Origin of the sequence: Alteromonas naphthalenivorans (genome assembly GCF_000213655.1) — a bacterium.
GTDB classification, from domain to species: Bacteria; Pseudomonadota; Gammaproteobacteria; order Enterobacterales; family Alteromonadaceae; genus Alteromonas; species Alteromonas naphthalenivorans.
In genome coordinates this window covers 3402622-3863994 of record NC_015554.1, presented here as the reverse complement: position 1 = coordinate 3863994, position 461373 = coordinate 3402622, and the positions used below count along the sequence as shown (strand labels likewise).

Here is a 461373-nt window from a genome sequence, read left to right as displayed (position 1 = left end):
TCTCAAGAGAAAGTGCTACGACTGGAGAGGTGGTGCTATCGTCATCCGAACTGCCAAAGGGGTCGTCGCCGTTTGCCCCCGAGGTACCGTTACATCCTGATAATACCCAAACGAAAGCAAATGCCGCTAAAAGCCGCCCCATAAACCTCTCCTTATGTTGCTACTCTTTTTGAGTAACGTCTTTTAAATATTGGAATAACTCCCTGTAAGCCTTAGGGGGAGCATTCTTTTCTTGTTCTTTTTTCACTTGGCGGTGGAACTGCCTTAATTTTTGTCTATCTAGTTCAGGATATTCTTCAATAAGCCCCTGAATAGCGTCGTCACCACGGGTGATCACATCTTCGCGAGCACGTTCCAATTCATGAAACGCAGCGTTATTTGCTTGATGTTGATGGGTTATTTTAGCCAAGGCGACTTCAATAGGGGAATTATCCCTTTGTCTAAGCAGCTTACCAATGAACTGAAGTTGCCTTCTGTAGCCGTCTTTTTTCTTATTGATGACACGGGCAATATCTAACGCATCTTTCAATTCTTCATCAAGCGGAATGGTGGCGTAGTGAGCAGGGGTAAGGTTTACTACGGTTTGCCCCAGCTTTTGTAAGTCTTTAGATTGGCGCTTTAGTTCGCTTTTACTAATGAGCTCTTCTTCTGGCTCGGCGCTTTCTAACTTAGATTGTTGTCGTGATTTAGATTTCTGATCGCTCATTTCAAACTCATAAGTGTTACACTTTAGCTAAATTGTAACTATCACAGTCGGATTTAGACAGCGAAACTTACTATGCAAATTGAGCAACAGTTATCAGAAATTCAGAATGTCGTTGATGATGTACTGAAATTAGCCCTAAAAAATGGGGCAACCCAAGCAGAAGCAAGCATGTCAAAAGTGGAAGGTATTGCGGTATCTTCACGTATGCAAGAAGTTGAAAACGTAGAGTTTACCAACGATGGCGGCTTGGGAATTAGTGTTTACGTAGGTAAGCGAAAAGGCAGCGCATCAACGGCTGACTTAAACAAAGAAGCCCTTACCCGGGCCGTGGAAAAAGCCGTAGATATTGCGAAGTACACCAGTGAAGATCCTTGTACTGGTCTTGCCGATGCTGAACTTATGGCCACAGAATTCCCCGATTTAGATTTATATCACCCGCAAGAGCTTGATACCGAGAAAGCCATTGCCACCACGATTGAAGCGGAATCTGCGGCATTAGGTTACGACCCTCGCATTACAAATTCAGACGGTGCATCGTATAACGCTAACCTTGGTATGCGTGTTTACGGTAATACCCACGGTATTAATGCTGGGTATCCAAGTAGCCGTTACAGCTTAAGCTGCATGGTGATTGGTTCGCAAGATGGTGATATGCAGCGCGATTACGCGTACACAGTAGACCGCCAGGCGCCTTTGTTGCAATCGGCAGTATCTATTGGGCAAGAAGCGGCAAAAGCCACTGTAGAGCGTTTGGGGGCTCGTAAGATTAATACGGCTCAGGTGCCTATTCTTTTGCACAAAGACATAGCGTCTAGTTTATTTGGGCATTATGTGGGTGCTATTAGCGGTGGTAGTTTGTATCGTCGTTCATCGTTTTTGTTAGATAGCTTAGGTAAACAAATTTTTCCTGAGTGGCTAAACATTGAAGAACGCCCATTTATAAAGTCGGGCTTAGCGAGTTCTAGCTTCGACAATGAAGGCGTTGCTTGTAAAGACATGACAATAGTTGATGGTGGAAAGCTTTCTACTTATCTTTACACAACCTATTCGGCTCGTAAGCTAAACACTCAAACCAATGGTCACGCAGGTGGCATACACAACTGGTTAGTGGGCGACACAGGTCATAGCGACAGCGACCTGCTAAAAGAAATGGGCACTGGCTTATACGTTACCGAGCTTATGGGGCAGGGCGTGAACACAGTGACCGGCGATTATTCTCGCGGTGCAGCTGGGTTCTGGGTAGAAAATGGTGTTATTCAATACCCAGTGCATGAAGTCACCATTGCTGGCTGCTTACAAGATATGTTCGCAGGCATTGTGGCAATTGGGAAAGACAAAGATTTGCGCGGTAGTGTGCATACCGGTTCTATTCTTATTAATCAGATGAAAATAGCAGGAAGCTAGTTTCTCTGTTTCGATTTAAGTCGTTCAAACCCACTCGGTTTACCTAGCGCGTTTGAACGAACTTGCTTAATGTAAAGACTGCCGCTGGCGAAATTCGCTGGGCGGCATGCCTTCTGATTTTTTAAACCGCTTCGAAAACGTAAACACATTGCTGTAGCCCACGTAATTGGCAATATAAGCAATGGGCCATTGCGTGCTTATCAGTAAATTTTTAGCCCTTACCATGCGCAGATAGATAACATGCTGCATGGGACTTCGACCAAACTGCGCAAGGCATAGCCTATGTAGGTGAGGGGCCGAGTAGTGTACTTTGTCTACCAAGGCGTCTATATCCCAATTGAACTGCAATTGCTTTTCTACCGCAGCAAACAGGGCCGATAATCGTACTTGGTGCGTGCTTTTCACCGGGGTGGCAATATGCTGCAAATATTGCTGAATAATTGGAATCACCGCTTGCCTATGTTGGCTATTGGTTTCTAAATACAATAATTCCATCGCATGATGTAGCCCTGACAACTCAATGTTGTGCTGAACGGGGTGTGCTACATCAAAAAAATGCTGCCATCGAGGGCAATCAGATAAATTAAGCCAAATAATGTCCCACTGCTTTTGATCCGCACGCGGCGCTTGATTGGCTCGCGGCGCTTGAACCGCAGCCGGCGCTCGCTCTGAGCTTTGCTCTTTCTTATCTCGCGGGACTTTCTCAGCGTTAACTCTATCTTGTACTTCACTGGCTTCGCTTTTCGTTACTTCAGTTGCATCCGGCGTTGCGCTGGTTTCATCAAAATATTCAATTTGTACTTCAAAACTTTGGTGCGCTGGCAAAATAATCACACTTGAAGCTGGTAGTGCGTACTCGCCAGACGGGGTGAGTATTTTGCCGCTGCCTTTTAAAGAATAAAAAATAGTGTGGTTAGGAGGCGTAACTCGGCCTACTTGATAAGTACCCGATAAATTCGAGCAACCCGCCAACTCAATGTCTAGCGCTTTAATTTCTGGCGCATTTGTACTGTCTATAAAGCGTTCAAGGCAGTGTGGCCCAATATTCACGATATCGCGAAAGGTTCTCTGCGCATGCACATTTTGGGAGCCAGAAGAAGCTAAGTTAATAGGTTGCATAATTGTAAAATGAGAGTTTTGGATAAATTAAAGAGAGAAACAAGCATAAAGGATTGCGCGTGTTTCCGCTATATTTCACCTGTTATTAAAAAACCTTATCGTAAAAGGAGCCAGTAATGGCAAATGTTGCTCAAGTTGTTGCGCAAAAAGATTGGCAAAACCCTGTCGTATTTCAAAGAAATCGCGTGAATGGACATAGTCCATTAAACGGTTTTTTAACTCAAGAAGATGCTAAACATAACGCTAATGCGCAAAAACAAAGTTTGAATGGCGAGTGGGATTTTAGATTATATCCCCAACCTGAGGCCGTTACAGAAGACTTACTGAGCGAGGTATTGTCTGACGCACTGCCTGAAGCTGCAAACTGGCAGTCTATTACCGTGCCTTCAAACTGGCAAATGCAGGGGTTTGATAAGCCTATTTACTGCAATGTTAAATATCCTTTTCCGGTAAACCCGCCAGAAGTACCTAGCGATAACCCCACAGGCTGCTACCGCAAAACGTTTACGGTAAGCGAAGAAGCAGTACAGCTGCGTAATCATATTGTGTTTGAAGGGGTTAATAGTGCCTTTCATCTTTGGTGCAATGGCGAATATGTGGGGTATTCGCAAGATAGCCGTTTACCGGCCGAATTCAATTTAACGCCTTTTTTAAAGGTTGGTGAAAATCGCTTAGCGGTAATGGTTATTCGCTGGTCTGACGGAAGTTATTTAGAAGATCAAGACATGTGGTGGTTAAGCGGTATATTCCGCGATGTGGTATTGGTAACGAAACCTCAGCATCATATTCAAGATGTGTTTGCTACGCCAAAGCTTGATGCTTGTTATCGGGATGGCAGCTTAGAAGTGCGTACCGCGATTAATGCACCAGCAAGCTATACCGTGGGAATTCAGTTATTTGATGGTGAAACCGCCGTTACCGAACAAGCAGTGTCAGGCACCAACAACCGCCGTATAGATGAGAAAGGCGGGTGGGATGATGTGATTTTTCAATCGCTAGCGGTTACAGAACCAAATAAATGGACGGCCGAGACTCCTTATTTGTATCGCCTAGTTGTCACTTTGTTTAACGACGCAGGTGATGTGGTTGTTGCCGAAGGCTACAACATAGGTTTTCGTCAGGTAGATATGCTTGATGGCCAGTTGTGCGTGAACGGAAAGCCTATTCTTATTCGTGGTGTAAATAGACACGAGCATCATGAAAGCAAAGGTCATGCGGTAAATGAAGCCGACATGATTGAAGATATAAAGCTTTTAAAGCAAAACAACTTCAATGCGGTACGCACCGCCCACTATCCCAATCATCCACGTTGGTACGAACTGTGTGATGAATATGGGTTGTACTTAGTAGATGAAGCCAATATTGAAACCCACGGTATGTTTCCGATGGGGCGACTCTCTAGAGATGCATTGTGGGCAGGGGCTTATTTAGCCCGCTACACCCAAATGGTAGAGCGGGACAAAAACCACGCTTCTATTATTATTTGGTCATTAGGTAATGAATGTGGTCATGGGCCAAACCAAGATGCTATGTACGGTTGGTCTAAAGCCTTTGACCCTTCACGACCTGTGCAATACGAAGGTGGTGGGGCGAATACTACCGCTACCGATATTATCGCGCCTATGTATGCCCGAGTAGATACTGATGTACTTGATGATGCCGTACCTAAATGGGCCATTAAAAAATGGTTATCGCTACCGGGTGAAACCCGCCCTGTTATTTTGTGTGAGTACGCTCATGCGATGGGGAACAGTTTAGGAAGCTTTGCGGACTACTGGCAGGCATTTAAAGACTATCCACGTTTGCAAGGTGGCTTCATTTGGGATTGGGTCGATCAAGGCTTAGTGAAGCATACAGACAGCGGTGAGGCCTATTGGGCCTACGGAGGCGACTTTGGTGATGCCGATAACGACCGTCAGTTCTGTATTAATGGTTTGCTGTTTCCTGATCGCACGCCGCACCCTGCTTTATTTGAAGCTAAATACTGCCAACAGCATTTAGCATTCACGCTTAAATCTTTACAGAACGAACAAGCTGGCAGTTACCAGTTAACCATCGCAAGCGACTATGTATTTCGCTCAACCGATAACGAAGCACTGCAATGGCAATTGCTCGAAAACGGAGAGTGCGTTGCTAACGGCTCTGAAACATTAAGTATTGGCCCCCAGTCGTCACAAACACTTGTGATAACCCCAAGCATTGAGTTTGTGCCCGATGCGACGTACCACCTTAATATTGATGTGGTGCTTAGAAATGATTGTGACTGGGCGAATGCTGGGCATGTATTAGATACAGAGCAGTTCGAGATTGCCAATACTGCAGGTTTTTCTGGACTGACAGCCGCAGATTTTTCTCCTTTAGCATCAGCCAGTACGCATACTGGTGACGCTAGTAATAGCGAGAATAAAGACAAAGCTAAACAAAAAGTAACGGTAGAGCGCACCGAAACTCAGGTGAATATTCACGCGGCAAGTAATCACTTCGTGCTTGATGCTAACACTGGGTTACTTACTTCTTGGTTAGCCAATGGCGAAGAGCAGCTTAGTGCACCACTTGAAGATAACTTCTTCAGGGCACCGTTAGATAATGATATTGGCGTAAGTGAAGTGGATAACCCCGATCCAAATGCATGGGAGTCGCGCTGGCGCCGCGCTGGAATAGGCCAGTGGCAACGCAGCTGTGTTGATGTCGATATTGTAGAATGTGCACACGATGTACGTGTTACGGCACTGTTTAACTACCACTACAACAATGCGCTAGTCGCTGCTACAAGTTGGTGTTACCGCGTAGATGCAACAGGTACATTAGCATTAGATGTTCAGGTTAAGTTAGCCGATACATTGCCACCTATGCCGCGTATCGGTTTGCAGTGGGCAGTGCCTCACTCAAGTCAGACTGAAGCTAACATTCAGTGGAAGGGGTTAGGGCCATTTGAAAATTATCCAGACCGATTAGCAGCAGCAAGGTTTGGTAGTTACAGTGAAAGTATTGCAAGTATGCATACGCCTTACATCTTTCCTACCGACAATGGGCTTCGTAGTGATTGTCGAGAGCTTAGTATTAACGCTGTAAAAGTAGCGGGTGATTTTCACTTTGCTGTAAGCCCGTACGGGCAAAAGCAGCTTGATGAAGCTAAGCACACCTGCGACTTAACTACTGCAGACAGTACTCACGTGTACGTCGACCATGCCCACATGGGGGTAGGCGGCGATGACTCGTGGAGCCCAAGTACGCACAAGGCCTTTTTGTTAGAGAAAAAAGCCTATCGGTATTTTTTATCTTTTACTGCATGCTCATAAGAGCATCGCACGCTAGCTAAGCTTAAGTGCGTTCAACACTTACATGATAAATTTTGGACGTAAAAAAGCCGCTCTATTGAGCGGCTTTTTGGTATTTAATCAGGCTATTACTTACAACGATAACTACCGTTGGTGTCTCTACTTGGGCTAATTAGCCGTCGACAGAGCCACAGAAGCGGTAACCTTCACCGTGAATGGTTACAATCAATTCTTCATCAGAAGGATCTGATTCGAAGTGCTTACGAATACGGCGGATAGTTACATCTACTGTACGGTCGTTAGGGCGAAGTTCACGGCCTGTCATTTCCATAATTAGCTGTTCACGGGTAAGAATTTTACCTGGGTTGCTAAGGAATAAGTGTAGTGCACGGAATTCACTGCGTGGTAAACGGAATTCTTTACCTGTTGGTGAAATAAGTGAACGGCTGTCGCCATCCAAAATCCAGCCATTGAAGTTTACACGGCTTGGTAAATCATCGTCTTCTGCAGAGTTTGTGGTGCGAGATAATAAGTTACGCGCACGAATAGTCAGTTCACGAGGATTGAAAGGCTTGGTTAGATAGTCATCTGCGCCAATTTCCAGACCTAAGATACGATCAACATCGTTATCACGGCCAGTAAGGAAAATAAGACCTACATTTTTACGGTCACGTACTTCACGCGCCAAAATTAGGCCATTTTTACCTGGCAGATTAATATCCATAATAACCAAATTAATTGCGTGATTTTCAAAGAAGTCATGCATTTGATCACCATTTTCAGCTTCAAATACATTGTACCCTTCTGCTTCGAATAAACTCTTTAGCGTGGTACGTGTGACCACTTCATCTTCAACAATTAACACATTTGGCGTCTGCATGGTGTTTTACACTCTTTATAAAATCGGTTTAAGCAATTACTGATTAAATTCTAATATTCGTTTACTTATATGCAAGTTACTATCGAATATCATTAAATTCAAGGTATTGGGGTTAGCCAACAAATTTCAAGCAAAGTTCAATAGTTATACAGGTATTATGACGTTTTCGCACTGGAAACAGGAAAAACAATAACAAATTCTACACCACTACCTACTTCGCTGGTAATTGAGATAGAGCCATTGAGCGCTTGAGTGACTAAATTGTACACTAAGTGCATGCCTAATCCAGACCCCCCTTGTCCACGTTTTGTGGTTACGAAAGGGTCGAAAATACGTTTACGAATATCTGATGGGATCCCGATGCCGTTATCCCGATACACTATTTTTAGCTTGTTCGTTGTAATTAATTCAGCACAGATATCAATCTGGCCTTTTTCTATGTTCTCAAAACCATGAATAACCGAATTCATAATAAGGTTAATAATGATCTGATTAATAGGACCAGCCTTCGTTTCAACGCATAAGGTAGGGTCGCAATCTACGTTGATGTTGTGTTGTAATTTTTTTAAGCGAGGCTGTAACGACAGTAGTATCTCATTAACTAGCTGTGCAAAGCAAAAAGTTCGGCTACTTTCGCTCGATTGATCCACTGCAACCTGTTTAAAACTGGAAATTAGCTCGGCTGCGCGGTTCAAATTGCGATAAATGATGTTTAAATTTTCATGACTTTCATCCATGAAGCGTTTCATGGCACTGGCTTTTAAGGTTTTGTTCTCAAAATCCCTTTCAATAACCGCAAGTCGGTCGAGCATCATCGTAGAGGCTGTAACCCCTAAACCGATGGGGGTGTTAACTTCGTGGGCAACCCCGGCAACCATGTCACCCAACGACGCCATTTTTTCATTTTGTACAATTTGACGTTGAAACTCATGCAGCTTTTCAAGCGTTTGAATTAATGCTTGGTTCGCGTCTTTCAATGCATTAGTGCGTTGGCTTACCATTTCTTCTAAGCTGGCATTCAGCTTTCGATGCTGCTCTTCAGCCTGACGCTGTTTGTGCATGTATTCTTGTATGCGAGATAGCATAATATTTACATCATCAGACAGCACGTCTATTTCTTTAATATTCGACGGTTCTGCGCGTGCTGAATAGTCCCGCTGCCTAGAAGTGCGTTGTAAGAAAAAAGAAAGCTTTTCAATAGGTGCAGTGGCACGGCGCTGAAAACGCAATGCTAGCAAAAAGCTGAATACGAGTAAGAAAAGCATAATCCCAAGGTTAACCAGAACCGTTTTAATAACGTGCTGGCTAAACCCGTCTGCAGACATGCGAAGATAAACCCATCCCAAAACTTCATTGGTCTCTTGGTCAAAAATTTCCCGACTACTTTCTAGATAATCATTATCTTCAGTAAGTAAGGGAGTTTGATCTAGATTGACTAGCTGTTTTTGCTTTCCAGGAATAAGTAACTGGCCGCCTTTGTTGTATGAAGCAAAACGTTCAACGGCGCTTAAGGTGTTAGAGCCATCCGGTAAGGTTTTATAGATATGAACGTTTAACACTTTGTCAGCAGCATCTAAGAATTGCAAAGACTCTTCCACCAATGCTTGGCTAGAATTTCTTAGCGGGCTGGCAACCGCATTGGCGGTCATCTTAGATAGTAGATTTGCGCGGTTATCCAATTCGTATCGATAAGCATTTATTTGGGTGTAGATGGACAAACCGGAGGTACTTACCAGCGAAATTGCGGCGATGGTCATTACCACCCACAAAAATAAACTTCGTATAGAAAGTTTTATAGCCCGATCTGTCATGCTGATTATCAGATTTTCTAATTCAATGAACGCTCAATAATAGTGGCGCATTCTTTAACAAAAAGAAAGAAACGCCATACAAGCCACTAAAGGGTAAATACTTAAACGAACATAGATTCGTAAAGTTTTATATATTCACCCGCTGCACGTTCCCACGTAAAGCGGGTGTTCATGCCTCTTTGCTGCATTTCTCTGAACTTCACTGGATGCTCGTAATAAAACAGTAAAGCGCGACGAATACAGGCAAGCAGGGCTTCAGGGCGTGGTTGTTCAAAAACAAAGCCGGTAGCGTCTTCGCTATGGCGGTTGTCCACCACAGTGTCTTTTAAGCCACCTACCGCTCGCACGATAGGAATGGTGCCGTAGGCCAAACTGTACATTTGATTCAGCCCACAAGGTTCAAACTGCGATGGCATTAAGAAAAAGTCAGCGCCGGCCTCAACTAGGTGAGCGTGCTCTGAGCTAAACCCATTAATAAAAGCGAACTGAGAAGGGTGATTTTGTGCAAATTCACCTAAATCCATACACATTTTAGGATCGCCAGTACCTACTATAACGATTTGCACATTATGCTGAACCAGTTCATCAAGAATAGGCAGAATATAGCCAAACCCTTTCTGCTCGGTAAGACGACACACCATACCAATAAGTGGAATGCTTACATTCATCGGCAAGCCGGACTTTTCTTGTAGGGCGTGCTTACAGGTTTGTTTAGGCAGTAAGTTGTCTACGTCATAATGTTCTGGCAAAAACGAATCTGTAGCGGGGTTCCACTGCGTATAGTCGCACCCGTTTAATATGCCAGAAAGGTCGGTTTTGCGTCTAACCAAACGCTCGTGTAAGCCATGGCTGCCTAGGTCGGTTAACAGCTCTTGCGCGTAATGGGGGCTTACCGTAGTTACTTTTGTCGCAAACTCGATCCCCGATTGCAGCATATTGATATAACCGCCATGAACCTGTGCCAGTATGCCGGGGTGGTGGCGTAGAAACGGTACTTTTTCTAGTAGGTTTACCCCTTGAAACGCGGCATTGTGAATAGTGAACACGGTACGGGTTTTATCAAAAAAGCCTGTGTTATCGTAAGCAGTCAGGTAAGGCAGCATGGCCGTATGCCAATCGTGGCAATGGATAACGTCTGGCGAATAATTGATAGCTTGAAGGGTAGCCAATACTGCGCCACTAAAGAAACAAAAGCGCTCGCCATTATCTTCATAGGCTTCGTATGCGTTGGAATACAAACCTTCACGCATAAAGTATTCAGGGTAATCGACGAAATATACGGGTATGCCATGCCAGTCCATAACACGCACTTCGAAATTATATACTTTGTACTCGGTGAACAGCGTTTGTGTTTCACATGCCGAGGGTAAGTTTAACGAGTCTGCCAATACCTTGTAGTAAGGCATAACAATAACTACGTCTTCTCCTGCGTCTTTTAATGCAAGTGGAAGTGCTTTGCCTACATCTGCTAAGCCACCTGTTTTTACCAGTTCTTCTACTTCAGAGATAGCGAATACAATTTTCACACGAACGCCTCGTATTATATGAACGCGCCTATGGCCTCTGAGTGGGCTCTATAGCTGTTGCGCGAATTAGGGCTGACATATCTTCAGCCCCATATATCGAATATAGGGGGAATCTATTTACGTTAGCACAGGCTTTAGCAAAAGTGTTATTACTATGCAGCCTGATATAACGAAAATTGTGTGGTTTGTGCAGTAGTTAACACGCGTGGAAAGTGTTCAGACAATAGCCCCGGGTAGGGCAGAAAACGATTAGCAACCATTTGCAAAGTGCCGTTTTGACTTAGCATTTTACGAGCATCTTCAATAAATCGCTTAGTAATGGTGTAGTCGGTTTTAAGCCCAGTATGAAATGGTGGGTTGGTGACAATATGCTGTACATTACCCTCGATACCATACAAACCATTCGCAGCATGTAAGGTGGCTGACTGACCATTGGCCGCTAATGTCATCGCGCTGGCATAAATGGCAAGCGCGCTAATATCAGACAGCTGCATTTTTAGGTGAGGGTAGGTCAGCATTAAGTAACTAGCAATTACCCCGGCACCACAAGCAAAGTCTAATACGTTGCCGCTCATACCCGAGGTATGTTTTTCTAGTAGTAGTTTAGTGCCCTTGTCGAGTTCGCCATGACTAAATACGCCAGGTAAAGAGCACACAGGCCAGCTAGTATTGCCAATCTCATAAGTGTCGGTTTCAAGCCAAGCTTCTGGTTCAAATGCTAAGTGAGGCTGTTCAACAATGGTAGTAATTAAACTGCAGTGACGGGCAGAGTCCACTTTATGCGTAACCCCGTAAGGTTGCATGAGTTTAGCCGCGCTTTTTATACCGCCTTTGTTTTCGCCCACTACATGGATACGGCCATTTTGACCCACCATACCTGCTGCCATACGCAATAACATTTGGAAATGCGATTTCGCTTTAGGCAGAAAAATGAGCACGTCAGTGTGGGTATGTTCATTACACATAAATGGCGTAAAGTGATGAGTGTGCGCCCCCACTTTTTGCACTACCTCAAAGCCCTCTTTAGTAATATCTCGGCTATCAAAGCTGGATGAAGATATCACACGAACACATTCAGAAAATATGTCGAAGTATTGGTGCATTACCGTTACATTTTTATGCTTAAGGGCATCAAGGAAGTAGGCATCTGAAGGATTGATAAACAACCATTCGCCTTGCTCAAAAATGTTGATATTGCGTTCTAATAGTTGGCTTTGGGGCGTTAAAATCATTACTGCGCTCGCTCGTAAATAAGATCCCAAACACCATGACCTAGCTTTTGGCCACGGGTTTCAAATTTAGTGATAGGTCGATATTCAGGGCGAGGCACATAGGTACCTTCTTGTGCAGTATTTGCATAGCCTGAAGTTGAATTCATTACTTCGGCCATGTGTTCTGCGTAAGGTTCCCAGTCGGTAGCCATATGGAAACAGCCACCTTTTTGTAATTTGGTTAGCACAAGGGCAGCAAATTCGGGTTGAACAATACGGCGCTTATGGTGACGCTTTTTATGCCAAGGGTCGGGGAAGAACAATTGCAATCGAGACAAAGCGCCATCTGGGATCATATTTTTAAGCACTTCAACCGCATCGTGATCCATCACACGCAAATTAGTTAAACCTTGTTCGCCAGCTTCAGCTAAACAAGCACCAACGCCTGGGCGATGCACTTCAATGCCAATGAAATTTTTCTCAGGGGCAGCTGCGGCCATTTCAACCAATGATTTACCCATACCAAAGCCAATTTCAATGACAACAGGCGCGGTTCTGCCAAATAGCACTGATAAATCCAGTTCGGCATTTTGGTAGTCGATACCCATGGTTGGCCAAAATTCTTCAATGGCACGGGTTTGCGCTTTTGTTAAGCGGCCTTCGCGCTTTACAAAGCTTTTAACTTTACTTACGTGAACACCAGCGGCTTCAGCCTCGGCCTGGCTTTTGAATTGCCTCATTTGCAATACCTTTCTTGCCCCAATTTACTGGTGGCGCATTATCCAGTTAGCGGCATGTTATGCAACGCTATATTTAATAAAGTGCGCATAAAATGCGGTTTTTTTATACATCTATACAATTGCTAAGCAGTGTAGCAAGCTTTTCGGGTTGTTCCAGCAGCATCATATGACCTGCATTTTCAACCTTGTACATGTTCGCTGTGGCAATGTTATCTGCCACAGTTTGTAGCGAAGCAAGCGATACAACTTCATCGTCAGCAGCTGCAATAATATTGACGGGCACTTTCGATTTCGCCAGTGCTTTTACAAAGTCTTCCCTTGGCGATGTGGCCTGTGTATGAGCCAGCAAAGTATTTTTACCTAAATCTTCTGCCATAGATTGTACAACGCCCATTACATCAGGGCTTTCCTGATGAGTTGGATGTACAAAACGCGTGAAATAAGCTGGGTTTTCTGGCTTAAAGTCGCCACTGTTTAGCATAGTGACCAGCTGCTTGCGCCTTGCTATTTCTTCTTTCGATAAGCCTTTAGCATCGTATCCAATAAGCGTAATAGACGCCACGTGCTCCATATTCTGCGATGCCCATAGCGCGGCAACGTAGCCACCCATGGAAAAGCCAACCAGATGGACTTTTTCATCTTGAATAACGCGATCGGAAGTAAGCGCTAGCATGTCGTCTTTAGTCGCCGCCCACTGTAAGGGGACATAGCGACGTTGGGAAATTTTCATGCGTTGCCAAACGGGCAACCAAACACGTTCATCGCATAAGGTTCCGGGTAAAAATAGAACAGGGGCGCTGGTGGTCACAAAGACTCCTAAAATACATTTATACCTTCACATGCTAACATAGCAGGCCATTTATCAATAAAACCTAATGGCTATTAAATGTAGCTAACGGTCATTCACTGCGCAGTTTTTATGACAAATACGGTTACCCCAAATACTTTTGCTGAGCGAGTACTTGCTTGGTACGACATTCATGGCCGCAAGCATCTGCCATGGCAACAAGATATTACCCCGTACAAAGTGTGGGTATCTGAGATTATGCTACAGCAAACGCAAGTCACCACCGTCATTCCGTATTTTGAGCGGTTTATGCAATCTTTCCCCAGCGTGGTAGAGCTTGCCAATGCAGCGCAAGATGACGTACTGCATCATTGGACGGGTTTAGGTTACTACGCCCGCGCTAGAAACTTACATAAAGCGGCGAAGCAAATAGTAGAAGATCATGGCGGTACGTTTCCTGACAATATAGACGATGTTATTGCCTTACCGGGAATAGGGCGCTCTACTGCTGGCGCGGTATTGTCTATTTCACGAAATCAGCGCCACCCTATATTAGATGGCAACGTAAAACGCGTGCTTGCTCGCTACTATGCTATTGGCGGCTGGCCTGGCCAAAAAGCGGTAGAAAATGCGTTGTGGGAAGTGGCAGAAAAGAATACGCCTGAAAAACGCAGTGCCAACTACACTCAGGTGATGATGGATTTGGGGGCTATGGTATGTACCCGCAGTAAGCCAAAGTGTGATGAATGCCCGTTACAACATGATTGCTTAGCCTATGCCCAAGGGGCACAAACAGAATTTCCCGGTAAAAAGCCCAAAAAAGCGATTCCAGAGCGAAGTACGCTACTTATAGTGCCGTTGTTCCAACAGCAGGTTTATTTAGAGCAGCGGCCTTCTAGCGGCTTGTGGGGCGGTTTATATGGTTTCATTGAAGCCCAAGACATAGAAAGTGCAGAAGCAGAACTTGCCAAACGAGGTATTGAAGCCAGTTCATTTGAAACCCAAACGGCGTTTAGGCATACCTTTAGCCATTTTCATTTGGATATAACACCGGTGTTTGCCGTGGTAAACTCTGTACCCAGAAAGCAGGTGGCAGAACAAAAAGCCCAGTGGTTTATGTTTAACGAACCTATTGAGGTAGGTTTAGCTGCTCCGACTAAGAAAATCATTCAACAATTAGTGCATGTGCTTTAGCGCATCGAATAGGTTAAGGACATACAATGAGTAGAGTGGTATTTTGCCAGCGTTTACAAAAAGAAGCCGACGGTTTAGATTTTCAGCTTTACCCCGGTGAGCTAGGAAAACGTATTTACGACAACATTTCGAAAGAAGCATGGGCCGACTGGCAAAAGAAACAAACCATGCTAATTAACGAAAATAAGTTAAATATGATGGAACCGACCGCCAGACAGTTTTTAGAGCAAAGTATGTCGGCTTACTTGTTCGATGGCGTAGAGCCTACGATTGAAGGCTATGTTCCGCCTGAAAAGTAACCAAAAAAGCGTATTTTGCATAAACAATGTGCAAACGGTAACAAAACCGAAAAAAAACCGACAAAAACGGTTGACTTGTTAGCCGGAAATCCGTTTAATACGCACCCACAGCGAGACAGGCAGCAAACGCCCAAACGCTAAAAGATTTTGCCTCGATAGCTCAGTTGGTAGAGCAGCGGATTGAAAATCCGCGTGTCCCTGGTTCGATCCCGGGTCGAGGCACCATTATTACATCAAGCCCTGCAAGACATTGCGGGGCTTTTTGTATCTGCCAGCCAATCCCGAGTTTCCAAATAAATCCGGTTTTTCCAAAAACTATTTAGAAGGCTTTACCTTAATGGGTAACAATCTATAGTTTCGGATAGTTGTTTTAACACTTTCATGGCCCAAGAGCAATTGTGCATGCTCAAGCTCTACATCACTCGCCGTTTTCTTGCGAATATCACGTTCTTGAAACCTTTCTGACAAAAGTTCTTTCTCTAACGCTTTCACCATCCAGTTATGCCAAATGCTGCGAAATCCATCGCCAGTGTATGGTTGCCCTTTTCTGTTACTGAACAAGTAAAGGCTTTTAACCTTTCCAGGTAGTTGCTGAATTCTACCAAGTGTTGCTCTGAGTTGATCTGACCACTCGAATAAGTACTTTTTACCAGTACGTTTTTCAGTCTTACTCATACCTGTAAGTAATCCATCTTCAGTAAATGAGTCAAACCGAAGAGACAACATATCTGTCTGTCTCAATCCCGTTAGGCTTTTCAAGTCGATATAGAGTGACAGCCACTCAGGTACAATACTCTTAAAGGCTATCAGTTCATCATCTGTGACATATCTATTTCTCGGACGTTCTGGGTTTCTTTCTATGTCTCTGCAAGGATTACTCTCTACGAGCCCCCAGCGCATCGCTTTCTTAAACATATGAGACAGTAGTGCTACCTCTCTATTAACCCGTACAGGTGCTGTCTGGCTGCGAAAATCCATATATTCGTATATCACTACAGGTGTAACATCTTGAGGATACATTTCCCCAAACGCAGCTCGAAGCAATTTAGCTTCTTGTATTTCACCCTTATATGTTGATTCTGCCTTGGTAGGTGAAATTTCAACCATATAGCGGTCAATAAGCTCTCCCATTGTTTTTATTGAACTCTGCGAAGGTACTAACCTATGATATTCAGCGATGGCTGATGTCAGAGATTTGCCAAGGTTTAGCCACTTACTGTCTTTATTAACAAGGTAATAGGTTCCTTTATGAAGATACATTCGTTCTGGTAGATGAGTACTACCTTTTCTTTTTCTACCCATTAATTGCCTCCTTTTGCTTTTCGAAGTGATTCTAAGTTTATAGATTTACTCCTTTTCTTTGGCAATTTAGTTCCAGATAGAGTGTCTTCGATAGCAGAGCGCAAGACGACAGGCGAACCAAGTCTGTTTACCTCAAAGGGTATTCCAAAGTTTGATAATTGCTTTATTTGTAGTGATTTCTTCTTGAAACCTGTGAGTTCCTGAAGCTCATCGCGAGATACAAAAAGGCTCATTGGACTCTCCATTTATTGTTAATAGAGAGATTGTGAAGAATTGAAGCGAAAAATTCTCAGAAAAACCCCCCTTAATTAATCGGGGTTTTTTAAAAATATAAATCTTTGAAAAGTAATCATTTATATTTTCATTGCTTTGTTGTAAGAAGGTTTCTTTGGAATTTGAGTTGGACGAAAGGTGAAAGTCAGTACTTAGTCAATGGTCCGAAAGGGGGGAAATGTCGCTAAAAAAACTCTTTTGACCAAAAAGCGTCTAAGCTATTAAGTGAAAAAGATGAATAAACGCCAATAATAGCTTTGTTTGGTAACTTTGGTAAAAGGCATCCCTTTGCAATGTGCATAGTTAAAAAGTATATGGAGACATAGGCGTATTAAGCCTTGTCTTAAATGGCATTTCGAATTTTCGTCCAGCGACTGCTGCAGGCGCAGTTGAACCAGTATTATTTAAACTCGTTTCTCTTTGTGTGCCTAGGTAAATCCTGTTTAATACGCTAGTATGCTACTCTCTTGATAATTAAGAGCGTTTTATATGAAGACTGTTGAAGAACTTAGAAAATTATTGGCTACTGGTCAAACTGCCTACGAACCACTCAACAACATCAGCTCGGGAAATATTACTTCTAATGATGGACGGACACATACTTACGAGATCGTTCAAGGATGGGACATTGGACTCGCTATGCAATGTGATCAAGAGTGGGGCAATTTCAATATGGAAATTCTCGAGTTTATTCGACAGTCTGATTCTTCCGTACAACACAAACTTCTTAATAGCTCTCAACTCGAGGATGCTCACTGGAATTGGCTTACAAAGCATAAGCATTATCATAGCGAACAATACAATTGGTTCTTTATTATAGCGGATGGTAAGCCTCAAGGTGCCTGTCTTGTTTACCATCCTAAATTATCGGTCGATACATCTGATACAATTTTCTATATTGAGTTTCTAGCTGTTGCCCCTTGGAATCGCCCGAATCATATAGACGATCAAATCTTTAGAGGTATTGGTTCAATACTTCTGAAGACCGTAATTTCGTTTGCGGAAAAGGAACTAGGAATAACAAAAGGCTTTTCGTTACATTCTTTGCCAAAGGCAGAAGGTTACTATCAAAAAATTGGTATGAAACGTTTTAAAATACACGATAAATCAGGTTTAGGTTACTTTGAGATGCCCGAACTACAAAAAGCTAATTTTGTAGGAGCAAGTGTATGAGTGACTGCAAATTTGATTCCTTAATCATAAATGGAAAAGCGGATTCAAATACTGATAGTAAGTCTATATTTGAATCATACTTAGAAAGCCAAGCACAATTAGAGCGGTTACCGAAAAAGCTTAAGCAAGATAATAACTTAGTACAGCTTAATCTTTTTAAAGAAGTTCACTTTCAAAAAAGTAGTAACTTACTATTCAGGAAATCAGACTCTTCAAACGATGCTTTGGTTAACTTTTGGTTAAGTAAAGTCAAGAACCTAGCTTATCTTTATAATGATTTTAATGAACTTCCTGACTTCACAGGGCTGTCAAAGTCTGACCTAAAAAGCATTGCCAAAGGTAACTCAGAGCCAGGCTATATTAGAAATTTAGAAAAATGTTTATCAGCAAGAGGAATCATTTTTATTGTTGAGCCATCAGTTGTTGGTTTAAAGCTAGATGGGGCAGTATTTAAGTTAGATAGTGGCCATCCGGTTATCGCAATGAGCTTGCGTTATAAGCGCTTAGATAATTTCTGGTTCACACTAATGCACGAACTCTCTCATGTAGCTTTACATTATGACCAACTAGATAGCTACATCATTGATGATTTAGATTTAAAAAGTGAGGAATTAACAGAATTAGAAGCAGACAAACTTGCTCTTAACTCACTTATTCCAAGAAACATTTGGAGAACATGTCCTGCTCGACGAGATCTTCAGGCAGATTCTGTTATCAAATTTGCTGAACAAAATAATGTACATCCAGCGATTGTGGCTGGACGCATTCAACATGAAATTAATGACTATAGAAAATTAAGCTCGTTAACCAGTGGTATCGATACGAGGGAGATATTGTTCAGTGAATAAATATACGCCGTTCTTGAAATTTAAAGTTGCTGAAATTGGTGCATTGAAAGCGCTTGAAGATTCAGAGCTCAGCTCTATAACACCTTTCTTTGATTTGGCTACGAAAAATGATATCACTGCAAATGACCTCGAAAATACGATAACCAAAGGTGTGCGAAAGTACGAGCTTAACTTTAAAAGAGCTAATGGCTTCTATATAGATGACTACGATATTGACGATTCAATCCGGATACAAGGAGCTATCGTTTATGAATTTCTAATAGATACCTTCCAGAAGATCGATTTCATCCCAGTTGTCGGGCTTGACCGCACAGATTCTAGGAATAACTCTGTACTCAGCTCATTAGTTATTAGTGACACAGTGGCGATCCGCTTAAATCAAGATGACTTCGTGAGTTACAATCTTATTGAAGATGAAATTTCAGACTTAATAGCCGACATGGGAGAAAAGTTCGATAAGTTTCATTTAATTCTAGATTGTAGGCTCTGTATAGGAGCGGATTCCGTCGAACTATCTAACAGGTTGATTATGTTCATTAAGTTGATAGTACAGGAACACAGATTTGATAAGATAATAATAACTGGTTCTTCAATTTCCCCATCAATCGCAGATATACTTTCTGTTTGTACAGAAGAGACCTTGGCTAGAGTTGAATGCGAAGTGTTTGATCTGGTAAATCAAGAGCTTTCTTTGGAATTGGAATTTGGTGATTACACTGTTATTTCACCAAATTATTCCGACGTGAACATACCTCAAAATGCTTTACGGAAAGTGATGACTCCTAAAGTTATATACTCTTATAAAAATAAACATCATTTTCTACGTGGTGGAGCTATAGAAACTCACCCAAGAGGGGCAAAGCAATATGATGACATGTGTAAAAAGCTTGTCTCTTATGCATTCTTCCGAAAGAGAAATTACTCGTTTGGTGATAAGTATTTAGAGGATAAATCTCGAAGTGTTGGAGCTGACGCATTACCTCATTCAATAGGAAAGTATCTGATAAATGCGCATATGACATATATGATTAACGACTACCCTGTATAATGCCTAACTGAATTAGATGAGAAGAATTTAGTTTAAATCTAATTTGATACTGGCACTTGTATAACAGGGTAACTGTTAGATTAGGTCTGAGCTAGTACAGTCTGACAAAGGGGAAATTTTTGCCCGTTTGGCAGGTAATGAGTATATGCCTAGACTCTTTAAGCTAACCTAGATAAAAGTGATTCTGCAATCCATCGATTTGTTTGGATCTTATTCATCCGCTCTGAAAGCTCTAAAGCAAAATCTCGCTTGTTTATTTTTTCAGGTATATCTAGACTTAATTCCTCATTTACATTTGTTAACTCGCTCTTCCACAGGGTTGCTAGAGCAAGTTCTTTGTTAAAAAAAGGATTCGTACTAGTTTTTCGAACATATTTGAACTTGACTATACCTCTAATCTCGTACGCCACGACAATTCCCCAGAATTTCGGGGTCTTTTCTAGAGCTTCTTGAAGTTTACGTTGTGTCGTGACGAGAGTAATTTTACTAAATACTTTATTATAGAAATCACCCTGCCTAGTCAAACGAGCAATCTTATCTTTATCACCTTTGATTTCGTAACAATGGGCTTCCGAATGAATAGTGACAACATCCGCGATCGCGTTTCCACGATGCACATGTAACTCTTGTAAAATACACCTTGGCTTTTTTGATTTAGAACTTAAGAAATCAATCAAACTTGGTCTAATATCGGCGTCATTTAAATACATAGCAAAACCAACTAAAACCAAAATCGCAATATTATATAGCTTAGTACCTTCAATTCAAAACCTCCTATGGCGTAAAAGAGATATACAGATAAATCATGAAGTTTGGGAAACGCACTTCCCTCCCAGTTTGGTCCTTCAATGCAAGTGATATAGAGGACGCTTATTTTTCTAATGCCTTGTTAAGAGTTGGTCTACTCACTTTAAAGTGCTGAGCGACCTCGGCTTTTGATACTTCGCCCGACGAAAGCATAGCTCGTGCTTTCTTTACATCTGAATGTGTTAATTTAGGCTTTCTGCCTCCTTTTCGCCCTCTCACCTTTGCCGCCTCAAGTCCAACCTTAGTTCGTTCTGAAATAAGTCGTCTTTCAAACTGTGCGATAGCTCCAATCATATGAAAAATCAACTCTCCAGTCGCGCTACTTGTATCTATATTTTCATTCAGACTAATAAATTCTACGTTTTTCTGTTTAAAAGCACTTAGCAGGTTAATCAAATCGGATAAAGAGCGGCCCAACCGATCAAGCCTCTGTACTATTACTGTGTCACCAGTACGAATAGAATCAAGCAAACGTATTAATTCAGGACGCTTTGTTCCTTTTCCAGATATCTTCTCGTGATAAATTCTTTCACATCCACAGTTAGCTAGCGCGTCGAGTTGAGCGTTTTCACTTTGTAGTTCAGAGCTAACACGTGCATATCCAATTCTCATAAACAAACGTCCTATTTCTTTACATTAAATACTTTACGAGTTGTTTTACGCGATCTCAATAAAAGCGCACCCTTAAACTTGAAGATACTTGATTGAAAGAAAATGTTCGTTTTTTTAACGCTTCATCGTACAAAACTATCATAGGCAAGATTGTCTATGCTCTAAGGATATTTTCAAAATTAGGCATGCCTAATTTCAATGTAGTATCGCTACAGTATCGCGGAATACATATGCTCTATAGCTGACGAAAAAATTATGCTTGCTTATATATCTTCAATCAACTCAAGAACGAGCCGACCTATCTCGATATCGAGGATTTAGGAAAAGCGGATAAGGCTAAAGACTCCTTTTTGGCTATAAGGGCTAACGTTTCCGCGCGCAATAGCACCAAAGCTAAAATTGTCTATATTCGATGTGTGGTTTTAAAATTAGGCATGCCTAATTTTAATGTGACATTGTCACAGGTGGCGCTATACTCTGTGACACTGTCACAAACTAGGATGCTCATGCGCTTTTCTATAACGACCGAAAACAAAAAAGACGCTGGGGCTTATATATTCAATAAGCTTCAGAACGATTCAGCCTACCTCATCTTCGATGATTTAAAAAAAGAAGATGAGGTAAAGGCCTTGTTCCGCTCTATAAACTTTAACGATGAATCAGCAGCAAAAGAATTGGATACCTGGTGCAAAAATTACCTTCAAGATAAACAAGTCAATTCCCTAAGAGCAGCCCTCCGAAAAAAGAGGTCAAGGCGTAATAAAGATGTTCTTTCCATTGAGCTTGATAGGGACGTCTATAGTGACCTGAAAGATCTGGCAGCAGCTGAAGATATGACTTTAAAAGATTATCTGGCAATGCTCATACAGGACCGCTACCACGAGGTAAAACCTCCTGTTGCAAATCGAGCAAAGCAACGTAAAAAATGCTAAGTGTGACTACGTCACACCTTCCCCTCTTTTCGCTTATCCCAGCCTAAATTTAACACCGTGCCATCGGGCAACCCACCCCCTTTGGGAAAAGGGCATCAGGAGCAATTGCCCTTTTCATAGCGCCTTCACCGCTTCGCGCTAAAGGCCGTCCGCTCGCGGAGGCTGTGTAAGACTCGTAAACTCGTCCCTACACAGCCTCCGCAGCGGCCTGTAGCATTTGCGCGCATATTTTTGCATATTCTCATGCATCGCGATCACCTAATACCATCTAAGCCGATCACCTAATACTATCCATCGCGATCACTCAATACCATCGATGCAGATCACTTTTTGGTCAAAATGGTATTGAGTGATCGGCTTGAATGGTATCGTTCAATTTATACTCATTTTTGTCTATCCAGTAGGTGTTTTTAACCGTTATCCTTTTCATTTTTGATGATGAGAATAACCATGCCAACGGCACCTATTTCAATGCGTAAACTTAAAGAGATTTTAAGACTAAAATACGACTGTAAACTCAGTCATCGAAAGATAGCAAACAGCTTATCTATTTCACCTTCAATTGTTTCTAAATATGCCTGTAAATCAGCAGAGTTAGGTATCACTTGCTGGCCACTTGATGAAAAATGGGATGATCATTCTCTGCAACGAGCATTCTTCAAAACAAAGCCCCGACTAAAAGGCTTTAGTATCCTGACTGGTTGTTAGTTCAGCAGGAGCTGCGACCCAAAACCATGACGCTATTGCTGCTTTGGCAAGAATACAAAGAGCGACACGAGGAAGGATTTTACAGTTACACCCACTTCTGCCGACAGTACAAGGCATGGCTTAAATGTCAAAAAACCGTCCATGCGACAAAACCATAAAGCAGGTGAAAAACTGTTTGTTGATTACTGCGGCCCAACTATGAATATTGTTGATGCTAGTACAGGTGAATACCGTACAGCTCAAGTGTTTGTCGCAGTTATGGGCGCATCTAATTATACGTATGCGGAGGCAACGTATAGCCAAAAGCTAGAAGATTGGGTGATGAGTCATGCTCGTTGTTTTGAGTTTCTTGGTGGTGTGCCAGAGCTGGTAATCCCTGACAACTTAAAAAGTGCGGTAACTAAACCTTGTCGATATGAGCCTGATTTAAATCCAACCTACCAACAATTGGCGACACACTACAATACGGTCATTGTGCCTGCTAGACCTTATAAGCCCAAGGATAAAGCCAAAGCAGAAGTGGGTGTGCAAATTGTCGAACGCTGGATAATGGCACGGCTTCGCAATGAAAGCTTCTTTAGCTTGCGCCAATTAAACCTAAAGATACAAAAACTGCTTGTCGACTTAAACCAGCGGAAAATGAAGAAGCACCCTGGTTCAAGGCTCAGTCAGTTTGAATCCATTGATAAACCTGCTCTCAAACCACTACCCACACAGGCTTACAGTTACACCTTAGTCAAACAAGTAAGCGTGCATATTGATTATCATGTCGAAGTTGAAAAACACTACTACTCAGTACCTCATACCTTGATCAAACAAAAGCTTGAAGCCCATGCCACAGGTCAACTGGTGACACTTTACCATCAGGGTGTTCAAGTAGCCGTTCATCCAAGATCACACCGAGAAGGTGCACACACTACGCTTGATCTACATATGCCAATAGCTCATCAAAAGCAGCAGCAATGGACACCACAACGGTTCGAGCGTTGGGCAGCTAAGTTCGGTGGTTCAACGGAGCAGTTTGTTATGCAATTGATGCAAGCTAAAAAGCATCCAGAACAAAGCTACCGTGCTTGTATGGGGTTATTAAGCCTAGGTAAGAAGTTTACTGACCAACGTCTTGAAGCAGCCTGTCATCGCGCATTAGCCACAGGTGTTACTCGCGTAAAACAAGTAAAAAACATTTTAGAAAAGGGCTTGGATAAGCAACCCTTGCCACAAGCTCAAGGTGATTTACTACAAGATATTGATCATAAAAATATCCGCGGCAACAACTATTACCATTAATCAAAACTAACAAACCAAAGGAAATCTTATGCAAAATATCAATCAACAAGTCAATAACCAGTTAAGTAACTTAAAGCTAAGCGGTATACGTGATGCACTATTGCAGCAATATGAGCAACCCAATCTATACGTAGAACAAAGTTTCGAAGAGCGGCTAAGTTTATTGCTTGAGCATGAAATAACACAGCGTGACCAGCGTAAAATTGATCGCTTAACTCGTCAAGCAAAGTTCAGAGTTGGCGGCACACTGGCTCAACTAAACTATGGCGCAGCACGACAACTCGATAAAACTCAGATCCGTTCATTAGCACAAGGTGAATGGCTTCGCCTTCATCAAAACATCTTGATCACGGGCGCAACGGGGTGTGGCAAAACTTACCTCGCTTGCGCGCTTGGTCAAAACCACTGCCAACAAGGGAGTAGCGTTTATTATTTTAGGCTTAAAGAGCTATTAGAAAAGATGTTCTTAGCGCAAGCCGATGGTAGTTATCGAAAACTGATCAACAAGCTTAGCTCTGCCAATTTACTGATCCTAGATGATTGGGGATTAGAGCCATTAACAGCTCAACAACGCAGTGATTTACTGGAATTAATTGATGCGAGATATGACACAAAATCGACCTTAATTGCCAGCCAATTACCGATAGAAAATTGGTATGAAATGATCGGAGAATCGACACATGCTGATGCGATCCTAGATCGGCTTGTTCACGGAGCAATAAAGTTGGAATTAAAAGGCGAATCGATGCGAAAAAAACTAAATTCCTTGACTGATGGCGATCACTCAAGTTAGATTTTACTAAGGTCTACTGGCAGACAAAAAAGTGATCGGCTTGAATAGTATTGACCGATCGGCTTCATGGTATTACGCAATTTTTACACGCACAAAATCCGGCCTTGCCAAAGGGGGTGGGTTGCCCTATTATTACTCATGAAACAACCGAGAGCTTTCTGCTCCGGATTCAAAAAAATAGGCGCTTTCCAGCTGCCTTCAATACGTCACGAAGACCCACAAGAAAGATTCAATATTCTATAAATCATGCCGCGCCGCATTTTCTGGCGATCTTAAAAATCGGCGCTTTCGAGCTGCCGTTTACACGTAATGAGAATTTTGGCGAGATCAGTCCGAGCCTGACGCTATGCGTCGAACTGGGGCGAAACGGCCCAGGTGGTTTTTATCATCTGGGACCGCATTCACTCAACGAGTGAATGATTTTCTAACAACTCATTATAGGTAAAATATGATTGAAGAATTTGATGTTCAAAAAGAGACAGAGAAGTTAAAGCAGTTAACTAAGGTAATTAGAAAACCGAGATTTTATCGCTCTCGTTTGGACGAACATTCAGATGCCCTCATCGCACTTCATCGAGCAGGGAGTACGACCGCTCAAATTCATCGCTTTCTAGTCAAAGAAAAGAAAGTCAATGTGGCTTGGTCTACGGTATATCGCTGGGTGAAAAAGAATGGCTAGGTTTAGGAAAAGCCCGCTCAGCCCTCAAAAATCGGAAAGTGTTGCACAGAAACAAGCTGTAAAAGTTATGGCTCGTATGCAAGGCCGAGATAATCCGATCAAATCTATAGGCACAGCCCGAGGGTATACTAACTGCCTTAAGAAAGTTGCTCGTTACGTTAATCAACAATTTAACATTAGCTTAAGAGAGCTTACTCCCGAGCAAGCCAAGCAATACCTTGATGTTCGTTCTGAGGAAGTAGGGCAAAAAACACTGGATCAGGAGCGTCAAGCTATCCAGGCAATGATGCTCAATGTAACCAAAGCACTGGATATTTCCGATAAAAAGGATCGTCTATCTTTCATCAAGTCTGCTAAAGATGAAATCGAAAAAAGCAGAGCATATACCAACCAGCAAGTGTCTATGATAGCTTCTGCACAATCTGAAAAACACGCTTTGGCGACTCAAATATCTTATGCAGCAGGATTGCGAGCTCATGAACTTTATACGCTCAAGCCCCTTGAACATAGAGAGGTTGAATATCGGCAGGAAAGAGAAGAAACAAAAAACACTCTATTTAATGCTCGTAACGGTATGCGCTACACCGTAGTTGGAAAAGGTGGATTGGAAAGAGAAGTATTGATACCCGTTCACCTGGTCGAAAAGCTCGAATCGCGCCGATTCGCTGAACCACAGAAAGTTAAAGACAGGGGAATATTTTACCGTTCCCACTACAACATAGGCGGAGGTAATAATTGGTCCAGCAGCTTCTCTGCTGCATCAAAAAGAACATTGTTCCGTTCTAGTGGAGCGCATGGTGTAAGACACAGTTACGCGCAAGAAAGAATGAGAGAGCTTCAACGAGTAGGGTTATCGAGGAGCCTAGCGTATAAAACGGTATCTCATGAGCTAGGCCATTTGAGAGAGGCGATCACAGCAGTATATTTACGTTAAACTGGGCTATTATTCAATTTGGCATGCCAAATTGAAGCGAAAAGAGGGGAAGGTTATGGGACCAGTAATTGTCAGCAATTTAATGATATTAGCAGTAATAGCCTTTTGGGCGATATTTTTTAAAAAAACACTTAGTAATGATCAAAGACACTAAATGTGATTGCTCATTATTATTCAGGTTCAGCCGGAGTTTCGGCTACAGGAGTCAAGGAATTGGCCACTGCACTTATAATTATATCTGCGGCTTTTTCTCCTAATTCAGTCTTACCCCACATAATCGTAGCATTATTTTCTTCATTTGAGATTGGTTTTGAAAGGACCCATACACCTGTATCGCTATTACCGCTTCCTGGATGTTCATTTTTAATTTGATTAATTAGCGCATTAGCAGCGTCTAATCCCTCTCTAACATCCCTTTCTAGGCCACTGGTTTCTAAAGTTACTAAGCCTTGCATTCTTAATTCTTCAATATTCTTGAGGATTTTTTGAGAAGGGAAATATAATGAGGTGATTTCGTTTTCTTCATTTCGCGATGTAGAAATCAATCCGTACTTAGAATTTTTTTCAATGCTGAGAAGTAATTCAATAGCGCCAGGAGAGAGAGTTGGTAATGTCTTCGACAAATCAGTCATTCCTGAACGCTGCGCCTCCTTTTTGATAGTAGATTTCAGTGATAGCCCTGCAATTCCAATTTCGTTTGCGCTCAAGAGCTTTTTAGGGAGAACTTCTAGAATTTTACCGATAGGGTCTTGAAACAGTAGTAGGAAAATTATTCCAAGCGCTGGCCAACCTAATAAGACAGATTTAATAAGTTCCACTATAGAAAGCATTATCGGGTTGATAGATTCTGATAGCTTAGTTTCGATAGATGTTAGTTTTTGGTGTATCAAAAAATTAGAAAGTGACTCGGAAGATTGAGCATTTATACCTTCGTTAGTCTTATCTTCACTTTCTAGTTCATTATTCTTCATAGAAACTGTGCCCTTAACGGTTTTCGTTCCACCAATTAGGAGTTGTTGTTGGCCGTACAGCTAAACACTCAGAGAGTAGATGAACAATATCGTAGGACTTTTTACCATCTATATGAAGTTGTAAGTCTTGGTCTACATCTCCATGCATCGGATCTAGAACTACATCTACACCATGCGTTCTGGCCAATTTTGCAGCTGGAACAAAATCAGCGTCACTGGCTATAAGAACAATCGTATCTGCAAACTTTCTTAGTGTAACTGTAGTAATATCGATACCTATCCTAGTATCCACACCTTTTTGTTTCACATCTAAGTAAAAGTCTTCTGGAACAAGCTCGTTTATATCTTTTTCGCCAGTCAAAATAGACTTTTGAGCACGTTCATCCATTATCCAGCGCTTAGCTTTGCTTAGCTTTCCCATACGTAACGCTAGCTTTCTTGATTTCTTAAGTGAGGAATGTAGCTCTTGCTGGAATATAGTACTAGGGTCAGTTTTGAAATTTTTTGTCGACGGAGTGCCGTTTGAAGCACGGTGTTCAAGTTTGGGCACGGCCTCTCGATATTGACCATCGAAAGGTGGGGCATCATAGTAGTATATTCTGTATAAGTCCTGACGCTCTAAACTATCCCTATGTCTTTTTATAAAAGTATAGAGAACCTTTACAACTATCTGAGGAGTGAGATCTACACCGCAACCATTGAAGTATTTTCTATAGTAGAACTTCATACGCTTGATGAAATATCCACCATCTATAAAAAAAGCTATCTTCTTATTCATCTTATCCCTGAAAGCAAAAAGCTCAGGACTGCGGATGTTTACTAAAAATTCAAACATGCGCTGTGCTGAGCTCATTAATGATTATAGAGAGTAAGATTTAAGTGTAAACTACAAGTTATCTGGTCGGTCCAGTTGATTGAGGGAGATCACCACCTAATTTAGCTATGCGGAAGTATACACTGATAAAGGTACACGAGCCTATCTTTTCGCTGCGCTCCAAGATAGGCTCGACCTCCTGCAACCAAAAGGTTTTAGGATAGTCCGCCTTGCTCTCCACTATTGGTAGAACCTGCTAGGTTCTTGCCCCCCTTACGCGTTGGAGAGACACACCTATGACGAACTGCGCTTACTTTAATCCCCGTCTGTTGACTAGATTGCCTCGCCGTTTTTTATGTGGTGGCCGTGGTTGGTTCCCCGTTGCCCACTAGTGTAAGCGCCTCTGAATTGCGAATTCAGAGTGTCGCAGTGCGCGTCGCACGCTGAGTCGTATGTAAGGATTCCCCGTTCGACTCAACACCAGGAACACTTCACCAACAACAACTTTCCAACATGAAGTGATACGTAAAATACGCAATGCCTGGTGCGTTTTTGCTGGGGCAAAAACGGGTCGACTTCGGCGGGCCTTTTCACTAGACAAAGGGATACCCCTCAGCTAGTATGAAGCTGAAATTTGATTGGTCGTCTTGCGAAAATCGACTGATATCTAAAACCCGAGTTGCAGCTCGGGTTTTTGCTTTTTAGCCCCAGTGAAAATTCATGCGATTAATTCCCCTTAAAATTTTTTCCAAAAACGCATAACAGGCAGATGAAGTTATGCGGCCTTCAGAGCATTTAATTAGGGATTTATTTGGAAGGTTTATGATTTAAAGTTTATATAAATCAATGTTTTGCTTTGATTTCCAATTTTGGATTGAAAATCCGCGTGTCCCTGGTTCGATCCCGGGTCGAGGCACCATTATTAGAACCTGATAGTTTTCTGAAAACTATCAGGTTTTTCCATTTCTGGGCCTTGTCTTTTTCTATCATTACCCCGTTTACTTCCACAAAGTGTGACGATTTTTTGTCACAACCTGACTTTGTGACAAAGGCATCATTTTTTTCTTTTACAATATTGTTTGCTTGCTGTGACAAATAACTCAGCGATGGATGTGTGTATCGCTGAACCATTTCTAATGTTTTCCAGCCCCCTAATTCTTTAATAGCTAATAGGTCGGTGCCACTCTCAGCATGGCGTGATGCCCAATTATGACGTAAGTCGTGAAAACGCAGTCCATCTAGACCAGCAGCTTTTGTCGTCCTAGCCCATATTCTCCTATTTAAGTCTTTAATACGCGAATTATCATAATTGAGAAAAACAAATACGGAGTTTTTCGAATTATGCAAAGAACTCAGTAGTTCGAAAACTATATTGTTCATCGGTATAAGGACTGAAGAGCCACTTTTGTGAGAATCCGCATCTACCTTCAGTGTTTGATGCTCCAAATCGACATGAGTCCATTTCAGCCCAATAATATTAGAAGCACGAAATCCGGTTGCTAAGGCAAATATGATGATGGGTTGTAGAAAGGCTGGAGCACAATCAATAAGGCGAGCAGAATCTGTCTCAGTAAGCTTGTAGAAGCTTTTTTCTCGCTCTTTGTGGGTTCTCAAATGAGGGACACGGTCAATCCACTCAAGCTCCTTGTGGATGAAGTTTAAAAAGCCCTTAATCTCTGCGAGATATCTATTCTTCGTTGCTAGCGTGACGTCAGTTTTCTTTACTAACGTCGTCAAAATAAGCTTAGAATTAATTTCGGTTAATGGGATATCTGCTAGATACTGAGACCACCAAGTGAGTTTCTTCACCTTCTCATCAATGGTCTTGTTTGTTTGTCTGGATTCTAGATAAAGTGTTAAAGCTTCATTCCATGAGCCAACCTCTTGAGAATTACGCATCAGCATAGCTAGCGTTTCATCGCGAAGGCGGTGTTCAAAGTGCTCTGCACGGCTTTTAACAGTTTCCTTTGTACTGCAATGAACACGCTTAACCTTGTCAGCAAATGAGACCTGAAACTTCGTAAACCAGTATTTTGAATTACTCTTTTTATAAACCATCGATATTGCTCCTCTAAAAGTAACAACATTAATGATTTAAAAGCTAAATAATAGAACTAGTTCGCTGCCGCCTTTTCATTCACGTTCAGGGCACCTTGTGTTATGTCTAGGTGACCATAAACTGTAGCGACCATTTTATCGCTCGCTAAGCCGAAAATCTGCTTAATATCTCCAAATGTTCCGCCCTCAAGTAAAATCTGATACGCTCGATTGTGACGGAAATGATGAAATCTAAAGGTCTTATCAATCCCTGCCTTTTCCAAAGCGGCCTCCCATCTCGTCATATCAAACTCAATTGTTGCTCCTGTATTATCCAGCGCAAACAAATTGTCATGCGTAATATTGTTTTTCCTACGATACTCTAACTGGCGCTCTATAACCTCCCTAAGGGCTTTCGTTACATGAATCGTGATGAGCCTGCTTCCTTTGGCGTGTCGAGCAGGAATTTTTATGAAGCTGCTGTTCCTTATTGTTGAGTCTTCAATATCGCTGAGCTTCATACTCGAAGTACAAATATGGTTGAGTGTATTGCCTTTCCTTGTACCAGCATAGAACGCAAAAGTGAGTAGGTTTTCTTCAGTAGCGCATCGAGCATATTCGTCGCGGAAGTTAGTAAATTGCTCAGTAGACAATTCAATTAACTCACGTTTACCTGATTGGAAAGAACACACTTTGATATTTTCATTTATAAGACGCTTCGCAAATAGTTCGTCATATACAGCTCTTAATTCGATTAAATACTTGTTTCTGGTACTGTCTTGCTTACCGTTCAAAACAATTGCATCGTTAATCTCTTCGACTAATTCTTGGGAAAAATTTCGGAGATCGGTGGTAGCGAACATGTAGTTAAAAAAAGCGAGTTTTCTTGATCTTTGCTCAACTTGTTTAGTAGACGACTTCTTATCACGAACTGCTCTTTTGGCCTTTCGATAAACCTCATTCCACAAATCAAAATTCTGCTCTTGAAAGTGTTCGAGATAAGAGAAGTCGATATCTAGCAGAGATAACTTCTCTTTCAAACTTGCTGCTGCGAGTTTGACCGCTTCTTTGTGGTCGCTGCTGTTCAGCCTTTCTCGCAAGTTGAACTTATTTTCCCTAAACAAGTTAGCAAGCTCATCCGCACTCCTCAAATCCATTCTCTTCTTTTGAGGATCTTTATTATTTACGTTGACTACGTTCACTTTAAAATATTCGATGAAACTTCTCGCCAAGCAAAATTCTTTATCTAACAAAGACCATTCATCTAAAAGAGATGAAAGCTCCTCTTTATTACGTGTAAGCAAATGATTCAAGCGTGAAAAAGCTCGCTTATTGTTTGTATCAGTAAACTGAAATTGCTTTATACGTCCTGGTAGAGGAGTAGGTAGTTGGGACGCTTCTTTTGGTTCAAACGCTACTTCTGAGAACTCCGCTGCCTTATTTGAGTCGTCTATTTTGTTGTGTGAGCTATTATCGGCGCTGGAAATACAATCAACTGTTGAGGTCTCAGCTACGTGATTATCACTTTTACTTTCCTGAAGATGCTCGCAATTGTCGAGCGATTCGCAAAACGAAGATAAGCCACGCAAGTTGAAGAAATATTTGTTGAGACTCTTTGAGTATCGATGAGCTATGAAACCATCGTTAGCTAACGCAATGACCTCATGCTCTGAAAGTAAAAGAAACTGGGCAGCTTCTTTTACACCCATAGGGCGAATCGAGCTTGCTGCAATTGTTGTATTAGGTATTTCTTGTCGAACAGCTACAGCAGCAACACTCGGGATATACCCAAGTGTTTCCGAGTTGTGAGGCTGTTGCGGTTGAAACAATGTTGCTACCTAATTCATGATTTGGTAGCAGTGTAATCGATGTGGAATTTCTAAAAAAAAGTAAATTATGCTTGTTTATTTATTTTCTTACTTGTGGTACAACGCGAAAAAGAGCCAACTTTTCAGTTGGCTCAGTATTGCTACAGCTGTTCAATAAAACGTGAAACTGTGCAGTTAAAAAGATAGTGAAAGTGCGCTAGCAAGCCTTTTGTCATCACGTGGTGCGTTACTTCGTCTTGAAAATACTTCAACACGCCAAAATGCATTGTTACGTACACACCAGTTAAAGTTCTGGCCTGCTCTGGGAGTGTATCCATAAGGGCATGGCTTATGATGATAAACTCAGTTTGTGATACGTAATTTCGAACATAGTAGATATATGAGTCATTATGTTCGTATAGTGCAATACAGTCTTCGTCATCTGAGAAAAAGTGTGTAGACCTTTCAACCACTTTCAAGTTTGTCATGTCTTATCTCCATCATTTAAGTCTTATAGTGAAATAAGCCACACGGACGGAAATTTTTCGTTTACGCGAACTACTTAGTCATGAAACCCATTAAATTAAGGAATTTTATGACAACCAATAACACTTACCTGTGCTCCGCTGTTATCTCTGACATTTTTAGCTCACTAGCTAATGCATTTCTGTTGTATAGAGATGAAATAGACGGTGCGCAGTATAGAAATAGCCAACACATCGAAGATTCGATAATGAACGTAGTATTGCAAAATCAGGTGATTACTGACCCTTCGTATCTGCCTCTTATTCGAGAGCTTGTTGGTGTAGTAGTGAGTGAACCTTTGTTATATGCAGAGTGGACAGAGGACGACTTCGAATTCTTTTCAGAACAAATGACGTTTGACTTCGACGATATTAGCGAAGATTTTCCTGACTAGGAGCTTAGTTACTTCTGAGTACAAATAGGAGTAACAATATGCAAGACACAACACAATCCATCATTAGGAAATATCAACGACAATCTCGCTCGCCATTCGAAGGAGATGATTCGACTATTTTGCTATTAGCCAATGCGACGGTTAAAGCAAATGAAGTTGAACTGGATTACCAGCGGTACATATATCTACATCGCGACGAAGTCGGCCGATGGCTAGGCATATCTATAAGCAAATCCATTGAGGATTCATTGGATGACGGAGGTGGTAAGTACCGTCAGGGAGCTGAGGCGTTGTTGCTATTGCTTTCTTATAACCAAGAAATAAGCAATTTTCTTCGATTATTTTCCGATGAAGTAGAGAGTATTTTTGGCATTGACGCTGAAACGTGGATGATTGCATGTAAAGCGCGATGGCGAAAGATACTTAAGTAACTTAATGCAGCTCAATTCGAGCTGCATTTTTTATTTGAAAAAATATGTTCGGTGCCGATTTTTCTTCGTAAGTCATCATAAGCTCGTGATAGAAGCATAAAGTTATAAAATTGTATGCAATTTAAGGAGTGATGAATAAGTTAGATGAGTAGAGCTTGATGAGGTAGTATTATCAACTGGATAGGCTATAGCTCAACAATATGGTAAAGGCTCGTTGTTGGCTTCTGTGCTTGGTTACAAGGAGTAGTAGACATGAATATAATCGATAATATTAACAACCTACTTGGCGATGATTTAAAAGAGACGATTCAACCAGGTAGTAAGTTAAAAATAGCGGCTTCCTGCTTTTCTATTTATGCATTTGAAGCACTGAAGAAAGAACTAACAAACATAGCTGAGTTAGAATTTATATTCACTTCTCCCACATTTGTTCCAAGTAATGCAACAGATAAGATTCGAAAAGAGCGACGAGAGTTTTTCATTCCCCAAGAAAAAAGTAGTAATGGAGAGACGAGCCTATATGGCACCGAATTTGAGATTCAACTCAGAAACAAATTAAACCAAAAAGCGATAGCTAAAGAGTGTGCAAGCTGGATACGTAAGAAGGCGAGTTTTAAATCAAATACTACGAGCGCTCCTATGCAACAGTTTGCCGTGATTGGCAGCGAGGATAAGCAGTCTGCATACATGCCGTTGAACGGCTTCTCTGCGGTTGATTTAGGTTATCAAAAAGGAAACGCGGTCTCGAATTTTGTGCATAAAGTCGATGATAGTGTTATGTCACAGCAATACATGCAGCTCTTCGAACAAATATGGGAAGATGAAAGCAAAGTCAAAGAAGTTACCTCTTCCATAATTGAACATATTGAAACGATTTATCAGGAAAACTCGCCCGAAAAAGTTTACTTCTTGATGCTCTACAACATCTTTTTCGAGTTCCTGGACGATCTGAATGAAGATGTTCTACCGAATGATCGAACGGGTTACCAAGATACCCTCATCTGGAACAAGCTATTTAATTATCAGAAAGACGCAGCTACAGGTCTCATAAACAAATTAGAGCAATATAATGGCTGTATCTTGGCTGACTCGGTTGGTCTTGGTAAAACCTTCACCGCATTGGCAGTCATAAAATACTATGAGTTACGCAATCGCTCGGTGCTATTACTGTGCCCTAAGAAACTTGCAGACAATTGGCTGAATTACAATCGCAACCTAAAAACCAATATATTTGCGAAAGACCGCTTTAATTATGACGTACTATGCCATACAGATTTAGACCGCACAAGTGGTGAGTCATTCGGAACATCTCTGAACCGCGTCAACTGGGGGAATTACGATTTAGTCGTCATCGATGAATCCCATAACTTTAGAAACGATAATCCCGTAAAAGACCGTGAAACGCGTTATCAGAAGTTAATGAACAAGGTAATTCGAGCAGGGGTAAAAACCAAAGTATTAATGCTGTCAGCGACTCCTGTGAACAATCGATTTACAGATCTTAAAAACCAATTGGCACTGGCATACGAAGGTGAACAGGAAAAGCTATCAGAAAAACTGCGTACTACTAAATCTATAGATACAATTTTTAAGAATGCACAACGCGCGTTTAACGACTGGTCTAGGCTTGAGCCTGAAGAAAGAACTCCCACTGCTATCTTAAATGCACTGGAGTTTGATTTTTTTGAATTGCTTGATGCTGTCACCATTGCAAGATCAAGAAAGCATATTCAAAACTTTTACGACACAAGCGATATTGGCAGGTTTCCAACTCGTTTGAAGCCAATTTCACACCAGTGCCCATTAACCTATAAGTCAGATGTAATATCACTGAACGACATTTTCGCTCAGCTGAGGCTATTGAAGCTTTCTGTTTACGCTCCTGTAAGTTATATCTTGCCTAGTCGATTAAAAAAGTATGAGGAACTCTACGATACCGAAGTTGAAGGCGGTAAGGGAAAACTTCGCCAAATCGATAGAGAAAAAAGTTTAGTTGCGCTAATGACCACCAACTTGCTAAAACGTCTGGAAAGTTCTGTTCATGCCTTCAGGCTGACATTAAAAAGCCTCTACGACAACCACGCAAATACGCTTAAGTTGATAGAAGCGTTTTATGATAATAATGGCGTTACTGAAATTGATGATTTCGCAGGAGCATTAGCCGCTGTTGATTCAGAAGATGATGATTTACCCGTATTTCAGGAAATGGAGATTGGTGGGAAAATTAAGATCCAACTCATGGACATGGACTTGCCTTCCTGGCAGCAGGATTTAAGTGCAGATCTAGAGATTATCAGTGCACTTTTAGACGAGATGAAGGTGATCACGCCAGAGCACGATGCGAAGTTGCAACATCTAAAAAAACATGTAAATGAAAAAATTAACAACCCAATAAACCCGAACAATAAAAAGGTCATTATATTTACAGCATTTGCAGATACGGCCGACTACTTATATGCCAATTTGGCGGCAGAGCTACAGAGCAGCAAGGGGATTCACTCAGCTAGGGTAACAGGTCAAGGTAACCCTAGAACTACCATTAAAACGGTTAAAAAAGGATATGATCTGCAAGAGTGTTTAACGCTTTTCTCTCCCAAGTCGAAAGAAAAGGAACTTGTACTGCCCCATGAACCCGCTGAAATCGACTTGCTCATTGCTACAGACTGTATTTCTGAAGGTCAAAACCTACAGGATTGTGACTACCTAATTAACTATGACATTCACTGGAACCCTGTTCGCATTATTCAGCGATTTGGGCGAGTAGACCGGATTGGCTCACCTAATGAATCCATTCAACTGGTAAACTATTGGCCTGACATATCGCTGGACGAATACATTAACTTAAAAGAGCGTGTCGAAAGCCGAATGACCATAGTTGATGTTACTGCGACGGGTGACGACAATGTGTTAAGTGCAAAAGCAAACGATGTTAGTTACCGTAAAGATCAGCTCATGCGACTCCAAGAAGAAGTTATCGAACTCGAGGATGTAAAAACTGGCATCTCGATTACCGACCTTGGCCTAAACGAATTCCGCATGGATTTGATTAACTTTGTAAAAGAACAAGGGGAACCCAGAGGAATACCCAATGGTATGCACGCCGTGGTGCCCGCTGATCCTGAACGAGGTTTAGTACCAGGGGTAATATTTACACTGAGAAATATAAACGAGAGTGTGAATATTGATCAAAAGAACCGCTTGCATCCTTATTACTTGGTTTACATTAGCGAACAAGGTGAGGTCATTGCGAATCACTCAGAAGTAAAGCGGCTATTAGATCTCACTAGGACTTCCTGCAAAGGGGTAATTGAACCCGTTAGTAGTGTTTGCAAGTTGTTTAATGAGCATACTAATGATGGCAAAGAGATGGACATGTATTCCAATTTGTTATCTCAAGCCATTCACTCGATGATAGCCGTAAAAGAAGAACAGGATATTGATAGTCTGTTTAGTGGTGGTGAAACATCTGCTTTAATAAATAATATTCAAGGGCTAGAAGATTTTGAGTTGATTAACTTCCTTGTGGTCAAATAAGCAATCGATGAAAAATGATATTGAGTTAATCCAATTGGTAGCGCACGGAAAGCAATATGACTGACAAAAACGGAAAGATTCATAACGTTATAAAGGAAGGCTTTTTCCGATATCCAAACAGTACAGTGGTCAATCGAAACCTGCCCAAAAATAAGATTTATGAGCAAGCGAAAGCAGACACCAAACTCAAAGAGTTGTTTGTGAATGAAGTAGACCAAATTCTGTGGGCACACAAGCTGTCTTCAACAACACTCAATATAGAAGGTGATAAGAACATCGCTGAAATTCAGGTGTTTCGAATCCAGCTCAAAGGCGAGACATTGAATAATGCCGTATTACAAGCCATTGATAAGGCGATACCTCACCCCATAATTTTCGAAATTAAAACAAGCACCAATAAATTAACTATATCAGCGGCCTATAAAGAAATAGGGCAGAATGGCGGCATCACGTTATCGGAGTATTATCAATCAGATACATTGCTCGATGGAAGTAATGATGAAGTTAGGGCAAATTTACCAACGGTATTAAATGTAAAAGCACTTTACGAGCAGTTGCTAGTTTCGCTCTTGCCTTACGAACTCAGAAATAACGAGACATTTACTCAATTAATTGCACGAATTGATGAAATAAGCAGTTTAAAAAACAAACACAGTCAAATTAGCAAAAAGCTCAGCACAGAAAAGCAGTTTAAGAAAAAAGTATCAATAAACGCTGAGCTTAAAAACATTAAACAACAGTTAAAGAATTTAACTACCGAACCAGATTAAAAATTCAAAGAGTAGGACATCTAATGGACAAGTTAAAAATGCACTCGCCAGATTTATCCCAAGCGAACATTGAAAAAATACAATCATTGTTTCCTTACTGCGTTACCGAGGTTTATGGGGAAGATGGTGAGATAAAGCTGGCTGTAGATTTTGATCTGTTGAAGCAAGAACTATCCGACTCTATCGTTGAGGGGCCGCAAGAGCGCTACCACCTAAATTGGCCTGGAAAGCGGGAAGCGTTGTTAACAGCCAATGCGCCAATTACTAAAACGTTGAGACCTTGTCGAGATGAGAGCATTAATTTTGATTCAACGGAAAACTTGTTTATCGAAGGGGATAATTTAGATGCTTTGAAATTGTTGCAAGAATCTTATCTAGGAAAGATCGATTTAATCTTTATAGATCCTCCATACAACACTGGGAGTGATTTTATATATAAAGATAATTTTTCAGTCGAAAAATCAAAGTTTCTAGAGTCCGATGGTCAAGTAGACGACTTAAATAATAGATTAATGTCCAATACAAATGCTGATGGAAGATTTCACTCATCATGGTTATCAATGATGTTTTCACGTCTGAAACTTGCAAAAAATTTATTGTCTGAAAATGGGGCGATATTTGTAGCTATTGATGATGGAGAGGTTGCCAATGTAAGAAAGTTGCTTGATGAAATTTTTGGCAGAGATAATTTAATTGCGAATTTTGTTTGGCAAAGTAAGGATACTCCTGGCAATGATTCAACTGGTGTTGCTCAAACTCATAATCATGTAATTGCTTTCTCTAAATCTAATAGTTTTAAACCGAATCTATTAGAAAGAAGTGACAAGCAAATAGCTAATTACAAAAATCCTGATGATGATCCTAGAGGTGTTTGGTTAGCAACTCCTCTTACAAGAAGCGAGTTTAGGGAGCGAGATTTTTATCCCTTAGTCAGTCCTGATGGAAGAGAGGTTTACCCCCCTGATGGCACTTGTTGGCGCAGGCCAAAAGATGTTATTGAAAAGTTAATCAATGAAAATCGGTTATGGTGGGGAGTTAAAGGGAATGCGAATTTTCCAATGGAAAAAAAGTTCTTATCAGAAACAAAGGATGGTGTTGTTAACCAATCTTGGTGGCCTTATGAATTTGCCGGAAGTACGCGAAATGCAAATGCCGAAATAAAAAAATTATTTGATGGAAAAAAGCCATTTGACACGCCTAAACCTACCCAGTTGATAAAGCGAGTAATAGACATGTGCACTTCTAAAGATTCAGTCGTGTTAGATTTTTTTGCTGGTTCGAGCACGACGGCTCAGTCTGTAATGGAGTGCAATATAAGAGATGAAGGAAAACGAACATTTATAATGGTGCAAATTCCTGAATATTGTAATGAAAAATCGCAAGCATTCAGAGATGGATTTGAAAATATTGCACAGTTAAGCAGATCTAGAATCGAGCGATTTTTTAATTCCATCAACTTTAATGACAAGCTTACTCTGTCTAATCGGTTAGGTTTTAGAACTCTTAAGGTTGGTGAAACAAATATGACCGATGTTTATTATCGTCCAGATAAAGCTAATCAGGCTGACATGTTCGCTCAAGTCCAAAACATCAGAGAAGATAGAAGTGATGAAGATTTACTGTTCCAGGTGCTATTAGATTGGGGCGTTGGTTTAACGTTGACTATATCAAAGCAGCAAATCTCTTCAAAGGATGTTTTTTTTGTAAATGCTAATGATACGGGGGAGGGCGCTGATTTAATTGCTTGCTTTGCATCTGATATCTCTAACGAATTAATTAAAACCATTGCTGAAAAGCAGCCTTTAAGGGTTGTTTTCAGAGATGATGGGTTCGCGACAGACGCTGTGAAAATTAATGTTGAGCAAATATTTAAGCAGATTTCACCGATTACTGACGTTAAGTCAATCTAAGAGGTGATAAATGAAGCTTAATTTTAAACCTTTAGAGTACCAACAAAAATCAGTCCAGTCGGTGATCGAGTGTTTTCGAGGTCAGCCAAACACAGCGGGTATCCAATATCGCATTGATCCAGGCTGGGCGAAGAAAGGGCAAACGCAATCAGCCCAGTTTGACGAAGATGGCTTTAAAAACGCTGAGATTCAGTTATCAGAAGATCAGTTGTTGGAAAATATCCACGATGTCCAAAAATCGCAGAATCTTCCGCTGTCTAATGGCCTAAAGAGCTACACCGATGAAAGCGGCAAAGCCAAACGAAGCTATAGCCCTGGTGCGGATATAAACCTAGATATCGAAATGGAAACGGGTACAGGTAAAACGTATTGCTATATCAAATCGATATTTGAGTTAAATAAGCAGTATGGCTGGTCTAAATTCATCATTATGGTGCCGACCATAGCCATTAGGGAAGGCGTTCATAAATCATTGGAAGTAACTGCTGAGCACTTCAATCAAATATATGGCAAGAAAATACGCTCCTTCGTCTACAACTCAAAAGACCTTCATAATATTGAGAGCTTTTCGTCTGATGCAGGCATTAACGTTATGGTTATCAATATCCAAGCGTTTAACGCAACTGGTGCAGACAACCGTAGGATATATGAAGAGCTGGATGATTTTCAAAGCCGACGCCCAATTGATGTAATTAGTGCCAACAGACCAATATTAATCCTTGATGAACCACAAAAAATGGAAGGGCGTGCCACGCAGGAAGCATTACCAAGGTTTAAGCCACTTTTCATATTGCGCTATTCAGCTACTCACAAAACGGTGCATAACAAAATACACCGACTTGATGCCCTGGATGCATACAACCAGAAACTTGTGAAGCGTATTTCAGTTAGGGGAATTAAAACCAATGGTTTGGCTGGAACAAATGCCTATCTTTATCTAGAACAAATCGAAATATCGAAAAAAGCTCCCGTTGCTCGCTTAGAAATAGAACAAAAGCTAAAGTCTGGAGATATAAAGCGAAAAGTAGTAAAGGTGAGCAAGGGGGATCGGCTCTATGACTTATCTGGCGAACTACCTCAATATGACGGGTTTGTCGTATCAGAGATTAATGCGGTAACTGATACATTAGAGTTCTTAAATGGTAACAGCATTCAGGTAGGTGTGGCTTCGAACGACATTACAGAAGAAGTTATGCGCCGGATTCAAATCCGCGACACTATTAAAACTCATTTGGACAAAGAGAAAAGACTTTTTAGTAAAGGTATCAAGGTACTCTCACTGTTCTTTATAGATGAGGTCGTTAAGTATCGTGATTACAGTGAAGCCGATGAGAAAGGTGAGTACGCAAGGGTATTTGAAGAAGAATACCAAACTCTAAAAGAAGAGTTGTTAGATGAGCTGCCAGAAAATGACCCTTTCAGGAAGTATCTAGAGAAAATAGATGCTAACAATACGCATGAAGGCTACTTTGCTATAGATAAAAAGAAAAAACTCGTTGACCCAAAAGTAAAAACTCGTGGAGAAGAGCGGGGACTGGCGAATGATGAAAGTGCAACTGCTGCATACGATCTAATCCTGAAAAACAAAGAACAGCTTTTAAGCTTAGAAGAAGATAAACGCTTTATATTTTCGCATTCAGCGTTACGAGAAGGCTGGGATAACCCCAACGTATTCGTAATCTGTATGTTGAAACATGCCGACTACAATAACGTTGTTTCACGTCGCCAAGAGGTCGGGCGCGGCCTGCGTATTTCCGTAAACCAGCAAGGTGAACGACAAGATCACCCCGCTACCGTGCACGATGTTAATGTACTTACAGTAGTAGCAAATGAAAGCTTCGGTGACTTTGTGAAAGGACTTCAAACAGATATCAGTGAGTCACTTTCAGCAAGACCGAAGAAGGCTGATAAAGCCTACTTCTTGAATAAAGTGATTAAGACAGAGCAGGGCGATGTCGTTGTTGATGATGAGATAGCAAGAGCTATTGAGCGTTACCTTATTAAGAATGACTACGTGGATGATAACGATGAAATTACCGATCTTTATCACGCTGAGCTAAAAAATGATGGGCTGGGTAAGTTACCCGAGTTATTGGCTCCTTATCGAGAACAGGTTGTTGAGCTAATTAATGGTGTATTCAGTCAGGCGCAATTGCCTGAAATTATTGATGATCGTAAACCGAAGACCAATGTTTTAAACGCCAACTTCGAAAAGAGAGAGTTCCAAAAACTTTGGAAGAAAATTAACCGAAAGGCGGTTTACCAGGTTAATTTTAGTTCTGAGGAACTGATTAATAACTCTATTTCTGCTATTAACGAACATCTTTATGTCACGCCGCTTCAGTATACTATTGAAGTGGGGGATCAAAGTGAAAAGCTTACAGAAGAACAGTTAAACCAAGGCCGAGGCTTTGAAGTCAGAGAGACTGATAGGCAGGCTCATAATGCTCCAATACAGTCTTCAGTACCTTACGACCTCATCGGCGAAATAGCTGAAGATACTAAGCTTACTAGAAAATCAGTTTGCGCAATCCTGCAAGGTATCTCAGCTGATAAATTTGCTCTATTTAAAGTAAACCCAGAGCAATTTATCAGTGATGTAGCTCGTATCATCAATGAAGAAAAAGCAACGGCAACTATTCAACAGCTCTCTTATGACCTAATCGATGAGACTTATGAAAGCGATATATTTACTCAAAATCAGGTGATTAATGATTTTAGTAAGGTCGTTGAGAACCTTAAAAAACATGTTTATGACTTTGCGTCTACTGATTCCAAAGTTGAAAGGGCATTCATCAAAGAGCTGGATACCAGCAATGATATTGAGGTTTATGCCAAGCTGCCTAGAGGGTTCACTATACCAACACCACTAGGTTCCGAAGGTTACAATCCCGACTGGGCTATTGCTTTCAAAGATGGCACGGTGAAGCATGTACTGTTTGTGGCAGAGACGAAAGGCTCAATGTCTACTATGCAATTGAAGAAGATTGAAGAAGCGAAAATTGAGTGCGCCAAGAAATTCTTCGAGCGACTCGAACAGGAAGTGGAATCTGACGATGACGCTGAAAAGGTCAAGTTCAACATGGTAGCAAGCTACAGCGATTTGCTAAAAGTCGTAGGGTAATTAGCTTTGACTTCAGTTCACTCTTACAGCTGAATGAACTGAAGTCACTGATATTATCAAGCTCTGATTTTGGCTTTTGATAGCTGTTTATCCAAACAAGAAAGAAGTGAATTGAGCATTCCAAAAACAGGGAAGGTTGATGTCTGTAGTTACAATAAGTAATGCCATTGAGCGGTTGCAAAAAGAGATTGCTGATATCAGCAAAAAGATTAATCGAGTTTACAGGTTCATTTAATTCTGAGGCTTTTGAAAAACTTTAGAATGAAATAACAGACCCCTAGATCGAACGCTTGTAATTTGGGGGGGAGTGATTTGATAGCGAACGCTCGATAGCCTTTTCTATTTTATCATTTTTAAATGAATGGATAGGATGATCTATGAAAAAGCTACTTTGTCTTCTACGAGATTTCATTTTAGGGCAAGGTGCTTTGGCCTTGATGGCATTTTTTTTTGCTATACCTCTTATCATTTACGTCACCGTACTTGGAAAACTCGTCCCTGATTGGGCTGGAGGGATTTCATTGATTCTTCTCATTATTGGGTTCACAGTAGTCTCTGAAAAGATAATGAATTTTGAGTGGGGTACTAAAACAAAGCATGAATCTCTTTCAGAAACGTCTAATAATTTTGAAGTCGAACGTCATAAGAATCTGCTTGGAAAAAAGCTTTATTTAGCCCCCGATGTTGCTAAATCTCTTAGCCAAGAAAATATAGCTTATTTGAAGAAATATGGTGTTTGGTTGAAGGCATTAGAGACAGGCGAAATTAATCCTATTTCAGAAAAACAAAAGCGGTTTTTAGACGTTTGCCATGGTACTCGCCAACCGTCTAACTCCATAGAGATAGCTTGGTACAATTACAAAAAGGTTAATTCGCGACTAGCTGGCGGTAACTTTGGGTATCACAAAAATAACTACAAAAATGAAACGATTAATACCCAAGAATCATGCAACGCTTGCGGGAGAAAGATCGATTATTGTATCTGTAGTAAGTAAAAAAAGGTCTTTTTAATAAATTCCCTAGGCTAGGCGCTATTGAATTATGAAGCCTAAATCATACTGATGAGGAATGCTCACGACCACTTCGCTAAATGCTATCACCAGCCGTCCTAGCTGGCTGGATCAATGATTGGAAGCCCACATTAGGAAATCCAGCAGTTGCTGTAAATCACTTAACGTGAGATTAACTGTGTAGAAGAGCCAGCGCTAGGCACTCTGGTTTGGTTATAGTCACGAATGCGCTGCCTATAATCATGGTTGATACTAGCAGAGCTAAAAAATAGAAAGCAGGCGTTTAATGCCTGCTTTTTCTTTTGTGCAAAAATTTCCCTCTAGCAAGCCTAGATATCTTTAGGACTAACTAAGGATATCAACATGAAGATCACAAAAGAGATAGCGTTTAACACACTTATTAAATTTTCAAAAAATAGCATGACACTAGGGTATATATTCCTCGCGTTTGCACTGTTTCCATTTTGGCATGAGATAGTCGCTGTATTGCTAGATTGGAAGCCTGCTGCTGAAGCAGATTTTGAGTTGAATAAGTATTTTTATTACAACTGTGTGTGTATAGCTGCGTCGCTATTTTTCGCACTGTCAGCAGGTATTGTTCTGCGATTTATGACAGACGAATAAAGCGACTTTACTGACGGGCATTCTATGCCCCTTTTTTTTTCTTCGAAAATTCTCATCTACCGCTCCTAGTTATTTATGCGAGTCATAAACAATTACGGAGGACAAATGGCTAAGCAACAACTCGTCATCATGGCATTAGACATGATTACTAAATTATTAATGAGTATTGGAGATGTACTATTTATGGTGTGGATAGTTCAGATGGTTACTCGATTTGAGCCGCATAGCTCATATCCATTTGTTGGAATTAGGGGGGCGATGTATATATTTCTAATATATCTGGTAGCCCTTGCTATCTACCTACAAGAGAAACGGCTTCGTAAAAAACTTCATTAGTAAATATTCAGAGCACCGCAAGGTGCTCTTTTTCTTCCGACAATAGTTCATCGATAAAATGTCTGTTCTATTGGGTCAATAAATTTTGTTCTATAGATGATTTTTTCTTGGAGTTTGTTGGCTTCAGTTTCACTTAGCAGAGGCTGTTTCGTTTTACGATCATAACGATGAGGCATCTCCTCAAACAGTTGTTTGTGAAAGCGTTGTGTGTCGCTATTAATCTTATTAGAGCAGGGAATAATGAAGACTTTATCGTAAAGTCTATTTTCACCTAGCATTGCGTCACGCAATTTCAGTAACGTTTTTTCGTGTTGCTGCTTCCGCTTAAATGAAGCTTCTAGTTCAACAGCTGCCACCTCGCCGTTGGCTAGCTGTACCAACGCATCGACATTTTTTATGTTTGACGAAGTATGAATGCGCTTAAACTCAAGTTCAGTTAAATAGCCATTCCAAAGAGGTTTTGGGATGCCATCCTTTGTTTGATTTTGCAATCCCAGGCTTAGTACAAAACTCATAATTGAGTCGTGCATGATTGCATTTTGATTAACCTGAGTGATGGGTTCTTGTGCAGAGCGGAAAGGGATGTCTATTCGCATAAGATCTGAGGCAAACTTAGCACCGGAATGAGTTAGTACATATATGCGCCCATCTGCTGCCCTGTCTGTTTCTGCAATTGATAAAAGTCCTTCTTTCACTATTCTATTTAGAGACTCCAAAACTTTGTGCCGCTTAATCTGCCATATTGCTTCACATGTAATGGCAGATATAAAACCAAATCTAGCGGCGAGCAGTAACGCTAAATATTTTTTTTCTCGGCCTCTGTGAACGGCATTGGTACTTTTGTTAAATCTCATATCGAGGTTGAAGTATTTTTGGTGTTCGGTGTTAAGAGAAGGTGTATTAGTGTTCATCATTGTGTTCCTTGTTTATTAATTGAGAAACTAAGAAGGAACAGCTGACGCAAAATTTGATTGTTTAAGGATCTTTTTCGGGGGTTTGACTGGGAGTTTCTTGAACTCTAAAATGCCCACTGCTTTTCCCTGTTTGTAACCCGCCTGAAAAAGAGAAGCTCACAACGTTCGTTGCGAGCGTAAACGCTTATAGTGCCCGTCGCTGCTGATGTTGACGTTCGTCAACGCAGCGACTCTACGCCGCATTCGCGTCTAGCACCAACGCTTGAGGCGCATGTTCCCGTGCTGCGCACTACCCCCCATTTTGCACACTCTTATCTTTGTATTTCATACACAGCTATTCGTTGCGCTAGCGTCGCTCGCGGTATGGTGTTTGATTCATAGCGCTCTCGCCCTATTCACCAAATTTTGCCTGAAGGCAAAACAAAATAGGGGGTAGTTCGCAACCGCGAACATGCGCCTGCTTCTAAAGAAAATATGCTTCGCAATTGTCTTTCTGCGCGAGCTATTGAGTTGTTTCACAACTGCTTTTTTGCACGCAAACTCTTAGTTTGGTGTTCTCTTCTTGCTTTGCAACTAGTAACTCATGCTTTCCAAGCATAATCAGATTTTATTTAAAAAATTTCTTTGAGGGAGAATATTCATGTCGGGTCTGGCTTCTTAAGTAGAAGCCGCAAACTTTAATTAGTAAAACAATGAATAGGTAAAAGATATGAATTAAAAATGTACCAGGGTTTCAGCAACTGAGAGCTGACTAGTTTTGCGGAGCGGCTAACGCTTTTTAGTAAAGACTCGACATCTTTAGTTTAACAATTAATTGCGATACCACAGTTCTCTGGTGGCCGTTAAAAGGAAAGAGTTTGCATTAGGTGTAATTTTCATTAACGTAATTTTGTGCTGATTAACAAACAAGAGGGCAGCACAATGTCATTACTAAGTTACCAATTATTCGGACACTGCTCAGAAAGCAGTGAAGAAGCTAATACTTCAGCTCTTGATGAGAACGGGTATGATGCACCTGGCCTTAATGAAGCAACGGGATTACCGCTTTTACCTAGTGGGGTAAAAGGCTGTCCTGGGGTTATAGATATCGAAGGAAATCCACGAGGGATGAATATGTCAGACCACCTAGAAGTGGATACCACGCTCGATATTAGTTCTATAGATACTAATTTGGCTTGTGGATGTGATATCCATACTGATAACGACTGGATGACTGACACAACGTCTATAGAAAGTGGATTTGATGATTTTGGAATTAGCAACCTGTCAGGGTGTGACGGAGACTGGTAGATGACTGTATTTCAATTAGCCTTACTGGTGTTATTGCTGCTAGTGGCTTTGGCTACCTGGCTAATACCTTTTTTTGAATGGTTAATGAAAAAATGTATTAAGGGTGGCGATTAGTTTTCCTATCTTATGACTTCAAAAGCTTACCCAAATTATGCAATTTTATGTATTCGATAAAGAAGGGCTAATTCTAAGAGGGGGCATAAGTGTCCGCTCCCCTTTAAATAATACTGAAGTACGCAATTATGAACAGTGCTTCTATTTTTAAAGCTATTTTCTCAAAATTTAAAATTTGCGTTTTATGTCTGATAAAGTCACTATGTTAACTATTGAAATTAACTTCGAAGAGTAACTCCATGGCAAAGGCAAGGGTCGAAAACGCACCTAAGTTCAATTGGTCAGATGATTTTAAAGATATATCCCCGTTCCTCAGTGAATGTGATGCTACTGACAAAAAGGGGCGTTATCTGCACTGGTCGCAGTTTAAGTGGAGAGTTGAAAAAGAAAACGCTGAAAACTTATGGAAGGCCGTAAAATTTAAAAGGATGACTCAATATAAACAGATTGGGTTAAAAGACGAAAACGGTAACCCTTTCGTCTATTGTACTCCTCACTCAATGGAAGCTACTCTTTATCAATTAGTGAAAATTACTGGAGGCAACGTTGGTGTAGTCGCAGGCTCTACAGCAAGTGATAGTTTACAAAATAAGTTCTTAGTTTCGTCTCTTATAATGGAAGAAGCTATCACTAGTGCTCAGCTGGAAGGCGCATCAACTACAAGAGAAGTAGCAAAGAAAATGTTGGAGGAAGAAAGAGAACCAGTCGATGAAGATGAAAGAATGATTCTTAATAATTACCTCCTGCTTAAATATGCGGAACAAAAGAGTAAAGACGAGCTAACTTTGGATATGATTCTAGAGTTCCACAGAATCGCTACACAAGGAACAACGGAGAACAACGTTGTTCCTGGAGAATTTAGAGTTGAAAATGATATATTCATAGAGGACGGAGATGGAAATGTGGCACACCAACCCCCTGATTTCACGCTGATTGAAGAGCGGTTGAAGTTGTTGTGCGAATTCGCTAATCAAGATCACTCAGGTCAGGGAGGATGTGATTTTGTTCACCCTCTTATTAAGGCAATTGTGCTCCACTTTATGATTGGATACGAGCACCCATTTAGAGATGGCAATGGTAGAACAGCTAGAGCATTGTTTTATTGGTTTATGTTGAAGAGCGAATATAGATTGTTCAAATATATATCCATTAGTAAGCTCTTAAAGGAAAAGCCCAAGGAGTACGGGTTGTCATACATGTATACAGAAAAAGATGACAATGACTTAACATATTTCATTTACTATCAGCTAGATACTATCTATAAAGCATTCGGAGAGCTTGAAAATTACTTGGATAATAAAGTCTATGAATACAAAAAGATTTCTGAGTCATTAGAAAAAACAGCTTGGGGTAATGTACTCAATTTTATTCAGAAAGATTTGATAAAGAAAGCAGTTAAAGAGCCAGGAAGAATATTTACAATCAAAGAAGTTTCTAAGTCTTATTCAATCTCGGACAATACGTCTAGAAGTCACTTGAACAAACTTACCGAGCTTAGGCTTTTCCTGTCCACTAAAGACGGTAAAAAGACTATTTTTATAGCACCTTCAGATCTTTTGCAAAAGCTAAATTCAACAGCACCCTGATTATTTCAAATATAGGTGTTGGTTCAGATGAGACAAAATACACCAATAGTAGGGTCTTTGAGAACAATAAAAGTGTGACGATTTTTTGCCTTGTCACAGCATTTTGTCACAAGTTAGCGGCTCTACAGGCCGCAAAAATCAATAGATGCCATCATTGCTACATGGCCTGTAGGGATTGAAAATCCGCGTGTCCCTGGTTCGATCCCGGGTCGAGGCACCATTTATCAAGAAGCCCTGATCAGAAATGGTCGGGGCTTTTTTTGCAAAAACTTTTAAGAAGCCAAAAATTTAAGAGCTGTCATGCTGTTTTAAAATGTCGTGAAGTTTTAATTTTGATTTCTCAAGAATTTTAAGTGTCCTTTCTTTAACTGATCCTGCTAAAGATCTATTACTACCATCCTTGAACCGTATATTTAATACTTTAATTGATAATTCGGAGCTATTGTCCTGCTTCGAGATAAATTCTGGAAATTCATATGATATTTGACAGGAGCCGCTGCAATCATCGTAATCAAAGCTATAAGAGGCTTCTACTTGATATACCTTTATATATTCATGATATTTTTTTTGCCTAATGAAAACTGTCGAGTGAAGGTTTTTTCCCTGAAGACGTAAGTTGGTAATTTTCTCTTGCATCCACGATATATCGTCAGGGAGTGTTTGTGTTTCATCTGGACAGAACCCTAGGTCTCTAGTGTCCTTAAAGTAAAGCGCGTTTGAGGTTTGTTCTTTACTCAGCTTATTTAAAAATGTGACTCTGTTTATATTTGTGAAATCGTTAAATCTAATTTTCCTTATTGATTCATCATTATTAACAAAGCCAGCTGATTTGAGTCTATTAACCATCTCTTTAGATATGACCGAAGCAACTTCTTTTGTTTCAGGAGATGTATGGGATAAACTTATATTAATATCAAGCTCATCATCTATTTTACTAAATCGTACTTTACCTGAAAATTGCTTTGTATTTTTATCCCAACTTTTAGTAAGGTCGGTTCTCTCTATAATGAAGTCTAACTCAACTTCTCCTATATTGCTTACAAAGTTTGGTATACCAATGAGTTCATAGTTTGAAAATGGCTTTTTGATTAGCTCATGAATTTCTTCACTTGATGGTAATATAGATAGTAAATCTACTTCCGGTACATTACATCTTATAGTCTGCGTCAGAGCTTTAGGTTCTTCTTCAGTTTCACTTATAGTTTGATAGAGCTCCAACAATTCATTAGGCGTAATTCCCCTTGTTACTAAGTGTGGAATAGTCGTGGTTTTATCATCTTCACGAGTAAAAATGCCACGATTTCTTAAAATCCCTCTTAGCTCAGATTTGCTGATATTTCCGTCAGCTAAAAAATCTCGGAGAGCATCACCATATGGTAAAATATTTTTAGCTTTATCCATTTCATCGTCCTCTGAAGTCAGAGTTGTAAGAATTTACTTCAATGCTTAAATCTTTCTCTTCAGCTTGAACAATACCTCTGACTGTCTCTACAATATCTTCATGTTCGAGGGCATTGTAGTCAGGAAATAATAACTTAAAATTTTTAGTGAATTCTTGAGAAACATCACTGACAAAGTTCATTAACCGTTCTAAGTTTTCTTTCGAGAAATTATCTCTAATTACTACGCAAAAAATGACGCTTTTATCTTTTTCGCTGATTAATCGAAAAGGTAAAATGTCAGATGTTAAATACTCAACCGGTAACACTTTCCCATATTTTTTTAAATTTGTATCAGTGTAATTGGCTGCGGTAAAGGAATAGTGGAAGTTAAGTTCATGTTCTTTAAAACTATTCTTTAAGAAATTTATTGAATCATATATGAACGCAGCCCTTGAATTGTCAACTAGATATATTGCAGAAAACATCAGATTTTTATCAATCACCACATTAGCAACTTTACTAACGACATCCTGATATGAATCTCTATCATTAGTGAGCCAAAATAGTACCCCTACATCATTAGCTTTTTTAACTCCTCTGCCATTGTAATCAATGATTGTAGAATGTCTGACTTCGGATTTTGAATAGCACTCAACACAATGAGCAAGATCTTTGAAGTGCTCTTTGAATTTCGTATTGGGATGATTAGGATATGCTTTTGATGTGAATTTCACAGAACAACATACATTGTCTAAGGTGAAATCTTGTAGTTGAGAACGCGCAGAATAAAGTAGGTCCACACCGTGTGTAGTTCGAGCACTGCCTGTGCTCCTTTCGTGCTTTTGAGGAAGTTTACATTTTATTTCAACGCCGGGACGCAACCCAGTCCATCCGATTAAAGCTAGGAACTCCTTTACAAGAGCTTCTCCATGTTCGCCTACCTTCTTTGAAAATTCACCCATCGCACATCCTTTACTTTCGAGTCAGAATCTAACCCTAGAATAGAGCTAAGTTTATGCTAATTCAATGAAATGGTTAGCTATTTATAAATTTTCGGAATGCTGGCCTGTGAAAGAGCAAAATTAAACACTCGCTTGGCGGTTCACTTATTCAAAAACAGTAACCTTATACGGAGAAAGAGCAAACCAAAAATGCAGAAAGTTACCTTCCCATATCTGATAAATACCCAGCGCGATTTCTATCGGAAACAGGCCATGCAGGTTTTGAAATACACCTGCTTGAAAATCAAAGTCGAGGTCTTTTGCCAGTTCTGCAAACGGACCGATACCTACGTACGAAAAATAAATGATTTGCCTTAGGTGGTTGTTGTCTAACAAGATGATATTGAGAACAGCAACTAAACTATTTAAGTATTGCTTATATCACTCTGCAATTTAGTGGCGGGAGCTCATATTTCAATGGGTTGTTCATGATATGAGAGGTGTATAAAATCGTTGCAGGTTGCGTAAATGCCCTTCTTCATAATAGTGTTCTGAACGACGTAAAGCCATTGATTCGCATATGTAGGTGAGTAAAAATTGTAGACGTTGCTTGAATCGAACAGCCATACCGGATACTGACGATACAGGTGTTTCTGTATCGCCTTTTAGCTACCTTTACTCAATGCTGCTCAATCATTGTTCCAAGGTGGCAAATCGCAGGCAGTTTCAACTGAAATTCGTTTACGACTTTTGAGTTTCGATTTTTGCACCGAGCGGTCAATAGGTTCAATGTTTCTCTGCTCTCGCAGCCATTTCTTATAGGCAGCCTTTGCCTTAGCGTGCGTTGAATAACCTTTATGCTTACAATTAGAAAAAGCATGTACTTGCTTTTTAGCCTCTTCCCAAGATTTGTAGATACCTGGCTCTCGTCCTTTAAAAACAACATACGCTGCAAAATGAGCCACTCGTTTAGGTGGTACTATACTGTCTAAGTCTCTCGCCATTTCTTTCTCTCCGGTAGTGATAATAGTGACTTTTCTCTTACTGTTTACAGTTTTGGTTTTATAGCTATTTGTCTTTTGTGGTCTTAATTGTGAACACACCGAGTTCTTGCCAATAGTGCAAGAAGTTGCCTTCCCATATCTGATAAATGTCCCATGCAGTCTCAATAGGAAAAACGCCGAAAAGGTTCTGGAACACGCCAGCTTGGAAGTCAAAGTCCAGGTCTTTAGCAAGTTCGGCGTAGGGACCAATGCCAACATAGGTAAAATCTGTGATGTAACAGAAATGCCACGTGCCATTTTGTTTCTCTAGTCTTATCTCTACTGGATGAAACCCACCTTCTTCCGCCGAATAGTTCGGATCACGAAAATTAATTGTGACGCTACTACCGCTTACCTGATTTTGGAGTAAGAGTTCGGCGAGTGCAGCGGCAAATTGCTCAGAGACAGGCAAAGCCAATTGTTCGTATTGAATACGCATATTTAAGTCTTCTCAGTTAGGTAAAATTGAGTCTTGCAGACATGCTGTGTAGGCCAGCGGATACTAATTTAATGACATACAACCCATAGGAGTTTTTGCGTATGTCGTTTCAATTTTGTTTTTCAAATGTCCCTGTAACGCTCGATAGCCAGTTCAAAGGCGTGTTGGTAAAAGCTGCTCAAAAAGTGCCGGATGACACAGAACACTTTCGCCTCCTGATGCGATTGGCGGATGGAGAAAACGCCCTAAGTGACATGTTCTTGCTTAACGTAAGACAGGCAAAGCCGTTAACATTCATGATTGAATATGTGTTTTGTCTATCGGAAGCTGACAACGGCTTATCGGTGTGGGCATATCTGTCGAGCGCTGGCGGCATGGGATCACCGTTAGCCCTAAGTTACTGTAACCGTCCGCTAAGCCTTGAGGAGCTCATCCTATATTGGCAACAACAGGTGCTAGCTGATATCGCTGTAAATGATGTGGATATTGCAATGCATCCAGAAGCAGTAGATAAAGCCCTTCTGAGTGCTCAGCAACAAACGCAGCGTGTTGTGTTTTCAGAATGACGGATAGGACTGCGGCTATGGATGAATAGGTGCCGCAGTCTCCGATGTTATGCTTTGGTTTTGGTTGTTTTACTTGCGGCTGGTTTTTTGGGTACTACTGGTGCTAAAAGATGAGTGTCCAATTCTCCTTTTTCCGTTGCTTTGATGATGGTGTCGAGAACTTCTGGTAGCTTGTCTTTTTCACCGACATCAATAGCGGGTTTACCTAGTTGTAGCTCTATCGGTTTGTTGTTCACTTTGACCTCGAGATAGTAGTGACCATCGCTGTCGTAGTACCAAGGCCGTACATTAACTTGGCGGCGCTCTTTTTTGCGTTCACCGGTTTGCGGATCTTTCACAAGCTTTTCGCGATACGCCTCGAATGGCCGTTTTTCTATCATGCAACGTGCCATATCTTGCTGCTGCTCCAGCTTCTCAATAAGATTCATGCGTTTACCTACGACAGGAGCCTTGGGCTCGATTTTAGGACGAGCAGTAACCTTGAGCGAACTCAATACAGATGTAGTCATAATATTTACCTTTGATTAATGAGGGCGGATAAAGCCCATTAGGGTGTTGGGTTGTTTACGTTGATTTTCTTCTGCTAGCAGAGAAATGGCGGAAGCTAGGTGGTTTTTGTTATTTCTGAATTGTTTACGTCTGGCGAGAATAGCGAAATCACCAGGTGTCAACTGGGTTAGATGCGCGAGCTGCTGTTCTTCTTGTACCTTTAGCCTCTTAATTCCCGATATCTGTTTATATAGTCGGATAACTTGTTCCGGCTTCAAGTAACCACAATCCAGCTTAAAGTCAAAACGGCGCAGTACAGCCTTATCTAAGCGGCTATCAAAGTTGGTGGCAGCGAACAGCGGCTGCGTGAAGCATTCTATTTGAGTAAGAAGTTCGTTTACCAGTTGCAGTTCATAGTGTGCGGAAAGTGATTCTCGGCTGACAAGAAGACTGTCTACCTCATCAAGAAGAATGACTTTTCCCTCGTTGTGAGCACGATGGAACAGCTCCGCCACATTCTTCTCGCTTTCACCGACCCATTTGCTTAAGACGTCAGAACATTTAACGCGTATCAGGTTGCGCTGGTTAATCTCAGCCAGATAATGGGCAAAGGCGGTTTTACCGGTTCCTGGTGGACCAGACAGAAGTATCCGAGCCGGTTTGTTATGCTTCAGCGCATAACTGACCTCTTCTAGATAACTATTTGGTTGCTTTAAGTTAAGCAACGACACATCGAAATTTAACTCTGCCTGATAACGTAGCGTGTTATCCCAAAGCCCAGCGGCTTGTAATGTCGATTTCACTGTTTCACTAACAACGTTCTCTGCTTCTGTACGCGCTGTACCCATTGTTTTCGCCACATGTGCAGCATTAGCAATAATGGCCGGTGAAACGTTGTGTATTCGCGTTATATTGCGCGTAAACTGCGATGATAATGACAAGCCTCTAAAATACTGCTTGCACATTCGCTCTATGTCGCTTGGCCTTGGTGGTGGCACTTCTGTCGCTAACTTAAATCGGCGTATGAAGCTTGGTTCTAGGCAGTCGACGTGATTCGTGATCCAGATGCTCGGCACAGAATTGTCTTCCAGCAAACGTTGTAAGTGTTCTTTGCTGTACTGGTAACAAGCCTGTTCAAAAACGCTTTCACATTCATCCACTAACAGCACTGCTTTGGAGTTATTGGACAGCAAGCCGTTAATCATGGAGTGGTAACGTAGTCGCTCCTTGTCAGGATATTTAGAATCAAAATCGTCATTACCTTTGGTGTCAACTAGTGCCGTAGAACGAACTTCATAAAGCGTATATCCAGCGCTTTTGGCTAATGCGCGTGCTAGCTCTGTTTTACCGGTGCCTGAATCACCGTAGAACAACAAATTGATGCCGCGTTGCTGCTTAGTTAAAGCAGAAGTAAAATAGTTAGCTAACAATTGTGTGTCGACCTGCGGAAATGCATCCAAAGTAAATTGTGCAACCTTGCTCTCGTGCAGAAGTGGCGCGATAAGCTGTTGCTTGGTTTCAATCTTCTCTGTAAGCAGCTTCTGCAATAGGTAGTCAGGTAATTCGTTCCCCAACACGATAGATAAACTGGGTTTACTTAATATCCCTGCTCTAGCAAGCTGCTTCAACGTTTGCTCATATTCCACTGGCGTCAAATTCGTTGCATACTGCAATAATGTTTTTGTCGACACATCCTGCAACTGCGCTAACAGGTTGTCGCAGAAGTCAGTAAAATGTCGGTTCGCCTGGGTTAGAACAATATACTCCACCACACTCGCTGCGTTATGTGGCAGCACCAGTTCCTGTTGAACAGCGCGACAATTATATTGAAGAACTTTAGTTACCACAGGGTTTTTGTCAGTAATCGTAAGCAGCTTTTTTACAGCGCTTAACGAGTTACATTTTAGTGGCTTGCTCGCTAAGCGCCGTTCTCCACGTAGCGCCTGTACCGTGTTTTCGTCCAGTAGGTCTGCGTCAATTCGTTCAGCGTATTTAAGCAGTCGCTTAACCCATTCGCAGGCGAGGTAGTTTAGTTGGAAACGGTTACGCAATGCGCTAGCCATGCTCATTACTCCTGTCATCGTACTGAAGATTTACCGCTGCTTTCTTCATGACTTTCTCATGACGTTTGTCGTAGATAATCGTCGTTGCAATATCGGCATGACCTGCCATCTGGCGAACGGTATTCAAATCTACGTTCTGCTCCAGCAAGCGCGTGATGAAAGTGCGTCTTAAGTCATGGGGAGAAACACCTTCAATACCGTGTGAAGCCAATGTGCTGCGAATAAGTGAATAAATGAAGCTGGTTGAGAGAGGGCTATCCGGTTGAATATGTCCGCCTCTCGCAATACGTAAAAACAATGGTCCGCAGATTGACCCTCTTATTTGAACCCAATCCATGAGCAAATCGTTTGACCAGTGAGGTAAATATACGGTTCGGCTTTTATTGCCTTTTCCTTGCCTGATAAAAAGCGTCTGAAAATCCGGCGAATAATCTGCATACATAAGCGTTACCAATTCGCTTCTCCGAAGACCTGTACCGAGCAGTAACGCGAAAATAGCGTGGTCACGGATACCGATAAGCGAGTGGTTTTTACTGAGCGTAACAAACAGCTTCTCGACCTGCTTACTGGATAATGGTGTGCCTCTGTGGTTTCCATGCTTCACTTTGGTAATAGTTTGAAGCTGCAAAGCCTGCATTTCATCTGTGATACCTGATAACACAGCAACTTTCACAATATTGCGTATGGCCGTCATTGCTCTATTAATCGATCTTGCTGACCAGCCATTGCTTAGTAACATGGCCTTGATGCGACTAGCCTGTTGGTAATCAATTTTACAAAACATGGCTTCTCGGCCTTGCCTCGGCCAATCAAGTTGGTCGGCAATACTGTTAAGCTGAGACGCAATGGAACGCTGACTACTGGGCGCAAGACGGCCCAAGTACAGCGTGTAAGGACATGCTGTATCCATTAATTGCTCCGGATATGAATGAAATGAACTAAAAGTGGGGTATTTGCTTGAACAAGCTATTAATAAGCTAGCAGAGAATCTGTGGCAGGAATACGGCTGTTTTGTACCGAAATAGTGAAGGGAAAAGATTTAATAAATTTTTGCTTATAAGTGTTTTGCCTGATGCTACTAATACCAAGCGTCTTTCATTTTAATTATCACAGAGACCGTAATAATGAATTTAAGTAATAATTCGGCCAGCTCAATTGCCAAAAAATAACGGAGAACTTTGTATATCAACATAAAATTTTAGTATTTGCGAGAGCTATGTGTAAAACGTCATTATTCTACAAGAAAAGAAACTTTTCCGTCAGAAATAGGGCGCAATTCTTCTTTTACTCTTTTAATACTACCATCTTCAATCGGATTAATCACAGCAAAAACATATTCTTTTTCTGGATCAATGTCTGCACCTCTTACGTGAAGCGCTAGACGAGGAAGGCTTATTACGTGTTTATTATCAGCTGCACTTTCCATATAAGAAATGAATTCACGCAGGCTGATATTTTTATCACGAGGTAGCAGTTTATCTTTAAGAGAAAATAAGCTTTTCAATAAAGAGGCATCAACTATTTGATACTTTTCACCTAATAAGTTAACTAAGACACTTGTGTTTATCTCGTCAAATTCATCCGCTTTTATACTAAGATACTCTTGAGCCTTTTCTTGGATCGTTATTCTTGTCCTATCCTGCGAATATCTTTTACTCCTAATTCTTGATTTAAATCTTTCCCACGATTTCTTATTAAGGGAATCAATCCAATGTTTAACCGCATCGATATCAAATTTAGCCTCGTCTTTATCCGAATCTAAATAAGATAATTGTTCAGCAATATTTTCAACCGCAAGCTTATGATCTTTGTCATCAATGGTGATACTTGAACACTCGATAAGATCTTTACCATATGCGAGCCACTCATCCTTAGAAAGGTTATGTCGTCCCATCAGGTTATCAGCCTTGTCACGTACTTTGGTGAACAGACTACCGAGAATCAAAACCGTTTACCACTGCCGAGCGAAATTTTTTGCCAACCTCACGCCCCAATTTCCGTTAACCTCACGGTCAACTTTTCGTGAGAATCACACGTCGGGTTACTAGTGTAAATTAGCATTTTATGTGAGGCGCACGAAAAATACCTGAGAATGTAAGTGACCACTTACACGAGAGGCGAGATAAAATATAACAAAGTAGGTATCTTTGGGAAATATTGGTAAAAACTGCTAATTGAGCATATTTAAGGCTAAGAAACGCATAAAGATACCTTTTTTTTGGTATTTTTATTTTTATGCTAAATCCCATCAGAATACTAATTTACTTTATACGCGCATACACGCACGTCTATCAGTATTCATTAACATTATTAACTATATAACTTATATGACTAACAACAATAGAAGTAACACCCCGTCGTCAACAAAGATAACAGCCAGTCGTAAACAGTGTAAGCTAGAGGAAGAGGTCAGCAGTCAGCTCAGGATTCTTAAATCGGATAAGGAGCTAATGACCAATTTTTATGCGGCAGTAGATATAACCACTAAGAAAAAAGCGCTGGAAGATATTTTAGCTGATGAGGGATTTATCTGTCGACAAGCTGATCTAATATTTCGCTATATTGACGGGGTTTGGTTGAAATTAGATTTTGATAAAATTGTTTTAGGCTTTGACATCAGCAAGAGCAAGGCTAAAGAAATCACCTTCATGTTTGGAGAAAATTTCAGATTGGATAAAATTTGGAATATAAGTATTTTAAAGGGTAACAAAAAGGGGACTGTACATAAATATTACAAAAACTCTTTTATTGCTAAAGCTGAGAATAAAGATAAAATCCATATTTCAGTTGGCGCTAAAAATATATCAAGTAAATACAGGAATATTAGAATAGAATTCACTCCGTCCTATTTTAGTAACAAGATGATTAAAAAGTTCTTTAAATCCTTATTTAGGGTATTTGGTGATGAAAGAGAAAAAGCTATTAAAAACTCTATTATCACTAGGATGGATATTGGAATCCAACTTCACAATATTTTTTCTTCTTTAGTAACTATTGTACCGCAAGGAAAAAGCACTTTTTTTAGCTGGGAATATGGCGGTCAGAAAATGTCGCTTGCACAAGGGTTGTACGATGAAATGAAAGGCAATGGTTTCAAAATTTTGAACGTAATCTATTGTCCAGTTTCGAACTATTTACATAAGCTATATAAGAAGAACCGCTATTCTATAGATGAAGCGAAATCATGCCTATCATCGATTGTTCCTGCAACGAGGATTGAGTCTAGGTATCATTATGAAAAATCTACAACGGCTATTAGCTATTCTGTAAATAAAATGAGGGATGTTCCGTTCGGTTTACCTGATATAAATATCATCACACCAGAGACGTTCCGACAGCTTTCTCTCAAGGAGCGTTTAATTTTGGCAACAACTAAAGATTTTAACTCACAGGGGTTGCCTAACATAGAGCCGATAACATTGCCAAAAGAAAAACTTGTCGCTGAATATAATAGATTAGTAAATGGTTTTATGACCATTCTTGAACTGTAGCCGTCCATAAACGCCCTCTGTAATTTTTACAAACGTAGAGGCCGCTAACTATCAGGAAATGCCTGCTGTGCCGACGACTAATAGTTATGTCCCTATACACCGAGCGAAACTGCTTAGTTGCTTCACAATCAATCGCAAAGAGGTAGAACTATATTAGTCAAAACGTAGGGTAATTGCTCGTCTATTAATGTCGGTCGCTTTCACGAAGCTACTGTCATCTAATTCAATTCCTGGTATTGGCTTTACTGAAAAACCGTAGATCTCAATGTTGTTATAAGCGAGATAAGCATCATCTGGTAAACGGTTACCGGCAGCACGTAATTTTAGAAAGTTTTTGAAGTTCATATGGGTTCAGTTTTTTCTAAGTGGTAAAGCCTATGATATTGAAGTTAGCTTCTTCTGAAAGCTGTCTATGGGGACAGCTTTCACAGTTGATGGTATTGCTTACTTCCTCGGTGTGGCCGCGTCATGATAAAGGATTAACACTTAATCCGTGGGATATCCCGCCAGTTCGTCGTAGACGATTTCGATAGAAATTCTCTTCGCATGGCAAATTTCTGCTCTATTCCTTGCGCTGCAAAATGGAGGGTCGAGCGTCCGTAACGTGAATTGATTTTATCGAGACAGGCCATGAGTGCTGGGCTGTCTGTAGAGGGAGTAAATAAATCCCCCTGATTGAAAACAGCGCTTTTAATATCCACCAATCCCACTCCGCATTTATAGTATCTGACGCCAGCGCAATATATCTTTTCCAGTACAGCAGAGGTGGCAGCAATGATATTGCGTGTGTCTGACGTAGGTACAGCGAAACTGTGCAGAAGAGACTTGCGATAGTATGGCGCGGCATCATGTGGCGAGGACGACGCAAAAATTGTCATTGCGCCTGCTACACAGCGTTGTTTCCTTAACTTTACCGCCGCAATTTCAGCATGTTTCGCCAGCGCAAATTTTAGCTGGTTTTTATCAGTAATCCGCTGGCCGAAACTGCGTGTGCTATAAATTTCCTTCTTGTCCGCACGCGACTCATCCCACGTCAGTCTGACTTCGCCATTCAGTTCTCTTACCGTATTTTCCACCGTAATACTAAAATGCTTTCGCATCTGCTGAGGCGGCTGCTTTGAAAGCTGCATTGCCGTGTTAATGTTCATGAGGTTGAGTCGGTTCCCCAGACGCTTTCCGATACCCCAGACATCCGTCACCTCCATTTTCGGTAGTACATTTTGTCGTGACTGGAGGCAATTTAACACAGCCACACCTTCGAAGCCGGACAACTTTTTTGCTGCGTGGTTTGCCGCTTTTGCCAGCGTCGGTGTTGTACCAAAACCGACGCCTACCGGCAGGCATACTTCTTTCCATACAGTGCGCCTGATTTTTTCTCCCAGCTCCCACCAGTACGCGTCATCTGCATCAAAATCATAATGCAGAAAACACTCGTCGATGGAGTAGACGTGCATATTGGGAGCAAATCGCGAGCACGTATCCATCAGGCGCTGGCTAAGGTCGGCGTACAGACTATAGTTGCTGCTCCTTACTACCACTCCAGCTTTTCGTGCACTGTCTGCTATCTGGAAGAAAGGGACAAACTTTTTAAACCCCATTCTTTTGGCTGTAGGGCATACAGCGACTACGCAGCCATCATTGTTAGATAGTACGATGACAGGTTTACGGCGGATTTCAGGATAAAATACCTTTTCGCATGAGGCATACATACTGACAGCATCGACAAGCGCAAACATTACAGTAATCTCGTAATTTTCTTATGCAGACGAATGGAGCGAATTACCACACCTTCTACGCGAAAATCGTCATCTTCTCCTAATACATGAGGTGTCGCATTTTCAGCAGATGACAATAATTGCCTTTGATGCTTATCTAAACGTTTACAGATAAACTCTCCGTTTAAAGAGGCGACAATAACTGTCATATGGGACACTTCTTCAGCACGTGACACTATTAATAAATCACCGTCAAAAATGCCGTCACCCATCATTGACTCACCCTGGGCGAAACCGATAAATGTCGCACTTTTATGATCGATTAACAGCTCATCCAAACTTAATTCCAGCTCAACATATTCAACGGCTGGCGATTCAAAGCCCACTATTCCGGCTTGTGCTTTTAGCGGTATAAACTTCATAAAAATACCTGCAAATACTGTCTATATGTACAGTATGTTATGCAAGCTTTTGTCGGTTGTACAGCGAGATTTATTCGTCAATAATGCAGTTAAGAGTTGCAAAAACGCTGGAGGAAAAAATGTGTGGTTTTATTCAACGAGTTACCGATTCGCCAGCTGTTATTGCGCTGTTAGAACAAATTGGACTAGGTGATGTTGTTCCTTCGTTTCAGCAGGAAAAAGAGGGAATACTGAATTTTTATCCTGCCTTTGGAAAAAATCCTGACCGACAGATTAAGAATGTCATCATCAGCCCGAACAAAACAGTTAATGCTACCTGGTGGTATGACTGCCAGGAAAGCGGTGACAGTCTCAACGTGGGAAGAAGAACCACTTTCAATGCGAGAGACCTGGATAGTCCTTACTGGAAAAGCGCGGTGAAACATTGTCGGGCATTGGTGATTGCGACAGCACTGGGTGAATCGAAACAAGTTCAAAAGAAAAAAGAGCACTATTTAATGGAGGCGGATTCAGCAGTGTTAATCGGAGCCGTATACAGAGAGTTCAGCAACGGCCTTTATTCGACTGCTGTCATTACCCGTCCGCCTCATCCAGCATTTAAAAAATACCATGAGCAATCTATCCCCTGTTTTCTTCCTCACGACAAACAATTTATTTCAGCATGGTTATCCGGTGCAGATGACGCTGCTGTAAAGGCAGAACTCAATAATCCGAAGATTCACACTGGCTTCACAGTGACAAAAGTGAAAACCTTTAAGGGAGGCGTGGCGTTAAGCGAGTCGGAGAGGCTTTCAGCTAATAGGCAGCAATGAGCGATAAACGGACATGTAGCGACTTATCTGATAGGGTTAATCCACTAGCAAAAATTCAAGACCATCTACACATAAAGACTAATGAGAAAGAGCTGACACTTGAGCTGCGCGAGATTAACCAAAGCGGGCGAGTGAAGCTATTAAAAATAGTGCTACTTAACATAGTTTTGTGGACGGCTACGTTCGTTGGTTATGGCTATTTACCTGAGCTTTTTTCTCTTGGTTCGAAAGCATCCTCAAAAATTATCGCTTTTATTGGTATGATGCCTGTTTTTGCTTTGGTGTACTCGATCTTCATTGGTATTAAAGAGCAACGAATCTTTTACGCTGATAGTGATGGAATCAGGTTTGGAGGTCAAATTTCAGGCTTTGCATACAAATCATGGAAGGAAGTTACTAAGTTCCAATTAGGTAAAAGACAACAGTTGATTGCGATAGGTGACGTAGGTAGTAAAAATGCGATCGAAATCTCTCTACATCGGTTTGGAATGGGAAACGCTGACCGCAATTTATTGATGATGATAGCTGAAAAACATTTATCAAAAAATTTCCCCGAAGTTTTTCAATCCCGATAAGCATTGTCTTTATTCTTAATCTATTCGACATCTTAAGTTTAAAATTATTGACTCAGTGGAGCGAGTGTCGTCATCAGGTAGTCTGTCTTGGATGGTCCGCTAGAGACAAGTTGCGGACGCAACAGATTATTGACCAGCTACTTCTGCTTTGCGCCAATCGCTGGCAATCCCTGCATAACACCATTTACCTGGTTGTTTTACTGGCCCTGTTACACTTTAGCTGGTCTCGCAAAACCGGCCTGCAGGAACCGTTAATTTACTGGGCAATAGCCTTGCTGATTTTGCTTCCCAGACTGCAATACCTCAAACAGCGTCTGCAACGGGCACGCTTATCCCGCAATAGCATGTAAATTTTATATAGGATTAAGTGAATATTTCTTCATTTACTGGGAAGCCTTGTGGGTAGAAAATGTAATTACTTGTTTTATATGAACTTTTTATTCGGCATGACATTTGAAAGCTTAGGGTGAAGTGAATACATTCACGTTGTGCGCGGCACAACCCCAAAGTGGAGCTAACCTATGTTTGTAGAATCTGTTAAAACACCGGGCATTGCGCACCTTTCCTACCTGATTGGCAGCGATGGTGAAGCCTGTGTGATTGATCCTCAGTTAGATACGCAGCATTATCTCACCCTTGCCGGAAAGCATGAATGCCGGATCACCACCATCATCGAAACCCACCGCAATGAAGACTTTATCTCTGGCGCGGTAGCGCTGGCCAACCAGACCGGTGCTGATATTTACCATGGTAAATACGCTGACGAGCCTATCGAATATGCCCGCAAGGCCGGTAATGGCGATAAATTTGAGATTGGCAAATGGACACTCGAAGTTATTGCAACGCCCGGCCATACTAAAGACAGTATTTGTGTGTTGGCTATCGACAACGAACAGGACGGTCAGCCTATCGGCGTATTTACCGGCGATACCTTATTTGTCAGTGAAGTCGGTCGCACAGACTTCTACCCCGAGGAAATGGAAAAAATGGCTGGCCAGCTTTATGACAGCCTACAAACGCTGGCCAACCTGGGTGATGACATTATTGTGTACCCGGCTCATGGCGCAGGGTCGGTGTGTGGCTCAGGCATGGCAGAACGTGAGTTTACCACCATAGGCATTGAGAAACGGCAAAACCCGGGCTATCAATGTACCTCTAAAAAAGCCTTTATAGAGCGTAAGTTAAAAGAGAATCATTATATTGCTCCCTACTTTAGCAAAATGGAGCAGTCTAACGTTACCGGGATGGATACGCCTTTACCGCCAGTGGCGTGCCAGAAGCTGGCACAGGATGCTCAGTCAGCCTGGCAGAAAAGCGCAGAACGTCCCGGCGTGCTCATTGATGTAAGAAGTCATGCCCAGTTTCGAGACTGTCACTATCCCGGCAGTCTTAATTTGCCGGGCGGCTTACTCAGCGCTTATGGTGGTTGGTTTCTGGACTACTCCACACCTATCGCACTGGTGGCAGATTCCCATCAACAGGCAACCGAAAGCTCCGAACAGCTGTGGCGGATGGGCTACCAGCAGATTAGTGGTTATCTGACCATGGTACCAAAGCCAGATACCATTGAGGCTTACCATCGTCAGCATGTGAACGCCGTTACTGCAGATAAGGTTGATGAGCGCATTAGAGCACCACGTGCTAACTGGCAACTGCTGGATGTTCGCAAACAGGAAGAGGTTGAAAACAACGAATTTGACCAGGCAAAGCATATCTACTTAGGCTATCTGCCGGAAATGTGCCACCAACTGGATAAATCCCGCCATTATACACTGGCCTGTGGCAGCGGTAAGCGCGCCACCGTAGCAGCCAGTTATCTGCTGGCACAGGGTTTTGAAAACGTGGATGTTTTTATTGGTTCAATGCAAGCCTGGCAGAGCTACCAACAAGGCGCCTAACAGATTTACATCTGCATCGCAGAGCGCATCCTCACGGCAAGGAAGCCGGATGTGTTAGCCTGAATGGTCAGGACAGCTTGTGTGTATAAGAAATATTAACGCTATGTACTACCCACCGTGTCAGATGTATTTAAGGCTAGTTGAACGTGTGTCAAACGGGTACTTTTCAGAAATCAGTGGAGTAGTTGTCATCAAGACAGGCAAGTTAACTGGTCTTTGGTACTGAAATCTGCAATAAGATATGTGAAAGCCCTCACCCCAACAATTTGCGTGTTTAAGTAATGGTAGGTTTTTGTGGTTCATGCACCAAAGTCGAAGTCACGTTGAATGGTATAGTCGCAGAATGCGTCAATGCCCGGTGGCGCACGAAGTGGCGGCGTACGGGGATTATTGCTCGCTTCCGGTAAATTGTGCTTGTCCAAATATGACAAGATTTTATTGATAATGATCGCGTCAGTTATGCAAGCAATGACCTTTACGTTAAATTTTTCGCAAACCTCGCATTGGGTAATGTCGATGTTGAATACGCGTTTCAGTCTTTGCGCCGGTGACCGGATTACCAAGACATATTGCGGGAATGATACGGCTTTTCTGAATCTTTCAGGTGTTCTGCTAAACGAGGACTATTCTTACCACGTTGTGAAGCAGTCACCTCGGCACGAACTATAGCATTGGGAGCAAATACCCCATAAAACCTCGTGAGGTTAAGTCGAGGTGGTGGTATCAAAGCAACGAGTTTGCCGAGAAAATCCCGTGGAGAGAAGAACACGAGGGTCGTTCCGTCATTGTAAGGGGTCTTTAGTTTATACCTCACCTTACCTGAATCTGTAAGATTCAATCGTTGTTCACTTATGGCTGGTCTTGAGATGTATCTGCACAGGCGTTCCAATTTATCGGTTTGGTGACCGTCTGCGAATACGCCAGCATGTAAACTGAAACCGCCTATCTGGGCTAATTGTCCGTAGTGTTGTTTGTCTTTGGCGGGCAAGGTTTGTAAGGTAAATACTTTTTTGCCCATATCTGGCCCCAAGCAATACGATAACTAACCGAGGCCGCTTGCAAGGGCAATAAGCTATTTTCATCATCCATGGGAAAATCGAGAAAAGCATTGTCCATATCACGCTGAATGAGCCCGGCCTTCTCTAAATAGGCCGCAATGCGGTGGCTGATGTTGTCAACTATCTGTTCCATATCGCTATGGCTCGGCGCTTTGACGAGCTTGAATTTGGTTTGCCCTCGCTCTTCTGTAATAACGCCCTCGAGGAAGAGCATATGGAAGTGTATAATCAAGTTTAGCGCACTTCCAAAACGCTGAATGTACGTTACTGCACCCGTCTTGGCTTGCTTTTTCAAGTAACCTGTTCGATGGATGATGTCAGTTGAAATCGTGCGATGGATGATTTGCATGACTTTGCTGAGCTCTTTGGGATATCTGGCAAGTAGCAGCCTCAATGGGATAGGTAGACTCAACACCCACTGACGTATGGGATAGCCGTTAAGAACGTCGTCAACCAGTAACTTCGCACTCTCTGCCATCCGTCTTGCCCCGCAAATAGGGCAGAAGCCCCTACGTTTGCAACTGAACGCGACCAGCTTCTCATGTTTGCAGTCGTCACACACGACTCTGAGAAATCCATGCTCAAACCGACCACACTTTAGAAATTCTGCAAACTCTTTATCTACATGAAGTGGTAATGTCTTTCCTTGATGGGAAAGGTACTCCAGAAAATCTGGATAATATTGCTCAACCAATTGGTATAGCAATGTTTGCTCTGGCCGATGTCGTTTATAGGTATGCATGTTAATGGCTAACAATGGCGTCCTTGCCAGGGATTGGTAGCCCAGATTGCAGATAGTTTTGTTGTTAGTCTACTGGTCTTTGAGATGGAAAGTTCATTGCTCCAAGGTCCGCTTTACGTACAAAGCTGCCGGATGCCCTAAGCCCCCGAATGGTAGTTCTAGACAAGGAGACGTTTACGCTTTAAGCAGGGCCGCAGGTTTGCTGCCTACCTTCACTTGAGTTATTGCAAGCTTTCCAAGTCATCCACGATAATATTAGTTTGTATGAGAAACTTTATCAAAGAATACCTTATTATCCGCTCCATCCCGATGAATGTAGGTGACAGTTTGATTGACTTCTGCATGTCTTTATCTTCGATTACAGGGTTACCGCGTATGACTTCATCATTATCATGCAAATAATTCACTGCCATCCAAGACGAGGGTAATTTCCCTGCATGAACATACTTGCTGCGCAAATTATAAGCGGCTTTTAATCTCTGCTTAATATCCGACTCTGAAAGCTTTTTGTATTCATGTTTTGCTTCGGTTCTAGTGAAAAAATCACGGTCTAGGCAATCAATAATAAACTTACAGAACGCCTCTGAAATTCCCATTAATTTAGAACTAACTTTTCTGTATAATTTTTCTCCATCTGTACCAAGGCTCTTAAGATCTTCTAATAACTGCCTTGTACTATCGTCAAGTAGCTCTTCTATTGGATACTTGAAATGAGAAGCCAATATTTCACCAGCAGTTATGAGACTAAGAAAAGCTATCTCTGGGCTTTCTTCTGCTATTCGAACTGCCTGTATATAAAACCTACCTGCATACCAAAATGTTGATTGTGCATCAGCCTTGTCGCCATCATGCTCAAACAGAACATCTTCAATATATTTGATGTTTTCTAAGTTTAGTTCTATCTGGTAATCGGCTCTTTTATTAACACTATTGAAGGACAGGTTCTTGTTATATATTTTGTGATTAGATTCAACTGATGGAATGTAAGGCCTCCCGTGCTGTTGTATTAACCCATGAGAATCGAATCGTTTTCCAAATAATACAGAAAGCGCGATACAAAAATTTTCACCCATTTGGCTATAGTCAGGTAAAAAAATGATGTCATTTTTGTACTCAGGTGTTGCGACGGTAATTTCTATGTATTCCCGATAAATTCTTTCATCAGCTTTTGGTGTGTATGCGTTTACTCGTGCATTCTCGTTTGCATTGATGATTCGAAACACATCATTTTCATATTGGCCCACAAAATGAGCTGGTGTTGATATAAGCAGTTTTGTGATGTCTGTTATTGGCTTAGGTAATGCCATAGTTTTCCCTTTTGCTATAACAGCTTATTAATGAGACTTCATATTAACACCCGTTTCCACAGAAAAAACATGCTTTGTGTTTTCATGATAAGTTTTCAATGTCCGCAATACGTACGAAGCTGCCGTTTGTCTAATGAAGTATCAGCGACAGCTTTTTGGCACGTTTCAGCCCCACAGCGTCAGAGGCAACTTGAGACAAGGAGCTGACGGTCAGGATTAAGATCCTAGATTTCTGCCATTGGTCAATAGTGGACATCAGCTCCAAGGTTGTCTGATCACATATGATCCCAGAGTATTACTAACAGCGCTAGAATTAATCCCAACCGCAATCCCTTGCAAATCAGGAGGCAGTTGAATAAATTGAAACTGTAGTTTATTGTTTAAAAAATGAACTGCATATTGGTTTGAGTTACCTATGAAATAGTAAGTATGAGTAGCATTGTTATTTGCTTAATAAGGAAATCCCATGAAAGAATATAAATGGTTGGTCTTCCCGCTTCTTGCAGTTTTAGGAGTTCTTATACTTACATTAGCAGCGAGTAGAGTGGGCATAGAGCAATCAGCAATAGCGACTTCATGCAGTGCAGCTGCATTAGCTACCTCGGCTTGTGTAGGCTTTATGGTTTATAAACTTAATCATCGTGGATTCCAAGAGCCGTGGCTAGTTACCTATCGTGAGGAGCATAAGGATTTTTGGAAAAATAACGATATGTCCAAAGTCCGCTGTTGGATTGCTTGTGACGGTTCGTATAAAAAAGAACTGCTACCAGTGTTAAGAGCAAGACTTGACGGTGAAATTGAGGCAGAACAGTATGCGAAACTTGATACAGTTGATCGATTTTGTGCAGTGTTATTGCGTTTAGTAAATGTTGGCTCCACCGATATGGATAAACTTCAACGCGAGACATGGGAAAGTCTTGGATATCATTATTGGTTGTATAAGGTAAAACAGCGGAGTGAACTATCTCGCTATATTGAGAATCATTGGGAGCATTTATATCCTGCGGTTCGAGACGCCAAGATGCATCCATCACTAGCTAACTGAAATCGTAAGTGATCTTGTACGAATCCTAATAAAGTGAAATTGCGTCAGGCACAGTATTCTTGAGCGTAATGTATGCTAAAGAAAAATGCTCGTTATTCACTCATTCTTGTTATTTGGTATGACATATCTGAATGGCTGATTTACGTACGGAGCTGCCGGACGACCAAAGAACTCGAACGGCAGCCACTCGCACAAAGCAGCCGGTCCATCTTTTATGAGGTTCGAAATGCCGCTAGAGCTAGGTCGTGTAAGAGTCAGTACAGTTTTCTGTATGGTGGAGGAAAAATATGAAAAATTATCCGTTGAAGATTCTTCTGGTTGGAAAGTTAAAATAGGTCACGTTAATTACTGTTAACATGACCTATTTCTATTTTAAACTGTTAGCGAACGACTTTCACTACTTAGCCATAGTATCGAGCTCTGCGTGGGTTGCATACAAGCCTTTATGAGAGCCATCTAAAATGTCATTTAAGGAGTTTCGCAAAGCTAAATATTTTGTATCGGTCTCAAAGGTAGGAGAGGTAAGGTGGGTAAACAAATTATACGGTTTATCCTTTTCCGGAGCTTCACCGAGATAGAAACCTTCGAAGTCAGGATTGTGAACAACTGTCTGCACGCGACCATTGGCTTCATCTGCCAACGTTCGAATTTTGAGGTTAATTGACCACATAGCGTTTGCATTGCCATTTTTATTTAGTTTTGTGTCAAGATCGTGTACAGCAATCGCATTCGCACTAAACTGGTCAAATATTTTAATGAAAGTAGGGATGTTAGCCTTACCTCTACAATTAATCACGCAGTATTGACCTTCAAGACCACTTTTTTCAATTATATACTGATATGCGAGATACTCAGTGTCACCTTCTACTAATATAGAGTTAGGATAGAAGAAGAACTCGTTCACTGTAGGACAGCAACGGTTTAACATTTTCAAATTTTCTTTTTCGTCATCACTAAAGCATGCTCTATCAGTTTGGAAGTAGAACACATTCTTTTGATTGTTTGATACTTTTATTAGTGTGGTGTGGTCTTGAGTTAAATCAATGAATATAGGCGAGTGAGTAGTACATATGATTTGCCAACCTTCCATATCAGCTAGTGCATATATAGCTTTTCGAGCAGCCTTGATTATAGAAGGGTGAAGGTTAATTTCAGGCTCGTCAATCAATAATATTTTTGAGTTTTCATCTTGAATTTTCTTTGTGCCTTTTTTATACAAACCTTCGCTACATAGAGCATTAACCGCCGACCATAGGAACGCTCTTTTGATACCAGTGCCTTGGTGCTCTAATGACGATTGGTAGTTGCTGGTCTTAATAAAGAATTTACTACCATCTTTAATTGCATCTTCGACCTTAAATTTTCCTACACCTGTCTCAAAGCTTACTGATGAACCTGCAAATAGTTTATTGATTTCAGTTTCTATTTTTGAGCTGAGTTGACCGATACTACCGGATAATTCCTTGTCTACCTCTTTAGCGAGCTTTTCAATTTCAGCAACTATACCAGCAACTTTCGTTTTATCGTCTTTGACCTTTTTAGCTGCGTTTTTAGAGGCTAAATCTTTCACTACTTTCTCGAGTGCTTCATATCCATCATTGGGGTTTAGTCTGATCGGTGTCGGCAATCTACTTTGTAATAATGTATTCCACCCACCAGCTCCGCCTTTTTTCCAATCATTTATTTTGTTACTAAAACTGTATTTAACTCCGGTTGCGTCAGGACTTTCCCATCTAATTTGAAACTTTGCGCATTCGCCAAAATCAGGATCATGTTGCAAATGCCACTCTTGTCCAAAAGTATCGATATCTTCTTGCGTTAAATCTTTGAACACACCAGTGATGATTATTGGCTTTTTAGTATCTCTGCAATGAAAATGGTCGATACTGAGTGGTGTGCCTAAGGAAACGTAAGACTCGTATGCGTCAAGTATTGTCGACTTGCAGCTATTGTTTGGTCCTACTAGGACGACAATATTATCGATAAGTATTGTTATTTCGTCACTAATACCTTTGAAATTTGAGATTAGAATTGCTGAAAGCTTCATGATACGTCCTTGTGTTTTTTAGTGTGGAACTAGCACATTGCTTGTTAATGCTTAAGTGTTTTTCATGTTCTTGTCTAAAATGATCTCCAGTGAATCATCAATAAATGGAGTAACTATGCTAAAATTATACATGTTACTTAAGTTTCTTTTTTTGATTATTTTTTTGCATTTAAATTTTGTTAAAATAGAATCACTGCCAGCTACAGTAAGAATGTCCTGCTCTAAGCTCTCAAGTAATTTGTCAGTTAAGTCACTTTCTAACTTTTTTGAAATGCTCTCGAAATATAATAAATTTTTTTCTTCAGTAGGCTCTGCCCAGCTTAGTGTTTTTGCTAAATGATTGTCAATTATGCCGCTTATTTTTTCAATTTTTATGTTGTTCTGTAATCTATAAGCAAGTATCGGATTGTGTTTAGATAGCTCTATTATTGCGTTTTCGAATTGAGTGGTAAAATCCTCTTTCAAATCTTCTCTCATATCAGCAATTAGCGATTTAAATGCTTCTCTCAATATTATTCTTAACTCTTGTTCGAAGGCTGAGTCGACAGTAATGGAGATTTTTCGTTCTCTGAGCCTTTCCAGATAGAGTTTAAGATAACTTTCAACAGCTTGGTCTGTTTTGATTACTGAATTGATAAAAATGTAGCGTAACTCTAGAAGTAGATAAAGTATTGTTCGATTACTTTCTGTTTTTTCTCTTTGAATTTTCCACAGATAAGTAGCTACTGCTACTAATACACTGGTACCAGCGGTTATAAACGAGCCCCAAATTTTAAGTTCCATAGTCAGCTCTCTTTTTATATACAGCCATTGAGTCGATAGTTCTTCTCCCACTTCTCAAACCGCTTCTCCAGCATACCGCTAACACGAAGAGCAAATTTTGAAGTATTTTTCTCTTTGGGCGTTTCTTTATCAAATGCGACGCCAGAAAGCGCATCAGCAAACATCTCTGGTTTGACATGACTGTAGTGCTGTTCAATCATGCTGATGCTAGTGCCACATTGTTTTGCAATTACTTCCATTGACTGACCATCCAGTAGCTGCCATGTGATGTAGGTATGTCTCAGTGAATATAGTGTTCTCGGCCCCATCGGAGATTCTTTCAAACCGGTGTCCTGCAGTACCTTTTCAAAAGCTTTACCTAGCTGGCGCGTTTCACTTCCATCTATAAGCCTGAATAGCTTGTCACTTGGCTTTCTATCAGGAAATCTATCTCTTAGGTTCTTCAGAGCGCCGACAACATCCTTTTTACAGACAACCTTACGCGCACCAGTATGCTTGGTGGTTTTACCTTTTCGAACATGGATGAAAAACTGCACTTTTTCTTTTTGGCGACGTAACTCTATATCACCCCAGGTGATATTCTCCATTTCTGTTCCTGGCCTGATGCCAGTGTTTACCGCTATTTCGCAATAGTCGTGTAGCAGTTCCCTGATTTCTCGCGTTTTCGCTGTGTGTGCTGTTTTCTCTGATTCGATAATACCATCAAGTACAACATCATATTCCTCTTGTGAAAAAGCAGCTCTTCGCTTTCCGTGTTCACCTTTGGATGACAGCACCGGCACTTGAGCAGCAAACATCCACTTATGCTCTATTGCTTCTTTAAACACTAACTGAAGTGCAGAATTGTGCGTAAGAAGTGTCGATGAAGCCGGAACACGTTTAAGTTGCTCTATACGCCAAGCATCAAAATTGCGAATAGAATCTTGATTTATACTCGTAACATAAGTGCGATCAAAGTAGGGGATGTGATAATTCTGGAGTGCGCGGATATAGTCTTTGTAGGTCGGTTTACCGCCACCATGAGCCAGCTCGTTTTCCAGCTTTTTAATAACTGTTTCGGCGACATCTCGGAACCGTTTACTTTGGACTAGTGTGTTGGTCTCAATCCGTATCTCGTGGTCAAGAAATATGCGATGCGCCATTGCTATCGCTTCGTCTTTATCTTTCTTCTTAGTGGTTTTGCAATACCACCTGTTATACAACACGAAACGAGCATACCAGCGTTCGCTGTTATCTTGCTTAAAAATATATAGCGTATCGTTTATGTTGTGTCTTTCTAACTGTTTAGCCATGAATTTATTGGAACACAATAAGCGTGCATTTGCAAAGAATTTGCAAAGTCTATGTTTTGCGTTTTAAGTTGCTGAAATAAAAAGTAAATGGAGAAAGCGTTCTTTTGAAAATCCGCGTGTCCCTGGTTCGATCCCGGGTCGAGGCACCATTATTCAAGAAGCCCTGTACGAAAGTTCGGGGCTTTTTTGATCTAGGTTGTTGTATCAAGTTAGCTGAACACGCTGGCGTGTCCCTGCGGTTGCACCGCGCGTTACAATCCCGGGTCGAGGCACCATTATTCGAAGAGCCCTGAACAGAAATGTTCGGGGCTTTTTTGATCTAGGTTGTTGTATCAAGTTAGCTGAACACGCTGGCGTGTCCCTGCGGTTGCACCGCGCGTTACAATCCCGGGTCGAGGCACCATTATTCGAAGAGCCCTGCATGAAAATGCGGGGCTTTTTTGATCTAGGTTGTTGTATCAAGTTAGCGGAACACGCTGCGTGCCCCTGCGGTTGCACCGCGCGTTACAATCCCGGGTCGAGGCACCATTGTTCAGGAAGCCCTGTACGAAAATACGGGGCTTTTTTGATCTAGGTTGTTGTATTAAGTTAGCGGAACACGCTGGCGTGTCCCTGCGGCTGCACCGCGCGTTACAATCCCGGGTCGAGGCACCATTATTCGAAGAGCCCTTGCAGAAATGCGAGGGCTTTTTTGATCTAGGTTGTTGTATCAACTTAGCGGAACACGCTGGCGTATCCCTCACCGCATCTACATTCCACTCAATATTTGAATTCGATAAATACGCATATGGTAGCTTTACCCTTGAACACTGTATAATAAGTAGAATGAGTGAGGCTGTTGAGGCAATTGGGAATGAACCGTCGAAAAAAAATCATCAAGAAACTTCAGAAGAAAGATAAAAAAGCGAACGCTAAAATTCATAAGAGCAATAAGCCGGCTTATATTTCTAAAGCAGAACGGGAAAAGTTAGCTGAACAAGCTAATAGCGATGAGCAAAGTAAACAGCCTGAAAACAAACAAGAATAACCCTCTAAAAATTCCTATCAGTTCAAAATGTAACAATTGTAAAAACACTACCTTTTTTTCATCAAGTAAATGAGAATGTTTCTTATTAAGAATAACTAAACATTTAATTGGAGCTTTCTTTGAAAAAACGAGTGTTCATTGGTGCGGTTTGCACTCTATCTAGCGCGTTTTCCTATGCCCAAGTACAAGCAGTTGATGAAACTAAGCCTGTCGAAACGGCCGCTGTTGAAAAAATATCGGTAGTAGGCGCTGCAACAAACCTAAGTATTACTGCTGAAGAAATCGAGCAATACCAAGCTAATGATCTCGCTGATATATTTCGCTACTCGCCTTCAATTAGTGTTGGTGGTTCAGTTGGCGTGGCACAAAAAATATATATTCGCGGCCTAGAAGATGCTTATTTAAATGTCACCGTAGATGGTGCACAGCAAACCTCCACACTTTTCCATCACATTGGCCGTGTCACTATCGATCCAGATTTACTCCAGCAAATTGATGTGCAGGCCGGCGCTGGTGAAGCAACCAGTGGCCCAGGCGCAATTGGTGGTTCAATTCGCTTTAAAACAAAAGATGCGGATGACCTTTTAGCTGAAGGCGAGCAATTTGGTGGCCGTGTTAAAGCAAGCTACTTTTCGAACGACGGCACACGCTATAGTGGCAGCCTTTACGGCAAGCTAAGTGATACATGGGGTGTGCTAGGTTATTACAGCACTGTCGATCGCGACAATATGGAAGATGGCGACGGTAACGAAATTTACGGTACAGCAGCCGATCAAGACATGTTGTTCCTTAAAGCCAGTGGTGATATTGCTGAAAATCACTATTTGTCGCTAAGTGTTGAGCAACGTGACGAAGAAGGTGAGTTTTCAGCACGCCCGAACTGGGTAGTATTAGAAGGTGCAGCGCTTTACCCAAGTGAAGCCGAGCGTGATACCTATGTAGCAAACTATCGTTTCGCACATAGCGATATGGTTTACCTGGAAGCCACCGCTTATCAAACCGATTCTTCATTTCAAGGTGGCCGTTTTAATTGGTTAGCCGAAATAGACACCTACGGTTTCGATATTCGCAATACCAGCGAAACAGCAAACCACAAGTTTGTATACGGGGTAGATTACCGTAGCGATGAAGTGGAAAGTGGACCAGCCGCAGGAGCGGTAGAGAACGCTGAAGAAAGTAGCGTAACGGGTATTTATGCACAGGGTTACAGCGATATTACCCCTGAGCTATTACTTAGCTACGGTGTGCGCTACGACGACTATGATTTTCAGCAACGCATATTGCTTGAAGAGTATTACGGTACACCGGTTACCGACAGCGAAGCTTCACTAGACGACTCTGAACTAAGCTTTAATATTGGTGTTGCATATCAGCTTACTGAAGCATGGACCCTAGGTTTGGGTTATGCCGAAGCGGCTAGAGGAAAAGAAATTGGCGATGGTTTTACTATCGACGGTTACCTTTATGATGGCTCAGATATTCCAGTGGTTGCTGATGATCTTGTACCCGAAACAGTACAAAACATTGAAGCGTCTATTGAATACAGTGCGAATAACTTAAATGCGAAATTAAGCGTTTATAACTCAACCCTAGATGATGTGATTTTTGAAGGTTTTGAAGGAAACTCTGTTTTCAATAATATCGGTAGCGTAGAAAGCAGCGGTATTGAATTCGACCTTGCTTATCGCGTCGATTCATTCGACTTCTTCTTTGGCTTCTCGACCGCCGATACTGAATTAGACCCAAGAGACGGCCTATACAGCGTTGACTATTCATCTATTGATTTAAACGGTTATGAATTTGTGGGCTTAGGTAATAGCCGCGGCGATACCATAGTGGTTGGCGTAGATTACGCCGTTAACGCCGATATAAGTGTTGGGACTAGCATCAGACAGGTTAGGTCTATTGATATTGATACCTTGCACCAAGCAGTTGATTTGGGCTGGACAGACAGCTTGTATAGTTTAAACAAACCAAGCTACACCCTTGTTGACCTGTATGGTGAGTGGCAGGCCACAAGCAATATTCTTGTTAACCTAGCGGTATCTAACTTGTTCGATGAGCAATACATCGACCATTCAAGCGTGGGTGACTATAGCGAAGTATTTGGCACTGTTATTGGCCCCCATGAAGCAGGTAGAGATATTAGGCTATCAGTAACCTACGACTTTTAGTGCTAGGCCGTTAACCTGATGGTGTCTAAAACGATAAAGAAGTGGGTCTTTTGGACCCACCTTGTTGCCGGCTTAATAGCCGGCATACTTGTTTTGTGTATGTCCTTTACGGGTGTATTACTGACTTATGAACGGCAAATTGTAGAGTTCAGTGAAAGGCTGCATGATGTAGAGCCTGCTAAGTTGTCTACACATGCGGGTGAAAAGGCTGTGCGACACGAAGACGAGCACATAGGCGAGTACATAGGCGGGTACACTGATACACAAGCGCATAGCGCCGTTAGCGCGCGCATTAGCACCGCTAGGGCACGCATTAGCACCGATGAAGTGGTTACAATTCTACAGGCATTGAAGCCTAACGAACCACATATTTATGTTCGTTGGGTAAACCGCGAAGGCGCAGCTATCCCTGCTTGGGCGGGGCGATACAGCTTTTTACTACACCCTTATACTGGCGAAATTCTGCGAGAAGGCGAGGGCATGGTGGGGGAGTTTTTCCATGTAGTCACCGACTTCCATCGATATTTTTCTCTTGCGGGCGACTATCGCGTGGTAGGCAAAAACATCACGGCGTACGCCAACTTGGTATTCCTCTTTCTAATCGTAAGTGGCCTGTATTTATGGTTGCCTAAGCGTTTAAATTTAAGAGCCCTAAAACAGCAGTTTCTATTACCCAAAACCTACCAGAATTCCCATCATCGGAATCGTCAGTGGCATGTCGTCTTTGGTATCTGGTGTCTAATTCCGCTATTCATTATTGCCTTAACCGCCACTATTTTTCATTTCGATTGGGCCAATAAAGCCATATATGGCGCCTTTGGTGAAAGCGTGCCGACGCGGGAGCAGCATGAGGAAATTACCAGTTTAGCGGCTGACGAAGTGCCTTATGAAACCTTGTTTAAGTCAGCCCAGCAACATGCTAATGCCAATGGCTACGCAGATTGGTATTCAATGTGGATGGAAATAGGTGAAGATATCCAGGAAGCACGTTTTTTCATTGATAAAAGCATAGGGCATAGACAAGAGCTTGCGTATTCGCTGTTTTTCGATACCCAAACCGGCAAAGTAACTAAGGTACTAAGAAAGCAAGATTGGTCTCGTGGTGGTCAAGCGTGGGGCACGGCGCGCTTTCTACATACCGGTGAATACTTTGGGGTTGTCGGCCAAACCGTGGCAGGGCTGGTGTCCTTGCTTGCTTGTGTACTGGTGTATACCGGCATTGTGTTGGCGTGGCGCAGATTAGTCAGCGAGCCTAAACGGTTACGTGAGAACGCAGGGGCAAACTCTTAAATCAATATCACTCTTAACGCTAAAATACGCACGTATGAGTGAATATTAGCGAGCTGTGGCGGATGAGCTAGGTAATTCAATTTGAATTTTTAGCCCACTGCGCTGGCCGGCGACATCAGTATAATTTTGAGCTTTGATAGTACCGCCCACGGCCTCAATTTGTCGGTGGGCTAACGCCAACCCTAAACCAAAGCCAGTGCTTTGCGATGTATCTATTCGTTCGCCTTTGGATACTCTGGCTTTATCTACTCGAAAGAAGGGCTTAAAGATGTCTCCAAGCATATGTTCAGGCACACCGGGGCCATTGTCTTTTACACATAGCCGGTAACCCTTCTCGGTGCTGCTGAGCAGTACCTCTACTTCCGATTTTTCAGGCGTATGGCGCAATGCGTTACGAATAATATTCTCTATTGCTTGGCCCAATGCTATTTGGCTGCTTTGGGTTAGCGTCGCTTTTTCTGGCAGTGTGCTAACAAGGTTTTTATCGGGGTATTCGAATCGGGCGTCTTCGCAAATAACCTGTATTAATTCCACCAAGTCGAATTCTTCTGTATCCAGTTGCGGCGATTCGGTGTTTAACCAAGCGAGAGTAAGCGTGTCTTCCACTAGGTTGCGCATAGTAGATGCTTCGTAGCGAAGTCGCGCTAATGCTTGTTGCGGGTTAATTTGCTGCTCTACAAAATCAACCGCCATATCTATACGTGTTAAAGGCGTGCGCAATTCATGAGACAAATCTGCTAGCAACTGACGTTGATTATAAATAAGTTTGCTGGTTCTATCGGCCATCTTATCGAAAGTAACGGCTAAGCGGGTAAGCTCGTCATTCCGCTCAAGCAGCGATGCATTGGTTCTTACATCATAATGCCCAGCGCTGAAAGATTTGGTGACGTTTTCCAGCTTTCTCAAAGGCGACATAACGTGGCGGTATAACACTAGACTTAATATGCACAGTAATATGAGCGGCAGTGCAATTTGCAGCATGGCATTGGCATACAGCAACATGGCACCTGGGCGCATACGCTGGGGTAATTCAATTAAAAGGTGGGTATTGGCGTCGGCGAAAGGTATTTCCATAACCGGATTATCTTGAAAGTATAAGTGTATTTTCCACTCCACACTTCTGCCGTATTGGAAGCGGTCGAAAAAGGGTTTGTAGATAGTGGAATCGGCTATAGGATTTAGGTTCGAAGTAACCGCACCTACCCAAGTTTGCTCTTTCTCTTGTAGCGCTTTAACCCAAACCGACAAGGCTTCTTCGCCTTCATTTGCCCAAATTTCATCGGCTTCTTTTCCGTAATCTAGCAATTGCTGTTGATGTTCTTGTGCAATAAAGCTCATGCTAGATTCGGTATGATTTGTTAACCAGTCAATGGCCCAAAACAGCAGTACAGTACCCACGCCAATAACAGTACACATTCGCCAAAACAGGGTATATTTCATGAAAACCGATAGCCTTTTCCGTGTAGCGTAGAAAGCCTTTCTGGCGGCATACCTGCTTCTACTAGCTTTTTGCGTACACGGCTGATGTGCATATCTAAACTTCTATCGTAACGGCTGAATGGCCTGTTAAGCACGCTTTGATATAAGAAGGCTTTGGTCATCACTTCATGGTGGTTTTCTAGCAACACCCATAGCAACTTAAATTGAATGGGGGTGAGTTCAACATCGTGCCCTGAAAAGCGAACATCTTGCTTTATTCGGTTAAGTTGAAGCTCATCAATGATTAACTGTGACGCTTGTTTGGGGGGGATAGCATCTCGCTGGCTACGGCGTAGTAACGCCTCTATTCTAAGCATCATTTCTGTGAAGTTAAACGGCTTAGGCAAGTAATCATCAGCGCCTTTTCTATAGCCTTCAATACGCTCTTGTTCAGCGCCACTGGCGGTAATCATCATTACCGGAGTATGCTTAACTTTTCGAATTTGATTCAAAACAGCCAAACCATTCAGCGAAGGTAACAAAATATCGAGTAAAATAAGATCGAAGCTTTCCTGCAGCGCCGCTAACAAGCCTTTCTGGCCATCTAGGCACTGCGTAGTGGTAAACCCTTTTTCTTTTAGCAGCCTAGCTACCTGATCGCTAAGGGTTATATCGTCTTCTATTATTAAAATGCGAGCGGCAGACATAGTAAGTACTCAAGTTGTGAGCTTACATGCTATTGATAATTGTTCTTATTTGCAAGTTGGTTGAGGTATCGCTTCCAAATATTGAGCATATTTGCTACTTTCAGGCTTCATTACGCAATATTGTACATAAGTACTTTTATCTTTTTCTTCATCTTAAAACGGCAAGGATTAGTCATGCCTTCTTATTTTCATAATTCACTTTTAATTGTATTAAGTCTGCTTTTTATCATCACTGGTTGTAGTAATAACGCCAGTCAAATGTCCTCAGACGCAGACTCAGTGAGCGAAGATGAATCTGCAACTACCCTAACCGGTACTTGGCAGGTGGAGAGCATCGACATGGGTGGCATTATCGATAGCAGTATGATGACCGTAGAGTTGGTGACAAAAAATAGAATTTCCGGCTTTACTGGCTGTAATCAATTCTCAGGCATACTTAATTTACAAGCGAACGAATTAGCAGAAGGTGAATTTGCAACGTCTAAACTGGTAACGACTCGCCGCGCGTGTGTAAGTGCCATGTCAGCGCAAGAACAGCGATTTGTGAAAGCGCTAGAAGCAGCAAGCCGTTACGAAATTAAAGAGGGCACCTGGTTGGTTATTTATGATAACGACGGTAAGCAAAGACTGAAGTTAATAAGAATGTCGGTACAAGACACGGCGAAGAATGAAAAAATGGATGCTGCTACCACAGGAACGCATCAGTTTAATTGTGCGACAGCAGGAAAGATTGTGGTGCGCTTTTTAGGCCCAGATACCATTAAGTTATCTGAAAATGGTAATATTCATATATTACAGCATGCGCGTTCGGCCTCGGGAGCGCGTTATATTGGCATGAATACAGAATTTTGGAATAAGGGGAATTCAGCCGTTCTTAGCCTTCAAAATCAATCTTATTCATGCAGCAAATAACAAACTAATGACTTTTGAGTCTAAAACCACACTTCCCCGCCTTTTATAGGTTTTTTTGCACATATAGCAGTTTTTCGCATCTCGTTACTTGCCAACTTTCCAAATTGGGTACTACGCTTAGTCCATATTGTAATCAACACTGACTAACGCGTTGCCTACTTACTCCCCTTCAACGTTCAGAGTAAGTACCTTTATGACATTGAACACACGTCATGCATATTTCGCTCGGTTTAATCGGGCGTGATGAAGGAGTAGTGGCAGGGTATAAGGAGATCCTTTTGCATTCAAACGTGGAAAGTTCATCTACACACTCTAAAAGTAGCGCTAACCTTTATCTGGTGGGCGTAGTGGTAGGGTTATTAGGGGCTTGGGCTCTGTTCTTTTTAGGCTCAGCGCTGTTCGGCTTTATTTTGCTTACGGTGGTATTAATCGGCTTTGTCGCTTATACGTCAAGTAAGAACACCTCGTCTGATGCTAATTCCTCTAATGAAGAAACACATTCCAGCACCAGTCATTTAGAAGATAATATTGCATTAGCAGGGGGGGAGATTGCTCACTCGCTAACAATATGTGAGGGAAACCTATCCTCTATCAAAACAACCCAAGACGATGCTGTTGTTACCCTTAGCCAAGCCTTTACCAGTTTAAAAGACCTAGTGGCAGAACAGGTTAATTGCATTGATGCCTTGTTAAGCGTTGATGCATCAAACAGCACCGCTTACTCAGATAAAATGCGCAATTTTGCTCAAGATACCGACAGCACCCTTGTGAGCTTTATCGATTCCACAGAAAAAATGTCGTCTTCAACGCAGCATTTAATGAGCCAAGTACAAATCATTCAACAAGCAATGCCTACGGTTATCGATGCACTCAGCGGGATAGACGATATTTCAGCCCAAACCAATTTGTTAGCGTTAAATGCAGCCATTGAAGCGGCGCGAGCCGGTGAAGCGGGAAGAGGCTTCGCCGTGGTGGCCGATGAAGTTCGGGCGTTATCTACCCGCTCAACCCAGTTCAGTGATGTTATTAAGAAGCAGGTAGAAAATATTAAAGGGCTGGTAGATAAGCTCACCGAAACTGCCGAGTTCGTTGCTTCTCAAGATATTTCCCATGTGGTTGAAGCTAAAGACCATATCAGTAAAGAACTAAAAGACATTATTCGCAAAGCAGAATCAGACCAAGTTACCACCAAGCAACTAGAGGGTATTGGGCAACAACTAGACGATGCAATAAATAACGCGATAAGAGGTATGCAGTTTGGCGATATAAATGGCCAGCACATTGATTATACAAAAGATATTGTGAAATTTATTATCGAGCGACTCCAACAACTAGAGTCTGAAAATTTGGAAGCATTTGCTTCTGAATTAAAGGCTTACCAACAAGCGCTTGCCCAACGAGGAAAGACCGACCATAACCCTGTTTCTGCAACATCCATGCAGTCGGGAGAGGTAGAGTTATTCTAGGGTACAAAGGATTTTGACATCAAACGTTATTACTTTTAAGCAGTGAGGGAATAGAAAGGATGAGCAAGCATATTTTAGTAGTCGACGATTCTATATCAATTCGTCAAATGGTAGAGATGACCTTAAAAGGTGCTGGCTACACGGTTACTACCGCACAAGATGGTCAAGAAGCATTAGACAAATGTAAGTCTCAGCAATTTGGGTTTGTATTGACTGACCAAAATATGCCTCGCATGGACGGTTTAACACTCATCAAAAATTTACGTAGTTTAAGCGGTTTCAATCGTACGCCTATTGTAATGCTTACCACAGAAGCAGGCCCAGAGATGAAAGCCAAAGGGAAAGCGGCGGGTGCTACAGGTTGGATGGTGAAGCCTTTCGATCCTAATAAGCTGCTAGATGTGACAAAGCGCGTTTTGGGCTAATCCTCTTCACATCATACCGGCCTGGAAGGATTCAGAATGAGCATCGATATTGAGCAATTTCATGGCGTGTTTTTTGACGAGAGCGATGAGCATCTCGACGACATGGAACAACTGCTAATTAGCCTTGATGTAGACTCGCCTGACCCGGAAGAACTCAACAGTATTTTCCGCGCGGCCCATTCTATAAAAGGGGGCAGTGGCATTTTTGGTTTCAATGCCCTAATGAACCTTACCCATGTAATGGAAAACCTGCTAGATAAAGCCCGTAATCAAGAGATATCTGTTACCACCAATATCGTTAACCTGTTACTAGAAACCCTTGATGTATTAAAAGCGACGTTATCTGCCTATCGCGATCAGGTCGATGTGCCAGAACAAGCCATTGCCGTCAGTATTACCAAGCTGGAAAGGGCGCTATCTGAAACCCAAGGTGCAGCCGCGGCTGATACTTCTAACGATGTCGATAACGCTAACGGCTTTGACAATAGCAACGGCAGTTCAGATGCTGACAGCAGCGATAGTTCAAATGACAACAGCGACGCCTTTGGCTTTTTTGATGATGAGCCCGACCTCACCACAAACATTAGCCAACAGACCGAGATTAACGACGTTGAGTTGTCCACACAAAGTGATGATGGTTTTGGGTTCTTTGATGATACGCCAAGCGAAGCAGTCGCTAGCGCAGAAGACGACGGCTTCGGCTTTTTTGATGAACCAGAAATGCAGGTCTCTACACCAGTAGCCAGCGATAACAGCTATGGCTTTTTCGATACAACAGAGCTGCCTGAAAACAAGGCAACGCCTGACAACTCTGAAGCCGTAATTTCACCTAAACTATTTGTGCTAGACCCTATTGCGGCAAAGGGTACAGGTGAAACATCTGCATTAAAGAAAAAGTCACCGCCAAAGGCGAGTGATTCTGCGCCGCCTATCAAGACGAATAAAAAAAGTGTGGGTCGCGATAGCGCTTCCATTCGAGTGGATACCAAAAAAATCGACTCTATGGTTAATTTAGTCGGCGAGCTCGTTATCACTCAATCTATGCTGTCGATGATTGGACAGGAAGTAGATGGGCAAGTAGGTGAGCGTTTGCAAGTGGCGATAGACGAGCTGCAGCGCAATACTCGTGAAATTCAAGAATCGGTAATGTCAGTCAGAATGTTACCGCTAACCGCTACATTTAATCGCTTCCCTAGGCTAGTTCGTGATTTGGCTGGCAAGCTAGATAAAAAAGTTGATTTAGTTTTACAAGGCGCTCATACAGAAATTGACAAAAGCCTGATTGAAAAGCTTGTCGACCCATTAACGCATTTAGTTAGAAACAGTATCGATCATGGTATTGAGTTGCCCGAAAAGCGACGTGCCGCCGGTAAGCCCGAAATGGGAACCGTCATTCTAGGCGCTGAGCAAAAAGGCGGCAGTATTATTATTAAAATCATTGATGATGGCGGCGGGCTGAATAGGGCGCGTATTTTGGAAAAAGCACGTTCCAATGGTTTAACTGTTGACGATGACATGCCAGACAGCGAAGTGTGGCAGCTTATCTTTCAAGCTGGTTTTTCAACTGCCGAAGCGGTAACCGATGTGTCAGGCCGTGGTGTGGGTATGGATGTAGTAAGGCGGAATATTGAAGCCATTGGTGGGCGGATTGAAATAGAGTCTTCATTAGGAGAGGGCTCAGGCTTTTTCATACATTTACCGCTTACCCTCGCTATTGTTGATGGCATGTGCGCGTCAGTTGGCAATCAGATTTTTGTCATACCTTTGCTTAACATTGTGGAGTCTTTTCAGCCCACTGCCAGCCAACTTAAAACCCTAGGCAACGATACGGTGCTTTATGTACGTGACCAATATTGGCCGCTTGTTCCACTTCACGATTATATGGACGTAGAAAACGCCAACCGTAAACCCACAGAAGCCATTGTTGTATTACTTGAAAGTAGTAAGAAACGCTTCGGAGTGCTGGTAGACGCCTTAGTTGGCCAGCAACAAGTGGTAATAAAGAGCCTGGAAGCTCACTATCGAAAAGTGGCTGGACTTGCCGGCGCTACTATTATGGGCGACGGAAAAGTTGCGCTTATTATCGATGCCGACTCTATCGCAACTACTTATACGTCAAGTCAATTAGAGGACATGCTCGCATGAGTGATACCGCATTACATCAGGCTGTTATCGGGGGCGATGACAAGGAATATCTAAGTTTCGTACTTGCCGATGAGCACTACGCTTTAGATATCAAAACGGTAAAAGAAATTCGTGGTTACGAGCAAGTCACTAAAATTGCTAATGCGCCAGCGTTTATAAAAGGGGTAATCAATTTGCGAGGGGACATTGTGCCTATTGTAGATTTACGCCTTAAATTCAACGTTGGCGAAGCCACATATACCGAATTTACTATTGTGATTATGCTCAATATACAAGATCGCATTGTGGGCATTGTGGTAGATGGCGTATCGGATGTTATTCGGTTAATGGAAGATCAAATTCTAGCACCGCCTGAATTTGGTGTGGCTTTTGATAGCCGGTACTTGCACGGGTTAACAGATGTAGATGGTCAGATGGTTATTCTGGTGAATATTGAAAGCCTTATCACCAGTGAAGAAATGGGCTTAGTTGCTCCCCAAAGCGTTAATGAGGACGCGTAACAGCTAAGACGGCAACGGTAAAAAATTTCGCAAATTTAGGATGAACTGGTTATGGGCGTGTTTAACTTTCTCAACAATGATGAGCTTAAAGCTGCACAGCACGAGGCGCAGCTTAAAACGCAAATTCTCGATGCAAGCACCGCAAGCATTATGGTAATTGATGGCGCGGGTAATATTGTATATCACAACCCTGCTTTTTTAGCGCTGGCGAAGCAATGCCCTGATGATTTTACGGTTTCCACTCATGGCGGCCATGCTGCTTTAAAAGGGCAAAATTTATCGGCAGTCATAAAAGGCAATACCCAACTGCTGAATCAAATATTGCAGTGCCGAGAAGAAAGTCTTTATGCGCAATTGGCTAAGAGCGTGTTTACCCTCAATATTACCCCCCTTAGTGCGTCAAGCTCAGAGCCCGCTCAGTATGTTGTGCAATGGAGTGATAACGAACAGGAAGATCAACACGCGGGTATGGTTAGTGCCATTAACCAAAGCCAAGCGGTTATTCTTTTTTCTCCCGATGGCAATATTGTTAAAGCGAATGAAAATTTTCTGTCAGCCATGGGCTACTCAGAAAGCGAAATAGAAGGCAAACATCACAGCCTTTTTGTTACTCGAGAATACGCCAGTAGCCAAGAATACAAAGATTTTTGGTCGGTATTGCAAAGCGGTGAAGCACACAGCGGTGAGTTTTGCCGATTAAATAACAAGGGTGAAGATGTTTGGATCCAAGCTTCTTATAATCCTATTTTTGATCACAATGGCAAGGTTACCGCTATTGTAAAATTTGCTATCGATATCACCGCTGAGAAAAAGCAAAACGCCGATTATAAAGGGCAAATTGACGCCATTAGTAAGTCGCAAGCCGTTATCGAATTCGACTTACAAGGCAATATTCTTACCGCGAATGATAACTTTCTTAGTGTAATGGGGTATTCCCTAGAGGAAGTAAAGGGTAAGCATCACAGTACGTTCGTGGAAAGGGAGGTAAAACTTAGCCCTGAATACGCTGCTTTCTGGAAAGATTTGCAAGCGGGGAATTATCGAACAGGTGAATTTAAAAGGTTAGGTAAGGGGGGGAGTGAAATTTGGATCCAAGCTTCTTATAACCCTATTTTAGACAGCAACGGGCAACCTTTTAAGGTGGTAAAATTCGCCACTGATATTACCGCCGAAAAAGCTAAGAACGCTTACTTTGAAGGGCAGTTAACCGCAATAAGCAAATCTCAAGCGGTAATCGAGTTTGATTTAGATGGCGTGATTTTAGATGCCAACAGTAATTTCTTATCGGCACTTGGTTACACCCTAGATGAAGTGAAAGGAAAGCATCACAGCATATTTGTAGAGCCTGCTTTCAAAAACAGCCCAGAATACGCCGCCTTTTGGGAGCAATTGCGCAAAGGGGTATATGCTAGTGGCGAGTACAAGCGTATTAGTAAACTAGGCAATGCTGTCTATATTCAGGCTTCGTATAATCCCATACTCGATCAAAACGGCAAACCCTTTAGGGTAGTGAAGTACGCTACCGACATTACGGGGCGCACGGTAGCAGTAGACAGTATCAAAACTGTGATGTCTAAGCTTACTGAAGGTGACTTACTGCATAACATTGAAGAACCACTAGATGGCGACTTTAAAGTGCTTGGTGAGTCTATTAACCAGTTTGTAGATGAACTACGCGACACCATTATCAAAATTCACGATGCGGTAGAAACCATCGATACCGCTTCTAATGAAATTGCGACAGGAAATGCCGACTTATCCAGTCGTACCGAGCAGCAAGCATCTAGCTTGGAAGAAACTGCATCGGCCATGGAAGAGCTCACAGGTACGGTAAAATTAAATGCGGAAAATGCCGACCAAGCAAAAGGTTTGGCTAGTCAGGCCTCAGATGTAGCATCAGAAGGCGGAAAGGTGATTGAACAAGTAGTTCATACCATGGGGGAAATTAACGATTCGGCCCAACGCATTTCTGACATTATTGGTGTTATTGACGGCATTGCATTTCAAACCAACATATTAGCCCTAAACGCCGCGGTAGAAGCGGCGCGAGCTGGCGAGCAAGGCCGCGGGTTTGCGGTAGTAGCATCGGAAGTACGAACGTTAGCCCAGCGCTCAGCAGAAGCGGCTAAAGACATAAAAGGCCTTATTTCAACCTCGGTAGAGAAAATTACCAACGGTAATGTATTGGTGAACAAATCTGGTGAAACCATGGCGGATATTGTAACGGCAATTAAGCGGGTGAACGACATTATGTCAGAAATTGCCGCAGCAAGTTCCGAGCAAGCCACCGGTATTCAAGAGGTTAACAACGCTGTTGTGCAAATGGATGAAATGACACAACAAAATGCAGCACTTGTAGAAGAAGCGGCAGCCGCCGCAGACAGTATGAGGCAGCAGTCTGGGCAATTAGCACAGCGGGTAGCTGTATTTAAAGTGGGGCAACAGAGCTTTAGTTCAGCCTCTACGTCATCGAATAGCATGGCATCGTTTCCTACATCCGCTCCAAGAGCGATATCGGGGCCTGGGCCTTCTAAGCCGAGAGTATCGTTAAACCCAATGTCGCCGGATGAAGCAGAGTGGGAGGCCTTTTAGTGTATGACCGAGTTACACGAAGTAGTGGCGCAAAGGGAATTTGCCTACAGTCGGCGAGACTTCGATAGAGTTAGGCGGCTACTGTTTGAGCGTGCCGGTATTCGCCTAGCTGACTCTAAAGATGCCATGGTGTATAGCCGTTTAGCACGGCGCCTGCGCATATTAAAATTAACCCGTTTCAAAGACTACTTGGCAATGGTGGCCCACAACCACCAAGAACAAGAACATTTTGTTAATGCGCTAACGACAAATTTAACCTCTTTTTTCAGAGAACCTCATCATTTTGAAGCGCTCTCAACGTACTTAAAGCAGCACCCCAATACCAAACGCATTTGGTGTTCGGCCAGTAGTACAGGGGAAGAGCCTTATTCCATCGCGATGACAGTAGCGTCGGTATTTGGCACCTTTACTCCCCCTGTCTCTATTGTTGCCACTGATATCGACAGCCGAGTGCTACAAAAAGCCGCTGCAGGGATTTACAGTGCAAGCGGCATTGAACAATTACCTCCTCATTATCGCGAACAGTTTTTCTACAAAGGCAAAGGCGCACAGTTAGGGAAAGTGCGTGTGGCCGATGAGCTTAGGCGCATGGTGCAGTTTGAAACCCTAAACTTGATGTCGCCCACATGGGACATTGAAAGCCCAATAGATATTATTTTTTGTCGAAACGTCATGATCTACTTTGATCGAGACACCCAGCGCAAAATTCTATTCCGAATGGTTAAGTTAATGACACCTGAGGGAATGTATGTAGCCGGTCATTCTGAAAACTTCACTATGTACCCTGAGTTGGTACGGCCTATGGGTAAAACTATTTACCGGCCAGTAAATTAAAAGGGGTTAGCAGTATGAGCCAAGATGAACAACCTATCAGTTACTTCGACAACCGATTTCGAAAAGAAGCCGTTAAATTATTACCAGGGCAGTACGTTGCCACCGCTTCTAATAAGGTGTTAGTCACTATTTTAGGGTCTTGTGTTGCCGCATGCATTTACGACCCAGAAAAGAAGATTGGCGGTATGAACCATTTTATGTTGCCTGAATTGAATTTAGCCAGCGAGCTAGACAGCAACCTTGCATCTAAATACGGTGTGCATGCTATGGATATGCTTATTGAAAAACTCATCACACTAGGGGCAAGAAAGGAAAAGCTAGTGGCCAAGGCTTTTGGCGGCGGCAAAGTGCTTGCTGGGTTTGTGCAACAAGATATTGGCAGAATTAACGCTGAGTTTGTTGTTAACTATTTAACTAGGGAAAACATCCCACTATTAAATAGTGACTTAATGTCCGACTACGCCCGCAAAATATACTTTCTGCCGGATGAAGGTAATGTATACATGAAGCGAATTAGAAATTTTAATAATACCAGTTTGTATGAGCGTGAATCTAGCCACCGCGTGCTGCTATCTCAGCAAGCCACCCCCGATGATTTCTCGCTAACGGAGCCTGACAATGCCCATCAAAGTTCTCGTGGTAGATGACTCTGCACTTATCAGGCAGTTGTTATCTGAAATTATTAATAATGAAGCTGACATGCTTTTGGTTGGGGCGGCACCCGATGCGTTTGTAGCAAAGAAAATGGTACAAGAGTTTAAGCCTAATGTGATCACTCTAGATATTGAAATGCCTAAAGTGGATGGCTTACGTTTTTTAGAGGTCATGATGAAAGCATGCCCTACACCGGTTGTTATGGTGTCTACGTTAACGGAAAAAGGGGCTGATGCTACACTTCGTTCGTTAGAACTAGGCGCGGTAGATTTTGTCCCAAAACCCAAGCTGGGTGTGGCTCAAGGTATGGAAGAGTATCGTTCGGTAATAACGGAAAAAATTAGAATGGCGGCGCACTCCACGCTAAGTGTACCTACACAATCGCGCGCATCCCAACATGCTGCTATGCGCTACACGGGTAGCGAAAAAGTGATAGGAATGGGCGCGTCTACTGGCGGTACAGAAGCGATTAAAGATGTACTCATGCATTTCCCTAAAAACGCGCCAGCCACTGTTATTACCCAGCATATGCCGCCGGGCTTTACGACAACCTACGCCCGTAGGCTAAACATCCTGTGTGAAATAGAGGTAAGTGAAGCGAAAGGCGGTGAGCGTCTGTTACCGGGGCATGCTTATTTAGCGCCGGGTGATAAGCACTTGGTTGTTGAACGCAGTGGCGCAGATTATCGTATTGCCTTATCTGATGCCCCAAGAGAATCGGGCCACAAACCTTCGGTAGACGTGCTTTTTAATTCACTAGCGGCTAATGCTGGGGCAAATGCTGTAGGGGTGTTGCTAACCGGTATGGGACGTGACGGCGCTAACGGTTTATTGCAAATGAAACAACAAGGCGCCACTACGTTCTGCCAGGATGAAAAAAGCTGTGTTGTGTTTGGTATGCCCAAGGTGGCAATAGAATTAAATGCGGCCAGCTACGTTACACCGCTAGCTTCGCTAGCAGATGCTATACTCGATACGTTAGAGTCGATTGGCGTGGGTACACGGCTTTAATTAGATTTTGGTTAATCTATGTTGTCGCTAAGTTTTCCACTTGGCTTGTTAGCTGATTTAATTGATGTTTTAATAAAGCGGATTTGTTGTCACGATAACATTGCTGTTACAGAAAGCTGTTACTGTAAGCTCAACTAAGGAAGGGTTCTCGTGAAAGTTTACAACAGGTCGATAACAAGATAAGAAACATTAGCAATACCTCTAAAATCATGAGCAATACGAATACATGATGAGGTAAATAAAAGGCATGGGACGTTACGGTATACCTCAACTTATTATCATTAGGTATAATTCCTAACACCTAAAAATAAGATCATAGTTGCTATAGTTTCAACACAATCAGGGTATCGGATAGCCTTATCTCTATCTAAATAAATGAGCTTGAACTATATCAGGCCGTTGGGGAATCGTATGAAACAGCAAGCTATAATCGCATCAGTCGCATTATTAATTTCTTCTGCAGCCTTAGCAAATGGCGGGTTTCAGCCAACTGCTAAAGCGTGCGTGAATGTGGGTAAAGAAATTTCACGAGTTAGTGGTGAAATGGATGCAGCGAAATCGGGTATTCAAAAGTCTTGGTTAAAGCGTCAGTTGGGTGCGCTAGAAACTAAGCATTCAAACTGTTCGACTAACGGGTTTAAAGGCAGACAATTAGTTGCTAAAACTGATAACTAAAGCCTGCTACACTTTATATACCAAGGGTGCTTTATGCGCCCTTTTTCATTTCTTGCTCAAGCCCAGTTAAACTCTCTACGTTTAAGTCGGGTGCAAGCCCCAACGGATACATCATTTTTCCAGGTCTGTTTACAAATGTGGTTTGCATACCTATGGCCTTTGCACCACTCACATCCCACCCATGTGCCGCTACCATCATGGCATCTTCTGGCTCAACGCCAACTTCTTTGCACGCCCAGCGATACACATCGGGGTAAGGCTTATATGTTTTAATTTTTTCTGTGCTAAGTACATGGGTAAAGCACTCAACGATGTCTGCAAATTCCAGTTGCGCTTTTAGCCCTTCAATAGAGGAGTTGGATAGCGCCACCAACGGCACGTTTAATGACTGAAGCTTTGAAAGTGTCGGCTTCACATCATCATGCGCTGGAAGCTTGGTAATGTGGCTCTTTATGGCGTTAAGGGCTTCATCTTCAGATACGCTAAAACCTTTACTATGCGCCACCATCACCAAGGCAGCTGCCCCAATGTTGATAAAATCATGAAATTGGTTAGAAGCTATATCGACAAGCGAGTGATGCAAAAGGTTGGCGAACCACAAATCGACTAAGTCTTCATTGCCACCGAGTAATGGCGCTAAACCATGCTTCATTTCTGCCATATCAAGCAAGGTTTCGTTAATATCGAAAAAAATCGCTTTAGGTGGTGTCATAGTAGTAACTCCCTTTATTATTGCGCTTTCGCACGACGTCTAAGCACATCTATACGCTTATCTAGGGGCGGGTGGCTCATAAATAATTCTGAAAATGCCGACTTACCCGAAATGCCAAAGGCCATCATGGTGCCATCTAACTGACTTTCACTGTTCGATTTTAAGCGCGTTAACGCCGCTATCATTTTTTGTCTGCCGACTAATTTGGCTGAGCCTGCATCGGCCCGGTATTCACGTTGACGGGAAAACCACATCACAATAATGCTAGCCAAAATACCAAACAGCATTTCAAGTACAAACACAATGCCGTAATAAGCAAAACCGCCTAATGCACTGCTTCCGTTATTACTGCCACGAGCAGCATTAGAGATAGCACCGGCAATTACGCGCGCTAAAAAGATAACGAAGGTATTCACAACTCCTTGAATTAACGTAAGGGTAACCATGTCGCCATTGGCAATGTGTGATACTTCGTGGGCAAGCACCGCTTCCGCTTCATCTTCGCTCATGCCATTTAATAAGCCACTGCTTACGGCAACTAAGGCATTGTTCTTATTCATGCCGGTCGCAAAGGCGTTTATTTCAGGTGAGTCGTAAATAGCCACCTCTGGCATGCCAATACCCGCCTTTTTAGCTTGGGCAGATACCATATTAATTAGCCAGCGTTCAGTGGGTGTCGTGGGGTTATCAATCACCTGGGCACCCGTACTTCGTTTGGCAATCCATTTCGACATGGCTAATGAAATAAGCGCACCGCCAAAACCAAAAACCGCAGAGAAAACCAATAGCCCAGTAATACTGCGGTTATCAATACCAAAAGCAGCAAACACAATATTCAGCACAATACCTAGCACTAACACTACGGCTAAGTTGGTAACAAGGAATAAGAAAACCCGTTTCATATAATGTCTCTATCTTGAGGTAAAAGGTTAAGGTAAAAGGTTAAGGTAAAGGGTAAAAGTTATGGCAAAACGTTATGGTAAAGAGCCCAGCAAAAGAACCAGTACAATAACTATATTATGGTGGCGAAATATGGCGCTTCAAAGAGGGGGCAATAAAAAAGCCGATGATAAATATCATCGGCTTTGGTTTAGTAGCTTATAGCCTGTTAATCAAAAGAACAGATAAGATACGCTAAGCTTCATGCTTCTTGGCATGATATAGCGGCCGTTAGGTGAATCAGGGTTTCTAGGATCGCCCTCGGTAATACCTTGCTCATCAGTTAAGTTATCGATAGATAGTTGAACACGAAGCGCATCTGTAGGCTCAAGAGTCATGCCTACATCAACTTTTTCATACCCTTCTAAAATTACCGTATTTTCGTTGTCGCCAAAGCGGTCATCAACTGCTGAAAAGGTACCATATACAGTGGCGTACATATCGCCCACATCGAAACCATAGCTTGGTGTCATACGCACTTGCCAGCCTGGCTGACGTTGGGCTTCGTTGCCTTCGTTGGTAGCGCTAGCGGTAATTTCGGTTTCTTGTAGCGTTGCATTTACGCTAAGTGAGAAACCTGAGTCATGGTTGTACTTTCCGTCAAACTCGATACCGTAAGCTTCGTTTGTTAAAATTTCAGCCGGTGCACCTGGCAGACGAACAAAGGTATCGCCCTTTACTTCGTTAGCAAACGCCGTAGCGAAAAACTGAATGTTGTCATTCATGTATTTATAGCCAAGTTCGCCTTGGGTAACTTCTTTAATCAAGTCGTTGCCGCCAGTATAGGCGCCCCAGTTATCACGAAAGTCATCGAAATAAGGCATTTTGTAGCCACGGTTCATACGTACGAACACGCCGCTAAAGTCATTAAGCGCGTAGTTAGCCCCTAACGTCCACGAGGTTTTGTTTTCGTCATACTCTAATGCTTTATTTATTACGCCATCTAAGCCTTCATCAACCGAGTAGCTTACTTCATGGTTCTCACGGCGTAGCCCTAAGTCGATGCTTAAGTCTTCAGCGGCGTACCAGGTGCTGGTGGCATAAAGTGCAAATGTACTGGCATCACCAACGGAGTTTATATCGTAGCTCCAGCCACAGCCTTCCGCACTGCTATTACATGCAATTCCGTCTAGCATTTCGCCGCCAGGTACTAGTGCATAATACGCTTGGTTACCAATACTCCACCAATCTTCTGCTTTAGTAGTTGCGCTATAAATACCAAAAGAGGTATCGAAGTTGTCCCACGATTTAGATACGGCTAAGTCGTTAGTGAAAGACTCAACGTCTTTCAGTACTACCCAACGGCCAATTTGTTGAATAGGTGTGTCGCCGTCGTAGGTGTTTCCAGTAACCGCACCCGTAGCGCTTTCTCCGTTATCAGCAACTTCAGCCACGGTTATAGCTGAACCATCTGGCACTAAACCAAAGGTGTTTGCATCACCTTTAGTCAGGTTAAAACGGTCTACTAAATGCCAACCGCCGCCTAATTCAAGCTTTAAGCTACCACCACTAACATGACCATCCCAGCCTCGCCCATCACCAAAGTCAAAAGACTCAGAGGTAGCATTGTCAGGTCCGTAGTTGATGGTAGCTTGACGATTCAAAGGGCCTATTTGGGTATAATTAGCATCAATGCCATCTACGTTTAACGGCGTAGGCAAATACCAAGTGCCATGATCGTCAGTTTGGCGTGTATAAAGGTTTAGCTCACCTTTATCAAAAATTTTGGTTAGATTAACAGTGAATTGGTTGCCCTCTTCAGAGCTAAACCCAGCATCGCGAATACCATCAGAGCTTTTTACGTAACCGCCTACCATGTAGTAAAGGTCGTCGGCTAGTGCACCGCTAAGTACAAGATCAACGCGATTCAAACCATAATCTGATACTGTGTATTTCACACTGGCTTCAGTATCTTCACCGCCGCGTTTTAAGCGAAAGTTGGTGGTTAAACCGGGTTGGCCGTTACTCACTACCGGGTTAGGACCACCCCGTAAGCCTTCAATCATTTCAATGGTGTCATCAATTCTAAACATCTGAGAGTTTTCTAAGAACGATAAGGTTGAAGCGGGATAGATAGGTGATCCTTCTAATGCAATGGTAAGGAAAGGTGCATCACCGCCACCTGGGAACCCTCGAACAAATACATTCGCGCCTGACTCACCGCCAGAGCTTTCTACCCAAACACCTGGTATAGCTTTGAATAAATCTGCAGTAGATTTTGGTGCTAGTTTTTCAATATCGCTGGCATCAATATTCGTAACAGCGAAGCTTGCATCAATTTTTCTTATCCCTGCGCCGCCTGGCGTTCCACTTACTACAATAACTTCAGTATTTTCTGCAGTAGCTTGTTTTGTTTCTTCTTGTGCAAAGGCCGTTTGGGTTAACGCTAAAGAAATTGCAGTGGCTAGCATTCCTTTTGTGAACAACGTTTTCATGGTGTGTGCTCCTGAAAATAATTTTTGGGCGTTGTTAACCGAATGCGTGAAACAGGTTAAAAAATTGTCACTCGCTTCGGGAATGAGCAACAAAATAGATCCGTTTGCAAACGATTGCAAGGGTAAAATACAATCGATTGCAAAATAATTGTATAAGCATGTTAACATTTGTTTGCAAAGTGGTTTGGTGCTGAGTTGGGATGAGTAGAAGTAAATAACCTGAGATTCAGAGACTTATACCATCGCACGCAGAGCATAGGCTTTTTGTGCATTTCTAGGTATAGTTTGAAAAAAAGAGAGAGCTAAATAACTTGAGTTCAGAAACAAAATTAACGTTGGCTAAGCTGGCAAAGCTTGCAGGGGTTTCAACCTCTACAGCATCTAGAGCGCTTAAAGATAACCCGCTGATAAAGCAGGAAACGCGAAACAAAGTGCAGGCATTGGCAAAAGAATACAATTACAGTGTAAATGCCGCTGCAAGTAGGCTACGTACGCAGAAAACTCATGTTATTGCGGTAATTCTCAACCTTATCGATCATACCGAGCAAAGCACCACAGACCCCTTTTTACTGAAACTGGTTGGTGAACTGAACCAAGCGTTGAATGCCAAGGGCTACGAGTTATTGCTATCAAATTCCTTTATGGCGTCTGACGACTGGGCCAACTACTTCATTCATAGTCAGCGCGCTGATGGAATGATTGTAATCGGGCAAGGGAAGTCGACTAAGAAAATTGACCGCGCCGCTGAAGCTGGTGTACCCCTTGTGGTGTGGGGCGATCCAAAAAGCGAGGCTCGCTATCCCATAGTCGGTGGTGATAATTATCAAGGTGGTTTTGAAGCCGCCACCCACTTGCTGCAAAAAGGCGCTAAACGCGTGTTGTTTTTAGGTGATGCAGAGCATGCCGAGATGCAAGAGCGTTATAGAGGCTACTTGCAAGCGCATCAAGACGCTAATATTCCAGTGAGTGAAGACTGCACTTGCACTATCGATATAACCTCAAAAGCGGCATACGAGTATATAAATCAAAGAGTAAAAGCGAACGGCTTAGATTTCGACGGTATCGTGTGTTCAAGCGACATGGTAGCGCTTGGTGCACTTAAAGCGTTGAAAGAGCGCTACGTGGGTATTCCTAGCGATGTAGGCATTGTGGGCTACGATGATATTTCGCTAGCTGAACTTATGCATCCGGCGTTAACAACCGTACGTCAAAACACTCAACAAGCCGCGTCAGCCATGGTAGAGCAACTACTTCTCCAATTTGAAGGCAAAGAAACCGCTAGTTATGTGGTAGATACCCAATTGGTGGTTCGTCGTTCAAGTAAACACGATTAACGCGGTCATTAATAAGCACCACTTAACAAATAACAGGCCAATGCAAACGTTTGCATTTTTGTTTTTATCCGTCTACACTCCGGCTTAATTTAGTTAACAGAGTGTTTACACATGTCCAGATTGTTGATTATCACTGCGATAGCCGTAAGCTATTATGTGTTTGCCATACTGCTAAACAGTGTGGGCACCGTTATTTTGCAATCGATAAACAGTTTCGATGTGTCGAAACCAGAAGCCAGCACCCTAGAAGGGTTTAAAGACTTATCCATTGCGCTGGTATCCTTTCTTGTGGCTAGCTTTATTCCTCGTATTGGCTACAAGGTTTCAATGCTATTCGGCCTTATTCTGGTGGCTACGCTTTGCGCTATTACGCCTAGTATTGGCAACTTTTGGGTTATAAAACTCTTATTCGCAGGCATAGGCACAGCCTTTGCGTTAGTAAAAGTGTCGGTGTACGCCATTATTGGCCAACTCTCTTCCAACACCAAAACGCATAGCTCGTTGATGAATACCATTGAAGGTATTTTTATGTTGGGTGTGCTTTCAGGATATTGGGTATTTGCAGCCTTCATCGACCCGACTAATGAAGCGTCTCTTTCATGGCTGAACGTGTATTACCTTATTGCCGCTCTAGTTGCCGTAACGATTTTATTGGTGCTAGCCGCGCCGATTCAAAAACCAGAGGTGAACAAAGAAGTTGGGGTAGGTACGGCGTTTATCGATATGCTTAAACTTGCCTATAAACCCTTAGTGCTCATCTTTATTATTTCCGTGTTTCTGTATGTATTGATTGAACAGGGCATAGGCTCTTGGTTACCTACATTTAACCGAGAAGTGTTAGGTTTGCCTACCCAAGTGAGTATTCAAATTACCAGTATTTTCGCCGTAGCGCTTGCCCTTGGCCGTTTATTGGCTGGTGTAGTGCTAGCAAGAGTAAGTTGGTATCCCTTCATGAACGCCTGTTTAGTAGGCATGGCTGCGGTGATGCTATTGAGCTTACCTTTAGCTGAAAAGGTAGACGAGAACCTTATTGCTAGCTGGGTAGATGCACCAATAGCGGCGTACCTTATTCCGCTCATTGGGTTAATGATGGCGCCTATTTACCCTGTTATTAATTCTGTAATGTTAAGTGCATTGCCCAAAGTGCAACACGCCCCTATGACAGGCCTGATCGTGGTGTTCTCTGCCCTTGGCGGTACCACTGGCTCTATTATTACCGGATATGTATTTGAAGCAATGGGCGGGCAACAAGCCTTTTACTTATCGCTTATTCCCATAGGTGCACTACTTGTCACTCTGTTCTTTTTTAAACGAGCAACCTCTTCAATAGTGTTAAAGGATACCGCTTAACATGGCATTAACTACAAGTGGCTGGCGCACCTGCTTACCATTTTTTCAAAGCAATTTGTTTAAAGATGTGCAAAACGCGGCCTTGTTTGAAGACAGTAAGACCTTTGCCGATGCCATTGTATTAAGCGATTGGCAGACCGTAATAAATGAATACGAGCTGCAAAAATGTAACGAAGACTTTAGTTTATCCTCTTTCGTTGGCACTCATTTCCAAATGCCAGACATGGTGGCAAGCAGTACAAATTTTACATTCAGTGCTGTACCAGATTATGTGCAACATATGTGGGATGTACTGACCCGTACACCAGATGCAGAAAATATAGATAGCCTAATTAGCCTATCGCGCCCTTACATAGTACCAGGCGGCAGATTCAGAGAAATATATTACTGGGATAGCTACTTTACCGCATTAGGCTTAATCGATTCTGGTAAGGCCGACATGGCAGTCAACATGTTGGAAAATTTCTTAGATATACTGGATGAAGTAGGCTGTATTCCAAATGGAAATCGAGCCTACTATTACACCCGAAGCCAGCCACCCGTGCTGGCATTAATGTTCTCGTTAGTAGAGGAAAAGTTAAGTGAAACACAGCGTCAAAGGGCTATAGCAGGCATCGAAAAAGAATATGCTTTTTGGATGAATGGTGCGCAAAGCATAAGCGACATGCAAGACGCTAAGCAAGCAAGTGAACACCTAGTACGCATGCCTAGTGGTGCTTTACTTAACCGGTACTACGATAGCGAAGCCTCGCCACGACCAGAATCGTACAGAGAAGATATTGAAACGGCAGAACTCGTAGGCGCAAAGTCAGTAGAATTTTACCGCCATATAAGGGCGGCTTGTGAATCAGGGTGGGATTTCAGTTCCCGTTGGCTTGCCGATGAAAACACCCTGTCTAGTATCCGTACTACTGAAATAGTACCTGTTGACTTGAACGCACTGCTGTATTTTGTTGAAAGTACATTGGCGCGGGTTGGCAGTGAAGCCAATGCAAAAAAATACCGTGAAGCCGCTACTAATCGAAAGCAGGTAATAAACACCTATTTGTGGAATGAAGACAAAGCCTGTTTTTACGATTACCATTACCCCAGTAATACGCAAACTACTGTGCTTTCAGCGGCGGCAACCGTTCCTTTATTTGTAGAGCTTGCCACCAATGCGCAGGCTGAAGCGGTAAATGTTGCCCTTCAAACGCACTTGTTAGCACCCGGCGGAATAGTGACCACAGCAAATACCACTACTCAACAATGGGATTCACCCAATGGGTGGGCACCTCTGCAATGGTTTGCGGTGAAAGGGCTATTAAATTATGGTTTTAGTGATGAAGCTAGCGACATTATTAATCGCTTTACGCAAACTATTGAAGATCATTTTGCGCGAACAGGCGTAATGCTAGAAAAGTATAACGTGTGCGAGCCTGACAAAACGGCAAGTGGCGGGGAGTACGAAGTTCAGCTAGGGTTTGGTTGGACTAACGGTGTTTATACTCGCTTTAAAACCATGTAAGGCTAAACGAAAAGCCGCTAGTTCCGTTATCCTTGATTTCTAAATTTAAGATATAAAACAGGGGTAGCGGCACTAGTCGCAGTTTACATCTAGCGCCGACTGTAAAGGCGCTGGCTCCAAAAAGCATTAGCTATACACTGAATGCGAAAACGCCTTCTTGTACTACAAGGGCGAACCGAAGCTTACCAAAATACCCACACCCACCAACGCAATTACCGACCATATCAGCGTGGCCTTCGTGGCTTTTTCGCCCATAACCCAAGCAACGCCTAGCGACATTAATGCGCTGGTAGCGATTAAGGTTTGCACCACGGCAGCTTTCGCATAGGCAAAAGCAAACATTTGAAGGTAAATAGCGGCGGTAGTGCCTAATAAGGTGGCAAGCATAAACGCAGGCCAAACCCGTTGATTGGTTGCTAATACCGGCAACCATTTACTGCGAGTAATCACAATTAAGGGCACGACAAAAATCATACCGCCAACTAAGCGCAAGAAGGCTGCGCTGGCGGCATCTATATCACCACTGCCTAGAATGTCGCGGCTAACCACAGCGCCTACGGCCTGGCATAATGCCGCCCCCACGCCATACATATAGCCAGAGGTAGCAAATACATGAGTAGTATTGCGCCTGCGCGATTTTATTACCATATCGACCGACAATAGCACCACGGCAATACCCACCCACTGCTGCCAGGTTATCCATTCACCAATAAAGGCCATAGCAAAAAGGGCAGTAAACAAAGGCGCTAGGGTTTCGGCTACTAATACCGCTTGGCTATCACCAATCGATTTTAAGGCTTTAAAAAAGCAGGTGTCGCCAATACCAATGCCAATAAAGCCGCTTAATAACAGCCAAAGTACAGCGTTGGTTCCATAAGCATTTGGCTGCACTACCGCAATAACGACTGCCAAAATAGCAATAGAGATAAGGCCCTTCCAAAAATTCATGGTAAGAGGAGAAAACGCGTTGCCCGTGCCCCTAAACAAACGGGCGGCAATTGCCCAACAAAGTGCCGTTCCTAGTGCTGCGAATACACCCATTAGTAACCTATAAAATATGAAGCTTAGAAAAAAGAGCCGCTATGCTAAATGAAAGTGAATGCGTATGTTAGTAGATATTAAAGATTCCGAGTTCAGAAAATAAGTTAACTAACTAAAAGTTAACGGAAACACAGCCAAGCTTGTGGCAATGTTATAGCACAAGGGCAAATAGCCTTGCCTACCTTAAACGTAATTAAAGAGTATGAAGAATGGATTTGAGCGGTATTAAAGGTGTTATTTTTGATTTAGATGGCACCTTGGTTGAGTCTAGCCTTAACTTTTCGCAAATGAGAGAAGATATAGGCTGCCCGCAAGATGAAGACATTCTTACGTTTATAGACAATATGGTGTGTGAACAAGAAAAAGCGAAAGCCAACCACGCCATATTGCAACACGAACTAACCGACGCACAAAACGCGAAATGGCTACCCCTTGGTAAGCAAATGGTAGATAAGGTTTTAGAGAATAACTTGCCCATAGCTATTGTTACACGCAACTGCCGAGAAGCCAGTGCCATTAAAATAGCCAACAACCGCATACCCATTGAGTTTGTGCTTACCCGAGAAGATGCACCCACCAAGCCCGACCCCACAGCATTATTACACATAGCCCAACACTGGCAGCTACAACCCGAAGACTGCCTGTATGTGGGTGACTTTATTTACGATCAATTAGCCGCCGAAAATGCCGGTATGCAGTGGTTGTTGGTGTAGTGAGTCTAGACCTATGCCTGGTGGGGTTGGATTTTCTGGTTCAATTTTATAACCCAACTCTGGAAAAGCCGCAAAAGAACTAATTCCACCATAGACATTAGTATAATCTTTCTCATTCAACTCTTGAATGTTTGTTTTTTGTTCGATATTCATAGTGTTTTACTCTTATAGTATTAATTTTTATCGGTATTGCTAGTTCAGCAATTACAGAATAATAAATAACTATGAGCATTGAATATGAATATAGGGACATATAAATGAAATGGGTCAATCGCTCGTTTTTTGGCTCAATTGTTATTGTTTTGTTACTGGATTTCGATGTTTTTGCATCAGTCGGAAGTGAAAGCTTCCACGGGCGTAGCGTATTTGCGGGGACTCCCGCAGGGGTAATATGGGATATAGAGGTTGTTGATGAAGCTATATACCTTGCCGCAGAAAATGGCGTTTTTCAGATTGTTGGACAAGAGACCCAAAAAGTAAATTATAACCAGTCTAATTTAGAAACAGGCATAATTTCAGATGTGGCTTATGAGCAAGGCTATCTTTGGGTTAGTGAGTTCGGCGTTGGTGTTTTTAAATACAATCTAAAGACAGGAGTATCAGAACAGTTTATTTCTGATTCCTCAGACTTAAAGAGTGTTTGGAATTTAGTTGTAACGCCTGACTATTTAGTAATCTCATTAATTAACGGTATATACGTTGTTAATAGAACAACGAGAGAAATACAACATTGGGCAGATGAAATTTCATCTAGATCTTTGGCTGGAGCCTATTCATTAGTGTCTGCAAATCAAACTAGAGTACACGCGATTTCAGAAAGGTACCATATAGAGATAGATCTGACTGGTCAGAGTGTGAAGCTCAACCCTTTGGCACAAGATTATCCCAAATTATCAAAGTTGACTGCTATTTCCTATTTTGGTTTCAAGCAATATGTAGGCGGACCTGAAGGTATCTACATAATAGATGAGCAAAAAAATACGAAAAGTTTCTATTCTTTTGATACAGCTTTAACAATAAGAAAGCCATTGAGCAAAATATTTATCGCTGACGAGGAAAATATCTGGATTGCTGCGGGCGGGCTATACAAAGTTATTGGGGATACTATTACAGCGATTGATTGGATGAATCCAATTATCACATCAGATGCGATACACTCGATAGTAGCAATTAATAAGTTAAGAAACGGAGGGTTGATTCTCGCATCAACACAGTTGGGATTGATTGCGTTGTCAGATTCTCAAAAGGCAGTTAACTATCTGAGTTTAAATGAAGTCCTCTACCAAAAAAATATTAGATCAGCAGGTACAACAAGGGAGGGAGTTGGATTTATAAAAGATGCTAGTAATAGCTATTTGTTGCAAACTAAAAATGGCTCGTTAACTCCTCACACTTTCAAAGCCACGAAATGCCTAGATAGTTACGAGATTAAATTTGAAGAAATTTATTTAAAAGAGAGAGGGGAAATAAATTTCTGCTCAAACCCCTACAATCACATTATCAAGTTAAGTGATAATAAATACTATGCATATGCCCACACGGAAGATGGATGGAAATATTATCTAGCTGATGTAGCTTCAATTTTAGATGAATTTGATGCGCCCCCATTTCTCAAAAACTCCATTGTCTTGTCTTCTGGCGAGCTAATGGGATACGACGTGAACAGTTCCATACATATTCAGTTGTCTAAGTTTAATTGGAAGGTGTTGCCTCCCTCAGAGACAGGTTGGAGCAGAATCACTTGTATCATAGAATTCAACGATACTTATTTGGTGTGCTCCTCTGGCAGTGGACTCAGTGAAATAGATAGCACTACTGGTGACATTTCAAAAAGTAAATTACTAGATAATCCCGATATTAGATTTGTTCGAGCGGGGCTTTTAAGTAGCAATGGAAATTTCTGGTTTACTACAAATATTGGACTCTTTCTTTATGATACAAGTGACGACAACTTGTATCAACTAGATAGCGAGAATGGTATTTGGGATGTCGACTTTGATTTCGGAGGAATTCACGAACTAAATGATACTATCGTTATCGAAGGAGATAGATTTGCTTATAGCATCAATGAGAAAGTAATAATCAAAAGTTTGAGTGAGGCAAACGTTGCACCAAAAATTTCTTTCCTCAAAGCCGAATGGCTCAATGAGAAGGGTGAGCTAGACTCCTCATACCCTATTTTTTCTAACTCTGCGTTTACTATCGGTAGCGGCTATCAGACACTTAATTTCAGCGTTGCATCCAATAGCTACGTTGAAAGCTACAAACATAAACTAGAGTTTAGAATACTCGGGTATATTGAAGATTGGCAAACTCATAACGCATCAAGTATGAATTTGGCTATTTCTGATATTGGCTATGGTAATTTTGAATTGCAAGCTAGGGTACAGTCACCCCATAGTAATGTTGAAAACCCTATTAATTCCCTACATTTCAAAATAAATCCGCCATTCTATTTAAGTCGCTATGCCTACGTTCTGTATGCCATTCTTACGTTTCTCTGTTTATATTTGTACAGAAAAGGCTATCTAAAATTATTGGCTTTAGCGGTTATAAATACCTCGCTAGTACAGAAGGTATTAGGTAAGTACGGTGCTGAGCATAAGAATAAAATAGAAGCATTAGCGCAAAACAAAATTCGGCTTTTCAGCGATGTCTCGCACGAACTTCGCACGCCACTGCAACTCATTATGAGCGAGTTAGGTAATTCGAAGAAAAGTGAATTAGAGGAAGAAACGCTTAATATCTCGGCGTTAGTCCACAATGTTCAAAGAATGGAAAACTTATTAGATCAAGTGAACACGGTAGACAAACTGGGTACTTCAACGCTCGAAAACTTTAGGTTGTACTCTGTAGATGACATTAAAATTATAGCATCAAGTTTAGACTCATTAGTGAAAACAAAGCGCCAAGTACTCGATGTGAATACGCGAGGGAGTGGCACTATTTCACTCTTAAAAGGTAGCTTAGAGTCGATTATTGGTAACCTCATTACTAACGCGGTTAAATTTACCGAAAACAATGGAGTAATTAAATTCTCTGCCGTTTTTGATGAAGATAATCTAACACTGAGTGTGAAAGATAATGGGAAAGGTATTGACGAATCTAACCATCAAGAAATTTTTAAACGTTACAAAAGAATAGATCCATCTCCCGAAGCAGCAGGCGAGGGAATTGGTTTGTCTTTAGTTAAAGAGTTGGTGGCTATGAACCAGGGCGAAATAGCTGTCGACAGTTCGCTGGGCAAAGGTACCAGGTTTATTGTGACTTTCCCCATAGATGATATACAGCTTTTAAATAGTCAAAACGTAGATGAAAGTATTGATAGTAACTGGGAAGACAAGCCAGCTATCTTGTTAGTGGATGATAGCCGCCAACTTCGTAATCATCTTTTTAAATTATTCTCTTCAACCTATAAATGCCTTGTGGCTAGAGACGGCAAGCAGGCTCTAGATATTCTACAGATTCACCAAGTTAACCTAGTTATAACCGATCTTATGATGCCGGTTATGGGGGGGCTGAACTTTGTGGAAAAATTGCGTGATACTGATGCCTTACAATATTTACCTATTATCGTTTTAACGGCAAAAGTAGATGATGAATCGAAAGAAAGGGCATTGCAGGCGAATGTCGACTGTTTGCTTACTAAGCCTATCGCAGATGAAGAATTAATACTTAGAGTCAGGCATCTTGTAGCATTGAAGCGTACCCCATCAAACAATCTCTCGTCGTCAGACATGAATAAAAGCGAAGATAGCTGTATTTTATTGCCAGAACTTTCGTCAGAAAAAGATATGGCTTTTTACCTCAACTTTATCTCTGTTTTAGAAAAAAATTATCAAGATGAATATTTCACTAGAGATAAAGCTGCTGATTTATTACTAATAAGCCCCAGAAGTTTAAATCGAAAACTTTCAGAGCTATTCGACTACAACTTCAGCGAGTTTCTCTCGCGATTCAGAATCGACAAATCCAAAGCGCTACTAGCAGATGGTGCCTCAGTTATTTCGGTTGCTATAAGCGTAGGCTTTGCTGGGCCATCCTATTTCTCAACCACATTCAAACGTATTATGGGTATACCACCTAAACAGTATTCCAGCACATTAGTACAACCTCACAGTGCCGAAAAGCAGATCTAACCACCAGCAATTCCTCCTAGGAAAAGTGAGGTTGAAGCGCATACATTAATTTATTTAACTAATTTTGCATTAATTGGTAATGCATTTGGCTGTTTTATATCTTAATTTCTTAGATGGTTTTTGTTGGCAAGTCATGGTCGTGCGAAATAGACTCATTGAATAGTTCTTTTGAGGAAGGTATACCATTGAGTGAAAACGACCCCCCAATTTATAACGCCCCATTTTCTCTAATTTATATAAGTTTAAGGCCCATCATGAATCGAAAAAACGCATATAGACATTACCCTAAAGCTTTAGGGGCTATGGTACTATGGGTATTGGTAGTTTCCATCGTAAAACTTATACCAATAGACTGGCTTAGAACAACATTGATTGTATTAGCAACGGTTGTGACCTTTATCTATGCTTCTTTTTATATATCCAAAAAGGACTAAACATAGATTTCAATCAACAAGTAATAATGGCTAGGGGGAATGTATGCTAATAAAAGAATCGATTTTAAGTTTGAAAAAGTCGGTGTTATTTTCACTAATGGTCTTGTGGAGCGCGTTCTTCGGAATATCGGTTCTACTCAGTCAAGCTGATGCCACTATTTTTTGGATGAAATTGAACCAATTTATAGTTATCGTACTTTCGTTCATTTATTCAATTTTCTTCATTCTCATTGCAACATCTTCAAGCATACAAAATTTAGTTATTCAAAATACAAAACGAAATCAATTTGATGAAAAAGTATTTTATTTTACTTCCTTTGTCTCTTTTGCCTTTTCAGCAACGACATTTTTTTTGAGTTTACAAGCAAAGTAGGGCGTTCCAAATTTGTTTGGGCTTAGCCGATGGTGCTTCAGTCATTTCGGCCGCTATAAGCGTCGCCTTTGCTGGGCCATCCTATTTCTCAACCACATTCAAACGTATTATGGGTATACCACCTAAACAGTATTCCAGCACTTTAGTTGAACCGCGCAGTTCCGAACAGCAGGTTTAACTACCAGTAATCCCTCCCATAAAAAGTCAGCTTAAACCGCATACATTAATTTCATTAACCAATATTGCACTTATTGGTAATGTATTTGGTTGTTGTTGTTCTGCCTTTTTATCTATTATTCAAGCTATGATCTTTGCAAAGGCAGCTTATCTGTTAACAATTTCAGAAATAATTCTCATTTTTGTTTTTCGATTTTGAAATTCTAACAACTTGCCATGCTATTGAAATATATCAATTTTATTTTTATCTTTTTACTTGAAGCTTATTGTAAACTTGTTGGGTTACCTATTGGTAAGTTTTGTTGTTAATGACTTGTGTTGATCTTATTGCTTTTTTGGTTAATCATTTTACACATGGTTTGGATCTTTGGTATTACCAATTTGGTAATCTTTATTTCTAGGCTATATCGAAAATTGAATTTCGTTTTTAGTCGCAGCAAATCTCGCTGGGCTTATTTTAATTGGTTTACTAAAACCGTTAATTACAGGACAAATTGCATGAACATCAGCACACGTAAAACATCGCTCTCTTTTGTAGTGGGCACCGCGCTTACCTTAGCAAGCACCTCGTTTGTATATGGGGAATCAGTCGCCATCGATAACCCAGGGTTTGAAAGTGGGTTCGATGGCTGGGCCGATACCGATCCTTCCGCTGTCTCCGGGAATGCCTACGCAGGAAGCAGTTCAGCCAAAATTTCTGGTACTAACGGTAAAGTTGAACAATACGTTGATGTTACGCCCAACACCGATTACACCCTAAGCGCCTACGTGAAAGGTGTGGGTAAAATTGGTGCCGACGTAAACGGTACACGGTTTAATAGAACCGGCGGCGGCAGTGATTTTGAACCAGTATCGGTAAGCTTTAACTCAGGCTCTGCAACCTCTGTAAAAATCTATGCAAATTATTATGGCGGGGAAGGGCGGTTTGATAATTTCACTCTGGAAAGTTCGGGTTCAACAACGCCTACTGATAACGGAACATGTTCAGGAAATAACAACTTAAGTATTAGTACCGCGACCGACAATGGCACTAACGATGGGCATGGGCCGTTAAACACCATCGATAATGACTTAACTGATGAGTCTCGTTGGTCTTCTAATGGCACTGGCAAAACTATTACTTACGATTTAGGTGAAGTGGCTACGGTAAAAGAACTACAGGTAAAGTGGTTTAAAGGGAATACACGTAGCTCGTTTTTCAATGTGCATACTTCAACTAACAACAGCAACTGGAACGCGGTGTTACTTTCAGGTGCGTCAAACGGTTCAAGTTCCGGTTATGAAACGCATGACGTGACGGATTCCGATGCGCGTTATGTTCGTATTACCGGTTTAGAGAATTCAGCGAATACCTGGAATAGCATTGTCGAAACCAACATTTATGGCTGCGGCGGTGATATTGATGACACCACTGATCCAACAACTACTCCAACCGACTTCGACATGAGTGATTGGGATATGGAAGGTGCCGACCCACGTGTTGGCGACACGATGGAATTTGATGCCCTTCGTGAACAGCATGTTACGCCCAATGGTAATGGCTGGCGTCACGAGCTTAAAATCAAAGAAGAAAAACGTGTGGCAATGACTGCAGTTTATGAGGACTTTCAAGCCAATATAAAAGTAGAAATGTCGGATGGTTCAAAAGCCATTGTTGCCCAGCACCATGCTAGCGATACCGGCACTATCATGAAGTTGTACGTTTCTGATACCAGTGAGAGCGGCTTCACTCCAACATCGGCCGGTGTCGAAAGTGACAGTGTTGCTAGTAACGGTATTTTCGATGTATTCGTCAGGCTAGCACGAGAAGATGGTTCGGGCGAAGACAAGCAATTGCTGGGCACCATGATAAGTGGCCAAGATTTCGATTTTAGGGTGGTTAACGATCATGGTTACGTTACAGTATGGGCGTTTGGTGAGTCTTTCTCGCGTACAATTGAAGATAGCACTGAGTCTTATTTGAAATTTGGGAACTACTTGCAAGCACAAGATCCGGAAACCGGAGAAGATGTTGAAGATTCTAGCGATTGGGCTGCATTCTACGCAAGTGAAGGTATCACTGAAAGCTTGCTAACGTTCTCTAATATTGGCTATATAAGAAACGAAGACTAATAGCTGGCCGTAAAAATGTAAACATTATCAGGCGAAGCTTTCGGCTTCGCCTTTTTGTTAAATATACTTTCTGCGTTCTGCTAGGAAGCCAATAAACATAAACGCAAGTACAAAACCTGCGCCTTGGTACTGCCAAGGTAAGTAGGCAATAATGTGGTGCAGAAAAGGCGCGCCATAAAGGGTTAATGCGCCATAACCAAAGGCACATAGCACTACAAAAAGACTAACCCGTAGTATGAAATGATAAGGGGCTAAAATACGCTTTATATGGCTATTAATTATATCACCATACACCACTAAAATGGTGGCCATCAGCATGATACTCATTTCAGCGTAATAAGGGCTTAACGTGCGGGATAGGGCACTGAACAGTTCGTTCATACTACTTTACTCACGATAACGACACCTACATCATAAAGGTGACGTTATCATAACGATATATGTGGTTTTGCTAAAGCTTTTTGCTACAAAATGCTTTGGTACAGAGCCCTTTGACACAGCGCTTTGTTACAAGCACTTTGCTACAAAGTACTGTTTAGCATACTCACCGCTTTATAGCCTTGCTCGATGGTGGCAATGCGGTCGCCGGTTTGATCCCGTTCCACAAATTTATGCTCAATTCCAGCCAGTTTTCCATTCGCAAAAATCGTTTCAAAGTCGATAACGCCTGTGCCCACATCGGCAAAACTACCGTCTGTTGCCATGTCTTTTACGTGCCATAATTTAAAGCGCCCAGGGTACTGTTTAAAATAATCTACTGGGTCTTTTCCGGCCTTTACTGCCCAATATAAATCTAGCTCCATAGACACTAAATTCGGGTCGGTTTCAGTAATAAGTACATCCAGTGGTATTTCATCGTCACGTACTTCAAACTCGAAGTCATGATTGTGGTACGCAAGAGTAATATTGGCTTTGCTACACGCTTCGCCAATGGTATTAAGCTTCTCAGCAAGCGCTTTGTAGGGCGCAATACCTTCGCCGCGCTGCGCTTCGCTAAGCCATGGCACCACTAGGTATTTATGACCTACGGTTTGAGCATCTTCTAGCACTTGCTCTAAGTTATTATCGAAGTCATCTAGCTGAATGTGAGCAGACGGCGCCGTTAATCCTTCGCCTTCTAAAATAGTGCTAATTTCTTTGGCGCTATGACCAAAGTAACCCGCAAACTCAACCTCGTTGTAGCCTACCGCGCCCACTAATTTTAATGTGGCAGGCACGCTAACTTTCATAATGTCGCGCAGGGTATAAAGCTGCAGTCCAATACTGTTGCTCGCCATACCATTTAAAGACTTAGCCGTGTGTGAATGTGCAAGTACGCTGGGTATGGCGGCGCAACCTGCACCTATTGCTGCGGCTCGAATAAACTGCCTGCGGGTGAAGGTGGAAGTGGTAATCATAGCATTCTCCTTAACGCGCCATTATGCGCTGTTACACAATTCGGGCTGGGCCAGTACTGCCCCTAGCAATGAGTTCAAACGGCATAATAACTTTTGGTGCTTTACGAATTTTGCCGTTAATTACATCTATCAATAAGCTAACTGCCGTTTGGCCGAACTCTTCGGCTGGCTGGGCAATTGTGGTTAATGGTGGGTCGCAAAATGCCGAAAAGGCAATGTCATCAAATCCCGCGACTGAAATATCTTCAGGTATACGCAGGCCAGCTTGTTTTAATGCTTGCATAGCACCTATTGCCGTTTCATCGTTTTCACAAAAAACGGCAGTGGGCCTGTCTGCTTGCTGAGCAATGGTTACGCCGGCGTTATAGCCTGCTTGAAGCGTGAAGTCGCCAGGAAATAGCAGGCTGTCGTCGAAGGCAATATTGGCGTCGTTTAGCGCATCTTTATAGCCTAATAATCGGTCTTGTGTGAGCGGGCTAGAGTGAGGGCCTTTTATCATAGCAATACGAGTATGACCCAAGCCTAACAGGTGTTCGGTCATGGCTTTTGCCGCGGCACGGTTATCAAGCGACACAGTAGGGTAATTACCCTCATCAATCACTTCGCAGGCATTTACCATGGGTAACAGGCCGTTGTCGTTAATCATGCTGTTGTCGAATGGGTTTAACGCGCGTAACTGAATAAGTCCATCGGCCTGCGAGGTGCTAACCATTTTTGCGTAATGGCTTTCAATGTCAGGGTTACCTAATGTATTTGCCAGTAAAATGGAGTAGCCCAATTCGGCGGCCGTTTCTTGCATGCCGCTAATCACGCGCGCAAAAAAGACATTCGCGACAGTAGGAACCAACACAACCAAGTTGTGGGTTTTTCCCGAACGAAACTTTACCGCCATTAAGTTGGGCTTGTAGCCCACAAGGTCTACTGCCGTCATTACTTTGGTACGGGTTTTCGGAGAAACGCGTTCGGGTTGTTGAAGTGCCCGAGACACTGTTGCTACCGAAACGCCAGCGCTATCAGCAACATCTCTAATATTTGCCATTTACTCGTGTCTTATTTTTATTCGCGCATTTGCGAACAGGTTAGATTGATGTAACCGATATCATTTTCAATTTAGAATACGGATCTTTCTTAGAAAATCCAGTGCTACGTGTATATTTTTTGTAAATACTTTTGGCATCTTAACCCGTTCATTCGATGTTCTAAAGCAAAATACGTTCGTTTAAGGGCTATTTAGCTTATCTTCTTAAACTTAAGTTTAACAAAAAACGCTCAAATACATTGACAGATAAAAATGTAATCCGTTACATTTTAAATATAGTTACAATAATGCAACAAGTTTGCAATGAGCAAGCTTGATACTGATAACGTTTACTGGTTAAGCACTGCACCACAACAGGAGCTACGCAGCATGGCGAAAATGCAAAAAATAAGATTAGGAATGATTGGTGGTGGTGAAGGCGCATTTATTGGTGCGGTTCATCGCAACGCATTCGGGTTAGATGGCCAGTACGATTTGGTATGTGGAGCCTTTAGTCGCGACCCCAGCAACAATGAAAGCACGGCAGATAGTTTAGGTGTTGAACATAGCCGTACCTATGCCTCGTGGGAAGACATGCTAGAAAAAGAGGCTGCGCTTCCAGAGCAGCAACGCATGCAAGTGGTGTCTATTGTTACACCGAATCATTTACACGTGCCTATTTCAGTGGCCGCAATAAAAGCGGGTTTTCACGTGTTCTGCGAAAAGCCTGCTGGTGTTGGCTTAGGCGAAGTAAAAGATTTACAAGATTTACTCCATAGTACCGACAGATTATACGGTTTAGCCCACACCTACTTAGGTTATCCCATGGTGTGGCAAGCGCGCCACATGGTTCAAAGCGGCATGCTAGGTAACATTCGTAAAGTGTTTGTTGAGTACCCACAAGGGTGGCTGTCGGCAAATGAAGAAACCCACAACAAACAGGCCAAATGGCGTACCGACCCAAGTTTAGCTGGCGGTAGCGGCTGTATGGGCGATATTGGCACACACGCTTTTGGGCTTGCTGAGTTTGTTTTAGATGATGCTATAACGGCCTTGTGTGGTCAGCTATACACGCACATCGAGGACAGACAGTTAGATGACGATGGCGCAGCGCTGATTAAAACCAAGAAGGGTGCTACTGGTGTGTTGATTGCCAGCCAAGTGTGCGCAGGTGAAGAAAACGCCTTAAAGATAAAAGTATATGGCGATAAAGGCGGATTAGAGTGGCATCAAATGGAACCGAACTCTGTGGTGTATCGCCCCATAGGCCAGCCATATCAAGTATTCCGTGCAGGGCTAGGACAACCCGGTTTATGCGACGAAGCTGTCAATCGTTGCCGCATTCCAGGTGGGCACCCCGAAGGTTACCTAGAAGCCATGGCAAATTTATATAACGACTTTGCCAACGCGGTTCGTAGCGAATCAGATCAAACAAGCAGTAAAGCAAGTGGTGTACCTGGCATTAATTCCGGTCTTCGAGGAATGGCGTTTATAGATGCCATGTTGGCTAGTAGTGAAAGTGATACTAAGTGGGAAACCGTCAGCCCAGTTGGTACAGAATAAGTGGAGCATGTGGCAATGGAACAACAAGCAAACGAAGCAAAACCAATTAAAGGCCCTGCCGTCTTTTTAGCCCAATTTATGGGTAAAGAAGCCCCCTTCGATACACTTGAAAACATGGCCAAGTGGGCCGCCTCATTGGGGTATAAAGGCATTCAAGTGCCTACCGATCCGGCACTTTTCGATTTAGAAAAAGCAGCAGAAAGCCAAGAATACTGTGACCAAATTGCTGCTACCTGTAGAGCAGCAGACGTAGAAATTACCGAGTTATCAACGCACTTGCAGGGGCAGTTGGTAGCGGTACATCCTGCGTACGATGAGCTATTTGATAACTTCGCGCCAGCACATCTACACGGTAACCCCAAAGCACGTACTGAATGGGCGGTGAACCAGCTTAAGTGTGCAGCTATTGCCAGTAAACGCTTAGGTCTAAACGCCCACGCTACCTTCTCGGGTGCCTTGATGTGGCATTTGGTGTACCCATGGCCGCAGCGTCCTGCTGGGTTAGTTGAGCAAGGGTTTGCCGAGCTAGCCAAGCGTTGGTTACCTATTCTAGATGCCTTCGATGAGGCTGGGGTAGATGTATGTTATGAAATTCACCCCGGTGAAGATTTGCATGATGGCGCTACCTTCGAGATGTTTTTGGCCGCAGTAGATAACCATCCTCGTGCCAATATTTTGTTCGACCCCAGTCACTTTGTGCTACAGCAGCTTGATTATCTCGACTTTATCGACAGATACCACAGCCGTATAAAAATGTTTCATGTGAAAGATGCCGAGTTCAACCCAAATGGCAGAAGTGGTGTTTACGGTGGTTACCAAGATTGGAAAGACCGCCCAGGGCGTTTTCGTTCTCTTGGCGATGGACAAGTCGATTTCAAAGGCATTTTCAGCAAACTGACTCAATACGGATTTAGCGGATGGGCTGTGCTCGAATGGGAATGCTGTTTAAAAGATTCAGCGCAAGGTGCCGCTGAAGGTGCGCCTTTTATTGCTGAGCATATTATTCAGCCAACCCGCTACGCGTTCGATGATTTCGCCGGTGGCGAGGTAAGTGAAACGAAAAACAACCGCATTTTGGGCATAAGCGAATAACGCTGCCCCGCTGACACAGGATAATAAGAATCATGATAACCCTACGTCTTAGCACCATGATGTTTTTACAGTTCTTTATTTGGGGCGGCTGGTTTGTCACCTTGGGAACGTACTTAGCCAGCACCTTATCGGCCAGTGGTAGCCAAATGGGAATGGCATTCTCTACCCAAAGTTGGGGCGCGATTATTGCGCCTTTTATCGTGGGGCTAATTGCCGACCGCTTCTTTAACGCTGAACGTATTTTGGGTGTGCTGCATTTGTGTGGCGCGGTGCTGATGTACATGATGTATCAGGCGGGTGATTTCACCACCTTTTACCCGTACGTACTAGGCTACATGATTGCGTATATGCCAACCCTTGCATTGGTGAATTCAGTGGCTTTTGGCCAAATGACAAACCCTTCAAAAGAGTTCGGTAAAATTCGTGTGTGGGGCACCGTGGGCTGGATTGTTGCGGGCTTACTTATTAGTTACGTGTTTTCTTGGGATTCCACATCAGCAATTGCTGATGGCATGCTTAGAAACACCTTTATGTTATGTGCAATAGCGTCGTTAGCATTAGGTATATTCAGCTTTACCTTACCCGCAACACCGCCAAAAGCGGCAGGCCAAAAGACTGGCTTGCGCGATGTGTTGGGGTTAGATGCGCTAGCGTTACTTAAAGATAAGAACTTCTTTATCTTCTTTTTATCCTCTGTACTTATTTGTATTCCTCTTGCGTTTTACTACCAAAATGCCAATCCGTTCTTAACGGAAATTGGTGTTGAAAATGCCACAGGAAAAATGACGCTAGGTCAGGTTTCTGAAGTGTTATTCATGCTGGCTCTACCTGTTTTTCTTAACAAGTTTGGCATTAAAGCTACCTTACTAATTGGCATGGCGGCATGGGTAATACGGTATGCCTTATTCGCCTTTGGTAATGCAGACGAAGGGCTGTTTATGCTGATAGTGGGTATCGCCTTACACGGTATTTGCTACGACTTTTTCTTTGTGTCAGGGCAAATTTATACCGATGCCAAAGCGGGTGACCGCATCAAAAGCGCAGCTCAAGGGCTGATAACCTTGGCCACTTACGGGGTAGGTATGCTGATTGGTTTTGCCGTAGCTGGAAAAATAACTGATGAGTACACCACGGCAACATCTCACAGTTGGCAAGATATCTGGCTATTCCCAGCAGGCTTTGCGGCTGTTGTATTAATTATTTTCTTGATGTTGTTTAAGTCAGAAAAGGTTAGCACCAATGCATAACGAAAGCAGACGTAGCTTAATGAAAGCAATGGCGCTAACGGGCGCTGGTGTATTGGCACCTTCTGCGTTTAACAGCGCTCATGCAGCCAATGCAGCAGGGAATACAGCAACCAATGCTACAGCCAATCCATCAGAGCACGGCATGAAACAATCATCGCTAAAAGGCAATATTAATCATTCTGTTAGTCGCTGGACTTACGGCGACCTCTCCATTGAAGCGTTATGTAAAACCGTGAAGCAACTTAACTTCGCGGCTATTGATTTGGTGGGGCCGGAAGATTGGCCTGTACTGAAACAGTACGGTATTGATTCTTCTATGTGCAATGGCGCTGAAATTAGCCTTGAAGATGGCTTCATTCACAGTGAACTGCACGACGAATTAGAAGCGCGATACTTAAAGCATATCGACCTAGTGGCAGATGCTGGTTACACCAACCTAATTTGTTTTAGTGGCAATGCACGCGGAATGAGCAAAGAGGAAGGGCTAGATAATGCGGTGGCGGGTTTAAAACGCATTTTACCTCATGCACAGAAGCGTGGCGTGGTGATCTTTATGGAGCTATTTAATAGCAAAATAGATCACCCAGATTATATGGCCGATAGTTCAAAATGGGGTGTTCAGCTGTGCAAACGCCTTAATAGTAAGCACTTTTCATTGCTGTACGACATCTATCATATGCAAATTAACGAAGGCGATATTATTCGCACCATTCGCGATTTTCATCCTTATTTTGGTCACTATCACACCGCCGGTGTGCCAGGCCGTAATGAAATTGATAGTACTCAAGAGCTGTATTATCCAGCCATTGCTAAGGCCATTTTAGAAACAGGTTTCGATGGGTATTTAGCGCAAGAGTTTATTCCAACACCAGATACAAAAGCAGGCAGAATTGAGTCGCTTAAAGAAGCGATCAGTATCTGCGACGTATGACTTTACAAGAAAACACCATACATGAAGTACGTGTTTAAGGGGACATAACATGGCGACGAACGAGTACGACGCAATCGTAGTAGGTTCAGGTATTAGCGGAGGCTGGGCAGCCAAAGAGCTCACCGAGAAAGGCCTAAAAGTGCTAATGCTTGAGCGCGGTAAAAACATCGAGCACATTAAAGACTACAAAAACGCACACAAAGAAGCGTGGGACTACCCACATCGCGACTTGCCTACGCAGGCGATGAAAGTTGATTACCCTGTACTTAAGCGAGATTACCCGCTGAATGAGTCTACTAAAGGCATGTGGGCTAACGAGGTAGAAAACCCCTACACAGAAGATAAGCGTTTTGATTGGTTTCGAGGCTATCACGTCGGTGGTCGCTCGCTTACTTGGGGCCGTCAGAGTTACCGATTAAACAAAGCCGACTTTGAAGCGAATGGTAAAGAAGGCGTAGCGGTAGATTGGCCTATTCGTTACGAAGATTTAGCCCCTTGGTATGACTACGTAGAAAAGTTTGCTGGTATTAGCGGAAACCGTGATGGTTTAGACGTGTTACCCGACGGCATCTACCAGCCTGCTATGGCACTAAACTGCGTTGAAAAAGACGTGGCTGCACGAGTACAAAAAGCCTATAGCGGTGCTCGCCATATTATTCCCGGTCGCACCTCAAACATGACAGAGCCGAAGCCAGAACACGGACGTGCAAATTGTCAGTACCGTAATAAGTGCTGGTTGGGCTGTCCATTTGGTGGCTATTTCAGTACTCAGTCTTCAACGCTTCCTGCAGCAATGAAAACCGGTAACTTAACGCTTCGCCCTTTCTCTATTGTGAAAGAAATCTTGTTTGATAAAGACAAGAAGCGCGCCACTGGCGTTGAAATTATTGATGCTGAAACCAACGAAACATACGTTTTCAAAAGCAAAATCGTGTTTGTGAATGCCTCTGCATTTAATTCATCGTGGTTGCTTATGAACTCTGCCACCGATGTATGGGATGGCGGTTTAGGTAGCAGCAGCGGTGAATTAGGTCATAACGTGATGGATCACCATTTCCGGGTAGGCGCCTCAGCACAAGTTGAAGGCTACGACGACAAATATACATACGGTCGCCGCCCAAGTGGCTTCTATGTTCCGCGCTTTAGAAATTGGGGCGATGACAAACGAGATTACTTGCGTGGGTTTGGTTATCAAGGTGGCGCTAGCCGCTCAGGTTGGCGACAAGATGTGGCCGAGTTAGGCGTTGGTGCAGGCTTAAAAGAGGCTATGTCAGAACCCGGTGGTTGGACAATAGGCATGACTGCCTTTGGTGAAATGTTGCCTGACCATTCAAATCGCATTTATCTGAACAAAGAAGTAAAAGACAAATGGGGTTTGCCCGTACTCGCGATGGATGTTGAGATAAAAGAAAACGAACTGAAAATGCGTAAAGACATGCAGCAAGACGCCATAGATATGTTTGAGGCTGCTGGGCTTAAAAGCGTGAATGGCTGGGATGCAGACTACGCACCAGGCATGGGTATACATGAAATGGGTACTGCACGTATGGGCCGAGATGCTAAAACCTCAGTGCTAAACGGTCACAACCAAGTATGGGACGCGCCCAATGTTTTTGTTACCGACGGTGCATGTATGACATCGGCAAGTTGTGTAAACCCATCACTTACCTATATGGCACTTACCGCTCGCGCGGCTAGCTTTGCCGTAGAAGAGTTAAAGCGGAGGAACTTGTAATGGAACGTAGAGACCTATTAAAACTCATTGCTACCGCCACAGGTACTGCCCTTGTGGGTGGTAAAGCGCTTGCTTACGACATTGTTGCCCCTGTGCCTTTGTCTGAAACCGGGTTTTCAAAGGAAGATGTGGCTCTCATTAACGAAATGGCGGAAGTCATTATTCCGCAAACTGATACACCTGGAGCAAAAGCCGCCAATGTCGGCTTGGTTATTCCGGTGATTGTTGCCGATTGTTATACCCCGAAGTTACAAAAAGCATTTAAAGAGGGCATTAAGGCAATTAATGTTCGTAGCAATGAAGCATTTAAAAAAGACTTCCTGCTATTAAGTAGTACGCAGCGCGAAACCTTGTTTACAAAGTTAGATACAGAAGCGAAAGCCGCTAATTTGACAGAAGGTATTAGCAACGGTATTCCAACAGCAAAACCGAGCCAATGGGAGCCCGGCAGTGAAGGCCCGATCCCGCACTATTTCACGTTACTAAAACAACTTACTTTGTATACCTTTTTCACTTCGCAGGTAGGCGCCACCAAGGTGCTACGCTATGTGGCCATTCCCGGTTACTACAATGGTGAGCTGCCTTACGAAAAAGGCGACAAGGCGTGGGCGACTTAAGGCTTTCACGAATCACACCGTTTGCTACTGATGGTGATAAGCAAAATTAACCCTTATAGGGCGCGAACGGAAAATCACTGGGCAGCCGGTCAAGTTTAGCGGCTATATATCAGTTGGATAATAGATAAATTGTGCAGGGAAAATACATGACATTATACAAAAACGCGGCTCCTGAATTGGGGCCTAAAGTGGCGGCGTCTAACTCCCGCTTTTCTTTAAAAGCGGGCGCTCAAATTGCATTAGCTGCTCTACTCGTGGCATCAATGGCACCTTTAGCTTTCGCTGATGATGCAGAGCGACTTGAGCGCAGCAAGCAAGCGGCCAAAACAGAAGTGTGGGAGCCAGTACCCGCCGTGGTCAGTGCTAAAAAGAACGAAGTTCCTTCTGACGCTATCCCTTTATTAGCAAGCGATATGTCGGCGTGGACGTCGGTAAAAGGCGGTGAGGCCAAGTGGGATTTCGCAAACGGTGAACTAACCGTAAAGCCAGGCACCGGCGATATTAAAACCAAACAAGGCTTTTGTGATGTGCAGCTTCACGTAGAGTGGAAAGTACCGCAGCCGGAGCCTGGTATGGAAGGGCAGCAGCGAAATAATAGCGGGATTTTCTTTCAGCAACGCTATGAAATCCAGGTGCTAGATTCTTACAATAATGCCACTTACCCAAATGGGCAGGCGGGCAGTGTGTATAAGCAAACTATTCCACTGGTAAACGCTATGCGCGCGCCTGGTGAATGGCAAGAATACGATATTATATATAAAGCGCCGGTATTCGATGGTGACTTGCTTGAATCACCAGGGTACGTAACCGTTATTCACAACGGCGTGGTGGTGCAAAACCATGTAGAGATTCAGGGCACTACCGAGTGGATAGGTGCACCTAAATATAAAGCCCATGGTTGTGAGCCTATTCAGCTTCAAGATCATGGTAACTTAGTCAGCTTTAGAAACATGTGGGTGCGAGAGCTGTAAGTAATAAGCGCAAGTTTTTTGCTGATAAACAGCGAAGCGCTATATAACAATCAGTACATACTGCCAGCAGGTTTTCATGATAAACCTGCTGGCAGTTTTTTATTAGCATCTTTATAAATTTTTAAAGCGCCTTGTCTTCCCAATCAGTGAAGTATTGCACCAAATAATCAATGGCCATTCGAACCCTAAGCGGCATGAAGCGTTTGTTCTGATATACAATCCAACTGCTTGCCCCGTCGCCCCAGTAAGGCTGTAATATAGGCTGTAGTCTTCCCGCCTCAACCGACGCACTAAACGTGCTTTTAGGCATATAGCCAATACCCAAACCCTGCTCACACGCGGCAAGTACCGCATTTGCGTTATTACTGCGCCAGCGGCCTTTCACCTTTATATTCTCAAGCTTTCCATTTTCTGAAAACTTCCATACATCGTTGTTAGAAATCACGCAGCTATGTTTTTTCAATTCACTGGGGTGGGAGGGTTCGCCAAATTGCGATAAATAATCCCGGGTGGCAACGGCCATCATGGGTCTTTCAATCAGTTTACGTGCTATTAAACTTGAGTCGGCCAGTTCTCCATAGCGAATAACAAAGTCTACATCGTCTTCCACAAAATTAACCATGCGACTATTAAAGTCCATATCCACAGTAAGCTCTGGATGCGCTAACGCAAACTGCATTAATGCGGGTGCCACGGCGTGCTCGGCAAACCCGCCAGCGGAGCTTACTCGTAGAACGCCATCAAGTGTTACCTGTTGAAGGCTCACCTGCTCATTGGCTTGTTGAAGGCCAATAAGCAAGTCTTTAGCGTGCTGGTAATAAAGTGCGCCGTTTTCGGTTAAATTCACTTGGCGGGTAGAGCGAGCCAATAAAACACAGCCAACTCGCTCTTCAAGACGCGCAACTTGCCTGCTGATGTGGCTGGTACTGCAACCTAGTTGCTTGGCCGCAGCTGAAAAGCCTTTGCGCTCGGCTACCGCTACAAATTCTATAATGCCTTCAAAGCTTTCCATCTTAACTTTCCATTTATTCAACTTCGCGGTGTTGTAGATTCATTTTACGTTTTAGAGATTATCATTGTTGCTATATGGCAATAGTGATTTAACTATTTAGCATATTATCAAGTTATCAGGGATATTCTATAGTGTATGCACATGATTACTACGGCGCAGCTAATGTGCCTTACGCATAGGAAGAACCCATGAAAAAGATACTTATCCCAGTAACAAACCACGCAACACTAGGAACTACTGACCAAGCGAACGGTACTTATTCGCCGGAGATCACCCATGCAATCGATGTTTTTAATAAACACGGCATAGATTACGATATCGCGTCTATCAATGGTGGTGCTATCCCTATTTACGGTACCGATATCGAAGGTGACGATGTTAATGCCGCCGTGTTAAATAACGAAGACTTTAAACAGCGCACCAGCAACAGCGTGAGCGTGTCAAACGTGAACATTGATGATTATGATGCGGTGTTCTATCCAGGTGGCTTTGGTTTATTGTCAGACTTAGCAAGCAACGAAGACTTTGCCAAGTTGTCTGCTGCCCATTATGAAAACGGCGGTATTATTGGCGCCGTATGTCACGGCCCAGCGGCTCTATTGCCTATTAAGCTTAGTAATGGCGAAGACTTAATTGCGAGCAAAACAGTTACCGGTTTCACCCGCGAAGAAGAAGTGGATTACGGCACTATTAACGATATTCCGTTTTTACTTGAAGAAGCATTAGCTCGTAAAGCTGCTAAATTCAGCAAAGTTCAGCCGTGGAATGTACATGTTATAGAAGATGAGCGCGTTATCACGGGTCAAAATCCAGCAAGTGCTCATGCTGTTGCAGAGGCTATAGTTAACCAACTAAATAGCTAAGATTATTGAAAACTTAGCGGTTATTACTGAAATAACATGTGGGTAATACAAGGGCAATCATTGCCCTTGTATTCGTTCTAGGGCACGCCAGACAAAGATGTGAGCAATCTGTTAGGGACGCATTAATTCATAGACTTGTGGGTTGCCACCAACCAACTTATACCCAAAATCCACTATACCCTTAAGCTCCCCATTATTGCTTTGCCAATACACTGTTGCCCTGTGGCTTCTAATTTCATGCATCAGTAAATCGTAATTTAACGTAATTGGTAGCATGCTAGTCGGATCGTTTAGGTTGGTAACAATATTCACTTTAACTTGAGAAAACTTACCAATATGCTCATTGCTCGCTTCGGCTATAGACGCATTTGTTACCCTTAGTGAAAGCGGCTTCGAGGTTTGTGATAATGCAATGTGAGGCTTAATATAGCGGCGAAGCGTAGCTAATTCTTGTTCTGGCAGCGAAGCATCAATGGCAACATTAGCTAAGCGTTCAAACTCTGGTTCCACGATAACTAAGTCATCCAAAGAGAAAGTAACGATAAGAGATAGTTGGTTATCGTTCTCTGAAAAAATAAGTACGCTGCCAGTTACTCATTAAAACCCGCGCCAATGCACGCAATATCACTGATCTTGGCCTCCGTAATCTAGTGTGATATCGCGCCACACCGAATGAGGGTGATTGCCAACAGTATTGGTCGACTTATTCGATTGAAGTGAAAACTCTATCCATAGTGAAGGGCCATGCACCCGCACATAATCATCTTCACTATTAAGGTCAGCAGTGCCAGAAAAGCCCAATACGGTTTGGTCTAACTCAGCGGTATATTTTGCCATGAATCGTTGAGCGTCTGCGTCGTTAATATCCCCCACATAGGTGCGAATAGCGTCTAGCAACAATGCTTGTTGTCTATCATCTAGTTCTGATACTGCCAAGCCTTCTTGGGTACTTGGAATGGCATCGTCAGCCTGGGGGCCCGCAAGAATATCTCTGTAAGTGCCTTCAAGCCGGGCTTTCGATTGTTGAGAAGAGGTTAATGCATTCAAAAGTGTTGCAAAGGTATCTCTTTCTTGAAGAAGAGGTTTGTTGGTTCTGCCATTCATTTCAAATGCAGGAAAGGGTTCAATACCACGAAAAGACGGGGTAGCGCCTACAAGTTGCCCTTCGTTGTAGGTGTTAGAAAAGGCAAAATGATGCCCGCCGTAATAAAGCTGCCATAAATCGGTAGTGGAGGGCGTACCAATAAAAGCAATTTTACCATTGAATGATGAGTAACCCGCTTTGTAATCGTCACTCACTGTGCCAATGTAGTCATCCGCATTTAGCGTTTGGACAATTTCATCGAAACCCTCGTTTTCAGTTAAACTCGCGGCTTCCATTAAAATTGCTTTTACAACGCCGCGCTGCTCTACGTCGAATTCACCTAAAAATACCCCCGGTCTAGAAGGGAATGCGCCAGCGGGGAGATTACTCCACTTTTTAGCATCCTCTACCGAGTATTCATTTTTGAAGTAGCTCAAGTATCTCTTCTGATGCACTGCCTTTTAAATTATCGGCAAGGCAAACCAAGCGGGTTACGCCAGTATCGCTATTGCAGTTTTCCACTGACACAGGAATAGGGACGGAGCCCATAAGGGTGCTAGTGTCACCTAACCTTGCTTGAATAGCTTCACTTTCAGGTGTCGACTTCATGGGGGGCGGGCCATCAGGGCGAGGGCCATGCTGATTATCTTGGGCTACGCTAGCCCCAGAAAAAGAGCATAACAAAACAAATGCTCCTGCTATATACAGCAATTTACTATTCTTTTGACTCATTAGGTTCAACCTTGCTTTTGAAAAGGGAAGCGTTAGCTAGAGCTAAGCCCATTAAGCTCACATTGAACTTATACACATCGTTTTATAAATCGTTCAATATTGCATTTAACAGTAGAGTTAACAAAGCAGACCAGGATGCTAACGGTTGAAGTATTAGCATTAGGTTGGGGGTTAAAAGGCTTCTGTATATATCTGCACGATATCTTGTTTGCTTAGTACTCTTGGGTTGTTGCGTAGTAAACGGGTGACTTTGCTCGCTTCTTCTGCCAACAAGGGAATAGCATCTTCGCTAATATCAAAATCACGTAGTGTAGCGGGGATCTCTACTTTTCTGCACAGCGCTTCAATGGCATCCACTACCTGATTAGCAATCTCTAACTGACTTTTATTGGCAACGGGTAAATGTAAAAAGCCCGCCACATCAATAAAGCGCTGTTGGCATGCCCCTATATTCCAGCGCATAACATGGGGCAACATAACTGCATTGCTCATACCGTGGGACAAATGAAAGCGACCGCCAAGCGGATAAGCAAGCGCATGCACCGCTCCCACGCCTGCGTTACCAAACGCTAACCCTGCCATTAAACTTCCGGTTGCCATGTCTTCCCGTGCTTTAACATCGTGGCCGTTTGCATAGGCGACAGGAAGTGAATGAAAGATAAGTGTCATCGCCTTGCTGGCCAACGCGTCAGTAATAGGGCTGGCATTAACGGACAAGTAGGCCTCCAGAGCATGCACAAATGCATCTACCCCACTGGCGGCAGTAATGTGTTTGGGGCAGCTTAATGTCATTTCAGGCGTTACTATGGCCACATCGGGTAATAGGTGGTCGCTCACAATGCCTTTTTTAACGTGCGCGATAGGGTCGGCTAGTATGGCAATATTGGTCACTTCTGAACCCGTGCCCGCCGTGGTAGGAATGGCAATAAGGGGTAATGCGCGGCCTGCAACCAAGTTCTCGCCAAACAAGTCTGCAATATTTCCCGTGTAATCAAACGTAGCCGCAAGTACTTTAGCGCTGTCTATTGCGCTACCACCGCCAACGGCAATAATTCCGTCTACCTTATGTTGTTTTAGTCGAGCAAGCCTTTGCTCAATAACACTTATTTCAGGTTCAGGAGGAATATCGTCTATCACAATAGGGCATTCGCAATTCAGCACATTGGTAACATGGCTAAGTGCACCAGATTGGCTTACGCCCTTATCGGTAATAATGGCAGGTGCTTTTATATTCAATCTTGAAAGCTCATGAGCAAGGCTCGCTAACGCCCCTTCACCTGTAATAAGTTTATTGGCTGATTTGAAGACCGACACCTGCATTGTACACCTGCTGAAAAAACTGAGCCTGATGGCAATGTAATGGGAATAGCATGTGTTTACAAATTAGTAACAATGATAATGGTAGAAAAAAGAAATGATTTGAGAAGTGTATTTAAGAGACTAATAGATATAAAAAAACCGCAAACAACGTTTGCGGCTCTTTAGTCGTGGCTCTAATAGTCAGCGTTAGCTTTCTAATAATTACCTATCGACTACTTAGCTTTGCCTTGCTTAGCAACGGCATCCATCATCGCTTTAATCGCTTCTGGATCGCCCAAGTACTCTTTAGAGATAGGCTTCAAGTTTTCGTCTAGCTCGTAGACCAAAGGTACGCCAGTTGGAATATTTAGGCTTAGTACGTCTTCATCAGACATGCCATCTAAGTATTTAACCAATGCACGAAGGCTGTTGCCGTGAGCCGCGATAATAACGCGCTTGCCAGCTTGAATGTCTGGGCGAATAACATCGTGCCAGTAAGGTAGTACACGCTCGATGGTCATCTTCAAGCTTTCACCGCGAGGAAGAATCTCGGCATCAACGTTGCTGTAACGACGATCGACTCCTGGGAAGTGTTCGCTGTCAGTATCTACGGCTGGTGGTGGAATATCGAAACTACGACGCCAAACTTTAACTTGCTCTTCACCATGCTTAGCAGCCGTTTCAGCTTTGTCTAACCCTGTAAGCGCACCGTAGTGACGCTCGTTCAAACGCCAGTGACGTTCAACAGGTAGGTAATGTTGACCCATTTCTTCCAAAGAGATATTCAATGTTTTGATAGCACGAAGCAATACAGACGTGTAAGCCTGATCGAATTCAAAACCTGCGTCCTTCATTAACTGACCAGCGGTTTTAGCTTGTGCGACACCTGTGTCAGTTAAATCAACGTCGTGCCAACCAGTGAAACGATTTTCAAGGTTCCACTGACTTTCTCCATGACGAATAAGTACCAGTTTATACATAGTAAGGTTACCTGCGGCGTTAAAGTGAAAATGCCCAACGAATGCCAATGAAATGGTGCGTCAGACGGATACGAAAAAAGATGATCGCTATCATCGTTGATCGGCAACGAAAAATCCAGTTTCGAAAAGCCAAGTTTAACAGGTAAGACTAGCCAAATAGTAATGCAGACCCTTTTAGTATCAACATAAACTGCTTGGCTAACGGTGTGAAATCAACATGAACTTTTTTTCACATTGTTACCGTATACAGCTATAAGTGAGAGTAGTTAGGAGCGCTAATTCCTTCTAAGGCGAAATAGAAGTGCGAAATGGCACTGCAATTCATCTAGTAAAAGCGCTTCCTGACTTGCTCCTAGAACTATATTTATGACAGGCAAATAAGGATGGTGAGCGCGTGAAATATCAATCTTTTTCTAATATCGATGTCGATGGCAATTCCTTCAAGGCAATTAGCTTTGACAAAGTAAATGAGAACTTTGCGCTCGACCGATTACCGTATTGTATTAAAATTCTTCTTGAAAACTTACTTCGTCATGAAACTGAAGAGTTTGTTACCAGTGATGACATTGAACAAGTTGCCACGTGGAATACAGAGAATCACGTTGAGCATGAAGTATCTTTCGTTCCTGCCCGCGTGATCTTGCAAGATTTCACTGGTGTGCCAGCTATTGTTGATTTGGCCGCTATGCGAGATGCAGTGAATAAGTTAGGCGGCGATGCTCAAACTATTAATCCGCTAAATCCCGTAGAGTTAGTTATTGACCATTCAGTAATGGTTGATTTCTTTGCAGAAGAAAACGCGTTAGAGAAAAACACTGACGTTGAAATAGAGCGTAATAAAGAGCGCTACCAATTTTTAAAGTGGGGGCAATCTAGCTTCGACAACTTCAAAGTTGTGCCTCCAGGTCGAGGAATAGTCCACCAAGTTAACCTTGAATACCTTGCACGTGTTGCCTTCACGAAACAAGAGGATGATGACACCTTGGTGTATCCTGACACGTTAGTAGGTACCGATTCTCACACCACCATGATCAACGGCCTTGGCGTTCTAGGTTGGGGCGTAGGCGGTATTGAAGCTGAAGCGGCGATGTTAGGCCAACCCGTTACCATGCTTCTACCAAAAGTTGTTGGGTTTCGTTTAGACGGTGAATTGCCGACCGGCGTGACAGCAACGGATATGGTGCTGACAATTACCCAGCAACTACGAGCACATGGGGTTGTGGGTAAGTTCGTAGAATTCTATGGTCCAGGCTTGAAGCACTTAACTACAGCCGATCGTGCCACTATTGCCAATATGGCACCGGAATACGGCGCAACCTGCGGTATTTTCCCTATTGATGAAGTTGCGCTCGATTACCTGCGCTTGACTGGGCGTGACGAGTCGCAAATTAAACTTGTTGAAGCGTATGCGAAAGAAAGTTCGCTATGGCACGATGACTTTACTAAAGATGCCGAATATCACGAAACGTTAGAGTTAGACTTAAACGATGTTGTCCCCTCGATTGCAGGGCCAAAACGCCCTCAAGATAGAATTGCACTAGATAACGCTGCAAAAGCATTTAATGAATGGCATCGCTCGCAGATTGATGTGAAAGTGCTAGACGAAGAAACTGAATTTGTCGCCGAAGGCGGTGCAGTACCTGAAGTCAATGAAGAGCATGATTCGTATGTAGAATTCCGTGGTAATAAATTTAACTTAGAAGATGGTGCCATTGTTATTGCGGCCATTACGAGTTGTACCAACACATCAAACCCTTCGGTGCTTATTGGAGCAGGGTTACTAGCGAAAAAAGCGGCGGAAAAAGGCTTAACCCGTAAGCCTTGGGTAAAAACGTCTTTAGCCCCAGGCTCGCAGGTGGTAACTCAGTACCTTGAAGATGCAAACTTGATGGACCCACTAGAAGCTCTCGGTTTCAACCTTGTGGGTTACGGTTGCACTACCTGTATTGGTAACTCAGGACCCTTGCCAGATGCTATTAGCGATGCAATTAAAAAGGCCAAGCTTACTGTTACCTCTGTATTGTCAGGTAACCGGAACTTCGAGGGGCGTATTCATTCAGATGTTGCGGCCAACTATTTAGCGTCGCCACCATTAGTTGTCGCTTATGCCTTAGCGGGTAATATGAATATTGATATTACTAAAGAGCCACTAGGGTTGGGCAACAATGGCGAGCCAGTGTATTTGAAAGATATTTGGCCTAGTGAAGATGAAATTCAAAGCCATATAGCTGAACATGTCACCAGTGACATCTTTAAAGCAAAATACGCCGACGTATTTAAAGGCAGTGGTGTGTGGAATGACCTAACGGTAAGTTCAACATCGGTATACGATTGGCCTAACTCTACCTATATTAAACATCCGCCATTTTTCCAAACAATGGGCGAAGAACCCGAAGCACTTAGTGCTATCGAGAACGCGAGATGTTTGGTGAAAGTGGGCGATTCAATTACCACCGACCACATCTCTCCGGCAGGCGCGATAGCGCCAGACAGCCCTGCAGGCGAGTATTTGCAAGCAGAAGGCGTAAATACCAAAGATTTCAATTCATACGGTTCACGTCGCGGTAACCACGAAGTCATGATGCGAGGTACCTTTGCGAATGTGCGCCTAAAAAACCAGTTAGCACCCGGCACTACCGGCAGTGCTACCACGCATTATCCTAGTGGTGATGCCATGTCGATATACCATGCGGCCATGCGTTATCAAGATGAGGGTGTTGCTGCGGTTGTTGTAGGTGGGAAAGAATACGGTACAGGCTCTAGTCGAGATTGGGCTGCGAAAGGTCCATCACTAATGGGTGTAAAAGCAGTCATGGTAGAAAGCTATGAACGTATTCACCGTTCAAATCTCATTGGTATGGGTATCTTACCGTTGCAGTTTAAGCCAGGCGACAGTGCGAGTAGCTTAGGAATTAAAGGTAATGAAACTTTCTCAATTGGTGCAGTAAGCCGTGACCAAAAAGACGTGGATGTCACCGTAACGTCTGATGCAGGCGAATCACAAACATTCTCGATGGATATTCGAATCGATACATCGAACGAATTCACGTATTTCGAAAATGGCGGTATTTTGCACTATGTAATTCGTCAATACTTGAAGAAATAGGGATTGGATAAACAGCGGCGTTTAGCGTTTTAGTATACTGGCGAGTCAAAGTAAAAAGCCCGATGAAACATCGGGCTTTTTTGTAGCGTAACGGATAAATTAATAGAATCGCTTAGAGCAGATTATCTCTTTAATGTTAGAGCCAATTGCCGCACGTTTTTCGCAGCGCAAGTCTTGCGCTTTAGCACCGTACAGTGCAATGTGTTCATCTACGAAAGGCTCCATCGCAGTTCTAAAATCTTCAGGCAAAGCATCGCGAATAGAGCGAAAAGAACGATTCCACTCCGCGGTTTTTTGTTCCATAGCGACTTTTAACCACAGCCAACCCTCTTCATAATTAGGCTCGATACCCCACCCCTGAAAATACATTTGAGCTAAGTAATACTGAGATGATTTATTACCTAATTTCGCGCCTTCTAATAATTTAGTATAGGCTTCTTCATAATTTTCAGCTTTTAATGCGAACAACCCACTTTCAACAATCGAAAGATATTCAGTTTTCCACATGTGATCTTTGGTTCGTGATTGGGCGTCAGCCGCCGTTGATATTAGTGTGCCTGTGAATAACAACGCAAAAACTATTGCCTTCATATTGGTTTCCATTCCTTAAGTAATAGATGTATTAGCATTATTTAATACTGTTACAGCTAAATCTTCAAATTTAGATTGTTAGTAAATATTTCGTGGTTAGTCGCCACCCACAATTTGTACTTGTGGAATGTCGGTATCGCCCTTAATGACTTTGAAAATAGCATCTTGTACTAAGGTTCGCATACCGTCTTGGGTGGCTTGTTTTTTCATTTCTGCAACACTGGCTTCTTTGTAAACCAAAGAGCGTAGTTCAGGCGTCATTCCAAGTAGTTCATGAACCCCTGTTCTGCCTTTGTAGCCTGTGTTGCCACATTCTTCACAGCCTTTTGCCCTGTAGAGTTTGAGCGGAGTAGGCAACGCTAATTCATCTAGCATCTGCGCGCCGTACTGCCTTTCAATGAAGGCCATATCAGTATCACTTGCCACATACTCTTCCTTACACTTACCACAAAGGGTACGAATAAGACGCTGGGCTAATATACCTACACAGGCATCAGAGAAGTTCACAGGATCTAGCCCCAAATCTAACAAACGGGTAATGGTCTCTGGGGCAGAGTTGGTATGCAGGGTAGATAACACTAAGTGGCCAGTAAGCGAGGCTTCAATGCCAGCATGAGCTGTTTCTTTATCACGCATCTCACCTATAAGAATAATATCGGGGTCGGCACGCAAAAATGCCCGTAGGGCGTTAGCAAATGTGAAGCCTATTTTGGGGCTTACCTGAACCTGCTGTAAACCGGGTTGAGTAATCTCTACCGGGTCTTCTGCTGTCCATATTTTCTTTTCTGGGGTGTTGAGGTAACCCAAAATAGCATGCAAGGTCGTGGTTTTACCGGAACCTGTTGGCCCTACTACTAACAAGATGCCATGTGGTTTTTTAATCATGTCTTCTAAGCGCTTCAAATTGGTAGGCGCTAGATTCATTTTCTCAATGGGCATAGCGCCACCTGACGCTAGCAAACGCATCACCACCCCTTCACCGGCTACCGTAGGGATGGTGGCAACACGTACTTCTACCAGTTGCCCATTCATCTTAAACGCCAACTTACCGTCTTGAGGTACACGCTTTTCAGCAATGTTTAGGTTAGACATAATTTTAATACGGGCAATAACCGCATTATGGTGTGAGTTAGGCACTTTGTTCATATCTCGGCACACACCATCAACCCGCATTCTTACGCGAGTAGGGGCATTCTTCTCAGGGTCGATATGAATATCAGATGCGCCAAGGCGTTTTGCATCGTGTAATACACGACTAACCAAACGTACTACCGCAGGGGCATCGTCGGAAAGTTCATCGACAAGCTCGTCGTTTTCCTCACTTGATAAACCAATCTCATCAAGAATTTCATTCATGTCGCCTGGGGCAGCACCGCCGCCACCTTCACCCAAATACTGTAGTATGTGGTGAGGTAGGCCAACCGCAATTTCATAGCTCTCTATACCCAACGCGCTTTCCGTTTCCATCAACAGCGCCGCGTTATTAGGCTCTGCCATTAACACAATGGGATTACCTTCCACATCAGAAATAACCGCAACATGGTTACGTTTAAGATAAGACAGGTTTAGTTTACTTTCACCTTCATAACGATGGTACTTATCGGGTAAATAACCAATAAAGGGAACCTGGTAATGAATAGAAAGGGAATGCCCAATTTCATGCTCGGGAACGCGATGCTCTGACATCAAACCTTGCACGATAGTGCGAGTGTCTTTAGAAGTAGATAGCAGTGCTTTTAATGCAGGTTCGTTTATTAAACCTTTATGTAATAAAGAATCAAATGGATTGTTTGTACCACCAAGTTCATAACGGAATTTAGCCCCTAACACTAATGCTAAGTCGTTTGCCCGCGCTAAATCATTATCATCAAAACTGCCGTTTTGTTTATTGATAATTTGCATAACGCCCATCAATACGCCGGCATTAAGAATAGGCACACACAAAATATTAGTGGTTTTGAAGTCGTTGTCTTTATCGAATTTATCAGCAAACCGTAAACGAGGATGAATAGCTTTCAGCTCAGCGGCGTTATAAGGGTCGGCTATGAGTAAAGGCAGTTGTGAGATAGCAACATAGCCTGCAATAGACATAGGGCTTATAGGGACTTTAATCTCTAAGGTTTCTTTACCCGTTTTAAACCGAGCGACCAAGTCTTGGTGTTGTCGGCGACGCTGAAAGATGCTCATACGGGTAGCACCAAACATGTTAAGGATGATGGGCTCAAGCAAACTGTAAGCGTCTAATAAAGACGAGTGATTATTCAGAATGCGTTTAACATGGGTGAAAATATGCTGACTGTCTTCTACTTCCATAGTGCTCTTAGCACAGCGTAACGCTGCTATATCCAAATTTGATTAAACATTGTGGCATACGTTTTACCACCTTATAGGTATAGCGCATTAACGGCAATACAACTTACATTAAGGTAGTGCAACAATAACGTAACTTTACATCACCTATAAAAAAGAAGCAGCTGTACTAAAGTCATATATTTGCAATTAATGTGTACAAAAAGCGATCTAGCAGTTGCAATGTATCCTGCCTTCTGTATAATTCGCGCCCACTGCCCAAATAGGGCAATGTTTCTAGCCGCGACCTCACTGCTTTTAGGGTGGTTGCCAGCGTAGCAAGCGAAATCGATAAGATAAGACTGCTACAGGCGTGTTAGGAAAAAGAACAGGGTTCCAATTGGGAACCATCGGTTTACGCACATCTTTTCTTTCCAGAATAAAATGGAAGAGAAAAGGTGAATTTTTTTGTTCTTTCGATTGGAGCTTAATCGATGCCAAATCAAAGAATTCGTATTCGTTTGAAAGCGTTTGATCACAAGTTGATCGATCAGTCTACGGCTGAAATCGTTGAAACGGCGAAACGTACTGGTGCTCAGGTCAGCGGTCCTATTCCTCTGCCTACTCGCAAAGAACGCTATACAGTATTGACATCTCCTCACGTAAATAAAGATGCACGTGATCAATATGAGATTCGTACTCACAAGCGTTTAGTAGACATCATTGAGCCAACTGATAAAACAGTTGACGCGTTGATGCGTTTGGACTTGGCTGCCGGTGTTGATGTTCAAATCAGCCTGGGCTAACAAGAGAGGGTAATAACAATGGCGATTGGTCTAGTCGGTCGTAAAGTGGGTATGACTCGCATCTTCACTGAAGATGGTACGTCTATCCCTGTGACTGTTATTGAAGCGACCCCAAACCGTGTGACTCAGTTACGTACTGAAGAACTTGACGGTTATCGCGCTCTTCAGGTTACTACTGGAAGCAAGAAAACGAACCGCGTTAACAAAGCTGAAGCAGGTCATTTTGCCAAAGCTGGTGTTGAAGCAGGTCGTGCTCTAGTAGAATTCCGCCTGGAAGATAACGAAGGTGGCGATATTGAAGTAGGCAGTGAAATCACTGTTGAAATCTTTAACGACACTAAAAAGATTGATGTCACTGGTACATCAAAAGGTAAAGGTTTTGCTGGCGCGATCAAACGTTGGAACTTTAGTTCACAACGTATGACTCACGGTAACTCTTTGTCTCACCGTGCACCTGGTTCGATTGGCCAAAACCAATCACCTGGTAAAGTTTTCAAAGGTAAGAAAATGGCTGGTCAGCTTGGTAACAAGCAAGTGACTACCCAATCTTTGGAAGTAGTACGTGTAGACGTAGAAAATAGCTTAATCCTTGTTAAAGGTGCCGTACCTGGCGCAACTGGCGGCGATGTAATCGTTAAGCCAGCTGTTAAAGCGTAACGTCTGGGGAGTGAACTGATGGAATTAACATTGAAAGATGCGCAAAGCGCTCTTGAAGTATCCGAAGCGACCTTTGGACGTGAATTCAACGAAGCCTTGGTACACCAAGTCGTTGTAGCTTACGGTGCAGGTGCTCGTCAGGGTACAAAGGCGCAGAAGACTCGCGCTGAAGTACGTGGTGGTGGTAAGAAGCCATGGCGTCAAAAAGGCACAGGCCGTGCTCGTGCTGGTACTATCCGAAGCCCAATTTGGGTTGGTGGTGGTCGTGCATTCGCAGCCAAGCCTCGTGACTTTGATCAAAAAGTTAACAAGAAAATGTATCGTGGTGCTATCAAAAGCATCTTGTCTGAACTAATCCGTCAAGACCGTTTGGTTGTGGTAGAGAAGTTTGGTGTGGAAGCACCTAAGACAAAAGAACTTATTGCTAAGCTTAACGACTATGAACTAAATGATGTTCTTATCGTTACTGCTGATGTTGATGAGAACTTGTTCCTAGCGGCACGCAACTTGTACAAAGTTGACGTACGTGATGTTGCAGGCATCGACCCAGTAAGTTTGATTGCATTTGAAAAAGTGCTAATTACAGCTGATGCGGTTAAACAACTTGAGGAGGCGTTAGCATGAAAGAAGAACGTCTACTGAAGGTGCTTTTAGCACCGCATGTTTCAGAAAAGTCTACTATGGCTGCTGAAGCAAGCAACACGGTTGTATTTAAAGTAGCGAAAGATTCGAACAAAGCTGAAATCAAAGCTGCAGTTGAAAAACTGTTTGAAGTTGAGGTTGAAGGTGTTCGTACTGTAAACGTTAAGGGTAAAACCAAGCGTCACGGTCAGTCTTTCGGTAAACGCAGTGACTGGAAAAAGGCCTACGTGGTTCTTAAAGAAGGTCAGGACATCGACTTTGTCGGTGGCGCTGAGTAAGAAGGGGATTAGAAATGCCATTATTGAAAGCTAAGCCAACTTCTGCCGGTCGTCGTCACGTTGTTCAGGTTACTAACCCTGACCTTCACAAAGGCGCGCCTTACGCACCTTTGCTTGAAAAGAACAGCAAATCTGGCGGTCGTAACAACCATGGTCGTATTACAACTCGTCATATTGGTGGTGGTCATAAACAACACTACCGTTTGATTGACTTTAAACGCAACAAAGACGGCATTCCAGCCGCTGTTGAGCGTTTAGAATACGATCCTAACCGTTCTGCTAACATTGCACTAGTATTGTATGCAGATGGTGAGCGTCGTTACATTCTGGCTCCAAAGGGTATGAAAGCGGGTGATGCAATCCAGTCTGGTTCGGATGCTCCGATCAAGTCTGGTAACACATTGCCAATGCGTAATATCCCAGTAGGTTCTGTTGTACACGCAATTGAAATGAAGCCTGGTAAAGGTGCACAAATTGCACGTTCTGCCGGTGCTTATGCTCAGATCCTAGCACGTGACGGAAACTACGTTACCTTGCGTCTACGTTCTGGCGAAATGCGTAAAGTACTATCTGATTGCCGCGCCACCATTGGTGAAGTAGGCAATGCAGAGCACATGCTGCGTTCACTGGGTAAAGCCGGTGCAACCCGCTGGCGTGGTGTTCGTCCTACAGTTCGTGGTGTTGCCATGAACCCAGTAGACCACCCACACGGTGGTGGTGAAGGACGCACGTCGGGTGGTCGTCATCCAGTATCTCCTTGGGGTGTTCCTACTAAAGGTAAGAAAACCCGAAGTAACAAGCGTACCGATAAACTTATCGTACGTCGTCGTAATAAGTAACAGCGAGGATTCACCATGCCACGTTCTCTCAAGAAGGGTCCATTTATTGACCTTCACTTGCTGAAGAAGGTAGAGGCTGCAGTGGAAAAGAACGAACGTAAACCAATTAAGACTTGGTCTCGTCGTTCTATGATCATCCCAGATATGATTGGGTTGACCATTGCGGTCCATAACGGTCGCCAGCACGTTCCAGTCATCATCAGCGATGAAATGGTCGGCCACAAGTTGGGCGAATTTGCGCCAACGCGTACTTACCGCGGCCATGTCGCGGATAAGAAAAGCAAACGATAAGGGGTAGGATAAATGGAAGCATTAGCTAAACACCGTTTTGCCCGCTCGTCTGCTCAAAAAGCACGCTTGGTAGCGGATCAAATTCGCGGTATGCACGTTGAGAAAGCTCTTGAGCTACTTACGTACAGCCCGAAGAAAAGCGCAGCGCTGGTTAAGAAAGTTTTGGAATCTGCGATTGCAAATGCAGAACACAATGAAGGCGCTGACATCGACGAATTAGTCGTTGCCAAAGTTTTCGTTGACGAAGGTCCAACTATGAAACGTATCAAGCCACGTGCCAAAGGCCGTGCAGATCGTATCTTTAAGCGTAGCAGTCACATCACTGTGGTTGTAGCGGATAACTAGGAGTAGATAATGGGACAGAAGGTACATCCTACAGGTATACGCCTGGGTATCAGTAAACCATGGACTTCTACCTGGTACGCTAATACTGGTGACTATGCGGATAACCTGTATAACGATCATCAGGTACGTAAGTATCTGACTAAACAGCTTAAAAGCGCTTCACTTTCTAAAATCGTGATCGAGCGTCCTGCTAAGAGCATCCGTGTGACTATTCACACTGCTCGTCCAGGCGTTGTAATCGGTAAAAAAGGTGAAGATGTAGAGAAGCTTCGCGCCTATGTTTCTAAGCTAGCCGGTGTGCCAGCTCAGATTAACATTGCAGAAGTTCGCAAGCCTGAGCTTGACGGACAACTGGTTGCCGACAGTATCTCTAGCCAGCTAGAACGTCGTGTAATGTTCCGTCGTGCTATGAAGCGCGCGGTACAAAACGCAATGCGTCTTGGTGCTAAGGGTATTAAAGTTGAAGTAAGCGGCCGTTTGGGCGGAGCAGAAATTGCTCGTTCTGAATGGTACCGTGAAGGTCGCGTACCTCTGCACACTTTCCGTGCAGATATCGATTACGCAACTTCAGAAGCTGCAACTACCTACGGTATTATTGGTGTGAAGGTATGGATCTTCAAAGGTGAAGTTCTGGGCGGTTTGCCTACAACTCAAGAGCAAGCTCCGCCTGCTCAACCTAAGAAGAAAGGCCGCAACTCTAAGCGTGAGGGCTAAATCATGTTACAACCAAAGCGTACGAAATTTCGTAAAATGCATAAAGGTCGTAACCGTGGTCTTGCCATTGCGGGGAGCAAGGTAAGCTTCGGTACTTATGGCCTGAAAGCAGTTGGCCGTGGTCGTATGACCGCTCGCCAAATCGAAGCAGCGCGTCGTGCTATGACTCGTCACGTTAAGCGTCAAGGTAAAATTTGGATTCGAGTTTTCCCTGACAAGCCAATTACTGAGAAGCCTCTTGAAGTGCGTCAAGGTAAAGGTAAAGGTAACGTTGAGTACTGGGTATGCCAAATTCAACCTGGACGTGTTCTTTATGAGATGGAAGGTGTTCCTGAATCTCTAGCACGCGAAGCGTTTGAATTGGCAGCGGCTAAACTGCCATTTAAGACAACCTTTGTAACTCGGACGGTGATGTAATGAAAGCGACTGAACTGAAAGAAAAAAGCGTAGAAGAGCTGAACGCAGAGTTGATTAACCTGCTACGCGAACAGTTCAACTTGCGCATGCAGCACTCAACTGGTCAACTTGAAAAGACTGATCAATTGAGAACTGTACGTCGTAACATCGCGCGTGTTAAAACCATTCTGACTCAAAAGGCTGATGCGTAATGACTGAACAAAAAGTTCGTACAGTGCAAGGTCGTGTGGTTAGCAACAAGATGGATAAAACCATTACTGTTGTTGTTGAGCGTTTTGTAAAACACCCTATCTACGGGAAGTTCATCAAACGTTCTACTAAACTTCACGCCCACGATGAAGAAAACGTATGTAACCAAGGCGACGTAGTCACTATTAGTGAATGTCGTCCATTGTCTAAAAGCAAAAATTGGACATTGGTTAGCGTTGTAGAAAAAGCTGGCGTTTAATCGCTAACTTTTCTTACGATTGAAAAAGCCGCTCTTGAGCGGCTTTTTTATTGTCTAAAATTTAACAATGCAATACTTATGATGGCTGTGTCACGGTCAAGTATAGCTCGCTATAACTGGTAGCCATTTCGTCAGTACTGAAATGCCCTTTTACATGTTGATACAACTGATTGCCCAAGGTCTCGCGGGTTTGCTTATCATTCACCAGCGTAATCAACGCATCGGCTATTTCATCGATATTCCCTGGCGTTACCATTAGTCCTGTTTCATTATGCTCAATAATTTCGGGAATACCGCCTACCGGTGTAGATACCACCGCACGCTTACAGGCTCCCGCTTGAAGAAGAATAACGCCTAAACCCTCTGCATAAGCGGGGTGAACCACAATATCAACACTGGGAAGAATTTTACTGACTTCATCGGTAAAGCCACATAGGTGAACGTGTTCGGTAAGTAAATGCCGGTCGATAAGTGCTTCGTAGCTTTCTTTAAGATTTCCTTTGCCAAAGAGTAAACAACTCACTTTAGGGTTATTTTGAACCACTTTTTCCATGGCTAAAATAATATCAGCTTGGCCTTTACGAGATATAAGCTGAGCAAAGTTAGCAATAACGGTATGATCTGAAGGAATGGAGAAGGTTTCACTTAGCCACGCTTTGTCACCAGGCTTCGAAAACTCTTTAAAATCTACGGACGAGTGAATAACCGGTTGGTGTTTCACTGCTTCACAGTGATGACTTACCACATTAAACACACCCTCAGAAATGCTCGCTACAGCCGCAAACTGACTGTATTTATAAGTGGCAAACAGTGATTCTGGGTTATCTACTCGTCGTGTGCATATAGCGGGAATACCCGTGATCTTCGCTACCATGGCGCCGAAAACATCTGCCCCACGACGACTATGTACATGAATGACATCGGCATTAATTTTACGGGCGATGTTAACCATGCGTTTCACGGCAAATAAGTCTGTTTCTCCGCGATAAGCAATAGTATGCGTTTGGCAGCCTGAAAGGGACAGCGACGCAATTTTACTATCTTCTGGGCATATTAGGTGGTTTTCGTAATCAAACTGGCGGTTCAGTGAATCTAACAAGTAAACAACTTGTTTAGCGCCGCCATACAAGTTTCTACCCAACTCTATATGCAAAATCTTTAAGCTCACAGGTATTCCTTCACAGTGGTAAAAACTTCTTCTGGGCGAATTAACGCCATACAGTCAAATGTACCATTGCACGTTGGTTTACGCTTACATGGCGCACAGACTAGCTTTTTATATAATACATGAGTGTTAGCATTATCAGTATATGTATACGGACAGGTAGACCCAAAAAGCGCAACTGTAGGGCGAAGAAAAGTAACCGCCATGTGTGTTAGGCCAGTATCAACGCCAATAAAAGCTTTAGACTGCTTCACCGCCACGGCTGATTCAGCTACCGATACATGCCCCGCTAATGAATAAACATCACCTTCATTGAAGGTCAGTGCCTCTGCATCACAGCTATCTGATGGGCCGCCTAGAATAACGATGGAGATATCACTGTGCTGACGGATAAGCGTGATAAGTTGCCTCCAATGATTAATTGGCCAGTGCTTTTGCGGGCGAGTAGTAAAAGGGGCAAGTACGATATAATCGCCATTTACCGACAGGGCACCTAGCGTGCCCTGAAGCTTTTGTGTTGCAGCTTCCCCCATTTCAATATGTAGTTCGTAAGAATGCGCTCCCATATGCTTTGCTAAATATCGATACTCGCTACTGATTTGGTTTGATATTGGTTTATCTATTGTGTCGGTTAAGAAACGTTGGCTTTGCTCTTTACTATTAAAACCAATTCGGACACCTGCACCACTGAGATAGGCTAAAAAGGCACTTTTAAGTAAGCCTTGGGCATCAATGGCGTGGGTAAAACCTTTATCGTGGAGTTGTCGCCTAAATGCCAACACCGATTTGAGCAAAGACCAATAGGCGCGCTTCTTACCAAACGCTTTCCATTCGCTTTTCGGCCACACGATAATGTCGTCAACGAAAGGGTGGTGTTGTACTAGTCCTGCATACGGTTTTTCAACTAACCAGGTAACTCGAGCATTAGGAAGAGCCTCTTTAATGCTGGACGGAAGCCCTGAGGCCATTACAATGTCACCAATAGCGCTAAGCCTGATTAAAAGTACGTTCGGCTGGGTTGCAGTAGAGCACATAAAACTTACATGTAGACGAGTTATAATGGGTGAGTAAAACACATAATAACGTCAGTTTGATGACGACCTAGCATAGCGCTACGCATTTCATTTATTGTGTAGTGAGCCAGTCAGGCTACCAAAGAATAACAATAGGAATTACTAATGATAAGAGGCGGTAAAGAAGCCGAATACAGACCTACATTACTAGAAGATGTGTGTCGCTGGCTTTACTCCTGTGTATTGTTTTGCATTATCCCTTTTGCATTTATCCAACTAATGCGCCGAGGTGCGACAAGAAATAAAGAATACAACCAACGCCGGTTTGAGCGATTCGGTTTTGTTGCGAGACCTCATAAAACGGGTGGTTACCTGTTTCACTGTGTTTCGGTTGGTGAAGTGGTGGCGGCATCTTGCTTAATAAAGCGCATCATTCAGGCTGAGCCAGATACCCAGATTACGGTGACTACCACTACACCCACAGGCTCGGCAAGGGTGCGGGATATTTTTGGTAATACGGTACACCATTTTTACTTGCCCTATGATTTGCATACGGCGATGGCCGCAATGATAAAGCGCATTAAACCTAAAGCGGTGCTTATTACCGAAGTCGAGTTATGGCCTAACTTTATCCATGCTTGCTGGAAGCGCCACATACCGATAATGGTGATTAATGCGCGTATGACAGATAGGTCAGCTAAGCGTTACATGAAAATAGGTAAACTGTTTAAACCCATGCTAAACAAACTTTCTCATATATGTACTCAAGGTCAGCGTGATTACAATAATTATCTTGCGCTAGGTATGCCTGAAGCACGTATGACTCAAACTAATAATATTAAGTTTGACCAAGCTGCGTCTACATCGCATCAAAGTATTGGGTTCATGGGCCTTTCACTAACAGACGGCCCAATATTAGTTGCTGGCAGTACCCACGATCTTGAAGAGCAAGCCATGATTGATGCCGTGAAGATACTTGGCTCGTCAACCGCAGTTAATCTTCGCTTGCTGTTAGTACCTCGTCACCCAGAGCGGTTTGATACCGTTGCTAAGCTGTTAGAGCAAAACGAACTTGAATACGTTCGAACAAGTAACATTGATGCTATATCGCCAGAGACGAAAGTTATCTTGCTCGATGAAATGGGCAAATTGAATAGTGCTTATAGCGTGGCTAGTTTTGCATTTGTAGGGGGCTCGATTGCAAATCGCGGTGGGCATAACGCGTTAGAGCCAGCCGCCTTTTCTATTCCCATCATGATGGGGCCACATACTTATAACAATCCAGTAATTTGTGAGTATTTGGAAGCGCGTGGAGCCCTTACAAAAATAGCGAATGCACAAGAAATTGCTCAGCAATGTGAAGCTTGGATTAATGCCCCGATGAAACGTGAGGAAGCTGGAAAAGCCGGCCGGAAAGTTTTAGAGGAAAACAGTGGTGCATTAGATAAAACGCTAGCGGTTATAAAACGTAATGTAGCTTAACCTTACTTATAAATATCAATTGGTTAATTTTAGCTCACCAAAGTTGTGCGCGCATTGCACCAAGGTTTTTCTTTGCACCCCTGTGGAAGCCTGCTATTTTATTAAAAAATACGTAAACTATTGAAAATGTTTCGAAAATGCAAAGTGGTCTACTCTTTGCTTTTATAACGCCGACAGCGTAGTTACGGTAAAATATAAACAATTATGCTTCTCATGAAGAAGCACTGGATTACGCGTTCTCCAGGGAGATGCACCCTGCTTAGGCAGGGTGCCATCTTAACCCACAAGCATCTTCTTACACTGCTTCACCTTCAGGTAAAATCAAACTTATTACTCGCCATCCTGCCTTAGGATGAATGCTGTCCCCATTCACGAACGTGAAGCTTTTTCCTTCAACATCTATGGCTATTAATGGTGTGGCTCTATCACCATATTTTTCATTATATTGCGCGAATGTAAACTCATCAGACAGCCGTGTTGTTTTAATACTGGCGTTACGAGCAATCGCTGATGCCAAATACCCATAAGTCACCCCTTCATCAAATAAGGTAAGACGTTTGGCGTATTGTTCACTGACTTGGTGACTTGGACGGGTAGATTGTTCGTTACTTGTCAGTGCCCATACTTTGTCTTTGCCCATCGTATTTTCAAAATGATACGCGATGGGAGGATTAAGCTGTTTGTAAGGTGACATAATCAACACCGTACCAAAACTGGCAATATCAAGATGTCGAGCTGCGTGATCTGACATAGGGTTACCAAAATACACAGGAATATCCATCATTCGGGCTTCACGAATGGCATCCCAGTTAGTATCAGCAACGGTAACGCTCAACTCTTGCTTAATCATTTCATCAGCAAGCATACGGTTAAACTTACTGCCACCGAACACAAGGTAAGCAGTAGGGGCAGGAGCTCTAACTTTTAGTAATTGTGCGACACTTCGAGAAGTAAGGCTTTGTACAACGACGGTAGCAATAATCACAAGAAAGACCATAGGCACGATAATGCCAGCACCCTCGTAGCCAATTTCTTCAAGCTTTAAAGAAAACAATGCAGATACGGCTGCGGCCACAATACCGCGAGGTGCAATCCAGCTCAGCAAGGCTAGCTCATTAAGTTTAAGACCAGTGCCAATAGACGACGCTGCTACCGATAACGGGCGAGCAATGAACATGATTGCCCCAAGGACAATAAGCGCTCCCCAGCCCACATCCGCAATAGATTGAAGGCTAAGACGGGTAGCAAGTAATATGAACAAGCCTGAGATAAGCAGCACACTCAAGGTTTCTTTGAACTCTAAAATGTCTTCTACTTCCACGTTCTTCATGTTGGCTAATACCATGCCGGTGATGGTAACGGCCAATAGTCCAGATTCATGTGCAACATAATTTGACGCTGCAAAAACACCTAGAATAATCGTTAAAACGGCGGTGTTTAATAAGTAATGCGGGATCCAATCTTTGCGGATAGAAAGCCCTAGCAAATAACCCGAACTAAAACCAAGCAGGAAACCAATTCCGATGGTTTTGCCAAAGGTGATAAACGTGTGGGAAATAGCATTGCCTTGAGAGGCAACGATAAACTCAAAGACGAGTACAGCCAGTAGGGCGCCGATGGGGTCGATAACTATGCCTTCCCATCGTAGGATGCTTGCCAAGTTAGATTTAGGCCGCACAGTACGCAGCATGGGCACTATTACGGTGGGGCCAGTTACCGTCACGATAGCGCCGAATAAAAAAGAGAGTTGCCACGACAAGTCTAGGCTGTAATGGGCCGCCACTGCAGCAATAACCCAGGTAACCAATACACCCACACTACATAGGTTACGCACCATATTGCCATGACCAGCAATATCACCAAACTTAAGGGTAAGGGAACCTTCAAACAGAATAATAGCAACGGAAAGCGATACAACTGGGAACAAAAGGTCGCCAAAAAGCGCGTCTGCGTCAAGCACGCCAAATACAGGGCCAACCACAATACCTACAATTAAAAGCGGTAAGATGGCAGGTAAACGAACTTTGTATGCGAGATATTGGCAGCTAATCGACAATAAGCCAACGGCAACCAAAGACATGAGTGGATCTGACAATGCGTGTTCCCTTATTTATATAATTGTAAGTATGTAGCCATACTCATATTGTTATGCGGTTCCATCATATAGCAACTTATCTACAAGCCGACAGAGACTTTCGTATAAGCGCCATGTAATTAAAACAGAGTTTAGCCTATAAGGGATCAATTCGCTTATATTCAACGTTGTCGTGGAAGGGGAAGCATAGTATTTTAAGACTTCATTAATTACGCGCCAAAGAGCGCCTTATCAACGGACTATCTACGTTGCTTAATCATTCACTTTTACCTGTAGCAGTTGCTACGTTTTTTTCGCTCTCGTCACTTACTGGTTGTGCTGCTTCATACCCTGAAGCTCAGACAAAAATATCTGTAGGTAAGTTAACGGTGCTTCCTGATGTATTGGAAGAAACGTCGGGGCTGTTTTGTAATGCCTCAACGCTCGTTAGTTTGAACGACTCTGGAAACAAACCGGAATTGTTTCATCTATCTTATGAAGGCAAGGTGATTAAAACCGATAGAATGGCGTTAGACAATATCGATTGGGAAGCGGTTACAGCAAGTTCAACGCATTGGTATGTTGCGGATGTTGGCAACAACAAGGGCCGTCGTGAGAGTCTTACTATATATAAGGTCAATAAAAATGACCTTAACGATATAGTCACAATGACAGTAGCCTATGAAGGCAACAATCCAAGTAGCAACATGCCTTATGCCCATGACTTTGATTCAGAGGCCATGACGTATGCCAACGGAAAGTTAATACTGTTCTCGAAAAGCTGGCGTACCGGTGTGGCTAAAGTGTATGAAGTTAATGAATCTACAGAGCCCCAGACACTAACCGCGTTTGCGCATATCGAAGGTTTACCGGGTGTTATTACTGGCGCAGATTACGATGCCGCTCGTAATCTATACGTCATTGTGGGCTATAAATCTGACCCCTTTGGGAACTTTGATACTTTCATGGCCCAGGTTGATAATCAGTTTGTTCCTATTAATATCTGGCCGTTACCTGCTTATAAACAAGTAGAGGGTGTATGTGTTGATGACAACGGCAATTACTGGTTTTCAGAAGAAGCTGCTGGGCATCGCAAGGCATCGCTTACCGAAGTTAAAATCATTCAAAAATAAATTAGTCTATATTTTAATCACTTGACGGGAGTTAGCATAATGGCTAATTCCCACGTTTTACACTTCGTGGTTATATAAGGTTCTACTCTGCTTTTGCATATTAGGTAACCGGTTTAATGCGTAGATTCTCTCAGCTTATAGTGATGCTTACAGCGCTTCAAAGTGCATGGGTATCGATATCTGTCTCTGCCTCAGCGATAGAAGATGCTGAACAGTGGTTGAGTGAATATGTAAGTTTGGATGATACTTTTTCCATCGCGTTATCTAAAAACAAAATTAGATTTAAAGGCTGTAAGCAGAAGCAATATCAGTTAGTGGTCAATCAGCAATTCACTAAACGCTTCAATGTGGAAGCCATTGTTCACTATAACAAAGGCTTACTCGATTATGGGGTACTCGCTCAGCGGGTTAAAAGCCATGAATTTGAGGTGGTGAGTTGGTGGGATAAAGGAAGTTACCGGGTTGGGTTAAGCCACAAAATTCGTCCTGAACATGAAATTTCCATTCCCGTTGCCGAAGTGATTCAACTCCCTACTAGTACGACGGCTAGTGTGTATTTTGAAGTTCCTCTAATGGAAGAAAGACACACGCTCACGGTTGCGGCTTCTAGAGAGTCATGGAAGTCGGACAGCGCAACAATCCAGTTGCCGTGGAGCAAAGCCCACGACAACCAAGTTAAACTGCAATACGCTATTGCGTTCTAGCCAAGCAGTATTGAAATAAAACTAATCTCATAACTTAAACTGACTAACCTCTTGAGCCAGTTCGTTTGCTAGTTCGTCTAGCTTCTCGCTAACGCCTACTAACACATGTGTGGCATTAAGGGTTTCATCACTCGATGAACTTATCTCATTAATACTCCGGCTAATATCTTCAACGACGGTCGCTTGTTGCTCTGTAGCGGTGGCCACTTGGGTATTCACATCATTAATCAGCACGATTTCCTCGGCAATTTTCTGCAAAAGTTTATCGATATCATCGGTAGCGCCAACCACGTCTTTGGTTTGAGCTTTGCTATCTTGCATTTGAGAAACTGCCGTTTTGGAGTCGAGTTGGAACTTATCAATCTTGATCTGTATCTCATCGGTGGCGGCAGCTGCACGCTGAGCCAGTGTGCGAACTTCATCGGCCACAACCGAGAAGCCTCTGCCATGATCGCCAGCCCGAGCGGCTTCTATCGCTGCATTCAACGCAAGTAAATTAGTTTGCTCTGAAATGCTGCGAATTGTATCAAGTATGCCGCCGATAGCCGCAGTGTGCTCATCAAGAGACTGGATAACCTCAGACACACTTTCTACTTGGGTAGAAAGGTTCGATATTGCGTGCACCGCTTTTTGAGTAAATAGGCGACCTTCTTGCGAGCTTTCAGTCGCACGATTCGCATTTTGCGCAGCATAAGTAGCAGACTGTGCGACTTCAGTGACCGTGCTGCCCATTTCAGTTAACGCTGTTGCGGCCTGCATGGTTTGGTCTCGCTGACTACGAGTAGAACGTTCATTTTGCTGAGATTGGCTGGCCACTTCTTGAGCTGAGGCTTTAAGGGCTTGGCTAGTTTTAGCTACCGATGCAATAGTACTGTGAAGATGATCGATAAAACTATTGAAGCCTTCAACCAGTCGAGCGGTTTCTTTTTGTTCTGGTACGTCAATTCTTGAACGTAAATCGCCTTGTCCTTTATCAAGTTGCTGGAAAATATCAGCTAGAGATTCGATAGGTTTGGTGAGAGACGATGCCAGCCAAATTCCAAGCAGCGCAAACAGGCCCGCGATGGCAATAGACCATAAAATGATCTGACGACTGCCTGCATTTAATGAGGCATAAAGCTCTTGCTCGGGTACTTGCGCCACCACGTACCAACCGGATTTTTCTACATACGTACTAGCAAAAAGGACGTCATCGGCGTTTACTTCACTGGTTGCCATCGCAAAATCACGTTGTTGCAGTAAAGTCCGTGAAGCATTTGTGCCACTAATGGCGCTTAGTTTGGATTTTCCTAAAAGGCTAGTATCAGGGTGGGCAATAATAGTGCCCTCGCCATCAACTAAATACACGAAGCCGGTTTGAGCAATTTTTACCGCGTTAATAATATCTAATAGCTCGTCAACAGACTTCGCAACACCAGACATGCCTCGGCCTGCGGTTTGTTGGAAGTTAGCGAACAATCTATAACCTTGGCCAGGTTCGTTATACAAGCTAAGTGAAATTGGCGTACCACTATCACGGTAAGCAAAGAACCATCCATCGAATTCATCGTTTTTCAGCACGCGTAAAAAACCGTCTTGATTCCAATACTTAGTGGTTTTTCTATCGACGAAAGAGGCTACGGTTAAGTCGTTGAAATTCACGATATCGTTCAGATAAGCGATAAGTCGCTTTTCACCTGAACTATCAGCGCCAGCGGCTGACCAAGCTAAAATGTCAGGATTGGATGCAATACCATGGGCAACAGAAAGCATCACACTGGCTTCTCTATCGACCTGATTGCCAATTTGCTTCAACAGTGAAGGAAGTTGAAGCTGTTCCATGTTTTCTTTTACTAAATCTCGGGCTATCCATTGGCTAATTGAGCCTACCAAGATTGAGGCTGCCAACACGGCGACCATTAGTGAAATAATTAATTTTTGTTTAATACTCAAAGTCATAACTTTCGACCATATTTTGACTGCTGAAAAACGACGCTGCACTGCAGGCACAGTCACGTCTTGGGCGTTGGGTTATTACTGTTGGCGTCTACTTTACTGCTTAGTTGCAGGTTATTAATCACGTGATGAAACACGAGGAGAGGTAGTTCGCACTAGCTTTATTTTTATTATGTTTTTGTATCGGCAGAAAAACGCGAAGTATTATACTATCGACGTATAAAACCGATAAATTGATTTTGAAGTTAAATTGACCGAAAGGTCAAGAAAAAGCCGCGAAATGAGGTGAATTTCTCAACTTCGCGGCTTGTTTAGGTAGGTTTAACGATTAATTTTCGCTTTTGTCTTTGCTTTTATCTTCGGGGATTGGAAAACCTCTGTCGCGCATTAATGCGTCAACTTTGGCATCGCGGCCACGGAATTTACGATAAGCTTCAGCTGGATCCATCGCATTACGAACCGAAAAGAGGTACTTCACTAAGCGATTGCCCACTTCTTCGTCGTAAAATCCACCCGGTGCTTCCATAAAGGCTTCTGATGCATCAGCGGTCAGCACTTCTGCCCACATATAACCATAATACGCGGCGGCATAACCTTCACCCGAGAACACGTGACCAAAGTGAGGTGTGCGGTGACGCATAACAATCTCTTCGGGCATACCGAGTTTTGTCAGCTCTTCACGTTCAAAGGTATCGGGCTCAATAGTCGCTGGATCAGTGGTATGGTACTTCAAATCCATGATAGCAGAAGCCATATATTCAGTGGTTTTGAAGCCTTCATTAAAGGTTGATGCCTTCTTAATCTTAGCAACAAGTTCAGCAGGAATAGGTTCACCCGTTTGATAGTGTACTAAGAATTGATTAATAACTTCGTCGGTGGTTAACCAGCGCTCTAATAGTTGCGACTGGAACTCAGTGTAATCACGTACGCCTGAGTGTGAAGAAGGGTATTTCACATCAGCAGATAAGAAATGCAGTGCATGACCAAATTCGTGGAAATAGGTTTCTGCATCATCAAATGAAATGAGAGTGGGTTCGCCTTCAGCCCCTTTTACGAAGTTAGAGTTGTTAGAAGACAACACCGTCTTTTTGCCGTCGAAGGTTGTTGAAGAGCGATAGGTTGTTGCCCATGCACCAGAGCGTTTACCTTTGCGAGAAAACGGATCTAAGTACCATAAACCAATGTGTTCACCGGAATCTTTATCGGTCACTTCCCATACTTTAACGTCTTCGTGGAATACAGGCACTTTACCTTCTTCCACTGGGGTAAAGTTGAAATTAAACAAACGACCAGCAACGTAGAACATAGCATCGCGCAGTTTATCTAGCTGCAGGTATTGCTTCACTTCGTTTGAGTCTAGGTCGTACTTGGCTTGGCGAACTTTCTCGGCATAAAAACGATAGTCCCACGGGGCAATAGTGATATCAGCGCCTTCAGCGTCAGCAATGGCTTGCATATCGGCCACTTCTTGTTCAACACGTGCAATGGCAGCGGGCCAAACCTTCATCATAAGATCCATGGCGTTTTCAGGGTTCTTTGCCATACGGTCTTCTAAGCGCCACTGGGCATAGTTTTCATACCCGAGTAATTCAACGCGCTCATCACGTAAGGTTAAAATGCGCTTAATGGTTTCGTTATTGTCGAACTCATCAGCGTTATCGCCACGGCTGTAATAGGTGTTCCATACTTTTTCGCGTAATTCACGGTTAGTAGAGTAGGTTAGGAACGGATCCATTGAAGAACGGGTGTTTGTTATTGCATATTTATCCGGCTCACCACGGCTCTGGGCGGCAGATTTAGCGCCTTTTACGAAAGATTCAGGCAAGCCACCTAATTGGTCTTCAGTAATATAGGTTACGTAGTTCTCTTCATCCGCCAGTACGTTATTTGAGAACGACGTATAGAGGGTTGCTAACTCTTCGTTAATGGCGGCATAACGCTTTTTCGCTTCGCTGTCCAACGTCGCGCCATTGCGGGCGAAGTCGTTATAAGTCATCCAAGTAATGCGCTGTTCTTCTTCGGTTAATGTCGATAGTTCTTCTGACTCATAAACCGCTTTAACACGTTCGAATAACTTTTCGTTTTGTGTGATTTTGGTAGAAAATGCTGACAACTTGGGTGACATTTCTACTTGGATTGCACGAAATTCAGGACTTGATTTATTCGCACTCCAAATGCCGTAGTAACGAAATACGCGGCTAAGCTCGCTACCTGAACGTTCCATAGCCACAATTACGTTTTCAAACGTAGGTGGCTCGGGGTTATTCGCAATTTCATCAATCTCTTTAAGTTTGAGTTCCATTGCTTTTTCAAGGGCAGGTTTCAAATCTTCCAGTTTCATTTTATCGAAAGCCGGAACGCCACCATAGGGGCCTTTGAATTCTTGAAGGAGTACATTGTCGAACTGTTGGTTTTCCTGCATTGCGGGGGTTTCAGCAGTATCTACAGACGTTGTCTGAGGCGCTTTTTGCTCAGAACAAGCACCGAGTGCAAGCACTACCGCCATCGCGGTAAGCGACGTTTTAAATTTTCCCATTATTATTTCCTGTCTTATTATGATTTCTTTTATTTTTCTTGTCGTTAGGTCAACCCGCCCTAGTAGAGCAGATCAATACCAACGATTGAAGCGTTAATTAAAATCTCACACATTCAATACTATGCCATTGTAAAACTAACTTAAATGTCTCTTAACGTAATAACCCGCTAGACCAACGAGAATGCGAGTCGTAGCACCTAAATGACATTCATCGAAAAGCCCAAAAAAACCATTGAAAGTTTTTAGCTAATCACTACACTTCGCGCCATTAAAGAACGGTTATTTTTTGACTCATTTGTTATCTATAAAGGAGCATTGGCGTGTTTGAATTATTGCTTCATACAATCCCTGTATTGTTTGCTATTGGATCGTTTTGGTCCAATACAGAGCGCAAGCTTTTATTTTTGAATTTAGGGTTGTGTGTGGCGCTAGCCAGTTTACTTGCTTTCGAGCAAGCGTGGGGTGGGGTAGTAGTGATTATGGTGGCGGGGATGAGTACCACCTATCGGGTAGTCACTCAAAAGCTTTTACCCGCGTATGCAACTTACATTATTTTGGCTTTAATGACCGTACTGGTGGCAAGTATAAATACCCTTACGGGTAAGACAGGGCTACTAGAACTTATGCCAGTACTGACTTTCATGGTATATCGCTTTGGTGAGTTACACTGCAAAGAAGCAGGGCTGCGTACTTGTATGATAATTGGCTCGGTTAACTTTACGGTATACGGCGTGGCTACTCAAACATGGGGCCTGGCGATTACCGAAGCCTTATTCGCTATTTCCAATGCGTGGTATTACGTTAAGTTACGTAGGCAACTTGCTGCGCTGTCGTTGTAAAGCCAGATAAGCGGGCAAATTTAGGCTACAAAAGAGGGTGAGCGCGAAAGGCTGAAATTGAGCCCTGTACGTAGGTTACAGTGTCATAAAGTAAACGTGTTCATGCTTGTCAGAATCAAAAAAGCCAGACGAGTCACTCTCGTCTGGCTTTTTTATCTTGCTGCGGAATTTATAAAACAGTGTCTTATGCAAATACCACGGTTTTATTGCGATGAATAATCACGCGGTCTTCCAAATGATAACGCACGCCATGGGCAAGGGCGGTTACTTCACAGTCCTTCCCTTTTCTCACCATATCAACCGCGCTATCACTGTGGCTAATACGCTTAACGCTTTGCTCAATAATAGGGCCTTCGTCTAGGTCTTTGGTGACGTAATGGCAGGTTGCCCCAATTAACTTAACACCGCGATCGTAAGCTTGTTGGTAGGGTTTAGCCCCTGCAAAGCTCGGTAAGAAACTATGGTGAATGTTAATTGCTTTACCTTGAAGTTGTTGGCATAGCGTATCTGGCAAAATCTGCATGAAGCGGGCAAGCACTGTTAGGTCAATTTTATACTCTTCCAATAAGGTTGAGATTTGCGCAAAAGCCGCTTCTTTGCCCAACGCTTTAAAGTCTACCCAATGAAACGGCACTTTATACCAATCGGCAAATTGCTTCATTTGTGGATGGTTGCCAATAATGCACGGAATATCGCAATCAAGCTCACCGGTGTGCCAGCGATGCAGTAAATCAACCATACAGTGAGATTCCACGCTACCCAGTAAGGCAACGCGCTGCTTCTTACTCGAATCAGAGAGTTTCCAATTCATTTGAAATTCGTTCGCCAAAGGCGCAAATTCTGCTAAAAAGCTGTCGTAATCTAACCCAATAGAATCGGCACCAATTTCGTGGCGCATAAAGAATCTACCGGTTTGTAAATCGGTGTGATGGTTAGCTTCAACGATGGTGGCACCATGGCTAGCTAAAAACTGAGAAACACTGGCAACTAAGCCAATTTGGTCAGGGCAATCTATTACTAATCGAAACGTTTGTTGCATGGAATTGAGGTCTCACTAAATAAGACCCCCTTTTTACCCAGCTACGCCAGTGATGTAAAGGTTTTTGGGCTTAAAAAGCCTAACTGAAATAGGCTATTTTGCTATAAATAATATCACCCGATGAATGATCGTTAACCAACTACTCATCATTAATTCCTCGGCGTAGCTTCTCACGCACTGACATATTGTGCTTTAAATTCCAACTTTGCCTAACGGGGTATGTAACCCCTTGCGGTGTAGAGACAGATTCAAAAAGGTGGAACGCCGAGGCATGCATCTCTACATGAGGTGTATACAAAGGCACAGGAAGCGCCGCCGTGGCTTTTCGAATAACGGTAACATGGGGCGAAAACCCTTTACCATCAACCTCTATAGCTGCTGCTCTGGCGGCCTTGCGGGTAGATTTTGCTAAGGCCATGAGCTCTGCTGGCGGTGATTGTGGTGCGGCAAAGAGAATCTTAGGGCCGTTCCAAATACCAGTAGTGTCTAAGGTTAGTGAAAATGGTGCATGTATTAGCGTATCTAGTTCGGCGACTAACGCCTCATGCTGTCGGTGAGTAATGTGGCCGAGAAAACTTAAGGTCATATGGTAATTGGCTGCGTTAACCGCATAAGGTTGGGATGCGCCTGAGTCACGTCTTTTACCTTTGCTCTCTTTACCCTTGCCCCGCCTGCCTTCGTTCCCTCTACCTTCATTGTGGGCTCGGCCCTCAGAAAGGTTGAACATGTTGCGGGCTGTCACCTCTGGGAGGGCTTGTTGCCGCCAACTATCAAGGGCTAATTTTTCTGTTGAATGTAAATCTAAACCAATGAAACAACGCATACCCACTCCTCTATCTACGTGTAATGAAGTCAACACGCCCTAGTTAATAGAAAAATTGTTTAAACCCAAATGGACATATCGTCAGGTGTCTCTATTTAGCTGTGCTTAGTCTAGCCGTGCTTGTTTTAACGTAATGCAAAACTTCTGCTACAGGTAAATTCAAGTACAATAGTGTGAGAAGTTTATCTAGGTATTGCAAACCTTTATGTTACAGCTGTTATTACATTTACCCGCAGCCCAGCTTATTGAACCGGTTAACAAGGCGATTAGCGAAAACAACCTTATCATAGGTGCACCGCCGGGTGCAGGTAAGTCTACGGTGCTACCACTTTCTCTATTAAGCGCGATACCACAGGGTAAAGTGTTGTTGATGCAGCCTCGCCGCGTAGTCGTACGGAATTTGGCGAATTATCTGGCAGGCATACTTAATGAAAAAGTGGGCGACACAGTAGGTTACCGTATTAAAGGTGAAAGTAAGGTAGGAAAGAACACCCGTCTTGAACTCATTACCGAAGGTATACTCGCCAGAATGATTCAGTCTGACCCTGAACTTGCTGGGGTATCGGCCATTATATTTGATGAATTTCATGAGCGCAGCATTCATAGCGACTTCGGTTTAGCGCTAGCCCTCGACGTACAAGCTGGCTTGCGAGAAGATCTCCGCCTAGTCGTTATGTCGGCCACCCTTGATGTAGAGCCGCTTACTGCATTAATGGATAATCACGGGGCTGTGCCTGCCATTAACCTCGATGCAAAAGGGCGAACTTTCCCCGTTACTATGCATTACAGCAAAGATGTGCTCGCCCATGAGGTGGTTAGCGCCACCGCAGAAATGACTACCCGAGCATTTTCTCAACACCAAGGTGATGTACTGGTCTTCTTGCCAGGAAGCGGAGCCATTCGAGGGGTGGCACAACGACTTTCTACGCTGGAAGATAAATATGATGTGGCATTGCACACACTTTTTGGGGCGATGAGCAAAGAAGCCCAACAAGCCGCTATCAACCCTGATCCACAAGGGCGACGTAAAATTATTCTCGCCACCAATATTGCCGAAACCAGCTTAACCATTGAAGGGGTTAAGGTGGTGGTAGACAGTATGTGGGAGAATCAAGCGCAATATAACCCTTCCAGTGGTTTTACCCAGTTAATGCAACAGCGTATATCCCGCGCATCGGCTATTCAACGGGCTGGGCGAGCGGGACGGGTTAGCGCGGGCGATTGCTACCGGTTATGCAGCCAAAGTAGTTTTGAGCGTATGGCGCAGCATAATGCCCCGCAAGTATTGCGAGAAGATGTGTCGTCCTTATTGCTCGATGCCTTGCAATGGGGCGCTACGCCCTCATCGTTGGCGATGTTAACCCAGCCAACTAATGCACAGCTGAAGGTGGCTGGTAATAACTTAACCGCCATTGATGCCCTAAAAGAACTTGATGACAACCAAATAATAACCCCTTATGGGCGTAAACTGTCCGACATACCCTGCCATCCAAATTTGGCGAATTTATTAATACGCTGCGAGCAAGGTGTTGAAGGGGTAGAGCCTGCAATGCAAAGGAAACTTAAATGTGCTGCGCCTTTTGTGGTGGCATTGGCCGAAAACTTAGGCGGACAGTTTACACAAATTTATGTTATTGATGCGCTGTTGAACCTTGATGGGCAAACGCGCAAACAGCTTCATCAGCAAGCATCTAAATATGCAAAATATGTTGGTCTTACGGCGAACGATTTGGACATTAACGGCATAGACGAAGAAGCATTGGCGCTTTGTATTGCTATTGCCTTTCCTCAGCGGGTGGCGTTTTATCGGGGGCAAGCATCTGATAAGGCCAACGGAAAGGCAAATGGAAATCAGAAAGGGCAAGGGGCCACGCAAGGAAATATGCAAGGAAAGCCTCAGCAAAGTGGATATAAGCTCGCCAGTGGCAAGGGGGGCGAATTAGAGCAGCATTCCCCTGAACAGTGGTTGGCCGTTTTACATGGTCAGCAAACTGGAAATACGGTGAAGTTCAGGTTAGTCCAGCCAATTAATGAAGCCCTGCTTCGTGCCGTGTTCCCAAATGAGTTTACTAGCAAAAAGCAAGTACGTTACAACGTGGCAAAAAAGGCTATGGAAGCACGGGTGATTGCCGGTTTTCATGCCATCGACTTAGCCAGTGAGCCCGTATCAGGGCAAGAGAAACAACAAGATAATCGCTTTTGGAAAAAACAGACTGCTTATGCATGGTTTGAATATTTAGAGAACATTCCAGTAAGTGAGTGGCCACTAACGGAAGGTGATTGGCAATGGTGGAACAGACTTAAACTTGCCGCATCGTTGAATTTACCTCAGCCGCAGGCGTTCGATAAACCAGACCCGTGGCCTCAGTCTTTGCCGGCATTAATGTACAATGCAAAAGAGGCATTAATTGAGCCTTTAAGTCGATGTGAGTCTTTGGCGAAACTACAAAAGTTGCCATGGAAAAATACGCTAAATAATGCACTTAGTTGGCCGCAGCAAGACGCCCTTGCTTCACTATTACCAACTCATTTACCGATACCCACAGGGCGTGATGCTGCACTTGAGTATCGCGATAACGGTGATGTGGTGTTAGCGGTTAGAATGCAAGAGATGTACAGCCAAACTGCCCCACTGACGGTGGCGGGTGGCAGAACCAATATTGTTTATGAGCTATTGTCGCCAGCAGGACGACCACTTCAAACCACTAAAGATTTAGCGGGGTTCTGGACAGGCAGTTATTTAGCGATTCAAAAAGAAATGAAAGGACGCTACCCCAAGCTTATGCGAAGAATGGAAGTTGACAAGGTAAAGGGAAGTGAGAAAGTTGTTGACACAAAGAGGTCAAAAAATAAAAGGGGAAGTAAAAATAAAGTTGATAAAAGAAGGTGAACAAAATATTTGTTGACCGAAGAAAAGGAACTATAATGCTCGTTGACAGTACTTCACATTTGTCAGGAGCAGTAAATAATGGAGTTATCCAAAGCGCAGAGAATCACCTTTATCCGAAGAACCAAGGATGTAAGTGCTGATATCTATTTTGATAGAGTGCCCTCGCATGCATTGCCGCAAGTTGTTAAGCATGCCGCTGAAGAGGGGGGTGTAGAAAAAGAATACTCCTATTTTTACACGCCGATGGATTCAAGGATTGCTCCAGACGATTCCGTTTATAACTTTCCATTTTTGCTGCATAAAGATGGGCGGCCTTGGAAAGAAGCCAATATGTACCTTTGGCATCTAGCATCTGATTTTAAAAAGCTCGGCTCAGAAACCGACGCAATTCAATCTACTGCTACTTACCTGCTTGATTATCTTATTTTCTGTGAAAATCAAGGTATCGACTATTTAGACTTCTCACAGCGTAGAGCTAAAAACAGACCATCTTATAGATATTTTAATAACATGGTTGACAGTGGCCGTGTAGCTGCTGGCTCAATCAATTTGAGAACGGGCAAAGTCTATTACTTTTTCGATTGGCTATTCAAACAGCCGGGTTATGAAAATGATATTGATAGAGTTGATATGGCTCAGGATTACACTCATTTCTTTGACACCGCAACTGGCTCAGCTTCAGTTGAGAGAAAGAAGCGAAATCAAACTGTCTCTGTATCTAAAGAATCAGCGCCTGTCTCTTCTGGCAAAGTACGAGACGAGGGTGAAGATCTAAGGCCGTTAGCAAAAGGTGAGCGTGAAGAAATCGTTGGCATATTAAAACGAGATGAATTCAGCGTAGAGGAGCGTTTAATAGCCCAGCTAGCATTATATACAGGTGTCAGAAAACAAACAGTCCTAACACTACGAATGAAGCATCTTGAGCTATTTAAAACAGAGGCGCTGATTGAGAAAGATAGAACATATCGTATTACCGCAGGCCCCGGCACAGGAATAGATACAAAATTCGATAGGAAATATACGTTCTACATACCAAAAGGTCTGGCGGAAGAGCTAGAGGTATATGCAAATAGCAGTGTTGCTAAAAAGCGCAGAGCAAAATTTCAGGAAAATTATGCGGAAGAACATCCTGATTTAGAGCCTATTGCTGACGAAGATATGTATATCTTCATTTCTGAACAGGGTAATTGCCACTACATGGCAAAGAATGACCCACGTTACAAAGTAATGCGAAAGGACTCACGTCCCAAGGGTAAACGCACAGATGTGCTATGCAAGAAGATTGAGCGTTTTGCTTCAGAGGACTTCCCGAAAGACTTTGTATTCCACTGGTTAAGAGCAACCTATGCACTGCGCTATTACGAGACGTTAATAAAGATTGAGGAATACAAGGTTGAAAAAGGGATTCAAGAGCGTCCCAGACGTTTTGACATGATACTGCGAGATGTGATGGTTAGGCTCTGTCACAGAGATATTAAAGTCACACAGTCATACCTTAATTTGTTCGAGAACTTTGACGAGCGTCAGGAAGCTCAAAATGCCTTTGAAGACTTTGTTTTTAGGGACTTTGATGAAGAGTTCAATAGCACTGGAGAGGAGAAGTAACAGTGTCGTTAAATGAAGCAAATATGGTCATAAGAGAGACCGTTGTATTAACTCCTGCTCAGCTAAGAGGAGATATTGATCATCCTGAGAACGTCAGGCTGAAACTGGATGAAGCTGTTCGCGCATCTCCAATTGATATCGGAAGTCTAGCTTTTTCGAAAAGAAGATTTACTTACAATATGTGGAAGGAGGCAGCAGATCCTACTCCTGTTGTTCTTAGTTCTTTTAGAAGAGAGAGACTCGATATGCTAGAAGCTCTTTTTGATTACCTTTCAAGTACAAAATATCAAGATACCACTAGAGAGACTTATTTTGACAACTTCAAAAGTGTTATTGATGCCTGTGACCAGCTTGGCTTTGCTGATTTTATGGAAAGTCCTCAGAAATGCCGCCATGCCTATAAAAATTTAAGTAATGAGTGGAGGCATCAACTTAAAATGGAAGATATGTCAAATGGCCAAGCATCTCTTTGGCAAGGTACTTTTAGAACACTCATTAGGCTCTGTTTCGGAAAAGATGAAGCAGCTTTCATAGTTGAACGTATCAATCCGATACCACGTCAGCGCAATCGCACAAAGCCGCCTAAAGAGCAGCATTTCATGACCTTCATACAAACAGCAATAGCTTTGGCAAGACAGCTAAAATCATTTGTTATTGAAGAGAAAGACTTCCCGATAAAGCTGAAAATGCCTGATTATGAAGCGTTTGTATTTCAGTCTCAAGGAGGTAACGTCAAAACACCTTTCACGACATTCCATCGTGGCATTTACAACTTTGAACAAGGGAGGCTGGCCACGTTCGACGAGTGGAAAGATACTGTAAATCATGGTTTGAAATCGGATTACAGCGACAGGGTATCTAACTTCGAAGAAGTAAACAAAGACAAACGGCATGAAAGGCGTATAGATTTTGCAACCTTGAGCATGCAAGCCTATATGAAAATTTTTATCTTACTAACAGGTGCTCAACCATCCGAAGTAAAGCAACTAGAATATTCAGAAAATTTTGAGTATGAAAAAGACAAGTTCAGCAATGATTTCAGGGCGATTAAACTTCGGGCTAAAGGCAGAGAGGTTTCATATAACTTGGGTAATATCTATGGATACAAATTATTTAAAGAGTATCTTGAAGTCAGAAAATGGATCTTAAACGGAACAGAGTGTAAGTACTTGTTTTTTACTACCGGGTCTGGCAACACGATAGAGCCAAGGCAGCTCAGAAGTGGGCGAGGCTTCAATAGATATTTTGATAGGGTTCGAGGTATCTACTTGTCTAATGATTTGAAGGATATAACTTCTTGCCCTGCAAGAAAGTATAAAAACTTAATACTCAACCAGTTAGAAGTAAACTTGAAAACAAGGGCTTCTTTATTAAATCACACTGAAGAAACAAACACGTCGGATTACACTGAAACCACGCCAGAAAGACAGGCAAAGGAGTTTCAAGCTCATTGGGAAGCAGTTAAAAAAGCAAGAAAGCATGTAGATTTAACAGGCAAGCACAGTAAAAAAATTACAACGGGCCACTGTGTTGAAGAAGGTGTGCCTGAGTCAGAGATAGATAACCCTCCAATCGAACCAGACTGCAAAACCCAGTATGGCTGCTTATTCTGCGCCAAATACAGTTGTCACGCTGACGAAGAAGATGTACATAAGCTCTACAGTGTACTTCGAGTTATAGACATAGTTAGAAATGAATCACCGGATTTTAACCATGCCGAAGAAAAGTTCCAGACCCTCTCAATCCGCATCAATGAGATATTAAAATCCGTGGGCGAAAAATCTGCTGACCATCAAGCCATGATAGAGTGGGTGGAGAAAAAAGTGATGGTTACCGGAATATTAACCCCTTTTTGGGAGCGAAGATTAGACCAGTATGAACGAATGGGGGTGATCGCTAGTGCCTAATCTAAATGAAAGACTAAAAACGCTGGAAAATACATGCTTTAACGCAGACGAACTAACAGATGCCCTTGCTCCTGATTCGCTATCATTTGATAAATCAGTTGAACTCGAAATACCGCATGACTTTGTGCTGTGCAGAGATACGAACAACAAGGTTACGGCAATGTTTGGCGATAACGTTTGGGACTTTAACCCTTATCGATTAAGCGCTAATCGAATAAGCGTTTTTAACTTCGAAACAATTACAGAAGGGAGTATCTGCCCACATACAAGTGCAATTATCAATGAGATGAAGATCATTTTGTTTCATCTGATGTATTCAAGACCCGCAGGCCACACAGGAATGCTGGCCGTGAGTACGTTATACAATTATTTTATCGTCTTATCAAAAGCAGCCAAATACTGTATTAGGTTGAGTGAGATCCCTACTTTAGGCGAAGTAACCTTAAAGGAATTGTTCTCAGATGAAAGACTATTCGCTTTATTTGTCACAGAACACCAAAAACCTGCCTTCAATAGCAAAGCAAAAGCACTAGTCAATGGGTTGTTGTTTCTTGGTGAGTCAATACTTAGATTTGATGTCACAGCAATAGCAGATGTGGACATTGACCGACTCGACAATGACCAAACTGTAATAATTCCACAACGTATATACTTGCTAATTGGAGATCATTTAGAAAGTGATATCAAGCACATACATAAGTATTCTCGACGCATAGCTGCTTTCTTAGCCAAATTTAAAGATCCTTATTACGGCCTGTCTCACGAGAGACAAAAAGCATTAGCTGTGGGTGGCACAGCACAATGGCGTCCCGATATGAGTCAAGCGTTAAAAGGGCATGGACTAAATAAACTTTTTAAGGGTGAATTTGGTGTTTCTAATCGCAATGAACTTCAAAAAGTACTTGCTAAAATACAGTACATTTGCAAATTAACACTTCATTATTTTACAGGCATGCGTAACCAAGAAGTGCAGCGTATGAAGCCTAAATCGATTTCAAAATCTGTTTGTTCAGAAGAAGTGAAGGCTAAAGATGGTAAAGTCATTGATAAGAAAAAAGTGGTTGAGGTTATCTCATCTACAACTAAGTTTACAGGACAAAGGGTTAAGGTATCTTGGTCTGCGCCAGATGAAGTGAAGATGGCAGTAGCGGTATTGGAGAGGATTCATAAAGGATTAAGCGCTCTCCATAACTTAAATCTGAAAGATGACTGGCTATTTACAACCACCGAATTTATAAAGGTAAACAAACAAATCTCAGAAATCTATCCTGCTACATTCAGAGAGCGGCACAAACCGTCATGGTTGAAAGACCTTGTCATCACAGAGCTTGACTTTAAAGAGCTAAATAACAGTGATGATGAAAGAGATTTCTTATTGGAAGAGAAGTATCAAATAGGTGAAGTGTGGCCTCTTCACAGCCATCAATTTAGGCGCTCTCTAGCGTACTATGCCAGCAATGCAGGCTTTGTCTCTGAGGCATCGCTTAAAGCCCAATTAAAGCATGTTACACGAGCCATGACGCGCTATTACAGTAACAACTTTGAAAAGGCTGAGTCTATCTTCGGTTACTTCAATGAGAAGACGGGCAAATATGAGTTGCCGCCAGAGCATATCATCAAAGAGTTTCGTACAGGTATCCCATACAACATGGCTGACCGAGTGCTTTCAGACATCCTTGGTAGTGATGAACCGCTCTATGGCAAAACGGGTTCATACATTGAGCGACAAAACGAAGCACTCCGTAATGGCGAAGTACTGATTACAGAGGTAAGGGAAGAGACCGTCAAGAAAGTGGAAAAAGGTGAATTTGCCTACCGAGAAACCCTCTTAGGCGGTTGTACCAAGGTCGGTGATTGTGACAGCTTTATGCTTGGTGACTTTACTAGCTGCCTAACGTGTGAAGGGGCAATTATTAAAGAATCTAACGTTGATCGAGAAATAGAGCTAACCACAGAAGAGCTTGAGCTATATGAAGAAGATTCTGGTGAGCATCAATTAACTAAGGCGAATCTAGACGAACTAGTTAAGTTTAAAAAGCACAGGATAAACAGAGAGCCTTCAGAGGCGGCAGAGGTATAGGTTATGGCAGATGATAAACTTAAAGCATGTGAAGAAGCTCTGGAGCGCTTAATTGTCGGAGAAACAGTTAATGTTGACGCTAACAGTTATGACGAGATCACATTTGGCCTGATAGAGCGTGAAGCTGGCACTGTTAGCAAAGGCTACATCAAGCAAGACAGAGACAAATTCAAAGCAATTGTAGACAGGCTTAAAGATCATAAAGCGACTGTCGCTAGTCAACCTGCTAAAAAGGGTAAAAGCGTTCTTCAAAGGCAAAACGAGAAGTTACAGCAGCAAAAAGAAAAAGACGCCGAACTGATTAAAGAACTTACGTACAAGCTTCACATCATGATGGCTGATAACCTAAAGCTGGTAGAGCGAGGCAGAGAGCTTGAGAAAGAAAATCGAGACTTGAAAAGTGGAAAAGTCATCCCGGTTCAAATGGGTTCAAGGCACTGATAACAGTCAATCGCTGGTGATTGTAAAACTTGCTTTTACATTCAGCAGGGATTCAACAAGCGAAGCGCGTTAGCACATTTTAAAAGTCAGGAGTACTTTATGAGCGAACAAGAACAGATCAGCATCGAAAGCTATCAAAGATTTGGTCGCAAGCCCAAGCGTATTTCAGAAGACAATATCCATGAAGTTGTATTCGATTTGTGCTTTGAAACATACAAATACAAAGACGAATTTCAGTACGATTTTGATGCCAGAGAGCACCTTAAGGAAGTGGTGAATTACCTTAACAGCAAAGGATATTCAGTAACTCGATCTTCTAAGTGGGTTAAAGAAAAAGTTGACGAATTGTTCGAACAATTAGCTGGTGATGGCGTCTCTGAAGAGAAAGGGCAAGAGTTAATAAAAGCGATTAAAGAAGCGCAAGAGAGTGAAGTCAAAGCCCAGCAAGAAGATATAGATAAACTTCAAGAAGCGATTGATGCGCTTGGCCCAGACTTCTGGAAACGCTATCAGGCAAGTAAACGTCAAAGCATACACAAGCGCCAAAAGCGTAAAAAACAAATCTCTATTGAACTTAAGCTTTTTGAACAACTAACTCGTCGCAAGCAAAATAAAACATGGGATGCGCTCTTAATCGAGATGAAGCAAAACCATGATGACTTGACTCGATTAATGGCTGATGCGAATGTTGCGTAATACCATGAAGCCGATCGGTCAATACTATTCAAGCCGATCACTTTTTTGTCTGCCAGTAGACCTTAGTAAAATCTAACTTGAGTGATCGCCATCAGTCAAGGAATTTAGTTTTTTCGCATCGATTCGCCTTTTAATTCCAACTTTATTGCTCCGTGAACAAGCCGATCTAGGATCGCATCAGCATGTGTCGATTCTCCGATCATTTCATACCAATTTTCTATCGGTAATTGGCTGGCAATTAAGGTCGATTTTGTGTCATATCTCGCATCAATTAATTCCAGTAAATCACTGCGTTGTTGAGCTGTTAATGGCTCTAATCCCCCAATCATCTAGGATCAGTAAATTGGCAGAGCTAAGCTTGTTGATCAGTTTTCGATAACTACCATCGGCTTGCGCTAAGAACATCTTTTCTAATAGCTCTTTAAGCCTAAAATAATAAACGCTACTCCCTTGTTGGCAGTGGTTTTGACCAAGCGCGCAAGCGAGGTAAGTTTTGCCACACCCCGTTGCGCCCGTGATCAAGATGTTTTGATGAAGGCGAAGCCATTCACCTTGTGCTAATGAACGGATCTGAGTTTTATCGAGTTGTCGTGCTGCGCCATAGTTTAGTTGAGCCAGTGTGCCGCCAACTCTGAACTTTGCTTGACGAGTTAAGCGATCAATTTTACGCTGGTCACGCTGTGTTATTTCATGCTCAAGCAATAAACTTAGCCGCTCTTCGAAACTTTGTTCTACGTATAGATTGGGTTGCTCATATTGCTGCAATAGTGCATCACGTATACCGCTTAGCTTTAAGTTACTTAACTGGTTATTGACTTGTTGATTGATATTTTGCATAAGATTTCCTTTGGTTTGTTAGTTTTGATTAATGGTAATAGTTGTTGCCGCGGATATTTTTATGATCAATATCTTGTAGTAAATCACCTTGAGCTTGTGGCAAGGGTTGCTTATCCAAGCCCTTTTCTAAAATGTTTTTTACTTGTTTTACGCGAGTAACACCTGTGGCTAATGCGCGATGACAGGCTGCTTCAAGACGTTGGTCAGTAAACTTCTTACCTAGGCTTAATAACCCCATACAAGCACGGTAGCTTTGTTCTGGATGCTTTTTAGCTTGCATCAATTGCATAACAAACTGCTCCGTTGAACCACCGAACTTAGCTGCCCAACGCTCGAACCGTTGTGGTGTCCATTGCTGCTGCTTTTGATGAGCTATTGGCATATGTAGATCAAGCGTAGTGTGTGCACCTTCTCGGTGTGATCTTGGATGAACGGCTACTTGAACACCCTGATGGTAAAGTGTCACCAGTTGACCTGTGGCATGGGCTTCAAGCTTTTGTTTGATCAAGGTATGAGGTACTGAGTAGTAGTGTTTTTCAACTTCGACATGATAATCAATATGCACGCTTACTTGTTTGACTAAGGTGTAACTGTAAGCCTGTGTGGGTAGTGGTTTGAGAGCAGGTTTATCAATGGATTCAAACTGACTGAGCCTTGAACCAGGGTGCTTCTTCATTTTCCGCTGGTTTAAGTCGACAAGCAGTTTTTGTATCTTTAGGTTTAATTGGCGCAAGCTAAAGAAGCTTTCATTGCGAAGCCGTGCCATTATCCAGCGTTCGACAATTTGCACACCCACTTCTGCTTTGGCTTTATCCTTGGGCTTATAAGGTCTAGCAGGCACAATGACCGTATTGTAGTGTGTCGCCAATTGTTGGTAGGTTGGATTTAAATCAGGCTCATATCGACAAGGTTTAGTTACCGCACTTTTTAAGTTGTCAGGGATTACCAGCTCTGGCACACCACCAAGAAACTCAAAACAACGAGCATGACTCATCACCCAATCTTCTAGCTTTTTGGCTATACGTTGCCTCCGCATACGTATAATTAGATGCGCCCATAACTGCGACAAACACTTGAGCTGTACGGTATTCACCTGTACTAGCATCAACAATATTCATAGTTGGGCCGCAGTAATCAACAAACAGTTTTTCACCTGCTTTATGGTTTTGTCGCATGGACGGTTTTTGACATTTAAGCCATGCCTTGTACTGTCGGCAGAAGTGGGTGTAACTGTAAAATCCTTCCTCGTGTCGCTCTTTGTATTCTTGCCAAAGCAGCAATAGCGTCATGGTTTTGGGTCGCAGCTCCTGCTGAACTAACAACCAGTCAGGAATACTAAAGCCTTTTAGTCGGGGCTTTGTTTTGAAGAATGCTCGTTGCAGAGAATGATCATCCCATTTTTCATCAAGTGGCCAGCAAGTGATACCTAACTCTGCTGATTTACAGGCATATTTAGAAACAATTGAAGGTGAAATAGATAAGCTGTTTGCTATCTTTCGATGACTGAGTTTACAGTCGTATTTTAGTCTTAAAATCTCTTTAAGTTTACGCATTGAAATAGGTGCCGTTGGCATGGTTATTCTCATCATCAAAAATGAAAAGGATAACGGTTAAAAACACCTACTGGATAGACAAAAATGAGTATAAATTGAACGATACCATTCAAGCCGATCACTCAATACCATTTTGACCAAAAAGTGATCTGCATCGATGGTATTGAGTGATCGCGATGGATAGTATTAGGTGATCGGCTTAGATGGTATTAGGTGATCGCGATGCATGAGAATATGCAAATGTCACGAGCTTCTCTGGTCTAATAAAGAAATTAGAATCCTCAGGCGTGATTGAAGAGGGTTATGATGAGAGGCATTATTAATTAATGTTACTGGGTAACAGAAATTTAGGGGGAGGGATCTTTACTATGCACGTAAATCTGAATCACCTTTGCTTAGCAGATTTGTTTGGCTAGTATTACGTCTAAAATACATAATAATATAAAAGGGAGGTTAATTTGTTCTCAAGTGGAAAACTATTAAGGAAGGTCTCGGAGACGGAATATCTACAAGTAGACGAAAAACATAACTTTAAATGGGAAAGGCGGTTAAATTCGATAGCATTGCCTCTTCAAAACGTCAAAGTCATAACAAGCCTCAAAACCCACAAAAAAGACTATGATTTTTCAGGCAAGTTAAAAAACACACCAGAAAAACAAATCACCGCCGACGTCAGTACCGAGATTATTATTTCTGGGCAAGTCGATTACGAAAAATTCGCTGACAATATATATTGCTTAGATGAAACCGATAAGAATGATGAATTCATAATAGTCAGACCGAAAGGGTCTATAAAGGTCAACCTGAGGTCTGGCGAGCCAGCCAGAGATCCAAAGGACAACGAAAAGCAAGTTATAAACCAAGGAGTCTTTTGGGGCAGTTGCTTTAGAATGAATTATGATCCGGGTGAAGATGACATCATCTTTGAAATGTATATGCCAGAAGCGCAAGTACACGCGCTTGCAGAGCGATATGATTTAGATAGTGATGCCAAACTTGAAGTCTACTCAGAGTTAGCGTCGTTTACTTATGAAGTAGATGATAGCTTGCGTGAGCCATATCATTCACGAGATTTGGTTATAAATGACGGTGCAACTGCATTTGTTTCTGGCGTAAGCCTCTCATCAACTGTTGGTCCTCAGGAAACGAACGAACCTGATGATAGTGAAGAAGAGTTCGCTGATACCATCATTGATGAGCATGAGTCTATACCTGAGCAAGTCGCGCATCAGCAATTACTTCAAGTAATAACGAATCTGCAATTACCATTAAAGAGCATAATTACCGCGATATGGGCACTTGCTCTCGCAGTTATAATTAGTGCTATCATATAGTTATAGCTAGTCGGTTCGGTCCTGAATCATAGATAGCTCCGGCATACTCATATTTGGAGAAGTGGCAGTACGGAGTTATTTTTATTACAGACTTCAAGTCTGAAACACTATATGTCGAGTTTCAGTTATCCCATGCAATCTTTTGGTTGTACGGTGTACTCAACAATATATGAGTTAGCTTTGTCGAAATAGCTGTAGTTAATGCTGTATCCCTCACCAAAAAATACTTTTAGTTGTTCGTTTTGGCAAGACTGTGGTTTGGTATTTTCAAAAAAGTGCTGATTCATGATTGATATGTCTATTTCACTTGCAGTTAAATCTATAATAGATATGAAGTAGGTGTATCTCTTATTTTTTTGATCTATCGCTACTCTATCAAGGCGTGTTGAGTCATCGATCATGATAGGCAGACCCGCGTTGCTGTTTTGAACTGCTTGCTCTATCGCTCGTGTTTCAGCATTATTATAACCAACCGACATTCCTAGAACAAAATAGACTGCGAATCCTATTGCGGCCCCAGTAATAAAGCCTATAAGCTTTTTTTTACCCCTCCATGACATAATGACCATGAAGAATAAGCCATACCATAGAACAAATCCTAAAACTTTAGTCATTGCGGGACTGGAAGGCTGCTGGTCTGCAAGGATAGGCAAAAGAGTGGCGCTAGTGTGACCGAGTGCGGCAAGGAAAAGAAGTGCAGCTATTCCCTTGCTCAAAATTGAAATCTCTTTTATATCTTCCATTACCGTGTGCCCCTTTTTATGCGTTGTATAAGTTGTTTCGAAACATTTTTCATCAATCTGAAAAAATCCACACTTGGTTAGTTACTTTTTGATACTCGCCTAATTAACAAATAAACCAATGGCATAATTAACCCTAAGCCAATAAGTATTGGTTCGTAATTTCCTTCTGGATCTTTAAACCACATGCCAGCAAGAAATATTGAAATAGCAAGCAGTATAGCTTCAAAAATCCAAAGTAGTTTTTCGTAAGGCGATTTATAAGTGCTATGCTTAATTTCCAATACCTTAGCATTGAGTGCATTCTGAAAAGTCGCTAAATTTTTTGCCATTTCAGCTTCCAAATCTGGGAGCATTCTTTCATATAAGCTTGGATTTCCTGCGAGTTCAGTACTTTTCTTAAACTTAGCTATTGTTTCAACTTTTAATTGAGCTTGTGCTTTGCTTGCAAGATTTGAGACATCACTTTCTAATAAAGAGTAGTAATGAATTGAGAGCACGTCTAAATAGGCAAGAATTTCATCATAAAGCTCGGATGTATGTCTTGAAATCATATCCATTGTGGCTTTGATCGTGTTTCCTGAACGAACTAAACCATCTGCCGCATGACGTCGAAGCATTAACTCAAAATTTTCTTCAAGTGTCGATTTTAACTCTATAAGGACAAGCCTGATCTTTTCTTCGAAGTTTTGTTTTATTTCATTATTCATAAAGGCTTTTTTCAATAAAATGTAAGACTGACTAAATATATTGTTAGCTGAGACTCGAATAGTCAATCATAACTAACATTGGTTTACCCCAATAAGGACAGTGCGATTGAAGTAAGGTTTAGCGCATTTATGTTACTGGGTAACAAAAAACTATAAATTGCATTTACGTTACTGGGTAACAGAAAATGTAATTAGTAAGTAGGTACAATAATGTTACTGGGTAACAGAAATGTATTTCTCTCTATTTTTGTCAACGCACGGATGATAATTATGTCAACGTACATGCTATTAATCTGTCAACTTTAAATTAGTCACTGTCAACTGGGAGGGAATAGAGTGTCAACAATAGGATTATGTTGACTTGTCAACGGATAATATATTGAATGGGCTTGCACCTATTGATAATAAGGGCTTAAGGTAGCTGTCAACGAGTTTGATTATTCACATTGCCAAGCACTTTTGGCCAGACGAACCAGCTACCGCTAAACCCACCGCCAAAACAAAGAGGGCGATGAGCTAACGGGGCAAGTAAAGCCTTTTAAAAGCGGCTAAGCACTCTTATCAACTAAGTTCAAAGACTGCATCACATTAAGGCCCGGAAAGCCATCAGCAATCATATCGTTTGCTATTTGATAGTTGCGGATACCTTCGCGAGTGGCTGGGCCAATTATTCCATCGGGTGTACCAACATCGAAGCCGCGGTCATTCAGTTTTTTCTGTAAGCCAATAATATCGTTGCGGCTGTAAGCGGGTAAATCAGGTAGGGGAGCAATAATCCCGGATGCTCCTGAAATTCTATCGGCTAATACGCCTACCGCAATGGCGTAAAACTCTGAATTATTCCAACGCATGATCACGCGAAAGTTCTGGTAACCCACAAATGCTGGGCCTGCATGTCCTGCAGGAACCACCACATATGCTTTGGTATCGTCGTCGCCTAATGGGCTAGCATCGGCTTGTTTCACGCCTAGTTCGCTCCACTGGCTCAATGTACGGCGGTTCTTATAACCAGAAAGTTGATAATCGAAACCTTCAGGAAGCTGCACTTCCCGGCCCCAACGAAAGCCTCGTTGCCAGCCTAAACTCGCAAGAAAGTTGGCCGCAGAGGTTAGCGCATCTTCTTCACTATTCCATAAGTTGATTTGACCGTCATTGTCGCCATCTACCGCGTAATGGGTATAAGCCGACGGCATAAATTGGGTATGACCCATAGCGCCAGCCCAAGAACCTACCATTTCCTCACGGGTGAGTGACTCACGCTCAAATAACTTCACTGCTACCAAAAGCTCTTGGGTAAAGTATTTGCTTCTTCGGGGATCGCAAGCAAGCGTGGCTAACGAATCAAGAACAGGCATTTTGCCTTTGTAATTACCAAAGTTAGTTTCAAGCCCCCAGAAGGCCAGCAAGTAGTGCGGCGGCACACCGTACTTGTCACTTAATTTGTGCAGCAAGTCCTTATGCTTCTCGTACATTTCCTGGCCCTTGTTCGTGCGCCAATCGGTTACACGTTTACTAAAGTAGCCTGGAAAGGTTTGAACGAATTCTGGTTGGCTTCTATCAAGCTCTATTACACGAGCTTGGTATACTAATGAGGGGAAAATGGTATCGACAGTCTCTTGACTGACACCTTGCTCAAGTGCTTTGTTGGCAAGTTGAGAGGTACATATGGAAAACGCCTCATCGGCCATTGCAGTCGTGCTGCAAAGCCCTGATAGCAGTGCTGACATCATTGATACTGCAGTAACCCACTGCTTCCCTTTACCCTTTAAACCCATAATTCAATTCCTGTATTGCGAGCACACATGCTATCTCAATGTGACTGTAAAACGCGAGTATAATTCAATGATGCGCTAAGGTTTATGGCAGATGATACGTAACAATATGTAAACCTACCTTGGGGCGTTAAGCTGTAGGCGCTTGTTTTAAAATACCAACAATGTCGCCATCGTTGTTTAATTCAGCAAGCTCGATTAAATACCCTTTTTGAAGTTCATCTAACGAACGACCCTCTAACAGCTCTTTCACTCTGGCCTTTTCTCCCGCTACGATAGCCGATTGTAACCCTTCCATATTGGCAATAGAGCTCGCCTTATTTTCAGATGTCATAATTTCTCCTTGAGTGTAAGCATTCAACATTACTACGGTTGGTAACATTGAAACGATTGATTTTAGCGTGGCGCTATTTTTGTAGTTGTTGCCGAGGGGGAGCAGTGGTAGTGTTCGCTAACTTCAGAGTGTGCAGCACACAGTTGTTTATATGCTGCTACAAAATTCTTCAGCATTCGCTGGAAATTGTGTTCAGAAAGCTGCACAATTTTTTCAGCTTCATATCATGGCATTCTCAGTGGCAAAAAAAGTGGCAAAAAAACAATCAAAAGCGGCATCCAAACCTAAATCTTTTTCAATAATGAAGCTTTTCTTGCGCTTATTTCTGATAGGCGTTGTGGTACTTGGCGCCTATGCTTTTTACTTAGATGCGCAAATTAAACATGAGTTTTCAGGCAATAAGTGGGAAGTTCCTGCGCAGATATTTGCCCGCCCCTTAGAACTCAGTAAAGGGCAGGAAATTACTCCCACCGAAGTGATTGATGAATTAACCTTGTTAGGATATCGCAAAGTTAATGAGGCAGATGGTAGCGGCGAGTACAGTTATCGAAATGGCATTTTAAATATTCAGCGCCGTGCGTTTCATTTTCCTGAAGGCGCAGAAGGGCTTCGTCATTTAGAGATAACTTGGCAAGGCAGCCGGATTAGTCTGATTCAAGACAGAACGCAAACTCGCCCATTTGGCACTGTAAAACTTGAGCCGTGGTTAGTTACGCGCATGGTCAGCGGTAGTCAGGAAGACAGAATGTTGGTCACACTGGATACTATTCCCGATATGCTGCCAAAAGCGTTAACGCTGGTGGAAGATCGCAATTTTTATAATCACCACGGTGTAGCTCCTTTATCTATATTACGGGCGCTATTAGCAAATATTGCGGCGGGCAGAACCGTACAAGGTGGTAGCACGCTTACCCAGCAATTAGTCAAAAATATGTTTCTAACCCGTGAGCGCTCGATTGTGCGTAAAGCGAAAGAAGCCATTATGGCGGTGATCATAGACGCAAGGTATTCCAAATCGGAAATCATTCAAGCCTATTTAAATGAAGTCTTCTTAGGGCAAAATGGAGACATGGCGGTGCACGGTTTCGGGCTGGCTAGTTATTTCTACTTCGACCGCCCAGCGAATGAACTGAGCACAACTGAAATAGCAACGCTTGTGGCTATTATCAAAGGCCCTTCTTATTACAATCCACGTAAACACCCCGAGCGCGTCAAAGAGCGCCGAGACTTGGTGTTGCGTATGTTATTTGACGAAAATGAAATCGACCGCAGCCAATATGAGCGGGCGATTAATATGCCGTTAGGTTTGGCCAGTGGCGCTAGTTTGGCCAGCGGCAAACATCCTGCTTTTATGGAGCAGGTAAGACGAGAGCTTGCAGATATTCTAGCCGATTCAAGCTTGCGTGACTCGGGCGTAAAAGTGTTTACCACGTTAGATATCGTGGCTCAGCGCCGGGCAGAAAAAGCCCTCTCTGGTACGATTGCCAGTTTACAAACGAACAGGAAAAATCCCCTTCAAGGCGCGATGGTTGTGACCGACAGTGCTAAAGGCGAAGTGCGCGCCATTGTTGGCGGTAAAGACTACTCATTTAAAGGGTTTAACCGAGCGTTAGGAGCGAAGCGTCCAATCGGTTCATTAATTAAACCTGCGGTGTATTTATCAGCCCTTGAAGATCCAACCCAGTTTAATTTAGCCACGCCACTTGAAGATGAGCCTATTACGCTAGAAAGCCGTAATGGACAGCAATGGTCACCATTAAATTACGATAAAGAATTCAGAGGGCAAGTGCCGCTTATTCAAGGATTGGTTGAATCTTTGAATGTGCCTACCGTTAATTTAGGCATGCAAGTTGGGCTGGATGTTATTGCTGACACTATTGCGCGACTAGGCGTTACCTCTCAGGTCAATTTGGTGCCTTCTCTCACGTTAGGGGCGGTAGAGTTAACGCCGTTTGTTACCAACCAAATGTACCAAACATTATCGAACGGCGGGCGCTATGTTCCCCTTCATACAGTGAGCTCAGTCGTAACCGCTGACAATGCACTGTTATGGAAAAAGGCCGAATTTTATGCGCAGCGAACCGACGAAGCTGCTACTTACTTACTGAACTATGCACTTTACAAAGTCACGATAGATGGAACGGCAAAACAAATAGGTGCCAACTTTGGTAACGTGAATATGGCGGGTAAAACCGGTACTACTGACGATTATCGTGATAGTTGGTTCAGCGGCTTTGACCGTAACAACGTGGTGACTGTGTGGGTCGGCAATGATGATAACTTGCCAGTAAATTTAACCGGTGCCAGTGGTGCCTTACCGGTGTTTATTAATTATATGAAGTCTCAATCACCTAAGTCTTTATCTCGCCGCTTTCCAGATGGTTTGGGTATTGCGCACTTTGACGCGAAGACCGGCGCGGTAGTGATTGCCGGATGTGCCGGAAGCATGAGTGTACCAGCTATTCTAGATGTGTTACCGCCTGCGCAACAAGATTGTTCTGGTAAAGCAGTGAAGCCTGATGGAGAAAAAGAAGGCGAAAAGAAAAGCTGGTGGGAAAGAATATTTGGATAAAAAAACAGGTAGGCAGTAAAAAGCATCCAACTCAATATGCTTTTTATTGCCTCCTGAAAAAGCCCCAGGGAGTAGGCTAAACTTTAAAAGTAGTACTAAAACTGGTCTAACATATATCGCGCTGTTGAAAACACTACAGCGCTAAGTGCAAATGCTGCTACGGGTGCCAAGACCAACATAAATAATGCGCTAGCGGTTAGCATACCTGCCTCCTTACGCGTCGTTATCGTTTTGAAACTCATCACTTTTCATTGGCGTAATCGTAATATCTGCAATTAAAGTGCTGGCTTCTGCCGCATTCGGCTCAAAAGTATGACTGGCCGTTAATACGTCATACGTGATGCCTATCGTCATATCTTGTTTTACATCAGCCATTGCACTAGCCACTAAATAATCGGTTTGCGATAGTAGGTTACTTGTTGGTTCATCCGCCATTGCAGTGGTGGCTGTAAATGCAGTACTTAGAATCAGCGCAGTAAGTAATTTTTTGTTGGTAAACATGGTTCATCTCCTATGAGTAAAAGTAAGTCACTGCACTAAATCGGACTGCTTGGCAGTTATTTATTAAGTCGTTATCAATTAACAATTAGTTTATAGCGAGGGATGTGCCATCTTTTTATAATTAGTTAAATTAATGATTATTATGATTTTTTATTTTTATTGTTTTTAAGGTAGGTTTTCGAAATTAACGAATTAACTAATATTTAGTTAGTTTGTGGATGTGTTTTGGTCAAAATAACTAACGCTGATCATTGTGGGAAATGAAAATTAAAGCGGGACACAGCAAAGCAGAGAATATGGATAAGGTAAGTAGATACATATTTGGCTAAATAAACGTAAGGGGCAGTGATTCTACCCCTTAAACACACCATTTAGTTTTTGCGTAAGCGAGAAGCTAGGGTGAAGATGATGGCTAAAACGGCGCCAGCGACTAGACCTGCAAGACCATCGGCAGCAATCGCCATTACGGTCGTTATTGATGGCGCGAGTTCGCTGAACCACACTGCGGCGTGATGCAGAAAACCAATGTTGTGAGTAAGAATGCCGCCGCCCACCAAAAACATGGCAATGGTGCCAACTATTGCAAGGGTTTTCATCAAAATGGGCGCGGCTATTAACAGTGCACGGCCAAAGAAGCGTTGGAGGGTGTTCATGGTACCCGTGAGTGATTTACGCAGTAAATACAGCCCTACATCATCCATTTTGACAATACCAGCAACCAGCCCGTATACCCCTAATGTGATAGCAATGCTAAGCGCCACCAATACGCCTACTTGAGTGGTAAAAGTGGCATCCGTTACACTCCCTAGTGCAATCACAATAATTTCCGCTGAAAGAATGAAGTCGGTACGAATAGCGCCTTTAATTTTCTCTTTTTCAAACGCGACCATATCCACTTTTTCATCAGCAAGGGCGTTTATTCTGGCTTCACGTTCTGCTGACTCATCATCATGAGGTAAATATTTATGAAGCAGCTTTTCAGCCCCTTCAAAGCACAAATAGAGTCCGCCTAGTACAAGAAGTACGGTAATTAACGAGGGCACAAAAGCGCTAATAAGAAGGGCGGCAGGAACCAATATAACTTTATTTAGCAATGAGCCTTTTGCTACGGCCCACACAACGGGTAATTCTCTGTCAGCTTTCACGCCCTGTACTTGGTTAGCGTTAAGCGCCAAATCATCCCCCAGAACACCAGCAGTTTTCTTTGCTGCCACTTTCGACATAACAGCAATGTCATCCATCAATGTTGCGATATCATCGAGAAGGGCTAATAAGTTCGCAGCGGCCACGTCACATTCCTTTCATAAACCAAAAATGCAGCATACGTTGCACTGTCATAGGTTGGCAATGTTAAGGTATAAAAAGTAACAGCTAATTTTTAACGTATTGAGTTTTTGCGCCTAATGACTTTTATAAGAGGCACGTAAGCTTAAGCACTATGTATGACTGTGAGGTATCGTGAAGCCGTCATTATCTATTCGTTCTTATACTCGCACTATGTGTATGCATGCTCATGACTATTACCAGTTAGTATTGCCACTTAACGGGCATATCGATATATCGCTTAATACTTTCAGTGGATGCGTTGGAGTGGGAGAGGGGATTTGTATAGCACCTGGTGCCATTCATGGATTTACTGCTGATGAGCAGGCGAAGTTCATTGTAGCGGACTTGCAATCGGTGCCGGACAATATTGCTGGCGGCAATTTATTTGAAGAAGGCTCTTTACCCGCTGAAGGCTCCTTATCCGTTAAAGGCTCCTTATCCGTTAAAGGCTCCTTATCCGCTAATGCCTCTGACCCCGCTAAAGGCGCTCCCATTTTTCAAATAAGCACACCCATGCAGGCGTTTTTAGCGTATGTGGAAGTGCAATTAACGCATCACATCACTGATGATGAGAATGACGCCATGTTAAGTTTGTTCTCGGCACTTTTAGCCCAGCAGCAACGCGGTGTCGCCACTGATAAGCGTATAATCCCAGTGCTTTCTTGCATTCACCAAGATGTCGCCTACCCACACACTATCACGTCCCTTGCTAAAATTGCCTGTGTGGGCGCAACACAATTTAAAAAGCGCTTTATAGCCGCTACTGGGATGGGGCTAAGGGAATACCTCATTAATGTGCGTATGGAGAAAGCACGGGCCTTACTGAGCAATACAGATATGCCTGTTATTGCCGTGGCGGTAAACGTGGGGTATGACGATGTGTCTGCGTTTACCCGTCGGTTTAAACACCATGTGGGTATGCCACCCACGCACTTTAAGCGTCGATAGCCAGGAAGGTAACTATGATCAGTTCCTTTCATAAGCTAAGTATTTATTCCCGTAGTATTTGCCCGAAAAATAATGGCCCGCAAAATATGTGAAAGCGCAGTATTCATTAACGCAGCAAAGTTTAACTGAAAATCAGGCTTTTAAATCAACCACACCGCCTTTTCTGCACAGATAGAATATACAATTACAGTTATGCTTAGGCTTCTTGAATTTTAAAAATAGGCAAGTAATGGCAACGTTTATAGGGCTTGTGGCCATCATTTCGTGGGGCGTATTAGCTGTGTTGGGTGTTTACGCATCGTCAGTGCCGCCTTTTCAGCTGCTTTTTATTTGTTTTTCAGTTTCTGCGCTATTGCTTTTTTTAAAGCGATTAATTAAGCGAGAGCCGTTATTTACATTACCTAAACTAACACTTACCCAATGGATAGTGGCTACCAGCGGTCTCTTCGGATTTCACTTTTGCTATTTTCTAGCCCTTCGTTATGCACCGCCTATTGAAGCAAGTCTTATTGCCTATCTATGGCCGTTACTGCTGGGTATTGCAGTGGCTAACGCGCACCAACGGTTGTTTGCTGTAATTGGAGGTGCACTAGGTTTTATTGGTTGCGGAATTTTAGTTACAGGGGGGGAAAGCATTCAGTTTAATAGCGAATTTACACTGGGTTACGGGTTGGCATTTATTTGCGCCTTAATTTGGTCGGGTTATTCGTGGTTTATGGCTGGCACAAAAAGCGATGTTGAAGACATTGGCTGGATATCTATTGCAGTAGCAGTGCTAGCGCTGGGCTCCCACCTAGCTCTAGAGTCGAGCTATTGGGACCTTTCATTTAACGCTTGGGCAAGTGCAATATTACTAGGACTTGGGCCTGTAGGTGGCGCGTTTTACTTGTGGGATATTGGGCTTAAATTTGGTAATCGCCAGTTGTTGGCGAGCCTAAGCTTTGCTACACCTGTTATCTCCAGTATTGCGCTATTTTTATTTGGAATAAGTACACTGTCCACCGCCATTTCAATAGCAATTGTACTTATTATGGTAGGCGCGCTAATTAGCAATGCTGTGCCAGCGCTCATCATGAAGCGTCGTCTACGCCAAGCGGCAAATGCCTAATTAATCAGAAGGACTCAAAGGGTCTTAGAGTCTAAGCGGCTAGTCTTTCACTGGCTCTTTAGCGACGCGGGCTTCAATAAAGCGGTCGTAGTCGCTGCCCTTGCTACATTCAAGCGTACCGCCAGTCCAACCACTTAAAACGGTAAGCGCTTTGTTGGTCGTGCCGGAGCAATTTACTTTTTTCACTGGTCGTTCTTCATATGACGTGTCCTCTTCACCTTTTCGAGTATCAACAATATCTGGGCTTTCTATTTTCCGCCTATGTGCTTCAGCCGCTCTTAAGCCTTCCTCAGCAATTTCTTCTTGCTCTCTTCGATTAAAAAATTGCGAGGCACTGGTCCGTGGAGACAAGTTTAAACTGCCAGCTTTCTGGTTTCTTGTCGAGGCGTTGATAGTAGCTTGGGTATTGGAAATCGTAGGCGCGGGTGCTTCAGGCAAGGGGGTTTCAGTTGAGTTATTTTCTGTAATTGTGCTTTCTGTATTTGGTGCAGTCTTGTCTTGTTTTGCTTCTGTGGGTTTTGCTTCTGCGGGTTTAGCTTCTACTGGCTTAGTCTCTACCGCTTTTATTTGCTCGGCAGTGTCAGTCACTTTTGCTTTGGGGCTTTCTGGTACGTTAGGCTCAACAACGGGAGGGATAACTTCTACCGGTTCAGGTGCCTCTGTAATGGTTTTTTCTACGCTAACGTGGGGGTAATACAAGGTTGCACTAATGGGGGCAGGCTTGTGTGCTGGTTTTACACCGCTTTCAAACGTAGTAAAGAAAATCACTATTACTAACCCAATTAGGTGTAAAAGGGTTGAGATAAGTAGGCCTTTTGCGAGTTTACCCTTCTTGCTCGCATGAAAAACCTGCGCACGTTCAGGCACATACTCAGGCTCTATAATAGGTGTGATAATTGTCATACCTAGTAACTGACCCGCATCATTACTAATTAGTTCCATCCTAATTTCATCGCTATTTTCAGTTAATTTAACTCACTGCGCTCTAAAGTTGGGCATTGATGGCGCTATGCACCAGTCTGGTGCGATAAATGTAAACAAAATGCATCACGTTTTAGTTAACTTATTGTTTTTATTCGTTAATTATTTGTGGCACATCTCTTGGTTTACTTCCCTGTACAAGACACGAAATGTGCAAAACAACCATTAAAAAAACTGGAGCAACTCATGAAACTAGTCACAGCTATCATCAAGCCGTTCAAGCTAGATGATGTTCGTGAAGCCATTTCAGAAATCGGAATTGACGGTCTAACCGTTACCGAAGTGAAAGGTTTCGGACGTCAAAAAGGCCACACTGAACTTTACCGCGGCGCGGAATATCAAGTGGATTTCTTACCTAAAGTCAAACTGGAAATTGCCGTTCAGGACGACCAGGTAGATCGCTTGGTAGAAGCCATCGTTGGCGCAGCCAAGACTGGCAAGATTGGTGACGGTAAGGTATTTGTTTACGACCTTGAACAAGCCGTACGTATTCGAACTGGCGAGTCAGACACAGACGCGTTGTAAGCCACAACGATTAATTTGCGGAGAAAAGCATAATGGAAATTACATTTGAACTCGGGTATGCACTAGATACCTTTTACTTCTTAATCTGCGGTGCACTAGTTATGTGGATGGCGGCAGGTTTCGCCATGCTAGAAGCTGGTTTGGTACGCGCTAAAAACACGACAGAAATTCTAACTAAAAATATCGCGTTATTTGCCATTGCTAGCACCATGTATATGATTTGCGGTTACGGCATCATGTATGGTGGCGGCGAGTGGAGCCCGTTCCTTGGTGGAATTATGGGTGACGGCGCAACAGGTGTTGCTGAAGATGCGGCAACGTATGCACCTTCTGCTGATTTCTTCTTCCAAGTAGTATTCGTTGCAACGGCAATGTCTATTGTTTCTGGTGCAGTGGCTGAGCGTATGAAGCTTTGGGCTTTCTTAGCATTCGCTGTTGTGATGACTGGTTTCATCTATCCGATGGAAGGTGCTTGGACGTGGGGCGGTGAAGCTGTATTTGGCATGTACACCCTTGGTGACCTTGGTTTCTCTGACTTTGCAGGTTCTGGTATTGTTCACATGGCAGGTGCTGCTGCAGCATTAGCTGGTGTATTAGTACTAGGTGCTCGTAAAGGCAAATATACTGCTGACGGTAAAGTTAACGCTATTCCAGGTGCTAACCTTCCACTTGCTACGCTAGGTACATTCATTTTATGGATGGGTTGGTTTGGCTTTAACGGTGGTTCAGTACTTGCTACTGCTACAGTTGAAAGTGCAAACGCGGTTGCGATTGTATTTATGAACACTAACGCCGCAGCCGCTGGCGGTTGTATTGCAGCGCTTATCTTAGCACGCATTATGTTTGGCAAAGCTGACCTAACTATGGCCCTTAACGGTGCACTAGCTGGTTTGGTAGCAATTACCGCTGAGCCTTCAACGCCTACGCCACTACAAGCAACCTTATTCGGTGGCCTTGGTGGTATCTTAGTAGTACTAAGCATTGTAGCGTTAGATAAACTTAAAATTGATGATCCAGTAGGTGCTATCTCTGTTCACGGTGTGGTTGGTTTACTTGGTCTTATCCTTGTTCCATTCACTAACGACGGTTCAAGCATTGTGGGTCAGTTAATTGGTGCTGCTACCATCTTTGTTTGGGTGTTTGTAGTAAGCCTAGTTGTTTGGTTAGCGATTAAAGCCGTTATTGGTGTTCGTGTAACTGAAGAAGAAGAATTCGACGGTGTTGATATGAGTGAATGTGGTCTGGAAGCTTATCCTGACTTCACCAACGGCCGTACGTAAGGAAGTCTGAACAGGCAAAATTACTTATAATAACGATAATGCCTGTATCACCAATCTTAAGCCCCGCATCTGCGGGGCTTTTTTCGTTTTTCATAAAGTTAAAAATAACGCTAAACTATTGATAATTTACTTAGTTAGCAATAATGCTACATTAGGTTTGTTCTTTTATTAGGAAAGTAAATCATGCTGTTGCGATGTTTGTTACTACTGTGTGTCAGTCAAATGGCTTATGGGTACGATAGGGTTACCGGCGCGCCGTTTGCGAGTCGTTCAGAAGTTATTGCTCAACATGGTATGGCTGCGACCAGCCAGCCTCTTGCTACCCAAGTGGCTCTCGATGTTCTTAAACGCGGCGGTAGTGCTGTAGATGCCGCCATTGCTGCAAACGCGATGTTGGGGCTTGTTGAACCTACAGGGGCAGGTGTAGGCGGCGATCTATTCGCAATAGTATGGGATGCTAAGGAAAATAAGTTAGTTGGGTTAAACGCATCGGGTCGCTCTCCTAAGCTGCTGACCAAACAAGTGTTTAACGATAGAGGTTTAGCGCAAATACCTAAATTTGGGCCACTGCCTGTGTCTGTGCCTGGGGCCGTAGATGGCTGGTTTATGCTACATGAAAAGTTTGGCAAGTTACCTATGACAGCGTTGCTCACGCCGGCCATTGAATATGCCAAAAATGGCTTTCCTGTTTCTGAACTGGTTGCTTATTATTTAGCAATGAACAACGAAAGAATAGGTCATTACGATGGGTTTGCAGAAACGTTTCTTATTAATGGGAAAGTCCCCAAAAAAGGGGATGTTTTTAAGAACCCTGGTCTCGCGGTAACCTACGAAAAAATTGCCACCGGCGGGCGAGATGCTTTTTATAAGGGTGACATTGCGCAAAATATTGACGCTTACATGAAGTCGCAAGGTGGCTACCTTTCTTATGCTGATTTAGCGTCGCATACGTCAGAATGGGTAGAGCCGGTATCAGCAAATTATCGCGGCTACGATGTATGGGAGCTTCCCCCTAATGGGCAGGGTATTGCGGCATTACAAATACTCAATATATTAGAGCGCTATGACATTGAAGGCATGGGCTTTAATTCTGCCGAGTATATTCATACCTTTGTGGAAGCGAAAAAGTTAGCATTTGAAGATCGCGCAAAGTTCTATGCTGATCCCGCATTTAACGACATTCCAGTTGAGTGGTTAATTTCCAAAGATTACGCCACTGAACGTCAGCAGCTTATTAACGGCGCTAAAGCCGCAGAACGTGTAGACGCAGGTATTTACGATGGCGATACAGTTTATTTAACGGTAGCCGATAAAGACGGTAATATGGTATCGCTAATTCAAAGTAACTATCGCGGTATGGGGTCAGGAATGACACCCCCAGGGCTTGGTTTTGTACTACAAAATCGTGGTGAAATGTTTACCTTAGAAGAAGGTCATTTCAACGAACTTAAGCCTGAAAAGCGTCCATTTCACACCATTATCCCTGCATTTGTTACTCGTAATGGTGCACCATTTTTAAGCTTCGGTGTAATGGGCGGAGGTACTCAGCCTCAAATGCATGCGCAAATTATTGTGAACATGCTCGATTTTGGTATGAATTTACAAGAAGCGGGTGATGCTCCGCGTATTTTGCACAGCGGCTCTAGTTCGCCTACAGGTAAGTTAATGCTTGATGGCGGTTATATCAGTCTAGAATCAGGATTTGATGAGACAGTACAGCGAGAGTTAATGGAGCGAGGTCACACATTGCGTCGCGTTGTTGGTGCTTTTGGGGGCTATCAGGCAATTATGTGGGATGATAAGCGCAACGTTTACTTTGGGGCTTCTGAAAGCCGAAAAGATGGGCAAGCTGCGGGTTACTAATACACACTCGTATCATTGTTCGCCATGGTTAAATAACAATAAGAGTGCCCATGACACAACCACAAAAAGGGATTTGCGCAGAACCTAATTTACATGCGCAATATTTACTGCTTAACGTTATTGATGACGATAGTGAGGCGGTAAGGGCGAAGCTTGCCCGCGTGTTAGATATATTCGAACACTTTGAGTCTGAGCATTACGAAGCTATGGTGACCGGTGTTGTGGCTATTGGAACTGGCTATTGGACTGAAGTGTACCCAGGCTTAATTCCAGTAGAATTGATGCCTTTCCCTGATATGCAATGTGAAGATAGAAGTGCGCCTACTATGCCCTGTGATTTGTTTATTCAAATTAGGGCTGACCGTTTAGATATCTGCCATGCTATCGGCATCGAGGTCATGGATTTACTCCGATTACATGTAGAAATGGTAGAGCAAATTCGTGGTTTTCGTTACCTTGATGGACGGGATCTTACCGGGTACTTGTATGCCGCAGATAACCCTCGTGGAATGAAGCGCAGAGAGGTTGCCATCGTCAATGAAAACGATCCTGATTTTAGCGGTGGAAGTTATCTACACGTACAGCGCTACAAGCATGACTTACGCCGTTGGCACAGTCTTTCATCACGGCAGCAAGAACAGGTGATGGGGACCACTCAGCAGCATAACTTGGTGAGTGCTGAACAGTCTGAATCTTCTCATAGTGTTCGCGCCAATATAATTACCACTGAAAGTGGTAAGGCGGGGCTGATTAAACAAGGTATGCCATATGGCGATATGGTGTCGCAAGGGCTAATGTTCGTGAGTTGTTCGGCCAGTGCTAGGCCCTTTAAAGCCATGCTACATAGCCAAATATACGGCAATGGTGATGGAGATTATGACCGCTGGTTAGATTTCACCAACGCGGAAACTGGCGCTGCCTTTTTTGCGCCATCCGTTACCTTTATTCGCGAACAGGCGAAAAATATAGAATCTGAATAGGGTCGGTGAGGCTTTACTGTATAGTTAAGGCGCCATCCCAGTCATCTGGCAGCAGCATGTTTTGATATATACGACACACATCGATATGGTGCTTCGCCAAGGAGTCTTGAGGAAAAATAGCTAACGCCGCTTCAAAGTGCGCTATAGCCAAATCCCACTCTTTATCAATTCTACAGGCTAGGCCGGCGGCAATTTTAGATTGAACTGAAAACCGTTCTTCCTGCTGTTGATGTGGTAAATGGCTTAGCACCTCATAAATTTGGATTGGGGCTTTGCGGCCTTTTACCCGAACCCAGTCAAGAAGCCGCGTTTTAACAGGGAACTTGTCCCCCATTCCTTCAAGTACTTGTGCACTGACAATAATGTCAGCCCCGTACTTTGGCGCTAGTGCTTCTAAACGACAAGCAATATTAACGCTGTCGCCAATAACAGTGGTATCCATTCTGTCATCAGAACCTACCGTTCCCATTACCACAGGCCCATAGTGTATTCCCACACCCACATTAATGGGAACAAAGCCCTTACGCTTACGACGAATATTGTAAAAATCGAGGGTTTTGCGTAATTCCATCGCAGCGTTAATTGCGTCAATAGCTTTATCTTGCGGGGTACCACCTGGATGATCAAACAATGCCATCATGGCATCGCCGATAAACTTATCAATAAACCCGCCGTTCTCGTGAATTGGTTTATTCATACGTAGGAAATACGAGTTGAGAAACCCCATAAGCTCCTGTGGGCGCATTTTTTCTGATAAGCCGGTAAAACCGCGAATGTCGCAGAAAAGGATAGCTACATCCTGCTCATCGGCATAACCAAGCTCAATATGGCCTGAGCCGGTTTTAGTGATATGGTCGATAAACTGTTGAGGAACAAATTTTTGAAAGGCTTGAGATAATCTTAACGCTTCATCAGCAACGTGTTGATTATGCTGTTCGGCTGAGGAATCTGATTTTAACTTTGCTTTACGTCGCTGTCGGTAAATAAGTCTATTAAGTCTGTGCCGGCGATACTTTACCAGCACAGCGGTAACGACAACACTGTAAGCAAAAACTAAAAATAATACACTTAGTAGTAACCAATCCGTCGACGTCAAAATACCTATCCATTGTTATTATTTAAGCATTGCAAACACCTTGTCAGCGGCTTCTAAAGTTTTCGCAATGATGTCCTTATCATGCGCTTTAGATACAAATCCAGCTTCGTATGAGGCAGGTGCCAAGTAAACACCTTGCTCCAACATGCCGTGATAAAATTTGTTGAACTGCTCTGTATTGCAGTTAATGGCCTGCTGATAATTAGTCACGCGCTCAATGTCCGTGAAGAATATCCCAAACATACTGCCGGCAACATTAGTACTTAGTTTAATACCGTGCTTGTTGGCAAGGGCTTGCATGCCATCAGCAAGTGCTTGGGTATTTTCAAAGATGCCTTCGTAAAGGCCTTCTTCCTGAATCTGTTGCATGGCAGCTAAACCTGCAGCCATGGCTACGGGATTACCTGACAAGGTACCGGCCTGATAAACCGGGCCGGTAGGCGCAATATGAGTAAGAATGTCTCGTCTACCCCCGAAACAACCTACCGGCATTCCGCCGCCAATCACTTTACCTAAGCAAGTTAGGTCTGGCTTTATGCCGTAACGTTCTTGTGCTCCACCGCGTGATACCCGAAAACCTGTCATCACTTCATCAAATATCAGAAGGCTACCGTATTCGTCACACACATCACGAAGACCTTCTAAAAAGCCTTCAACAGGTGGAATGCAGTTCATATTACCAGCAACTGGCTCAACAATTATACAGGCAATGTCGTTTCCGTGAGCCTTAAATACATTCTTTACACTTTCTATACTGTTATATTCAACCGTTAAGGTGTGCTCGGCCACGTTAGCAGGTACACCAGGAGAACTCGGCACTCCCATGGTCAATGCCCCTGACCCCGCTTTTACTAGCAACGAGTCGGCATGTCCGTGATAACAGCCTTCAAATTTAACGATTTTATTGCGACCCGTGTAGCCGCGAGATAAACGAATAGCGGACATGGTGGCTTCAGTGCCTGAATTTACCATGCGTACCATTTCCATTGACGGCACCAATTTACTTACCGTTTCAGCCATAATGATTTCAGCTTCGGTAGGTGCACCGAATGAAAGACCGAATTCAGAGGCATCGATGACCGCTTGTCGAATTTGTGGATTATTATGACCCAATACCATGGGGCCCCACGATTGCACGTAATCGATATACTGTTTACCATCGGCGTCCCACATGTAAGGGCCATCAGCCTTGGTAATAAAACGAGGTGTTCCGCCAACGGCTTTAAAAGCGCGAACGGGTGAATTAACACCGCCAGGAATGGTTTTTTGGGCGCGGGTAAAAAGGACTTCAGATTTTTGCATGTAATTCATTGCTCTTGTTGCTGAACCATACCACTTCACGTTCATATTTAGTCAACAACTCTTCAACGCCTAACGTAAGCGCAAATAACGCCATGCGTACGAGAACGCCGTTGTCGGTTTGTCTGAATATGGCAAGGTTTGGATTTAAATTTAGGTCGTTATCTAGCTCGTTAGCCTCTATACGAGAATCTCGAGGAAGTGGATGCATAATGACAGTTTTGGACTGAAAATGGCGAGTATAAATAGAGTGGTTTAAACGGAACTTCCCACGGTATTTATTGGCTTCTTCTTGAGAAGGAAAACGCTCTTCCTGAATACGGGTTTGATAACAAATGTCGGCATCTAAACTGCCTTCAAATGTTTCCGTTATATTAAGCTGATGCCCCGCATTTTCAATCGCATCGATAATTGGCTGTGGCATGGCTAATTCTTTAGGCGATATTAGCGTGAAGCGCACATTTTTGAATAAGCATAAAAGGCGAGACAACGAGTGTACGGTTCTACCGTAACGAAGGTCGCCAATCATTGCGATATGCAAACCATCAATACCATGGCCATGGTATTCCAATTCACGTTTAATGGTAAATAAATCGAGTAAGGCTTGAGTGGGGTGTTCATTAGCACCGTCACCACCGTTAATCACTGGTACACGACTGCCTTCTGCAAACTCGGCTACCGATCCCGCAGCAGGGTGACGCATGGCAATAATATCTGAGTAACCGCTCAGTACACGGGCGGTATCATAAAGTGATTCGCCTTTCGCTAAGGCTGAACTGGCCATGCCGGTGGTTTCACGCACTTCACCACCTAAAAGGTTAAACGCGGTGCCGAAACTGACGCGAGTCCGGGTGCTAGGTTCGAAAAATAAATTACCAAGGATGGCGCCTTCAAGCACAGTAGTGCGCTTTTGGCGTTTCGCATAGGGCTGCATGGAATCAGCAACTGAGAATACTTTCTCAATAGCCTCACGATCGAATTGATTAACCGAAAGAATATGATTACCGGTAAAGTCAGACATGTGTCACTCAATCATCAACAAAAACGGCTGTAGTGTATAACAAACGAGGAAATAAGTAATCCTTCGTCGCCGTCTAGATGGTGAGTTATTCGTCTTTATTTGTACAATAAGTATTAAATAGCAGTAAGGTTTTCTCGACAGCAATTTCTACATGAGCGCCAATTGCTTCATTAAGCATTGCCTCTTGAACACCGCACAGCAATTTGTTGTGAAAGTCGCTTTGTAACAACGAGCAAAAGTCTATGGCCAACTGCACACTGTTAGCTTTCGTTAGCGCGCCTTTACCATAAAAGAAGAAGACTTCAGAGAAGGCCTCTATCGATGCACCAGGTCCAGCATCATAAAATAGTTTTGCCACATGAGGTGTGCTTTGCGCTTCACCAATGACCAATCGGAAAACAGCAACCGCCTCTGGATCTTGTATCAACCTGATGAACTGCGTACCTACCTGCTTTAAATAATGGTTTAGCGGAAGGTTAGCATTCGTGCCTTGCATCAATAGATTGGTATCTAGTTGGTAAGATTGGCATTTCTTCGTAATAGCGGCCTTAAACAAGGCATCTTTATTATCGAAGTGAGAATAAACCGTTTGTTTTGATACCCCAGACGCCTTAGCAATATTATCCATTGAGGTATTAGCGAAACCATTTTCGATAAATAAACACGACGCTGAATGAAGAATAAGGTTATGTTTTTCTTCGCTTTTGGGGCGGCCTTGTCGTTTGTTTTTTTGTTCAGGCAATGGAATCTCACTCAAATTTTAATATCAAACTAGACGGTCTAGTATTTATAATCTAGCATAGTAAAAATAGTTTACCAAATATGCCTAGGCAAATAAGCCTGCAGAAGCAAGGAAAATGAAATGACAATTGAGTCTACTGAACAAGGAAAAGGGGCATCGACAGCACTGTATGCTGCTATCGCTATCTTCGTTGTTGGTTTAACGCTTCTGCTGTTTGCTGCCGGGCTAAATGGCGCGACACAAAAACTTGCCGAGCATCCACTTACTGCGGTTTCAACTAAGCGCGTTACGGTACAAAACGGTTTTGAAATGCCGGTGAAAATTTATGGACTCATTGAATCTCCCAAAGCGGCGGATGTGTCTTTTGATACCAGTGGTCAAGTCATAGCAATTTTCGCTGATGAAGGCGATACGGTTCAAAAAGGTGATGTACTCGCCAAGCTAGACAATGACAGGTTGTCTGCGCGTCTTGTGGAATTAAATGCAACGTTAGAACGTACCCGTGCAGATTTAACGTTAGCAGAGCTCAGTGAAAAACGGGTGACTGTGCTGGTGGAGGAAAAACTAGAATCGTCGCAACGTTTAGATGAAGTGAAAGCCAATACGGCTGCTGCGAGCGCACAGGTAAAAGAAATTGAAGCAAACATTGACAGTCTAGATGTAGAGCAAGCTAAAACAGAATTGCTCGCGCCTTTTTCAGGCACAATCAGTGCGCGTTACTTTGATGAAGGTAGTGTTGTCGCTGCAGGGGCTGCTTTGCTTAGTCTTACCAGCGATGCCCCTTTACAAGCCCGCTTTGCGGTGCCAGCAGATATGGTCTCTCTATTTCGAGTAGGTGAAAAGGTAGCCCTTAATGTTGATGCGTTAAATATTGAAGCAACGGTGAGCCAACTTTCTCCTGTACGCAACAGACAAACCCGTACTGTTGATATTCTGGTTAATTTATCGAGTAATGCTGGCTTACGACCGGGCGATCTTGCCACCTTGATAGGGCAACGTCACGGCGATAGCAACGGCAGTTGGATACCTGCTAGTGCGCTTAGCAATGGTTTACGAGGGCTATGGCGCGTGTTCGTAGTGACAGAACAAGAGACGCTTAACCTTGAAAGTAGAACCGTTGAAGTTATTTATACCGGCGGTGAGCGTGCCTTTGTACGCGGCGCATTAAGTGAAGGCGACCGCTTAGTAACAAGTGGAACGCATAAGCTGTCGCCAGGGCAAGCGGTTAAATTGAGTGAGGGTGATGTGAATAGCGCTGATGGAGTAACGCGATGAACCCTATGCTATTTGATACCGATAAAAAGTACCCATGGTATACCTTATTCTATCGACGACCTCACTTACTCGTTTTAAGCTTAGTGATATTGCTCGTTGCGGGCATGTCTGCGCTAGGTAATTTACCGCGCTTAGAAGACCCTAGAATTGATACCCGAAATGCCCTTGTGATCACGTCCTACCCAGGGGCTTCGGCTGAGCGGGTGGAAGCGCTTGTCAGTGATGTAATAGAAGATAAGCTACGTGAAATCTTTGAAATAAAGGAAGTTAAATCTACCTCAAGAGCTGGTATTTCAGTCATTAATATTGAAACCCAAGATTGGATTGATAGCAGCAGTAACGAACAGTTATTCAGTGAAATACGAGACGCTATAGGCGAAGCATCAGCAGGTTTTCCAGAAGGCGCAGGTTCGCCTATATTCGATGAAAAGCGCGGTGCCACTGCATTTACATTATTGTTAGCATTAAAAGCGTCGCACCCTGATACCACATCACTTACCCTTACGGGGCGGTTAGCGGAAGAACTCACCGATAGACTTCGTAATGTACACGGCACCGAGTTGGTACGTATTTATGGTGCCCCCGAAGAAGAAATTAGCGTAAGTATCTCCCCAGATAAACTCGCGGCAACCGGCCTAAACCTTGGGCAAGTCAGCAATATCATTAGTAACGCCGATCCTAAACTTCCTGCAGGTGTGCTGGACACTGAAAGCACAAATTTACGCTTCACAGTCGCGAAAGGGTTGGATGGGGTGGCGATGGTGTCTGCTATCCCGCTGGCGAATCAAGATGGTCGTTATTTACGTGTAGAAGACGTTGCAACGGTATCCCATGGGTATGTGACCCCTCGTTCTGACATTGGTGTGCTTGATGGAGAGGAAGTTATCTTCGTTGCTGCCCGTATGCAAACCTCGCTACGTGCCGATGTGTGGACCAACGATGCGCTAACCGTGGTTGATAGTTTCAATCGGGAATTTAAAGGCACGGTAACAGCCGACATTGCTTTTGAGCAGAATAAATATACCGGCAATCGCTTAGCCGAACTATCAGGCAACCTATTAATGGGTTGTGCGGTAGTCATGTTTGTTATATTACTCTTTATGGGGTTTAAAGCATCGTGGATAGTGGGGTTAGCGCTTCCGTTATGTGCGTCATTTGCGTTGTTCTCTCTTAACTTTTACAACGAGCAAATTCACCAAATGTCCATCTTCGGCATGATCATCGCCATTGGACTATTAATCGATAACGCCATTGTTATTACCGATGAAATTAGGATCAATTTACAAGACCCATCAGCCACTCGGGTTGGTGCAATGGCCAAAAGTGTCTCTCACCTTTTTGCGCCCTTACTGGCCTCTACACTTACCACCATATTGGGCTTCATGCCTATTTTTCTGCTAAACGGTAACATTGGGGATTTTGTTGGGCCTATTGCTATAAGCGTGGTGATGGCACTAATCGGCTCGTTGTTTATATCGCTGACAGTAATTGCAGCATTAGCCGCTCGCTTTCTCCCTAAAGGTGAACAGGCTGAAAATATGGCGAATAAACATTGGTGGCAAGTGGGGTTACAAGCCCCTAAATTAAGCCAAGCGTTTCGCGTACATTTAGCCGCGTGGATTGCACGACCGATTTTAGTCTTACCTTTAGTGCTTGTGTTTTGTATCTCGGGTTTTGTACTTTCAGGTACGTTGGCAAACGTATTTTTCCCCAGCGCTGATAGAGACCAGTTCGAAGTTTATATGTGGACGAAAGAGGGCAGTAGCATAGGCAACACACTCGCTTACACCCACAAAGTCGACAGTGTTATTCGCGAAAACGAAGGGGTTAAACAAGTGACATGGTTAGTAGGAGGTTCTGCTCCTTCAGTGTATTACAACCAAATCATGACACGTGATAATTTACCCAACTTTTCCAATGCCGTTGTAACAACGCATACGGTAGAAGAGGCGGCCAAATTAATTGGACGTTTGCAACATCATCTTGATGATACCTTCCCTGAAGTTCAAATTGTGGTGCGTGCATTTGGACAAGGTCCGCCTATTGCTGCGCCGGTAGAAGTAGAAATTTTCGGGCCCGATTTAGACATATTGAATGAATTAGGTCAGCAAGTTCGATTTTTAATGTCATCAGTACCCGGTATTTCCCAATCTACAGCCAGTATCACCATGGGTGAGCCAGAACTTAATGTTGATGCCTCAAGCGATACATTGTCCTACCTTGGCTTGAGCCTTTCCGATTTAGCGAGTCAGATGCAAATTAACTTTTCAGGGCTTGCTGGTGGTTCAGTTTTGGAAAGCACGGAAGAAATTCCTGTGCGCGTAAGATTATCAGATAGCTTCCGACAAGATGTGGCGGGCATAAACTCCATGCCTATTCCGGTGGCAGGAGACAGTTCAGCAAATAGCGCTATAAACTGGTCGTCGTTAGGTGCAGTGGCTTCGTTAACACTAGCACCGTCTATCAGCAGTATTACTCGACAAGATGGCGAGCGGGTCAATCGTATTCAGGCTTACCTTTTGCCGAATGTGCCCCCCGTTGATGCCAGTAACACGTTAAGACAGAAGCTAAACGACAGCTTAGTGTTGCCAGAAGGGTATCGTATTCACCTTGCAGGGGATGCAGATGAACAACAACGGGCAATGGGCCAGTTGGGGACTTATGCACCGGTACTTCTTGTGCTCATGCTGACTACTCTCATTCTAACCTTTACGAGCTTGCGTATGGCGGGGGTGATTGTATTGGTAGCGATACTGTCAGTAGGGCTTGGCATGTTTAGTTTATGGTTATCAGGCTTACCGATTGGCTTTAACCCCCTATTAGGCTCTGCTGGGTTAATCGGGGTTGCGATAAATGGCTCCATCGTGGTTATTGCGGCGATAAATGCAAACGCAGAGGCTAAACATGGAAATATCGCTGCAATCGTGCAAGAAACCATGGGGTGTAGTCGACACATACTTTCCACCACCTTTACCACGGTGGGTGGGTTAATCCCGTTATTGCTCTTCAGTGAAGGAAGCTTCTGGCCGCCTCTTGCTGTCGTGCTGGCCGGTGGCGTGGGCTTCTCTGTCATATTATCGTTAGTGTTTACCCCCACCGTGGTGGCAGCATTTCAGCGCTACCGCTATCGACATCTGGCCTAACAACACGCGTTATAAACAGGTAAACTGTGTTAATTATTAATCTGTTTGCCTGTTTATGCGTAAAAATCAGAATAAACGAAATGCGCCAACACGCCATTTTAGCTGGTGGAAGACAGACTGTGCCGTCTGCCAGCGTATTCGACTTTATGTGCTGTGGGCCTTAATTATGTTGGTTGTGTACCTGTATGTCTGGCAATAACCCTGAACCTATTCTTATTCGAGCCGCGTCAAAAAGTAACGGTATAACCAGTATCGTTATTGGTTGTGCAGGGCTAGTGTTTGCAGCGCTTTGGTTTGTATTGCTCCCTGATTGGCTTTTCCTTGCGGGTATTTTGATCACCAGTGCCGCATTAGTTACTTTATTGGTGGGCTACTTTAAAATTCGAGAACCTGAATTCAGCCTAGAAATGACCACAGAGGTAATTACCTATCGCCACCGGTTGGGCAGCTGGCGGATACATTGGGAAAACCTACAACGGGCAGACTGCCCGAGAGTACGACAAGGATTAGAGCATGTAGGGCTTGAAACCGTGGGGTTTAAATTAAAAGACTATACCGAGTTTCTAACCAGTATATCGCCACGTTTAGCCACCCATTTGCTTATGGAGCAGCGACCTTTGTTGCTGCATAACACCAATGAAGGGTGTGCAACGGGAAGTTGCTACGAAGAGTCTATGTTCGATGACAATCATTTCACGTTGAACAATGGCACAGTACTCACTGGGGTAAAAGCCATGTTGGCAAACCGTATGGCAGAGCTTCGCAAGCGCCTAGGCTATGACGTGTTTATTGCTACCTCTGACATAGATAGAACCCCAGAAGAATTTGCTGCGCTTATTTCTCAATGCCAAGCCGCCCGCAGAACCAATAAGGTTCAATAACCCGGGTTAAGCTAGCCCGCGCGCGTCTGCCCTTCAGAGCAGACTCGCTCAATTTCATCAAGTAACAGCGGTAGATTCTCAGCAACTAGAAAATGTTGCCCTAGTTTAAGGGCGCTTTCGAGCTCATCTGCTAAGCTTTGCAATCGCGGGGCGCCTATATAACAGCATGCTCCGTGTAACTTATGAATTTCGAGTTTAAGCTCTGCGTAATCTTTTTTATTCCACAGCGCCCTCAAGGTCATTAGCATCTCTGGCGCCATAGTAATAAAGTCTTCAAGTAATTCTTTTGCTGCTTCATGGTTTTGGTGTGCGCGCTTTAACGCAAGCTGCCAGTCTAATGAAGGTAATAGAATGTGCCCTGGCTCTGTGACATGACACCACGAACGAATAAGATCTACCAGTGAACCTATCTCAATGGGTTTGGGCAAATAGTCGTCCATGCCGGAAGCCAATAACCTTTCTTGTTCTTCTTTAAAGGCATGGGCGGTTACCGCAATAATAGGTGTGCCCATGTTCAGCGTCGTTTTCCTTATCGCTCGAGACGCTTGAAGCCCATCCATAATAGGCATTTGAACATCCATTAATATCAAGTCGAACTCTTGGGTTTGGCACTGATTAACCGCGTCTTCGCCACTGGTTGTGGTCACTAATGATATAGGTGAGTTATCAAGCCAGGTATGCAGTAACTTGAGGTTCATATCCATATCATCCACGGCTAGAATTCTTGCCGGTGGAAGGGTATTCAACTTATCTTGAAGCGGATTTCTTGGCACCGCTTTCTTATTATTCACTAAGCCATCGAGCTTACTTAGCGTCATCGGCATGCGTATTTGAGTATGAAAGTGCTGAGACAAACTTGGGTATTGAGTAAAAGGCTCTGGGCCTGAATACCAAAGCACCCGCTTGGTGGCATTAAACTGTACAATGCGGCTTAAGAACTCATCCCGCTTGTCCATTTTTGATACCGGCACTGTTGCCATAAAAAAATCAGTGGAAGATGACTGTAGCGATAGTCTGGAAAGGTAATCAACGGATTCAACCGTGGTTACGTTAGCACCCAGTTGCTTCAACATAGAGGCGCTGGCACGGCGTGTAGCCGGAATGGGGTCGAAGATAACCACATTTTTTCCATGCCACTCGGTATCAGCACTCAATGCATATTTCTGGCTTAAGTGATTGGTTCTGAGGGTAACCACGAAGGTGGAACCTTGTCTTGGCGTACTTTTGAGGGTTAAGTCGCCTCGCATGAGTCGAACTAGCTCTCGACTAATTACCAAGCCTAATCCTGTCCCTTGGTAGTTTCGGTTTATCGAGTCATCTACTTGAGAAAACGCATTAAAGAGTTTCTTTCTGTCCTGCCGGTTTATACCGATACCCGTATCTTCAACGGTGATTTCAATTTCATGAATTCCGTGCAAAAGCGGGCGGCCTTTAACTGCTAGGGTAATCGTACCGGAAGGGGTGAATTTTAAGGCGTTGCCAAGCAGGTTGTTCAAAATTTGCTTTATTCTGAACACATCACCTATTAACTTTTCTGGCAAGGGCGCTAGGTCGAAAACAAATTCTAACTTTTTAGAATGGGAAGACTTCGCCATAATTGTCACCATTTCTTCCAATAAAGTATTGGGTGAAAATGGTTGGTTGTTGATTTGCAGCTTACCGGCTTCAATCTTAGAGAAGTCTAAAACATCGTTCACTATAGTCAGCAAGTTATCAGCGGCAGTATTGATAATTCGCACTTGCTCTTGTTGATCAGACGGCAAAGAGGCATGGGTGAGTTCTCGGCTAAACCCTAGAATACCGTTAAGAGGCGTACGTATTTCATGGCTCATATTGGCAAGAAATTGCGATTTCACATTACTGGCTTTAATTGCGTCTTTACGGGCAATATCTAAGCGTGCGTTTTGCTCTTCAATGAGCTCCATATTATTGCGTAAATCATCGGTGGCTTGCTCAACCTCATGCTCAAGTTGGCTTCTACTTTTTTCCATTAGCGCGAAAGAAAACAGCCCAGATTCTAAAAATACACCCACTTGGAAACAGTAAGTGGTGAAGTCGTTTGAGGGGAGTACGCCAATTAAACTTAGCATGCCAATAATGGCACCAGAGGCCAGCATACCCCAAGCAAATATAAAGTATCGGGCAGGTTGGAAGCGGTTAATGAAGGCTTCAATACCGGCAAATATATAACTACAAATTGCGATTAGACCTACACCATAAACCAAGTTATTCTTCCAGATAGAAGGAAGCACCCCCAGAAAACAAACTACCCCAATAACCATTTGTACTGCCAATAACAAAACAATGACAGGATGTGCAGCCTTGGCGTTCTTTTTGGTCTCAAGAAAGCTCACGGTAAAAAAACCGGATGAGATACCTATGATCACAAATATCAGTTCAGTGTGGCCAACAAGCCAATAGGGTATTCCCCCTGAAAACAGCAGGTGGATATGGCCGCCCCAAATAAATTGCCAAAGAATAACGGCGCATATATAGCCCACGTAGGCAATAAGACTGCGCTCGCGAACCCCGAAATACAGCACAAGGTTATAGACCGCCAGTATCAGCAACCCCCCGTAAAACAAACCCCACATTAGGCTGTCCATTTGGAACGAACTGCTATGAACTGGCTCAGGTTGCACTCGTAGTGGCGTAATAAGACTTGATGATTGGCTTTCAACACGTATGAATAAATCTACCCGTTCAGCGTTGGCAAGCTTTACCCGTAATGTAGGAATGCGAAAAATTTGCTCTTTTTGAGATTTCCCCTGATGGCTTTGCTGCAATACTTCGCCATTTTTAACCAAATAGAAATCGACTTTGTCGAGTTGGCTAAAATTGATAGAAAATACCCAGTTCTCTTGGTTTGACACGTTGGAAAATGACGTTAATAACCACATTCCTTTATCTCTGAATCCAAAATTGGGATTACTATAGGGATGCATTCGAAAGTCGCTGCGCCGTCTACTCACATCGTTTATTGTGAGTGGCAGATTGGTTTCGTATAAATAGTACAGGGAGTCGGAGAGGTCTAAAGAAGCATCTTCATCGAAAAGTTGCTCAATATGCTGAGCGTGTGTTGATTGAGGGGCGATAAGCCAAAGTAATGCGCACAGCAGTGTAAAAATTCGAAACAAATACATCCTGAATAGCTTCTTAATCTTCTTCTATTCTTATTAAACCACTCTGGCGGACAATTGTACAAAAGATTGAGGCATTTACGTCTATCGCTATACTGAGTTAACCTAATAGTGATTATTGCACTAGCCCCTAGTTTGCCCCACAATAGAAACATTGAAGGCTTAATAAAAAGTCCTATTTTGTGGGTAAACACTTCCACATAAACACGCCGTTCGTTAACGCTGCTACCTGTTTAAATAAACTAAATGCTTGGCATTAACGCTGTATTGTGAAAATAACAAAACGAAAAAATTATCATGAGCGACGAGATTATTATTAACCGCGACGGTGTAGAACAACTGCCTTTAAGGCGCTTTACCGAAGACGCTTACTTAAACTATTCCATGTACGTCATCATGGACCGTGCCCTACCTCATATTGCTGACGGCCTAAAGCCCGTACAACGACGCATTATATACGCCATGTCTGACTTGGGACTGAGCGCTAATGCTAAGTACAAAAAATCAGCTAGAACGGTAGGGGATGTATTAGGTAAGTTTCATCCTCATGGAGATTCCGCGTGTTATGAAGCCATGGTATTGATGGCGCAGCCCTTTTCTTATCGCTACCCCTTGGTAGATGGGCAAGGAAACTGGGGAGCGCCAGACGACCCTAAATCTTTCGCTGCCATGCGATATACCGAGGCTAAACTTTCTCGTTTTTCAGAAGTTTTATTGGATGAATTAGGTCAAGGCACCGTCGATTGGACCCCCAATTTCGATGGCACATTAGAAGAGCCTTGTGTGCTACCCGCTCGTTTGCCGCATATCTTGCTTAATGGCGTTACCGGTATTGCTGTTGGTATGGCAACAGATATTCCACCACATAATGTGCGTGAATTGGCTTATGCCTGTGCCATGTTGCTCGACAACAGCAAAGCAGAGCTTAGCGATGTGCTAGAGCACGTTAATGGGCCAGACTATCCTACCGAAGCTGAAGTTATTACGCCTAAAGCTGATATTCGTAAACTGTACGAAACCGGCCGCGGCTCAATTAAAATGCGTGCGGTGTTCCACGAAGAAAATGGCGATATTGTTGTTACGGCGCTGCCTCACCAGGCATCAGGTGGTAAAATTTTAGAGCAAATCGCAGGGCAGATGCAGGCTAAAAAGCTGCCAATGGTTAGCGATTTACGCGACGAGTCAGATCACGAAAACCCTACCCGCTTACTTATTACGCCGCGTTCAAACCGTATCGATACTGCTCAGTTAATGCAGCATTTGTTTGCGACTACCGATTTAGAAAAGAACTATCGCGTAAACCTAAACATGATTGGTTTGGATGGTCGTCCTAAGGTTAAAGATCTTCGTACTATCTTATCTGAATGGTTGGTTTACCGAAAAGAGACAGTTACCCGTCGTCTTCAGTACCGATTAGACAAAGTGCTGGCTCGTTTACATATTTTAGAAGGCTTGCTCATTGCCTTTTTGAATATCGATGAAGTTATCGAGATTATCCGTACCTACGAAAAGCCCAAGCAAGAGTTAATCTCGCGGTTTTCGCTTAGCGATAAGCAGGCAGAAGCAATACTAGAATTAAAGCTTCGTCATTTAGCCAAACTTGAAGAAATGAAAATTAAGGGCGAGCAAGATGAGTTGGCAGCAGAGCGTGATAAATTGCAAACCTTGCTAGGCTCAGATCGCCGCTTAAAAACCCTGATTAAGAAAGAAATTCTCGCCGATGCTGAAAAGTATGGTGATGATAGACGTTCACCTATTGTTGAGCGCGGTGAAGCGAAAGCATTGTCTGAAAAAGAACTCGTGCCAGCTGAATCAGTTACCGTCGTGTTATCAGAAAAAGGGTGGGCACGATGCGCCAAAGGTTATGACATTGATGCCGAGGGATTAAGCTACAAAGCGGGTGATGGCTATCTATCAAGTGCAGAAGGGAAAAGTAATCAACCTGCGGTATTTATGGATTCCTCGGGACGTACTTTCTCCTGTGATGCCCATGGATTGCCATCGGCGCGGAGTCAGGGGGAACCGCTGACAGGGCGTTTTGCCTTGGTAGGTGGTGAGTCGTTTGAACACGTTATTATGGCATCCGACGAGGCTAAGTTTTTGGTTGGCTCCGATGCTGGCTACGGCTTCGTAGGCACATTCAAAGATATGGTGAGCAAAAATAAGGCGGGGAAAGCATATCTTTCTTTGCCAAAGGCCGCCAAGGTAATGAAGCCTAAACCTGTCACTAACCCTGAGTCAGATTGGTGTTTAACCATCTCGAACGAAGGGCGTATGTTGCTGTTCCCACTTAAAGACTTGCCAAGCCTAGGTAAAGGAAAAGGGAATAAGCTGATTAATATTCCTGGTGCCAAAGCGCAATCCCGCGAAGAGTTTGTGACTGTATTGGCGGTAGTGCCTGATGGCGCTTCATTAAAAGTGACCGCGGGTAAACGTAATATGACCTTGTCTGCTTCAGATTTAGAACACTATTATGGAGAGCGAGGACGAAGAGGAAACAAGTTACCTCGAGGTTTACAGCGGGTGGATAGTGTTGAAGTGGTGCAAAATCAAAGCGCTTCAAGTGACGATAGTTCAGATGCCCAAGAGAATGATATTTCCTAAACATTGGTTGTCGTTGGGTGTGACTGAACTACACTATTATTAATTGTATAAGGAGACCGTATGTTAGGGTTTGTATTTACTTCGCTCGTAGACATGCTAGAAGAAAAAGTATCGCCTGAATTTGCTGACGAAGTGATTGTTGAAGCTGAGTTAACAAACGATGGAGCCTATACTGCGGTCGGCTATTATCCTTTTGAAGAAATGCAGAAAATATTATCTATCCTTACTGCGAAAACCGGTAAGTCGGTTAATGAACTGCTGTACGATTTTGGGGTTTATCTTTTTGGTAAGCTAGCGGCAGTACATGGCAATGTACTTGCAGACACGAAAGACATTTTACAGTTGCTAGAACACCTTGATGGTGACATTCATGTTCAAGTGCGCAAACTCTATCCAGATGCTGATTTGCCTAGGTTTACCGTTATATCTAGAACCGATAATAGTATGCGCTTGCGCTACTTCTCGGAACGGGAACTGTATCCCCTTGCTGAAGGGTTAATGGATGCAGCCGCTGCGCACTTCGATTGCACGCTAGAACGCGAAACTCATCAAATGTCATTCCCTCATACTTACGAATTTAGTATTCAGGTTGTGTAGCCGGTGGGCGCCGATCTAGATCCTCTAGAAGAAAAATTAAAAAGCTTAGAAAGGCGGCTTCAGCGTGAAAAAACAGCAAGAGAAAATGCAGAATCCTTGCTGTTGCTAAAAGCTGACGAGCTATACAATTCACTCCTTTTCAGTCAGCAATCCCAGAAAAAGTTAGAACTCGCATTATGGGCATCGCAAGAGTCGTTTTGGGATTGGCAGGCGAGCCACGACATCATTGATATTCGTGCGTTTTCACTTAATTCAGAAAGTGAGTCTACCTGGTCCGGAACCCCAATCGACTTAATGGCGTTAGTGCATGAAGGTGACTTGGAAAACTTACAGTTTCAATGGTCGATGGCGCTTCATGGTGGGCGCGAACGCATAGAACTTTCCTTTCGTATGAGCATACAAGGCCAGTTGCAGTGGGTGCGCCTAAGAGGGCGTGTACTTAAGCGTGGTAGTAGTGGTGAAGCCTTACAAATAGTGGGAACCACGAGAGATATAACGCAGCAAAGGGAAGCAGAGCAATCCTTTCAACTCATGGCATCAGCCTTTGCGAATTCTCGCGAACCCATGTTGGTATTATCTCCTAGCTTAAGCATAAACGAATGCAATGAGGCGTTTGTGAAGCTGGTGGGTGCGCCAGATAAAATGGCCTGTATCAATCTTAATCTTAATGATTTGTTGAAGGGTGAAAAGGTAAATACCAATAGCTTGGAGCATAAAAAACAGCTTAGGTTTGAGTCTGTTATTGTACCCAGAGTGGGGGAGAATACCGCGGTTGATATATCCGTATCGGTGTTTGACAATTACCTAGAAGCCTCATCATCGCTTATTGCCACTATGCGGGATATTAGTGAACGCAAACGCAATGAAGCTCGGTTAAAGCAACTTGCCCTGTACGATGAATTAACTGGGTTAAATAATCGCAGCGCCCTGCGTGATATTTTCCAACAACTTTTCGACAGCCACGGCGACTTTTTAGTCGTGTTCATCGACCTTGATGGTTTCAAGGCGATTAATGATACCGCGGGTCATGAGAAAGGCGATGTTGAGCTTCAGCGTGTTGCCGCATTGCTAACCGCTTCATTTGGTCCGTTTGGTGATGTGGCGCGGTGGGGAGGCGATGAGTTTATTGCGGTACTTTCAAGACAAAATATTGAATGGGCGGTGGAGAAATCCGAAGCGCTCATTCGGCTCATCGAAGAAGATGTTGTGGTAACTAAAAAGGTCGAATTGAAACTGTCCGCAAGTATCGGTATTGCCAAATTTCCCGAACACAATGACAGTATTGAAGGCGTTGTACAATGCGCAGATGCGGCAATGTATCACGCCAAAAAACTTGGTAAAGGCCAAGTGAATGTCTATGAGGATGGGCTTTATGAGAGAATGTCGCAACAGGTCAGTATGGTTAACGACTTGCGTAAAGCTATCGAAAAAAACTTGCTCGATTATTATATTCAAGGCAAGTATGACTTACAGGGCAATTTGAAAGGCGGAGAAGTGCTTTGCAGGTGGATATCTGGTTTGCACGGTGTTGTACCTCCTCTGGTATTTATTCCCATCGCTGAAGCGCACGACCTAGACTGCCAGATTGGCTTGCAAGCGCTGGAAGCCGCATGTGACTATATTGCGATGATGGAAGCGCAGCAAGGAGAGAGCATTCCGCTTTCAATTAATATCAGTGTTAACCAAATGCTAGACACCGATTTCCCCGCCCAAGCCACGAAAATTTGTAATGATAGTTCGGTGCGAACCAACATGATTGAACTTGAACTCACCGAGTCTATTTTTATCCGTGATGAAAAAGCCGCGCTTGCCGCGCTAAATAGTCTGCGTGAAGTTGGCTTCCGCCTTTCACTTGACGATTTTGGCAGTGGCTTTTCTTCCTTAAGTTACCTTCGAAACTTTCATTTTGAAGTCGTTAAAGTGGACAGGAGCTTGGTTAAGGATATCCATAACAACAGTAAAGCGAATGCGCTTTTCTGTGGTTTGGTGGCCATGCTCAATAGGTTGCAGATTGAAATTGTGGTGGAAGGGGTAGAGCAGGAGTCTTACTTACCCTTTATGGAAAATGCTGACGTGAACCTCATGCAGGGTTTTTATTTCGATAAACCTATGCCTTATGATCAGTTCCTTGCAAGGCATACAAACTTGTCAGATACGTTCCCTAGCAGAAAATAAAAGGGCTTTCGCCCCTTTATTCATCCCATTTAAATTCTTTGTTGTTCAGACTGCGCCGATTCAACGCATCAAAACGTTAACTGGCGTTAGTGCTTTCAAATATCTTATCTGCGGAAGCTGCCACAAAGCCTTGGTAGCGTTTGCCATTAGGCATGTTATAACGCTGTGCAAATTCGTAGAAACAACTTGGAATGGCAGCGGTCTCGTCAGAGAAATTCACAGGTGCCCGATCGGCCATTGTAGATGACTGCGCTAAGAAGACCTCAGGCCCACCCTTTATTTCGCCGCCAGAGGTGTTTAGCACAAAACCGGCTTCTTTTAAGCGCGTATTTACGTCTGAAAGCTCATCAGTTTGCCCTAAATGATTCACGCTAACCGTGAAGTGATTAGCGCGAAATCCCCATGCCGCCAACCACGCTGCATATTCTGATTCATTAAGCAGAGCATCGTAATCGGCTTTGCTGATATCCCAGTGACGGCCTGAATAAAGGAAGTTATCAGCAGTCACGACATCGGCATCCATTTGCGCTACAAGCTTTTGAATTATGGCTTGTGCATTGTCAGACAGTTCGTTCACTCTCAACTCGCTGATGAAGACTTTTGGTTTTGTGTCATCAGGGTGCTCGAAATGCTTAGCGGTTAGCTTCTTCGCTTCGAAATTATAATCACCCATTTCGGTATATCCAAGGGCAAGAAAGTGAGCGGCCAATTTTTTAAGCGCGGTTTTATCTACTGCAAAGGTTCTAAAAGCTACATGGTCGTTAACAATGTTATTTGTGCTTTCTTCATCCGCAAGCAGGGCATGAATTTTGTGAGCTGAAGGGGTAATTGCAACATAATCGTCCCACATATTGGCAAAAAGCGTATCGATATTGTTATGCATGGGGTGTGTCCTATAAATAAAGCCGCTATTAATAGCGGCTTTGTCTGAATTGGTTTGTTTAAAGTGTTAGGCCTGGGCTTAATTTGCCCGGCAAGGTCACTTTTTCAAGCTCTACCGAGGCGACAGGAAACGCACAGTAGTCGGCGGCATAAAATGCACTGGCGCGATGGTTTCCACTTTCACCAATGCCACCAAACGGTGCTGCACTGCTTGCACCCGTAATAGGGCGGTTCCAGTTAACAATGCCTGCACGAATACGTGCAAAAAAGTAACGGTAGTCTTCTTCGCTATCAGCTAGCAATCCTGCCGATAAGCCAAAGCTGGTATTGTTCGCTTCTTCAATTGCGCTATCAAAGTCGGTGTAGCGAATAACCTTAAGCAATGGGCCGAAGTGCTCTTCATCAGGCAATTCAGACAGCATGTCAGTGACATCAATAATACCTGGCGTGGCGAACCCCTTTTGAGTATCAGGCTGTTCTAATCGCAATAACACCTTGCCGCCTAAGGCTTCAAGGTCTTGCTGCGCTTTAACCATAGATGCTGCAGCATTGGCTGAAATCATTGCGCCCATGAAAGGCTGATCTTCTGCGTCATAGTCATCAATTTTGATATTTTTAGTGACTTCAAGAAGACGGGCTAATGTGGCATCACCTTGTGCATTGGCAGGCAAAAACAAACGGCGCGCACAGGTGCAACGTTGACCTGACGTAATAAAGGCTGACTGCACGATGTCGTGAACCGCACCATCAATATCGGCTACGTCTTTCACAATTAACGGATTATTTCCGCCCATTTCTAGGGCTAAAATTTTACCGGGATGACCCGCAAACTGTTCGTGCAAAATTTTGCCCGTACGTGAACTTCCGGTAAAGAATAACCCATCAATACCATTGTGTGACGCAAGCGCTTTACCGGTTTCAACTTCACCTTGTACTAAATTAAGTACGCCAGCGGGCAAGCCTGCTTGTTCCCATAGCTTAACCATTTCTTCGGCAACCATAGGGGTCAAGTCGCTTGGTTTAAATACCACGGTATTGCCTGCAATAAGCGCAGGTACAATGTGACCATTAGGTAAGTGGCCAGGGAAATTATACGGGCCGAATACGGCTACAACACCATGGGCTTTATGGCGAATGAAGGCTTTACCTACAGGCATAGGGTTTTCCACATTGCCGGTACGTTCGAAATATGCTTTTTCAGAAATAGCGATTTTGCCCATCATAGCGCCCACTTCTGTGGCCGTTTCCCACTCAGGTTTGCCAGTTTCTTTTGCCATCACTTTAGCTAGGTGCGCTTTCGCTTCGCCTAATTTTTCGCCGTAAACCTTAATAATGCTTAAACGTTCTTCAACCGTCAGCATTCCCCATGCAGGGGCAGCGGCACGAGCGGCTTTCACTGCTAAGTCAATTTGGCTAGGGGAGGCTGACTTACCTTCCCAAATAACCTGGTTTTTAGCGGGATCGATTGAGGTTAGGTCGTGACCTTCACCGGTCACCCATTGTCCGTCGATAAAATGTGTATGTAACATATAAAGTGTCCTTCAATTAGTCTCTGAACTTTACAGGTGCAAGACGAACATAGTCGCCCTCTTGCACATTCAGAGCGGCTGCAGCCTGACGCGAAAGCACGGCAATATTTTGCTCTTCGTTAACCCCTATTTCGGTGGCTACCGCGCGAAAGTCTGCAACAGAGGTGTTGATGATGTAGTGGGTTTGGCCTTGTGCCGCCGCCGCGTCATCAATAACAATTGGCATTTTTAAGCTAGACTGTGCCGTTCGGATATGACTGAGATTGGCCTCTACCGTAGGACCTGCATCAAAAATATCGACGTATCCGCGACAACTAAATCCCTCGCCTTCAAGTAACTGCAGAGCGGGGCGTGTTTTGTCATGAACCTGACCAATAACCGCCTGTGCTTCTTTACTTAATAAATTGACGTAAATAGGGTATTTAGGCATCAGTTCTGCAATAAACACCTTATTACCAATACCGGTTAAGTAGTCGGCAGTAGGAAAGTCCATTGAGAAAAAGTGGGTTTCAAGCCATTCCCAAAAAGGCGAACGGCCTTCTTCATCACTTACACCACGCATTTCGGCAATAATAGTTTCAGAGAAGCGTTCACGGTGCTCCATCATAAATAAAAAGCGTACTTTCGATAGAAAACGCCCGTTTATTCCGCCTCGGGCTTGTTCTCTTAAAAACAGCGTACAAATCTCAGTCACGCCCGTGTAGTCATTACAAAAGGTGAGAATTTCAACCGTATTGTGAATGTTTAGCTCGCGAGAGGCATGTACCACTTTACTCAAGTGATAGTGGTAAAACGCATCATCGATACCTACGGCTGCTTCAATACCTGAAGTGCCCACTACTTCGCCGGTGGTCGTATCTTCCATAACAAACAGGTACGACTCATCACCGGGTTGAGTCACGTTAGCTTTGGTGAAAGCTTCTTGCGCACGGTCGACTTTTCTATGCAGCAGATCATCGTTAACCGGCAACGAGGTAAACCCAATACCTGATTCTACTGCAATGTCGTACAAAGCCTGGTAATCAGCTTGTGTAATAGGGCGAATTATATTCATGTTCGCTACTCGCTAAATTGGCGTTTATTCGGCGTTCACAACAGCGGCAACGGCACGTTCAAAGCGGGCTAGACCTTCTTTAATATCTTCATCAGGAATAACCAAAGAAGGAGCAAAACGAATAACGTTAGCGCCAGCAATTAAACACATAAGGTGTTCTTTTGTTGCGGCCATCATAAAGTCGCGAGCGCGGCCTTGGTATTTTTCGTTTAACGCGCAGCCAAGCAACATACCTTGCCCACGTACTTCAGAAAATACCTCGTACTTGTCGTTGATGGCTGTTAAAAGCTCACGATACAAGGCTTCTTTGTGTAGCACGCCTTCAAGTACTTCAGGCTGGTTAACAATATCAAAGGCTTTTTCAGCTACAGCGCAGGCTAGTGGATTACCGCCGTAGGTACTTCCATGCGTACCTGCTTTTAAATGCGCGGCAATGTCAGTAGTGGTTAGCATAGCGCCAATAGGGAAGCCACCGCCTAACGATTTTGCGGTAGTTAAAATGTCAGGTGTCACATCTAAGCCCATATAGGCATACAGGTGACCAGTACGGCCAACACCCGATTGCACTTCATCAAAAATGAGCAAGGCATTGTGCTTATCACACAACTCACGCACGCCTTTGATAAATTCAATATCAGGAGAGATGATTCCGCCTTCGCCTTGAAGGGGTTCCATCATAACGGCACATGTGTTGTCTGAGATTAATGCTTCGAAAGCGGCTAAATCGTTATAGTCGCAATGCTCAACAGCACCAGGCTTAGGACCAAAACCATCTGAATATGCGGCCTGTCCGCCAACGGTTACGGTAAAGAAAGTACGGCCGTGGAACCCTTTGTTGAAAGCAATAATTTGGTTTTTATCTTCACCGTAGTTATCTAATGCGAAACGACGTGCTAATTTTAATGCGGCTTCATTGGCTTCTGCGCCTGAGTTAGCAAAGTACACTTTCTCTGCAAACGTGGCATTGACCAGTTTAGAGGCTAAGCGAAGGGCTGGCTCATTGGTGAATACGTTACTCAAGTGCCACAACTTGCTACCTTGTTCGTTAAGAGTCTTAACAAGTTCAGGGTGACAATGACCTAGTACGTTTACCGCAATACCGCCAGCGAAGTCGATGTACTCAATACCATCTTGATCCCAGACGCGTGAACCTTCTCCGCGAACGGGGACCATACCCGCTGGGTTGTAGTTAGGTACCATCACTTCATCAAACGTTGCGCGAGTTACTGTCATTTTTGTTACCTCTGTTTTAAGCGCCCGTGTCGGTACAATAGACCTCGAGCAGGCGGAAAAATAAACGAAATTACCGGTGAGTATGCCATTTTTTTAAGGAGTTGTCTTGTTTGTGAATGGCTGCAGCCCTTTATATACAAGGACTCTGGCTTAATTTGCAGGAAAAGTGAATAACTATTTACTACTAAGCCATATTGTTTAGGAATAGTGTAATTAAAAGGTGAATTAGGTGTGTAATCTCACAGCCAGAGCGCGTTGATCTGGCGTGGGTCAAATGAGGGTAAAAGGAGATATTTGGCTAATTTGCATGAATATCCACAAAAAATTAGCTGTTTTCTTCCTCCCTTGATAAAGGAAGGGTGAAAATATCAACAGATCTTAGTTTTTCCAATGCACCTGATGGATATTCTTGTTCTTTAATCATTGGTTTTACCTCTGCCACTTCAATCATACGTGATTGATGCAGCATTCTTACCTTCGAATAGGTGCGAGCTTGATGTAGAAGCTTAGCCATGGAGCCTACTTCACAGGGCTCTCTGTTGGCACATTGACGCATCGCATCACCAATAAATAAGCGTTTCAACATCATGTTTTCAATAAGGTCGGCGGATAATGCATCAGCATATTCATCTTGTAATGCAATTAGGTAATTCGCCGATGGTGCCAGCTTTAATAAAGCTTCATGACGCATGCGCTCTTTGTCTTTTTGGCTTTCGGTCAACAGGTGAAGCTGCACCTTATCAAACAACTTGAAGTACAACCGGATGATGGCACAGCGACCTAATTGACTGAGCATACCAAAACTATAAGCCTGAACCGGGTTAAGCTTATAGTGCGGCGCGAGGTGCCTAGCGGATACCGCCGTGCCGTGCGCAAACTGAGTGAGTTTAAGTTTAATGCAAGGGTACGGGTCGGTTACCTGAGGCATGGCACGTTTTACAATAAGAGAAGGAATAAGCAGGCGTAAATTCTCAATGCCTAAGAAGCTAAGTGCCGTTCTGAAAGTTTCCACCACGATTACCCTACCTTTGGAGTCTCGTCTTCTAAAAGCCGGAGAGTTCACGACTTGCATCAACTCGTCATAAAGCCAAGGTAAGTTAGCTGCAATAGGTTCTAGTTTTGATACCGATGCCGCGCGTACCGATAGCGCGTCGAGTAAAGCACCCGTGTCATCACTTAAATTTAATGTGTTGTTGAAAACGTCGGAGGTAAACGATAGCTGCTCGGTAAGCTCACCTAATAAGACTTCATGCAAGTAATGATTAACTGTTTCGGTATATGAGGCATCAGACTGCGCTTTTAGGCGCTTATTCTCAATAGCGACTTTTTCTACGTGAAGTAACTGCCTGCGGGCGTCGCCTTGTTCAGATTGTTCAAAGCTGATTTCACCAGGACCACGCTTCCCCAGCATTTTCATCGCAAGCTCTGGAGAAATTAATAGGCTCTCAAAGCGCTCATCGATAGGCGGCGGGGTCGATGCTGGGGTCGTCATCTCAAAGTAGCTCCTGCTAAGTAACTGTTCTAGCGTCTGTTCATAGATGCCGTGCATTGGGTCGCCCTAATTCCTAAATATATCTACTTACAAAGGCGCTTTGTTGATTAACCTATAAAAAGTAAACAAAAACAACGCCAAATGCGAGTAACTGCAGAACTTTTTATCGGCAGGAAGCCATATAGCTTAAGTTTATTCTGAACCCTTGGCAGAATAACTAAGAGTCAAGGCCTAGGCATTTAGAAAAGCATTTAAAATATCGTGACCATACTCGGTTAGTAAGGATTCAGGGTGAAATTGTACACCCCAGATAGGGAGTGCGTTATGAGAGATTCCCATAATTTCTTTTTCCCCGTCATCAGTCACGCACCACGCATCTATATTTAGAACGTTAGGGAAGTGGTTTTCATCAAGCACCAATGAGTGATAGCGAGTTACCGCGTAACCTTGTTCAAACCCATTAAACAGGCCTCGGTTTTTATGAAAGAGCGCAGAGGTTTTGCCGTGCTTAATTTCTTTTGCACCGATAACAGAAGCACCAAAAACCTGGCCGATGGCTTGATGGCCTAAGCACACACCAAGTAATGGAATTTTCCCAGCGAAGTGCTTAATTGCCTCTACGCTAATTCCTGACTCATTAGGTGTGCAGGGGCCGGGTGAAATCACTAAATGACTTGGCGATAAGGCTTCTATATCGGCAATGCTAAGGGCATTATTTCTCACCACTTTAACGCAAGCACCTAATTCAGTAAGGTAACGGGCTAGATTGTGAGTAAATGAATCGAAATTATCAATTAACAGCAACACGGCAATCTAACCTGTTCAATGCAACACTAATTAAGGCTTTGGAATAAAACCAACAGCTTCATACACCTTTTTAAGGGTTTCTTCTGCGCGGGCTGATGCTTTTTCGGCGCCATTTCGCATAACATCGTTTAAGTAATCACGATTCGTACGAATATCGGCATAGCGTTGCTGAATTGGCTCTAGTAGTCCCACTACCGCTTCTGCTACGTCACCCTTTAAGTGGCCATACATTTTATCTTCGTAGGCCGGTACTAATTCATCTATCGACTTACCTGTTGATAGTGATAATAAGGTAAGCAGGTTTGATACCCCGGGCTTTTCTTGAGGGTTAAAGTAAATGTTCGCTTGTTCGTCTGAATCGGTTACCGCACGCTTAATTTTCTTGGTGATTTTTTTAGGATCTTCAAGCAAGCCAATGAAGTTGTTTGGGTTAACATCAGACTTCGACATCTTCTTTTCTGGCTCTTGTAGGCTCATGATGCGGGCACCGAACTCTGGGATATGAGGTTCTGGTACACGCAAAATGTCGCCGTATAAGTTGTTCATTCGGTTGGCGATATCACGGGTAAGCTCAAGATGCTGTTTTTGGTCGTCGCCAACGGGTACTTTGTCAGCTTGGTACATTAAGATATCTGCTGCCATCAATACCGGATAGCCATAGAGGCCAACATTAATATTGTTTTCGTTTTTCGCTGACTTATCTTTAAATTGCGTCATGCGATTTAGTTCACCCATTTGCGTGTAGCAATTGAGTACCCATGAAAGCTGGGCATGTTGAGGTACATGAGACTGCACGAATAAAGTGCTTTTTTCTGGGTCGATACCGCAAGCTAGGTATAATGCCAAGCCATCAAGACAGGCTTCGAATAACTGCTTAGGATCTTGCCTAACCGTTATGGCATGTAAATCGACCAACATATATAGGCAGTCATGATCGTCTTGCATGGAAACCCACTGCTTAAGCGCACCCATGTAATTACCAAGGGTAAGTTGTCCAGAAGGCTGACAGCCACTTAATACAATAGGCTTGTTACTCATAATGTGTACCTGTACGTTAACGTTGTTTAGTTACGCCTTAGAAAGACGAGATAATTCAGTGCGCATGTCATCAATAACTGCGCGATAATCTGGCTCGGAAAAAATAGCAGAACCGGCTACGAACATATCAGCGCCAGCTTCAGCAATGGCGCGAATGTTATCGACTTTTACGCCACCGTCAATTTCTATTCTTATATCGTGACCACTTTCTAACACTCGTTGCTTAACGGCGCGCACCTTATCTAAAGTGCTAGGAATAAACTTTTGTCCACCAAAGCCCGGATTGACCGACATAATAAGGATATGGTGTAACTTGTCCATGACATGATCCAGATAATGCAGAGGTGTTGCAGGGTTAAAGACTAAGCCAGGTTTACACCCTGCATCAATAATAAGCTGTAGTGAGCGGTCGATATGCTCTGATGCTTCAGGGTGAAAACTAATATAACTGGCACCGGCATCGGCAAATTTTTCGATTAAGTCATCAACCGGTTTCACCATTAGATGCACATCAATAGGTGCAGTAATGCCATATTTTCTTAAAGCCTCGCATATCATAGGGCCAAATGTGAGGTTGGGCACATAGTGATTATCCATTACATCAAAATGAACCACATCGGCACCTGCGCTCAATACGTTCTCTACCTCTTCTCCTAGCCGGGCAAAATCGGCAGACAGAATGGAGGGGGCAATCAAAAATGGTTTCATCGGTTTTCCCTATTTACGAGGCAATGCACGTGCTAAAAGGTGAAGTTTACCGAAAGTTAGCAGTTGAAAACAGCGCTGATTGCATTCGATGACGTGTTACAGATAAGTAAATATTAGGGGGGTAAAAGATTAAATTAATTGCACGCTATTGGTGAGGTTGCATTTTTTTGGTGCATTTCTGTGCACCCATCTTAGCCGTTAAATTCTTTTCGTTTAAGTGCTTTTATTTTAAATGTCTATAAATCATTGGCTTATGTGTTTTTTGTAAGTGGTGCTATATGTGCAATAAGTGGGCATCACTCTTGCGTAATCCAACTCAAATATAAGAAAAATCAAGACAGAAAAATTAATTACAACAAGTTTTGGAACTTCACGGAGAACACACACATGAAATTATCTACTAAAAGCACTTTGCTTGCTGCTGCAGTATCGTCTGCATGCCTATTTACTGCGCTACCTAGTTACGCAGAAGTTACAGCTAACGCAGGTGTAACAAGCAACTACATTTGGCGTGGTCTAACACAAACAACAAATGATGCGGCGGTTCAGGGTGGTATTGACTATGCACACGAAAGTGGCTTTTACGCAGGTACCTGGGCATCAAATGTAAACTACGGTGCTGATGATGTTTATTCGTACGAGCACGATATGTATTTTGGGTTCTCAGGTGAATCAAACGATATTTCCTACGACTTCGGTTACCTCTACTACAACTATGATGCTGAAGCCAACTTCGATTTCGCTGAAGTATATGGCTCTGTGGGTATGGGTGGATTAAGCCTGACTCTTTCTGTTCTAGCTCATACCGAAGCGGATGAAGCTGACAACCGTGATTACGGTTTTGGTGAAGCGACTTATGTTTCTCTAGATTATGGTTTAGAAGTGCTAAATGGCTCGGAACTAGGTTTCCATGTAGGCTACCACCAAGGTGATTTCGCGGAAGACTTCAACGGTGTAGTTGGCGGTTACGCAGATTGGGGTGTGTCGATTGCGAAAGATGGATTTAGCTTCGCAGTGACGGGTACTGACTTAGATGATGACGGTGCCGACGCTTACGATAACGATTCAGTGAAGTTTAGTGTTGGTTACAGCATGGACTTCGAACTGTAAGTTTAAAATGACCTCGAAAACAATAGATTAGTTGTTTCGAATGTCTGAATCTAAAAGCCTGATACTTATGTGTCAGGCTTTTTTTACTGATGAAGTTAGTATTAATATTCATCATTATTGAATATTATCTTGTGACTAATAAGGTTTTATTTATAATGAAGTTCAAAGCAAAATAGCGTAAGGAGTGTTCAGGATGAAAGTACTTCCATTTTATGCAGTATGCGGCATGGTTGCGCTAGTTAGCGTAGCGGTCTATCCACGTTCGGGCTCGGAAGCCTCAGTGTGCGAGTTTCAACCCTCTTCTCGTTTTAACCCTAAGTTACCTGCTAGCCATGTACAGAATCAGTGTGCCAGAGACAGAGACGGCGTTATTGAAGTCAGTTGGCTGTCTTGGATAGCGGGAAAATCGCCTTCATTTCAGTTCCATTTTCTCGACTTGCTTGAGCTACTTCATGATGATGACAGTAAGTAAGACAGTAAGTAGCATGACAATTCCCCTACAAGAGACTTATCAGTAATGAGTCAACAACCGGGTACCGGCTTCTGGTCAGTGCTTATGAGTGTTGTAGCGGGTGTGTTCGGTGTACAAAGCCATAAAAACTACGAGCGTGATTTCACGAAAGGAACTTTTGTTAGTTTTCTGATCATTGGCATAATTTTAGTTGCCATGATGGTGGTCTCTTTAATGATGTTTGTGAAGTGGCTAACCGGTTACTAATTATTTTTTCGCTACAATAGTTTTGCGTTGATTTCGTTTTGGCTTTTTTACTACTGCACTAGGTGGGAAATACGCCAAAATTTCATCTACAGGTTTCCTCGTTGCACCATTTTGACTAATGGAGCGCTTTACCGACAACATGCTGAAGTCTGCGCCCTTATACAAGGAGCGGGTAAGTGGCAAGTCGTGATTAGACACCAATACGGGGATCCCCCGCTTTTTTGCTGATCGCATTGCGAGTTCTGCTAACTTTTCTTGCGCGTCTTGCCCAAAACTGCGTGCCGCATAACTCGTAAACGCAGCTGTTTTACTGATAGGCGCGTAGGGTGGGTCACAATAAATGACATTTCCACGGCGAGCACGAGTAAATACTTTCTCAAAGGGTAAACAAGTGAACGTGGCTTTTTGCGCTTTTTCTGCAAACACAAACATTTCATGCTCAGGAAAATAAGGCTTCTTATAGCGGCCAAAAGGGACGTTGAACCTGCCCGCTAAACTATAGCGACATAATCCATTGTACCCATGCCTATTAAGGTATAGAAACAAAATAGCTCGATAGTACTCGTCTTCGGTTGCATTAAATTCTTCTCGCAATGCATAGTACATTTTCTCATCGTTACGTTCGCCGTTAAAGAAACTGCGTGCGTCGTGGATGATGGCATCGGGCTGAACTTTTAAGAAGTTGTACAGGTTTATTAGGTCAGGGTTGATGTCGTTCAGCAAATACCGCTTATACTGAGTGTTCAGAAACACTGACCCCGCGCCTACAAACGGTTCAATAAGTTTGTTTGCTTGAGGTAACCTTGCCTGAATATGCTCTACTAGGCTGTACTTGCCACCGGCCCATTTTAAAAAGGCCCGGTTTTTCTTCTGCATCATGCGTAAACGTTACTACCTGCACGGAATAAAGACGGTTGTCAATCCGGTACTCGCCGAGTTTGGCGTAATTCTGGGGAGTGGCGTTGCAATTACCTCGCAATACCACGCTAAAGATAGATTGTATCTTTCCTCATACGTTGGAACAACCATGAAACGTAAAGCATACGGCTTTTCTTTTGTTTGAAGTCAGTACAATGGGCACAACGTACTATTATTCGCCAGCTACCAGCGCCATTTCGTCTAGAATTTGCTGCCCACGTTTGATGAACGCTTCGTTCTTAGTCGGGTAATCGGGCAACGCGGACAGCGCTGCTCGAGCTTCTGTTAATGATCGGAATGGTTGATGAAAAACAACTACATGCCAATCACCGCCATACCGCGTAGTCACATACTGTCGGGTCACGGCATACAAGTTATGTTGAGCAATAAATTGGCGAACCACGTTTTTATCTTTAATGCCTACCATTTGAATCACAAAGTCGTTGGGTAAAACCATGTCAGGGCGTAAGATTTCTGCGCTAGCGGCAGTAACACCTTCACGGGTTGTCCCATCATCGCTTAGTGGTTGCTCTTGCACCTTTACGCTACCTTGTTGAACCGAGGTGCCTTGCGGCGGGGCTTGATTTGCTGCGGGTGTTGATGCACTGCTATCAGGCGTGTTCGAAGAAGGTACGCTATCGGCCACTTCACGGGCGACTACTGATTGTGGAGGCTCTTGATTGCTGCTTTGCATTGTTGTACCCACTACTGGCGATGCAGGCTCAACTGCGTTACCTGTAACAAAGCCATCAGCGGAGTCGGCGCTGTCTACTAAGGTACTATTTGTTACATCGCCATCAAGCGAAGAAACGGCCCCTGTCCAGTCAGTCACCAGTTCTACGTTGCTCTCATTATCTGAATTTGGCGCAATAGGCTGCTCAACTTGGCTGTCTGCGACTTTGCTAAAAGCAGAGCCTGGTACCACACTTTCAGCCTCAGAAGGCTTAGGTTGTTGTGCAATTGGTGAAAATAATGAGGATATTGAATCGCCATACTGCCAGGTAACCAACCCGCCAAAGGTTAATAAAAAAACTAAAGCAATCGCAATATAAAACCCCGTAGAAGTAAGTGGATTAGACGGGGCAGTTTCCATAGGAAGGTTTCGTTTATCAAGATGAGCTTGAAACGCTTCTCTGCGCTGGGAAATCATCCTATCTAATTCAGAGCCTTGGGGCTTTGAACCTTGAAGGTTTGAAGAAATGGACTGGCTACTAATAAGCAATGGCGTATCGGTATTTTTGGCTGGAAGCCATTTTTTAGCATTTTCAGCCCACTTGGTTGTGGCAAATAGTAATACGTTCAAATGCTGCTTGTTACCTGCAAAGCGGCTTTGTAACACCAAATCCCATAATTCTTGAAGCAGTTTGTCGGGCATGTGCTCGGCTTGCGTGATAGCAATGAGGACTGGACCCTCATGGTTATTTAGCGCGGATAAAAGTTCGTTAAGAGGGCGTACGAAACTGCCGACTACTTGACCTAACAACTGACGGCACAACTGACCACGGTAGTCAGAAATTTCCATATTGGATTCAGCGGTTAAATACGCTATCTCAGTATCGTCATGCTGCTGGTAGACGAAGGCTTCAAGGGTTTGCTGTTGCTCTGCAATAGAGTCGCCGCTGACAAAAACCAGTTGAGAGGAATAATTAACTAAATACTCAAGACGTTCATGCAATTCACTGTGCATGCGCAATAACCCCATAAAGCCCGATACATGTGTAAAGGGCTAGCAAAGAAAACGAATGTTGGTGTTAGTTAGGTGTGCCAGTAAATGGCTAGCGTAGAATTTCAGTAAGCATATCGTCAGTCACATCTTTAGTGACGACAGCATTGCCCATATTCTTAGGAAGCACAAAACGAATATTACCGGCTTCTACTTTTTTGTCGCGCTTCATATGCTTAACATAATCTGCTTTACTCATTGTGCTAGGCCCTTCCACTGGAAGTGAAAATGCCTCAAAGAGTGATCGTACGCGACGAGTTTCTGACGCTGTAAACCAACCTAACTGCTCTGCAGCTACACAAGCAATTATAGTACCAGCTGACACTGCTTCGCCATGTAACCAGTTGCCGTAGCCTTGTTCAGCTTCAATTGCGTGACCAAACGTGTGACCCAAGTTCAAAATAGCTCTTAGGCCGCCTTCACGTTCATCTTTAGCGACCACTTCTGCTTTAATTTCACAGCAGCGTTTAATGGCAACATTAAGGGTTGATTCATCTAGCTGTTTTAATGCTTGCTCATTCGCTTCAAGCCAAGAGAAAAAGGCTTCATCATAGATAATGCCGTATTTTATGACTTCCGCCATACCAGCAGAGAATTCACGAGGAGGTAGCGTAGACAGTGATTGCGTATCAATAGCGACCAAGATTGGCTGATAAAATGCGCCAATCATGTTTTTGCCTAGAGGGTGATTAACCGCCGTTTTACCACCCACAGAAGAATCTACTTGTGAAAGTAGGGTAGTGGGCACTTGAATAAAGGGTACGCCACGTTGATATGTTGCAGCTACGAAACCACACAAGTCGCCAATAACCCCGCCACCTAATGCTATTAGGGTGGTATCTCGAGCCGCGTTGAGCTCAAGTAAGCGGGTCATGACTACCTCGAATTGCTCAAGGTTTTTATATTGTTCACCGTCAGGTAATACAATGGTTTCAATTTGCTTACTAGCACATGCCGCTTTCACGGTATCAAGGTACAAAGGTGCAACGGTTTCGTTGGTAACAATAACCGCTAACGGACCTTTTATATAAGGCACAAAAAGGCCAGGCTGCTTAAGCAACCCGGCCTCAATATGTATAGGATAGCTACGTTCGCCAAGTTCCACAGTTAAGGTTGACATGGGCGTAGCACCTCCTAATTATTTTATTTATAAACCGATTTTACTAATGATCTGATTTGCCACTGCGCGAGCAGATTGGTCATCAGTATCAACTACATAATCTGCAACTTCTTCGTAAAGAGGATTACGCAAATCTGCAAGATCGCGAAGTACTTGCTCCGGATCGTTGTTTTGAAGCAAAGGGCGACGCTTATCGCGCTGTGTTCGAGCAACTTGCTTATCAATCGTAGTTTGCAAGTAAACAACAATGCCTCGTGCAGACAAACGATTACGAACTGCTTTGGTTACAATTGAACCGCCACCAGTGGCAAGCACGATACCCTGCTTGTCTGTTAAATCATTGATGATGTTTTCTTCACGCGCACGGAATCCATCTTCGCCTTCAAGGTCGAAGATCCAGGCGATATCAGCACCAGAACGGCGCTCAATTTCCTGATCGGAGTCATAAAAATCCAGGTGAAGTTCGTCTGCCAGGTGTCTACCGATGGTGCTTTTGCCAGCACCCATTGGGCCAACCAAAAAGATATTACGTTTTTCAGCCATATTTGCTTATATCACAACTTTATCATGTTAGGGGCATGCACTGTTGCCTTACCAGCCTACCCATTGACTCGTGCTTATTTAATGTCCAATAAGCACTACTCCTTTAACCTCGCTAAAATTTCGAGACCGCGATTATCTCAGTTTCTAACAAGCCCTTGCAAGTATTGTTGAAAACAATTAGCACTATAATGTAAATACAGGGGCATTGCAGTACGAGAAAACGCAAAAAGCGGACTGCTCTCAGCCCGCATTTTACCTTGAATTATAGGTTGTTACGGTTTTTCTGTAATTATTTTCGGTGTTACAAATATAAGTAGCTCACGTTTCTCTTGAAACTCCGAAGTATTCCGAAACAGCACACCTAAAAACGGCAGGTCACCAAATAATGGCACTTTTGACACGCTATCGGTACTTGTTTGCTGGAAAATACCGCCTAATACGATGGTTTCGCCATTTTCTACCAAGACTTGAGTTTTGATTTCTTGAGTATCAATAGCCACTGCATCACCGGTTGAAGTTGAAACGGTTTCGCCACGGGTATCTTGGGTAACGACTAAATCCAAAATAATGCGGTTATCGGGTGTAATTTGCGGTGTTACACGAAGTGATAATACCGCTTTTTTGAATTCAACCGACGTTGCACCACTTGAGGTTGCTTGAACGTAAGGAATTTCGGTTCCTTGTTCAATATAGGCTTCTTGTTGGTTCGCCACGGTAATACGTGGGCTGGCGATAATCTCACCTTTGTTTTCAGATTCAAGTGCTGACAGCTCTAAATCTAATATGGTCCCATCAACCAAGCTCGCGATTTGAAAGCCGATAGTACCGGCTGCACTAGAAACCGGAAGGTTTACGTTTAGTCTGTCGTCAATACTCGGAATAGAGCCGCCTGCAATTGTTTCGGCGCCTTCAATACTCCCGGAAACACCACTGTCGCTTTCTCTATCGCTCAAGCCCCAGCGAACGCCTAGCTCTTCATCCACGTTATCAAGTACGGTAACCATTCTGCTTTCGATTAATACTTGTTTGACGGGAATGTCCAGCGCATCAATCATTTTTCTTGCTTCATCAATTGACGGCAAAGTATCTCGAATAAGCATCGTGTTGGTGCGCTCATCTACAGTGACTGTCCCGCGCTCAGATAAAATGCCGCCCTCTGAAGATTTTAAGATAGTTGCGAGGTTAGCTGCCTTGGCATAATTTACCGAGATATTTACTGTGCTAAGCGGGGCTAAATCAGATACCTGCTTTTTCGACTGCAGTGCTTGGGTCTCTCTGGCGGTAAGCTCTTCGGTTGGCGCAATCAACAAGATGTTGCCCTCTAAGCGTTTATCTAAGCCTTTAACGCGCAAAATCATATCAAGGGCTTGATCCCAAGGTACACCAGATAGGCTGATGGTGACATTTCCGGTCACCGTGTCTGTGGTCACTAAGTTAAAGCCGTTAACTTGCGCGATTATTTGTAATACCTGACGTACAGGAACGTCTTGAAAATCTAGCGAGATAGGGTCGCCTGTATAGGTTTTCTTGTTTTCTAACTCTTCTTGTTGCGACAAGCTCATCGGCTCAATTTTGATACGAATGACGTTATCGTCTATCGCGTGGCGAGCGGTCACGGTATCGCTGTAGAGAATTTCTATGCGCGTACTCTTTTCGTCTTGAAAGGTTTCAATGATTGATACTGGCGTGGAAAACTCTGTCACGTTTAATTCAACGAGCTGACTTTCATCCAACACGCTATCAGCGAGGGTAATGGTAACCTTTCCCTGAGATTCAACGAGTTGTGGTGTAGGCGAAGCACCTTCAAAGGTGACTAACGCAACGCCGGTATTATTGGCTTCTCGGGTAAAGTCTATGCCGGTAATTCGCGTTGACGGGGTATCGTCATTTGGGTCGTACAATACGGGTTCTAACGCGTTGGCAGGCGAAACATAAACCATCAATACCGTACAAATAGCAGCAAAGCTCAGCAACCAAGGCCAGCGAGAGCTTCTACGATTTAAAGATTTGTTAAATAAGTAACGCTCAGCCATTATTTTTTCTCTCCTGACGTTGAGGTTTTGCTCAACGTTATCTCTTTTTTCTGCCAGCAACCTGCGCCATCAGGTATAAGCTGTTCTATTGTTAGTGAGTTTGGATTAATTCCAGTGATTTTACCGTAAAATAAACCGATGCGGCTGCCAATTTTGGCTTTATGTAGAATACCGTCATTACTAGTGACTAGCGCCCATTCAACGCCTTGGCTTTTAAAGTTTCCAGTCAACCCTAATGAGTCTAAGCCATATCTTTCCAATTTCTGCTTTGTGCGTTCAAAGTCAGGTTGAACACAGTTTTGTTGTCGAGTTTGTGTTAGTGGTGGCGTATTTTCTTTGGGCGAATCAAAAGGGCTAGGCAATTCGCCCGCCGAATATATAAAGGTTTTAGGGGTGGCAAACTCAGGGTAGGGTTCAATATTATGAACCGCACTATCGCTCACGCTCTGAGTGTACGCCTGCAAGTCATCAAGTTTTGGTGAGCAAGCGGTTATCATAACAACCGCGGCAAGAACTAAGAAATAGCGCATCAGTCAGAGCCTCCGCCTATACCGGTACTATTTTCTGAACGGTAGGTTTTCGCTTGCAATTGCAAGGTGAGCCCGTTGCTTTGCCGTAAAATATCGAAGTCATGCAAGGTGACAATACGAGGTAGTCCAGCCACTTTGGAGACGAACTCTCCAAATTGGTGATAGCCGCCACTGACTTCAATTTCAATAGGCAGTTCGGTGTAGAACTCTTTAGGTACCTCTTGTTGCCAGTTCAATAACTTAAAAGTAAGGCCAGATGATGTGCCTACATAGGTGATATCGTCCAGTAAACCTGGCGTTTCATTGCTAGTCGGTAAGCTTTTCAGCATGGAGGAAAAGTCGTCTTCTAGCTGCGCGAGCTGTTCCCGGTACGCTTCTTTGTTTACCGCTATGCGGTACTTAGCTTCGTATTGCAGTTTAAGCTCTTGTTCCTTTAATTCTGCCGCCTCAAGAATAGGTAATTTAGGGCTTATAAGCAGATAATAGCTAAGCGCACCAATTAAGATTGCCACAAAAGCAGCAACCACGATGCGTACTTCGTTGGGCCAAATTGCGATTTGCTCAAAGTCTAGTTCATTAAGTTCTTTGAGCTTTTCTACATCAAACTTCATTGTTTAGTCTCCCCTTCAGCGTCTTGCTCCAACGGTGCTACCGAAGGGCTAACCATAAAGGTAAGCGTAAAGGTGCTTATTGCGCGAGAAGCATTGGTGTCAGCTTTTATAGAGGATAATTCAGCTCCAACAAAAACATCAGAGTTGTCTAATGAACGCATAAAATCAGAAAGACGGTTATTTGAATCACTGATGCCTTCAATTTCTAACTTATTGCCTATGCGCTTCATGGATTGGAAGGTCACACCAACAGGTACGATTTTAGCCAGCTCATCAAAAATAATGGCCGCTACATTTCGGCTAGCCTGTAATTGCTCAATTAAGGCCATGCGCTGTTCAATCGCATTTTTGCTTTCTTTTATATTTTTTATATCTGCTATTTGTGCATCTAGTAAGCCAATCTCTCGTTCAAGAAACTGGTTTCTTGAATTCTGATGATTAATTTGTTGGTCGATGGCTTGACCGATAAACCAAAAAATTAACCCCACGATAGCGGCAACGGCGACTAGCCCCATTAGATACTGTTGCTTTTGATGTTGGCGCTGTTGTTCTCGCCAAGGAAGTAAGTTTACATGTGCCATGATGTGAAACCCCGGCTAGCAAGGCCCGCAGCAATAGTTAGCTGTGGGGCGATACGACGTAACCGCTGCGAATCTAACTTAGGGTTCATGGTCATGCCTAAGAAGGGGTCGAATACATCAACTTCTAAGCCTAAGTCTTGGCGTAATATGTCGACTAAAGGTTGAATAGTGGCAGCGCCGCCGCAAAGTAAAATTTTTGCAGGGCGGTCAACGTGAAATGTCGTCATATACATTTGTAACGCACGATTTATGTTTTGCTGTAAGTTAGCGGCAAAGATAGGTAAAACTTCGTCTACCCAACTGTTTGATGATGACTCATCCATTAATAGACGCTCGGCTTCCTCACGCTCAATCATTTGAATAGCGCTGATGTCGTTGATTAAGTTATTTAGACCGAATGCATGCTCTTTTGTGTAGATAACATTACCGTTACGTAGCACGCTAACTTGGAGTAATGAGGCGCCCACATTAATGGCACAAATGGCTTCATCTTCTACTTTTCCATTATAGAAAAAGTCGATAGCATTCCCAATCGCGTAATTTTCCACATCAACAATTTTAGGTTCGAAATCGGCTTCTCTAGACAATAGTAGTCTGCTATCGACTAAATCTTTATGTGCAGCCGTTAACAGAACATTGACCTTACCAGAATGTGTTTCACTTGGGCCAAGCTCTTCAAAGTCTAAGTAAACCTCTTCAAGGGGAAAAGGAATAAGACTGTCAGCTTCAATTTCTATCTGGCTTTCAAGTTCATAATCGTTTTGGTCGGGCTCCATATAAACGATTTTACTGATTACCGATGTACCCGCTACCGCGACATTAGCTTGCTTTATTTTAGTTTTTAAGCTGTTACGCACTTTTTTAAGTGCTAAACTTACCGCCTCGTAATCTTTAATATCGCGCTCTGAAAAAGCCACTTTATTGATAGATTCACAAGCATAGCCTTGAAGCATGTAGCCATTGACTGAATGTTCTAGCCATACCGCTTTTATTTGACGTGTGCCTATGTCTAAACCCACAATGGGAGGCATCTTTTTCTTGAACAGCGATTTCATTTACAAGTGTCCGGTTTCAATGGTAATTGCTCTAAAGTACAATATTACTCAGTTTTTATTGTGCGTATGGTTCTATTGATAACACATACGTATGAAAATATACGTCATTTTCGCAAAAATGCCTTGGTATCCTTAAATTGTGAAGTACATTAAACCGTTATTATTATTCTTTGTCATCTCAGGCCTTATTGGTTTTGTCGCGCTTGTTGGTATTTACTTTTATATCAAACCTAACCTACCAAGCGTTACTGTACTTAAGGATGTTAGACTTCAAACGCCCATGCAGATATACACCCATGATGGAAAATTAATTTCCCAATATGGCGTTAAACGGCGGATCCCCGTAAAACTTGAGGAAGTACCTGAACAATTAATCCACGCGATATTGGCAACCGAAGACAGTCGCTTCTTTGAACATCACGGTATTGACCCCATCGGAATCGCTCGTGCTGCTTTAAGTTTAATTATAACGGGTGAAAAAAGGCAAGGCGCTAGTACATTAACAATGCAGCTTGCCCGAGGCTTCTTTTTAAGTCGAGAAAAAACGTATATTCGTAAGGTAAAAGAGATATTTATCGCTTGGCACATGGAGCAGGAACTTAGCAAAGAAGAGATCCTTGAACTCTATTTAAATAAAGTTGAGCTAGGCCATCGTTCTTTTGGTTTTGGTGCCGCTGCCCAGGTGTATTACGGCAAATCGCTTAATGAACTCACGCTGGCACAACTTGCCACAATTGCTGGCCTGCCTAAAGCGCCTTCAGCACTAAATCCTATTACTGACCCTGAAGCATCAGCAGGTCGCCGCCGCGTCGTGTTGCTGCGTATGCTTGATGAAGAATACATTACGCGAGCGGAATTCGATTCGGCATCAACCGCAGCTATTACGGCACGTAAACATGGCGCTGAAATTGAAGTAGATGCCCCGTATTTGGCCGACATCATCTATAACGAAATGGTCGATATTTACGGTAAAGATGAAGCGGAAACTGGTGGTTATCAAGTTTATGCGACCGCAGGTTCTGACTTGCAACTTGCTGCTCAGCGCGCGGTGGTAAGAAATCTACACGATTATGATGAGCGCCATGGTTACAAAGGACCACTTGGCTATTTGTGGGGCGCCCCTTCGCCAGACAGCCAAGATGAGCCAGTGCCTCAGCTGTCTTTAAATACCGATATCAGTGACAAGTTACTTGCCAGTGATTGGAGTGAGCGCGAGATGCTTTCTGCGCTGTCACAAGTGGCGTACATAAAGCCTCTCGTGCCTGCAGTTGTGCTTTCAGCTGCTGAACAATCGATTGATGTGCTTGATGTAAACGGCGAGAAGCGCACGATTACGTGGGAAGGCTTAGATTGGGCAAGACGTTATATCACTGACTTTAGACAAGGCAGCGAGCCTGAAACGGCATCGGATGTAACCCAGCCTGGTGCGGTAATTTACGTTCGTGAACAGGACGGCGCATGGCGAATTGCACAACTCCCTGAAGTGAGTGGGGCGTTTATTGCGCTTAACCCAAAAAACGGTGCGGTTGAAGCGGTAGTCGGCGGTTACAGCTTTTATCAAAGCCAGTTTAATCGTGCCACGCAAGCAAAACGACAAGTAGGCTCTAACATTAAGCCCTTTATTTATTCTGCGGCGATAGACAGCGGCTATACCCTTGCTTCAATTATTAATGATGCCCCTATCAATCAATGGAATGCGGCGACCGGTGTGGCGTGGCGCCCTCAAAACTCACCGGCAGAGTACGATGGCCCTATTCGTATGCGTAAAGCATTGGGTAAATCGAAGAACGTAGTGTCAGTTCGTCTACTGCGCGGGGTTGGGCTTCGCAAAGCGGCAGACTATCTGACTCGCTTTGGTTTTGATCCAGACGATATACCATTAGACGAAACCGTATCGTTAGGGTCTAGCTCTCATACACCGCTAGAAGTGGTTCGTGGTATGTCAGTTATTGCTAATGGCGGTTATCTAGTAAATCCTCACTTTATCGCTAAAGTGCTGGATGAACATAATCAAGTGTTATGGCAAGCCAATCCTGTTTGGGCATGCGACAACTGCACTAAAGCACATGCGCCTGAAAGCTATCCAGAAAGTGACTCACAAAGCGATATAGACAATGACGAGGTTGATGTCGAAGCCTTACTTGAAGCCCAGCTTAATAAAGATGTATTGCTAGCCGAAAGCGAAGTAACTGAGAAACAAAGTGCACCGCAAGTTATTACCGCGCAAAATGCTTTCTTGGTAGGTGAGATGATGCGTACGGGTGTACGAGCAAATGGGAATTGGAGTAAGAAGACTTATTGGCTTGGTACAGGTTGGCGTGCGCGAAATATTCTTCAGCGCACCGATATTGCCGGCAAAACAGGTACCACAAATGATTCAAGAGATACGTGGTTCAGTGGTTTCCAAAAAGATATCGTTGCGACTGCGTGGGTGGGTTTTGACAACATGGGCAGACAACTAGGCCGTGCTACTCGTAACCAAAATCTCATTAATCGTAACCCTGAAAAGTTTAATTGGATTGGTAATGCATTAATTGGCACTGAAGACGGTGCAAAAGCAGCAGGTCCGGCTTGGATAAGATTTATGGAGTATGCATTGGCAGAGAAACCGCATTCACCGATTCCTGTGCCTGAAAAAATAGTCCGTGTTCGCATTGATCGTACCAGTGGGAAGTTGACACGAAGGACAGACCATACGACACTGTTTGAATATTTCTTGCAAGGCACCGAACCCACCTCATATGTTCTTGATGATGAAGTGGTCGACCCTGCCTCGCAAGATAAAACAACGACGCCTGAGCCTGAAGAAATATTTTAATAAAGAGCGTGCAAAAGCGCGCTCATCAGGTTGCTGCTAAGTGATTGCCTGAAAATATAACCGGATAACCCATGTCAGAAGATTCAAATCGATATCTTTATATTCCTCATGCTGGCCCCTCGCTGCTGGAAACGCCCCTGTTAAATAAGGGCAGTGCATTTACCTCGAGAGAGCGCGCTGCGTTTAACTTAACAGGCTTAGTACCGCCTCGTTACGAAAGTATTGAAGAGCAAGTAGAGCGTGCGTACATGCAATACAGCAGTTTCGACGAAGTACTGAATAAGCATATCTATTTACGCGCTATTCAAGATAACAACGAAACCTTGTTTTATCGTCTTATTCAAAAGCATATTGATGAGATGATGCCAATTATATACACCCCAACAGTGGGTGATGCTTGTGAGCAGTTCTCGGACATTTATCGTAGTTCGCGCGGATTGTTTGTATCGTGGGAAGAGCGCCACCAAATAGATGACATTGTTCGTAACGCCACGAAGCGTAAAGTCAAAGTGATTGTAGTGACTGACGGCGAACGCATTCTTGGTCTTGGTGACCAAGGTATTGGTGGAATGGGTATTCCAATCGGCAAGCTATCTTTATATACCGCTTGTGGTGGCATTAGCCCTGCGTACACCTTGCCGGTTATGCTTGATGTAGGAACGAACAACGAGAAGTTGCTTAACGACCCAATGTACATGGGGGCACGTCACCCTCGTATTGGGCAAGAAGACTACGATGAATTTGTCGATATGTTCATTCAGGCTGTGAAACGCCGCTGGCCTGAAGTCATGATTCAGTTTGAAGATTTCGCACAGCCGAACGCTATGCCATTGCTAAACCGCTATCGCAACCAAGTGTGTTGCTTTAACGACGATATTCAAGGTACAGCTGCGGTTACATTAGGCACTATTTTAGCGGCATGCCGCATGAAGCAACAAAAGCTATCTGACATGAAAGTGGTGTTTGTTGGAGCAGGTTCAGCCGGTTGTGGTATTGCTGAGATGCTTATTCAGCAAATGGTGCATGAAGGTATTAGCGATGCGCAGGCGCGTAAGCAAGTCTTCATGGTAGACCGCTTTGGCTTAGTGACCGAAGGTATGGAAGGCCTACGTGATTTTCAGCAAAAGCTTAATCAACAGTTAGTCGACCTTGAAACTTGGACTTTTAGCGGCGATTACGCATCGCTACTTGATGTTATGCACTGTGCCAAGCCAGATATCCTTATTGGCGTATCGGGGCAACCTGGTTTGTTCACTGAGCAGGTGGTTCGCGCCATGAAGCAAAACTGTGAGCTACCGATTATCTTTCCATTAAGTAACCCGTCTCGTCAGGTTGAAGCACGACCAGAGCAGGTTATTGAATGGACCGATGGCGAAGTGGTTATTGCAACGGGAAGCCCGTTCAAGCCAGTTGAATACAAAGGTAAAGTATTTACCATTGCCCAGTGTAACAACTCGTATATTTTCCCTGGCATAGGCCTGGGTGTGGTGGCTGCAAAAGCAAAATTAATCAGTGATGAAATGCTGATGGCTGCAAGTAACGCACTTGCAGATGCGTCGCCTTTGGTAAACACCGGCGAGGGTTCCTTATTGCCACCACTCGGTGCTATTGCTGAGCTTAGCCGTAAAATAGCGTTTGAAGTAGGTAAGGTTGCAATGGCGCAAGGGCTTGCCCTTGAGTTGTCAGACGATGCGTTGAATGATCATATTGAGCGTAATTTCTGGAAAGCTGAATACAGACCATACAAGCGCGTTAGCATTTAAACCTGCGCGTTTATGTAAGCGTTAATAAAAGTCTATAAAAGCAGCCCTAAGGCTGCTTTTTTTATCCCTGCTGTTAGGTTTACTCGCTCTGACGCATTCTTTTATTCACTCCATGCTTTAGCCCCACATTCCCTCTATTTGCTTAGTCAGTAAAAAAGTGTTGCGAGAGTGCAACATTTTCTCAGCGTCTCTTATTCCACCTGCTCCATGATTTTGGGTAAGTTATTGATATTTGAGCACTTGTTGTGGTGGTACAAATTCTGCTTAATCAAGGTTAAGCGTGAAGCAATGGCAGCATCGGTATTGCGCCTCAAAGCAATACCCACAGGGAGGAAGCGTATGTTTGCAATAGTAAGGAACTTTACCAAAACCATTTTTGCTAATGAGCTTGTGTCAAACGAGCTCATGACGAACGATTTCAATACGTGCATGTTGCTTGATGCACTGTCCTCCTTGGAACAAGACTAGGTTTTTTCAAACGGCTACTAGTACTTGCTAGGAATAGTACTTATTAGAGATTTCGGTTATTGGTGATGCTAGTTATAGCGAATACGCTATTTAACAGCACGCACCGAATAACCACACAGTTTGCGGGCAATGGATTGCGCGCCTTTTATTAACGCAGGGGCAGTTTAAAATACGCTTTAAAACGATTTTACTCTGCCTTCTTTGCGAATTATCCCAGCGAGAAGCGCTTGGTCGTATATCATTTAGCCTATCCCTTGTAATTCCCTATTCAGCACACACATCAAATTTATAATCATGCTAATGCAATAGAAAAGGATCTGATATGTCTGACAGTAATACCTATACGCCGCCCAAAGTATGGAGCCAAAATGAAGATGACGGTAACAAGTGGGCTAGCATCAATCGACCAGTGTCGGGAGCCACTCATGAGCAAGAACGCTCCGTAGGCCAGCATCCACTTCAACTATATTCTTTAGCAACGCCCAATGGACAAAAAGTCACGATCATGTTGGAAGAGCTCTTGGCTGCAGGTATTGCTGACGCTGATTACGATGCGTGGTTGGTGAATATCGGCGAAGGTGATCAATTTTCGTCTGGCTTCGTTGATGTAAACCCAAATTCAAAAATTCCTGCCATGGTAGATACATCAACTACACCGGAAACAAAGTTATTTGAATCGGGGTCAATACTTCATTACCTAGCGGATAAGTTTAATGTGTTTATTCCTAACGATCCTGCTGCAAAAGTAGAATGTTTCAATTGGTTATTTTGGCAAGTAGGTTCAGCGCCTTATTTGGGCGGCGGGTTTGGGCACTTTTACAGTTATGCGCCGTACCCAATGGAATATCCTATTAACCGTTTTACCATGGAAGTGAAGCGAGAGCTGGACGTGCTAGATAAACATCTCGCCAAAAATACCTATTTTGCCGGTGAGGAATACAGTATTGCTGATATGGCTATTTGGCCATGGTATGGCAATCTGGTACTCGGTAATCTTTATGACGCAGCCACTTTCTTGCAAGTTAATGACTACAAGCATGTTCTACGCTGGGCTACTGAGGTTGGAGCCCGCCCTGCAGTTCAGCGCGGGGTGATTGTTAATCGTACGTGGGGCGATGCACAGCTTAAAGATAGGCACAGCGCGAAAGACATCGATGATGCGCTAAACGAAGCGAAATAAGCCTCGATCACTGCATAAGTTAGCAACATATAAACCGCCGCCTATTTCGTACCTACGCGTGATAGGCCGGTTAATGTGTTGCTGCTTTGTGCTCTTTTTATGAATGACTGTTGTGCGCAGCAGCCAACGCGTAAACATGAAGGCGAATAGCATTTAACGCCCGCGCTTTCCAGTCTACCCAATTAATTCTATTGCGAATTTCATGTTGGTTTAAACTGATATAACCATGACACAGCGCCCAAATTTGCATGGCTATATCTTGACGCTCTTCTACAGCAATCTCTTTTTTAATTATCGCTGATACTACTTTAGTTAAGGTGATAAATGCCTTTTCTCCAGCAGCAAGTGCGTCTTCACTCGGGGCGTAGTCTTTTAAGTTAGAGCCAAAAATCAAATTGTAATGTGCTGCATGTGCTTCTGAGAATTGAAGTACGTGTTCACAGGCATTAAGCAACCTATCTGCCGGGGTATTACCCTCAGACTGCTTCATCATCTCATCGACAAGCGTAAAGCCTTCAATATACAAGGCATCAAGAATTCCTTGCTTCCCTTTGAAATGGCTGTAAATGCCAATTGTAGACATGCTTGCACCTTCAGCAATAGCGCGAACGCTAAGAGCGTGAGTTCCGCCCTTTAAAAACAAGGTTGAAGCAGCTTCTAAAATTTTCTGACGAGTATCTTTTTTCATTTACATTGAATTTACATGTTGCGCAATATAACGGCGTTATATATATTGAATATAACACTGTTATATTCAATCGTTCCATTAGATTGTCGATTAGCGTGACTACATTTATTAAACCCGCGAGCAGGCAGGTTTATACATAAAGGACATAGTATATGAAAGCAGAACAATTAACTTGCGATTATTTGATTGTGGGAAGTGGGGCGGTAGGTATGGCGTTTGCCGATGTACTACTCAGGGAAACCGATGCCAGCATTATCATAGTCGATAAATATGCCAAGCCTGGCGGCCATTGGAACTTAGCTTACCCTTTTGTCACCTTACATCAGCCTTCTGCTTTCTATGGTGTTTGTTCACGAGAGCTAAATCGCGGAGTGATTGATAAAACAGGAATGAATGAGGGCTTGATGGGCTTAGCTTCTGGTGCTGAGGTGAGTGCTTACTTCGATTCAGTCATGCAAGAAACCTTTTTGCCTTCGGGGCGCGTTCAATACTTTCCCCTCAGCCAATACGAAGGCGACGGCAAATTTACCAATATCACTGGCGGTAAAACTTACGACGTTACTGTCAACAAAAAAATCGTGGATGCGACCTACTTAAAAACCAGTATTCCTATTACCCACAAGCCCAGTTTTACCCTTGACGACGAGGTTGATTTTACGCCAGTAAATACCTTAACCCAACGAGTACGAGGCCATAAAAACTATGTGGTCATAGGCGGCGGTAAAACGGGGATCGACACGTGTTTATGGTTGCTTAGCAATTTTGTAAACCCTGAAAACATTCATTGGGTAGTATCTCGTGACGCATGGCTGCTAAATAGAAAAAACACCCAGCCACTCAGTGATTTTTTCTTCGATACCATTGGCGCACAAGCTAACCAAATGGAAGCCATTGCACAGTCGACCTCTATCGATGACATGTTCGATAAATTAGAGGAAGCAGGTGTCATGCTGCGCATAGATAAAGACGTTAGGCCCGCAATGTTCCATGGTGCAACGGTAAGTGAAGCCGAGCTGGCAGCGCTGCAAACCTTACCTAATATAATTCGCCATGGCAGAGTAACGCATGTGGGAAAAGAGGCGCTTACATTTAAGGATGCTCAGTGGGCAATGCCAGAAGATGCATTGGTGGTGGACTGTTCGGCGTCAGCACTCACCAATTTAGAGATAAAGCCTGTTTTTGAAGGCAATACTATTACGCCGCAAACCGTGCGAGCTTACCAGCCGGTGTTCAGTGCAGCGTTAATTGCGCACGTTGAGGCGGCCTACGATGATGAAGCTACAAAGCAGAAACTGACGCAAGTTGTCCCGTTGCCTAATCGTGATATTGATTGGGTACCTATGACAGCAGCAATGCTGCGAAATATGCATATTTGGGGGGAGCAGCCTGAGCTTCGTGCATGGATCCACAATTGCAGGCTCGATGGTTTTTCAAAAATTGTTCATGGTGTGGCCAAAGACGATATGTCGAAACTACAAGTGCTAGGGCGTCTAAAAGCTGCGTCGCAACCTGCTATGGGAAAACTAATGGAATACATGCATGGGTTAAAAGCAAGTGGAAAACTAGCGTCTTAGCTAATAAGGGAGAAGGCTGTGAAACAGTTTCAAGTTAATAAAAAAGAGTTAAGTAAATACCGTGTAGTGCAGAGTGAAGACTTACCCTTAACCCAAGCAGGGGTGGCCTTTGAGGTTGAGCGCTTTGCGTTTACTGCTAATAATCTCACCTACTTTATGATGGGCGATAAGCTTGGCTATTGGCAGTTTTTCCCACCTATCAATAGTCATTCAACTAAAAACAATAACGAAGAAAATTGGGGCGTTATTCCGGTATGGGGAATAGGGAAGGTAACAGCATCTAGTGTAGAAGGTGTGGACATAGGCAGTCGCTATTTTGGGTATTTCCCGCCTGCAACACACCTTCATATGGACTCTGTCACCTTTGCTCAAAACAACTTGATTGATACCAGCGCGCATAGAAGGCCGTTACCACAGGGATATAACTTGTATCGCCCGTTAGAGTGTAGTGGAGATCAAACACAGTCACACCGTGAAAACCTGCAAATGTTGCTTTGGCCTTTATATATTACGTCTTACTGTCTGTGGGATGTAATTGACCAGTGCAATATGCCTAAACCTAAACAAGTGATTGTATTAAGCGCATCAAGCAAAACCAGTTTAGGGTTGGCTTATGCCCTTAGAAAAGATGACTATCACGTAGTAGGTGTGACTTCAGGTAAAAGCCAAAAGTTTGTTGAAGGACTAGATGTTTACCATCAAGTGGTTTGTTACAACAACCTAGATGACATCGCCAGCAAAGCCAGCATTGTAGTAGATATGTCAGGCAACAATAAGATAAAGCTGCGGCTTAAGAATAGGCTTGGCGATGATCTAATGCGCTATGTGCAAGTGGGATTAACCCATTGGCAAGATGTAAGCACAGTTGATGGCGTTGAAAATACAAAAGACGCCTCTGGCGTAAGTGATGAATTCTTCTTTGCACCTGCACACATTCAAACCAGAATGGCTGAGTTGGGTGCGAGTGTGTTTCACGCTAAGAGCGGGGCTTTTGTTAAAGAAGCTATGCTATGGACAGCATCGTGGCTATCGGTCAAAAACCAACGTAGTATTGACAGCCTAGCGAGCGATTTTGAGTCGATTTGCAATGGGCTTGTACCTGCCAGCGAGGGGCTAGTTTATAGCCCCGAATAGTTCTATTTTTGTGAGATCAAGCCTAGTCCCTTGGTAATCACACCAGCCCAGCTAGTTGCGACTAGATAAGCTTAATCCCAGTCTCTGTGGAAATTATACTGCAGAGACTGGGTTCACATTACAGGGGATTGAGTCTCGGGCGCGGACAATACACTATGTGATGATAGAAAATCACTAACCTCAGGCCACAATGCCTGACATTTTCTTGAGAAAAACTTCATGTGGCCTATCTCTGCAAGGTTATAGTCATCGGGGGTGAGCAGACGAATATCCGCTTCGAGCTCTGGAAAAACACTAATCATGTCTTTCACATTCGACAAGTTTGCTATGTCATCATCGGTGGCCAATATCCATTTAGATGGCAGACGTATATCATCATACCAGTGCCTGAGTACTTCTTTACCAAAGGCTTCCTTCACATACCCTTGACCATTACACCACTTTTGCCACTGCCTGCTTACGCCTTTAGGCAAGGGCTCACCCATGCCGACTAAGTGAGACTTAGTGTGCCCGAAAAGTAAGTTGTTCAAAGGGATATAGAAATTCATGAAAAAATGCGCTTTTAGCAAGTAACCTGCTCGCATGTTACGTAAGCTGCCCGAAGAGCTACCGAAGTTACAAAATGCAGTAAGGTCGTTTACGTTTGGCATTAGCCCTAAAAGTTGCCCACCTGCGCTATGGCCAACTAAGAAGTATTGGGTCTTAGGGAAGTGCATTTTTAGGGTTTCTAAAACGGCGGGCATATCTTGTTGCCCCCAGGTGACTAGCGACGCTTTACTGTGTTCAATCTTCCCTTTTAACGATTCAGCAATACCTCGGTTATCAAATGTAATCACACCAAAACCCTGCTCACAAAGATAGTTAGCAAACGCTGCGTAAAACTGACGCTTAATTCCCGTGGCGGGCGCTATCATTACTGCGCCTTTAATGGCGCGTTCAGGTGTGTAAAGGGTTGCGGTTAAGTGAGTACTGTCTTCACAGGTAACGCTGATATCTTTAATCATCTATCGTTCTCGCTCTTCTGGTCTTACCAGTAAAGCGAGGAGTGCTTGAAAATGCAAGAGAATAGGTATTTAAATTTGTTATAGACCGTTATTAAACGGCAGGTTTTCCAACAGTAATAGCCTTGTCCATTCCCTGCCATGCTTCAATTGGGGCTGGTTTGCCGTACAAATATCCTTGGAAAAGAGTGAAGCCCATATCGACAAGTAGGTTTAGCTGAGCTTGAGTTTCTACTCCTTCAGCAATGGTTTGCATATCTAGGCTTTTTGCCAACTCTATTGTCATTTGAACAATCTTACGGTGACGTTCTGAGCTATCTATCCGGTCTATGAATTCTCTATCTACTTTCAACACCGATGCAGACATATCGATAAGTTGCGACAGTGATGCATGGCCAGTTCCAAAATCATCAATAATAATAGTCGCACCCACGTTGGCCAATGAAGTTAGCCTGCGTTTTGTTTCTTGGTGGCTCGCCAATACCGACGTTTCTGTCAATTCCAGCTTCAGGCGATCTCGTAAAAATGCGCTTTCTGAATAGCGGCGCAGTAATTTTTCGTAGAACAAATCACTGAGGAGTTCAGGGCCTGACAAATTTATAGCCACAGGAACTGGCGGAATACTGCTTGGCCAGTTTTCAATAAGCTCAATAGTGTTATCAAGCACTTTTTGGGTAAAGAGAATGTGCCAGTTGTTCTTTTCAATAACAGGAAGAAATTGATATGGGTGAAGTATCTTATTTTCTTCATCATCTTTGAGCCTAGCAAGCACTTCAAAACCTACAATTGTGTTATCAATTGAAACCTGAGGTTGTAGCCATAACGCTAAACAGCGGTTGTCGAGTAACCGCTTTACCTTGTCTCTGTGTTGCGTGTCTTTACGAATAAGCTTTACTACGTTGCTATCGAACTGACTGAAATCTTTGTCGCGACTGGCTTGGCTTAAGGCAATGGCACAAGACTCAGTAACCTGAGAGGGAGACTGGGGGGTGCTCACATGTACAAAACCGCCCAGCCAGTTTAATGGTTGAGACAGCTTTACGAGATTGTCATCAATCTGAATGGTGCCAGGAAGCATTTCTCGTAGCCAAGCATTAAAGTCTTCTGACTTGTGTGAGTCGTGTTGACATGAAACCAGAAATCTAGCGCCAGGTAATCGATATACGTTCACCGATGCGGGCAGCACACTTTGTATCTGCGCTGCACATCGGGCCATGGCTTTATCACCTTGGGTGTAACCATACTGCAAATTAATGTCACGTAAGTTTGCAAGTTTTAGCATGACCGCTTGCGTGTTTGCCGGTACAGGTTGATTGACACTGCTGTTCCAATAATGATGGTTTCGCAAACCGGTGAGCTCATCGTAATAATGCTTTTCAAAATGCTGGCGTCTAAATGCGTCGAACTTACGGTCATGTTCCGTTGCTTCAGATACGTCGAAGCAATGAATTAATTGCTTTTTGTGATGCTGAAGGCTAGCTGATTGAAGCTCAAAGGTGGCCTGTGGATTGCCCGATATATGTGTTTTTTGCCGATGGCCTGCACTTAGTGGCTCATTTAATTCAAAAAGTTGATGAATATAATGGCAGGGTTCTGGTAATTGATTAATCAGTTTTCGAGCGCTTCTATTCGCTTGTAATATCTTCCCTTGTTGATCACAAAAGAGGGAAGGGGTGCCGCCGTTGTTAAAAATTTCTTGATAGCGACTTACCAGTTTTTCCATCTTTTTCGTTTGCTTCAAGTTTAACGATGACTGACTTTCCAATGATGTCATCACGCGAATCACGGCCATGGGAAGGCAAAAATTAAAAAACATGAATATTAGCGAACTTAGATAGGTGTGAGTGTCGGGTAACGTGATGTCGATGCCGAAAAGTGGAGCAATTGGCTGGTTGTTTATTAGAACCGCAAAAGGAATGAGGTTTAAAAACATGCCGATTATGGCAGCTTTATTGCCATAAAATAGCCGTAAAATAATGGGAAGCGTGAAGAAAAATAGTAAGCCGTAACGAGCCGAGGCAATATCTATCGTGAAGAAAAGTATGCACAGCCCTGCTAATACAATAGTGAGGGTAAGGCTGGCTGACGCGAGTTTTATTTGACCTTTACGAAGCCCCAGTGTGGCGTAAAGTAACGCTGAAAAGCCGATGGTAAGATACAACACGTAATACATGCCCTTTTGATAGGCCGCATAAGAAGAGTGCAATACGATGGCTGAGGTTAGGGTAACACCGATAAGAAGAATGATTCGCAGCACGCTAAGCTTCCATGTATCAGCGTCTGGGGCGCGAACATGCTCTGCATCAAGAAGAAGATAACGTTTGAGTAAAGTACTGCAACGATTAAACACTACATATAACCGAGTAATTATTCTGTCATCAACGTTATCTCAGCCTAGGCTGTTTGTCGAGAGTATTGTTGTAAATTATTGATAGTTATTAATAATTTCTGCGCAGAAAAACGGCGCGCTAACACTTTAGCGCGCTATAACGTTACTAAATGTTTAGGGTGAACACTTTAGAGTTTCGCTGAAAGTTATAAAGCTCTTTTTTCACTTCAGGCAGAGCACTAATATCTGCGTGTTCAAAACCTTGCTCTAAGAACCAGTGTGCAGTCACTGTGGTAAGTACGAATACACGATTGATATCCGCTTCGCGGGCGCGTATTTTAACTTCATCTAAAATTCGCTCACCACGATTTTTACCACGATAATCAGGGTGGGTAGCCACACAGGCTAACTCAGCGCAGCCATCTTCGGTGTAGAGGTAAAGGGCCGCGCACGCGATGATCATGCCATCGCGAACAATCACAATAAACTGATTGATTTCACTTTCCAGCCGTTCACGTGAGCGTTTTACCAACACACCGCTTTCTTCTAGCGGTTTAATGAGCTTTAAAATGCCGCCCACATCGTCAATAGTCGCGGCACGAAGTTGTTCGTAGTGATGCTCCATTACCAGCGAGCCTGTACCATCGCGGGTGAATAGCTCTTGCAGCAACGCGCCGTCTTTCTCGTAACTAATGCAGTGCGCACGAGGTATACCAGCTGCTACGCTGGTGGTTAACGCCTTTAACACCGTATCTTCGGTAGTAATATTGCCGCTTAAGATAAGCTGCTCTAACTGAGGGCGTTCAATAGTGCGAAGTAACTTTTCTTCACTATTGTATATACCGTCTAAGTTAGAAAATACAATAAGCTTGTCAGCTTTAAGGGCAATGGCCGCTTGGGTTGCTACATCTTCATGGGAAAGATTAAATACTTCCCCTGTAGCGGAATACCCCATAGGGGAGAGCAGCACAATAGAGCCATCGTTCAGGTGGTCATTTATACCCGTGGTATCAATACGACGAACCATGCCGGTATTCTCAAAATCAATACCGTTTCTTACACCCATAGGCTTAGCAACGACCAAGTTACCTGAGCACACGCGAATTTGTGCGCCATGCATCGGTGAATTAGGCAGTCCCATGGTAAGTAGGGCTTCTACCTGTGAGCGCACAGAGCCTGCGGCATCTTTAACGCACTCTAGGGTTTGCTTATCGGTAATACGCACGCCATGTTCAAATCGACCTTCAATATTGCGAAGCGCAACACGTTGATCAATCTGAGGGCGTGCACCATGGACCACTACCACGCGAACACCCAAGGTATTCAGCAGGGCAATGTCATGAATAATATTGGGGAAGTTAGGATGTTCAATGGCTTCGCCACCGAACATCAAAACAAAGGTTTTCCCTTGATGAGCATTGATATACGGCAGTGAACTTCTGAAAAGTTTAACGCCGTCATGATGGGCAAGCACCATGTGATTACCCTTGCTTATCTAGGTTTTCTAGCTCTTGATACAGTGCTTTAGTCACTGTTTCTTTGCTAGTGCCACCTAATATATTGCGCTGATTTACGCCGTACTCTAATTGCAATACGGTATAAACATCATCTTCAATTTTATCGCATACCGCTTGTAGGCTAGCTAAAGGTAAGTCTTCAATCGCGCAACCTGCTTCAATGGCTTCTAGTACCACTTTACCGGCAATATCATGACCCGTTCTAAACGGAATACCCTTGCCTACTAAGTAGTCGGCAAGCTCAGTCGCGTTAGCGAAGCCTTGTGTGGCAGCTTCACGGCAGCGGTCTTCATTAAGTTGTAATGAATCGAGCACCTCGGTAGCAATACACAAACAAATGTGCCATTGGTTTACCGTGTCGATCGCGCCTTCTTTGTCTTCTTGCATATCTTTATTGTACGCAAGAGGTAAGCCCTTCATAGTCACAAGCAAGGCTTGTAGTGAACCGAATACACGGCCACATTTGCCGCGCATAAGCTCTAATGCGTCAGGGTTTTTCTTCTGAGGCATTAGTGAAGAACCAGAGGTTACGCTATCGCCAAGCTGCAAGAAGCCCGCTTCACCAGAGTTATAGAAAATCATGTCTTCAGCCACGCGAGACAAGTGCATCATGCTGGTGCTCGCGACAAACAATAGCTCTAGTACGAAATCTCTATCTGAAACAGCATCAAGGCTGTTTAAGCATGGCGAGTCAAAGCCTAACTCGGTTGCAATCGCGTGGCGATCCACAGGATAAGTCGTACCCGCTAATGCACCAGAGCCTAATGGGCACTGGTTCATACGTACTTTTAAATCGTCTAAGCGGCTTAAATCGCGCTTGAACATTTCAACATACGCTAAGCACCAGTGGGCGAAGTGTAAAGGCTGAGCACGTTGTAAGTGCGTGTAACCAGGAATAATGGCTTCCTGGTGACGACTTGCGGCATTAAGGAGTGAGCGAATAACTGCCACTACATCGCTACGAAGTGACGCAATATGTTCACGTACCCACAAGCGAAAATCTGTAGCTACCTGATCGTTACGGCTTCGGCCCGTATGTAATTTACGACCAATGTCACCAAGCTGCTCAATAAGTGCAGACTCAACAAAGCTATGAATGTCTTCTTCGCTAGAAGCGTTAAAGTCTAGTTCACCCGCGTCAGCTTTTGCTTTTAAATCGTTCAGTGCACCTTCAAGTTGTGCTTGTTCGTCTGTGGTCAGTACGCCTGCTTTTTGCAGCGCACGAGACCAACTAATAGAGCCTTGAATATCTTGGCTTGCCATCACTTGGTCAAACGGCAACGAATCGTTAACCTGCTTGAACATGCTACTAGCGCCTGATTCGAATCGACCACCCCACAATGCCATGTGTTACTCCTTAACCTTGATTTTTCAATGCAGCAATACGACTTGAAAGACTGAATAGGCGAATAAAGCCCTCAGCGTGTTTTTGGTCGTAAACATCATCTGCACCAAAGGTAGCAAAATCTTCAGAGTAAAGGCTGTTCGGTGAACGGCGTTGAGTAACAGTAGCCTGACCTTTATAAAGCTTCACTACAATGTCGCCAGTCACTTTCTTAGCGAAAGATTCTGCGCCCGCTAGTAAGGCATCATTTAAGGCAGTGAACCAACGGCCGTCGTACATTACGTGCGAGAACTCAAGGCCAATTTGCTCACGGTATTTAAGCGCGGCTTTATCAAGCACCATCGTTTCAAGGGCTTTGTATGCTTTAAGCATTACCGTGCCCCCTGGTGTTTCATAACAACCACGAGACTTCATGCCAACCAAACGGTTTTCAACAATGTCGATACGGCCAACGCCATGTGCAGCTGCCACTGTGTTTAGCTTAACCAACGCTTGGTAAGGCGATAAAGCTTCACCGTCAACGTGAGTAAGTTCACCTTCGTTGAAAGAAAGCGTGACGCGTTCTGGCGCATCTGGTGCATCTTCTGGGTCAACCGTCATCGTCCATATTTGCTTAGTAGGCTCTTGCCATGGATCTTCTAATTCCCCACCTTCGTGAGAAATATGCCATGCGTTTGCATCGCGGCTGTAAATTTTGGTAGCAGACGCTGTGGTTTCGATATTACGTTCAGCTAAGTAAGCTAATAGGTCTTCACGAGATACCATGTCCCACTCACGCCATGGCGCAATTACCGTAAGCTGTGGTGCAAGGGCTGCAAACGTACTTTCAAAACGTACTTGGTCGTTACCTTTACCCGTACAACCGTGGCAAAGTGCATCTGCACCTACTTTAAGGGCAATTTCTACCTGAGCTTTTGCAATAACAGGGCGCGCCATAGACGTACCTAGTAGATATTCACCTTCGTATACCGCACCGGTTTTAATCGTTGGATAGATGTATTCGCGTACGAACTCTTCTTTCAAGTCAACGATGTGACATTCGCTAGCACCAGAAGCAATCGCTTTCTCGTGTAAGCCTTCAAGCTCTTCGTCGCCTTGGCCGACATCGGCCGCAAAGGCAACGACTTCGCAGTTATAGTTTTCTTTAAGCCATGGAATGATGGCTGAAGTGTCAAGACCACCTGAATAGGCGAGTACGATTTTCTTTACGTTTTGCATCTAAAAGAGTCCTCTTAGGCACTTAATAATTGAGTGAGAATGGCGTTTTGGCCATGCATTCTATTTTCGGCTTGTTGCATCAATAACGACTTGTCGCTATCAATCAACGAGCCTGTAATTTCTAGGTCGCGGTGTGCCGGTTGGCAGTGCATTACATAGCTTGCACCGGTAGATTCCATCAACGCTTCATTCACCTGGTAAGGCATAAACTTCGCTTTGATATCAGCCAGCGGTGTTTCGTCACCCATCGACAACCAGGTATCAGCGTAAATAACGTCAGAACCGTCGGCTGCGCTAACATCATAGCTTTCAACAATAGTTGCGCCAGTTTGCTCGGCAAGCTTTTTAGCATGCGCGACAATCTCGGCATCACATTCGTGACCTTCAGGGGTAACCACTACTTGATTGCATCCTAATAACGCGCCTGCAATTAACAAAGAGTGAGTCACATTATTGCCATCACCAATGTAGGCCATGGTAATGCCTTGGGTCTTACCAAAACGTTCAAATACGGTAAGGTAATCGGCCAATGCTTGGCATGGGTGATACTTATCGCACAGTGCGTTGACTACAGGTACTTTAGAGGCAGCAGAAAACTGCTCTAGTGTGCTGTGAGAAAATACACGAGCAACAATAGCATCAGCCCAGCATGCTAGATTAGCTGCCATATCAACCGCGTCCTCACGGCCAGCAAGCTTGCCACCTTGGCTATCTAAATAAACCATGTGGCCGCCTAAGCGGTTAATACCAATATCGAAGCTGACACGGGTACGCAAAGAAGGCTTTTCGAACAAGGCGACTACCGATTTTCCGGCTAATACATTGCTGTAGCTTGAAGGTGATTGTTTAATTTCAACAGCCAAATTCAACAACTTATGCATTGCTTCGGGTGTCCAATTGGAAAAAGTCAGTAGGTCTTGTTTCATAATGCGTCTCCTAGTACGCCATGTTCCGGTGCTTGCGATTTAGGTAATATCTGCGTGCCCGTAATCTTATTTAAAATGTCAGTAATGTCCGCTGTCCAGCTAGCAATATAAACAGGGAGTCCAAGGGTATTGGCAGACTGCAACGCGGCATCTACCTTAACTTTCATACCATCAGTAATTACCCCAGCTTTTGCAAGCTCGGCAATTGAGTCTTGCTCAAGCACTTCAATAAGCTGCTTATCAGCATCAAGTACGCCATCAACGTTCGATAACAACAGCAATTCAGCATCAAGCAACTCGGCAACGACAGTGGCGGCTTGATCTGCGTTTATATTTAACAAACGCCCTTCAGGGCTGCTGCCAATTGAGCTTATTATCGGTAATGTGGCTTGCGCTAGCGCACTCTTAAGGAAAGAAGCATCGGCAGTTGAAGGAATACCTACAGCGCCATACTTCTGTGCCATCGGTTGGCACACTACCATATTGCCATCAAGTAAAGAAAGGCCGACGGGCGTTAATCCTGAGGCAATCGCCGCAGCACATAGTTGTTTGTTTGCCGCTCCCGCCAACGCACCACAGATATAAGGCATATGTTCATCAGGCGTTACCCGAAGACCATCAATTTTGGTGCTTGCTAAACCTAAACTTGCCATCAGGGTTTCAACCAAAGGGCCGCCACCGTGAACCACGGCAACAGGGCGCGATTCGCTAACTTGTTTAATGCTTAAAAATAGCTTTTGCATTGCGGCTGCGTCGTCTAGCAACGCGCCACCTACTTTAATTACTACAGGTGAACTGTTCATTATTGCACGAGTCCTGTTTCAACCGGTTGGGCAGTCATAATATTAAGGCATTGAATTGCCTGCGATGCTGCCCCCTTCATGACGTTGTCGATAGCAGCCGTAATAACTGCATAACCAGATGCTTCATCAAACTTCCAGTGTAAATCAACAAAAGGCGTATGCGCCACATCGTCAATTTTGGGGAAGCTAGCACGTAACCTTACTATTGGCGCATTAGCATAAGCTTCGGTAAATGCAGCATCTAGTTGAGCGCTAGTCACTCCTTGATTAAGCTTAACGGTAACAGTGGCAAGTATGCCCCGTTTAAAGTTGCCTAAATGAGGTGTAAATATAACCGGTGTCGCTAAATAAGCTTCAATTTCTGGCGTATGGCGATGACCGAGCACACCATAAGCTTGCAAGCTCACTTCATAGAAGCTTGACGTTAGGCTGGCTTTTCGGCCGGCACCGGATACACCCGATACCGCATTGATCACAGGGCGAACCGCATCATCTAATAGGCCACTCGCAGCCAAAGGTTTTAGCGCTGACAAACTCGCAGTTGGGTAGCAGCCAGGTACGGCAATAATATCGGCTTGTGCAATATCGTCTTCGTACCATTCAGCCAGCCCGTATATCGCTTTTTTCAAACTTGTTGTTGCGGTATGAGGGAAACCATAAAACTGCTCAAAGACTTGGGTATCTTTAATTCTAAACGCACCAGATAAGTCGAGTATTTTTGCTTTGCCCGCAGACAAGGTTTCCATCCAATCGTGGCTGGCTTCATGTGGCGTGGCCAGTAATACGAAGTCCATCTCCGTCGCCAACTCTACTAATATGTCATTACTAATAGGCGTCAACGTATAGTTGAGGTGTGCTAGGTTGCCATGAAGAGCCGCAATGTTTTTTCCCGCATCGGCACTGTTTTCTGAAACATAAGTACCCTCAAGCGACAAAGCAGGATGTTGATGAACTAATTGAACTAGCTGTGCGCCGGTGTAACCACTGGCACCAATAATCGATACGTTATACATAATGAGAAATTCAATAAATGGAGAAAAAAATCACTTTTTACCTTTGTAAACTGATTTGGCGAAATGCATTGCCTAACCGCTACCACATTACAAAGGTAAAAAGTGTGCTACCGAAAAAGCATAATCGCAGACATTCGTCGTCGCAAGCAATGCAATGTGCAGCTATCCAGGGGAGTGGTTAACTCATTGACGTTCCCAGTATTACTACCACGAACGAGAGTTGGTTGTGTCATCAGTGCTTCCTGTGTCTGTATCAACCCTAAAAATGGGATGGATGCCTTAACCGTCGACTAGTTTACTTATATGGAATATTTATGCAATAAAAATGTATAAATATTTTTGGTCTTGAGCGCTACAGATATACCAATAAACAGATGGGTAAGAGTTTTACCTATAGTAGCCACTGAGATATGACATAATGTTGACAATTGAGTGTATAAAACTGAATATTTATACTAATTATCGCATAAATCGGCGATGATACAGATTAAGCATGGTTAAACAATCGACAGGTGGAATTTCTAAGTATGAGTAAACTTACCGTTGCGCTGGTGGCTCACGATCATAAAAAGCCCGAATTACTTGCATGGGTACATAATCACATCGAAATAATGAAGCAATGTGACCTAGTGGCAACTGGCACTACGGGCGGGCTCATCAGTGACGAAACTGGATTAGAAGTAAAACGGTTTAAAAGTGGACCACTTGGCGGCGATCAGCAAATTGGTGCATTAATCGCTGAAAACAGGCTTGATGCGCTGTTTTTCTTTTGGGATCCATTAAATGCAGCGCCTCACGATCCTGATGTTCGCGCACTATTGCGATTATGTTCAGTGTGGAATGTGCCAGTGGCATGTACACCAGCCACCGCCGATTTAATGGTAACATCTCCGCTTTTCTTATCGTCTGAATACAAACCAATCAAACCCAATTTTTAAGCGTGGCGGCGCTAACCGCCGCTTATAGCTCTCGTACGTTACCTCCCCAAAGTTTGCGTAACCCCTTAGCCCCCAGCTTGTCGACGTACAAATTCATAAACGTCACTAGCAGGTGTTGATGATGTCTCGCCATCGGCCGCATCTATCATTAGGCTATTTTCACCTGTGCTTTCAGTGGTGGCATTGCCATTAATTATTTGTTTGCCCGCATCCCATAAATTATTTGAGATACTCTTACCGGTAAGCCCCTCTACGGTTAGGTCGACGGCGTTATAAAGCAAACCACCGAGTCCGCCATATAAGAAGCTGCCTGCCATACTGGATGCCGCTGCAATATGGCTTGATGTCGTCGCCTCATAAATATCAGACACTACCGGCAAATGGTTCACAATGTTGAGCGCGTCGAATCCGTCTTGCAGCCCCAGTCCGTCCTCACCGAATGCCGATGTCATCATGTTATCGAACATCGAGGTTGTTTCGGTTGCAGTCGTTGCTGCTTCAACAGAAGTTGAAGTGGTAGTTGAAGTGGCAGCGCTGCTTGATGCTTGTGTTGCAGTGTCGGTAGAAGACGTTGATGCTGCCGCAGTAAGTGCCGCGAAGACATTATTTTGTAGCGCACCAAGCAATTGGTTTTGCATTAGACTAATAGCGTCATCGGTGACAAGGTTCGACAACAAGCTGGTATCAAATTGACTTGTGGTAGTGCTGCTTTGTGAATCTGTCGTTTCTGACGTGTCGTCATTGCTGGCTTCTTCATTTGACAACAAAGCGGCAAACATAGACGGCAAAGACTGGCTAGTAGTTGCCGCTTCCTCTGCCGTATTCGAGGTGGAATTTTCCCCCGCTAATGGCACTGCTGAAAGCAACGAATTTATTGTGCCTTGTGTAGATGTTTCAATGGCCATAACTTCCCCATACCCGCAGGCATATCATTGTTTTGTAAAGGTTTTGCAAAGTTACTAAAGAACGTATTTCGTGTTGAAATTATTCGTTTAAACTTGCTCCTGTTCGGGTCATGGATGGCACTTAATCAACGTTATTTTTTATTTCCTTCAGAGCACATTATGAAAATTCGATGCCAGAAAGTGTTTCTTGCCCTAATCTTTACAATGACCGGCTGTGCCCAAACGGTTTCACATGAAGAAGAAGTGGTGGCAAGCAGTCCAACTAATCCAAAAGTAGAGCAGCGCGCTATATCGCCCACCTCTGATGAACCTGCTCCGGGCGATCCTACTTATGCGCCGCCGCGGGCGTATTCTGTTGAACAAGTTCGTATTCCTAGCGGCTCTTTGTTTAATCCGGAGCTTGCCATGGGGCTGTACCAGCGCCACAGCCAGTACAAAGTGGGCGATATGATTTTAATAAAGCTGGATGAGACCACCCAGTCTGAGAAGTCACTTGATTACAACCAAGATAAAAACAGCACCTTTGATATAGAACCTTTAACTGTGCGGGTAGGGGGAATTCAAATTGAAGGCGATGACCTTGAAGTAGACCATGAACAGGACAGCGAATTTACCAGTTCGGCACAATCAAGCCAGTCAAACTCATTGCAAGGCAGCATTACCGTTTATGTCACCGCTATTACGCCAGCAGGAAACTTGCTGGTCACAGGGGAAAAATGGATAACCATGAATAAAGGAAAAGAATATATTCGTTTTTCAGGTGAAGTACGCAAGCAAGATGTTGATGAAAGCAATACCGTGGTGTCTTCAAAAGTGGGTAATGCACTCATTGAATATAGCGGCACTGGGGATTTGCAAGAGAATCAAGAGCGCTCTGTGATAGATAAATTGTTCGCAATATTCGGTTAGTAGGTGAAAAGCATGAAAGGCTATCTTCGTCTAGGTATAGCAATAATAACTATGTGGCATGGCACGGCCATGGCCATATGGGTACAAGGTGAAGCAAGTCTTAATTTTACCGGTGCCGACTTAGATTCTGTGCGCCCTACGGTGATTAAAAATGCTATCGCGGATGCGTCTTATAAGAGCGGAAGTGTTATTGCCGCCGAAGATGTTCTAATCGATGGGTTAATACTCAGCAGCAAAGCAGAGCTTCGTACCGCAGGCCGAATACAGCGAGTCGAAATCATTAGCGAAAGTGTTCAAGATAATGTGCTATCGGTAGTGGTGAATGTCAATTTAACACCCTTGTTTGATTGTGAACCCAATCGCTTTCAAAAGCGCTTACTGGTGACTCATTTTGCCCTACTCGACTCACGACAGGCGGCCACAGGCGGTATTTATAATATTGGTAAACACATTACACAACGATTTGCGCAGCAACTGAAAAATACCGCGGATACACCTAATGTCATGCAGATATCACAAGCCATGGCTAGCGCCGATATGTGGTCTGCCGAAGCACTCTCAGGCGTAGAGTTACAACAAAAATCGACTTACTTACGCGATACCTATGGTCAGCAGTTCGCACTATTCGGCTACATTAAAGATGTAAGCTTGTTTGAGCAAATAGCACAAAGTGAGTCCTTTTTCGACAGCGACGAGGTGGCGGTTAGGCGCAACTTTACCCTTCAAGTGTTCGTGCTAGATACCTTCAGGCAACGTATCATTTATAACGACAGTTATCACAGTGAAGCAGATTGGGAGTTTGAAAACAGCTACCAAGTGGATACCAATAACAGCTTATTTTGGCGTAGCGAGTACGGGCGAATGGTATTAAACACCGTAAATGCTGCGGTAACCGATATTTCTGCCGCCATTACCTGCGAGCCTACCTTTGCGCGGGTGGTTAATACCAGTAACCAGCAGTTGATTGTCGATTTAGGTATTGCCCAAGGTATTCGCGAAGGCGATAGCTTTCAGTTATACAAACAGCAGTCGTTGCCGGTACTTCTATCGCCAACTAAGAGCGTGATGTTGCCGGTAGAGAATGGGCAGTTTGCTATTACCCATTTAGGTGATGAAGTGAGTGTATTAAAGGTTGAAGGCGCAGAATCGGCAGTTCACTTATATGACATCGTTTCGCCAGTACAAAAAAAAGACGCAAACTAAAGTTTGCGTCTTTGCTTACGTTCCAAGTTGTTATCTTTTTCTAGCGAGTAGTCTTAATTATCGCTAAACAAACGGCGAAGCGCGTCTACGTTTTCGCGCTTCTCCAATACCTCGGCTTGCTGTGCGTCGGTAAGCACTGCAAACGTGGCTTGTTTATGAGTCATGTTTTCTATTGCTGCATTAACGAGATCATCTTTATATTCAGCATAAAGTGCATCCCATGCAGATTCGGAGAAATTGCCACTTCGCACAAGGGCTTGCTCAGCGTTTCTGAGTGCATCCATTGTGACTTTATGTTGAAAGCGGGTTTCACGAAAAGTGGCGTTTAAGGTTTCAAGTGATACTAGCTGCTCGTCAGTCAGTTGCAGTTCTTCAAACGGCAGGCGAGGTCCTCTTGGCGGCTGGCCTCGCATAGCGCTTCTGACAGTATTTCTTTTCCCACCGTGCGCGACTTCTCGTTTGGCTTCTCGTTTAGCTTCAAACTCGGTTAGCATGTTACGTTGCGACGCTGAAAGCAGGTTGTAAATCTCACTGCGAAGTTCTGCAATAGCAAAATGACGCGATTGTTGTTTCAGTATCCTGGTTTCAACAAGGCTACGAATTTCACTTTCTGAAAGGGTAGCGAGGTCGGGCTTATCTGGGTGCTCCGACGAGGCGTCTGGGCGTTCATGATTGGCTTTAAACGCGGTAACAAGCTTTTTCACCTCATCCATTTGCTCTGAAGAAAGAGAAAGGCGGCTTAAGGTTTTGATCATTTCCATCCCAGGAGCATGATCACGCATTTTGGGGCCTTGAGGGGCCGCATTTGCGCTGTGGGCTAGGCTAAAAGTTGTCGCTAATAACCCAGCAATGAGAATTGATTTCACGGGCGTCTCCTTTGTATTCGCACCCCAGAATCTTACTAGCTCTGCGGCCAAAAGCAGTCAACGCATTGTAAAGCTTGTGTAAAGTTTGAACCATGCGCAGATTCTATCGGTCACAAAGCTTATCATTTCCATCGTTTGTGTGTGGGAATGGCTAGGTCGTCGCTTGTGGCGTTTCCTAGTTTTTTTAACGCAACGCGCAGTATTTAACCGTTGTCATTCCTCTATGCATTATACTTGGGTATCCGAAAGATGAATCAAGCCGTCGTAGGTTTCAAAAACATGAGTTCAGAGTTTCATTTACAGTCCATTCTTATTATCGATGATGATAATGAACTAACTGACATGCTAGCCACCTATCTATCAAGCATGGGGTATCAAATTCAGGTCAGTAATGATGGCCAAGCAGGGTTAGCAGAAGCAACGGCAGGTGGTCATTACGACCTCATTCTGCTTGATGTCATGATGCCTAAAATGGACGGTTTCGATGTACTTAAGAAGTTAAGAGTGAGTCATGCGACACCCGTGCTTATGCTAACGGCGCGCGGTGATGACTACGACCGCATTCTAGGGTTAGAGCTTGGAGCAGACGATTACTTGCCAAAGCCGTTCAATCATAGAGAGTTGGTAGCGCGAATAAAAGCCATATTCCGAAGACTGTCATTGACTCACAGCGGTGGTACTATTGAACAAGACTTGATTGTGAATGAATTATTTTTAAGTAGTAGTAGCCAAGTCGCCAAAGTCGGTGAGGTTGAAATGACCTTGACCAGTACAGAATTTTCTATACTTCGGTTGCTTATGCTAAACACAGGAAGCCGAGTGACGAAAGAAGAAATCAGTTTGAAGGTATTAGGTAAATCTCTTCAAGCGTTTGATAGAAGTATCGATATGCACGTAAGTAACTTGCGCAAAAAAATAGCCGCTATTAGTAATATCGAAAAAATTAAAACCATCCGCGGCGTGGGTTATATGTTGCTATCTGGTCAATGACGTTTTTCCGTAAAATAAACCCTGCCCGCGACATTATGGGGCGCCTTTTTTTGTGGTTCTGGGCTACCTTCATTGTTACCGCTGTACTGGCTGTTTGGGGAAGTCGATTCTTCTTTGAAGAACTTCAGGTAAACACAGCGTCTCCACAGGAAATTCAACATTTAGAGCGTTTGCTTGGCGGCATAACTAGCGAGCGCGCCATGCAAGCGCCGCTAAGAGTAGCGCTAGATAGAAATGGACGTGCCGTTAGAGGAAGAGCAATCGCAGTTGATGTCGACACAGGCCGGATGATCGCTGCTGGCGGCCCGCCTTTACGTGAAGACGACCGAAGAGATATAGAGCGCATCGTCGATCAAAAAGTACCAATCACACTAAATCGGGGCGCGCTAAAAATAACTGGGCCAATGCTCTTTGAGCGTGATGGTAAAAGGTTTGCTTTGTTCTTTGCCAAAATGGATTTGCCTGGTGAAAATGCTCCTCCCTTTGTATTGTTTCTTTGTATCGCCTTAGTGACAACGACGTTGTTATCTTGGCTGTTTGCGAAATCTCTCACACGACCAATTCTTCGGCTGCAGAAGTCTGCGCGTTCATTATCTACTGGTAACTGGGAAGCGAGAATTGATAATACTGAGAAGCGACAGGATGAGCTTGGTCAACTAGGTCGCGACTTCAATTCAATGGCAGGTCAGTTAGAGAAAATGTGGACCGGACAAAAACGGCTCCTGGCCGATATATCTCACGAGCTTCGTTCTCCCTTGGCTCGACTGCAGATGGCACTTGGTTTAGCACATCAGCAAAATGTAGACCCAGCATCGCTGGCCCGTATTGAGCGAGAGGCTGAGCGTATGGAAGCTCTAGTGAGCCAATTGCTGGAGTTAAGCCGCGCTGAAAATGGGGTAACCACCTTCTCATCTTATTCTTTATCTCTGTTGTTTCGCGATATTTTTACTGATGGTCAGTTTGAAGCCGCAAATAGCAATAAAGCCCTCGATATAAATGAAATACCCAAGCTGACCGTGCTGGTAGACCAAGTTTTACTTTGCCGTGCAGTTGAGAATGTTCTACGTAACGCCATCCGCCACAGCACCTATTTAACAACGGTCGAGTTTACCGTCACCGACACCGAATGGTCGGTGACCGTTTGCGACGACGGTGAAGGTTTATCAAGTGAAGAGTGCGAACGGGTATTTGCCCCTTTTTATCGTGCAACCTTAGCCAGAGAAAGAGCTTCTGGTGGGGTAGGTTTGGGCTTATCCATTGCAAAAGCTGCCGTAGAATTGCATCATGGCGCAATAAAAGCAGTGACAAGAGAAGAAGGTGGCCTAAGCGTCACACTGTCCTTCCCTCGCAAGTTAGAAAACACTTAACGCGCATAAATTTGCATTGCCGTGTAGCGTTCAAGTTATCACTGCCTCACGATTCTATTAGGATATGCCTGTATGAGCTGGACGTTTACGTCAGAGCAAGACTTAGCTTCGACCTTTGCCACTGAAATAAACCCTTTTTGGCAAACTTCTGTCACCCTTGGCGAGTTTGTTGGTAAAGATAACATCGATGTGCATTACGCGTGGTGCATACCAGAAAACCCCAAATCCACGGTGGTGATCAGTTCAGGGCGTATCGAGTCCTACTTAAAATACAAAGAACTCATTTTCGATTTGTATCAAAATGGCTTTGCAGTTTTTATTCTTGATCACCGAGGGCAAGGGTTATCGGGGCGTATGACTCACGATCCTCAACATGGATACGTGGCGGATTTCGCCGATTACGTGGATGATTTAATCACCTTCGTAAACGATATTGTGAAGCCGCGCCAACAGGGTGAGTTGCAGTTACTTTGCCATTCTATGGGCGGCGCAATTGGCGCACTAACCCTATTAAGAGACCCTAGCTTATTCGACAAAGCAGTACTTGCATCCCCGATGTTCGGTATTAAGCCTGCACTACCAAATTGGTTGGCCAATAGCCTTATAAAAGTAGGGCTTAGTATTAATAAAATGAAAAAGCGTGAGTCAGGTTATTTCTTTGGGCAAACGCCTTACATTGCATTTCCTTATGCCTTAAATAAACTTACGCATAGTAAGAATCGCTACAGCTTATTTCGCCAGCTTTATGATGAAGAGCGCCAAATTCAACTTGGTGGTGTAACCACTGAATGGTTGCGGGCAGCACAAGCCGCCATGAATACCATTGAACTTAATGCGGCCGCTATTACTACGCGCTCGTTAATTTTAAGTGCAGATGGCGACAGTATTATAGAGAACAAACGCCAACGTCGCGTAGCCGCTAAGTTCCCCAATGCTCAGGTAGAAATTATTCCTGTGGCGTATCATGAGGTGCTTACCGAATCGGACGACATTCGTGATGCTGCACTTTCTACTGTATTTGATTTTTTAAGCGCGTAAAATAACGCTAATGGGCGATGAGCGCCCGTTCGTCATATCGCCATTTGAAAGCGTGGCAATTTAGCATTTCGACAGTGAGCCAGCATGTTAGACATCGTACTTTACCAGCCAGAAATTCCCCCCAATACGGGAAATATTATCCGCTTATGCGCCAATAGCGGCTTTATGCTGCATTTGATTGAGCCGCTTGGGTTTGAGTGGGACGATAAGCGTGTACGTAGGGCAGGGCTGGACTATCACGAGTTTGCCCATGTTAAGCGCCATGCTTCGCTAGATGCTTACATTGAAAGTGAAAAACCGAGCCGAATCTTTGCTTGTACTACCAAAGGCAAAGCATTTCACAGCGATGCACAATACAAAAAAGGCGATGCTTTATTGTTTGGGCCAGAAACCAGAGGTTTGCCCGACGATGTTATTGACGCGCTACCGCCAGAACAGCGAGTACGTATTCCTATGCTACCCGACAGCAGAAGTATGAATTTATCAAATGCGGTATCGGTTTTTGTTTATGAAAGCTGGCGTCAACTAGGCTACGACGGCGCACGCTAGACATAAAAAAACGCGCAGTGTTGATGCTGCGCGCTTTATCAGTTTTGTATAATTTTTTAATCAGGCTTCGTTTTTAAGATCGCGACCCAGTAAGGTTAATGCGGCCTCTTTTGGCGATTTACCGTGATAAAGTACCGCGTAAATCTGCTCGCAGATTGGCATCTCAACACCGACTTTATGCGATAACACATGTACTTCTTCCGTGTTGCGATAGCCTTCTACCACTTGCCCAATTTCTTCAATCGCCGTGTCGACAGATTTACCTTGGCCTAAGGCTAAGCCAAATCGACGGTTACGTGATTGGTTATCGGTGCAGGTGAGCACTAAGTCGCCAAGGCCAGCCATGCCCATAAAAGTTTCTGGCTGAGCACCTAGCTTCACGCCAAGACGAGTAAGCTCTGCAAGACCACGAGTAATCAAGGCGGTACGGGCATTCGCACCAAAACCTAACCCATCTGCCAAACCAGCGCCTATGGCAATCACGTTTTTCACTGCACCGCCTAATTGTACGCCGGTGAAGTCTGGGTTTTTGTATACCCTAAACGATTTCGCGCAATGTAGCTTAGCGGCAAATTCGTCAGCAAAGGTTTCGTCAGTGGACGATAACGAAATAGCCGTAGGCAAGCCTGCCACCATTTCTTTGGCAAATGTGGGGCCAGATAATACGGCTAGCGGATAGGCAGTACCCAGAATTTCTTCTGCAACTTCTCGAAGCAACCTGCCGGTTTTAGGTTCAAGCCCTTTGGTTGCCCAAATAATTCTATGGTTGGGCTGCAACAAAGGCTTAATGCTTTGAAGCATTGCCGCAAAGCCGTGGCTTGGCACTACCACAAGAATATCTTGGCTAGTGGCAATGACCGTTTCTAAATTGGCATCTACATTAAGCGCATCAGGAAAGGTAGCACCTGGCAAATAGCGCGCGTTTTCTCTGCTTGAAGCCAGCGCTTCCATATGCTTTTCGTCGCGTCCCCACAACAAGGTAGGGTTACCATTTCTGGCTAAACAAAAAGCAAGGGCGGTGCCATAAGACCCCGCCCCTAGTACTGAAACCGAATTCGGGTTCATCATAATGGTGCTTACGCGTCCATCTTAGGCGCTTCGCCTTGGGCTTGCTGTGCACGCTTTTGAACGTAAGCAGCGAAGATAGCGTCGAAGTTAACTGGCGCTAAATTTAGTGGAGGGAAAGTTCCACGGTTCACAAGGTTTGAAATCGTTTCACGTGCATACGGGAAAAGCATGTTCGGGCAGAATGAACCTAGCGTATGCGCTTTGTTCTGATCAGGCATTTCACCAATGGCAAAAATACCGGCTTGCTGCACTTCACATAAGAATGCAGTTTCTTCGCCAAGTGTGGCGGTAACGGTTACTGACAACACTACTTCGTAAACGTTTTCGTCTAGTTTGTTGGTGCTAGTGTCAATATCTAGCTTAATTTCTGGCTTCCACTCTTTAGTGAAAATAGCTGGCGCATTTGGCGACTCAAAAGAGATATCTTTAGTGAAGATACGCTGAATGTTGAATTGAGGGGCTTGCGCTTGGTCGCCTGCTGCGGCGCCGTTAGTAGTCTGATTATCGTCAGCCATGATATTTCCTGTTTAATTGTCGTTTTACTTTAATGTATTGCGTTGCTTTACGCGCTGACGCGTTATGCTAACCCAAGCATAGGATTTAGTTTTTGCTGTGCTTCTAGTGCCATCATGTCATCGCAGCCACCTACGTGCTTATCGTCGATGAAAATTTGTGGCACTGTCCAACCGCCATTCGCGCGCTCAATCATTACGTCACGCAATTCTGGTTGAACATCAATAGGGTACTCTTGAAACTCAACACCTTTCTGTGCGAGAAGTGCTTTAGCACGATGGCAGTATGGGCAATGGCCCTTGGTGTAAATTTCTACTTTACTCACTATGATCACCTATTATTTTGAAATCGGTAAACTTGCACTCTGCCACGCGTTCATGCCGCCTTTAAGGACTTTGACATTAGTGAAGCCCGCTTTTGACATCGCACCGGCTGTACCACGAGCTTGATTGCCCATAGCGCATACAACGATAATGGGTTTATCTTTGCTGTTTTCAAGCTTAGCGAAGTTTTTCTCGCGCAATTCTTCTGGTTTTATTTGCTTAGCACCTAAAATGTGCCCCGCTTTAAAGTCTTTAGCCGCGCGAGTATCAAAGATAATCGCGTCGTCTTTATTCATTAACAAAGTGGCTTCGTGTGTATTAACTTCTTTGATTGAAGAGGTAAACGTTGAAATGTAGCTAAACACCAACATGCCCACCAAAGCAACCCATACACCAGCAAGTACAATATTATCGCTGGCAAACGCTATTAGCTGATCCATTACTTCTAACCTTGTCTACAGACCATAAAAAGAGTGCAAAGTATATAGAAAAACGGGCGAGAAACCACCCTGCAATAGTCAAGCGTGTCTTGTAATTGTGTGCGGTACAATAGCGGATTGATATTACAACCAAATTGCACTGGGATTTAATCTAGCCCTCAGATACACTGATACGCTAACTATCATCATGATTGTAGGCGAATTCTGCAATCTGTTTTTGCCACCAACACACCGCCAAAGGCCGCTATTACCTTTTTATGTTTATTCAACGATTTTGCGCAATTGTCTGTTTACTTGCTGTCATATTCGGTATGGGTTTAGTCTCATCTACCGTAAAGGCGCAAGATGTTAGCCAAGAGAAGCTGGCAGAACTACAAGTTGAATTAAGAGCGCGTCAGCAGGTTTTAGAAAATAACAAAGCTAGCGCACAAGAACTAGAGCAAGTGCTCAAACGCTCAGAACTTGAAATAGCGAAAGTAGCGAAAGCCTTGGCGCAAAACAAACAGCAATTAAATAGTGTGTTAGCGGAAGAAGAAGTGCTTGTAAAAGAGCAGGAAGGATTAAAAGAAGCTATTCGCCAGCAACAGTCCTTGCTATCAAGCCAGTTGAAAAGTGCCTTTATGGCAGGGCATTACGACTACGCTAAAATGTTATTCTACCAAGAAGACGCCCGTAACTTCGAACGGGTCATTACGTATTATCAGTACTTGGCAAAAGCTCGTCAGCAAGAAATTACCCGATTTAGAGATAACGTGGCTCGCCTTGAAGCCGTTACCGAAGAACTTGCTGAAAAAGCAAAATCTTTGCTAGCCCTTCGCAAGACACAAGAAAGTCAGCGTGGGGTGTTACTCACTCGCCAAGACGATAGAAAGCAAACTTTAGCTAAGCTTAATAAAACCATTGCCAGTGAAAGCGGACGAATTGCCACTTTGCAGGCAAATGAAAAAGCGTTGCTTGACGCTATTGAAGCTGCACGTATTGCCGCTGAACGCGCTGCGGCTAGAGCTAAGGTATCGCTGGATGGGTTAGCCAAGTTAAAGGGTAAGTTGTCAGTGCCTGTTGAAGGTCACATTCGTAAACTCTTTGGCAATCGCAGACAAGGACAAGTGCGCTGGAAAGGTATTATTATTGATGGTTCGGAAGGCGAAGCGGTAAAGAGTGTGGCATCGGGCAAAGTACTTTATGCCGATTGGCTTCGCGGGTTTGGTTTAGTGGCCATTGTCGATCATGGCGATGGTTACATGAGTGTTTATGGGCACAACCAAGCGTTGTTGAAACAAGCTGGTGACGATATTCTTTTAGGCGAAAGTATTGCTTTGGTAGGAAGAAGCGGCGGACAAGATTACCCTAATTTGTATTTTGAAATACGCCATAAGGGAAAAGCGTTAAATCCCACCGCTTGGTTTAACTAATCGTCAAGCACGCTATATAAACAGGCTACTTAAGCAGACGACTCAGTGAAGAGTTAAACATTTTTGACGGTTATACCGTTATTGAAAATGTGGAATTGTCTGGTAAATTCGATGCTTCTTGTTGTGGAGGCGGCGGTGGTTTGCCTATTCCTGCTAATTCAGCAATATTTTTACCTTCAAAACCTGCACTGCTTAACGCCGTATTCAAAGACTTACTTGGCTCAATACCTGCCTCTTTGAATTGCTCTACAATAGAAGCCGCATCTTCGCTTGATAAATTTTCTGGATCGTAAGATGACAAAATAGCGCTCACAGATTCTTTTTGTGTATCGCTAAGGGCTTGGCCTTCAGGGCGTGGCGGCATGCCAGCTTGCATGGTTGAACTGTTAACAGAAGAAATCATAATTACTCCACAATAAATAGTATACGTTGTAACCTTATCGACAATTAAAGCTGAAATTGAGCTTGGCGGTCACTCTTTACGCAACCTTTACACACTAAGAACGGCTGAGCAGTGCTTGTTTCCTTTTTGTAAATTGGTATCCTGCATTAATGCTAGCTCAATTGAACCGAGATGCAGCCACATTATTGTTGTCTGGCTGAGTTCTGATAAGACTTATTTCTTATTCGGTTTAGTATCTCGTTGTTAATATCAGCAGTGCGCGTGGAAATAATAAAATCAATAATGGAAGTGAAGAAACGTAGATGAAGGTGCTTTGGCGTCTGTGTGTTTTATCGTTAATTATAATGACGAGTTTTACGAGTCATGCTGCGGCGTCAGCGACTATCCCGGTAAAGCCTCGTGTTATTATTATTCTTGATGATCTGGGTTACAGAAAATCAGATATGGCGGCCTTTGCACTTCCAAGTGAAGTGACCTTTTCCATTTTACCGCGAACTCCTCTTGCACAAACAATTTCACGTAAAGCCGAGCAGCAAGGGCGCGCTGTCATGTTACACATGCCAATGCAGTCAACCAGTGGCAAAGCCATGGGACCCTTAGGTTTATCTACCGATATGTATCCTGCTGCCATTACTCACACGCTAAGAGCAGCACTTAAAAGTGTGCCCAACGCGGTGGGAGTGAATAATCACATGGGCAGTGCATTTACGGTTGAAGAGCCCGCCATGCAAACTATTATGGAAGAGATAAAGCGCCAAGGGCTATTCTTCGTAGATAGCAGAACCAGCGTAAATACTACAGCGCAACAGGTGGCGGACAGAGTGGGTGTGCCGAATGCGAGTCGACAGGTGTTCCTTGATAACGATCGCTCCGAAGCATCACTGAGTAAGCAGTTCGAATACACAAAACGATTAGCTAAACGAAATGGCACCGTTGTGGTAATTGCACACCCTTACCCAGAAACGATTACTTTTTTGGCGCACACGTTGCCTAGCTTGGCAACCGAAGGAATTGCTTTAGCGTCGGTAAACGATTATTTCACACAGGTGTCTAATACTCCCAATAGCCTCCCCAATAACGCTTTGGTTAAAGAGGTTCATCGAAAGCCGCTGTTAGAAACTGAAGCGGCCGCGCCGAATGAATAGTCTCCGCACCGAATGAATAGCGGCTGCGCCGAATGAATAGCCCTCGTTAATTCCACTAATGCAGTAAGCATTAGTTTCTTCCTTTCTGCTTTTTCCGTGAACAGCACGTCTACATTTAATCTTATTAATAATCAGCCATTTCCCGACTCTAATCTTCACTTATGGCATTTGGTTCTGTTAAAGATTGAAAATATCATAGGGGAAAGTTTCGCATTCCCATTAAAATGTTATATTATAACGTCTCTGGCAGAGTTAATCTGTGGCTACAGTGCGCGCGAGGCTTTTGGTCATATTACTAAAGCGTGTATAAAGTGGCGTGTTTTGAAGTTTTTGATGTTGCAAAGGTACAGTAAATGAATCCGGTAGAAGACAATCCAACAAAATTAGACAGACTTGGCATTTGGGTGTCGGGCTTGTGTGCGTTGCATTGCCTAGCGTTGCCTGTTGTTGTGCCATTATTGCCACTTATCGGTTCTTCATTTTTTGCACAGGTTTGGTTTGAACGAACCATATTAACTATATCGTTAATTATTGGTGCGGTTGCACTTATCGGCGGGGCCACTCGCTATCACGGACGTTATTATCCGTTGGCATTGCTGTTTACGGGTGGTGCCATTTATTGGAACAAGAATATGTTTGGTGAAGCCTATGAGCCGTTCACCATCGCGGTGGGTGCGCTACTTATCGTGGCAGGGCATTGGATTAACATGCGTTTGTGCCGTCAATGTAAGTGCTGTAAAGAAACGGTATTTTCTAGTCACTTATCTACCGAAGTAGAATAGCTTAGGCTTTACGTTAATTTTTATTGCGTAAATTATCTGACGTAAATTGTTAGCCCAAGTTTCAAGTCTAAGCGCTATCGTTAAGACAAAAACGCTAAGTTTTAGCTTCTTTGCCCTTAACCCTTAACCCTTAACCCTTAACCTTAGCCCTTAACCCACAACTTGCTTTGCAATATCGGGCACGTTGGTAAAAATACCTGTCACGCCCCATAATTTCAATTGAAGCATATCTTCTGGCTCGTCTACCGTATAAACATACACATCCAACCCTTCTTGTTTCGCCGCATTTACAAAATCAGCGTTCACCACATCTAACGCAATATTAATAGATTTCGCTTTAAGCTGACGGGCACAGTACGTTGCATCAAGTGCGTAGGTGGCGGTTAATGCGCCAACAGCCACCTGTGGCCACAATGCGCTTATTTCGGCTAGCCAATGGTGATTAAACGAAGAAATAAGTAAGGCATTTGGGTTTATCTGTGCATCTTCTACTGCACGCTTTACGTCTTGCACCCAGGTTTCAGCATTGCGTAAGTGCTTCACTTCAATATTACACAGCGCACCATTTGGTACGGTAGCCAGCACTTCTTCCAAGGTAGGAATAACCTCACCGTCCCCGGCATCTAGCTGCTTTAAATCCGCCAGTGAAGTTTGTAATAAAAATCCTGAACCGTTTGTGGTGCGCCCAAGAGTTTTATCGTGAAATACTAAAATGGCATCATCATGCTGGTAGGTGTCGAATTCTATACCATCAGACTGCTGCTCGAAGGCTAGTGTAAATGCTTTAAGCGTGTTTTCAGGCGCAAGAGTACTCGCGCCTCTGTGAGCAATAATAAGCATTTAGTCGCTGTCCTTTTCTGACTTACCGTGCAGCTTATGGGTATTGAGTGTTTCATAGATAGATGCAGAAGTAATAAGAATACCGCCCAATAGCGTGTTTCCACTGGGGTTTTCATCCAACAGCAATACGGCAAGAATAACCCCATAGAAAGGCTGCATGCAGGCAATCAGCGAAAAGGTTTTTGCTCGTAAATGACGTAAACTTGCTGCAATTAATGCATGTGGTAACGCGGTAAAAACAGTACCTAACAGCAGAAGCATTAACCAAGCACTCATCGGGGCATCTGTAATTTCATTGCTGCCGGTAGGTAGCAAGAAAATAGCAATCACTAGGGTTTGCCACGCCATGGCTTTCGCGCCACTGTATTGTTTGAAGTGTTTTCGGTGGATCAGATTTCTGAACGCGTAAAGCACCGCAGAGCCCACACCAATAAGCACCCCTAAAGTGATGTCATTATCCAGTGACGTTTCAGGCACAATAAAATACACGCCTGCGATAACGGTAAGCGCAGATACAATGTCTTGCCATACCAAGCTTACTTTTTCGAAGAACGGCTCTATCAGTACGGTAATTACGGGGAAAGTGAATAGGGCAATCATACCTACCGACACACTAGAGTACTGCATTGCCGCAAAGTAGGTTACCCAGTGCAAGGCCATCAAGATACCTAGCCCTATGGCTATTAGATAATCTTTGCGGCTTGCCAGCGTCAAACTTTCGCTAGAAAATCTTAGGAAGAGAAATAATGCGATACAGGCAAATACCGATCGCATTAGCGTGATATCACTGGCACTCAGAGGCACTAGATGAGAAAAAAGCGCAGTACCGCCTAATAAGACAACGGTAAAGTGCAGTGATATCAAACTTCGTTTTACTGCATTCATAAACTAGCTTGGTGTCGCTTGCGTGCCTAAATCAGCGCTTGCGTCATCGCCTAAATCAGCGCTCGCATCAGTGTTTACTGGCGCGTTCGCAACAAAGGCCATAGGTTCACCTAAACGGGTTACTTGCCCAGGTGCTAATGCATCAAAATCAATCATGTCTTTTTCGAAACATACCACAATGGTAGAGCCCAATTTAAAGCGGCCTAGCTCATCACCCTTCGCAAGGTGCACGCTTGCTTCGGTATCTTTCTCGTAAGTCCAGTGTTGAACATTTTTACCGGTAGGCGGCGACACTGTGCCTGCCCAAACGGTTTCTATACTGGCAACAATCGTAGCGCCTACTAATACCATAGCCATTTTGCCTACGGGCGTATCGAATAACGCCACAACGCGCTCGTTACGAGCAAACAAGCCAGGAATATTCTGTGCGGTAAGCGGGTTTACAGAAAACAACTCACCAGGCACATAAACCATGTCGGTAAGTGTGCCCTCTACCGGCATATGAATGCGGTGGTAATCTCGAGGGGCTAAATAAATGGTGGCAAATTTTCCGTCTTTAAACGGCGCCGCTAAATCTGGCTTACCGCCTAATAAGCTGGTTAGGCTGTAATCATGGCCTTTGGCTTGAAATATACTGTCAGCTTCAATGTCGCCAAATTGACTTACCGCCCCATCTACCGCTTGAATTAACACGTCTTCTCGTGGGTCAACGGTGCGCGCTTCAGGTTTTAGTGGGCGAGTAAAGAAGGCATTAAAACTGCGATAATGCGCAGGATCTGAATGCAATGCCTCGCTCATATCAACATTATATTGCTTGATGAAAAGCTTGATAAGAAACGTAGTGAAACCACCAAGCTCTGCTGCCGCTAATTTGCCTACTAGGCGAGACAACAAATGTTTAGGGGTAATGTATTGTAAGTTTATTTTAAGCCAGTCCAGCACGAAAGCTCTCCATTAAAAAGACAGGTTAATTGTACCCTAACTTATAAGCGCGTAAGCAACTTTAAGATTATGTATGCTACAAACTTGGAATAAGCCAGAAAGGTTGGGCTTGTTGAAGTCGTGTCTATATTCTGTTTCAACAAGCCAAACAAAGCGTAAATATAAGCCTTATGCGCCAGGTGGTTGGCTGTGGCTCGGACGTTGCTCGTCCATGGTGGTTAATATTTTGTGGTAGCTAGCAAAACGCTCGGCATTAATTTTACCTTCTTCTACGGCTTCCCGAAGTATGCAGCCAGGGTCGTTAAGGTGTTTGCAGTCACGGAATTTACAGCCACCTAAGTAATCTCTAAATTCAATAAAGCCCCAGGTAATGCGCTCGGTAGGAATGTGCCATAAGCCAAATTCACGGACGCCTGGAGAATCTATTAAATCACCGCCAGCCGGTAAGTGTAGTAGTTTGGCTGCGGTAGTGGTGTGTTGGCCTAAGCCTGAGTTATCTGATACTTCACCGGTAAGTATGTCGGCACCAGGTAATACTTTATTAATTAAGCTAGATTTCCCTACACCCGACTGACCTACGAAAACACTTACATTGTTATCAAGATAGGCATTAAGCTCATCAATACCTTCACCGGTCTTGCAGCTGGTGAAAAGTACTTCATAACCTAAATCGTTATAAACCTTTAATTGTTGGTTAATGGTTTCTCTTTCGCTTTGTGAAAGGAGCTCCACTTTGTTTAAAACAATAAACGGCGTAATACCAATGTCTTCACAGGCCACTAAATAGCGGTCGATAATGTGCGTAGAGAGTGATGGAAGGGTGGCGCTTACCACAATAATTTTATCGATATTGGCCGCAATGGGCTTTATGCCGTCGTAAAAGTCGGGGCGGGTGAGGACTGAATGGCGATCGTTAACTATTTCGATAACACCACGTACACTGCCAGAGTCGGCATCGTCGCCTTTACTGAATAGTACTTTATCACCACATACCACAGAGTCTACTGTACGGCGGATATGACATCGTGACACATTGCCCTCGGCGTCTTCAACATCGGCATGTTTACCAAAGCGACCCGTCACAACGCCGCTCATCAGTTGGCTTTCATCTACCGACGTTTGCTTATTGTCACCATGCTTATCTTGCAGCCGTTTGCTTCTGTTAGCTGCGACTTGGCGTTTCTGTCTGTGTGTAAGTTTTGGTTTTTTCGCCACGATTCTTTTCTAGTTCACGTATACTGCGCTTATAATAACGTTTGTAGGGCATGGTTGCCATGCCTCAGTACTAAGAGGAAGCCGATGACAAAGCACGACAGTAATTTAGTGTGGATTGATATGGAGATGACAGGGCTCGATCCAGAGACTTGTGTGGTGATGGAAATTGCAACCATAGTGACAGATGCACAGCTAAATGTGCTTGCTGAAGGCCCCGTTATTGCAGTGCATCAGCCTGATGATGTACTTGATAATATGGATGAGTGGTGCACCCGTGTACACGGTGAAACTGGGCTTACTGCACGTTGTCGAGCCAGTTCGGTGAATGAAGCTGAAGCCGCCCGTCAAACAATGGCGTTTTTATCTGACTATGTTGATGCCGGTAAATCTCCCTTGTGCGGAAACACTATAGGGCAAGACAGACGCTTTATGGTGAAGTACATGCCAGAGCTAGAAGATTACTTTCATTACCGCAGTATTGATGTGAGCAGCGTAAAAGAGCTGATTAAGCGATGGAAGCCAGAAGTATTAGATGGATTTGATAAAAAGGGTGTTCACCTAGCCCTTGATGATATTCGAGAGTCTATTGAAGAAATGCGCTACTATCGTGAGAAAGTGTTCACGATTTAAGCGGGAAAGGTGCGTTTGTACAAAAAAATCCAATTAATGGTTGCCAAATAAAAATATTTTTGTACAATGCGCACCACTTCAAAACGAAGTGCCTTTTTTTGCATGCGGGAATAGCTCAGTTGGTAGAGCACGACCTTGCCAAGGTCGGGGTCGCGAGTTCGAATCTCGTTTCCCGCTCCAAAAAAAACTCCTATCACAATCCAAATGGTAGTGAGTATCATCAGATGCAACAGCATCGACTCTATGCGGGAATAGCTCAGTTGGTAGAGCACGACCTTGCCAAGGTCGGGGTCGCGAGTTCGAATCTCGTTTCCCGCTCCAAATTTTCATATATAAAATTAAATCAACCTACTTCAGTTTGATTAATGCGACCCCACGGGTCACGACCGGTTCCCGGCGAGTAACAAATCTCGTTTCCCGCTCCAAATTTTATACTTCAAATTGAACTAGCACGATTTCAGACTGAATAATGCGACCCCCGTGGGGCCGCGACCAAATGTCGGCCAGTCACAAGTCTCGTTTCCCGCTCCAAATTTTCTTATCTAAATTTAATCAGCCTTAATTTTTAAATCATCTCCCAGCTTAAACCCGCTGTCTTTATTTAAGCTTTCTATGTTTATTCATGCCAATAATGCACTTTTTAGCGTAAGCGAGTGTAAATTTTCTCTTTTTACACCCTTTAAAAGGCCCCTTTTTTTGAATGGGTTTTTATTCCCGCAGCTTTGCACCGTTTGTGAGCATGTACTCACTGTTTTGGTGATAATCTATAAAAGCCCTTATATATCAACTTCTAATGCTGCATTAGATCCGCTGCTTAGTACTCTTAATTCATATTTAGTGCATGTATGCGCGGTAATAGAGCATATTTATTCAAAAATAATTAAAAATTAATGCGTTTTTGCTTTAGAATGCGCGCCCTTTACGGCATAGATTCTGCTACGGATCATGCTGAAAACACTGATGCACGTACCCAACAATAAAATTAACGGGTACAAAGATAGAAGCCCCGCCAGGAGAAAACACAAGCATGCACTATAAAGGCAGCACCTTCGGGTACTCTTTGGTTGCCGGCGCTGTATTTACTGCTTTAAGTAGCAGTGCAGTTCTCGCCCAAGAAGTTACTGTAGATGAAAAACAAGTAGAAACAATTGAAGTTACTGCAACCCGCCGAAGCGGCACTTTGCAGGAAGTTCCAATTAATATCTCCGCCATAACATCGGACGTGTTGGCCCAACAAAATATTGAAGACCTTGACTCAGTAGCTCGCTGGGTTCCAGGCTTGACCGTCACCGATCAGGGTGGTCGAAACGATTCTCCTATTATCGTGCGTGGCTTAAATACAAACTCATCTGGCCCAGGTTCAGATGGTGGTACGGTAGCTACTTATTTTGGTGAAATTCCGCTTTTTCTTAACATGCGTTTACTTGATGTAGATCGTGTTGAAGTACTCATTGGGCCGCAAGGCACCTTATATGGTGCTGGTACGCTTGGTGGTGCCATTCGCTATATTCCAAAAGCAGTAGATTTAGATTTTACTACTGCTGAAATTACCGGTGACGTGTTCACTATGGAAGAAAGTGATTCATTAGGTGGCGAAGGAAGTTTCGTATTCAACGCGCCTATTATTGAAGGTGAATTGGGTGTTCGTGCATCACTTAATTACTTCAATAACCCGGGGTTTATTGATTACAATTACGTTGTGCAAGAAGGTGGTGTTTCACTACCCGATCCTGATTGGACCGACAGCACGGCTATTAGCGAAAACTTACGCCAAGTAGAAGATGCTAACGGTGAAGACACGCTAACCGGTCGCGTAGCAGTGCGTTGGTTACCCACCGACACCATTGACGCTACGCTTACTTACTTCTTCCAAACACAAGACGTAGAAGGCCGTTCAATCAGCCACTACAATGCGTTGTCTGACGAGAATGGTCTAAGTGCGTTAGTCGGTAAATACGAGTCGGCTTATCGCTATGAAGAGCCTCGTGAGAAAGAAGATTCATTATTAAGCTTAGAAGTTAAAGCTGATCTTGGTTTTGCTGAATTGGTGTCTGCTACTGGCTATTCGAAGTTTGAATCAGACGGTCAACGGGACCAAACTGACCTGCTTATTCGCCTAGATTACAGTTACGAAGAATTCCCGGCGTTTTCTTCTTACACTGAAGAGCTAACAGAGCGCTCAACACTGACGCAAGAAGTGCGCTTAGTGTCGCTAGACGATGGTCCATTATCGTGGATTGTGGGTGGATTCTATTACGACACAGACAGCGAAGGCACAAGTAAAGAATTTACTCCTAACTTTGACGTGTATGCCATTGAAGTATGGGGTGTTGAAGGTAACTATCGCCCAGATAGCCTTTAATACTTCTCTGCTGACGAAATTGATATTACTGAAAAAGCACTTTTCGGTGAGCTAACTTATGAAATTACCGATAAGTGGGATGCCACTATTGGTTTAAGAGCTTATGACTATGAAGTGTCAGCCCGCTCAGGCGTAGACTTGCCGCTTTATTACTCTGTATTTGAAGGTCGTGCTTCTGATTCTATCGATTTAGAATTAACCGAAGCACCTACTGAAGATGACAGCGGTACGTTATTTAAATTTAATACGAGTTACAAATTCACTAGCGATACCATGGCCTACGCGACAATCAGCGAAGGTTTTCGTATTGGTGGCGCTAATGGTGCACCAGCGTGCCCAGATAACGTTGATGATTTAAATAACCAAATAGTGTGCGCATTACCTGATGAGCAGACTTACGGTGCAGATACCACGACTAACTACGAGCTTGGCGTTAAAACCAACTTCTTCAACAACAAACTTCAGGTTAATACCTCTTTATTCTATGTTGATTGGGAAGATCCACAAGTTACAGGTGCAACTGTAAATGGTCAGCAAACCATTACGGTTAATGCTGAAGGGGCTGCATCTAAAGGGCTAGAGTTGTCGTTACGTGGTCGCGCAAATGACTACTTAACCATGTATGCCACGTATGCTCATACGAAAGCAGAGCTAACCGCTGATGCGCCGTTTTTATTTACTGCCCAAGGTGAAGCCGGTAGTGAACTGCAAGATTTCTACGATGGTAAAGACGGTGATCGTTTACCTGGTTCAGCCGAGCATCAATTTTCATTTGGTATGACATACAGCCAAGAAGTATTTGGCGATAAGATGTTAGACGTGAACTATGGTATCACTGCACAAAGTGATATCTATACTACGGTGGGTTTACGCCAAGACGGTGAAGCGTTACCAGGTTATGCTATCAGTAACTTGAATGCGCGTATTTCATCTGAAACGTGGTCGGTAACCTTGTACATCGATAACCTATTCGACAAGTACGCGTTTGTGTCTACACGACGTAACGTAAGCGATATTGGTGAAGGTTTATATGATAGCGAGCTTCAACCAAATGGCACTGAATTAAGCCGTAACTATGGTCATTACATACTTACGCCGCGTACGGTAGGTCTTAAGTTCAACTACAAGTTTGATATGTAGTAGTATTAATAGCTGTACGTACTAAAGGCACTCCATGGAGTGCCTTTTTTTCAGGCTTATTAACTGCAGTGATAATCATAAGCCCGAACACAAGCTTGGACATTAGCCTGAAATAGAAATGACAGACTGCGTGAACAGATAAAAATTGCAAACAAAAATGATAGATAAAAATGACAGATAAACAGCAGTATTTCAGTGTGGCTACCACAGCCATTAGCAAAAGAGACTATACGTCAGCACACAAAGCTTGCGTAGAGGTTATACAAGCTTTTGGCGACGAACCCCATGCTTATTTTCTTCTGGGTATCATCCACATTGAAATCGGGCAAATTAATAAAGCGGTAAAGTTGTTAGAAAAATCGAATGGTATAGAAGCCAGACCGCTCACCTATGCCTATCTCGCTAAATGCTTTGCATTAATTGGCGATCTTAATCTTGCTCAAGCCGCTGCTAAACACGCCCCACCCACGTCACTCACCCGAGCGCTTGATTTAGATACGGTTGGGGTAGCGCTAAGTAGAGTAGGCGATCACGAAGGGGCACTTTCTTACTTCAAGCGCGCCTTATCTATTAATAATGACAATCCACAGTTTCATTATAACTATGGCGTCAGTAGTAAGTTCGCCGGTAGTTTTACTCAAGCCAGAGACCATTTCGAGCAAGCTATTTCACTGAATCCCAATTTTTATCAGGCGCATTTTGCGCTGTCTGATTTAGGGGGGATCACAGTTGAGAAAAATCATATCAATCGTTTGCTGGACGCATCACGAACTTGCGACAAGCATGTGGAAGGACGACTACATATTGGCCATGCACTAGCAAAAGAATATGAAGCATTAGGGCAATACGATGAGGCTTTTGAAGCACTACAGTACGCCAAAGCGCCGAAGCAGCAGGCTAGTCAAGACGCCTTGGCTGATTATGAAATGTTATTCGATTATCTACAGCAGCAGGCGGATAGCCCGTGTGGAAGCGCTAATAAGAACTTGATTAAAAGTATTCAAGCACATGGCGCCCAAGACAGCTCGCCAATTTTTGTAATAGGTATGCCCCGTTCCGGCACTACCTTGGTAGAGCGTATTTTAAGCCACCATAGTCAAGTGGCTTCAGGCGGTGAACTGCAAGATTTTGGGGTGGCAGTAAAATCGCTGGCCAACACGCCCTCACAACATGTACTTGATTTAGACACCCTAAAAGCAGCGGAAAACCTTAATATGCAAGAAATTGGGGAGTGCTACCTAGCGCGAACCGCGTATCTTAAGCAAGACGGGCAACGTTTAGTCGACAAGCTGCCGTTTAATTTCTTTTATGTTGATCTTATTCGTCGTGCTTTACCGAATGCCAAAATCATTTGCTTGATGCGTGACCCTATGGATACCTGTGTGGGCAATTATCGCCAACTATTTTCTATTCATAGCCCTTACTACGCTTATGCTTATGATTTGAATGTCGTTGGACGTTTTTACTTACGATTTAAAAAGGTAATGGAAGCGTGGGCGCAGAAATTTCCTGGCAACGTACATATTCAGTCTTACGAAGCCTTGGCGATAAACCCTAGTGAAGAAGTCCCCAAATTACTTTCGTTTTGTGATTTAGCCTGGGAAGAGCAGTGTCTGCATGTAGAGCGGAACACCTTGCCAGTATCTACCGCGAGTAAAGTTCAAGTTCGAGAAGCGATTAATACCCGTTCGATTGGTCGCTGGAAACATTATGAAGCACACACGCTTACCCTCCAAAAATTGTTAGGGTATTGTTAAAACTACTTGCATCCTTTGCGGTGGCAGCATAATCTCACTGGTCTAACCAGAAGAAGTGTATTTCAGAGAGAAAATTATGTCCGTACCAAACCCGTTGCGCAACTTTGCGAAAAAAGCCAATACCTATCCAACATGGCTTCGCCAACGCATGTTGACTTGGATGTTCCGCTACAAAGTGAAACTAACGGGCACGGTCAGTATCGATATTCTGGAAACCGATTTGAAATCGGTAACGTTTCGTCAAAAAAACTACAAGAAAGCACAAAATCATATTGGCAGTGTGCATGCGGCTGCAATGGCATTGCTAGCGGAGTCTTCTACGGGCTTTGTAGTTGGAGTTAACCTTCCTGGTGACAAGTTACCGCTGATTAAAGAAATGAATTTTAAATATGTGAAGCGCGCACAGGGCGATATGCATGCAGTAGCGCACCTTACCGATGAACAAATAGCGTTAATGCAAACTCAAGAGAAAGGTGAAGTTACGGTAGCGGTTAAAGTAACCGATGCTCAAGGTATCGAGCCTGTTCTGTGTGAAATGATTTGGGCTTGGGTGCCTAAAAGCAGGAAGTAGTACCTGTATTTAAAAAATAGGCCGAGTACGCCTGATTACCATGTGTGCGTTGCGTATGTAACGCGCATGTTCAATCTAAGCATTTTACAGTTTTATTAAGTTTTCTCTTATCTCGTTTTTCAGTTTGACAGCATTCTTAATCCCAACTATCTAATTATCAGTGTAATGAGCCAAGCGACACAGATGCGCGGCTAATGGGTCCTCATCGGCGCACGATGGGGAGTATGATAATAGCTATAAAGGCTGAGATAAGGGGTCATATGACAACATTATCCAGAGAGAAACTGATCAACCGTCCGTTTGCTGATAAAAAGCATTACCCATATGGCTTCGCTCGCTCCGGTGATTTTTCAATTTCTGAAAGTAAGTTATTGCAAGCCCATGGTAGTTTGTTTGCAGCCTTAGTAGATGGCAAGATTGAACCTAGTTCTGATGTCGAAATTAACTATCTTAATGCTGCGTTAGGGCAATGTGAGCCACAAACGCCTCAGGCAAAAGCATGGATAAAATATCAAAACCGAATTAACCGGCCCAAAGCAGCCAGTATTTATGGTTCAAAGCGAGTAGTTACCGAAGATACAGACGATACTGTCGAAATAGATGACGATAATGACCTAGAAATAAATATAGATGACGATTAATTGTTAAATTATTGTGAAGCTTATCCTAATATTAGCTATTAATTTCATCGCATCAAAAGATTCATCCTAATTATCTTGAATATTGGGATATATATCTCACTTTTGTGCGGTTTGGTGTTTTATCTTCCTACTTCCTTCGTTATAGTCCGCTCATCGTCAACATTCGCTGACAATACACCAAACCGATACAGGAGAGAGAACTGTGAAAATGATGTCGGGCGCTGCCATGGTGGTAGAAGCGCTAAAAGATGTAGGAGTAACACATGTGTTCGGCTACCCAGGTGGTGCCGTACTAGACATTTATGACGCTTTATATGCGCAAGAAGATGTCGAACATGTCCTCGTGCGTCATGAACAGGCAGCCGCTCATATGGCGGATGGTTATGCACGTTCAACTGGCAAAACCGGCACAGTCCTCGTCACTTCAGGCCCTGGCGCAACCAATACCATCACCGGTATTGCTACCGCTTATATGGATTCAATTCCAATGGTTGTATTGTCTGGGCAAGTACCTTCAATGCATATTGGTGAAGATGCCTTCCAAGAAACTGATATGGTAGGGTGTTCTCGTCCAATCGTAAAACACAGCTTTCTAGTAAAGCGCGCGGTAGATATTCCAGAAGCCATTGCGAAAGCGTATTACATTGCAAATACGGGTCGCCCTGGCCCAGTGGTAGTCGATTTACCAAAAGACATTGTTAATGTTGCTGAAGATCACCCTTACGTGTTCCCAACCGATGTGACAATGCGTTCGTATAACCCAACCGAGCGTGGGCATACAAAGCAAATTAAGAAAGCCGTCGCTTCTTTGGTAAAAGCCGAACGTCCAGTACTTTATGTTGGTGGTGGCGCGGTTACATCTGAAGCGTCGTCACGAGTTATCGAATTAGCTGAAAAGTTAAATGCACCAGTTACCTGTACGTTAATGGGGCTAGGTGCCATGCCAGGCACACACGAGCAGTTCGTGGGTATGCTAGGTATGCACGGCACACTTGAAGCAAACAAAACCATGCATAATGCTGATTGCATTATTGCCTTGGGTGCACGTTTCGATGATCGCGTTACTAACAACGTAGCGAAATTCTGTCCGCATGCCGATATTATTCATGTGGATATCGACCCGGCGTCTATCTCTAAAACCATTAACGCGCATATTCCGGTAGTTGGCTCAGTCGATAAAGTACTCGACCAAATTTTAGAACAGCTTGTTAATAAAGACTTGTCTGGTCAAAAAGAGAAGTTAGCGGATTGGTGGCAACAAATTACCCAGTGGCGCTCTCGTGAATGTTTGAACTACGAGCAAGGCGATACGGTAATTAAGCCACAGCAAGTTATCCAGTCCATTTACAAGCACACCAATGGTGAAGCTTATGTAAGTTCTGATGTTGGTCAACATCAAATGTTCGCTGCCTTATATTATCCATTTGATAAACCTCGCCAGTGGATTAACTCAGGTGGCTTAGGCACCATGGGCTTTGGTTTACCTGCAGCGATGGGCGTACAGTTTGCACACCCTGAGTCTACCTCGGTAGTGGTAACGGGTGACGGTAGTATTCAAATGAATATTCAGGAACTATCTACCTGTTTGCAGTACAACTTGCCGATTAAAATCATTACCTTGAACAACCGCGCATTAGGCATGGTTCGTCAGTGGCAAGATATGATTTACAAAGGTCGTCACTCGCATTCCTATATGGACTCAATGCCAGATTTTGTGAAGCTTGCAGAGTCTTATGGCCATGTAGGTATCAAAGTAGATAAATTAGATGAATTAGATGCAGCGATGGAGAAATGTTTCAGTCTTAAAGACCGCCTTGTGTTTATGGACATAGCGGTAGATCAGAACGAGCACGTATATCCAATGCAAATTAAGTTTGGCGCTATGGATGATATGCGCTTAAGTAAGACGGAGCGTACCTAATGAAACGTATAATTTCTGTATTAATGGAAAACGCACCTGGCGCGTTATCTCGTATCGTAGGTGTTTTTTCACAGCGTGGTTACAACGTAGACTCTCTTTGTGTAGCCCCTACTGACGATGGCAGCTTATCTCGCCTTACCATCATTACCCATGGTGATGATAAAGTCATTGAGCAGATTACTAAGCAAGTGAATAAGCTTATTGATGTGCTTAAAGTGGTGGATTTAACTGAAGGCACTCATATTGAGCGTGAGTTGATGCTAATTAAAGTGGCGACTCGCACTGAATCAGTACGTGCTGAAGTAAAGCGCAATAGTGATATTTTCCGTGGGCGCATCTTAGATGTTCATGCGAATAACTACACCATTGAAATTACGGGCACTACCGACAAACTAGACGCTTTTGCGGCTACCATGGCCCAATGTGCGGAAGTGATTGAATCATCACGCACAGGCGTGTGTGGTTTAGCAAGAGGCGAGCGCGCGTTACGCCCTTAACGGGTGAAAATTAACGTGCAAAGCGAAGCACATAAAGCGCCAAAGAAATGAAAAAGGGCGAGTAACGAGAGTTACTCGCCTTTTCCGTAATAAGCTTCTAAGCGAAGTGCCATACCATAAGACGGCGAGAAGTCCTCACTTCGAAGCCATAATACAAATGGTTCTACCTCGAAATAAAGCCATTCTCTTATTGGATTGCTGCGCCAACGTAAACCTGTGTACACCTCTTCTACTTGATAGGTAGGTTTATTCAAGCCTTCCACCATAAAGCTATAAACCAAAGCATTGTGGTTGTTGATAGGGTACAAGTGTTGTATCTCGTGTCGCCACAACCAGTCGTTGCTATTGTCTCGAAAATAAAAGCGGTTGTTTAACCGAGTGACGTTGTTGTTACTACTAACATGCTGGATAGAGGTGCCTAACTCTGCGCCAAATTGATCCCGCGTGTATTGATATATTTCAGTGTCGTAAAGCATGGCCCAATGGGAGTTAAATGCATAGGCATCACGGTAACGAGCTTTTACATAGAGCTGATCCCGTCTTCCTGCACCAACACGAAATGAATAGTGAGAGTTTATATCGGGGCGAAACCGCAGCGAAATGGTCGTATTGTCTTGTCTTCCCAGTGAGGGAGAACGCGCCGCTTTTATCGTATCGCTTTGGGTTTCATCTTCGTTGTCACTTAATAGCAAGTCTACGCGATTTTCGAGGTGGGGGAGTGAAACACGAATACGAAAACGAAGATCGGTTTCTGCGATATCTCTGGTTCTAGGTTCCCAGCTAAGTTGAATTCTCCCTTCTGCTTTCGCCTTTCCTTTGGCGTGTGAACCATCGGAGAACAAACCATCGAACTTACTTACGGTAAAGTCCATAGAGTCGGTGAAGCTGCGTTGCCACACATCAAACCATTGCATAGGCTGGTGAGGTTCAACATTGTTTTGTGCATTATTCACTACCTCATGGGTAGGAATAGGCTGGTTATCACTCTGGTCAGTAAGCAATAAACACAATGAGACTGCTAAACACAACATAACAACCCAAACTCCCTCTAACGATTACGCGGTGAAATGATATCCGTATCAGTTAATTACCATCAGGATGCTTGTTGTGATAATAAACGTCAACGATTATTCATCCACGTAAATATTCACGTGAAAGCTAGCGCTTTGGGTGGCATACTGTCCTTACTGTTGTATCGGAGATTATTTTTATGGGCGGTATTGGAATCTGGCAGTTACTCATTATCTTAGTAATTGTAGTTTTACTTTTTGGCACAAAACGTTTGAAAGGGATTGGCACCGACTTAGGTGGCGCAATCAAAGGCTTCAAAAAAGCAGTAACTGAAAACGAACAAGATGCCGATTTCGAGCAGAAGAAGCAGGTAGAAGACAATGATACTGCTGACACTGTTTCAACGAAAACGCAGAGCGACGTTAAAGAAAAATCCTGATGTTTGACATTGGCTTTTGGGAGCTATTGGTAATTGGTGTGATGGCCTTGTTGATACTAGGTCCAGAACGTTTGCCAGGTGCCATGCGGTCCACCATTAACACTATTCGAAGTGTACGAAATACAGCAACGGGCTTTAAGCAAGAAGTTGAGCATCAGTTGCGCGTGCACGAATTACACGAAAACCTGAAGAAAGCTGAGCAGCAAGGCTTGAAAGATCTCTCGCCAGAGCTTGAACAAAGTGTTGATGAGCTTAAAAAAGCGGCTGAGTCGGTTCAGGAACCATATAAAAAACAGTAAATGTCTGACGCAAACAATTTAATATCTCATTTAATTGAGCTTCGTAGCCGCATTCTAAAGGCACTGTTAAGTGTGCTGGTGGTATTTTTGTGTTTGGCGTACTTTTCGCAAGACCTCTATCAATGGCTCGCGTTGCCGTTGCTAGATTCTATGCCAGAAAACGCTAGCATGATTGCTACCGATGTTGCCTCACCTTTTTTCGCACCGTTTAAACTTACGCTGGTGTTGTCATTCTTTATCGCTATTCCCTATGTACTTTACCAAGTATGGGGCTTTGTTGCGCCGGGGCTTTATCGTAACGAGAAAAAGCTTGTTGCGCCGCTTTTACTCTCAAGTACTTTATTGTTCTATGCGGGCATGGCATTTGCGTATTTTGTGGTATTTCCTATCGCATTTGCGTTCTTTAATAGTGTGGCACCAGAAGGTGTTACGGTCAGTACCGACATCTCTAGTTATCTTAATTTTGTATTGAAACTCTTCTTTGCTTTTGGGGTCTCATTTGAAATTCCCATTGCCATTATCTTACTGTGCTGGACAGGGGTAACCGATGCAAAGTCACTTCGAGCAAAACGCCCCTATGTGGTAGTTGGTGCGTTCGTGGTGGGCATGTTACTTACGCCACCAGATATTATTTCTCAAACGCTCTTAGCTATTCCTATGTGGATACTGTTTGAAATAGGTGTCGTGGTAGGCAGTTTGTATGCGGGTAAAGGCCGCCGGAATAGCGACGAAGAAACTGGCACTGAAATCGAATAACAATTAAGTAGAACAAAGGATTTACTATGAACAAACGTGCATTATTACTACTAGTAAGTGTGCTCCCTTTTAGTGCCTTTTTAGCACAAGCGGAAACCGTAGGCGAGGCACTAGCTAAGTGCAGCGAGACTAAGAATAGCCTTCAACGTTTAGTGTGTTATGACCGCGTAGAAAAGCAAGTAAACCGCCTCTCAGGTACTCAGGCGGGTATACCCGCAGCAATACCTAGCAATACACCGACTGTTGCCTCTGAACGTCGCCGCGAAGCACCGGTAAGCAAAACCCCAGCGCCTAAAGACGAACAGTTTGGTTTAGAGCACAAAGTAAAAACCGAAACCTTAGCCGACACATTCGCAGGTAAGGTAACTAAGATTAAGAAAACCGCTCGGGGTAAGCTCATTTTAACCTTTGATAACGGTTCGGTTTGGCAGCAAACTACAGATACCACATTGAAAGTAAAAGAGGGTGAAACCGTGCTCATTGAGCGTGGATTATTAGGTGCTTTCTATTTGAAAAAAGAAGGGCTTAACAAACGCATGAAAGTAAAACGTGTAAAATAATATGCCCTGGTTTGACGCTGGCGTTAATCTATTAGATCGCAGATTTAATCCTCAAGAGATTATTTCAAATGCTCTGGATGCCGGTGTTTCCAAGCTGTGTATCATTACCACTCACCCTAATGAGTGGGATGCGGCAGCAGCACTTCATCAGCAGTTCCCGCAGGTATGCAGCTATACCTTAGGCATACACCCCCATAATGCTAAAGATGTGGTTGAAAGTGATTACGCGCGATTAAGAAGCATGGCAAAAGAGCCTGGCGTAGTGGCAGTGGGCGAGTGTGGTTTAGATTTTAATCGCAACTTTTCTCCCCAAGATGTTCAAATAAGTGTGTTCGAGGCCCAATTAGCGTTGGCGGTAGAATTGAACTTGCCAGTGTATCTTCACGAGCGAGATGCGTTTGAACAACAAGTGTCCTGTCTGCAAAAGGTGCTGCCGTCTCTTAGCGGCGGTATTGCCCATTGTTTTACAGGAGATACCACGCAGCTTACTACGTATTTAGACATGGGGCTGTATATTGGTATTACCGGCTGGGCATGCGATGAAAAGCGCGGAGAATCCCTTCGTAGTGCCATTCCAACCATTCCCTTAGAACGTATCATTTTAGAAACTGATGCCCCTTACTTATTCCCCAAAACCCTACGTCCAAGAAAACGTAACAACGAGCCTGCGCTATTACCCCATATTGGTGAACAAATTAGCGAACTAATGCAGGTTGCCCCTGATAAATTGCGAGATAGCAGTTATGCTAATACTTGTCGTTTATTTTGTATCAGTGATTAATGGTAATGCACATAAATCGTCAAGAGGTTCGCAACTACGATCTTTATCTCTTCGTTATTACCGTTGTGGCGGTATCGATTTTTGCGTTTGTTGCACTAAGTGTAGTGCCCGAGCGAACCACAAATAGCCGAATTTCTCAGCTAGCCTTTATTAGCGATCCCGAGGAACGGTTAACTTTTGAAACAGTACTTGATAACACCGCGGATAACTCCCCAGCACTGTGGACGCCAACGGTGTCGCCAGTTAATTTAGGAATGAGCAGCGACGTACATTGGTTCTCTTTTGTTGTCACGCCTGATAGTTCCCGCGCAGTCAGTTACCTTTTCGAGATTGACTATGCTTTGCTAGATAGTGTGGAAGTTGCGGTTTACCCGCCGTCATCAAGTTCAGCCATTGTGCGTTACCAAGCGGGAGATAACCTCGCCTTTGATGTACGTCCCATCGCAAATAATACGCCGCTTTTTTCCTTGCCCTTAAGTGCTAAACCGCAAACCGTAGTGGTTCGCGTTGAATCTAGCGGCACTATTCGCATGCCCATCGCGGTGTGGGAAGAAAGAGAATTTATAGAATACGCAGCAAGCCAAAATCTAGCGCTAGGGCTATTTTTCGGCTTCCTATGTGCCATGGCCATAAGCAATATCTTCTTATTTTTTACTACCAAAAATCGCTCGTTTTTATTCTATACCGGCTACGCACTGAGCTTAGGCTTAACCTTGGCTTCATTGCAGGGGTTGGGCTATGCCTATTTATGGCCTGAGCAGGTATGGTTGCAGGGTAAGGCGGTACTCATTTTTGGTAATGCGACGATTTTGTTTGCCGTACTGTTTTCCCGGCATTTACTGCCTATTGCTGAATTTAGCCCTTTGGTCGATAAAATATCCCAGGTAGCAGCGTGGGCATTTGGAGTCTGTATATTAACGAGTACATTGCTGCCTTACCCATTCGCGATAAAGCTGTATTTAGTCATGTTGGCGATAATTGTGTTTGTCGCAATGTTCATAGGTGGTTGGCTATCTTTTAAAGGCGTGGCTATTGCTCGATACTTCTCTGTGGCGTGGCTATTTTTATTGGTTAGCGGCTTTGTTGTTAGCCTAGATAGCGTGAATATAATAAATTTAGGTATTTCTACGAGTTATTTACTTATTATCGCTGGCACCGTCGAAACAGTGATTTTAGCCCTTATTTTGGCAATCAATTATAGCCACAGTTACGATGAACTCATTACCACGCAAGCGTTTGCCCTTGAACAAGAGCAGCAGGCGAGTAAGGCAAAAGAAGATTTACTAGAAGTGCAAAAGCGTTACCAAGATGACTTAGAATACAAAGTCGAAGAGCGAACGTTAGAGCTTGAAATTACCTTGCGTGAGCTGTCTGAAGTTAACCAAGAGCTAGAGCGCCTAACGGCAATCGATCCGCTTACTGGAATTAATAATCGTCGTCACTTTGATAAAAAGTTAAAATCAGAAGGCAGACGGAGTCGCCGCGAGCAAACCCCTTTATCTATTGCAGTCATCGATATTGACCATTTTAAACGTATTAATGATAAATACGGACATGCTGGCGGAGATGCTTGTCTTATTCATATAACAGGCATTATTCAAGGTATGTTGCTTCGTTTATCCGATGATTTATGTCGAATAGGCGGGGAAGAATTTGCACTTATTCTTCCGAATACCGACAGCGATGGCGCCTATCATGTGGTAGAAGCGATTCGCGATCGTATCGAAAAATCTCCCATCATGTTTGATGGAGAAGCAATACAACTAACCATAAGTGCAGGGCTGGCCACCAGTATTATCACGGATGAAGATCATGCTGCGGCGTTGCTTCGGTTGGCTGATGAGCAGCTTTATGCTGCGAAAGAATCAGGACGAAACAAAGTACTCTTTAAACCGATTTCAGGATAATTTATGAATGCTTCATTTCCGGCTCGTCGTATGCGACGCCTTCGTGCCAAAGATGCACTGCGAGATTTAGTTGCCGAGCAACATCTTACTACCAACGATCTTATTTACCCTGTATTCGTTCTTCCTGGCACTGGCCAGCGTGAAGAAGTGCCTTCAATGCCAGGGGTAGAGCGTCTATCTATCGATTTATTATTAGAAGAAACGGCAAAATGGGTAGCGCTTGGTATTCGTACGCTAGCCCTTTTTCCCGTTACCCCCATGTCACTTAAAACCGAGTGTGCCAAAGAAGCGTTTAATCCAGAAGGCCTAGCACAAACGGCTATGCGTGCATTAAAAGCACAGTTTCCAGATGTGATGTTAATGTCTGACATCGCATTAGACCCCTTTACGTCTCACGGGCAAGATGGCTTGGTGGATGAGGCCGGTTACGTGATGAATGATGTGACTATCGATGTGTTAGTCAAACAAGCATTGTCACATGCAGAAGCAGGCGCAGACATTGTGGCACCTTCTGACATGATGGATGGCCGTATTGGGGTTATTCGTGATGCACTTGAGCGCGAGGGGTTTATTAACACCTGCATTATGGCGTATTCAGCAAAATACGCATCTGCTTATTATGGACCATTTCGCGACGCTGTCGGCTCTTCAGCGAACATAAAAGGCGGTAATAAGAAAACCTATCAAATGGATCCTGCCAACAGCGACGAAGCCATACACGAAATTGCCTTAGACGTGCAAGAAGGTGCTGATATGGTGATGGTGAAGCCAGGTATGCCCTATTTAGACATTGTGCGCCGTTGCAAAGACGAGTTAAAGGTACCTACCTTTGCGTATCAAGTCAGCGGCGAATATGCCATGCATCAAGCGGCATTTGCGAATGGTTGGCTAAACGAAGAGGCGGTAATTCTAGAATCTTTATTGGCTTTCAAGCGCGCTGGCGCAGACGGCATTCTTACTTACTTCGCACCTAAAGCGGCGGCACTTCTCGCCGGTAACTAGCGCAGCGACAGAAAAGCAAAGAGAAAAGCGAATAGAGAAACAAAGAGGAAAGCATATAGGCCAACAGGCCAGTTGCTAAAAACAAAAAAGGGATGCGACTTAAGGTCGCATCCCTTTTTTTATTCTTGCTGCTTTGCTGCACTGGTTATTTACAAACGAGTTCCCAGCCTGCTTTGTGCTGTAACCAGCTTTCATTGGCCAATTCAGCGTTAATCAACGGGTGAGCTTTCAACCAGCCATCAGGGAAGGAGATTTCCCATTTATCACCCTCGCAGACTAAGTCTACATGGGGGATATGCTTATTTTGTCTTCGTAAACACAGCACCACAGAAATACGCAATAGCCTGAGTAAACCCAACAACATAGGTTGTGAGTCATCATGGTAATTGCTAAAAGCATCAGTGGGGATGGTTAAACGATGATGGGCAACAAGGTCGCGAATAGCCGCGCGCTGCAAGCGTGTGAAGCCAGGCAAGTCAATAAAAGACAGAATGTAAGCGCCATGCTCATGATGCTTTTTATACTCTATATGCAAGCCGGTTTCATGGAGAAGTGCCGCTGCACCTAAAATAGCTTCGGTATCAAGATGACAAATATTTTGCTGTGAACATAACTGCGAGCACAGCTGGGTTGCTACACTTTTAACTGAATTCGCTTGGGCTTTATCGATATGGTAACGCGCCATCGTCTGGTTTAGCGTTTGGTGGCGACGATCATTTTCCTGCATGTTATCTAACATGCCGTAAATAAGCCCTTCACGAAGTGCGCCACCAGAAATATTCATATTTTGAATAGCTAAGGCTTCAAATAAACTAATTAAAATGGCTAAGCCAGAAGGAAAAATAGCCTTGCGATTCTCTTCTAAACCTTCAATGTTAAGCTGGTTAATTTCACCACATTCAACACATTGTTTTTCTAAGTGATAAAGGTAATCAAGTCGTATTGAATCGCTAATGCCTTGTGCCACCAATATTTCAGTGATGGCCTGTGGTGTACCAGAGGCACCTAAGCAATTTTCCCAATCAAAACAAAGAAAGGCGTCCGCTTCGGGTAAAAGTAATGCTTTCGCCGCTTGCTTGGCTTTTTCGAAGTTTTCAGCAGTGATCTTTCCGCCATCAAAATAGCGTTCCATAAAGGTCACGCAGCCCATATCTAAACTTTTTAAGTGGATGGGTTGCATGTCGTTGCCAATAACAATTTCAGTACTGGCACCGCCTATATCTATCACTAAGCTATTACCCTGATTCGCAGAGGTATAGGCTACGCCAAGATAAATCTGGCGTGCTTCTTCCTCACCGCTTATCACGTTGAGCTTATGCTTGAGAATTTGCTCGGCTTTCCCAATAAACACTTGGGCATTAGTAGCAAGACGTAAGGTAGCGGTAGCCACTACCTTAATATTCGAGGGAGGAATATCTTGTAACCGTTCGGAAAAGGTTTGCAGGCACTGCCAACCACGCTCCATGCTCATTTCATCTAGTGCAAAGTCATCATCTAACCCTGCCGCTAAACGTACTTTCTGTTTCACCTTGCCAATGATTTGAACACTACCATTAACTACGTGAACAATGACCATGTGAAAGCTATTAGAGCCTAAGTCTACAGCGGCGTAATACTCGCCATAGCTTTCAGAGTCGTGTTGAAGTTCTGCCTGCATATTGTCTCGAATGTTAGTTACTGTTTCCGCGGTTAGACGGTTTACCTCTATTTCCACCGCTGTTGCCACGACCTTTACCGTTGCCGCGTCGAGACGAGTTTCTCGTGTTTGGTGTGCGTCTGCGTCTTGGTTTAGGCGCATTTATATCATCAAGCAAAGCACTCGCATCGTAATCAGTAACAGGAATAGCATGTTGAATATATTTTTCAATATCTGGCAAGTTCATCGCGTATTTTTCGCACGCAAAACTTATCGCTATTCCACTTTGACCAGCGCGACCGGTTCGACCAATTCGGTGAACATAGTCTTCTGCATCATCAGGTAAGTCGTAGTTAAACACATGGGTGACAGAATCAATATGTAAGCCACGTGCGGCAACATCCGTAGCCACTAAAATGTCTAGCTTACCTTTGGTAAAGTCTTCCAAAATACCCAAGCGTTTTTTCTGTGGTACATCGCCGCTTAACAAGCCCACACGGTGGCCATCGGCGGTAAGCCAGTCGGTCACGCGCTCACAGCTGTATTTGGTGTTAGCAAACACAATAGCTTTATCGGGCCATTCTTCTTCAAATAGCGAAAGAAGCAGCAGCATCTTGTCATCATCTGAAGGGTAGAATAGCTCTTGCGAGACCCTTGTCGCCGTCGTTTGCTCTGGCGCAACTTGAACGTGAGTTGGGTTGTTCATGTGCTCATAAGCGAGTTCTTGAACGCGATAACTAAGTGTAGCTGAAAACAGCATACTTAGACGTTCTGTAGCAGGCGGTAAGCGACGGAACAAAAAGCGGATATCTTTAATAAAGCCTAAATCGAACATGCGATCGGCTTCATCAAGTACGGCAACTTGAATATTATTCAAGGTAAACACGTTCTGTTTATAATAATCCAGAATGCGTCCTGTCGTACCAATAATGATATCTACCCCTTCTTCAAGGGTTTCACGTTGACTTTGGTAACCTTCGCCCCCATAAATTAATCCAAGCGACAAACCGGTATGCTCACTGAGCAGTTTGGCATCGTTGAAAATCTGAACGGCTAACTCTCTCGTTGGCGCCATTATGATGGCACGAGGTCCTTTTGAGTTGCTGTTCTCGTCATTATCTGCTTTGCTTAGCAGATAATGAAAAGTAGCTACCAAGAAGGCAATGGTTTTACCTGTACCCGTTTGAGCTTGTCCGGCAATATCTAAGCCTTCAAGCAACGGAGGCAGAGATAACGCCTGTATTGGTGTACAATTATTAAAATTTGCCGCCGTTAAGGCGTCAACAACCTTGCTATTAATCGGCAGGTCGGAAAAATGAGTATCAGTTAAGTGAGTAGGCATAGCTTATAGCTTATCAGTGCTTGCATTAAAAACGGTTTCTATATAACACTTATGGGTAGAGCTGAAACAAATCAGCGACCGACCAAAAATGGAGAAAAGAATGAGCGACAAAATTATCCAGTTATCTGACGATAAATTCGAAGCAGATGTTATCAATGCTGAAGGTCCTGTACTGGTTGACTTTTGGGCCGAATGGTGTGGCCCCTGTAAAATGATCGCGCCAATCTTAGAAGAAGTTGCGAACGAGTTTGAAGGCAAGTTAACAGTTGGCAAGTTGAATGTCGATGAAAATAACGAAACTCCACCTAAATATGGTATTCGTGGTATTCCTACATTACTACTTTTCAAAAATGGTAACGTGGCGGCAACGAAAGTAGGTGCGTTATCTAAAACTCAGCTAGCTGAGTTCTTAAACGAAAACCTTTAGTAAATTAGAGTCGTACAGAAAAAACCGGTGGCCGAGCTGCCGGTTTTTTATTTACCGATGAAAATAAGCAGTTACAACGCCTATAACAGTGTGAATACAAGTTATTTAACAATTGACGAGTAAAACGCTGGACGTTGATTAATTTTAGTGCTAACTTTTCCTTAGCGCTCACCCGAGCAGCATTCTGCTTAGCCTCTATTCAGGCATAATCAATTCAAAAATTAGAACAGAGTGACTACCAGTCCTGTAAGCAAACCCCAAGCACAAAGACCCACCAGTATGAATTTAACAGAATTAAAGAACAAACCGATTAGCGAATTAGTCGCCATGTCCGAAGAAATGGGCCTGGAAAATATGGCTCGCGCTAGAAAACAAGACATCATATTCTCGATACTGAAATCGCATGCGAAAGGCGGCGAAGATATTTTCGGTGACGGGGTTCTGGAAATTTTACAGGACGGTTTTGGTTTCTTGCGGTCAGCAGACTCTTCGTATTTAGCAGGGCCTGATGATATTTATGTATCACCAAGCCAAATTCGTCGATTTAACTTACGAACTGGCGACACTATCGCAGGAAAAATTCGTCCTCCGAAAGACAGTGAGCGTTATTTCGCATTACTTAAAATTCGTGAAGTAAACTTTGATAAACCAGAGAACTCACGAAACAAAATTTTATTTGAAAACCTTACACCTCTACACGCAAACGACCGCTTGCGTATGGAGCGTGGTAATGGCTCAACCGAAGATATCACGGCTCGTGTACTTGATTTAGCGTCACCAATCGGTAGAGGCCAGCGTGGTCTTATTGTTGCGCCGCCAAAAGCAGGTAAAACATTACTACTGCAAAATATTGCCCAGTCTATCGCAGCTAATCACCCAGAATGTGAATTGATGGTATTGCTTATCGATGAACGTCCAGAAGAAGTAACTGAAATGCATCGCCTTGTACAAGGTGAAGTGGTTGCTTCAACGTTCGATGAACCTGCAAGCCGTCACGTTCAGGTAGCTGAAATGGTTATCGAAAAAGCGAAGCGCTTAGTTGAGCACAAAAAAGATGTGGTTATCTTGCTTGATTCAATTACGCGTTTAGCACGTGCTTACAACACGGTTATCCCATCATCAGGTAAAGTACTTACCGGTGGTGTTGATGCCAATGCACTGCATAAGCCTAAGCGTTTCTTTGGTGCTGCACGTAACGTTGAAGAAGGCGGTAGCTTAACCATTATCGCAACAGCACTTATCGATACTGGCTCTAAAATGGATGAGGTTATCTATGAAGAGTTTAAAGGTACCGGTAACATGGAATTACACTTAAATCGTAAGATTGCTGAAAAGCGTGTATTCCCAGCTATCGACTTCAACCGTTCAGGTACTCGTCGCGAAGAGCTATTAACGTCACAAGAAGAACTGCAGAAAATGTGGATCTTACGTAAAATTGTGCACGAGATGTCAGAGATTGATGCCATAGAGTTCCTTATTAATAAGCTCGCTATGACTAAGACTAACGATGAGTTCTTCAACGCCATGAAGCGTCAAAAGAGCTAACCCGTTTTTATAGAAAAAGCGCCTAAGGGCGCTTTTTTTGTGTCCGAATTTCACACCCACTTAATCGAAGTAATTCTTATTATACTTCTGTCTAATGTTCACTGCCCATTAAATAAGTTATTTTTAAAAGCCACACCGCAATTGGTACTCGTGTTATTTAGCTACCAGATAGTTTATTCTGGCGTTTTACTCTACAACGGAATAGATGTTATGTATCGAAAGTTAATCTCGCTCGCAATGGCAAGTTTTGCCACTTTTGCCTTTGCACAAGTCGATGTTGATGCATTGGCTACGGAAGTAGAAGCAGACGTTATTGAATGGCGCCACCACTTTCACGAATTCCCTGAGCTTTCTAATCGCGAATTTAACACTGCAAAATACGTAGCAAACTACCTAACATCGCTAGGCCTAGAAGTTGAAACGGGTGTGGCCAGCACTGGCGTAGTTGCAATACTCGATAGCGGCAAACCAGGCCCTGTAGTTGCACTTCGTGCAGATATGGACGGCTTACCGGTTAAAGAACAGGGTGATTTGTCCTACCGTTCTACGCAAATGGGTGAATATAACGGCCAAGAAGTGCCTGTTATGCATGCATGTGGACACGATACGCACATGGCCATGCTAATGGGGGCGGCAAAAATACTGACCAGTATTAAAGGCGAATTTAAAGGTAAAGTGAAGTTTATCTTTCAACCTGCTGAAGAAGGCGCACCTGCTGGTGAAACCGGCGGTGCTGAAGTCATGGTTAAACAAGGGGTACTTAAAAACCCTGATGTAGACGTTATCTTCGGGTTACATATTAGTTCGAACACTGATGTAGGCACAGTGCGCTACAATTCTGGTGGCACCATGGCTGCGGTAGACCCGTTCAAAATTGTTATTCATGGTAAGCAAGCCCACGGCGCATACCCGTGGAAAAGTGTCGACCCAGTGGTCACTGCGGCGCAAATGATCATGTCTATTCAAACCATTGTTAGCCGTGAACTTAAGCTTATTGACGATGCAGCAGTGGTGTCTATTGGTTCAATTCATGGTGGAAACCGCTCTAACATTATTCCCAATGAAGTGGAGATGGTAGGCACCATTCGCACACTAAATAAAGCGGCCCGTGAACACATTTACGAATCGCTTCCACGTAAAGTGAACGCTATCGCCGAGAGCATGGGCGCAAAAGCCGAACTTACGCTTCCTTTAGATTACTACTACCCCATTACCTATAACGATCCCGCACTTACGCAAGCCATGGTGCCAACCATACAACGTACCGCAGGGGCTGAAAATGCCATCGTTTCAAAGCCGGTTACCGGTGCTGAAGACTTTTCCTTTTTCCAAGAAAAAGTACCAGGTTTGTACGTGTGGGTAGGTGGTAAGCCTCTAGATGTTTCCGAGCAAGATAGCCCTGCTCACCACACACCTGAATTTTACGTAGACGATTCGGGTATGAAGTTAGGCGTGAAACTACTGACTAACTTTACGTTAGATTACATGGCGCAACATTAATCATGGTGATGCCAGTGGGGGGCGTTGTTGTACGATAAACATCGGTGGTCGTTATCTCTGGTATTACACCTGTTACTTGTAGTGGTTGTAGGTATTGCATTAAATGCAGTGCCTCCGCCATTTGATAGCAGCGGTATCGCTGTATTCGGGGTAGGGGTTGGCGTATACGCCGCACTACGCTTCCCTCCTATAGTCGCAATCCCTATTGCGTTAATTATCTGCGTCCCCTTATGGCTAACTCACAGCAGTATTGTGGGTAAAGAAAGCCTGTCTTTACTGCCTATCGTAGTAAGTTTATTTGGATATAAAAAATCCCTGAGCCGAGTCATTAAAGTTGGTGCTGGTTTTTGGTCACTTATTTTCCTCCCCATTTTATTATTAGAGCACGCGCTTTACGAAGCCGACCAGCCAACGATGATGTTTTCTGGCGTGCTTGTTACTTGGGTAAGCGGCGTGTTTGGGCTTATCTCTGGGCATTTTGTTTTTCTTGCGAATAAAGGGCTTAAACACACTAATACAGGTTCAAAAGAAAAAGTTTCACTGCATTTCCTGTTCAGTTATTTCTTCTCAGGTTGTTTTTTTGCCGCCTCCATGGCGGTGGTGTATTTATCTGTGGCACTTTATCAAGACGATCAAGAAGCACAAATCATTCGCTACATGCAACAACGCGTTGCGGTATTAGAGCAACAGTTGTCCGATTTTATTGGGCAACACCAAAAAGCGATAGCTGTTGCCTCGCAGTCACTGTCTACGCCCTATGCAATTGAAAAATTAGAAGAGGCTAGCAACAATCAACTTTCAGTTTTAGCCGCGCACTATCCTGAATTCATCACTTTCTTAGTGGCTGATGAAAGTGGGAATATAACCCATTCCTACCCACCTGGGCTGCTAAATAAAGCACAGGCAGCTGGGGCTGCAAATGTGGCTTACCGGCCTTATTTTTCCCGGGCAATGGAAACAAGCGGGCCATACCTGTCTAATGTTTTTCAAGGCCAAGGGTTTGGAAACGATGCTATTGTTGCCATGTCTTCACCTATTATAAATGAGTATGGCGTGCCTATTGGTATCGTGGAGGGCTCATTATCTTTACGCAGCTTCTCTTCAGTAGATGCCCTTAATCTCGATGGGTTTTCGCTTTTGCTCGAAGATGCAAAAGGCGAGGTTATTTACGCATCATCAGAGCTAGGCTTAAAACCACTGAACAAAGCACCTTCGTATTTGTGCGAAGGTGAGTGTGATATAAAAATTGAAGACGGACCGCTTAACAAGCAGTGGTTGAGGCTGCAGGGGCAGCTGCCCACTGCAAATTGGCAGGTTAGCTATTATTACGATTATCGACGTTTGTTGTTGCTAATGAGTGAGTATTTGTTGACTGATTTATTGTTGCTACTTGTCTTGTCTGTATTTGGTACATTCATGGGCTCTGTGGTGGCACGAATGATTGAGTCTCCTATTCGCGGGCTTATACGTTATATTGCCAATTTTACGCCCTCAGAAGTGCGTAGAGAGCCTAACTTGGTGGGGAGTACGTTGCATATACAGGAACTCGCTTCACTTAATGACGAGTTCAGCAGCTTGGAAGGGCACCTAGTTGATGCATTTAAAGCCCTTGAATTTGCCCGCGTCAAAGAACAAACGTTGAACGTAGAGCTTGCTGAGTTCAACCATAGCTTAGAAAATAAGATAGAAGAGAAAACGCGACATTTAGCTAAGGCGCTTGAAGAAGCAAAAGCGGCAAGCGTGGCTAAAACCCAATTTTTAGCCAATATGAGCCATGAAATACGTACTCCAATGAACGGCATTATTGGATCGTGTGAATTAATGATGGAGTTACCCTTACCTGACGGGGCACGTCATAGAACGGAAACGATTTCGACTTCTGCCAGCTACCTATTAATGATCCTTGATAGCATCTTAGATTGGTCAAAAATTGAATCTGGTAAAATGTTGCTAGATAAGCGTAGTGTTTCCGTCGCGCAAACTATCGATGCATGTAGTGTGCTATATGAGCGAAGTGCTAGTAAGAAGGGCATTTCGATTAACGTTAATATTGATGAAAGTGTGCCAAAAGCGGTCATTACTGATGGTGGTAAGCTTAGTCAAATCATTAATAACCTGGTCAGTAATGCAATTAAGTTTACTCACCAAGGCACCATTTTGGTTGAGGCCAAATACAGACAAGGCGAGCTCTCTTGTTCGGTTATTGATTCGGGCATTGGCATATCTGCAAAAAAAATAGAGAGTATATTCGATCAATTTGAACAGGCAGATGCCACTATAACCCGTGATTATGGTGGAACTGGATTGGGCTTAGCCATCACAAAGGGCTTAGTGGAGCTACTTGGTGGCAGTATTTCAGTTGACAGCAATGAAGGCACGGGAACCACGTTTTGTTTTAGTTTTCCGTGTGAGAAAGGCGAAGCGCAAGAAGCTTCCTCCAATTTAAAAATACAGTCTTTACCAAGTACATTACGGGTATTGCTTGCTGAAGACAACGATGTAAATGCCGATATTGTAATGGATATGCTTGGCTCTGTTGGCGTTAAGCGCTTCAGGGCTAAAAACGGTATGGAAGCGATTGAAGCCGCAAAGCGTCATGCGTTTGATGTCATTTTGATGGATTACCAAATGCCCGTTATGGACGGGCTGACTGCCTCGAAACACATTCGGCAACAAGCTAAAAATAAAGACAAAGTAATCATTATCGCACTAACGGCAAATGCTTATGCAGATGATAAAGCGGCATGTTTAGCCGCGGGTATGAATGCACATTTAAGCAAGCCAATTAGGAAGCAGGTATTAATCGACAGTATTGCCCGTGAGCTTGCTCGCGTTTGAGGCTATCTTACCTTCATTGTTAACCGGTTTATTGCCTACGAAATACAATACAATGTAACCCAAGATTGCTGATACAACTGACCCGGCCAAAATACCTACTCGCTCATCAAAAATCTGATTAATACCGGTTTCTTCAAAAGCCAAACCACCAATAAATAAGCTCATGGTAAAGCCCACACCACACAGCAGGGCACAACCGTAAATATGTTTTAAGTTAAGGTCATCAGGCAAGGTCGCTAGCTTGAGTTTAATCATCAGATAACAAAAACCAAATACACCAACCTGCTTACCGAGTACTAGGCCTAAAAATATGCCAAAAGTAACGGGGTGGAAAATACCCTCGGGGCTAATATTACCGAAGCTTATTCCTGCATTAGCGAAAGCAAAAAGGGGTAAAATGGCGAAACTTACCGTGCTATTCAAGCTATGTTCTAAGCGCGTAACCGGTGAATAGGTTTCATCCCTACTGTCTCGCATAGGGATAAAAGCCGCTAATATCACACCTGCTAGCGTAGCATGCACCCCAGATTTGAGCATGGCTACCCACAATATAATACCTACCATCATATAGGCGGGAATATCCACTACATTTCGTCTGTTCATTTGCCACAACAGCAGTAAGCACGCCGCTGCCACTAACAGCGCCCCCATAGTGATGTGGTTAGTATAGAAAAGCGCAATTATCACAATAGCGCCAATATCATCAATAATGGCTAAGGTGACTAAGAAAATCTTAAGGCTAGTGGGTACTCGACTTCCTAATAACGCCAAAATACCCAATGCAAAGGCAATGTCGGTTGCCGCTGGAATTGCCCAACCGGCAATGGCCACAGGGTTATCCCAGTTAATGCCTACGTAAATCAGAGCAGGTAAAAGCATGCCACCAATCGCACCGGTGGCAGGTAAAACAATGTCTTTAGGATTTGATAACTCGCCTTCACATATTTCACGTTTTAACTCTAATCCAACATGAAAGAAGAAAACGGCCATAAAGCCGTCGTTAATCCATAACAATAAGGGTTTATCAATTGCCCACGTGCCCGCTGAAATTTGCACTGGAAGGCTAATTAATTGGTCGTATAGGTGATTAAGAGGGGAGTTAGCAATGATAAGTGCCAGTACAGTAGCAATCATCAGTAAAATGCCAGGCGCGGCTTCTCGATTGAGAAAATCTGATACTACAACCTGTACTTCTTTAATTGCGTCATCAATTACGTCTGTTTGATGTGCTTTCGACATTATCGATACCTCTGTTTACCTTAGCCTTATGAAGGCCGACAACCAGCCAAGTGAAAAAGGTAGTCATAAAGAATACCAAGTGGCACTGGAAGGATTAACTATTTGTAATTATATAGGGGTTTTACGAAAATGAAGGCCTTGCCAGATCACTTACGGCTAATATGTGGGATTTGTTGGCGATTTAGGCTACAATCGCGGGCTTTTCCGGTTATCCAATTTACCTATCTCAGAGGATTTCTAGATGGCAAAAGTCGCAATAGTTATGGGCTCAACCTCAGACTGGCCCACCATGCAACAAGCAGCAAAAATGCTGAAGTCGTTTGGTGTTGAATTCGACGCAAAAGTGGTGTCAGCACACAGAACGCCAAACTTGTTGGTTGAATTTGCCGAAGGGGCAGCAGATGAAGGCTTTAGTGCCATTATTGCTGGCGCAGGTGGTGCAGCACACTTACCGGGAATGATTGCTGCGCACACGCACTTGCCAGTATTCGGTTGTCCAGTAAAGTCTAAAGCATTAAGTGGTCTTGATTCCCTGTTATCAATTGTACAAATGCCCAAAGGCGTTGCGGTTGGCACATTAGCCATCGGCGAAGCGGGTGCAGCCAATGCAGGTTTGCTAGCAGCGCAAGTGGTGGCATTGCAAGATACGAATGTGCGCGATGCGGTTATTGCCTTTCGAAAGCAGCAGACTGAAACAGTATTGGCTTCTAGCAATACTTTGGAGCTTGACGAATGAGAGTAGTCGTTTACGGTGCAGGCCAATTGGCGCAAATGATGTATTTGGCGGGCAGTCCGCTTGGCATTGAAGTGCAGGCTGTCGACGTAAACAACGATACTGTCGTGCACCCTGTAAGTAAAAGCCCTTTAGATACTTCCTTAGATCAAGCCTTAGAAGGTGCTGATGCACTCACGGTTGAATTTGAGCACGTGCCAGAGCACCTGCTTGAAGAAGCTACTAAAACGGGTAAGTTAATGCCCAGCATTGAAAGCATTTTAGTCGGTGCCGATAGAGTGCGAGAGAAAGCATTGCTTGAGGGCATGAAGGTCGCTAACAGTGCGCACCGCATTGTTACTCACCTAGAACAGCTTGATGAATGCATTGAAACGCTTGGTGAAAAACTCATTCTAAAATCCAGTCGTGATGGCTACGATGGTTACGGTCAATGGCGATTAGCCAATAAAGAAGAGTTGCCTGAACTTAAACGGGCTTTAGCTACCTTAAATTTAGAGAAAGTGCCTCTTGTGGTAGAGAAGATGGTGCCTTTTGAACGTGAGCTTTCATTAATTGGGGTACGCAATAAGCAGGGTGATGTACGCACTTACCCGCTTGCTGAAAACTTACATTATCAAGGCCAACTTCATGTGTCGGTTGCCCCTGCTACCCACGTGGACGATGCACTTCAAGCCAAAGCGCACGATATTTTCGTGAAACTGGCTGAAGGCATGGACTATGTCGGCGTGTTAGCGGTGGAATTATTTCAGTGTGGTGATGAACTCTTGGTTAATGAACTTGCGCCAAGAGTGCATAATTCTGGTCATTGGAGTCAATCGGGAGCAGTAACCAGTCAATTTGAAAATCATCTTCGTGCCATTTGTGGTTTACCTTTGGGTGACACATCGGCTATTGGCCCAAGCGCAATGATTAATATTATTGGCTGCAGCAGTTTCTCAAGAGAACTTTTGAGTATTGATGGCAGTCATCTGCACTGGTATGGAAAGTCGGTGCGCGAAAAACGCAAGATGGGTCATATTAATGTGACTACTGACAGCTACACAAAATTGGGCGAAAAATTACACGATTTGAGTCAATATTTGCCATTAGAGTACTTTCCGAAACTGATTGGCGAGGCAAAACGTTTAAAAGGTTGACAACCTTTTAATTGTGGCTATTATACGCATCCGCTGTTAACCCAGCGGGTGTGAAAAGTGTGCCGACTTAGCTCAGTTGGTAGAGCAACTGACTTGTAATCAGTAGGTCGCCAGTTCGATTCCGGCAGTCGGCACCATTCTCTCACAGTAGGGTCTTTCACGTTATGGTCTTTCACATTAAGGCCTTCATACAATGTTTTGACCTAGCGTTTTCTAGGTTAGCTTCGTTGTTATAGTTTTCCCTTTCGGGATACATCTCCAGATTTTCTATATTCTCTTCTTTATTGAATAAACCTACCGTACACTAGCAGCCAACTTTTTTTGGAAGCAGCGGTATGACACCTATTACTCATTCTTTACCCTTTAAGTTACTCGCCCTGTTTATGTTTGCGCTGTCGGCGTGCAGTGTTCAAGCAACGCACCCTATTTCTATTAGTGACGGTTACGCCCGCGCTACGTTTCCAATGGCACAATCTGCAGCACTTTATTTCACTTTGCATAATCAAAGCGAAACACCGACTAAAATAACGGGCGTTACGGTCAGCAGTGATATTGCCAGCGACGCGCAAATTCATACCACCGAAATGAATGATGACATGATGCGTATGCGAGAAGTAAAAGAAGGAATAGTCATAGCGCCAAATGACTCGCTTTCTTTTGCGCCTGGCGGGTATCACGTGATGTTGTTGGGATTAGAAAAAGGACTGGTTGAAGGAAGCAGTGTGTCATTGACCTTGTCTTTTGATTCCGCCGCTGACTACACCGTTGAATTACCGGTTAAAGGAATGGGTAAAGATGCAGGCCATCAGCATCATCACTGAAGTGAATCGTCAAAGTAGATGTGTACAATCGTTAAAATTATAATCCAAATCAATATTCTTAGAGTATCATTAAGGTAACATTTGAATGGTATTTCCAATTCTAAATTAGTGAATTAGTTGCTAACCCAAGGAGAGATATATGAGCAAGATTGATATCGGCATTTCAGAAGAAGATCGTAATGCAGTGGCTGAAGGCCTTAAAAAACTATTAGCAGATTCTTACACGCTTTACCTACAAACCCATAACTTCCATTGGAATGTAGAAGGTCCACAATTTAGACAACTACATTTGATGTTCGAAGAGCAATACACAGAGCTTGCAGAAGCCGTAGATGAAATTGCTGAACGTATTCGTACACTGGGTGTTTCAGCGCCAGGTACTTACAAATCATTCGCGGAATTAAGTGCAATTGATGAAGTGGAAGGTGTACCTGAAGCATCAGAAATGGTGGCGTTACTTACCCATGGTCATGAGCAAGTGGTTAAAACATCACGTGATTCACTTAAGTTAGCGCAAGACGCAGATGATGAATCTTCTGCTGCATTGATTGGCGACCGTATGCGCGTTCACGAAAAGTCTGCTTGGATGCTTCGCGCAATGTTGGCAAAATAAGCCGGAATATACTTCACGGCGGATAAATTATGACACGCACTATGATAAACGTGCTGTCTGTTTGTACATTAACGCTGGCTGGGGCAACTCAGCCAGCGTTTTCGCAACAAGCAGATGCTAAAACACCAACAGATGAAAACCTTGTCGTTACTGAATTAGCACAAGGATTAGTTCACCCTTGGGGGATGACCTTCCTCCCTAACGGCGACATGCTGATTACCGAGCGAGAGGGGGGTATTAGGCGCCTAAGTCAATCCGGTGAACTATCGCCGCGCTTATCAAATGTGCCTGAGGTAGAAGCGAATAATCAAGGCGGTATGTTAGATATTGCTATCGACCCTGAGTTTGAAGCTAATAACACGGTTTACTTTTGTTTTAGCCAGCCGGGTGAAGGCGGAAGCAGCAGTAGCGTTGCCAAAGCAACACTAAGTGGTAACGCGCTGGCAAATGTAGAAACTATCTTTAGTGCCGCGCCACTTATTGATAATGGCTTTCATTTTGGTTGTCGCTTAGCGTTTGATGCGAACAAGCAATTGTTTATCACCTTGGGCGACCGTTATAAATATATGAAGGAAGCGCAAAATACCGATAACCATTTCGGTACTATTGTGCGAATTAACCGCGATGGCAGTGTGCCTAGCGATAACCCTTTTACTGACGGTAAAGCGCCTGAAATTTATAGTTACGGCCATCGAAATGTTCAAGGCATTACCATTCACCCAGAAACGGGTGAAGTATGGGCAATGGAACACGGGCCAAAGGGCGGTGATGAAGTTAACTTGCTGTCGAAAGGTGCAAACTACGGTTGGCCCGTCATTACCTATGGTATTGATTACAGCGGCGACATTATCAGTGATAAAACGCATATGGATGGCATGGAACAACCAGTACTTTACTGGGACCCTTCTATTGCACCAAGCGGTATGACCTTCTACCAAGGTGACTTGTTTCCACAGTGGAACGGAGATTTGTTAGTAGGCTCGTTAAAGTTCACTCACTTACGACGTATCGAGATGGATGGCGGTAAGCCTGGTGAGCAGCATGAATATGTGCGTGATAACCAAGCCCGTATTCGTGATGTAGAAGTTGGACCTAACGGCGCTATCTATTTACTAACCGATGCCACCAACGGCAAAGTGTTAAAGCTTACCCCTGCTAAGTAAATGAGTGGCGTAGCCTTATTTCTGCCGTGTTGAAAACGGCTAGATACTGAGACTAAAATTTCAAAAGCCAGCGTACTGGGTGTCACTTCACTGTGTGCGTCTGGCTTTTTTGTTTCTTGTACCGATTAGATGATAGGGTTTTACAGTTGCTAAGCGCTAAGACTTACTTTACCTATTAGAATGTCTTTAAACATCACCCAGTCTCCCAGCAGGCTATAAAGCGGGTGGCGAAAAGTCGCAGGCCTATTTTTCTCATAAAAGAAATGCCCCACCCACGCAAAGCCGTAGCCTACTACTGGGATCAGCCATAACAATGCGAAGTTACTCGTAATTAAGCTGCTGGCGATGACACCTAACACTAACCAAGAACCAATAAAGTGTAATTTTCTACAGGTTAAATTGGCATGTTCTGCAAGGTAATAAGGATAGAACTCGCTAAAAGATTGAAATTGAGTTTGAACGTTTGACTCGGTAGCCATGACGTAGCCCTCCAGTGAGTATCGTTATGCGTGAGTTAACAACAAATTAACACGCCAGCCAAGGTAAGTATGTCGTGAATACGACATTGTTGCCGATTTTTTGTAGCGGTTGTTTTTTGCTATCAGTTACCCCATATTCATTGTCAGAAAATAAATGTTTTAAAAGGCCCACGTTATGGACAATCTTGTTGCGAACAATGCGGCAACTATCGTTGATATTACTGTTGAGAATTTTCAGCAAGTTATCTTAGAAGCATCACAAGAAAAGCTAGTGCTTATTGATTTTTGGGCAGACTGGTGTGAGCCATGTAAAGATTTACTGCCTATCTTAGAAAAGATAGCAGGAGAGTATGCCGAACACCTTATTCTTGCCAAAGTAGACTGCGAAACGCAGCAGGAAGTTGCAGGCCAATTTGGTATCCGTAGTTTGCCGACCGTGATGGTCGTGCAAAACGGTCAACCTGTAGATGGCTTTGCGGGTGTGCAACCCGAAGCGCAAATTCGTGAGATGCTAGCTAAGTACCTACCTAATCCAGAAGATGATTTTCTTGCGGCGGCAGGACAAGCTATTCAACGGGGCGATTATGTAGAAGGCTTATCGAATGCGAAACAAGTTTTAGAGATGAGCCCTGACAACATCAATGCCAAGTATATGGTTATTGATTGCTACATTGAGACAGGGTCGATAACACAGGCCAAAGCCATGTTGGACGAGATTAAGTTAGTCGATCAAGATGCGCGTTATAATACCCTTAACGGTAAAATAGAACTTGCTGAACAGGCAGCAGATACACCTGAAATTCGCCAATTGCAGGCGTCGGTAGCGGCTAATCCAGATGACTTACAACTTAAAGTGGATTTGGCTGTGCAGTTACACCAAGCTAATAAATCGGAAGAGGCGTTATCCTTGTTGCTAAGCGTACTTAAAAAAGAGCTAGGCTTTGGGGATGCACGTAAAATAATGCTGGATATGATTAATGCATTAACCGACGGTGATGCGCTCAAATCTGAATATAGACGCAAGGTCTACAGCTTGCTTTATTAACATTGAATGTAAGGGCGCTTATGTGCCCTTACGTTTTGGCTATAGGTGAAAAGCCTTCTTTGTCTAGCCAATTAAGCGCTGAGAAATAGTGCTGGAAGTAGTTTCTTTCATAACCTTGAAGATTAAAGTCTCTTTCTTTGGCAGGGTGGGTATATTCTAGCTGCGCGCGCTTTACCATGCCGGTGTCTAACACATAGGCAGAGCGTCGTAGCCCTTTAGTAATGCTATATTTAATAGCGTCAATGACGACTTGTTGTGTATCTGGTGTAGACAATACCCATCTGCGGCCATCTAGAATAGCGCCCCATGGTTTATCTTCGAACCTGTCCACTAGGTCATGCATTTCTTCAGAAAAGGCTTCAGCGGTTTTTAAATTCCACGCGCCCGTAGCAAACACTTCCAATACATTCCCAGAGATATCTAACGCATAATTTCCATATTTGGGAAAACGCATGAATTTGTTTCCGTGTGATTAAGTGCAATACTTTACATATAGCAGATGATAGATTTTTTGCACTATTTTGCGTTAGAAAAAGTGAAAAATTTCAGTAGGTTGAATATTAAACACTCGAATAACCATTAGGTTAGCAAAATAAGGTATTTATGTGTGCCGTATTCTCTGATGAGTGATTACTATGCTTACGTAATTACCTTAAGCGCCGCTAGCTGCTAGTACGCTTTATGGTATGTTACAGGGTTTAGGTGACAATAATTTAAATAAAACAATGAGGTATATAATGGACTGGCTTTGGCCCGCGCTAGCAATAGTGCTTATTGTAGAGGGAATTGGCCCTTTGTTATTTCCTACGCGCTGGCGCTTATATTTATTGCAAATAAGTCAGATGCCGACCAATCAATTACGCCAAACCGGCGGTGTTTTAGTTGTCATCGGTGTGGTTTGCCTTTTTTACTTGTCTTAATAGGCTTGAATGAGTAACTAAAAATAGTTCGAATATACAGATGGTTAGCGAGGTTCAGACTGAAAAAGTCCATAAATCTGCAATAACTGGCGTATTTTTGCGCATAAAACAGATGATAAAGGGTATGAATTTTTGATAGAATCCCCGCCTAATTTTCTTACACAATATGATTCATGGCAAAGAACGTTGTGGTACTCGGCACTCAATGGGGTGACGAGGGTAAAGGCAAAGTAGTAGACCTACTTACTGATCGAGCAAAATATGTGGTTCGCTATCAAGGCGGTCACAATGCAGGTCATACTCTAGTAATCGACGGTGAAAAAACCGTTCTTCACTTAATCCCATCAGGCATTCTGCGTGACAACGTTACCTGCATTATTGGTAACGGCGTAGTACTCAGCCCAGACGCACTTATGACTGAAATGACTATGCTTGAAGAGCGTGGTGTTCCAGTTCGTGAGCGTTTGAAAATCAGTGAAGCATGCCCGCTTATTCTTCCTTATCACATTGCTTTAGACGTAGCGCGTGAGAAAGCTCGTGGTGCTAAAGCAATTGGTACTACTGGGCGTGGTATTGGTCCAGCATACGAAGATAAAGTGGCTCGCCGTGGTTTACGCGTGGGCGATTTATTCAATGCAGAAGACTTTGCAGCTAAGCTCAAAGAAGTACTTGATGTACACAACTTCACATTGACTAAATATTACGGTGAAGAAGCGGTCGATTTTGATGAAACCTTAAAAGGTGCCATGGCCGTTGCTGACATCCTTAAAGCGATGGTGGTTGATGTTACCGACGAACTAGATAAAGCCCATAAAGCGGGTTTGCCAATCATGTTCGAAGGTGCGCAAGGTACATTACTTGATATCGACCACGGTACATATCCTTATGTAACGTCTTCTAATACTACTGTTGGCGGCGTAGCTACCGGCGCTGGTTTTGGTCCGTTAAAGTTAGATTATGTACTGGGTATTGTTAAGGCTTACACCACACGTGTAGGTTCTGGCCCATTCCCTACCGAGCTTGATTGCGAAGTGGGTAATCATTTAGGTGTTAAAGGTCATGAGTTCGGCGCGACTACCGGTCGTAAACGCCGTACTGGTTGGTTCGATGCCGTGGCAATGAAACGTGCCGTACAAATCAACTCGATTACCGGTTTCTGCTTAACGAAGTTAGACGTGCTTGATGGCCTTGAAACTTTACAAATCTGTATCGGTTATAAAGATGCAGACGGTAAGGTAAAAGATGTGCCTCCAATGGCGGCTGACGGTTACGATAAAGTCACCCCAGTGTATGAAGAAATGCCAGGTTGGAGCGACAACACGTACGGTGTTACTACGTTTGCGGGCTTACCACAAGCTGCAAAAAATTATATTCAGCGCCTAGAGCACCTTACCGGTGTTCCTGTAGATATTGTTTCTACCGGCCCTGATCGTAACGAGACGATTGTTTTACGTAACCCATACGACGCGTAAACTAACCCCGCCTGGTTAGGCACTTTAAAAGCCCGGTACTTTTTTAAGTTCCGGGCTTTTTTGTGTAGGCAGTAAACTGATAATGAGGTAATAATTAAACATTAGTTAACAAAATAATTGTGTTGTGTTTTATCGCCCTCATTACTATAAGATGAATAACAGCTTATTCGATTGCCCCTGAACCTGAATTTAAATCCCAGCAGGTCAACAGTCTTCATATGTAGGTGGAATGTATTATGTCTAGTCAACCAACGCTTCACGCCGTAGAACCCAGCATTTGCTTTCTTGATACGGTGGCCTCGCTTCAAACTAGTTTTAAATCTGGCAAAACCCGCTCACTAGAATGGCGTAAGAGCCAATTAGAGGCGCTAAAGCGCCTGCTGATTGAAAATGAGAAAGATATTCTACATGCACTTCATCAAGATTTAGGCAAAAGTGAAAGTGAAGCCTACGTGGCTGAACATGGCTTTTTGCTATCGGATATTAAGCATACCCTAAAGCATTTAAATAAATGGATGCAGCCTCGTAAGGTATCCACCCCACTTATTGCGTGGCCGGGTAAAAGCTTTCAGCAACCAGAGCCCTTGGGCACAGTGCTTATCATAGGCGCATGGAACTACCCCCTTCAGTTGTTGCTAGCGCCTTACATAGCAGCACTAGCAGCGGGTAATTGCGCGGTCTTAAAGCCGTCCGAGCTGGCCGTTGAAACCTCAACGATTGTGGCAAAACTCATCCCCCAGTACATGGATACTTCATGTGTAGAAGTGATTGAGGGCGGGAAGGAAGAATCGTCGGCGTTACTTGCGTGTAAATGGGATCATATTTTCTACACTGGCGGCGAAGCGGTTGGCAAAATTGTCATGTCTGCAGCCGCTAGGCATCTAACCCCTGTTACGCTGGAACTTGGCGGTAAAAGCCCCTGTATTGTTGATAGCAGCACCAACTTGAAAATTACCGCGCGTCGAATCGTTTGGGGTAAGTGGATGAATGCAGGGCAAACCTGTATTGCGCCTGACTACGTGCTAGTAGTGAAAGGTTTTGAACAAAAGCTAATAGACGCCATTAAGAAAGAGCTTAAATCCCAGTTCGGTAAAAATCCTTTTTCGTCAAAAGACTATGGCAATATCATCAATACTCGCCACTTGCATCGCCTGCAAGGGTACTTAGATGGGGTTAACGTAGTTTATGGTGGCGATATCAACGAAGCGCGACCTGCGATGACACCCACCTTGGTGCTCGACCCCGCGAAAGACAGCGCAATCATGCAAGAAGAGATATTCGGACCTATTTTACCCATAGTGCCCGTCGCCTCTATCGACGAAGCTATCGGGTTTATCAACGATAGGCCAAAACCACTAGCGCTGTATGCGTTCAGTGATGACGATAAAGCACTTAATAATATCATTGAAAAAACCAGCTCGGGCAGTGTGTGTACCAACGACACGATGATTTTCATGACTAACCCAGAGCTTCCTTTTGGCGGCGTGGGTAATAGCGGCATGGGCAGTTATCACGGCCAAGCTGGGTTTGATACCTTTAGCCATGTTAAGACCGTAATGAAGCGGGCCTTCGCTTTAGATGCTCCCGTACGTTATGCGCCATTTTCTAAATTCAAACTATCGTTATTGAAGAAATTCTTATAGGACGTGACCATGGCGCAGCCGTTTCATCTAGCAATACCCGTCAGTAACCTTGCCAATGCAGAGGCCTTTTATGGCGAACTATTAGGCTGTGAAAAAGGGCGTAGTGATAGCCAATGGATTAATTGGAATTTCTTCGGTCATCAGTTGGTCACCCATTGCGTTGAGAAAATGCCTTCACCCCCTTCCCATAATGGGGTAGATAGCCATGCTGTACCAGTTCCGCATTTTGGCGTGGTGCTCGAAATGTCTCAATGGCAGGCATTGGCTGACAAAGTAAGTGCCGCCGATATAGAGTTTGTTATTGAGCCGTATATTCGGTTTAAAGACCAGCCAGGAGAACAAGCCACTATGTTCTTTATGGACTATTGCGGTAATGCGCTGGAGTTCAAAGCATTTGCCGCTATCGAACAGTTATTTGCGACTGATTAGCCTGTATTGAGCCGTGAGCGCTTTCATAGGTGAAAGCGCTACAACAACAGCATGATTTAGCGTGCAGACACTATACTTTTACCGCGACCACTTGCTTCAGAAGCGGCCTCTACACCTTGTGAGGTGCGCTTAATTAAATGCACATCTCCAAAGCGGCGGGCATCTATGGTGTAGCCCATGTCAGTTAATTCAGCCAATGTTGACTCGTCAAACCCCGGGTGAACACGAATAGTATCTTTAGGCAGTAATTGGTGGTGAAAGCGGGGAGCGTTAGCAGATTTTTTGGCATCAAAATCAAACAATAATGCGTTTAATAACGACTGTGCTACCGACGAAATAATGGTTGTGCCACCAGGCGAGCCGGTTGCTAAAACCACATCACCGCCTTGTGTTACTAGGGTAGGTGTCATTGAAGATAGCATGCGCTTATAAGGCGAAATGGCATTCGCTTCACCGCCAACAGCACCAAAGAAATTAGGCACGCCAGGCTTAGCACTAAAATCATCCATCTCATCATTAAGCAAGAACCCTGCACCCGTTACTACCACGCCGCTACCAAAGGTAAGGTTAATGGTGGTGGTGTTAGCAATAGCATTGCCCCATTTATCCATAATAGAAAAGTGGGTGGTATCTTCACTTTCTTTCAAGCCAGGTTTAACACTTGGCGTGTCTGAAATACTATTGGGTTGAATAAGCGCAGCGCGGGCTTTGATATAATCAGGAGCAACAAGCTTAGCTACAGGGACTTCAACAAAGTCAGGATCGCCTAAGTATTCTGCTCTATCTGCAAATACACGTTTACCAATTTCAGACATAACATGCAGGTATTCCGCGCTGTTATGATCTGGCAGTGTATGATTGCTTCCATAGCTTTCAAGCATACCAATCCACTGGGCTACCGCCACGCCGCCTGAACTTGGTGGTGGTGCTGTAACTAGTGTGAACCCTTGCCAATTCAGTTCAAGAGGTTTACGCCATACGGCTTTATAAGCCGCAAGGTCGGTGTGGTTAATTAGCCCACCGTTTTCTTGCATAAAGGAAACAATTTTCTCAGCAACCTCGCCTTGGTAAAACCCATCTTGGCCATGCTGTTGAATCGCCTTTAACGTAGTGGCTAATTCAGGTTGCTTGAATATTGTATTGGCTTTAGCTTGTTCAAAGTAACTAGCAAAGTTGCTGTTTAATCCTTGTTCGCGGGTACGAGCTAAATATCGAGTGATGTTGCTAGCAAGTTTTTCAGGCACTAAAAAGCCATTTTCAGCAAGTTCAACCGCAGGTGCTACTAAGCGACTCCACGGCAAACTGCCGTATTTCTGATGGGCAGCCCACATACCGGCAACCGTGCCTGGAATACCTGCTGCTTTCGCGCCAAAAAGTGATTCGTAAGGTTTCACATCCCCCTCGTCATCCAAGTACATATCTCGGTGTGCATCAGACGGTGCCATTTCACGGTAATCAAGAAAGTCAGTGATGCCTTCAAACGCAATGGTCATAAAGCCTCCGCCGCCCACATTACCTGCTTCAGGTAAAGTCACTGCCAGCACAAACTGCGCCGTAATGGCAGCATCTACCGCATTACCGCCGTCTTCTAAAACAGCATATGCGGCGTCGGCACTAAAAGTATCGGGCATCGCGACGGCTTGCTGTTGAGTTTGCGTTACTTCAACGCCTGTTTGACTACATGCTGTCAGAAATACAAATGAGAATAGAAAAAACGTTTTCTTCAACACTGCCTAACTCCTTAAAATTGAGAAACTTAAATAAAACTTATTATCAGAATTGTGAAAAATAGACCTAGCGCAAGCTTGTCGTAATTCACGCTAGCCAATCATAATAATGCTAGCAATAAGATAACCCACCAAGGTCAACCCGCCCGCCACAAGCGCGTAAGGAAACTGGGTTTTTACATGGGTTAATACATCACAGCCTGCGGCTAATGACGACACGGCCGTGGTATCGGAAATAGGCGAACAATGGTCACCAAAAATTCCGCCACCTAGAATGGCTGCAACAACCAAAGAAGGGGGTAATCCAAGGGTTTGAATTAATGGCACTCCGATGGGAATAAGAATCGCGAAGGTGCCCCATGATGTGCCGGTGGTAAAGGACATCACCGCCCCTGCAATAAACAACATAGGCACGATGAAAACAAGGGGAAGGTATTCACCTACCACGCCTGCCACAAATACACCTGTGCCTAAGTCTTTTAAGCTATTGCCCAAGGTAAGAGAAAGCAAAACAATGGTGACCAGTGGTAGTAATTCGCCCATACCTTTAAAGCCAATCTCTACGGCTTCTTTGTGAGTGAATCGTTTGTGCCAAAGTAAAAGGCCATAAGCGATAGCGGTGGCAAGTGCCGTGGCATAAAGCACAGATTTACTGCCGCTACCTTCAGACAAGGTGCCGTTACCAGTCCAAAACATAAAGCCCACCATGCTGAATACCATCGTTAGCAATGGCACTAACATATAACGCGCTTTAGTGGCGGTTTCAGTTTGTTGCGGAATGTCTGTCTTCGATAGGGTTTTCTCTTCCACTGCCAATGGGCCGTGCACTTTGTCTGCGGCTATGGTGTAAGCCACAATTAGCAAGGTAAAAATAGCGTAGAAGTTAAAGAACACGCTGCCCCATAATATTGAGGCTGAAGATGCTGGTAGCTCGTAAGTGTCGAGCAAGCTTAATATGAACGCTCCCCAACCATTAAGTAAAATGAGTATGCATACTGGTGCGCTGGTGGAATCGATAATATAAGCTAAGCGAGCGCGGCTCATGCCGAAGCGGTCAAATAAACCTCGAGCAAAGATCCCCGCCGTTAACACACTCAAATTCGATTCAATGAATACTGCGATACCGGTAAACATAGTCAGGCTGCCAACCTGTTTCTTATTCTTGGCTACCCCTTTACCAACTAAGTAGTTAACCGTAGCCGTTACTCCGCCAGAGTCGCGAATAAATGCTAATAGCGCGCCTACTAATACAGAAAATAGAATGACTCGGGTATTACCTGGGCTGGAAGCGGTATCGACTACGCGTTCTATAGCATTTATTGGAGCAAGAAAGCTGGTGGCGGGGCTTGCAGTTAACAAAATAAGTGCTTCAGAGCACAGCACCGCTAATAGCAATGCCAAGATAACTTCTTTTTTCCAGAATACGACAATGATCGCAACCAATGGGGGGATAATTGATACCCAATCCATACTACTTTCCATACTTTATTATTGTGAAATACTGCCATTCGCTTAAAGAGCGAATATCTGAGCTTGTACGTTGATACTAAATCGAAACGTCGATGTTCGAGAATGTGAAACCATCGACTTGCTAGTAAACTGCACATCTATTAGCCATTCATATTCATTACTATGAGCAATAGCGACTAGCGTACCGCAGAGCACACGGTTAATTCCACAGAATGACACGTATTTATTCTGTATGCATTGGTTTTTGATACTATGGCAATTATTATGCGTATCAAAGCTTAACTTATCGTTATAAGTACACCGTTAACTGTTAAAAAATCTATAATTACCTAGGATCTTATTTGCGCCTTATTCCCTCGTTAGCAACCGTTTTATCTCGCGTTTTTTTATTTAGTCTATGCATTTTACTGTTGCCTAGTACTTATGCGAACCAATCAAACCAGCATGAACAGATAAAAAAATCTCTTGGCCAAAAAATCATTCTAGATTTTCGATTCTACTGCGATGATGGCACTAGCTCGAAAGCATGTAAAAAGCCGGTAACCACGCTACCAAATGCGCTTAAAGACTTACTCATCACCCACAATATTGGTGGCGTTATCTTATTTTCTGAAAATATTAAAACCAACAAGCAGCTAATAGAGTTGAATTACGCCATGCAACAGGCCATGGCAAAAGCGAAGCTGCCACCGCTATTTATTGCTGTAGACCAGGAAGGGGGAAGAGTGGCTCGCTTGCCTTCTTCTATGCTCGCGCCTTTCCCCGGAAATTTGGCAATAGGGGCAAGCTATTATCAGCACGGCACTGCTTTTTCCGAAAACGTAGCGAAGGGCATTGGAAGTAGTTTGAGCTCCTTAGGGATAAATACAAATTTCGCCCCGTCTGTAGACATTAACAGTGAACCTAAAAACCCAGTCATTAATGTACGTAGTTTTGGCGAAACACCTAGCGATGTTGCGGTGCTAGGGCAATCGTTTGTAGATGGGTTGCAATCAAGCGGTGTAATAAGTGCTATTAAACATTTTCCTGGTCATGGCGATACACAAACAGATAGCCACACCAGCCTGCCCAACGTTAAGCATTCAAAAGCGCAAGCGCTAAAAGGTGACCTATTACCTTTTAGCCGAATTATCAGCGGTGGAAACCCGCCAGGTATGTTGATGAGTGCGCATATCCAATACCCATCATTAGATAGCACTACCGTCAAAGACAAACAGGGGAGGGAGATGACCATTCCTGCAACCTTGTCACGTAAGATTCTCCATGATGTATTGCGAAACGAGCTGGGTTACCAAGGCGTGGTTGTTACCGATGCATTAGATATGGCGGGCATTGCTAAATACTTCTCACCAGAAGATGCCATGATAAAAGCCTATCAAGCGGGTGCCGACATTGCCTTAATGCCGTTCACCATTAGAACACCACAAGATATCAACATGTTTGCTGCATTAATGGGCAAGGTAAGTAAGCGAATAAGCAGTGGTGAAGTTCCCTCAACACAGCTTGCAACTTCCGTACAACGCATTGCGTTGCTTAAAGCTAAATTTAGCCTGAATAGGTACGCTGAGAAAGCGCTTTCCTGGCGGGTTTCAGACGTACAGAATAATGTTAAAAAAACACGTAATATTCAAATTGAGAAAGCGCTTTCTAGGGCGGCGATCACATCACTTTATGGCGCCGAAAAACTCCCTGTTACTCAGAAAACCTGGCTGGCGTTAATGCCTGATGCGCTTAGGTGTTTAGCGCTTGAAAAAAGTTTGACTAGTATTGCGCCCACGCTGAGAATGGCTTGCCTGCCGCTTACTAAGCTGCCAAACAAAGCCACCTTCGAATATGCATTGAAGCAAGCTGACCTGTTAATCGTGGGGGATATCTCACCGCAACATGCCGTTTATGAGATGAAAGGCTTCGATAATGAAGAAGCGATGGCTTCAAGGGCACCGCTAGATGATGTGCATAGATTTACTAAATCAGCCTTGCAACAAGCTAAAAAACAAGGGCTTACCACGGTTTTAGTGCCGCTTCGTATGCCCTATATAGCTAAAGAAATGCAGCCGCACACCGATATCGCTATTGCTACATTCAGTTACAACGTAGATAGTGAGATATATAGCCCTATTTTTGATGCTCTAATAGAAACCATATTAGGCCTGAACAGACCCAACGACTATGTGCCTGTTCAGTGGAGCGGCGCATCTGAGTAGTGTTAGTGTTAGTGTTAGTGTTATAGCGCCGGCCAGTTAGTAGAAATTCAAATAATCGATGTTGCGTGTAAATTATTGATAATAAATAATTAAGTTTAGTGGTTTACAGTGATTCGTGCTAACAAACTAAAAACAAAGTAACGTAAAAATACGACGCCATACGGCGAAACACTAAGTTAAGTGTGACTTGGCAATAAGAATAAAATGGAGTTTCAGTGTGGATACAGTGGTGGCTTTTCTCATGCCTTTTATTCCGCTAGTACTAGCAATTGTACTGGTGGTATTGGGGCTAGGTGCACTTCATTACGTGCTACTTGCGCGACAATCTCACTTAACCAGTGAAGAAAAATTGCCACGCCAAGTTACTTTGTTAGTACTTACTATTGTAGGTTTGGTCGTCATCTCCATGGCACTTCCGGTGAACGAAAGTACGCGCAATCAGGTGATCGCCTTAATTGGCGTTTTGTTATCCGGTGTCATCGCGTTTTCATCTACCACCATGGTGGGAAATTTGATGGCGGGTTTGGTATTACGGGTAAATAAACCGTTCAAAGTGGGAGACTTTATTCGCGTAGAAGATTACAGCGGAAGGGTAGCTGAGATGGGCTTACTAGATACGGAAATTCAAACCGAAACTCGTGAGTTAATTGCTTTTTCAAACACCCTAATGGTGAACACACCGGTGAGAGTAACACGTGCCTCAGGTGCGATTGTCTCGGTTGATTTAAGTTTAGGATACGATATTCACCATTCAGAGGTTGAGAAGCACTTACTAACTGCAGCGGCCAATGCTGAATTAGAAGACCCTTTCGTTCAAGTGATCTCCTTAGGAGATTTCTCGGTAAGCTACCGAGTTGCAGGCTTGCTTAAAGAAGTGAAAAGCATGCTAAGTGCGCGCTCGCGATTACACAAATCGGTGCTTGATGCATTGCATAACACGGGCATTGAAATTGTCTCACCGACCTTCATAAATCAGCGGCCTCAAGTAGACGGTGTGCAAATGATTCCTCGGCAACCTGGCTCATCAAAAGAGGCAGCTGCTTCTCAGGAAGATGAGGAAACTAATCCCGAGGCCATCATTTTTGATAAAGCGGAAGAGGCTGAGCAGCACGAGAAAAATCGAGAAGGATTAGCCGAGCAAATTGTGGCTATCAGCAAGCAACTTGAGACCGCAGAGGGTGACGAAAAAGAACAGTTGAAAACACACAAAGCGACGTTAGAAAAGCGGCTGGCTGACCTCGTCGAGCAGCACCGCGATGTGTGAATAAATCACCCCACTGTGCAGGCTTAAACCAATCGCGCAGGTTGCGCTATTCGATACCCCTCTATAACAATCTTCAGGCACCTGACTGGCAAGCGGTGCCAGTGCACTTTGGTTCAAACCCGGATTAGTGAAGCCCTTAGTACCCGCAAAGCCGCAACAGGTGATGTCAGTAGGAACAATAACGTTTGAAGTACAAAGGTTCGTCAACGCGTTAATAGCAACCCCTGAATCTAGCTTAGTACTTGAACATCCAATATGAAGCATTGTAGGGGCATCTGTTTTAACCACCTTTACCCGAGGTGAAATGTACTGAAGTAAATACTTGCTAACTTCCAATATCTCTATTTTGTTGAAGTCTGAGTTGTTGGTGTTTTTTGAAGTTACGTTATAAGCACAAGCGCTGTTGTCAATGATGACAGGCCAGCGTCCTTGTTCTGAAAGTGTGTAAACTTCTTGTGTCCACGCCGCGAGTTTATCTCTCGCGGTGATTGCTTCACCTTCACTATCCCAAGGCTGGCCACAACAATGGTCTTTTGCGCTAGAGAACACCACTTCCACGTTGGCTTTTTCACACAAAGAGACCACAGCCTGAATAACACTTTTTTCATTAGCGTTGCCACCGAAAACTTTGCTTGGGCAACTTACCATGTAAACTACTTTTGAAACCGTCTGAGAAAGCGCCTCAGAAAGCGCTTTCCTAGCCATTTTCTCAGTCACTTTCCCAGCGGTATTCTCAGAACAGTTTTGCTGCCCTAAATGGGTAGGTAACTCGGCGATGTACCCAGCTTCTTTTTCAGTCGCTTTATGTGCTTCAGAAGCTGTTTCATTAGCGTGAGTAGTAGCGTTAAAATCTGGTTCGTTTTTATACTGCGAAGTATTTTTGTTATATTGCGAAGCTTGGGGAACAGCACTATGAAGCTGGGGTAAATGTAGTGCACCTGTAATAGAATTAAATGCCTTTTCGCCAATTACCCCTTTTACTTTATGGCCGATGTTTAGTGAAAAACGTGCAATTGATAACGCCTTATCGGTATGTTTAGCGGCAAGATCACTGACTAATTTGGTCGCAGAACCTCTAGTACGCTGGCCACGTATTTGTTTTATCCACTGCCCAGTATCAATGCCTACCGGACAAGCGCTAGCGCATAGCCCCGTTGCTGCACAGCTATCTACGGCTAGGTGTGAAAACGCTTCGTTAATTTCATTAACAGCCGCAGGTTCTGTCAAAGACGTTTGTCGGCGCTTTAATGCAATACGTTGACGGGGCGACAACGTATAATTAAGCGAGGGGCACTGAGGCTCACAAAAGCCGCACTCAATACAGGCATCTACCGTGTCTTGTACTGCAGGCATCGGCTTAAGGTGAGTAATATGCGCTTGAGGGTCGTCATTTAAAATAACCCCTGGGTTTAAAATACCCTTAGGATCGATAATGTCTTTTAGCGCGCGCATTAACGCCACACCTTCATCACCCCATTGTGCAGTAAGAAACGGCGCCATATTACGCCCCGTTCCATGCTCGGCCTTTAAGCTCCCCGCAAAGCGCTGTGTCACTAGCACGCTTATATCGGCCATAAAGGCCTGATAGCGGTTGATTTCATTTGGGGTATTGAAACCTTGGCTAAACACAAAGTGCACATTGCCATCGAGTGCATGACCAAAAATAATGCCGTCGTGGTAATCGTGTTTTTCGAATAAGGCGACTAACGCATTTAACCCATCGGCCAAACTTTCTAATGGAAAGGCCACGTCTTCAATAATGACCGTGGTACCAGTGGGCCTTACTGCGCCTACTGCGGGAAATAGCCCTTTTCGAATGCTCCACAAGTTTTCGATGATGTTGGGCTCTGCGGTAAAATCTTGCAGAGGCTGGCCTTGCTTCTGCTCTTGCTTATGCTCTTGTTTAGGTGGGTGCTCATATTCTTTACTTATACCCACTGTTGGCTGGGTTAAAATTTTGCGCACCGTCTTAAGCGTACTATCTAGTTCAGCCTGTGACGGGGCACCCACGTCAATAAGTAGGGCAACAGCATCTGGATTGCTAATATTGCGTTTGCTAACCACCACCTTGTCTAGCAACGGCGCAACGGCGCGCAATGCTCTGGCGTCCATCAACTCTACAGCATCTACATCACAGGCTTTTAGCGCAGGAATAACTGCACAAGCGTCTTTGAAGTTTTCAAATAAATACAACCCGGTTTCTCGCGCCCGAGGCAAAGGTACGGTGTTGTAGGTAATGTTAGCAATGAAGCCCAATGTACCTTCTGAACCAATCATTAGGTGTGTAAAAATATCTAGCGGGTTGTCATAATCAAGTAAGGCGTTGAGGCCATACCCCATAGTATTTTTAAGGCGATATTGATAGCGTACTTTTTCAGTCAATGCTGTATTCGCTAGTAGCGAGTTGCGAAGCGCAGCAAGAGAGGCTAACAATACACTATGGCTTTGCTCAAACGCGGAAATGCTTTGTGCATCAGCGGTATTGACTTCACTGCCGTCGGGCAACAATACGTGAATGTGACGCAGAGTGTGATACGAGTTGTTTTTCACCCCACAGCACATGCCCGATGCATTATTCGCTGCAATGCCGCCCACTTTACAGGCGTTAATCGAAGCCGGATCTGGCCCAATTTTTCGGCCATAGCCTGCCAATATTCGATTCGCTTTTGCGCCAATAACCCCTGGCGCTAATGATATTGCTTCGCCGTTATCTATTACCTCATACTGTTGCCAATCTGGGGTTAGCATGACCAATACCGAGTCTGTAATTGCTTGACCAGATAAACTGGTGCCCGCCGCTCGAAATGTCAGGGCAATATTTAAGCGATTTGCCATTGCTAATACGCGGCACATAACGTGAATACTCGGCACTTTTATGACTAACTTAGGAATTTTGGTGTAAAAGCTGGCGTCAGTAGCAAGGGCAATTAGCCTAGGTTTATCGCCAATAATATTTTCAGGCGCTAACCATTCACTAATGCCCGTTAAAAAGGCATGAAAGTTATTAGTTGCGTTATGCACTACCTGTTCGGTCTTGGCTTTTCCCTTCCCGTTATGGTTATTCATGATGCGTTTCTGCTTTCATATTGATAGTGTTAACGCCGCCTTTTCCTTCGCTAGGTAATTCAGAAGCCGTTGCCGGATATAGCAAATAGGGGGCGCGAAGTTGTTTAAATGTGGCTAAGCCTTCAGCCCAGCTTGCTTGTATTTGCTTGCTGGTTTTCCCTGCGATAATGGCCTGGCGGAGTGAATCCGTACCGGCTAATTTATCGAAAAAATCTGGGCGAGTGAAAAAGGTGATGCCTTGTTCTTTAAACTGAGCATAAGCGCTAAGTAGTACCTCAATATCTAACCCGGAAACAAGGGCTTGAGTCATTAATGAAGCCTTCAGGGTAGTGTTATTGTGTTTAGGCGATGGTGCTGCTTGGTTAGCAGCTACGTCTATACTTTCATCGCCAAGCGCTACCACAGGGTGGCCGATAAGTTGAAAAGGAAGCGGTGTACCTCTTCCTACACTTACGTCCGTGCCTTCAAAAAAGCAAAGGGTGGGGTATAAGGCAATGGCAGCATCAGTAGGTAGATTCGGGCTGGGGGCAACAGGCAGAGAGTAAGGCATTTGTTTATGATAATTTGCCACGGGAATAACCGTTAACAGCGCCTGCTGCTTGGTTTGATGCGCCAGCGACTTAGATTGCTGCTGCGCTGGCTGTTTCGCATCAATGGCATCGGTCGCAATCCACTGTTCACCCACTATCATTAATGCGAGCTCGCCTAACGTCATGCCGTGCAATACAGGAATGGCGTGCATGCCTACAAACGATACATAATCAGGCTGTAAAATAGGGCCATCAGTAAAGGTGCCATTAGGGTTGGGCCTATCTAATACTATGACAGGAATATGCGCCTGAGCAGCGGCCTCCAGCACGTAATGTAAGGTACTTAAATACGTATAAAAACGCACCCCTACATCTTGAATGTCGAACACCAAAATATCGGTATTGGCTAACATGTCGTCCGTTGGCTTTTTCGTTTTACCGTAAAGGGAGTGAATAGGAAGACCCGTTTTAGCATCAACATCGTTATCTATTTTTTCACCCGCTCCCGCCTTGCCGCGAAAGCCATGTTCGGGCGACATAATACTCACCACATTGATATCACGACTTAGCAACGCGTCGACTAAGTGAATAGGCTCCAACGAACTGTTTTTTACACCCGAGCTTTTTATCGTTGAGTTTTTTATAATCGAGCTTTGGTTAACTACCAGTGTGACTCGTTTGCCTTCAAGTAAAGGCAAGTATTCTTCAAATTGCGCTGCGCCCACTTGTAACCTACGTTCGGCAACGTCAGCCTCCTCATGAACTTTGGCATAGCCTGGCGTACTAAAAGTAATAGCAGCGCTTAATAGCAAAACGAATGTAAGTAGCGACTTGATAGGCATTTATGAAGGTGGCCTTTTAAAGCGGTTGTTTTACAGCGTGACGCAAATAGCCATTGCTGGCCACCAATTGTTTAGCCGCGTCGTCGGCATTAGCCCCCGTTAGCACCATTAAGATAGCCAGCTTTGCATTGTTGTTCGATGCTTTTAGCGCGGTAGCGGCGTCGTGTTCATTACATTCAGTGGCTTGCATCACAATGCGTAGGGCGCGGGCTTTTAGCTTTTCGTTAGTTGCGTTGACATCCACCATTAAGTTTTCAAAGGTTTTGCCCAGCTTGATCATGGTAGCGGTACTTATCATGTTAAGTACCAGCTTTTGCGCAGTGCCAGATTTCATTCTTGTTGAACCGGTAAGTGCCTCGGGGCCCACCACTGGGCAAATGGCAATATCGGCATGTTCAAATATGGCCGAGTTTGGGCTACAGGCTATAGCCGCAGTAGCCGCGCCAATAGATTGCGCATACGCAAGGGCGCCTGAAACATAAGGCGTGCGCCCACTTGCTGACAACCCAACCAGTGTGTCGTGTTGACTAAGCGTAATATTAATAACATCTTGCTTGCCGGCTTCTCGATTATCTTCTGCCCCTTCAACTGCGTGTAAAACCGCTCGTTCGCCGCCAGCAATAATGCCGATTACAACCCCATCTGGCACACTGAAGGTTGGCCGACATTCAGCTGCATCTAAAATACCTAGCCTGCCACTGGTGCCCGCGCCTATATAAATGAGTCGCCCGCCTTTTGCGATGCTTTGTGCAGCGGCGTTTACCACTTTGGCGATGGCAGGAATTTCGGTTGCCACACTTGGGGCAACTTTGGCGTCTTCATGATTAATTCGCGCCAGCATTCCTTCTGTGGAAAGGGTATCAATATCTACAGTATTGGGGTTTCGCCCTTCAGACACTACCCGTTCTAAATCTTTAGCGAGGTGGTGAATACTGCGTGATGAGTCGGTGGGCTGCATGGTGATACCTTACGAAAGACAATGGGAGTTAATTTGCTATACATTCATGCTGGAGGTCTTGGCTAGCATACTGAATTTGCATATATGTGTAAGAGCAAATTAACCATATTTACAACGCATTATAATGTGGCGAACCTGTAGCGTAAACCAGAGAGGCGCAAACCAACAAGGCGTGCTCCATAGGGCAAAAGATAACAGAAGCATAGTTCGTACGTGCGTTCATAAATTTGTGTACCGAGAATTCGATTTCATTCAACTCGTGATACACTCTGCCCCTATGCAAATACAAAGGATTATCTGTTTACTGTGAGCCGTCAAACCCAAGCCATTATTCACGCTGATGCTATTTTAAGTAACTTTAAACTATTAGCAGAATTAGCCCCTACAAGCCGTTCTATGGCGGTGGTAAAAGCAGATGCTTATGGGCATGGTGCAGTTAACGTTTCACGTATTCTACAACATGTATCCCCTCGGTTTGCAGTGGCAATTATTGAAGAAGCTATTGCACTTAGAGAGGCAGGGATAACAGCGCCTATCGTAGTGTTAGAAGGTGCACACCAAGCTAAAGAGTGCGCTATGGCTGCATCACATGGCTGTATTCTAGTAATGCACAATCAAGCGCAATTAGAATGGATGTTAGCCTGCCCTGAAGACCGTCGGCCTACTATTTGGCTAAAAGCCGACAGTGGTATGCATCGGTTGGGTTTCGTGCTGAACACGCTACCGAGTATTGTTAAGCAATATGCGTCGCTTATTACGCAAGATACCGTGCTAGTTACTCATTTAGCCTGTGCAGACGACACCAGTAACGACTTCACGCAGAAGCAACTTAGTGCGTTTTTACAGATAGCTACACAGTTAGCGCTTCCTGTCAGTATCGCCAATTCTCCGGCCACCATTGAATGGCCACAAAGCCGTGGCGATTGGAACCGCCTAGGCATTGCGGTTTACGGCGGCCAGCCAAATACGGCCAATGTGGCATTAGCCCCTACCATGACGTTACGTTCTAGTATTATTGCCCTTCGCGATGTGCCAAAAGGCGAGTCGGTTGGTTACGGTCAAAACTGGGTGGCACAAAAAGATAGCCGCATTGCTACGGTAGGTATTGGTTATGCTGATGGTTACCCAAGGCATTGCCCTAACGGTACGCCTGTTGCCGTAAACGGCGAGCGCGCTGGCCTAGCAGGGCGTGTGTCTATGGACATGATCACCATCGACGTTACCCATATTTCGAACGTTAACATTGGCGATAGGGTAGAACTTTGGGGTGAGAATGTACCTATTAACGAGGTGGCAGAAGCTGCAGATAGCATAGATTACGAATTGTTAACCCGAGTATCAGCCCGTGTACCTCGCATAGTGAAATATCGCTAGCACTTACAGTAGTTTACATTCTTGTAAATGCGCTGATGAATGACCATTCACCGAAACAATGGGGTGTTTTTCACTCGCTTGTGCCTATACTAACGTCCCACTTTCAGTATTGAGATGAATATTTCATCTTCGACTGTTGTGGGTATATCACGTAAGTGAGGTTTGTATGCGTACTTCGTTTTCTCGCCCTAGGGTGAATCGAGGACTAGTAAGTCGACCGTTTAAGCCTGTGCAGAAAAAAGCAGTAGGGTAGCGACAAGGATACAAAGCGTTACGTTAGGAATAATATAAAAACCCGGCATTGATATGGCCGGGTTTTTTACGTTTAGCGCAGGCGAAAAATTAACAGACTAGTTGTTTTGAGCGTGTAGATTAGTGTTTACTGTTGCACACGACTGCACGCTAGACCCCTTTTTTTCAGGCGACTTTTCACTCTCTTTATTCGCAGGTATATAACGTTCTGGGCGATGGTTTAACGAAATGACCATATTTAAGCAGAACGCGGCTAGAATCGAAATAAGCACTAAATGCCATGGAATAAAGAAAAGCCCGCAAAGCAGAATAACGCTGTCTACCGTAAGTTGAAATGTACCTGCGCGCACATTAAATCGAGACTGCAGGTAAAACGCTAAAATACCCAAGCCGCCTAAACTAGAGCTATGTCTGAACATAATCAGCATGCCCACGCCTATAAGCAAGCCACCAAAAATGGCAGCAAAAATAGGATCAATGCTAGAAATGTCGACGAAGGCTGGGATCTGCTCAGTTAAGACTGATACCGTGGTCACAGAAATAAATGTATTCAATGTGAAGCGCTTGCTGATGCGAGTCCACGCTAGGGTATAAAATGGCAAGTTAATGAGGAAAAATAGAACACCAAAGTCCATATCAATTGCGTAAGTCCCCAGCAATGCGATACCCGCAGCGCCACCCACCATCAAATCTTGTGATTGGAATAGAAATACACCAAACGCCACGAATAATCCGGCACTAACTAATGCAAAGATATCTTCGATAACACTGTGATTGGAGTTTTGCATAAGTGGCGATTCTTAGTTGATAAGACACGCTGTAATTATACGTTTACGCTGATAGGGTATACAGGGCTGTGGTTAGATAACATGCTTAGCTTAAAATCTATTGGTACGCACAGCTTTACGACTTTTAACCGCAGAGTAAACGGTAAGTTGCTGACTTGTAAATATTGCACTATTTCTGAGCGAAAAATGGGTTATTCCACCACTGAAAACACCACAATGTCTTGTCTGTTGAATTCAACACGGCAGTGCATGTAGCCGAAGTTTAGCGGGCTATAGGCCACTATTCGGCTACCAACCGCTAAAAATTCGGTATCCCATACCAGTAAATTGGTGGTATTTAATTGTCGTTCAACACTATTTTTCGATACCCCTGGCGTAAAGTTATCACATAAATAGATAACTTCTTTTCTGGCTTCAAGCCCATAAAACGCCGTTGCAATGAGTATCGCAATGGCTAATATAGCCACAATGTCGGTAATGATTGAACGCTTCATGGGGGACAAAACAAATCTCCAGAGGGTGTAGTTACACCTAATTAAGGTTGGCAGGCGCAGGCTGAAGTAAATCCCACTTATTGCCAAAACAATCTTTAAAAATAGCTACTGTACCGTAAGCTTCTTCTCGCGGCGTTTCTAAAAATTCAACGCCTTTATCACACATTGATTGATGATCGCGCCAAAAGTCATCGGTATGTAAAATCATAAAAACTTTACCCCCAGCTTGCTTTCCAATCATCGCTTTATCTTCGTCCGATTTAGCTTTAGCTAACAAGAGTGACGTCGCACTGCCTTTCGGTGTGACTAATACAAAGCGCGATCCTTCCCCTTTATCTCTGTCTTCGGTAAGTGAAAAATTAAGGGTTTGGGTGAAATAGGCAATAGCACTGTCGTAATTGTCTACAAGGAAGGTAATAGCTGAAATGTGATGCTGCATAGAATCTTGTTTTACGTAAATTTTGTGAAATATTACCGACTATTTAACGCAAATGAAATGTACTTCATCGACAAATGCGCTTTACATATTTCGTGTACGACAATGATCTTTTTGTAAGGTTCACTCTATATAATTTGTACTGAAGGAATATATATCACAGTAATGGTTTCCATGATGGAGTGCATCACATTGTGAGTAAACTGACATTAGGACAAGGAATGAACAGACAACTTCCACTACTTTCCTTAGCCGCGCTACTAGGCACTAACTCCTTAGCAGTGCAGGCAGATGAGCTTCCTTTTACGCTGAGTGGCCACGTACGGGTTAACTATGGACACCAAGACTGGCAGCTACCTGAGATAAGAGATGGATTCGAATTTGAATCTATTAAGTTAGGTGTCGCTGGCGAGTCAGATCAGTTTAGCTATAAAGCAGAATACCGATGGTACGAGAATACCGATTTCGACACTATTCGCTTTGCCGAACTTACCTACCATTGGGACGAATCGACCGACATTACCGCAGGTATCACCCAAACTCCTTTCGGCTTACAGCCCTTTGGTTCAAACAACTTCTGGTTTTCGGTAAATTACTACTTAGGCTTTGAAGATGACTATGAAGCCGGTATTAAGATAAATCATGATTACGGTAATTGGGACTTTCAAGCTGCTTACTTCATGAATGATGAATATAACGATGCCGCTGAATTTGGCCGTTACTCATTCGATGTGGCCGATGATGGTGAGTTTCGTAACCAAGAAGATGGGCAATACAACTTACGTGCAAACTATACCGCGAAGCTGCTGCCTAGGAGTACTACCGACATTGGTGTGTCTTACCAATATGGCGATATATTAAATTTAGATACACTAGAAGAGGGTGACATGACGGCTTACGCCGTTCACGTTCGTCATCAGCAAGGTGATTTTAAAGTAGAACTACAATACATTGATTACGAGTACGACTTAGCTGCACCGGAAGGCCAAGCGACCGATAGAATTTCGCTTTCTGCATTTACCTTTCCATTCTTAGCGGCTGCCGATGGGTCGACATATTCGGCGAATTTGGTGTATTCCGTACCTTATAAATTCACCCGTATTAACTCACTTACGTGTTATACCGAGTACAGTGTGGCGCAGGGTGACGAAGCGTCAGGCCGAGATTCATCGCAGTGGATAAATGGCTGTAGTTTTGGCTGGGACAAATTGTTTGTTTATGTAGATAGTATTCAAGGGAAAAATATGTGGTTTTCTGGCGGTCCAGGCGTGGGCTTAGACCTAGGTGGTCGACAAGAAACAACACACAGATTGAATATTAATTTAGGTATCTATTTCTAAGGGAAGATTATGCGTTTATTAGCTATTTTCACACTACTTTTGGCGTTAGTCCCACTGCAAAGCTGGGGGCATGCCTGGCTAAAAATTAAGATTGCTACCACTGAATATGCACCTTACACCTCTTCAGAGATGGAGCACAACGGCTATATTAACCACATTATTTCACAGGCTTTTTTAGAAACCGGAGTGGTGGTTGAATTTGTCTCAATGCCGTGGGATGAAGCGGTAGAAGCCACATTGAATGGCGAATTTGATGCACTGTCGTACGGTAATTTTGTGCGCGCTAGAGGCGAGAAATTCTGGCACAGCGACCCTATCACTGCCGAAAGCTTAGTATTTTATGTTAATTCAAAATCTGACATAGCGTCATGGTCGAGTTTTGACGAACTTAAAGACAAAAAAATGGGGGTGACAGAAGGCTATTTGTACAATAACGAGTTGGCCGCTTATATTGAAAATACCCCTTCGGTAACCACCTACGCTACAGATAAAGAGAACCTTGAAGCCTTAGTGAGTGGGGAAATTGATTTGTTTCCCATCGATGATTTAACTGGTTGGTATTTACTTCAACGCGACTTCACTAACGAGCAGCGCCAAGCGGTAATGACTATCGACCCGTTTATCTCTACCGTCACCACGCATTTACTGGTAGCAAAGGGGAGAAATGACGACAGGCTTCTTATTGAGCTTTTCAACAAAGGCTTAGAAGAACTAACATTAGAAGGGAAACTAACTCGCTTTAAACGGTTGTTAAAAGACGGTTTTTACCAAGATCCTAAAAAGCCGGTTAACTTTGACAGGCGCTAACGGTTTAGTACTTGCGACAATGAGATAACCGGCAAAGGCTATACCAGAGTTTTATTAAAAAAGAGAGCTTGCTCTCTTTTTTTGTGAGCTAAAAGTGAGGTAAAACATATATTTACTCTCTGTGTATACCAAAGATATAAGGAAAGTTTTCAATGCACATATATACTTCAGGCGTTGAGAATATGCTCAATGATTAGTCTGCCAATTGGTATTTTAACCAAGCTATAAGCATTGCCAAAGCGGCGGAAAACCAGCGAGAGAGCAGTAAATGTATACATGCAGTAGTATAAATGGGTGGCTAAACCCAGTTAAGAATGTTGCGTTTTATCTTTTTTTACCCTGCACTGTTGTGGCTGCCGCATTCGCGTTTTCCGCCAATGCCAATGCCAATGCCAGCGCAGAGCCCATTCCAGAAGTAAGTGTTACGTCTAGCCAAAATAGCAGTTCTGCTGACAGTTTGAAAACTCAGACCTTGAAAACTCAGACATTGAAACCTCAGACCTTGAAAGCCCAAGCCCCCAGATTTGATATTAGCGGCTCTTATAGACTTAAATACGAACACCTCAATAACCCTATTTTTCCTTCATCCAGTGAAGATAGAGCCCAAGTAAATCGACGAGTTTCATCTCGCCTGTTAGTGAAAGCACAGGCTAATTGGGATGTGTTCAATGTAACCCTTGAGTTAGCCGACTCCCGCGTATGGCTAGATGATAATGACCCCACGTTAAAATCAGCGCAGGTGAATACGCTAGAACCCTTACAGTTTTTCGCTCGTTATACGCCCCAAAACAGTCAATATTTAAAAGGTATTACGGCGGGACGAGTTACCTTTGATCACGGCAGTCGAAGGCTGATAGGACAAGGCGTGTACCGCAATACCAAAAATGCATTCGATGGGGTACTGGTAGATTATCAAGTTAGCGATTGGAACATCCGTGGTTTTTACTTGCTGCCAGTCAGTCGATTACCCAGCGACAGCGGGGCAGTGGCCGACGCAGAACGGGCTTTTGATAAAAGCTACAGTGAGCGTGAGTTCTTTGGTTTATATGTCACTTCACCAGATAAAAACGTGAATTTTCACAGTTACTGGTTGAAAGAGGAAGACTCTGAAAAACTTGCCACGAAAAATCGTGACCTATATACACTTGCCGTTGAGTACACCAAACCGTTTGCAGAGTTATGGAAAGCCAATATTGAAGTGATTGGGCAAACCGGCACGTCACACCAAACCGCAAGTGCAAGTGATACTACTGAGCTAGATGTAGAAAGCTGGATGGTGCACGCTAATTTGGGTAAAAAAATCACTGACTTTACCTTTCTAAGGGCGGAAATAGACGCGATTAGCGGCGACAATGATAGCGCAGATAATACCATTACCGACTTTGATAGCCTTTATGGTGTAAGACGTTTCGATTTTGGCCCAACAGATGTTTATCAGGCTATGCCCCGAAAAAACTTATACACAGTGGGCGCGAGAAGTGTGACCAAACCTTCGAAAGAACATAATATCATGGTGAGCTATAAGGCCATGTGGTATCAAAAAGCCCCAGAGTCTGTAGATAACTTCATTGGGCAACAGTTAGAAGCAAGATGGCGTTGGGAGGTAAAACCTTCACTTAGGCTAGCTATTGGTGCGGCTTATCTGCTGAAAGGCGACGGCTTCGAGCGAGGGGATTACCCTGATGATAGCCAGTTTGTATTTACCGGCGCGCTATATACGTTTTAAATAAGTACTAATTCTTACTCATTTTAATCTAATACTGTTGGAAGCTCGCAATTTTGTGACGGGAATAGGTATACTCCGTAACCGCTTCTAGCAGTTTGCGATTAAGGGAAAAGATTGAGCGACAGTACTTCACTCACACATTATCAACGCTTCATGCGCATGGTGCAGTTACTTGGCCCAGGCGTTCTAATGGCCACTGCCGCCGTTGGCGGAAGCCATCTTGTTGCCTCCACCCAAGCTGGTGCAAAATTCGGTTGGCAGTTGGTGGTACTTATTCTGGCGGTTAACGTTTTAAAGTACCCTTTTTTCCGTGCAGGCGTTAGCTATACCATCAGTACTAGGCAAACCTTGCAGTTCGGTTACCATAAGATGGGTAAGGGTTATTTAATTGTGGCATTGTGCCTAAATGCCTTGGCTTCAGTGGTGAATGCCGCCGCACTTTTGTTATTTGCTGCAAGTTTGTTGTCTTATTTTTTGCCTTTCAATGTCTCTATTGCCATCGCGTCGGCCGCTATTTTAGGGGCTATACTGTTTATATTGCTAGCAGGGCATTTTGAAGCCCTTGAAGGGGTGGCAAAAGCCATCATGGGGGTGCTGGTGTTGGCTACCGTCGCTGCCTTTTGCGCCGCAGTGGTGAATTTAGAGCCTAGGCCACCTAGCTTTGAATCACCATCACCCTGGACGCTCGCGACCGTAGGGTTTTTAGTGGTCACTATGGGGTGGATGCCCGCACCAATAGAGATATCTAGCATCACGTCGTTATGGTTAAGGCGCCAGTGCCAAAACCAACCAGTAACGCCAAAAAATGCCTTGTTCGACTTTAACCTAGGTTATGCGGTGACCACCATTCTAGCCTTACTTTTTTTAGGCTTAGGCGCATTGGTATTACACGGAAGTGGCGAAACACTTGCAACAGGCGGTATAGGCTTTTCCCAGCAATTAGTTAGCCTTTACGCCAATACCATTGGCGATTGGGCACACTGGCTTATTGCCGTGGTAGCCTTTCTTTGTATATTCGGGTCGGCATTAACCGTTTATGATGGCTATGCCCGCGTGATTGCCGAAGCCATTTCGTTGGTATTACCAAAGAAAATGGCGCGTGACGCAGTATTCGTTCCCGTGCTACTGGCTATGGCAGCCATTAGTTTTAGTATCGTACTGTTTTTCAAATCTGCGCTGCTGGCCATGTTAGGCTTTGCTATGACACTGGCCTTTGTTACCACGCCCATGTTTGCATGGCTAAATCATCGTTTGGTAAAAAGTGCTTCGCTGCATGAAGATGCAAAAGCCAGCTGGTGGGTAACATTGCTTAGCTATGTAGGCTTGGTGTATTTGTTTGGCTTTTTACTGCTGTTTGTTTGGTGGAAGTGGGGCTAGGCTGGAACTTAGGTTTGGCTAAGACTGAGCTAGGCGCGGCAAGTTACGATGGCGTGCGTTTTGTGAAGGCAAGTGCAACTATCTTGTACAGTACGTAAAAGCCTACAGCAATGAAACTGCTGCAATAAATGGGCTTAACAAGAGCCAGCACAACACGTAAAGAACAAGCCCTTTCACCCCTATTTCAGACGCCCTAGCAAGTAAGTCTATAGCGCCTAATATAAGTGCCGTGGCGCAAATTAGGCCAACTACCACGGTGGTTATAATTAAAAGTGCGTTTTCCACGTTTAGGCTATCCTAGCTTCTTTTGCCAAAATAGCGCGTGGCCTTCACCTTCCGCCAGTTCATAGCTGGTAAAGCCAAACTTTTCATAGGCCGATTTTGCCACTGTGTTATTACTTAATACTTCTAAGGTAATCTTGCAGCAGCCTTTCTCTAGCGCTATTTCCTCTACTTTATCTAACATTTTTTGGCTAAGCCCTAAACCACGGAACGCTGGCAACACAGCGATATCGTGAGTATTAATAAGTGGTTTGCAGGCAAAAGTAGAAAATGCTTCAAAGCAATTTATTAGCCCAGCGGGTTTGCCGTCAACATAAGCAAGAATACTAAAGGCATGGGGTAGTGTAGAGAGTTTATCGACTAAGTTGTCGTAGGTATGTTTAGAAAGTGCCTCAGCGCCGCCCATAGGATCTTTCGCATATTCGTTTAGCAAATAAGGAATAGCTTGCTTATGTGCGTCGTCAAAATAATCTGCTTTTATGATTTCTATATTCATACATACCTTCACTTCTTTATATGACCCCAGCTTGATATAGATCCCACTTAAAATGAGAACCAATGCTGGAGGGTTTGCACTACCACTATTTTCTTCGTATCGGATTTACTTTGTTTCGGGTTTATCTTCTGCTTTCTTAACGCGGATATTCGCATCGCCTAACGCATGATTGTTTAACGACTTAATGGCCGCTTTAGCTTCACCTGGCTTAGGCATTTCTACAAATCCAAAGCCTTTAGAGGCACCGCTCTTTTCATCAACCACAATGGTGCAAGACTGCACAGAACCGAAAGCTTCGAATAAACTCGCAAGCTCTTCTTGTGTAGTTTGTCTGTCTAAATTACGTATTAATATTTTCATTTTGTTTCCTGTGCGCTCGACAAGGTAAGAAGAGGCTTGTTATACAGCAAAGCTAAAGCGATGTAGATAGGTTTCGTCATACTTACCGGCAGTAACTCAAATTAAAAGCACGTCAACGTGCTGGTTGGGTAATTTGCCCCGATTGCGCTCTTTACCTTAGGGCGCATCGCGCTCTGACGGTGCGGTATTAAAGTTTTTAATCACCTCATGGGGGTTAACGTCTTCACTATGGCGCTTAGCTGCTTCTGCCCACCACATCAATTGATTCAAAGTACGAGCAAAGTAATCAAACCACGAAGACGGGTCTTCCCCTGAACACATCTCACCATTCTCTTCGAATACTTGTTGCGCCTTGGGAATATGAATCATAGCCGATACTGGCAAGCAGCCTAACTCAGACAAAAAAGTACGCATGCCTACCGCTGCCCGCATACCACCCCATTGGCCAGCTGAATAAGTGACAATAGCACTAGGCTTGTAAGCAAATAATGAACTACCGAAGTGATTAAGTAAATTAGCAAGGGCAGGGCTCATAGAGTGATTGTACTCGGGGCTAACCATGACATAGCCATCACAATTGGCAATTTTTTCGGCCAATGTATTTAGTTCGGCAGGCGCCTTACCTTTGGCATAGGCAAAATGGGGCTTAAAAATAGCGTCTAAGGGATAATCTAATGGGTCTATCAATTCTACATCATGCTCGTTGTAACGAAGCTGCAAACAGGCCATTACCGCTTTTGCCACACGTTCTCCAAAACGAGCGGGCCTAGGTGGCGTGCTATCCCGAACAGTGCCTAAAAAAATAAGAAACTTCATTGGTATGCTCCTTTTCCAAAACTATTCGATGTAGTTCACTAACACCGCTGGTGGAAACCATACTGAAGCTAAAATCGCAAATCATCGCAGCGAATATCCATTCTTGATTATCTTCTAAATCTAAATTCTGTTTCCAGAATAGCCGCATTTTTTAACTAAATCAGGTGTAATAGATTATAGGCATAGGTTTGGGGCTCGGTTTGAAATACAACGCCTGTCCCCCATTTTGCCATTGGAGATAATTTATTATGACATTTACTCAATTACAGCAAGCACGTGCTTTAGATTTACCAAGCCGCGAGGCTATGCTTCATCGTGCGCCATCCGTGCAACAGTTTTGGAGTTCAAATAACGAGTTGCTTAGCAACGCGTGGAGCGAGTGGGAAGCCAGTGAAAAAGACAACCTATTCACCCTTGATGATTCTTTACTAGATGCCAAATTACGCAGCGCAGTCACGCAAGCGTGGGAAAATCCTGAAAAAGAAACAGAGGTGAAAGCGCTATTAGAAGAGGTATCACCTGACGTGTATCAATTCCAATTCTTCGACCCTGAAAGGCTGGTTGAGTTACGCGCCTATCTTGAAAAAGTGTGGGATGCCAAAATTGCACTAAGACCGCCGTACGGCATAGTATTAAATCGCCGTGGTGCCATGCTAGATAAGCGTTCAGAAGGTTATTTGGCTGCGCCAAGTTTCCAAGCGTTTTATCGCACTATGCTAGACACATATATGCGCCCTATCGCTCGATTGTTGTTTCCGGAAATTATGGGATACGACGCGCAAACCTTTGGCTTTTCAATTCATTATCAGCCAAATACCGATACGTCGATAAGACCGCATACCGACGCGTCAGCAGTAACGTTAAATATTAATCTAAACGTTCCGGGTGAAACATTTACGGGTTCGACAGTGGATTTTTATGATGTAAAAGCAGGGAAAGTAAACCCACTAACGTTTACGCCTGGCAGCGCTATGCTTCACCGTGGAAACGTACCGCATGCGGCACAGCCTATCACCAGTGGCGAAAGAACCAACTTCGTACTCTGGTTGTATGGTAATCGCGGTCAAATGCCACCACAAAGTGTAAAAAGCGTTGATGTTGATGCCCTTGAAAGGTGGACAGTACCATCTCAACCGCAAGATAAATTTGCGCCTTTTTAAGTGCGGTATCTATCAATAAGTAGCAGTAATAACGGGGGAGGGAGCCTCCGTTAATCTTGTTTCGAATTTAGCTTCTTTGCCGCCATCAACCCGACAATAAAAATGATAAAAATAACAAACCCAACTGAAATTAAAATATTGAGTAAAAAGTCCACAATAGCACCTTAATTTTTAAGTTATTGGCGAGCACACCGGCGCTCGCAGTGACAATATTTCTATTTATACCATCACTACGTGTGATTAGCCCATGTTGTTATCATATTGTTACTTGAACGAAGGCTGAGATATATGCTCGCTAGGGATGTATTAAAAGAAGTGTTTTATTTCCCTACAGCTTTTATGGTTTTACCTGAGAAGCGCTCTTTAACTATACATAGCGTTAAAAAGTCAGTAATGAATCTAGTTCAATTTCGCGAAAACATGCTTGTCGTAAAAACCTCCATTTTTATAAATGGCTTTTTTCAGTATAGCTTCTTCGCTAAAGCCTGATTTCAAAAGCAACTGCATAGAGGCGTGGTTACCCGCAAACACAGCGCCAAACAGTCTCACGATATTGGTATGGGTAAATACAAAGTCAGATATTTGCCGAATAGCCTCGGCTGTTATGCCCTTACGCCAATAGCGCTTATCAAGCCAATAGCCAACCTCACCAGAACGCTCGTATTCAAACTGCCCTCGATTAACGCCAATGCAACCAACTAAAACATCGTCGTAAGAAATGGCTTTAATGATGCCAGATTGACTGCCCTCATTAACCCACCAAGCCGCATCCTCTTTTGTATAAGGATTAGGGATTTTAGTAGAAAGAAACTTGGTGACCGCCTCATCATTTAAGATGTGCACTAACCTATCAATATCGTTTTGATTGAAGTCTCTCAGGGTAACCATTCTAATCCTTTCTATATTTCAATAACTCACCTAAGCAAAATTATCACTCTTTTTTAGCCCGATAGACGCCGAAGTGTAAGGCGTATTGACGTGTGCTCAAATGGTTTGCTCATGTGGTCATGTAAAACGTTGAGCGCGATGCTATACGGCTACTCACTAGCTGCATGTTTGGGAGGCATGAGATTCATAACACCAAGATAAATCCAACTACCTATCCATGTGAACAGGCCAAGAAAAAAAGTGACCAGACCCGCAATCCACATTGAGCGCTTTTGTTTTCGAGCTAGAAAAACAGACAGGATGGTTGGAGCGATGGAGAAAACTATTAAAACGATATAAATGAAATTTACACTAATATTCATGGAACATCCTTGCGTGAATATACAAAATAGCTATCTCAGTATAGAAATAACGTAAAAACCACGTACAACAATAAGAGCAATGCAGGAAATAGTACAATACCTTTTAGAATTGAAGCTCTCTTTTGTTGTTTCCAAAAGTATTGCTGCTTCCGCTTTTCAAAATCAGTTAACCAATAATGACAGTGTGGGCATTGGTTTTTGAGGTGCATTATCAATGCGCATTGAGGACATTTAGCTGAAGGCTTGTATGAACCATTCCCCCAAATTGTTGGTTTTTCAATACTCATAACTACCTTAGTGAGTATGAATGCAGGTGCATGTTATGACTTTCATTGCCCATTTTGAAAACCTTATTAGCAGTACTTTACTTACAATCTGTTTTAGAATACCCGTGTTAAACCCACTGAATTTTATATCCATGCTGTTTATAAAGTGGCATGTTACACACCCACGTTCTTTACCCGACCTTCCAATTTTTTAACGCAACGTACAAAAACAGAAACAGAAGTGACCCCAGCACAAATGATTCCGATTTGGGGAATGGATAGTTCAATAGCCCCTAATATGAATAGCCTCCCAATCGTTGAACCAACTACAAATACAGCAGCCAAAAACACTACGATAGCAGTAACTAACATTAACCACGTCGCAGTCTTTCCCCATTCAGGCATATTCTCTACTTCCTTAAAATTTACTTTACTACATAGACACAATGACTCCCTGTAAAAGTGCTAGCCCCCGCATTTTCGTGGGTTAACTTTTCAGCCAGAGCCATAATTAGTTTGTTCAATACTAAATCAATTTGGAGGCTAGCATGAACAAACATAGCATGATTTTTATCGGGTTGGATACGCATAAAGAGTTCCATGAAGTAGCTTATTGTGAGGAGCAACGTGGTGCCAGCCCTGTTCACTACGGACGGATACCTTCATCAAAAGCTAGTGTAAAAAAGCTGCTCCGGCAGTTTGAATCTAAATATCCTGGTGCAACACTTCACGTCGTATATGAAGCTGGGCCTTGTGGCTACTGGATTTATCGGCTGATAACAAGTTTAGGGCATTGTTGCTATGTCGTGGCTCCGTCTCTTATTCCCAAAAAGCCTGGAGAACGAATTAAGACTGACCGCCGAGATGCGCTTAAACTCGTTAGGTCACTAAAGTCTGAAGATCTCACGCCCATATATGTGCCCGAGCCTGAGGACGAAGCCGTTCGGGATTTATCCCGTGCTCGTGAAGCGGCAATGAAAGATTTAAAAGAAGCCAAGTACCAGCTTAAAGCGTTACTGCTTCGCAACAACATACGCTATGAAGGCACTGCTAACTGGTCGAAGAAGCACCTTCGCTGGCTTACAGAATTGATATTGCCTCATCCGGCGCAGCAAATAGTTTTGCAGGAACAATTGCAAACCATAGAAGAGCGTATCCGTCGACTGGAAAGGCTAGATAATGAATTAACTCACCACGTTCACCAATGGCGTTATTATCCAGTAGTGAAAGCCATTCAAGCGATGCGCGGTGTTCGATTATTAGTCGCCGTTGGTGTTGTGGCGGAACTCGGTGATCTACATCGCTTCGACCACCCAAGAAAGCTCATGGCTTATCTGGGCTTAGTTCCCAGTGAACAATCATCAGGTGGAAAGCGACACTTAGGAGCCATTACCAAAGCCGGCAACGGCAGAGCAAGGCGTTTACTGATTGAAGGTGCGCATAGCTATCGGTATCCAGCAAATGTCTCTACCGAATTACAGTTAAGGCAAGAAGGCTTACCCAAAGACATTGTTGATATCGCCTGGAAAGCCCAGCTGCGTCTGTGCAAACGCTATCAGCGCATGAGTAAAAAAGGTAAGCACTACAACTTGATCATTACCGCGATAGCCAGGGAAATGGCGGCATACATCTGGGCTATTGCAAAGGAAGTGGTACTCACACCGGTTAATCCAAAATTACGGTTAAGTAGAGTACCTGCATGACAAACGAGTTTGAGCTAACGCATTCGGATCAGGCCGCGGGATGTGGCACAACCTACGAAAAAGTTATGATGGCAATCACTTAACCGTGATTGACCCACGAGCATAGACTGATGAGAAGGTGCTACGGCGGAACATGTAAGGTCAGCTCTGCTCATTCAACGAATGAGTAACCTACGAATACCAGCATACTAACCGACGACATTACTGCCTCATCCGGTGCGTTAGTTCATTTATTATGAGCGAAAAATAAAGCTAATTATGGACTGAAAGAATGTCAGGGAAGCACTCGTTCAGGGTTGACAAAGGGAGTCATACCAACTTTTAAATAAGGGGCGCAGGCATGTGAGGCATAATGGCGAAGCCGCCCCGCGTATAGGCGTCCCAGCGAACGCAGTGAGCGAGTTTAGCGCCTTGATAATCATTGAGCCTCCTCCCTATCAGCATAAACTGAGTTTATCCTAATAGGCGACCAAACCAAGGGAGAAAACTCAATGAACTTTTATACTAATACACATCCGTACTATTGTGGAATCGATCTTCACACCAGACTGCTTTATGTCTGCATTATTGATAATGAAAACAACATTCTCGTTCACGAAAAAATCGATGATTCACCCGACAAACTGTTAGCGCTTTTAAAGCCATATCTGGGCAATATTGTTGTTGGTGTTGAATGTATGCACTGCTGGTATTGGGTATCCGACTTTTGTGAAGAGCATAATATTGATTTCATTCTTGGCCATGCGCTTTATATGAAGGCCATTCATGCCGGTAAAACGAAGAACGACAAAATTGACGCACTAAAAATAGCGAAGCTAATGCGCGGTGGGAACTTCCCACTCGCGCATGCTTATTCAAAGGAGCATCGCTCTATTCGAGATGCGCTTCGCCGTCGCACCCACATAATGAGAATGAGTGCTCAACTGAAAGCGCATGTTGCCAGCACAGTCAGTCAATACAACTTACCCGCACTAGAAACTCGGTTAGATTTAAGAAACTCACCTGATAGAGAAAAGATGCGTCACTTTTTTCCAGACGAAGCTGTGCAAAAGAGCATGGATTTAAATCTAAATATAATCGAAACAATGGTGAGTGAGCTCTACAAAATTGAACATTATGTAAAGACTCAGGCACAAACACACTGTGCAACAGATTTACATATTCTTAAGTCGTTTCCAGGTATCGGGAAAATTCTAGCCCTTACCATTTTGTATGAAGTTGGCGATATTGAGCGGTTTCCAACAGTTCAGAAGTTTGCTTCGTATTCACGGTTAGTAAAATGCAAAGCAGAATCGGCCGGTAAAACACATGGTACGCAGGGGAATAAGATTGGCAATGCACATTTAAAATGGGCATTTAGTGAAGCAGCGGTGTTATACCTCAAGGGTAATGACAACGCCAAACGATATCTAGCCAAGCTGCAAAAGAGAATGAGCAAGGCGAAGGCTTTATCTGCACTAGCCCATAAAATCGGGCGATGTACTTACTTTATGTTGAAGAACCAGCAGGTATTCGATGAAGAACGCTTTTTAAACGGGTAAGTCGCACGGTGGCATGAGCTTAAAAGTCTAACTGGTTTAATGGTGAGTATCTCATTTATCGCGCAATAGTCTGCCAAAGCAGCATCGATAAATATACCGAAATGCCAAAACCTGTTGGTTTGATTAGACGTGTCCCCGTTGCGCATCTCTACCTTTTTACGAATTTGCTTACACCTTCACTGAACCTGATACTAACTGGTCGATACAGCCACTTAGATTTGAATAGGACAGAGGAAGGTTAACCGATGAATGTCTAGTGCCGTTGCCAGTCAAAAGGAATTGAAAAGCGCAACAACAAGAGCCTCTATATGTGTTTGACGTAGGCAATTTGCCTAACATCAGCCATGACAGACGAAGTAAACGAGTTCTAAAAAGGCAACGGTATTGATCTTGAAATAGTGGTCAAAGGGCTATCTTTTTTCATTGACAGCCCGGAGGCTCATATGTGTTAGCTGCCATTGTCAAATTGAAAAATGATAGCATATACGCTAGCATGTAAACCATGAATAAAGTAGTTATTGACACCAGTGTACTTATTAGCGCCCTGATTGGCAAAACAGGGCCAGCCCGAGAAGTGATAAGGCAATGCTTGTTGGGGGATTTAAAGCCGCTGATTAGCACGACCTTATTCTTGGAGTACGAAGCAGTAAGCAAGCGAGACAAAATTAAAGAATTGTGCCCGCTTACTGAGGACGAAGTGAGCGAGTTGCTAGCAGCATTTTTTAGTGTTTGCGAATGGGTGCAGATACATTATTTGTGGCGGCCAAATTTAAAAGATGAAGGCGATAACTTTCTTATAGAGCTTGCAGTGGCAGGAAATGCCGAGAGCATTATTACGAATAACCTAAAAGACCTGAGAAATGCGGAATTACAATTTGATGGTTTGAAAGTGTTAGCGCCTGAAGATTATTTGAGAGGAGTTTAATATGTCCACTTTAACTGTACGTTTACCAGACGATAAGCATAATCGATTGAAGGCTTTGGCAGCGCATAAAAAGTTGAGCTTAAACAAATTGATAGAAGAATTGTCTACGCAAGCGATAGCTGAATTTGATACTGAGGTAAGATTTAAGGCGATTGCTGCTACTGGAGACAAAAATAAAGGTTTGGAACTTCTAGATAAGCTTGATTCACATTTTGGCAGCTAACGCTTTTAAATAAGGGGCGCAGGCATGTGGGGCATAATGGCGAAGCCGCCCCGCATGTATGCGTCCCAGCGAACGAAGTGAGTGACTTAATTTTTTTGTTAGGTGGCATTGTTTGCTCGAAGATACACACCAATATGGCCGACCGAATACTTATGATTTTTAAAGTTACCACGTTTTACAATTGGTATAGAGCCTAAAGTGTCGGTTATTTGTTGTCGAAGCTCTGGTGTATTGAGTTTAGAGTTTTTTGGAACAACTATGAGCGGCGTAAACAAGAAATGAGAAAAGTCTTGATTGCTATTGATTACTGTATACCCACTTTTTTCTAACTTGGTTCTTAGGCTGGTTAGCTTTGCTTCGTTAATTCCGTTGGAATGCAGATGGATAGTAGGTTTGGCGACTGATGTACACCCAGCTAACACAATGACAATAAATGACAGTAATATCGTTTTCATCCCTGACACCTAACGCCCTAATTTGGTGGCACAAACGCGTGGGCTATACTGCGAAGCAGAGCCCGCGTGTTTGTGTCCCCAACATTTGTTTGTTAGGTGCGTTTTAAAATTACCAGTGTGCTTTAACATAGTTTAAGTTGCCACCACTTAGGCTGATATAGATTGTTTTGCCATTTTTAAATGGCATGTTCGATAAGACGAGAGGGGAACTGTTTTCTATATTTATGGTAATTGTAGCGGTCCCTTCATTGATCGGACTATCCACATTAATTTTGAATACACTCATTTCTTTTTTAACTTGTGCAGTCATGTAAAAGCCAGTAGTAAAGTCAGGGCCCTCCACAATGATATTGCTAATCTCTAAATCATCCATGCCGTGAAGTTCAAGAATAAAATAGCTGCGACCGTTATTAAAGAAAGCGAAAACCAGCAAAGCTCCAATCAATAGCAATACGACAACCGGATATAGTTTTTCCTTCATAGCACCTAACTTTTAAATAAGGGGCGCAGACGTGTGGGGCATAATGGCGAAGCCGCCCCGCATGTTTGCGTCCCAGCCCGCGCAGCGGGCGAACTTGATTTTTTTGTTATGTGTTTTCGCTTATTTCTAAAACCACAGTTAACCATAAATTACCCCAACGCTCACGTCTATCTGCCGAACTCAACAATTTAGGTGAAGTGGTTTGATATTCATTGAAAGAATGACGATTGGCAAATAGAGTAGCGGATACAGCACCTTTTTTAACTTTTTCTGCATCGTAAAAAACCGCCACGACTTGGTTGCATCTAGAACATTGAATAAAGGAGGCTTGTTCTGAACCTTGCTTTAAAAAATTGACTGAGGCACTTGAGTTAACGCTTAACTTTCCAAGCGGATCTGATATGTACGCAAGACTATGATGCTTACAAAAGTCGCAGTCACATTCTCTAGGTTGATAGCTTTCGATTGACCTAGGAAGTGATAGTTTTACGCGAACGGCTTCGCATGAGCATGAAGAGAAATAATCCATTTAACCCTCATAAATTAAACCTGCACATAACTTTTCAATAACGGGCGCAGGCACGTAGGGCATAATGGCGAAGCGGCCCTGCGTGTATGCGTCCCAACGAACGAAGTGAGTGAGTTTATTGAGTTGTTATGTAGCTTACCCAAAACACCAATCCTTTGCTTCGATAAGTATTCTTGCGATTTCAATTGAATTTTGTGAAGCGACACTTCTTCCCATTGAATTTATCTCTAAACCAGCGAGGTACTTTGCTATTTTTTCTTCGTTGTTATCAGAGGTGAGATAATCAAGAACCTTGGGTACATATGAACGGTATTCGTCTCTCGCAGCTGGTATTTCCTTGCAATCGAGAGGGTCCCATAGGTAAAACAAAATTTCATCTACGGCTTTAAAAAGCTGTTCTTCAGAATGCTTCATTTTGAATTCCCTTTGCTACATAACGGCCCGCATAACGGGCAAAAATACGTAGGCTACAATACCAAGCGAAGCGCAGGGAGCCTACGTATTTTTGTCCCTAGCGAGCGCAGCGAGTGTTAATGCGTTTGTTAGGTATACATTACTCACCGTACTCTGATAAGTACAGCTTGATACCTAGACGCCCCATTATAGACATTGCTTCTGGTGACAATATTGCCCCGCCACCACATGCATTCTTTCTTACAGTAAAACCAAGATCTGCTATGTACTTTGCTGGTGCGAGATTGAGAGGATTTGTGAGAAGCCAGAATTCTAGTGCTTCTATCTGAGATGGTAATTCCCAATCACCTTCTGCAAGGTGAGCTAATTTTTCACCTGAACCATCTACTTTGACATAAATTGGCACTGAACCTTCCTTGTATACCTAACTTTAAGCTAAGTGGCGCAGATACGTGGGGCATAATGGCGCAGCCGCCCCGCGTATTGGCGTCCCAGCGACCGAAGGGAGTGGCTTGAGCGTTTTGTTAGCTGCCCAACTGCGTAATATGCAACAGCTCACCTGCTGGTCCCCATAAATAAAACACTTTACCCCAAGACTCTTGTTGTATTGGCGTGATCTTGGATTTACTTTCCGAATTAGAACATATCTCATGCGCATCGTAGATGTCTGAAACGCATATTTGCAACATAAAGTTTTTGGCAAGTTCTTCATTGTAGAAGCGCTGTAAAAAGAAAAGGCAATCTCCGTTTTCAAAAAGCGTGAGGTCATCGGTTACGTATTCTGATTTGAATCCAATTTCCGAGTAGAAAGATTTCGAAACCTCGTAATCCTTACTCGGAACAAATGTTTTTATATCTATTACATCCATGAATATTTCCAAAGGCAGCTAACTTTTAAATAAGGGGCGCAGACGTGTGGGCTAAATTCCGAACGAAGTGAGCAGCCCACATGTTTGCGTCCCAGCCCGCGTAGCGGGCGAACTTAATTTATTTGTTATATGCTAACCGCCTTTTTCAAAAAGGGAACGAATATTTTGATAGGTAATTGGTTGAAGCAGTTCAGAGAAAAAAATAAGAGAACAATATTTGTAGTGACGAAGCTTACTTATTTGGTTTGGACTGCCTCCCTCGCAGGAGCACTGGATAAATGGAAATCAAGCATTGTTGATGACTGTGGTGATCATTTGTTTATATACATTGTCTTTTGGTTACTGCTTGCAGGTGTCGGTTTGCTGTTTAGTCTATTTTGGAAAGCGAAAAACCTAGAGGATTTTGAATGTATCCTGCACGGGCTTCAGGGCGGGGTTGTTCTTCCTATGGTTTTGGTATACGTGGTGCTTTTTATCTCGCTTTCAATGATATCAGCAAATCATGACATTGCAGGTACGATAATTTTTACATCAATTCCAGTAACTGTGGGCGTGGTAATGGCGGTCTATTCTTCAATTAATCAGTCGGGATTACTTTCTTTTTTAAGAAAAGCTTTTGAGCTGCGATAGGCATATAACTTTTCAATAACGGGCACAGACACGTGGGGCATAATGGCGAAGCCGCCCTACGTGTATGGGTCCCAGCGAACAAAGTGAGTGAGTTTATTGAGTTGTTATGTGCGTTCAAAACTCAACCTTCGATTTAAACTTACTGTAAATTAAAATTGTTGTCGGTTTTTAATAACCGAAGCAATGGCAACGTCAAACTCGTTAGCTGGAAGCTGCAGATCCGAACAGCGAACTGAAAGAAAAATAAAGTTATTATTAGTAAAAGCCTCAGGTATTTGATGGTCGCAGTTACCCATAAATTGACCATTTGAAGCTTTCAAGGTGAATCTCACGGAGTATAGCGACGCCAGACCTGAACCAATATTATTAACTTTGTAGTTTATTAAAACTGATTGGTCTTGAATCACAGTTTTATCGATTTTTAAACCCATGCTATCAATAAAAGAAGAATCGAAATCAGATTTTACTTTGCTATACGATTCTTCGAACATGGCTTCGATTCTAGGTTGAGCTGTTATAGCCCAAATGGTCATGAACAATGCAAAAGCAATCGAAAATCCCAATCCTAGTAGAAATCCATTTAAAACCTTTTTCATCTGCTTACACCTTTAAGCACATAACACTAAGCTAACGGGCAGTGACGTAGCGGCATAATCGCGAAGCGCCGCTGCGTTACTGTCCCAGCGACCGAAGGGAGCGAGTTTAGCGCTTTGTTATGTCTTGAACTCATATTACACACCGAAAGCCCCTTTGTGTTGTGTACCTGTTTTACCAATTTCTTCCCAACTTGCTTTTGAGTCCACGAAGAGATGATGTTTTACCTCCAAGTTTTCGTAACCAGAATCCAAAAGGCTTACAGGAATATAAGAGTTCTCTTCATCGTTCTTTCCTGGAACGGGTGAACCACACTTTTTACAGAAGTTTGTAAGCCAATCATGGTTCGGTTTTTCCCAAGCTTGAATTAAGTCTTGTCCTGTTTCTATGACAAGCGAATTTGTAGGAACAACAGTAACAGCAATACCGCCACTACCCGTTGATTTTCTGCAAATTGAGCAATGACAAATAAAAACGCTATCTATTGGAACAGTGACTAAGAACGTTACTCCACCACAATTACAGGAGCCTTTTGCAAAGGTCTTTATTTCCATGTTGAATTTCCATTTGAAGTCATTTTAGAGCGGGACATAACTTTTCAATAACGGGCGCAGACATGTGGGGCATAATGGCGAAGCCGCCCCGCGTGTATGCGTCCCAGCGAACGTAGTGAGTGAGTTTATTGAGTTGTTAGGTTTGTGGTTAAACATCCTAGTCCTCTGGGTACTCTGACAAATAGAGTTCCAACCCCAAACGAAGCATGATTTCCATGGATTCAATCGATACTTTACCTCCACCACCCAAGGCGTCTTCCCTTGGTGAGAAGCCAATATCTGCTGAATATTCACCTGGGGATAAATTTTGATTTTCTCGCAACCAACTCTCAAGTGCTTTCATCTGATCTGGTAGTCGCCAGTTATCTGGTAAAAGCCACGCTATATGTGTGCTTTTTCCATTGTCATCTTTGTTTAAATGATCAGATATCTTAATAGGCATAAATGAAAACCTAACTTTAAGCTAAGCGGCGCAGTTGCGTGGGGCATAATGGCGAAGCCGCCCCGCGTAAATGCGTCCGAACGACCGAAGGGAGTGACTTGAGCGCTTTGTTAGAAGCAGAGCCTGTTCCTTTGGCCTAGTTAAAAAACTAATAAAGTCAGCATACGATTGATTATTAACACAAACAAGTAAAACAACAGCGCAGTGATGGTATTGACTTGACTGAAGCAAGCCGCCCTATGAGTTGCCGAGTGCAATGGCGCTTGCCGGGTAAAATAAGAACTTGTTGGTAAAGCGCCTATTGCGCAACCTTTGAAGTAAGCGCGGTGACATTAAAACTACCAAAGCTTGGGCGATGTTGGAAACAACAGAATAGGGTGGTTGAACTGATATTTTTATAAAGCCAAATGTAGTTTAGGCTGACGCCTTCTAACTTTTAAATAAGGGGCGCAGACGCGTGGGGCATAATGGCGAAGCCGCCCTGCGTGTATGCGTCCCAGCCCGCGCAGCGGGCGAACTTGATTTTTTTGTTATACATTCGGTTGCCTACATTCGCTGCCAATGAGTCGGGTACTGACTTTTGAAAACAATATTAAAATAATCATCTGCCCCTAGGTTGCCGTTCTTAACCATGGGATAAAAGTAAACTGCTGCGCAAAGTGAACAAAGTAAATATATACAGCAAAATAGTAACAGAATGCCAAAAGCAAAAACCGAGTACACTATTTGATCGCTATATTCCTTTAATGGAATATCAAGGTCTACACCGAACATTGGTAGAGCTTTCATAAACAATAAATAAGCTATGACTCCTCCCAAAATACACCCGGTAGTACCAACTTTCGCCGACTTTTCATAAAAGTACGGTTTCAGGTTAAGTTGGCTCTTTATCGCTTTAATTAAAATAACCTATTCCTTGAGAATGTATAACTTTAAGCTTTGGGGCGCAGGCACGGGGCTATAATCGCGAAGCGGCCCCGTGTTTGCGTCCCAGCGACCGAAGGGAGTGCCAACAGCGTTTTGTTAGGCGTACAACTGAAAGTACGCAGCTTTGCTGCCACCACTAGCCGATTAGACCGCGTATTTAAATTATTGAAATTAAGATAAAACAACCCTGTGCGAAAAGCTAGATGTTAACGGTATTGCTGGATAAAAGAGCGAGTTTAGAAAACTGGTGATGTTGAGTGTTGGCGTTGCGGTGTAAAGCTACTGAAACTACCGAAAAAGCAAGCCGTAAAGACAACCTAGCGAAACAACCTATATGCCGGAATGTCACGACTGAACCCACATTTTAATGCTGTAAGTAAATGACGCCTAACTTTAAGCTAAGGGGCGCAGATGCGTGGGGCATAATGGCGAAGCCGCCCCGCGTATAGGCGTCCCAGCGACCGAAGGGAGTGGCTTAAGCGCTTTGTTAGAAGCAGAGCCTTTACCTTTGGAAGTTCTAAAAACTAATAAAGCCAGCATACGATTGATTGTTAAAGCAAACAAGTAAAATGCCAATGGAGTAATGTTGGTGATTTGACTAGAGCAAGCCGCCATTTGAGCTACCAAGTGCAATGGCGCTTGCTAAATTGAATTAAGAACTTGGCGATAAAGCGCCTATTGCGCGACCTTTGAAGTTAATGCGGCGAAGTTAAAACCACCAAAAGCCAGGGCGATTTTGATACAGCAGGTGAGGGCGGTTGAACTGGAATTTTTATAAAGCCAAACGCAGTTTAGGCTGACGCCTTCTAACGCCTCAATAACCGGCGCAGCTTCGCTGCGTCCGGCGCCGTAGGCGCGAAGTTGATTGACTTGTTAGGCATTTTCCATGTGATCTCTGAGCAAAGCATCCGCACAGGACATCTTTTTACCGTATTGATGCTGTAGAAACGCGGCAAACTTTCGAGATTTAACTTCGACAGTTAAACCATTTAGCTTTTTATTTGCAAGAAACCTAGGTAGTTCATAGCTTGCAATAGACTCTTCTGAAATAGTAGACAACACCAAAGAATCAATCTCTCGCATACAAACTCTTGAAAGGTTTATCAATGCAAATACATCATTTACTTCAAATTCATCATAAGTTTTTTTGGAGAAGTCAAAGCCATTCAATTTTGTTGATTGCTTTGCCCAGTATGTGTTGAGGTGATTAGAGTCATTCTTTATCAGTGAGCGATAACCATCACTCATTTCTTCTCGAACATGAGCAATATGGTTTCTTCGTAACCGCAAGTATGCAATTGTTTTGATGATGGCGCTTTCTGGATCTTTGCCAAGCCAATGTCTCAACTTGAGATTTAACTGTTCTTCAGGCTTTTTATCGGTTATTTCATCATGAACTGACGGCATTATGTTGGCGCGAATGCCTTCAACTTCTTCAATGTAACTTAACAAATACTCGACTGAGGCAATAACACTCATACTCACCAACGAGTGGAAGGCTTTGGTTCGAAACGCTGGCAAAGCCTCAATTTTGATATGAAGTCGATCTGAAAACTTATTTTCAGGATATACTTCAGTTGTATAGGAATCTGAAATATCGTGTTCTAATTCTGAAAATATATTGTTTACTTCAATGTCTGAGAATAGGAAATAGCAAAGCTGATCATTCATGTCTTCTAGCTTTGACTCAAATTTTCTAAGTACTTGAGATTTCATTTACCTTTATCCTGTTGCCTAACAATTTAGTGTACGGAAGAAATCCTTTATGCAAGGCGGAAAGTTTCCATATATCACCCAAATAATATTTTAACTTTCGCACGTAAGTTAACTTATATCAATATCCTACACTTTGTATCTGAAAACACTGTACTTAAGTACGGAATGTTTCCTTTTTATTTTACGGCGTACTAAAAAATCGTAATGCTGTATGTAATTACAGTTTAAGTGTGAAAAATAAAAATGAAATCAATGTTTATGCAAATGGTGGTTCAACATATGCGAAATCGCCGTTACGCTAAGCGCTCTATACAGCTTTATAGTGGTTGGATTGTTAGTTATATCCGGTTTCACAATACTAGGCATCCTGCCGAGATGGGAGACAAAGAAGTAGAGTTGTTTCTATCTCACTTAGTGAATAAAAAGAATGTAGCGCCGGCTACTCAAGCCAGCGCACTCAATGCGTTGGCATTTCTTTATCGAGACATACTAGAAAAGCCTCTTTCCTTGAGTCTTGATTTTGTTACAAGTCGCAGGCAAGCCAAGTTACCTGTTGTGCTTACGCAAGACGAAGTGGTAGCGCTGTTTGCTCAACTTCCTGCTCATTTAAAGTTACCTATTTCGTTACTTTATGGAAGCGGGTTACGTTTAATGGAGGCTGTGAGGTTGCGTGTAAAAGACATTGATTTCGACTACAACGCTATTCGAATATGGGATGGTAAAGGCGGCAAACATCGTGTTGTTACTTTAGCATCAGAGCTAAAACCTGGGCTTAATCGGCAAATAAGTGTAGTTGAAAGTTACCTTATTGCTGATTTAGATAACCCTAGTTACCAAGGGGTATATTTGCCCCATCGCTTACGTGTTAAATATCAAAATGCGCCTAAAGAACTTGGATGGCATTATCTTTTTCCTTCTGCGCGTTTATCGGTTGATCCCGAGAATGGAAAAACGCGTCGACATCATATTGATGAATCAAGCATACAAAAGGCGATAAGAATAACCGCAAGTGCGTGTGGGCTTAAAAAGAAGGTTACGCCGCATACCTTACGACATTCATTTGCTACTCACCTTTTACAGTCGGGTGCCGACATTCGTACTGTGCAAACGCAACTTGGTCATTCTGATGTGAAAACTACGCAAATTTACACTCATGTATTACAACAGGGGGCGCAAGGGGTAGTTAGCCCGCTTTCCCGTGTTTTAAAATAGTCGTGTTTGCTCAAGCTGTATTGTGCTTTACGAACCTCATGCAACAAAAAAGGGCCCGAAGGCCCTTTCAATAAAACGTAAATAATTAATTACACACGTTCAAATACAGTGGCTATACCTTGGCCTAAACCAATACACATGGTGGCTAAGCCTAGCTCTACATCTTGCGATTCCATCAGGTTAATCAAGGTACCTGATATACGTGAACCAGAACAACCTAGAGGGTGGCCTAGTGAAATAGCGCCGCCGTTAAGGTTAATCTTGTCATCAAGATTGTCCATCCAACCTAGTTGCTTAATGCACGATAGTGCTTGGGCAGCAAAGGCTTCGTTGAACTCAGCCAGTTGAATATCGTCCATGCTAAGGCCAGCACGTTTTAGGGCTTTTTGTGTTGCCGGTACTGGGCCGTAACCCATAATAGCTGCATCACAACCTGCCACTGCCATTGAACGAATTTTAGCGCGAGGTGTTAAACCTAGTGCTTTTGCTTTGTCGGCAGACATAAGCAACATGGCAGACGCACCGTCAGACAACGCTGATGATGTACCTGCTGTAACGGTGCCGTTTACTGGGTCGAACACAGGGCGAAGTTGCGCCATGCTTTCAGCTGTGCTTTCTGGGCGAATAACTTCATCATGGTCAATCAGTTTAAGCGTACCGTTGGCATCATGGCCTTCGATAGGCACAATCTCGTTAGCCCAGCGGCCTTCAAGGTGTGCTTTATGCGCTAGCTGATGCGAACGTGCGCCAAACGCATCTTGCATTTCACGAGTGATACCATTTTGACGACCAAGTAGCTCGGCGGTCATACCCATCATGCCAGAGGCTTTTGCGGTGTACTTAGCAAGGCCTGGGTGAAAGTCGATGTTGTAGTTCATAGGTACATGGCCCATGTGCTCAACACCACCAATCATGTATATATCGCCACGACCGCTCATAATGCCGCTAGTCGCATCATGCAATGCTTGCATCGATGAACCGCATAAACGGTTAACGGTGACTGCACCTGTAGTACGTGGAATTTGGGTTAGCAATTGCGCATTACGCGCAATGTTGAAACCTTGTTCTTTGGTTTGCTGTACACAGCCCCATATAATGTCTTCAATTTCTGCTGGATCAACACCTGGGTTGCGCTCAAGTAATGCGGTCATTAGCGCGGCAGACATAGTCTCTGCACGAACATTTCTAAATACACCGGCTTTCGAGCGTCCCATAGGGGTACGAACACAATCGATAACTACGACTTCTTTCATTATTAGTCTCCTTGGGAATTAAGCGAAGTAAGATTTACCTTCAGCGGCCATCTTGCGAACGCCATCTGAAATTTGGTAAATCGGGCCAAGACTGGCGTATTTGTCGGCTAGTTCGACAAAGTTCGCTAATCCCATTGTTTCAATCCAGCGGAATACACCACCGCGGAATGGAGGGAAGCCTAAACCGTAAAGTAAGGCCATATCTGCTTCAGCTGCAGTACCTACAATGCCTTCTTCTAGGCAACGAATTGCTTCGTTAGCCATAGGGATCATCAAGCGTGCAATAATGTCTTGCGCGTCGAAGTCTTTGGTATCGGCTGTAATAGGAGCAAGCAAGCTGTATGCTTCTTCAGCAGCCACTTTCGTAGGCTTACCGCGCTTGTCTTTACCGTAGTTATAAAAGCCTTTGCCATTTTTCTGGCCTAAGCGTTTTTCTTTATAAAGCACGGTTACTGGGTCGTCGCCAATACGTGCCATACGCTCTGGAATACCTGCTGCCATAACGTCTGCAGCGTGGTCGCCAGTATCAATACCAACAACATCCATTAGGTAAGCGGGGCCCATTGGCCAGCCGAACTGTTTTTCCATTACTTTATCAACAGCAACAAAATCAGCGCCATCTATTAGCAACTTACTGAAGCCTGCGAAGTAAGGGAACAATACGCGGTTTACCAAGAACCCTGGGCAATCGTTAACCACAATTGGGGTTTTACCCATGCGAAGTGTGGTGGCCACTACGGCATTAATAGTATCTTCCGAGGTATTTTCACCACGAATAATTTCAACCAATGGCATGCGGTGTACTGGGTTAAAGAAGTGCATACCACAGAAGCGTTCTGGCTTGTCTAAGCTTTTCGCTAATTGGTTAATTGAAATAGTAGAGGTGTTAGAACAGATGATAGCGTCATCGGCCACTACGTCTTCTACTTCTTTAAGCACTATGCCTTTTACTTTCGGGTTTTCAACAACGGCTTCAATCACAAGATCTGCATCTTTAAGCGTGTTGTAGTCAAGGGTAGGCGTAATAGCGTTAAGGGTTTTTGCCATGGTTTTGGCATCAACTTTACCGCGCTGCATACCTTTACCAAGAATATTGGCAGCTTCGTTTAAGCCTAGGTCTAGTGCTTCAGTGTTAATGTCTTTCATGATCACTGGCATGCCTTTAACAGCACTTTGATACGCAATACCGCCACCCATAATGCCCGCACCCAGTACGGCATTAAGTTTTACCTCTTTTGTGGCAGCTTTAGCTTGTTTCTTACCTTTACTTCTTACTAGCTGGTCGGCTAGGAAAATACCAATTTGCGCTTGCGCTGCATCGGTTTTAGTTAGGGCAACAAAGCCAGCGTTTTCAAGCTTAAGTGCGCCATCGCGGTCAAGGCCTGCGGCTTTTTGAACGGTTTCTACCATTTTGTGCGGAGCAGGGTAGTGCTTGCCTGCTTGGGCAAATACCATGGCTTGTGCGGTAGAAAAACTCATCATAGCTTCGTTTTTATTTAGCTGTAATGGGGCTTTCTTCTGAGCACGACGTGCTTCCCATTTGAACTTGCCATCTGCGGCATCTTTTAGCATAGAAAGTGCGCTGTCGCGTAATGACTCTGGTGCAACTACGGCGTCAACGGCGCCTTCAGCAAGGGCTTTTGCGCCTTTTCTGTCTTTACCTGTGGTCATCCACTCTAGTGCATTGTCGGCACCAATTAAGCGAGGTAAACGTACGGTGCCACCAAAGCCAGGCATTATGCCTAATTTAACTTCTGGTAGGCCAATAGAGGCAGTTGTATCTGCAACGCGAAGGTCACAGGCTAGTGTCATTTCACAGCCACCACCCAATGCAAAACCGTTAATGGCAGCAACGGTAGGGAAAGGCAAATCTTCGAAGCGGTCAAACACCTGAGACGTGTTTGCTACCCAGTTTAGTACTTCGGCTTCATCCATCGCGAATAAGCCGGTAAATTCGGTGATATCAGCACCTACAATAAATGCAGATTTTGCGCTGCGTACTACTAAGCCTTTAACACCGCTTTCTTTAAGCAATGCTTGGGTTGCTTCATCAAGTTCTGTCACCGTTTGGCGGTCGAACTTGTTTACTGAACCTTCGGCATCAAATACCAGTTCAGCAAAGCCATCATCTAACAGACTGACGGATAAACTCTTGCCTGTGTATATCATTATCATCTCCTTCGGCGTTGGCCGGGATAGTAGTGTAGCAATCTAACCATTCGCTATAAGCGTATAAACCAAACATACATTCTGGTCGTACCACAACACTAATGCGTTAGGGTGGCTAGCTTTTTAACTAAACTTAAACAAAATATCAATGAAAAATTCAAACGAGCGTTTCAATTGTTAAAAATGGAGGTCATTCATCGAAAATCAAGCTTCATTTCAATAATAGTGCTTGTATAATGGATGCTATTGACGCAAAGCGCCAATCCAGCAAAACAATAATCTACAATCATGATGTAAATGGTTGTAAGTCATAATCATCAACGCTGGCACTTTTTACTTCTGTGGCACGGATCCACGCCGATAATTTTTCGGCTTTCACGCAAGCATCGTTTTATCATTACACCAACTCTGGTGTATTTGAATGCAACAAGGGGTAGGAGTTCACATTGTGTCGTATAAAGTAGGAATAAATTTTTTTCCAACTGCACTCGCATTTTTCAAGCAGTTGCCTTTGCATAAGCCATTGGGGTTATTTACGATAGTGGCTATTTCAAGCTGCCTTCAGCTAAGCCATGCGCAAGTTTCGCCGCTATTCCCTGATGACATCTACGCCGATGAGCGGGCACGTTTCTTAATTTTAGAAAAAAGCTTACGAACCCTACCGAAAAGACGTTTAGAAGATTTAGACGCAGAAATTTACGGGTTGGCGAATTATCCACTCTATCCGTATCTACTTCGTTTGCGATTAGAACGCACCATGTCGCTTAAAACTCAGCGTGAAGTAGAACAGTTTCTAGAAGATTACGCGGGGCAACCTGTTAGTTATGGTTTGCGCTATAGATGGCTGAACTACCTATCTTCTCAAGGCCACGAAAACGCGTTTTTAAGTAGTTATCGTGATGGCATGGGCGCTAAACTTACCTGCCAAGCCTTGGGTTACAAATTAAAACGTACCGACGATCCCAAACCTGTGCTAACGGATGTAGACCCTCTTTGGTACAGCGGCCAGTCGCAGCCCGATGAATGCGACCCTCTATTTGCAAAGTGGCGAAGCAATGGCCTCATGACGCCAGATAAAGTGGTTAAGCGTATTGCCATTGCAGCGAAAGAAGATAATCGCCGCATTATTCCTTATTTAAAACGCCAATTGCCCACTAGTCATCAGTATTTAGCCGATGCGTGGTCATCGGTATCACGTGATGTAAGTTTAGTTAACCGAACCCGCCTGTTTCCTTTGAAACACAAAAACAGCGAAGCTGAAATATTAACCTGGGGTATAGAAAAACTGGCGTGGAGAAACCCTAAAGCGGCAATAAAGGCTTACAATACCTACGCCCCGAAAAACATTTTCTCAGAGCCTGAATTACATATTATTCAACGGGCTATTGCCTTAAGCGCGACTTTAGATTTCTTACCTGAAGCCCATGAATGGCTAGATAAGGCCGATATCGCAGGTGCTAGCGATGATGTGAAACTTTGGCATGTGTCGTTTTTGCTTCGCGGCAAACAATGGCAGCGGGTCGTCGATGTGATTGATGCCGCCAGTCCTGAACTCCAGCAAGAGGAAAACTTCCGCTATTGGAAAGCCCGCGCGCTTGAAGAACTAGGGAATGTGATGCAGGCTACGGTGATGTATCAGCAACTGTCCACCGAACGCAATTATTATGGTTTTATGGCGAGTGCCCGTATTAATAGTCAGCCTAATTTGGCACATACGCCAGCGCCTCTGGTGCAAAGTGCGGTGCACGCTATTGCGAATACCCCCGCTACCCAACGGGCAATGGAATTTTACCGTTTAGAGCGTTCTACGAGTGCGCGTCGAGAGTGGCGCTATTTGCTATCGAATTTACCCGATTCACAAGTGACTGATGCAGGAGTGCTAGCTTACGAGTGGGGTATATACGACCAAGCCATCATCAGTTTCGCTAAAAGTGGTTATTGGGACGATGTTGAGCGTCGTTTCCCCTTGGCGTTCGAGTCACAATTTAGTGAAAAGAGTGAAACCTACGACGTATCAAAAGCGTTTGCGATGGCAATCGCCCGTCGTGAAAGCTCTTTCATGGTAGACGCAGTATCGCCGGTGGGCGCGGCAGGGTTAATGCAACTTATGCCAGGTACCGCGCAATACTTAGCCAAAAAGAAAGTCAGTCGACATACCTTGTTTCAAGTTGAGAATAATCTCGACTACGGTGTGCAGTATTTACGTTATCTAGGCGATAAGCTTGATAATAATCCTGTATTGGTGTCGGCGTCGTATAACGCTGGCTGGCGTAAAGTGTTGGAATGGTTACCCGCAGGCGAAGCGTTGCCAGTGGACATTTGGATTGAGAATATTCCTTACAAAGAAACCCGTAGTTACGTGAAAGCGGTATTGGCTTATCAGTATATCTACGAGCATCAGTTAGGTGAAAATAAAAACGTGTTTCCGCAGCTTACCCAAGATGTTATTCCTTCATCAAGTGCCGTTAGCACCCACCCTGTAACGGGAACCTTGCAATTAGCGCCTCACTAGCGCAGATGTTTAACTAATGATACAAGCCGCTCGGTGAAAGCTAAGCGGCTATCGTGGTACACTATTCTCCTTTAAGAGAGCGTACTCAAGTCGCCTTAGAAGAGAAGCACACTTAACGACAATGGCTAATATTATTCACTTCTCGCACTTAGTGAAGCTAGCGTAGAACCTGCGATTTGAAACGGCTGGTAACGCGTTGCTCATTGAAGAAGGCCAGTTAGCCATGCAAATCAAAAAACTTAAATGAGGTGTTATGTCAAAACATCAGGCAAGCTATCAGCAACATATCGATGAACTTCAATCTCGCACTCGCGAAGCACTTCAGCGTGAAGGGCTAGAAGGGTTAGTCATCCATTCAGGGCAAGGCAAGCGCTTGTTCTTAGACGATAACCATTATCCATTTAAGGTAAACCCACAATTTAAAGCATGGGTGCCGGTTATCGATAACCCCAATTGCTGGTTAGTGGTTAATGGTGAAGATAAGCCTACCCTTATTTTTTATCGCCCAGAAGACTTCTGGCACAAAGTACCGCCAGAGCCACAAGATTTTTGGACCGACAGCTTCAATATTATTTTGCTTCAACAAGCCGATGCTGTCGAGAAACACCTGCCTTACGATAAGCGTGGTTTTGCTTATGTTGGGGAATACATTGAAGTAGCTAAAGCATTAGGGTTTGAAAACGTAAACCCAGATAGAGTGCTGCATTATTTGCATTACCAACGGGCGTATAAAACCGATTACGAACTAGAGTGTATGCGTGAAGCAAACAAGCTGGCGGTAGCAGGGCACAAAGCGGCAGAGCAAGCCTTTATTGAAGGCAAAAGTGAATTTGATATTAATTTAGCGTACAGCGCAGCGTGCCGCCAAGGCGATAACGACGTGCCTTACACAAGTATTATTGCGCTAAACGAACACGCGGCAATTCTGCATTACATGCAGTGCGATACCATTGCCCCAAAGCAGTCTCGTTCTTTCTTAATTGATGCAGGAGCAAATTATCACGGTTATGCTGCTGATATCACCCGAACCTACAGTCAAAACTCGACGCTATTTTCAGACCTTATTCAAGCCGTGGATAAAGTTACGCTAACCTTGGTAGATTCGCTTAAGCCAAGTGTCGCCTATACCGATATTCATTTGCTTGCCCATGCAGGTATAGCTCAAATCCTACAAGACACAGGCATTGTGAATCTTCCGGCGGCAGATATTGTTGAACAAGGTATTACGCGAACGTTCTTCCCTCACGGCATTGGCCACTTTTTAGGGCTGCAAGTACACGATGTAGGTGGTTTGGTAAATGACGACAGAGGTACACCTAAGCCTGCCCCTGAAGATCATCCTTTCTTACGTTGTACGCGCATGATTGAAGCGCGCCAGGTGTTTACCATCGAGCCTGGTTTGTATTTTATTGACAGCTTGCTCAGAGACTTAAAAGCCACCCCAGCGTCGAAATACATCAATTGGGATACGGTAGATACGTATCGTCCATTCGGTGGTATTCGCATTGAGGACAATATCATTGTGCACCGCGATAAGAACGAAAACATGACCCGAGATCTTAATTTAAAATGATCTCATCGCCACGCATCACTCTATGATTAATAGCGTTAGGCTTAAAAATTATAGATGCGCTCAGCGAGAACAATGAAAAAAGGCAGCAACGTTGAGCTGTCTTTTTTTTATGGTTATTAAGCACTTTACCAATAGTGTTAGGCTAAGTAATGGAACGACTCAAGGCATAGGGAGCAAACATGCAGCAACCCGATATTCTAAATCTCATTATAGTGGCAACCTTAGCTGGCCTCGCTATGCCTGCTGGTGCGCTCTTATCTAAGGTAAAAGGCTTCCGTCCTAAGTGGTTAGAACAAGAATTGCGTCACGGTATTTTAGCCTTGGGGGCGGGTGCGTTAATTTCAGCGGTAGCATTAGTGTTGGTGCCTGAAGGTATCAAAGACGTATCGGTTTTAATGGCGTGTAGGTGTTTTGTCGGCGGGGCACTTGCCTTTATGGCGTTGGATATTTATCTGGCAAAAAAGAAAACCGCAGGAAGCCAACTTGCCGCCATGTTAAGTGATTTTGTGCCAGAATCCGTAGCGCTAGGCACCACTGCCGCATTAGGTGGAGGTACTATGTTGTTAGGCGTGTTAATAGCAGTACAAAATCTACCAGAAGGGTTTAATGCTTATCGTGAAATGACCCCAGCAAACAAAAACCGTAGTACTAAGCTTATTTGGATTTTTGTATTGATGAGCTTACTTGGCCCAATAATGAGCGCAGTAGGGTTTTATTATTTGGCAGATTTCCCCGTCATCATGAGTGGCATTATGCTATTTGCAGCAGGGGGAATTTTGTATTCAGTATTTCAAGACATAGCCCCTGGTATTCGCATGGAAAACCATTGGTTACCCCCCTTAGGCGCAATACTTGGCTTTTTAGTGGGGCTGGTGGGCGCTATGCTTGAAGCGGGTTAACGCACTAACTAGTGCGTTCTACCGAGATATGAGCAAGAGCAATCAATGCCTCTTTGTAAGGTGAATCTGGAATAATAGATAAACTATCAATAGCCATTTTTACTTCGTTGTTGGCGCACGTGCGGGTGTAATCGAGTGCCCCAGTGCTTTCCATGATTTGTTGAATGCGGGTAAGGTGAGGTAAACCGTTGCTTTGCTCTATGGCATCGCGAATAAGGGCTTTATCTTCTTCACTGTCGGTATTCCACATTGCATATAGCAAAGGTAGCGTAGGCTTTCCTTCCGCTAGATCATCACCTGCGTTTTTGCCCATTTCATCACTGTCGGCCATGTAATCTAGAATATCGTCGGCTAACTGAAAGGCGGTGCCTAAGTGCTTGCCGTATTCTTGCATGGCATGCTCTACGTTTTCTGGTTGGTCGGTTAATACCGCTGCCAGTTGCGTAGCCGCTTCAAACAAGCGGGCGGTTTTACCGTAAATTACGTCGAAATACCGTGCTTCTGTGGTAGAGGCATCGTTGCAGTTCATTAACTGCAATACTTCACCCTCGGCAATTTGATTGGTTGCTTCAGATAAAATGTCCATAACACGCATGCGTTTTAAACTTACCATCATCTGAAATGAGCGGGTATATAGAAAGTCACCTACTAACACTGATGCTTGGTTACCAAATACGGCGTTAGCGGTTTCACGTCCGCGTCGCATGGTCGATTCATCTACCACATCGTCGTGCAACAAGGTGGCGGTATGTATAAATTCAACAATAGCGGCGAGGGTATGGTGGTCAGCATTTTCAATGCCCATTGCACGTGCACTTAACACGGTAAGTAATGGGCGAAGGCGCTTACCGCCACTATTAACAATGTAGAATCCCAATTGATTAATAAGTGCAACGTCAGAGTCGACTTGCTGTTGAATCAAGTGGTTAACCGCTTGCATATCATCGTTTGATAGCGCGCGTATTTGATTTATATCCATTGGCATGGGCGTAAAAACTTATTCATTTCTTAGGCAATTATAGGGGCTGATTGTACCTGAATGCGCTGTACTATCCACCCAATTAAACACATTAGCCACCCAATTAAACACATTGGCCACCGAATTAAACGCATTGGCCACCGAATTAAACGTGTTACCCAGCCAATTCAACCGAATCGCAGTCGAAATGTCTTGAAAAGGTCACGGTGAACATATCTTCGGGAATTGCACAGCCAATTATCAATCAGTCGTTAATATATACTTACGTTAAGTCTTATTATAGGTGCTATCACTCAATTTTGATGTGAAATGTGTATTTTCAGAAATATTCTTTTTGCTAGCTGCGAAGTTCAGATCAAAATGCTACAATCTCGGATCTGTTATTCGATCGTTTTGATCACGGTGATTTAAAGGCGCGGTTTATGCGCGTTTTTATGATCAGATTGGCGCGGTTGGATCGTATTCGATTTTCCATCTACAGATAACGCATTCCATGCTTTTATTAGTTATAAATGCTTATCGAATTTGGCGGTTATCATCTCGAATTTTACCGTTTGTCCATTTACTTAGCGCTGTTTTCTAAGTGTGACAACGTGCATTTTTGGGTGAATTCACGCAAAAATTCACCCATGTTGGAAAAATAATCTACTTTTATCAGAATCGGGGTTGTGATTTGCGGATGTTTCACGTACAATTCGCGCCCTGTTTTTTGAATTGATTGCGTCAGTGACGCAGAGCGGAGTTAACTATGTACGCGGTTTTCCAAAGTGGCGGTAAACAACACCGTGTGGCCGAAGGCCAAACCGTTCGTCTAGAAAAAATCGAAGTTGCCCCAGGTGACACGATTGAATTCGACAAAGTTTTAATGGTAAGCAACGGTGACGACGTAAAAATCGGCACACCAAACGTTGCTGGTGGTAAGGTGACTGCTGAGGTGGTTACACACGGTCGTGGCGATAAAATTAAAATCGTTAAGTTCCGTCGTCGTAAGCATTCACGTAAGCAGATGGGTCACCGTCAGTGGTTCACGGAAGTGAAAATTACTGGCATTAACGCTTAATAGGAGCACGAACACATGGCACATAAAAAAGCTGGTGGTAGTACCAAAAACGGTCGTGATTCAGAGAGTAAACGCCTAGGTGTTAAACGCTTTGGTGGAGAATCTGTTCTTGCTGGTAACATCATTGTTCGTCAACGTGGTACTCGTTTCCACGCTGGTGACAACATGGGTATCGGTAAAGACCACACGTTGTTTGCATTAAAAAGCGGTAAAGTTCAGTTTGATGTTAAAGGACCGAACAACCGTAAATTTGTAAGCATCGTAGCAGAGTAAGCGCCTTAGCTACTCGCCGAACAGGCTTAGAAAAACCCCGCGCTTGCGGGGTTTTTTGTTTTATGGAAACCCGAGCTTTAGTATCTGGGCAGTACATAACAATTTGGTGTAAACTTAGTAGTTAAATACTGAGTATAAATAACCCCTACGGCAACAATGCCCGGAGTGATAAATGAAATTTGTAGATGAAGCTGAAATTCGTGTTGAAGCCGGTGACGGCGGCAACGGCGTAATTGGCTTTAGAAGGGAAAAATATGTTCCCAAAGGTGGCCCTGATGGTGGCGACGGGGGCGACGGCGGTAGTGTTTTTCTTCTTGCCGATGAAAACCTGAATACATTGATCGACTATCGTTTCGAGCGTTTCCACCGTGCAGAGCGTGGCCAAAATGGTCAAGGCGCTAACTGTATTGGCCGTGGCGGTAAAGATTTAACCGTAAGTGTTCCAGTAGGAACCCGAGCTACCGACAGCGATACCGGTGAAGTACTTGGCGACCTTACTCGTCATGGGCAACAGCTCAAAGTAGCACAAGGTGGGTTTCACGGTTTAGGTAATGCGCGTTTTAAGAGCAGTACTAACCGTGCACCACGTCATAAAACCAATGGTACGCCAGGCGAAATTCGTAATTTAAAACTCGAATTAATGCTATTGGCCGATGTGGGTTTACTAGGTATGCCGAATGCAGGTAAATCTACGTTTATCCGCTCTGTATCTGCAGCTAAGCCTAAAGTGGCCGATTACCCGTTTACTACGCTAGTGCCAAACCTAGGTGTAGTTCGTCAAGACGCACAGCGCAGCTTCGTAGTAGCCGACATTCCTGGGCTTATTGAAGGTGCAGCTGACGGCGCAGGTTTAGGTATTCGTTTCCTTAAGCATTTAGAACGCTGCCGTATACTGCTTCATGTTGTAGACATTATGCCTGTGGATGAAAGCGATCCAGCTGAAAATGCCAAGGCTATTGTTGAAGAACTCGAAAAGTACAACCCTAAATTAGCAAGTAAACCTCGCTGGTTAGTGTTTAACAAAGTCGATTTGATGCTTGAAGAAGAAGCCAATGAGCGCTGCAAAGAAATTGCCGCACAAATTGGTTGGGAAGGCCCGATATACCAAATATCTGCTTTCCAGAAAATTGGCTTAGAGCCGCTTTGCCGAGAAATCATGGACTTCATCGATACGCTTCCAACCGAAGTTATTGCAGAAGAAGAAACGAAAGATGTTGAGTTCAAGTGGGATACTTACCATCGTAATACGTTAGAAGCACAAGACGCTGACTTAGGCGACGACTTCGAAGACGATTTAAGTGATGACTTAGACGATGATGAAGATTGGGACGAAGATGACTACGATGTAGAAGTTGAGTACCGTCGTTAACTAAAAAAGCATTCACGCTTATTTCAGTGCTAAACGAACAACATTAAAACCGCTAGTTTGCGAAAACTAGCGGTTTTTTTATTAATAGCATTTGATTTCTTTTTAAAACACACAGTTTACATGCTAAGCCGGTAAGCATTTTTATCAGCTTACTGATGCACAGATTTAAGCAAAAAAGCTGACAACATTGCTGATTCTGTGGCTTGTAATACAGAATTAGCTCTATCTAAAATGGCGTTTCGGTACTCGGGAAGTTTGAGGTTGTAATAGGTTTCTTCAAGTAGCCCAGCTAGGCTCGTCACTTTGCTTTTCATCGCTTCATTTTCGCCGCCATCTACTTCTAAGAGAATAACCGCAATATCAAAAGCGCAACCTAAGTAAGGAATAGCTTCGGTGTATTGTCCGCAGTGCAGTAAAAGTGTGCCTTGCATCTCGTCTCTGGCCATAAAGTGAAGCGCTTGCTTCGGGTTGCTGTAAATCCAATCTTCGTGTTTTGCACACAAGTAAGTTATTTGCATTTGCTTGCCCTCCTAATTACACCCTAGACGATATAAAAGATTATCGCAAATGATAATTGTTTTTATTTGCATGTGGTTCGTAATTAAGATTGACTCGTCTCGCTTTTTTCACCCTAGCAACGCGCAGTAGACAATAAGGCCCAGCAGACCATATGGGGAGAAAGGAGAAAGGAGAAAGGAGAAAGGAGAAAGGAGAAAGAGGAAGACTATTTGATCTGTATCTAAGTAAGTCAAAAATGAGAAAATAAACAGGACAGAAAAGTGGCTAGGTTTGTTTAAATTCATAGTAACTGGGGCAGGTAAGTCGAAGGGTGTTATCGCCTCGGTTTTAATCAGTTATCATAGGTGCAATTGAAACACTTTTGGTCAGTATTACTATGAAAATTGCGATGATTGCCGCGATGGCTAATAACCGTGTTATCGGAGCTGATAACGACATGCCTTGGCATTTGCCAGCAGATTTGAAACATTTCAAACAAGTAACCATGGGTAAGCCTGTCATTATGGGGCGTAAAACCTATGAGTCTATCGGACGCGCTTTGCCGGGAAGACCGAATATTGTTATCACTACAAACAGCGCTTACAGTTTGCCAGACGCGTCGGTTGTATCATCACCTGAAGCGGCTATCGAATATGCTTCAGCATTAGAGAGTCACCCAGATGAGGTTATGATTATTGGTGGTGGCACCATTTATCAGGCGTTTTTAGATAAGGCTGATACTTTGCACCTAACATTTATTAATTTGGCAGTAGAAGGCGATACACAGTTTCCTGATTATGATGCCCATGGCCATTGGAAAGAGAAAAGCCGTGAGGAGCACACCGCTGATGAGAAGAACCCACATAACTACACTTTTGTGAGTTTAACCAGGGTTTAAGACTACAAACAAAAATGCCGAGGGCAAAATGCGCCTCGGCATGGTGTTAGTACAATGTGCTATTAATTCATTTGGTTAAATAAATTTTCTAGCGATAGGCCTTGGTGGCCTAGAATGTCTCGCAATCGACGTAATGCCTCTACTTGAATTTGACGAACTCGTTCACGAGTAAGACCAATTTCAGCACCCACATCTTCAAGCGTTGAGGGCTCATAACCCATTAATCCAAAGCGTCTTGCCAACACTTCACGTTGCTTAGGGTTGAGTTCTTCCAGCCAGCCAACAATATTTGATTTGATGTCTGAGTCTTGTAAGTTCTCTTCTGGACCGAATTCTTTTTCATCGGCTAGAATATCTAACAACGCTTTATCGTTTTCGCCACCAATTGGGGTATCTACCGACGTAATACGTTCATTAAGTCGCAGCATCTTGGTAACGTCTTCGACAGGTTTGTCTAAGGCAAGTGCAATTTCTTCAGCAGTAGGTTCGTGATCGAGTTTCTGAGATAACTCACGAGCTGCACGTAAATATACATTAAGTTCTTTTACAACATGGATAGGTAACCGAATCGTGCGCGTTTGATTCATAATTGCGCGTTCAATGGTTTGTCTTATCCACCAGGTTGCGTACGTTGAAAAACGAAAACCACGTTCGGGATCGAACTTTTCAACAGCACGTATAAGTCCTAGATTCCCTTCTTCGATTAAATCTAACAGGGCAAGACCGCGGTTGTTGTATCGACGCGCTATTTTCACTACTAGGCGTAAATTGCTAACAATCATGCGCTTGCGTGAGGCTTCACATCCACGTAGAGCCTTTCTGGCGAAAAACACTTCTTCTTCTGCACTAAGCAGAGGCGAGAAGCCGATTTCACCTAGATATAACTGTGTGGCGTCTAGATTTTTTGGTTGGTCGTCTTGGCTTAACACTAATTCTTCTGAATTGGTGTCAGTGTCATCAGATATTATTTTATCTGTTTTCAGATCGGCTGGTATATCAATGACATTTAAGTCATCTTTCGTATTTGATTCTAGGCTTTGATTTATATGACCCACAATGAATCTCCTGCTTCAAGGTTTACCTTACGACGTTTCTCCTTAATTCGTTTCTTATTGTTATTTGTTATTATTATGGTCGTGTAGCTGGCAGATAACGCAGTGGGTCTAAAGACTTTCCACGATACCTAACTTCAAAATGAAGTTTTACCGAATTTGTTCCGCTGTCACCCATGGTGGCGATTTTTTGCCCCGCTGACACCCAGTCTCGTTCTTTAACGATAATGTTGTCGTTGTATGCGTAGGCACTTAAAAAGGTGTCGGTATGTTTGATAATAACCAAATTACCGTAGCCTCTTAAGGCGCTTCCTGAATAAACAACTTTTCCATCTGCTGCCGCGTGTATCGATGTACCTTTTGCCGCAGCGATATCAATTCCTTTGTTGCCCGACTCTGACTTACTGAACGTTTCAACAACCCTACCTTTGGTAGGCCAAACCCACTTCTTTACCTTGTTAGGAAAACTATTGGCTGCCGTTATTTTGACGCTTTCTGACGGCCTGTTGACGCTCGTAACGTTTTGTCGCTTAACAACTTTTTCACCTTCACCATACGCCCGTGGTTTGGGGGGGTCAATCAAACTTTTGTCTACTGTTGTCGTGGTCGGATCTGCTGACTGAGTGGTCTGCGGCTTGGATCTTGTCGAAATCTTTACAATTTTAGGGGGGGGAGTGATGCGTAATTCTTGACCAGGGAAAATACGATAAGGTTCTGATAAACTGTTAAATTTAGCGATATCTCGATAGTCATTTCCGGTATACCAAGCGATGCCAAAAAGGGTGTCTCCTGGCTGTACTTTATAGGTATCTGATGTGAATCCACCAGACTCTTGATCTGCTTGACTATTTAATAGAACAACGGGGGCAGGGCCGGTTCGGCTACTGCAACTTTGTAGTAGCAGTAGCACAGCACCAATCAGAACTAAGCGGTATGACATCGCTCTGCTATTATCGCAAGATAAGGTAAGCGGCAACAGCCAATAGCACCACTGCCCAGCCTAATACTTCCACATATTGGCGTAGCTTTGCTTCCATAGGGGCGCCGCCCCAGCGCATAAGTCCTGCGACCAAGAAAAATCTTGCGCCACGGCCTACCGCAGAGGCAATAAGAAACGGAAAGAACGCCATTTGTAGAAAGCCAGCACTGGTAGTGAAGACTTTATAGGGAATAGGGGAGAACCCCGCTACAAACACCACCCAAACGCCGTAATCGGCAAACCACTGCGTCGCAGTTTCTATTTTGTGGGTATAGCCCCAACTTTCAATGATAGGCGCTAACCATGCATCAAAGGCAAAATACCCCAGCCAATAACCCGCTATCCCCCCAAAAATAGACGCAAGCGTAGTAATAAGCGCGAAGCGCCACGCTTTGTCCGGTTGAGACAACGACATGGGCGCAAGCATGACATCAGGTGGAATTGGGAAAAATACTGACTCAGCAAAACTAAGCCCACCTAAATATTTAACCGCATGGCGGTGTCTAGCCCATCGAAGTGCCATGTCGTACATTGGCTCGAACAATTTCACAATAGCTCTCCTGCTACTAAGGGAACAAAACGCACCGCCTCTATTGTGGTGGTTTTTAGCTCGCCTTCTATCCTGTCGATACACAATAGAGACTGCTGTTCATTTCCTACGGGAATGATCAGGCGGCCTCCTTCTTTTAATTGATCGCATAAATCTTGCGGCAAACTACTGGCCGCAGCCGTCACAATAATGGCATCGTAAGGACCTTTAGATGTCCACCCTTTCCATCCATCACCATGCTTCATGGCAATATTATGTAAATCGAGTTGGTTCATCCGTCTTTTGGCATGAAATTGTAGCGATTTGATTCGTTCTACGCTGAATACCGCCGAAAAAAGCTGTGCAAGAATAGCGGTCTGATAACCAGAGCCGGTACCAATCTCTAACACTTTTTCTGGTTTATTCGGACTATCTAGCAGCAGTTCGGTCATTTTCGCAACAATATAGGGTTGCGAAATGGTCTGCCCCTGCCCAATAGGCAGCGCAGTATTCTGATAGGCTTTATGCTTAAGCGCATCAGGTAAGAATGTGTCCCGGGGTGTACCGGCAATGGCGTTAAGCACAGGCTGCGAACGGATCCCTTCGTCATAAAGCAGCTGTGCTAGCGCATCCCCTTTTCTGGAGGCTCTCATGGTGGTGCTTATTATCCTTATTATCGGCCGCGCATTATTTGGTTACTTGGCTAACCATTCTTTCATATTGTCTAAGCTTTGGTAGGCAGTCATATCAACACTGAGCGGCGTAACGGAGCAATATCCGTTTGCGACTGCGTGAAAGTCTGTACCTGGGCCTGCATCTTGTTCAGAACCTGCTGGGCCATACCAATAGATGGTTTGACCAAACGGGTCTTTGTCTTCAAACATCGGTTCAGCGCGATGTCGGCGACCTTGTCTGGTTACTTCAATACCTTTAAGCTCATCATAGGGTATATCAGGAACATTTACGTTCAAAATTTGATTTGCAGGTAAAGGGTGAGATTGAAGTTTACGGATAATATCTAGCACTACCCGCGCAGCCGTTTCAAAGTGCTCCCCTTTCTTGCTGGCTAGCGACACGGCAATGGCAGGCAAGCCCATATATCGCCCTTCCGTCGCCGCGGCTACCGTACCTGAATAAACTACATCATCGCCTAAGTTAGCACCATGATTAATGCCAGATACCACCAGTTCGGGGTCATCTTTTAATATTCGGCTGATACCTAAATGAACACAGTCTGATGGCGTGCCATTGACAGAATAAAAGCCACTGTCCATGCGTTGAATACGAAGGGGTTGATGTAACGAAAGGGCGTTACTTGCGCCGCTACAGTTACGATCGGGGGCGACAACAGTAATATCGTGCTCGCTGGCGATAGTTTCGTGCAAAATAGCTAAGCCTTTTGCAAACACACCATCATCGTTACTCATTAGGATTTTCATGCAATCTCAACTAAATACTGTGAATGGGAGAAACGGTTTCAACACATTCCCTAAGTACGGATGTGGCAAAACAACCGCTAGGTAATGAAAAAGATAGGGTTAATGTATCACCCTTACTTTGCCATTCAAGTTGCGATGGCCATATTTTTATTGCACGACGTTCTTGCTCGAAACCACATTGCCCTAGGAAGTCGATAACTTCAGGATGGCCTATCGCTACTTTCTCCTCCGTAGCGTTTGCTTCTGATGTGGTAACTAAGTCACCCTTACCCCAAAGCGGTGCCGAAGGACATACATCTTTGTCTTCATAACGTTGCTGACTGTCTTGCTGCTTGTCATCGTCAATAAAGAAACTGTTTGAGCCGGTTAATACCAATGCATCACCGGTAACTACTTTATCGAAGGTCTCGTTTTCTAAACGAGTAGAGATGACCTCATTGAATAGCCAGCTACGCAAGGCCGATAATGCCATAGAGCGCTTATTTCTATGACGAATGGTTTCACCGTTTATCATCCGCTCAGCCATGGCAAGGTTGCCACCGCGCTGCACTTCACCTTGCTCGTTCACACGCATGACCCCAAAGCGCTGTTCGCCATAATAATTAGGCACACCATGTTTGGCGATTTCCTGCAGGCGTTCTTCAATGGCTTCAGGGTGTACAACTTGGCGCAGCGTAATGGTGAAGGCATTACCTTTTAATTGACCGGTACGAAGTTTTCTATTGTGGCGAGTTTGCTTAATAACCCGCACACCTTCTAGCTCAAAATCGCTAAAATCGAAATCAGCTTGCCCTGGTGCATGCAAACCAAACCACTGACGGGTAAGAGCATACTTATCTTTGCGGCCAGCATAAGTTACTTGGCGAAGGGGCAATTTGGTATAGCGAGCCAGTTGTTCAGCCACAAAAGCAGTATTGGTATTAATTTTCTCTACAAATATGAATTGATGCTCGCCTTCACCGCAGGGTTCATAACCTAAGTCTTCCACAACCTGAAAGTCATCAGGTTGGAATTTAAATAAGCCAGTTGAAACGGGTTTATTAAAGTAGTAATTCCAGTGTTGAGTATGTAATGGTTTCATATCTTTTCTAGTAGCACTACCGCGTGTGCAGCAATGCCTTCCTTTCTGCCTGTATATCCGAGTTTTTCTGTCGTAGTCGCTTTTACATTGATTGCATCAAGCTCGCAATGACAGTCTTTGGCTATGATTTCTCGCATGGCCTGAATGTGTGGTGCCATTTTTGGGGCTTGCGCCACTATGGTCATATCGGCATTGCCTAAGGTATAGCCCTTTTCGTTTACTACGTGAACCACATGCCTGAGTAGTACACGACTATCTGCACCTGAATAGGCATCATCAGTATCGGGAAAATGTTTGCCAATATCACCTAGGGCTGCAGCGCCAAGTAAGGCGTCGCATAACGCATGTAGTAATACGTCGCCATCAGAATGGGCGACTAGGCCTTGTTCATAGTCAATGCTTACACCACCAATAACAATGGGGCCGTCGCCACCAAATTTATGAACGTCGAAACCGTGTCCTATTCGCATTCTGATTGTGCCTTCTGTCGTTGATGTAAGTAAAAATCTGCCAAGGGTAAATCCCCTGGGTGGGTAATTTTAATATTGGCTGGGTCGCTATCAATAAGTGCAACCTTATGCCCGCTGTATTCTATGGCTGATGCTTCATCGGTAATGGATGCGCCAGCGGCTAGGCCATCGTATAACGCGTTCTTAAGCAGCGTAGTGGGAAACAACTGCGGCGTAAGGGCATGCCATAAATTTTCTCTACTCTCAGTATGAAGAACGGTGGGGAAATTGGCATTAGCTGCCTGACTATCTGCCCCACGCTTCATGGTATCTCGTACCCGAGAGGCTAAAATACCGCCAGCTACCTGTTCATTATCCATCACCGTTAGCAATTGAGTAATGTCATGAGTACTTACGCAAGGACGCGCGGCATCGTGCACTAATGCCCACGTATTTTCTGGCAGGGTGTTTACGGCATTTAGCACAGAGTCAGCTCGCTCGTTGCCACCTTCTACGACTTTTACCTTCGGATTATTAGCAATGGCAAGAGAAGGGAAGTAAGTGTCGTGAGGGCTAATGGCAATAACAAGGTAATCGATGGCGTGATGGTTTAGCAGTATTTCAACGGTGTGTTCAAGAATCGTTTTCCCTTGAAGGGTTAAATACTGCTTGGGGCGATCGGCCTGCATTCGGCTGCCAATTCCAGCTGCGGGAATAACCGCAACCACAGAGGAGGATGTCATGTTACTCACTTAGTTTCTGGCGGTAAAATCCGGTAAAAAGTTTCCCCTTGCTTAATTAGGCCTAGTTCATTGCGAGCACGCTCTTCAATGGCTTCTAAGCCTACTTTAAGGTCGGTGATATCTGCGTTTAGTAGGGCATTTCGCTGTGCAAGGTTTGCGTTTTGCTGCGCTTGAGTTTTTACTTCCTGCTCTCGACTAAGGTAGTCAGGAATACTGTTTTTCCCAAACCACAGTCGATACTGCAACAACCCTAATAGGGTGATGAGTACAATAGGAAGCCATTTATCTTGCCACACAAAATCACCTGAAAACCGCTAAGCGGAGGAAAATTTAAAAAGGGCAGTAAACTGCCCTCTACGTTATTACCTATTATGCCGCGAAGGGCTAAGGAATCAAAGGAGCTTTATTCACCTTGCCCTAATTTACCTTTTAGTTTGTCGAACAATTTATTCTTTTGTTCTTCAACTACGCTGCTCAATTGGCTTTGAAGTAGTTCTTGTAAGGCGCCGCTGTCGCCCTGTGCCGCACTTAGCATTGAATTAACATCAACCAATTCACTCGATAGAGCATCTTGTTCGCTGGCAACCATCGCATTTAGTTTGGTATTAAGTTCATCAAGCTTATCTTGCTGAGACGCGGTGAGTTGAGAGATAGCAGCTTGGGCCAATTTATTGTCTAAATCTGACTTAATATTAAATCCAGGGTTAGCTAAAGTGCCATCAAGTAACATGGTCATCGATAAACTACTTAACGATTGAAGTGCCGAGGCAATCGCGCTTGTCACGTCGCTTGTACCTGTGGCTTCCATCACTAACTCTTGCAAGTTAACCTTGCCGTTGCCGCTAAGCTGGTTATCAACCACTTCCATAGATCCAGTAGTTGCCACGAGTGCGGTTTTCATCACGGCGTTAAGGGTTTCATTACCGCTTACGGGAATATTTGACATATTTACCCCAGCTAACTCCCACACTTGGCTTGCATCTACGCCACTTTCATCAATCCAGAATTCACCACTTGAGGTAAATTGCTTAAGCATGTCGCCAGCCGCTTCAATGGTAAAGGTGGTTGGGTCGCCAAACACACTGTGGGTGTTGGTGATGTTTTGCCAAGAACTACTTATCGATTCGTTTTGCCAAAGCACAGACACATTAGCTTGCTTCACCAAAATAGAAGGCATATCGGCAGCAGGTTCTTCTGGCGTATCACCACCTTGAAGTAGTGGCATCACGATTTGCATGGCCGACATTAGGTACTCTGTGTATTCAGCAGCTTTGTCGCCAAATACAAAGTAAGTCACTTGAGATAGGGCTGCTTCATCGCCCGCAATCACGCCTTTAAGTAACGCATAATCTTCACTAGGCGCTTCTTTTAAGGCCTTTACCGAGCTGCTCAACGCACTCTTAGCATTCGACGCTTTTTCGGTAAAGCTGCTAATAAGCGCACGATCTGCACTCATCTCTTCTTTTAATTTATCTAACGATGACTTGGCTTGAATGAGGGCTTGTGGATCTTTGTAATTCGTTTCTTTAAGCGCAGCAACCTGGGTTTTGTAATAGTCGATGCGTTCTTTATCAGGCAAGCTTTCATAGTCTTGCTTCAAGCCTTCAGAATAGGTGGCATAGGCTTCTTTTGCCTCGGCAACGGCGGCGGTCGTTTTTAATGGATTACGGGCAAGCAATTCGTCTACAGAAGGCACTGCTTCTTTGGCTTTTGCTTTAATTTCATCGTAGGACAGTGAGCTTTCAGGCACTCGGTAAACTTCACCTTCGTGCTCGCGGACCTGGTCAAATTGCACATCAAGTAAGTTAAGGTTGTTTACTACAACTTGATTGGAAAGCAGGGGCATTAGGGCAACGTCAGCATTTGCTTCGCCAACGAGTACTTGATTATGAGAAGGCTTAGTCGCATTGGTTAAGCCAATGCCTTTAAGAGTGACAGTGGTAGGATATAAAGAGTGATCAAATTCGGCAATGTTGACTTCTGCGCCATAAGACTCGCCTAATTTCGACTCTAGTACGGCTTTAATAATGGTATTAGCAAATAGAACATAAACTAAGATAAGTAGTACAAAAAAGCCCAATACCCAATACTTGATTGGGATCCCTTTACTCTCACTGCTCATATATCACTCCTTGTAAACGACGTTTAACTGGTTATCTAACGATGTAGATAACCAGTCTAAAGCACCGCTTTAAATACTTCCATACGCAGGAAGTAGTATAAACCTGTGAATACCTTCCTTTTTACGACTAATTTGGTTCACTAAAGTTTAAATTTGCTGGCAATTTCTTTTATCGCCACACAGCTTGCTTTAAGAGCCTGACTGGCACTGGCTAATTTTTCCGCCGTTTTTAGACTGTTATCAGCTGCACCTGATAAGGCATTGATACGAATGTTAGCCTCATTCGCGGCTTCAGCTTGTTGCTCTGTCGCACGGGCTATTTGGCTGCTCATTCCTGAAATCTCATTCATAAGCCGGTCGGCTTCTTTTAAGCTATCGTTTGCTTTGTTGGCATTGTCCACCGTATTTGCTGAAGCATTCTGACTTACTTGCACGGCTTCTACGGCGGCTTTTGCATTGCTCTGTAGCTTTTCAATCATCGCTTGAATTTCATCGGTACTTTGGCCTGTACGACTGGCTAGTGTACGAACTTCATCGGCCACCACGGCAAACCCTCGGCCTTGTTCCCCAGCGCGAGCGGCCTCAATAGCAGCATTCAGTGCAAGTAAGTTAGTTTGATCGGCAATGCCGCGAATCACGTCTAGAACAGCGCCAATGCTGTTAGTTTGTTCGGCAAGCTCGCTCACCACATAGCTCACGCTCTCAATGTTCGATGTCAAAGAGTGAATATCGCTGACAGTACTTTCCACCACGCTGGTACCTTGTTCTACGTTGGCGCGTGCGCCGCTGGTACTCGTTTCAGCAGTATCTGCATTTTGACTTACTTGTTGAATCTGAGTGGTCATTTGCTCCATGGCCACAGCAACTTGCATCATATTTTCATTCTGGCTTTGCGCTTGACCGCTACTATCTTGGCTAACGTTTTCAACCAGCACAGCTTGTTGGGTAAGAGCGGTGATATTTTCACGTATACCTAACAATGATTGCCGCATTTTATTGGTGTATTCATTGAAATAACGCGCAAGTCGAGTAATTTCATCTTGGCCTGATTCTGGAAGTGAACGTGTTAAATCCCCCTCTCCCATAGCAATATCTTTCATTCGCTCGGTGACTTCTTGAACAGGTTTAACAATACTGCCACCAATATAGAAGATAAGCGCTACTACTAATAACACGCTAATAATACAAATAACGATAAGCAAATTACGTAAGTGAGCGTACTCAGCTTCAAGGGTGGATAAGTAAATACCTGAACCGACAGTCCATCCCCATGGTTTGAACTCTTTAACATACGAAATCTTATCTACTGGCGTTTCTTCCCCTGGTAGTGGCCATACATAGTCAACAAAGCCACTACCTGAAGACTTAACCTGTTGGGCCATTTCCACAAAAAACGCTTTGCCGTTTCCATCTTTAAAGGTTCGTAAATCTTGCCCGTTCAGCGATGGTTTGATGGGGTGCATTACCATGGCGGGGGTGGCATCTTGTATCCAAAAATAATTGCTTTGATCATACCGAAGGCGGCTAACAGCGGTCAGCGCTTGCTGTTTAGCGGCTTCTTCATCAACCCCTTCCAGTGCCTCAAAATTAGCCAGTAACGTATGAACAACTTCTACAAGGTGTTGATTTTCTTTATACGACTTTTCCTTCAGTGCTTTATAGTGCTGGTTTAATACCACACCGGTTAGCACTAAAAATAAAAGCGCCGTAAGCGCAACAATGATACCGAGCCTTTGAATCAAACTAAAATTGCGTAACCACATCAGCGTTAATCCTCACTTTTTTATCTTATCTAGTGTAGACCTAATATGAGAGATGTAGTCCTTGATTAAAGATTTTTTAAACATTTAACTAACATTTCGTAAAGTGACGCCTGTGATATAAATAGTCTTGAAATGTTATTCACCCGCGTTCTTAGACGCCTTATCACAGTGGTGCAAAAAGTTGACAGCAAGGGCTTGGCGAAAAAGGCAATTGTGCTAGTATCCGCGCAATTTCGGCGATATCGTGATCTTCATTGAGAGGATCGAAGTTTAAATACCTAGATACGCAGGCGCGGCACACTTTAGGTGGGGCGCTTCAAGCAAAGCTCAGCTTTACTTGTTAATTTCATTTTTCCATGTAACGTTATTCTTGTTTTCCGTTACCGGAACCATTTTCTACAGCTTTTCGAATAAAGGGTTGCAATGCTCATTAACGACACACTTCATACTACATCTCCCCTACGCCAGCGCATTCGAGACTACTATCGAATTAGTGAGTCTGTGGCTGTGGATCAAATTTTACCGATTGCTGAAGTAAACCCCCGTGCCAGAAGTCGTGCGTGGGAACGCGCCCGTAAAATGGTACTGCAAATTCGCCGCGACCAAGAAGGTCATGGTGGCGTAGATGCGTTGCTAAATGAGTATTCACTATCCACCTCAGAAGGTGTGGTACTGATGTGTTTAGCCGAAGCCTTGTTACGTGTGCCCGATGGCGATACGCAGGATGAACTCATCCGCGACAAATTATCTAAAGGGCAGTGGACACCACACCTTGGTAATTCAGATTCTTTATTCGTGAACGCTTCAGCATGGGGCTTATTGTTTACCGGCAATATGGTGAACTATGCTGATAAGCGCAAGAAAGAACAGTTTGGTCTGTTAAAGAAAACCTTGGGTCGCTTAGGTGAGCCGGTTATCCGCCGCGCAATGAATATTGCCATGCGGGTAATGGGTCGTCAGTTCGTGATGGGCGAAACCATTAAAGACGCAGTAGAACGAGCGAAGGAAAAAGAAACCAAAGGCTATGTGTATTCTTACGACATGTTGGGTGAAGGCGCCCGCACGATGGAAGATGCAGACCGCTATTACGATGCTTACGTTAAAGCTATTGAAGTGATTGGTAAAGCGGCTAACGGCCGTGGACCTAAGCGTTCACCGGGTATTTCAGTGAAGTTGTCGGCAATACATCCGCGCTTTGAATTCTTGCACAGAGAACGTGCAATGCGTGATATTCCGCCGCGCTTAAAAGCGCTATGTATGCTGGCTAAAGAGTACGACATTGGCTTAACGGTAGATGCAGAAGAAGCAGACCGTTTGGAGCTTTCGCTAGATATTATTGAAGCGGTATTCCGTGATGAAGATTTAAATGGTTGGACGGGGTTTGGTCTCGCAGTTCAGGCCTATCAAAAACGTGCTATTCATGTGATTGAACATTTGCGTGTGCTTTCGTTAGAAGTAGGCCGTTCATTAATGGTGCGATTGGTAAAAGGCGCTTACTGGGATACGGAAATTAAGCTTACGCAACAAGCGGGCTTAGAAGAGTTTCCCGTATTTACCCGTAAGTCATCAACCGATGTGTCTTACCATGCCTGTGCTAACCGCCTATTAGAATACCGCGATATCTTGTATCCGCAGTTTGCTACTCACAACGCCTATTCAGCGTCAGTAATTATTGAACTGGCTGGCGACGATAAAGAAGGGTTTGAGTTCCAGTGCTTACACGGCATGGGCGATACCCTATACGATACCGTGGTAACTGAAGAAAAAATCCAGTGCCGTGTTTATGCGCCTGTGGGTGAACATGAAGACTTATTAGCTTACCTAGTGCGTCGCTTATTAGAAAATGGCGCAAACTCGTCGTTCGTAAACGCCATTGTTGATGATGAAAAGCCGGTTGAATCATTACTTGAAGATCCGGTGGAAAAAACCCAGCGCCTTAAAGTGCGTTTCAACAAACTAATTAAAACACCACGTGGTTTATACGCACCTGAACGTGATAACTCTCGCGGACTAGATTTAACCGACGTGAACGCGGTTACTGCACTTCAGCATGAACTAGAACGCTGGCAAGAGTTTTACAGTGTAACCGATGGTGTTCCAGAGGGAGCAACAGCGGTAAGAAACCCAATGAATCACGACGATGTGGTGGGTTACCATTATTACGCACAACCTGATGATATGCGCAAAGCGTTAGATGACGCAGATGCAGGCTTCGGCGCTTGGTCTAAGCGTGACACTTCAGAACGTGCTGAAATTCTTAATCGTTCAGCCGATGCCCTAGAACGCCATATGGCAGAGCTTATTGCTATTTGTATGCGTGAAGCCGGTAAAGTTGCGCAAGACAGTATTGATGAAGTACGTGAAGCCGTAGATTTTTGTCGTTATTACGCCGCTCGAGCTCAAGAACTTGCTGAAGACAAGCGCTTGCTTCCTCGTGGTGTTGTACTGTGTATTAGCCCGTGGAACTTCCCACTGGCAATATTCTTAGGTCAAGTATCTGCAGCATTGGTTACCGGTAATACGGTTATTGCCAAACCCGCTGAACAAACCAGCATGGTGGCGAAACGCGCTGTAGATATTATGCAGTCGGTAGGCCTACCTGAAGACGCGTTAAAACTCATTATTGCCCCAGGTAAAGAAGTAGGTGAAACCCTGCTTTCTGATGAACGCATTAAAGCGGTGATGTTTACCGGTTCTACCCAAACAGGCACGCTAATCTCACAAGAACTTGCCAATCGTGGTGGTGAGCAAGTACCGCTCATTGCCGAAACTGGCGGGCAAAACTGTATGATTGTGGACTCAACTGCCCTGCCAGAGCAGGTAGTTGATGATGTTATTCATTCTGGTTTCCAAAGTGCGGGACAACGCTGTTCAGCCCTTCGCGTATTATTTGTGCAAGAAGAAATTGCTGATGATCTTATCAGTATGTTAACCGGTGCCATGAAAGAGTTAACCATTGGCGATCCGACTATGCTGGCCACTGATGTTGGCCCCGTTATTGACGAAAAAGCACTGAAGAGCCTAACCGACCATGTAGACTTTATGGAAGGAAAAGGAAAACTGCTTTATCGAAACGAGCTGCCTGAAGGCACTGAAAACGGCACTTTCTTCCCACCTACGCTTTATCAGATAGATAACTTGGATGTGCTAGAAAAAGAAGTCTTTGGCCCAGTGGTGCATCTAGTGCGCTTTAAATCAAAAGAGCTAGACAATGTTTTAGAGCAAATTAATGGTACGGGTTACGGCCTAACCATGGGTATTCACTCGCGCATCGAAGAACGTGCATACGAGCTTGCTGCGAAGAGCCGTGCAGGTAATGTCTATATTAACCGCAACATGATTGGCGCTATCGTTGGCGTACAACCTTTCGGTGGACGTGGGTTATCAGGTACGGGTCCAAAAGCGGGTGGGCCTAACTACTTGCCACGCTTAATGATGGAACGTGCTACACCTAAACCAACATTGATTGATGATGTTGATGGTACTGATAACGCCCTAGTCGGTGACGATAAAATTGCAGAACGTGCCCACGTGGTGATGGATCAAGCTAAGGAAGTTGAAGCTCAGTGGCGCCATATGGCTTTAAATGATCGTATCTCTATGGTGCGTCAGTTACTGGCCAAAATTGCCAAGGTCGACATTGTTGACGACCTAGCCGACGATTTAAATCGCACGTTGGCCACTGCCCGTCAGCAGTTAACCAGTGTTGAGCGTAAGTTAGCGAAACCTACCGAGCTACCAGGTCCTACAGGTGAATCTAACAAACTTTACCTTGAACCCAGAGGCACCCTGGTATGTTTCGCCGATAAAGATGTATCGTTTGAGTACTGGATGCTGTCTATCGTTACCGCACTTGCTACAGGTAACACGGTGGTGTCGGTGGTATCTGAAATCTTCTACGAAGAAGCTATTGAGATTCAAAATAAGTTTGAATCTACTGGTGCGCCGAAAGGGGTATTCCAAGTAGCGCGTTTAGGTCACTTCGATGCCTTATTGATGGATGAAGACTTAGCGGGTGTGGTTGTGGATTCAAGCACTGAACGTACGGCGCGTATTACCGCAATGCTGTCATCGCGTGAAGGGGCTATTTTGCCAGTGATCACCGCTGAATATAACGATAAGTTGATTCAGCGTTTAATGACTGAAAAAACCATTAGTATCGATACTACGGCATCCGGTGGTAATACATCACTAATGACCTTAGTTGAAGATGACGAGTAATTATATAAAGGCATAGCATCTTTAAATAGCAAACACCTAAAAAGCCAGTCTTCACGACTGGCTTTTTTTATGCTCACGCTTCTGAGCAACACTATGGGTCTTCTATGGTGCCATCCAAAAGACGTAAACCTATTATTTCCCGTTAACCCCGCCTTAACCCCTGCTGTGACATCCTTGTATTCATGGTAGGCAATAATCGAATAACAATGATCGGGTTAGGTAAAATTTCATTCACGCCTTTAGTCGCAATTATGCTGGCAGGGTTAAGCGCGTGTGCCAGTCATGACAAAGTTTCGCTTAGTGAATCGGCTTCTGTGATGACGGGTGAAGCAGTAATATGGCAAGCGCAATCAGAAAGCGCTTCAACGGCCACCGCGTTAACCGACTTGGTGTCGGTAGAAGGGCTGCAAAGCTATATTGATGAAGCGCTTGAAAACAATGCAAGTTTGCAGCAAACCCTTATTACCCTACGAAAAGCGCAGGTGGCGATAAAGTCGGCAGATTCAGCAGACAATCTAAATCTTGATGCGAGCTTTTCAGGCAGTAAAATTGAAGGTAGCAATGAAAGCTATACTGCAGGGCTAACCGTAAGTTGGGAGTTGGACTTATGGCAGAAAATTAGTGATAGCGTGGACGCTGCCAGTTTTGATGCTGCCAGCGCACGTTCTGCTTATCAGTCTTCTCGCGATGCACTTGTCGCCAGCATTATTCGTAGCTATTTAGATATCATTACTCAGCAACAACTCCTTGCGATTGAACAAGAACGTTTGCGCGTTTATGAAAATAGCGAAAGTATTATTCTTAAGCGCTACCGCACAGGGCTGGGCTCCCTTGATGATTTAGATAACGCAAAAACCAGCAGCGCTACTACCCGTGCCTCTATTGCCTTGTATGAAAATACGATTAGCGCTGCTAAGCGTACGTTAGCAGTATTGCTAGGTCGCCAAGACCAAACGCTGTCAGATTTCCCTTCAGTTACTGAGTTTCCGGATGTACTTGAACCATTGCTTGCCTTACCCGAGCAAGACTTGGCCAGACGCCCCGATTTACAAGCCGCTTACTACGGCATAAAAGCCAGTGAAGCGAATGTGAAAGTGGCTTACAAAGCACTTTTACCCAGTATTAATTTATCAGCAGGCCTTACTGATACTGGCACGTCGCCTTCTCAATCGTTATTTACCAACCCATTGTGGAATTTATTGGGGCAGGTAACCGCGCCCCTATTTCAAGGCGGGGCGTTACGAGCACAAATCGATGATGCTGAATTAACCGCGCTGAATAGCTGGTGGGAATATCGTGAAACCTTACTAACGGCTGTGCAAGAAGTGCAAGACGCATTAGACAATGAAAAAGCGCTCAGCCAGCGCCAGTACTACACCAATATCGCCTATCAGAATGCCTTAAGTAGCGCCGACACATTTTCGGGGCAGTATCGCCAAGGCTTGGTGGATATTTTAGATTTACTGTCGGTTTACGACACTACCTTCAATTTGCAGGCGCAGCGCGTCGAGCTTCAAAATTCTCAATTAAGTAATCGTATCGACTTAGGTCTTGCGCTAGGCCTTGGAGTGTCACAATGAATAAGAAAAAAGTTTTCGTAACCCTTGGTGCTGCAATGACTATTGTCATCGCCATTCTTTACACCATGAGCCAATTAGGAGGCTCAGGCGGCCCAGGTATGGGGCCAGGTCCGAAAGGAGAGAAAGCGGGCAGAGCGGGTAAAGAAGGCCAAGAGATGAGTGCGCCTAGAAACGCAAATGCTGAAAAAGCGATTACGCAAGTAGAAGCACAAAGCAATATAGAGCAAACCGTGCTTGCGCCAACAGGCGAACAAGGTGAAAGCCATCAGCCAAATAATCGCCCACGTCCTGATATATCTGATCAAAACCCAAATTCTAATCAAGGACGACATCAAAACACGGCGAAAGGCGTAGCTGATAACCAAGCGGTAGGCAGTAGCGCAGCAGATGTTGCCGAAGTGGGTGTGGTAGAAGTCTATCCAACCACCTATAACGCAAAAGTGAAAGGATATGGGCAAGCCAGTGCTACTCATATGCTCACGTTATCAGCACAAGTCAGTGGGCAAATTACTGCGTTGTCGCCCCGTTTTGAGACCGGCGCTTTGTTAGAGAAAGGTGAGGTAATGGCTAATGTAGATAATACCGATTATCGCCAAACATTAGCCGCTGCCGAAGCTACTTATGAAACTGCTTTCGTTGCTCTTGAAGAAGAACGTCTTCAGGGTCTACAAGCACAAGATGAATGGACACGCTCAGGGTTAACCGGTGAACCCGAGTCAGCCTTAGTGCTTCGCGCCCCCCAACTTAAATCAGCGCAAGCTGCATTGCGTGAAGCCGAGCAAAATGTCGCGGCGGCAAAACGTGATTTAGCCTTTGCTAACATCAGCGCCCCGTTTAATGCCTTAGTGGTTAGCCGCAGTATTCAGCCTGGCAGTTACGTGCAAGTGGGCACAGAAGTGGCCAGTTTATATTCTGCTGATGTGGCAGAGATATCTATTCCTCTATCACCTAGTCAATGGGCACAGTTGCCACAAGCAAAGGTGGGTGAAAAGCCAGGTTGGGAAGTGCAACTAACAGATACCACAGGTGAGCACCATTGGCGGGCAACTATTGAGCGTGTAGAGCTTCACCAAGACGAAGATACTCGACAACGTAGAGCCGTTGCCGTGGTTGAAAAGCCATTATCGCTATCAAGTCCTCTGTATTTCGGTACGTTTTTAGTGGCTGAAATTGAAGGTCGAGCCCTTGATAATGTATGGAAAGTACCGTCTTCAGCTATATCGCAAAAACAAGAAGTATGGTTTGTTGCGCCAGACACAAACTTGCTAAACAAGTTTACCCCAAGGGTACTTTTTGAATACGAAGGTTTCGCCTATATCCAGCCTATGACGGGGGCGAGCCAAGCGCTGATTGTGGCGCGACCACTTAATAATTATCTTGTTAATACCCTTGTGAAGCCGGTTGTTGAGGGTAATGGCAATGAATAGTCACAAGGGTGTTATTGCGTGGTTTGCGCAAAACTCGGTGGCCGCCAACCTTTTAATGGTCGGTCTAATCGTGCTCGGCATGGTGTCTTATGGCGATATTAGAAAAGAAGCCTTTCCTAGCATGGAGCCTAGGTTTGTCACTATATCTATGACCTATGAAAGTGGTGATGCCGAACAAGCCGAAGAAGGCATCGCGATTAAAATAGAAAACGCATTAGAAGCCGTACCGGGTATTAAACGCATTACGTCTACTTCCAACTCCAACGGCGCCAGCGTTCAGGTAGAAAAAGAAACCGACTACGATTTAGACACACTGTTTAACGACATTAAAACCGAAGTTGATAGTATTTCAAACTTACCTTCTGATGCTGAAAACGCCATTATCGACAAAGCTACCCGCGATGAACATGTTATCTGGGTGCAGCTTTACGGCGATGCCAGTCATGCTGAATTGCAGTATTTAGGTGAGCAGTTAGAGCGTGACTTATTGGCACAAGATGATATTCGCGATGTGAACGCGGGCAGCTTTATCGACCCTATGATGTCGATAGAAATTGATGAGGCTAAGCTACAAGCCTACGGATTAACGTTGTCAGATGTAGCCTCGCGTATAAACGAAGAGTCTTCTACAGCACTCACCACAAGCTTGCGTAACCAAGAAAAAGTGATTCGCTTAAAAGCGTCTGAACAAGCTTACTACGCGGGCGATTTTGCCAAAATCCCCCTCGTGACAAGCGCCGATGGTACGGTGTTGATGGTAGGTGATGTTGCAAAAATTAGTGACACGTTTGCAGACGATAGCTACTCATTAGCACGATATAACGGCCAAAATGGGTATGGTCTGCAAGTGCTCATGGATAAATACGGCGATGTAACCGATATGGTGGCGCAAGCCCATGCGGTGGTAGATAGCTGGCACGAGCGTGGCTTATTGCCCGAAGGCGTGCAGCTAGAAACTTGGTATGACAGAAGTACGCTTATTACCGAGCGTTTAGACTTACTTACCAGTAATGCTTTAATGGGTATTGTGCTGGTATTTATTACCCTCGCGGTTTTTCTAAACTTACGGGTCGCCTTTTGGGTTGCTGCTGGTTTACCGTTTATTTTCTTCGGCACTTTATATTTCATGACCGATTCTTATACCGGCATGACACTTAACGAAATGACCACGTTCGGCTTTATTATGGCGCTGGGTATTGTGGTGGACGATGCAGTAGTGGTGGGCGAAAGTGTTTATTCCACTAGGCGACGTTACGGCGATACGCTTGCTAATACCATAGAAGGTACCCGTAAAGTAGCTGTCCCCACTATTTTTGGTGTACTCACCACAGTGGCTACTTTCTTTGCTTTGTCGAACGTATCTGGCGGTCTTGGCACCTTATATTCCCAGTTCGGTACCATAGTTACCCTTTGCCTTTTATTGTCGGTGGTGGAGTCTAAATTAATACTGCCTTCTCATTTGGCGCATTTGCCTACCAAGAAAACCACAAAAAAAGGCATTGCTGGTTTATGGGGGAAAGTACAAGACGGCGCCGACAATGGGCTAAATTGGTTTAATGAAAAGCTTTATCAACCAGCGCTGAGTGCCACTATTGCTTACCGCTATGCGGCAGTGTTGCTGTTCATTACCTTGTTTATTGTGGTGATGAGTTTGCCGCTAACGGGCGTAGTACGAGTCGGTTTCTTCCCCAGCATGCAAGGGGATACGGTATCTGCCAATATGTCGCTGTTTAGTGATGCCAGCTTTGGTCAAACCGATCGTAATTTACTACGTTTAGAACGTGCAGCGATTGAAGCCGATAAGCAATTAATGGAAGAAAAAGGCGCAGATGTAAGTGGCATGCAGAGCCTGCAAGTGACAGCTAGCGGCGATCAGAGTGGCACAATTACTATCTCGTTAGCCGAAGAACAGCCCTATACCTTGGATGAATTAGCGGCTCGCTGGACAGCATTAAGCGGTAATTTAGAAGCTGTGAAAAAACTCAAAATTCAAGCGCGCCGTGAAATGGTTGATGCCTTTAGAGTTGAACTGAAAAGTATTGACGACGCCACCCTAAAAGCGGCAAACACGGCATTTCAAAACGCCTTAGAAAACATAGATGGCGTATTCGGTGTGGAAAGTTCGTTAACCCCAGGTGAAGCCATGATGCGTTTTGAGCTTACTCCTGAAGGCCGGGCCATGGGAATGGACACGCAAAGCTTATCCCAACAGTTGTTAAAAGCGTTTGGTGGCGAAATAGTGCAGCGCTACTTACGCAATAAAAACGAAGTGAAAGTGCGCGTGCGTTACCCTGAAGAAGACAGAATGGACCCATCGGATGTAATGAATACCCGTGTGCGTTTAGATGACGGTACCGTAGTGCCATTAAGCGTTATTGCTACTATGACACCTGATGTGCAGCAAAAGCAGGTGGTGCGTATCGATGGACTTCGCGCCCTTACCGTTAGTGCATCGGTAGACAGTGATGTGATAACCGCCACTGAATTGGTGAACTACTTAAACGAAAACTTTGTTCCAACACTATCTCGTCAGTATCAAGATTTATCACTGCATTTTGCCGGTGAAGCCGAGCAGCAGGAAGAAACGCAAAGCTCCATGGAAAGCGTATTTATATTAGCGTTAATCTCTATATATGCGTTGCTAGCAATTCCGCTTAAATCTTACGTTCAGCCACTGATTATTATGACCGCCATTCCATTTGGCATTGTTGGGGCGGTATTAGGGCATTGGAGTAATGGGTTAATGCTTAGCATACTGTCACTCAACGGTATATTGGCGCTAAGCGGTGTGGTAGTTAACGACAGCCTATTGTTGGTGTCTCGATACAACGCGTTGAAAGAAGCCGGTATGCGGGTGCAAGAGGCAGTTATTGAAGCTTGTTCAAGTCGTCTTCGTGCCGTATTGCTTACTTCCATTACTACCTTTTTAGGTTTGTACCCAATATTGGGTGAAACCTCTATTCAGGCGCAATTTTTAATACCAGCTGCGGCATCACTGGGTTATGGTATTTTGTTCGCTACCGCCATTACATTAGTATTAATCCCCGCATTGCTGTTAATTTATGAAGATGTAGCGCAGCTGGGTAAAAAAACCAAAGACGCTGCTGCACAAGTGGCTGGCTAGAAAAGGTGGAAGCAATGATTCGGGTATTGTTAGTGGAGGATGATATTGGGTTGGCCGGTAACGTCCTTGACTACTTAGAGTTAGAAGATATGCAGTGCGATCATGCCAGCAATGGCGTGGCTGCGTTGCAACTTATTGATCAGCATCAGTACGATGTATTAGTGCTTGATATCAACTTGCCTCGACTAGACGGATTCAGCGTCTGTGAGCGTATGCGAAACGATGGAAACGATATCCCGGTTATAATGCTTACTGCGCGGGATCAGCTTGAAGACAAGCTCACCGGCTTTCAAAAAGGAGCCGACGATTATTTGATAAAGCCATTTGCGATGGCTGAATTAGTCGCGCGAGTTACTGCTTTATCAGGGCGTCGCTCAGCACAAGTGAATCAGCTAGTCATGGGTAATGTAACCTTAAAAATTAATGGTCAAGAAGCGCAAGCAGGTAGTAATAACATCAAACTCAGCCCTATTACCTATGCACTGCTTAAAAAGCTAATGCAGGCAAAGGGCGATGTGGTGAGTCGCGAGCGCCTTATTGAAGCCGCTTGGAAAGACAGTGTGCCAGAAAGTAATGTGCTTAAAGTGCATATGCATCATTTGCGTAAAGGCTTAGAGCAAGCTAAAGCCTCTATTTCAGTATTAAGTAAGCCGAATAGCGGCTTTTATCTAGCCGAGGATGTAGACCATGGTTAAAGGCTTGCATTTAAGCTTGCGGCGTTATGTGTTGTGGACACTGCTTGCTGTGGGTTGCGTATTGATAACCTCATTTTCTTTACTCTCTTCAGAGCGTTTCTTTCAAGGTATGGACGGTATGTTACGGCACACTATGGTGCGTTTCGCGACGACTATGGACATATCGGAAGACGCACCCGAAAACACGTTGAATTTCTACATTAGTGCACGATTAGACCAGCAACCAGATGAAATTCTCAAGTCGTTTGCAGATAAAGAGCTCAAACCCTATCAGTTGGAAAAAGTCATCGAGAGAGAATGGTTTCTTGCTCGCCCCCATGCTGCAAGGTTCTTGATGATGGTGCCGTTAGAAAATGGAGACGTACGTTACGTGTCACAGTTATTTACGGGGCCAAAGCCTAGTGGTGGGAAGCCAGCGTGGCTTAGTCATGAAGTGATGAGTATGGCGATAGGATTAGCGGCTCTAGGCATCTTTGCCGCCATCTTGCTATTGATTATGCGCAGTGTAACCAAGCCCGTTGAGACACTTCAACAGTGGGCTGCGGGGCTGGATGAAAAGCAACTTGATGCGCCTATTCCAACATTTAGGTATCAAGAACTTAATGTACTCGCTTCTCTCATTCACAGCAGTTTGCAAAGTGTTAGGCAAACGCTGGAGCGAGAGCGCACCTTTGTGAATCATGCTAGCCATGAACTACGCACCCCTATTGCAGTGATACGTAGCAGCACCGAACTATTGCAACGGGTGTTATCAAAAGAACAGCAACAAGCGCATATGCTGACTACCAACAGTAAAAGGGTAAACGCTTTAGCGCGTATTGATAATGCGTCGAAAACCATGACGGACTTAACTGAAACCTTGCTTTGGCTTGCCCGCGATAACGACCAAGCTTTGCCTTATCATAATGTTGATGTGTCAGAAATGGTGCGACAGCTCTGTGACGACCTTGGTTATTTACTAAAAGGAAAATCGGTGGAGGTTGAGTTAATCGTACCGAGTACCGAAATGTACCTTCCTGATACGGCCAGTAGAATAATTATCGGTAATGTTATTCGTAATGCCTTTCAGCATACCGACTGCGGTGTGGTGAAAATTAATTTACAGGGCAATACATTAACGGTAGAAAATCATGAGCAAGAGGGCGGTGTAGACAATGCTGATGATGCTATGCTTCAAAAGCCAGAGCTAGACGATACCGGTTACGGCTTAGGCCTTAAATTAATAACTAAGCTAACAGAGAAGCTGGAATGGCAATTTGAAGCGGGGGCTGTGCCTAGTGGATATCAGGTTAAACTTGAACTCCATGAACCGAATGATTTAGATACTTAATCAATGCGTTCGTTTTTGTGTGCATGGTGTGTGTTCCTGAAATAAAAAAAGCGGCTTAAAAGCCGCTTTTTCGATTTATATTTTTGGTACCAGCATTTTTGGTACCAGCGTTATCGCGAGTGCTCGCAAAAATTACATCCACTCTTTACTGCGGTTACGCTTTTTCGGCATATAGGTAATCAAAACACCTAATAAAATACCGATCCCAGCTACCATACCGCCACGGGTGAACCAAGTGACCAATTCATCTCTATCGGCACTTTCTACCTGAGCACTCAAGCGTTTAATATCGTTGCTTTGCTGTTCAGTATCTGTTGTGAGTTGGGTAATTTGCTGGCGCGCATCATTCAGCTGCTGACGCAGGTTCGCATTCTCGCGCTGAGTAGTTTGTAAGCTGGTTTGGCTTTGTGCTAACTGCTCACTTAGCATAGGAAGCTTCTCAGCTTGTGACATTTCTGTCGTCACATACTTTGATTCAACCCACCCCTTACGACCTTCATCATCGGTCACTTGCGTGAATTCTGCATCTGCATCACGGTCTAGCACCGTAATTGGTGTGCCGGCCTCTACAGACCCTAGAATACGGTAGTTCCGGCCTGGGCCCGTATGTAAAAAAATAAATAAATCATCGCGAATATAGTGCGACGACGACGCTTCTAGCGTATCGCTCTCTTGAAGAGCCAGCGCTTGGCAAGAGCATGCAAAAAGGGCAACTGCTAACCACTTTCGAATCATAGGTAGTCCAAATACTCGTCTAAAACATGGAGATGGTATTGGTTGACCGCGATAAAGGCAAGTTTGTTCCACTTTTGTCTACTGGTTAATTTCATCGCAACCAATTAACGGTGTCATTGCGAATTAGTTTGGACACAGGTAAAGTTGCATCATTATCACGTGTGCCACAGCGCAAATATGTCTGAAATTGAACTAAAATTTGTTACTCGAGATGGTGCGCATCAAGCATTCAAAGACCGCGTACTTCCTCTTTTTGAAAAAAATAATATTACCCTAATTTCCCACACCGAACTTCGGCTTGAAAACGATTACTACGATACGGTAAATCACGATTTTCAAGAAAGTAAGATGGGTTTTCGTGTGCGCGGCAATAATGGCAGCTACGAGCAAACCTTAAAAACCAATGGGAAAGTCAGTGGTGGGTTACATCAACGTGCAGAATACAACATTGACCTTGATGCACCTGAACCCGACTTAACCCTGTTTGATACTTCAGTGTGGCCTTCTAGCTGGAATATTCCCAGCATGAACAGCAAATTGGAAAAGCAATTTAGTACCCACTTTACTCGCCATGCTTATATTGTAGAGGTAGAGAAGAGTCGCGTAGAGGTAGTGCTTGATTGCGGTGAGGCGGCTACCGATAAAGCCAGCTCGCCCATTAATGAAATTGAGCTAGAATTGCAAAGTGGAGACCTAGACAGCCTCTTTATATTGGCAACGCACATAAATAGTTGTATGGATGTCAGGCTAAGCGACGTGTCTAAAGCGGCGCAAGGGTATCAGCTACTGCATGGCTTTAACGCCAAAGTAAAACCCTTGCCAGACTTTTTGCCGCTAAATCCAAAATCGTCTACCGAAGAAGCCTTTTCAAGCGCACTTCAATTGGCTTTAGCCCATTGGCAGCACCATGAGTATGTATTTATTGAAAGTGGCTCTATTAAAACCTTAGCTGAAGTGGCCAAGAGCGTGCGCTTGCTGTTACAAAGTGTGTCTTTGTATTTACCTGTTTTACAGTGCCCAGAAATGCTTGCGTTGCATAAAAAGCTTATTGCTTACGCACAGCAATGGGCCTGGCAAGATGACTTGCAAAGCTTACGGTATTTATTGTCTAAAAAGAGCCTGTTCCACAAAACCTTAAGCAAACACCCGGCTATTGTCAGTTATTTGCAGGGACGTAAAGCAGGGCTGCTGCATGCACATGACCCAGCCAGTTTATTTTTCGACAGCATGGCTACCGATATTAAGCTGAAAGCTATCGACTTAATTAACGCAAAACCATGGCGTAGAGAAGCTACAGGGTACGATTTGCTGGTATTAGATCATGCCAAAGGGTGGTTATCTCAGGGGTGGCAAACGGTGCAGCAAAGTATGCCAGCCAATAAAACCATGGGCCCCGCCAACTATACGTTGGTAGAAGTTGTGCTTCGACAAACCTTGTGGAGCGGTTTTTTACTTGGGGATTTGTTTTTAGAAGAGCGGGGTAACTTCAGAGCACCTTGGTTAGATTTGTTAACCGGCATAGAGGAGCTTAATGCGTTACTTATGCTTCGCCAAGCGGTACAAGACTCCGAATTAGAGACACAAGATGAACTTAGTAAGTGGACAAGCAGTAAGCTGACCGTGCTCGTGAAAGTCATGGAGCGAACCCGCGCTGTGGCGTTAGAACGAGATATTTACTGGTAATGACACTAGGTAAATCGTGAACAAGGATGTAGTAAGGTGAAAGCAGATATGGTGTATGACTACGCCCTTTATGCGGCGCTGTTCTTCTATTTTATTGTGGTAATAAGATTTGTGTATTATCGCCACCGTATATTTCAGAGCCCTTGGCTAGCTGCGGCTATTCTGAGCTGGCCCATTTTCATGCTAGATGAATGGATGCGGTTGTGGCAGTTAACCCAACTGGCGCCCCTTTATGGGCTGTCAGACGTCTTTGCGGTGCTATTAATGAGCTGTAGCTATAGAATGGTAAAGCCCATGCTTTTGGCTTATCCGTCTAAACGTTCTCGATTGTGGGTGCCTTTTTGGGTAATGGCCGTGCTGCAACTAACTATTTTGCTTATTCCCACTGAAGACAAGCTATTGTGGTTAGAAGCCTCCCCAAGTGGCGAGCCATTAATGTTATGGCCAGCTTACTTAGCTTCGTTAACTACAGGGTTCTGCGTGTTGCTCATTGGTATTCTCATCATTGAACACATTCAAATGTATCATAGGCATTTACCCGAACAGGCGGTTGACGTTCAAGAGTTTCGCGTACCAAGACTTGCCAGCGTCATGGCAAATACGGTTGTTGTGGCGTTTGCCAGTATTTTGCTGGTGACTGCTGCCACCTTTGGCTTTTTTGCAGTGCCTTTTTGGGAAAGCCTACATCATACGGCCCTTGGCGTTTCTCTGCTCGTGGTGCTATTCAGCCTTACTTTTCCTAGGGTAACGTCACCGTCGCCTTTAGATTACGAGCGGCTGGATGAAGGTGCAGTAAAGCCAGCCGAAGTGCGAGCGGTCATTGGTCAAGCTAAGCGCACCATGATTGATGGTAAAAACTACAAGAAGCTGGGGCTAACATTGAAAGACTTTAGCGATGAGGCAGGAGTCGATCCCACCACCTTGGCGATTGCCTTGCACTTAGAGCTTAAGAAAAACTTTCGCGGTTTTGTGTACCAGTACCGGCTGGACTACGCCAAAAATGTACTGCTGCGAAGTGATGCCAAAATAGCAAAAGTGGCGAAACGCTTAGGTCTTAATTCTGAAAAGTTTTTAGGCGATGTGTTAGTGAAATACCTGCGCAATAGCCAAGAACCACACTAGTTCAGTAGGCTTTGTTTATTTAATCTACAAAGCCATGCTAGCTAAACGCATTATAAAGCACCTGCTGGGTAAAGGTTTTACGCAAGTAGAACCCACGAGGGCGAGTTTTAATTCGCTCGCCTTGCGGACCTAAAGCATCAGTTAATACTTTGCCGCTAGCAGCCTTAGGGCGAAGGTGCAACGCCTCGCCTTGTCGAGAAGTGATTGATTCTACATGCCCCGTCAGTATTTGCTCTGTAAGCTCTTCCCAGTCTTGTTTTAACATCGCATCTTCTAGTGCACTCGGCTGCCAATAAAACGCACTGGCGACTCTGCGCTGCGCCAATGGTATGCGCCTGTCTCCCTCAATAGGTAACCACAGCACTTGTTGAATTTTATTGCGTACACTGCTTGTTTCCCACGTTAACCCTGGCTGCATCAATAAGGGGGCGTAGCAAACATAGGTGGTTTCAAGAGGCATAAAATTGGCATCGATGGGAATAGTTTTAAGTTCAATACCCAGCTCTGGGAAGTCTTGCTGAGGTTTAGAGCCGGCACTGGCCCCTAGCCAACGTTCAATTAACATGCCTGGCCAACCTTTATGACGCTGTAAGTTTTCTGGTATGGCAACGTCAGCCATATGGGCTAATTCTCCCAAGGTTAAGCCCGCAATGGCGTCACAGCGCGCTAATAACGTGGTTGAATTTTCAGGTGGAGACTCGGGTGGACGCATAGTTCAGCTCAGTAATTTTCTATAAGGAAAGCATGAATTTCGATTAATGCTTTGAATGGTGTATATATTATGGAAGAATGCAGAGATATAAAAGTATAGTGTGCCCGGGAGTCTATGTGATAGATGCCGATGGATTCCGTGCGAATGTGGGCATAGTGATTTGCAACAAAATGGGTCAAATATTTTGGGCAAGGCGTTATGGTCAACATTCATGGCAGTTCCCTCAAGGCGGAATTGATGAAGGGGAATCTGCCGAACAAGCTATGTACCGCGAGCTGCACGAAGAAGTGGGACTGACGCCGAAAGATGTCACCATTTTAAGTGTTACACGTAACTGGCTTAGATATAAGCTTCCTAAGCGATTAATTCGTCAGGGAAGTAATCCGGTCTGTATAGGCCAAAAACAAAAGTGGTTCCTGCTGCAGCTTGACTGTAATGAGCGGGACGTGAATGTATTGAAAACAGGGCACCCAGAATTTGATGATTGGCGTTGGGTGAGCTATTGGTATCCAATTAGAAATGTCGTGTCGTTCAAGCGAGACGTCTACCGTCGGGTTATGAAGGAGTTTTCCCCTGTTGTAATGGCTGCTCAACAGCGTCCACAACAGCGCCATAATACGTCGTCGCAAAAGCGCGGTAAAAAGCGTAGACGAGGCTAGGCGAACGAGCAAAGTATAGGGAGTAGCGATTGGACACTCAGGGTCACAAAGGCGCAATGTTAACCACGCTTAAACGTATCGTGCAGGAAATGAATCAAATTCCTGCGCTAGATACTGCCTTGTTTCGTCTGGCATCTCGCGTTAAACAAACGCTGGATGTAGACTCATGCTCTATTTATCTTGCCGATTACGAGAAACAAACCTTTATTCTAAAGGCTACCGACGGTCTGCACCCTGATGCAGTAGAGCAAGTTCATATAGGCTTTTCTGAAGGCTTAATTGGCTTAGTCGGTCAGCGTGAAGAACCGCTTAACATTGTTAACGCCCAGCATCATCCTCGATTCAAACACTACCCTGAAGTTAAAGAAGAAAATTACAACGCATTTTTGGGTACGCCCATTATTCACCAGCGTAAAGTGTTAGGCGTCATTACCCTACAGCAAAGTGAAATGCGCCGTTTCAGTGAAGACGAAGAAGCATTCTTAGTCACCCTCGCTGCCCAGCTAGCGCTTGAAATTACCAATGCTGACATGCGCGGCGCACTAAACAATACCGCCAATGTAAACAGTATTGCACTGCAAAAAAATGTCTCTGGTATTGCGGGTTCGCCCGGCTTAGCAATTGGTAAAGGCTTCTCACCAGATAAGTCACTTAATTTAAAAAACTGGGTTGTTAAACGCAGTAAAAATCCAAACGACGAAATCCAAACCTACCGCAAAGGCGTGGAAGTCACGCGCCAACACGTGGATGGATTATCGAAAAGTTTAGATGACGATATTCCAGATGACGTTAAATCCATATTTCAGCTTTATCACCATTTACTTGATGCCAATAGCTTAGGCCGCGAGGTAGAAGAGAAAATCAGGCAAGGTTGGGATGCTGCGTCGTCACTTAAAATGGTGGTCGAAAATTACGCCGCACGTTTTCGCGCGATGGACGACCCTTACATGCAAGAGCGTGCCATCGATATCGTCGACCTTTCCGATCGTATTTTGGCGAATATTCTTACCGAAGGCCAAGGGCAAAAGCTGGTAGAAAAACTCGCCACCGAAGATAGTATTTTGGTGGCCGATGAAGTATCGGCAACCATGCTGGCTGAGTTTCCAAGAGAAAAGCTCAAAGGCATTATCTCTATACGGGGGTCAAACAACTCTCATGCCGCTATTTTAGCAAGGGCAATGGGTGTGCCTGCGGTGATGGGGTGTCAGAATGTGTCTCCTGCACTGCTTGAGGGTAAAGAGCTTTTACTCGATGGTTATGCAGGTGAGGTAATTGTTTCCCCAGAGCGGAACATCAAAACTGAATTTATTCAGCTTATTGAAGAAGAGTCGGCAATAACCGAGCGCATAGACGCCGAAGCCGGGCAGCCTTGTGAAAGCGTAGATGGCTGTCGCATGTCGCTATACATCAATGCGGGTTTGTCTGCTGAAGCCGAGCTTAATGCTGGGCATATTGGCTCGGGTATTGGTCTGTACCGTACTGAAATTCCCTTTATGCTACGGGAGCGTTTTCCTTCTGAGCAAGAGCAAGTTGAGCTTTATCGCCAAATCTTAGAGTCGGCACCCGATTTACCGATTACCATGCGTACCCTTGATGTGGGAGGAGACAAACCCCTTCCTTATTTCCCCATCAATGAAGAGAACCCGTTCTTAGGGTGGCGGGGCATACGGTTAACACTCGATCACCCCGAGATATTCTTGGTACAAGTACGGGCCATGCTAAGAGCCAGTATTGGGCTTAAAAACCTACGCATTATGTTACCAATGATATCCACGGTGGCAGAAGTGCAAGAAGCCAAGCGCTTAGTTAACCAAGCCTACTTTGAGATATGTGACGAGGTTTGTGAGTCGGGTGAAGTACTTCAGCGGCCTAAGTTAGGTATCATGTTAGAAGTACCCTCGGTATTGTATCAACTGCCGCAGCTTGCGAAACACGTAGATTTCTTCTCGGTGGGCAGTAACGACTTAACGCAATACTTGTTGGCGGTAGACAGAAACAATACTCGTGTGGCGGGGCTGTACAACAGCTACCATCCTGCGGTATTGGCTGCACTCTACGACATTGTGCAGCAATCAAACGAGAACCAAATCCCTGTTACCATTTGCGGCGAGATTGCCGGTGAACCGGCAGGTGCTATTTTATTAATGGGCATGGGGTATCGTCGTTTAAGTATGAATGCGTTCAATATTCGAAAAATTAATTGGCTTATTCGTAAGGTTTCGCTGGCGGAAAGCAAACAGCTTCTTTCTCTCGCGTTAACGTCGCAAAGCCATGAACAAGTATTCGGACATTTAAACGAATATTTAGAAACAAAAGGCTTAGGTGGGTTAATACGGGCAGGTGCGTAAAACAGGCATGGCGCTAGCGTTGTAAATGCTAGATTCTGCTGTGCGATAAAGGATTTTGAATGGAACCGTTAACCATCATTTTTGTAAGCTGCTTGGCCCTCGGCGTGGTCGTGGGGCTATTAGCAGGTATGTTAGGTATAGGTGGTGGTCTTATCATCGTTCCTGTACTCTCCTACTTACTGATTCACTTTGCTGGTATGACCGTTGAGACTGTGATGCCGGTGGCCATAGCTACCTCACTTTCTACCATCATTTTTACGGGCATGTCGTCTGCGTTCGCACACTATCGCTTAGGTAATATCCATAAACCAACGGTGCTTTATACTGGGTTTGGTATAGCAATAGGTGCTATCTTAGGGGCGCAAATTGCCAGTCATATTTCCGGTGCGCTATTAAAAGACATCTTTGCGGTTTTGGTTATTATTATTGCCGCACAAATGATATTTGGTAAGCAGAAAACATCAGACAGCGAAGCATCGCCATGGGTGCTAAGTTGCGTGGGTAGCGGCACAGGTTTAATTAGCGCACTGATGGGTGTTGGTGGTGGCGCCTTGTTAGTACCAGCTTTAGTGTGGTTCAGAATTAACATAAGATTGGCGATTGGCTGCGCGGCATTTAGTGGCTTGCTAATCGCAGTATTTGGCACCGCTAGTTTTGTTGCTGCGGGCTGGCAGCAAGCAGGTATGCCACAGTGGAGTTTAGGTTACGTATATTTGCCCGCCACAGCAGGTATTGTCACCACATCAATATTTACCGCAGGTATCGGCGCTAAGCTGGGCCAGCGGGTAAATACTCGAGTTTTAAAAGCAATGCTAGCGTGTTTGTTAGTGTTGGTAAGTATCAAAATGTTTGTAGGAATTAATTAAGCGTATGGCTGAAAGCAGTTATTTGGTTTTTCCCAGTATAGACCCTATTATTTTTAGCCTCGGGCCATTAAGTGTCCGTTGGTACGGCATGATGTACCTCGTTGGTTTTATTGCCGCGTATTTGTTAGCGCAGAAGCGTTTGTCGCGCACTGAATGGACGCGAGATCAACTTAGCGACTTATTGTTCTGGAGCTTTGTTGGTGTGATTTTAGGTGGTCGTATTGGCTATGTGTTCTTCTATCAGTTTGGCATGTTTCTAGAAAACCCCCTCTACCTGTTTAAAATATGGGCCGGTGGTATGTCGTTCCATGGCGGGCTTGTTGGCGTATTAGTGGCGTTAATGTGGCAAGCTAAGCGAATGAAAGCCACCTTCTTGCAATTAGGCGATTTCGTCGCACCACTAGTTCCCATTGGTTTAGGCGCAGGACGCATCGGAAACTTCCTTAACGCTGAATTATGGGGCCGTACCACTGATGTGCCTTGGGCTATCATTTTCCCAAACGCCGGTAATGTGCCTCGCCATCCTTCCCAGTTATATGAATTTGCCTTGGAAGGCGTATTATTGTTTGTTATTTTGTGGCTTTATTCTGCCAAACCTCGACCGGTTGGCGCGGTAAGTGGTGTCTTTTTACTTGGTTATGGGAGTTTCCGTTTTATCGTGGAATACTTTAGAGAGCCAGATGCTCACATTGGTTTATACCAAATGGGGCTTAGCCAAGGGCAGCTATTATGTTTACCTATGATTGCATTAGGCATAGGGCTAATAGTGCGCGCCTACACCCGCCAACAGCAACAAACTAAACAATAAATAAGAAGAAAGATGAAAGAATATCTCGCATTGATGCGCCATGTACGTGATACAGGTGTAAAAAAGGAAGACCGCACTGGAACCGGCACGTTAAGTGTATTTGGCTATCAAATGCGGTTTGACTTACAACAAGGCTTTCCGTTAGTTACCACTAAAAAATGCCACCTCAAATCTATTATTCACGAACTGCTATGGTTCTTGAAAGGCGAAAGTAATATCGCTTATTTGAAAGAGAATGGCGTGAGCATTTGGGATGGTTGGGCAACAGAAGAGGGTGAACTAGGCCCTGTTTACGGTAAGCAGTGGCGCAGTTGGGACAATGGCGATGGCACCACTATCGATCAGATAGCTGATGTGATTGAACAAATTAAAACCAACCCAGATTCTCGCCGTCTTATTGTCAGTGCATGGAATCCGTCTGTCTTGCCAGATACGCAATATTCGCCACGTGAAAATGCGAGTATGGGTAAGCAAGCATTGCCACCGTGTCATACTATGTTTCAATTCTATGTGCTTGATGGCAAATTGAGCTGTCAGCTATATCAACGCAGCGGTGATATTTTCTTAGGTATTCCTTTCAATATTGCTAGCTATGCTTTACTTACCATGATGATCGCCCAAGTGTGTGACCTTGAGCCAGGTGATTTCATCCTGACCTTAGGTGATGCGCATTTATATAGTAATCATCTAGAGCAAGTTGACCTGCAGTTAAGCCGAGAGCCTTTCGCGCCGCCCGTTATGGAATTAAACAAAAGCGTGAAAGACATTTTTGATTTTTCATTTGAGGACTTTACGCTTAAAGGCTATCATTCTCATCCCCATATCAAAGCACCCGTCGCAATATAAGGAGGTTTTGTGTCTACACCTATTCTTATATGTGATGATTCAGGTTTTGCACGACGCCAAATGGCACGCAGTATCCCAGATAGTTGGGAGGTTGAGATTTCATTTGCCGGTAATGGACAAGAAGCCCTTGAGGTTATCCGTGCTGGTAAAGGTGATGTGGTCTTTCTTGACTTGAATATGCCTGTTATGGATGGCTATGAAACCATGGAGGCCATTCGTAAGGAAGACTTACCTTGCTTGGTTATCGTGGTATCAGGAGACGTACAAGCGCAAGCGCGAGAACGAATGCTAGCCTTAGGTGCCATCGATTTCATTCGTAAACCAATTGATAACGAAAAGCTCACCAATATTTTATCCTCCTACGGCATTTATAGTGGTGTTTCTACTGCAGTACAGCGAGAAGCCGTTGCAAGAGACACCGATGCATCGTCATTGGAAGACAAGCTAGATGCGTACCGTGAAATGGTGAATATTGCTATGGGGCGAGCCGGTGAAAGCCTAGCGCAGCTTATGGGCGAGTTTGTCGACCTGCCTATTCCCAATGTCAATTTGCTAGAAAGTAATGAACTGTCGATGGCCATAGCCGAGATAAATCGCAACGACTGTGTGTCGGCAGTATCGAAAGGTTTTGTCAGTGCGGGAATTCGCGGTGAAGCGCTGGTTATTTTCAATGATATTAACTCACAAAACATTGTTGAGTTATTAAAATACGATGCCCATCAATCTACTGGCAGCCTAGAGCTTGAAGCGTTAATGGATGTGTCGAACATTTTAATCGGCGCATGCCTAAATGGACTGTCTGAACAATTAAACGTGTCGTTTAGCCATACGCTTCCTGTATTGCTCGGTCGTCATCAGGGGCTAGCTGCGTTACTAAACGACAATGTTAAGAAGTGGGGCAAAGTCATGGCAATCGAGATTGGTTACGCTATTAAAGCCAGAGATATTGCATTCGACTTGTTACTGCTGTTTCCCGATGAAGCGATGAACCATATTTATGGTCGTTTAGTGGATGTAGACAAGGAAGCTTCATAATGATTTCACTCACCCAAAACGGAAATTTGCCTGCTGAACTGCTCGACTCTATCGAAGTAGGTATTGTCGTGTTAGATAGAGATTTCAATGTAGAGGAGTGGAATAAATTCATGGAAAACCACTCTTCCATTCCACCGCACGATATTAAAGGCACCTCGTTGTTTAACCATTTTTCAGAAATAGATGAAAAATGGTTAAGGCTTAAATCAGGTCCGGTCTTCAACTTAAAAAGTCCTGTATTTATTATTTGGGAACAGCGCCAATATTTATTTAAATTTGGCGGCAATAGGCCCATTACTTGCCAAGCCAGTTACATGTATCAGAACGTGACCATGTTTCCCTTAATTTCTGAAACCGGTGAGGTTGAGAGGTTCTGTATCGTAGTTTATGACGTGACAGACCAAGCACTTAGCAAAATTGGTATGGAAAGACTGAATGAAGAGCTGAAAACAGCCAGTCGAATTGATGGCTTAACGGGGCTGTTTAATCGTCGATACTGGCAGGAGCGTTTTGAGCAATCTTATAAGTTAGCGAAGCGCCAAGATAAGGCAAGCACTGCAATGATGTTAGATATCGATCACTTTAAAAAAGTGAACGATACTTATGGTCACCAAGCTGGCGATAAAGTTATTCAAATGCTTTCTGCCCTTATTAAGCGCTGTGTCCGAGAAACCGATTTAGCTGGCCGTTATGGCGGCGAAGAATTTGCCGTTATTCTCACCGATTCCTCCGTTGAAAAAGCCGTCATAGTCGCTGAGCGTATTCGTCGTTTGGCCGAGCGTTTGGTGGTAGAGCATGATGGTGAAGAAATTACCTTTACAGTGAGTTTAGGCTTAGCTGAATTCGACCCTCACAGTAAAAGCTCTATGGCTTGGCTTGAGAAAGCCGATCAGGCGCTTTACGAAGCTAAAGAAAGTGGTCGAAACAAATACTGTATTAGCGCGCTGGCCGGAGCGTAACGCTGCTATTTACATCGTCGTTTTCGGTAGTATAAAACAGAGTTGGTGGTGCGCTTATTACACACTAACTCTGCGTCTACCTCTGCGTCTACGCTCTATAACTTTAGCAGCGTCAATCCAAGCGTATTTTTCAATTCTTGAAAGGTTACAGGCTTGACCAAGTGGTAGCGAATACCTGCAAGCTCAGAGGCCTTTCTATCGTCTTTATGTGCGTTAGCCGTAATAGCAATTATAGGAATGTTCGGCTTATTCTCTTTAATAATTTTTGCCACTTCTAAACCGCTTATATCAGGTAAATTAATATCTAACAAAATAGCGTCGTAAGACTCTTCACGAGCCTGAATAATGGCGTCATTACCATTGGTGACAGTCTTTGGCGAGTGGCCCATGCATATCAGCATGTTTTCTAGCATTTGTGCATTGATAAGTTCATCTTCTACCACCAGTATTTTGGCATGATTCACTGCTTGATAGGCGGACTTGTTCGGTTGCGCCAAATGGTGAAGGGTATCCACAATACGGTTCTTATCAACAGGTTTAACAAAAGACTGCCATATATCTAATTGGCTATTTGCAATCACATTGGCAATATCCGGTGTTGCCGATAGCACCACAATGGGGGGCGTACGTTTTCCATAAATAGCATGAAGTGTTCGAGTAAGCTCTAAGCCATCGATACCCGGCATGTAAAGATCGGCGAAAATGGCAGTGTATTGTAGTAGCTCATCATGCAGACTTAGTAGGTCTGAGCCTGAAGCAAAACAACGGGCGGAAAACCCTTCGCCCGTAATAATATTTTGAATATGCAGTCGAGAAATTTCTAAATCATCAACGATAGCGAAGCGCGCATTGCTAGTGCTAGTTTTGGGTGCTTCGGTATCTTGTAAAGGCGCAATGGGTATAGTGGCAACAAATTCAGTGCCAATGCCTTCTTGGCTAGTAAATGAAAGGCTGCCACCGAGTTGATTAATACTTTTTTGTACCACGGTGAGCCCGATACCTGCACCGGGAAACCGATGATCTAGCGGCTGTTCGCCACGGAAAAAGCGTTCAAAAATTTTAGGTTTTATGTCATCTGCAATACCTAGTCCTGAGTCTTTAACTTTTATGACTAAAAATATTTTTTTGTTTTTCACCAAAGTTGTGACATCTACGTGGATAATGCCATTGGGTGTAAACTTAACGGCATTGTCTAACGTGTTGCGGATGACTTTAGATAAGTTTGTGGCATCCCCTTCAATAAAGTGCGGTACGCTATGGTTGCAATGCATCGTGAATTCGACTTTTTTCCCTCTAACCTGAACGGAGTAAGGGGCAATGCATTCGTCGAGCAAGCTGATGAGGTCAACACGACCGATGTGTTTATCTTGTTCGTTGCCAATCGACAAGATATCCAGCAAGTTGTTGGTTAAATTCAATAGCCGATAGCATGATTGCTCAGCTTGTTGAATAAGCTTTCCTTGCTGCTGTTTCATGTTAGGAATAAGTTCTAGTGCAGTAATGATGGCACTAATTGGTCCTCTAAACTCGTGGCTCATTAAGTTTAGGAAGTCGCGCTTTTCATTCTCAAGTAAGGCTTCAGATTCTCGATATTTCGAAGAGATATGCGCTTCTTTCTTAAGTAGGCGAGTTCTATTTTGGTTGATTTTTGAGAAAACAAATAGCCACAGCGCCATAAGAGAAAGTGCTAACAAGGCGGTAATCACGAACAAGCTTACCTTGAGGTTCTGAGCACTGTGACTCAACCGATTCAAGGTGATTTGTTCTTGAAGCCGAATATCTCTAATGAGTGGCGAAAGCTGAAGCGGGGGGGATAGATAACCCGCTACTTCACTAGGGGGTAAACCAACAATAGTACGGAGCAAATAAAAAGTGACTTTCACCTGCTCGGGAAGTGAAAGTGAAGTGCTCATTTGTTGTTCGCTGATATAGGCATCTAAACTGAGTGCTTGGGTATTAAAGTCATCGAAATGCGCATCGTCAATTAAAAAAGCATGTTGAAAGTGATACTTTGCTTCAACGACAAGGGGCATTAATTCCCTCTGAATAGTGGCTATTTCATCTGAAGGTTGTGGCTTAGTAAGTGTCTCAATATGGTTTTCTATTTCAATGAGTGCATGATGCAGTGAGTTGCTCGCACTTAGCGATTGCGACAACGTATAGTGGGTGTGTAAAAAGTGGTATAGGTAGGCGAAAAAACACAATATAACTACGGCAAACCCTGTAGCGATGTATAAATTCCAATGCGTTGCTTCGTTAAACGGTACTTCATTCTTGCTCATAGCGACTCCATGCTACTACGCCTACTTTTGGCCTTTTCTTGGTTATTTCTTTGCCGTTACTGGCTTTTTACTTAGCCATAGGGCTTTCGCCAAACCCACTACTACTACGTTTTAATCGGCTACATTGAAGCCAAGTGAAAGCTTATCGTATGGCTAATTTAGGCCATCCTTTTACGAACTCATTCCTCATTATTGCTTATATGCACAGTAGTTTAACTTTAGATGGGAAATGAGTTATTGCAACCTTATTACTCAGAAGTTTTAGATTTTTCTAAATGAGTGATCTTATGTCGAATATTGTGTAAGAACAGCAAGCTGGGAATAACCATAAGTGCTGTAATAACAAAGAACTGGCTCCAATTACCGTCAAGGAAATCAACCACGAAACCACTACTGGATGCTACTAAGGTTCTTCCCGCTACACTTAGCGATGCCATAAGGGCGTATTGGGTGGCACTGAAAGCGCGATTACACAACAGGGAAATAAAAGCGACCATGGCCACGGTGCTCCAAGCAGCCGTAAAGCCGTCGATAATGACCGCAGCGGCCAGAAGGGTAACATCAGGCCCGGTAGTGGCAATAAGCGAGAACATAAGGTTGGAAGCCGCCATAGCAATGCCTGCAGTCATTAGGCCCTTGTAAATACCATAGCGAATATTGACCAACCCACCTATCAGAGAAAAGATAATGGTTACCCACCAGTTGAGCAGCTTTGAGTAAGTGCCGATATCGCTATTTGAAAAACCAATTTCTTTGTAAAAAACGATACTCATTCTTCCTAAGAAAGCTTCCCCAATTTTAAACAAGAATATAAACAGTAAAAACGACAAAGCGAGTTTTACGCCATTGCGTGAGAAAAACTCAGAAAAGGGGGCCACTAAGGTTTGTTTAAACCAAAGCGCTATTTTAGAAGGCGTTGCGCCTGTATTGCTGTGTGCTGGGTTCCCCGTTGCTTGGCTACGCAATAGGTCCCGATCTATGTCTGGCTCTTTAGCAAACACAGTAGTGACCATAAGCACAAGCATAAAAAGGGCGAGTAAACCGTAAATATCAGGCCAATACCAGCTGCTGTTGTCTGCAATAAAAAACGGGATGGCCCCAAGTCCACCATAACCCGTCCACCATCCTGCGGTGGCAACGGAAGAGGCAGCAGATAAACCGTCATTGTCATTTTCTTCAATAACATCAATTCGATAACCATCTATCGCAATGTCTTGAGTAGAAGAAAAAATGGCGATGAGCAAACCCACCAATGCCAAATAAAATAAGTGACTATTGGCTGATAATTGTGTCATTAACGCACAACACAGGGCTATGCCGCCTTGCATGATGAAAATCCAGCCTCGACGCTGGCCAAGAAAGCGAGGTTTTACGCGGTCAATTAAAGGAGACCAAAGAAAATTGAATGAATAGACCGCAAAGATAGCACCAAACAAGCCAATAGCTGACCGAGATAAGCCTTCATCTTTCAGCCAGGCCGATAGCACTGAGCTAATCATAATCCATGGAAAACCACTGGTAATGCCAAATAGAAATATACTGAGGTAACGACGGTCGTGATAAGTTTTGAGAGAGTCTAACAAATGCGTTCCATGGCCAAAGCGTGATCCATTCGTATTGAGCCATGATCACGCTTGAGTTTCAATGAAAACGAGCAATAAAGGGTTGAATCACTGATAAATTAACGAATAAAGAAAGCCGCTAGGGGCGGATACCTACACAGTCGATGGGACAATGCCCTTTACCTTCCAAGAACAATACACAGTTCATTAACTCATCGACGAGATATTTATCTGAACGTAACTTATCTTCTTGCCAAAAATGGACTTGATGGAGCAAATGCCAAAATACCCTTTCCTTATACGTGTAAGGTTGGGTAAATGTGTACTCTATCTGGCCCCATTCTTCCATACTATCCCAAAAGAATAGTTCGATTTCCTCGACCGGAAGCTCTCCTTGCCAAAATGACCTCAGATAAAAACACAGCTGCTTGGCCTTTTTGTTTACGAATGTTTGAACAGTCATAGACACACAGCCGCCGTTAATAAAGATTAAAATGAATTATAGTTCAGAACACCCAGTGATACCTTGTGAAACCAAAGGCAAATGAGATAGGTTACTGTTTTAGACTGTAAATTAGACTAGTTGGTTTAGATTCTAATTACCAGCCTAAATGTTGAGCCCATCCAAGAACGCTGCCAGCAATCAACTGAATTTTGGCGCTATTTTCATTGTCCATTAGACCAAAGGTTGAATTATGGGTTGAGAGTGACTGTTGTCTGTAGTGGAGTTTGAGGGAGGTGATGGCAAGTTGTTTTCGTTTCGTTTCTGTTTGCGACGCCCATGTATTGGTGTCGTTAATAGATAAATCTAATACCGGAAATTCTGTTCCGGCAATAAATTCAGGTACACCGCGATTAATGTCGGCATTCGGCCAAAAGGGGGTGATGGCGACTAAAGTGTCTGGTGAGGGAATAATGCCTTTAGAACCTAAATCCAGCAATTGTGCAGCCTGCATACCATAAGCAATGTTCATTCTAAACCCTTGATGACTTTCAAGGTGCGTATTAAGCGCATTGATTAAGATGGTTAAATGCTGACTGGACGATACGTAACTTTGTCGCTGAAGTCGACTGTCACTTTTCGGGTGAATGGCTTCATCAACGGGAAGGTCAGGCTCTTCTTCTAGCGTGAATGAAACTGGGCTAACCACAGCATGCCAACCTTTTTCATTCAGTAAACTGGCTAAGTGACGCGCGTCCCCAATGGAAAGTCCGGTGGGTGAGGCATCAGCTAATATAATGGCCGCACCGCGAGAGATGGGTAATGCTGATGGGCTCTCAAAAATAGGCACGCGGATTTCCCCAGCCATTACATAAGTAATGTCATCGGGTAAAAAAGCGTGGGTAATATCCTCATACAAGCTTTGCCCTTGCGCATAAGGCACAGAACACAGCAAAAAAGATAATAAGCTGCAACCCAGCACAAGAAAACGAGATAAACGTAACATGGCGTACCAATAAAGCATTCAACAGTCATATTATCGGCCAAACCTGTGAAAACTTCAGTTCGAACCAATAGTATTTTTTAGCACTTGGTTAATCAACCGCTTAAATGATAAAAGCTGAAACAGGTAGCTAAGAAGCGCCCCAAAGTCTCAATCTATAGATAGTGGGGCGGGGGAGTAATGGGCATAAGCAGTAAACGGGATAGGCGTTTGAAAGGTTAACCAGTCTTCCGAGGCAGGATGTGCAAAGCTCAAGCTTTCTGCATGTAGCTGTAATCGTTCAGCCATACCTAGTGCTTCTTCATGAGCATAAAGCCTATCACCTAAGATAGGATGGCCTAACTCAAGCATGTGCACACGTAGTTGGTGGGAGCGCCCAGTAACGGGGTACAAGGCCACTAACGTTTCGCTTAGCTCACTCGTAGTGCTGGGGCTAGCACAAGAACTAGCGCTGGCGGCTGAATTAACGGGTTGAGGTGATGCTTTTGGTATAACGTCTACTACTTCATAATGGGTAAGGGCTTTTTTGCCTCGCTCAAAATCCACCATTTGCTTAGGACGGTTAGGCCAATCACAAATAAGGGGTAAGTTCACTTCCCCTTGGTTGCTTTTCACGTTGCCAAAAACACGAGCGAAATAGCGCTTCTTGGTTTTGCGTAGTTCAAATTGCTTTGAAATATGCCGATGGCTTTCTTTGTTAAGGGCCATCACCATAATGCCCGATGTGGCCATATCTAGCCTATGGACTACTGTCGCCGTAGGAAACACAGTATTAACTCTGCTAATGAGTGAGTCTTTATGTTCTTCTGCTTTACCTGGCACACTTAACAGGCCGCTGGGCTTATTCGCTACCAAGATGTCATCATCTTGGTAGAGAATGGTTAAATAGGGCTGTACGGGCGGGTTATAAACAAACGCTGGATTAGCCATTAAGGGTTATTCACCACTAGACGAAGGGCATCAAATTGCACATCAGCGCCTTGTATTACTTTGTCCAATGCGTTCATTTGATTTTCAATAAACTCAATTTCACTGTCACGTACTGACGGGTTACGCTTCTGCAAATCGACTAAACGCTGGATTTCACTGTTTAGGGTTTTATGCATGTCTTGCAGTGCATCGTGTAGCTTTTGATTCGCTTGTTGATGCGCCAGTTTACGGCTGCTCTCAATCGCTAAGGTAAGTGGCTGTTGAAGCGCTTTTATTAACTGATGCGAAATTTTGCGGTTTACTTTACGCTTTATCTCGAAGGTTAAATCTACTTGGTTACCTTGTGCATCTAAACAAATACGCAGTGGCGTTTGAGGTAAGAAGCGGCCAAGCTGAAGGGCTTTGGGGGCATTGGCGTCTAACACGAACAAGGCCTCTAACCAGTAAGCGCCCTTAGGGAGGTCAGGATCGGCGATAAAGCCAATGCTGCTCTTACCGTGCACATCACTAAGCACTAAATCGATAGCGGTATGTACAAGAGGGTGATCCCAACTTAAGAATTGCACATTTTCTAAGGTGGTAGCAACGCGGCGTTTATAGGTTACCGTCATGCCTTCAGGATCAAGCCCCGGTAATTGGCTAACCATAGATTCGGTTGGCATTAGAATAAAGCAATCGCTGCCCTTTTCTTCTTGTTGAACCCCAATAGCATCGAACAAACGGCCCATAAAACGTGACAAATCTTGCGAGTTATCAAGCAATATGATGTCTTCAAGCAACTGTTCAACGCGGCCTTCACCAGAGGCATTAAGTTCTAATAAACGGTCACGGCCGGCTTCCAACTGTGCCACTAACTGACTATTTAACGTGGTACTTAAGTTGATAAGTTCATCACGAGTATGGAGATCGTGAGGATGCAAACACGCACCAATCAACAAGGTTTTTACGTCGTCAAACACACCTGAGCCGGTAGGGCAGGTTTTCTCGAACGCATTAAGCCCTTCATGATACCAATCCACCAACACATGCTGAGCGGTGTTTTTCAAATAAGGCACGTGAATTTCAACGGTTTGAGTTTGACCGATACGATCTAAGCGACCAATTCGTTGTTCAAGTAAGTCGGGAGTGACGGGTAAATCGAATAACACCAAGTGATGAGCAAATTGGAAGTTACGCCCTTCACTGCCAATTTCGCTACACAGCAATATTTGCGCGCCATCTTCTTCATCAGAAAAATAATGGGCGGCTTTGTCTCGTTCTACAATGGTCATGCCTTCGTGGAATACGCTATGACGTACACCGGTTTGAGTGCGAATGACTTCACCAAGTTCTTGTGCGGTGCGCGCACTGGCACAAATCAGTAATATCTTTTCTGGTTTTACTGATTGCATAAAATCAAGTAACCAGCCTACCCGAGGATCTTCATCCATCCAGCTATTCACCACGCTTGGCATACGTTCAGGGTATAACGCATGGGTTAAATCACCACCGGTTACCGCACTTTCATATACCTCTGGCAGTTCAAGTTGGTAGCCAAGCAATACGCGGTCAGGAAAGCCTTCAATATTGGCTCTGCGGTTTCTAAACAGCATTCTACCAGTACCGTGGCAATCAATAAGCTGATGTACTAGTTCTCGGCGTGCTTCAGGTTGTGCTAAATTACCTGCATTTTCCATCACATCCGGGGCGAAGTCGGTTAGCTTAGTGCGCTGCTTTTCGTCCGGTGTGGTGTCTGAAAGTAACGGGGCTACCGCGTCAGCAAGCTGACTGTAACGCGACTCTTCTGTTAAAAACGCTTCGTAACTATGGAAGCGGGCAGGGTCGAGTAATCGCAAGCGGGCAAAGTGGCTTTCATGGCCAAGTTGATCTGGTGTTGCGGTTAATAGCAATACCCCTGGGGTTTCATTAGCCAACGCTTCCACCAAAGTGTATTCAGCAGAAGGGGCATCGGCAGACCACGCAAGGTGATGGGCCTCATCAACCACCATTAAATCCCACGACGCCGCTTGAATTTGTTGTTGACGCTTTTCGCTCTGACTCAAAAAGTCGATGCTACATAGCACTAACTGGTCGTTATCAAAGGGGTTAGTTTCACCGTCATCATCTAAGGCTTCGCATCGACTTTCGTCAAAAATAGCGAAAGGCAGGTTAATTCTGCGCAGCATTTCAACCAGCCACTGATGCACCAATGAATCTGGCACTAAAATTAGCACTCGCTGCGCACGACCGGTACGAAGCTGCTGATGGATAATAAGCGCAGCTTCAATGGTTTTACCTAAGCCAACTTCATCGGCAAGTAAAACACGCGGTGCATGACGGCTACCCACTTCAGAGGCAATATGCAGCTGGTGGGGAATAAGGGAAATACGTGCGCCGGCTAAACCAAGTGTGCTAGAGCGTAAATAATCGTATTGGTGATTTAGTGCGTTTAGGCGCAAGTCGAACCACTTAGGGTGGTCGAGTTGTTCGCTGAACAATCGCCTTTCAGGTTGGTTTAATCGAATGTGGTGATCAAGTAAGGTTTCAGAAAGACGAACTTGTGCTTTGGTGTCTTCGCGAATGCCGAAATAAATGCAAACGCCCTGACTTTCTTCAATTTCAGAGATAGTCATTTGCCAGCCGTCTTGGCTTTTCACGGTTTCGCCAATATCGAATACCAAACGGGTCAATGGAGCGTCTTGCTTTGTATACATTCGCGCTTCTCCCGTGGCAGGGAAAAACAACTCAACTGAGCGAAAATCAACACTAATAACAGCGCCTAAACCTAATTCGGTTTCAGAATTACTTAACCAACGCTGACCAATGGAAAACGGATTTCCTGAACTCATAAATCACCAACCTTTTTTGCGGGGGCGGTATTGTACGCATTGTGTATTAATAAGTCATTAATACTAGCCCATTTGCGCGTTTTAATCTTGGGTTGAACAGTGTGGTTGGAGGAGGAGAGTAGGTACACAAGAAAAAATATTTAGCAGAAAAACAGTGCTAATAATGAAAATCTGGATTATGGTGGATTTAGCGCTTGTGATTGTTTGTTGGGCAAGCGTGTGAAGTGGCGGTGTTTAGGTTACTGCCACTTTTCGGTCGACGCGACAAGGAGTGGAAGTCCTGTTCGAGCGACAACTTCTCCTCCTTCAGCGGAACTGTTCCTAGCACGCTAATTTGTTGTGTGTGCCTGGCCTTATTTACCGGAGTAAAGGATGCCAAGAAAAAATTCCACTGATACAAAAATATACGTCCTCGATACCAATATTCTGCTGCACGAACCTCACGCATTTCTCTCCTTTAAAGAACACGATGTCGTTGTACCAATGACCGTGCTTGAAGAACTAGATTACATCAAAGACAGTAAGAAAGACGTTGCCCGAGATGCGCGAGTATCTATTCGTGCAATGGAAGACTTACTGCACGATGCGTCACCTGAAAATATGGTGGCCGGTGTGTCTATGGTTGGAATGGGCGCAGGTGAAACAGCGCCGACAGGTTCTTTGTCTATTTATACTGATTTGGGCATGGCACAATCGCAGCAAGTGTTCACCAGTAATGAGAACGACAACCGCATCATTAATGTGGCCCTGCATTTGCAAAAAGCGAATGCACCGCAACAAGTGGTGTTGGTCACCAAAGATCTCAACATGCGCCTTAAAGCTAAAGGGGCAGGTCTTGCTCATGTAGAGGATTACCGCACCGACCAACTTATCAGTGATATTAAATACTTATCTCGGGGCTTCCATCGGTTTGAAGGCAATTTTTGGGACAAGGTGAAAAGTGTAGACAGTCGCACTGAAGGTCGTGATACCATTCACACCATTCCCAAAGCCATGCTGCCAGAAGCTTACATCAATGAGTTTCTACTTGATGAAAGCAACGATTTTGCTGGACTCGTTGAGGCGATTAACGGCGACTCTCTTGAAGTGCTTGATTTAGGCTATGAGCGCTTAATGGGCCGCCATGCGTGGGGAATAACGCCAAAGAATATTGGTCAAGCAATGGCGCTTCATGCGTTGCTTGACCCACACATCGACTTGGTGATCCTTACTGGCCCTGCAGGGAGTGGTAAAACCCTATTGGCCCTAGCCGCCGCCCTTGAAATGGTGGTAGAGCGTAACATGTACGATAAGATAATCGTGACACGTAGCACGCCAGAAATAGCTGAGTCGATTGGTTTCTTACCGGGAACCGAAGAAGAGAAAATGTTGCCATGGTTAGCAGCCATTACTGATTCGTTAGAAGTGCTGCATAAACACGATGAAAACGTGAAAGGCTCTATGAACTACATCATGGAAAAAGCCAACATTCAGTATAAGTCGGTTAACTTTATGCGGGGGCGAAGCATTCAAAACTCAATTGTGATTTTAGATGAATCGCAGAATTTAACGGCATCACAGCTTAAAACCATTATCACCCGATGCGGTGAAGGTACTAAGATTATTGTGGGCGGAAACTTGGCCCAAATAGACAGTAATTACTTAAGCGCTGTGACTTCAGGACTAACCTACTTAGTAGAGAAGTTTAAAGACTTCTCGGGCAGTGCAACCTTAAACTTAGATGGTGTAGTAAGAAGCCGCTTAGCCAGCTTTGCGGAAGAGAATCTTTAGTTTTTACGTGTAAGCAAATCAGTAACACTAAAATACGACTAAGCGTGTTCGTGGCTCAAGCCGCGAATGCGCTTTTTGTTTTAGTCAATTTTCTCCACTTGATAACGGCCGGTAGAGATGTAGCGTTTCGTGTCATCTGAAATATCGCCAAAGGGGATAAGGGCTGGGCCTGTTGGGTCAAACAGTACATAAGTCTCACCCTCAACCTCTAATTTCTCGTCTTCAGGAACCGCATTGATAGCTACCCCTAATAACGCATGATGGGGAAGAAAAACCATAACGATGTTGGTGGAAGGAAGAAAGGCACGTACCAGCGCGCCAGTTAAAACCGCCTTACTGTCGCAGTCCCCCCTATTTTGCATAAGTAACCCTAGTGGAGGCGCAAACCCAGAACCATTACTGGCAACTCTGTCTTCAAGGGAATCATAAGGAATACTTTGTACCCAGCTAGTCATCAATTGTAAGTAAACACGGTTATTTTCAATTCGATCTACTTTGTCGTAAAACGCTTCCGAGATAGGTCTAAGTGATTCAAACGTTTGTGCAACATAACGAAGGTGATCAGGCTTTACCGCTTGCTGGTTAAAAAGCGTGGTGAACCGAGTGTAATAGTGTTTATCAAGATAGTCAGTATAAGCGGTACGCTGCACACTTTTTAACTGAGATAATATCTGGTCAGCTTTATTTGGCTTTGTTGATGTAACCTTTATATTAATTGCGTCGTTTTCATTGGAAACAGACACCACTGCTTCACGTGGGTCGACCTTCTTAGCCTCTTTAAGTAGCGATACGGTAACGTAACGTTGGGCTATTTCGGGTTTATAGTTGGCCTGTGTGGTAGGCGCGACCTTTAATGCACTATTGGGCAAAGAGAATGCAATGGATTGCTCAATACCTTCACTATCTAACCATCGATATTCAAACTGTATATCATCAGTCGAGACGGTTTTGTTGAAAGAGAGTTGAGCAGCGTAAGTGGCGATAGGGGCAAAGCAAAGAAGAAGCGCAAAACTAAGTGGCAAGGCAGTCGAAAGCGCTAGCGACTTAGATAGTCGAGTTGGCAAACCTGTGGCATACAAGGCCGTTTGCTGACAAAGACGACTTATTTGCCCCATAAATGTAACCTTCGTTTTAGTGTGACGACCAATGTGCTGCTGCCAATATGCCGCGTAGCTGATTAATTCAGTATGCGTTCGCAGGCATAAATTGCAACAAATTAGTTAAAACCACGCCTGCTTACTGGCGCAAACTAGTCACCGAACCAATTTAGCTGTTTATGTAAACTCACCACCGTACCCACAATGATTAACGTTGGTGGCTTTAATGCTGATGTAGCAGGGTTTTGCGTAATATCGCTAAGTGTGCCTGTCACCACTACTTGGTTTTCGGTGGTAGCCGACTGAATAAGGGCAATTGGCGTATCTGGTGTAAGACCGTTTTCGATTAACTTCTCACAGATAATGGGTAAGCCCGTTAACCCCATATAAAATACAATCGTTTGGTTTTTATGTGCTAACGACTGCCAATTCAAATCAATCGTACCGTCTTTTAAGTGGCCTGTAGCAAACACCACTGATTGCGCATGATCTCTATGGGTTAGAGGAATGCCTGCATAGCTTGATGCGCCATTAGCCGCGGTAATGCCAGGTACAACTTGAAACTCTATTCCATGTTGAATAAGCGTTTGAATTTCTTCGCCGCCACGGCCAAAAATAAACGGGTCTCCGCCTTTTAAGCGCACAACCCGATTGCCTTTTTTCGCTTCATCAACCATCAACTGGTTTATGTCATCTTGCGGCAAGCTATGATTGCTCTTCGCTTTACCAACGTAAATCTTTTCAGCATCGCGGCGAACGAGTTCTAAAATCTGTGGCGACACCAATCTATCGTAAACCACCACATCGGCTTTTTGCATTAGGCGCAATGCGCGAAAAGTCAGTAAATCAGGATCGCCAGGGCCTGCGCCAACTAAATAAACCTGACCTTGAACTTGGTTATTTTCAGCCGCTGCCGTTAGCGCGGTCTCAAACGCTGCATCGGCTTTACTGTCTTGGCCTTTTTCAACCATTTCAGCTATATCGCCGTCTAACACGTCTTCCCAGAAATATCGCCTAGCAGTAACACCATTTAAAGATTGCTTTACTTTTTCTCTGAATTTTTCAGAGAAGGCACCTAGTTTACTTAAATTAGCAGGCAGCACGGTTTCCAGTTTTTGACGCAAGTACCGCAATAACACCGGGGCTACGCCGCCACTGCTCATAGCAATAATAATAGGGGAACGGTCTACAATAGAAGGGGTGATGAATTGGCAAAGTGGCGTGTTATCAACCACATTGACGAGCACTATTTGTTCGCGCGCTAAATCGTGAATAGCTTGGTTGGTTTCAGATTTATCGGTGGCGATAAAAACCATGTCTTTATCGGTTAAATCGCTGTCGATAAATTCCCGTTCAATAAGGGTTACTTTCTCGTTTTTAGCCAAACGTTTTACGGTTTCGCAGGCCCAAGGCGCCACCACAGTAATGTGGGCAGGGGTTTTCATGATGAGCTCAAGTTTGCGGGCTGCTACTTCTCCAGCGCCGACAATTAAACAGCGAAGAGAGCGAGCATCTAAAAATAGGGGAAAGTAATCCATTGAGGTGCACATAAAAAAAAAGAACTAACGCTATTTTGCGCTAATTCTTTTTATTTATAAACAACGAAATCAGCCTTCATATTCACTAATGTTATATAAAGGCGAAATGTTCTTGTTTTTCGTTCTTACGACTTGCGACGTGCGCGATTATCACGGCTGCGGTTTTCACCACGGTTGTCGCCTCGCTCACGCTTTGCCGGTGGTGTGTCTGACCATTCGCGAATAGACAAACGTTGACCCGCTACGCGAGTACCTTGAAGCTTGTCTTTAGTCTCTTTTGGCATGCCTTCCGGCAAATCAACAGTACTGAAGTTATCATAAATTTCAATAGCACCAATGTGCTTAGAATCCATGTTACCTTCGTTTGCGATAGCACCAACGATATTACCCGGCTTAGCACCGTGTGTATGACCTACGTCAATACGGAAGCGTTGCATACCTGCTTCTGGCTTACGACCAGTGCGAGGTGCTCTAGGCTTACGTTCACGACCGTCACGTCCACCATCTCTGCGGTCGCCACGAGGCTCACGGCTGTCACGAGGTGGTTTGCTGTGAAGATCAGGGCGGTCGCTTTCTTTAAGGATAAGCGGCTCATCACCTTGTGCAATCTTAAGCAATGCTGCCATAAGCACTTCAGGAGAAGCTTCAGCTTCTTCTTTAATCATCTCAACTAATGGAATAAGTGTTTCAATGCTGTCATCTTGCGTAGCATCAATAACAGATTGCTTGAAACGGCTTAAACGGGTTTCGTTGATTTCACTAATTGAAGGAATTGGCATTACTTCAATTGGCTGCTTAGTCGTTTTCTCGATAGAGAAAAGCATACGCTTTTCACGATGTGAGATGAAAAGTATTGCATCACCAGTACGACCTGCACGGCCTGTACGACCAATACGGTGAACATAAGATTCACTATCGTAAGGTACGTCGTAGTTGATAACGTGGCTAACACGTTCAACATCAAGACCACGTGCAACAACATCAGTTGCTACCAAGATATCAATGTTACCTTGCTTAAGTTTATCAACAGTACGCTCACGAGCGTTCTGAGGAATATCACCATTTAGCGGTTCAACATCGTATCCACGTGCAGAAAGTTTATCAGCAAGTTCAACAGTAGCTGTTTTAGTACGCACGAAAATAATCATGCCGTCAAAACGCTCTACTTCCATGATTCTCGTAAGTGCCTCAAGCTTATGGTGAGGAGCTACTTGGCAGTAACGTTGACGAATAGTACTTGCAGTACTTACCTTAGAAGCAATTTTTACGTGCTTAGGATCTTTAAGGTAACGCTGAGTAATTTTCTTAATTGGACCAGGCATAGTTGCCGAGAACAACGCCGTTTGGCGTTCAGCTGGCGCGTGGCTCAAAATAAGCTCAACGTCATCAATAAAGCCCATGCGTAACATTTCGTCGGCTTCATCAAGTACGAGGAATTTAAGTTCACTTAAATCCAACGTTTTACGTTTGATATGGTCGATAACACGACCTGGTGTACCTACCACAACTTGAACGCCGCGCTTAAGCTGGCGAATTTGGTTGTCGTAAGATTGACCGCCGTAAACAGGCAGTACTTTAATTTTATGGCTGAAACTAGCGTACACTTGGAACGCTTCTGCTACCTGAATCGCTAATTCGCGAGTAGGTGCTAGTACCAGTAATTGCGGCTTACGTTGCTCAGGATCGATATTTGCCAACATTGGAAGGGCAAACGCTGCGGTTTTTCCTGTCCCTGTCTGGGCCTGACCGAGTAAGTCGTGACCTTCAAGCAGTAATGGAATACTCTCGGCTTGAATAGGTGACGGTTTCTCGTAGCCAACTTTTTCAAGGGCTTGTAAGATAGGTTCTGGTAGTTTTAGATCTTTAAATGTCATGTCGACAGTTGTTGTCATTAAGGGTCCTGATGCTTTAAGTAAGGAGGGTGCGGCATACTGTAGGACGCCTTCAAACGTCGGAGTGTGCTCGCGGTATTGCAAAAAACGTTATTATATTCGAATAATGGTCAGGTTGCCACGAAATTGCACAATAATGACGAAAAAATGCACAATTGATAGTGTAAACTTCGGGTATACCTCGAAATTCAAATGATGTAGGGCAAAGGAACGACAATGAATAAGAAATACCCACAGCAGATTTTTAAGCGATCTTCTATCGCAGTTCTTCTTTTGAGCAGCCTTTTAGCAGGATGCGGTGATAAATCGATAGACGCTCATCTAGAAGACGCTCGAGCTTATGCACAGAGTCAAAATAACGCTGCTGCAATTGTTGAATATAAAAATGCCATTCAGATGGACCCCAATGCAGCGGTACCTCGTTTTGAGTTAGGTAAATTATACCTTCAAAATGATAATTATGTCTCAGCAGAAAAAGAATTAAACAAAGCGTTAGAGCTAGGACACCCAGCCAGTGAAGTGATTCCCTTACTCTCAGTTGCCTATCAACAATCGGGAGCAGAAAACGCGTTAGGAGAAGTGGATTATCGTGCAGAGGGCATGACCGCCGTAGAATCTGCCGAAGTCGGTTTTTATAAACTCCAAGCCTTAGTACAGTTAGAGAAATTGGCAGAGGCTGAAGCGCTACTAGATGATTTATTAACCCTCGATACGCAGTCTGTATATAAGGGGTTAATTGAAAGCTATCAATATGTACTTGCCGAAGACTATACACAGGCACTGACTGCTACAGAGGCACTCCGAGAGCAAGCGCCAAGCAACAAAGATGTTTTACTACAGCTTGCCCGCCTTTACTTGTTAGAGCAAAAGCAAGCAGAAGCCATTGGTGTTTACGAAGATTACACCAAAGCCTACCCTAAAGACGTGACCAGTAAATTCGCATACGCTGCTTTGCTAATAGAGCAACGCGATTTAGCACGTGCTGAGCCAGTGGTGGATGAACTATTAACGCTGAATGAAGCCCATCCATTGCTTAATACGTTTAAAGGCATAATTGAATCAGCGAATGGTAATCATGCAAAAGCGTTAGCGCATTTGGAAACAGCAGTACAAAACGGTCGTAACGATCAAGTGGTGCGATTGGTTGCCGGTTTCAGCGCGTATCAAATTCAAGATTTTGAAGCGGCCCAACGACATCTTACTATGGTGGCGTCACGGCTACCTGAAAATCACCCAGGCTTAAGAATGCTGGCAGACAGCATGTTGCAACTGGGCGAAAATGACGAAGCCCTTGCTGTATTAAACCGAGTAGAAGGCGACGCGACCACAGACGCAGCGTTATTTTCTAAAGCGGGGTATCAATTACTTCGTGAAGGTAACGTGGTTGGTGCTAAACAAATGGTTGAAAAAACCGAAGCGGTAGTGGATACCTCACCAGAAGATCTCGCTCGTTTAGGTGTGTTACAACTCTCGTTAAACGATGTGACCGGTTTGGTTAACATTGAAGAAGCCGTTCAGCGGGCGCCAGAATCTGCCGCCTCTCAAAACACTTTGCTGCGCGCGTACATCGCTACTGGCGAGCTAGAAAAAGCCAAGGTTGCTGCCAGTGAATGGCGTGAGCAAGCGCCAAGTGATGCATTGCCTTTGGTGTACTTAGCTAGCATTGCTATTGTTGAGGAAGACTTTACTACAGCCACTGACTTATTAAATAGCGCTGAAAAGTTAGAGGGTGCCGATAAAGAAGTGGCTTATGCCAAAGTGAAGTTACTGATTGCGCAAAAGCAGTTTGCTGACGCTATTACGCTTGTGAAGTCTCATATAAAAGATAACCCTTCGGACGTGCAAGCGTTGACCATGTGGTACGCCCTAGAAGCGCGAGAAAAAAATGAAGCAGTAGTGGTTGATTACTTAGAGAAGCAACTTGCAGAAGAATCAGCCGATATAAACTTGCGTTTATTATTGGCGCGTATTTATTCGCGAATGGGCGAAGTAGCCAAGAATAATAGCTTGTTAGCCTCTGTTGAAGGTGATGAAAGCACCCCAATTGCGTTTTGGAATTTAAAAGGTCAGGGCCTAATTCGTGAAAACGAAGTTGAAAAAGCCAAAGCCTTGTTCGAACGTTGGATTGAATTTTATCCGCAAGATAAAAATGCGGTATTGGGCATGCTGCTTATCCTTGATTCTCAGAATAACTACCGCGACGGTTTAGCGCTTACTGAAAAAGTATTAGCGAAACGTCCAGATGCCCAGATTAGTCTTTTAAAAGCGTATTTCCACGCCATGATGGGGCAAAGTAAACCGGCATGGGAGATTATTAATAGTACCTCTGATGAGGTGCAAGCACTGCCATTCGTTCGCGGTATTCTTGCCAGGCTGTATGTTATCGATAAGCAACCAGAAGAAGCATTGGAGCATGCAGAGGTGGCTTATGAAGCTACGCCAAACTCGGACATGGCCTTGCTAATGGTTGCCATTCTTGAAATGACAGGTAAACAAGCCGAAGCCTTTTCATTTCTTGAAAAGCATGTGCAGAACACGCCAAACGATGTGCGCAGTGCCATGCTATTAGCCGAACGCCAAATTGCTAGCGATAAACAAACAGCCATAGCGACCTATGAAACTATTTTGACTAAAACCCCTGATAATTTTGTGGTGTTGAATAACTTAGCGTTTTTAAGTTTTCAAAATGGAAACCTAGATAAAGCTGAAACCATGGCGAAAAAGGCCGTATCTTTACAACCTGAAAATGCAGACTCTGTAGATACGCTAGCGCAAATACTGATTGCCAAAGGCGATAAAGAAGCTGCGCTTAAGCTGTATTCAGATATTGCAACTCGACCTATTTTAAATGATGAGGTTTACCTTAATCACGTAGAGCTGTTATTGCAGATGGATAAAAGTGCTTTAGCTAAGCGACGCCTAGCAAGCAGAGAGTTTGAAAAAGAAGTATCACTTGAGCGTATAGAAACGCTTAAAACGCGCTACGGATTATAAAAGGGTGTTTGGTACCTTAAAGCGTATAAGCAAACTGACAGCTAAATAGGTTACTAAACCGATAGCTAAGTTAATACAAACGAAAAAAGCGCCTAGGTGATATCTTCCTTTGGCGCTTTTTTTGGCTGTTCGTTATTACTGTTGGTTATTTTTTTGAGTTTGGTTCTTCGAGTTTGGCCTTAATCGCCGTGAGCTCTGCCATTACGTCTTGTAATGTAGGTTCGCTGTGGCCTTCAGCTTCTAATTCCGCTCTTAGCAGCGCTTCTTTTTCTTCCCTGGCTTTTTCGTTCTCACGCTCCATCACGTTCACCACAATACCAATCACCATGTTCAAAAAGGCGAATGCAGTAAAGAAGATAAAGGTTAAGTAGTACACCCAGCTAAGCGGATAAACCTCCATGGTTTCGTACATAACATCGGTCCAATCTTCAAATGTCATCACCCTAAATAGGGTAAGCAATGAGATGGTAATGTCGCCCCAAAGCGTTGGGTTGATATCGCCAAACAACGTGCTGCCAACCGCGGCGTATATGTAAAAAATGATAAACATGAGCAACATTACGTAGCCCAGTTGAGGCAAAGCTTTTACCAGTGACACTAAGAGTATGCGAAGTTCAGGAATGATAGAGATCATCCGCAATACCCTAAATACCCTAACTAATCGTGCTATCAACGCAAGTTCAGTATCATCGGCGGGTATAAGGCTGATAATAACAATAACGGTATCGAAGACATTCCAGAAACTTTTGAAAAAGTCTCGCTTTCGGGGTTCGCCTAAAAAGCGAATAGTAATTTCAGTTAAGAAAAATGCGCTGATAAACCAATCTAGTAATAGGGTAACACTGCCAAACCCAGCAGGCAGTTCATAGGTTTTGGCGCCAACTAATAACGCTGAAATGACGATAACGCTAACCACAAAGGCTTCAAACCATTTATTAGCGCGAATACGTTCAAATCGACTCTGTAACTCAGAAGCTTGCATGTTTTTCTTTGCTCACATTACAAACAAATAAGCGCTGCCAATCACTTAAGATAAATAGGCTTATTTAGGGATAATAAAAAAAGGGGCAACATCATGGACGATGCATTGTGCTTGTTGCAAGTAAAATTGTATCAGCGGCATATTACCGGCTTAACGTGTCTGACATTATCTTTAAATATTACATCATTTACAAAGAAGGCGGCTAATGCCGCCTTCTTTTATGACACTGGTTTATCGCCAGGTATTATTCAGTTTATGTTGCCGATGATTATTCAGCGTCTTCCATTGGCTTTAAGCCACGGTTGATAATAGCCACATCTTCGCCGGTTAAGGTACCAGCAGCTTGTTTCAGCGTAACAACCGATTGAATAAAGTCGTAGCGCGCGCCAGATAAGTTATTGCGTGCATCAAACAAATTACGGGTGCTATCAAGTACATCCACAATAGTACGCGTTCCTACATCAAATCCCGCTTCAGTTGCTTTTAACGCACTGTTTGCAGAAACCACAGACTGTTCAAGGGCGCGAATGGTAGATATTGACGCTTTTACGTTATTAAACGAGCTACGAATAGACTGAACCGTTTCACGGTACGTTTGTTCAGCCGCTTGGCTGGCAGAAACGTAAAGGTATTTCGCTTGGTCAGTTTGCGAGCTTACACGATGGCCAGAGTAAATCGGTACTGACACTGACAGGCCAATTGACTCGCTATCAAGGTAAGGTGTTTCGTACTGAATAAACTGTGAATCTACGTCATTTTTCGAGCGACCAAGGCTTGCCGATAGGTCAAGGGTAGGTAAGTGGCCTGAACGGGCAGCAGCGATATCTTCTTTAGCAATATCCATCGCTAAACGGTCAACCAACAATGCTAAGTTTTTATCTTGCGCCGTTTCTAACCAGTTATCGACTTTTGCAGGCACTGGCATAGTGGCAGAGAAGGTTTCTTTATCTAAGCCAAACAAGCGGTCGTGGTATTTACCGGTGATAACACGTAGTGCTTCAAGGGCGAATTCTAGCTGGTTTTCAGCCTGAATCTCTTGAGCGACAGTGCTGTCGTAGTTAGCTTGTGCTTCGTGCACATCAGTAATAGCGGTAAGCCCTACTTCGAAGCGCTGACGGGTTTGTTCTAACTGACGCTCAATGGCTCGTTTTTCTGCATTAACAAATTCAACGCTATCACGTGCACGTAATACATCAAAATAAGCAGTAACCGAACGTACAATTAGGTCTTGCATGCTAGCGGCTAATTGCGCATCGCTTTGTTCTGCCACTTTTTCGGCGCGATCTAAGCCAACCCAGTTTGCGTGGTCGTACAACGACATAGACAACGAAATGCCGTAATCGATATTGTCATTGTCTGTTTCAAAGGTGACTACTTGTAAGTCTTCTGCGTTAGTACCTAATGTTTGTGCACTCTCTGTGGTAGAGGTGGTGTACGACATAGACCCAGAAATTTGAGGAAGAAGGTTTGCACGACTAATGCTGATCCCTTCAAATGCAGCATCACGCTGCGCTTTCGCTTGATTTACCAAAGGGTCATTGGCGAGTGCTTGTTGATACACTTGTGTCAGATCATCGGCAAGGGCACCGGTTGTTACTGAGAAACCGATTGCCAGCGACAGAAGTTTTCGATTCATGCTTACGTCTTCCTGTTATGTCTAGATGAGTCTAAGTGACTGCTAAAAATTATAAATAATATGCGAAGTGTATAAATTTTATTCGTAAACCGAAACAGTACAGTCGTAACAGTGTTGCTTTAACTGTAACAGAATATGTGATCCAACCTAGTTCATTGGCAAGTAAACACATTTATCTTAGAAAATTCGGTGTTACTTTTTATGCTTTCGTCCGCGGTTAGGGCGCGTATACAAAAGTGGTATGTCTATGTACTATGCATGATAAATCGTTTCGAACCAAAAGTGTCTGCAAATGAGCAAGAAAATCCTTTCATTTACCTCAAACGACGTTGAAATTACCAGTGTCAAACCGGTTTATCGTGGTTTTTTCACCATGCAAGAATATCTGTTTACGCACAAATGCTTCGACGGTTCCCAAAGCGGGACAGTGAAACGAGAGCTATTTGAACGTGGACATGCTGTAGGCGTACTGCCTTACGACCCTATTTTAAAAGAATTCGTTTTAATTGAGCAGTTTAGAATAGGGGCGTTGGCGACATCTTCAACCCCTTGGCTGATAGAAATTATCGCCGGTATGATTGACGAAGGGGAAACCGAAGTAGATGTATGTCATAGAGAGTCGATGGAAGAGGCTGGTATTGAGCTTGAAAATCTCACCAAAGCAATGAGTTATTTATCTAGCCCTGGAGGGACGACCGAACGTATTCACATCTTTGTTGCAAAAACCAATGCAGAAAAAGCCCATGGCATTCATGGATTAGAAACCGAATCGGAAGATATTAAAGTTCATAGAGTGGCTGAAGCAACAGCCCTTGAATGGCTGGAAAACGGCCATATAGACAACGCTGCCGCAGTAATTGCGCTACAATGGTTCTTTATGAACAAATCCACGCTAATGGAGCAATGGAAGATATCGTGACACAACGTACCCACAGAAAATACGTCCCTCATCTACCCACAATGCAGGCATTGTGCGAGCTAAACTACGCGCACATTCTTCGTATTCTGCCAGATTGTGATACAGAGGAACTTAACTACGTATTTACCGTGGGCGACGCGCTTACGTACGAAATCAAGATTATTGAGTCTGCACGTTACACGAGTACGTTAAGCCTTAAACAAACGTCCGACGATATGCCCAGTTATTTAACGCCATCAATGACGGTGCGTTTGTACCACGATGCCCGAATGGCCGAAGTTATAAATAGCCAGAATACGGGCGCGCTACAACCCTCGTACGAATATCCTAATTTAAAAATGCGCCAACGCAATGAAAAGCAAATGGTGAATATCTTTCTTGCTGAGTGGTTAGATTTTTGCCGCAAATTGCGTCCTAAGGTAACTTCGCTAGCGTGAGTACCCTGCTGCATATTAGTGATTGCCATTTATTTGGTGATACCACTCGCCAAGGCTACGGCGCAATTAACCCTCACCTCAGCTTAAAACAAATTTTGATTGATGCTTTCAAGCACGGCGAAAATATCAGCGCGGTTATTGTTACCGGTGATATTAGCGGCGATGATTCATTAGCAAGCTATCAGCATTTTATTGCTTTGATGGAAAACTACGCGAATACACCAGTATATGTGATTGCGGGCAATCATGATAATAACCCTCACTTTGATACGTTATCTGCTTACCATCTTGTTGCTGGTACGCCTGTTGAATTAGGCGATTGGCAAATTCACGGCCTAGACACCCGTTTCGAAGGGGCGAGAGGTCAGGTAGATACTCAAGAGCTCAAGGCTATAGGCAAACAGGTAACTGAAAATTCTCATCGCCATCATTTACTGGCTATGCATCACCATGCCTCGCCATCAGAAAGTTGGATGGATAAACACGACTTGTCTAACGCCGATGCGTTTTTACACTGGGTAGAAGAGGGCATTGCATTAGCGGCGATCATTCATGGCCATGTTCACTCCCCCCTTCGTTACACGTTAGGTACAGATAATCCTGTACCAGTGATGGGCTGCCCTGCGAGCTGTTGGCAGTGGGAAATGGCATCTGAATTTGCGTTAAGCAACGAACAGCCCGGTTATCAACTCATTAGGTTACACGACGATGGAACGTTAACCAGCGATATAAAGAGAATAAAAATAATATGAAACACGTGTTATATCTTCATGGCTTTTTAAGCTCACCAAAGTCTGTAAAAGCGCAGGCCACCAAAGCGTATTTCGAGCAGCATCATCCCGATGTAACCTTGCATATTCCCGCGCTTTCGAATTACCCGAGCCAAGTAGAAAGTCAGTTGTTGGCATTGATAGAGAGTACCCCCGCGTTAATTAAAGATGGGCTGCGTGTTATTGGCAGTTCTATGGGCGGTTATTTATCTACGTTTTTAATTGAAAAATTCTCGGGCAAAGCCGTATTGATAAACCCTGCGGTAAAACCTTATGAATTACTGCAAGGTTTTATTGGTGAACATACCAACCCTTACACGGGTGAAGTGTTCCACATCGTTGAAAGCGATATTAATGTAATAGAAAAGTTAGACGCTAAAGAATTACGGCATGCACCTGCGTATAAAGTGTTATTGCAAACTGAGGACGAAACCTTAGATTATCGTTTAGCAGAAACCAAGTACGCTTCGAGCACGCTAGTCGTTGAAGAAGGCGGCGATCACAGCTTTATTGGCTTTGAAAATCACCTACCCGCTATTACAGACTTTCTACTTAACGATTAGAAGCCGTTAACGACGTCGTGCTTCTCATTGTTGTGTTGCTATTAGCAGTATTTATTTTAGCAGTATTAGCTTCATATCGTACCCACCAAGCTTGCTGACTTTCGCCTTTTCATTGCGAGGGTAGGCAAGCCTTGGTAACATCAATTTATCTTGCGTTGCAGTTGTCTTCTGCGTACGTTAACCCTTGTTGCTGGCTTAAATAATAACCATAACTATGTCAAATCAATATAACTCTGATGCAATTGAAGTCTTAAACGGTCTCGACCCGGTTAAGCGCCGCCCAGGCATGTATACCGATACCACTCGTCCCAACCATTTGGGCCAAGAGGTTATCGATAACAGTGTGGATGAAGCCTTAGCAGGTCATGCATCCAACATTAAAGTTATCTTGCATGAAGACCAATCTCTTGAAGTCATTGATGATGGCCGTGGTATGCCGGTGGATATCCACCCGGAAGAGAAAATCTCTGGTGTAGAACTTATTTTAAGTAAGCTACATGCTGGGGGAAAATTCTCCAACAAAAACTATGCGTTTTCTGGGGGGTTACACGGTGTGGGCATTTCAGTGGTGAACGCCCTCTCCACACGGGTAGAAGTCACTATTCGTCGTGACAGTAACGTGTATCAAATTGCCTTTGCCAATGGCGATAAAATTGAAGAACTTGCGGTAATAGATACGTGCGGCAAACGTAACACTGGTACCCGGGTACATTTTTGGCCCGATCCGCAATACTTCGATTCAGCAAAATTCTCAGCCAGCCGTCTTATTCATAATCTTCGTGCAAAGGCCGTACTAAGCCCAGGTTTACGTATTCGTTTTGACAATAAAATCGCCAAAGATTCACAAGAATGGTACTACGAAGATGGTTTGCAAGATTACTTGTATCAAGCGGTACAAGAATACGAAACACTTCCTACTGATGTCCCTTTTGTAGGTAGCTTTAAAGGTAACACCGAAGGCGCTGATTGGGCGGTAATGTGGCTGCCTGAAGGCGGTGAGTTAACCACCGAAAGTTACGTTAACCTTATCCCTACTGCCCAAGGCGGTACCCATGTAAATGGTATGCGCCAAGGCTTGTTAGAGTCTATGCGCGAGTTTTGTGAATTTAGAAACTTAATGCCTCGTGGGGTGAAGCTGTCACCGGATGATATCTGGGACCGATGTGCTTATATTTTGTCTACCAAAATGCAAGACCCACAATTTGCAGGGCAAACCAAAGAGCGCTTGTCGTCACGCCAAGCATCTGCTTTTGTCTCTGGCGTGGTAAAAGACGCGTTTAGCTTGTGGTTAAACCAACATACCGAAGTGGCCGAAGCCTTGGCAGATATGTGTATCAACAATGCACAGCGCCGATTACGTCAAAACAAAAAAGTGGCGCGTAAAAAGGTCACCCAAGGGCCAGCACTGCCAGGTAAATTAACCGATTGTTCGTCTCAAGACATTTCCTACTCTGAGCTTTTTCTAGTGGAAGGTGATTCAGCAGGTGGTTCTGCCAAACAAGCTAGAGACCGAGAATTCCAAGCTATCATGCCCCTTCGCGGTAAAATCCTTAATAGCTGGGAAGTAGACTCTTCACAGGTATTAGCATCACAAGAAATTCACGATATATCAGTAGCGTTAGGTATCGACCCAGATTCTACCGATTTATCAGGTTTACGGTACGGTAAAATTTGTATATTAGCGGATGCCGACTCCGACGGACTGCATATTGCTACCTTGCTGTGTGCATTGTTTGTGAAGCACTTTAGAACGCTAGTCGACCAAGGCCATGTTTATGTGGCCATGCCACCTTTATTTCGTATCGATGTGGGCAAAGAAGTTTTCTATGCGCTGGATGAAGGCGAGAAAAAAGGCATATTGGATCGTATAGAAGCAGAGAAAAAACGCGGTAAAGTAAACGTTCAGCGCTTTAAAGGGCTAGGTGAAATGAACCCGTTACAGCTTCGTGAAACTACTATGGATCCCAATACCCGTAGGTTAGTTCAACTCACGATAGAAGACTCGGCAGAAATGCTAGAGTTGATGGACATGCTGTTAGCCAAAAAACGTTCTGGCGACAGAAAAATCTGGCTTGAAAGCAAAGGAAATATGGCGGAAGTCGGCGTTTAACCTTTGCTTGCCTGTTAGCCATATCGGTATCGATATGGCTTCACTCTGTCCAATCCCTTTCGTCGTTCACGTATTAATTCCTCAAGCAATTCGCCTATCAATAGATATGCATTTACCCATTACTTTCAAGCTTCTTTGCTGCTCCACTTCACTAATATCTTCCTGTTTAGCGCCTCGATATCGAAACTATATTTAGGGTGATGAAATAGTTACCAAATAATACCGAGAAATTATTTAACTAATACTAGCGAGTTACCCTGATATTTTCGTTAGTTTTCAACATAAACTTTGAGGTGTTTGAACCTTTTAGGCGCATAACACGTTTTATTTAACGTAATAATATTAGACTTTGGTATATTTCTGGAGTGCTAGTTACTGGTATAGTAAGCGTATTAGATGCGGTGAAGATGCCGCAAATACTGAATGTTCGCATTAGCATTCAGTTAACTCAAACGGAGCTAAATGTAGTATGGAATCTTTACCGTCATCGCGGGCGACTAAACCTGAGATAGCTCCTTTTATTGTTGGCGTAGGCTCTTCAGCGGGCGGAATAGAAGCATTAATCAATCTGGTAAGCGAATTACCAAAAGCCATCAATGCGTCTTTTATTATTGCTCAGCATTTATCTCCTACTCATAAAAGCCAAATGACGGAAATATTGGCGCGAGAAACTGAATACCCTGTGGTTGAGGCTACGCCGCATTGCAAAATTAAAGCAAACACCATTTATGTGGGGCCACCGGGTTACCACCTTAAATACAAAGAGGGGTATTTACACCTCGATAAATCACCGGATGAACTATCTCCTAAGCCCTCCGTTAACCTCTTGTTTGAATCATTAGCTGATGAAATTGGCGATCACGCAATTGGCGTTATCTTATCGGGTACTGGCAGCGATGGTGCCAGAGGGCTTAAGGCCATTAAAGGTGTCGGTGGGTTTGCCTTTGTGCAAGACCCAGCCTCTGCAAAATATGATGGCATGCCCAAAGCGGCGCTTGAAAATGTGGCTGTGGATTCAATTCTTGAACCCCAAGAAATGGGGCAAGAAATTGCACATATTTCGCAAAACATCGCGCGTAATTTCTTAGCGGTGCAGGAAGACACTCGAAGTGAATTAATGAGTGAACTCTACGGAAAGATAAGAACGGCGACCAAAATAGATTTCAGTTTTTACAAACAATCGACCTTGTTGCGCAGAGTGAATCGTCGTTTAATTGCCACACAAACTGAAGATTTACCCTCTTATTTGACCTATTTAGACAATAACGCCGATGAAGTTATAGCATTGTCGAAAGAGCTATTAATTTCAGTTACCGACTTTTTCAGAGACAACACTGCATTTAACGCTATCAAGACACATATTGAGAGTATTGTAGAAAACAAAAACAGCGGCGATGCTATTCGTTTATGGGTAGCAGGATGTGCCACTGGAGAAGAGGCATACTCATTAGCCATCTTGTTTCTTGAAGCTATTGAGAAGCAAGGTATTGATGCCAACTTGCAGATTTTTGCGACTGATATCGATGAACATGCACTCTCAGTTGCCCGCAAAGGGGCCTATTCTGTTCAGGCCATTGCAAGCCTTTCATCGGATTTAACCGACAAGTACTTTCGGTATGCTGACAATGCGTATTACCCGCAAAAATTACTGCGTGATGTAATCACCTTTTCTCGTCAGGACATCACGCGAGATCCGCCATTTTTACACCTTGACATGGTGTCGTTTAGAAATGTACTTATCTACTTTAATAGCGATTTACAGCAGCGGGTGTTATCGCTGTTTCGTTATTCGTTAACCAAAGAAGGTATTCTCTTTTTAGGTAAGTCTGAATCGATTGGCTCGACAGAAGATATCTTTGTTGCCCTTGATAGGCGCAGTAGAATTTTTAAAGTAAGCGAGGCGTCTAAGCCTCCCTCACTGCCGAAAATGCTAAAAAGCCATGTAGATATAACTAAAACGAAAACGGCTATCACTAACAGCTACGAAAATATTTTCACTCGCTCTGTACTAGATAGCTTCGGGCCAAGTTTACTCATCAGTGAAAGGTTTGCCATTTTGCACTCACATGGCAACTTACAACGCTTTATTACGTTCCCATCTGGGGTGCCCGATCTTAACTTATCGAAACTCATTGCTGCGCCTTTTGCCGCAGACTTGATTTCTTGCGTGAATAAGGCAAGTCGTACTGGTGAAATAGCAATAAGTCGAGCTAAGCGCTTAGCCGACGATGATAGTCGGCTGTGGAAGTTACGGGTGCTCCCGCTAGAAAACCAAAGTCCTCAGCACTACTTAGTTAATTTTTATGAATACGACACTATTATTGATGCCGAGCCCAAAGAGCCGACGGCAACCAATGAAGCTGATGTTGCTGAATTAATTGCAGCTCGAGAGCAACTACAAACGCTTACCGAAGAAATGGCTGCCTCAGCGGAAGAAATGCAGGCACTTAATGAAGAAGTGCAAGCCGCTAACGAAGAGCTACAAGCGAATAACGAAGAGCTTGAAGCCACCAACGAAGAGCTTCAGGCTACTAACGAAGAACTCATTAGCGTAAATGAAGAAAGCATGCGGAAATCTGCTGATTTAGGTGCGATAAACAGTGAGTTGATGAGCGTTTACAACACGTTAGATTTTCCAATCTTGGTCTTTGATACCGATACCTGCTTAAGTCGAACCAATGACGCAGCCAATCGCCGTTTTCATTTAAATAATGGCTCGTTTAAAAAGCCGATGTACTCGCTTAATTTCCCCGGCTATTTTGAAGACATTGAAAAGCGCTTAAGTAAAACCCTGCGTAATGGGGTAAATACGAGCATGGTGATCAAGCCATCAAGCCAAGAAACTTACAATGTATTCATTACGCCAATTCTAAACAGTCGAGAGCGCATCACTGGGGCTGTTCTAGTTATTATTGATAACTCAGAATTGGTCATTGCCCACGAACGAATTGAAAAAAGCCAAGAGCAGCTTTTATCTATTATGAATAACTCATTGGCGTTAATTGCACTTAAAGATAATGCGGGTCGATATGAGTTTGTGAACGCTCGGTTTGAAGAAGTCTTTGGCGTAACCGCGCAAGATGTGATTGGCAAAACTGATCTTCAAATTTTTGAGCGTGATACTGCCCGTCAGTTCCGTGAAAAAGACTTAGATACAATGCGTACTTTGTCACCGGTAGAAACCCTTGATGAGTTCACCTTGCGGGCCGGTAAAGTTATTATCAAAAGTGTGCGATTCCCTATTTTTGATGCCGAAGGCACCATAAAGTCAATTTGTACCCAAGCAACAGATATTTCAAAAGAGCTACATGCCAATGAACAATTGCGTTTAGCTGGCAAGATATTTGAGCGTACCAGTGAAGCTATTCTTGTTACTGATGCCAATCAGCGCATTCTTACCACTAACGAGACATTTGCTGAATTAACAGGCTTTTCTCAGCAGGAGTTGATTGGCAAAAAACCAGAGCTGTTAGAGTCGGGTGAGCATTCAAAAGACTTTTTTGCAGCAATGGATGCGTCGTTGACAGAGAGAGGGTTTTGGCAAGGCGAAGTCATTAACAAAGTGAAAGATGGTAGTCATGTGAAAATGTGGCTTTCATATAATGCGGTAAAAGACGCAAATGGTGACATTGTTAATTATGTTGCGGCCTACAGCAATATTGATGAGATAAAAAATATGCAGCGCCGCATTGAATATCTCGCTACCCATGACGAGCTGACAGGTCTACCCAATAGAACCGTGTTACTTGAACGTCTTGAACTCATGATTAGTGGGGCGAAGCGTAGCAAGCAATTATGCGGTGTACTCTTTGTTGACTTAGATAACTTTAAGCCGGTTAACGACAACTTAGGTCATAAGGTGGGTGACTTGCTCCTTAAGCAGGTTACTAAGCGACTACAACAATGTATACGCGACACAGATATGTTGGCGAGAATTGGCGGTGATGAATTTGTAGCCTTAATATCGGCCTCTCACATTGACGAAATTGATGATATTGCAAAGCGTATCATTAGTCAGGTTCAAAACGAGTTTGATGTATCTACCCATTCTATTTCGGTTTCTGCGAGCATCGGTATTGCCGTTTACCCTGCAGATGGGATCAGCTCAGAAATACTCTTGCAGCACGCAGATGAAGCCATGTATTTAGCGAAATCTTCTGGTCGCAATCAATATCAGTACTTTACCGCGAAGATGAAAGAGCAGGCATTAGCCCGTTTAGAAGTCGAAAAACAGCTTAAAGTAGCATTAGATGGTAAACAGTTTTCAATGGTGTACCAACCTCAGTTTGAGCCTACGTCGAACGCCATAGTTGGCGCCGAGGCATTACTGCGTTATAAAAATAGCGACGGTGAAGTACTTAATGCTGAGTCATTTATTAATATTGCCGAGCGCGGAAAACTGATTGAAACCATAGGCTTTCATGCGGTTGAGTTGGTTGCGCGAGAAATTGCTCAATATATTCAACTTGGCAGTAAACTGCCCGCCATAGCGATTAATTTATCTGGATCGCAGTTGCTTACATCTGATTTTATTAAAAACTTTGTGGCAGTACTAGACCGTTATGAACTTACCCCGGGTCTATTTAAATTCGAAGTATCTGAAAAAGATATTGAAAGTGGTGAAGAGCGAATTTACCATCGGTTGAGGACATTGGCCTCGATGGGCAGTGTGATTAGTATTGACGACTATGGCCTGTACAAGAGTGCAATATCTCAGCTTCAACAAAGCGGAGCGAGTGAAATTAAGCTATCCAGCCGATTATTGACCGACGTTAGCGATAACAATGATTCAAACAAACTTATTCACGCTTTGATTAATGCAGGAAAAGCACTAGGCCTTAAAATCATCGCGGATAAAGTTGAAACTCAGCAGCAACTCGATTACTTACGGGATATCGGGTGCGATGTAGTACAGGGGCTTGTTTTTTCGCCTATGCTTACATGCGCAGAGCTTAATAAACAAATTAGTTAATAATATTATGAACCCTGATACGACTACCTTTAATAAGCACAATGCTGAGATGGACGCCTTGGTTGAGAATTGTGAAAAAGAGGCTTTGCATTTAAGTGGCAAGGTTCAGCAATTTGGCGGTGCGTTCTTTATCGATAGTGAATCTTTGCAGGTCACTGCCGCTAGTAGTAATTTGGCCCACTTTATTCAACTTTCGCCCTCTGAACTGGTGGGCTGCCCAGTAAAATCACTCGACTGGTTGCCGTTAAGTTTACTGTATAATTTAGGGTCTAAGGCCGGCGATAGAGCTTATGCCTTTAACGAGCCCCTAAACGATAAGGTATTGAATTTCAGAAGCCATCGTAGCGACGAAGGTATCTTAATTGAGATAGAGTCTAGTGTTGCCAATATTTCTCAGCGTCAGTACTTACAATTAAGATCCTCAATACTTCCGACCATCGAACAGCATTGGGAAGATAAAGATTTTTGGGAGCAACTTATCGCAACCCTTGATGAGTTTCTGCCCTGCGAACGTATACTGCTTTATCGCTTTAATGAGCTTTGGAGTGGCGAAGTCGTGGCTGAAAAAGTGATTGAAGGGGCACCAAAGTATCTTGGATTAAAATTTCCAGCATCGGACATACCTGCTATTGCCCGTCAAATGTATTATGAGAATCCGTCACGATATATTGCTAGTAGTGCCACACCGCCCGCTGACTTTCTGAATCAAGCAGAACAACCGCTAAACTTAACGTATTCGGATTTACGAAGTGTGTCGCCAATTCATGGCGAATACATGCAGAATATGGGTGTGGCTACATCATTTTCTATTCCCATCATTCAAACCGGTAAATTGTGGGGCTTAGTGTCGTGTCACAATAGCACCGAATCGCACATAGATGCGCAATTGCGCCATCAAGCGGAAATGCTGGTGAAGTATTTCTCTATGGTGTATTCCACGCACAAATCGAAAAAGCGCCTGCAATTGCTCACGTCATTGGATGAGAAAGTTGGGGCAATTACGCATAAGCTTCGCTTAAAAGATGCTCAAGCAACTCAAGCGTTTTTAGAAGACGTAAAACGAGATTTCACCGCGTGCGGGGCTGCCATTTTTATAAATGGGCAGTGGTATGTTAGTGATGATAATGGTTATGACATTGCTCAACTAAAACGTATCGATAAAGCCTTTCAGTCAGACACGTCTGATGTCATCCTGCACACCCAAGATATTCGTCAGTATGCTGGGTTAGAGGCATTAGACCCAGAAAATGTCAGAGGCGTAATGCTAATTCGTATGAACTACGAATTAGCTAAAGCGCGATTGTATATCTTTAGACAGCCCGAATCGCAAATTACCCGTTGGGCTGGTAAACCGGAAAAAGACGTTAATGAACAAGGCATGCTGTCACCACGAGCGTCATTTGATCGGTGGAGTGAAATTGATGGTGAGCAAAGCTTACCGTGGACTAAGCGAGATATTTTGTTTTCCAAAAAACTGCGGGCATCGTTAATCCGAACGCTAACACGATAGGTATTTAGTCTGACAGTCTATCTAGAACCTCCTGATTGGAGGTTCTTTTTTTCAAGTACAGTTACCACTGCATGTTTTAACAATCATTCACGCAAGTAGTTGGAAAATCGTTTTAACATTTATTCATATTCGAGGTGAGCCGATGGCAAGTTCTTCCGTTTCCAATAACACTACCACGCTATTGTTTGATCATGATGGTACCTTGATTAATTCAGAGCGCGTCCACTTTACACTGTGGCAAGAAATAGTGGCCAGTTATGGTGCAGAGCTAACAGATGAATTTTACTGTAAAGCAATGGCGGGTATACCGGTTAAGCAAAATGCCAAAGATGTCGTTGAGCATTTCTCATTAGACGAAACCCCTGAGCGATTGGCCAAAAAGAAACACGAAAAAATTGAAGCGTATCTTTCACAGCAAGCTTTCCCACTTATGCCACACGCTGCTGAAACCATCAAGGCGTGCGCAGATAAAGGCTACACAATAGGAATTGTGACTGGGGGAAGTACTTTGTCGGTAGAGAAAACCCTCGCAAATTATGGCCTAGCTCAATACATTTCATGTGTGGCGGCGGTAGAAGATGTTACTTACAGTAAGCCTGCCCCCGATTGCTACCAGCTGGCCATGGAAAAGTTAGGGGTTTCAGCAGCGCAGTGTGTCGCCATTGAAGATACCCACACCGGCATGCAATCAGCGGTATCGGCAGAAATACCTTGTGTGGTTATTCCAACCACACAATCGGCCACCCATGATTTTTCGAAAGCGACCTCTCGTTACGAAAGCTTACCATTATGGTTAGAACAAGAAATCACAGGTCGCTAGTCATAAACACTAGATTTAGCTACTATTTCTATTCTTCACAACGTAGCGTTTAGGTAAGGTCGTGGTGGTATGTATTCATGGTGTTTGGGAAGTGATTAAATCATGAGAAGTGTGGGTCGTTGGATTCTTGGTGTCGTTGTGACTCTATTCGTGGTTACCTTTGTTATATTGATAGGGGTAAGCGTCGCTGTGGTTCAGCGTTCGCCATTGGTGGTATCTAGTGCACCAAACCAATTAGATGGCGCAGACAGCGTTAACGACTTGCTGTCTCAGTTACAAAATGCGTTCACTCAGCGAAGTTCTAACCACGTTATTCATCTAACCGAAACCCAGATTGAAAGCTTAGTCGGGGTGTTGCAGCGGGCCGTGCCTAATTTTAGTGGCGTCGTGAACGTAACTGAAGTGGGCAGTACTATTACTTTTACCTTTTCACCCAGCAGTGTTGATTTATATTTCAATGTTTCAGCGTTAATTTTACCCGGCGATAGCCTGCAAATTGATTATATTAGTGTGGGGGATTTGTCGTTGTCTGGGCCTCTCATGCTCTCGTTTGCTGAAAAGGGGATAAATTATTGGACTAAGTCTGAAATTGCCACCATTGCCCTGACGCGGGTTGAAAGAGTGACCATGCGCCGCGGTGAGGTGTCTTTACATACTGCGCCACTGGCCTCTTTGTTAGAAGAGCTTACCGTGGTGTCTAACAATATGGGCGTTCAAGAAGAAACAGAGCTTCAAACCCTTGCCGCTTATTATTTGCGTTATATTTCAGGGCGAGATTTAGCGCTATCAAAGCAACCAGTGCCTCTTATTGAGTATTTACGGGAAGGCATGGCTCGCGCAAGAGAGCAAAGTAACTCGCCACAAGAGGCAGCACTACATAACAAAGCGGTGATTTTGGCTCTTGCAGCGTATGTGGGGCACTATCGTATTGGTAGCTTAGTGGGCGACTTACAGCCCGATCCGACAAAAGCATTAAAGCCTCGTGCCCCTGCTATTTTATTAGCGCGTAACGACTTAGCCCGTCATTTCATTATTTCCGCCGCCCTAGAGTTACTTGCCGAGCAAGACATGTCGTGGGCAATTGGTGAATTTAAAGAGTTAATGGACAGAGGCACAGGTGGTTCAGGCTACAGTTTTGTGGATTTAGGTGCCGACATGTCGGGCTCACAATTTGCCCGAGTGGCGACCATGCCTGAGCATGCCGAAAGTACGCAAAATGCTGTGGCACGAATCCAATCTGATTCCGATATTGTTCCAGCGATAAAAGCCTTTCCTGAAGGATTAAGTAAGCAAGCGTTTACCGAGAAGTATGGACGTGTAGACAGTGAAGCTTATTTAAATGAAGTGGCTGAGATTAAGCGCCTTATCAAACAAGTGCCTATGTATCAGAAGGCGCATGCTGAAGGGAATTTAATAAATCAAATTGAAGCGGGTGATGCCGGGGAACACAAATAGCGTGCGCTAGCCCTTTGAGCCTAAATCTAGCAAGCCATGCTACCTAAATACGAGTCAAGGTAGCATGGAAATTTATAGGTTAAAGGTATTTGTAGGTTAAAAAGCGCGTCTATTTACTTGCCAATGACTGCTGAAATTGAGAGACGGTAGTGAGTGCCAATTCAATCTTTTTAATCAGTGCGGGCAGAGCTGCTTTTGCTTCTTCCTCTGTCATGTCTTTCAAAGCTTGCCAATCTAACGCAATCTCTTCTACATAAGGGCCGAAGCGTTTTGCTTGTGTGGTGAACGGGCTATCTGCTGCAAATACGGCGGCAAACTTACCTTGACTGTCTTTTTGCAAACGATCCAATGCCTGATCTGCATCCACCGCCTTACGGTAAAGGGTCTGGATAGTATCTTGTAGTTGTTGGTGAATAGCTTGCATATCTTTTCCTGTAAAAGAAGCCCCGTAAAAGACGTCTCACAAAAGTCGCCTGAAAAAAGCAGTGTAAAATTAGATTAAAGTTTCAGCATATCTGGCCGATAACCTCGAAGGTGGGCAATTTTGCCTATTTTTTTACTTTGCTTCAAGCAACAAAGGAAAACGGTATGGATCTACAAGGTGCTAGTGCCTCTGGAACGTCCGGTGCGTCACTTGAACTCGCTTCGCTTAAGTTGGCCAAGGGTCAACAAGAGCAAGAAGGAAAAGCGGCGCTTCAGCTGTTAGAAAATTCAGCTGACGTACCAAAATCAACATCTTCTAATCCTGCTGTAGGCGCAAATATAGATACTTTCGCTTAAGGTTAGGGATGTAAATGTAAGTCGATAGGCGTTTTGCCAGGCTGAGCGCCTATCTCTCTAACGAGTTTAGGCACAAGGAAACCTGGTAGGCGCTTTATCGCTTCCTGCATAATTTGTCTCGCCTTGTCGTCACTAACATAAAAGTGACTTGCCCCTTCTACTTTATCAAGTACATGCAAATAGTAGGGCATAACCCCTGCATCAAATAAACGCTCACTTAATTCACACACTGCATCCGCTGAGTCATTCACATCTTTTAGTAACACCGATTGGTTTAACAAGGTAACACCGTGAGTGCGCAATTTTTCTAAGCGGCTCTTAAGTGCTGGTGATACTTCATTTGAATGATTAGCATGCAATACGAGTATTTTTTGAATAGGCAGCTGAGTAAACCAGTCAAAAAAAGCATTGTCGAGGCGTTCGGGCAGTACAACCGGTAAACGGGTGTGAATACGAAGTCGTTTAATATGCGGTATTGCGGCGATTTCTTTTGCTAATGCGGCTAGGTGATCATCTTTTGCCATTAGCGGATCGCCGCCCGAAAAAATCACTTCGTTAATCGCTGGGTTGCCAGCAATGTAATCTAATGCCTCTTGCCACTGGGCTTTATTCACCGCGTTATCGGCATATGGAAAGTGTCTGCGAAAACAATAACGGCAATTAACCGCACATCCAGTACGTACCATTAATAATACGCGAGAGTCGTACTTATGTAGCAAACCTTTACCAGCAGTATCGTGTTCTTCTAACGGATCTTTCGTGTAACCCGGTTCAATACTAAACTCTTGTTTAAGTGGCATCACTTGCAAAAAAAGCGGGTCGTTGGGGTTTCCTTTTTCCATTAACGAGGCAAAGTGCCGAGGAACACGCATAGGAAAAAGGCGTCGTGCTTTACTGTCTTGTTCGTAGTCTTTGCTGGGTAAATCTAAAAAAGACAACAGCTTTTCAGGGCTGGTAAAGCTATTAGCTAATTCTTTTTGCCAGTTATGCTCTACAGAAATCGCTTTTTTAGGTATTATTTGTTCCACGAAATTTTTTGTACCTTATGTTTAGACAGAGGAATTATGGCTAATTACAGCACTAACGAGTTCAAAGCCGGCCTGAAAATCATGCTGGATGGTGAACCTTGTAACATTTTAGAAAACGAATACGTGAAGCCGGGCAAAGGTCAGGCATTTAACCGCGTTAAAATTCGTAAACTTATCTCAGGTAAAGTTTTAGAAAAAACTTTCCGCTCTGGTGAGTCAGTAGAAGGCGCAGATGTTTTAGACACTGAGCTTGCTTACTTGTACACCGACGGCGAATTCTACCACTTTATGAACAACGAAACATTCGAACAAATCGCGGCAGACGAAAAAGCAGTAGGCGATAGTGTTAAGTGGTTGGTAGAAAACGATGTGTGCGTTATTACCTTGTGGAACGGTACGCCAATTACAGTAACACCACCCAACTTCGTTGAACTTGAAATTACTGAAACTGACCCAGGCCTTAAAGGCGATACAGCGGGTACAGGTGGTAAGCCAGCTACACTAACAACGGGCGCAGTAGTACGTGTTCCTTTGTTTGTGCAAACCGGTGAAGTAATTAAAGTTGATACTCGCTCTGGTGAGTATGCGTCTCGTGCGCAAAAGTAACAAAAGTAAGTAAGAAATAAGAAACAGCTGCAGTTAGCCGATGCCGTATTTGGCATCGGTAACTCGCTTACCGTTACACATTTTTTCCTATGGGTGATTCGCCAAATAAAGCTTACTAATCGATAATCCCCGAAGCTGTTTATCGTATTTGTCATCATTCTTATCAATAAGCAAAGACACCTCTGTTCATGAACGACTGGCAACCAACCTCATCACATGATTCTCGAATTGCACGAGCCAATTTACTGCGTAGCATAAGACACTTTTTCTATACCCGAGATGTGCTGGAAGTAGAAACGCCATTATTATCCAGCGGCACGGTAACCGATGAACATCTCGATGCATTCCTTACAAAGTTTAATCATTCGCGGGATGGCGCACCGGTAGACCTTTATCTACAAACGTCTCCTGAATTTGCTATGAAACGCCTATTGTGCGGTCAAAGTGGAGCTATTTATCAAATCTGCAAAGCATTTCGACATGAAGGGGAAGGGCGCTGGCATAACCCTGAATTCACTATGCTGGAATGGTATCGACCGGGCTTCGACCACCATGCCCTAATGCAGGAAGTTGATGCGTTATTAATAGAAACGCTAGGTACAGATGCTGGCGAGATAATCAGTTATCAAGATGTGTTTAAATTTCGGTTGGGTATTGACCCGCTCACCGCAACTGATGAAATGCTTCTGGCTAAAATGGCTGACTGCAATATCGATATTTCAAGCCCTGAACAGCTTGATAAAGACAGTAAATTACAACTGCTTTTTTCAATGGCGATTGAGCCGGTTATTGGTCAAGAGCGGCCGTGTTTTGTGTTTGGTTTTCCTGCTTCACAAGCGTCCCTCGCCCGCATCAATGCACAAGACTCACGTACTGCCGACAGGTTTGAAGTGTATTTTAAAGGGGCAGAGTTAGCGAATGGCTTTCATGAATTAAACGAGGCTTCGGAACAAAAACAACGCTTCGAGCAAGACAATGAGAAGCGTCGTAAAAATGGCCAGCCTGTAAAGCCCATTGATACGCGATTTCTGTCTGCGCTAGAAAACGGTTTGCCACACTGCGCAGGGGTAGCGTTAGGTATAGATCGGTTGTTAATGCTTAAAATAGGGGCGTCGCATATTCAAGAGGTGCTTAACTTTCCCGTGAGTAGAGCCTAGGTTCTTACTTTGCTCGTAACGCTTGCTTCCTATTACCTTTTTCCAGCCCAAGATAGTAATCGTAGCAGCTCAAATCAGAGCGTTGTTTTCACTAAACAGTGACTTAATTAAATAATCTTGTCGTTGAATGAAGTTAAATCGTAGACAAGTTGCCATTGACAATAAACGCCCCAACCTACAAAATGTTATAACATCACAAAAATGACCATGCAACTGGTCAAAATGAATAAAAATTTGTTAGGGAAACCGTTATGAAAATGCGTTCACTGCTAAGTCTTACGATAGCAGGCCTACTCTCGTCTCCATCCTTTGCGACTGTTATTAGCGGTAAAGTTACCGATGTATCAGGTCAACCGGTTGAAGGTGCCGAGGTTAGCATTGAAGGTACGCGCCGAGTCGTTACCACCGATGAAAACGGTGTGTACCGTTTTAGCGATGTTAAGCAAACTCATGTGCATCTTCACGTATTTTCAAGCCAATATATTCATGGTGACAATGACCTTGGTGAAATCGTCGGTGATAAAACCGTAGATTTTTCACTTACCCCTTCGTCTGTTGAAAATATTGTTGTGACGGCTACCGCATTACAATCTTCAGTACTTGAGTCTGTTACGCCCGTTACTGTTATTGGCGCAGAGCGCCTTAGACGTATTGAAGCGCCGACATTAGGTGAAACATTGAAGAATACACCTGGGGTACAAAGTACGTACTTTGGCCCAGTTTCAAGTAGCCCGATTATTCGTGGTAACGATGGCCCACGGGTTAAAATTGTTCAAAACGGTTTAGATGTTTCTGATGTATCTCGTGTTGGCCCTGACCACAACGTCACGAGCAACCTGGCAAGTGCCACACAAGTAGAAGTGCTTCGTGGTCCTGCAACATTACAATATGGAAGCGGCGCCATTGGCGGTGTGGTTAATATTGTTGATAAGCGTATTGTGCAACATCAAATGGACGGTGTTGAAGGCGAGGCTGAAGTTAGCTACAGCACAGTAGATAACGGTAAATACGCTCGCGGTGATGTCACTGGTGGCAGCGGTAACTTTGCATGGCATATCGATGGTTACTCTCGTAACACAGATGACACTGATATTCCTGGTTATGCCTCAGTAGAGCCTGATGAAGACGAAGCATACGGTGTATTAGAAAGCACTGCGATGGAAACCAGCGATATAACGGCTGGCTTGTCTTATATTGGTGAGGAAGGTTACTTTGGCTTTGCGGTAGAGCAACTTGATAACCGTTATGGCGTGCCTGGTCACAGTCACGAACATGAAGAAGACCACGATGATGAAGATCATGATGAAGAAGATCATGACGAAGAAGATCATGATGAAGAGTTGCACGAAGAAGAAGGCGTATTGATTGACGTAGACATGACACGTTATCAAGCGGCAGGCGAATGGCATTCACCTATCAAAGGGTTAACCAATGCTAAGTTTGCTGCGGCTTATACCGATTACGAACATGTTGAAATTGAAGATGGCGAGCAAGGGACTATCTTCACTAACAAATCTAGCGATATACGCGCTTCAGTGTCTCACGAAGAAGTGGATGGCTGGCATGGTGTGCTAGGTGTTCAATTCCAACACAGTGATTATGAAGCCGAGGGTGAAGAAGCCTTTACCCCTGCAAATACCTCTTCTAACTATGCGGTTTACCTTGTAGAGCAAAAAGTCGTGGGTGATGTGACCTTCGAATTAGGTGGTCGTGTTGAATACACCGAATACGATGCCGATGACAGTGAATTATCTCTTGAAGTGACCCATGCTGATGAAGAAGAGCATGAAGAAGAAGAGGATCACGAAGAACATGAAGAGCAAGTCACGTCATATAGCTTCAACAAGTATGACTTCACCAGTACGTCTTTATCTGCTGGTTTAAACTGGGAATATGCAGCAGGTCGCTCAATTGCCACTACACTTTCACGTAGTGAGCGTGCGCCTAGCCAACAAGAGCTGTTTTCTGCAGGTCAGCATTTGGCCACACAAAGCTACGAGCTAGGTTTGGTTTTTGACTTAGATGAAGACGGTCATATTGAAGAAGACTTAAAAGACGTAGAAAAAGAAGTTAGCACCAATATCGATGTTACTTTCCGTAAATTCACTGGCGATTGGGGCTATACGGTTTCATTGTTTTATAACCAAGCAGATGATTATATTTATCAAACAAATACAGGGTTATTGGCAATAACTGAAGAGCACGAAGATCACGAGGAAGAAGAAGAGGAAGGCCATGAAGAAGAAGGCACACCTATCTACTACTTCCAGCAAGCTGATGCGGATATCTGGGGTCTGGAAGCCGAAGCCTACTATGATGTAAATGGGCAAGTACGCGTAACGGTATTTAGCGATTACATTAACGCAGAAATTGAAGATGATAACCTACCTCGAACGCCTCCTATGCGATTTGGTGGTAACATCAGTTATATGAGCAATGGGCTAAGTGCTGATGTTGGCGTAACTTGGTATGATGACCAAGATGACGTTGCGTCTTACGAAACACAAACCGATGGTTATACTTTGTTAGATGCCAGTGTTCAGTACGAATTTGGTGGCCAAGGCGTAGAGTGGATTGTTTATGCAAAAGGAAACAATTTAACCGACGAAGAGGCTCGCGTTCATACATCATTTTTGAAAGATCAAGCGCCACTACCTGGCCGTAATCTTACGCTAGGAGTACGTGCGCTGTTCTAATATTGCAGCGAAAACGGGGTGCGCTTGGTAGACGTAAAAGCAGCAGACGGCTCGGTTAAAGAGTCGGTAAAAAGCTCGGCAAATGAATCGATAAAAGATTCAGCGAAAGACAGTTGGTTAGCTACCTTAGCTAGCCAGCAAAGTAAACATATTGTGCTAGGTTATGGCAGTTTGCTTAGTCGAGATTCCCGAGAGCGTCACTCCGGTATTTATACTCAAGGTTTACCCGTGCGTGTTTCAGGTTTTAAACGCGCATGGGTTACCCGAAGCCTGCAAGAAAAACAAACCTATGTTGGCGCCGTTGCCGATAGAACATCTCAATTAAATGCCCAGCTTATTCCTGCCGAGGTAAACCCTTCATTGCGCGCGCGAGAAAAAAACTACCGCTTTGTGGAAGTGCCAGCCAGTGCAATCGAACATGTAAGTTCCTCCTTGTGCAATCAACCTTCTTTCACTTCTGCGCTTCGTGATGCGTTAAGCCATCACCAACTCTGGTTATGTGAAACTTTACTGTGTCATCACCCCAGCAGCGACTTCCCCGTTTCACAAACCTACATTGATACTTGTCTAGTGGGCTGCTTAGAGCATGGCGGGATAAGTGAAGCTACCGCTTTTATTGAACACACTCATGGGTGGAACCACCCTAGAATTAATGACAGAGTAAATCCCGTTTACCCAAGAGCTGCCGCTATTTCTAAGCAACATTTAACGCAAATAGACACGCTGCTAAAAAAGGTAACACAATCCACACAGAGGCATAGTCATTCATGTTGTTACTAACTGAACGGTTGGAATTAAGCCCACTGACGCAAGCTGACAAACTGTGGTTAGTTGAAATGCACCAAGACCCGCTATGGAAGCAGTTTATTGGTTATCGTGGTGTGGCGAGCGTTGAAGATGCCGCTGACTATATTGACCGAGTGAACGCGCAGGTTAGTGAGTGGGGATATGGCTTATTGGCAATACGAAATAAAAAAACCACCGCGCCTTATGGTGTGTGTGGGCTAATTAATCGCTATGTTTTCAGTTGCCCTGATTTAGGCTTTGCGCTGCTACCAGATGCGCGTAAACAGGGGATAGCGTTAGAAGCAACTAAAGCGGTTATTGATTGGGTGGAAATGGAAGGAGATATGCATTTCATTACCGCCTCTACCCACCCCGAAAACGAACGTTCTCAACATCTATTACGCCAGCTAGGGTTTAAAAAACGCGGCCCTTACTTTATTGATAGGTCCACACCGGTTCAAACCCTATTCTGGCGCAACAGTGATTCCGCTAGCCGTTAGAACGGTGGAAGCACAGTCACCTTTTTAATGATAATAGGCTCAATAGGTACATTGTTGGTGTTCAGCATTAGCGAATACTCGGTCTCCACTTCAGACATCGCATCCACAATATCTTCGCCTTCTACAATCATGCCAAAAACCGCATAGCCCCAGTCTCGACCTGGGTTTAGGGTTTCGTTGTCGTTAACGTTAAAGAAAAACTGACGATTTGCAGTATGCGGATCATCTTGTCGGGCCATAGCGATGGTGTGTAAGTCATTGGTTAGCCCATTTCCCGACTCATTGAATATTTCAGGGTAATTAGACTTACCTTCAAAATCGGTGGTATAGCCGCCGCCTTGCACCACAAACCCTGGCACAATACGATGAAAAATAGTGTTTTCATAACTGCGCTTGTCTACATAACGTAAAAAGTTATTCACGGTAATAGGCGCACGGCGGCGGTCTAATTCAACCACAATATCACCCATGGTGGTTTCAATTTTAACTCTAGGGTAATAGTTATCTGGCTGAATTTGTGAGCCATCATCTTTTTTAGCCGCCAATGCGTTAGGGCTCATTGCTGCTGACGTAAAAACGAGAGCTGAGAAAATTAAGGCCATTATAAGCGGTTTTAACATGTACATTCCTTATCGTTTAGCTGTGCCCAAAATAACAAATTTTTTGTCGCTTGCCAGCACGTCTGAACCACCAAACATGCGTTTAAGTTTAACGTGATGTTCAAGATGCCTGTTTCCAACCACCACTAACTGGCCACCTTTTACTAACGCGTGTTTTGAATCGTTAAACATTTGCCATGCAATATGGTCGGTAATGGCATTTTGTTGATGGAAAGGGGGGTTGCACAATATCTTGGTTACCCAAGGCGATTGTTGCTTTTCTAGCAAGCTTTCAAGGCAATTACTGGCAATAAACTCACACTGGTCGATTTTGTCTGGGAAATTCTCAAGTACGTTTAATCGCGCACTCTCCACTGCCATAAAAGACTCATCAATAAATATGACCTTGCAGTCGCCTGCCAAGGCTAAAGCGTTTACGCCTAATATTCCATTGCCGCAGCCTAAATCGACCACGGTTTCGTTAGCACTTACCGTCATATGCTCAAGCATTAAACGGGCACCAATATCTAATGACTGACGAGAAAATACATTTGCGTGGTTTTTTAATACGAAGGTTTGGCCTGTGGCGCCTTTGCATTCCCATGTTTCAGGATAAGGCGAAGGGATAGGTGAAATTTTTTCATCAAGGGTACTAAAAACCAATCGCGATTTTTTCTTTGCCAAGGACGTTTTAGCAGGGCCAATGATTTTCTCAAACAAGGCGGATACCGACTTGGTCACGGCTTTTATTTTACCTGCCGCCACAATATGCGTACCAGGCGCAGCATAGCGTTTAATATCGATAAGCTGTTGTTCAAGTAACGCCAGTGTGCGAGGTACTTTCAGCATGATAACGCTGGGGGCCTTCTCTGGCATGAAAGTAAGGCTTTCAACACTGGTTAAACTGGTTACGGGTGACGTTAGCGCGCCAGCCTCATCAATAACCGATTTCAAATGGTTACGCCCTAAGTTTTCTTGTAATGATCGCAAGCTAATATACGAATCTGAAATCCAAATAGGATTATACTGCGTAAACCAACATCCAAGGGTACCAAAGTCATCATTAAAAATGAGTATGGGCCCCAAGGTAGAGGATGTTTCAGTTTGAGTTTCAACAAGCGCTTCAAGGTGCGCTTCTACATGCTCAATAAGCAGTTCATCGGCACTGTCCCACGCTTGTAGGCTTTTGTGCTGATGTTTTTCAGGGTAGCGTATTAAGGTAAACTGGCGCTCTGCCATTGAAAATTCTGTATTCATTATTTTCTTGTCTAAAGTTATCGGGGTGTTATGCAATTACCACTTTTTACTGACGCGAAAGCAGCGAAAAACTCACCCATTACGCTACCGTTGCCAGAAGCTGAGGTGCGCTATTATCCGCAATGGATTAGCTCAGAGCAAGCGAATGACTACCAAGGCGTGTTTGAAAGCACTTTGCCGTGGCGACAAGACACCATTCGTATGTATGGAAAATACCTCGACGTGCCTAGATTGCAGGCTTGGCACGGTGATCCTGAGTGTCTTTATAAATATTCGGGTATTAAGCTTGCACCACAACCTTGGACCCCTGAATTGGCGGTCATTCGAGATAAATGCATCGAGGTTTGTGATATTCCCTTCAACAGTGTGCTGGCAAACTGGTATCGACATGGGCAAGACAGCATGAGTATGCATGCTGATGATGAGCCTGAGCTCGGACCTAATCCCGTAGTTGCGTCGGTCACTTTTGGTGAGTCTCGCCCTTTTGTGTTTAAACACAAAGAAACCGGTGCCCGTTTTACCCAAATATTAGAGCACGGAAGTTTACTAGTCATGGGGGAAACCACCCAATCGCATTATCTGCACGGTATTGCTAAGACGACTAAACATATCGGTGGTAGAATTAACCTTACTTTCCGGCACTTAATTTCAACCAAGTAGTTTTCATATGAATGTTAAAGAATTTATAGAATCAACCCTAACAAGCGCGCTTTCGCCTGCGTTGTTGAACGTGGAAGACGAGAGCTTTATGCACAATGTGCCTGACGGTGCACAAAGCCATTTCAAGGTCACCGTAGTTACTGATGCCTTTGAAGGCAAACGTTTAATTGCTCGTCATCGTGAAATTAATACGTTGGTCGATGAAGCCTTGAAAGGGCCCGTACATGCGCTAGCATTACATACTTATACCCCAACAGAGTGGGTGGCCCGTGGTGGCGAAGCGCTCACATCGCCAGCCTGTCTAGGTGGCAGTAAGTCATAACGCGTTTTTATCGTCGTTTCATTTTTTAATTAAGAACCTAAATTAAGTATTCATTTTGATTTTCTATAGCCCCAATAGGAGCGCTACGTAACATGGAAGTAAGAAGTTCGGTTAACGCGTATTTGCAGATAGTAAAAACACCTACGGTACAGGTGGTGTTATTAGGCGGAGGCTTTTTGCTGCTAATGCTATTTGCCACTATGGAAGTATTAGCGCCTTTTGACAACGCCGTCATTGAAATGTTGGTGTGGGACGATACGCCTGGAGTGATTCAACGCTTCTTTGAAAATTTCACTGCGCTTGGCAGTAATGAAGTGCTTATCTTTTTTTCACTTGCCGTTGCTGGTTTTTTGAAATTGACTGGGCATCCAAAAAAAGCACTTACGCTATTAATGGCGGTAGCTGCAGGTTTAGTGATTACCTTTGTGCTTAAAGCGGGTATAGACCGTCCTAGGCCGCCGCTGTCTGGCCATCAAGTGACCGTATTAACGCAAAGCTTTCCCTCTGCTCATGCCATGATGTCTACCCTTGTTTACTTCTGTATAGCGAGGCTTTTTTGTTTTTCTATTACAGAAATTAAATTGAAAATATGGGTATATTCTCTGACTACGCTATTGGTATTTGTTATTGGTTTGAGTCGTGTGCAGCTTGGTGTGCATTGGCCGACAGACGTAATAGCGGGGTGGCTAGGAGGCGGGGCGATAGCCGCATTTAGTTTCTACGTGATTAAATGGCAAAGGAATTTAAGCATTCGTTCTGATCATTCGAAATAACCCTTAGCTTTCATATATTGGCCTTCTCAAATTAGCCTCATGAAATTAGCTTTTACAAAAAAATGGCTTCTATTATGACGAACGCAGAAAGCGATGCTAGATTATCGGTTAGCCGCATGCTAACCGAAGATCTTTACCGCATGCAGTGCTTGAACGCATTAAAATCGCTAAAGTTGCCCCAAGGGTATTTAGCGGCGGGATTTTTACGTAATGCCATATGGGATGAGCTTCACGGCTTTAAGAAACCTACGCCGTTAAACGACATCGATGTTATCTACTACAACCCATCAGATACCTCAAAAAAATCAGAGCTCCACATAGAAAATGCGCTGTCTGAGCAAGTACCTTCAGCACTCTGGCAAGTGAAGAATCAGGCGCGTATGCATGTGAAGCACGGCCACAACGCGTATAAAGACTGTGAAGAAGCGATTAGCTATTGGATAGAACAAGAAACCTGTGTAGCTATTAGGCTTTGCCCAAATGAAGAGGGCGATAAGTTTGATATGCTTGCGCCCTATGGGCTATCACGTAATTTTGCCGGTACGATTTCGATAAACCCCCGCCACCCTAGAGGCGATGTATTTACCCAGCGGGTACACTCGAAAAATTGGCTGCTAACGTGGCCGCAACTTACGTTGGGTTCAGCGTTGGTTGGCTCTATTTGATATTTCAACCACGGTAGCGGCTATATCAGTAAGTTTTTTATGCTCATTCATGGCCTGCTTTTGTAGTTTTCGATACGCATCATTTTCATTTAATTGAAATTGCTGCATCAGAATGAGCTTGGCTCTATCCACCAACTTGTGCTCGGTGATGGCGCGTTTAGCTTCTTCTAACTCACGGCTCATGTCTTCAATATACTGAGCTTGTCCTCGCAATAAATCGTAAAATGAGCGGTGCGCAGACAGGGTTTGTGTTTGTTCGCTAATATCAGTGTTTTTACTCGAACCCGTCATATCATGCTGTTGTAATGAGAGATCACTGTCTTCCACTAAACCTGGCATGCTAGGGTCGAATAGCATTGTGAGGGGGGAGCCATCTTGTGCGTGTTCATCGGTAAAGCTTTCAATTAACCGCTGATGGTTTTTCATTTCATGATGCGCATTGTTTACTTTCGTCTGCGCTTCTTTCGTTAAGCTGTCGGTTAGTTTATTTTCAATTTCTTGCATGGCATCAATACGTCGTGTGGCCACATCGAACCAGACTTCACTAATTTCAGCCGCAATGGGGCTGCCATCAGCAAGTTGTGCAATCATTTTGCGTAATTGATTAATATCGTGTGCGGCAGGGCTGCCATCTAAAAGCTCATAAGCCTCTTTATGGCAGGTGCGGGCGAATTCATTAAACACGGCAAAGTGATGCTGCTGGGCGTGTTGTAATGCGCTGAGCTTGTCACACAAGCGCTTGTCAAAATGCGTCTCTGCAAAGCCAATAGCCCCCCATGCACGTTCTTGCCCCGCATATTCTTTCCCCTGCATAAAGTTAAATAGTGCAACTAAAAGGCGGGTAATGACGGGATCGCTCGCAATATCTGCCGCTTCAAAAATTACAGTAAGTAACCCTGCCACTAAGCGGCAATAAGCGCGGGTGGAATCTAACGGTGAAAGGGTCAGGTTTTTCGCTTGTTCACGAAGTACGGGCAGGTAATCAATACCTTGAAGGGCTAAAGTAATGCTGCTTAACAAGCGAGGGTTAGCCGTATCATGGCTATCGGTTAAATACAGTGATTTAAGTTGGCTGCGCAACATCGACTCTGCTTCACAGCTTGCTTCAATATGGGTGGCACGTTGCCCTGCAAACCTATCGCCTTTAGACGCTAAATAAATGTTGGTGGCGCCACGTTCTCGTTGCAGAGCATGCACCATATTTCGAACGGAAATAACAATGCGGCAGTTGCTTGATAACTGCTCAAGCACCGTGATTTCAGCTCGTTTCGCGGCGAGCAAGAAGCGCTTAGTGGCATCGCTATAATGCGTAGTGGCCGTTATTTCATGGTTTGTTTGCATGATACGTTATGGAATTAGCGAACTTAAGGAATACTTTATAAAAGCAATGCGTATGCCTGAACGTATCACTCTTTAATATGTTTATTTAAGTGTTTGTTTTTATTTGCTTATTTATTTTTATGGGGCGATGGTGAAGGTGTTTTTTTGAGCAGACATCTATAGCCGTTATTGCGCGTACCGCGGTCTATGCTCAATAACGGTGCAAGTTAAGAGGGGCTTAAACTTGCACCTACTTCAATATTTGCTATTACGCCCTTACAACTCGAAGAAACCAGCCGACAAAAATAGAAATAAGAAGCCCGAAAAAAGACATCAACGCAGTAATCATCAATAATTTGCCTGAAAAGTCAGGGTCTTCTCCGGCTTCCGTCATTAGCATGCCAGATGCTTTGAAGATAAATAATGCGGCAATAGAAAATAGCAAAATGACTGCAGTAGACATTAACGTAGATTTCCAAAAGGTTTTTGGAAATGCCCAATGAATAGCGCCTGCCACTAGCACGCATAAAATAGTGAGTAAATAAGGGACCACTTCCACTCCTTATTGGTTGGTTAAATACACCTCGTTGCCAAAAGTATCAGTAACCTAGATTGAAAAAATTAGTGTGAATACAATTGAGAGCGCCAATGACAATAAACGACGAATCAATTGTTAGGAAAAACTAAGCTTATTACGATGCCATGGAAAGCCAGCCTTGTCAGCTTAAAATCCGCTGTACGATTAACATTCTATTAAAAGATTTTAAGCATCAATGGTGGTAGAATCGCACACAAAATTTGTGCATGACAGTGATCTACAGTATTCACAGCTGTACTGTTAACGCACGCCCCCTAAAACCTCTAGACTCCTGAGAAAACATGTTTGATTTAATTACTAATCGAGATAGTAATGTAAAAAATGACGTGCTTTCTGGTATTACCGTTGCACTTGCACTGGTACCAGAAGCGGTTGCTTTTGCATTTGTTGCTGGTGTTGAGCCCATGATTGGGTTGTATGCCGCCTTTATGATGGGACTTATTACGTCGGCCATTGGTGGACGTCCAGGAATGATTTCTGGTGCGACAGGTGCGATGGCCGTGGTCATGGTGGCTCTAGTAGCACAGCATGGTGTTCAATATCTGTTTGCCGCTGTTATTTTAGCCGGTCTACTGCAAATACTCTGCGGTATATTCAAGCTTGGTAAGTTTATCCGATTGGTGCCTTACCCTGTTATGCTCGGGTTTGTAAACGGCCTAGCGATTGTTATTTTCCTTGCTCAACTAGGGCAATTTAAAGTGGTTAATGCGTTTGGGCAGCTGGAGTGGATGCAAGGAACCATGTTGTACTGGATGCTTGGATTGGTTGCACTGACCATGGCGATTATCTACTTACTGCCTAAGTTAACCACAGCGGTACCGGCGTCTTTGGTGGCTATTGTTACGGTAACGGCTATGGTACACGGTCTTGATTTAGAAGCGCGTACAGTAATCGATTTCGTGCGTGATTTATTACCTGAAGCGCAAAAAGCCACTGCTACACTTGCCGGTGAGTTGCCTACATTTGCTATCCCTATGGTGCCATTTACCTGGGAAACAGTGATGATTGTTCTGCCTACTTCAATCATTTTATGTTTGGTTGGTTTGATTGAGTCATTACTGACTTTATCACTTATTGATGAAATGACAGATACCCGCGGTCGTGGCAACAAAGAATGTGTTGGTCAGGGCGTGGCGAACACAGTGAATGGCTTTTTCGGCGGCATGGGCGGTTGTGCCATGATTGGACAAAGCATGATCAACATTAACTCTGGTGGTCGTGGTCGTTTATCAGGAATTACTGCTGCTTTGGTACTTCTTGCCTTTATCCTTTTCGCTGCACCATTGATTGAAATGATCCCGCTAGCCGCGTTAGTTGGCGTAATGTTCGTGGTGGTTATCGCTACCTTTGAATGGGCATCGTTCCGCATTATTCGTGGTGTAAACAAAGAAGACGCTTTTGTTCTGTTTTTAGTTACCGCGGTAACGGTTATAGCTGACCTAGCGATTGCAGTAGTGGTGGGTGTTATCGTTTCTGCCTTGGTATTTGCATGGAAGCATGCACGCCATATTGAGGTTAAAAGTCACATCGATAGTGATGATTGGAAAGTCTATGATTTAGAAGGGCCACTGTTCTTCGGCTCTGTTAGTCATTTCAAAGACTTATTTGATATTGCCAATGACCCAGAGCATGTGGTTATCGACTTTAAAGAATCGCGAATTTGGGACTCATCGGGTATAGATGCCTTAGATACGTTAGCTGATAAATACGAACAACAAGGTAAGAAACTGCATATTCGTCATATTAGTGATGAGTGTCGCAACTTATTGCGTAAAGCTGATAAGTTCGTAGAAATTAACGTGAATGAAGATCCACGTTACCGGGTTGCTACCGATAAGCTAGCTTAACCGCTGCTGGTTATTGCCTTGGTGTCGCTACTGAGGCAGATTACCAATACGAGAGAGCGCTTAGATGCACCAAATGAAATCGCAAATGCTTTTGTTTGGTGCAAATTAAGGTGGTTCGAAAAGCCTGTTTTTTGAATAAATCTATATAAAACAGGCTAGTAATGACATGGCACTAATATTGGATATACTTTTTTGTGTGAAAAATTGTGTGTGTATGTTTAGAGCAACCTAGCTCATAAAAATTTGATAGCTATGATCACTCGTAGCGCTTGATAGGCAACGAAGCCCGCAACAACGAAAGTTGGTGCGGGCTTTTTTTTGTCCCGAATAAAGGGGAGAGACCATGACATCTTTGGCATCTAAAACGCGAATTCTCGTCGTTGGAAACGGAATGGTAGGGCACCATTTTGTTGAACAGCTTCATCAAAGCAGCGATAACGTTGACATCACCGTACTGTGCGGTGAGTCGAGACTGGCCTACGATAGAGTACATTTGTCCTCTTACTTTAGTGGTGCTAGCGCAGATGACTTAGCCCTAACAACCGCTGATGTATATCGTGAGTGGGGCGTTAATGTGGTGACAAACGCCATAGTGACTGACTTGCTGCGCGACGAGAAAAAGGCGTTAACGGAAGATGGTCAGGTATTTCCTTACGATAAGTTGGTACTGGCCACTGGCTCTTACCCATTCGTTCCGCCTATCCCAGGAAACGACCAAGAGCACTGTTTAGTGTATCGCACTATTGATGACCTGATTGCGATTGAGAACTCTGCCCGCGAAAGCAAAGTGGGTGTGGTAGTGGGTGGCGGTTTATTAGGGCTTGAAGCGGCAAACGCGTTAAAAGAAGCAGGCCTTGAAACCCACGTGGTGGAATTTGCGCCTCAGCTTATGGCTGTGCAGTTAGACGAAACCGGCGGTGACGTACTTCGCAGTAAAATTGAATCGTTAGGGGTAACCGTACATACCCAGAAAGCAACACAGGTTATCGAAGCCGGTGAGCAATCACGCTATCGCATGGTATTTGCCGACGGTACTTTTCTTGAAACCGATATGGTGCTGTTTTCAGCGGGTATTCGCCCATCAGATCAACTCGCCAGAAAATCCATGCTAGCCCTTGGTGAACGTGGCGGCATTGTGGTTGATGATAATTGTTTAACGTCCGACCCTGATATTTTCGCCGTGGGCGAATGTGCACTGTGGCAAAACCGCATATTTGGTTTGGTTGCACCAGGTTACACCATGGCTCGTGCCGCAGTAAGCGCACTAACAGGTGGTGATACCGTATTCACTGGCGCCGACATGAGCACAAAGCTTAAGTTGATGGGCGTGGAAGTGGGCTCTATTGGTGACGCGCATGAGCGTACCACTGGCGCACAAAGCTACACCTACTTTAATCAGCCAGAAGGCGTGTACAAGAAGTTGGTGGTAGATGAAAGCCAACAAAAAGTGTTGGGTGCCGTGTTAGTGGGTGATACGAGTGACTACGACACCTTGTTGCAATACGCCTTAAACGGCATTGATTTGCCGGAAAATCCTGAAACTCTTATTTTGCCAAGTGCAGGGGCTGCGCCAGCATTAGGGGCTGATGCACTGCCAGATACCGCCACAATTTGCTCTTGTCACAACGTGGCCAAAAGCGACATTGTATCGGCTATCGACGAAGGCTGCTGCAGCCTTAGCGACGTAAAAAGCTGTACAAAAGCCAGCACGGGTTGTGGTGGATGTACTGCTCTGCTTAAAAACGTGGTTGATAGCGAGCTTGAAAAGCGCGGTGTCGAAGTCTCAAAAGCCATATGTGAACATTTCAACCATACCCGCCAAGAACTATTCCATATTGTAAAAGTGAACGGCATCACCTCTTTTGATGAATTGCTCGACAAGCATGGTACCGGTCTTGGTTGTGAAATATGTAAGCCAGCAGCAGGCTCTATTTTAGCGTCTGTGTATAACGATTACGTACTTAAACAAGAGCATTTACCTCTTCAAGATACCAACGATATCTATCTTGGAAACATGCAAAAAGATGGCACTTACTCTGTGGTTCCTCGCGTGGCGGGGGGAGAAATTACGCCAGAAAAGCTAATTTTATTAGGCGAAGTTGCCAAGAAATACAGCCTGTATACCAAAATCACTGGCGGTCAGCGTATTGATTTGTTTGGCGCACGGGTCGATCAACTTCCTGATATTTGGGAAGCCCTTGTCAAAGGCGGCTTTGAAACAGGGCATGCATACGCTAAAGCCCTTCGTACGGTGAAGTCTTGTGTGGGCAGCACTTGGTGTCGCTACGGCGTTCAAGATTCGGTGAAAACCGCCATCGATTTAGAGAACCGTTATAAGGGCTTACGTGCTCCGCACAAGATTAAATTTGGCGTGTCCGGCTGTACGCGGGAATGTGCAGAAGCTCAAAGTAAAGATATTGGTGTTATTGCCACCGAAAATGGCTGGAATTTATATGTGTGCGGAAACGGCGGTATGAAGCCTCGCCATGCCGATTTATTCGCTACCGATTTAGATACAGAAACACTGGTTAAGTACATCGACCGCGTATTGATGTTTTATGTACGCACCGCCGATAGACTTCAGCGTACATCGGTATGGATGGACAACTTAGAAGGGGGCTTAGCTTACCTGCAAGATGTTGTCATGAATGACTCGCTAAATATTAACGCTGATTTAGAAGCCCAAATGGAAACCGTGGTTGGTGCTTATCAGTGTGAGTGGAAAACCACGCTTGAAAGCGAAGCCTCGCGTAAACGTTTCCGTCAATTCGTTAACACAGATGGCACCGACACAAACATTCAGTTTGTTTCTGAGCGAGGTCAAGTTAGGCCTGCCACTGAATTAGAGAAATCTAAAGGTGCCGACAACCTCATTGCGGTTGACGTAATTTAATAAGGAATAAACTGATGACAGCAAATACAGAAGTGGCGCCCCTTTGGCATGATGTGTGTGGCATTGATGAAGTGGTAACAAACAGCGGTGTTTGTGCACTTGTAGAAGGTCAGCAAGTGGCACTGTTTAGTGTGATGAGAGGTGGTGAGCAATTCCTTTACGCCATTAGCAACTGGGACCCTATCGGTAAGGCAAACGTGCTATATCGCGGCCTTATAGGTTCTATAGCTGATGATGTCGTGGTGGCATCGCCCCTTTATAAAGAGCACTACGTGTTGGCCACAGGCAAGTGTATTGAACGTGATGACGTAAGCGTAGTGGCGTATGATGTGAAAGTGGAAGGTGAGCGAATACTCGTTGCTGTCTAACCCACTTTTCTATGTTGTTTTTGTTTATTAAGAGAGTTTATCCATGAATATGGCTACACCAAAAACCACTATGCTGGAACCATTACTACGGCAAAAGCAAACCACCTGTCCTTATTGTGGTGTGGGTTGTGGTGTAGATATCAGTTGCAACGTTAGCGGGCGTATTACCTCCCTGGACAAGGTTACTGGTACGCCCGAGCATCCGGCCAATTATGGTCGTCTGTGTGTAAAAGGCACAAACCTGCTCGAAACAAACGATCTTAGCGGCCGTTTGCTTCACCCAACCATGGCAGGTGCAAAGGTAGATTGGGACACGGCTACCCGCGCGGTGGCTGATAAAATCACTCAGACTATTGCTGAACATGGGCCGGATGCCGTTGCGTTTTATGTGTCAGGGCAACTACTGACCGAAGATTATTATGTTGCTAATAAGCTCATGAAAGGGTTTATTGGCAGCGCCAACATAGACACAAATTCACGGCTTTGTATGTCTTCTGCCGTTGCAGGTTATAAACGTGCGTTTGGCGAGGATGTGGTGCCTTGTGATTACACCGATTTAGAATGTACTTCACTATTGGTGCTTACAGGCAGCAACACCGCGTGGGCACACCCCGTATTATTCCAGCGCATTCAAAGGGCTAAGCTGTGCAATCCTGATATGAAGGTGGTGGTAATTGACCCGCGAGAAACTGAGACCTGCACAATTGCAGACTTACATTTACCGCTAAAAGCAGGCAGCGACGTTGCGTTGTTTAATGGGTTACTTCAATTTGCTCACAACAATGGGGCAATAGATGAAGCTGCGATTGGTGAGTTTACCCAAGGGTTAAATGACGCCATCACAAGTGCTAACACTATTGATGCTAAAGACGTGGCTAGTCTGTGCGGTTTAAATGAGGCGGATTTAAACACCTTTTATGATTGGTTTATCAATGCTGACACTGCAGTTACATTCTATTCCATGGGGGTTAACCAATCTTCAGCTGGGGTAGATAAAGCTAACGCCATTATTAATTGTCACTTGGCATTGGATTTTATTGGCAAACCAGGTTGTGGGCCTTTTTCTATAACCGGTCAGCCAAATGCCATGGGGGGCAGAGAAGTGGGGGGGTTAGCCAATATGCTGGCGGCCCACTGTGATATTGAAAACCCTGAGCACCGTGAAAATGTAAAAGCGTTTTGGCAGTCTCCGGCTATGCCAGAGTGCGGCGGATTAAAAGCGGTAGACTTGTTTTCAGCTATGGATGCAGGGCAAATCAAGTTTGTGTGGATAATGGGCACAAATCCTGTGGTGAGTATGCCCTATCGGGAGCAAGTTGAATCGGCGCTGAAAAAGTGCGACATGGTGGTGGTATCAGATATTGTACAAAGTAACGATACCCTTGCCTTTGCTGATATTGCACTGCCTGCAACAGGATGGTCAGAAAAAGACGGTACTGTAACCAATTCTGAGCGCAGAATTTCCCGTCAACGAGGCATCATGCCGCCTCCAGGTGAAGCCAAACATGATTGGCAAATTATGTGTGATGTAGCCAATAAAATGGGTTTTGCCAGCGGGTTTTCCTACTCTCACCCGAGCGAAATATTTGATGAACATGCCCGTTTAACAGCATACAAAAATGACGGTGCGCGATTGCTCAATCTTGCCCCTTTAACCGGCAAATCTCAGGCTCAATATGATGCAATGGCGCCTGTGCAATGGCCACTGACTATCAATAGTGATAAAACGCTTTCAGCTGTTCGCCCTTTTCATAACAAGGTGTTTTCTACCCCGACGGGCAAAGCAAATTTTGTTGCCGTACAGTTTTCTCTTCCTATTCAAGTTACCTCGAGTGAATTCCCCTTTGTACTTAATAGTGGGCGAATGCGCGACCAGTGGCACACCATGACACGAACCGGCAAAGCGCCGGTACTCCATGCTCATACTGACCTCGCTAATGTTTATGTTCATCCCGAAGATGCAAAAGCATTGGGTGTTTCAACAAATGACTATGTCACGCTTAGCAGTAAAGTGAGCGGCGAAACAGCCTGTATTTTCCCTGTGCAAATTGACAAACGTCAGCGCCAAGGCGATGTATTCGTTCCTATTCATTGGTCTGGGGAGTGGGGTTCGCACAGTAAGTTGGCAAAACTTTATGCGCCAGCGACCGACCCTATTTCAGGGCAGCCAGAACTTAAGCATGGTGCGGTATCGATTACGCCCCTTAACTTTTCAAGCTACGGAAAGCTCTATATTAGTGATGACGTTCAAGTGGCAAATGGCGAATTGGATATCGTAAAGGTGCTGAACGAGGTAGTGGAAAGTAATAACGGCTACTGGGCTAAATATTTAATCGATAATGGGCTGGGCGTATCCATTGCCAGCCAACTTGAATCGCAAGCGGTAATCAAAGGGTTGCTAGAAAAACTACCTAAAACGTGGGTGTGCTATCAACACAAAACCGCCGACAGCCAAGTGCTTATTTGTACTTATCAAGATTCGTTTTGTTTTATGGCGTTTTTCGGTGCGCACAGCCCCAGTACGAAGCCAAAGTATGATGTACCAAATTCATGGGTAGATAGCGCATTAACGCAAAGTTTCAACCCTGAAAAACTGGCTAACTTTTTACGTTGTGACATTGACGAAGAATTTTTAAATGGTCCAGTGGTTTGCAGCTGCTTTTCTGTAAGGGAAAAAACCATTAGCAAAGCAATAGTAGACGGGGGCTCATCAGTTTCTGCATTGGGCGATACGTTAAAGTGCGGCACAAATTGCGGCTCTTGCAAACCGGCTTTAGCAACATTAATTAACGAACATGCTATCACAGTAGAAGACGTCGCTCGTGAAAGTTAACACCAAGCGCGTGGCTGATAAGAAAGCTACGCAGATTACTATCGAGAATGCCACTGGCAATGTTACTAGCAAAGCATCTTGCATAAACGTGACAACTACAATAGCTATTATCACAAGAGCGACTAACACAAGAGCAACGACGAACTTTGCTCTGGAGAGATTATCATGAACACTTTAGTTAACACCTTTGGGCTGTTGTTTCGCAATGCATTATCGCAACCTGCTAGGCACTCCACATCAGGTTTTTTAAGTGGATGGTTAGGCAACGGAAAAAGCGCGCCACGTAGCAAGAAAGAAGGCAAAGTGTACATCGTTGGGGCTGGCCCAGGCGATGTTGAATTACTCACCCTTAAGGCGCTTAGATTAATCAAACAAGCTGATATTGTTTTGTTTGATGCATTAGTGGGCAAAGATGTTATTGCCCAAATTCCCCGTCATGTGAAACGTGAATATGTGGGTAAACGCTGTGGTCAGCACAGTATGAAGCAGCAAGAGATTAGCGCGAAGGTCGTTGAGCTAGCGAAGGCCGGTCATTGTGTGGTGAGACTTAAAGGTGGCGACCCTGCGTTGTTTGCTAGAACTTGTGAAGAGACCATGGCACTGACAGAAGCGAACATTCCTTTTGCTATTGTGCCTGGCATTACGGCGGCCTCAGGCATGTCTGCTTACACAGGTATCCCACTGACGGATAGGCGCTGCGCGCAAGCGGTTAGCTTTATTACGGCCCATTTTCAAAACCCTGAAAAGTGGCCAGACATGGCGCAGCTAGCCAAAAATGTGGCCTCTCAAACCGTGGTGGTTTACATGGGATTAAGTCGTTTATCTACGTTATGTGAAGAGCTAAAGAAACAAGGTATTGCAGATGATTGGCCTGTTGCCGCGGTAGAAAATGCTACAAGTCCTCAGCAACGTGTTATTGAAGGTACCTTGAGTTCAATTAGTGAGCAGGTATCTCATGCGAATGTTAGTGGTCCTACGTTACTTATTTTTGGAAAGGTGGTAGAGTCACGACAACTCGTCAATACATCACTTTTACACAATAAGCAGCATGTCTCAGCAATTTAGCAACTATATAAAAATCATCGGCAAGGGCCAAAAAGGGGGGCGCAGTCTTACCCGCCAAGAAGCTTACGAGTCTATGAAGATGGTTTTGTCTAATCAGGTTACCGGCGATCAACGTGGTGCGTTTTTAATGCTCTTGCGTACGCGAGAAGAAACCCCAGAAGAAGTCATTGGGTTTATTGATGCATGCCGTGAATTACTAGAACCTGAACTTGCTAACTTAACACCCACGTTAGATGTGGGCTGTTATGCCGGTAAGCGCCGCCAGTTACCCTGGTATCTGTTATCGTGCGCGGTACTGGCTAAAAATAATTACACCATTATGCTACACGGCGCCCATGAGCCAGGCTCTGGTCGGTTATACGCTAGCAAAGCTTTACCTGCTTTGGGGCTTGAAGAAGTAAATAGTATTGCCGATGCCTCTCGCCAAATGGGTGAGTTTGGTGTTACCTACCTCGACCTGTCGCACTTATTGCCAGCGCTTAATACCATCATAAAATTACGTGAAGTATTTGGGTTACGCTCATGTGCAAATACCTTGGCGCGCTTGCTGAACCCGACGTCAGCTCCCTATTGTGTGCAGGGTGTCTATCACATGCACCTTGATCATAAACATTGTCGTGTGAATGAAAGTTTTCCTGCGTTCGAAGCGCTGTGCTTTCGAGGCGATGGAGGAGATCCGGAAGTAAACAGTGAACGAAAAACCGAACTCTATGTCACGCGCAATGGAAGTACCGAAGAAATTATTCTTCCAGAGTTGACAGAAAAAATGGCCCTCAAAGATACGCAAATGAACGTGAACGATATGCTCGCGGTTTGGCGAGGTGAGACTTCGCATCTTTATGGGGAACAAGCCATTCACGCAACCCTAGTGAGTTACCTTATCTTACTTGAAGGGTATGACGTAGATGAAGCGAAAGACCTTGCCACAAAACTCTGGGTACAACGAGATAAAACCGCGTTACCCTTCACTCAGCATTAGGCCATTTGAAGTTAATGCTGTTGTCTTAGAATCAAATTATTTCCAAATTCTTCTAATAATTAAGTAACTTGTAAATCCTCTGCTATCTTTAGATCAGCCAAGTAAAGCAATAACGACTTTGCATCCTCGCTTGCTCTCATAAACGTTATGGGAAGTTTGTGTGAGCGAGATGCTATACCCGAATGTCGAGGAGCACGGGATGTTTTTTAAGAATAAGCAATTATTAGAAGAAGTAGAGCGTTTACGCAAAGATGTTGAATCATTTCATACGGTGGAAAGTGAACTCAGGGCTGAAATGCTTTATGTCGAATTGGATAGAAACGGCAAAATCAGTAAAGTGAACGACAGCTTTTCAGATGCAATAGATTTTTCATCTAATGCGCTCGATGGAAAAACCATGGATAGCCTCATTCCTCAGGGAGTGATGGGGCAGCCCGCCACGAAAGAGTTTATTGCCGCGATTAAGCAAGCACAGCATTGGCACGGTGCGATAAATCTTGCTAATGCTAATGCTAATGCTAATGGTGAAGACCGCTGGTTCAGAGGTATATTGCAGCCAATTACTAACGAATCCGGTGGTGTAGAGCGTATCGCGCTGTACATGGCAGAGCAAACCAAAAATATCAATAAAAGTCGTGAAATGAACGATATGCTAGATGCATTAAACCGTTCCACCGCGGTAATTGAGTTTGACCTGACAGGCAAAATTCTTAAAGCTAACGATAATTTTTTATCGACGATGGGCTACTCATTAGAGCAAATTCTTGGAAAGCATCACAAAATATTTTGCCCAGCGGATGAAGTTGACACACCAGAATATCGTCAATTTTGGAGTGACCTATCGCAAGGAAAAATGTTTTCAGACCGTTTTAAGCGGGTAGATAGTCGAGGCAATGATGTATGGTTGGAAGCCTCCTACAACCCTATTAGGAACGATCAAGGCGTGCTTTATAAGGTTGTTAAATTTGCTACGGCGATCACCGAACAAATGCAAAGAGAATTTGCTATATCTGAGGCCGCTAATGTTGCTTTCAATATATCGGAAGGTACGGGAGAACAAGCTCAAAAAGGTAAAGAGGTAGTGGGTAGTATGGTGCGAATTATGGGGGAGCTCACTTCGCAAATGGGGACAGCTAGCGAGGGGATTCGCGAACTCGACGAACAGTCGCAAAAAGTGGCTGATTTAGTTAAAAGCATCAGTGGTATTGCCGATCAGACCAACTTACTGGCGTTGAATGCGGCAATTGAAGCCGCCAGAGCGGGCGACCAAGGAAGAGGCTTTGCCGTTGTTGCTGATGAAGTGCGCCAACTTGCGTCAAGAACCAGTACTGCCACTGAAGAAATTGTCAGTGTGGTAAATGAAAACAGAAAGCTTACCGAAAATGCGGTGCAACTTATTGAAGCGGGCCAGGAAAAAGCGAGAGAAGCGCTTGAGTACTCGACTGAGTCGGGCAAAGTCATGAACGAAATTCAAAATGGCTCCTCAGAAGTCGTAAACGCCATTGGTCAATTCACCCAACGGCTGTAAAGCCTGAAACGATAAATAAAGCACTGAGGGGGAGTGTGGTGTCTCCCTCGTGTTTCTATTCTCCTCCCCGCTGTGCATCAACCATCCCTATGCCGTGCATCGAACACTTCTAGTGCAATAAACGCACTGTTATTGTTCAGGCAAAAGAATGATTACCATTTGTGTTTTTGCTAAATCCTATTATTTCAGTGTGTTAGGGTTTTGGCACGAACTCTGCTTTATTAATGGCAGTTATACTATGAAGCAATACCAAAACAAAAAAGTACATTGAGTACTGGTAGCAACAACTAACACCCAAACAATAAGTTCGCCTGTACCTCATTAACTAATGATTACAGGCTCGGCATCGAAGCCCACCAAGCGCGACGTTTATTCGTCTACGCTGGTGGGTTTTTTTTTGGCTAAAGGAAACATAAATGACCAAGTTTAAAAACGTTTCAATGCTCAAACAAATAAAGAAAAAAATGACAGCAGGCTTAACCGCTGCGATAGCCCTTTCTTTTACCTTAGTCGCGCCACTTGCTAGCGCTCAAAGCGATGAAAAAGTGGGTTGGCCAGAAAAAGAAGAATTAAAATTTGGTTTTATCAAACTGACCGACATGGCGCCATTGGCCATCGCTTATGAAAAAGGCTTTTTTGAAGACGAAGGTTTATATGTCACCTTAGAAGCCCAAGCAAACTGGAAAGTATTGCTTGATAGAACCATTGACGGTCAACTTGATGGCGCTCACATGCTAGCAGGGCAACCTCTTGGCGCAACCATTGGTTTTGGTACCGAAGCGCATGTTGTGACAGCGTTCAGTATGGATCTAAATGGTAATGGCATCACTGTTTCAAACGAAATATGGGAAAAAATGAAAGCCCATATTCCGGTAGAAGACGGCAAACCTGTTCACCCCATTAAAGCTGATTATTTAAAGCCAGTGGTTGAAGAATACCGTGATGCAGGTAAGCCGTTTAACATGGGTATGGTTTTTCCTGTATCGACGCATAACTACGAGCTTCGATACTGGCTTGCTGCCGGTGGTATTCACCCAGGCTACTATGCACCACACAAAGGTGACAATGCTGGGCAGATTGATGCTGAAGCTTTGCTGTCGGTTACCCCTCCTCCTCAAATGCCAGCTACGATGGAAGCCGGTACTATCTATGGGTATTGCGTAGGCGAACCTTGGAACCAGCAGGCGGTATTTAAAGGTATTGGTGTGCCGGTTATTACCGATTACGAAATTTGGAAAAACAACCCAGAGAAAGTATTTGGTGTAAGCCAAGCGTGGGCCGATAAGTACCCGAATACTCACATTCGTGTGGTTAAAGCGTTAATTCGTGCCGCGATGTGGTTAGATGAAAATGACAACGCTAACCGACCAGAAGCAGTAAAAATCTTAGCGAAAAGTAACTATGTTGGCGCTGATGAAGATGTATTGGCTAACAGCATGACAGGCACCTTCGAATATGAAAAAGGCGATAAGCGTGAAGTACCAGACTTCAACGTATTCTTCCGCTACAACGCCACTTATCCCTTTTACAGTGATGCGATTTGGTATTTAACGCAAATGCGCCGCTGGGGACAAATTTCAGAGCCTAAATCAGACGATTGGTATAAAGAAACTGCACGTAAAGTGTATAAGCCTGAGGTTTACGCGATGGCAGCAAAAGCGCTTATTGCCGAAGGAAAAGCAAAAGCGACGGACTTCCCAACATTTGCTACTGAAACTGGCTTCAAACCACCTCAATCTGAATTTATCGACGGTGTTACCTACGACGGTAGCAAGCCAAATGCTTACCTTGAACAGTTTGGCATTGGGCTAAAGGGTGAAACTGTTCTTTAACAGTTTCACTGTCATACACAAATAGCGGAGAACAACATGAGTAAGATGGCAAATATATTAAGCTTTTCGCCAGCCAAATCACCAATGAGCGGCACCATGGGGGCGGTTTATAGTCGTGCGCCCGCTTTACTACTGCCTCTTATTGGCCTTTTGATGTTCCTCGCTATTTGGAATGGTGTGGCAAAAAGTATTGATACCTCGCTTGGGCAATTTCCTGGTCCTGCTCAAGTGTGGGAGCAGGCAGGTTCGCTTATTACTGAGCATAGTGCTCAGCGAGACAAAGCTGATGCGTTTTACACAAGGCAAGAAGAGCGCAACGCCGCGCGGGTTGCACAAGACCCAACTTACGAACCAAAAACTCGCGAGTTCACCGGTTCACCTACCTTCTTTGATCAAATATGGACAAGTCTTTATACCGTCATGGTGGGGTTTCTCATTGCCTCAGTGATTGCCGTCCCTGTCGGTATTTTATGTGGGCTAAGTAAATCAGCTTATGCGGCAATTAATCCGCTGATTCAATTGTTTAAACCTGTGTCACCTTTAGCATGGTTGCCATTGGTCACTATGGTAGTGAGCGCGCTGTACGTTAGCGATGATCCTATGTTTTCAAAATCATTTGTTACCTCGGCACTCACGGTATCCTTATGCTGCCTTTGGCCTACGTTAATTAACACGGCGGTTGGTGTGTCTGCGATTGATAAAGACCTGCTTAACGTGAGTAAAGTATTGCGTTTAACGCCGATGTCTCATTTAACAAAAATCATTCTACCGTCTTCCATTCCGATGATTTTTACAGGGTTAAGACTGTCACTTGGCATCGGTTGGATGGTATTGATTGCGGCAGAAATGCTGGCGCAAAACCCGGGCCTTGGAAAATTTGTTTGGGATGAATTTCAAAATGGTAGTTCAGAATCTTTAGCACGCATCATGGTAGCGGTGCTCACTATAGGTGCTATTGGTTTCATACTAGACAGAATAATGTTGTCGGTTCAACGTGCAGTGAGCTGGGACAAAACCAGCGTATTACGGTAATTAAGGAGAAAGAACATGCAAGCTAAACACTTGGAATTAGAACAAGTAGGCATCGATTTCCCTACACCGAAGGGCCCGTTTACGGCACTTACTGATGTAAACCTCAAAATTGCGAAAGGTGAGTTTGTTTCATTAATCGGTCACTCGGGCTGTGGTAAATCAACCGTGCTAAACATTGTGGCGGGTTTACATCAAGCCACCACGGGCGGTGTCATATTAGACGGTGCTGAAGTAAAAAACCCCGGGCCAGAACGTGCGGTTGTTTTTCAGAATCACTCGTTATTACCCTGGTTAAGCGTTTATAAAAACGTGGAGTTGGCGGTTAAGCACACCATGCGTGGTAAGTCTAAAAAGGAAATGCGAGATTGGATCATGCATAACCTAGAGCTGGTACATATGACCCACGCTCTTGATAAATTACCCAGTGAAATATCTGGGGGCATGAAGCAACGTGTAGGTATTGCCCGGGCGTTAGCCATGGAGCCTAAAGTCTTACTCATGGATGAGCCCTTTGGGGCACTAGATGCACTAACGCGCGCACATCTGCAAGACTCATTAATGGAAATCCATGCCGATTTAGGCAATACAGTGATTATGATCACCCATGATGTAGATGAAGCCGTATTGCTTTCAGATAGAATAGTGATGATGAATAACGGCCCAGCTGCCACTATAGGCGAAATCCTCGATATTGAGCTGCCTAGACCCCGAGACAGGCTTAAGCTGGCTGACAACCCTCAGTACAACCACTACCGGCATGAAGTGCTGACCTTTTTGTATGATAAGCAAAAAAAAATTGAGCCGGTGTCTTCCCATATCAAATCTAACCAAGCTGGAGGTGGTTCTGCAAAAAAAGCGAACAGTAAATCCGACGCAGCTTGAGTTAGGCGTTTAACGCTGATTCAAAGCGCGACACATAAGTCGCTAAAACTTATTTAAACCCTTAGGTGCTTATCCCATTTTTTACTGGGAGGGAGCCCCTTAACTAAAAATCGTCAATAAGAACGCTAACCATCAAACGTTAACATCGTTAATAACAAGGGAACGCACATGAATACGCAAGATATGAAACCATCAACAGCGCTGACAAAAGCACCGTCAAATAGGTTTACACCGGCACAAAAGCGCTTTACTCAAGCTGCACTGACAAGTGCTATGTTGGCGTGTTTTAGTGCGCCATCAATGGCGCAGAGCTGGCATGATGTGCTTAGTGAGGCGTCTACATGGGCAGATTTGAACTTACGTTATGAATCAGTCGACCAAGATAATGCACTGGATGATGCTAGCGCATTAACACTTCGTACTCGCCTGGGTTTTAAATCCGGAACGTTGAACGGGTTTTCCTTTACCGCAGAAGTGGAAGATAGCCGCATTGTTATGGGGCAGGGCGATTATACAGTAGGCCCTACTGGCTATAACGTAGGTGAGTATTCAGTGATTGCAGATCCTGAAACCACAGAAGTGGATCAAGCCTTTATTCAGTATAAGAATGAAAAGCTAACACTCAAAGGGGGCAGACAAGTCATTGCCCTAGATAATCACAGATTCGTTGGGCATGTGGGATGGCGTCAAGATAGGCAGACCTTTGATGGCGTTACTGCTACCTATGCGCTTAACGAGAAAGTGAATTTCTTTTATGGGTACCTTACCCAGCGAAATCGAATTTTTGCAGAAGCCGCAGATTTTGATTCAAAAGATCATTTGTTCAATGCAAGTTTCAAAACAGCGGTAGGAAAATTTACCGCTTATGGCTACTTGTTAGAAATTGATAATGACACCGATAACGCGCTTGATACCTACGGTATTCGCTATAACGGCAGTATGAAAGGTGAGACGGTGAACTGGGCATACGGCGCTGAATTTGCTACGCAAAGCAGCGAGTCAGGTTCAGGCGACACCGCTACCGATTATGATGCGAGTTATATTAATGCCAACCTAGCGGCTACCTTTTCAGGCATTACCGCTAAGATTGATTATGAATTACTGGGTTCTGACGATGGTGCGTACGGCTTTGCCACGCCACTAGCCACCCTGCATAAATTTAACGGTTGGACAGATCAATTCTTAGGTACACCTGCACAGGGTCTTCAAGATATTACTTTTTCGGTATCTGGAAAACTAGCCGGTGGTAAATGGTTGTTGGCCTATCATGACTTTAGTGCCGATGAAGCTACAGCCGAGGTGGATGATTTAGGTAGCGAAATTAACGTGCAGTATGTGACTAAAGTGATAGATAACGTCACATTAGCCGTTAAGTACGGCAGTTACTCTGCGGGTGACACCAAGGTAGATGCCAACAAATTATGGATGTGGGCAAGTACTCGTTTTTAATCATGCTTGAAGGGAGTTTGATGACGCTTTTGATAAAAAGCGACATCAACTAAGCGTTACTAACAAGTTCTACTAAAAAGGCTCATAAAAAAGCGCATAAAAAAAGGTGCTAGAGAATCTGTTCTCTAGCACCTTTTTTGTCTTTTATGAGCGTGAACGTCAGGGCGTTTTACCGTTTTACCGTTTTAGCTTTTTGCTGGAAGCAGCCAATTATTTTGGACCGCGGTATCTAATTGCCGAGTGACGTAATCCCATAATTTAGGCGCACAATGCTTCAAATGTAAGTTACGCTTTTCTATCTTATCTCTGGTAACAGCGTGTTTATTCCAACTACCACCTTGGTTCTGCATGTTTTGAAACACAGGAAGCACCCGGTCCATCGCCTTGGCAAACTCAGCATCTGGAGTTTTCGCCTCTTCAAATTCTAGCCATAATGAGAGTAACTCATCGGCATAAGAACTAGGCAGTAATCCAAAAATACGTTTTGCCGCATCAAGCTCTTTTTGTGCTTGCGCGTCGTGTTCTGAGGCCTCGTTGAAGGCAAACAAATCGCCTGCATCAATTTCCACTACATCATGAATCAAAATCATCCGTATCACCCGAGCGACATCGATTGGCTTCTCGGAATAATGTGCCAAGGTACTGGCCATCAATGCCACATGCCAACTGTGCTCAGCAGAGTTTTCCTGACGATTGCCATCACAAGGTAAGGTTATTTGGCGCTTAACACGCTTTAGCTTGTCTAGTTCGCAAATAAAGGCACTGAAATCTTCCGGTAAAAACGACATGAATAGCTCCTGCTTTTTCACGCAATAAAAATGAAAATGGGCCTTAGCGTTAACCGCTACGGCCCATTTAACTCTTTACTGAAATAGGCATGTTGCAGCCTACTTCAATAATATTAGCAATTACTTTTGCTCAGATAACCAAACAATCAAATCAGCAATATCATCAAAGGTCATGTCAGCAGTAAACGTAGGCTGATATTTACCATTTATAACGAAGCTTGGTACGCCTGATAGGTAGTCTCGGTTCTTGTCGATAAGTTGCTGGTTCTTACGAATCATGTTGTTTACACCAAAGCTGGTGGCTAACTTATCAAACTCAGCGCCATCAACACCGTTTACCACAAAGATGTTTCGCAAATCTTTAAGGTTGGTAATAGTCGCACGTTGCTTATGAATGTAATTGAAGATAGCAGTGTTCATCGCATCTTCCTGTTTCATTGCACGTGCAATTAACATGGCATGGGTCGCGGCATCTTGAACATCAGGGCCTGTAAAGCGCATAAAGTTAACATGCACTTTTTCGAACTTAGTGTTCTCGCCTTTTTTCTCTTTAATTTGTTTTACGATTGGCTCAAATTGGAAGCAATGTGGGCACCAGAAAGAGAAGAATTCTGTAATAACTGGTTTTTTAGTCGCTTCTTCATCTAATACCGTGTAATGGGTACCTTCTTTCCACTTAGCTGTGCCTTCTTGGGCGCATGCGGTCAATGGCAAAAGCATTGCCATTACAAACAATACTGCAAACTTCTTCATGTAATTGGATCCTTTGATTTCAAATCTATCTATCAATGCTGAGGTTACCACAGGCTTTTATTAGGCACTAGTTTACGCGACAAGCGAGCGGAAAAATCCAACGAATGGATAATATATGAGGGGAAAGCTTCGCTTCTTCGTAAAGAAGAAGCGAATGAAATGTCACTATTTGCGTCTAAAAAGTGACGTGATAGGTGTTATTGGTGGCTGTAGCTCACAGATAGCAATGCACGTCGTTCTTGGCCTGCATAGCCCACGATATCCTCGTAGTCGGTATCAAAAAGGTTATTTACTTTTAATGATAACGCCCACTTTTCAGAAATATTATAACCAAGGTTAACTGACGCTAGTGTGTAAGCTGACAGCCCCAACGTTTCTGCATTAGCTGGGTAGGGTGGGAAATAAGTATCGTAATGGGTGCCGGTATAGGCCAGTTTTGCATAAAGACTAAATTTCTCGGTACCTAAATCAGACAATACCGATAATGCGCCTTGGTGTCGTGCACGTCGAAGTTCGGTGTTAGCAATACCATCATCGTTTTGCTCGGCGTCTAAATAGCTATACGACGCTGATACCTTCGCTAAATCGTGAAGCCACGTTACTTCAACGTCTACGCCGTCACGGCTACTTTCACCGTCTGTATTCGCAGCGGTATACACACCTTGAGTGGTGTCAAAAACGAAGCCATTAATCTCATCTTCAAGTTGGGCACTATAACCGCTTACTTGTGCTGAAACCGAATTCCAATTTGCTTTTACGCCAACTTCCCATTCTTCACTCTCTTCAGGCGTTAAGTCTGGGTTGCCAATAAAGCTATCTGGGAAATAGCCAAATCGCTCAGTAAAGGTTGGGGTTTTAATGGCCTTGCCGTAGCTAGAAAATAGCGCATAGTTTTTTGATACTTGCCATGTAAGGCCAGCGCGATAACTCACGGCGTCATCAAATTCACTGTTGTTATCGAATCGTGCGCTGAAGGTCGCGAAAACATTCTCAACAAGGTCACCTGTAGCTTCACCAAATAGGCTGGTGGTATTGTCGTGTTGTTTTTGATTAGGATCGCCAAACACCACAGGGCCACGTTGTTCAAACAAACGTTGTAAGTATTCAGCACCACCTGCCACTTGCCAATTGTCGAAGCGATAAAAGCTTGTCCAGTTAAGTGCTAAGCGCTCGCCAGTCGTGCCACCCGCATCGGCACCCGAAGTGGTATTGTCATTATCATCTTTTCGGTAATCGAAAGATACCGTAGATGCATAAGCCGATGCATCTCGTGCGTAGCGCCATGCTAGTTTAGTGTTTAGTTGGCTACCATCAGTCACATTGTCGGCATCAGCAGGCAGGCCAGTCGTTACATAATCAGTTCCATCGTAATCATTTTCGTATTGGGTACTGCGGAATTTCGCGCTTAATGTGTGTGCATCTGCCAATGCATAATCAATATTGATGCCTGCGGTCATATTGTCATAACCGTCATCTTCATTACCGATGCGCGAAATGTTATCGCCCTCTGTTTTTAGGTAATTAGCGTAGGTGCGCACTGCCACATCGCCATTTTGCGTGGCGGCATTAATGCTGCCTTGGTAAGTACCTTGTGTGCCGATTCCAGCAGTTAAATTAACGCTAGGTTTTGCACTGGTTCCTTCACCGGCTTTAGTGGTGATGCTCAATACGCCACCAATTGCGCCACTGCCCCATAAGGCACTTTGCGGGCCTCGTAGCAGTTCTATACGTACCACATTCGCTGAGGTCAAATGGGCCAAGTCTATCAAGCTTCCTTGGCCAATGTCGTTAGACACCACACCATCAATAAGCACAAGCAAGTGATTACTTTCGCTGCCTCGAACACGAAGTTCCGTAAGGCCGCCTGGGCTACCTGATTGGGAAAGGCTTACGCCAGGCAAACCACGAATTAAATCGGTAAGTTGCACAGCGCCTGAGGCTTGAATATCTTGCTCGGTAAGCACGCTTACCGATGCGGGTAGCTTAGCTATTTGTACCGGTAAACGGGTGCCGGTAACAGTGAGTGTTTCTATGGTATCAGGAGTTTGTGCTAAAACAGGTGCAGACAGCATTGTCGCCACAGCAGCGTATACTGCAGTGCAGGTAAAGTGTGTTTGAAATTTCATTGTATTTCTCGCTATGTACTCCGCCCGAGTACAAGGGTGAATGTAAGCAGAATAACTGCCGTGAAGCTAGGCCGGTATCCGGGCTCACTCACCAATACTGTGTATGGTTTCTCTGCCTTCCCATGTCGCGACATCAATAGCGATGACACAGTGGCGTATAAAGGAGAATGTGTGTGGTCACACTGAGTTTACCGTTGCGGGGGCAGCATCAGATTTCACTGATTTCCCGTTTAACCCATAGATGGGCACCTAAGCGCGACGGAGTATAGCTTAAGTGCCTAATAAATAGCGAGTGTGTTCAGGTTTTGCGCGCTAATATCCGAGTTTGAGAGGCGCTTCCTGCATGGCGGAAAGTTGTTCTTTTAACGCAAGAATTTGACCTTCCCAGTATTTATCATCGGCAAACCATGGAAAGGCACGAGGGAAAGCTGGATCTTCCCAGCGTCGAGACAGCCATGCCATATAGTGCACCATACGCATGGCGCGAAGGGGTTCAATTAGCGCAAGCTGATTGGTATTAAACGGCTGAAATTCTTCATAGGCTTCAATCAACGTATCGAGTTGCAATAGTTGTTGCTGTCTGTCGCCGCTCAGCATCATCCATAAATCCTGAATGGCAGGGCCCATTCGACAATCATCTAAATCAACAAAGGTGGGGCCATCGCGCCACAGAATGTTACCCGGGTGGCAATCGCCGTGCAGCCGAATAACGTCGGTGGCTTTGTAAGCCGAAGAGGCCGCGGTTATAACGGGGTTCAAAATAGCAAAAAAGGCCGTTTTAAGATGACTGGGCAACAAGGTGCTATTTTCTAAAATCTGGCGAGGTTCATCCAAATAACTTTGCGTGTCGATATCTGGACGTTGCTTAAAGGTTTTCGCTTGAGACACGCGGTGAATACGGCCAATAAAGCGCCCCATCCACTCAAGTTGATCTAAATTATCGTTCTCAAACTGGCGGCCACCTACCGAAGAGAAAACGGTAAAACGGTAATCACCATGGTGATGAAGGGTTTTTTCGTTTAGCGCTAGTGGCGCCACAATCGGAATTTCGCTATCAGCAAGCTCTTGGGCAAAACTGTGTTCTTCCAAAATTTGCGCGTCTGTCCAACGGGCAGGGCGATAAAACTTAACCACATAACGTTTGTTGTCATCGGCTTGAAATTGGTAAACCCGGTTCTCGTAACTATTGAGAGCAAGTAAGCCGCTTTGAAGAAAAATGCCCTGAGTCTCCAGGGCATCTAATATAGTGTCTGGATCTAATCCAGAAAACGAAAAGTCTTTCATCGATAAAGGAATTTGGTTGGCTCATTAACCGTAACGTTTTCACCTGAATCGGTGGTAGTGGTCACGGTGAATTGAATGTCTGTTACCACATCTTCCAGATTATACGGGTCGGTTGCAACCGAAATCGGTGTGCTATAAACCTCACCACCTTGTACCGTCACTTCTCTATTTCCAATAAAGGTGTATTCAGGCAGCCCTTGAACCGAAATAGTATAGGTCTGAGTTTGTTGAGATTTGTTGAGTACTTTAACGGTATAAACGTTCTCAATTAACCCTTCATTGGTTTCACGATATAACGAATTACGGTCGCGAATAATATCAATTTCAAGAGGCACGCGGGTTACAATGTCAGCAACCAATAACCCTGTCATGACAATGAGTACGATTAGGTAGCCAATAAGCTTAGGCCGCACGATGTGTGTTTTGCCCCCCGCCAGCTCTTCTTCCGACGTAAAGCTTATTAGCCCTTTGGGGTAATCCATTTTATCCATTACACCGTTACACGCATCTACGCACGCGCCGCAGTTAATGCATTCATATTGTAAACCGTTTCGAATATCGATACCGGTGGGGCAAACCTGCACACATAGGTTACAGTCAATACAGTCGCCCAGGCCTTTTTCGTGCACCTGTTCATGACTTAGTTTACGAGGGCGGGGGCCTCGCTGTTCGCCTCGTTTCGCATCGTAAGAGACGGTAAACGTGTCTTTGTCGAACATGGCCGATTGGAAACGTGCATAAGGACAAATATGGGTACACATGATTTCACGCATGTAACCCGCGTTAGCGTAAGTACACACTGCGAAAAAGACCACTGAAAACGCGGCCCAGAAACCCGTGTTGAAGGTAAAGAAATCAATAAAAAGGGCGCCGATGGGGGTAAAATACCCTACAAAGGTAAGTGCGGTAAGGAGGGCAACTGCCACCCAAGCCGTATGTTTGAGGGTTTTGCGAATAAACTTATCCGCGTCCATTTTTCGTGAATCTAGTTTTATGCGTTTATTTCTAGGGCCTTCTATCTTCTCTTCAAACCAAGTATAGATATATACCCAAGTGGTTTGAGGGCACATAAAGCCGCACCAGACCCTGCCAGCAAAAGTAGTCACAAAAAATAACGCGAATGCACCCACGATAAAAATATAAGCAAGCAAGGTTAAATCTTGCGGCCATAACGTTAACCCAAAGATAGAAAAGCGCTGTTCTACAATATCGAGTAGTACCGCCTGCTGGCCATTAAATCTTATCCAAGGAATGGCGGCGAAGATGGCCAGAAAAAACAAACCGAAAAAACGTCTAAATGTTTCAAGAGGGCCTTTAACCGCACGAACGTAAATTCGACTACGCGAGTCGTATCGCTTCCCTTCAGTAGTTGATGCGGGCTTGTGCACCTTTACGGGAGTAACGTTTTTAACCGGAATTTGTTCGTTCATTTTTTCAAAACCTTAGCCAACTTCTTGTATTGCGCGGCGCATTATAACAGCTGAAATTTAAGCGTGTTTAACATAGATCAATGATAGGGCTAATGATCATCTTTATTTATCTTTCAGTCAATACTGAAAGTTCAGAAATTATATTTTATCAATCTATCTTTACTTAATGCTAGTTGACTACTATGGCGATAATAGCTTTTAATACCGAATAAAAATTACACAAGTAATTATCCTTTTGATTTTTTAACGAAAATGTTTGTTGAAAATAACTAACGATAGCTGCGTTGTTTGAATTAAGTATAGTAGTGGAATAATTTTAAATGCTTCGTTTCTTTGTCATCTGTGCCGAAATTGTATTATTGGTGATTGTGCTACGATCGCCTTTTGTTCAATACTTTTTTTCAGATATACAAAGTACGGTCTCAGGTTGGTTTGTTTCCATTTCTGAGCTACCTGAACAAAGAGAGCTAGATGCGCTAAGAAATCAGGCGGCAGCGCAGCTTGCGCCATTAAAAGAATTCGAAGCAAACTACCTTCGAAGAATTCTGGCAAGTCGTTCAACGGTAATGCGCTTTCATATCGCTTACTGCGAAACCACCGATATAAACCCGAATTTTAGCCTCGGTAAGCGTCAGCAGTTGTGCACACTGATAGAGCAATCAAAACTACTGGAGCCCGATAGATAGTTACTGGAATCCGATAAATAAATAGCGCTAAGGCGTTGTTTCTTTTTTCTTGCTTCTTTTTGTTGTGCCTTTTAATCCTTCCTCACTTTTACCGAGTATTCAGAGTAAGCCATTCACTTTACGTTCAGCTTCCTGTGCTACTATTGAGCATATAGTTGTGATAAAAGTAGTAATGCTGCTATAAGTTGAAGCCATGCTTCATTAAGCGCCGTTACCCGTTTACTCAGTCTTGTAGCTGACTAATACCGGGTTTTTATAAACGAGGTAGGGGGTCACATGAAAATAGCTAAGTTAACCGGTTTATGTACGCTTTTGCTCGCCAGCGTGGGAGTGTCTGGTGTCTTGCAAGCAGCGCAGGTTGAAGTAACCTGGGAAGAGCCAAAGTCTTACCGAGATGTTAAACCATCGAACGAATCTCGAACTCGCTTTAGAGAACGCACTTTTAAAGAGCTTGATGAGTTTTTCACTGAACTCGCTGAAAAACTTCCCGAAGATCAAAAGCTGTCAATTACCGTAACAGACTTAGATTTGGCGGGTCAGGTTTGGCCAGCCTCTTTTGTTGGAATGGGGCAGTCCGCTGCCGATGTTAGGATCATTAAGGAAATAGACATACCTAGAATGTCATTCTCATATGTACTTTCAGATAGTGACAACACGGTGCTTAAAAGTGAAGACGTTAAAATAAAAGATATGATGTTCATGAATACCGTTAATCGTAGACTATCTAATGATAATCTAGTTTACGAAAAGAACATGATTGAAGATTGGTTCAACGATACGTTCAACGATACAGTTGCAAAAAGTGTAGTGAGTAACCATTAACACAACGAACAACCGTCCATACTCGCGCCAATGAGCGGTAGTAAGACTGCTCATTAACGGTTTTGTTTCAGCTGTTTTACTATATTAAAGATAATAAAAAACCGCCTTGATAGGCGGTTTTTTTAGTTAACAATGAACATTAAATATAATCGAACTCACTGCCAGATACCGCGAGTGTGCTTTCATACCCTGCTGAGTACGCTTGTTTGTGCGCATTGCGACGAGGCAATATACGTTGCATGTAGAAATCACGGGTTTTCTGCTTAGAAGAAGCTAGCACAGCGTTATCTGTGCTCGCTGCTTTATCTGCCATGCTGTACCACAGCACACCAATTAGCGAGTAGGCAGAATAGGCTAAGTAATCGGCTGCCGCCGCTGCCGCAGTGGTGCCATCCATACCTAGGCAGTCAGCCGATGATGCACGCCAATCGTCAAGTAAGCCTTGTGCCAGTCCTTTGTTTTCAGCATCGCTAATATCAGCCACTAACTGTGCAAAAGCTTGGTACGTGGCTTCCATCATTTGTCCGCCATCACGGGTTAATTTACGGCCAATTAAATCTAATGCCTGAATACCATTGGTGCCTTCATACAGCATAGCGATACGTACATCACGCATCAATTGCTCCATGCCCCACTCACGAATAAATCCATGACCACCAAAAACTTGCACCCCAATGCTGGTAGTTTCAAGGCCCATATCTGTCATGTAGGCTTTGCAAATTGGCGTAAGAAACTGCAAGACTTTATCAGCATTTTCTTTTTCTTCGTCAGTGCCTAATTTTTCTATATCCATGTACTTTGCGTATAGCAAAGACAGTGCGCGGCTACCTTCAATTTGTGATTTTTGCGTAAGTAGCATACGGGCTACATCAGGCTGAAATACAATAGGATCGGCTTTGCCATCAGGGTTTTGAATGCCTTGTGGCGCACGAGATTGAACGCGCTCGCGGGCATACGTTAACGCACCTTGGTAAGAGGCTTCTGCAGCGCCTAATCCTTGCAAGCCAACTTGGAAGCGTGCGTCGTTCATCATAGTGAACATACAGGCTAAGCCTTGATTTTCTTCACCCACTAGCCAGCCTGTGGCGTCGTCGAAGTTCATCACGCAAGTCGGACTCGCTTTAATACCCATCTTGTGTTCAATACTGCCCACAGACAAGGAGTTTGGTTCACCTGGCTCGTTATTTTCATCAAGCATTAGCTTGGGTACTAAAAACAAGCTAATGCCTTTTACGCCCTTAGGCGCATCGGGTAAGCGAGCGAGTACCAAGTGAATAACATTGCTGCTCCAGTCTTGATCGCCTGCAGTAATGAAGATTTTATTACCGGTAACTTTATAGCTTCCGTCACCTTGCGGTTCTGCCTTAGTGCTAAGTAAGCTAAGGTCGGTGCCAGCATGCGGTTCGGTTAAGTTCATCGTACCTGTCCACTCACCGCTGATGAGTTTAGCGAGATACTTGTCTTTCAATTCCTTGCTAGCATGTTTAGTCACCGCCAAAGTGGCGCTTTCTGTTAGCATAGTTGTTAAACGCCAGCTTAGATTTGCAGCATTTAGCATTTCATGCACAGGCACCGCCATGGTGTAGGGAAGTTCCTGTCCATCATATTCAGCCGTACCTAACATGGCGTTCCAGCCATTTGCTACATACTCTTGATATGCGTCGGCAAAGCCTTTCGGTGTGGTGATTTTTCCGTCTTCCAGCTTACAGCCTTCTTCATCACCTTCACGGTTTAATGGTGCAACAACATCAATGGCGAATTTAGCGCCTTGTGCAATGATTTCGTTGGCCAGTTCGCTATCAAAATCGCTGATACCCAATTTTTCATAGTGGGCATCTAGGCCCAACCAGTCCTTAAGTAGGAACTGAAAATCGGTAGTAGGGGCGTGGTACAGAGGCATAGAAGACTCCCTTTTCAAACAAGTGTTTTAATTTTGCCACATTATAGACACAAAAAGCATAGACAGAGTAGCCCGTTAAGGGAAAGTTAATGAAAAATAATATCGCTGTATTTGCACAACAACTGCTCAATGCCTTTCAATTTTCATTACCGCGCCACCATAATCTTTGGCAAAGCTTGCTTTTCAATAGCTCGCTGGCATCCTATAACTATCGTTAATGCCAAGTATTAAGAAGTAGAGTACTCATGAGCCACGGGCAATCAGTTTGTGTCGTTACCGGCGGAAGTTTAGGAATAGGGTTAGCGGTTTGTCATACCTTTAGTGAAAATGACTACCGCGTGATAAACCTAGATGTGAGAGATTTTGACGACACACCAATTAATACTGAATGGGTGGCGTGTGATGTCAGTAACATGGAGCAGGTGCGACATGCTATCGACAATATTGCGGTGAAATATGGCCGGATAGATGCATTGGTCTGTAATGCAGGCATGCACGTGTCGGCAACCATTGAAGACACCGATGAAGCATTGCTTGATAAGGTAATGAGCCTAAACATTAAGGGCGCGTACGGTGCAATTAAAGCCTCATTACCTACCATGAAAGCACAAAAAAGCGGGGCTATTGTGGTGATGGGGTCAGATCAGTGTTTTGTGGGTAAACAAAACTCTTTTGCCTATGGGTTAACAAAGTCTGCTTTAGCGTCTATGGCGAAAACCACGGCATTGGATTATGCCCCTTTCAATATTAGGGCTAACGCGGTATGCCCAGGTACGATTGAAACGCCTTTGTTTCACCACGCCATTGATAAGTACGTTGCGGCTTCTGGCGCCGATAAAACTGCAGTTGTAGCCCAAGAAGCCGCCGAGCAACCTATTGGCCGTATCGGCCAACCCGAAGACGTGTCTGAACTGGTGTATTTTCTTTGCAGTGAAAAAGCGACCTTTATTACCGGTAGCTTGCATGCTGTTGATGGCGGTTATACCGCCAAGTGAATATCGTCGATGGTCACTTACATTTTTTTGCCCTAGAGGCGGGTGATTACCACTGGCTCAAGCCCCAAAACCCGCCGTATTGGCAGGATAAGCAAGCCATTGCGTTGCCGTGTGATGAAAGAAGCTTAACACTTTCTCGCGGTCATACCCTTGCGGGATACGTGCATGTTGAGGCAGGGTTCGACAATGAACGCCCTTGGCGTGAAATCCGTTATTTAGAACAGCATGCCCAACTGCCGTTTAAAAGCGTTGCCAGTATCGACTTGACTAGTGAAAGCACCTTGTCTCATATTGAAACATTAGCAGGGTTCATGTCAGTGGCAGGCCTTCGGCATATTTTAGATGAACAAGCCGCCTCTATATTAACCCACCCTAAAACAAAGCATGCGCTTAAGCGTAGTAGTGAATATGGATTGTCTTTCGATGCCCAATTGGATGTGGGCGACGGCAAAGCGGTAAGGGCATTACTAAGCTTGCTAGAGGCATTACCGGCACTGTCAGTCATTATTAATCATGCAGGCTCAGCGCTGTTAGGTTCTGCCGTTACCGCTGCCTACGTTAAGCAGTGGCGTATTAATATGGAAGCACTTGCTCAGTGTTCTCGTGTGGCGGTAAAACTCTCAGGGTGGGAAATGCATTGCAGAAACTGGCATAGGCGCAGTGTGCAAAATGTAGTCGTTGAAACAGTCGCTATATTTGGCGTGTCGCGAGTAATGTTAGCAAGTAATTTTCCACTTTCTAACTGGCGCCACAGTTATCAAGAGCTGTGGCTACAATATGAAAAAATGCTGGCGCCGTTTACCCTTGACGCGAAACGCAGCCTGTTGGCAAATAATACCGCCCGTTGGTATGGTCTAGATATTTAAAGGGCTGTGTCCGCCATTATTCTAAGCCGCCACTTTACACGCGTGTGCTAAGCATTAGTCTATAAGTTGATGGTGGGCGGCCACCGTCTGGCTCTCTATATGAATAAAGCTAAATTCTGCGTTTTGCTGCTTTTTCAAGATAGTGAGGAATGCACGAAGTTCATCCACAAAGCGCTCTGCTTTATCTGGCATTACCGCGCACCACACACATAGCGATTTCTCAGTAATTAAACTGGCGTCGTAGCGGGGTTTGAATTCGCAGGCATCTTCGCGCCATGAACCTTCACAATCAATGTGTGTACACCCACCATAATAAGTAGATAAGTATTCATTTAATGCGTGTTTCACGGGCTCGTAAGCATGTGTGCCTGGTGTCAGTATGATGGTAAATTTTGTGCGCTTATTCATTTGTTCTTCGCAAATAGTAAGGCCATTAATAGCACCGCTATTAAGGCTAGGTTAACCGTATTTTCAGATGACATTAGCGAGAAAATATCGTAGATACCCCACGTTGAATCGTGCTTCACAGATTGTGACGCTGCGACAAAGTTGTTGGTAATATCCACCAAAGAAATACCCCCAATTAGCATGAGTATTACTTCAATCGATTTATTTATAGCACGATTAAGTTGGTTCTCGTAACTTGATATGGCGTTATTAATATAGGCTGCCCTATCGAGTAAACTGTCTTCTACCGCATTAATTTCCCATGCATCTATAAGTGCGTTCGCGAGTGGCTTTCGACTTCCTTGCAGGCCTCGAAGCGAATCGCAAAACTCCAATCGAATATACTCTAGGGTTCTGATTGAAACCATGCGCTGGATCAACTTTTCCAGGGCTTTCCTGCGTCTGCTCGACGATAGTGCCTTTAGTGATTGCAGTTGATGATAGGCGCTGCTCATCGATTGTTGATAGGCATACAACATCGCATTGTAGTGCTGAAGCAAAAACAAAACCCGTCGGTTATCCAGCGACAGCGAAATATCATTGTTTAAAAATAGGCAATTTCCCGAACGAAAGAAAGCTTCATTATCTTCATAGTCGGTTGGCGGACATTCGTGAATAATTGTAAAGGCTTGTATGGCTTCCTCAGTAGACTCTGGAACGCGAGTAATATAACAACGTCCGGTCCACAATACCGCGTCACTGTCGGTGAGTTCAGAGGTCAGTAATTTACAGCGTTTACTCAGTGTATCGAAGCTGGTGTTTAACACGTTAATCATGACACCGCCTGCCGCTTGTAAAATTAAAGACAGGCGTTGTTCGATATCTCTGTTTTCAATCTTTTGCCAACACACAGTGAGCTGTGCCTCGGATGTGGGGGCCAATGTAGCTTGTAGTGTAGCAATACCCGTTTGATATAACCGTAAATTCAAACCCTGAAGCTTAAGGCCTATTTCTTCTAAAGTTGAAAATGCATGCTGAAACGCCGGGCTTTCGCGGTCAATTTCAAGTTTTACCAATGGGGTAAACATGGGGCTTAATAAGTCTGAGTCGGTAGATACATAGCCCATGTCCAGCTTACTTTCTTGGTTAAGCACCCAATCTTGGCTGTGCATGACTTCTTCAACTTTGCTAGCTAAAGACGGCGTAAGCGCGCTGAATTTACGAGTTAACGCGATAGGCGTATAAGTAACAATAGAGACCGGTGGTGAGCACAATAAAGCCGATGGGGAAGGCGAGGCTGACATACTTCTTCTTATCCTTGAAAACAGGCGGGGCAAAGAAAACCATTGCCCCAATCTATGTGTTTCGTTATTTAAGCTCTGTTACTGTCATGTGAGGTGAGCGGTAAACAATCTCATCGTTCAAGTCGATACCTAATCCAGGGGTATCTGGCGCTTCAATAAAGCCGTTTACTGGCTGTGGGTCTTGTAAACAAAGCTCGCGGTTCCAGTCTTTAATGGCGTAAGTGTGATGTTCGTGAATTAAGAAGTTAGGTATTGCGGTTTCTAAGTGTAAGCTTGCTGCTGTTGCCACAGGGCCGCCACATACATGGGCTTGAATGCGTACGTCATAAATATCAGCATAATCACATACTTTTTTCGCTTCAGTAAAACCGCCACACAAGCCTACGTCAGGCTGCAGTACATCGATAGATTGGTCTTCTAAATAAGGGCGCACGTCCCAGCGATGATACAAGCGTTCACCACCAGCAATCGGTACGTTTACATTTTTAGCCACTTTATCGTGGAGTTTTGAATTCAAGTAATTGACGGGTTCTTCGTAATACAAGCAGCCAATCTCTTCAACAATATCACCAAGCTGGATGGCGGTAGATGCCCCTAACAAGCTGTGGCATTCAAAAATAATATCGCCGTCTTCACCCATGGTGTCGCGTATGGCTTGCAAGCGGGCTTTAAATAGCTTTAATTCTGGCTTAGAAAAAAGCTTGGTGCGGTCGAAATGGGTCACGCCATCTTTATCGTAAACAATAGGGTCTACTTTTACCGCATCGTAGCCGTCTTTTAATGCTTTTTCGGTCGCGCGTGCATAGTCAGCAGGATCGTTAAGCTTAGTCACTTCTTTATCCCAATCGAACTGCAATTGGCTAGCATAGCTGCGTAGCTTGCCGTTGGTTTTCCCGCCCAATAGCTCGTACACGGGCAAGCCTAGGGCTCTGCCTTTAATGTCCCAAAGCGCAGTATCAATGGCACTCATTGCTGCATAAATAACAGGTCCACCACCTAAGCCCCAAAAGCCTTCACGTAACATACGCGACCACAATAGCTCAGTGTGGAACGGGTTGAAGCCAATTAGCATGGCTTCTGCAATTTCTTTTATCATGTGCGCTGCGGCACTATGACCCCAATCGTAAGCTAAGCCTGCTTCACCGACACCGGTAATGCCTTCATCGGTATACACTCGTACGAAAACAGGGTTCCACGCTGGGCGCTTTGGGCACTCAATATCAAATATTTCTACTTTGGTTACTTTCATTTATGGTTTCTCTATTGTCTGTTTGTAGTCGTCGCTAGCGGCACTGGCAACGACGCATAATATGGATTATTCACAAAAGCCAGGGTCGAGCTTATAGGCTTTTCTTAGCATGGCGGGCCAGGCCTTCTGGCCGCCGGTTTCACCACTGTGCACTACGCTGGCTTGCTGATAAATGCCGTCAATAATAGGCTGCGGTATATCAATAACTTCTTCGTTCGACTGCATGAGCGCCAGCTGAATTTCACAGGCTCTTTGTAAATCATAAAAGCGCATGAAAGCATCGCCTACGGTGGGGCCGACAGTTAACCCTCCGTGATTAGGCAGTAGCATATGGTTGGTATCGCCTAAATCATCTTGAAGGCTTTTCTTTTCACTGTCATTTACTGCCAAACCTTCATAACTATGGTACGACAGCGAGGGAAGTGAAAATAAAGAATACTGGCTCCAAGGCTTTAATCCGCCTTTTACCGATGCCACAGAAATGGTGGCGAGTGTGTGCAAGTGAATAACGCACATTGCATCGTGTCGAACCTCGTGAATGGCACTATGGATAGTAAATCCGGCGGGGTTTATTTGGTAAGGCGAGTCATCAAGGATATTACCTTCAAGATCAACTTTTACAAGATTAGACGCGGTTACTTCGTCAAATCCTAACCCAAAAGCGTTAACTAAGTAATGGTCGGTGCCGGGAACTTTTGCCGAAATATGCGTATAGATAAGATCGCCCCAACGCATATCCGCAACCAGTCGATAGCATGCGGCTAAATCGACGCGGGTTTGCCATTCTATTTCAGACACTTTGCCTTTAAGGCTAAGAGGAGCTAATGAATACACGGCCTGTCTCCTAAATATCGTAGGCTAAACATGAAGATAATGATGGCTTAACCCCTTCTAATAACAGCGGGTAATCAAATTACCAAAGCAAGGGCATTGGCACAACCAAACGCACGTTATTCTTGCTGGGACTGGCTAGTTTTAATTTTATTAAAGCTATCGCGAAACGCAATTAGATCATCAGGAAAGCGAAGTTGAACATGGGTGAGCAAAAAGGGATCGACCTTTACCAGTTCAATCACTTCTAGTTTTGCCCATGGCGGCGCATCAAACACATCTGGCAAGTGTTCTACCCCAGCATTTAATGTACACTCAAATAGCGCGAGACCATTTTGTGTAACGGCCAATTTTTCACCTACCTCGACATTGAAACCTGTTTCTTCCCATGTTTCTCGGTGGGCTGCGCAAACTAGTGATTCACCCTCTTTTTTTCCGCCACCAGGGAAATCTAAACGGTTTGAAAGACGATGTTTAATCAAAAGCGCTTTGTCTTGCACTTTAATGATGCATGCAGCAGCATTTTGAATATGCTCCTCGTTATTCGTGCTTCGGCAAAAAGGCGCTTCAGGTACCGTCTTTGTACATCCAAAAAACGTTAAAACTACCAAAATGGATGATAAGCGAAAATTGATACTCATTAGTTTGGGTAAAATACTATTCAGAAAAAATTAATAATAATAAAAACGTAGATAAAGGTTTTGGTTTGAACGCGACCCTGAATCTCGTTAATGCACCAACTTGGTTACTTTATCATGTGGTGCATATTTACCAATAGGAAAGGTTATGTCTTCACGCAAATTACTATCTCCATTATTAATAGGGGCTTTATTGTTAGCGGCTGTGGTTGTCTATTTAAACTTACCTGCAGAAGAACAGGTGAAAAAAGGCGGTCCACTACCCACAACAGTGAAAACCATTTTGGTAGAACAAGGCGCAATGGCAATAACCATTGAAGCCCTTGGTACTGCCAGAGCGAACGAATCGATAGCAGTAACAGCGCAAGTTACCGAAACCGTGCGCTCGGTTAACTTCGAAGATGGCGATAGTGTGAAGGCCGGCCAAGTGCTTATTCAGCTAAACAATAATGAAGAGTTGGCTCGGGTGGCTGAATTGCGCGCCAACATTGATGAAGCTAAGCGCCAGTACACCCGTATTTTCAACTTACGTGAGTCTAGCGCGGCATCAGAACAGTTGCTTGATGAACAACAAGCACGCGTAAAAGGACTAGAAGCGCAGTTAGACATCGCTGAAGCACAGGTTGATGATTTGCAAATACGCGCGCCATTTTCAGGCGTGCTGGGTGCACGACAAGTTAGCATCGGTTCATTAGTGCAGCCCGCAGGTGTTATTACTACTCTTGATGATATTAGCGTAGTAAAAGTTGATTTCAGTATTGCCGAAAACCAGTTGGCGAGTGTAGCAAAAGGTCAGAAGGTTTCTGCTACATCAGTGGCCTATCCGGGTGAAACGTTTAGCGGTGAAATTACGCATATTGATACCCGATTAGACCCCATTAGCCGTGCTATTAGCGTACGCGCAATTATCGATAATAAAGACCAACGATTACGACCGGGTATGCTACTTACCATCGTGGTTGAAAAACGTGTGCTTGATACGCTTATCCTTCCTGAGAAAGCTTTAGTGCCCGTGCAAGATATTCAATATGTGTATGTAGTGGAAGATGACGTGGCCCATCAGCGTGAAGTGGTTATTGGCGAGCGCCGACCCGGTATTGTCCAAATTGTTTCAGGCCTTAAAGCCGGAGATGAAGTCATAACGGAAGGCACCCTTAGAGTACGCGACCAGTCGGCTGTTAACGTTCTTAACCG

The 461373-nt window shown here is 43.8% G+C and carries 396 protein-coding genes, 4 tRNA genes, 5 pseudogenes and 1 riboswitch (2 of these 406 cut by a window edge); of the genes and pseudogenes, 218 read left to right on the top strand and 187 right to left on the bottom strand.

Annotated elements, in window-relative coordinates; all coding sequences use genetic code 11:
- Window positions 1–142: the beginning of an Ig-like domain-containing protein gene (locus tag AMBT_RS16840; protein WP_013785847.1), read on the bottom strand. 2282 nt of this gene lie to the left of the window's left edge; only the first 142 of its 2424 coding nucleotides appear in the window; its start codon is at window positions 140–142; its stop codon lies beyond the left edge, outside the window.
- An 18-nt stretch (window positions 143–160) separates the two neighbouring features.
- A complete protein-coding gene (gene yjgA / locus AMBT_RS16835) occupies window positions 161–706 on the bottom strand; it encodes a ribosome biogenesis factor YjgA (protein ID WP_013785846.1) in 546 nt (181 codons plus the stop codon).
- A gap of 72 nt (window positions 707–778) precedes the next feature.
- Here yjgA and pmbA point away from each other — a divergent pair, with 72 nt between their 5' ends.
- Window positions 779–2110, top strand: coding sequence for a metalloprotease PmbA (gene pmbA, locus AMBT_RS16830; RefSeq protein WP_013785845.1), 1332 nt, complete (start codon window positions 779–781; stop codon window positions 2108–2110).
- Between the two features lie 66 nt (window positions 2111–2176).
- Here pmbA and AMBT_RS16825 read toward each other — a convergent pair whose 3' ends face one another.
- The gene (locus tag AMBT_RS16825; protein WP_013785844.1) at window positions 2177–3229 is read right to left on the bottom strand and encodes a helix-turn-helix transcriptional regulator; all 1053 of its coding nucleotides are present in this window, start codon (window positions 3227–3229) and stop codon (window positions 2177–2179) included.
- 116 nt (window positions 3230–3345) lie between these two features.
- Between AMBT_RS16825 and AMBT_RS16820 the strand changes: the two genes are divergently transcribed.
- Window positions 3346–6528, top strand: coding sequence for a beta-galactosidase (locus AMBT_RS16820; RefSeq protein ID WP_013785843.1), 3183 nt, complete (start codon window positions 3346–3348; stop codon window positions 6526–6528).
- Window positions 6529–6679: 151 nt separating this feature from the next.
- Here the strand turns inward: AMBT_RS16820 and arcA are convergent, their stop codons facing one another.
- From arcA to AMBT_RS16790, 6 genes are all read right to left on the bottom strand, one after another.
- Window positions 6680–7387 carry a two-component system response regulator ArcA gene (gene arcA, locus AMBT_RS16815; RefSeq protein ID WP_013785842.1) on the bottom strand — a complete coding sequence of 236 codons (708 nt, stop codon included), beginning with the start codon at window positions 7385–7387 and terminating at the stop codon, window positions 6680–6682.
- Window positions 7388–7542: 155 nt separating this feature from the next.
- Window positions 7543–9198, bottom strand: a complete 1656-nt coding sequence (locus AMBT_RS16810; RefSeq protein ID WP_013785841.1) for a sensor histidine kinase — start codon at window positions 9196–9198, stop codon at window positions 7543–7545.
- Between the two features lie 101 nt (window positions 9199–9299).
- The gene (gene glgA, locus AMBT_RS16805; RefSeq protein WP_013785840.1) at window positions 9300–10724 is read right to left on the bottom strand and encodes a glycogen synthase GlgA; all 1425 of its coding nucleotides are present in this window, start codon (window positions 10722–10724) and stop codon (window positions 9300–9302) included.
- Between the two features lie 152 nt (window positions 10725–10876).
- Window positions 10877–11956, bottom strand: coding sequence for a methyltransferase (locus tag AMBT_RS16800; RefSeq protein ID WP_013785839.1), 1080 nt, complete (start codon window positions 11954–11956; stop codon window positions 10877–10879).
- Window positions 11956–12675 carry a tRNA (guanosine(46)-N7)-methyltransferase TrmB gene (gene trmB, locus AMBT_RS16795; protein WP_013785838.1) on the bottom strand — a complete coding sequence of 240 codons (720 nt, stop codon included), beginning with the start codon at window positions 12673–12675 and terminating at the stop codon, window positions 11956–11958. Before trmB ends, AMBT_RS16800 begins: the two co-directional genes overlap by 1 nt.
- 103 nt (window positions 12676–12778) lie before the next feature.
- On the bottom strand, window positions 12779–13483 hold the full coding sequence (locus AMBT_RS16790; protein WP_013785837.1) for an alpha/beta fold hydrolase: 705 nt from the start codon (window positions 13481–13483) through the stop codon (window positions 12779–12781).
- A 111-nt stretch (window positions 13484–13594) separates the two neighbouring features.
- Between AMBT_RS16790 and mutY the strand changes: the two genes are divergently transcribed.
- The 3 genes from mutY to AMBT_RS16775 all read left to right on the top strand — a co-directional run bounded on the left by mutY (window position 13595) and on the right by AMBT_RS16775 (window position 15180).
- Window positions 13595–14656 carry an A/G-specific adenine glycosylase gene (gene mutY / locus AMBT_RS16785; RefSeq protein WP_013785836.1) on the top strand — a complete coding sequence of 354 codons (1062 nt, stop codon included), beginning with the start codon at window positions 13595–13597 and terminating at the stop codon, window positions 14654–14656.
- 26 nt (window positions 14657–14682) lie between these two features.
- The gene (locus AMBT_RS16780) at window positions 14683–14955 is read left to right on the top strand and encodes an oxidative damage protection protein (RefSeq protein WP_013785835.1); all 273 of its coding nucleotides are present in this window, start codon (window positions 14683–14685) and stop codon (window positions 14953–14955) included.
- Window positions 14956–15104: 149 nt separating this feature from the next.
- Window positions 15105–15180: transfer RNA gene (locus tag AMBT_RS16775), tRNA-Phe, on the top strand.
- Between the two features lie 90 nt (window positions 15181–15270).
- Here the strand turns inward: AMBT_RS16775 and AMBT_RS16770 are convergent.
- The gene (locus AMBT_RS16770) at window positions 15271–16257 is read right to left on the bottom strand and encodes a tyrosine-type recombinase/integrase (RefSeq protein ID WP_013785834.1); all 987 of its coding nucleotides are present in this window, start codon (window positions 16255–16257) and stop codon (window positions 15271–15273) included.
- Window positions 16257–16490 (bottom strand): DUF4224 domain-containing protein, encoded by a 234-nt coding sequence (locus tag AMBT_RS16765; RefSeq protein ID WP_013785833.1) that lies wholly within the window; start codon window positions 16488–16490, stop codon window positions 16257–16259. Before AMBT_RS16765 ends, AMBT_RS16770 begins: the two co-directional genes overlap by 1 nt.
- Window positions 16491–17019: 529 nt before the next feature.
- Here AMBT_RS16765 and AMBT_RS16760 point away from each other — a divergent pair.
- The 3 genes from AMBT_RS16760 to AMBT_RS16750 are packed head-to-tail and all read left to right on the top strand — an operon-like array spanning window position 17020 to window position 19599.
- Window positions 17020–17703, top strand: coding sequence for a GNAT family N-acetyltransferase (locus AMBT_RS16760; RefSeq protein ID WP_013785832.1), 684 nt, complete (start codon window positions 17020–17022; stop codon window positions 17701–17703).
- A complete protein-coding gene (locus AMBT_RS16755) occupies window positions 17700–18551 on the top strand; it encodes an ImmA/IrrE family metallo-endopeptidase (RefSeq protein WP_013785831.1) in 852 nt (283 codons plus the stop codon). The genes AMBT_RS16760 and AMBT_RS16755 overlap by 4 nt, the downstream gene beginning before the upstream one ends.
- Entirely contained in the window at window positions 18544–19599 is a 1056-nt protein-coding gene (locus AMBT_RS16750) for a beta family protein (protein WP_013785830.1), read from the top strand. Before AMBT_RS16755 ends, AMBT_RS16750 begins: the two co-directional genes overlap by 8 nt.
- 158 nt (window positions 19600–19757) lie before the next feature.
- On the opposite strand, the gene AMBT_RS16745 is transcribed toward AMBT_RS16750, so the two are convergent.
- Window positions 19758–20309, bottom strand: coding sequence for a sce7726 family protein (locus tag AMBT_RS16745; protein ID WP_041452601.1), 552 nt, complete (start codon window positions 20307–20309; stop codon window positions 19758–19760).
- 160 nt (window positions 20310–20469) lie between these two features.
- Complete coding sequence (locus AMBT_RS16740; protein ID WP_013785828.1) at window positions 20470–21018, bottom strand: recombinase family protein; 549 nt, start codon at window positions 21016–21018, stop codon at window positions 20470–20472.
- A gap of 506 nt (window positions 21019–21524) precedes the next feature.
- Here AMBT_RS16740 and AMBT_RS16735 point away from each other — a divergent pair.
- The 6 genes and pseudogenes from AMBT_RS16735 to AMBT_RS16715 all read left to right on the top strand — a co-directional run bounded on the left by AMBT_RS16735 (window position 21525) and on the right by AMBT_RS16715 (window position 26351).
- Window positions 21525–21950, top strand: coding sequence for a hypothetical protein (locus tag AMBT_RS16735; RefSeq protein ID WP_013785827.1), 426 nt, complete (start codon window positions 21525–21527; stop codon window positions 21948–21950).
- 450 nt (window positions 21951–22400) lie between these two features.
- Window positions 22401–23945: pseudogene (gene istA / locus AMBT_RS16730) on the top strand (IS21 family transposase).
- Between the two features lie 28 nt (window positions 23946–23973).
- Window positions 23974–24738 (top strand): IS21-like element ISShfr5 family helper ATPase IstB, encoded by a 765-nt coding sequence (gene istB, locus AMBT_RS16725; protein WP_013782552.1) that lies wholly within the window; start codon window positions 23974–23976, stop codon window positions 24736–24738.
- Between the two features lie 50 nt (window positions 24739–24788).
- The gene (locus AMBT_RS22460) at window positions 24789–25154 is read left to right on the top strand and encodes a hypothetical protein (protein ID WP_148259121.1); all 366 of its coding nucleotides are present in this window, start codon (window positions 24789–24791) and stop codon (window positions 25152–25154) included.
- Between the two features lie 32 nt (window positions 25155–25186).
- Window positions 25187–25417: a hypothetical protein gene (locus AMBT_RS16720; RefSeq protein WP_013785826.1), complete on the top strand. Its 231-nt coding sequence runs from the start codon at window positions 25187–25189 to the stop codon at window positions 25415–25417.
- Between the two features lie 67 nt (window positions 25418–25484).
- A complete protein-coding gene (locus AMBT_RS16715; protein ID WP_232363152.1) occupies window positions 25485–26351 on the top strand; it encodes a site-specific integrase in 867 nt (288 codons plus the stop codon).
- 170 nt (window positions 26352–26521) lie between these two features.
- Here AMBT_RS16715 and AMBT_RS16710 read toward each other — a convergent pair whose 3' ends face one another.
- From AMBT_RS16710 to AMBT_RS16690, 5 genes are all read right to left on the bottom strand, one after another.
- Entirely contained in the window at window positions 26522–27322 is an 801-nt protein-coding gene (locus AMBT_RS16710) for a hypothetical protein (RefSeq protein ID WP_013785824.1), read from the bottom strand.
- Window positions 27323–27335: 13 nt separating this feature from the next.
- Window positions 27336–28157, bottom strand: coding sequence for an NYN domain-containing protein (locus AMBT_RS16705; protein WP_013785823.1), 822 nt, complete (start codon window positions 28155–28157; stop codon window positions 27336–27338).
- Window positions 28158–28979: 822 nt separating this feature from the next.
- Window positions 28980–30194 carry a tyrosine-type recombinase/integrase gene (locus AMBT_RS16700; protein WP_013785822.1) on the bottom strand — a complete coding sequence of 405 codons (1215 nt, stop codon included), beginning with the start codon at window positions 30192–30194 and terminating at the stop codon, window positions 28980–28982.
- Window positions 30195–30250: 56 nt separating this feature from the next.
- Entirely contained in the window at window positions 30251–32002 is a 1752-nt protein-coding gene (locus AMBT_RS16695; protein WP_013785821.1) for a tyrosine-type recombinase/integrase, read from the bottom strand.
- Window positions 32003–32142: 140 nt separating this feature from the next.
- Window positions 32143–32469, bottom strand: coding sequence for a hypothetical protein (locus tag AMBT_RS16690; protein WP_013785820.1), 327 nt, complete (start codon window positions 32467–32469; stop codon window positions 32143–32145).
- Window positions 32470–32576: 107 nt separating this feature from the next.
- Between AMBT_RS16690 and AMBT_RS16685 the strand changes: the two genes are divergently transcribed.
- From AMBT_RS16685 to AMBT_RS16645, 9 genes are all read left to right on the top strand, one after another.
- Complete coding sequence (locus tag AMBT_RS16685) at window positions 32577–32900, top strand: hypothetical protein (RefSeq protein WP_013785819.1); 324 nt, start codon at window positions 32577–32579, stop codon at window positions 32898–32900.
- A gap of 38 nt (window positions 32901–32938) precedes the next feature.
- Complete coding sequence (locus tag AMBT_RS16680) at window positions 32939–33331, top strand: hypothetical protein (RefSeq protein WP_013785818.1); 393 nt, start codon at window positions 32939–32941, stop codon at window positions 33329–33331.
- Between the two features lie 252 nt (window positions 33332–33583).
- Complete coding sequence (locus AMBT_RS16675) at window positions 33584–36865, top strand: helicase-related protein (protein ID WP_013785817.1); 3282 nt, start codon at window positions 33584–33586, stop codon at window positions 36863–36865.
- Window positions 36866–36921: 56 nt separating this feature from the next.
- A complete protein-coding gene (locus tag AMBT_RS16670; protein ID WP_013785816.1) occupies window positions 36922–37635 on the top strand; it encodes a DUF4391 domain-containing protein in 714 nt (237 codons plus the stop codon).
- Window positions 37636–37658: 23 nt separating this feature from the next.
- A complete protein-coding gene (locus AMBT_RS16665; RefSeq protein WP_013785815.1) occupies window positions 37659–39545 on the top strand; it encodes a site-specific DNA-methyltransferase in 1887 nt (628 codons plus the stop codon).
- A 10-nt stretch (window positions 39546–39555) separates the two neighbouring features.
- Complete coding sequence (locus AMBT_RS16660; RefSeq protein ID WP_013785814.1) at window positions 39556–42669, top strand: type III restriction-modification system endonuclease; 3114 nt, start codon at window positions 39556–39558, stop codon at window positions 42667–42669.
- Window positions 42670–43046: 377 nt separating this feature from the next.
- Entirely contained in the window at window positions 43047–43664 is a 618-nt protein-coding gene (gene maoP, locus AMBT_RS16655; protein WP_013785813.1) for a DUF413 domain-containing protein, read from the top strand.
- 378 nt (window positions 43665–44042) lie between these two features.
- Window positions 44043–44303 carry a hypothetical protein gene (locus AMBT_RS16650; protein ID WP_013785812.1) on the top strand — a complete coding sequence of 87 codons (261 nt, stop codon included), beginning with the start codon at window positions 44043–44045 and terminating at the stop codon, window positions 44301–44303.
- Window positions 44304–44408: 105 nt separating this feature from the next.
- On the top strand, window positions 44409–44639 hold the full coding sequence (locus AMBT_RS16645; RefSeq protein ID WP_013785811.1) for a hypothetical protein: 231 nt from the start codon (window positions 44409–44411) through the stop codon (window positions 44637–44639).
- A gap of 47 nt (window positions 44640–44686) precedes the next feature.
- Here the strand turns inward: AMBT_RS16645 and AMBT_RS16640 are convergent, their stop codons facing one another.
- Window positions 44687–45553 (bottom strand): hypothetical protein, encoded by an 867-nt coding sequence (locus AMBT_RS16640; protein WP_148259120.1) that lies wholly within the window; start codon window positions 45551–45553, stop codon window positions 44687–44689.
- A gap of 921 nt (window positions 45554–46474) precedes the next feature.
- Here AMBT_RS16640 and AMBT_RS16635 point away from each other — a divergent pair.
- Window positions 46475–46843, top strand: coding sequence for a hypothetical protein (locus tag AMBT_RS16635; RefSeq protein WP_013785809.1), 369 nt, complete (start codon window positions 46475–46477; stop codon window positions 46841–46843).
- 353 nt (window positions 46844–47196) lie between these two features.
- Window positions 47197–48543 (top strand): Fic family protein, encoded by a 1347-nt coding sequence (locus AMBT_RS16630; RefSeq protein ID WP_013785807.1) that lies wholly within the window; start codon window positions 47197–47199, stop codon window positions 48541–48543.
- 288 nt (window positions 48544–48831) lie between these two features.
- On the opposite strand, the gene gapS4b is transcribed toward AMBT_RS16630, so the two are convergent.
- The 5 genes from gapS4b to AMBT_RS16605 all read right to left on the bottom strand — a co-directional run bounded on the left by gapS4b (window position 48832) and on the right by AMBT_RS16605 (window position 52348).
- Window positions 48832–49944: a GapS4b family protein gene (gene gapS4b / locus AMBT_RS16625; protein WP_013785806.1), complete on the bottom strand. Its 1113-nt coding sequence runs from the start codon at window positions 49942–49944 to the stop codon at window positions 48832–48834.
- A gap of 1 nt (window position 49945) precedes the next feature.
- Window positions 49946–50887, bottom strand: coding sequence for a GapS4a family protein (gapS4a, locus tag AMBT_RS16620; protein ID WP_013785805.1), 942 nt, complete (start codon window positions 50885–50887; stop codon window positions 49946–49948).
- Window positions 50888–51031: 144 nt separating this feature from the next.
- Window positions 51032–51262, bottom strand: a complete 231-nt coding sequence (locus tag AMBT_RS16615) for a DUF2787 family protein (RefSeq protein WP_013785804.1) — start codon at window positions 51260–51262, stop codon at window positions 51032–51034.
- Window positions 51263–51555: 293 nt separating this feature from the next.
- Window positions 51556–51870, bottom strand: coding sequence for an RNase H1/viroplasmin domain-containing protein (locus AMBT_RS16610; RefSeq protein ID WP_013785803.1), 315 nt, complete (start codon window positions 51868–51870; stop codon window positions 51556–51558).
- A gap of 64 nt (window positions 51871–51934) precedes the next feature.
- The gene (locus AMBT_RS16605) at window positions 51935–52348 is read right to left on the bottom strand and encodes a DUF2787 family protein (protein ID WP_013785802.1); all 414 of its coding nucleotides are present in this window, start codon (window positions 52346–52348) and stop codon (window positions 51935–51937) included.
- A gap of 101 nt (window positions 52349–52449) precedes the next feature.
- On the opposite strand from AMBT_RS16605, the gene AMBT_RS16600 reads away from it, so the two are divergent.
- Window positions 52450–52914: a hypothetical protein gene (locus AMBT_RS16600; RefSeq protein WP_013785801.1), complete on the top strand. Its 465-nt coding sequence runs from the start codon at window positions 52450–52452 to the stop codon at window positions 52912–52914.
- A 47-nt stretch (window positions 52915–52961) separates the two neighbouring features.
- On the opposite strand, the gene AMBT_RS16595 is transcribed toward AMBT_RS16600, so the two are convergent.
- The 4 genes from AMBT_RS16595 to AMBT_RS16580 all read right to left on the bottom strand — a co-directional run bounded on the left by AMBT_RS16595 (window position 52962) and on the right by AMBT_RS16580 (window position 57360).
- Window positions 52962–53423, bottom strand: coding sequence for a DUF6641 family protein (locus tag AMBT_RS16595; protein ID WP_013785800.1), 462 nt, complete (start codon window positions 53421–53423; stop codon window positions 52962–52964).
- Between the two features lie 15 nt (window positions 53424–53438).
- On the bottom strand, window positions 53439–55466 hold the full coding sequence (locus AMBT_RS16590) for an AAA family ATPase (protein ID WP_013785799.1): 2028 nt from the start codon (window positions 55464–55466) through the stop codon (window positions 53439–53441).
- Window positions 55459–56376 (bottom strand): tyrosine-type recombinase/integrase, encoded by a 918-nt coding sequence (locus tag AMBT_RS16585; RefSeq protein WP_013785798.1) that lies wholly within the window; start codon window positions 56374–56376, stop codon window positions 55459–55461. The genes AMBT_RS16590 and AMBT_RS16585 overlap by 8 nt, the downstream gene beginning before the upstream one ends.
- Before the next feature lie 321 nt (window positions 56377–56697).
- Window positions 56698–57360 (bottom strand): hypothetical protein, encoded by a 663-nt coding sequence (locus AMBT_RS16580; protein WP_013785797.1) that lies wholly within the window; start codon window positions 57358–57360, stop codon window positions 56698–56700.
- 556 nt (window positions 57361–57916) lie between these two features.
- Here AMBT_RS16580 and AMBT_RS16575 point away from each other — a divergent pair.
- Window positions 57917–58957: a hypothetical protein gene (locus AMBT_RS16575; RefSeq protein WP_148259119.1), complete on the top strand. Its 1041-nt coding sequence runs from the start codon at window positions 57917–57919 to the stop codon at window positions 58955–58957.
- Window positions 58958–59110: 153 nt separating this feature from the next.
- On the opposite strand, the gene AMBT_RS16570 is transcribed toward AMBT_RS16575, so the two are convergent.
- From AMBT_RS16570 to AMBT_RS16560, 3 genes are all read right to left on the bottom strand, one after another.
- The gene (locus AMBT_RS16570) at window positions 59111–59302 is read right to left on the bottom strand and encodes a hypothetical protein (RefSeq protein ID WP_013785795.1); all 192 of its coding nucleotides are present in this window, start codon (window positions 59300–59302) and stop codon (window positions 59111–59113) included.
- A gap of 134 nt (window positions 59303–59436) precedes the next feature.
- The gene (locus tag AMBT_RS16565; protein WP_013785794.1) at window positions 59437–60693 is read right to left on the bottom strand and encodes a Y-family DNA polymerase; all 1257 of its coding nucleotides are present in this window, start codon (window positions 60691–60693) and stop codon (window positions 59437–59439) included.
- Window positions 60693–61094, bottom strand: coding sequence for a LexA family protein (locus tag AMBT_RS16560; RefSeq protein ID WP_013785793.1), 402 nt, complete (start codon window positions 61092–61094; stop codon window positions 60693–60695). Before AMBT_RS16560 ends, AMBT_RS16565 begins: the two co-directional genes overlap by 1 nt.
- An 83-nt stretch (window positions 61095–61177) precedes the next feature.
- Here AMBT_RS16560 and AMBT_RS16555 point away from each other — a divergent pair, with 83 nt between their 5' ends.
- The 3 genes from AMBT_RS16555 (at window position 61178) to AMBT_RS16545 (ending at window position 64379) form a co-directional block, all read left to right on the top strand.
- On the top strand, window positions 61178–61906 hold the full coding sequence (locus AMBT_RS16555) for an SOS response-associated peptidase family protein (RefSeq protein ID WP_232363151.1): 729 nt from the start codon (window positions 61178–61180) through the stop codon (window positions 61904–61906).
- A complete protein-coding gene (locus tag AMBT_RS21990; protein WP_013785791.1) occupies window positions 61903–62481 on the top strand; it encodes a hypothetical protein in 579 nt (192 codons plus the stop codon). The genes AMBT_RS16555 and AMBT_RS21990 overlap by 4 nt, the downstream gene beginning before the upstream one ends.
- 521 nt (window positions 62482–63002) lie before the next feature.
- On the top strand, window positions 63003–64379 hold the full coding sequence (locus tag AMBT_RS16545; protein ID WP_013785790.1) for an MBL fold metallo-hydrolase: 1377 nt from the start codon (window positions 63003–63005) through the stop codon (window positions 64377–64379).
- 299 nt (window positions 64380–64678) lie between these two features.
- On the opposite strand, the pseudogene AMBT_RS23200 reads toward AMBT_RS16545, so the two are convergent.
- Together AMBT_RS23200 and AMBT_RS16535 are read right to left on the bottom strand one after the other, a co-directional pair.
- Window positions 64679–66179 (bottom strand): annotated as a pseudogene (locus AMBT_RS23200) (transposase).
- Between the two features lie 221 nt (window positions 66180–66400).
- Window positions 66401–67486 carry a HEPN domain-containing protein gene (locus AMBT_RS16535; RefSeq protein WP_013785788.1) on the bottom strand — a complete coding sequence of 362 codons (1086 nt, stop codon included), beginning with the start codon at window positions 67484–67486 and terminating at the stop codon, window positions 66401–66403.
- A gap of 466 nt (window positions 67487–67952) precedes the next feature.
- Between AMBT_RS16535 and AMBT_RS16530 the strand changes: the two genes are divergently transcribed.
- On the top strand, window positions 67953–68531 hold the full coding sequence (locus tag AMBT_RS16530; protein ID WP_013785787.1) for a hypothetical protein: 579 nt from the start codon (window positions 67953–67955) through the stop codon (window positions 68529–68531).
- A gap of 397 nt (window positions 68532–68928) precedes the next feature.
- Here AMBT_RS16530 and AMBT_RS16525 read toward each other — a convergent pair whose 3' ends face one another.
- From AMBT_RS16525 to AMBT_RS16515, 3 genes are read right to left on the bottom strand one after another with little or no spacing between them, the layout of a single operon-like run.
- Window positions 68929–70578, bottom strand: a complete 1650-nt coding sequence (locus AMBT_RS16525; RefSeq protein ID WP_013785786.1) for an ATP-dependent nuclease — start codon at window positions 70576–70578, stop codon at window positions 68929–68931.
- A 51-nt stretch (window positions 70579–70629) separates the two neighbouring features.
- Complete coding sequence (locus AMBT_RS16520) at window positions 70630–71361, bottom strand: hypothetical protein (protein ID WP_013785785.1); 732 nt, start codon at window positions 71359–71361, stop codon at window positions 70630–70632.
- A gap of 14 nt (window positions 71362–71375) precedes the next feature.
- Window positions 71376–72653 (bottom strand): tyrosine-type recombinase/integrase, encoded by a 1278-nt coding sequence (locus tag AMBT_RS16515; RefSeq protein WP_013785784.1) that lies wholly within the window; start codon window positions 72651–72653, stop codon window positions 71376–71378.
- 853 nt (window positions 72654–73506) lie between these two features.
- On the opposite strand from AMBT_RS16515, the gene AMBT_RS22240 reads away from it, so the two are divergent.
- The 3 genes from AMBT_RS22240 (at window position 73507) to AMBT_RS16505 (ending at window position 77144) form a co-directional block, all read left to right on the top strand.
- Window positions 73507–73680, top strand: a complete 174-nt coding sequence (locus tag AMBT_RS22240) for a DUF2986 domain-containing protein (protein ID WP_013785783.1) — start codon at window positions 73507–73509, stop codon at window positions 73678–73680.
- 119 nt (window positions 73681–73799) lie between these two features.
- Complete coding sequence (locus tag AMBT_RS16510; protein WP_041452599.1) at window positions 73800–75854, top strand: TonB-dependent receptor; 2055 nt, start codon at window positions 73800–73802, stop codon at window positions 75852–75854.
- An 18-nt stretch (window positions 75855–75872) separates the two neighbouring features.
- Window positions 75873–77144: a PepSY-associated TM helix domain-containing protein gene (locus AMBT_RS16505; RefSeq protein ID WP_013785781.1), complete on the top strand. Its 1272-nt coding sequence runs from the start codon at window positions 75873–75875 to the stop codon at window positions 77142–77144.
- Window positions 77145–77189: 45 nt separating this feature from the next.
- Here the strand turns inward: AMBT_RS16505 and AMBT_RS16500 are convergent, their stop codons facing one another.
- Together AMBT_RS16500 and AMBT_RS16495 are read right to left on the bottom strand one after the other, a co-directional pair.
- Window positions 77190–78584, bottom strand: coding sequence for a sensor histidine kinase (locus AMBT_RS16500; protein ID WP_013785780.1), 1395 nt, complete (start codon window positions 78582–78584; stop codon window positions 77190–77192).
- Entirely contained in the window at window positions 78581–79270 is a 690-nt protein-coding gene (locus AMBT_RS16495) for a response regulator transcription factor (protein WP_013785779.1), read from the bottom strand. The genes AMBT_RS16500 and AMBT_RS16495 overlap by 4 nt, the downstream gene beginning before the upstream one ends.
- A gap of 174 nt (window positions 79271–79444) precedes the next feature.
- On the opposite strand from AMBT_RS16495, the gene AMBT_RS16490 reads away from it, so the two are divergent.
- The 10 genes from AMBT_RS16490 (at window position 79445) to AMBT_RS16445 (ending at window position 90484) form a co-directional block, all read left to right on the top strand.
- Entirely contained in the window at window positions 79445–80182 is a 738-nt protein-coding gene (locus AMBT_RS16490; RefSeq protein ID WP_013785778.1) for an META domain-containing protein, read from the top strand.
- Window positions 80183–80460: 278 nt separating this feature from the next.
- Window positions 80461–81648, top strand: coding sequence for a methyl-accepting chemotaxis protein (locus AMBT_RS23115; protein ID WP_269464942.1), 1188 nt, complete (start codon window positions 80461–80463; stop codon window positions 81646–81648).
- A gap of 59 nt (window positions 81649–81707) precedes the next feature.
- On the top strand, window positions 81708–82073 hold the full coding sequence (locus AMBT_RS16480; RefSeq protein WP_013785776.1) for a response regulator: 366 nt from the start codon (window positions 81708–81710) through the stop codon (window positions 82071–82073).
- Between the two features lie 36 nt (window positions 82074–82109).
- A complete protein-coding gene (locus tag AMBT_RS16475) occupies window positions 82110–84218 on the top strand; it encodes a chemotaxis protein CheW (RefSeq protein ID WP_013785775.1) in 2109 nt (702 codons plus the stop codon).
- A complete protein-coding gene (locus AMBT_RS16470; protein WP_013785774.1) occupies window positions 84215–84718 on the top strand; it encodes a chemotaxis protein CheW in 504 nt (167 codons plus the stop codon). Before AMBT_RS16475 ends, AMBT_RS16470 begins: the two co-directional genes overlap by 4 nt.
- Window positions 84719–84769: 51 nt before the next feature.
- Window positions 84770–87310, top strand: a complete 2541-nt coding sequence (locus tag AMBT_RS16465; protein ID WP_013785773.1) for a PAS domain S-box protein — start codon at window positions 84770–84772, stop codon at window positions 87308–87310.
- Window positions 87311–87313: 3 nt separating this feature from the next.
- Window positions 87314–88144 carry a CheR family methyltransferase gene (locus AMBT_RS16460; RefSeq protein ID WP_013785772.1) on the top strand — a complete coding sequence of 277 codons (831 nt, stop codon included), beginning with the start codon at window positions 87314–87316 and terminating at the stop codon, window positions 88142–88144.
- A 14-nt stretch (window positions 88145–88158) separates the two neighbouring features.
- Window positions 88159–88791, top strand: a complete 633-nt coding sequence (cheD, locus tag AMBT_RS16455; protein WP_013785771.1) for a chemoreceptor glutamine deamidase CheD — start codon at window positions 88159–88161, stop codon at window positions 88789–88791.
- Entirely contained in the window at window positions 88763–89809 is a 1047-nt protein-coding gene (locus AMBT_RS16450; RefSeq protein WP_013785770.1) for a protein-glutamate methylesterase/protein-glutamine glutaminase, read from the top strand. The genes cheD and AMBT_RS16450 overlap by 29 nt, the downstream gene beginning before the upstream one ends.
- Before the next feature lie 411 nt (window positions 89810–90220).
- A complete protein-coding gene (locus tag AMBT_RS16445; RefSeq protein WP_013785769.1) occupies window positions 90221–90484 on the top strand; it encodes a hypothetical protein in 264 nt (87 codons plus the stop codon).
- A gap of 31 nt (window positions 90485–90515) precedes the next feature.
- On the opposite strand, the gene AMBT_RS16440 is transcribed toward AMBT_RS16445, so the two are convergent.
- The 3 genes from AMBT_RS16440 to AMBT_RS16430 form a co-directional block, all read right to left on the bottom strand.
- Window positions 90516–91196 carry a haloacid dehalogenase type II gene (locus AMBT_RS16440; RefSeq protein WP_013785768.1) on the bottom strand — a complete coding sequence of 227 codons (681 nt, stop codon included), beginning with the start codon at window positions 91194–91196 and terminating at the stop codon, window positions 90516–90518.
- A 17-nt stretch (window positions 91197–91213) separates the two neighbouring features.
- Window positions 91214–92098 carry a protease HtpX gene (gene htpX, locus AMBT_RS16435; protein ID WP_013785767.1) on the bottom strand — a complete coding sequence of 295 codons (885 nt, stop codon included), beginning with the start codon at window positions 92096–92098 and terminating at the stop codon, window positions 91214–91216.
- A gap of 210 nt (window positions 92099–92308) precedes the next feature.
- On the bottom strand, window positions 92309–94570 hold the full coding sequence (locus AMBT_RS16430) for a TonB-dependent receptor (protein WP_013785765.1): 2262 nt from the start codon (window positions 94568–94570) through the stop codon (window positions 92309–92311).
- 311 nt (window positions 94571–94881) lie between these two features.
- Between AMBT_RS16430 and AMBT_RS16425 the strand changes: the two genes are divergently transcribed.
- The 3 genes from AMBT_RS16425 to treF all read left to right on the top strand — a co-directional run bounded on the left by AMBT_RS16425 (window position 94882) and on the right by treF (window position 98761).
- Window positions 94882–95904 (top strand): LacI family DNA-binding transcriptional regulator, encoded by a 1023-nt coding sequence (locus AMBT_RS16425; protein ID WP_013785764.1) that lies wholly within the window; start codon window positions 94882–94884, stop codon window positions 95902–95904.
- A 111-nt stretch (window positions 95905–96015) separates the two neighbouring features.
- The gene (locus AMBT_RS16420) at window positions 96016–97254 is read left to right on the top strand and encodes an MFS transporter (protein WP_013785763.1); all 1239 of its coding nucleotides are present in this window, start codon (window positions 96016–96018) and stop codon (window positions 97252–97254) included.
- Window position 97255: 1 nt separating this feature from the next.
- Window positions 97256–98761 (top strand): alpha,alpha-trehalase TreF, encoded by a 1506-nt coding sequence (treF, locus tag AMBT_RS16415; RefSeq protein ID WP_013785762.1) that lies wholly within the window; start codon window positions 97256–97258, stop codon window positions 98759–98761.
- A gap of 162 nt (window positions 98762–98923) precedes the next feature.
- On the opposite strand, the gene AMBT_RS16410 is transcribed toward treF, so the two are convergent.
- On the bottom strand, window positions 98924–99802 hold the full coding sequence (locus AMBT_RS16410; protein ID WP_013785761.1) for a DMT family transporter: 879 nt from the start codon (window positions 99800–99802) through the stop codon (window positions 98924–98926).
- Between the two features lie 209 nt (window positions 99803–100011).
- Here AMBT_RS16410 and AMBT_RS16405 point away from each other — a divergent pair, with 209 nt between their 5' ends.
- Complete coding sequence (locus tag AMBT_RS16405) at window positions 100012–100515, top strand: HAD family hydrolase (protein WP_013785760.1); 504 nt, start codon at window positions 100012–100014, stop codon at window positions 100513–100515.
- Here AMBT_RS16405 and AMBT_RS16400 read toward each other — a convergent pair.
- Window positions 100474–100668, bottom strand: coding sequence for a hypothetical protein (locus tag AMBT_RS16400; protein WP_013785759.1), 195 nt, complete (start codon window positions 100666–100668; stop codon window positions 100474–100476). The genes AMBT_RS16405 and AMBT_RS16400 overlap by 42 nt on opposite strands.
- Window positions 100669–100772: 104 nt before the next feature.
- Between AMBT_RS16400 and AMBT_RS16395 the strand changes: the two genes are divergently transcribed.
- Both AMBT_RS16395 and AMBT_RS16385 read left to right on the top strand, forming a co-directional pair.
- Window positions 100773–104654 carry a hybrid sensor histidine kinase/response regulator transcription factor gene (locus tag AMBT_RS16395; RefSeq protein WP_013785758.1) on the top strand — a complete coding sequence of 1294 codons (3882 nt, stop codon included), beginning with the start codon at window positions 100773–100775 and terminating at the stop codon, window positions 104652–104654.
- A 1482-nt stretch (window positions 104655–106136) separates the two neighbouring features.
- A complete protein-coding gene (locus tag AMBT_RS16385; RefSeq protein WP_013785756.1) occupies window positions 106137–107750 on the top strand; it encodes a polysaccharide lyase family 7 protein in 1614 nt (537 codons plus the stop codon).
- Between the two features lie 57 nt (window positions 107751–107807).
- Here the strand turns inward: AMBT_RS16385 and AMBT_RS16380 are convergent, their stop codons facing one another.
- From AMBT_RS16380 to AMBT_RS16370, 3 genes are all read right to left on the bottom strand, one after another.
- Window positions 107808–108131 carry a DUF3392 family protein gene (locus AMBT_RS16380; RefSeq protein ID WP_013785755.1) on the bottom strand — a complete coding sequence of 108 codons (324 nt, stop codon included), beginning with the start codon at window positions 108129–108131 and terminating at the stop codon, window positions 107808–107810.
- A 140-nt stretch (window positions 108132–108271) separates the two neighbouring features.
- Window positions 108272–109147 (bottom strand): sugar phosphate isomerase/epimerase family protein, encoded by an 876-nt coding sequence (locus AMBT_RS16375; protein ID WP_013785754.1) that lies wholly within the window; start codon window positions 109145–109147, stop codon window positions 108272–108274.
- A gap of 31 nt (window positions 109148–109178) precedes the next feature.
- Window positions 109179–110186 (bottom strand): LacI family DNA-binding transcriptional regulator, encoded by a 1008-nt coding sequence (locus AMBT_RS16370; protein WP_013785753.1) that lies wholly within the window; start codon window positions 110184–110186, stop codon window positions 109179–109181.
- Between the two features lie 378 nt (window positions 110187–110564).
- Between AMBT_RS16370 and AMBT_RS16365 the strand changes: the two genes are divergently transcribed.
- The 7 genes from AMBT_RS16365 (at window position 110565) to AMBT_RS16335 (ending at window position 118321) form a co-directional block, all read left to right on the top strand.
- Window positions 110565–111728 (top strand): Gfo/Idh/MocA family protein, encoded by a 1164-nt coding sequence (locus AMBT_RS16365; RefSeq protein ID WP_083820203.1) that lies wholly within the window; start codon window positions 110565–110567, stop codon window positions 111726–111728.
- 15 nt (window positions 111729–111743) lie between these two features.
- Complete coding sequence (locus AMBT_RS16360) at window positions 111744–112820, top strand: sugar phosphate isomerase/epimerase family protein (protein WP_013785751.1); 1077 nt, start codon at window positions 111744–111746, stop codon at window positions 112818–112820.
- A gap of 32 nt (window positions 112821–112852) precedes the next feature.
- On the top strand, window positions 112853–114067 hold the full coding sequence (locus AMBT_RS16355) for a nucleoside permease (RefSeq protein ID WP_013785750.1): 1215 nt from the start codon (window positions 112853–112855) through the stop codon (window positions 114065–114067).
- Window positions 114060–114998 (top strand): hydroxypyruvate isomerase family protein, encoded by a 939-nt coding sequence (locus AMBT_RS16350; RefSeq protein ID WP_013785749.1) that lies wholly within the window; start codon window positions 114060–114062, stop codon window positions 114996–114998. The genes AMBT_RS16355 and AMBT_RS16350 overlap by 8 nt, the downstream gene beginning before the upstream one ends.
- A gap of 49 nt (window positions 114999–115047) precedes the next feature.
- Complete coding sequence (locus AMBT_RS16345; RefSeq protein ID WP_013785748.1) at window positions 115048–116733, top strand: GMC oxidoreductase; 1686 nt, start codon at window positions 115048–115050, stop codon at window positions 116731–116733.
- On the top strand, window positions 116733–117350 hold the full coding sequence (locus tag AMBT_RS16340) for a gluconate 2-dehydrogenase subunit 3 family protein (protein ID WP_013785747.1): 618 nt from the start codon (window positions 116733–116735) through the stop codon (window positions 117348–117350). The genes AMBT_RS16345 and AMBT_RS16340 overlap by 1 nt, the downstream gene beginning before the upstream one ends.
- 263 nt (window positions 117351–117613) lie before the next feature.
- Entirely contained in the window at window positions 117614–118321 is a 708-nt protein-coding gene (locus tag AMBT_RS16335) for a 3-keto-disaccharide hydrolase (protein ID WP_148259192.1), read from the top strand.
- 121 nt (window positions 118322–118442) lie between these two features.
- Here the strand turns inward: AMBT_RS16335 and AMBT_RS16330 are convergent, their stop codons facing one another.
- A complete protein-coding gene (locus tag AMBT_RS16330) occupies window positions 118443–119333 on the bottom strand; it encodes a LysR family transcriptional regulator (RefSeq protein WP_013785745.1) in 891 nt (296 codons plus the stop codon).
- Between the two features lie 188 nt (window positions 119334–119521).
- Here AMBT_RS16330 and AMBT_RS16325 point away from each other — a divergent pair, with 188 nt between their 5' ends.
- Window positions 119522–120196 (top strand): type 1 glutamine amidotransferase domain-containing protein, encoded by a 675-nt coding sequence (locus AMBT_RS16325; RefSeq protein ID WP_013785744.1) that lies wholly within the window; start codon window positions 119522–119524, stop codon window positions 120194–120196.
- A 111-nt stretch (window positions 120197–120307) separates the two neighbouring features.
- Here the strand turns inward: AMBT_RS16325 and AMBT_RS16320 are convergent, their stop codons facing one another.
- The 5 genes from AMBT_RS16320 to gpmA form a co-directional block, all read right to left on the bottom strand.
- A complete protein-coding gene (locus tag AMBT_RS16320) occupies window positions 120308–120706 on the bottom strand; it encodes a hypothetical protein (protein WP_013785743.1) in 399 nt (132 codons plus the stop codon).
- Between the two features lie 114 nt (window positions 120707–120820).
- Entirely contained in the window at window positions 120821–121717 is an 897-nt protein-coding gene (locus AMBT_RS16315) for a DUF3500 domain-containing protein (RefSeq protein ID WP_013785742.1), read from the bottom strand.
- Window positions 121698–122012, bottom strand: coding sequence for a hypothetical protein (locus AMBT_RS21985; protein WP_013785741.1), 315 nt, complete (start codon window positions 122010–122012; stop codon window positions 121698–121700). The genes AMBT_RS16315 and AMBT_RS21985 overlap by 20 nt, the downstream gene beginning before the upstream one ends.
- Before the next feature lie 171 nt (window positions 122013–122183).
- Entirely contained in the window at window positions 122184–123332 is a 1149-nt protein-coding gene (locus AMBT_RS16310) for an iron-containing alcohol dehydrogenase (protein ID WP_013785740.1), read from the bottom strand.
- 212 nt (window positions 123333–123544) lie between these two features.
- Entirely contained in the window at window positions 123545–124291 is a 747-nt protein-coding gene (gpmA, locus tag AMBT_RS16305) for a 2,3-diphosphoglycerate-dependent phosphoglycerate mutase (protein ID WP_013785739.1), read from the bottom strand.
- A 394-nt stretch (window positions 124292–124685) separates the two neighbouring features.
- Between gpmA and acnA the strand changes: the two genes are divergently transcribed.
- Window positions 124686–127397, top strand: coding sequence for an aconitate hydratase AcnA (gene acnA, locus AMBT_RS16300; RefSeq protein ID WP_013785738.1), 2712 nt, complete (start codon window positions 124686–124688; stop codon window positions 127395–127397).
- Window positions 127398–127496: 99 nt separating this feature from the next.
- Here acnA and AMBT_RS16295 read toward each other — a convergent pair whose 3' ends face one another.
- Window positions 127497–127988 (bottom strand): SEL1-like repeat protein, encoded by a 492-nt coding sequence (locus tag AMBT_RS16295; RefSeq protein WP_013785737.1) that lies wholly within the window; start codon window positions 127986–127988, stop codon window positions 127497–127499.
- A gap of 96 nt (window positions 127989–128084) precedes the next feature.
- Window positions 128085–130301: a GspE/PulE family protein gene (locus AMBT_RS16290; RefSeq protein ID WP_013785736.1), complete on the bottom strand. Its 2217-nt coding sequence runs from the start codon at window positions 130299–130301 to the stop codon at window positions 128085–128087.
- A gap of 470 nt (window positions 130302–130771) precedes the next feature.
- On the opposite strand from AMBT_RS16290, the gene rpsJ reads away from it, so the two are divergent.
- From rpsJ to rpsQ, 11 genes are read left to right on the top strand one after another with little or no spacing between them, the layout of a single operon-like run.
- Window positions 130772–131083 carry a 30S ribosomal protein S10 gene (rpsJ, locus tag AMBT_RS16285; RefSeq protein ID WP_006012796.1) on the top strand — a complete coding sequence of 104 codons (312 nt, stop codon included), beginning with the start codon at window positions 130772–130774 and terminating at the stop codon, window positions 131081–131083.
- Between the two features lie 18 nt (window positions 131084–131101).
- On the top strand, window positions 131102–131740 hold the full coding sequence (gene rplC / locus AMBT_RS16280; RefSeq protein ID WP_013785735.1) for a 50S ribosomal protein L3: 639 nt from the start codon (window positions 131102–131104) through the stop codon (window positions 131738–131740).
- Window positions 131741–131758: 18 nt separating this feature from the next.
- Window positions 131759–132364 (top strand): 50S ribosomal protein L4, encoded by a 606-nt coding sequence (gene rplD / locus AMBT_RS16275; RefSeq protein WP_013785734.1) that lies wholly within the window; start codon window positions 131759–131761, stop codon window positions 132362–132364.
- Window positions 132361–132660 (top strand): 50S ribosomal protein L23, encoded by a 300-nt coding sequence (rplW, locus tag AMBT_RS16270; RefSeq protein WP_013785733.1) that lies wholly within the window; start codon window positions 132361–132363, stop codon window positions 132658–132660. The genes rplD and rplW overlap by 4 nt, the downstream gene beginning before the upstream one ends.
- A gap of 14 nt (window positions 132661–132674) precedes the next feature.
- Window positions 132675–133499, top strand: coding sequence for a 50S ribosomal protein L2 (rplB, locus tag AMBT_RS16265; RefSeq protein ID WP_013785732.1), 825 nt, complete (start codon window positions 132675–132677; stop codon window positions 133497–133499).
- Window positions 133500–133514: 15 nt separating this feature from the next.
- Window positions 133515–133790, top strand: coding sequence for a 30S ribosomal protein S19 (gene rpsS / locus AMBT_RS16260; protein WP_013785731.1), 276 nt, complete (start codon window positions 133515–133517; stop codon window positions 133788–133790).
- A 12-nt stretch (window positions 133791–133802) separates the two neighbouring features.
- Window positions 133803–134135, top strand: a complete 333-nt coding sequence (rplV, locus tag AMBT_RS16255) for a 50S ribosomal protein L22 (RefSeq protein ID WP_013785730.1) — start codon at window positions 133803–133805, stop codon at window positions 134133–134135.
- A gap of 9 nt (window positions 134136–134144) precedes the next feature.
- The gene (gene rpsC / locus AMBT_RS16250; RefSeq protein ID WP_013785729.1) at window positions 134145–134849 is read left to right on the top strand and encodes a 30S ribosomal protein S3; all 705 of its coding nucleotides are present in this window, start codon (window positions 134145–134147) and stop codon (window positions 134847–134849) included.
- A gap of 3 nt (window positions 134850–134852) precedes the next feature.
- Window positions 134853–135266 (top strand): 50S ribosomal protein L16, encoded by a 414-nt coding sequence (gene rplP / locus AMBT_RS16245; protein WP_013785728.1) that lies wholly within the window; start codon window positions 134853–134855, stop codon window positions 135264–135266.
- Window positions 135266–135457, top strand: coding sequence for a 50S ribosomal protein L29 (rpmC, locus tag AMBT_RS16240; protein ID WP_013785727.1), 192 nt, complete (start codon window positions 135266–135268; stop codon window positions 135455–135457). The genes rplP and rpmC overlap by 1 nt, the downstream gene beginning before the upstream one ends.
- Window positions 135457–135714: a 30S ribosomal protein S17 gene (rpsQ, locus tag AMBT_RS16235; protein WP_013785726.1), complete on the top strand. Its 258-nt coding sequence runs from the start codon at window positions 135457–135459 to the stop codon at window positions 135712–135714. Before rpmC ends, rpsQ begins: the two co-directional genes overlap by 1 nt.
- Window positions 135715–135790: 76 nt before the next feature.
- Here the strand turns inward: rpsQ and AMBT_RS16230 are convergent, their stop codons facing one another.
- Window positions 135791–136882 carry a glycosyltransferase family 4 protein gene (locus AMBT_RS16230; RefSeq protein WP_013785725.1) on the bottom strand — a complete coding sequence of 364 codons (1092 nt, stop codon included), beginning with the start codon at window positions 136880–136882 and terminating at the stop codon, window positions 135791–135793.
- Window positions 136879–137913 (bottom strand): glycosyltransferase family 9 protein, encoded by a 1035-nt coding sequence (locus tag AMBT_RS16225; RefSeq protein WP_013785724.1) that lies wholly within the window; start codon window positions 137911–137913, stop codon window positions 136879–136881. Before AMBT_RS16225 ends, AMBT_RS16230 begins: the two co-directional genes overlap by 4 nt.
- Window positions 137914–138057: 144 nt before the next feature.
- On the opposite strand from AMBT_RS16225, the gene AMBT_RS16220 reads away from it, so the two are divergent.
- Entirely contained in the window at window positions 138058–139374 is a 1317-nt protein-coding gene (locus AMBT_RS16220) for a 3-deoxy-D-manno-octulosonic acid transferase (RefSeq protein ID WP_013785723.1), read from the top strand.
- Window positions 139375–139669: 295 nt separating this feature from the next.
- On the opposite strand, the gene AMBT_RS16215 is transcribed toward AMBT_RS16220, so the two are convergent.
- On the bottom strand, window positions 139670–141469 hold the full coding sequence (locus AMBT_RS16215) for a cation:proton antiporter (protein WP_041452598.1): 1800 nt from the start codon (window positions 141467–141469) through the stop codon (window positions 139670–139672).
- A 248-nt stretch (window positions 141470–141717) separates the two neighbouring features.
- On the opposite strand from AMBT_RS16215, the gene AMBT_RS16210 reads away from it, so the two are divergent.
- Together AMBT_RS16210 and AMBT_RS16205 are read left to right on the top strand one after the other, a co-directional pair.
- Entirely contained in the window at window positions 141718–142581 is an 864-nt protein-coding gene (locus AMBT_RS16210) for a YjiK family protein (protein WP_013785721.1), read from the top strand.
- Window positions 142582–142697: 116 nt separating this feature from the next.
- Window positions 142698–143285: a hypothetical protein gene (locus AMBT_RS16205; RefSeq protein WP_013785720.1), complete on the top strand. Its 588-nt coding sequence runs from the start codon at window positions 142698–142700 to the stop codon at window positions 143283–143285.
- Between the two features lie 27 nt (window positions 143286–143312).
- Here the strand turns inward: AMBT_RS16205 and AMBT_RS16200 are convergent, their stop codons facing one another.
- Together AMBT_RS16200 and AMBT_RS16195 are read right to left on the bottom strand one after the other, a co-directional pair.
- Window positions 143313–145223, bottom strand: coding sequence for a methyl-accepting chemotaxis protein (locus tag AMBT_RS16200; protein ID WP_041453073.1), 1911 nt, complete (start codon window positions 145221–145223; stop codon window positions 143313–143315).
- Between the two features lie 325 nt (window positions 145224–145548).
- Complete coding sequence (locus AMBT_RS16195; RefSeq protein ID WP_013785718.1) at window positions 145549–147756, bottom strand: M3 family metallopeptidase; 2208 nt, start codon at window positions 147754–147756, stop codon at window positions 145549–145551.
- 320 nt (window positions 147757–148076) lie between these two features.
- Here AMBT_RS16195 and AMBT_RS16190 point away from each other — a divergent pair, with 320 nt between their 5' ends.
- A complete protein-coding gene (locus AMBT_RS16190; RefSeq protein WP_013785717.1) occupies window positions 148077–148595 on the top strand; it encodes a YgjV family protein in 519 nt (172 codons plus the stop codon).
- 184 nt (window positions 148596–148779) lie between these two features.
- On the opposite strand, the gene purU is transcribed toward AMBT_RS16190, so the two are convergent.
- Both purU and thpR read right to left on the bottom strand, forming a co-directional pair.
- Window positions 148780–149634: a formyltetrahydrofolate deformylase gene (gene purU / locus AMBT_RS16185; protein WP_013785716.1), complete on the bottom strand. Its 855-nt coding sequence runs from the start codon at window positions 149632–149634 to the stop codon at window positions 148780–148782.
- Between the two features lie 139 nt (window positions 149635–149773).
- A complete protein-coding gene (gene thpR / locus AMBT_RS16180) occupies window positions 149774–150457 on the bottom strand; it encodes an RNA 2',3'-cyclic phosphodiesterase (RefSeq protein WP_013785715.1) in 684 nt (227 codons plus the stop codon).
- Window positions 150458–150662: 205 nt separating this feature from the next.
- Here thpR and AMBT_RS16175 point away from each other — a divergent pair, with 205 nt between their 5' ends.
- The 6 genes from AMBT_RS16175 to AMBT_RS16150 all read left to right on the top strand — a co-directional run bounded on the left by AMBT_RS16175 (window position 150663) and on the right by AMBT_RS16150 (window position 160076).
- A complete protein-coding gene (locus AMBT_RS16175; protein ID WP_013785714.1) occupies window positions 150663–153347 on the top strand; it encodes an ATP-dependent RNA helicase in 2685 nt (894 codons plus the stop codon).
- A gap of 78 nt (window positions 153348–153425) precedes the next feature.
- Window positions 153426–154952 (top strand): site-specific integrase, encoded by a 1527-nt coding sequence (locus AMBT_RS16170; protein WP_013785713.1) that lies wholly within the window; start codon window positions 153426–153428, stop codon window positions 154950–154952.
- Window positions 154953–154954: 2 nt separating this feature from the next.
- Window positions 154955–156859 carry a hypothetical protein gene (locus tag AMBT_RS16165; protein ID WP_013785712.1) on the top strand — a complete coding sequence of 635 codons (1905 nt, stop codon included), beginning with the start codon at window positions 154955–154957 and terminating at the stop codon, window positions 156857–156859.
- On the top strand, window positions 156852–158939 hold the full coding sequence (locus tag AMBT_RS16160) for a site-specific integrase (RefSeq protein ID WP_013785711.1): 2088 nt from the start codon (window positions 156852–156854) through the stop codon (window positions 158937–158939). The genes AMBT_RS16165 and AMBT_RS16160 overlap by 8 nt, the downstream gene beginning before the upstream one ends.
- 3 nt (window positions 158940–158942) lie before the next feature.
- Entirely contained in the window at window positions 158943–159380 is a 438-nt protein-coding gene (locus tag AMBT_RS16155) for a hypothetical protein (protein WP_013785710.1), read from the top strand.
- Window positions 159381–159479: 99 nt separating this feature from the next.
- Window positions 159480–160076, top strand: a complete 597-nt coding sequence (locus AMBT_RS16150) for a hypothetical protein (RefSeq protein WP_013785709.1) — start codon at window positions 159480–159482, stop codon at window positions 160074–160076.
- A gap of 72 nt (window positions 160077–160148) precedes the next feature.
- On the opposite strand, the pseudogene istB (AMBT_RS16145) reads toward AMBT_RS16150, so the two are convergent.
- Window positions 160149–160913, bottom strand: a pseudogene (gene istB / locus AMBT_RS16145) (IS21-like element ISShfr5 family helper ATPase IstB).
- A 28-nt stretch (window positions 160914–160941) separates the two neighbouring features.
- Window positions 160942–162487 (bottom strand): annotated as a pseudogene (istA, locus tag AMBT_RS16140) (IS21 family transposase).
- A gap of 437 nt (window positions 162488–162924) precedes the next feature.
- Here istA (AMBT_RS16140) and AMBT_RS16135 point away from each other — a divergent pair.
- Complete coding sequence (locus AMBT_RS16135; RefSeq protein ID WP_148259117.1) at window positions 162925–163800, top strand: hypothetical protein; 876 nt, start codon at window positions 162925–162927, stop codon at window positions 163798–163800.
- Window positions 163801–163925: 125 nt separating this feature from the next.
- On the opposite strand, the gene AMBT_RS16130 is transcribed toward AMBT_RS16135, so the two are convergent.
- From AMBT_RS16130 to AMBT_RS16115, 4 genes are all read right to left on the bottom strand, one after another.
- A complete protein-coding gene (locus tag AMBT_RS16130; protein WP_013785706.1) occupies window positions 163926–164543 on the bottom strand; it encodes a DUF8479 domain-containing protein in 618 nt (205 codons plus the stop codon).
- A 77-nt stretch (window positions 164544–164620) separates the two neighbouring features.
- The gene (locus tag AMBT_RS16125) at window positions 164621–165250 is read right to left on the bottom strand and encodes a hypothetical protein (RefSeq protein WP_013785705.1); all 630 of its coding nucleotides are present in this window, start codon (window positions 165248–165250) and stop codon (window positions 164621–164623) included.
- Between the two features lie 548 nt (window positions 165251–165798).
- Window positions 165799–167025, bottom strand: a complete 1227-nt coding sequence (locus AMBT_RS16120; protein ID WP_013785704.1) for a lytic murein transglycosylase — start codon at window positions 167023–167025, stop codon at window positions 165799–165801.
- Window positions 167026–167152: 127 nt separating this feature from the next.
- A complete protein-coding gene (locus AMBT_RS16115; RefSeq protein ID WP_013785703.1) occupies window positions 167153–167356 on the bottom strand; it encodes a hypothetical protein in 204 nt (67 codons plus the stop codon).
- Window positions 167357–167582: 226 nt separating this feature from the next.
- Here AMBT_RS16115 and mrcB point away from each other — a divergent pair, with 226 nt between their 5' ends.
- A complete protein-coding gene (gene mrcB / locus AMBT_RS16110) occupies window positions 167583–169928 on the top strand; it encodes a penicillin-binding protein 1B (protein WP_083820202.1) in 2346 nt (781 codons plus the stop codon).
- A gap of 213 nt (window positions 169929–170141) precedes the next feature.
- Here the strand turns inward: mrcB and AMBT_RS16105 are convergent, their stop codons facing one another.
- Together AMBT_RS16105 and AMBT_RS16100 are read right to left on the bottom strand one after the other, a co-directional pair.
- Entirely contained in the window at window positions 170142–170429 is a 288-nt protein-coding gene (locus tag AMBT_RS16105) for a hypothetical protein (protein ID WP_013785700.1), read from the bottom strand.
- Window positions 170430–170800: 371 nt separating this feature from the next.
- Window positions 170801–171718 carry a DUF808 domain-containing protein gene (locus AMBT_RS16100; protein ID WP_013785699.1) on the bottom strand — a complete coding sequence of 306 codons (918 nt, stop codon included), beginning with the start codon at window positions 171716–171718 and terminating at the stop codon, window positions 170801–170803.
- A 169-nt stretch (window positions 171719–171887) separates the two neighbouring features.
- On the opposite strand from AMBT_RS16100, the gene AMBT_RS16095 reads away from it, so the two are divergent.
- On the top strand, window positions 171888–172703 hold the full coding sequence (locus AMBT_RS16095) for an AraC family transcriptional regulator (RefSeq protein WP_013785698.1): 816 nt from the start codon (window positions 171888–171890) through the stop codon (window positions 172701–172703).
- A gap of 229 nt (window positions 172704–172932) precedes the next feature.
- Window positions 172933–173811, top strand: coding sequence for a DMT family transporter (locus AMBT_RS16090; protein WP_013785697.1), 879 nt, complete (start codon window positions 172933–172935; stop codon window positions 173809–173811).
- A gap of 39 nt (window positions 173812–173850) precedes the next feature.
- On the opposite strand, the gene AMBT_RS16085 is transcribed toward AMBT_RS16090, so the two are convergent.
- The gene (locus AMBT_RS16085) at window positions 173851–174753 is read right to left on the bottom strand and encodes a hypothetical protein (RefSeq protein WP_013785696.1); all 903 of its coding nucleotides are present in this window, start codon (window positions 174751–174753) and stop codon (window positions 173851–173853) included.
- A gap of 225 nt (window positions 174754–174978) precedes the next feature.
- On the opposite strand from AMBT_RS16085, the gene glnK reads away from it, so the two are divergent.
- From glnK to AMBT_RS16065, 4 genes are all read left to right on the top strand, one after another.
- On the top strand, window positions 174979–175317 hold the full coding sequence (glnK, locus tag AMBT_RS16080) for a P-II family nitrogen regulator (RefSeq protein ID WP_013785695.1): 339 nt from the start codon (window positions 174979–174981) through the stop codon (window positions 175315–175317).
- Between the two features lie 32 nt (window positions 175318–175349).
- Window positions 175350–176597 carry an ammonium transporter AmtB gene (locus AMBT_RS16075; protein WP_013785694.1) on the top strand — a complete coding sequence of 416 codons (1248 nt, stop codon included), beginning with the start codon at window positions 175350–175352 and terminating at the stop codon, window positions 176595–176597.
- Between the two features lie 183 nt (window positions 176598–176780).
- Entirely contained in the window at window positions 176781–178460 is a 1680-nt protein-coding gene (ggt, locus tag AMBT_RS16070; RefSeq protein ID WP_013785693.1) for a gamma-glutamyltransferase, read from the top strand.
- A gap of 50 nt (window positions 178461–178510) precedes the next feature.
- The gene (locus AMBT_RS16065) at window positions 178511–179440 is read left to right on the top strand and encodes a Dyp-type peroxidase (RefSeq protein WP_013785692.1); all 930 of its coding nucleotides are present in this window, start codon (window positions 178511–178513) and stop codon (window positions 179438–179440) included.
- A 13-nt stretch (window positions 179441–179453) separates the two neighbouring features.
- Here the strand turns inward: AMBT_RS16065 and AMBT_RS16060 are convergent, their stop codons facing one another.
- The 4 genes from AMBT_RS16060 to AMBT_RS16045 form a co-directional block, all read right to left on the bottom strand.
- Window positions 179454–180536 (bottom strand): adenylate/guanylate cyclase domain-containing protein, encoded by a 1083-nt coding sequence (locus AMBT_RS16060; RefSeq protein WP_013785691.1) that lies wholly within the window; start codon window positions 180534–180536, stop codon window positions 179454–179456.
- An 18-nt stretch (window positions 180537–180554) separates the two neighbouring features.
- Window positions 180555–181838 carry a glutamate-1-semialdehyde 2,1-aminomutase gene (gene hemL, locus AMBT_RS16055; RefSeq protein WP_013785690.1) on the bottom strand — a complete coding sequence of 428 codons (1284 nt, stop codon included), beginning with the start codon at window positions 181836–181838 and terminating at the stop codon, window positions 180555–180557.
- The gene (locus AMBT_RS16050) at window positions 181825–182856 is read right to left on the bottom strand and encodes an aspartate carbamoyltransferase (RefSeq protein WP_013785689.1); all 1032 of its coding nucleotides are present in this window, start codon (window positions 182854–182856) and stop codon (window positions 181825–181827) included. Before AMBT_RS16050 ends, hemL begins: the two co-directional genes overlap by 14 nt.
- A gap of 85 nt (window positions 182857–182941) precedes the next feature.
- The gene (locus AMBT_RS16045) at window positions 182942–183598 is read right to left on the bottom strand and encodes a TetR/AcrR family transcriptional regulator (RefSeq protein WP_013785688.1); all 657 of its coding nucleotides are present in this window, start codon (window positions 183596–183598) and stop codon (window positions 182942–182944) included.
- Between the two features lie 120 nt (window positions 183599–183718).
- On the opposite strand from AMBT_RS16045, the gene AMBT_RS16040 reads away from it, so the two are divergent.
- The 3 genes from AMBT_RS16040 to AMBT_RS16030 all read left to right on the top strand — a co-directional run bounded on the left by AMBT_RS16040 (window position 183719) and on the right by AMBT_RS16030 (window position 188897).
- Entirely contained in the window at window positions 183719–184873 is a 1155-nt protein-coding gene (locus AMBT_RS16040) for an efflux RND transporter periplasmic adaptor subunit (RefSeq protein ID WP_013785687.1), read from the top strand.
- Window positions 184870–188016 (top strand): efflux RND transporter permease subunit, encoded by a 3147-nt coding sequence (locus AMBT_RS16035; RefSeq protein WP_013785686.1) that lies wholly within the window; start codon window positions 184870–184872, stop codon window positions 188014–188016. Before AMBT_RS16040 ends, AMBT_RS16035 begins: the two co-directional genes overlap by 4 nt.
- Before the next feature lie 185 nt (window positions 188017–188201).
- On the top strand, window positions 188202–188897 hold the full coding sequence (locus AMBT_RS16030) for a DUF2982 domain-containing protein (protein ID WP_013785685.1): 696 nt from the start codon (window positions 188202–188204) through the stop codon (window positions 188895–188897).
- An 11-nt stretch (window positions 188898–188908) separates the two neighbouring features.
- Here AMBT_RS16030 and AMBT_RS16025 read toward each other — a convergent pair whose 3' ends face one another.
- The gene (locus tag AMBT_RS16025; RefSeq protein WP_013785684.1) at window positions 188909–192040 is read right to left on the bottom strand and encodes a hybrid sensor histidine kinase/response regulator; all 3132 of its coding nucleotides are present in this window, start codon (window positions 192038–192040) and stop codon (window positions 188909–188911) included.
- Window positions 192041–192334: 294 nt separating this feature from the next.
- Here AMBT_RS16025 and parC point away from each other — a divergent pair, with 294 nt between their 5' ends.
- The 3 genes from parC to AMBT_RS16010 are packed head-to-tail and all read left to right on the top strand — an operon-like array spanning window position 192335 to window position 197413.
- Window positions 192335–194641 (top strand): DNA topoisomerase IV subunit A, encoded by a 2307-nt coding sequence (parC, locus tag AMBT_RS16020; RefSeq protein ID WP_013785683.1) that lies wholly within the window; start codon window positions 192335–192337, stop codon window positions 194639–194641.
- 60 nt (window positions 194642–194701) lie between these two features.
- Window positions 194702–195238, top strand: a complete 537-nt coding sequence (locus tag AMBT_RS16015; RefSeq protein WP_013785682.1) for a heme NO-binding domain-containing protein — start codon at window positions 194702–194704, stop codon at window positions 195236–195238.
- A 3-nt stretch (window positions 195239–195241) separates the two neighbouring features.
- Window positions 195242–197413 carry a putative bifunctional diguanylate cyclase/phosphodiesterase gene (locus AMBT_RS16010; protein WP_013785681.1) on the top strand — a complete coding sequence of 724 codons (2172 nt, stop codon included), beginning with the start codon at window positions 195242–195244 and terminating at the stop codon, window positions 197411–197413.
- Window positions 197414–197489: 76 nt separating this feature from the next.
- Here AMBT_RS16010 and AMBT_RS16005 read toward each other — a convergent pair whose 3' ends face one another.
- The 8 genes from AMBT_RS16005 to rpe form a co-directional block, all read right to left on the bottom strand.
- The gene (locus AMBT_RS16005) at window positions 197490–198296 is read right to left on the bottom strand and encodes a DUF1338 domain-containing protein (RefSeq protein ID WP_013785680.1); all 807 of its coding nucleotides are present in this window, start codon (window positions 198294–198296) and stop codon (window positions 197490–197492) included.
- A 58-nt stretch (window positions 198297–198354) separates the two neighbouring features.
- Window positions 198355–199824, bottom strand: a complete 1470-nt coding sequence (astD, locus tag AMBT_RS16000) for a succinylglutamate-semialdehyde dehydrogenase (protein WP_013785679.1) — start codon at window positions 199822–199824, stop codon at window positions 198355–198357.
- A 16-nt stretch (window positions 199825–199840) separates the two neighbouring features.
- Window positions 199841–200878: an arginine N-succinyltransferase gene (gene astA, locus AMBT_RS15995; protein ID WP_013785678.1), complete on the bottom strand. Its 1038-nt coding sequence runs from the start codon at window positions 200876–200878 to the stop codon at window positions 199841–199843.
- Between the two features lie 24 nt (window positions 200879–200902).
- The gene (locus AMBT_RS15990) at window positions 200903–202111 is read right to left on the bottom strand and encodes an aspartate aminotransferase family protein (RefSeq protein ID WP_013785677.1); all 1209 of its coding nucleotides are present in this window, start codon (window positions 202109–202111) and stop codon (window positions 200903–200905) included.
- Window positions 202112–202436: 325 nt separating this feature from the next.
- Window positions 202437–203660, bottom strand: coding sequence for an HDOD domain-containing protein (locus AMBT_RS15985; RefSeq protein ID WP_013785676.1), 1224 nt, complete (start codon window positions 203658–203660; stop codon window positions 202437–202439).
- A 174-nt stretch (window positions 203661–203834) separates the two neighbouring features.
- Entirely contained in the window at window positions 203835–204410 is a 576-nt protein-coding gene (locus AMBT_RS15980) for an anthranilate synthase component II (protein ID WP_013785675.1), read from the bottom strand.
- A gap of 30 nt (window positions 204411–204440) precedes the next feature.
- A complete protein-coding gene (gene trpS / locus AMBT_RS15975; RefSeq protein ID WP_013785674.1) occupies window positions 204441–205448 on the bottom strand; it encodes a tryptophan--tRNA ligase in 1008 nt (335 codons plus the stop codon).
- A gap of 30 nt (window positions 205449–205478) precedes the next feature.
- Window positions 205479–206156: a ribulose-phosphate 3-epimerase gene (gene rpe / locus AMBT_RS15970; RefSeq protein ID WP_013785673.1), complete on the bottom strand. Its 678-nt coding sequence runs from the start codon at window positions 206154–206156 to the stop codon at window positions 205479–205481.
- Window positions 206157–206543: 387 nt separating this feature from the next.
- Between rpe and AMBT_RS15965 the strand changes: the two genes are divergently transcribed.
- The 3 genes from AMBT_RS15965 (at window position 206544) to AMBT_RS15955 (ending at window position 207984) form a co-directional block, all read left to right on the top strand.
- Window positions 206544–207266, top strand: coding sequence for a TorF family putative porin (locus AMBT_RS15965; protein WP_013785671.1), 723 nt, complete (start codon window positions 206544–206546; stop codon window positions 207264–207266).
- A 193-nt stretch (window positions 207267–207459) separates the two neighbouring features.
- Window positions 207460–207738 carry a hypothetical protein gene (locus tag AMBT_RS15960; RefSeq protein WP_013785670.1) on the top strand — a complete coding sequence of 93 codons (279 nt, stop codon included), beginning with the start codon at window positions 207460–207462 and terminating at the stop codon, window positions 207736–207738.
- Window positions 207739–207783: 45 nt separating this feature from the next.
- Entirely contained in the window at window positions 207784–207984 is a 201-nt protein-coding gene (locus tag AMBT_RS15955) for a DUF2970 domain-containing protein (protein ID WP_013785669.1), read from the top strand.
- On the opposite strand, the gene AMBT_RS15950 is transcribed toward AMBT_RS15955, so the two are convergent.
- The 9 genes from AMBT_RS15950 to pilM form a co-directional block, all read right to left on the bottom strand.
- Window positions 207985–208863 (bottom strand): Dam family site-specific DNA-(adenine-N6)-methyltransferase, encoded by an 879-nt coding sequence (locus AMBT_RS15950; protein WP_013785668.1) that lies wholly within the window; start codon window positions 208861–208863, stop codon window positions 207985–207987.
- Between the two features lie 211 nt (window positions 208864–209074).
- Window positions 209075–210589, bottom strand: a complete 1515-nt coding sequence (locus AMBT_RS15945; protein WP_013785666.1) for an SPOR domain-containing protein — start codon at window positions 210587–210589, stop codon at window positions 209075–209077.
- Between the two features lie 88 nt (window positions 210590–210677).
- A complete protein-coding gene (aroB, locus tag AMBT_RS15940; RefSeq protein ID WP_013785665.1) occupies window positions 210678–211745 on the bottom strand; it encodes a 3-dehydroquinate synthase in 1068 nt (355 codons plus the stop codon).
- A 27-nt stretch (window positions 211746–211772) separates the two neighbouring features.
- The gene (gene aroK, locus AMBT_RS15935; protein ID WP_013785664.1) at window positions 211773–212288 is read right to left on the bottom strand and encodes a shikimate kinase AroK; all 516 of its coding nucleotides are present in this window, start codon (window positions 212286–212288) and stop codon (window positions 211773–211775) included.
- Between the two features lie 272 nt (window positions 212289–212560).
- Entirely contained in the window at window positions 212561–214321 is a 1761-nt protein-coding gene (locus tag AMBT_RS15930; protein ID WP_013785663.1) for a type IV pilus secretin PilQ, read from the bottom strand.
- Window positions 214321–214851 carry a pilus assembly protein PilP gene (locus tag AMBT_RS15925; RefSeq protein ID WP_013785662.1) on the bottom strand — a complete coding sequence of 177 codons (531 nt, stop codon included), beginning with the start codon at window positions 214849–214851 and terminating at the stop codon, window positions 214321–214323. The genes AMBT_RS15930 and AMBT_RS15925 overlap by 1 nt, the downstream gene beginning before the upstream one ends.
- The gene (locus AMBT_RS15920; protein ID WP_013785661.1) at window positions 214851–215462 is read right to left on the bottom strand and encodes a type IV pilus inner membrane component PilO; all 612 of its coding nucleotides are present in this window, start codon (window positions 215460–215462) and stop codon (window positions 214851–214853) included. The genes AMBT_RS15925 and AMBT_RS15920 overlap by 1 nt, the downstream gene beginning before the upstream one ends.
- Window positions 215459–216043 (bottom strand): PilN domain-containing protein, encoded by a 585-nt coding sequence (locus AMBT_RS15915; protein ID WP_013785660.1) that lies wholly within the window; start codon window positions 216041–216043, stop codon window positions 215459–215461. Before AMBT_RS15915 ends, AMBT_RS15920 begins: the two co-directional genes overlap by 4 nt.
- Window positions 216031–217098 carry a type IV pilus assembly protein PilM gene (gene pilM / locus AMBT_RS15910; RefSeq protein ID WP_013785659.1) on the bottom strand — a complete coding sequence of 356 codons (1068 nt, stop codon included), beginning with the start codon at window positions 217096–217098 and terminating at the stop codon, window positions 216031–216033. The genes AMBT_RS15915 and pilM overlap by 13 nt, the downstream gene beginning before the upstream one ends.
- A gap of 139 nt (window positions 217099–217237) precedes the next feature.
- Between pilM and AMBT_RS15905 the strand changes: the two genes are divergently transcribed.
- The 3 genes from AMBT_RS15905 (at window position 217238) to yghU (ending at window position 223327) form a co-directional block, all read left to right on the top strand.
- The gene (locus AMBT_RS15905) at window positions 217238–219916 is read left to right on the top strand and encodes a penicillin-binding protein 1A (protein ID WP_013785658.1); all 2679 of its coding nucleotides are present in this window, start codon (window positions 217238–217240) and stop codon (window positions 219914–219916) included.
- A 71-nt stretch (window positions 219917–219987) separates the two neighbouring features.
- On the top strand, window positions 219988–221679 hold the full coding sequence (locus tag AMBT_RS15900) for an NAD-dependent malic enzyme (RefSeq protein WP_013785657.1): 1692 nt from the start codon (window positions 219988–219990) through the stop codon (window positions 221677–221679).
- Window positions 221680–222469: 790 nt separating this feature from the next.
- Complete coding sequence (gene yghU / locus AMBT_RS15890) at window positions 222470–223327, top strand: glutathione-dependent disulfide-bond oxidoreductase (RefSeq protein ID WP_013785655.1); 858 nt, start codon at window positions 222470–222472, stop codon at window positions 223325–223327.
- Window positions 223328–223424: 97 nt separating this feature from the next.
- Here yghU and AMBT_RS15885 read toward each other — a convergent pair whose 3' ends face one another.
- The gene (locus tag AMBT_RS15885; RefSeq protein ID WP_013785654.1) at window positions 223425–224015 is read right to left on the bottom strand and encodes a TetR/AcrR family transcriptional regulator; all 591 of its coding nucleotides are present in this window, start codon (window positions 224013–224015) and stop codon (window positions 223425–223427) included.
- Between the two features lie 152 nt (window positions 224016–224167).
- Between AMBT_RS15885 and AMBT_RS15880 the strand changes: the two genes are divergently transcribed.
- Window positions 224168–225589 carry a hypothetical protein gene (locus AMBT_RS15880; RefSeq protein WP_013785653.1) on the top strand — a complete coding sequence of 474 codons (1422 nt, stop codon included), beginning with the start codon at window positions 224168–224170 and terminating at the stop codon, window positions 225587–225589.
- A gap of 18 nt (window positions 225590–225607) precedes the next feature.
- Entirely contained in the window at window positions 225608–226723 is a 1116-nt protein-coding gene (locus tag AMBT_RS15875; RefSeq protein ID WP_013785652.1) for a DUF2855 family protein, read from the top strand.
- A gap of 113 nt (window positions 226724–226836) precedes the next feature.
- Here AMBT_RS15875 and AMBT_RS15870 read toward each other — a convergent pair whose 3' ends face one another.
- The 8 genes from AMBT_RS15870 to argC form a co-directional block, all read right to left on the bottom strand.
- Window positions 226837–227727 (bottom strand): alpha/beta hydrolase family protein, encoded by an 891-nt coding sequence (locus tag AMBT_RS15870; protein WP_013785651.1) that lies wholly within the window; start codon window positions 227725–227727, stop codon window positions 226837–226839.
- A 91-nt stretch (window positions 227728–227818) separates the two neighbouring features.
- Window positions 227819–230074 carry a sensor domain-containing phosphodiesterase gene (locus tag AMBT_RS15865; protein WP_013785650.1) on the bottom strand — a complete coding sequence of 752 codons (2256 nt, stop codon included), beginning with the start codon at window positions 230072–230074 and terminating at the stop codon, window positions 227819–227821.
- A 145-nt stretch (window positions 230075–230219) separates the two neighbouring features.
- Window positions 230220–231530, bottom strand: a complete 1311-nt coding sequence (gene argA, locus AMBT_RS15860) for an amino-acid N-acetyltransferase (RefSeq protein WP_013785649.1) — start codon at window positions 231528–231530, stop codon at window positions 230220–230222.
- Window positions 231531–231534: 4 nt separating this feature from the next.
- Window positions 231535–232917, bottom strand: coding sequence for an argininosuccinate lyase (gene argH / locus AMBT_RS15855; RefSeq protein ID WP_013785648.1), 1383 nt, complete (start codon window positions 232915–232917; stop codon window positions 231535–231537).
- A gap of 10 nt (window positions 232918–232927) precedes the next feature.
- Window positions 232928–234133, bottom strand: a complete 1206-nt coding sequence (locus AMBT_RS15850; RefSeq protein ID WP_013785647.1) for an argininosuccinate synthase — start codon at window positions 234131–234133, stop codon at window positions 232928–232930.
- A gap of 14 nt (window positions 234134–234147) precedes the next feature.
- Window positions 234148–235059, bottom strand: coding sequence for an ornithine carbamoyltransferase (locus tag AMBT_RS15845; protein WP_013785646.1), 912 nt, complete (start codon window positions 235057–235059; stop codon window positions 234148–234150).
- A complete protein-coding gene (gene argB / locus AMBT_RS15840; protein ID WP_013785645.1) occupies window positions 235056–235862 on the bottom strand; it encodes an acetylglutamate kinase in 807 nt (268 codons plus the stop codon). Before argB ends, AMBT_RS15845 begins: the two co-directional genes overlap by 4 nt.
- On the bottom strand, window positions 235862–236875 hold the full coding sequence (gene argC, locus AMBT_RS15835) for an N-acetyl-gamma-glutamyl-phosphate reductase (RefSeq protein WP_013785644.1): 1014 nt from the start codon (window positions 236873–236875) through the stop codon (window positions 235862–235864). Before argC ends, argB begins: the two co-directional genes overlap by 1 nt.
- A gap of 527 nt (window positions 236876–237402) precedes the next feature.
- On the opposite strand from argC, the gene AMBT_RS15830 reads away from it, so the two are divergent.
- Entirely contained in the window at window positions 237403–237813 is a 411-nt protein-coding gene (locus AMBT_RS15830; protein ID WP_013785643.1) for a methylglyoxal synthase, read from the top strand.
- A 65-nt stretch (window positions 237814–237878) separates the two neighbouring features.
- Here the strand turns inward: AMBT_RS15830 and AMBT_RS15825 are convergent, their stop codons facing one another.
- Complete coding sequence (locus tag AMBT_RS15825; protein ID WP_013785642.1) at window positions 237879–238718, bottom strand: hypothetical protein; 840 nt, start codon at window positions 238716–238718, stop codon at window positions 237879–237881.
- Window positions 238719–238877: 159 nt separating this feature from the next.
- Here AMBT_RS15825 and AMBT_RS15820 point away from each other — a divergent pair, with 159 nt between their 5' ends.
- Window positions 238878–239627 (top strand): flagellar basal body L-ring protein FlgH, encoded by a 750-nt coding sequence (locus tag AMBT_RS15820; protein ID WP_041453066.1) that lies wholly within the window; start codon window positions 238878–238880, stop codon window positions 239625–239627.
- A 12-nt stretch (window positions 239628–239639) separates the two neighbouring features.
- Window positions 239640–240830 carry a flagella assembly protein FlgT middle domain-containing protein gene (locus AMBT_RS15815; RefSeq protein ID WP_013785640.1) on the top strand — a complete coding sequence of 397 codons (1191 nt, stop codon included), beginning with the start codon at window positions 239640–239642 and terminating at the stop codon, window positions 240828–240830.
- 53 nt (window positions 240831–240883) lie between these two features.
- Here AMBT_RS15815 and AMBT_RS15810 read toward each other — a convergent pair whose 3' ends face one another.
- A complete protein-coding gene (locus tag AMBT_RS15810) occupies window positions 240884–241696 on the bottom strand; it encodes a Spy/CpxP family protein refolding chaperone (RefSeq protein ID WP_013785639.1) in 813 nt (270 codons plus the stop codon).
- Window positions 241697–241945: 249 nt separating this feature from the next.
- On the opposite strand from AMBT_RS15810, the gene AMBT_RS15805 reads away from it, so the two are divergent.
- The 4 genes from AMBT_RS15805 (at window position 241946) to trmL (ending at window position 245640) form a co-directional block, all read left to right on the top strand.
- Window positions 241946–242686, top strand: a complete 741-nt coding sequence (locus tag AMBT_RS15805; protein ID WP_013785638.1) for a response regulator transcription factor — start codon at window positions 241946–241948, stop codon at window positions 242684–242686.
- A 50-nt stretch (window positions 242687–242736) separates the two neighbouring features.
- Entirely contained in the window at window positions 242737–244053 is a 1317-nt protein-coding gene (locus AMBT_RS15800; RefSeq protein WP_232363150.1) for an ATP-binding protein, read from the top strand.
- A 72-nt stretch (window positions 244054–244125) separates the two neighbouring features.
- A complete protein-coding gene (locus AMBT_RS15795) occupies window positions 244126–245091 on the top strand; it encodes an alpha/beta fold hydrolase (RefSeq protein WP_013785636.1) in 966 nt (321 codons plus the stop codon).
- 84 nt (window positions 245092–245175) lie between these two features.
- Complete coding sequence (trmL, locus tag AMBT_RS15790; RefSeq protein ID WP_013785635.1) at window positions 245176–245640, top strand: tRNA (uridine(34)/cytosine(34)/5-carboxymethylaminomethyluridine(34)-2'-O)-methyltransferase TrmL; 465 nt, start codon at window positions 245176–245178, stop codon at window positions 245638–245640.
- Window positions 245641–245700: 60 nt separating this feature from the next.
- Here trmL and gpsA read toward each other — a convergent pair whose 3' ends face one another.
- The 4 genes from gpsA to AMBT_RS15770 form a co-directional block, all read right to left on the bottom strand.
- Window positions 245701–246705, bottom strand: coding sequence for an NAD(P)H-dependent glycerol-3-phosphate dehydrogenase (gpsA, locus tag AMBT_RS15785; RefSeq protein WP_013785634.1), 1005 nt, complete (start codon window positions 246703–246705; stop codon window positions 245701–245703).
- A gap of 11 nt (window positions 246706–246716) precedes the next feature.
- A complete protein-coding gene (secB, locus tag AMBT_RS15780) occupies window positions 246717–247223 on the bottom strand; it encodes a protein-export chaperone SecB (RefSeq protein ID WP_013785633.1) in 507 nt (168 codons plus the stop codon).
- Window positions 247224–247285: 62 nt separating this feature from the next.
- Complete coding sequence (gene grxC, locus AMBT_RS15775; protein ID WP_013785632.1) at window positions 247286–247546, bottom strand: glutaredoxin 3; 261 nt, start codon at window positions 247544–247546, stop codon at window positions 247286–247288.
- Between the two features lie 12 nt (window positions 247547–247558).
- The gene (locus AMBT_RS15770; protein ID WP_013785631.1) at window positions 247559–247984 is read right to left on the bottom strand and encodes a rhodanese-like domain-containing protein; all 426 of its coding nucleotides are present in this window, start codon (window positions 247982–247984) and stop codon (window positions 247559–247561) included.
- A 311-nt stretch (window positions 247985–248295) separates the two neighbouring features.
- Between AMBT_RS15770 and AMBT_RS15765 the strand changes: the two genes are divergently transcribed.
- The gene (locus AMBT_RS15765; RefSeq protein ID WP_013785630.1) at window positions 248296–249396 is read left to right on the top strand and encodes a murein hydrolase activator EnvC family protein; all 1101 of its coding nucleotides are present in this window, start codon (window positions 248296–248298) and stop codon (window positions 249394–249396) included.
- 70 nt (window positions 249397–249466) lie between these two features.
- Here the strand turns inward: AMBT_RS15765 and AMBT_RS15760 are convergent, their stop codons facing one another.
- The gene (locus AMBT_RS15760; protein WP_013785629.1) at window positions 249467–249799 is read right to left on the bottom strand and encodes a hypothetical protein; all 333 of its coding nucleotides are present in this window, start codon (window positions 249797–249799) and stop codon (window positions 249467–249469) included.
- Window positions 249800–250143: 344 nt separating this feature from the next.
- On the opposite strand from AMBT_RS15760, the gene AMBT_RS15755 reads away from it, so the two are divergent.
- Together AMBT_RS15755 and AMBT_RS15750 are read left to right on the top strand one after the other, a co-directional pair.
- The gene (locus AMBT_RS15755) at window positions 250144–250944 is read left to right on the top strand and encodes a divergent polysaccharide deacetylase family protein (protein WP_148259116.1); all 801 of its coding nucleotides are present in this window, start codon (window positions 250144–250146) and stop codon (window positions 250942–250944) included.
- Between the two features lie 353 nt (window positions 250945–251297).
- On the top strand, window positions 251298–251726 hold the full coding sequence (locus AMBT_RS15750; RefSeq protein WP_013785627.1) for a MerC domain-containing protein: 429 nt from the start codon (window positions 251298–251300) through the stop codon (window positions 251724–251726).
- A gap of 150 nt (window positions 251727–251876) precedes the next feature.
- On the opposite strand, the gene AMBT_RS15745 is transcribed toward AMBT_RS15750, so the two are convergent.
- The 4 genes from AMBT_RS15745 to rsgA form a co-directional block, all read right to left on the bottom strand.
- Complete coding sequence (locus AMBT_RS15745) at window positions 251877–252566, bottom strand: glycerophosphodiester phosphodiesterase (protein ID WP_013785626.1); 690 nt, start codon at window positions 252564–252566, stop codon at window positions 251877–251879.
- Window positions 252567–253451, bottom strand: a complete 885-nt coding sequence (locus AMBT_RS15740) for a DMT family transporter (protein ID WP_013785625.1) — start codon at window positions 253449–253451, stop codon at window positions 252567–252569.
- 3 nt (window positions 253452–253454) lie between these two features.
- Window positions 253455–254393 carry an archaetidylserine decarboxylase gene (asd, locus tag AMBT_RS15735; protein WP_013785624.1) on the bottom strand — a complete coding sequence of 313 codons (939 nt, stop codon included), beginning with the start codon at window positions 254391–254393 and terminating at the stop codon, window positions 253455–253457.
- Between the two features lie 168 nt (window positions 254394–254561).
- Window positions 254562–255608: a small ribosomal subunit biogenesis GTPase RsgA gene (rsgA, locus tag AMBT_RS15730; RefSeq protein WP_013785623.1), complete on the bottom strand. Its 1047-nt coding sequence runs from the start codon at window positions 255606–255608 to the stop codon at window positions 254562–254564.
- Window positions 255609–255692: 84 nt separating this feature from the next.
- Here rsgA and orn point away from each other — a divergent pair, with 84 nt between their 5' ends.
- From orn to ilvN, 9 genes and pseudogenes are all read left to right on the top strand, one after another.
- Entirely contained in the window at window positions 255693–256238 is a 546-nt protein-coding gene (gene orn / locus AMBT_RS15725; protein WP_013785622.1) for an oligoribonuclease, read from the top strand.
- 104 nt (window positions 256239–256342) lie between these two features.
- Window positions 256343–256418, top strand: a tRNA-Gly gene (locus AMBT_RS15720).
- Between the two features lie 65 nt (window positions 256419–256483).
- A tRNA-Gly gene (locus tag AMBT_RS15715) sits at window positions 256484–256559 on the top strand.
- A 706-nt stretch (window positions 256560–257265) separates the two neighbouring features.
- Window positions 257266–259740: pseudogene (locus AMBT_RS15710) on the top strand (TonB-dependent receptor).
- A gap of 170 nt (window positions 259741–259910) precedes the next feature.
- Window positions 259911–261497: a tetratricopeptide repeat-containing sulfotransferase family protein gene (locus AMBT_RS15705; protein WP_013785621.1), complete on the top strand. Its 1587-nt coding sequence runs from the start codon at window positions 259911–259913 to the stop codon at window positions 261495–261497.
- A 76-nt stretch (window positions 261498–261573) separates the two neighbouring features.
- Entirely contained in the window at window positions 261574–262068 is a 495-nt protein-coding gene (locus tag AMBT_RS15700; protein WP_013785620.1) for a DUF4442 domain-containing protein, read from the top strand.
- 260 nt (window positions 262069–262328) lie between these two features.
- Complete coding sequence (locus tag AMBT_RS15695) at window positions 262329–262709, top strand: MaoP family protein (protein WP_013785619.1); 381 nt, start codon at window positions 262329–262331, stop codon at window positions 262707–262709.
- 202 nt (window positions 262710–262911) lie between these two features.
- Window positions 262912–264630, top strand: a complete 1719-nt coding sequence (locus AMBT_RS15690; RefSeq protein ID WP_013785618.1) for an acetolactate synthase 3 large subunit — start codon at window positions 262912–262914, stop codon at window positions 264628–264630.
- Window positions 264630–265127 carry an acetolactate synthase small subunit gene (gene ilvN / locus AMBT_RS15685; RefSeq protein ID WP_013785617.1) on the top strand — a complete coding sequence of 166 codons (498 nt, stop codon included), beginning with the start codon at window positions 264630–264632 and terminating at the stop codon, window positions 265125–265127. The genes AMBT_RS15690 and ilvN overlap by 1 nt, the downstream gene beginning before the upstream one ends.
- A gap of 71 nt (window positions 265128–265198) precedes the next feature.
- On the opposite strand, the gene AMBT_RS15680 is transcribed toward ilvN, so the two are convergent.
- Window positions 265199–266158, bottom strand: a complete 960-nt coding sequence (locus AMBT_RS15680) for a hypothetical protein (protein WP_013785616.1) — start codon at window positions 266156–266158, stop codon at window positions 265199–265201.
- Between the two features lie 179 nt (window positions 266159–266337).
- Between AMBT_RS15680 and tatA the strand changes: the two genes are divergently transcribed.
- The 7 genes from tatA to hemB are packed head-to-tail and all read left to right on the top strand — an operon-like array spanning window position 266338 to window position 271882.
- On the top strand, window positions 266338–266577 hold the full coding sequence (gene tatA, locus AMBT_RS15675; RefSeq protein WP_013785615.1) for a Sec-independent protein translocase subunit TatA: 240 nt from the start codon (window positions 266338–266340) through the stop codon (window positions 266575–266577).
- On the top strand, window positions 266577–266876 hold the full coding sequence (gene tatB / locus AMBT_RS15670; RefSeq protein WP_013785614.1) for a Sec-independent protein translocase protein TatB: 300 nt from the start codon (window positions 266577–266579) through the stop codon (window positions 266874–266876). Before tatA ends, tatB begins: the two co-directional genes overlap by 1 nt.
- Window positions 266877–267632: a twin-arginine translocase subunit TatC gene (gene tatC / locus AMBT_RS15665; RefSeq protein WP_013785613.1), complete on the top strand. Its 756-nt coding sequence runs from the start codon at window positions 266877–266879 to the stop codon at window positions 267630–267632.
- A 26-nt stretch (window positions 267633–267658) separates the two neighbouring features.
- The gene (locus tag AMBT_RS15660) at window positions 267659–268192 is read left to right on the top strand and encodes a hypothetical protein (protein ID WP_013785612.1); all 534 of its coding nucleotides are present in this window, start codon (window positions 267659–267661) and stop codon (window positions 268190–268192) included.
- 1 nt (window position 268193) lies between these two features.
- Window positions 268194–268973 (top strand): TatD family hydrolase, encoded by a 780-nt coding sequence (locus tag AMBT_RS15655; RefSeq protein WP_013785611.1) that lies wholly within the window; start codon window positions 268194–268196, stop codon window positions 268971–268973.
- A gap of 5 nt (window positions 268974–268978) precedes the next feature.
- Window positions 268979–270880, top strand: coding sequence for a sensor domain-containing diguanylate cyclase (locus AMBT_RS15650; protein ID WP_041453060.1), 1902 nt, complete (start codon window positions 268979–268981; stop codon window positions 270878–270880).
- 3 nt (window positions 270881–270883) lie between these two features.
- Window positions 270884–271882: a porphobilinogen synthase gene (gene hemB / locus AMBT_RS15645; RefSeq protein WP_013785609.1), complete on the top strand. Its 999-nt coding sequence runs from the start codon at window positions 270884–270886 to the stop codon at window positions 271880–271882.
- A 145-nt stretch (window positions 271883–272027) separates the two neighbouring features.
- On the opposite strand, the gene AMBT_RS15640 is transcribed toward hemB, so the two are convergent.
- Together AMBT_RS15640 and rhlB are read right to left on the bottom strand one after the other, a co-directional pair.
- Entirely contained in the window at window positions 272028–273539 is a 1512-nt protein-coding gene (locus AMBT_RS15640; protein WP_041452596.1) for a Ppx/GppA phosphatase family protein, read from the bottom strand.
- 13 nt (window positions 273540–273552) lie between these two features.
- Complete coding sequence (rhlB, locus tag AMBT_RS15635) at window positions 273553–274860, bottom strand: ATP-dependent RNA helicase RhlB (protein WP_013785607.1); 1308 nt, start codon at window positions 274858–274860, stop codon at window positions 273553–273555.
- A 100-nt stretch (window positions 274861–274960) separates the two neighbouring features.
- Here rhlB and trxA (AMBT_RS15630) point away from each other — a divergent pair, with 100 nt between their 5' ends.
- The 4 genes from trxA (AMBT_RS15630) (at window position 274961) to AMBT_RS15615 (ending at window position 281170) form a co-directional block, all read left to right on the top strand.
- Window positions 274961–275287 (top strand): thioredoxin TrxA, encoded by a 327-nt coding sequence (gene trxA / locus AMBT_RS15630; protein WP_013785606.1) that lies wholly within the window; start codon window positions 274961–274963, stop codon window positions 275285–275287.
- A gap of 279 nt (window positions 275288–275566) precedes the next feature.
- Complete coding sequence (gene rho / locus AMBT_RS15625) at window positions 275567–276832, top strand: transcription termination factor Rho (RefSeq protein ID WP_013785605.1); 1266 nt, start codon at window positions 275567–275569, stop codon at window positions 276830–276832.
- Between the two features lie 210 nt (window positions 276833–277042).
- Window positions 277043–278332: an amidohydrolase gene (locus tag AMBT_RS15620; protein ID WP_013785604.1), complete on the top strand. Its 1290-nt coding sequence runs from the start codon at window positions 277043–277045 to the stop codon at window positions 278330–278332.
- A gap of 24 nt (window positions 278333–278356) precedes the next feature.
- Window positions 278357–281170, top strand: a complete 2814-nt coding sequence (locus AMBT_RS15615; protein ID WP_148259115.1) for a hybrid sensor histidine kinase/response regulator — start codon at window positions 278357–278359, stop codon at window positions 281168–281170.
- Here AMBT_RS15615 and nhaA read toward each other — a convergent pair.
- Complete coding sequence (gene nhaA / locus AMBT_RS15610; protein WP_013785602.1) at window positions 281132–282409, bottom strand: Na+/H+ antiporter NhaA; 1278 nt, start codon at window positions 282407–282409, stop codon at window positions 281132–281134. The genes AMBT_RS15615 and nhaA overlap by 39 nt on opposite strands.
- A gap of 241 nt (window positions 282410–282650) precedes the next feature.
- Here nhaA and purE point away from each other — a divergent pair, with 241 nt between their 5' ends.
- The 6 genes from purE to AMBT_RS15580 all read left to right on the top strand — a co-directional run bounded on the left by purE (window position 282651) and on the right by AMBT_RS15580 (window position 286875).
- Entirely contained in the window at window positions 282651–283145 is a 495-nt protein-coding gene (purE, locus tag AMBT_RS15605; RefSeq protein ID WP_013785601.1) for a 5-(carboxyamino)imidazole ribonucleotide mutase, read from the top strand.
- A complete protein-coding gene (locus AMBT_RS15600; RefSeq protein ID WP_013785600.1) occupies window positions 283142–284278 on the top strand; it encodes a 5-(carboxyamino)imidazole ribonucleotide synthase in 1137 nt (378 codons plus the stop codon). Before purE ends, AMBT_RS15600 begins: the two co-directional genes overlap by 4 nt.
- Before the next feature lie 61 nt (window positions 284279–284339).
- A tRNA-Thr gene (locus tag AMBT_RS15595) sits at window positions 284340–284415 on the top strand.
- A 198-nt stretch (window positions 284416–284613) separates the two neighbouring features.
- Window positions 284614–285099: a copper chaperone PCu(A)C gene (locus AMBT_RS15590; RefSeq protein ID WP_013785599.1), complete on the top strand. Its 486-nt coding sequence runs from the start codon at window positions 284614–284616 to the stop codon at window positions 285097–285099.
- A gap of 139 nt (window positions 285100–285238) precedes the next feature.
- Entirely contained in the window at window positions 285239–285712 is a 474-nt protein-coding gene (locus AMBT_RS15585; protein WP_013785598.1) for a Dps family protein, read from the top strand.
- Window positions 285713–285741: 29 nt separating this feature from the next.
- Window positions 285742–286875, top strand: a complete 1134-nt coding sequence (locus AMBT_RS15580) for a PQQ-dependent sugar dehydrogenase (RefSeq protein WP_013785597.1) — start codon at window positions 285742–285744, stop codon at window positions 286873–286875.
- Between the two features lie 149 nt (window positions 286876–287024).
- Here AMBT_RS15580 and AMBT_RS15575 read toward each other — a convergent pair whose 3' ends face one another.
- On the bottom strand, window positions 287025–287354 hold the full coding sequence (locus AMBT_RS15575; protein WP_013785596.1) for an Mpo1-like protein: 330 nt from the start codon (window positions 287352–287354) through the stop codon (window positions 287025–287027).
- Between the two features lie 175 nt (window positions 287355–287529).
- Between AMBT_RS15575 and trxA (AMBT_RS15570) the strand changes: the two genes are divergently transcribed.
- The gene (gene trxA / locus AMBT_RS15570) at window positions 287530–288399 is read left to right on the top strand and encodes a thioredoxin (RefSeq protein ID WP_013785595.1); all 870 of its coding nucleotides are present in this window, start codon (window positions 287530–287532) and stop codon (window positions 288397–288399) included.
- A 28-nt stretch (window positions 288400–288427) separates the two neighbouring features.
- On the opposite strand, the gene AMBT_RS15565 is transcribed toward trxA (AMBT_RS15570), so the two are convergent.
- The gene (locus AMBT_RS15565) at window positions 288428–288853 is read right to left on the bottom strand and encodes a hypothetical protein (protein ID WP_013785594.1); all 426 of its coding nucleotides are present in this window, start codon (window positions 288851–288853) and stop codon (window positions 288428–288430) included.
- 283 nt (window positions 288854–289136) lie between these two features.
- Between AMBT_RS15565 and AMBT_RS15560 the strand changes: the two genes are divergently transcribed.
- From AMBT_RS15560 to AMBT_RS15545, 4 genes are all read left to right on the top strand, one after another.
- Window positions 289137–289319, top strand: coding sequence for a DUF2065 domain-containing protein (locus AMBT_RS15560; protein WP_013785593.1), 183 nt, complete (start codon window positions 289137–289139; stop codon window positions 289317–289319).
- Between the two features lie 173 nt (window positions 289320–289492).
- Window positions 289493–290791, top strand: a complete 1299-nt coding sequence (locus tag AMBT_RS15555; RefSeq protein ID WP_013785592.1) for an adenylosuccinate synthase — start codon at window positions 289493–289495, stop codon at window positions 290789–290791.
- A 236-nt stretch (window positions 290792–291027) separates the two neighbouring features.
- Window positions 291028–292434, top strand: a complete 1407-nt coding sequence (locus tag AMBT_RS15550; protein ID WP_013785591.1) for an aldehyde dehydrogenase family protein — start codon at window positions 291028–291030, stop codon at window positions 292432–292434.
- Between the two features lie 9 nt (window positions 292435–292443).
- Window positions 292444–292863, top strand: coding sequence for a VOC family protein (locus AMBT_RS15545; protein WP_013785590.1), 420 nt, complete (start codon window positions 292444–292446; stop codon window positions 292861–292863).
- 56 nt (window positions 292864–292919) lie between these two features.
- Here AMBT_RS15545 and ggt (AMBT_RS15540) read toward each other — a convergent pair whose 3' ends face one another.
- Both ggt (AMBT_RS15540) and AMBT_RS15535 read right to left on the bottom strand, forming a co-directional pair.
- A complete protein-coding gene (gene ggt, locus AMBT_RS15540) occupies window positions 292920–294554 on the bottom strand; it encodes a gamma-glutamyltransferase (protein ID WP_232363232.1) in 1635 nt (544 codons plus the stop codon).
- A 129-nt stretch (window positions 294555–294683) separates the two neighbouring features.
- Complete coding sequence (locus AMBT_RS15535) at window positions 294684–296060, bottom strand: Na+/H+ antiporter NhaC family protein (protein WP_013785588.1); 1377 nt, start codon at window positions 296058–296060, stop codon at window positions 294684–294686.
- 341 nt (window positions 296061–296401) lie between these two features.
- Between AMBT_RS15535 and AMBT_RS15530 the strand changes: the two genes are divergently transcribed.
- Together AMBT_RS15530 and AMBT_RS15525 are read left to right on the top strand one after the other, a co-directional pair.
- Window positions 296402–298264 carry a glycoside hydrolase family 3 N-terminal domain-containing protein gene (locus tag AMBT_RS15530; RefSeq protein WP_013785587.1) on the top strand — a complete coding sequence of 621 codons (1863 nt, stop codon included), beginning with the start codon at window positions 296402–296404 and terminating at the stop codon, window positions 298262–298264.
- A 241-nt stretch (window positions 298265–298505) separates the two neighbouring features.
- Window positions 298506–299528, top strand: a complete 1023-nt coding sequence (locus AMBT_RS15525) for a mechanosensitive ion channel family protein (protein WP_083820200.1) — start codon at window positions 298506–298508, stop codon at window positions 299526–299528.
- Here the strand turns inward: AMBT_RS15525 and AMBT_RS15520 are convergent.
- From AMBT_RS15520 to murQ, 3 genes are read right to left on the bottom strand one after another with little or no spacing between them, the layout of a single operon-like run.
- The gene (locus AMBT_RS15520) at window positions 299481–302594 is read right to left on the bottom strand and encodes an FAD-binding and (Fe-S)-binding domain-containing protein (protein ID WP_013785585.1); all 3114 of its coding nucleotides are present in this window, start codon (window positions 302592–302594) and stop codon (window positions 299481–299483) included. The two genes, AMBT_RS15525 and AMBT_RS15520, sit on opposite strands and share 48 nt — an antisense overlap.
- Window positions 302587–303966 carry an exo-beta-N-acetylmuramidase NamZ family protein gene (locus AMBT_RS15515; RefSeq protein WP_013785584.1) on the bottom strand — a complete coding sequence of 460 codons (1380 nt, stop codon included), beginning with the start codon at window positions 303964–303966 and terminating at the stop codon, window positions 302587–302589. Before AMBT_RS15515 ends, AMBT_RS15520 begins: the two co-directional genes overlap by 8 nt.
- Window positions 303967–303982: 16 nt before the next feature.
- Window positions 303983–304924: an N-acetylmuramic acid 6-phosphate etherase gene (murQ, locus tag AMBT_RS15510; protein ID WP_013785583.1), complete on the bottom strand. Its 942-nt coding sequence runs from the start codon at window positions 304922–304924 to the stop codon at window positions 303983–303985.
- 306 nt (window positions 304925–305230) lie between these two features.
- Between murQ and alr the strand changes: the two genes are divergently transcribed.
- Window positions 305231–306298: an alanine racemase gene (gene alr, locus AMBT_RS15505; protein ID WP_013785582.1), complete on the top strand. Its 1068-nt coding sequence runs from the start codon at window positions 305231–305233 to the stop codon at window positions 306296–306298.
- 350 nt (window positions 306299–306648) lie between these two features.
- On the opposite strand, the gene AMBT_RS15500 is transcribed toward alr, so the two are convergent.
- From AMBT_RS15500 to AMBT_RS15490, 3 genes are all read right to left on the bottom strand, one after another.
- On the bottom strand, window positions 306649–307338 hold the full coding sequence (locus AMBT_RS15500; protein ID WP_013785581.1) for a YitT family protein: 690 nt from the start codon (window positions 307336–307338) through the stop codon (window positions 306649–306651).
- Window positions 307339–307529: 191 nt separating this feature from the next.
- Window positions 307530–307832: a hypothetical protein gene (locus AMBT_RS15495; RefSeq protein ID WP_013785580.1), complete on the bottom strand. Its 303-nt coding sequence runs from the start codon at window positions 307830–307832 to the stop codon at window positions 307530–307532.
- Window positions 307833–307869: 37 nt separating this feature from the next.
- The gene (locus tag AMBT_RS15490; protein ID WP_013785579.1) at window positions 307870–308271 is read right to left on the bottom strand and encodes a VOC family protein; all 402 of its coding nucleotides are present in this window, start codon (window positions 308269–308271) and stop codon (window positions 307870–307872) included.
- Between the two features lie 218 nt (window positions 308272–308489).
- Between AMBT_RS15490 and AMBT_RS15485 the strand changes: the two genes are divergently transcribed.
- The 4 genes from AMBT_RS15485 (at window position 308490) to AMBT_RS15470 (ending at window position 313518) form a co-directional block, all read left to right on the top strand.
- Window positions 308490–309608 carry a TonB-dependent receptor gene (locus tag AMBT_RS15485; protein WP_013785578.1) on the top strand — a complete coding sequence of 373 codons (1119 nt, stop codon included), beginning with the start codon at window positions 308490–308492 and terminating at the stop codon, window positions 309606–309608.
- A 9-nt stretch (window positions 309609–309617) separates the two neighbouring features.
- On the top strand, window positions 309618–310415 hold the full coding sequence (locus tag AMBT_RS15480; protein ID WP_013785577.1) for a substrate-binding periplasmic protein: 798 nt from the start codon (window positions 309618–309620) through the stop codon (window positions 310413–310415).
- Between the two features lie 268 nt (window positions 310416–310683).
- A complete protein-coding gene (locus tag AMBT_RS15475; RefSeq protein WP_013785576.1) occupies window positions 310684–312141 on the top strand; it encodes an alginate export family protein in 1458 nt (485 codons plus the stop codon).
- 114 nt (window positions 312142–312255) lie between these two features.
- On the top strand, window positions 312256–313518 hold the full coding sequence (locus tag AMBT_RS15470) for an NRAMP family divalent metal transporter (protein ID WP_013785575.1): 1263 nt from the start codon (window positions 312256–312258) through the stop codon (window positions 313516–313518).
- Between the two features lie 292 nt (window positions 313519–313810).
- On the opposite strand, the gene AMBT_RS15460 is transcribed toward AMBT_RS15470, so the two are convergent.
- From AMBT_RS15460 to AMBT_RS15450, 3 genes are all read right to left on the bottom strand, one after another.
- Window positions 313811–314296 carry a GNAT family N-acetyltransferase gene (locus AMBT_RS15460; protein ID WP_013785572.1) on the bottom strand — a complete coding sequence of 162 codons (486 nt, stop codon included), beginning with the start codon at window positions 314294–314296 and terminating at the stop codon, window positions 313811–313813.
- A 105-nt stretch (window positions 314297–314401) separates the two neighbouring features.
- Window positions 314402–314656, bottom strand: coding sequence for an RNA recognition motif domain-containing protein (locus AMBT_RS15455; protein ID WP_013785571.1), 255 nt, complete (start codon window positions 314654–314656; stop codon window positions 314402–314404).
- A 156-nt stretch (window positions 314657–314812) separates the two neighbouring features.
- Window positions 314813–315472: an NADPH-dependent FMN reductase gene (locus AMBT_RS15450; protein WP_013785570.1), complete on the bottom strand. Its 660-nt coding sequence runs from the start codon at window positions 315470–315472 to the stop codon at window positions 314813–314815.
- Between the two features lie 248 nt (window positions 315473–315720).
- On the opposite strand from AMBT_RS15450, the gene AMBT_RS15445 reads away from it, so the two are divergent.
- A complete protein-coding gene (locus AMBT_RS15445; RefSeq protein WP_013785569.1) occupies window positions 315721–316632 on the top strand; it encodes a 2OG-Fe(II) oxygenase family protein in 912 nt (303 codons plus the stop codon).
- A gap of 399 nt (window positions 316633–317031) precedes the next feature.
- Here the strand turns inward: AMBT_RS15445 and AMBT_RS15440 are convergent, their stop codons facing one another.
- The 3 genes from AMBT_RS15440 to AMBT_RS15430 form a co-directional block, all read right to left on the bottom strand.
- The gene (locus AMBT_RS15440) at window positions 317032–317520 is read right to left on the bottom strand and encodes a GNAT family N-acetyltransferase (RefSeq protein ID WP_013785568.1); all 489 of its coding nucleotides are present in this window, start codon (window positions 317518–317520) and stop codon (window positions 317032–317034) included.
- A 149-nt stretch (window positions 317521–317669) separates the two neighbouring features.
- Window positions 317670–317882: a hypothetical protein gene (locus AMBT_RS15435; RefSeq protein WP_013785567.1), complete on the bottom strand. Its 213-nt coding sequence runs from the start codon at window positions 317880–317882 to the stop codon at window positions 317670–317672.
- Between the two features lie 440 nt (window positions 317883–318322).
- Window positions 318323–318553, bottom strand: a complete 231-nt coding sequence (locus AMBT_RS15430) for a hypothetical protein (protein WP_013785566.1) — start codon at window positions 318551–318553, stop codon at window positions 318323–318325.
- A gap of 143 nt (window positions 318554–318696) precedes the next feature.
- On the opposite strand from AMBT_RS15430, the gene AMBT_RS15425 reads away from it, so the two are divergent.
- The 4 genes from AMBT_RS15425 to AMBT_RS15410 all read left to right on the top strand — a co-directional run bounded on the left by AMBT_RS15425 (window position 318697) and on the right by AMBT_RS15410 (window position 322540).
- Entirely contained in the window at window positions 318697–319851 is a 1155-nt protein-coding gene (locus tag AMBT_RS15425) for an IS110 family RNA-guided transposase (protein ID WP_013783726.1), read from the top strand.
- Window positions 319852–320342: 491 nt separating this feature from the next.
- Window positions 320343–321392, top strand: a complete 1050-nt coding sequence (locus tag AMBT_RS15420) for an IS110 family RNA-guided transposase (protein ID WP_013785565.1) — start codon at window positions 320343–320345, stop codon at window positions 321390–321392.
- A 502-nt stretch (window positions 321393–321894) separates the two neighbouring features.
- On the top strand, window positions 321895–322317 hold the full coding sequence (locus AMBT_RS15415) for a putative toxin-antitoxin system toxin component, PIN family (protein ID WP_013785564.1): 423 nt from the start codon (window positions 321895–321897) through the stop codon (window positions 322315–322317).
- 1 nt (window position 322318) lies between these two features.
- The gene (locus AMBT_RS15410) at window positions 322319–322540 is read left to right on the top strand and encodes a toxin-antitoxin system HicB family antitoxin (protein ID WP_013785563.1); all 222 of its coding nucleotides are present in this window, start codon (window positions 322319–322321) and stop codon (window positions 322538–322540) included.
- 98 nt (window positions 322541–322638) lie between these two features.
- On the opposite strand, the gene AMBT_RS15405 is transcribed toward AMBT_RS15410, so the two are convergent.
- The 6 genes from AMBT_RS15405 to AMBT_RS15380 all read right to left on the bottom strand — a co-directional run bounded on the left by AMBT_RS15405 (window position 322639) and on the right by AMBT_RS15380 (window position 325288).
- Window positions 322639–322995 (bottom strand): hypothetical protein, encoded by a 357-nt coding sequence (locus tag AMBT_RS15405; protein WP_013785562.1) that lies wholly within the window; start codon window positions 322993–322995, stop codon window positions 322639–322641.
- 109 nt (window positions 322996–323104) lie between these two features.
- Window positions 323105–323476, bottom strand: coding sequence for a hypothetical protein (locus AMBT_RS15400; protein ID WP_041452594.1), 372 nt, complete (start codon window positions 323474–323476; stop codon window positions 323105–323107).
- Window positions 323477–323582: 106 nt separating this feature from the next.
- Entirely contained in the window at window positions 323583–324005 is a 423-nt protein-coding gene (locus AMBT_RS21980; RefSeq protein WP_013785560.1) for a hypothetical protein, read from the bottom strand.
- A 135-nt stretch (window positions 324006–324140) separates the two neighbouring features.
- The gene (locus tag AMBT_RS15390; RefSeq protein ID WP_013785559.1) at window positions 324141–324419 is read right to left on the bottom strand and encodes a hypothetical protein; all 279 of its coding nucleotides are present in this window, start codon (window positions 324417–324419) and stop codon (window positions 324141–324143) included.
- Window positions 324420–324558: 139 nt separating this feature from the next.
- Complete coding sequence (locus tag AMBT_RS15385) at window positions 324559–324825, bottom strand: hypothetical protein (RefSeq protein WP_013785558.1); 267 nt, start codon at window positions 324823–324825, stop codon at window positions 324559–324561.
- 118 nt (window positions 324826–324943) lie between these two features.
- A complete protein-coding gene (locus AMBT_RS15380) occupies window positions 324944–325288 on the bottom strand; it encodes a VOC family protein (RefSeq protein WP_013785557.1) in 345 nt (114 codons plus the stop codon).
- 180 nt (window positions 325289–325468) lie between these two features.
- Here AMBT_RS15380 and AMBT_RS15375 point away from each other — a divergent pair, with 180 nt between their 5' ends.
- Window positions 325469–325918, top strand: a complete 450-nt coding sequence (locus AMBT_RS15375) for a hypothetical protein (RefSeq protein WP_148259113.1) — start codon at window positions 325469–325471, stop codon at window positions 325916–325918.
- A 149-nt stretch (window positions 325919–326067) separates the two neighbouring features.
- Here AMBT_RS15375 and AMBT_RS15370 read toward each other — a convergent pair whose 3' ends face one another.
- The 4 genes from AMBT_RS15370 to AMBT_RS15350 form a co-directional block, all read right to left on the bottom strand.
- A complete protein-coding gene (locus AMBT_RS15370; protein ID WP_013785555.1) occupies window positions 326068–326514 on the bottom strand; it encodes a hypothetical protein in 447 nt (148 codons plus the stop codon).
- Between the two features lie 135 nt (window positions 326515–326649).
- Window positions 326650–327066 (bottom strand): GFA family protein, encoded by a 417-nt coding sequence (locus tag AMBT_RS15365; protein WP_013785554.1) that lies wholly within the window; start codon window positions 327064–327066, stop codon window positions 326650–326652.
- 157 nt (window positions 327067–327223) lie between these two features.
- Window positions 327224–327508 carry a hypothetical protein gene (locus tag AMBT_RS15360; protein ID WP_013785553.1) on the bottom strand — a complete coding sequence of 95 codons (285 nt, stop codon included), beginning with the start codon at window positions 327506–327508 and terminating at the stop codon, window positions 327224–327226.
- Window positions 327509–329308: 1800 nt separating this feature from the next.
- Entirely contained in the window at window positions 329309–330151 is an 843-nt protein-coding gene (locus AMBT_RS15350; RefSeq protein ID WP_013785550.1) for a hypothetical protein, read from the bottom strand.
- Between the two features lie 243 nt (window positions 330152–330394).
- Here AMBT_RS15350 and AMBT_RS15345 point away from each other — a divergent pair, with 243 nt between their 5' ends.
- Window positions 330395–331363 (top strand): integron integrase, encoded by a 969-nt coding sequence (locus AMBT_RS15345; RefSeq protein ID WP_013785549.1) that lies wholly within the window; start codon window positions 330395–330397, stop codon window positions 331361–331363.
- Window positions 331364–331452: 89 nt separating this feature from the next.
- Here AMBT_RS15345 and fadA read toward each other — a convergent pair whose 3' ends face one another.
- Both fadA and fadB read right to left on the bottom strand, forming a co-directional pair.
- Entirely contained in the window at window positions 331453–332616 is a 1164-nt protein-coding gene (gene fadA, locus AMBT_RS15340) for an acetyl-CoA C-acyltransferase FadA (protein ID WP_013785548.1), read from the bottom strand.
- Window positions 332617–332634: 18 nt separating this feature from the next.
- Entirely contained in the window at window positions 332635–334785 is a 2151-nt protein-coding gene (fadB, locus tag AMBT_RS15335; protein WP_013785547.1) for a fatty acid oxidation complex subunit alpha FadB, read from the bottom strand.
- Between the two features lie 448 nt (window positions 334786–335233).
- Between fadB and AMBT_RS15330 the strand changes: the two genes are divergently transcribed.
- The 3 genes from AMBT_RS15330 to AMBT_RS15320 all read left to right on the top strand — a co-directional run bounded on the left by AMBT_RS15330 (window position 335234) and on the right by AMBT_RS15320 (window position 339769).
- The gene (locus tag AMBT_RS15330; protein ID WP_232363149.1) at window positions 335234–337297 is read left to right on the top strand and encodes a transglycosylase SLT domain-containing protein; all 2064 of its coding nucleotides are present in this window, start codon (window positions 335234–335236) and stop codon (window positions 337295–337297) included.
- 253 nt (window positions 337298–337550) lie between these two features.
- Window positions 337551–338870, top strand: a complete 1320-nt coding sequence (pepQ, locus tag AMBT_RS15325; protein ID WP_013785545.1) for a Xaa-Pro dipeptidase — start codon at window positions 337551–337553, stop codon at window positions 338868–338870.
- 179 nt (window positions 338871–339049) lie between these two features.
- Window positions 339050–339769, top strand: a complete 720-nt coding sequence (locus AMBT_RS15320) for a ZIP family metal transporter (protein ID WP_013785544.1) — start codon at window positions 339050–339052, stop codon at window positions 339767–339769.
- 4 nt (window positions 339770–339773) lie between these two features.
- Here the strand turns inward: AMBT_RS15320 and ispB are convergent, their stop codons facing one another.
- Complete coding sequence (ispB, locus tag AMBT_RS15315; protein ID WP_013785543.1) at window positions 339774–340748, bottom strand: octaprenyl diphosphate synthase; 975 nt, start codon at window positions 340746–340748, stop codon at window positions 339774–339776.
- A gap of 748 nt (window positions 340749–341496) precedes the next feature.
- Between ispB and rplU the strand changes: the two genes are divergently transcribed.
- The 3 genes from rplU (at window position 341497) to cgtA (ending at window position 343450) form a co-directional block, all read left to right on the top strand.
- Window positions 341497–341808, top strand: coding sequence for a 50S ribosomal protein L21 (gene rplU / locus AMBT_RS15310; protein ID WP_013785542.1), 312 nt, complete (start codon window positions 341497–341499; stop codon window positions 341806–341808).
- A 15-nt stretch (window positions 341809–341823) separates the two neighbouring features.
- A complete protein-coding gene (gene rpmA / locus AMBT_RS15305; protein ID WP_013785541.1) occupies window positions 341824–342081 on the top strand; it encodes a 50S ribosomal protein L27 in 258 nt (85 codons plus the stop codon).
- A gap of 172 nt (window positions 342082–342253) precedes the next feature.
- On the top strand, window positions 342254–343450 hold the full coding sequence (gene cgtA / locus AMBT_RS15300; RefSeq protein WP_013785540.1) for an Obg family GTPase CgtA: 1197 nt from the start codon (window positions 342254–342256) through the stop codon (window positions 343448–343450).
- Between the two features lie 149 nt (window positions 343451–343599).
- Here the strand turns inward: cgtA and AMBT_RS15295 are convergent, their stop codons facing one another.
- Complete coding sequence (locus AMBT_RS15295) at window positions 343600–343968, bottom strand: hypothetical protein (RefSeq protein WP_013785539.1); 369 nt, start codon at window positions 343966–343968, stop codon at window positions 343600–343602.
- A gap of 389 nt (window positions 343969–344357) precedes the next feature.
- Between AMBT_RS15295 and folA the strand changes: the two genes are divergently transcribed.
- Window positions 344358–344846: a type 3 dihydrofolate reductase gene (gene folA, locus AMBT_RS15290; RefSeq protein WP_013785538.1), complete on the top strand. Its 489-nt coding sequence runs from the start codon at window positions 344358–344360 to the stop codon at window positions 344844–344846.
- 62 nt (window positions 344847–344908) lie between these two features.
- Here folA and rpoS read toward each other — a convergent pair whose 3' ends face one another.
- From rpoS to AMBT_RS15235, 11 genes are all read right to left on the bottom strand, one after another.
- Entirely contained in the window at window positions 344909–345814 is a 906-nt protein-coding gene (rpoS, locus tag AMBT_RS15285) for an RNA polymerase sigma factor RpoS (RefSeq protein ID WP_417874142.1), read from the bottom strand.
- Between the two features lie 160 nt (window positions 345815–345974).
- The gene (locus tag AMBT_RS15280) at window positions 345975–346838 is read right to left on the bottom strand and encodes a peptidoglycan DD-metalloendopeptidase family protein (RefSeq protein ID WP_013785536.1); all 864 of its coding nucleotides are present in this window, start codon (window positions 346836–346838) and stop codon (window positions 345975–345977) included.
- Between the two features lie 10 nt (window positions 346839–346848).
- On the bottom strand, window positions 346849–347427 hold the full coding sequence (locus AMBT_RS15275) for a YqaA family protein (RefSeq protein ID WP_013785535.1): 579 nt from the start codon (window positions 347425–347427) through the stop codon (window positions 346849–346851).
- Window positions 347424–348059 (bottom strand): protein-L-isoaspartate(D-aspartate) O-methyltransferase, encoded by a 636-nt coding sequence (locus tag AMBT_RS15270; protein ID WP_013785534.1) that lies wholly within the window; start codon window positions 348057–348059, stop codon window positions 347424–347426. Before AMBT_RS15270 ends, AMBT_RS15275 begins: the two co-directional genes overlap by 4 nt.
- A 42-nt stretch (window positions 348060–348101) precedes the next feature.
- On the bottom strand, window positions 348102–348845 hold the full coding sequence (surE, locus tag AMBT_RS15265) for a 5'/3'-nucleotidase SurE (RefSeq protein ID WP_013785533.1): 744 nt from the start codon (window positions 348843–348845) through the stop codon (window positions 348102–348104).
- 10 nt (window positions 348846–348855) lie between these two features.
- The gene (gene truD, locus AMBT_RS15260; protein WP_013785532.1) at window positions 348856–349926 is read right to left on the bottom strand and encodes a tRNA pseudouridine(13) synthase TruD; all 1071 of its coding nucleotides are present in this window, start codon (window positions 349924–349926) and stop codon (window positions 348856–348858) included.
- Window positions 349923–350396 carry a 2-C-methyl-D-erythritol 2,4-cyclodiphosphate synthase gene (gene ispF / locus AMBT_RS15255; protein ID WP_013785531.1) on the bottom strand — a complete coding sequence of 158 codons (474 nt, stop codon included), beginning with the start codon at window positions 350394–350396 and terminating at the stop codon, window positions 349923–349925. Before ispF ends, truD begins: the two co-directional genes overlap by 4 nt.
- Window positions 350387–351118, bottom strand: coding sequence for a 2-C-methyl-D-erythritol 4-phosphate cytidylyltransferase (ispD, locus tag AMBT_RS15250; RefSeq protein WP_013785530.1), 732 nt, complete (start codon window positions 351116–351118; stop codon window positions 350387–350389). Before ispD ends, ispF begins: the two co-directional genes overlap by 10 nt.
- A 5-nt stretch (window positions 351119–351123) precedes the next feature.
- A complete protein-coding gene (ftsB, locus tag AMBT_RS15245) occupies window positions 351124–351414 on the bottom strand; it encodes a cell division protein FtsB (protein WP_013785529.1) in 291 nt (96 codons plus the stop codon).
- A gap of 107 nt (window positions 351415–351521) precedes the next feature.
- Window positions 351522–353240 (bottom strand): TIGR03545 family protein, encoded by a 1719-nt coding sequence (locus AMBT_RS15240; RefSeq protein ID WP_013785528.1) that lies wholly within the window; start codon window positions 353238–353240, stop codon window positions 351522–351524.
- A 140-nt stretch (window positions 353241–353380) separates the two neighbouring features.
- Window positions 353381–355003, bottom strand: coding sequence for a methyl-accepting chemotaxis protein (locus AMBT_RS15235; RefSeq protein WP_013785527.1), 1623 nt, complete (start codon window positions 355001–355003; stop codon window positions 353381–353383).
- 423 nt (window positions 355004–355426) lie between these two features.
- Here AMBT_RS15235 and putA point away from each other — a divergent pair, with 423 nt between their 5' ends.
- The 6 genes from putA to AMBT_RS15205 all read left to right on the top strand — a co-directional run bounded on the left by putA (window position 355427) and on the right by AMBT_RS15205 (window position 367380).
- Window positions 355427–359224: a bifunctional proline dehydrogenase/L-glutamate gamma-semialdehyde dehydrogenase PutA gene (gene putA / locus AMBT_RS15230; RefSeq protein WP_013785526.1), complete on the top strand. Its 3798-nt coding sequence runs from the start codon at window positions 355427–355429 to the stop codon at window positions 359222–359224.
- A 206-nt stretch (window positions 359225–359430) separates the two neighbouring features.
- Entirely contained in the window at window positions 359431–360804 is a 1374-nt protein-coding gene (locus AMBT_RS15225; protein WP_013785525.1) for a TolC family protein, read from the top strand.
- A complete protein-coding gene (locus AMBT_RS15220) occupies window positions 360801–362231 on the top strand; it encodes an efflux RND transporter periplasmic adaptor subunit (protein ID WP_013785524.1) in 1431 nt (476 codons plus the stop codon). Before AMBT_RS15225 ends, AMBT_RS15220 begins: the two co-directional genes overlap by 4 nt.
- Entirely contained in the window at window positions 362224–365355 is a 3132-nt protein-coding gene (locus AMBT_RS15215) for an efflux RND transporter permease subunit (protein ID WP_013785523.1), read from the top strand. The genes AMBT_RS15220 and AMBT_RS15215 overlap by 8 nt, the downstream gene beginning before the upstream one ends.
- A gap of 14 nt (window positions 365356–365369) precedes the next feature.
- The gene (locus AMBT_RS15210; protein ID WP_013785522.1) at window positions 365370–366050 is read left to right on the top strand and encodes a response regulator transcription factor; all 681 of its coding nucleotides are present in this window, start codon (window positions 365370–365372) and stop codon (window positions 366048–366050) included.
- On the top strand, window positions 366043–367380 hold the full coding sequence (locus AMBT_RS15205; RefSeq protein ID WP_013785521.1) for a sensor histidine kinase: 1338 nt from the start codon (window positions 366043–366045) through the stop codon (window positions 367378–367380). The genes AMBT_RS15210 and AMBT_RS15205 overlap by 8 nt, the downstream gene beginning before the upstream one ends.
- A 132-nt stretch (window positions 367381–367512) precedes the next feature.
- Here AMBT_RS15205 and AMBT_RS15200 read toward each other — a convergent pair whose 3' ends face one another.
- Entirely contained in the window at window positions 367513–368115 is a 603-nt protein-coding gene (locus AMBT_RS15200; RefSeq protein ID WP_013785520.1) for a TIGR04211 family SH3 domain-containing protein, read from the bottom strand.
- A 177-nt stretch (window positions 368116–368292) separates the two neighbouring features.
- On the opposite strand from AMBT_RS15200, the gene AMBT_RS15195 reads away from it, so the two are divergent.
- Both AMBT_RS15195 and AMBT_RS15190 read left to right on the top strand, forming a co-directional pair.
- A complete protein-coding gene (locus tag AMBT_RS15195; RefSeq protein ID WP_041452592.1) occupies window positions 368293–369798 on the top strand; it encodes a CYTH domain-containing protein in 1506 nt (501 codons plus the stop codon).
- A gap of 36 nt (window positions 369799–369834) precedes the next feature.
- Window positions 369835–370920 (top strand): helix-turn-helix domain-containing protein, encoded by a 1086-nt coding sequence (locus AMBT_RS15190; RefSeq protein ID WP_013785518.1) that lies wholly within the window; start codon window positions 369835–369837, stop codon window positions 370918–370920.
- A gap of 37 nt (window positions 370921–370957) precedes the next feature.
- Here AMBT_RS15190 and mutH read toward each other — a convergent pair whose 3' ends face one another.
- Window positions 370958–371632 (bottom strand): DNA mismatch repair endonuclease MutH, encoded by a 675-nt coding sequence (mutH, locus tag AMBT_RS15185; protein WP_013785517.1) that lies wholly within the window; start codon window positions 371630–371632, stop codon window positions 370958–370960.
- A 116-nt stretch (window positions 371633–371748) separates the two neighbouring features.
- Here mutH and rppH point away from each other — a divergent pair, with 116 nt between their 5' ends.
- Genes rppH through AMBT_RS15150 form a run of 7 tightly spaced genes read left to right on the top strand, consistent with a single transcriptional unit; the run spans window position 371749 to window position 379153 of the window.
- Entirely contained in the window at window positions 371749–372291 is a 543-nt protein-coding gene (rppH, locus tag AMBT_RS15180) for an RNA pyrophosphohydrolase (RefSeq protein WP_041453052.1), read from the top strand.
- 56 nt (window positions 372292–372347) lie between these two features.
- Complete coding sequence (ptsP, locus tag AMBT_RS15175; RefSeq protein WP_041452591.1) at window positions 372348–374639, top strand: phosphoenolpyruvate--protein phosphotransferase; 2292 nt, start codon at window positions 372348–372350, stop codon at window positions 374637–374639.
- A gap of 59 nt (window positions 374640–374698) precedes the next feature.
- The gene (locus AMBT_RS15170) at window positions 374699–375505 is read left to right on the top strand and encodes a sulfite exporter TauE/SafE family protein (RefSeq protein WP_013785514.1); all 807 of its coding nucleotides are present in this window, start codon (window positions 374699–374701) and stop codon (window positions 375503–375505) included.
- A gap of 4 nt (window positions 375506–375509) precedes the next feature.
- Window positions 375510–376313, top strand: a complete 804-nt coding sequence (gene lgt / locus AMBT_RS15165; RefSeq protein ID WP_013785513.1) for a prolipoprotein diacylglyceryl transferase — start codon at window positions 375510–375512, stop codon at window positions 376311–376313.
- Window positions 376314–376325: 12 nt separating this feature from the next.
- Complete coding sequence (locus AMBT_RS15160; protein ID WP_013785512.1) at window positions 376326–377159, top strand: thymidylate synthase; 834 nt, start codon at window positions 376326–376328, stop codon at window positions 377157–377159.
- Window positions 377160–377168: 9 nt separating this feature from the next.
- On the top strand, window positions 377169–378194 hold the full coding sequence (locus AMBT_RS15155) for a response regulator (protein ID WP_013785511.1): 1026 nt from the start codon (window positions 377169–377171) through the stop codon (window positions 378192–378194).
- Complete coding sequence (locus AMBT_RS15150; protein WP_013785510.1) at window positions 378194–379153, top strand: sensor domain-containing diguanylate cyclase; 960 nt, start codon at window positions 378194–378196, stop codon at window positions 379151–379153. The genes AMBT_RS15155 and AMBT_RS15150 overlap by 1 nt, the downstream gene beginning before the upstream one ends.
- Before the next feature lie 95 nt (window positions 379154–379248).
- On the opposite strand, the gene AMBT_RS15145 is transcribed toward AMBT_RS15150, so the two are convergent.
- From AMBT_RS15145 to rapA, 6 genes are all read right to left on the bottom strand, one after another.
- The gene (locus AMBT_RS15145; protein WP_013785509.1) at window positions 379249–381435 is read right to left on the bottom strand and encodes an ATP-binding response regulator; all 2187 of its coding nucleotides are present in this window, start codon (window positions 381433–381435) and stop codon (window positions 379249–379251) included.
- A gap of 248 nt (window positions 381436–381683) precedes the next feature.
- Window positions 381684–383018 carry an AmpG family muropeptide MFS transporter gene (locus tag AMBT_RS15140; RefSeq protein WP_013785508.1) on the bottom strand — a complete coding sequence of 445 codons (1335 nt, stop codon included), beginning with the start codon at window positions 383016–383018 and terminating at the stop codon, window positions 381684–381686.
- Between the two features lie 118 nt (window positions 383019–383136).
- Entirely contained in the window at window positions 383137–383460 is a 324-nt protein-coding gene (locus AMBT_RS15135) for a hypothetical protein (RefSeq protein WP_013785507.1), read from the bottom strand.
- A 136-nt stretch (window positions 383461–383596) separates the two neighbouring features.
- Window positions 383597–384445: a DUF3530 family protein gene (locus AMBT_RS15130; protein ID WP_041452590.1), complete on the bottom strand. Its 849-nt coding sequence runs from the start codon at window positions 384443–384445 to the stop codon at window positions 383597–383599.
- Window positions 384446–384592: 147 nt separating this feature from the next.
- Window positions 384593–385372 carry a pseudouridine synthase gene (locus AMBT_RS15125; protein ID WP_013785505.1) on the bottom strand — a complete coding sequence of 260 codons (780 nt, stop codon included), beginning with the start codon at window positions 385370–385372 and terminating at the stop codon, window positions 384593–384595.
- Window positions 385372–388200, bottom strand: coding sequence for an RNA polymerase-associated protein RapA (gene rapA / locus AMBT_RS15120; RefSeq protein WP_013785504.1), 2829 nt, complete (start codon window positions 388198–388200; stop codon window positions 385372–385374). The genes AMBT_RS15125 and rapA overlap by 1 nt, the downstream gene beginning before the upstream one ends.
- Window positions 388201–388572: 372 nt before the next feature.
- Here rapA and AMBT_RS15115 point away from each other — a divergent pair, with 372 nt between their 5' ends.
- Entirely contained in the window at window positions 388573–389970 is a 1398-nt protein-coding gene (locus AMBT_RS15115) for a PhoH family protein (RefSeq protein ID WP_041452589.1), read from the top strand.
- 80 nt (window positions 389971–390050) lie between these two features.
- Here AMBT_RS15115 and AMBT_RS15110 read toward each other — a convergent pair whose 3' ends face one another.
- The 3 genes from AMBT_RS15110 to AMBT_RS15100 all read right to left on the bottom strand — a co-directional run bounded on the left by AMBT_RS15110 (window position 390051) and on the right by AMBT_RS15100 (window position 394497).
- The gene (locus AMBT_RS15110) at window positions 390051–391085 is read right to left on the bottom strand and encodes a hypothetical protein (protein ID WP_013785502.1); all 1035 of its coding nucleotides are present in this window, start codon (window positions 391083–391085) and stop codon (window positions 390051–390053) included.
- Between the two features lie 134 nt (window positions 391086–391219).
- Entirely contained in the window at window positions 391220–392605 is a 1386-nt protein-coding gene (gene cysG, locus AMBT_RS15105) for a siroheme synthase CysG (protein WP_013785501.1), read from the bottom strand.
- Between the two features lie 125 nt (window positions 392606–392730).
- The gene (locus tag AMBT_RS15100; protein ID WP_013785500.1) at window positions 392731–394497 is read right to left on the bottom strand and encodes a DEAD/DEAH box helicase; all 1767 of its coding nucleotides are present in this window, start codon (window positions 394495–394497) and stop codon (window positions 392731–392733) included.
- 216 nt (window positions 394498–394713) lie between these two features.
- On the opposite strand from AMBT_RS15100, the gene prsT reads away from it, so the two are divergent.
- Window positions 394714–397491: an XrtA/PEP-CTERM system TPR-repeat protein PrsT gene (gene prsT / locus AMBT_RS15095; RefSeq protein WP_013785499.1), complete on the top strand. Its 2778-nt coding sequence runs from the start codon at window positions 394714–394716 to the stop codon at window positions 397489–397491.
- 145 nt (window positions 397492–397636) lie between these two features.
- Here prsT and AMBT_RS15090 read toward each other — a convergent pair whose 3' ends face one another.
- The gene (locus tag AMBT_RS15090; protein ID WP_013785498.1) at window positions 397637–398473 is read right to left on the bottom strand and encodes an ion transporter; all 837 of its coding nucleotides are present in this window, start codon (window positions 398471–398473) and stop codon (window positions 397637–397639) included.
- Window positions 398474–398566: 93 nt separating this feature from the next.
- Between AMBT_RS15090 and AMBT_RS15085 the strand changes: the two genes are divergently transcribed.
- On the top strand, window positions 398567–398779 hold the full coding sequence (locus tag AMBT_RS15085) for a hypothetical protein (RefSeq protein ID WP_041452588.1): 213 nt from the start codon (window positions 398567–398569) through the stop codon (window positions 398777–398779).
- On the opposite strand, the gene tolC is transcribed toward AMBT_RS15085, so the two are convergent.
- On the bottom strand, window positions 398742–400109 hold the full coding sequence (gene tolC / locus AMBT_RS15080; protein WP_013785497.1) for an outer membrane channel protein TolC: 1368 nt from the start codon (window positions 400107–400109) through the stop codon (window positions 398742–398744). The two genes, AMBT_RS15085 and tolC, sit on opposite strands and share 38 nt — an antisense overlap.
- Window positions 400110–400401: 292 nt before the next feature.
- Here tolC and nudF point away from each other — a divergent pair, with 292 nt between their 5' ends.
- The 9 genes from nudF to AMBT_RS15035 all read left to right on the top strand — a co-directional run bounded on the left by nudF (window position 400402) and on the right by AMBT_RS15035 (window position 413665).
- On the top strand, window positions 400402–401028 hold the full coding sequence (gene nudF / locus AMBT_RS15075) for an ADP-ribose diphosphatase (protein WP_013785496.1): 627 nt from the start codon (window positions 400402–400404) through the stop codon (window positions 401026–401028).
- 41 nt (window positions 401029–401069) lie between these two features.
- A complete protein-coding gene (locus AMBT_RS15070) occupies window positions 401070–401465 on the top strand; it encodes a DUF1249 domain-containing protein (RefSeq protein WP_013785495.1) in 396 nt (131 codons plus the stop codon).
- Entirely contained in the window at window positions 401462–402217 is a 756-nt protein-coding gene (locus AMBT_RS15065) for a metallophosphoesterase (protein WP_013785494.1), read from the top strand. Before AMBT_RS15070 ends, AMBT_RS15065 begins: the two co-directional genes overlap by 4 nt.
- A complete protein-coding gene (locus tag AMBT_RS15060; RefSeq protein WP_013785493.1) occupies window positions 402214–402798 on the top strand; it encodes a YqiA/YcfP family alpha/beta fold hydrolase in 585 nt (194 codons plus the stop codon). Before AMBT_RS15065 ends, AMBT_RS15060 begins: the two co-directional genes overlap by 4 nt.
- A 214-nt stretch (window positions 402799–403012) precedes the next feature.
- Window positions 403013–404908 carry a DNA topoisomerase IV subunit B gene (gene parE / locus AMBT_RS15055; protein WP_013785492.1) on the top strand — a complete coding sequence of 632 codons (1896 nt, stop codon included), beginning with the start codon at window positions 403013–403015 and terminating at the stop codon, window positions 404906–404908.
- A 469-nt stretch (window positions 404909–405377) separates the two neighbouring features.
- A complete protein-coding gene (locus AMBT_RS15050; protein WP_013785491.1) occupies window positions 405378–409880 on the top strand; it encodes a chemotaxis protein CheB in 4503 nt (1500 codons plus the stop codon).
- Between the two features lie 7 nt (window positions 409881–409887).
- Window positions 409888–411390 (top strand): GAF domain-containing protein, encoded by a 1503-nt coding sequence (locus AMBT_RS15045; protein ID WP_013785490.1) that lies wholly within the window; start codon window positions 409888–409890, stop codon window positions 411388–411390.
- Window positions 411391–411532: 142 nt separating this feature from the next.
- Window positions 411533–412210: an HAD family hydrolase gene (locus tag AMBT_RS15040; RefSeq protein ID WP_013785489.1), complete on the top strand. Its 678-nt coding sequence runs from the start codon at window positions 411533–411535 to the stop codon at window positions 412208–412210.
- Between the two features lie 102 nt (window positions 412211–412312).
- The gene (locus AMBT_RS15035) at window positions 412313–413665 is read left to right on the top strand and encodes a YfiM family lipoprotein (protein ID WP_013785488.1); all 1353 of its coding nucleotides are present in this window, start codon (window positions 412313–412315) and stop codon (window positions 413663–413665) included.
- 109 nt (window positions 413666–413774) lie between these two features.
- Here the strand turns inward: AMBT_RS15035 and AMBT_RS15030 are convergent, their stop codons facing one another.
- Entirely contained in the window at window positions 413775–414089 is a 315-nt protein-coding gene (locus AMBT_RS15030) for a hypothetical protein (protein WP_013785487.1), read from the bottom strand.
- 164 nt (window positions 414090–414253) lie between these two features.
- Here AMBT_RS15030 and AMBT_RS15025 point away from each other — a divergent pair, with 164 nt between their 5' ends.
- Window positions 414254–414445, top strand: a complete 192-nt coding sequence (locus AMBT_RS15025; protein WP_013785486.1) for a hypothetical protein — start codon at window positions 414254–414256, stop codon at window positions 414443–414445.
- Window positions 414446–414447: 2 nt separating this feature from the next.
- Here AMBT_RS15025 and epmB read toward each other — a convergent pair whose 3' ends face one another.
- Entirely contained in the window at window positions 414448–415473 is a 1026-nt protein-coding gene (epmB, locus tag AMBT_RS15020) for an EF-P beta-lysylation protein EpmB (protein ID WP_013785485.1), read from the bottom strand.
- A 36-nt stretch (window positions 415474–415509) separates the two neighbouring features.
- On the opposite strand from epmB, the gene efp reads away from it, so the two are divergent.
- The 5 genes from efp to AMBT_RS14995 all read left to right on the top strand — a co-directional run bounded on the left by efp (window position 415510) and on the right by AMBT_RS14995 (window position 421218).
- Entirely contained in the window at window positions 415510–416079 is a 570-nt protein-coding gene (efp, locus tag AMBT_RS15015; RefSeq protein WP_013785484.1) for an elongation factor P, read from the top strand.
- 188 nt (window positions 416080–416267) lie between these two features.
- On the top strand, window positions 416268–417236 hold the full coding sequence (epmA, locus tag AMBT_RS15010; protein WP_013785483.1) for an elongation factor P--(R)-beta-lysine ligase: 969 nt from the start codon (window positions 416268–416270) through the stop codon (window positions 417234–417236).
- 251 nt (window positions 417237–417487) lie between these two features.
- Window positions 417488–419932: a TonB-dependent receptor gene (locus AMBT_RS15005; RefSeq protein ID WP_013785482.1), complete on the top strand. Its 2445-nt coding sequence runs from the start codon at window positions 417488–417490 to the stop codon at window positions 419930–419932.
- Between the two features lie 18 nt (window positions 419933–419950).
- Window positions 419951–420712 (top strand): gamma-glutamylcyclotransferase family protein, encoded by a 762-nt coding sequence (locus AMBT_RS15000; RefSeq protein ID WP_013785481.1) that lies wholly within the window; start codon window positions 419951–419953, stop codon window positions 420710–420712.
- Window positions 420700–421218: a GNAT family N-acetyltransferase gene (locus tag AMBT_RS14995; protein ID WP_013785480.1), complete on the top strand. Its 519-nt coding sequence runs from the start codon at window positions 420700–420702 to the stop codon at window positions 421216–421218. The genes AMBT_RS15000 and AMBT_RS14995 overlap by 13 nt, the downstream gene beginning before the upstream one ends.
- Here the strand turns inward: AMBT_RS14995 and AMBT_RS14990 are convergent.
- Window positions 421215–421820: a peptidylprolyl isomerase gene (locus AMBT_RS14990; protein ID WP_409513424.1), complete on the bottom strand. Its 606-nt coding sequence runs from the start codon at window positions 421818–421820 to the stop codon at window positions 421215–421217. The genes AMBT_RS14995 and AMBT_RS14990 overlap by 4 nt on opposite strands.
- A gap of 27 nt (window positions 421821–421847) precedes the next feature.
- Window positions 421848–423074: a methyltransferase gene (locus AMBT_RS14985; RefSeq protein WP_013785478.1), complete on the bottom strand. Its 1227-nt coding sequence runs from the start codon at window positions 423072–423074 to the stop codon at window positions 421848–421850.
- Window positions 423075–423104: 30 nt separating this feature from the next.
- Here AMBT_RS14985 and AMBT_RS14980 point away from each other — a divergent pair, with 30 nt between their 5' ends.
- The 4 genes from AMBT_RS14980 (at window position 423105) to AMBT_RS14965 (ending at window position 425494) form a co-directional block, all read left to right on the top strand.
- Entirely contained in the window at window positions 423105–423734 is a 630-nt protein-coding gene (locus AMBT_RS14980; protein WP_013785477.1) for an alpha-ketoglutarate-dependent dioxygenase AlkB family protein, read from the top strand.
- 7 nt (window positions 423735–423741) lie between these two features.
- The gene (locus tag AMBT_RS14975) at window positions 423742–424056 is read left to right on the top strand and encodes a BolA family protein (protein ID WP_013785476.1); all 315 of its coding nucleotides are present in this window, start codon (window positions 423742–423744) and stop codon (window positions 424054–424056) included.
- Between the two features lie 92 nt (window positions 424057–424148).
- Window positions 424149–424829, top strand: coding sequence for a phosphatase PAP2 family protein (locus AMBT_RS14970; RefSeq protein ID WP_013785475.1), 681 nt, complete (start codon window positions 424149–424151; stop codon window positions 424827–424829).
- A gap of 74 nt (window positions 424830–424903) precedes the next feature.
- Window positions 424904–425494 (top strand): nucleotidyltransferase family protein, encoded by a 591-nt coding sequence (locus tag AMBT_RS14965; RefSeq protein ID WP_202945444.1) that lies wholly within the window; start codon window positions 424904–424906, stop codon window positions 425492–425494.
- Here the strand turns inward: AMBT_RS14965 and AMBT_RS14960 are convergent.
- A complete protein-coding gene (locus tag AMBT_RS14960; protein ID WP_013785473.1) occupies window positions 425471–426835 on the bottom strand; it encodes a nitrate regulatory protein in 1365 nt (454 codons plus the stop codon). The two genes, AMBT_RS14965 and AMBT_RS14960, sit on opposite strands and share 24 nt — an antisense overlap.
- 247 nt (window positions 426836–427082) lie before the next feature.
- Complete coding sequence (locus AMBT_RS14955; protein ID WP_013785472.1) at window positions 427083–427367, bottom strand: hypothetical protein; 285 nt, start codon at window positions 427365–427367, stop codon at window positions 427083–427085.
- 326 nt (window positions 427368–427693) lie between these two features.
- Here AMBT_RS14955 and AMBT_RS14950 point away from each other — a divergent pair, with 326 nt between their 5' ends.
- The 11 genes from AMBT_RS14950 to AMBT_RS14895 all read left to right on the top strand — a co-directional run bounded on the left by AMBT_RS14950 (window position 427694) and on the right by AMBT_RS14895 (window position 444120).
- Window positions 427694–429259, top strand: a complete 1566-nt coding sequence (locus tag AMBT_RS14950; RefSeq protein WP_013785471.1) for a SulP family inorganic anion transporter — start codon at window positions 427694–427696, stop codon at window positions 429257–429259.
- A 343-nt stretch (window positions 429260–429602) separates the two neighbouring features.
- The gene (gene nirB / locus AMBT_RS14945; protein ID WP_013785470.1) at window positions 429603–432152 is read left to right on the top strand and encodes a nitrite reductase large subunit NirB; all 2550 of its coding nucleotides are present in this window, start codon (window positions 429603–429605) and stop codon (window positions 432150–432152) included.
- Between the two features lie 14 nt (window positions 432153–432166).
- A complete protein-coding gene (nirD, locus tag AMBT_RS14940) occupies window positions 432167–432520 on the top strand; it encodes a nitrite reductase small subunit NirD (RefSeq protein WP_013785469.1) in 354 nt (117 codons plus the stop codon).
- A gap of 43 nt (window positions 432521–432563) precedes the next feature.
- Window positions 432564–435353, top strand: a complete 2790-nt coding sequence (locus tag AMBT_RS14935; protein WP_013785468.1) for a nitrate reductase — start codon at window positions 432564–432566, stop codon at window positions 435351–435353.
- A gap of 165 nt (window positions 435354–435518) precedes the next feature.
- Window positions 435519–436418, top strand: coding sequence for a uroporphyrinogen-III C-methyltransferase (gene cobA, locus AMBT_RS14925; RefSeq protein ID WP_013785466.1), 900 nt, complete (start codon window positions 435519–435521; stop codon window positions 436416–436418).
- Window positions 436402–437397, top strand: a complete 996-nt coding sequence (locus tag AMBT_RS14920; RefSeq protein ID WP_013785465.1) for a glycosyl transferase family protein — start codon at window positions 436402–436404, stop codon at window positions 437395–437397. The genes cobA and AMBT_RS14920 overlap by 17 nt, the downstream gene beginning before the upstream one ends.
- A gap of 199 nt (window positions 437398–437596) precedes the next feature.
- Window positions 437597–438925 (top strand): methyl-accepting chemotaxis protein, encoded by a 1329-nt coding sequence (locus tag AMBT_RS14915; protein ID WP_013785464.1) that lies wholly within the window; start codon window positions 437597–437599, stop codon window positions 438923–438925.
- Between the two features lie 416 nt (window positions 438926–439341).
- Window positions 439342–440757, top strand: coding sequence for a CmpA/NrtA family ABC transporter substrate-binding protein (locus tag AMBT_RS14910; RefSeq protein ID WP_013785462.1), 1416 nt, complete (start codon window positions 439342–439344; stop codon window positions 440755–440757).
- Between the two features lie 36 nt (window positions 440758–440793).
- Window positions 440794–441789 carry an ABC transporter permease gene (locus tag AMBT_RS14905; RefSeq protein ID WP_013785461.1) on the top strand — a complete coding sequence of 332 codons (996 nt, stop codon included), beginning with the start codon at window positions 440794–440796 and terminating at the stop codon, window positions 441787–441789.
- A 15-nt stretch (window positions 441790–441804) separates the two neighbouring features.
- Window positions 441805–442671, top strand: a complete 867-nt coding sequence (locus AMBT_RS14900; protein ID WP_013785460.1) for an ABC transporter ATP-binding protein — start codon at window positions 441805–441807, stop codon at window positions 442669–442671.
- A 273-nt stretch (window positions 442672–442944) separates the two neighbouring features.
- A complete protein-coding gene (locus AMBT_RS14895) occupies window positions 442945–444120 on the top strand; it encodes an alginate export family protein (protein ID WP_148259190.1) in 1176 nt (391 codons plus the stop codon).
- A 185-nt stretch (window positions 444121–444305) separates the two neighbouring features.
- On the opposite strand, the gene AMBT_RS14890 is transcribed toward AMBT_RS14895, so the two are convergent.
- From AMBT_RS14890 to ccoG, 5 genes are all read right to left on the bottom strand, one after another.
- Window positions 444306–444908, bottom strand: a complete 603-nt coding sequence (locus AMBT_RS14890) for an HD domain-containing protein (RefSeq protein WP_013785458.1) — start codon at window positions 444906–444908, stop codon at window positions 444306–444308.
- A gap of 120 nt (window positions 444909–445028) precedes the next feature.
- Entirely contained in the window at window positions 445029–445661 is a 633-nt protein-coding gene (locus AMBT_RS14885; protein ID WP_013785457.1) for a thiol:disulfide interchange protein DsbA/DsbL, read from the bottom strand.
- Between the two features lie 197 nt (window positions 445662–445858).
- Window positions 445859–447787, bottom strand: a complete 1929-nt coding sequence (locus tag AMBT_RS14880) for a TonB-dependent receptor plug domain-containing protein (RefSeq protein WP_013785456.1) — start codon at window positions 447785–447787, stop codon at window positions 445859–445861.
- Window positions 447788–447839: 52 nt separating this feature from the next.
- Window positions 447840–448056: riboswitch (cobalamin riboswitch) on the bottom strand.
- Between the two features lie 43 nt (window positions 448057–448099).
- Window positions 448100–449071 carry a serine/threonine protein kinase gene (locus tag AMBT_RS14875; protein ID WP_013785455.1) on the bottom strand — a complete coding sequence of 324 codons (972 nt, stop codon included), beginning with the start codon at window positions 449069–449071 and terminating at the stop codon, window positions 448100–448102.
- Window positions 449068–450501 (bottom strand): cytochrome c oxidase accessory protein CcoG, encoded by a 1434-nt coding sequence (gene ccoG, locus AMBT_RS14870; RefSeq protein WP_013785454.1) that lies wholly within the window; start codon window positions 450499–450501, stop codon window positions 449068–449070. Before ccoG ends, AMBT_RS14875 begins: the two co-directional genes overlap by 4 nt.
- Window positions 450502–450821: 320 nt before the next feature.
- On the opposite strand from ccoG, the gene AMBT_RS14865 reads away from it, so the two are divergent.
- Window positions 450822–451187, top strand: a complete 366-nt coding sequence (locus AMBT_RS14865) for a hypothetical protein (RefSeq protein WP_013785453.1) — start codon at window positions 450822–450824, stop codon at window positions 451185–451187.
- A 276-nt stretch (window positions 451188–451463) separates the two neighbouring features.
- On the top strand, window positions 451464–452009 hold the full coding sequence (locus AMBT_RS14860) for a DUF3016 domain-containing protein (protein WP_013785452.1): 546 nt from the start codon (window positions 451464–451466) through the stop codon (window positions 452007–452009).
- 139 nt (window positions 452010–452148) lie between these two features.
- On the opposite strand, the gene AMBT_RS14855 is transcribed toward AMBT_RS14860, so the two are convergent.
- On the bottom strand, window positions 452149–453909 hold the full coding sequence (locus AMBT_RS14855) for an acyl-CoA dehydrogenase family protein (RefSeq protein WP_013785451.1): 1761 nt from the start codon (window positions 453907–453909) through the stop codon (window positions 452149–452151).
- Window positions 453910–453998: 89 nt separating this feature from the next.
- Between AMBT_RS14855 and AMBT_RS23080 the strand changes: the two genes are divergently transcribed.
- Genes AMBT_RS23080 through AMBT_RS14845 form a run of 3 tightly spaced genes read left to right on the top strand, consistent with a single transcriptional unit; the run spans window position 453999 to window position 455770 of the window.
- On the top strand, window positions 453999–454127 hold the full coding sequence (locus AMBT_RS23080; RefSeq protein WP_013785450.1) for a hypothetical protein: 129 nt from the start codon (window positions 453999–454001) through the stop codon (window positions 454125–454127).
- A gap of 27 nt (window positions 454128–454154) precedes the next feature.
- A complete protein-coding gene (locus tag AMBT_RS14850) occupies window positions 454155–454904 on the top strand; it encodes an SDR family NAD(P)-dependent oxidoreductase (protein WP_013785449.1) in 750 nt (249 codons plus the stop codon).
- Window positions 454901–455770: an amidohydrolase family protein gene (locus AMBT_RS14845; RefSeq protein WP_013785448.1), complete on the top strand. Its 870-nt coding sequence runs from the start codon at window positions 454901–454903 to the stop codon at window positions 455768–455770. Before AMBT_RS14850 ends, AMBT_RS14845 begins: the two co-directional genes overlap by 4 nt.
- Window positions 455771–455824: 54 nt before the next feature.
- On the opposite strand, the gene AMBT_RS14840 is transcribed toward AMBT_RS14845, so the two are convergent.
- The 5 genes from AMBT_RS14840 to AMBT_RS14820 form a co-directional block, all read right to left on the bottom strand.
- On the bottom strand, window positions 455825–456178 hold the full coding sequence (locus AMBT_RS14840) for a hypothetical protein (protein ID WP_013785447.1): 354 nt from the start codon (window positions 456176–456178) through the stop codon (window positions 455825–455827).
- Window positions 456175–457461, bottom strand: coding sequence for a hypothetical protein (locus tag AMBT_RS14835; protein WP_013785446.1), 1287 nt, complete (start codon window positions 457459–457461; stop codon window positions 456175–456177). Before AMBT_RS14835 ends, AMBT_RS14840 begins: the two co-directional genes overlap by 4 nt.
- Window positions 457462–457525: 64 nt before the next feature.
- Window positions 457526–458710, bottom strand: coding sequence for a mandelate racemase/muconate lactonizing enzyme family protein (locus AMBT_RS14830; RefSeq protein ID WP_013785445.1), 1185 nt, complete (start codon window positions 458708–458710; stop codon window positions 457526–457528).
- Window positions 458711–458776: 66 nt separating this feature from the next.
- Window positions 458777–459544, bottom strand: coding sequence for a class II aldolase/adducin family protein (locus AMBT_RS14825; protein ID WP_013785444.1), 768 nt, complete (start codon window positions 459542–459544; stop codon window positions 458777–458779).
- Between the two features lie 116 nt (window positions 459545–459660).
- Complete coding sequence (locus AMBT_RS14820; RefSeq protein WP_013785443.1) at window positions 459661–460182, bottom strand: NUDIX hydrolase; 522 nt, start codon at window positions 460180–460182, stop codon at window positions 459661–459663.
- A 145-nt stretch (window positions 460183–460327) separates the two neighbouring features.
- Between AMBT_RS14820 and AMBT_RS14815 the strand changes: the two genes are divergently transcribed.
- Window positions 460328–461373, top strand: partial view of an efflux RND transporter periplasmic adaptor subunit gene (locus AMBT_RS14815; RefSeq protein WP_013785442.1) — the 5' portion only. It continues 16 nt past the right edge of the window; the window shows 1046 of its 1062 coding nt (coding positions 1–1046); the start codon lies at window positions 460328–460330; its stop codon lies off the right edge, out of view.

Bases quoted from the DNA above. Each gene is read 5' to 3' on its own strand.
- AMBT_RS15950 (WP_013785668.1), bottom strand. From the start codon at position 208,863: ATGATGCAGAAGAAAAACCGGGCCTTTTTAAAATGGGCCGGTGGCAAG.
- AMBT_RS16720 (WP_013785826.1), top strand. From the start codon at position 25,187: ATGATTGAAGAATTTGATGTTCAAAAAGAGACAGAGAAGTTAAAGCAG.
- AMBT_RS16810 (WP_013785841.1), bottom strand. From the start codon at position 9,198: ATGACAGATCGGGCTATAAAACTTTCTATACGAAGTTTATTTTTGTGG.
- AMBT_RS16570 (WP_013785795.1), bottom strand. From the start codon at position 59,302: ATGAACTTCAAAAACTTTCTAAAATTACGTGCTGCCGGTAACCGTTTA.
- AMBT_RS14980 (WP_013785477.1), top strand. From the start codon at position 423,105: ATGCAATTACCACTTTTTACTGACGCGAAAGCAGCGAAAAACTCACCC.
- AMBT_RS15040 (WP_013785489.1), top strand. From the start codon at position 411,533: ATGGCAAGTTCTTCCGTTTCCAATAACACTACCACGCTATTGTTTGAT.
- AMBT_RS16715 (WP_232363152.1), top strand. From the start codon at position 25,485: ATGGCTCGTATGCAAGGCCGAGATAATCCGATCAAATCTATAGGCACA.
- AMBT_RS15535 (WP_013785588.1), bottom strand. From the start codon at position 296,060: ATGGATTGGGTATCAATTATCCCCCCATTGGTTGCGATCATTGTCGTA.
- AMBT_RS16205 (WP_013785720.1), top strand. From the start codon at position 142,698: ATGCGTAGATTCTCTCAGCTTATAGTGATGCTTACAGCGCTTCAAAGT.
- AMBT_RS16525 (WP_013785786.1), bottom strand. From the start codon at position 70,578: ATGAAGCTTTCAGCAATTCTAATCTCAAATTTCAAAGGTATTAGTGAC.
- AMBT_RS14875 (WP_013785455.1), bottom strand. From the start codon at position 449,071: ATGAAAGACTTTTCGTTTTCTGGATTAGATCCAGACACTATATTAGAT.
- cgtA (WP_013785540.1), top strand. From the start codon at position 342,254: ATGAAATTTGTAGATGAAGCTGAAATTCGTGTTGAAGCCGGTGACGGC.
- AMBT_RS15985 (WP_013785676.1), bottom strand. From the start codon at position 203,660: ATGCACGGCATCTATGAACAGACGCTAGAACAGTTACTTAGCAGGAGC.
- AMBT_RS15320 (WP_013785544.1), top strand. From the start codon at position 339,050: ATGCAGCAACCCGATATTCTAAATCTCATTATAGTGGCAACCTTAGCT.
- AMBT_RS15850 (WP_013785647.1), bottom strand. From the start codon at position 234,133: ATGCAAAACGTAAAGAAAATCGTACTCGCCTATTCAGGTGGTCTTGAC.
- pepQ (WP_013785545.1), top strand. From the start codon at position 337,551: ATGTCAAAACATCAGGCAAGCTATCAGCAACATATCGATGAACTTCAA.
- ptsP (WP_041452591.1), top strand. From the start codon at position 372,348: ATGTTAACCACGCTTAAACGTATCGTGCAGGAAATGAATCAAATTCCT.
- lgt (WP_013785513.1), top strand. From the start codon at position 375,510: ATGGCTGAAAGCAGTTATTTGGTTTTTCCCAGTATAGACCCTATTATT.
- orn (WP_013785622.1), top strand. From the start codon at position 255,693: ATGACAAAGCACGACAGTAATTTAGTGTGGATTGATATGGAGATGACA.
- AMBT_RS15350 (WP_013785550.1), bottom strand. From the start codon at position 330,151: ATGAAATCTCAAGTACTTAGAAAATTTGAGTCAAAGCTAGAAGACATG.
- AMBT_RS15170 (WP_013785514.1), top strand. From the start codon at position 374,699: ATGGAACCGTTAACCATCATTTTTGTAAGCTGCTTGGCCCTCGGCGTG.
- AMBT_RS16405 (WP_013785760.1), top strand. From the start codon at position 100,012: ATGGATTTGAGCGGTATTAAAGGTGTTATTTTTGATTTAGATGGCACC.
- AMBT_RS15050 (WP_013785491.1), top strand. From the start codon at position 405,378: ATGGAATCTTTACCGTCATCGCGGGCGACTAAACCTGAGATAGCTCCT.
- AMBT_RS15380 (WP_013785557.1), bottom strand. From the start codon at position 325,288: ATGGATGTAATAGATATAAAAACATTTGTTCCGAGTAAGGATTACGAG.
- AMBT_RS15655 (WP_013785611.1), top strand. From the start codon at position 268,194: ATGCCCTGGTTTGACGCTGGCGTTAATCTATTAGATCGCAGATTTAAT.
- AMBT_RS15215 (WP_013785523.1), top strand. From the start codon at position 362,224: ATGAATAGTCACAAGGGTGTTATTGCGTGGTTTGCGCAAAACTCGGTG.
- AMBT_RS15870 (WP_013785651.1), bottom strand. From the start codon at position 227,727: ATGATTAAAGATATCAGCGTTACCTGTGAAGACAGTACTCACTTAACC.
- AMBT_RS16005 (WP_013785680.1), bottom strand. From the start codon at position 198,296: ATGCATAACAATATCGATACGCTTTTTGCCAATATGTGGGACGATTAT.
- AMBT_RS15590 (WP_013785599.1), top strand. From the start codon at position 284,614: ATGACACCTATTACTCATTCTTTACCCTTTAAGTTACTCGCCCTGTTT.
- AMBT_RS15225 (WP_013785525.1), top strand. From the start codon at position 359,431: ATGATCGGGTTAGGTAAAATTTCATTCACGCCTTTAGTCGCAATTATG.
- yjgA (WP_013785846.1), bottom strand. From the start codon at position 706: ATGAGCGATCAGAAATCTAAATCACGACAACAATCTAAGTTAGAAAGC.
- AMBT_RS15915 (WP_013785660.1), bottom strand. From the start codon at position 216,043: ATGGCACATGTAAACTTACTTCCTTGGCGAGAACAACAGCGCCAACAT.
- AMBT_RS15390 (WP_013785559.1), bottom strand. From the start codon at position 324,419: ATGAAGCATTCTGAAGAACAGCTTTTTAAAGCCGTAGATGAAATTTTG.
- AMBT_RS16430 (WP_013785765.1), bottom strand. From the start codon at position 94,570: ATGAAAACGTTGTTCACAAAAGGAATGCTAGCCACTGCAATTTCTTTA.
- AMBT_RS16610 (WP_013785803.1), bottom strand. From the start codon at position 51,870: ATGGCGAGAGACTTAGACAGTATAGTACCACCTAAACGAGTGGCTCAT.
- istB (WP_013782552.1), top strand. From the start codon at position 23,974: ATGCAAAATATCAATCAACAAGTCAATAACCAGTTAAGTAACTTAAAG.
- AMBT_RS16600 (WP_013785801.1), top strand. From the start codon at position 52,450: ATGTCGTTTCAATTTTGTTTTTCAAATGTCCCTGTAACGCTCGATAGC.
- AMBT_RS15460 (WP_013785572.1), bottom strand. From the start codon at position 314,296: ATGAATATAGAAATCATAAAAGCAGATTATTTTGACGACGCACATAAG.
- rpsJ (WP_006012796.1), top strand. From the start codon at position 130,772: ATGCCAAATCAAAGAATTCGTATTCGTTTGAAAGCGTTTGATCACAAG.
- AMBT_RS16595 (WP_013785800.1), bottom strand. From the start codon at position 53,423: ATGACTACATCTGTATTGAGTTCGCTCAAGGTTACTGCTCGTCCTAAA.
- purE (WP_013785601.1), top strand. From the start codon at position 282,651: ATGGCAAAAGTCGCAATAGTTATGGGCTCAACCTCAGACTGGCCCACC.
- AMBT_RS16780 (WP_013785835.1), top strand. From the start codon at position 14,683: ATGAGTAGAGTGGTATTTTGCCAGCGTTTACAAAAAGAAGCCGACGGT.
- tolC (WP_013785497.1), bottom strand. From the start codon at position 400,109: ATGAATCGAAAACTTCTGTCGCTGGCAATCGGTTTCTCAGTAACAACC.
- AMBT_RS16150 (WP_013785709.1), top strand. From the start codon at position 159,480: ATGAGCGAACAAGAACAGATCAGCATCGAAAGCTATCAAAGATTTGGT.
- AMBT_RS15370 (WP_013785555.1), bottom strand. From the start codon at position 326,514: ATGAAAAAGGTTTTAAATGGATTTCTACTAGGATTGGGATTTTCGATT.
- AMBT_RS16015 (WP_013785682.1), top strand. From the start codon at position 194,702: ATGTTAGGGTTTGTATTTACTTCGCTCGTAGACATGCTAGAAGAAAAA.
- AMBT_RS14970 (WP_013785475.1), top strand. From the start codon at position 424,149: ATGGAAGTAAGAAGTTCGGTTAACGCGTATTTGCAGATAGTAAAAACA.
- rpmC (WP_013785727.1), top strand. From the start codon at position 135,266: ATGAAAGCGACTGAACTGAAAGAAAAAAGCGTAGAAGAGCTGAACGCA.
- AMBT_RS16365 (WP_083820203.1), top strand. From the start codon at position 110,565: ATGCAAAAAATAAGATTAGGAATGATTGGTGGTGGTGAAGGCGCATTT.
- AMBT_RS16660 (WP_013785814.1), top strand. From the start codon at position 39,556: ATGAAGCTTAATTTTAAACCTTTAGAGTACCAACAAAAATCAGTCCAG.
- AMBT_RS15495 (WP_013785580.1), bottom strand. From the start codon at position 307,832: ATGAAGCGTTCAATCATTACCGACATTGTGGCTATATTAGCCATTGCG.
- AMBT_RS16685 (WP_013785819.1), top strand. From the start codon at position 32,577: ATGACAACCAATAACACTTACCTGTGCTCCGCTGTTATCTCTGACATT.
- fadA (WP_013785548.1), bottom strand. From the start codon at position 332,616: ATGAAAGAAGTCGTAGTTATCGATTGTGTTCGTACCCCTATGGGACGC.
- AMBT_RS16590 (WP_013785799.1), bottom strand. From the start codon at position 55,466: ATGGCTAGCGCATTGCGTAACCGTTTCCAACTAAACTACCTCGCCTGC.
- tatC (WP_013785613.1), top strand. From the start codon at position 266,877: ATGTCTGACGCAAACAATTTAATATCTCATTTAATTGAGCTTCGTAGC.
- AMBT_RS16085 (WP_013785696.1), bottom strand. From the start codon at position 174,753: ATGGAACTAATTAGTAATGATGCGGGTCAGTTACTAGGTATGACAATT.
- AMBT_RS16500 (WP_013785780.1), bottom strand. From the start codon at position 78,584: ATGAAATATACCCTGTTTTGGCGAATGTGTACTGTTATTGGCGTGGGT.
- AMBT_RS16535 (WP_013785788.1), bottom strand. From the start codon at position 67,486: ATGGCATTACCTAAGCCAATAACAGACATCACAAAACTGCTTATATCA.
- AMBT_RS16400 (WP_013785759.1), bottom strand. From the start codon at position 100,668: ATGAATATCGAACAAAAAACAAACATTCAAGAGTTGAATGAGAAAGAT.
- AMBT_RS14850 (WP_013785449.1), top strand. From the start codon at position 454,155: ATGAGCCACGGGCAATCAGTTTGTGTCGTTACCGGCGGAAGTTTAGGA.
- trmB (WP_013785838.1), bottom strand. From the start codon at position 12,675: ATGAGGCAATTCAAAAGCCAGGCCGAGGCTGAAGCCGCTGGTGTTCAC.
- AMBT_RS15115 (WP_041452589.1), top strand. From the start codon at position 388,573: ATGCCAAGAAAAAATTCCACTGATACAAAAATATACGTCCTCGATACC.
- AMBT_RS16605 (WP_013785802.1), bottom strand. From the start codon at position 52,348: ATGCGTATTCAATACGAACAATTGGCTTTGCCTGTCTCTGAGCAATTT.
- AMBT_RS14950 (WP_013785471.1), top strand. From the start codon at position 427,694: ATGTTTGATTTAATTACTAATCGAGATAGTAATGTAAAAAATGACGTG.
- AMBT_RS14830 (WP_013785445.1), bottom strand. From the start codon at position 458,710: ATGAAAGTAACCAAAGTAGAAATATTTGATATTGAGTGCCCAAAGCGC.
- AMBT_RS15745 (WP_013785626.1), bottom strand. From the start codon at position 252,566: ATGCTTATTATTGCTCACAGAGGCGCGAGTACTCTTGCGCCTGAAAAC.
- rpsS (WP_013785731.1), top strand. From the start codon at position 133,515: ATGCCACGTTCTCTCAAGAAGGGTCCATTTATTGACCTTCACTTGCTG.
- AMBT_RS16475 (WP_013785775.1), top strand. From the start codon at position 82,110: ATGAGCATCGATATTGAGCAATTTCATGGCGTGTTTTTTGACGAGAGC.
- gpsA (WP_013785634.1), bottom strand. From the start codon at position 246,705: ATGAACCCGAATTCGGTTTCAGTACTAGGGGCGGGGTCTTATGGCACC.
- thpR (WP_013785715.1), bottom strand. From the start codon at position 150,457: ATGCGTTGTTTCATTGGTTTAGATTTACATTCAACAGAAAAATTAGCC.
- AMBT_RS16705 (WP_013785823.1), bottom strand. From the start codon at position 28,157: ATGTTTGAATTTTTAGTAAACATCCGCAGTCCTGAGCTTTTTGCTTTC.
- AMBT_RS16675 (WP_013785817.1), top strand. From the start codon at position 33,584: ATGAATATAATCGATAATATTAACAACCTACTTGGCGATGATTTAAAA.
- AMBT_RS16350 (WP_013785749.1), top strand. From the start codon at position 114,060: ATGCATAACGAAAGCAGACGTAGCTTAATGAAAGCAATGGCGCTAACG.
- ispF (WP_013785531.1), bottom strand. From the start codon at position 350,396: ATGCGAATAGGACACGGTTTCGACGTTCATAAATTTGGTGGCGACGGC.
- AMBT_RS15740 (WP_013785625.1), bottom strand. From the start codon at position 253,451: ATGAATGCAGTAAAACGAAGTTTGATATCACTGCACTTTACCGTTGTC.
- rplW (WP_013785733.1), top strand. From the start codon at position 132,361: ATGAAAGAAGAACGTCTACTGAAGGTGCTTTTAGCACCGCATGTTTCA.
- AMBT_RS16175 (WP_013785714.1), top strand. From the start codon at position 150,663: ATGTTACAGCTGTTATTACATTTACCCGCAGCCCAGCTTATTGAACCG.
- AMBT_RS15420 (WP_013785565.1), top strand. From the start codon at position 320,343: ATGAACTTTTATACTAATACACATCCGTACTATTGTGGAATCGATCTT.
- AMBT_RS15235 (WP_013785527.1), bottom strand. From the start codon at position 355,003: ATGTGGTTACGCAATTTTAGTTTGATTCAAAGGCTCGGTATCATTGTT.
- AMBT_RS15005 (WP_013785482.1), top strand. From the start codon at position 417,488: ATGAAAATGCGTTCACTGCTAAGTCTTACGATAGCAGGCCTACTCTCG.
- AMBT_RS15360 (WP_013785553.1), bottom strand. From the start codon at position 327,508: ATGCCTATTAAGATATCTGATCATTTAAACAAAGATGACAATGGAAAA.
- AMBT_RS15755 (WP_148259116.1), top strand. From the start codon at position 250,144: ATGACGAGTTTTACGAGTCATGCTGCGGCGTCAGCGACTATCCCGGTA.
- mutY (WP_013785836.1), top strand. From the start codon at position 13,595: ATGACAAATACGGTTACCCCAAATACTTTTGCTGAGCGAGTACTTGCT.
- AMBT_RS15520 (WP_013785585.1), bottom strand. From the start codon at position 302,594: ATGAATAACCATAACGGGAAGGGAAAAGCCAAGACCGAACAGGTAGTG.
- AMBT_RS16155 (WP_013785710.1), top strand. From the start codon at position 158,943: ATGGCAGATGATAAACTTAAAGCATGTGAAGAAGCTCTGGAGCGCTTA.
- AMBT_RS16395 (WP_013785758.1), top strand. From the start codon at position 100,773: ATGAAATGGGTCAATCGCTCGTTTTTTGGCTCAATTGTTATTGTTTTG.
- ggt (WP_013785693.1), top strand. From the start codon at position 176,781: ATGCTGTTGCGATGTTTGTTACTACTGTGTGTCAGTCAAATGGCTTAT.
- AMBT_RS16460 (WP_013785772.1), top strand. From the start codon at position 87,314: ATGACCGAGTTACACGAAGTAGTGGCGCAAAGGGAATTTGCCTACAGT.
- AMBT_RS15600 (WP_013785600.1), top strand. From the start codon at position 283,142: ATGAGAGTAGTCGTTTACGGTGCAGGCCAATTGGCGCAAATGATGTAT.
- AMBT_RS15955 (WP_013785669.1), top strand. From the start codon at position 207,784: ATGAGTCAACAACCGGGTACCGGCTTCTGGTCAGTGCTTATGAGTGTT.
- AMBT_RS16310 (WP_013785740.1), bottom strand. From the start codon at position 123,332: ATGCAGGTGTCGGTCTTCAAATCAGCCAATAAACTTATTACAGGTGAA.
- AMBT_RS15210 (WP_013785522.1), top strand. From the start codon at position 365,370: ATGATTCGGGTATTGTTAGTGGAGGATGATATTGGGTTGGCCGGTAAC.
- AMBT_RS16575 (WP_148259119.1), top strand. From the start codon at position 57,917: ATGACCAATTTTTATGCGGCAGTAGATATAACCACTAAGAAAAAAGCG.
- parC (WP_013785683.1), top strand. From the start codon at position 192,335: ATGAGCGACGAGATTATTATTAACCGCGACGGTGTAGAACAACTGCCT.
- AMBT_RS15280 (WP_013785536.1), bottom strand. From the start codon at position 346,838: ATGTCATACCGCTTAGTTCTGATTGGTGCTGTGCTACTGCTACTACAA.
- putA (WP_013785526.1), top strand. From the start codon at position 355,427: ATGCTCATTAACGACACACTTCATACTACATCTCCCCTACGCCAGCGC.
- nirD (WP_013785469.1), top strand. From the start codon at position 432,167: ATGACAGCAAATACAGAAGTGGCGCCCCTTTGGCATGATGTGTGTGGC.
- AMBT_RS16380 (WP_013785755.1), bottom strand. From the start codon at position 108,131: ATGAACGAACTGTTCAGTGCCCTATCCCGCACGTTAAGCCCTTATTAC.
- AMBT_RS16385 (WP_013785756.1), top strand. From the start codon at position 106,137: ATGAACATCAGCACACGTAAAACATCGCTCTCTTTTGTAGTGGGCACC.
- AMBT_RS15100 (WP_013785500.1), bottom strand. From the start codon at position 394,497: ATGACAACAACTGTCGACATGACATTTAAAGATCTAAAACTACCAGAA.
- rplC (WP_013785735.1), top strand. From the start codon at position 131,102: ATGGCGATTGGTCTAGTCGGTCGTAAAGTGGGTATGACTCGCATCTTC.
- AMBT_RS16565 (WP_013785794.1), bottom strand. From the start codon at position 60,693: ATGTTTGCGCTTGTCGATGCTGTCAGTATGTATGCCTCATGCGAAAAG.
- pilM (WP_013785659.1), bottom strand. From the start codon at position 217,098: ATGAAATCGCTGTTCAAGAAAAAGATGCCTCCCATTGTGGGTTTAGAC.
- AMBT_RS16650 (WP_013785812.1), top strand. From the start codon at position 44,043: ATGAAGATCACAAAAGAGATAGCGTTTAACACACTTATTAAATTTTCA.
- AMBT_RS14880 (WP_013785456.1), bottom strand. From the start codon at position 447,787: ATGAAATTTCAAACACACTTTACCTGCACTGCAGTATACGCTGCTGTG.
- AMBT_RS15425 (WP_013783726.1), top strand. From the start codon at position 318,697: ATGAACAAACATAGCATGATTTTTATCGGGTTGGATACGCATAAAGAG.
- AMBT_RS15450 (WP_013785570.1), bottom strand. From the start codon at position 315,472: ATGAAGTTTCTTATTTTTTTAGGCACTGTTCGGGATAGCACGCCACCT.
- AMBT_RS15555 (WP_013785592.1), top strand. From the start codon at position 289,493: ATGGCAAAGAACGTTGTGGTACTCGGCACTCAATGGGGTGACGAGGGT.
- mrcB (WP_083820202.1), top strand. From the start codon at position 167,583: ATGGCATTCTCAGTGGCAAAAAAAGTGGCAAAAAAACAATCAAAAGCG.
- AMBT_RS16490 (WP_013785778.1), top strand. From the start codon at position 79,445: ATGCCTTCTTATTTTCATAATTCACTTTTAATTGTATTAAGTCTGCTT.
- AMBT_RS16530 (WP_013785787.1), top strand. From the start codon at position 67,953: ATGAAAGAATATAAATGGTTGGTCTTCCCGCTTCTTGCAGTTTTAGGA.
- AMBT_RS16735 (WP_013785827.1), top strand. From the start codon at position 21,525: ATGCGCTTTTCTATAACGACCGAAAACAAAAAAGACGCTGGGGCTTAT.
- rpe (WP_013785673.1), bottom strand. From the start codon at position 206,156: ATGAAACCATTTTTGATTGCCCCCTCCATTCTGTCTGCCGATTTTGCC.
- AMBT_RS21980 (WP_013785560.1), bottom strand. From the start codon at position 324,005: ATGGATTATTTCTCTTCATGCTCATGCGAAGCCGTTCGCGTAAAACTA.
- AMBT_RS15090 (WP_013785498.1), bottom strand. From the start codon at position 398,473: ATGCAAGCTTCTGAGTTACAGAGTCGATTTGAACGTATTCGCGCTAAT.
- yghU (WP_013785655.1), top strand. From the start codon at position 222,470: ATGTCTGACAGTAATACCTATACGCCGCCCAAAGTATGGAGCCAAAAT.
- AMBT_RS16040 (WP_013785687.1), top strand. From the start codon at position 183,719: ATGACAATTGAGTCTACTGAACAAGGAAAAGGGGCATCGACAGCACTG.
- AMBT_RS15475 (WP_013785576.1), top strand. From the start codon at position 310,684: ATGTATACATGCAGTAGTATAAATGGGTGGCTAAACCCAGTTAAGAAT.
- nhaA (WP_013785602.1), bottom strand. From the start codon at position 282,409: ATGTCGAAAGCACATCAAACAGACGTAATTGATGACGCAATTAAAGAA.
- AMBT_RS16330 (WP_013785745.1), bottom strand. From the start codon at position 119,333: ATGGAAAGCTTTGAAGGCATTATAGAATTTGTAGCGGTAGCCGAGCGC.
- AMBT_RS16770 (WP_013785834.1), bottom strand. From the start codon at position 16,257: ATGGGTAGAAAAAGAAAAGGTAGTACTCATCTACCAGAACGAATGTAT.
- cobA (WP_013785466.1), top strand. From the start codon at position 435,519: ATGAACACTTTAGTTAACACCTTTGGGCTGTTGTTTCGCAATGCATTA.
- parE (WP_013785492.1), top strand. From the start codon at position 403,013: ATGTCAAATCAATATAACTCTGATGCAATTGAAGTCTTAAACGGTCTC.
- AMBT_RS14890 (WP_013785458.1), bottom strand. From the start codon at position 444,908: ATGTCGTTTTTACCGGAAGATTTCAGTGCCTTTATTTGCGAACTAGAC.
- AMBT_RS15545 (WP_013785590.1), top strand. From the start codon at position 292,444: ATGGCGCAGCCGTTTCATCTAGCAATACCCGTCAGTAACCTTGCCAAT.
- AMBT_RS16665 (WP_013785815.1), top strand. From the start codon at position 37,659: ATGGACAAGTTAAAAATGCACTCGCCAGATTTATCCCAAGCGAACATT.
- AMBT_RS16680 (WP_013785818.1), top strand. From the start codon at position 32,939: ATGCAAGACACAACACAATCCATCATTAGGAAATATCAACGACAATCT.
- AMBT_RS15580 (WP_013785597.1), top strand. From the start codon at position 285,742: ATGACACGCACTATGATAAACGTGCTGTCTGTTTGTACATTAACGCTG.
- AMBT_RS16340 (WP_013785747.1), top strand. From the start codon at position 116,733: ATGGAACGTAGAGACCTATTAAAACTCATTGCTACCGCCACAGGTACT.
- nirB (WP_013785470.1), top strand. From the start codon at position 429,603: ATGACATCTTTGGCATCTAAAACGCGAATTCTCGTCGTTGGAAACGGA.
- AMBT_RS15400 (WP_041452594.1), bottom strand. From the start codon at position 323,476: ATGAAGGAAAAACTATATCCGGTTGTCGTATTGCTATTGATTGGAGCT.
- AMBT_RS16465 (WP_013785773.1), top strand. From the start codon at position 84,770: ATGGGCGTGTTTAACTTTCTCAACAATGATGAGCTTAAAGCTGCACAG.
- AMBT_RS16025 (WP_013785684.1), bottom strand. From the start codon at position 192,040: ATGTATTTGTTTCGAATTTTTACACTGCTGTGCGCATTACTTTGGCTT.
- AMBT_RS14865 (WP_013785453.1), top strand. From the start codon at position 450,822: ATGCTTCGTTTCTTTGTCATCTGTGCCGAAATTGTATTATTGGTGATT.
- AMBT_RS15525 (WP_083820200.1), top strand. From the start codon at position 298,506: ATGCCTTTTATTCCGCTAGTACTAGCAATTGTACTGGTGGTATTGGGG.
- AMBT_RS15960 (WP_013785670.1), top strand. From the start codon at position 207,460: ATGAAAGTACTTCCATTTTATGCAGTATGCGGCATGGTTGCGCTAGTT.
- AMBT_RS16630 (WP_013785807.1), top strand. From the start codon at position 47,197: ATGGCAAAGGCAAGGGTCGAAAACGCACCTAAGTTCAATTGGTCAGAT.
- AMBT_RS16220 (WP_013785723.1), top strand. From the start codon at position 138,058: ATGATAAGAGGCGGTAAAGAAGCCGAATACAGACCTACATTACTAGAA.
- AMBT_RS15480 (WP_013785577.1), top strand. From the start codon at position 309,618: ATGCGTTTATTAGCTATTTTCACACTACTTTTGGCGTTAGTCCCACTG.
- rhlB (WP_013785607.1), bottom strand. From the start codon at position 274,860: ATGCCTACTCACTTAACTGATACTCATTTTTCCGACCTGCCGATTAAT.
- AMBT_RS15145 (WP_013785509.1), bottom strand. From the start codon at position 381,435: ATGAGCAAGAATGAAGTACCGTTTAACGAAGCAACGCATTGGAATTTA.
- epmA (WP_013785483.1), top strand. From the start codon at position 416,268: ATGAACGACTGGCAACCAACCTCATCACATGATTCTCGAATTGCACGA.
- AMBT_RS16115 (WP_013785703.1), bottom strand. From the start codon at position 167,356: ATGACATCTGAAAATAAGGCGAGCTCTATTGCCAATATGGAAGGGTTA.
- AMBT_RS15295 (WP_013785539.1), bottom strand. From the start codon at position 343,968: ATGCAAATAACTTACTTGTGTGCAAAACACGAAGATTGGATTTACAGC.
- AMBT_RS16765 (WP_013785833.1), bottom strand. From the start codon at position 16,490: ATGAGCCTTTTTGTATCTCGCGATGAGCTTCAGGAACTCACAGGTTTC.
- AMBT_RS15160 (WP_013785512.1), top strand. From the start codon at position 376,326: ATGAAAGAATATCTCGCATTGATGCGCCATGTACGTGATACAGGTGTA.
- rplP (WP_013785728.1), top strand. From the start codon at position 134,853: ATGTTACAACCAAAGCGTACGAAATTTCGTAAAATGCATAAAGGTCGT.
- murQ (WP_013785583.1), bottom strand. From the start codon at position 304,924: ATGCAGCCCACCGACTCATCACGCAGTATTCACCACCTCGCTAAAGAT.
- AMBT_RS15695 (WP_013785619.1), top strand. From the start codon at position 262,329: ATGACAACATTATCCAGAGAGAAACTGATCAACCGTCCGTTTGCTGAT.
- AMBT_RS16505 (WP_013785781.1), top strand. From the start codon at position 75,873: ATGGTGTCTAAAACGATAAAGAAGTGGGTCTTTTGGACCCACCTTGTT.
- tatA (WP_013785615.1), top strand. From the start codon at position 266,338: ATGGGCGGTATTGGAATCTGGCAGTTACTCATTATCTTAGTAATTGTA.
- argB (WP_013785645.1), bottom strand. From the start codon at position 235,862: ATGAACAGTTCACCTGTAGTAATTAAAGTAGGTGGCGCGTTGCTAGAC.
- tatB (WP_013785614.1), top strand. From the start codon at position 266,577: ATGTTTGACATTGGCTTTTGGGAGCTATTGGTAATTGGTGTGATGGCC.
- arcA (WP_013785842.1), bottom strand. From the start codon at position 7,387: ATGCAGACGCCAAATGTGTTAATTGTTGAAGATGAAGTGGTCACACGT.
- AMBT_RS16515 (WP_013785784.1), bottom strand. From the start codon at position 72,653: ATGGCTAAACAGTTAGAAAGACACAACATAAACGATACGCTATATATT.
- AMBT_RS16195 (WP_013785718.1), bottom strand. From the start codon at position 147,756: ATGGGAAAATTTAAAACGTCGCTTACCGCGATGGCGGTAGTGCTTGCA.
- AMBT_RS15445 (WP_013785569.1), top strand. From the start codon at position 315,721: ATGACATTTACTCAATTACAGCAAGCACGTGCTTTAGATTTACCAAGC.
- AMBT_RS15815 (WP_013785640.1), top strand. From the start codon at position 239,640: ATGAAAGGCTATCTTCGTCTAGGTATAGCAATAATAACTATGTGGCAT.
- AMBT_RS16355 (WP_013785750.1), top strand. From the start codon at position 112,853: ATGATAACCCTACGTCTTAGCACCATGATGTTTTTACAGTTCTTTATT.
- AMBT_RS16755 (WP_013785831.1), top strand. From the start codon at position 17,700: ATGAGTGACTGCAAATTTGATTCCTTAATCATAAATGGAAAAGCGGAT.
- AMBT_RS15455 (WP_013785571.1), bottom strand. From the start codon at position 314,656: ATGAAAATATTAATACGTAATTTAGACAGACAAACTACACAAGAAGAG.
- AMBT_RS14960 (WP_013785473.1), bottom strand. From the start codon at position 426,835: ATGCAAACAAACCATGAAATAACGGCCACTACGCATTATAGCGATGCC.
- nudF (WP_013785496.1), top strand. From the start codon at position 400,402: ATGAGCAAGAAAATCCTTTCATTTACCTCAAACGACGTTGAAATTACC.
- AMBT_RS15150 (WP_013785510.1), top strand. From the start codon at position 378,194: ATGATTTCACTCACCCAAAACGGAAATTTGCCTGCTGAACTGCTCGAC.
- AMBT_RS15880 (WP_013785653.1), top strand. From the start codon at position 224,168: ATGAAAGCAGAACAATTAACTTGCGATTATTTGATTGTGGGAAGTGGG.
- AMBT_RS21985 (WP_013785741.1), bottom strand. From the start codon at position 122,012: ATGAGTCAAAAGAATAGTAAATTGCTGTATATAGCAGGAGCATTTGTT.
- AMBT_RS15345 (WP_013785549.1), top strand. From the start codon at position 330,395: ATGAAATCAATGTTTATGCAAATGGTGGTTCAACATATGCGAAATCGC.
- AMBT_RS15490 (WP_013785579.1), bottom strand. From the start codon at position 308,271: ATGCAGCATCACATTTCAGCTATTACCTTCCTTGTAGACAATTACGAC.
- AMBT_RS15025 (WP_013785486.1), top strand. From the start codon at position 414,254: ATGGATCTACAAGGTGCTAGTGCCTCTGGAACGTCCGGTGCGTCACTT.
- rplV (WP_013785730.1), top strand. From the start codon at position 133,803: ATGGAAGCATTAGCTAAACACCGTTTTGCCCGCTCGTCTGCTCAAAAA.
- AMBT_RS14990 (WP_409513424.1), bottom strand. From the start codon at position 421,820: ATGGCCTTAATTTTCTCAGCTCTCGTTTTTACGTCAGCAGCAATGAGC.
- AMBT_RS16670 (WP_013785816.1), top strand. From the start codon at position 36,922: ATGACTGACAAAAACGGAAAGATTCATAACGTTATAAAGGAAGGCTTT.
- AMBT_RS15415 (WP_013785564.1), top strand. From the start codon at position 321,895: ATGAATAAAGTAGTTATTGACACCAGTGTACTTATTAGCGCCCTGATT.
- AMBT_RS15765 (WP_013785630.1), top strand. From the start codon at position 248,296: ATGGGTTTAGTCTCATCTACCGTAAAGGCGCAAGATGTTAGCCAAGAG.
- AMBT_RS16290 (WP_013785736.1), bottom strand. From the start codon at position 130,301: ATGGAAGTAGAAGACAGTCAGCATATTTTCACCCATGTTAAACGCATT.
- AMBT_RS15200 (WP_013785520.1), bottom strand. From the start codon at position 368,115: ATGATTCGAAAGTGGTTAGCAGTTGCCCTTTTTGCATGCTCTTGCCAA.
- AMBT_RS14915 (WP_013785464.1), top strand. From the start codon at position 437,597: ATGTTTTTTAAGAATAAGCAATTATTAGAAGAAGTAGAGCGTTTACGC.
- AMBT_RS16065 (WP_013785692.1), top strand. From the start codon at position 178,511: ATGACACAACCACAAAAAGGGATTTGCGCAGAACCTAATTTACATGCG.
- AMBT_RS15845 (WP_013785646.1), bottom strand. From the start codon at position 235,059: ATGAAACAAGACCTACTGACTTTTTCCAATTGGACACCCGAAGCAATG.
- AMBT_RS16335 (WP_148259192.1), top strand. From the start codon at position 117,614: ATGGCACCTTTAGCTTTCGCTGATGATGCAGAGCGACTTGAGCGCAGC.
- gpmA (WP_013785739.1), bottom strand. From the start codon at position 124,291: ATGTATAAACTGGTACTTATTCGTCATGGAGAAAGTCAGTGGAACCTT.
- AMBT_RS16445 (WP_013785769.1), top strand. From the start codon at position 90,221: ATGAAACAGCAAGCTATAATCGCATCAGTCGCATTATTAATTTCTTCT.
- AMBT_RS15660 (WP_013785612.1), top strand. From the start codon at position 267,659: ATGAACAAACGTGCATTATTACTACTAGTAAGTGTGCTCCCTTTTAGT.
- AMBT_RS15930 (WP_013785663.1), bottom strand. From the start codon at position 214,321: ATGGCTGAGCGTTACTTATTTAACAAATCTTTAAATCGTAGAAGCTCT.
- AMBT_RS16035 (WP_013785686.1), top strand. From the start codon at position 184,870: ATGAACCCTATGCTATTTGATACCGATAAAAAGTACCCATGGTATACC.
- AMBT_RS15220 (WP_013785524.1), top strand. From the start codon at position 360,801: ATGAATAAGAAAAAAGTTTTCGTAACCCTTGGTGCTGCAATGACTATT.
- AMBT_RS15565 (WP_013785594.1), bottom strand. From the start codon at position 288,853: ATGCGTTTTCCCAAATATGGAAATTATGCGTTAGATATCTCTGGGAAT.
- argA (WP_013785649.1), bottom strand. From the start codon at position 231,530: ATGGTGCTTGCCCATCATGACGGCGTTAAACTTTTCAGAAGTTCACTG.
- AMBT_RS14900 (WP_013785460.1), top strand. From the start codon at position 441,805: ATGCAAGCTAAACACTTGGAATTAGAACAAGTAGGCATCGATTTCCCT.
- AMBT_RS15640 (WP_041452596.1), bottom strand. From the start codon at position 273,539: ATGCAGGCAGAACTTCAACACGACTCTGAAAGCTATGGCGAGTATTAC.
- AMBT_RS15920 (WP_013785661.1), bottom strand. From the start codon at position 215,462: ATGAAGTTTGATGTAGAAAAGCTCAAAGAACTTAATGAACTAGACTTT.
- AMBT_RS15820 (WP_041453066.1), top strand. From the start codon at position 238,878: ATGAAAATTCGATGCCAGAAAGTGTTTCTTGCCCTAATCTTTACAATG.
- rapA (WP_013785504.1), bottom strand. From the start codon at position 388,200: ATGAGTTCAGGAAATCCGTTTTCCATTGGTCAGCGTTGGTTAAGTAAT.
- prsT (WP_013785499.1), top strand. From the start codon at position 394,714: ATGAATAAGAAATACCCACAGCAGATTTTTAAGCGATCTTCTATCGCA.
- AMBT_RS15830 (WP_013785643.1), top strand. From the start codon at position 237,403: ATGAGTAAACTTACCGTTGCGCTGGTGGCTCACGATCATAAAAAGCCC.
- rpsQ (WP_013785726.1), top strand. From the start codon at position 135,457: ATGACTGAACAAAAAGTTCGTACAGTGCAAGGTCGTGTGGTTAGCAAC.
- AMBT_RS16585 (WP_013785798.1), bottom strand. From the start codon at position 56,376: ATGGATACAGCATGTCCTTACACGCTGTACTTGGGCCGTCTTGCGCCC.
- AMBT_RS15885 (WP_013785654.1), bottom strand. From the start codon at position 224,015: ATGAAAAAAGATACTCGTCAGAAAATTTTAGAAGCTGCTTCAACCTTG.
- cheD (WP_013785771.1), top strand. From the start codon at position 88,159: ATGAGCCAAGATGAACAACCTATCAGTTACTTCGACAACCGATTTCGA.
- AMBT_RS22240 (WP_013785783.1), top strand. From the start codon at position 73,507: ATGAACCGTCGAAAAAAAATCATCAAGAAACTTCAGAAGAAAGATAAA.
- AMBT_RS16440 (WP_013785768.1), bottom strand. From the start codon at position 91,196: ATGACACCACCTAAAGCGATTTTTTTCGATATTAACGAAACCTTGCTT.
- AMBT_RS15130 (WP_041452590.1), bottom strand. From the start codon at position 384,445: ATGTTACGTTTATCTCGTTTTCTTGTGCTGGGTTGCAGCTTATTATCT.
- truD (WP_013785532.1), bottom strand. From the start codon at position 349,926: ATGAAACCATTACATACTCAACACTGGAATTACTACTTTAATAAACCC.
- AMBT_RS15805 (WP_013785638.1), top strand. From the start codon at position 241,946: ATGAATCAAGCCGTCGTAGGTTTCAAAAACATGAGTTCAGAGTTTCAT.
- gapS4a (WP_013785805.1), bottom strand. From the start codon at position 50,887: ATGGGTGAATTTTCAAAGAAGGTAGGCGAACATGGAGAAGCTCTTGTA.
- rpsC (WP_013785729.1), top strand. From the start codon at position 134,145: ATGGGACAGAAGGTACATCCTACAGGTATACGCCTGGGTATCAGTAAA.
- AMBT_RS15750 (WP_013785627.1), top strand. From the start codon at position 251,298: ATGAATCCGGTAGAAGACAATCCAACAAAATTAGACAGACTTGGCATT.
- AMBT_RS15365 (WP_013785554.1), bottom strand. From the start codon at position 327,066: ATGGAAATAAAGACCTTTGCAAAAGGCTCCTGTAATTGTGGTGGAGTA.
- AMBT_RS14965 (WP_202945444.1), top strand. From the start codon at position 424,904: ATGACGAACGCAGAAAGCGATGCTAGATTATCGGTTAGCCGCATGCTA.
- AMBT_RS15085 (WP_041452588.1), top strand. From the start codon at position 398,567: ATGGACGATGCATTGTGCTTGTTGCAAGTAAAATTGTATCAGCGGCAT.
- AMBT_RS14885 (WP_013785457.1), bottom strand. From the start codon at position 445,661: ATGAAGAAGTTTGCAGTATTGTTTGTAATGGCAATGCTTTTGCCATTG.
- AMBT_RS15030 (WP_013785487.1), bottom strand. From the start codon at position 414,089: ATGCAAGCTATTCACCAACAACTACAAGATACTATCCAGACCCTTTAC.
- astA (WP_013785678.1), bottom strand. From the start codon at position 200,878: ATGAATATAATTCGCCCTATTACACAAGCTGATTACCAGGCTTTGTAC.
- AMBT_RS16495 (WP_013785779.1), bottom strand. From the start codon at position 79,270: ATGTCTGCCGCTCGCATTTTAATAATAGAAGACGATATAACCCTTAGC.
- trmL (WP_013785635.1), top strand. From the start codon at position 245,176: ATGTTAGACATCGTACTTTACCAGCCAGAAATTCCCCCCAATACGGGA.
- AMBT_RS15485 (WP_013785578.1), top strand. From the start codon at position 308,490: ATGAACAGACAACTTCCACTACTTTCCTTAGCCGCGCTACTAGGCACT.
- treF (WP_013785762.1), top strand. From the start codon at position 97,256: ATGGCATTAACTACAAGTGGCTGGCGCACCTGCTTACCATTTTTTCAA.
- AMBT_RS16225 (WP_013785724.1), bottom strand. From the start codon at position 137,913: ATGTGCTCTACTGCAACCCAGCCGAACGTACTTTTAATCAGGCTTAGC.
- AMBT_RS16690 (WP_013785820.1), bottom strand. From the start codon at position 32,469: ATGACAAACTTGAAAGTGGTTGAAAGGTCTACACACTTTTTCTCAGAT.
- pmbA (WP_013785845.1), top strand. From the start codon at position 779: ATGCAAATTGAGCAACAGTTATCAGAAATTCAGAATGTCGTTGATGAT.
- AMBT_RS16825 (WP_013785844.1), bottom strand. From the start codon at position 3,229: ATGCAACCTATTAACTTAGCTTCTTCTGGCTCCCAAAATGTGCATGCG.
- efp (WP_013785484.1), top strand. From the start codon at position 415,510: ATGGCTAATTACAGCACTAACGAGTTCAAAGCCGGCCTGAAAATCATG.
- AMBT_RS15440 (WP_013785568.1), bottom strand. From the start codon at position 317,520: ATGGTTACCCTGAGAGACTTCAATCAAAACGATATTGATAGGTTAGTG.
- AMBT_RS15500 (WP_013785581.1), bottom strand. From the start codon at position 307,338: ATGCAAAACTCCAATCACAGTGTTATCGAAGATATCTTTGCATTAGTT.
- AMBT_RS16090 (WP_013785697.1), top strand. From the start codon at position 172,933: ATGGCAACGTTTATAGGGCTTGTGGCCATCATTTCGTGGGGCGTATTA.
- AMBT_RS16745 (WP_041452601.1), bottom strand. From the start codon at position 20,309: ATGTATTTAAATGACGCCGATATTAGACCAAGTTTGATTGATTTCTTA.
- AMBT_RS15110 (WP_013785502.1), bottom strand. From the start codon at position 391,085: ATGGGGCAAATAAGTCGTCTTTGTCAGCAAACGGCCTTGTATGCCACA.
- aroK (WP_013785664.1), bottom strand. From the start codon at position 212,288: ATGGCTGAAAAACGTAATATCTTTTTGGTTGGCCCAATGGGTGCTGGC.
- rplD (WP_013785734.1), top strand. From the start codon at position 131,759: ATGGAATTAACATTGAAAGATGCGCAAAGCGCTCTTGAAGTATCCGAA.
- argC (WP_013785644.1), bottom strand. From the start codon at position 236,875: ATGTATAACGTATCGATTATTGGTGCCAGTGGTTACACCGGCGCACAG.
- AMBT_RS16520 (WP_013785785.1), bottom strand. From the start codon at position 71,361: ATGGAACTTAAAATTTGGGGCTCGTTTATAACCGCTGGTACCAGTGTA.
- ilvN (WP_013785617.1), top strand. From the start codon at position 264,630: ATGAAACGTATAATTTCTGTATTAATGGAAAACGCACCTGGCGCGTTA.
- AMBT_RS15430 (WP_013785566.1), bottom strand. From the start codon at position 318,553: ATGCCTGAATGGGGAAAGACTGCGACGTGGTTAATGTTAGTTACTGCT.
- AMBT_RS16710 (WP_013785824.1), bottom strand. From the start codon at position 27,322: ATGAAGAATAATGAACTAGAAAGTGAAGATAAGACTAACGAAGGTATA.
- rho (WP_013785605.1), top strand. From the start codon at position 275,567: ATGAATTTAACAGAATTAAAGAACAAACCGATTAGCGAATTAGTCGCC.
- AMBT_RS16560 (WP_013785793.1), bottom strand. From the start codon at position 61,094: ATGAAGTTTATACCGCTAAAAGCACAAGCCGGAATAGTGGGCTTTGAA.
- fadB (WP_013785547.1), bottom strand. From the start codon at position 334,785: ATGATATACACAGGCAAGAGTTTATCCGTCAGTCTGTTAGATGATGGC.
- AMBT_RS23080 (WP_013785450.1), top strand. From the start codon at position 453,999: ATGAAAAATAATATCGCTGTATTTGCACAACAACTGCTCAATGCCTTT.
- trxA (WP_013785595.1), top strand. From the start codon at position 287,530: ATGGACAATCTTGTTGCGAACAATGCGGCAACTATCGTTGATATTACT.
- AMBT_RS14975 (WP_013785476.1), top strand. From the start codon at position 423,742: ATGAATGTTAAAGAATTTATAGAATCAACCCTAACAAGCGCGCTTTCG.
- argH (WP_013785648.1), bottom strand. From the start codon at position 232,917: ATGGCATTGTGGGGTGGTCGATTCGAATCAGGCGCTAGTAGCATGTTC.
- AMBT_RS16700 (WP_013785822.1), bottom strand. From the start codon at position 30,194: ATGGTTTATAAAAAGAGTAATTCAAAATACTGGTTTACGAAGTTTCAG.
- AMBT_RS16295 (WP_013785737.1), bottom strand. From the start codon at position 127,988: ATGAAGGCAATAGTTTTTGCGTTGTTATTCACAGGCACACTAATATCA.
- gapS4b (WP_013785806.1), bottom strand. From the start codon at position 49,944: ATGGATAAAGCTAAAAATATTTTACCATATGGTGATGCTCTCCGAGAT.
- AMBT_RS16640 (WP_148259120.1), bottom strand. From the start codon at position 45,553: ATGATGAACACTAATACACCTTCTCTTAACACCGAACACCAAAAATAC.
- AMBT_RS15195 (WP_041452592.1), top strand. From the start codon at position 368,293: ATGTCTGAAATTGAACTAAAATTTGTTACTCGAGATGGTGCGCATCAA.
- AMBT_RS16345 (WP_013785748.1), top strand. From the start codon at position 115,048: ATGGCGACGAACGAGTACGACGCAATCGTAGTAGGTTCAGGTATTAGC.
- AMBT_RS16075 (WP_013785694.1), top strand. From the start codon at position 175,350: ATGGAAATTACATTTGAACTCGGGTATGCACTAGATACCTTTTACTTC.
- purU (WP_013785716.1), bottom strand. From the start codon at position 149,634: ATGCAACAAACGTTTCGATTAGTAATAGATTGCCCTGACCAAATTGGC.
- AMBT_RS15945 (WP_013785666.1), bottom strand. From the start codon at position 210,589: ATGCACAGTGAATTGCATGAACGTCTTGAGTATTTAGTTAATTATTCC.
- AMBT_RS14855 (WP_013785451.1), bottom strand. From the start codon at position 453,909: ATGCCTCTGTACCACGCCCCTACTACCGATTTTCAGTTCCTACTTAAG.
- AMBT_RS16125 (WP_013785705.1), bottom strand. From the start codon at position 165,250: ATGAATAATGAAATAAAACAAAACTTCGAAGAAAAGATCAGGCTTGTC.
- ispD (WP_013785530.1), bottom strand. From the start codon at position 351,118: ATGACATCCTCCTCTGTGGTTGCGGTTATTCCCGCAGCTGGAATTGGC.
- AMBT_RS15925 (WP_013785662.1), bottom strand. From the start codon at position 214,851: ATGCGCTATTTCTTAGTTCTTGCCGCGGTTGTTATGATAACCGCTTGC.
- AMBT_RS16105 (WP_013785700.1), bottom strand. From the start codon at position 170,429: ATGTTTACCAACAAAAAATTACTTACTGCGCTGATTCTAAGTACTGCA.
- AMBT_RS16760 (WP_013785832.1), top strand. From the start codon at position 17,020: ATGAAGACTGTTGAAGAACTTAGAAAATTATTGGCTACTGGTCAAACT.
- AMBT_RS15705 (WP_013785621.1), top strand. From the start codon at position 259,911: ATGACAGATAAACAGCAGTATTTCAGTGTGGCTACCACAGCCATTAGC.
- AMBT_RS15965 (WP_013785671.1), top strand. From the start codon at position 206,544: ATGAAATTATCTACTAAAAGCACTTTGCTTGCTGCTGCAGTATCGTCT.
- AMBT_RS16545 (WP_013785790.1), top strand. From the start codon at position 63,003: ATGTTTGTAGAATCTGTTAAAACACCGGGCATTGCGCACCTTTCCTAC.
- AMBT_RS15900 (WP_013785657.1), top strand. From the start codon at position 219,988: ATGTCAGAAGATTCAAATCGATATCTTTATATTCCTCATGCTGGCCCC.
- AMBT_RS15825 (WP_013785642.1), bottom strand. From the start codon at position 238,718: ATGGCCATTGAAACATCTACACAAGGCACAATAAATTCGTTGCTTTCA.
- AMBT_RS15700 (WP_013785620.1), top strand. From the start codon at position 261,574: ATGTCCGTACCAAACCCGTTGCGCAACTTTGCGAAAAAAGCCAATACC.
- AMBT_RS14840 (WP_013785447.1), bottom strand. From the start codon at position 456,178: ATGAATAAGCGCACAAAATTTACCATCATACTGACACCAGGCACACAT.
- folA (WP_013785538.1), top strand. From the start codon at position 344,358: ATGATTGCCGCGATGGCTAATAACCGTGTTATCGGAGCTGATAACGAC.
- AMBT_RS15270 (WP_013785534.1), bottom strand. From the start codon at position 348,059: ATGAGAGCCTCCAGAAAAGGGGATGCGCTAGCACAGCTGCTTTATGAC.
- AMBT_RS16410 (WP_013785761.1), bottom strand. From the start codon at position 99,802: ATGGGTGTATTCGCAGCACTAGGAACGGCACTTTGTTGGGCAATTGCC.
- secB (WP_013785633.1), bottom strand. From the start codon at position 247,223: ATGGCTGACGATAATCAGACTACTAACGGCGCCGCAGCAGGCGACCAA.
- AMBT_RS16030 (WP_013785685.1), top strand. From the start codon at position 188,202: ATGTCTGGCAATAACCCTGAACCTATTCTTATTCGAGCCGCGTCAAAA.
- AMBT_RS15205 (WP_013785521.1), top strand. From the start codon at position 366,043: ATGGTTAAAGGCTTGCATTTAAGCTTGCGGCGTTATGTGTTGTGGACA.
- AMBT_RS16325 (WP_013785744.1), top strand. From the start codon at position 119,522: ATGAAAAAGATACTTATCCCAGTAACAAACCACGCAACACTAGGAACT.
- AMBT_RS16050 (WP_013785689.1), bottom strand. From the start codon at position 182,856: ATGTCTGACTTTACCGGTAATCATATTCTTTCGGTTAATCAATTCGAT.
- AMBT_RS16470 (WP_013785774.1), top strand. From the start codon at position 84,215: ATGAGTGATACCGCATTACATCAGGCTGTTATCGGGGGCGATGACAAG.
- AMBT_RS16820 (WP_013785843.1), top strand. From the start codon at position 3,346: ATGGCAAATGTTGCTCAAGTTGTTGCGCAAAAAGATTGGCAAAACCCT.
- AMBT_RS15405 (WP_013785562.1), bottom strand. From the start codon at position 322,995: ATGAAAACGATATTACTGTCATTTATTGTCATTGTGTTAGCTGGGTGT.
- hemL (WP_013785690.1), bottom strand. From the start codon at position 181,838: ATGCAAAAATCTGAAGTCCTTTTTACCCGCGCCCAAAAAACCATTCCT.
- maoP (WP_013785813.1), top strand. From the start codon at position 43,047: ATGAAAAAGCTACTTTGTCTTCTACGAGATTTCATTTTAGGGCAAGGT.
- trxA (WP_013785606.1), top strand. From the start codon at position 274,961: ATGAGCGACAAAATTATCCAGTTATCTGACGATAAATTCGAAGCAGAT.
- ispB (WP_013785543.1), bottom strand. From the start codon at position 340,748: ATGGATATAAATCAAATACGCGCGCTATCAAACGATGATATGCAAGCG.
- AMBT_RS15795 (WP_013785636.1), top strand. From the start codon at position 244,126: ATGAGCTGGACGTTTACGTCAGAGCAAGACTTAGCTTCGACCTTTGCC.
- AMBT_RS15560 (WP_013785593.1), top strand. From the start codon at position 289,137: ATGGACTGGCTTTGGCCCGCGCTAGCAATAGTGCTTATTGTAGAGGGA.
- hemB (WP_013785609.1), top strand. From the start codon at position 270,884: ATGAATGCTTCATTTCCGGCTCGTCGTATGCGACGCCTTCGTGCCAAA.
- AMBT_RS16420 (WP_013785763.1), top strand. From the start codon at position 96,016: ATGTCCAGATTGTTGATTATCACTGCGATAGCCGTAAGCTATTATGTG.
- AMBT_RS16130 (WP_013785706.1), bottom strand. From the start codon at position 164,543: ATGGAAGATATAAAAGAGATTTCAATTTTGAGCAAGGGAATAGCTGCA.
- astD (WP_013785679.1), bottom strand. From the start codon at position 199,824: ATGTTACATACACATTTTATCGACGGACAATGGGTGACCGGTGAAGGT.
- AMBT_RS15060 (WP_013785493.1), top strand. From the start codon at position 402,214: ATGAAACACGTGTTATATCTTCATGGCTTTTTAAGCTCACCAAAGTCT.
- AMBT_RS16635 (WP_013785809.1), top strand. From the start codon at position 46,475: ATGTCATTACTAAGTTACCAATTATTCGGACACTGCTCAGAAAGCAGT.
- AMBT_RS14920 (WP_013785465.1), top strand. From the start codon at position 436,402: ATGTCTCAGCAATTTAGCAACTATATAAAAATCATCGGCAAGGGCCAA.
- AMBT_RS15435 (WP_013785567.1), bottom strand. From the start codon at position 317,882: ATGAATATTAGTGTAAATTTCATTTATATCGTTTTAATAGTTTTCTCC.
- AMBT_RS21990 (WP_013785791.1), top strand. From the start codon at position 61,903: ATGAGCGATAAACGGACATGTAGCGACTTATCTGATAGGGTTAATCCA.
- AMBT_RS14910 (WP_013785462.1), top strand. From the start codon at position 439,342: ATGACCAAGTTTAAAAACGTTTCAATGCTCAAACAAATAAAGAAAAAA.
- AMBT_RS16375 (WP_013785754.1), bottom strand. From the start codon at position 109,147: ATGATTACCACTTCCACCTTCACCCGCAGGCAGTTTATTCGAGCCGCA.
- AMBT_RS15550 (WP_013785591.1), top strand. From the start codon at position 291,028: ATGTCTAGTCAACCAACGCTTCACGCCGTAGAACCCAGCATTTGCTTT.
- AMBT_RS14985 (WP_013785478.1), bottom strand. From the start codon at position 423,074: ATGAATACAGAATTTTCAATGGCAGAGCGCCAGTTTACCTTAATACGC.
- AMBT_RS14935 (WP_013785468.1), top strand. From the start codon at position 432,564: ATGAATATGGCTACACCAAAAACCACTATGCTGGAACCATTACTACGG.
- AMBT_RS15575 (WP_013785596.1), bottom strand. From the start codon at position 287,354: ATGGCTACCGAGTCAAACGTTCAAACTCAATTTCAATCTTTTAGCGAG.
- AMBT_RS15035 (WP_013785488.1), top strand. From the start codon at position 412,313: ATGAGAAGTGTGGGTCGTTGGATTCTTGGTGTCGTTGTGACTCTATTC.
- rplU (WP_013785542.1), top strand. From the start codon at position 341,497: ATGTACGCGGTTTTCCAAAGTGGCGGTAAACAACACCGTGTGGCCGAA.
- AMBT_RS16580 (WP_013785797.1), bottom strand. From the start codon at position 57,360: ATGGGACGACATAACCTTTCTAAGGATGAGTGGCTCGCATATGGTAAA.
- trpS (WP_013785674.1), bottom strand. From the start codon at position 205,448: ATGAGTAACAAGCCTATTGTATTAAGTGGCTGTCAGCCTTCTGGACAA.
- AMBT_RS15240 (WP_013785528.1), bottom strand. From the start codon at position 353,240: ATGAGCAGTGAGAGTAAAGGGATCCCAATCAAGTATTGGGTATTGGGC.
- aroB (WP_013785665.1), bottom strand. From the start codon at position 211,745: ATGTCAACCTTAACTGTGGAACTTGGCGAACGTAGCTATCCTATACAT.
- AMBT_RS16740 (WP_013785828.1), bottom strand. From the start codon at position 21,018: ATGAGAATTGGATATGCACGTGTTAGCTCTGAACTACAAAGTGAAAAC.
- AMBT_RS16360 (WP_013785751.1), top strand. From the start codon at position 111,744: ATGGAACAACAAGCAAACGAAGCAAAACCAATTAAAGGCCCTGCCGTC.
- AMBT_RS14860 (WP_013785452.1), top strand. From the start codon at position 451,464: ATGAAAATAGCTAAGTTAACCGGTTTATGTACGCTTTTGCTCGCCAGC.
- AMBT_RS16200 (WP_041453073.1), bottom strand. From the start codon at position 145,223: ATGACTTTGAGTATTAAACAAAAATTAATTATTTCACTAATGGTCGCC.
- AMBT_RS16120 (WP_013785704.1), bottom strand. From the start codon at position 167,025: ATGGGTTTAAAGGGTAAAGGGAAGCAGTGGGTTACTGCAGTATCAATG.
- AMBT_RS16170 (WP_013785713.1), top strand. From the start codon at position 153,426: ATGGAGTTATCCAAAGCGCAGAGAATCACCTTTATCCGAAGAACCAAG.
- AMBT_RS15620 (WP_013785604.1), top strand. From the start codon at position 277,043: ATGTATCGAAAGTTAATCTCGCTCGCAATGGCAAGTTTTGCCACTTTT.
- AMBT_RS14835 (WP_013785446.1), bottom strand. From the start codon at position 457,461: ATGTCAGCCTCGCCTTCCCCATCGGCTTTATTGTGCTCACCACCGGTC.
- AMBT_RS16645 (WP_013785811.1), top strand. From the start codon at position 44,409: ATGGCTAAGCAACAACTCGTCATCATGGCATTAGACATGATTACTAAA.
- surE (WP_013785533.1), bottom strand. From the start codon at position 348,845: ATGAAAATCCTAATGAGTAACGATGATGGTGTGTTTGCAAAAGGCTTA.
- AMBT_RS16555 (WP_232363151.1), top strand. From the start codon at position 61,178: ATGCAGTTAAGAGTTGCAAAAACGCTGGAGGAAAAAATGTGTGGTTTT.
- AMBT_RS15650 (WP_041453060.1), top strand. From the start codon at position 268,979: ATGCACATAAATCGTCAAGAGGTTCGCAACTACGATCTTTATCTCTTC.
- rpmA (WP_013785541.1), top strand. From the start codon at position 341,824: ATGGCACATAAAAAAGCTGGTGGTAGTACCAAAAACGGTCGTGATTCA.
- AMBT_RS16370 (WP_013785753.1), bottom strand. From the start codon at position 110,186: ATGGCAAATATTAGAGATGTTGCTGATAGCGCTGGCGTTTCGGTAGCA.
- rplB (WP_013785732.1), top strand. From the start codon at position 132,675: ATGCCATTATTGAAAGCTAAGCCAACTTCTGCCGGTCGTCGTCACGTT.
- AMBT_RS14895 (WP_148259190.1), top strand. From the start codon at position 442,945: ATGTTGGCGTGTTTTAGTGCGCCATCAATGGCGCAGAGCTGGCATGAT.
- AMBT_RS15990 (WP_013785677.1), bottom strand. From the start codon at position 202,111: ATGACAGTAACTCGCGCAACGTTTGATGAAGTGATGGTACCTAACTAC.
- AMBT_RS15410 (WP_013785563.1), top strand. From the start codon at position 322,319: ATGTCCACTTTAACTGTACGTTTACCAGACGATAAGCATAATCGATTG.
- AMBT_RS16800 (WP_013785839.1), bottom strand. From the start codon at position 11,956: ATGATTTTAACGCCCCAAAGCCAACTATTAGAACGCAATATCAACATT.
- htpX (WP_013785767.1), bottom strand. From the start codon at position 92,098: ATGAAACGGGTTTTCTTATTCCTTGTTACCAACTTAGCCGTAGTGTTA.
- AMBT_RS15045 (WP_013785490.1), top strand. From the start codon at position 409,888: ATGAACCCTGATACGACTACCTTTAATAAGCACAATGCTGAGATGGAC.
- ccoG (WP_013785454.1), bottom strand. From the start codon at position 450,501: ATGAACGAACAAATTCCGGTTAAAAACGTTACTCCCGTAAAGGTGCAC.
- AMBT_RS15680 (WP_013785616.1), bottom strand. From the start codon at position 266,158: ATGTTGTGTTTAGCAGTCTCATTGTGTTTATTGCTTACTGACCAGAGT.
- AMBT_RS15760 (WP_013785629.1), bottom strand. From the start codon at position 249,799: ATGATTTCTTCTGTTAACAGTTCAACCATGCAAGCTGGCATGCCGCCA.
- cysG (WP_013785501.1), bottom strand. From the start codon at position 392,605: ATGGATTACTTTCCCCTATTTTTAGATGCTCGCTCTCTTCGCTGTTTA.
- AMBT_RS14905 (WP_013785461.1), top strand. From the start codon at position 440,794: ATGAGTAAGATGGCAAATATATTAAGCTTTTCGCCAGCCAAATCACCA.
- AMBT_RS15070 (WP_013785495.1), top strand. From the start codon at position 401,070: ATGCAGGCATTGTGCGAGCTAAACTACGCGCACATTCTTCGTATTCTG.
- AMBT_RS14820 (WP_013785443.1), bottom strand. From the start codon at position 460,182: ATGAGTATCAATTTTCGCTTATCATCCATTTTGGTAGTTTTAACGTTT.
- glnK (WP_013785695.1), top strand. From the start codon at position 174,979: ATGAAACTAGTCACAGCTATCATCAAGCCGTTCAAGCTAGATGATGTT.
- AMBT_RS15135 (WP_013785507.1), bottom strand. From the start codon at position 383,460: ATGACTGTTCAAACATTCGTAAACAAAAAGGCCAAGCAGCTGTGTTTT.
- AMBT_RS15585 (WP_013785598.1), top strand. From the start codon at position 285,239: ATGAGCAAGATTGATATCGGCATTTCAGAAGAAGATCGTAATGCAGTG.
- AMBT_RS15125 (WP_013785505.1), bottom strand. From the start codon at position 385,372: ATGGCTAATCCAGCGTTTGTTTATAACCCGCCCGTACAGCCCTATTTA.
- AMBT_RS16450 (WP_013785770.1), top strand. From the start codon at position 88,763: ATGCCCATCAAAGTTCTCGTGGTAGATGACTCTGCACTTATCAGGCAG.
- mutH (WP_013785517.1), bottom strand. From the start codon at position 371,632: ATGCGTCCACCCGAGTCTCCACCTGAAAATTCAACCACGTTATTAGCG.
- AMBT_RS14995 (WP_013785480.1), top strand. From the start codon at position 420,700: ATGTTGTTACTAACTGAACGGTTGGAATTAAGCCCACTGACGCAAGCT.
- AMBT_RS16480 (WP_013785776.1), top strand. From the start codon at position 81,708: ATGAGCAAGCATATTTTAGTAGTCGACGATTCTATATCAATTCGTCAA.
- AMBT_RS15770 (WP_013785631.1), bottom strand. From the start codon at position 247,984: ATGGATCAGCTAATAGCGTTTGCCAGCGATAATATTGTACTTGCTGGT.
- AMBT_RS15515 (WP_013785584.1), bottom strand. From the start codon at position 303,966: ATGCCTATCAAGTCGCTACTTACATTCGTTTTGCTATTAAGCGCTGCT.